This window comes from Acidovorax sp. 93 (assembly GCF_003633835.1).
In the GTDB taxonomy this organism is placed as follows: domain Bacteria; phylum Pseudomonadota; class Gammaproteobacteria; order Burkholderiales; family Burkholderiaceae_C; genus Acidovorax; species Acidovorax facilis.
The window spans coordinates 3,319,036-3,777,551 of the sequence record NZ_RBIT01000001.1 but is presented as its reverse complement, the minus strand read 5'-3'; the positions used below and the strand labels follow the sequence as shown (position 1 = coordinate 3,777,551).

406 protein-coding genes, 1 other RNA gene, 1 pseudogene and 1 riboswitch (2 of these 409 only partly in view) are annotated in these 458,516 nt (G+C 63.8%); of the genes and pseudogenes, 259 read left to right on the top strand and 149 right to left on the bottom strand.

Going from position 1 to position 458,516, the window contains the following annotated elements; translation table 11 throughout:
• From C8C93_RS17175 to cynS, 6 genes are all read left to right on the top strand, one after another.
• On the top strand, positions 1-1,033 hold the 3' portion of the coding sequence (locus C8C93_RS17175) for a PAS domain-containing sensor histidine kinase (RefSeq protein WP_121507697.1). 176 nt of this gene lie to the left of the window's left edge; only the last 1,033 of its 1,209 coding nucleotides appear in the window; the start codon falls outside the window, past its left edge; the stop codon is at positions 1,031-1,033.
• Complete coding sequence (locus C8C93_RS17170; protein ID WP_121507696.1) at positions 1,030-1,725, top strand: response regulator transcription factor; 696 nt, start codon at positions 1,030-1,032, stop codon at positions 1,723-1,725. Before C8C93_RS17175 ends, C8C93_RS17170 begins: the two co-directional genes overlap by 4 nt.
• A 146-nt stretch (positions 1,726-1,871) precedes the next feature.
• On the top strand, positions 1,872-3,278 hold the full coding sequence (locus C8C93_RS17165) for a CmpA/NrtA family ABC transporter substrate-binding protein (RefSeq protein WP_121507695.1): 1,407 nt from the start codon (positions 1,872-1,874) through the stop codon (positions 3,276-3,278).
• A 1-nt stretch (position 3,279) separates the two neighbouring features.
• Complete coding sequence (gene ntrB / locus C8C93_RS17160) at positions 3,280-4,149, top strand: nitrate ABC transporter permease (RefSeq protein WP_121507694.1); 870 nt, start codon at positions 3,280-3,282, stop codon at positions 4,147-4,149.
• Complete coding sequence (locus C8C93_RS17155; protein ID WP_121507693.1) at positions 4,139-5,014, top strand: ABC transporter ATP-binding protein; 876 nt, start codon at positions 4,139-4,141, stop codon at positions 5,012-5,014. Before ntrB ends, C8C93_RS17155 begins: the two co-directional genes overlap by 11 nt.
• A 119-nt stretch (positions 5,015-5,133) precedes the next feature.
• A complete protein-coding gene (gene cynS, locus C8C93_RS17150; protein ID WP_055396329.1) occupies positions 5,134-5,577 on the top strand; it encodes a cyanase in 444 nt (147 codons plus the stop codon).
• 196 nt (positions 5,578-5,773) lie between these two features.
• On the opposite strand, the gene C8C93_RS17145 is transcribed toward cynS, so the two are convergent.
• The 8 genes from C8C93_RS17145 to C8C93_RS17110 all read right to left on the bottom strand — a co-directional run bounded on the left by C8C93_RS17145 (position 5,774) and on the right by C8C93_RS17110 (position 13,896).
• A complete protein-coding gene (locus C8C93_RS17145) occupies positions 5,774-6,544 on the bottom strand; it encodes an anti-sigma factor domain-containing protein (RefSeq protein ID WP_121507692.1) in 771 nt (256 codons plus the stop codon).
• On the bottom strand, positions 6,541-7,107 hold the full coding sequence (locus C8C93_RS17140; RefSeq protein WP_121507691.1) for a sigma-70 family RNA polymerase sigma factor: 567 nt from the start codon (positions 7,105-7,107) through the stop codon (positions 6,541-6,543). The genes C8C93_RS17145 and C8C93_RS17140 overlap by 4 nt, the downstream gene beginning before the upstream one ends.
• Before the next feature lie 107 nt (positions 7,108-7,214).
• Entirely contained in the window at positions 7,215-7,790 is a 576-nt protein-coding gene (locus C8C93_RS17135) for a DUF3455 domain-containing protein (protein WP_121507690.1), read from the bottom strand.
• A 156-nt stretch (positions 7,791-7,946) separates the two neighbouring features.
• Entirely contained in the window at positions 7,947-9,272 is a 1,326-nt protein-coding gene (locus tag C8C93_RS17130) for an FAD-dependent oxidoreductase (RefSeq protein WP_121507689.1), read from the bottom strand.
• Positions 9,269-10,426, bottom strand: a complete 1,158-nt coding sequence (locus tag C8C93_RS17125; protein WP_121507688.1) for an acyl-CoA dehydrogenase family protein — start codon at positions 10,424-10,426, stop codon at positions 9,269-9,271. Before C8C93_RS17125 ends, C8C93_RS17130 begins: the two co-directional genes overlap by 4 nt.
• 43 nt (positions 10,427-10,469) lie before the next feature.
• The gene (locus C8C93_RS17120; protein WP_008905298.1) at positions 10,470-11,039 is read right to left on the bottom strand and encodes an OsmC family protein; all 570 of its coding nucleotides are present in this window, start codon (positions 11,037-11,039) and stop codon (positions 10,470-10,472) included.
• Positions 11,040-11,125: 86 nt separating this feature from the next.
• Positions 11,126-12,037, bottom strand: coding sequence for a sulfurtransferase (locus tag C8C93_RS17115; RefSeq protein WP_121507687.1), 912 nt, complete (start codon positions 12,035-12,037; stop codon positions 11,126-11,128).
• Positions 12,038-12,270: 233 nt separating this feature from the next.
• Entirely contained in the window at positions 12,271-13,896 is a 1,626-nt protein-coding gene (locus tag C8C93_RS17110; protein ID WP_233559474.1) for a sigma-54-dependent Fis family transcriptional regulator, read from the bottom strand.
• 108 nt (positions 13,897-14,004) lie between these two features.
• Between C8C93_RS17110 and purT the strand changes: the two genes are divergently transcribed.
• Positions 14,005-15,207 carry a formate-dependent phosphoribosylglycinamide formyltransferase gene (purT, locus tag C8C93_RS17105; RefSeq protein WP_121507685.1) on the top strand — a complete coding sequence of 401 codons (1,203 nt, stop codon included), beginning with the start codon at positions 14,005-14,007 and terminating at the stop codon, positions 15,205-15,207.
• A 94-nt stretch (positions 15,208-15,301) separates the two neighbouring features.
• On the opposite strand, the gene C8C93_RS17100 is transcribed toward purT, so the two are convergent.
• The 8 genes from C8C93_RS17100 to C8C93_RS17065 form a co-directional block, all read right to left on the bottom strand.
• Positions 15,302-16,339 carry a YhcG family protein gene (locus tag C8C93_RS17100; RefSeq protein WP_121507684.1) on the bottom strand — a complete coding sequence of 346 codons (1,038 nt, stop codon included), beginning with the start codon at positions 16,337-16,339 and terminating at the stop codon, positions 15,302-15,304.
• Positions 16,340-16,352: 13 nt separating this feature from the next.
• Positions 16,353-17,603 (bottom strand): restriction endonuclease subunit S, encoded by a 1,251-nt coding sequence (locus C8C93_RS17095; RefSeq protein ID WP_121507683.1) that lies wholly within the window; start codon positions 17,601-17,603, stop codon positions 16,353-16,355.
• On the bottom strand, positions 17,593-19,230 hold the full coding sequence (locus C8C93_RS17090; protein WP_121507682.1) for a class I SAM-dependent DNA methyltransferase: 1,638 nt from the start codon (positions 19,228-19,230) through the stop codon (positions 17,593-17,595). The genes C8C93_RS17095 and C8C93_RS17090 overlap by 11 nt, the downstream gene beginning before the upstream one ends.
• On the bottom strand, positions 19,224-22,361 hold the full coding sequence (locus C8C93_RS17085; RefSeq protein ID WP_121507681.1) for a type I restriction endonuclease subunit R: 3,138 nt from the start codon (positions 22,359-22,361) through the stop codon (positions 19,224-19,226). Before C8C93_RS17085 ends, C8C93_RS17090 begins: the two co-directional genes overlap by 7 nt.
• Before the next feature lie 165 nt (positions 22,362-22,526).
• Positions 22,527-23,462 (bottom strand): ATP-binding cassette domain-containing protein, encoded by a 936-nt coding sequence (locus C8C93_RS17080; protein WP_121507680.1) that lies wholly within the window; start codon positions 23,460-23,462, stop codon positions 22,527-22,529.
• Between the two features lie 117 nt (positions 23,463-23,579).
• The gene (locus C8C93_RS17075; RefSeq protein ID WP_121507679.1) at positions 23,580-24,716 is read right to left on the bottom strand and encodes a GGDEF domain-containing protein; all 1,137 of its coding nucleotides are present in this window, start codon (positions 24,714-24,716) and stop codon (positions 23,580-23,582) included.
• Positions 24,717-24,740: 24 nt separating this feature from the next.
• Positions 24,741-26,222, bottom strand: a complete 1,482-nt coding sequence (locus C8C93_RS17070) for an AMP nucleosidase (RefSeq protein WP_055396354.1) — start codon at positions 26,220-26,222, stop codon at positions 24,741-24,743.
• Between the two features lie 68 nt (positions 26,223-26,290).
• The gene (locus C8C93_RS17065; RefSeq protein WP_121507678.1) at positions 26,291-28,363 is read right to left on the bottom strand and encodes a bifunctional diguanylate cyclase/phosphodiesterase; all 2,073 of its coding nucleotides are present in this window, start codon (positions 28,361-28,363) and stop codon (positions 26,291-26,293) included.
• Positions 28,364-28,527: 164 nt separating this feature from the next.
• On the opposite strand from C8C93_RS17065, the gene C8C93_RS17060 reads away from it, so the two are divergent.
• The 5 genes from C8C93_RS17060 (at position 28,528) to C8C93_RS17040 (ending at position 34,333) form a co-directional block, all read left to right on the top strand.
• Positions 28,528-29,808: a DUF4010 domain-containing protein gene (locus C8C93_RS17060; RefSeq protein WP_121507677.1), complete on the top strand. Its 1,281-nt coding sequence runs from the start codon at positions 28,528-28,530 to the stop codon at positions 29,806-29,808.
• Between the two features lie 33 nt (positions 29,809-29,841).
• Positions 29,842-31,245 (top strand): ATP-dependent RNA helicase DbpA, encoded by a 1,404-nt coding sequence (dbpA, locus tag C8C93_RS17055; protein ID WP_121422158.1) that lies wholly within the window; start codon positions 29,842-29,844, stop codon positions 31,243-31,245.
• A 391-nt stretch (positions 31,246-31,636) separates the two neighbouring features.
• On the top strand, positions 31,637-32,380 hold the full coding sequence (locus C8C93_RS17050; RefSeq protein ID WP_121507676.1) for a GntR family transcriptional regulator: 744 nt from the start codon (positions 31,637-31,639) through the stop codon (positions 32,378-32,380).
• A gap of 120 nt (positions 32,381-32,500) precedes the next feature.
• A complete protein-coding gene (locus C8C93_RS17045; protein ID WP_121507675.1) occupies positions 32,501-33,511 on the top strand; it encodes a tripartite tricarboxylate transporter substrate binding protein in 1,011 nt (336 codons plus the stop codon).
• 30 nt (positions 33,512-33,541) lie between these two features.
• Complete coding sequence (locus tag C8C93_RS17040; RefSeq protein WP_233559468.1) at positions 33,542-34,333, top strand: amidohydrolase; 792 nt, start codon at positions 33,542-33,544, stop codon at positions 34,331-34,333.
• Between the two features lie 54 nt (positions 34,334-34,387).
• On the opposite strand, the gene C8C93_RS17035 is transcribed toward C8C93_RS17040, so the two are convergent.
• The 4 genes from C8C93_RS17035 to C8C93_RS17020 form a co-directional block, all read right to left on the bottom strand.
• A complete protein-coding gene (locus C8C93_RS17035; protein ID WP_121507673.1) occupies positions 34,388-35,077 on the bottom strand; it encodes an ankyrin repeat domain-containing protein in 690 nt (229 codons plus the stop codon).
• 41 nt (positions 35,078-35,118) lie between these two features.
• Positions 35,119-35,613: a heme-binding protein gene (locus tag C8C93_RS17030; protein ID WP_121507672.1), complete on the bottom strand. Its 495-nt coding sequence runs from the start codon at positions 35,611-35,613 to the stop codon at positions 35,119-35,121.
• 139 nt (positions 35,614-35,752) lie between these two features.
• Entirely contained in the window at positions 35,753-36,385 is a 633-nt protein-coding gene (locus tag C8C93_RS17025; RefSeq protein ID WP_121507671.1) for a response regulator transcription factor, read from the bottom strand.
• Positions 36,375-37,922, bottom strand: a complete 1,548-nt coding sequence (locus C8C93_RS17020) for a sensor histidine kinase (RefSeq protein WP_121507670.1) — start codon at positions 37,920-37,922, stop codon at positions 36,375-36,377. Before C8C93_RS17020 ends, C8C93_RS17025 begins: the two co-directional genes overlap by 11 nt.
• A 146-nt stretch (positions 37,923-38,068) precedes the next feature.
• Between C8C93_RS17020 and C8C93_RS17015 the strand changes: the two genes are divergently transcribed.
• From C8C93_RS17015 to C8C93_RS17005, 3 genes are all read left to right on the top strand, one after another.
• Positions 38,069-39,019, top strand: coding sequence for a cation diffusion facilitator family transporter (locus tag C8C93_RS17015; protein ID WP_121507669.1), 951 nt, complete (start codon positions 38,069-38,071; stop codon positions 39,017-39,019).
• The gene (gene dtd, locus C8C93_RS17010) at positions 39,016-39,483 is read left to right on the top strand and encodes a D-aminoacyl-tRNA deacylase (RefSeq protein ID WP_121507668.1); all 468 of its coding nucleotides are present in this window, start codon (positions 39,016-39,018) and stop codon (positions 39,481-39,483) included. The genes C8C93_RS17015 and dtd overlap by 4 nt, the downstream gene beginning before the upstream one ends.
• Before the next feature lie 174 nt (positions 39,484-39,657).
• On the top strand, positions 39,658-40,917 hold the full coding sequence (locus C8C93_RS17005; RefSeq protein WP_121507667.1) for an MFS transporter: 1,260 nt from the start codon (positions 39,658-39,660) through the stop codon (positions 40,915-40,917).
• A gap of 11 nt (positions 40,918-40,928) precedes the next feature.
• Here C8C93_RS17005 and C8C93_RS17000 read toward each other — a convergent pair whose 3' ends face one another.
• From C8C93_RS17000 to C8C93_RS16980, 5 genes are all read right to left on the bottom strand, one after another.
• A complete protein-coding gene (locus tag C8C93_RS17000; RefSeq protein ID WP_121507666.1) occupies positions 40,929-42,698 on the bottom strand; it encodes an FG-GAP repeat protein in 1,770 nt (589 codons plus the stop codon).
• A gap of 145 nt (positions 42,699-42,843) precedes the next feature.
• A complete protein-coding gene (locus C8C93_RS16995) occupies positions 42,844-43,584 on the bottom strand; it encodes a sulfite exporter TauE/SafE family protein (protein ID WP_121507665.1) in 741 nt (246 codons plus the stop codon).
• 122 nt (positions 43,585-43,706) lie between these two features.
• On the bottom strand, positions 43,707-45,509 hold the full coding sequence (locus C8C93_RS16990; RefSeq protein WP_147433778.1) for a hypothetical protein: 1,803 nt from the start codon (positions 45,507-45,509) through the stop codon (positions 43,707-43,709).
• 187 nt (positions 45,510-45,696) lie between these two features.
• Entirely contained in the window at positions 45,697-46,158 is a 462-nt protein-coding gene (gene ybeY / locus C8C93_RS16985) for an rRNA maturation RNase YbeY (protein WP_121507663.1), read from the bottom strand.
• Between the two features lie 63 nt (positions 46,159-46,221).
• Positions 46,222-47,178, bottom strand: coding sequence for a PhoH family protein (locus tag C8C93_RS16980; protein ID WP_055396485.1), 957 nt, complete (start codon positions 47,176-47,178; stop codon positions 46,222-46,224).
• A gap of 47 nt (positions 47,179-47,225) precedes the next feature.
• On the opposite strand from C8C93_RS16980, the gene ruvA reads away from it, so the two are divergent.
• From ruvA to C8C93_RS16950, 6 genes are all read left to right on the top strand, one after another.
• Positions 47,226-47,801 carry a Holliday junction branch migration protein RuvA gene (gene ruvA, locus C8C93_RS16975; protein WP_121507662.1) on the top strand — a complete coding sequence of 192 codons (576 nt, stop codon included), beginning with the start codon at positions 47,226-47,228 and terminating at the stop codon, positions 47,799-47,801.
• A 71-nt stretch (positions 47,802-47,872) separates the two neighbouring features.
• Entirely contained in the window at positions 47,873-49,795 is a 1,923-nt protein-coding gene (locus tag C8C93_RS16970) for a trypsin-like peptidase domain-containing protein (RefSeq protein ID WP_233559466.1), read from the top strand.
• 9 nt (positions 49,796-49,804) lie between these two features.
• The gene (gene ruvB, locus C8C93_RS16965; protein ID WP_055396394.1) at positions 49,805-50,863 is read left to right on the top strand and encodes a Holliday junction branch migration DNA helicase RuvB; all 1,059 of its coding nucleotides are present in this window, start codon (positions 49,805-49,807) and stop codon (positions 50,861-50,863) included.
• Positions 50,860-52,194: an efflux RND transporter periplasmic adaptor subunit gene (locus C8C93_RS16960; RefSeq protein WP_233559465.1), complete on the top strand. Its 1,335-nt coding sequence runs from the start codon at positions 50,860-50,862 to the stop codon at positions 52,192-52,194. The genes ruvB and C8C93_RS16960 overlap by 4 nt, the downstream gene beginning before the upstream one ends.
• A gap of 6 nt (positions 52,195-52,200) precedes the next feature.
• Positions 52,201-53,439: an FtsX-like permease family protein gene (locus tag C8C93_RS16955; RefSeq protein ID WP_121507661.1), complete on the top strand. Its 1,239-nt coding sequence runs from the start codon at positions 52,201-52,203 to the stop codon at positions 53,437-53,439.
• Positions 53,439-54,176, top strand: a complete 738-nt coding sequence (locus C8C93_RS16950) for an ABC transporter ATP-binding protein (RefSeq protein ID WP_121507660.1) — start codon at positions 53,439-53,441, stop codon at positions 54,174-54,176. The genes C8C93_RS16955 and C8C93_RS16950 overlap by 1 nt, the downstream gene beginning before the upstream one ends.
• Before the next feature lie 106 nt (positions 54,177-54,282).
• Here C8C93_RS16950 and C8C93_RS16945 read toward each other — a convergent pair whose 3' ends face one another.
• Genes C8C93_RS16945 through C8C93_RS16915 form a run of 7 tightly spaced genes read right to left on the bottom strand, consistent with a single transcriptional unit; the run spans position 54,283 to position 60,836 of the window.
• Positions 54,283-56,127: a lysoplasmalogenase family protein gene (locus tag C8C93_RS16945; RefSeq protein ID WP_233559464.1), complete on the bottom strand. Its 1,845-nt coding sequence runs from the start codon at positions 56,125-56,127 to the stop codon at positions 54,283-54,285.
• 36 nt (positions 56,128-56,163) lie between these two features.
• Complete coding sequence (locus tag C8C93_RS16940; RefSeq protein WP_121507659.1) at positions 56,164-57,330, bottom strand: DSD1 family PLP-dependent enzyme; 1,167 nt, start codon at positions 57,328-57,330, stop codon at positions 56,164-56,166.
• The gene (locus C8C93_RS16935; RefSeq protein WP_121507658.1) at positions 57,314-57,955 is read right to left on the bottom strand and encodes a histidine phosphatase family protein; all 642 of its coding nucleotides are present in this window, start codon (positions 57,953-57,955) and stop codon (positions 57,314-57,316) included. The genes C8C93_RS16940 and C8C93_RS16935 overlap by 17 nt, the downstream gene beginning before the upstream one ends.
• A gap of 51 nt (positions 57,956-58,006) precedes the next feature.
• Positions 58,007-58,624 (bottom strand): DUF4136 domain-containing protein, encoded by a 618-nt coding sequence (locus tag C8C93_RS16930; protein WP_121507657.1) that lies wholly within the window; start codon positions 58,622-58,624, stop codon positions 58,007-58,009.
• Between the two features lie 55 nt (positions 58,625-58,679).
• Complete coding sequence (ttcA, locus tag C8C93_RS16925; RefSeq protein WP_199727041.1) at positions 58,680-59,648, bottom strand: tRNA 2-thiocytidine(32) synthetase TtcA; 969 nt, start codon at positions 59,646-59,648, stop codon at positions 58,680-58,682.
• Positions 59,649-59,652: 4 nt separating this feature from the next.
• The gene (locus C8C93_RS16920) at positions 59,653-60,024 is read right to left on the bottom strand and encodes a dihydroneopterin aldolase (RefSeq protein WP_008907163.1); all 372 of its coding nucleotides are present in this window, start codon (positions 60,022-60,024) and stop codon (positions 59,653-59,655) included.
• 26 nt (positions 60,025-60,050) lie between these two features.
• The gene (locus C8C93_RS16915; RefSeq protein WP_121507656.1) at positions 60,051-60,836 is read right to left on the bottom strand and encodes an SDR family oxidoreductase; all 786 of its coding nucleotides are present in this window, start codon (positions 60,834-60,836) and stop codon (positions 60,051-60,053) included.
• Positions 60,837-60,851: 15 nt separating this feature from the next.
• Here C8C93_RS16915 and C8C93_RS16910 point away from each other — a divergent pair, with 15 nt between their 5' ends.
• Positions 60,852-61,970, top strand: coding sequence for a class I SAM-dependent methyltransferase (locus C8C93_RS16910; RefSeq protein WP_121507655.1), 1,119 nt, complete (start codon positions 60,852-60,854; stop codon positions 61,968-61,970).
• A 103-nt stretch (positions 61,971-62,073) separates the two neighbouring features.
• On the opposite strand, the gene eutC is transcribed toward C8C93_RS16910, so the two are convergent.
• The 6 genes from eutC to C8C93_RS16880 all read right to left on the bottom strand — a co-directional run bounded on the left by eutC (position 62,074) and on the right by C8C93_RS16880 (position 68,983).
• The gene (gene eutC, locus C8C93_RS16905) at positions 62,074-62,883 is read right to left on the bottom strand and encodes an ethanolamine ammonia-lyase subunit EutC (RefSeq protein ID WP_121507654.1); all 810 of its coding nucleotides are present in this window, start codon (positions 62,881-62,883) and stop codon (positions 62,074-62,076) included.
• Positions 62,884-63,025: 142 nt separating this feature from the next.
• Positions 63,026-64,420, bottom strand: coding sequence for an ethanolamine ammonia-lyase subunit EutB (locus tag C8C93_RS16900; protein ID WP_121507653.1), 1,395 nt, complete (start codon positions 64,418-64,420; stop codon positions 63,026-63,028).
• A gap of 26 nt (positions 64,421-64,446) precedes the next feature.
• A complete protein-coding gene (locus C8C93_RS16895; protein WP_121508836.1) occupies positions 64,447-65,223 on the bottom strand; it encodes a DeoR/GlpR family DNA-binding transcription regulator in 777 nt (258 codons plus the stop codon).
• Between the two features lie 10 nt (positions 65,224-65,233).
• A complete protein-coding gene (locus tag C8C93_RS16890; RefSeq protein WP_121507652.1) occupies positions 65,234-66,901 on the bottom strand; it encodes an ABC transporter permease subunit in 1,668 nt (555 codons plus the stop codon).
• Positions 66,898-67,905, bottom strand: a complete 1,008-nt coding sequence (locus tag C8C93_RS16885; RefSeq protein WP_108498518.1) for an ABC transporter ATP-binding protein — start codon at positions 67,903-67,905, stop codon at positions 66,898-66,900. The genes C8C93_RS16890 and C8C93_RS16885 overlap by 4 nt, the downstream gene beginning before the upstream one ends.
• Positions 67,906-67,957: 52 nt before the next feature.
• Positions 67,958-68,983 carry an ABC transporter substrate-binding protein gene (locus C8C93_RS16880; protein WP_121507651.1) on the bottom strand — a complete coding sequence of 342 codons (1,026 nt, stop codon included), beginning with the start codon at positions 68,981-68,983 and terminating at the stop codon, positions 67,958-67,960.
• A gap of 217 nt (positions 68,984-69,200) precedes the next feature.
• On the opposite strand from C8C93_RS16880, the gene hisN reads away from it, so the two are divergent.
• Entirely contained in the window at positions 69,201-70,007 is an 807-nt protein-coding gene (hisN, locus tag C8C93_RS16875; RefSeq protein ID WP_121507650.1) for a histidinol-phosphatase, read from the top strand.
• Positions 70,008-70,039: 32 nt separating this feature from the next.
• A complete protein-coding gene (locus C8C93_RS16870) occupies positions 70,040-70,234 on the top strand; it encodes a DUF2905 domain-containing protein (protein ID WP_055396419.1) in 195 nt (64 codons plus the stop codon).
• 18 nt (positions 70,235-70,252) lie between these two features.
• On the opposite strand, the gene otsA is transcribed toward C8C93_RS16870, so the two are convergent.
• From otsA to otsB, 3 genes are read right to left on the bottom strand one after another with little or no spacing between them, the layout of a single operon-like run.
• Complete coding sequence (gene otsA, locus C8C93_RS16865; RefSeq protein WP_121507649.1) at positions 70,253-71,629, bottom strand: alpha,alpha-trehalose-phosphate synthase (UDP-forming); 1,377 nt, start codon at positions 71,627-71,629, stop codon at positions 70,253-70,255.
• A gap of 48 nt (positions 71,630-71,677) precedes the next feature.
• Positions 71,678-73,483: a glycoside hydrolase family 15 protein gene (locus tag C8C93_RS16860; RefSeq protein WP_121507648.1), complete on the bottom strand. Its 1,806-nt coding sequence runs from the start codon at positions 73,481-73,483 to the stop codon at positions 71,678-71,680.
• A complete protein-coding gene (otsB, locus tag C8C93_RS16855) occupies positions 73,480-74,217 on the bottom strand; it encodes a trehalose-phosphatase (RefSeq protein WP_121507647.1) in 738 nt (245 codons plus the stop codon). Before otsB ends, C8C93_RS16860 begins: the two co-directional genes overlap by 4 nt.
• Before the next feature lie 232 nt (positions 74,218-74,449).
• Here otsB and trxC point away from each other — a divergent pair, with 232 nt between their 5' ends.
• Positions 74,450-74,887, top strand: coding sequence for a thioredoxin TrxC (trxC, locus tag C8C93_RS16850; protein ID WP_121507646.1), 438 nt, complete (start codon positions 74,450-74,452; stop codon positions 74,885-74,887).
• A gap of 14 nt (positions 74,888-74,901) precedes the next feature.
• Here the strand turns inward: trxC and C8C93_RS16845 are convergent, their stop codons facing one another.
• From C8C93_RS16845 to C8C93_RS16830, 4 genes are read right to left on the bottom strand one after another with little or no spacing between them, the layout of a single operon-like run.
• Entirely contained in the window at positions 74,902-75,375 is a 474-nt protein-coding gene (locus tag C8C93_RS16845; protein WP_055396428.1) for a DoxX family protein, read from the bottom strand.
• The gene (locus C8C93_RS16840; protein WP_121507645.1) at positions 75,375-76,157 is read right to left on the bottom strand and encodes a DNA-binding domain-containing protein; all 783 of its coding nucleotides are present in this window, start codon (positions 76,155-76,157) and stop codon (positions 75,375-75,377) included. The genes C8C93_RS16845 and C8C93_RS16840 overlap by 1 nt, the downstream gene beginning before the upstream one ends.
• A complete protein-coding gene (locus C8C93_RS16835; RefSeq protein WP_121507644.1) occupies positions 76,148-76,999 on the bottom strand; it encodes a DUF692 domain-containing protein in 852 nt (283 codons plus the stop codon). Before C8C93_RS16835 ends, C8C93_RS16840 begins: the two co-directional genes overlap by 10 nt.
• 3 nt (positions 77,000-77,002) lie before the next feature.
• A complete protein-coding gene (locus C8C93_RS16830) occupies positions 77,003-77,296 on the bottom strand; it encodes a DUF2282 domain-containing protein (RefSeq protein WP_121507643.1) in 294 nt (97 codons plus the stop codon).
• Between the two features lie 213 nt (positions 77,297-77,509).
• Here C8C93_RS16830 and C8C93_RS16825 point away from each other — a divergent pair, with 213 nt between their 5' ends.
• Complete coding sequence (locus C8C93_RS16825; protein WP_121507642.1) at positions 77,510-78,055, top strand: sigma-70 family RNA polymerase sigma factor; 546 nt, start codon at positions 77,510-77,512, stop codon at positions 78,053-78,055.
• A complete protein-coding gene (locus tag C8C93_RS16820; protein WP_121507641.1) occupies positions 78,052-78,693 on the top strand; it encodes an NrsF family protein in 642 nt (213 codons plus the stop codon). The genes C8C93_RS16825 and C8C93_RS16820 overlap by 4 nt, the downstream gene beginning before the upstream one ends.
• A gap of 35 nt (positions 78,694-78,728) precedes the next feature.
• On the opposite strand, the gene C8C93_RS16815 is transcribed toward C8C93_RS16820, so the two are convergent.
• Both C8C93_RS16815 and C8C93_RS16810 read right to left on the bottom strand, forming a co-directional pair.
• Positions 78,729-79,187, bottom strand: coding sequence for a GNAT family N-acetyltransferase (locus C8C93_RS16815; RefSeq protein ID WP_121422195.1), 459 nt, complete (start codon positions 79,185-79,187; stop codon positions 78,729-78,731).
• A 129-nt stretch (positions 79,188-79,316) separates the two neighbouring features.
• Positions 79,317-80,570 (bottom strand): multifunctional CCA addition/repair protein, encoded by a 1,254-nt coding sequence (locus C8C93_RS16810; RefSeq protein ID WP_121507640.1) that lies wholly within the window; start codon positions 80,568-80,570, stop codon positions 79,317-79,319.
• A gap of 45 nt (positions 80,571-80,615) precedes the next feature.
• Between C8C93_RS16810 and C8C93_RS16805 the strand changes: the two genes are divergently transcribed.
• Positions 80,616-81,071, top strand: a complete 456-nt coding sequence (locus C8C93_RS16805) for a hypothetical protein (RefSeq protein WP_121507639.1) — start codon at positions 80,616-80,618, stop codon at positions 81,069-81,071.
• A 24-nt stretch (positions 81,072-81,095) separates the two neighbouring features.
• Here the strand turns inward: C8C93_RS16805 and C8C93_RS16800 are convergent, their stop codons facing one another.
• From C8C93_RS16800 to C8C93_RS16790, 3 genes are all read right to left on the bottom strand, one after another.
• Positions 81,096-81,404, bottom strand: coding sequence for an NIPSNAP family protein (locus C8C93_RS16800; protein WP_099731333.1), 309 nt, complete (start codon positions 81,402-81,404; stop codon positions 81,096-81,098).
• Positions 81,405-81,412: 8 nt separating this feature from the next.
• Positions 81,413-82,105, bottom strand: a complete 693-nt coding sequence (locus tag C8C93_RS16795) for a glutathione S-transferase family protein (protein WP_121507638.1) — start codon at positions 82,103-82,105, stop codon at positions 81,413-81,415.
• 125 nt (positions 82,106-82,230) lie between these two features.
• Positions 82,231-82,803: a 5-formyltetrahydrofolate cyclo-ligase gene (locus C8C93_RS16790; RefSeq protein ID WP_121422201.1), complete on the bottom strand. Its 573-nt coding sequence runs from the start codon at positions 82,801-82,803 to the stop codon at positions 82,231-82,233.
• Positions 82,804-82,817: 14 nt separating this feature from the next.
• Between C8C93_RS16790 and C8C93_RS16785 the strand changes: the two genes are divergently transcribed.
• On the top strand, positions 82,818-84,803 hold the full coding sequence (locus C8C93_RS16785; RefSeq protein ID WP_121507637.1) for a lytic transglycosylase domain-containing protein: 1,986 nt from the start codon (positions 82,818-82,820) through the stop codon (positions 84,801-84,803).
• 91 nt (positions 84,804-84,894) lie between these two features.
• On the top strand, positions 84,895-85,494 hold the full coding sequence (locus tag C8C93_RS16780; RefSeq protein WP_121422203.1) for a DUF4124 domain-containing protein: 600 nt from the start codon (positions 84,895-84,897) through the stop codon (positions 85,492-85,494).
• A 137-nt stretch (positions 85,495-85,631) separates the two neighbouring features.
• On the opposite strand, the gene C8C93_RS16775 is transcribed toward C8C93_RS16780, so the two are convergent.
• From C8C93_RS16775 to C8C93_RS16730, 10 genes are all read right to left on the bottom strand, one after another.
• The gene (locus C8C93_RS16775; protein ID WP_121507636.1) at positions 85,632-86,564 is read right to left on the bottom strand and encodes an MBL fold metallo-hydrolase; all 933 of its coding nucleotides are present in this window, start codon (positions 86,562-86,564) and stop codon (positions 85,632-85,634) included.
• A 162-nt stretch (positions 86,565-86,726) separates the two neighbouring features.
• Entirely contained in the window at positions 86,727-88,946 is a 2,220-nt protein-coding gene (locus C8C93_RS16770; RefSeq protein WP_147433777.1) for a hypothetical protein, read from the bottom strand.
• 332 nt (positions 88,947-89,278) lie between these two features.
• Positions 89,279-89,668 carry a D-ribose pyranase gene (rbsD, locus tag C8C93_RS16765; protein ID WP_121507634.1) on the bottom strand — a complete coding sequence of 130 codons (390 nt, stop codon included), beginning with the start codon at positions 89,666-89,668 and terminating at the stop codon, positions 89,279-89,281.
• Positions 89,665-90,609: a ribokinase gene (gene rbsK / locus C8C93_RS16760; protein ID WP_121507633.1), complete on the bottom strand. Its 945-nt coding sequence runs from the start codon at positions 90,607-90,609 to the stop codon at positions 89,665-89,667. The genes rbsD and rbsK overlap by 4 nt, the downstream gene beginning before the upstream one ends.
• Positions 90,606-91,628, bottom strand: coding sequence for a LacI family DNA-binding transcriptional regulator (locus C8C93_RS16755; protein WP_121507632.1), 1,023 nt, complete (start codon positions 91,626-91,628; stop codon positions 90,606-90,608). Before C8C93_RS16755 ends, rbsK begins: the two co-directional genes overlap by 4 nt.
• A 56-nt stretch (positions 91,629-91,684) precedes the next feature.
• On the bottom strand, positions 91,685-92,677 hold the full coding sequence (locus C8C93_RS16750) for an ABC transporter permease (RefSeq protein WP_121507631.1): 993 nt from the start codon (positions 92,675-92,677) through the stop codon (positions 91,685-91,687).
• A complete protein-coding gene (locus C8C93_RS16745; protein ID WP_121507630.1) occupies positions 92,674-94,338 on the bottom strand; it encodes a sugar ABC transporter ATP-binding protein in 1,665 nt (554 codons plus the stop codon). The genes C8C93_RS16750 and C8C93_RS16745 overlap by 4 nt, the downstream gene beginning before the upstream one ends.
• 87 nt (positions 94,339-94,425) lie before the next feature.
• Positions 94,426-95,379 (bottom strand): sugar ABC transporter substrate-binding protein, encoded by a 954-nt coding sequence (locus tag C8C93_RS16740; protein ID WP_063459938.1) that lies wholly within the window; start codon positions 95,377-95,379, stop codon positions 94,426-94,428.
• 467 nt (positions 95,380-95,846) lie between these two features.
• Complete coding sequence (locus C8C93_RS16735) at positions 95,847-97,529, bottom strand: AMP-binding protein (RefSeq protein WP_099731323.1); 1,683 nt, start codon at positions 97,527-97,529, stop codon at positions 95,847-95,849.
• Between the two features lie 74 nt (positions 97,530-97,603).
• Entirely contained in the window at positions 97,604-98,350 is a 747-nt protein-coding gene (locus C8C93_RS16730) for a hypothetical protein (protein WP_121507629.1), read from the bottom strand.
• Positions 98,351-98,447: 97 nt separating this feature from the next.
• On the opposite strand from C8C93_RS16730, the gene C8C93_RS16725 reads away from it, so the two are divergent.
• A complete protein-coding gene (locus C8C93_RS16725; protein ID WP_121507628.1) occupies positions 98,448-99,341 on the top strand; it encodes a triacylglycerol lipase in 894 nt (297 codons plus the stop codon).
• Positions 99,342-100,320: 979 nt separating this feature from the next.
• Here the strand turns inward: C8C93_RS16725 and phhA are convergent.
• The 5 genes from phhA to C8C93_RS16700 all read right to left on the bottom strand — a co-directional run bounded on the left by phhA (position 100,321) and on the right by C8C93_RS16700 (position 105,501).
• Positions 100,321-101,160 carry a phenylalanine 4-monooxygenase gene (gene phhA / locus C8C93_RS16720; protein ID WP_121507627.1) on the bottom strand — a complete coding sequence of 280 codons (840 nt, stop codon included), beginning with the start codon at positions 101,158-101,160 and terminating at the stop codon, positions 100,321-100,323.
• Between the two features lie 65 nt (positions 101,161-101,225).
• Positions 101,226-102,194: a tripartite tricarboxylate transporter substrate binding protein gene (locus tag C8C93_RS16715; protein WP_121507626.1), complete on the bottom strand. Its 969-nt coding sequence runs from the start codon at positions 102,192-102,194 to the stop codon at positions 101,226-101,228.
• Positions 102,195-102,267: 73 nt separating this feature from the next.
• Positions 102,268-103,380, bottom strand: a complete 1,113-nt coding sequence (gene hppD / locus C8C93_RS16710) for a 4-hydroxyphenylpyruvate dioxygenase (RefSeq protein ID WP_121507625.1) — start codon at positions 103,378-103,380, stop codon at positions 102,268-102,270.
• Between the two features lie 186 nt (positions 103,381-103,566).
• Positions 103,567-104,556 (bottom strand): lipase secretion chaperone, encoded by a 990-nt coding sequence (locus C8C93_RS16705; protein ID WP_121507624.1) that lies wholly within the window; start codon positions 104,554-104,556, stop codon positions 103,567-103,569.
• Positions 104,557-104,559: 3 nt separating this feature from the next.
• Entirely contained in the window at positions 104,560-105,501 is a 942-nt protein-coding gene (locus tag C8C93_RS16700; protein WP_055396875.1) for a triacylglycerol lipase, read from the bottom strand.
• A 164-nt stretch (positions 105,502-105,665) separates the two neighbouring features.
• Between C8C93_RS16700 and C8C93_RS16695 the strand changes: the two genes are divergently transcribed.
• The 6 genes from C8C93_RS16695 to fabB all read left to right on the top strand — a co-directional run bounded on the left by C8C93_RS16695 (position 105,666) and on the right by fabB (position 111,624).
• A complete protein-coding gene (locus C8C93_RS16695) occupies positions 105,666-106,148 on the top strand; it encodes an Lrp/AsnC family transcriptional regulator (protein ID WP_055396873.1) in 483 nt (160 codons plus the stop codon).
• Positions 106,149-106,370: 222 nt separating this feature from the next.
• Complete coding sequence (locus tag C8C93_RS16690; RefSeq protein ID WP_055396871.1) at positions 106,371-107,108, top strand: GNAT family N-acetyltransferase; 738 nt, start codon at positions 106,371-106,373, stop codon at positions 107,106-107,108.
• 123 nt (positions 107,109-107,231) lie between these two features.
• The gene (locus C8C93_RS16685) at positions 107,232-108,116 is read left to right on the top strand and encodes an HlyC/CorC family transporter (RefSeq protein ID WP_055396869.1); all 885 of its coding nucleotides are present in this window, start codon (positions 107,232-107,234) and stop codon (positions 108,114-108,116) included.
• The gene (gene lnt / locus C8C93_RS16680) at positions 108,116-109,723 is read left to right on the top strand and encodes an apolipoprotein N-acyltransferase (RefSeq protein ID WP_121507623.1); all 1,608 of its coding nucleotides are present in this window, start codon (positions 108,116-108,118) and stop codon (positions 109,721-109,723) included. The genes C8C93_RS16685 and lnt overlap by 1 nt, the downstream gene beginning before the upstream one ends.
• 159 nt (positions 109,724-109,882) lie before the next feature.
• Positions 109,883-110,404, top strand: coding sequence for a 3-hydroxyacyl-[acyl-carrier-protein] dehydratase FabA (gene fabA / locus C8C93_RS16675; RefSeq protein WP_008907199.1), 522 nt, complete (start codon positions 109,883-109,885; stop codon positions 110,402-110,404).
• Positions 110,401-111,624, top strand: coding sequence for a beta-ketoacyl-ACP synthase I (gene fabB / locus C8C93_RS16670; RefSeq protein WP_121507622.1), 1,224 nt, complete (start codon positions 110,401-110,403; stop codon positions 111,622-111,624). Before fabA ends, fabB begins: the two co-directional genes overlap by 4 nt.
• 226 nt (positions 111,625-111,850) lie before the next feature.
• Here the strand turns inward: fabB and C8C93_RS16665 are convergent, their stop codons facing one another.
• Complete coding sequence (locus tag C8C93_RS16665) at positions 111,851-112,768, bottom strand: LysR family transcriptional regulator (protein ID WP_055396861.1); 918 nt, start codon at positions 112,766-112,768, stop codon at positions 111,851-111,853.
• 214 nt (positions 112,769-112,982) lie between these two features.
• Here C8C93_RS16665 and C8C93_RS16660 point away from each other — a divergent pair, with 214 nt between their 5' ends.
• From C8C93_RS16660 to C8C93_RS16630, 7 genes are all read left to right on the top strand, one after another.
• Positions 112,983-114,059, top strand: coding sequence for an asparaginase (locus tag C8C93_RS16660; protein WP_055396859.1), 1,077 nt, complete (start codon positions 112,983-112,985; stop codon positions 114,057-114,059).
• Positions 114,060-114,519: 460 nt separating this feature from the next.
• On the top strand, positions 114,520-115,425 hold the full coding sequence (gene glyQ, locus C8C93_RS16655) for a glycine--tRNA ligase subunit alpha (RefSeq protein WP_008907201.1): 906 nt from the start codon (positions 114,520-114,522) through the stop codon (positions 115,423-115,425).
• A gap of 20 nt (positions 115,426-115,445) precedes the next feature.
• A complete protein-coding gene (gene glyS / locus C8C93_RS16650) occupies positions 115,446-117,587 on the top strand; it encodes a glycine--tRNA ligase subunit beta (protein ID WP_121508835.1) in 2,142 nt (713 codons plus the stop codon).
• Between the two features lie 52 nt (positions 117,588-117,639).
• Positions 117,640-118,251: a D-glycero-beta-D-manno-heptose 1,7-bisphosphate 7-phosphatase gene (gene gmhB, locus C8C93_RS16645; protein ID WP_055396855.1), complete on the top strand. Its 612-nt coding sequence runs from the start codon at positions 117,640-117,642 to the stop codon at positions 118,249-118,251.
• A gap of 65 nt (positions 118,252-118,316) precedes the next feature.
• On the top strand, positions 118,317-119,093 hold the full coding sequence (locus C8C93_RS16640) for a 1-acyl-sn-glycerol-3-phosphate acyltransferase (protein ID WP_121508834.1): 777 nt from the start codon (positions 118,317-118,319) through the stop codon (positions 119,091-119,093).
• An 11-nt stretch (positions 119,094-119,104) separates the two neighbouring features.
• Positions 119,105-120,073 (top strand): M48 family metallopeptidase, encoded by a 969-nt coding sequence (locus C8C93_RS16635; RefSeq protein ID WP_121507621.1) that lies wholly within the window; start codon positions 119,105-119,107, stop codon positions 120,071-120,073.
• 137 nt (positions 120,074-120,210) lie between these two features.
• Positions 120,211-120,633 (top strand): rhodanese-like domain-containing protein, encoded by a 423-nt coding sequence (locus C8C93_RS16630; protein WP_121507620.1) that lies wholly within the window; start codon positions 120,211-120,213, stop codon positions 120,631-120,633.
• Between the two features lie 195 nt (positions 120,634-120,828).
• Here C8C93_RS16630 and lysM read toward each other — a convergent pair whose 3' ends face one another.
• Positions 120,829-121,314 carry a peptidoglycan-binding protein LysM gene (gene lysM, locus C8C93_RS16625; protein ID WP_121507619.1) on the bottom strand — a complete coding sequence of 162 codons (486 nt, stop codon included), beginning with the start codon at positions 121,312-121,314 and terminating at the stop codon, positions 120,829-120,831.
• Between the two features lie 180 nt (positions 121,315-121,494).
• Between lysM and C8C93_RS16620 the strand changes: the two genes are divergently transcribed.
• Positions 121,495-122,262: a type III pantothenate kinase gene (locus C8C93_RS16620; RefSeq protein WP_055396845.1), complete on the top strand. Its 768-nt coding sequence runs from the start codon at positions 121,495-121,497 to the stop codon at positions 122,260-122,262.
• Between the two features lie 192 nt (positions 122,263-122,454).
• On the opposite strand, the gene C8C93_RS16615 is transcribed toward C8C93_RS16620, so the two are convergent.
• The 3 genes from C8C93_RS16615 to C8C93_RS16605 all read right to left on the bottom strand — a co-directional run bounded on the left by C8C93_RS16615 (position 122,455) and on the right by C8C93_RS16605 (position 124,785).
• The gene (locus C8C93_RS16615; RefSeq protein WP_121507618.1) at positions 122,455-123,231 is read right to left on the bottom strand and encodes a hypothetical protein; all 777 of its coding nucleotides are present in this window, start codon (positions 123,229-123,231) and stop codon (positions 122,455-122,457) included.
• 56 nt (positions 123,232-123,287) lie between these two features.
• Positions 123,288-123,950, bottom strand: a complete 663-nt coding sequence (locus tag C8C93_RS16610) for a TetR/AcrR family transcriptional regulator (protein WP_121422226.1) — start codon at positions 123,948-123,950, stop codon at positions 123,288-123,290.
• Between the two features lie 229 nt (positions 123,951-124,179).
• The gene (locus C8C93_RS16605) at positions 124,180-124,785 is read right to left on the bottom strand and encodes a phasin family protein (protein WP_121507617.1); all 606 of its coding nucleotides are present in this window, start codon (positions 124,783-124,785) and stop codon (positions 124,180-124,182) included.
• Positions 124,786-125,012: 227 nt separating this feature from the next.
• Here C8C93_RS16605 and C8C93_RS16600 point away from each other — a divergent pair, with 227 nt between their 5' ends.
• The 54 genes and pseudogenes from C8C93_RS16600 (at position 125,013) to C8C93_RS16335 (ending at position 183,137) form a co-directional block, all read left to right on the top strand.
• The gene (locus tag C8C93_RS16600) at positions 125,013-126,998 is read left to right on the top strand and encodes an SDR family oxidoreductase (protein ID WP_055396836.1); all 1,986 of its coding nucleotides are present in this window, start codon (positions 125,013-125,015) and stop codon (positions 126,996-126,998) included.
• A 111-nt stretch (positions 126,999-127,109) separates the two neighbouring features.
• Positions 127,110-128,204 (top strand): dTDP-glucose 4,6-dehydratase, encoded by a 1,095-nt coding sequence (gene rfbB / locus C8C93_RS16595; protein WP_121422228.1) that lies wholly within the window; start codon positions 127,110-127,112, stop codon positions 128,202-128,204.
• On the top strand, positions 128,201-129,091 hold the full coding sequence (rfbD, locus tag C8C93_RS16590; RefSeq protein ID WP_121507616.1) for a dTDP-4-dehydrorhamnose reductase: 891 nt from the start codon (positions 128,201-128,203) through the stop codon (positions 129,089-129,091). The genes rfbB and rfbD overlap by 4 nt, the downstream gene beginning before the upstream one ends.
• Before the next feature lie 10 nt (positions 129,092-129,101).
• Positions 129,102-129,986: a glucose-1-phosphate thymidylyltransferase RfbA gene (gene rfbA / locus C8C93_RS16585; RefSeq protein ID WP_055396830.1), complete on the top strand. Its 885-nt coding sequence runs from the start codon at positions 129,102-129,104 to the stop codon at positions 129,984-129,986.
• Between the two features lie 6 nt (positions 129,987-129,992).
• Positions 129,993-130,538, top strand: coding sequence for a dTDP-4-dehydrorhamnose 3,5-epimerase (gene rfbC, locus C8C93_RS16580; RefSeq protein ID WP_121507615.1), 546 nt, complete (start codon positions 129,993-129,995; stop codon positions 130,536-130,538).
• A complete protein-coding gene (locus C8C93_RS16575) occupies positions 130,535-131,728 on the top strand; it encodes a DUF1972 domain-containing protein (RefSeq protein ID WP_233559462.1) in 1,194 nt (397 codons plus the stop codon). The genes rfbC and C8C93_RS16575 overlap by 4 nt, the downstream gene beginning before the upstream one ends.
• Positions 131,729-131,796: 68 nt before the next feature.
• Positions 131,797-132,735, top strand: a complete 939-nt coding sequence (locus C8C93_RS16570; protein ID WP_233559460.1) for a glycosyltransferase family 2 protein — start codon at positions 131,797-131,799, stop codon at positions 132,733-132,735.
• 72 nt (positions 132,736-132,807) lie between these two features.
• The gene (locus C8C93_RS16565; RefSeq protein ID WP_199727040.1) at positions 132,808-134,526 is read left to right on the top strand and encodes a GspE/PulE family protein; all 1,719 of its coding nucleotides are present in this window, start codon (positions 132,808-132,810) and stop codon (positions 134,524-134,526) included.
• Entirely contained in the window at positions 134,519-135,727 is a 1,209-nt protein-coding gene (locus C8C93_RS16560; RefSeq protein WP_121422233.1) for a type II secretion system F family protein, read from the top strand. The genes C8C93_RS16565 and C8C93_RS16560 overlap by 8 nt, the downstream gene beginning before the upstream one ends.
• Before the next feature lie 26 nt (positions 135,728-135,753).
• Positions 135,754-136,197, top strand: coding sequence for a type II secretion system major pseudopilin GspG (gspG, locus tag C8C93_RS16555; RefSeq protein WP_055396821.1), 444 nt, complete (start codon positions 135,754-135,756; stop codon positions 136,195-136,197).
• 50 nt (positions 136,198-136,247) lie between these two features.
• Entirely contained in the window at positions 136,248-136,742 is a 495-nt protein-coding gene (locus tag C8C93_RS16550) for a GspH/FimT family pseudopilin (RefSeq protein ID WP_121422234.1), read from the top strand.
• On the top strand, positions 136,739-137,191 hold the full coding sequence (locus C8C93_RS16545; RefSeq protein WP_055396819.1) for a prepilin-type N-terminal cleavage/methylation domain-containing protein: 453 nt from the start codon (positions 136,739-136,741) through the stop codon (positions 137,189-137,191). Before C8C93_RS16550 ends, C8C93_RS16545 begins: the two co-directional genes overlap by 4 nt.
• Entirely contained in the window at positions 137,188-137,799 is a 612-nt protein-coding gene (locus C8C93_RS16540) for a prepilin-type N-terminal cleavage/methylation domain-containing protein (RefSeq protein ID WP_121507613.1), read from the top strand. Before C8C93_RS16545 ends, C8C93_RS16540 begins: the two co-directional genes overlap by 4 nt.
• Positions 137,799-138,713 (top strand): general secretion pathway protein GspK, encoded by a 915-nt coding sequence (locus C8C93_RS16535; RefSeq protein WP_121507612.1) that lies wholly within the window; start codon positions 137,799-137,801, stop codon positions 138,711-138,713. Before C8C93_RS16540 ends, C8C93_RS16535 begins: the two co-directional genes overlap by 1 nt.
• On the top strand, positions 138,710-139,711 hold the full coding sequence (locus tag C8C93_RS16530; RefSeq protein WP_121507611.1) for a PilN domain-containing protein: 1,002 nt from the start codon (positions 138,710-138,712) through the stop codon (positions 139,709-139,711). Before C8C93_RS16535 ends, C8C93_RS16530 begins: the two co-directional genes overlap by 4 nt.
• Positions 139,708-140,262: a type II secretion system protein GspM gene (gspM, locus tag C8C93_RS16525; protein WP_199727039.1), complete on the top strand. Its 555-nt coding sequence runs from the start codon at positions 139,708-139,710 to the stop codon at positions 140,260-140,262. Before C8C93_RS16530 ends, gspM (C8C93_RS16525) begins: the two co-directional genes overlap by 4 nt.
• On the top strand, positions 140,259-140,762 hold the full coding sequence (locus tag C8C93_RS25440; protein ID WP_233559458.1) for a hypothetical protein: 504 nt from the start codon (positions 140,259-140,261) through the stop codon (positions 140,760-140,762). The genes gspM (C8C93_RS16525) and C8C93_RS25440 overlap by 4 nt, the downstream gene beginning before the upstream one ends.
• Positions 140,763-140,798: 36 nt before the next feature.
• Complete coding sequence (gene gspD, locus C8C93_RS16515; RefSeq protein WP_121507610.1) at positions 140,799-143,198, top strand: type II secretion system secretin GspD; 2,400 nt, start codon at positions 140,799-140,801, stop codon at positions 143,196-143,198.
• A 74-nt stretch (positions 143,199-143,272) separates the two neighbouring features.
• Positions 143,273-143,725 (top strand): hypothetical protein, encoded by a 453-nt coding sequence (locus tag C8C93_RS16510; protein ID WP_121507609.1) that lies wholly within the window; start codon positions 143,273-143,275, stop codon positions 143,723-143,725.
• Between the two features lie 172 nt (positions 143,726-143,897).
• Positions 143,898-144,845 carry a hypothetical protein gene (locus tag C8C93_RS16505; RefSeq protein WP_121507608.1) on the top strand — a complete coding sequence of 316 codons (948 nt, stop codon included), beginning with the start codon at positions 143,898-143,900 and terminating at the stop codon, positions 144,843-144,845.
• 130 nt (positions 144,846-144,975) lie between these two features.
• Positions 144,976-146,088 carry a VCBS repeat-containing protein gene (locus C8C93_RS16500; RefSeq protein ID WP_147433776.1) on the top strand — a complete coding sequence of 371 codons (1,113 nt, stop codon included), beginning with the start codon at positions 144,976-144,978 and terminating at the stop codon, positions 146,086-146,088.
• Positions 146,089-146,113: 25 nt separating this feature from the next.
• On the top strand, positions 146,114-147,007 hold the full coding sequence (locus C8C93_RS16495) for a peptidyl-prolyl cis-trans isomerase (RefSeq protein ID WP_233559456.1): 894 nt from the start codon (positions 146,114-146,116) through the stop codon (positions 147,005-147,007).
• Between the two features lie 182 nt (positions 147,008-147,189).
• The gene (locus tag C8C93_RS16490) at positions 147,190-148,146 is read left to right on the top strand and encodes a glycosyltransferase family 2 protein (RefSeq protein WP_233559454.1); all 957 of its coding nucleotides are present in this window, start codon (positions 147,190-147,192) and stop codon (positions 148,144-148,146) included.
• 2 nt (positions 148,147-148,148) lie between these two features.
• Positions 148,149-149,372 (top strand): glycosyltransferase family 4 protein, encoded by a 1,224-nt coding sequence (locus tag C8C93_RS16485; RefSeq protein ID WP_199727038.1) that lies wholly within the window; start codon positions 148,149-148,151, stop codon positions 149,370-149,372.
• On the top strand, positions 149,372-150,292 hold the full coding sequence (locus tag C8C93_RS16480) for an NAD-dependent epimerase/dehydratase family protein (RefSeq protein WP_121507605.1): 921 nt from the start codon (positions 149,372-149,374) through the stop codon (positions 150,290-150,292). Before C8C93_RS16485 ends, C8C93_RS16480 begins: the two co-directional genes overlap by 1 nt.
• Positions 150,289-151,113 (top strand): ABC transporter permease, encoded by an 825-nt coding sequence (locus C8C93_RS16475; RefSeq protein WP_055396791.1) that lies wholly within the window; start codon positions 150,289-150,291, stop codon positions 151,111-151,113. Before C8C93_RS16480 ends, C8C93_RS16475 begins: the two co-directional genes overlap by 4 nt.
• A 4-nt stretch (positions 151,114-151,117) precedes the next feature.
• Entirely contained in the window at positions 151,118-152,341 is a 1,224-nt protein-coding gene (locus C8C93_RS16470) for an ABC transporter ATP-binding protein (protein ID WP_121422246.1), read from the top strand.
• Entirely contained in the window at positions 152,323-153,237 is a 915-nt protein-coding gene (locus tag C8C93_RS16465) for a hypothetical protein (protein ID WP_121422247.1), read from the top strand. Before C8C93_RS16470 ends, C8C93_RS16465 begins: the two co-directional genes overlap by 19 nt.
• Entirely contained in the window at positions 153,234-154,250 is a 1,017-nt protein-coding gene (locus tag C8C93_RS16460; protein WP_121507603.1) for a bifunctional 2-polyprenyl-6-hydroxyphenol methylase/3-demethylubiquinol 3-O-methyltransferase UbiG, read from the top strand. The genes C8C93_RS16465 and C8C93_RS16460 overlap by 4 nt, the downstream gene beginning before the upstream one ends.
• 2 nt (positions 154,251-154,252) lie before the next feature.
• The gene (locus C8C93_RS16455; RefSeq protein ID WP_228897400.1) at positions 154,253-154,903 is read left to right on the top strand and encodes a DapH/DapD/GlmU-related protein; all 651 of its coding nucleotides are present in this window, start codon (positions 154,253-154,255) and stop codon (positions 154,901-154,903) included.
• 74 nt (positions 154,904-154,977) lie between these two features.
• On the top strand, positions 154,978-155,601 hold the full coding sequence (locus C8C93_RS16450; protein ID WP_370109638.1) for a lytic transglycosylase domain-containing protein: 624 nt from the start codon (positions 154,978-154,980) through the stop codon (positions 155,599-155,601).
• A gap of 220 nt (positions 155,602-155,821) precedes the next feature.
• A pseudogene (locus C8C93_RS16445) lies at positions 155,822-156,924 on the top strand (glycosyltransferase family 4 protein).
• Positions 156,925-157,008: 84 nt separating this feature from the next.
• A complete protein-coding gene (gene argB / locus C8C93_RS16440) occupies positions 157,009-157,899 on the top strand; it encodes an acetylglutamate kinase (RefSeq protein ID WP_055396782.1) in 891 nt (296 codons plus the stop codon).
• A 173-nt stretch (positions 157,900-158,072) separates the two neighbouring features.
• Entirely contained in the window at positions 158,073-158,765 is a 693-nt protein-coding gene (locus C8C93_RS16435) for a response regulator transcription factor (protein WP_055396780.1), read from the top strand.
• A gap of 90 nt (positions 158,766-158,855) precedes the next feature.
• The gene (locus C8C93_RS16430; RefSeq protein WP_055396913.1) at positions 158,856-160,307 is read left to right on the top strand and encodes a sensor histidine kinase; all 1,452 of its coding nucleotides are present in this window, start codon (positions 158,856-158,858) and stop codon (positions 160,305-160,307) included.
• 177 nt (positions 160,308-160,484) lie between these two features.
• Positions 160,485-161,147 carry a nucleoid occlusion factor SlmA gene (gene slmA, locus C8C93_RS16425; protein ID WP_121422251.1) on the top strand — a complete coding sequence of 221 codons (663 nt, stop codon included), beginning with the start codon at positions 160,485-160,487 and terminating at the stop codon, positions 161,145-161,147.
• A 190-nt stretch (positions 161,148-161,337) separates the two neighbouring features.
• Positions 161,338-162,084, top strand: coding sequence for a TetR/AcrR family transcriptional regulator (locus C8C93_RS16420; protein ID WP_121507601.1), 747 nt, complete (start codon positions 161,338-161,340; stop codon positions 162,082-162,084).
• A 4-nt stretch (positions 162,085-162,088) separates the two neighbouring features.
• Positions 162,089-163,885, top strand: coding sequence for an acyl-CoA dehydrogenase C-terminal domain-containing protein (locus C8C93_RS16415; RefSeq protein WP_121507600.1), 1,797 nt, complete (start codon positions 162,089-162,091; stop codon positions 163,883-163,885).
• A 44-nt stretch (positions 163,886-163,929) separates the two neighbouring features.
• Entirely contained in the window at positions 163,930-164,367 is a 438-nt protein-coding gene (locus tag C8C93_RS16410; RefSeq protein ID WP_121507599.1) for a DUF2147 domain-containing protein, read from the top strand.
• A 67-nt stretch (positions 164,368-164,434) separates the two neighbouring features.
• Positions 164,435-166,837 carry a 3-hydroxyacyl-CoA dehydrogenase/enoyl-CoA hydratase family protein gene (locus tag C8C93_RS16405; protein WP_121507598.1) on the top strand — a complete coding sequence of 801 codons (2,403 nt, stop codon included), beginning with the start codon at positions 164,435-164,437 and terminating at the stop codon, positions 166,835-166,837.
• 32 nt (positions 166,838-166,869) lie between these two features.
• Positions 166,870-167,379, top strand: a complete 510-nt coding sequence (locus C8C93_RS16400; protein ID WP_121507597.1) for a DUF4442 domain-containing protein — start codon at positions 166,870-166,872, stop codon at positions 167,377-167,379.
• A gap of 12 nt (positions 167,380-167,391) precedes the next feature.
• Positions 167,392-168,591 (top strand): acetyl-CoA C-acyltransferase, encoded by a 1,200-nt coding sequence (locus C8C93_RS16395; RefSeq protein ID WP_116748882.1) that lies wholly within the window; start codon positions 167,392-167,394, stop codon positions 168,589-168,591.
• Between the two features lie 288 nt (positions 168,592-168,879).
• Complete coding sequence (locus tag C8C93_RS16390; RefSeq protein ID WP_121507596.1) at positions 168,880-169,770, top strand: alpha/beta fold hydrolase; 891 nt, start codon at positions 168,880-168,882, stop codon at positions 169,768-169,770.
• A gap of 27 nt (positions 169,771-169,797) precedes the next feature.
• A complete protein-coding gene (locus C8C93_RS16385) occupies positions 169,798-170,670 on the top strand; it encodes an acyl-CoA thioesterase II (RefSeq protein ID WP_121507595.1) in 873 nt (290 codons plus the stop codon).
• A 74-nt stretch (positions 170,671-170,744) separates the two neighbouring features.
• The gene (locus C8C93_RS16380; RefSeq protein WP_121507594.1) at positions 170,745-171,521 is read left to right on the top strand and encodes an enoyl-CoA hydratase; all 777 of its coding nucleotides are present in this window, start codon (positions 170,745-170,747) and stop codon (positions 171,519-171,521) included.
• A 1,087-nt stretch (positions 171,522-172,608) separates the two neighbouring features.
• The gene (locus C8C93_RS16375) at positions 172,609-173,358 is read left to right on the top strand and encodes a TetR/AcrR family transcriptional regulator (RefSeq protein ID WP_121507593.1); all 750 of its coding nucleotides are present in this window, start codon (positions 172,609-172,611) and stop codon (positions 173,356-173,358) included.
• 28 nt (positions 173,359-173,386) lie between these two features.
• A complete protein-coding gene (locus C8C93_RS16370) occupies positions 173,387-174,316 on the top strand; it encodes an SDR family oxidoreductase (RefSeq protein WP_121507592.1) in 930 nt (309 codons plus the stop codon).
• Positions 174,313-175,926: an acyl-CoA carboxylase subunit beta gene (locus C8C93_RS16365; RefSeq protein WP_121507591.1), complete on the top strand. Its 1,614-nt coding sequence runs from the start codon at positions 174,313-174,315 to the stop codon at positions 175,924-175,926. The genes C8C93_RS16370 and C8C93_RS16365 overlap by 4 nt, the downstream gene beginning before the upstream one ends.
• A 23-nt stretch (positions 175,927-175,949) precedes the next feature.
• Positions 175,950-177,080 (top strand): DNA alkylation repair protein, encoded by a 1,131-nt coding sequence (locus tag C8C93_RS16360; RefSeq protein ID WP_121507590.1) that lies wholly within the window; start codon positions 175,950-175,952, stop codon positions 177,078-177,080.
• Between the two features lie 53 nt (positions 177,081-177,133).
• On the top strand, positions 177,134-178,312 hold the full coding sequence (locus tag C8C93_RS16355) for an acyl-CoA dehydrogenase family protein (RefSeq protein WP_056059388.1): 1,179 nt from the start codon (positions 177,134-177,136) through the stop codon (positions 178,310-178,312).
• 1 nt (position 178,313) lies between these two features.
• Positions 178,314-179,123, top strand: coding sequence for an enoyl-CoA hydratase/isomerase family protein (locus tag C8C93_RS16350; RefSeq protein ID WP_121507589.1), 810 nt, complete (start codon positions 178,314-178,316; stop codon positions 179,121-179,123).
• Positions 179,120-181,054: a biotin carboxylase N-terminal domain-containing protein gene (locus tag C8C93_RS16345; protein WP_121507588.1), complete on the top strand. Its 1,935-nt coding sequence runs from the start codon at positions 179,120-179,122 to the stop codon at positions 181,052-181,054. Before C8C93_RS16350 ends, C8C93_RS16345 begins: the two co-directional genes overlap by 4 nt.
• On the top strand, positions 181,051-182,223 hold the full coding sequence (locus tag C8C93_RS16340) for an acyl-CoA dehydrogenase family protein (RefSeq protein WP_121507587.1): 1,173 nt from the start codon (positions 181,051-181,053) through the stop codon (positions 182,221-182,223). The genes C8C93_RS16345 and C8C93_RS16340 overlap by 4 nt, the downstream gene beginning before the upstream one ends.
• A 14-nt stretch (positions 182,224-182,237) precedes the next feature.
• Positions 182,238-183,137, top strand: coding sequence for a 3-keto-5-aminohexanoate cleavage protein (locus tag C8C93_RS16335; RefSeq protein WP_121508829.1), 900 nt, complete (start codon positions 182,238-182,240; stop codon positions 183,135-183,137).
• Positions 183,138-183,172: 35 nt separating this feature from the next.
• Here C8C93_RS16335 and C8C93_RS25050 read toward each other — a convergent pair whose 3' ends face one another.
• The 3 genes from C8C93_RS25050 to C8C93_RS16325 all read right to left on the bottom strand — a co-directional run bounded on the left by C8C93_RS25050 (position 183,173) and on the right by C8C93_RS16325 (position 188,635).
• Positions 183,173-185,155, bottom strand: a complete 1,983-nt coding sequence (locus tag C8C93_RS25050) for an ATP-binding protein (RefSeq protein ID WP_147433775.1) — start codon at positions 185,153-185,155, stop codon at positions 183,173-183,175.
• A gap of 79 nt (positions 185,156-185,234) precedes the next feature.
• Positions 185,235-187,406, bottom strand: coding sequence for a 3-hydroxyacyl-CoA dehydrogenase NAD-binding domain-containing protein (locus tag C8C93_RS16330; protein ID WP_121507586.1), 2,172 nt, complete (start codon positions 187,404-187,406; stop codon positions 185,235-185,237).
• Positions 187,407-187,429: 23 nt separating this feature from the next.
• Complete coding sequence (locus C8C93_RS16325) at positions 187,430-188,635, bottom strand: acetyl-CoA C-acetyltransferase (RefSeq protein ID WP_121507585.1); 1,206 nt, start codon at positions 188,633-188,635, stop codon at positions 187,430-187,432.
• A gap of 145 nt (positions 188,636-188,780) precedes the next feature.
• Here C8C93_RS16325 and C8C93_RS16320 point away from each other — a divergent pair, with 145 nt between their 5' ends.
• The gene (locus C8C93_RS16320) at positions 188,781-189,083 is read left to right on the top strand and encodes a hypothetical protein (RefSeq protein ID WP_225581100.1); all 303 of its coding nucleotides are present in this window, start codon (positions 188,781-188,783) and stop codon (positions 189,081-189,083) included.
• Between the two features lie 84 nt (positions 189,084-189,167).
• On the opposite strand, the gene C8C93_RS16315 is transcribed toward C8C93_RS16320, so the two are convergent.
• The 7 genes from C8C93_RS16315 to C8C93_RS16285 form a co-directional block, all read right to left on the bottom strand.
• Complete coding sequence (locus tag C8C93_RS16315) at positions 189,168-190,331, bottom strand: acyl-CoA dehydrogenase family protein (RefSeq protein ID WP_121507584.1); 1,164 nt, start codon at positions 190,329-190,331, stop codon at positions 189,168-189,170.
• Between the two features lie 127 nt (positions 190,332-190,458).
• Positions 190,459-191,625, bottom strand: coding sequence for an ABC transporter substrate-binding protein (locus tag C8C93_RS16310; protein WP_057229165.1), 1,167 nt, complete (start codon positions 191,623-191,625; stop codon positions 190,459-190,461).
• Positions 191,626-191,744: 119 nt separating this feature from the next.
• Entirely contained in the window at positions 191,745-193,601 is a 1,857-nt protein-coding gene (locus C8C93_RS16305) for a long-chain fatty acid--CoA ligase (RefSeq protein WP_121507583.1), read from the bottom strand.
• Between the two features lie 6 nt (positions 193,602-193,607).
• A complete protein-coding gene (locus tag C8C93_RS16300) occupies positions 193,608-194,429 on the bottom strand; it encodes an ABC transporter ATP-binding protein (RefSeq protein WP_099731262.1) in 822 nt (273 codons plus the stop codon).
• A complete protein-coding gene (locus C8C93_RS16295; RefSeq protein ID WP_121507582.1) occupies positions 194,426-195,265 on the bottom strand; it encodes an ABC transporter ATP-binding protein in 840 nt (279 codons plus the stop codon). The genes C8C93_RS16300 and C8C93_RS16295 overlap by 4 nt, the downstream gene beginning before the upstream one ends.
• Before the next feature lie 186 nt (positions 195,266-195,451).
• Positions 195,452-196,528 (bottom strand): branched-chain amino acid ABC transporter permease, encoded by a 1,077-nt coding sequence (locus tag C8C93_RS16290; protein ID WP_121507581.1) that lies wholly within the window; start codon positions 196,526-196,528, stop codon positions 195,452-195,454.
• Positions 196,529-196,531: 3 nt separating this feature from the next.
• Positions 196,532-197,407, bottom strand: coding sequence for a branched-chain amino acid ABC transporter permease (locus tag C8C93_RS16285; RefSeq protein ID WP_121422272.1), 876 nt, complete (start codon positions 197,405-197,407; stop codon positions 196,532-196,534).
• Positions 197,408-198,040: 633 nt separating this feature from the next.
• On the opposite strand from C8C93_RS16285, the gene C8C93_RS16275 reads away from it, so the two are divergent.
• Both C8C93_RS16275 and C8C93_RS16270 read left to right on the top strand, forming a co-directional pair.
• The gene (locus C8C93_RS16275) at positions 198,041-198,529 is read left to right on the top strand and encodes a thioesterase family protein (protein ID WP_121507580.1); all 489 of its coding nucleotides are present in this window, start codon (positions 198,041-198,043) and stop codon (positions 198,527-198,529) included.
• A 176-nt stretch (positions 198,530-198,705) separates the two neighbouring features.
• Positions 198,706-199,269, top strand: a complete 564-nt coding sequence (locus C8C93_RS16270; RefSeq protein WP_121507579.1) for a polymer-forming cytoskeletal protein — start codon at positions 198,706-198,708, stop codon at positions 199,267-199,269.
• Positions 199,270-199,332: 63 nt separating this feature from the next.
• Here the strand turns inward: C8C93_RS16270 and C8C93_RS16265 are convergent, their stop codons facing one another.
• On the bottom strand, positions 199,333-199,755 hold the full coding sequence (locus C8C93_RS16265; protein ID WP_055393750.1) for an acyl-CoA thioesterase: 423 nt from the start codon (positions 199,753-199,755) through the stop codon (positions 199,333-199,335).
• Positions 199,756-199,886: 131 nt separating this feature from the next.
• On the opposite strand from C8C93_RS16265, the gene C8C93_RS16260 reads away from it, so the two are divergent.
• The 3 genes from C8C93_RS16260 to C8C93_RS16250 all read left to right on the top strand — a co-directional run bounded on the left by C8C93_RS16260 (position 199,887) and on the right by C8C93_RS16250 (position 203,245).
• Positions 199,887-201,746 (top strand): ABC transporter ATP-binding protein/permease, encoded by a 1,860-nt coding sequence (locus C8C93_RS16260; protein WP_121422274.1) that lies wholly within the window; start codon positions 199,887-199,889, stop codon positions 201,744-201,746.
• Positions 201,747-201,884: 138 nt separating this feature from the next.
• Positions 201,885-202,817 (top strand): 2-hydroxyacid dehydrogenase, encoded by a 933-nt coding sequence (locus C8C93_RS16255; protein ID WP_121507578.1) that lies wholly within the window; start codon positions 201,885-201,887, stop codon positions 202,815-202,817.
• A gap of 71 nt (positions 202,818-202,888) precedes the next feature.
• Positions 202,889-203,245 carry a nucleotide pyrophosphohydrolase gene (locus C8C93_RS16250; RefSeq protein ID WP_199727036.1) on the top strand — a complete coding sequence of 119 codons (357 nt, stop codon included), beginning with the start codon at positions 202,889-202,891 and terminating at the stop codon, positions 203,243-203,245.
• A gap of 147 nt (positions 203,246-203,392) precedes the next feature.
• On the opposite strand, the gene C8C93_RS16245 is transcribed toward C8C93_RS16250, so the two are convergent.
• From C8C93_RS16245 to C8C93_RS16235, 3 genes are read right to left on the bottom strand one after another with little or no spacing between them, the layout of a single operon-like run.
• Entirely contained in the window at positions 203,393-204,430 is a 1,038-nt protein-coding gene (locus tag C8C93_RS16245; protein ID WP_121507577.1) for a DctP family TRAP transporter solute-binding subunit, read from the bottom strand.
• Between the two features lie 40 nt (positions 204,431-204,470).
• Complete coding sequence (locus tag C8C93_RS16240; RefSeq protein ID WP_121422277.1) at positions 204,471-205,769, bottom strand: TRAP transporter large permease; 1,299 nt, start codon at positions 205,767-205,769, stop codon at positions 204,471-204,473.
• Positions 205,766-206,323 carry a TRAP transporter small permease gene (locus C8C93_RS16235; protein WP_121507576.1) on the bottom strand — a complete coding sequence of 186 codons (558 nt, stop codon included), beginning with the start codon at positions 206,321-206,323 and terminating at the stop codon, positions 205,766-205,768. The genes C8C93_RS16240 and C8C93_RS16235 overlap by 4 nt, the downstream gene beginning before the upstream one ends.
• Before the next feature lie 262 nt (positions 206,324-206,585).
• Between C8C93_RS16235 and C8C93_RS16230 the strand changes: the two genes are divergently transcribed.
• The 6 genes from C8C93_RS16230 to C8C93_RS16205 all read left to right on the top strand — a co-directional run bounded on the left by C8C93_RS16230 (position 206,586) and on the right by C8C93_RS16205 (position 211,932).
• Positions 206,586-207,518 (top strand): LysR family transcriptional regulator, encoded by a 933-nt coding sequence (locus C8C93_RS16230; RefSeq protein ID WP_055400828.1) that lies wholly within the window; start codon positions 206,586-206,588, stop codon positions 207,516-207,518.
• A 192-nt stretch (positions 207,519-207,710) separates the two neighbouring features.
• On the top strand, positions 207,711-208,607 hold the full coding sequence (locus C8C93_RS16225; RefSeq protein WP_055400827.1) for an amino acid ABC transporter substrate-binding protein: 897 nt from the start codon (positions 207,711-207,713) through the stop codon (positions 208,605-208,607).
• Positions 208,608-208,720: 113 nt separating this feature from the next.
• Positions 208,721-209,620: an amino acid ABC transporter substrate-binding protein gene (locus C8C93_RS16220; RefSeq protein WP_121507575.1), complete on the top strand. Its 900-nt coding sequence runs from the start codon at positions 208,721-208,723 to the stop codon at positions 209,618-209,620.
• Between the two features lie 108 nt (positions 209,621-209,728).
• Positions 209,729-210,487, top strand: coding sequence for an amino acid ABC transporter permease (locus C8C93_RS16215; RefSeq protein WP_055400823.1), 759 nt, complete (start codon positions 209,729-209,731; stop codon positions 210,485-210,487).
• Position 210,488: 1 nt separating this feature from the next.
• Entirely contained in the window at positions 210,489-211,154 is a 666-nt protein-coding gene (locus C8C93_RS16210) for an amino acid ABC transporter permease (protein ID WP_055400821.1), read from the top strand.
• A gap of 40 nt (positions 211,155-211,194) precedes the next feature.
• On the top strand, positions 211,195-211,932 hold the full coding sequence (locus C8C93_RS16205; RefSeq protein ID WP_055400819.1) for an amino acid ABC transporter ATP-binding protein: 738 nt from the start codon (positions 211,195-211,197) through the stop codon (positions 211,930-211,932).
• 105 nt (positions 211,933-212,037) lie between these two features.
• Here the strand turns inward: C8C93_RS16205 and C8C93_RS16200 are convergent, their stop codons facing one another.
• Positions 212,038-212,958, bottom strand: a complete 921-nt coding sequence (locus C8C93_RS16200) for a MurR/RpiR family transcriptional regulator (RefSeq protein WP_121507574.1) — start codon at positions 212,956-212,958, stop codon at positions 212,038-212,040.
• A gap of 99 nt (positions 212,959-213,057) precedes the next feature.
• Between C8C93_RS16200 and C8C93_RS16195 the strand changes: the two genes are divergently transcribed.
• From C8C93_RS16195 to C8C93_RS16165, 7 genes are all read left to right on the top strand, one after another.
• Positions 213,058-214,239, top strand: coding sequence for a M20 family metallopeptidase (locus C8C93_RS16195; protein ID WP_121507573.1), 1,182 nt, complete (start codon positions 213,058-213,060; stop codon positions 214,237-214,239).
• A 46-nt stretch (positions 214,240-214,285) separates the two neighbouring features.
• Positions 214,286-215,275 (top strand): tripartite tricarboxylate transporter substrate binding protein, encoded by a 990-nt coding sequence (locus C8C93_RS16190; RefSeq protein ID WP_121507572.1) that lies wholly within the window; start codon positions 214,286-214,288, stop codon positions 215,273-215,275.
• Positions 215,276-215,373: 98 nt separating this feature from the next.
• On the top strand, positions 215,374-216,444 hold the full coding sequence (gene pyrC, locus C8C93_RS16185) for a dihydroorotase (protein ID WP_370109596.1): 1,071 nt from the start codon (positions 215,374-215,376) through the stop codon (positions 216,442-216,444).
• Between the two features lie 51 nt (positions 216,445-216,495).
• Entirely contained in the window at positions 216,496-217,353 is an 858-nt protein-coding gene (locus C8C93_RS16180) for an NYN domain-containing protein (RefSeq protein ID WP_158603276.1), read from the top strand.
• Between the two features lie 6 nt (positions 217,354-217,359).
• Positions 217,360-218,103: a DUF3025 domain-containing protein gene (locus C8C93_RS16175; protein WP_121507570.1), complete on the top strand. Its 744-nt coding sequence runs from the start codon at positions 217,360-217,362 to the stop codon at positions 218,101-218,103.
• Positions 218,104-218,299: 196 nt separating this feature from the next.
• The gene (gene htpX / locus C8C93_RS16170) at positions 218,300-219,181 is read left to right on the top strand and encodes a protease HtpX (protein WP_010462430.1); all 882 of its coding nucleotides are present in this window, start codon (positions 218,300-218,302) and stop codon (positions 219,179-219,181) included.
• Between the two features lie 195 nt (positions 219,182-219,376).
• The gene (locus C8C93_RS16165) at positions 219,377-220,945 is read left to right on the top strand and encodes a methyl-accepting chemotaxis protein (RefSeq protein ID WP_121422284.1); all 1,569 of its coding nucleotides are present in this window, start codon (positions 219,377-219,379) and stop codon (positions 220,943-220,945) included.
• Positions 220,946-221,008: 63 nt separating this feature from the next.
• Here the strand turns inward: C8C93_RS16165 and C8C93_RS16160 are convergent, their stop codons facing one another.
• Positions 221,009-222,088 (bottom strand): GlxA family transcriptional regulator, encoded by a 1,080-nt coding sequence (locus C8C93_RS16160; protein WP_121507569.1) that lies wholly within the window; start codon positions 222,086-222,088, stop codon positions 221,009-221,011.
• Between the two features lie 126 nt (positions 222,089-222,214).
• On the opposite strand from C8C93_RS16160, the gene C8C93_RS16155 reads away from it, so the two are divergent.
• Positions 222,215-223,558, top strand: coding sequence for an amidohydrolase (locus C8C93_RS16155; RefSeq protein WP_121507568.1), 1,344 nt, complete (start codon positions 222,215-222,217; stop codon positions 223,556-223,558).
• Positions 223,559-223,588: 30 nt separating this feature from the next.
• Here the strand turns inward: C8C93_RS16155 and C8C93_RS16150 are convergent, their stop codons facing one another.
• The 11 genes from C8C93_RS16150 to C8C93_RS16100 all read right to left on the bottom strand — a co-directional run bounded on the left by C8C93_RS16150 (position 223,589) and on the right by C8C93_RS16100 (position 235,798).
• Positions 223,589-224,128, bottom strand: coding sequence for a VUT family protein (locus tag C8C93_RS16150; RefSeq protein ID WP_121507567.1), 540 nt, complete (start codon positions 224,126-224,128; stop codon positions 223,589-223,591).
• A complete protein-coding gene (locus C8C93_RS16145) occupies positions 224,128-225,846 on the bottom strand; it encodes an NAD(P)/FAD-dependent oxidoreductase (protein ID WP_121507566.1) in 1,719 nt (572 codons plus the stop codon). The genes C8C93_RS16150 and C8C93_RS16145 overlap by 1 nt, the downstream gene beginning before the upstream one ends.
• A 177-nt stretch (positions 225,847-226,023) precedes the next feature.
• Positions 226,024-227,100, bottom strand: coding sequence for a lysylphosphatidylglycerol synthase domain-containing protein (locus C8C93_RS16140; protein WP_121507565.1), 1,077 nt, complete (start codon positions 227,098-227,100; stop codon positions 226,024-226,026).
• A 21-nt stretch (positions 227,101-227,121) separates the two neighbouring features.
• A complete protein-coding gene (gene clsB, locus C8C93_RS16135; protein WP_121507564.1) occupies positions 227,122-228,360 on the bottom strand; it encodes a cardiolipin synthase ClsB in 1,239 nt (412 codons plus the stop codon).
• Positions 228,357-229,130 (bottom strand): endonuclease/exonuclease/phosphatase family protein, encoded by a 774-nt coding sequence (locus C8C93_RS16130; protein WP_121507563.1) that lies wholly within the window; start codon positions 229,128-229,130, stop codon positions 228,357-228,359. Before C8C93_RS16130 ends, clsB begins: the two co-directional genes overlap by 4 nt.
• Before the next feature lie 218 nt (positions 229,131-229,348).
• On the bottom strand, positions 229,349-230,266 hold the full coding sequence (gene cysK, locus C8C93_RS16125; RefSeq protein ID WP_121507562.1) for a cysteine synthase A: 918 nt from the start codon (positions 230,264-230,266) through the stop codon (positions 229,349-229,351).
• Positions 230,267-230,498: 232 nt separating this feature from the next.
• Positions 230,499-231,566, bottom strand: coding sequence for an RNA 3'-terminal phosphate cyclase (gene rtcA / locus C8C93_RS16120; RefSeq protein ID WP_199727035.1), 1,068 nt, complete (start codon positions 231,564-231,566; stop codon positions 230,499-230,501).
• Positions 231,563-232,426 carry a nucleotidyltransferase domain-containing protein gene (locus C8C93_RS16115; RefSeq protein WP_121507561.1) on the bottom strand — a complete coding sequence of 288 codons (864 nt, stop codon included), beginning with the start codon at positions 232,424-232,426 and terminating at the stop codon, positions 231,563-231,565. The genes rtcA and C8C93_RS16115 overlap by 4 nt, the downstream gene beginning before the upstream one ends.
• 169 nt (positions 232,427-232,595) lie before the next feature.
• Positions 232,596-233,816: an RtcB family protein gene (locus tag C8C93_RS16110; RefSeq protein ID WP_121507560.1), complete on the bottom strand. Its 1,221-nt coding sequence runs from the start codon at positions 233,814-233,816 to the stop codon at positions 232,596-232,598.
• A gap of 26 nt (positions 233,817-233,842) precedes the next feature.
• Positions 233,843-234,649 carry a hypothetical protein gene (locus tag C8C93_RS16105; RefSeq protein ID WP_121507559.1) on the bottom strand — a complete coding sequence of 269 codons (807 nt, stop codon included), beginning with the start codon at positions 234,647-234,649 and terminating at the stop codon, positions 233,843-233,845.
• A gap of 9 nt (positions 234,650-234,658) precedes the next feature.
• On the bottom strand, positions 234,659-235,798 hold the full coding sequence (locus C8C93_RS16100) for a slipin family protein (protein WP_121508825.1): 1,140 nt from the start codon (positions 235,796-235,798) through the stop codon (positions 234,659-234,661).
• A 725-nt stretch (positions 235,799-236,523) separates the two neighbouring features.
• On the opposite strand from C8C93_RS16100, the gene rtcR reads away from it, so the two are divergent.
• On the top strand, positions 236,524-238,158 hold the full coding sequence (gene rtcR, locus C8C93_RS16090; RefSeq protein WP_121507558.1) for an RNA repair transcriptional activator RtcR: 1,635 nt from the start codon (positions 236,524-236,526) through the stop codon (positions 238,156-238,158).
• A gap of 10 nt (positions 238,159-238,168) precedes the next feature.
• Positions 238,169-238,508, top strand: an RNA gene (rnpB, locus tag C8C93_RS16085) — RNase P RNA component class A.
• A 110-nt stretch (positions 238,509-238,618) separates the two neighbouring features.
• Here rnpB and C8C93_RS16080 read toward each other — a convergent pair.
• Both C8C93_RS16080 and C8C93_RS16075 read right to left on the bottom strand, forming a co-directional pair.
• On the bottom strand, positions 238,619-239,851 hold the full coding sequence (locus C8C93_RS16080) for a M48 family metallopeptidase (protein ID WP_121507557.1): 1,233 nt from the start codon (positions 239,849-239,851) through the stop codon (positions 238,619-238,621).
• Positions 239,852-239,853: 2 nt separating this feature from the next.
• Positions 239,854-241,122: a YjgN family protein gene (locus tag C8C93_RS16075; protein WP_370109583.1), complete on the bottom strand. Its 1,269-nt coding sequence runs from the start codon at positions 241,120-241,122 to the stop codon at positions 239,854-239,856.
• On the opposite strand from C8C93_RS16075, the gene C8C93_RS25045 reads away from it, so the two are divergent.
• The gene (locus C8C93_RS25045; RefSeq protein WP_147433774.1) at positions 241,121-241,339 is read left to right on the top strand and encodes a hypothetical protein; all 219 of its coding nucleotides are present in this window, start codon (positions 241,121-241,123) and stop codon (positions 241,337-241,339) included. The genes C8C93_RS16075 and C8C93_RS25045 overlap by 2 nt on opposite strands.
• Before the next feature lie 155 nt (positions 241,340-241,494).
• Here C8C93_RS25045 and C8C93_RS16070 read toward each other — a convergent pair whose 3' ends face one another.
• The 4 genes from C8C93_RS16070 to C8C93_RS16055 all read right to left on the bottom strand — a co-directional run bounded on the left by C8C93_RS16070 (position 241,495) and on the right by C8C93_RS16055 (position 245,236).
• Positions 241,495-242,280: an rRNA pseudouridine synthase gene (locus C8C93_RS16070; protein WP_121507555.1), complete on the bottom strand. Its 786-nt coding sequence runs from the start codon at positions 242,278-242,280 to the stop codon at positions 241,495-241,497.
• Positions 242,281-242,438: 158 nt separating this feature from the next.
• A complete protein-coding gene (locus C8C93_RS16065) occupies positions 242,439-244,112 on the bottom strand; it encodes an MBL fold metallo-hydrolase (RefSeq protein WP_121507554.1) in 1,674 nt (557 codons plus the stop codon).
• Between the two features lie 95 nt (positions 244,113-244,207).
• A complete protein-coding gene (locus C8C93_RS16060) occupies positions 244,208-244,405 on the bottom strand; it encodes a hypothetical protein (protein ID WP_055399614.1) in 198 nt (65 codons plus the stop codon).
• Positions 244,406-244,531: 126 nt separating this feature from the next.
• A complete protein-coding gene (locus tag C8C93_RS16055; protein WP_121507553.1) occupies positions 244,532-245,236 on the bottom strand; it encodes a glutathione S-transferase N-terminal domain-containing protein in 705 nt (234 codons plus the stop codon).
• A gap of 116 nt (positions 245,237-245,352) precedes the next feature.
• Between C8C93_RS16055 and dapF the strand changes: the two genes are divergently transcribed.
• The 25 genes from dapF to ftsZ all read left to right on the top strand — a co-directional run bounded on the left by dapF (position 245,353) and on the right by ftsZ (position 274,558).
• On the top strand, positions 245,353-246,234 hold the full coding sequence (dapF, locus tag C8C93_RS16050; protein WP_121507552.1) for a diaminopimelate epimerase: 882 nt from the start codon (positions 245,353-245,355) through the stop codon (positions 246,232-246,234).
• Positions 246,231-246,920: a DUF484 family protein gene (locus C8C93_RS16045; RefSeq protein ID WP_055399608.1), complete on the top strand. Its 690-nt coding sequence runs from the start codon at positions 246,231-246,233 to the stop codon at positions 246,918-246,920. Before dapF ends, C8C93_RS16045 begins: the two co-directional genes overlap by 4 nt.
• A 45-nt stretch (positions 246,921-246,965) precedes the next feature.
• Positions 246,966-247,943: a tyrosine recombinase XerC gene (locus C8C93_RS16040; protein WP_121507551.1), complete on the top strand. Its 978-nt coding sequence runs from the start codon at positions 246,966-246,968 to the stop codon at positions 247,941-247,943.
• A gap of 192 nt (positions 247,944-248,135) precedes the next feature.
• Complete coding sequence (gene lepB / locus C8C93_RS16035) at positions 248,136-248,807, top strand: signal peptidase I (protein WP_121507550.1); 672 nt, start codon at positions 248,136-248,138, stop codon at positions 248,805-248,807.
• An 85-nt stretch (positions 248,808-248,892) separates the two neighbouring features.
• Positions 248,893-250,128: a class I SAM-dependent rRNA methyltransferase gene (locus C8C93_RS16030; protein WP_121507549.1), complete on the top strand. Its 1,236-nt coding sequence runs from the start codon at positions 248,893-248,895 to the stop codon at positions 250,126-250,128.
• A gap of 125 nt (positions 250,129-250,253) precedes the next feature.
• Positions 250,254-251,315 carry a GTP-binding protein gene (locus C8C93_RS16025; RefSeq protein ID WP_121507548.1) on the top strand — a complete coding sequence of 354 codons (1,062 nt, stop codon included), beginning with the start codon at positions 250,254-250,256 and terminating at the stop codon, positions 251,313-251,315.
• A 181-nt stretch (positions 251,316-251,496) separates the two neighbouring features.
• Positions 251,497-252,294 (top strand): RNA polymerase-binding protein DksA, encoded by a 798-nt coding sequence (gene dksA, locus C8C93_RS25670; RefSeq protein ID WP_082437502.1) that lies wholly within the window; start codon positions 251,497-251,499, stop codon positions 252,292-252,294.
• 42 nt (positions 252,295-252,336) lie between these two features.
• Entirely contained in the window at positions 252,337-254,100 is a 1,764-nt protein-coding gene (locus C8C93_RS16015; RefSeq protein ID WP_121507547.1) for an STAS domain-containing protein, read from the top strand.
• Positions 254,101-254,281: 181 nt separating this feature from the next.
• A complete protein-coding gene (gene hslV / locus C8C93_RS16010; RefSeq protein WP_055399580.1) occupies positions 254,282-254,848 on the top strand; it encodes an ATP-dependent protease subunit HslV in 567 nt (188 codons plus the stop codon).
• A 107-nt stretch (positions 254,849-254,955) separates the two neighbouring features.
• Complete coding sequence (gene hslU, locus C8C93_RS16005) at positions 254,956-256,281, top strand: ATP-dependent protease ATPase subunit HslU (RefSeq protein ID WP_121507546.1); 1,326 nt, start codon at positions 254,956-254,958, stop codon at positions 256,279-256,281.
• A gap of 253 nt (positions 256,282-256,534) precedes the next feature.
• Complete coding sequence (gene mraZ, locus C8C93_RS16000) at positions 256,535-256,963, top strand: division/cell wall cluster transcriptional repressor MraZ (RefSeq protein WP_008903734.1); 429 nt, start codon at positions 256,535-256,537, stop codon at positions 256,961-256,963.
• 8 nt (positions 256,964-256,971) lie between these two features.
• On the top strand, positions 256,972-257,898 hold the full coding sequence (rsmH, locus tag C8C93_RS15995) for a 16S rRNA (cytosine(1402)-N(4))-methyltransferase RsmH (RefSeq protein ID WP_055399576.1): 927 nt from the start codon (positions 256,972-256,974) through the stop codon (positions 257,896-257,898).
• 1 nt (position 257,899) lies between these two features.
• Entirely contained in the window at positions 257,900-258,208 is a 309-nt protein-coding gene (gene ftsL / locus C8C93_RS15990; RefSeq protein ID WP_121507545.1) for a cell division protein FtsL, read from the top strand.
• Positions 258,205-259,950, top strand: coding sequence for a penicillin-binding protein 2 (locus tag C8C93_RS15985; RefSeq protein WP_121422309.1), 1,746 nt, complete (start codon positions 258,205-258,207; stop codon positions 259,948-259,950). Before ftsL ends, C8C93_RS15985 begins: the two co-directional genes overlap by 4 nt.
• The gene (locus C8C93_RS15980) at positions 259,947-261,452 is read left to right on the top strand and encodes a UDP-N-acetylmuramoyl-L-alanyl-D-glutamate--2,6-diaminopimelate ligase (RefSeq protein ID WP_121507544.1); all 1,506 of its coding nucleotides are present in this window, start codon (positions 259,947-259,949) and stop codon (positions 261,450-261,452) included. Before C8C93_RS15985 ends, C8C93_RS15980 begins: the two co-directional genes overlap by 4 nt.
• On the top strand, positions 261,449-262,912 hold the full coding sequence (murF, locus tag C8C93_RS15975) for a UDP-N-acetylmuramoyl-tripeptide--D-alanyl-D-alanine ligase (RefSeq protein ID WP_121507543.1): 1,464 nt from the start codon (positions 261,449-261,451) through the stop codon (positions 262,910-262,912). The genes C8C93_RS15980 and murF overlap by 4 nt, the downstream gene beginning before the upstream one ends.
• Before the next feature lie 51 nt (positions 262,913-262,963).
• Positions 262,964-264,142 carry a phospho-N-acetylmuramoyl-pentapeptide-transferase gene (mraY, locus tag C8C93_RS15970; RefSeq protein ID WP_121507542.1) on the top strand — a complete coding sequence of 393 codons (1,179 nt, stop codon included), beginning with the start codon at positions 262,964-262,966 and terminating at the stop codon, positions 264,140-264,142.
• Positions 264,139-266,181 carry a UDP-N-acetylmuramoyl-L-alanine--D-glutamate ligase gene (gene murD, locus C8C93_RS15965; protein WP_370109560.1) on the top strand — a complete coding sequence of 681 codons (2,043 nt, stop codon included), beginning with the start codon at positions 264,139-264,141 and terminating at the stop codon, positions 266,179-266,181. The genes mraY and murD overlap by 4 nt, the downstream gene beginning before the upstream one ends.
• Positions 266,178-267,452 carry a putative lipid II flippase FtsW gene (ftsW, locus tag C8C93_RS15960; RefSeq protein WP_055399564.1) on the top strand — a complete coding sequence of 425 codons (1,275 nt, stop codon included), beginning with the start codon at positions 266,178-266,180 and terminating at the stop codon, positions 267,450-267,452. The genes murD and ftsW overlap by 4 nt, the downstream gene beginning before the upstream one ends.
• Positions 267,449-268,513, top strand: coding sequence for an undecaprenyldiphospho-muramoylpentapeptide beta-N-acetylglucosaminyltransferase (gene murG / locus C8C93_RS15955; RefSeq protein WP_121507541.1), 1,065 nt, complete (start codon positions 267,449-267,451; stop codon positions 268,511-268,513). Before ftsW ends, murG begins: the two co-directional genes overlap by 4 nt.
• On the top strand, positions 268,510-269,943 hold the full coding sequence (murC, locus tag C8C93_RS15950) for a UDP-N-acetylmuramate--L-alanine ligase (protein WP_055399560.1): 1,434 nt from the start codon (positions 268,510-268,512) through the stop codon (positions 269,941-269,943). Before murG ends, murC begins: the two co-directional genes overlap by 4 nt.
• Positions 269,940-270,929: a D-alanine--D-alanine ligase gene (locus C8C93_RS15945; RefSeq protein ID WP_121507540.1), complete on the top strand. Its 990-nt coding sequence runs from the start codon at positions 269,940-269,942 to the stop codon at positions 270,927-270,929. The genes murC and C8C93_RS15945 overlap by 4 nt, the downstream gene beginning before the upstream one ends.
• Entirely contained in the window at positions 270,929-271,744 is an 816-nt protein-coding gene (locus tag C8C93_RS15940) for a cell division protein FtsQ/DivIB (RefSeq protein ID WP_121507539.1), read from the top strand. Before C8C93_RS15945 ends, C8C93_RS15940 begins: the two co-directional genes overlap by 1 nt.
• Before the next feature lie 107 nt (positions 271,745-271,851).
• The gene (gene ftsA / locus C8C93_RS15935) at positions 271,852-273,081 is read left to right on the top strand and encodes a cell division protein FtsA (protein ID WP_008903721.1); all 1,230 of its coding nucleotides are present in this window, start codon (positions 271,852-271,854) and stop codon (positions 273,079-273,081) included.
• Positions 273,082-273,316: 235 nt separating this feature from the next.
• Positions 273,317-274,558 (top strand): cell division protein FtsZ, encoded by a 1,242-nt coding sequence (ftsZ, locus tag C8C93_RS15925; protein ID WP_121507538.1) that lies wholly within the window; start codon positions 273,317-273,319, stop codon positions 274,556-274,558.
• 122 nt (positions 274,559-274,680) lie between these two features.
• Here ftsZ and C8C93_RS15920 read toward each other — a convergent pair whose 3' ends face one another.
• Complete coding sequence (locus C8C93_RS15920) at positions 274,681-276,468, bottom strand: methyl-accepting chemotaxis protein (protein ID WP_121507537.1); 1,788 nt, start codon at positions 276,466-276,468, stop codon at positions 274,681-274,683.
• 215 nt (positions 276,469-276,683) lie between these two features.
• Here C8C93_RS15920 and lpxC point away from each other — a divergent pair, with 215 nt between their 5' ends.
• From lpxC to C8C93_RS15905, 4 genes are all read left to right on the top strand, one after another.
• On the top strand, positions 276,684-277,607 hold the full coding sequence (gene lpxC / locus C8C93_RS15915) for a UDP-3-O-acyl-N-acetylglucosamine deacetylase (RefSeq protein WP_121422316.1): 924 nt from the start codon (positions 276,684-276,686) through the stop codon (positions 277,605-277,607).
• 7 nt (positions 277,608-277,614) lie between these two features.
• Entirely contained in the window at positions 277,615-277,791 is a 177-nt protein-coding gene (locus C8C93_RS25260; RefSeq protein ID WP_176888338.1) for a hypothetical protein, read from the top strand.
• Positions 277,792-277,833: 42 nt separating this feature from the next.
• Positions 277,834-277,957: riboswitch (TPP riboswitch) on the top strand.
• A 115-nt stretch (positions 277,958-278,072) separates the two neighbouring features.
• Positions 278,073-279,965, top strand: a complete 1,893-nt coding sequence (thiC, locus tag C8C93_RS15910; protein ID WP_121507536.1) for a phosphomethylpyrimidine synthase ThiC — start codon at positions 278,073-278,075, stop codon at positions 279,963-279,965.
• 197 nt (positions 279,966-280,162) lie between these two features.
• A complete protein-coding gene (locus tag C8C93_RS15905; RefSeq protein WP_121507535.1) occupies positions 280,163-281,818 on the top strand; it encodes a methyl-accepting chemotaxis protein in 1,656 nt (551 codons plus the stop codon).
• Positions 281,819-282,067: 249 nt separating this feature from the next.
• Here C8C93_RS15905 and C8C93_RS15900 read toward each other — a convergent pair whose 3' ends face one another.
• The 10 genes from C8C93_RS15900 to gspG (C8C93_RS15855) form a co-directional block, all read right to left on the bottom strand.
• Entirely contained in the window at positions 282,068-283,456 is a 1,389-nt protein-coding gene (locus C8C93_RS15900; protein WP_121422318.1) for a GspE/PulE family protein, read from the bottom strand.
• A 13-nt stretch (positions 283,457-283,469) separates the two neighbouring features.
• Positions 283,470-286,082 (bottom strand): type II secretion system secretin GspD, encoded by a 2,613-nt coding sequence (gene gspD, locus C8C93_RS15895; protein ID WP_158603275.1) that lies wholly within the window; start codon positions 286,080-286,082, stop codon positions 283,470-283,472.
• 4 nt (positions 286,083-286,086) lie between these two features.
• Positions 286,087-286,896: a type II secretion system protein N gene (gspN, locus tag C8C93_RS15890; RefSeq protein WP_121507533.1), complete on the bottom strand. Its 810-nt coding sequence runs from the start codon at positions 286,894-286,896 to the stop codon at positions 286,087-286,089.
• Positions 286,897-286,924: 28 nt separating this feature from the next.
• Positions 286,925-287,482 carry a type II secretion system protein GspM gene (gene gspM, locus C8C93_RS15885; protein WP_055398546.1) on the bottom strand — a complete coding sequence of 186 codons (558 nt, stop codon included), beginning with the start codon at positions 287,480-287,482 and terminating at the stop codon, positions 286,925-286,927.
• Positions 287,479-288,747, bottom strand: a complete 1,269-nt coding sequence (gspL, locus tag C8C93_RS15880) for a type II secretion system protein GspL (protein ID WP_121507532.1) — start codon at positions 288,745-288,747, stop codon at positions 287,479-287,481. Before gspL ends, gspM (C8C93_RS15885) begins: the two co-directional genes overlap by 4 nt.
• An 82-nt stretch (positions 288,748-288,829) precedes the next feature.
• Complete coding sequence (gspK, locus tag C8C93_RS15875) at positions 288,830-289,903, bottom strand: type II secretion system minor pseudopilin GspK (protein WP_305000497.1); 1,074 nt, start codon at positions 289,901-289,903, stop codon at positions 288,830-288,832.
• Positions 289,903-290,580, bottom strand: coding sequence for a type II secretion system protein J (locus C8C93_RS15870; RefSeq protein WP_228897326.1), 678 nt, complete (start codon positions 290,578-290,580; stop codon positions 289,903-289,905). The genes gspK and C8C93_RS15870 overlap by 1 nt, the downstream gene beginning before the upstream one ends.
• An 82-nt stretch (positions 290,581-290,662) precedes the next feature.
• Positions 290,663-291,049: a type II secretion system minor pseudopilin GspI gene (gspI, locus tag C8C93_RS15865; RefSeq protein WP_121507530.1), complete on the bottom strand. Its 387-nt coding sequence runs from the start codon at positions 291,047-291,049 to the stop codon at positions 290,663-290,665.
• A complete protein-coding gene (locus tag C8C93_RS15860) occupies positions 291,046-291,561 on the bottom strand; it encodes a prepilin-type N-terminal cleavage/methylation domain-containing protein (protein ID WP_228897324.1) in 516 nt (171 codons plus the stop codon). The genes gspI and C8C93_RS15860 overlap by 4 nt, the downstream gene beginning before the upstream one ends.
• A 31-nt stretch (positions 291,562-291,592) precedes the next feature.
• A complete protein-coding gene (gspG, locus tag C8C93_RS15855) occupies positions 291,593-292,057 on the bottom strand; it encodes a type II secretion system major pseudopilin GspG (RefSeq protein WP_370109541.1) in 465 nt (154 codons plus the stop codon).
• A gap of 48 nt (positions 292,058-292,105) precedes the next feature.
• Here gspG (C8C93_RS15855) and C8C93_RS15850 point away from each other — a divergent pair, with 48 nt between their 5' ends.
• The gene (locus C8C93_RS15850) at positions 292,106-292,561 is read left to right on the top strand and encodes a type II secretion system protein N (protein WP_055398539.1); all 456 of its coding nucleotides are present in this window, start codon (positions 292,106-292,108) and stop codon (positions 292,559-292,561) included.
• 31 nt (positions 292,562-292,592) lie between these two features.
• Here C8C93_RS15850 and C8C93_RS15845 read toward each other — a convergent pair whose 3' ends face one another.
• From C8C93_RS15845 to ilvA, 3 genes are all read right to left on the bottom strand, one after another.
• On the bottom strand, positions 292,593-293,174 hold the full coding sequence (locus tag C8C93_RS15845) for a histidine phosphatase family protein (RefSeq protein ID WP_370110852.1): 582 nt from the start codon (positions 293,172-293,174) through the stop codon (positions 292,593-292,595).
• A complete protein-coding gene (cobS, locus tag C8C93_RS15840; RefSeq protein WP_121507528.1) occupies positions 293,165-293,971 on the bottom strand; it encodes an adenosylcobinamide-GDP ribazoletransferase in 807 nt (268 codons plus the stop codon). The genes C8C93_RS15845 and cobS overlap by 10 nt, the downstream gene beginning before the upstream one ends.
• A gap of 83 nt (positions 293,972-294,054) precedes the next feature.
• Positions 294,055-295,617, bottom strand: a complete 1,563-nt coding sequence (gene ilvA / locus C8C93_RS15835; protein WP_121507527.1) for a threonine ammonia-lyase, biosynthetic — start codon at positions 295,615-295,617, stop codon at positions 294,055-294,057.
• A gap of 357 nt (positions 295,618-295,974) precedes the next feature.
• Between ilvA and C8C93_RS15830 the strand changes: the two genes are divergently transcribed.
• Positions 295,975-296,424, top strand: a complete 450-nt coding sequence (locus C8C93_RS15830) for an OsmC family protein (protein ID WP_055398537.1) — start codon at positions 295,975-295,977, stop codon at positions 296,422-296,424.
• Positions 296,425-296,600: 176 nt separating this feature from the next.
• Here C8C93_RS15830 and coq7 read toward each other — a convergent pair whose 3' ends face one another.
• Positions 296,601-297,218 (bottom strand): 2-polyprenyl-3-methyl-6-methoxy-1,4-benzoquinone monooxygenase, encoded by a 618-nt coding sequence (gene coq7 / locus C8C93_RS15820; protein WP_121507526.1) that lies wholly within the window; start codon positions 297,216-297,218, stop codon positions 296,601-296,603.
• Positions 297,219-297,533: 315 nt separating this feature from the next.
• On the opposite strand from coq7, the gene C8C93_RS15815 reads away from it, so the two are divergent.
• The 8 genes from C8C93_RS15815 to C8C93_RS15780 all read left to right on the top strand — a co-directional run bounded on the left by C8C93_RS15815 (position 297,534) and on the right by C8C93_RS15780 (position 307,757).
• Positions 297,534-298,586 (top strand): porin, encoded by a 1,053-nt coding sequence (locus C8C93_RS15815; protein ID WP_121422331.1) that lies wholly within the window; start codon positions 297,534-297,536, stop codon positions 298,584-298,586.
• Between the two features lie 361 nt (positions 298,587-298,947).
• Complete coding sequence (locus C8C93_RS15810) at positions 298,948-300,528, top strand: ABC transporter substrate-binding protein (RefSeq protein WP_121507525.1); 1,581 nt, start codon at positions 298,948-298,950, stop codon at positions 300,526-300,528.
• Between the two features lie 152 nt (positions 300,529-300,680).
• Positions 300,681-301,661 (top strand): ABC transporter permease, encoded by a 981-nt coding sequence (locus tag C8C93_RS15805; protein WP_121422333.1) that lies wholly within the window; start codon positions 300,681-300,683, stop codon positions 301,659-301,661.
• A gap of 148 nt (positions 301,662-301,809) precedes the next feature.
• A complete protein-coding gene (locus C8C93_RS15800) occupies positions 301,810-303,027 on the top strand; it encodes a M20 aminoacylase family protein (protein WP_121507524.1) in 1,218 nt (405 codons plus the stop codon).
• 86 nt (positions 303,028-303,113) lie between these two features.
• Entirely contained in the window at positions 303,114-304,694 is a 1,581-nt protein-coding gene (locus tag C8C93_RS15795; protein ID WP_029413932.1) for an ABC transporter substrate-binding protein, read from the top strand.
• Positions 304,695-304,825: 131 nt separating this feature from the next.
• Positions 304,826-305,737: an ABC transporter permease gene (locus C8C93_RS15790; RefSeq protein ID WP_055398531.1), complete on the top strand. Its 912-nt coding sequence runs from the start codon at positions 304,826-304,828 to the stop codon at positions 305,735-305,737.
• A gap of 26 nt (positions 305,738-305,763) precedes the next feature.
• Complete coding sequence (locus C8C93_RS15785; protein WP_121422335.1) at positions 305,764-306,750, top strand: ABC transporter ATP-binding protein; 987 nt, start codon at positions 305,764-305,766, stop codon at positions 306,748-306,750.
• On the top strand, positions 306,747-307,757 hold the full coding sequence (locus C8C93_RS15780; protein WP_121507523.1) for an ABC transporter ATP-binding protein: 1,011 nt from the start codon (positions 306,747-306,749) through the stop codon (positions 307,755-307,757). Before C8C93_RS15785 ends, C8C93_RS15780 begins: the two co-directional genes overlap by 4 nt.
• Before the next feature lie 153 nt (positions 307,758-307,910).
• Here the strand turns inward: C8C93_RS15780 and C8C93_RS15775 are convergent, their stop codons facing one another.
• Entirely contained in the window at positions 307,911-308,831 is a 921-nt protein-coding gene (locus C8C93_RS15775; RefSeq protein WP_056745237.1) for a LysR family transcriptional regulator, read from the bottom strand.
• Positions 308,832-308,992: 161 nt separating this feature from the next.
• Between C8C93_RS15775 and C8C93_RS15770 the strand changes: the two genes are divergently transcribed.
• The 11 genes from C8C93_RS15770 to C8C93_RS15720 all read left to right on the top strand — a co-directional run bounded on the left by C8C93_RS15770 (position 308,993) and on the right by C8C93_RS15720 (position 321,851).
• Positions 308,993-311,119, top strand: a complete 2,127-nt coding sequence (locus C8C93_RS15770) for a 3-hydroxyacyl-CoA dehydrogenase NAD-binding domain-containing protein (RefSeq protein ID WP_121507522.1) — start codon at positions 308,993-308,995, stop codon at positions 311,117-311,119.
• A 103-nt stretch (positions 311,120-311,222) separates the two neighbouring features.
• Positions 311,223-312,398, top strand: coding sequence for an acetyl-CoA C-acyltransferase (locus C8C93_RS15765; protein ID WP_121507521.1), 1,176 nt, complete (start codon positions 311,223-311,225; stop codon positions 312,396-312,398).
• 44 nt (positions 312,399-312,442) lie between these two features.
• A complete protein-coding gene (locus C8C93_RS15760) occupies positions 312,443-313,651 on the top strand; it encodes an acyl-CoA dehydrogenase family protein (RefSeq protein ID WP_121507520.1) in 1,209 nt (402 codons plus the stop codon).
• Positions 313,652-313,661: 10 nt separating this feature from the next.
• The gene (locus tag C8C93_RS15755; RefSeq protein WP_121507519.1) at positions 313,662-314,795 is read left to right on the top strand and encodes an acyl-CoA dehydrogenase family protein; all 1,134 of its coding nucleotides are present in this window, start codon (positions 313,662-313,664) and stop codon (positions 314,793-314,795) included.
• A 4-nt stretch (positions 314,796-314,799) separates the two neighbouring features.
• Complete coding sequence (locus C8C93_RS15750) at positions 314,800-315,636, top strand: oxepin-CoA hydrolase, alternative type (RefSeq protein WP_121508822.1); 837 nt, start codon at positions 314,800-314,802, stop codon at positions 315,634-315,636.
• Positions 315,633-316,880, top strand: a complete 1,248-nt coding sequence (locus tag C8C93_RS15745) for a CaiB/BaiF CoA-transferase family protein (protein ID WP_121507518.1) — start codon at positions 315,633-315,635, stop codon at positions 316,878-316,880. Before C8C93_RS15750 ends, C8C93_RS15745 begins: the two co-directional genes overlap by 4 nt.
• A 78-nt stretch (positions 316,881-316,958) precedes the next feature.
• On the top strand, positions 316,959-317,966 hold the full coding sequence (locus C8C93_RS15740) for a tripartite tricarboxylate transporter substrate binding protein (RefSeq protein ID WP_121507517.1): 1,008 nt from the start codon (positions 316,959-316,961) through the stop codon (positions 317,964-317,966).
• A gap of 38 nt (positions 317,967-318,004) precedes the next feature.
• Positions 318,005-319,009, top strand: coding sequence for a tripartite tricarboxylate transporter substrate binding protein (locus C8C93_RS15735; RefSeq protein WP_121507516.1), 1,005 nt, complete (start codon positions 318,005-318,007; stop codon positions 319,007-319,009).
• A gap of 47 nt (positions 319,010-319,056) precedes the next feature.
• The gene (locus C8C93_RS15730; protein WP_121507084.1) at positions 319,057-319,806 is read left to right on the top strand and encodes an electron transfer flavoprotein subunit beta/FixA family protein; all 750 of its coding nucleotides are present in this window, start codon (positions 319,057-319,059) and stop codon (positions 319,804-319,806) included.
• Complete coding sequence (locus C8C93_RS15725; protein WP_121507515.1) at positions 319,807-320,739, top strand: electron transfer flavoprotein subunit alpha/FixB family protein; 933 nt, start codon at positions 319,807-319,809, stop codon at positions 320,737-320,739.
• Positions 320,740-320,867: 128 nt separating this feature from the next.
• Complete coding sequence (locus tag C8C93_RS15720; RefSeq protein ID WP_121507514.1) at positions 320,868-321,851, top strand: tripartite tricarboxylate transporter substrate binding protein; 984 nt, start codon at positions 320,868-320,870, stop codon at positions 321,849-321,851.
• Positions 321,852-321,887: 36 nt separating this feature from the next.
• Here C8C93_RS15720 and C8C93_RS15715 read toward each other — a convergent pair whose 3' ends face one another.
• A complete protein-coding gene (locus tag C8C93_RS15715) occupies positions 321,888-322,733 on the bottom strand; it encodes a MurR/RpiR family transcriptional regulator (protein WP_055394300.1) in 846 nt (281 codons plus the stop codon).
• Positions 322,734-322,962: 229 nt separating this feature from the next.
• Between C8C93_RS15715 and C8C93_RS15710 the strand changes: the two genes are divergently transcribed.
• The 4 genes from C8C93_RS15710 to tal all read left to right on the top strand — a co-directional run bounded on the left by C8C93_RS15710 (position 322,963) and on the right by tal (position 328,408).
• Complete coding sequence (locus C8C93_RS15710; protein WP_121507513.1) at positions 322,963-323,991, top strand: ABC transporter substrate-binding protein; 1,029 nt, start codon at positions 322,963-322,965, stop codon at positions 323,989-323,991.
• Positions 323,992-324,096: 105 nt separating this feature from the next.
• Positions 324,097-326,238 carry an iron ABC transporter permease gene (locus C8C93_RS15705; protein ID WP_233559442.1) on the top strand — a complete coding sequence of 714 codons (2,142 nt, stop codon included), beginning with the start codon at positions 324,097-324,099 and terminating at the stop codon, positions 326,236-326,238.
• 132 nt (positions 326,239-326,370) lie between these two features.
• Positions 326,371-327,453 (top strand): ABC transporter ATP-binding protein, encoded by a 1,083-nt coding sequence (locus C8C93_RS15700; RefSeq protein WP_121507511.1) that lies wholly within the window; start codon positions 326,371-326,373, stop codon positions 327,451-327,453.
• Positions 327,454-327,460: 7 nt separating this feature from the next.
• Complete coding sequence (gene tal, locus C8C93_RS15695; protein WP_121507510.1) at positions 327,461-328,408, top strand: transaldolase; 948 nt, start codon at positions 327,461-327,463, stop codon at positions 328,406-328,408.
• Positions 328,409-329,413: 1,005 nt separating this feature from the next.
• On the opposite strand, the gene C8C93_RS15685 is transcribed toward tal, so the two are convergent.
• A complete protein-coding gene (locus tag C8C93_RS15685; RefSeq protein ID WP_121507508.1) occupies positions 329,414-330,808 on the bottom strand; it encodes a sensor histidine kinase in 1,395 nt (464 codons plus the stop codon).
• Positions 330,809-330,986: 178 nt separating this feature from the next.
• A complete protein-coding gene (locus C8C93_RS15675; RefSeq protein ID WP_055395176.1) occupies positions 330,987-331,706 on the bottom strand; it encodes a response regulator transcription factor in 720 nt (239 codons plus the stop codon).
• Between the two features lie 224 nt (positions 331,707-331,930).
• Here C8C93_RS15675 and C8C93_RS15670 point away from each other — a divergent pair, with 224 nt between their 5' ends.
• From C8C93_RS15670 to C8C93_RS15640, 7 genes are all read left to right on the top strand, one after another.
• Positions 331,931-333,181, top strand: a complete 1,251-nt coding sequence (locus C8C93_RS15670) for an ABC transporter substrate-binding protein (RefSeq protein WP_121507507.1) — start codon at positions 331,931-331,933, stop codon at positions 333,179-333,181.
• A 123-nt stretch (positions 333,182-333,304) separates the two neighbouring features.
• Complete coding sequence (locus C8C93_RS15665) at positions 333,305-334,423, top strand: carbohydrate porin (RefSeq protein ID WP_121507506.1); 1,119 nt, start codon at positions 333,305-333,307, stop codon at positions 334,421-334,423.
• Positions 334,424-334,544: 121 nt separating this feature from the next.
• The gene (locus tag C8C93_RS15660; RefSeq protein WP_121422357.1) at positions 334,545-335,426 is read left to right on the top strand and encodes a carbohydrate ABC transporter permease; all 882 of its coding nucleotides are present in this window, start codon (positions 334,545-334,547) and stop codon (positions 335,424-335,426) included.
• Positions 335,416-336,285, top strand: a complete 870-nt coding sequence (locus C8C93_RS15655) for a carbohydrate ABC transporter permease (protein WP_121422358.1) — start codon at positions 335,416-335,418, stop codon at positions 336,283-336,285. The genes C8C93_RS15660 and C8C93_RS15655 overlap by 11 nt, the downstream gene beginning before the upstream one ends.
• Before the next feature lie 8 nt (positions 336,286-336,293).
• Entirely contained in the window at positions 336,294-337,370 is a 1,077-nt protein-coding gene (locus C8C93_RS15650; RefSeq protein ID WP_121422359.1) for an ABC transporter ATP-binding protein, read from the top strand.
• A 201-nt stretch (positions 337,371-337,571) separates the two neighbouring features.
• A complete protein-coding gene (gene glk / locus C8C93_RS15645) occupies positions 337,572-338,549 on the top strand; it encodes a glucokinase (protein WP_121422360.1) in 978 nt (325 codons plus the stop codon).
• The gene (locus tag C8C93_RS15640) at positions 338,546-338,977 is read left to right on the top strand and encodes a VOC family protein (RefSeq protein ID WP_121507505.1); all 432 of its coding nucleotides are present in this window, start codon (positions 338,546-338,548) and stop codon (positions 338,975-338,977) included. The genes glk and C8C93_RS15640 overlap by 4 nt, the downstream gene beginning before the upstream one ends.
• 31 nt (positions 338,978-339,008) lie before the next feature.
• Here the strand turns inward: C8C93_RS15640 and C8C93_RS15635 are convergent, their stop codons facing one another.
• From C8C93_RS15635 to C8C93_RS15620, 4 genes are all read right to left on the bottom strand, one after another.
• On the bottom strand, positions 339,009-340,013 hold the full coding sequence (locus tag C8C93_RS15635) for a tripartite tricarboxylate transporter substrate binding protein (RefSeq protein WP_121507504.1): 1,005 nt from the start codon (positions 340,011-340,013) through the stop codon (positions 339,009-339,011).
• 65 nt (positions 340,014-340,078) lie between these two features.
• Positions 340,079-340,429, bottom strand: coding sequence for an NIPSNAP family protein (locus C8C93_RS15630; RefSeq protein ID WP_121507503.1), 351 nt, complete (start codon positions 340,427-340,429; stop codon positions 340,079-340,081).
• Complete coding sequence (locus tag C8C93_RS15625; protein WP_121507502.1) at positions 340,419-342,182, bottom strand: FAD-dependent oxidoreductase; 1,764 nt, start codon at positions 342,180-342,182, stop codon at positions 340,419-340,421. Before C8C93_RS15625 ends, C8C93_RS15630 begins: the two co-directional genes overlap by 11 nt.
• Before the next feature lie 127 nt (positions 342,183-342,309).
• The gene (locus tag C8C93_RS15620; protein WP_121507501.1) at positions 342,310-343,176 is read right to left on the bottom strand and encodes an SDR family NAD(P)-dependent oxidoreductase; all 867 of its coding nucleotides are present in this window, start codon (positions 343,174-343,176) and stop codon (positions 342,310-342,312) included.
• Between the two features lie 126 nt (positions 343,177-343,302).
• Here C8C93_RS15620 and C8C93_RS15615 point away from each other — a divergent pair, with 126 nt between their 5' ends.
• Complete coding sequence (locus tag C8C93_RS15615; protein WP_121507500.1) at positions 343,303-344,214, top strand: helix-turn-helix domain-containing protein; 912 nt, start codon at positions 343,303-343,305, stop codon at positions 344,212-344,214.
• 86 nt (positions 344,215-344,300) lie between these two features.
• Here the strand turns inward: C8C93_RS15615 and zwf are convergent, their stop codons facing one another.
• Positions 344,301-345,755 carry a glucose-6-phosphate dehydrogenase gene (gene zwf / locus C8C93_RS15610; RefSeq protein WP_121507499.1) on the bottom strand — a complete coding sequence of 485 codons (1,455 nt, stop codon included), beginning with the start codon at positions 345,753-345,755 and terminating at the stop codon, positions 344,301-344,303.
• A gap of 187 nt (positions 345,756-345,942) precedes the next feature.
• Here zwf and pgi point away from each other — a divergent pair, with 187 nt between their 5' ends.
• Both pgi and C8C93_RS15600 read left to right on the top strand, forming a co-directional pair.
• On the top strand, positions 345,943-347,508 hold the full coding sequence (gene pgi, locus C8C93_RS15605) for a glucose-6-phosphate isomerase (protein ID WP_121507498.1): 1,566 nt from the start codon (positions 345,943-345,945) through the stop codon (positions 347,506-347,508).
• 68 nt (positions 347,509-347,576) lie between these two features.
• Positions 347,577-348,824 (top strand): AGE family epimerase/isomerase, encoded by a 1,248-nt coding sequence (locus tag C8C93_RS15600; RefSeq protein ID WP_121507497.1) that lies wholly within the window; start codon positions 347,577-347,579, stop codon positions 348,822-348,824.
• Between the two features lie 28 nt (positions 348,825-348,852).
• Here C8C93_RS15600 and C8C93_RS25040 read toward each other — a convergent pair whose 3' ends face one another.
• Together C8C93_RS25040 and C8C93_RS15595 are read right to left on the bottom strand one after the other, a co-directional pair.
• Positions 348,853-349,239, bottom strand: a complete 387-nt coding sequence (locus tag C8C93_RS25040) for a DUF6228 family protein (RefSeq protein WP_233559438.1) — start codon at positions 349,237-349,239, stop codon at positions 348,853-348,855.
• 82 nt (positions 349,240-349,321) lie between these two features.
• Positions 349,322-350,251: an SMP-30/gluconolactonase/LRE family protein gene (locus tag C8C93_RS15595; protein ID WP_121507496.1), complete on the bottom strand. Its 930-nt coding sequence runs from the start codon at positions 350,249-350,251 to the stop codon at positions 349,322-349,324.
• A 99-nt stretch (positions 350,252-350,350) separates the two neighbouring features.
• On the opposite strand from C8C93_RS15595, the gene edd reads away from it, so the two are divergent.
• The 4 genes from edd to C8C93_RS15575 all read left to right on the top strand — a co-directional run bounded on the left by edd (position 350,351) and on the right by C8C93_RS15575 (position 355,859).
• Positions 350,351-352,120: a phosphogluconate dehydratase gene (edd, locus tag C8C93_RS15590; protein WP_121507495.1), complete on the top strand. Its 1,770-nt coding sequence runs from the start codon at positions 350,351-350,353 to the stop codon at positions 352,118-352,120.
• A 161-nt stretch (positions 352,121-352,281) separates the two neighbouring features.
• Positions 352,282-352,911, top strand: coding sequence for a bifunctional 4-hydroxy-2-oxoglutarate aldolase/2-dehydro-3-deoxy-phosphogluconate aldolase (eda, locus tag C8C93_RS15585; RefSeq protein WP_121422374.1), 630 nt, complete (start codon positions 352,282-352,284; stop codon positions 352,909-352,911).
• A 221-nt stretch (positions 352,912-353,132) separates the two neighbouring features.
• Positions 353,133-353,432, top strand: coding sequence for a DUF805 domain-containing protein (locus C8C93_RS15580; RefSeq protein ID WP_121507494.1), 300 nt, complete (start codon positions 353,133-353,135; stop codon positions 353,430-353,432).
• A 321-nt stretch (positions 353,433-353,753) separates the two neighbouring features.
• Entirely contained in the window at positions 353,754-355,859 is a 2,106-nt protein-coding gene (locus C8C93_RS15575) for a TonB-dependent siderophore receptor (RefSeq protein WP_233559436.1), read from the top strand.
• 148 nt (positions 355,860-356,007) lie between these two features.
• Here C8C93_RS15575 and groL read toward each other — a convergent pair whose 3' ends face one another.
• Entirely contained in the window at positions 356,008-357,660 is a 1,653-nt protein-coding gene (gene groL / locus C8C93_RS15570) for a chaperonin GroEL (RefSeq protein ID WP_121507493.1), read from the bottom strand.
• A gap of 170 nt (positions 357,661-357,830) precedes the next feature.
• Positions 357,831-358,121 (bottom strand): co-chaperone GroES, encoded by a 291-nt coding sequence (locus C8C93_RS15565; RefSeq protein ID WP_055395161.1) that lies wholly within the window; start codon positions 358,119-358,121, stop codon positions 357,831-357,833.
• A gap of 497 nt (positions 358,122-358,618) precedes the next feature.
• Here C8C93_RS15565 and C8C93_RS15560 point away from each other — a divergent pair, with 497 nt between their 5' ends.
• From C8C93_RS15560 to C8C93_RS15515, 12 genes are all read left to right on the top strand, one after another.
• Entirely contained in the window at positions 358,619-359,851 is a 1,233-nt protein-coding gene (locus tag C8C93_RS15560) for a sulfotransferase family 2 domain-containing protein (protein ID WP_121507492.1), read from the top strand.
• A 456-nt stretch (positions 359,852-360,307) separates the two neighbouring features.
• Positions 360,308-362,596 carry a M12 family metallo-peptidase gene (locus C8C93_RS15555; RefSeq protein ID WP_121507491.1) on the top strand — a complete coding sequence of 763 codons (2,289 nt, stop codon included), beginning with the start codon at positions 360,308-360,310 and terminating at the stop codon, positions 362,594-362,596.
• A gap of 9 nt (positions 362,597-362,605) precedes the next feature.
• On the top strand, positions 362,606-362,932 hold the full coding sequence (locus C8C93_RS25035) for a hypothetical protein (protein WP_147433773.1): 327 nt from the start codon (positions 362,606-362,608) through the stop codon (positions 362,930-362,932).
• A 627-nt stretch (positions 362,933-363,559) separates the two neighbouring features.
• Positions 363,560-365,014 carry a mannose-1-phosphate guanylyltransferase/mannose-6-phosphate isomerase gene (locus tag C8C93_RS15550; RefSeq protein WP_121507490.1) on the top strand — a complete coding sequence of 485 codons (1,455 nt, stop codon included), beginning with the start codon at positions 363,560-363,562 and terminating at the stop codon, positions 365,012-365,014.
• Between the two features lie 29 nt (positions 365,015-365,043).
• A complete protein-coding gene (gmd, locus tag C8C93_RS15545) occupies positions 365,044-366,135 on the top strand; it encodes a GDP-mannose 4,6-dehydratase (RefSeq protein WP_121507489.1) in 1,092 nt (363 codons plus the stop codon).
• Positions 366,136-366,145: 10 nt separating this feature from the next.
• Positions 366,146-367,240: a DegT/DnrJ/EryC1/StrS aminotransferase family protein gene (locus tag C8C93_RS15540; protein ID WP_121507488.1), complete on the top strand. Its 1,095-nt coding sequence runs from the start codon at positions 366,146-366,148 to the stop codon at positions 367,238-367,240.
• The gene (locus C8C93_RS25030; RefSeq protein WP_147433772.1) at positions 367,240-368,760 is read left to right on the top strand and encodes a hypothetical protein; all 1,521 of its coding nucleotides are present in this window, start codon (positions 367,240-367,242) and stop codon (positions 368,758-368,760) included. The genes C8C93_RS15540 and C8C93_RS25030 overlap by 1 nt, the downstream gene beginning before the upstream one ends.
• A 4-nt stretch (positions 368,761-368,764) precedes the next feature.
• Complete coding sequence (locus C8C93_RS15535) at positions 368,765-369,547, top strand: ABC transporter permease (protein ID WP_121507487.1); 783 nt, start codon at positions 368,765-368,767, stop codon at positions 369,545-369,547.
• Positions 369,544-370,293 (top strand): ABC transporter ATP-binding protein, encoded by a 750-nt coding sequence (locus tag C8C93_RS15530; protein WP_121507486.1) that lies wholly within the window; start codon positions 369,544-369,546, stop codon positions 370,291-370,293. The genes C8C93_RS15535 and C8C93_RS15530 overlap by 4 nt, the downstream gene beginning before the upstream one ends.
• Entirely contained in the window at positions 370,290-372,590 is a 2,301-nt protein-coding gene (locus C8C93_RS15525; protein WP_121507485.1) for a glycosytransferase, read from the top strand. The genes C8C93_RS15530 and C8C93_RS15525 overlap by 4 nt, the downstream gene beginning before the upstream one ends.
• Before the next feature lie 182 nt (positions 372,591-372,772).
• Entirely contained in the window at positions 372,773-374,230 is a 1,458-nt protein-coding gene (locus C8C93_RS15520) for a glycosyltransferase (protein ID WP_199727034.1), read from the top strand.
• Positions 374,230-374,844: a NeuD/PglB/VioB family sugar acetyltransferase gene (locus C8C93_RS15515; protein WP_233559430.1), complete on the top strand. Its 615-nt coding sequence runs from the start codon at positions 374,230-374,232 to the stop codon at positions 374,842-374,844. Before C8C93_RS15520 ends, C8C93_RS15515 begins: the two co-directional genes overlap by 1 nt.
• A 129-nt stretch (positions 374,845-374,973) precedes the next feature.
• Here C8C93_RS15515 and C8C93_RS15510 read toward each other — a convergent pair whose 3' ends face one another.
• Positions 374,974-375,894, bottom strand: coding sequence for a right-handed parallel beta-helix repeat-containing protein (locus tag C8C93_RS15510; protein WP_121507482.1), 921 nt, complete (start codon positions 375,892-375,894; stop codon positions 374,974-374,976).
• 267 nt (positions 375,895-376,161) lie between these two features.
• On the opposite strand from C8C93_RS15510, the gene C8C93_RS15505 reads away from it, so the two are divergent.
• Entirely contained in the window at positions 376,162-376,512 is a 351-nt protein-coding gene (locus C8C93_RS15505) for a DUF2304 domain-containing protein (RefSeq protein WP_121508820.1), read from the top strand.
• A gap of 143 nt (positions 376,513-376,655) precedes the next feature.
• On the opposite strand, the gene C8C93_RS15500 is transcribed toward C8C93_RS15505, so the two are convergent.
• The 3 genes from C8C93_RS15500 to argC all read right to left on the bottom strand — a co-directional run bounded on the left by C8C93_RS15500 (position 376,656) and on the right by argC (position 381,682).
• Positions 376,656-378,464 carry a glycosyltransferase gene (locus C8C93_RS15500; protein WP_121507481.1) on the bottom strand — a complete coding sequence of 603 codons (1,809 nt, stop codon included), beginning with the start codon at positions 378,462-378,464 and terminating at the stop codon, positions 376,656-376,658.
• An 81-nt stretch (positions 378,465-378,545) separates the two neighbouring features.
• Positions 378,546-380,540 (bottom strand): tetratricopeptide repeat protein, encoded by a 1,995-nt coding sequence (locus C8C93_RS15495; protein ID WP_121507480.1) that lies wholly within the window; start codon positions 380,538-380,540, stop codon positions 378,546-378,548.
• A 191-nt stretch (positions 380,541-380,731) separates the two neighbouring features.
• A complete protein-coding gene (argC, locus tag C8C93_RS15490; RefSeq protein WP_121507479.1) occupies positions 380,732-381,682 on the bottom strand; it encodes an N-acetyl-gamma-glutamyl-phosphate reductase in 951 nt (316 codons plus the stop codon).
• Between the two features lie 102 nt (positions 381,683-381,784).
• Here argC and C8C93_RS15485 point away from each other — a divergent pair, with 102 nt between their 5' ends.
• Complete coding sequence (locus C8C93_RS15485) at positions 381,785-382,672, top strand: LysR family transcriptional regulator (RefSeq protein ID WP_121507478.1); 888 nt, start codon at positions 381,785-381,787, stop codon at positions 382,670-382,672.
• Positions 382,673-382,825: 153 nt separating this feature from the next.
• Here the strand turns inward: C8C93_RS15485 and C8C93_RS15480 are convergent, their stop codons facing one another.
• Entirely contained in the window at positions 382,826-383,533 is a 708-nt protein-coding gene (locus tag C8C93_RS15480) for a TetR/AcrR family transcriptional regulator (protein ID WP_121422396.1), read from the bottom strand.
• 361 nt (positions 383,534-383,894) lie between these two features.
• Between C8C93_RS15480 and C8C93_RS15475 the strand changes: the two genes are divergently transcribed.
• The 14 genes from C8C93_RS15475 to C8C93_RS15410 all read left to right on the top strand — a co-directional run bounded on the left by C8C93_RS15475 (position 383,895) and on the right by C8C93_RS15410 (position 401,800).
• Positions 383,895-385,244 (top strand): NAD(P)-dependent oxidoreductase, encoded by a 1,350-nt coding sequence (locus tag C8C93_RS15475; RefSeq protein WP_121507477.1) that lies wholly within the window; start codon positions 383,895-383,897, stop codon positions 385,242-385,244.
• Between the two features lie 33 nt (positions 385,245-385,277).
• Positions 385,278-386,591 carry an NAD-dependent dihydropyrimidine dehydrogenase subunit PreA gene (preA, locus tag C8C93_RS15470; RefSeq protein ID WP_121507476.1) on the top strand — a complete coding sequence of 438 codons (1,314 nt, stop codon included), beginning with the start codon at positions 385,278-385,280 and terminating at the stop codon, positions 386,589-386,591.
• Between the two features lie 222 nt (positions 386,592-386,813).
• Positions 386,814-388,271, top strand: coding sequence for an NCS1 family nucleobase:cation symporter-1 (locus tag C8C93_RS15465; RefSeq protein ID WP_121507475.1), 1,458 nt, complete (start codon positions 386,814-386,816; stop codon positions 388,269-388,271).
• 78 nt (positions 388,272-388,349) lie between these two features.
• Positions 388,350-389,801 carry a dihydropyrimidinase gene (gene hydA / locus C8C93_RS15460; RefSeq protein ID WP_121507474.1) on the top strand — a complete coding sequence of 484 codons (1,452 nt, stop codon included), beginning with the start codon at positions 388,350-388,352 and terminating at the stop codon, positions 389,799-389,801.
• A gap of 26 nt (positions 389,802-389,827) precedes the next feature.
• Complete coding sequence (locus tag C8C93_RS15455) at positions 389,828-391,084, top strand: Zn-dependent hydrolase (protein WP_121508819.1); 1,257 nt, start codon at positions 389,828-389,830, stop codon at positions 391,082-391,084.
• A gap of 224 nt (positions 391,085-391,308) precedes the next feature.
• The gene (locus C8C93_RS15450; RefSeq protein ID WP_121507473.1) at positions 391,309-393,312 is read left to right on the top strand and encodes an ATP-binding protein; all 2,004 of its coding nucleotides are present in this window, start codon (positions 391,309-391,311) and stop codon (positions 393,310-393,312) included.
• 38 nt (positions 393,313-393,350) lie between these two features.
• Complete coding sequence (locus C8C93_RS15445) at positions 393,351-394,103, top strand: response regulator (RefSeq protein ID WP_121507472.1); 753 nt, start codon at positions 393,351-393,353, stop codon at positions 394,101-394,103.
• Positions 394,104-394,373: 270 nt separating this feature from the next.
• Positions 394,374-395,579: an ABC transporter substrate-binding protein gene (locus C8C93_RS15440; RefSeq protein ID WP_121507471.1), complete on the top strand. Its 1,206-nt coding sequence runs from the start codon at positions 394,374-394,376 to the stop codon at positions 395,577-395,579.
• 122 nt (positions 395,580-395,701) lie between these two features.
• A complete protein-coding gene (locus C8C93_RS15435; RefSeq protein WP_055399328.1) occupies positions 395,702-396,562 on the top strand; it encodes a branched-chain amino acid ABC transporter permease in 861 nt (286 codons plus the stop codon).
• Between the two features lie 5 nt (positions 396,563-396,567).
• Positions 396,568-397,551, top strand: a complete 984-nt coding sequence (locus C8C93_RS15430) for a branched-chain amino acid ABC transporter permease (protein WP_121507470.1) — start codon at positions 396,568-396,570, stop codon at positions 397,549-397,551.
• Complete coding sequence (locus C8C93_RS15425) at positions 397,548-398,324, top strand: ABC transporter ATP-binding protein (RefSeq protein ID WP_121507469.1); 777 nt, start codon at positions 397,548-397,550, stop codon at positions 398,322-398,324. Before C8C93_RS15430 ends, C8C93_RS15425 begins: the two co-directional genes overlap by 4 nt.
• Positions 398,321-399,022 (top strand): ABC transporter ATP-binding protein, encoded by a 702-nt coding sequence (locus tag C8C93_RS15420; protein WP_121507468.1) that lies wholly within the window; start codon positions 398,321-398,323, stop codon positions 399,020-399,022. The genes C8C93_RS15425 and C8C93_RS15420 overlap by 4 nt, the downstream gene beginning before the upstream one ends.
• A gap of 18 nt (positions 399,023-399,040) precedes the next feature.
• The gene (locus C8C93_RS15415; RefSeq protein WP_121507467.1) at positions 399,041-400,513 is read left to right on the top strand and encodes a M81 family metallopeptidase; all 1,473 of its coding nucleotides are present in this window, start codon (positions 399,041-399,043) and stop codon (positions 400,511-400,513) included.
• A 30-nt stretch (positions 400,514-400,543) separates the two neighbouring features.
• Complete coding sequence (locus tag C8C93_RS15410; protein ID WP_121507466.1) at positions 400,544-401,800, top strand: Zn-dependent hydrolase; 1,257 nt, start codon at positions 400,544-400,546, stop codon at positions 401,798-401,800.
• A gap of 79 nt (positions 401,801-401,879) precedes the next feature.
• Here the strand turns inward: C8C93_RS15410 and C8C93_RS15405 are convergent, their stop codons facing one another.
• The 4 genes from C8C93_RS15405 to C8C93_RS15390 all read right to left on the bottom strand — a co-directional run bounded on the left by C8C93_RS15405 (position 401,880) and on the right by C8C93_RS15390 (position 406,834).
• Positions 401,880-402,917: a bifunctional nicotinamide-nucleotide adenylyltransferase/Nudix hydroxylase gene (locus C8C93_RS15405; protein WP_121507465.1), complete on the bottom strand. Its 1,038-nt coding sequence runs from the start codon at positions 402,915-402,917 to the stop codon at positions 401,880-401,882.
• Positions 402,918-403,025: 108 nt separating this feature from the next.
• Positions 403,026-404,726 carry an NAD+ synthase gene (locus C8C93_RS15400; RefSeq protein WP_121507464.1) on the bottom strand — a complete coding sequence of 567 codons (1,701 nt, stop codon included), beginning with the start codon at positions 404,724-404,726 and terminating at the stop codon, positions 403,026-403,028.
• 4 nt (positions 404,727-404,730) lie between these two features.
• The gene (gene pncB / locus C8C93_RS15395) at positions 404,731-405,930 is read right to left on the bottom strand and encodes a nicotinate phosphoribosyltransferase (RefSeq protein ID WP_121507463.1); all 1,200 of its coding nucleotides are present in this window, start codon (positions 405,928-405,930) and stop codon (positions 404,731-404,733) included.
• A gap of 58 nt (positions 405,931-405,988) precedes the next feature.
• Positions 405,989-406,834, bottom strand: a complete 846-nt coding sequence (locus C8C93_RS15390; protein ID WP_121507462.1) for a cysteine hydrolase — start codon at positions 406,832-406,834, stop codon at positions 405,989-405,991.
• Between the two features lie 142 nt (positions 406,835-406,976).
• Between C8C93_RS15390 and C8C93_RS15385 the strand changes: the two genes are divergently transcribed.
• Positions 406,977-407,648, top strand: coding sequence for an NUDIX hydrolase (locus C8C93_RS15385; RefSeq protein ID WP_121508818.1), 672 nt, complete (start codon positions 406,977-406,979; stop codon positions 407,646-407,648).
• A 159-nt stretch (positions 407,649-407,807) separates the two neighbouring features.
• Positions 407,808-409,049: a diguanylate cyclase gene (locus tag C8C93_RS15380; RefSeq protein WP_055399306.1), complete on the top strand. Its 1,242-nt coding sequence runs from the start codon at positions 407,808-407,810 to the stop codon at positions 409,047-409,049.
• A gap of 34 nt (positions 409,050-409,083) precedes the next feature.
• Here C8C93_RS15380 and C8C93_RS15375 read toward each other — a convergent pair whose 3' ends face one another.
• The 3 genes from C8C93_RS15375 to metK all read right to left on the bottom strand — a co-directional run bounded on the left by C8C93_RS15375 (position 409,084) and on the right by metK (position 411,242).
• A complete protein-coding gene (locus tag C8C93_RS15375) occupies positions 409,084-409,542 on the bottom strand; it encodes a hemerythrin domain-containing protein (protein ID WP_121422404.1) in 459 nt (152 codons plus the stop codon).
• Positions 409,543-409,589: 47 nt separating this feature from the next.
• Positions 409,590-409,775: a DUF1328 domain-containing protein gene (locus tag C8C93_RS15370; protein WP_055399302.1), complete on the bottom strand. Its 186-nt coding sequence runs from the start codon at positions 409,773-409,775 to the stop codon at positions 409,590-409,592.
• Positions 409,776-410,060: 285 nt separating this feature from the next.
• On the bottom strand, positions 410,061-411,242 hold the full coding sequence (gene metK, locus C8C93_RS15365; RefSeq protein WP_056060126.1) for a methionine adenosyltransferase: 1,182 nt from the start codon (positions 411,240-411,242) through the stop codon (positions 410,061-410,063).
• 132 nt (positions 411,243-411,374) lie between these two features.
• Between metK and C8C93_RS15360 the strand changes: the two genes are divergently transcribed.
• Positions 411,375-412,229: a lysophospholipid acyltransferase family protein gene (locus C8C93_RS15360; RefSeq protein ID WP_055399298.1), complete on the top strand. Its 855-nt coding sequence runs from the start codon at positions 411,375-411,377 to the stop codon at positions 412,227-412,229.
• Positions 412,226-413,095, top strand: coding sequence for a lysophospholipid acyltransferase family protein (locus tag C8C93_RS15355; protein WP_055399296.1), 870 nt, complete (start codon positions 412,226-412,228; stop codon positions 413,093-413,095). Before C8C93_RS15360 ends, C8C93_RS15355 begins: the two co-directional genes overlap by 4 nt.
• Positions 413,096-413,147: 52 nt before the next feature.
• Here the strand turns inward: C8C93_RS15355 and C8C93_RS15350 are convergent, their stop codons facing one another.
• Together C8C93_RS15350 and yihA are read right to left on the bottom strand one after the other, a co-directional pair.
• Positions 413,148-414,053 carry an alpha/beta fold hydrolase gene (locus C8C93_RS15350; protein ID WP_121507461.1) on the bottom strand — a complete coding sequence of 302 codons (906 nt, stop codon included), beginning with the start codon at positions 414,051-414,053 and terminating at the stop codon, positions 413,148-413,150.
• A gap of 50 nt (positions 414,054-414,103) precedes the next feature.
• On the bottom strand, positions 414,104-414,859 hold the full coding sequence (gene yihA / locus C8C93_RS15345) for a ribosome biogenesis GTP-binding protein YihA/YsxC (RefSeq protein ID WP_055399291.1): 756 nt from the start codon (positions 414,857-414,859) through the stop codon (positions 414,104-414,106).
• A gap of 72 nt (positions 414,860-414,931) precedes the next feature.
• Here yihA and C8C93_RS15340 point away from each other — a divergent pair, with 72 nt between their 5' ends.
• The 5 genes from C8C93_RS15340 (at position 414,932) to C8C93_RS15320 (ending at position 421,090) form a co-directional block, all read left to right on the top strand.
• On the top strand, positions 414,932-415,561 hold the full coding sequence (locus tag C8C93_RS15340) for a cytochrome c (RefSeq protein WP_055399289.1): 630 nt from the start codon (positions 414,932-414,934) through the stop codon (positions 415,559-415,561).
• Between the two features lie 159 nt (positions 415,562-415,720).
• Complete coding sequence (locus C8C93_RS15335) at positions 415,721-417,874, top strand: cytochrome c biogenesis protein ResB (RefSeq protein WP_055399287.1); 2,154 nt, start codon at positions 415,721-415,723, stop codon at positions 417,872-417,874.
• A complete protein-coding gene (gene ccsB, locus C8C93_RS15330; protein ID WP_121507460.1) occupies positions 417,871-419,220 on the top strand; it encodes a c-type cytochrome biogenesis protein CcsB in 1,350 nt (449 codons plus the stop codon). The genes C8C93_RS15335 and ccsB overlap by 4 nt, the downstream gene beginning before the upstream one ends.
• A gap of 145 nt (positions 419,221-419,365) precedes the next feature.
• A complete protein-coding gene (gene msrP, locus C8C93_RS15325; protein ID WP_055399284.1) occupies positions 419,366-420,370 on the top strand; it encodes a protein-methionine-sulfoxide reductase catalytic subunit MsrP in 1,005 nt (334 codons plus the stop codon).
• A gap of 66 nt (positions 420,371-420,436) precedes the next feature.
• Positions 420,437-421,090, top strand: a complete 654-nt coding sequence (locus C8C93_RS15320; RefSeq protein ID WP_121507459.1) for a sulfite oxidase heme-binding subunit YedZ — start codon at positions 420,437-420,439, stop codon at positions 421,088-421,090.
• A 100-nt stretch (positions 421,091-421,190) separates the two neighbouring features.
• Here the strand turns inward: C8C93_RS15320 and C8C93_RS15315 are convergent, their stop codons facing one another.
• Positions 421,191-422,009 (bottom strand): MBL fold metallo-hydrolase, encoded by an 819-nt coding sequence (locus C8C93_RS15315; RefSeq protein ID WP_055399379.1) that lies wholly within the window; start codon positions 422,007-422,009, stop codon positions 421,191-421,193.
• A gap of 124 nt (positions 422,010-422,133) precedes the next feature.
• Entirely contained in the window at positions 422,134-422,343 is a 210-nt protein-coding gene (locus C8C93_RS15310; protein ID WP_121507458.1) for a lipoprotein, read from the bottom strand.
• Positions 422,344-422,355: 12 nt separating this feature from the next.
• Between C8C93_RS15310 and cyaY the strand changes: the two genes are divergently transcribed.
• On the top strand, positions 422,356-422,685 hold the full coding sequence (cyaY, locus tag C8C93_RS15305; protein ID WP_121422414.1) for an iron donor protein CyaY: 330 nt from the start codon (positions 422,356-422,358) through the stop codon (positions 422,683-422,685).
• A gap of 58 nt (positions 422,686-422,743) precedes the next feature.
• On the opposite strand, the gene C8C93_RS15300 is transcribed toward cyaY, so the two are convergent.
• Positions 422,744-425,137 carry a penicillin-binding protein 1A gene (locus C8C93_RS15300; protein ID WP_055399278.1) on the bottom strand — a complete coding sequence of 798 codons (2,394 nt, stop codon included), beginning with the start codon at positions 425,135-425,137 and terminating at the stop codon, positions 422,744-422,746.
• A gap of 268 nt (positions 425,138-425,405) precedes the next feature.
• On the opposite strand from C8C93_RS15300, the gene C8C93_RS15295 reads away from it, so the two are divergent.
• The 25 genes from C8C93_RS15295 to hisD all read left to right on the top strand — a co-directional run bounded on the left by C8C93_RS15295 (position 425,406) and on the right by hisD (position 453,509).
• Positions 425,406-426,485: a pilus assembly protein PilM gene (locus tag C8C93_RS15295; protein ID WP_121422415.1), complete on the top strand. Its 1,080-nt coding sequence runs from the start codon at positions 425,406-425,408 to the stop codon at positions 426,483-426,485.
• Positions 426,482-427,090 carry a PilN domain-containing protein gene (locus C8C93_RS15290; protein WP_121507457.1) on the top strand — a complete coding sequence of 203 codons (609 nt, stop codon included), beginning with the start codon at positions 426,482-426,484 and terminating at the stop codon, positions 427,088-427,090. The genes C8C93_RS15295 and C8C93_RS15290 overlap by 4 nt, the downstream gene beginning before the upstream one ends.
• 2 nt (positions 427,091-427,092) lie before the next feature.
• Positions 427,093-427,773, top strand: a complete 681-nt coding sequence (locus C8C93_RS15285; protein ID WP_121507456.1) for a type 4a pilus biogenesis protein PilO — start codon at positions 427,093-427,095, stop codon at positions 427,771-427,773.
• Positions 427,770-428,312, top strand: coding sequence for a pilus assembly protein PilP (locus C8C93_RS15280; protein WP_121507455.1), 543 nt, complete (start codon positions 427,770-427,772; stop codon positions 428,310-428,312). The genes C8C93_RS15285 and C8C93_RS15280 overlap by 4 nt, the downstream gene beginning before the upstream one ends.
• Positions 428,309-430,450 (top strand): type IV pilus secretin PilQ, encoded by a 2,142-nt coding sequence (pilQ, locus tag C8C93_RS15275; RefSeq protein WP_121507454.1) that lies wholly within the window; start codon positions 428,309-428,311, stop codon positions 430,448-430,450. The genes C8C93_RS15280 and pilQ overlap by 4 nt, the downstream gene beginning before the upstream one ends.
• Before the next feature lie 23 nt (positions 430,451-430,473).
• Entirely contained in the window at positions 430,474-432,006 is a 1,533-nt protein-coding gene (locus C8C93_RS15270; RefSeq protein ID WP_121507453.1) for a putative Ig domain-containing protein, read from the top strand.
• Positions 432,007-432,431: 425 nt separating this feature from the next.
• Positions 432,432-433,535 (top strand): 3-dehydroquinate synthase, encoded by a 1,104-nt coding sequence (aroB, locus tag C8C93_RS15265; RefSeq protein WP_121507452.1) that lies wholly within the window; start codon positions 432,432-432,434, stop codon positions 433,533-433,535.
• Positions 433,536-433,608: 73 nt separating this feature from the next.
• Positions 433,609-434,778, top strand: a complete 1,170-nt coding sequence (locus C8C93_RS15260) for a deoxyguanosinetriphosphate triphosphohydrolase (protein ID WP_121508817.1) — start codon at positions 433,609-433,611, stop codon at positions 434,776-434,778.
• Between the two features lie 71 nt (positions 434,779-434,849).
• Complete coding sequence (locus tag C8C93_RS15255) at positions 434,850-435,479, top strand: DUF1415 domain-containing protein (protein WP_121507451.1); 630 nt, start codon at positions 434,850-434,852, stop codon at positions 435,477-435,479.
• Positions 435,479-436,435, top strand: coding sequence for an SAM-dependent methyltransferase (locus tag C8C93_RS15250; protein WP_121508816.1), 957 nt, complete (start codon positions 435,479-435,481; stop codon positions 436,433-436,435). The genes C8C93_RS15255 and C8C93_RS15250 overlap by 1 nt, the downstream gene beginning before the upstream one ends.
• Positions 436,436-436,519: 84 nt before the next feature.
• The gene (locus tag C8C93_RS15245) at positions 436,520-437,218 is read left to right on the top strand and encodes a transposase (protein ID WP_121507450.1); all 699 of its coding nucleotides are present in this window, start codon (positions 436,520-436,522) and stop codon (positions 437,216-437,218) included.
• Between the two features lie 180 nt (positions 437,219-437,398).
• Positions 437,399-442,132, top strand: coding sequence for a glutamate synthase-related protein (locus tag C8C93_RS15240; RefSeq protein WP_121422425.1), 4,734 nt, complete (start codon positions 437,399-437,401; stop codon positions 442,130-442,132).
• A gap of 48 nt (positions 442,133-442,180) precedes the next feature.
• The gene (locus C8C93_RS15235) at positions 442,181-443,659 is read left to right on the top strand and encodes a glutamate synthase subunit beta (protein WP_121507449.1); all 1,479 of its coding nucleotides are present in this window, start codon (positions 442,181-442,183) and stop codon (positions 443,657-443,659) included.
• A 401-nt stretch (positions 443,660-444,060) separates the two neighbouring features.
• Positions 444,061-444,879: an ABC transporter ATP-binding protein gene (locus tag C8C93_RS15230; RefSeq protein WP_121422427.1), complete on the top strand. Its 819-nt coding sequence runs from the start codon at positions 444,061-444,063 to the stop codon at positions 444,877-444,879.
• Entirely contained in the window at positions 444,876-445,658 is a 783-nt protein-coding gene (gene mlaE / locus C8C93_RS15225) for a lipid asymmetry maintenance ABC transporter permease subunit MlaE (RefSeq protein WP_055399256.1), read from the top strand. The genes C8C93_RS15230 and mlaE overlap by 4 nt, the downstream gene beginning before the upstream one ends.
• 34 nt (positions 445,659-445,692) lie before the next feature.
• Positions 445,693-446,181 carry an outer membrane lipid asymmetry maintenance protein MlaD gene (mlaD, locus tag C8C93_RS15220; RefSeq protein ID WP_121507448.1) on the top strand — a complete coding sequence of 163 codons (489 nt, stop codon included), beginning with the start codon at positions 445,693-445,695 and terminating at the stop codon, positions 446,179-446,181.
• Entirely contained in the window at positions 446,178-446,972 is a 795-nt protein-coding gene (locus C8C93_RS15215; protein WP_055399252.1) for a VacJ family lipoprotein, read from the top strand. Before mlaD ends, C8C93_RS15215 begins: the two co-directional genes overlap by 4 nt.
• Positions 446,973-447,147: 175 nt before the next feature.
• A complete protein-coding gene (locus C8C93_RS15210; protein ID WP_121507447.1) occupies positions 447,148-447,792 on the top strand; it encodes a phospholipid-binding protein MlaC in 645 nt (214 codons plus the stop codon).
• A gap of 9 nt (positions 447,793-447,801) precedes the next feature.
• Complete coding sequence (locus tag C8C93_RS15205) at positions 447,802-448,074, top strand: STAS domain-containing protein (RefSeq protein ID WP_055399248.1); 273 nt, start codon at positions 447,802-447,804, stop codon at positions 448,072-448,074.
• Positions 448,075-448,132: 58 nt separating this feature from the next.
• On the top strand, positions 448,133-449,071 hold the full coding sequence (locus C8C93_RS15200) for an ABC transporter ATP-binding protein (RefSeq protein WP_055399246.1): 939 nt from the start codon (positions 448,133-448,135) through the stop codon (positions 449,069-449,071).
• Positions 449,068-449,823 carry an ABC transporter permease gene (locus C8C93_RS15195; RefSeq protein ID WP_121507446.1) on the top strand — a complete coding sequence of 252 codons (756 nt, stop codon included), beginning with the start codon at positions 449,068-449,070 and terminating at the stop codon, positions 449,821-449,823. The genes C8C93_RS15200 and C8C93_RS15195 overlap by 4 nt, the downstream gene beginning before the upstream one ends.
• 13 nt (positions 449,824-449,836) lie before the next feature.
• The gene (locus C8C93_RS15190; protein WP_010462096.1) at positions 449,837-450,079 is read left to right on the top strand and encodes a BolA family protein; all 243 of its coding nucleotides are present in this window, start codon (positions 449,837-449,839) and stop codon (positions 450,077-450,079) included.
• A gap of 97 nt (positions 450,080-450,176) precedes the next feature.
• Positions 450,177-451,451, top strand: coding sequence for a UDP-N-acetylglucosamine 1-carboxyvinyltransferase (murA, locus tag C8C93_RS15185; protein ID WP_121507445.1), 1,275 nt, complete (start codon positions 450,177-450,179; stop codon positions 451,449-451,451).
• A complete protein-coding gene (hisG, locus tag C8C93_RS15180) occupies positions 451,448-452,107 on the top strand; it encodes an ATP phosphoribosyltransferase (protein ID WP_233559425.1) in 660 nt (219 codons plus the stop codon). The genes murA and hisG overlap by 4 nt, the downstream gene beginning before the upstream one ends.
• Positions 452,108-452,126: 19 nt before the next feature.
• Positions 452,127-453,509, top strand: a complete 1,383-nt coding sequence (gene hisD / locus C8C93_RS15175; RefSeq protein ID WP_121507444.1) for a histidinol dehydrogenase — start codon at positions 452,127-452,129, stop codon at positions 453,507-453,509.
• Here the strand turns inward: hisD and C8C93_RS15170 are convergent.
• A complete protein-coding gene (locus tag C8C93_RS15170) occupies positions 453,496-453,906 on the bottom strand; it encodes a DUF2917 domain-containing protein (protein WP_121507443.1) in 411 nt (136 codons plus the stop codon). The two genes, hisD and C8C93_RS15170, sit on opposite strands and share 14 nt — an antisense overlap.
• A 151-nt stretch (positions 453,907-454,057) precedes the next feature.
• On the opposite strand from C8C93_RS15170, the gene C8C93_RS15165 reads away from it, so the two are divergent.
• The 6 genes in view from C8C93_RS15165 to hisH are tightly spaced (at most 60 nt apart) and all read left to right on the top strand, a layout consistent with a single transcriptional unit that may run on beyond the window.
• Positions 454,058-455,512 (top strand): PLP-dependent aminotransferase family protein, encoded by a 1,455-nt coding sequence (locus tag C8C93_RS15165; protein WP_108497076.1) that lies wholly within the window; start codon positions 454,058-454,060, stop codon positions 455,510-455,512.
• A gap of 60 nt (positions 455,513-455,572) precedes the next feature.
• On the top strand, positions 455,573-455,797 hold the full coding sequence (locus C8C93_RS15160; protein ID WP_015012682.1) for a hypothetical protein: 225 nt from the start codon (positions 455,573-455,575) through the stop codon (positions 455,795-455,797).
• 14 nt (positions 455,798-455,811) lie between these two features.
• Positions 455,812-456,264 carry a PIN domain-containing protein gene (locus C8C93_RS15155; protein ID WP_121507442.1) on the top strand — a complete coding sequence of 151 codons (453 nt, stop codon included), beginning with the start codon at positions 455,812-455,814 and terminating at the stop codon, positions 456,262-456,264.
• Positions 456,261-457,382 (top strand): histidinol-phosphate transaminase, encoded by a 1,122-nt coding sequence (gene hisC / locus C8C93_RS15150; protein ID WP_121507441.1) that lies wholly within the window; start codon positions 456,261-456,263, stop codon positions 457,380-457,382. Before C8C93_RS15155 ends, hisC begins: the two co-directional genes overlap by 4 nt.
• A complete protein-coding gene (gene hisB, locus C8C93_RS15145; protein WP_121507440.1) occupies positions 457,379-458,017 on the top strand; it encodes an imidazoleglycerol-phosphate dehydratase HisB in 639 nt (212 codons plus the stop codon). The genes hisC and hisB overlap by 4 nt, the downstream gene beginning before the upstream one ends.
• A gap of 51 nt (positions 458,018-458,068) precedes the next feature.
• Positions 458,069-458,516, top strand: partial view of an imidazole glycerol phosphate synthase subunit HisH gene (gene hisH / locus C8C93_RS15140; RefSeq protein WP_055399227.1) — the 5' portion only. 230 nt of this gene lie beyond the right edge of the window; the window shows 448 of its 678 coding nt (coding positions 1-448); its start codon is at positions 458,069-458,071; the stop codon falls past the right edge of the window.

Sequence of the window (458,516 nt, the reverse complement as noted above, 5' to 3'; positions counted from 1 at the left end):
GGGGCGCAACATGCACGCGCTCACCCACCACAGCCACCCCGACGGCAGTCCCTACGCCGACAGCGACTGCCCCATCTTCAACGCGTTCCGCCAGGGCTTGCCCTGCCGGGTGGACACCGAGGTGTTCTGGCGCCGCGATGGCTCGGCGTTTGCCGTGGAGTATTCGAGCCACCCCATTCTGGAAGGTGACCAGGTGCAGGGTGCCGTGATCGCTTTTGTGGACATTACCAGCCGCAAACGCGCCGCCGACGAGCTGCAGCGCGCGCATGACGACCTGGCCCGCGCCAATGACGAGCTGGAGCGCCGTGTGGCCGCGCGCACACAAGAGCTGTCGCAGGCGCTGGCGCAGCTGCGCGAGCTGTCCGCCTACTCGGAGCAGGTGCGCGAAGACGAACGCACCCGCATCGCCCGCGAGGTGCACGACGAGCTGGGCAGCCTGCTGGTGGCGCTGAAGATGGATGTGAACTGGCTGCACAAGCGCCTGGGCGAGCAGGGCGAGCGCACGCCCGAAGCCGCGGGCGACATGCGCACCCAGATGCGCTGCAAGTGCCAGAACATGAGCCGCCTGATCGAAAACGCCGTGGACAACGTGGGCCGCATCATCACCGACCTGCGCCCCAGCATCCTGGACCACCAGGGGCTATGGGCGGCGCTGGAGTGGCAGGCACAGGAGTTCGTGCAGTCGGCCGAACTGGAGCTGGCGTGGCAGATGGAGGTGCCTGCCACCTTGCACTTGCCCGAGCCTGCAGCCATCGCTGTGTTCCGCATCTTTCAGGAGATGTTGAGCAATGTGGGCCGCCACGCGCAGGCCAGCGCCATCGACATCGCCATCGACGTGCAGGACGAGATGCTGCAACTGCGCGTGCGCGACAACGGCGTGGGCGCCACCCGCCAGGCCCTGGAGGCGCCCACCGCCTATGGCGTGATGGGCATGCGCGAGCGGGCGCGGCAGCTTGGGGGCCGCTTGAGCATCACCAGCGAGCCGGGGCAGGGCTCGTGCCTGCAATTGCTGATCCCTCTGGAGCTGTCATGAATTCCGTGGTTCGAGTGTTGATCGGTGATGACCACCGCATCGTGCGGGAGGGGCTCAAGCAGGTGCTGGGCGACCCGGCCAATGGCGTGCCCGAGATCACTGTGGTCGCCGAGGCCACCCAGGGCAGCGAGGTGCTGGAGCTGGTCGCCGCCCTGCAAGGGCCCACGGGAACACCGGGGCTGGACCTGGTGCTGCTGGACATCGCCATGCCGGGCATGGACGGCCTCGAAGTGCTGCAGGCGCTGCGCAAGGCCTGGCCTGCATTGCCGGTGCTGATGCTCAGCACCTACCCCGAGCGGCAATACGCGGTGCGCTGCATCCAGATGGGCGCAGCGGGCTACCTGCACAAAAGCGCCGATCCCGACGACATGGTGGCCGCCGTGCGCAAGGTGGCCGCTGGCGGGCGCTACCTGACGGAAGCGACCGCGCAAGCCCTGGCAGGTGCACTAGAACGCACCGGGGTGGTGCGCACCGCCCAGCAGGGCACGCCCGCCGGGGTGGACGCGCTCTCCTATCGGGAGCACCAGGTGTTCCGCCTGCTCACTGCCGGGCAGAGCGTGAGCGAAATTGGTGCGCAGCTCAAGCTCGCGCCCAACACGGTGAGCACCTACCGCGCCCGCATCCTCGAAAAGACCGGCGCGCGCAACGATGTGGAGCTTGCGCTGTTGGCACGTGGCGCACCGGCAGAGTGAATTCGGTGCGTTGCACGACCGATTTGTAGTGCTGGCCCTACATGCTGTAGACACCACACCCACGAATTCATGACAGCGGGCCGACACCGGCAAAAACTGGCCCGCGCTTTGCGTAACGCCTGGCACCAACTTCTTCGAGGTGTGCCATGTCCGAATTCTTCTCGCCCTACGATGCCGACCGCCCGTTGATGCTGAAATGCAGCTGTGGCCGCGACCACACGGTGGCCGACCACCACACCGAGGTGTCGGCCGATGCCGCCGCAGCCACCCTGCGCCAGCGCAGCGAGACCCGTGAGTTCGAGCTCTACAGCAACGAGTTCATCGAAGCCACGCTGGTCAAGGCGCTGTTTCCGCAAGACGCAGTGCGCCGCCGCTTCATCAAGGCGGTGGGCAAGGGAACGGCCATGGCGGCCATCGCGAGCGTGTTGCCTGTGGCCAGCATGCAGGCCATGGCGCAAGAGAAGCAGGGCGCACTGGAGAAGACCAACCTCAAGATCGGCTTCATCCCGATCACCTGCGCCACCCCGCTGATCATGGCCCACCCGCTGGGCTTCTACAGCAAGCAGGGCCTGAATGTCGAAGTCACCAAGACAGCGGGCTGGGCGCTGATCCGCGACAAGATGATCAACAAGGAGTACGACGCCACGCACTTCCTGAGCCCCATGCCACTGGCGATCTCCATGGGCCTGGGCTCCAACGCCACGCCGATGAACGTGGCCACCATCCAGAACGTGAACGGCCAGGCCATCACGCTCAGCCTCAAGCACAAGGACAACCGCGATCCCAAGAACTGGAAGGGCTTCAAGTTCGCGATCCCCTTCGAGTACAGCATGCACAACTTCCTGCTGCGCTACTACCTGGCCGAGGCGGGCTTGAACCCCGACACCGACGTGCAGCTGCGCGTGGTGCCACCCGCCGAGATGGTAGCCAATCTGCGCGCGGGCAACATCGACGGCTTCCTCGGCCCCGATCCTTTCAACCAGCGCGCCGTGTTCGAGGAAGTCGGCTTCATCCACCTGCTCACCAAGGACCTGTGGAACGGCCACCCCTGCTGCGCCTTCGGCACCAGCACCGAGTTCATCCAGAAGAACCCCAACACCTTTGCCGCGCTGTACCGCGCGGTGCTCACCTCGGCCGCGATGGCGCGCGACCCGGCCAACCGGGAGCTCATCGCCAAGGTGATTGCGCCCCAGGCCTACCTGAACCAGCCCGAGGCCGTGCTCAACCAGGTGCTCACCGGAAAGTTCGCAGACGGCCTGGGCAAGATCCAGAACGTGCCGGACCGCGCGGACTTCGACCCCATGCCGTGGCAGAGCATGGCCGTGTGGATGCTCACGCAGATGCAGCGCTGGGGCTACATCAAGGGCGATGTGGACTACAAGCAGATCGCCGAAAAGGTGTTTCTCATCACCGACGCGAAAAAGCAGATGAAGGCGCTGGACCAGAAGGTGCCCGAAGGCGCGTACCCCAAGTTCAAGATCATGGGGCGCGAATTCGATGCCGCCAAGGCGAGCGAGTACGCAAAGAGCTTCCCCATCCGCAAGGCGGCATGACATGACTCCCGCCAAGAACCTCAACCTGCGCGCGGGCCTGTTGTCCGTGCTCATCTTCCTGGCCCTGCTGGGGATCTGGTACATCGCCACCGCTTCTTCGGGCCCGGGCAACAGCACGGCCGGCATGACCGCCGAGCAGATCGAGTACGCCAAGATGATGGGCAAGGACCCAGGCGCCAGCGCCAAGGGCAGCGGCTTTCCTTCACTGGCAGAGATGGGCCGTACCGTGTGGGGGCACGTGTCCAACCCGTTCTATGACAACGGCCCCAACGACAAGGGCATCGCCATACAGCTCGCGCATTCGCTGGGCCGGGTCGCGCTAGGGTTCGGCCTGGCCTGCTTGGTGGCGATACCGCTCGGTTTCGTCATCGGCATGTCGCCGCTGCTGCGCCGTGCGTTCGACCCGTTCATCCAGGTGCTCAAGCCCATTAGCCCGCTGGCGTGGATGCCGCTCGCGCTCTACACCATCAAGGACTCATCCATCTCGGGCATCTTCGTGATCTTCATCTGCTCGGTGTGGCCCATGCTGGTGAACACGGCGTTTGGCGTGGCATCGGTCAAGCGCGAGTGGCTCAACGTGTCGGCCACGCTGCAGGTCAACCCGCTGCGCAAGGCCTTCCTGGTGATCTTGCCCGCCGCAGCGCCCACCATCCTCACGGGCATGCGCATCAGCATGGGCATCGCCTGGCTGGTGATCGTGGCGGCCGAGATGCTGGTGGGCGGCACGGGGATTGGCTACTTCGTTTGGAACGAGTGGAACAACCTGTCGCTCACCAACGTGATCTTTGCCATCCTGGTGATTGGCGTGGTGGGCATGTTGCTCGACCTGGCCTTCGGCCAGCTGCAGAAGGTGGTGACCTATGTGGAGTGATGTCGCCCAGCGCCCGGCTGTTCCAGCCCCTCTTGCCACTGACGCCCCGCAACGAAAGGCCTCTGCCGTGACCCAAGGCTTCCTCCAGATCGACCGGCTGAGCAAAGCCTTTGTGCCCGCCAAGCCCGTGTTTGCCGATGTGTCGTTCACGCTCGACAAGGGCGAATTCGTCTGCATCATCGGCCACTCGGGCTGCGGCAAGACCACCATCCTGAACGTGCTGGCGGGGCTCGACACCGCCACCTCGGGCACCGTCATCATGGACGGGCGCGAAGTGGCCGGCCCCAGTCTGGACCGGGGCGTGGTGTTCCAGAGCCACGCGCTCATGCCCTGGCTCACGGTGCGCCAGAACATCGCGTTCGCCGTGAAGTCGCGCTGGCCCGACTGGAAGAAGGCCCAGGTCGATGCGCATGTGGAGAAGTTCGTGGCGCTGGTGGGCCTGAGCCCTGCCATCGACAAAAAGCCGTCGCAACTCTCAGGCGGCATGAAACAGCGCGTGGGCATTGCGCGCGCGTTCTCCATCCAGCCCAAGATGCTGCTGCTGGACGAGCCCTTCGGCGCACTCGACGCGCTTACACGCGGCACCATCCAGGACGAGTTGATGGCCATCGTGCGCCAGACGCAGCAGACGGTGTTCATGATCACGCACGATGTGGACGAGGCCATTTTGCTGGCCGACCGCATCCTGCTCATGAGCAACGGCAACGAGACGCCCGAGGGCTACCGCCCCGGCGGCATCGCCGAGGTGGTGGTGAACCCACTGCCACGCGAACGCACGCGCGCCAGCCTGCACCACCTGGATGGCTACTACGCGCTGCGCAACCACATCGTGGACTTTTTGGTGACGCGCGCCAAAGCCCACTGATTTCCTGAATAACCCAGCACTGTCGTGTTGCCCCTTGGGGTGGCAGGGAGTGCTGCACCCTGAAGTTCCTGTTCCCTGTTCCCTGTTCCAAAACCCATCCAACCGAAGGAGCCATCACCATGAACCGCTACGACGTTACCGAAAAGATCATCAGCACCAAGGTCGCCAAGGGCCTGCAATGGGAGGCCATTGCCAAGAAGGTCGGCCAGTCCAAGGAATGGACCACGGCCCTGTGCCTGGGCCAGATGACGGCCACGCCCGAGCAGGCCAAGATCGTGGGCAAGATCTTCGGCCTCACGGCCGAAGAGCAGAAGTGGCTGCAGGTGGTGCCCTACAAGGGCTCGCTGCCCACGCCCGTGCCCACCGATCCGCTGATCTACCGCTGGTACGAGGTGGTGAGTGTGTACGGCACCACCATCAAGGAGCTGATCCACGAAGAGTTTGGCGACGGCATCATGAGCGCCATCGACTTCAGCATGGACATCCAGCGCGAGGCCAATCCCAATGGCGACCGCGTGAATGTGGTCCTGTCCGGCAAGTTCCTGCCGTATAAACAGTACTAACCCCCTGAGTCGCTTCGCGCCTTCCCCCTTTCTCTCGAATTGCTGCGCAATTCGGGAAGGGGGACACCGCCAGCGCCCGCCAGCGAAGCGCCGCCTGTGCGGCTTGGCGGCCCTTGCGCGGCGGTCGCAGGTATAGGCCGTGCTCGTTATGCCGGCGTGGGTCTAGGCATTGCACCGAGTGGGGTAACCAAGACGGTCAGAGCACCTTGACGGCGCGACCGATGAACTGGATGGGCCCCGTGGGTTTGCCAATCGGCGAGCCCGTGGGCGGTTCCAGCGTCAGCTCGAACAGCTGGTTGGGCTGCAGCGGCGGCAGCTTGTCCAGCGGGATCTGCAGGGGCTGACCGGGCTGCACCAGGCCCAGCGATACGGGGCCGCTCCAGCCATCCGCCTTGGTCCAGAACTCCAGGGCCTTGTCGGCCGGTACTTCGGCCATACCCAGCGGAATCAGGCTGATCTGCCGGGGCGAGTTGGCTTGCACCACCCAGCCCGGGGCCTTGTCCTGCGGCGCGACCAGCACCACCATGAACTGTGGCGGCGCGGCCACTGGGGCGGTGCGGGTGACCAGCACTGCCGCGAGCACCGCCGCCATGGCAAAGCCCGAGCCGGCGAGGGCCCGCCACAGGCCCAGGTGGTCCCACCAGCGCACGGATGGCTTGCGCTCGGTTTTTGCGCGGGGTTGGGAGGCGACGGGTGTCGCAGCTGGCTGCGCGCTGGTGGCCTGCAGCGACTGGTCGATGCGCGCCCACAAGGCAGCGGGCGGCGCGATCGGCTCCGCAAGCTGGGTCAGAGGCAGCAGGCGGGCTTCCCATTCGGCCACCGCCTGTTGCAATGCCTTGTCACCAGGCAGGCGTTGCTGCACACCCTGGCGTTCGGCAGCGGGCAGGGTGCCCAGCACGTACTCGCCGGCCAGCACGCTCAGGTCTTCCGGCGAGGGGGTGGACGGTGTGTTGCGCACGTCGGTCATGCCATGCACTCCCGCAGCGAAACCAGGCTGCGCCGGATCCACGCCTTGACGGTGCCCAGCGGCGCGCCGAGGCGCTCGGCAATTTCGCCGTGCGAGCAGCCGTCCACATAGGCGTGCAGCACGCAGCTGCGGCGCGCGGGGTCGAGGGCCTCCAGGCAATGCTGCAGGCGGCCCAGGCTGGCGTTCAGCGCAAAGGTTTCCTCGACCTCATGGTGGGCCTGCACAGACATGTCGGCCTCCAGGGCTTGGGTGGTGGTGTCGTCCACATCAACATGGCGGCCCGCGTCGCGCACGGCGTTCAGGGCCAGATTGCGCACCACGCTGTAGATCCAGCCGCGTGCGCTGCCCCGGCTCGCGTCGTAGCTGGCGGCGCGGGTCCAGATGTTCACGCAGGCATCGTGCACGATGTCCTCGGCCAGCGCGCGCTGGCGCACGATGCGCAGCGCTACACCCAGCAGCCGCGCGCCCTCCTGTTCATATAGGCGGTGCATGGCCTGCCGGTCGCCGGCTGCGCAGGCAGCCAGAGCGGCTTCGTAGTCAAAATCGCCAGGGGTGTCGGGCACGGTGTGCAGGCAGCGGGGCCTCGTCTAAAGAGTGGGCGCATCGTAGCCGCAAACCCGCCACCGCCTGGCGGTAGCCCCCGCTGGGCAGGGGATTGCGTGTGCGTGGTTTACGCGGCCTTCCAGAAGATGTAGTCGGCCTGGTACTTCACGATCTGACGCTCGCCCTTGTTGGCGGTGGTGCAGGCAGCAGCGGGTGCCACGCCGCCCTTGAGGGCCACGCGCTGGATGAAGGTCACGCCGGTCATGGCGCCGGAGCCCATGGCGGGGTTGGCCTTGACGAGCTGGTAGGGCAGGTTGCCCGTGCCCGAGGGTGCCACGGCCAGCTGGGTGGCTGTCAGCTTGGACCCGTCGCTCGACTCCCAGGTGGCCGGTGGGCCGTAGTAGGTGCCCACTTGTTTGCCGCTGCGGTCATTCAGCACGGCCTTGGGGCCCACGAACACCCATTCGGTCTGGCCGGGCATGTTGGCCTTGTCGCGGCATTCGTAGGTGATCTCGCCCACGCCCACGGTTTCCATTGCCACCTTGTTGCCAGTCGGTACCTTGATGCTGTCGGGCAGGCTGTCCTGCGAAACCATGGATTTGGAGGACGACATCATCGAACCGCAGGCGCTCAGCAGCACGGCGGCGGCAATGGCGCCCGTCAGGGGGAGCAGGCGGGAGATGGGGGACGTGTGGATGGTCATGGCGTTTCTCTCTGGTCTGTGGGTTGATAGGACAGCAGCAACAAGATGCGCTGCTGTAGGTACTACCCACGAAAACGCCGTTTGGATGCAGTGGATGCCAAAAATTTTTTACCGGTGCCAGCCCGGGCAAGATTGCCGCCTGGGCCCGAGGCTGCCTCAATGCAGGGTCAGCGGCCGGGTGGTGGTCTTGACCCGCACCACGGCCGCCCGGTGCTCATAGGGGGCCACCGGCTGGCCCAGGATGGCGGCCGCCAGCGTTCGCGCCTGCCGGGCAATCGGTTCGATGTAGCGGCTGCACTGCCCGTCGATGCTGATGCAATCGCCCAATGCATGGATGCGGGATACGCTGGTTTGCAGCGTGCCTGCGTCCACCGCAATGCCATGGGTCCAATCAAGCCCAGCACTCTGCGCCAGGCGGTGGGGGGGCAGCAGGCCTGCAGCCACCACCACTTCGTCCGCCGCAAAACGCCGCCCGCTGGTGGTGGAGACGCGGTAGCGCGAGCCCACGCGTTCCACCTGCTCCACCTGCAGACCGCCTTCAAAGCGGATGGACAGGTCTTTCCAGGCGTCCAGCAGCTGCGGGCCCGCCTGCTGGTCGTGCCAGCGCGCCAGTGGTTCGGTGGCCGTGTCCAGCAGCGTGATGTGGTGGCCGCCCAGTGCCAGGTCGTTGGCCAGCTCACTGCCGACCAGGCCCGCGCCGATGATGAGCACGTCCTTGGGCTGGTCGCCCAGGTGCTGGCGCAGGCGCTGGTAGGCGTCCAGGTGGTTGATGCGCCAGCACAGGCTGGCGGGCAAGCCCGGAGGCAAGGCGGCCTGCGCACCGTGGGCCAGCACCAGGTGGCCGTAGCGCAGCACGCCCCGCGTTGTGCGCAATTGGCGGGTGTCGGCGCAGATGCGCACGGCATGGGTGTGGGCCAGCAGGGTGACGCCCAGGCGGTGCGCCGCATCGCGACCGGTTTCGGACACCAGGGCCAGCGGGTCCAGCTGGCGCGCCATGGCCACCGACAGCAAAGGCTTGTCGTACCGGTCGCCCGCGCAGGCCGTCACCAGGGTGATGGGCAGCGTGGCGCTGTGTTGGCGCAGGGTTTCGGCCAGTTGCCAGCCTGCACGGCCCGCGCCGACGATGACCACGCCCGGCTCGCCACGCACGCGCAGGGAGGCGGCTGGCGCTGCGCTGGCCTGCGCCCGCAGCGCCTCCAGCGTGGGGGCTTCGTACGGTGAAAAATCGGCCTTGGTCACGCCGCACAGCGGGCAGGCCCAGTCGTCGGGTATGTCCGCCAGCCGCGTGCCCGGCGGCAGGCCGCCATCGGGGTCGCCGTCGGCCTCGTGGTAGACGTAGCCGCAGGCGTTGCAGATGTAGCTTTGCCAGGGCGCCTGGGCGGCCGCGTCGGCAAACGCATCGCACAGCGCCTGCGATGCCGCGCTCAACACGAACTCGGAGGTAACCGACGGCGTGGTGGCGGTGGGGAGGGCGGGTGTCATGCAGGCATCTCCTCGGTGCTGAGCCGGGCGATCTCCTTGCGCAGGTGCTTGATGGCGGGCGTGACGATGGCCACAAAGTGCGACTCGCGCACGCGCCGCTGCACGTCCGAGCTCATCAGGTAGCCGCGCGCACCCTGGTGCATCAGGGCCGACTGGGCGGCGCGCAGGCACAGTTCCGCGCCGTGGGCACGGGCGTCCAGCACATCGATGAAGAAGTCGGTGCTTGTGTCGAACGGGGTCTGGGCCAGTTGCATGACGCGTGCAGTCAGTGCATCCAGCTCGGCCTGCAGCGCGTCGGGCCGGTCTTCCAGGAACTGGTTGACATGGCCCAGTTGGGCCTCCACCGCCCACATCGAGTCGATGGCGCCCTGGGTGATGCCCACCGCCATGCCACATTGCAGCATCACAAACGCAGCGCGGATGCGGGCGATGAAAGGCCGGGTAGGGTCGGCCATGGTGTCGGCCGTGCCGATGAAATGGTCCTTGAGCCGCAGTGCATAGGTGCCCGTGCCCTCCATGGCGGAGAAGCTGGGGCATTCGCGCATCTCCACGCCGGGGGCATCGCAGCGCAGCAGGAACATCACCTCGCGCTGGCTGGCCGCACCGTCGGCCTCCACCACCGCCGCAATCGCGCCGCAGTAGTGGTCGGGCCCCAGGTTGCTCACCCAGGGCAGGGTGCCGTTGATGAGGTAGCCCCCCTCCACTGGCGTGGCCTTGAGCAGCAGGCTTTCGATCTGCGCATAGCTCTTCATGGGGTTGGACAGCGCCGTGCCGCCCATGCCTGCGCCGCTGGCGTGGCGCTGCAGCACATCGCCCATCAGCGCGGGGTTGCCCGATTGCTGCAGGTACAGCCCACACACCGCCTGGCACCACATCATGAAGCCGGTAGCGCCGCACACGCGCGAGGCCTCGGCCATGGCGCGGATGGCCAGGCCGTAGTCGGCCGGGCCGGCCGTGCTGTCCAGGTGCGCGCTCATCGCGCCCACGGCGGCCAGCTGCTGCAGCTCCGCGCAGGGGTAGTAGCCGGTGCGGTCAATCGCCTCCACCTGCGCGGCCAGCGGGCCCTGGGCGATCTGGCGCACGGCGGCCAGCAGCGGATCGCCCCGCAGGGCGCCGTCCAGGTGGAGTTGGGGAGGGAGGTCGGCGGGGTTCATGGGGCTCCTTGGGTGCGCAGGGCGGGCTCGGTGGCGGGGCTATTTAGTCCGCGAGGCTGATCTCGAAGGGGATGGGGTTGCGCATGCTGTTAGCCACGGGCGAGTAGAAGTTGGCGTGCTGCACGATCTCGTCCAGTACCTCGCGCGGTGCATCGCCCTCCACCAGCACCTTCACGCGGATCGCCTGAAAGCCCATCTCCGGCGGCGTCTTCTGCAATGCGCCACCCGCACCCCAGGCGGCGGGGTTGCCGATGTCGCCTTCCATGAACACCTCGATCTTGCTGAGCTTGACCTGCTTCCAGGTGGCCACGGCCGTGATGCCCACGGCCAGGCAGCCGCCCAGGCCCGACAGCACGATCTCGCCGGGCGCAGGTGCCGTGTCCTGACCGAACAGGTGCAGGGGCTCGTCCACCACCACCGGCGCATGGTTGCCCACATAGCTCAGCGAGCGGTACTGCCCCTCCATCACCGTATGGACCTTGTTGGTACCCCGACTGGCAGGGTTGTTGCGGCCCTTGTCGGCAAAGGCCATCAGCCCGTCGCGGTCGATGGGGCGCAGGTGCGTGTGCACGGTGGTGACGGGGGCAGAGGGTTCCAGCAGATCGGTGGACATGGTGTTCCTTGGAGAAAGAGAAGGGAATGCAAAAAAGAAGGACAGGGTTCGCAGCGGGCCACGCCCGCTGCAACAACGCACGGGGCTCAGGCCGCCAGTGCCAGCGCAGGCTTTTTGGGGAACTTGACCAGCGGCAGCCCGCTTTCGATCGGCAACTTGTCGTCGCGCGACCATTCGTTCCACGAGCCGAAGTACATGCGCACATCGGCAAAGCCCGCCTGCTTGAGCGCCAGGAAGGTGTTGGACGCGCGTGCGCCCTTGAAGCAATACAGGTACACCGTGTCCGCCGGGCTGATGCCCGCCGTGGCGCATTCGGCGCGCACTTCGTCGGGCGACTTGAACACCGGACCCTGGGGCGAGGGCTTCATGAAGCGGTACCACTCCAGCCACTTGGCGCCCGGCAGGCGGCCTTTGCGCGGCGCGAAGTCCTTGCCATAGGGGCTCGAGCTGTCGCCAATCCACTCGTCCACATCGCGCACGTCCAGCAGCACGGTGTCGGTGCCCAGGGCCTCGATCACGTCTTCCTTGGTCAGCATCACGTCTGTGGTGGCCAGGGTGGTGGGGAAGATGGCGGGCGTGGGCACCACGGCCTCGGTGGAGACGGGCAGCTCTGCCGCCTTCCAGGCCGAGTAGCCGCCATTCAATACCTTGACCTTGGGGTAGCCCAGCCAGGTCAGCAGGTAGTAGCCCCGGCACGACTGGCCGTAGCCGCTGTTGAGTGCATCCTCATAGAACACCGCCGTCTCGGCGCCCGACAGGCCGATGGCGCCCAGGTGCGCGGCGAAGGTGTCTTTCAGCTCCTGCAGGCCTTGGGGTGTAGAGGTGGCGAGGTAGGTGAAGGTCTCGCGCAGGTTCACCGCGCCGGGGATGTGCCCCAGGGCATAGGTGTCGGCGTCGCGGGTGTCGATCAGCACCACAGGTTCTGCGGCTTGCAGGGCCAACAGCTGGGTGGGTGAGATGAGGACGGCGTCGGAGGCGGTAGCGGTCACGGTGCTCATGGAAAACCTTTCGGTGCGGTGGTGGGCGGGATGCCTGCCCTCCTTATCGCAACAGGTGTGCCAGAGCTTGGGAATGCAAAGAAATTTGAATGAAATAGGCTGCCAGCGCTTATTGGTAAAGCGCTGGCAGCTATTGATTTAATAGTATTTTGTGCCGACTATCACCAGGGCGCAGCCTGTCCAACGCGGACGCTGAACACTGTGTCTACAAATTGTTGACACAGTGTTGGGCGTCACTTCAGACCCGCCTTGCGCAGCCGGTAAGCGAACTGCCGGAGCGTCAACCCCAGGCTCTGCGCCGCGCGCGACTGGTTGCCGTGGTGTTCGACCAGCGCGGCCTGCAGCACCTGAACGCTGTGGGACTGGGCCGAGGCGTAGTCGCGCACCAGCGGTGCTGCGGCGATAGGGGTAGACGGCATCTCGGCCTGAATCTGCTGAACGGGCGCCGGAGCGGGTGGCAAAACCACAGCCGCAGCGGGCAGAAACCGGTCCAGCTCGCCACGCGTTACCAGCGTGTCATTGGTCAGCAGCACCAGGCGTTCGATCACATTGCCCAGCTCGCGGATGTTGCCGGGCCAGGGGTGTTCTTCCAGCCGCGCCAGCGCGTCGGGCGAGAGGTTCACGTTGCGCTGGTGCGCCTGGTTGGCGCGGCTCACAAAGTGCAGCGCCAGCGCGCGGATGTCTTCACGCCGCTCGGCCAGCGAGGGCAGATGGATCGGAATCACGTGCAGGCGGTAGTACAGGTCCTGCCGAAAGCGCCCGGCCTCCACATCGGCCGCCAGGTCGCGGTGGGTGGCCGCCACCAGGCGCACGTTGACCCTGACCTCGCGCTGCCCGCCCAGGCGCACCAGCGTGCCCTCCTGCAGCGTGCGCAGCAGTTTGGACTGCATGGCCAGCGGCAGCTCGCCAATCTCGTCCAGAAAAATGGTGCCGCTGTCGGCCTGCTCAAACCAGCCCGCGCGTGCCGTGCTGGCGCCCGTGAAGGCGCCTTTTTCGTAGCCAAACAGTTCGGATTCAAACAGCGCATCCGGAATGGCCGAGCAGTTGACCTTGATGAAGGGCCGGTCGCGCCGCCCGCTGGCCAGGTGCACGGCGCGTGCGAACAGCTCCTTGCCCGTGCCCGACTGGCCCAGCAGCAGCACGGTGGCCTGGGTTTGCGACACGCGCTCCAGCTCGCTCAAGGCCTGCAGCAGCGGTGGCGAGCTGCCAATGAGCCCGTAGCGCGCGCTTTTGGTGTTGAGCGCATTGGCCAGCACGGTGTTGCGCGCCTCCAGCTGCCGCGTCTGGTCGGCCACCAGGGATTCGAGCTGCAGCAGCTGCCCCACCAGGGTGGTCAGCACGCGCAGCACGGCCAGGTCGTCGTTCAGGTGGCGCTGGCGGCTGCGGATGCGGTGGCAGGCCAGCACGCCAATGGGCGCGTTGTTGACCTCGATGGGCAGGGCGATGAAGGCCACCGTCTCCGGCGGCAGCTGGCTGCGCTCCACTGCGCGTGCCAGGAACAAGGGCTCGGCATCGATGTCCTGCACGATGGCGGGCTGCCCGGTGGCCAGCACGCGGCCCGTGATGCCCTCGCCCCAGGCATACCGCCCGCGCCCTGCCTCGGCCTGGGTGAGGCCGTAGGCGTGCTGGATGGAGGCCGTGCGCGGCGCACCAGCGGCGCAAGGGGCGTCGTCCACCAGCACGATGCGCCCCCGGTTCAGGCCCAGCAGCTCGCTCATCAGGTGCAGCATCTCGCGCAGCACCAGGCCGGGCGCCAGGCTGCGGCCGATGAGGCGCATCACTTCGCGCATTAGCAGCAGCTCCTGGGCGTGCCAGTCGGTGGGGCTGTGCGAGCGGGCCGTGCTGGAAGGGGAGGGCATGGGCGGTGGGGGCATGCCAGGGCGATTGCAAGTTCTGCGCCCGGGTGCATTAAAGTCGCCTGCGTCCCGCCGTTTACCGACTTTTTCACCTTCTCGAAAGCCCCCACCATGACCACCCTCGGAACCCCTCTGTCCCCCCATGCCACCAAAGTCATGCTGCTGGGCTCGGGCGAGCTGGGCAAGGAGGTGCTGATCGCGCTGCAGCGCCTGGGGGTGGAAACCATTGCCGTGGACCGCTACGACAACGCCCCCGGCCAGCAAGTGGCCCACCACGCGCGCACCATCACAATGAGCGACCCGGCCCAGCTCAAGGCCCTGATCGAGGCCGAACGGCCCCACTTGGTCGTGCCCGAGATCGAAGCCATCGCCACCACCATGCTCGAAGAGCTGGAAGCCGCGGGCACCGTGCGCGTGATCCCTACGGCCCGCGCAGCGCGCCTGACCATGGACCGTGAAGGCATCCGCGTGCTGGCCGCCGAAACGCTGGGCCTGCCCACCAGCCCCTACAAGTTCTGCAATTCGTTGGAAGAACTGCAGGCTGCGATTGACGCAGGTATCGGCTACCCCTGCATCGTCAAGCCCGTCATGAGCAGCTCGGGCAAGGGCCAGAGCAAGATCGACGGCCCCGCCGATGTGCAAAAGGCCTGGGACTACGCCATGGCCGGTGGCCGGGTGAGCCACGGCCGTGTGATCGTCGAGGGCTTCATCGACTTTGACTACGAAATCACCCAGCTCACCGTGCGGTCGGTGGGCACCGACGGCCAAATCACCACCAGTTTCTGCGACCCCATCGGCCATGTGCAGGTGAGCGGCGACTATGTGGAAAGCTGGCAGCCCCACCCCATGCACCCGGCCGCACTCGAAAAGTCGCGCCAGATCGCCAAGGCCGTCACCGACAACCTGGGCGGCCAGGGATTGTTTGGCGTGGAGCTGTTCGTCAAGGGCCAGGAAGTCTGGTTCAGCGAGGTGAGCCCCCGCCCGCACGACACCGGCCTGGTCACGCTGTGCACCCAGCACCAGAGTGAGTTCGAGCTGCACGCCCGCGCGATCCTGGGCCTGCCGGTGGACACCAGCCTGCGCAACCCCGGCGCCAGTGCCGTCATCTACGGCGGTGTGGAAGCCCAGGGCATCGTGTTCGATGGTGTGGAAGAAGCCCTGCGCGTGCCGGGCACCGACCTGCGCCTGTTCGGCAAGCCTGAGAGTTTTGTGAAGCGCCGCATGGGCGTGGCGCTGGCGCGGGCGGCCGATGTGGACACCGCCCGCAGTAACGCCAAGCTGGCGGCTGGCAAGGTCAAGCCACGCAAGGCTTGATGTAGAGTCTTTGAGTGAAATTGGCTGCTGGCGCTTACATATCAAGCGCTGGAAGCTATGTTTTTAGGAGTGGTGAGCGCAGGTACATACCTGCTTATTCCACGCCACCCAGCTCGCTTTCAATTTGTTCGATGCTGGGCAAGCTGGTTTGCAACGCAGCGGGCAGGGATTCGATGAGCTGGTATTCCGCCACCCCCATAGGCTGGGCCGTGTCACGCAGCGCGTATTCGGCCACCACCTTGTTTTTGGTCTTGCACAGCAGCAGGCCAATGGTCGGGTTGTCCTGCTCGGCCTTGACCTGCATGTCCACCGCCGTCAGGTAAAAGCTCAGTTGCCCCAGGTGCTCGGGTTTGAATTTGCCGCCCTTGAGTTCGATCACCACATAGCAGCGCAGTTTGAGGTGGTAGAACAGCAGGTCGATGAAAAACTCATCGCCGCCCACATTAAGCATCACCTGCCTCCCCACGAACGCAAAGCCTGCGCCCAGCTCTAGCAGGAACTCGGTCACGTGCTTTACCAAAGCGTGTTCGACCTCGCGCTCTTGCGCCTCGTCGGTCAAGCCCAGAAAGTCGAAGCGATAAGGGTCTTTCAGCGATTCGCGCGCCAAATCGGACTGAGGCTTGGGCAAACTCGCTTCAAAGTTGGTAACAGCGGAGCCGCTGCGTTCCATCAAGCGAGTCTCGATCTGCATCACCAACACATTGCGCGACCAGTTGTGCTGGATGGCTTGGGCCGCATACCAGCGGCGGGCCTCGGGGGTGGAGAGCTTGTCCAGCAGTGCCAACTGGTGATACCACGGCAATTGTGCAAGCACCGCTTGCACAAATTCGTCATCCGGCCACGCCTCCGCAAAAGCGCGCATGTACTTGAGGTTGCGCGGCGAAAACCCCTTCATCTCGGGGAACGCCGTGCGCAGGTCATGCGCCAGCCGCTCAATCACCTTCGCTCCCCAGCCCTGGCTGGCCTGCCGTGCCAGAATGTCGCGCCCGATCTGCCAGTAGAGCTGCACCAACTCGCGGTTGACCGCCAGCGCCGCGCGCTGCTGCGCCGTGTGGATGCGGGTTTTCAGGTCGCGCAGCCAGTCGGCGTAGCCTTCGGGTGTGGGCACAAGAGAAATGGGCTGATCGCTCATGGTGCGTTGTCCTTCAGGCCACCGTGACTTGGCCGTTCATTAGCAGGGGAAGGAGCCAGTCGCGGAGTTGAGCAAGTTCCACGTTCTGCTGAAGGTTTTTTTGAATCTGTAAGAACAATGGTTCTGCCGTGCTGGTGTATGTATTCAAGGGGCCATCAGCGGGTATCAGCAATGGCGACTCATCCAGCACTCCCTTGTTGATGTGCGGCTGTTGCGCACCAGTTCGGAGTGCCATCAATCTAGGGATCTCACGAACCAAGTAAGGGTAAATAAAGCAGTGCTTCAGCTTGGCGGTTTCCACAATTCCAACTACAGATTGATTAGTCGCCGCCTCAATGCCCAGTATCGACACTCTGAGATGACGAACGATGGAAAGAATCACCGTGCCGCGAGGCAGCAGCTTGGCAGGTGAATTCTGCAAACCGAGCGTCGAAATTTTTTCATCAGGTGCTACGACAAAAGTACTCGGGTTCTCGCCCGAGCTAAGCCAATTAACTTCACCGGGACTCCAATACTCATCAATATCGCGTGAGGGTGTTCCTCCGAGGTGGGATCTGAATGTTTCACCGATTGTTGAGTTTTTCCACCCTGCAGGAATTTCCCGCTTCAGCGTGGCGTTGTAGACCATCTTGCCGCCGGAAGATTTGTAGGGTTTGCCGTTAGCGTCGGGGAAGTCAAACTGCACAAACCAGTAGTCGTACAGCGTCTTGGCCATCGCCTCCAGCTCGGCGTTGATGCGGTTATTGCAATCGATTTTGGCATCAATGACGGAGAGAACTGCAGCAATTTTCTCTTGATCTTTTTTTTTGAATGCTGGTAATCGCACTCGGCTTAGAATTTCCTGGCTGAGATTGTTTATATTGGTACCAGATGACGAAGCGATTTGTGACTTGAAGTTTGTCGATCTGGTGAAGTAAGCGAAAAAAAGCTTGTTGATTTCAGTTGATGTGAGCCTTGCGCGTATGCAGAATCCTGAAAAAAGTGCCTCAACATCTTTGTCTATGTAAAGACTTCTGCCAACAAGAGCCTTGTTTCCATTTGATCTGACAAAAACAATATCGTCTTTTTTAAGGTAGTCGTCTGCTTTGGCTATTCCTTTAGGGTTTATTTGGGATAGCGATTCGTAGTCTGGTGAAAACCGACTTTGAAAGTCAGGAACTCCAATTAGCAGGCAACCCTTGCCTCGACTGTCCTTGCTGAAGTTGAGTCCATTTCTAAAAGTTGCGTGTTCTCCAAGCGTAAAGTGTCCAAGTTCATTGCGCATAATGCAAGCCCGCTAGCTGTTTCTTGATTTCCTGTTCTAGCCCTGCTGACTCCTTGAATAGTCCATCTAGCCGGTCGGCGACAACTTGCATCTTGTGCGCAAACTGTGCTGGAGTAAGATCGCTATATTCAATTTTCACGTCGAGATACTGTCCAGTACTCAGTGAATAATTCTTGGCGGCAATGTCAGCGTAACTCACTACAACCGAGAAATCCTCCACCACCTGCCTATCGTTGAAGGTGGCAATGATGCGATCTTCGTCGGTTTCAGACAGCACAGTTTTCTGGTTCTTGCCATCCTTTTCTTTGGTGCCAAGGGTAGAAGCGTTAATCAGCACCACATCGGATTTGTTGGCCGCATCAATAAACAAGATGGAGACGTTGGTGCCAGTGGTGGCGAAGATGTTGCTGGGCATGGAGACCACGCCCGAGAGCATTTTGTTATCTACCAGGTGCTGGCGTATGCCTTTGTCGATGCCGCTTTGCGCGGTGATGAAGCCAGTGGGTACGACGACCGCCGCTTTGCCGCTAGGCTTGAGCGAGTAGATGATGTGCTGCAAGAAAAGCTGATATATCGCCATCTTGTCCACGGCCTGCTTCGGGATATTCGGTACCCCGGCGAAAAAGCGCTCTTGGTGCTCTTTGCTGTCCAGCTCATTCCTAAAGTCGCTGAAATCCATCTTGAACGGTGGATTGCTGACGATGTAGTCAAACTTCTTGAGTGCTTTGCCATCCCGGTGGTAGGGGTGGAGCACGGTGTTGCCCTGAATGACGTTGGGGATGGAATGAACCAAGTTGTTCAGAATCAGGTTCAGGCGCAGCAGGCTGGATGACTTTTGCGAGATGTCTTGCGAGTAGATGGTGCAGCGCTGCTCGCCAATGGCGTGGGCGATATTCATAAGCAGCGTGCCGGATCCCGCCGATGGGTCGTAGCAGCTTACGTTGTTGACTTTGCCGCGCACCTTTTCAGGCACGAGGATGGCGGCCATGATTTTGGCCACGGCGTGCGGGGTGTAGTACTCGGCATATTTGCCGCCGCTGTCTTTGTTGTAGTCCTTGATGAGGTATTCAAATATTGCGGCGTAGAAGTCGTACTTCTCGCTAAAGATGCGCTCAAAGCTGAAGTCGCCCAGCTTGTTGATGATGGCGCGGCAAAAGGCGTCGCGCTTGGACGTATCGGTGATGAATTCGCTGACCCGGTCGAACAGGGTGATTTTGGTGCCGCCATCGGTTTTGACGGCAAAGATGTCGTTGTTGGTGACGGCGATGTTGTGCAAGGTGTCGTCAAACAGTTTGGCAAAATCGGGCGCGTTTTGGTGGCCAAACAGGTAGGCTATGAAATGCTCGGGCTTCAGCCGGGCGGTGTCGGGGCCCATTTGCATCTGCAAAATGTCCAGGTCATTGGCGCTCAGGGCGGCAATGGCAGCTTCCCAGCTTTCGGCTTTGGCCAGTGCGGGCTTGATTCTCTTGGCCTCAAAGGCGAACTTGTCGTTCAGAAACTTGTAGAGAAAGACCTGGGTGATGATCTTGAATTCATTGCCGTCGTTGCCCAGACCATAGGCTGCGCAGATGGCTTTCAGGCTGTCGATGAGTTCGCGGGTGCGTTGTTCAAATTGTTGGGTTACCAAGCTTGTGCTCCAGGGTGGCCGCCGCCCGTGCGGGTGCCTGCAAAAAATTCATTCATGTATTCCGACACCACCAGGCGGTTGATGCTGCGGGTAGCGTCGGCGGTCAGTGGGATGTGCTGGCGGGTGTGGAATTCGTCAAACACGATGGGTTGCATCAACCGATCAAAATAGCTTTCGTTGTTCAGTAGCTGGGTGTTTTGCAGCACCTGCTCGTCCGCCTTCGCTTTGACGCCGACCAGTGCTTCAAACAATTTGCGCTCAGTCTGCGTGAAGCTGCCACGTTCTTGCAGGCGCTTGTGGATGCGGGTGTATTTGGCATCGCCACGGTATTTGGCGCGCAGCTGGTTGTTTTGGCGGTTCAGCTCTTTCACTTTGTCGTGAATGGCGTTGAGCGCGCCGATGTTGGCTGTCATGTCTTCTTGGCTCACTTCGCTGAGCTTTTTGTTCTTGAACAGCCGCTCCAGCTCTTCGCGCAGGGTCACGAACTTGGGGTCTTGTGGGTCAAAGTTGCTGGCCAAAGCCTCACGCGTTTGGCGTAAGGTGTTTTTGAGTTTGTCGGCCAAGACGAGTTCTTCTTCCTTGATCTTGGCGAATTTGAAGATGACATCCTCCAGCGCCATGTTGAGCAAGTTGCTGGTGTCGTTTTCTGATTCGATGGCCTCTTTGAGGTTGAGCAGATCCAGGTGGTTGCAGGTTTCGCGGTAGAGCTGGCTGAGCTTGTGGAAATCTAGCTGCTGCAATAGCCCGTATTCGCCTTGCAGGCGAATTAGGTTGTAGAGGCTGCGCGCATCAGCCAGCGCTTTTTTGAGCGCAAGCACAGTGCTGCGGTCTTGGATCTGGTTGAGCTGCTTTGAAAATTCTTCAGCGTTTTCAATGTCGAAGCTAAAGAGGATGTCTTTGATGGCTTCGATTTCTTGCCTGATCTCTTCGGCTGACTTGAATAGGTTGGAGTAGTGCTCGATCTCGTTGCCCAGCTCGGACTGCAATTCGTCAAAGTAGTCTTTGTTGGTCTTGTCGAATTCCTTGCGGATGTCGGCAAAGTCCACCACGTAGCCGTAGCGGAAATCTTTGTAAGTGCGGTTGACCCGCGTGAGCGCTTGCAGCAGGTTGTGCGCTCTGATAACACGCCCAAGGTAGAGCTTTTTCAGGCGTTTGGCATCAAAGCCGGTGAGCAGCATGTTGTAGACAAAAAGCAGGTCAATCTTGCCCGCCTTGAAGTCTTCCACCCAATCCTTGCGCTCGTCTTTGCTGCCCACGTCGTGAAGGATCAGCGCGGCGCTTTTCACACGGTTTGCAAGCTGGGTGCGTTCTGCATAACTGCCGGTGGTGGCGGGGGCAAATATGGCTTGCCCTGAGTCTTGGGCTATTGCTGCTGCGGAAGAAGAGCGTTCGGCATATACCGCTGTGAAGATGCGGAACATTTCTTTCGCTTGGTCCGCGCTGTCACAGATTACCAAGCCGCCGATGCTGGAGTCGCCCAATGCGCTACGGCTCTTTTCAAAGTCACGCACGATGTAGTCGAGCATGGGCTCGACAAACGTTGGGTGGGCGTAGATCAGTTTGCGATCCACATCGCCTTGCTTGAGCTGCACTGTGGCAAGTGCCTCTTGCAAAGACAGCTTGTAGTTGGTGGCGATTTCTTCGCGGATCAGCCGAAGGGTGTAGCCGTCGGCAATGGATGCGTTGTAGTAGTACTTGTGGAAGTAGTCACCAAACAGGGCTCGGGAGTTGTAGTCGTCGCCCAGCAGCGGCGTGCCCGTGAGCCCTATCTTTATAGCGTTGCAGTCGGATTGGCTGAGGTTGGCCAGAAAGCTGCCCTGTGGGTTGTAGCTGCGGTGCACCTCATCCAAAAAATAGACGCGCTGGATGTTGAAGTCGTAATCCTCGGCGCGCACCACATCCGGGTCGTCCTGAAATTTCTGGATATTGACCACGGTGATTTCAGGCTTGCCACTGTGGTTGTGCAGCACCTGTGCGGTTTTGATGTCGCGAGCAAAGTCAGCTCGGCTGTCAATGATGTGGACTACCAGCCCCCGGCAGGAAAACTCACGCTGCGCTTGTGTGGCCAGGTCAAGCCGGTCAACGATGAAGTAGAACTTCGGGATGACGCCTCGGCACTGGAAGTAGTCGGTAAGAAACCGGGTGTTGTAGTAGGCCAGGGCTGTTTTACCGCTGCCCTGGGTGTGCCAGATGATGCCTTTTTTGATGCCTGCGCTGAGCTTCTTCTCGATGGCCTTGGTGGCAAAAAGCTGGGGATAGCGCATGACGTGCTTTTGCACGCCGTCTGTTTCATGGACATAGACCAGCGCAAAACGCAGCAAAAAAGCGAGGCGACTGCGACTGAAGAGCGACGTGCAGATGCGATTGGTCGGCGTGTCTGGCGACTTGTTGCTCAGAAACTCGGGGCTGTGCTTGATGACGTTGAGATTGTTATCGCCCAGCACTTCGTTTTCCAGTGCATCGTCTTCAGCTGCCAATAGCCGCTCAAGGTCCAGCGTTTCGACCTCGGGGTCTTCTCGAAAATAGTTTAAGACAGGCGATTCATATGACGGGCTTGCATAGAACGCTCCTTCAATGGGCTGCGGCGAACCGTCTTCGTACTCCATGTTGTTGGAGAAGACCATCAACTGTGTGATGTTGATAAACCGCCTGAACTTGGGGTTGCGGCTGCGCGTGATGATGCGGCTGCGCTCTGCCAACACGCCTTCGCGGTTGTTCGGCTTTTTGACCTCAATGAATGCCAGCGGCATGCCGTTGATGAGCAAGGTGATGTCTGGCCGGAATTCATCGTCACCGTTCTTGCACGTCAGCTCGGTAACAACGTGGAAGCTGTTGTTATCGAAATTTTCGAAATCGATCAGTCGAGAACCTGAGCGTTCCGTAAGTCTTTCGTAGAAGGCCTTACCGAGATCTTCGTTGTCCAGAAGGAGCTTGACGTCGGCCAGCAGACGGGAGACGTCATCTGCACCGAGTTCCGGGTTGATTCGGGCGATAGCCTCGCTAAATTGCGTTGGGAAGATGTTGGTTTCTTCATCCCAAATGGCATTCTTCAATGAAAGATAGCGGTAGCCAAGTCGCACCAGATGCAGGATGCACGGAATTTTGACGCGTGAGTCTTCGCTGAAAACCATCAGTACCACCCTCTTTTATGTTCTTGGAGTCCAGAAACGACCAAGCATTTGGAAGCTCACTCGGAGCGCGCCTCTCTAGCGACGACGACGGCGTACTGGATTCTCCACGGATCGACCAATCTGAATGCGTCGTCGTCAATTTGCGCGTACTGGGGCCGTCGAACCTCACTCCCGGATCTGCCGCCCCGTGAGCTTGAGGAACAAGTCTTCCAGATTGGCCGGCCGGTGCAGCGTGCGCAGGTGGCCGTGTGCGGCCAGGGCCTGCAGCAGCGGCTGGGCGTTCTGGGTGTAGAAAAACACCGTCTCGCCGCTGATCTCCACGCGCGCGGCCAGGGCACGCAGCGCGGCGTCTTCGGCCATCTGGACGGCCCCCACGCCGAACACCTCCACCACATCCGGCTCCAGGTGCTGGGCGATCAGCTCGCGCGGGCGGCCTTCCGCAATCTTGCGGCCGTGGTCCAGCACCAGCAGGCGCGAGCACAGGCGCTCGGCCTCGTCCATGAAGTGGGTGGTCAGCAGGATCGACTTGCCTTGCTGCAGCAGCAGTTGCAGCCGCTCCCACATCAGGTGGCGGGCTTGCGGGTCCAGGCCGGTGGTGGGCTCGTCCAGCAGCAGCAGGCGCGGGTTGTTGACCAGCGCGCGCGCCAGCGACAGGCGCCGCTTCATGCCGCCCGACAGCTCGCCCGGCTTGGCGTCGGCCTTGTGGGTGAGGGCTGCGAACTCCAGCAACTGGGGTACACGCTCGTCCATCACCGGGCCCTTCAGCCCAAAGTAGCGGCCGAATACGCGCAGGTTCTCGGCGCAGGTGAAGTCCGGGTCGAGGGTGTCGAACTGCGTGACCACACCCAGCTGCGCCTTGATGGCCAGCGCATCGCGTGGCATGTGCAGCGGTGCGGTGCCGGGCTTGGAGGTGAAATGCACTTCGCCGCCATCCGGTGACGCCAGGCCCAGGCACATGCGAATGGTGGTGGTCTTTCCAGCACCGTTGGGGCCGATGACGCCCAGGCATTCGCCGGGAGCAATCGCGAAGGACACGTCGTCCACCACCGTGGTCTCGCCATAACGTTTGCGCAGGTGCAGAGCTTCAAAAAGTGCGGTCATGGAGAGATTGTGTGCGACGTGGGCATACCCGGTGTTGCGCGCAGTCGTTGTGGCAAAAATCAACACTTAGCGCAGGTGGATAGTGCACTGATTGCTATCAAAAGAGGATCAATTGGCTCAGTCCGCTGCGACCAGCCGCCCACGGCCCGCCGTCTTGGCTGCATAGAGGGCGCCATCGGCACGGGCCATCAGTTCCGCCAGGGCGGCCTCACCGGGCTGCAGGACGGCCATCCCGGCGCTGTAGCTCAGCGCAAAGCCCAGCTCGGCCACACTGGCTGCATGCAGGCGCCTGCGCAGTCGCCGGTCCAGGGCCAGTCCGGCGGGCTCGCTGTTGTGCAACAGCAGCACACCAAACTCCTCGCCACCCAGGCGGCCAACCAGGTCGCCGCTGCGGCAGGTGTCGCCCAGCAGTCGGGCAAACAGTTGCAGGGCGCGGTCCCCGGCCTCGTGGCCATGGGTGTCGTTGACCTGCTTGAAGTGGTCCAGGTCCAGCATCATTGCCGTCATGGGCAACTGGTGGCGTGCGGCGTGGGCCAGCAGGCTGCTGCCTTGGGTGGTGAAGCCGCGCCGGTTGAGCACGCCGGTGAGGCCGTCGGTCATCGCCAGCGTGCGCAGCTTGTGTTCTGCCTCCGACCGCCACGCTACCAGCAGGGCGACGGTGCCCAGCACCAGGCTCACATTGGTGGCCACAGCAGCTGCCAGGTTGACGGGATGGGGCGTGCGAAAGCTCGGATACTGGTCGGTGAAGGCGCCCAGCATGCCCCGCGACAGCGTGAAAGCGGCCGACGTCAGCAGGCAGCCCATCAGCAGGCTGCGCCAGCGCAGGTTGGCCTCCACCACGGGCGCCAGGGTGGCGCGCGCAACGATGCACAAAATGGTGGCCATCAAAAAGTTGGCCCAGCCCACGCGCCAGGCATAGTGCCCAAAACCCAGGGTGTAGCCCAGTGGGGCGGCAATCACCAGCACCAGCAGCACGCGGCGCAAGGGGCGGGGGCCCAGCCATTCCTCCAGCGCCCGGTACAGCATCCACTGCGCGGCTGCGTTGCAGGCAATCGACAGGGTGGATAGGGCCTGGTCCCACAGGGTGGCCGAGGCGATGATGGTCGACCAGGCCACCGCCTGCAGCAGCATGCTGGCCTGCATGTTGCGGGCCGCGCGGCTCACGTCCCGGCCCATGATCAGTGGCAGCGCGGCCGAGATCATGAACAGGTTGGCCGCCATGACCGTCATGAGGGTGAGGAAATCCAGTGGCATGCGCAGCGGCCTCGGGCCTGTCGTTTACTGAAATGCGACCTCGGCAAAGCTGCGCAGCTTGCGGCTGTGCAGGCGGTCCACGCCGCCGTTGCGCAGGATCTCGATGGCGCGCATGCCGATGCGCAGGTGCTGGTCCACCCGCTCGCGGTAGAAGTGGTTGGCCATGCCGGGCAGCTTGATCTCGCCATGCAGGGGTTTGTCGCTCACACACAGCAAGGTGCCATAGGGCACGCGGAAGCGGAAGCCGTTGGCGGCGATGGTGGCGCTTTCCATGTCCAGCGCCACGGCGCGGCTCTGGCTGAAGCGGCGCTGCGGCGTGTTGTCGGGCAGCAGCTCCCAGTTACGGTTGTCGGTGCTGGCCACGGTGCCGGTGCGCATCACGCGCTTCAGGTCGGCGCCGCTGATCTGTGTGACATCGGCCACGGCCTGCTGCAATGCGAGCTGGATCTCGGCCAGCGCCGGGATGGGCACCCACAGCGGCAGGTCTTCGTCCAGCACATGGTCCTCACGCACATAGGCGTGGGCCAGCACGTAGTCGCCCAGCTGCTGGCTGTTGCGCAGGCCCGCGCAGTGGCCCAGCATCATCCAGGCGTGGGGGCGCAACACAGCGATGTGGTCGGTGATGGTCTTGGCGTTGGCGGGGCCTACACCGATGTTGACCATGGTGATGCCGCTGCTGTCTGCGCGCACGAGGTGGTAGCCGGGCATTTGCGGCAAGCGCGGCGGAGCTACGCCCAGTTCGTCGCCGGGCTGGGCACCCAATCCCACGCGGCGGGTGACCACGTTGCCCGGCTCGATGAAGGCGATGTATTCACTGTCGGGCTTGGCCATCTCGGCGTGGCCCAGGCGCACAAATTCGTCGATGTAGAACTGGTAATTCGTGAACAGCACGAAGTTCTGGAACCACTCGGGCGCCGTTCCCGTGTAGTGGCGCAGGCGGTGCAGCGAGTAGTCCACGCGCGGCGCGGTGAACAGCGACAGCGGCTGCGCCTCGCCCGGGCGGGCCTGCCAGGTGCCGTTGGCGATGCCGTCGTCCATGGCAGCCAGGTCGGGCAGGTCGAACACGTCGCGCATCAGCATGCGGCGCTCGGGCGTCAGCGTGCCCTCGATGTGGTCGTGCTCGGCAAACGAGAAATGGATCGGAATGGGGTGGGCGCTGGTGCCCACTTCCAGCTCCACGTTGTGGCTGGCGCGCAGCAGGCGAAACTGCTCGGCGTAGTAGTGAGCGAACAGGTCGGGCCGGGTGAGGGTGGTTTCGTAGCGCCCTGGGCCTTCCACAAAACCATAGGCCAGCTTGGTATCGGCCCGCGCCACGGTGGTGGTGTGCACCCGTACAAAGGGGTAGAACGCGCGCACGGCGCCTTCGGGCGTTTCGCCCGCCACAAAACGCTGCATGGCGTCGCGCAGGTGGCCAATCTGTTGCTGGTAAATGCGCTGCACCTGGGCCAGTGCGTCGGCCGGGTCGGTGTGGCGGGTGGGGGCGATGAAGTCGGGGATGAGGGGCATGCCCCTATTGTCCACAAGCCGGGAACGTGTCTGTGTGACGGCCCCGGGAAGTGAGCGGAAACAGGTTCTTACACCGGCAAATCGCGCATCCAGCGCTGGAGCGCCACGGCATCCAGCGGCACCGACACCACATGCCCCTGGATCAGGTCACACCCCAGGCCCTTGAGCAATTGCACCTGCGCCGGGGTTTCCACCCCTTCGGCCACGGTTTTGAGCTGCAGGCTGCGGGCCATCTGAATGACGGCCGTGACGATGGCCACGTCGTCGGGGTTGCCGGGCGTGTCCACCACAAAAGACCGGTCGATCTTGAGGCTGTCGATGGGGTAGCGCTTGAGGTAGGCCAGCGACGAATACCCTGTGCCAAAGTCGTCGATCGAGATGCCCACGCCCAGCGCTTTGAGGGCATTGAGGGTGTCCAGCACCTGGCCGGTCTGGTGCATGAGCACGGATTCGGTCAGCTCAATCCCCAGGTACTGCGGCGCCAGGCCGGTATCGCGCAGCGCCGCAGCGATTTCGCCAGCGACATCGCGCTGGCGAAATTCGAGGGCCGACAGGTTCACCGCCACGGGCACCAGGGCCAGGCCCTCGTCCTGCCATTCCTTAAGCTGGCGGCAGGCCTCGCGCATCACCCAGCGGCCGATGGGGGTGATGAGGCCGCGCGATTCCGAAAAGGTGATGAACTCGTCCGGCCCCACCAGGCCGCGCTGCGGGTGGCGCCAGCGCACAAGAGCCTCCAGCCCCTGCAGGGAACCGTCTTCCAGGCTGATCTGGGGCTGGTAGTGCAGCACAAAGGCGTTGTCCACAATGGCCTCGCGCAGAAGGCGCTCGTGCTGCAGCACGTCGATGGCGCTGGCTTCCATGCTCGGGGTGTAGAACTGGCGGTTGCCGCGGCCACTTTCCTTGGCGTGGTGCATGGCTGCATCGGCGCAGCGCAGCAGTGCATCGCCGGTGGTGGCGTGTTCGGGGAACAGGCTGATACCGATGGAGGGGGACACCGTCAGCGGCACCTGGCCCAGGGTGAAAACGCCGTGCATGGACGCCAGCAGCTTGTCGGCCACCCGGGCGGCATCGTCAGGGCCCTGCACATCGGTCAGCACCACCACAAACTCATCGCCGCCCAGCCGCGCCACCACGTCAGCGTCGCGCACGCCCTGGCGCAGGCGTTCGGCCACGTTGCACAGCAGCTGGTCGCCTGCATGGTGGCCCAGCGAGTCGTTCACCGTCTTGAAATGGTCCAGGTTCACAAAAAGCACGGCCGCACGGCCGTGGCGCCTGCGGGCCAGCGACAGCACCTGCGACAGCTGTTCCATCAGGAAGTGGCGGTTGGGCAACTGCGTAAGCGTGTCGTGCAGCGCAATGAAGGCCTCGCGTTCCTGGGCCTGCTTGCGGGCCGTGATGTCACGCACCACCACGATGCGGTAGTCGGCATGGTGCAGTGGCATGGTCTTGCCCACCACCTCCACGGGAATGGCGTGGCCGTCCTTGTGGCGGATGGTCACTTCGTAGGGGTCTTCGCGCCCGGTGCGCGTGTAGTCCAACGCCACGGCCCTCCATTCGGGACTGATGAAGTGGAAGATGGAAAACCCCACCACCTCCTGCAGCGCATAACCCGTCAGGCGGGTGAGTGCCTCATTGCCGTCGGTGATGATGCCGTCGCGGTGGAACACGATGGCCTCGTCCGTGGCCTCGGTGAACTTGCGCATGCGCTCTTCGCTCTGGCGCACTTGGCGCTCCGCGCGCCAGCGCTCAGTGATGTCGGTGATCAGAACGAACGAGCCCAGCTGCTGCGCGCTGGCGTCAAAGTGCGGGATCAGGTTGACCTCGATCATGCGGGCCTCGCCATTGGGCAAGGTCTGCTCACGTGTGTACTTCACATGTTCGCCGCATGCGGACCGTTCCACATGCGGCTGGATGGCCAGCCAGGCCTTGTCGCCGATGGCCTCCTGCACCGTAAGGCCCAGGATGGATTCGGTCGTGTGGCCGTTGTAGGCGGCATAGCCTTGGTTGGCGAACTGGCAGCACAGGCCGGGCAGGTTGTAGTAGGCCATCAGCGCGGGCACGGAGTCTGCAATCAGCCGCAGCAAAGCATCGCTGGAGCCACGGGGGCCAGGGGTGGGGGCTGCGTTGGTAAGGTCTTGCATGGGCAGGCGCTGATGGGTTTTGTTATAGCCGATAGACCTGACAGCAAGGCTTGGGGCAACTCCCCATGCAAGTTTGCTGCGCGGGTGGGTGGGTTGCGGTGGGTCTTTCTGTCACCATGGGGCATTGCCACAAGAACAAAAGACAGGAAAGGTGCGGGAGTTCCATGCAGGAGTTCGGAGGTTTTTCCTCAGCGCTGGCCGTGCTGGCGAGCGCAGCGGGGTGCGGTTTGCTGATGGGTATTGAGCGCGAGCGTCGCAAAGGGGCGGGGCCCGACCGGGCGCTGGCCGGGGTGCGGTCGTTCACCCTGGCTTGCCTGGGGGGCGCGGCAGCTGCGCTCACGGCGGTTCCTGTGCTGGTGGTGGTGGGGGCCGTGTTGGTAGCGGCCCTCACGGTGGTGGCCTATGCGCGCGACCGCTCTGGCGACCCTGGCGTCACTACCGAGATCGCCTTGTTTCTAGCCTATCTGATCGGGGTGACCTGCGCGCGCGACCAGTTGCTGGCCGCCGCCCTGGCGGTGGTGGTGACGGGGCTGCTGGCGTTGCGGGACGTGTTGCACCAGTTTTCCAACCAGTGGCTGCAGCCCGGCGAGGTGCGCAGCGGGCTCATTCTGGCCGCCTTGGCTTTGCTGGTGTATCCGCTGGCCCCCAACACCCCCCTGTGGCAAGGCGTGCTGAACCCGCAGGTGGTGGTGCGCCTGGTCATCGTGCTGCTGGTGATCCAGTCGCTGGCGCACCTGGCCAAGCGACTGATGCAGGCGCGCCATGCCGTGGCGCTTTCGGCGCTGGCCTCCGGGTTTGTGTCGAGCACCGCCACCATCGGCAGCCTGGGTATGGAGGTGCGAGCGGGCCGCGCCACGGCGCGCACCAACGCAGGCGCAGCGGTGCTGTCGTGTGTGGCCACCATGGCCCAGATCGTGGTGGTGGCCGCCACCGTGCAGCCGCAGTGGCTGGCGCGGCTGTGGCTGCCCGCGCTGGTGGGTGCGTGTGTGGCGGCCGCCGTGGGATGGTGGGGCGGGCGCGGCGCGGCGCACCTGTCTGCGAAGGCTACGGACGCCGGTGCGGAGGTGGCGGTTGCTGTACCCCCTGACACCCCCATGTTCAAGCTGCGCGATGCCTTGCTGATTGCGGCTCTGCTCACGGGCATTCAGGCCGGTGTGCAGGGGCTCACGGCGTGGCAAGGCGACGCGGGCATGTTGGCGGGCGCGCTGCTGGCGGCCTTGGCCGACGTGCATGCCGCCACGGCGGCCGTGCTGGTGCGCGGCGGCCCGCACAGCGCGGCCGCACCCGCCATCGCGCAGGCCCTGATGGCCGCGCTGCTGGTGCATGCAGGCAGCAAGTGCGCGGTGGCCCTGGCCAGTGGTGGCTGGCGCTACGCGCTGGCTGTGGCACCGGGCGTGCTGGCGCACACCCTGGCTTTTGTGGGGGTGTTGGCCCTGCAGGCATAGCGGCTGGTGAAGGCGGGGCCGGATAATCGACCCATGACCTCCAAAGAAAACCAAGCCCGCGCTGATTTCAGCGCGCTGGCCCTGAGCCCCGCCACGCTGGCCAACCTGCAGCAGCTGGGCTACACCACCATGACCCCCATCCAGGCGGCCAGCCTGCCGCCCGCGTTGCTGGGCAAGGACCTGATCGCCCAGGCCAGCACCGGCAGCGGCAAGACCGCCGCGTTTGCCCTGGCCCTGCTGGCCAACCTCAACCCCCGCCGTTTTGCGGTGCAGGCGCTGGTGCTGTGCCCCACGCGCGAGCTGGCCGACCAGGTGACCACCGAGATCCGCCGCCTGGCGCGGGCCGAAGAAAACATCAAGGTCGTGACCCTGTGTGGCGGCGTGCCGCTGCGCGCACAGACGCTGAGCCTGGAGCATGGCGCGCACATCGTGGTGGGCACGCCCGGCCGCGTGATGGACCACCTGGAGCGCCAGCACCTGTCGCTGGAGGCGCTCAACACCCTGGTGCTCGATGAGGCCGACCGCATGCTCGACATGGGCTTCTTCGACGACATCGTCGTGGTGGCCAAGCAGTGCCCCAAGGAGCGCCAGACGCTGCTGTTTTCGGCCACGTACCCTGAGGGCATCGCCAAGCTCAGCGCCCAGTTCATGAAGTCGCCCGAGCAGATCACGGTGCAGGCGCAGCATGCCGAAGGCAAGATCGAGCAGCGCTGGTACGAGGTGAAAAACAGCGAGCGCCTGCACACGGTGTCGCAGCTGCTCAACCACTTCCGCCCAGAATCGTCCATCGCCTTTTGCAACACCAAGCAGCAGTGCCGCGACCTGGTGGGGGTGCTGCAGGCCCAGGGCTTCAGCGCGCTGGCGCTGTTTGGCGAGCTGGAACAACGTGAGCGTGATCAGGTGCTGGTGCAGTTTGCCAACCGCAGTTGCTCGGTGCTGGTGGCCACCGACGTGGCCGCGCGGGGCCTCGACATTGCCAACCTGGCCGCCGTGATCAACGTGGATGTGACGCCCGACCCCGAGGTGCACATCCACCGCATTGGCCGCACCGGCCGGGGCGATGCCGACGGCCTGGCGCTGAACCTGGCCAGCCTGGACGAGATGGGCTCCGTGGGCAAGATCGAGCAACTGCAGGGCCGCGAGTCGCGCTGGTTCCCGGTGGCGGACCTCACGCCCACGGGCAGCGGCCCGCTGGTGCCGCCCATGGTCACCATCCAGATCATCGGTGGCCGCAAGGAAAAGATCCGTGCGGGCGACGTGCTGGGTGCGCTGACCGGCGAGATGGGCTACACCCGCGAGCAGATCGGCAAGATCAACGTGAACGACTTCTCGACCTACGTGGCGGTGGATCGCGCCATCGGCGCCCAGGCCGCGCAGCGCCTGAACCAGGGCCGCGTGAAGGGCAAGACCGTGAAGGCGCGGCTCGTCACGGACTGAGAGGCTGAGAGTCTTTTATCCATGCCCGCCTTGCACGCGAAAAAAACGCCCCGGCTCGTCGTTGCAAATGCTCGCCATAGCCCGAGCTGTGGCTGTGCTTTGCGCCCAGATCCGAGGCGTTTTCGCGCGCTTTTTGGGCTCGCCTAAAAACTCTCAGCCTCTGAGGCGCTCACGTGGGGCCAGCGCCGCTGCGCGGAGGCTGGCTGCGCTGGTGGCAGGTGAAAATTTGGGTGAAAAATGCTGCCAGCGCTTGATGGGTGTCATTTGTTGCTATTTTTTTGATAGTTACCAGGTTCTGCCCGGCGGCGGATCATTTCCGCAGCTGTTTTTTCACGCCGCCTGTGGCATCTGCGCATTGCACCAAGACCTATAGAGGACTATAGTTCTTGGCATGACCACATCCCACAAAGTTGTTGCCTTTGACAGTGCCCCGGGATTGAGCCGCTACGCCGCCCTGGCCGCCGCCCTGCGTGCCCGCGTGGTGGCAGGGGAGTGGCCACCCGGCTCGGCCCTGCCGGCAGAAAGCCTGCTGGCCACTGAGCACCAGGTGGCGCTGGGCACCATGCGCCGTGCGCTGGAACTCCTGGTGGCGCAAGGCCTGGTAGAACGCATACACGGCCGGGGCACCTTTGTGCGCCAAGGGATTGCCGGTGCGTCGATGCTGCGCTTTTTTAGGTTTGACAGCGGCAGTGGCGAAATGCCACGCTCGCGCATCCTGTCACGCCAGCGCGTGGCGGCCCCGGCCGCCGTGGCCCGCAGGCTGGGCTTGGCCACCGGCGAGATGGTGCTGCGGCTGCTGCGTTTGCGCCTGCTGGCCGACCAGCCCTGCCTGCTGGAAGAGCTGTGGTTGCCGCTGGATGTGTTTGCTCCCCTGGCCGAAGGCAGCACCGCCGAATGGGACGACCTGCTGTACCCCATGTTCGCGCGGCGCTGCGGCGTGCATGTGCACCGTGCCGTGGACGACATTGGCTTTGCCGTGCTGACGGCCGCTCAGGCCATCCCCCTGGGGCTGGCCGCAGGCCATCCGGGCGTGGTGGTGCAACGGGCCGCCTACGACCTGGGCGGGCGCTGCGTCGAATGGCGCACCACGCGCGGCGATGCCCATGCCTTTCACTACACCGTGACCATTACATGAACGACAACCGCGGGGGTGTCCGTGGCCTGGCAAGCCAGTTCCACACCACCTGCTGGACTTGGGGCGCCAGCTTCCTGCGGGGCCCCCTGAACGCCTGAAAACTCAACCAAGGAGACCTGTATGCCCCATCTGTCCGATCCTCTGACCCCCCCTGGTCTGTCGCGCCGCGCGGCGCTGGCTGCTGTGGGCGCCACCTTGGCCGCCCCCTGGGTGCACACCCGCGCCGCGGGCGTGGGCGGCGGACGCACCGTGACCCTGGTTGTCTCTTACCCGGCAGGCGGCGGTGCCGACCTGATGGCCCGCATCATCGCGCCCCGCATGGCCGAGGCGCTGGGCCAAGGCGTGGTGGTGGACAACAAGCCCGGCGCCAGCGGCCAACTGGCCGCATCGGCGGTGGCCCGCGCCACGCCGGATGGCACCACACTGCTGCTCGATGCATCGTCGTTCGCTGTCAATCCATCGCTCTACCCCAAGCTGCCCTACGACAGCAACACGGCCTTTGTGCCACTGGCCGTGTTGGCGACCTTTCCGAACGTGCTGGTGTGCCACCCGGGCTTCGGTGTCAATTCCGTCAAGGAGGTTATCGCACGCGCCAAGGCCAAGCCCGAGGACGTGGCCTATGCGTCGTCCGGCAATGGTTCGGCCCAGCATCTGGCGGGGGCGTTGTTTGAAGAGCGCGCAGGCGTGCGGCTGTCCCACATTCCCTACCGTGGGGGCGGCCCTGCCATGAACGACGTGATGGGAGGCCAGGTGCCGCTGTTCTTTGCCAATGTGGCCTCGTCACTTGGCCACATCCAGGCGGGCAAGCTGCGGCCGCTGGCAGTGACCAGCGCCGTGCGCGCCCGTTCGCTGCCCGATGTGCCCACCATGGCGCAGGCCGGCGTGGCCGACTACGAAGTGCTGGAGTGGAACCCCGTGCTGGCTCCGGCGGGCATTGCGCCCGAGGTGCGCACGCAGCTGGTCAACGCCATCCGCAAGGCGCTGGCAGACCCTGAGGTGCTGGGCCGCATTCGCGCGCTGGGCGGTGATGCCTTTCCCGATGCCACCCAGGCCAGTGCGGGCAAGTTCATCCAGGCCCAGCAAGCGCAGTGGGGCAAGGTCATCCGTGAGCGCAAGATCGTGGTGGGCTGACCCGTGAGTGCGCTGGCCATATCCACACCGTTGCGGGATGCCCTCGAGGGATGGGACACGCACGTCCATGTGTTTGATGCCGCAGCCCCGGTCCAGGCTGGGCACTACCAGCCTGCGCACCAGCCTCTCGAACGCATTGAGGCAGAAGCCGCGAAGCTGGGCGTGGGCCACCTCGTGTTGGTGCAGCCCAGCGTGTACGGCACCGACAACCGGCTGGTGCTCGACGCCCTGGCGCGCGAACCGGGTCGGCACCGCGCGGTGGTGGTGGTGGATACCGACATTGCCGACAGCGAACTGCACACCATGCACGCACTGGGCGTGCGCGGCGTGCGTTTCAATCTGGTGTCCCCCGTGGGCAACGGGGCGCAGGCCATGCAGGCGCTGGCGCCCCGCCTGAAGGCGCTGGGCTGGCATGTGCAGTGGTATGCAGCACCCGCCCAACTGGCGCAGATTGCCCAGCTGCATCTGCAAACGGGGTTGCATTGTGTGCTGGACCATCTGGCGGGAATGCACGCCGCCTTGGCGCAGGACGATGCGGCCTGGCAGGCGCTGGCAAGGCTGGCCGACCTGGGGGCGTGGGTCAAGCTGTCGGGCTGGTACCGCCTGCAGGCCGTGGCCCCCTACGCCGAACTGCACGGCGCGATCCGCCGCGTGGCCGGGCTGATGGGTGAGCGGCTGGTGTGGGGTTCGGACTGGCCCCATACGGCGTTTGCTCCGCACGCCATGCCCGCCTACGCGAGTGTGTGGGAACCGGTGGTGGAGGCCCTGGGCGCGGCGCGCGCCGACAAGGTGCGCGTGGCGGGCGCTAAGCTGTACCGCTGAAGCGAAGTGCGTATGGGGGCATTGGCATGGGTGCTTGCCGCACCCGCCGTCTCTTTACCTGGCGCCTGCCTCCGCCAGCATCCGCACCATTTCGCTGAAACCGCGCTGCCGTGCAAGTTGGAGCGGCGTGTTGCCCTGCCGGTCGGTCAGCGTTTGGCTCGCACCCGCCCGCAGCAGGGCTTGCAGGGTGGCTTGGTGGCGCGGGCCGCCGTTGCCCAGCACGATGGACTCGATGAGCGCCGTCCAGTGCAGGTTGTTCACATGGTCCAGCGGTGCGCCAGCGGCGATCAGCTGGCGCACCACGCCGTCGTGCCCCAGGTGGGCAGCGGCGATGAGCGCCGTGCCGTCGTAGCGGCTGGTCACCTGTTTGGCGCTGGCGCCCAGTTGCAGCAGCACGCGCAGCGTAGCCTCGTCGTCGGCCACGGCGGCAATGGTCACGGCGTCGTAACGGTCGTTTTCCAGCAGATCCAGGCCAGCGCCCGCTTTGGCAAGGGCGCGGATCGCTTCGGCCTGCCGGGCGTATGTGGCCACATGCAGGGGCGTGCGGCCATATGCGTCGCGTGCGTTCAGATCACCCTTTGCGGCAATCAGCTTGTTCAACGTCGGCATGTCGCCCCGCGCCGCAGCGGCATGCAGGCCCTGGTAGGCCGCTGTTTCGGCCGCCGTGGGAGGCACCTGGGCCTGGGCCGTGGTGGCACAGGCCAGTGCAGCGGCCAGTGTGAATACAAGGTTCCAGTGCTTCACGGGTGTCTCCGATGGCGTGCGTTGCAGGTGTGGGCGGGGGGTTACTTCAGCAGATCATGCACCTTGGCGATGCCGGCCACGGCGCATTGCTCGTCCAGGTGGCCGCCAGGCGCGCCGCCCACGCCTACGGCGCCGATGACTTCGTTACCCACCTTCACCGGCACGCCGCCGCCCAGCAGCAGGTAGCCAGGGATGTTCACCAGGTTGGCAGCAGCGGGGTTTTTCTGCGCGCCTTCCATCATGGCCAGCGTGGTGTTCTTGGCCGATGCCGAGGTGTAGGCCTTCAGGCGGCTGGCTTCCAGCGTGTGGGGGCCTGCGTTGTCGGCGCGGTGCACGGCGCGCACGGTGCCTGCGCGGTCCACCACGGTGGCGGTCACGTTGTAGCCGTTGGCGCTGCAGGTGGCGACGGTTTGCGCGGCGATCTGCGTGGCCAGGTCCAGCGAGATGTTCTTTTCGGTGCGTACGCCTTCGGCGCTGGCCGCTGTGGCGATCAGGGACAGGGTGAGGGCGGCGATGGTGGCGAGGCGGTTTTGCATGGTGTTCTCCGGTGTTTTTGACGTCGGTGCCACCCGTTGTGGCGCCGTGGGAGAACTGTAGAAAACGCTGCGGTTTTCAGCCATTCGGGCGGCTACGCGCGGGCCTCCGTAAAACTACGGAAGGCCTTGGCAAAGCTGCTCAGGATGCAGCATCCACCAGCGCCGCATACCGCCGTATCAGCTGCGCCAGCGATTCCGCCCCCAGCTTGCCAAACAGGTTGGCGCGGTGCGTTTCCACCGTGCGGGGCGACAGTGCCAGCGCGCGCCCAATCTCCTTGTTGGTCAGGCCCTCCACGATCAAGCCCAGCACCTCGCGCTCGCGGGCCGACAGTTGCGCGAAGCGCTCGCGCGCCTGCTGGTCGGCCTGGTGGCGCTCGCGGGATCGCACATGCTGGCGCACGGCGTTCTGCAGGGCTTCGATCAGCACTTCGTCGTCCACGGGCTTTTCCAGAAACTCCGCCGCCCCGGCCTTGAATGCGCGGCGGCACATCTCCACCGTGCCGTGGCCGGTCAGCAGGATCATGGGCTGGTCCACGCCCTGCGCGAGCAGCTGCTCCAGCACCGTGAGGCCGCTGATGCCGGGCATGCGCACATCGAGCACGATGGCGCCGATGCTGGCGCGGTCAAACCCTGCCATGAAGGACTGCGGGTCGGCCCAGGCCTGTACGCGCAGGCCCACGGTGCTGATGAGCAGGGAGAGGCTGTCGCGCACGGCGGCATCGTCGTCCACCAGGTGGATCAGGGGCGAGAGGGATGGCGCGCTATCGGTCATGGGCGGGCGGTGCGGTGGGCAGGGTCAGCACAAACTCTGCGCCCCGTAGGTCTTGGGCTGGCGCAGCGGCCTCAGGCGCCAGGGCCAGCTGCGCGCCCATGGCCTGCGCCAGGCTGTCGCACAGTGTCAGGCCCAGTCCCAGCCCGCCCGTGCGTGTGGTGTAGAACGGCTCGAACAGGCGCTGGCGGGCCTCGGGTGGTATGCCCGGGCCGTGGTCGCGCACCGACAGGGCCACGTGCCCGGTATCGGTGCGCGCCATGGCAATGTGAAGCTGGCGTTCGGTGGCTGGCACCTGTTCCAGGGCCTGCAATGCATTCATCAGCAGGTTGTGGATGATCTGCTGCAGGGCCACAGGCTCGGCCAGCACGGTGGGCAGGTCGGGAGTGGTGGTCACGCTGGGCACCACCCCCCGCTGGGCCAGCTCGGGCTCCAGCAGGTGCAGCGCGTCGTGCACGGCCGTGGGCAGCGCCAGCGGCTGGGCCTGGCCTGCCAGGTCGGGGCGTTCCACCAGGCGGCGCAGGCGACCCACCACGGTGGAGGCGCGGCGTGCCTGCTCCACCGCACGGGCCATGGCCGTCTGGGCGGTGTCGAGGTCGGGCGGTTCATCGGCCAGCAGGCGCTGGGCGGCCTGGGTGCTCGACAACAGGGCCGTCAGCGGCTGGTTCAACTCGTGCGCCATGCCGGCGGCCAGCTCGCCCAGTGTGTTCAGGCGTGCCACCTGGCCCAGGCGCAGCAGCTCTTCGGCCCGCTGGCGGGCCACGCGCTGGCGCCACAGTGCGCGGCCTGCAGCCCACAGCGCAGCGGTCAGCACGCACCAGCCCAGCATGACCCACCACGGCAGCTCGTGCAGGCCCACGCTGCGGCGGGCCACCACGTCCAGCGGCTGGCTTTGTGCCGCCAGCAGCTTGTGAAACTCGTAGGTGCGGCTCCAGGCGCCCACCTCGGATCGGCCCGGCTGTACGACGAAAGCCTCGCCATCGCGCTCCAGCGTCACACGCACGGGGCTGGTGGACCTGTCCATGGGCCACTCGTCCATGGGAATGGTGCTGCGCAGGTCGATGTGCAGTGCGTAGCTGGCGGGCGTGCCTGCCAGCACGAGGTGATAGCGGCCTGCGGGCAGGTTCAGCCCTGCCATGGCCGCATGGCCGGTGCGGCGTGAGGAGGCTTCAGCGGCCGCCAGTTCTGCCTGTAGTGCGGGGGGCCAATCACTCTGCGCTGTGCGCTGCAGCACCGCCAGAATTTGCGGGTAGACCGAAGGCAGGCGGGGCAGGGGGGATGCGGCGTCGGTGCTGTTGCTCGCTGCAGCGGTGGGCTGCAGCAACGCCAGCGTGGCCATGATGGCGTCGTGCTGCACCACACGCTGGCTCAGTAGCCGGTGCACGATGCGCGCGTCGGTCTCGAACGCTGCGTGCAGCTGCTGCAAACGCGCGACGGCCAGCCAGCTGGCGCCCGCGCATGCGACCACGGCCCAGAGCAGCAGGCTGGGGAGATGCAGGGTGCGGTACGAGGGAAGGCGGCGGCGCCATGCCGGGGTCATGCGCGGATTCTGGCATGGGGGCTTGCGCGGGACGCGCTTCGCCGAAGGTAGCGCTGTCTGAGCAAACGGCGTAAAGCGGGTCTTAAGGCCGCTCTGGTGTAATTCCGGCTCGGTTCTTCAGCGCTGCTCCTCCAATACCTCCATCCATGTCCAACCCTGCTCCAAAGCCTCACCAATGGCTCACACCCCGCAACCTGCTGTGGGCGTCTATCGCGGTGGCGGGAGTCACCATTGCTCTCAAGACGCTGGCCTGGGTGGTCACCGGCTCGGTGGGCCTGCTGTCGGATGCGATGGAGTCGTTTGTCAACCTGGCCAGCGCCATGTTTGCGCTGGCCATGGTGACCGTGGCGGCGCGGCCTGCGGATGACGACCACCCCTACGGCCACCACAAGGCTGAGTATTTTTCGTCAGGGTTCGAAGGCATCCTCATCGTGGGGGTGTCGGCGGGCATCCTGTGGGCGGCCGGGCACCGGCTGATGGACCCGCAGCCCATCGAACAGCTGGGCTGGGGCCTGGGCCTGTCGGTGCTCAGTTCGGCGCTCAATGGCTTTCTCGCGTGGCTCATGTTCCGCTCGGCCCGCGAGTACCGCTCCATCGCGCTGGAGGCCGATGCGCGCCATCTCGTCACCGACGTGTGGACCTCGGCCGGTGTGCTGGTGGGCATTGCGGGCGCGGCCCTCACGGGCTGGCTGTGGCTGGATGCGCTGGCGGCGATTGCCGTGGCGCTGAATATCCTGAAAGAGGGCGTGGAGCTGGTGTGGCGATCCTCCCAGGGCCTCATGGATTCAGCGGTAGAGCCCGAGGTGCAGGCCACCATCGACGTCACGTTGCAGCAGTTTGTGCTATCGCAGGCGCCCGGTGCCGTGCGGTTTGACCATGTCTCCACCCGCCGTGCGGGCCAGCGCCAGTTTGTGGACATGCACCTGCACATGCCCGCCGACTGGACCCTGCGGCACGCCGCCGAACTGCGCGGCCAGGTCGAGCGCGCGCTGATGACCGCCGTACCCGGCCTGCGCGCCACCATCGAGCTGCTGCCCACCGATGTGGAAGCGCATTTTGATGATCCCCGTGACGATTTGAAGGATGCCGTGAAGTGATCAGCGTATTGCAACGTGTGCGCGAAGCGCGCGTGGAGGTGAACGGGCAGACCGTGGGCGCCATCGGCGCAGGCCTGCTGGTGCTGGTGTGTGCCGAACGCGGTGACACGGAGATGGAGGCCGACAAACTGCTGGCCAAGATCCTCAAGCTGCGCATTTTTTCGGACGCCGCAGGCAAGATGAACCAGAGCGTGCAGGAAACCGGTGGCGGCCTGCTGCTGGTCAGCCAGTTCACGCTGGCGGCAGACACCACCGGCGGCAACCGCCCCAGCTTCACCCAGGCGGCTGCGCCCGATGAGGGGCGGCGGCTGTACGACTATGTGGTTGCCCAGGCGCGCAAGGTGCACCCCGAGGTGGCCACGGGCCAGTTTGCCGCCGATATGCAGGTGCACCTCGTCAATGACGGCCCGGTGACCATCCCGCTGCGGATGGCGCCTTCGCTGGCGACAGCGGCGGCTGGCTGAACGCGTGGGCTGGCCTCGGCCCGCAGCTGGCCGTGGGGTTGTCCGCACGGCGACGACGCGCGGGTGGCAAATTCTGTAGGCTCGGGCACGTGCGTTCCGTTCTTCTGTTCTTGTGATGCGGTGCGCACTCCGCCGTATACCCGCCGCGCGCCCACTGCCAGCCCTGCTTCACCCGTGACCCAAGCCGCCCCCGCTGTCCTGCCTGATCCGCCCTCGCCACGCCGCGCCCTTTGGGTGATGTACCTGTGCCTGTTGTCGGCCTTTGCGCTGAGTCAGGCTTACCGCACCGTGACGAGCATCATCGCCGCAGGGCTGCAGGCGGACTTTGGCATTTCGCCGGACTCGCTGGGCGCGTTTGCCGGCCTGTTTGGCCTGTCGTTTGGCGTGACCCAGCTCCTCATGGGCATCGGCATGGACCTGTACGGCCTGCGCCGCACGGTGCTGGTGGCTTTCCCGTTGGCGGGGCTGGGGGCCGCGGTATCAGCCCTCGCGCCCGGCTATGGCTGGCTGATGGTGGGCCAGCTGCTGATCGGTGTGGGCTGCTCTCCCGCCTTCCTGGCTTGTACCGTCTTCGTTTCGCGCCACTTTCCTGCGCAGCGCTTCGCCTTTTTCTCGGGCGTGGGCATGGGGGTGGGCGGGCTGGGGCTGTTGTTCACCGGCACACCGCTGGCCTGGATGGTGCAGCACGGGGGCTGGCGCGCGGGGTTCGCGGTGCTGGCGGTGTTTTCGCTTCTGTCGTGGCTGCTGATCTTTCTGCGTGTGCACGAGCCGGCATTGGCGCAAGCACCCCAGGGTCCGCGCGAGTCGTGGGCGCAGGCGGCGGGCCGGTTTGGCAGCTTGCTCAAGGTGCCTCACACCTGGGGCATCCTGATCCTGGGCATGACCTGCTACGCCGCCTTCCTGACTCTGCGCGGCTTGTGGCTGGGGCCCCTGCTGATGGGGCGGTATGGGTTTTCGCTCATCGACAGCGGCAACGTGGCCCTGGTGCTGTCGATGCTCGCGCTGTTCGTGCCCGCCGCGTTTGGCCGCATGGACCCGGGGCCCACACGGCGGCGGCGCTGGATCACCCACTTTTCCCTGCTCATGGGCAGCCTGTTCCTGCTGCTGGCCTTCTGGCACCACGCCACCGCCAACGTGGCGCTGATCTTCCTCATGGGGCTGCTGTCCGGCTACGGCGTGCTGCAGTACGCGGACGTGCGTTCGTCCTACCCCGCTGAGATGACGGGCCGCGCGCTGTCGCTGTACACCATGTCCATGTTCCTGGGCGTGGCGCTGATGCAATCGCTCACGGGGCTGTTGGCCGCGTGGGCGCAGCGCCATGGCCACGAGCCCTACCAGGCGGTCATGGTCAGCATCGCGTGCATGCTGGCGGCGGCCTCGACCGCGTTTCGCTTCTTGCCGCGGTCGCCGTTGCTGGGGCGTGGTGCCGCCTGACTCCGTGGTACCTACTGGCTCCAGGTGCCGCCGGTGCGGCTGAAGAAGTAGAGGGTAAATGCGGAGGCTTCGCTCCCCACATCCTGCGCCGCAGTGACCACGCTGTTTCCGTCCGCCGACACACCCACCGCCTCTCCGAATCGAATGACGTTGGGCCCGGCCGGGAACATGTGGGCCTGGGCTTGCCACGTGTTCTGTGCACGTGCATAAACGAAAGCCATGCCCCGCACAGAGCCCACCGCCAGGGTGTCGCCATGGGCGGACAGGGCTGTGCGTCCGCCGAAGTAGCTCATTGGCTCGGTGCCGCCGACGACCGTGTTCACGGGGGCCTTCACATAGGCCTGCTGGCTCCAGCTGCCGCGGTCCTGGCTGAAGACATAGACGGCTCCAAAGGGCGATTGCGCGTTGTCTGATTGATTGCCACCGACGCCGGTGGCGCTGCTGCGCTCGAAGATAGCGCCGACGGCCAGGGTCGAGCCATCGGCCGACAGGGACACCGACGTACCGAACCCGTCGCCAGCATCCGTGTTGCTGGCCTTGAGGTAAGCCTGCGGCGCCCAGGTGGAGCCGGTGCGGGCATAGGTGTGAACGGCGCCCGCAAAGACCGCCAAGGTGTCGTTCGCATCGCCGTTGACGCCGGTGGACTTGCTGTCGTCACCGGTGGCACCCACAGCCAGCAGGCTGCCGTCGGCGGACAGGGCCACGCTGGCGCCGAAGTTCTGCCCGTCGCAGGGCTGTGTGGCCCAATAAGAAAGGTTGCACCAGGTGTTGTTGCGTGCCGGCGTGTTGCTGGCCTTGACATAGGCCTGCTGGCTCCAGCTGCCGCCAGTGCGGGCGAAGACATACACCGCGCCCGCGGCCAGGCTGTCGGTGTTGGCCTGATCGCCGTTGACGCCCCGGGCGTTGCTGGTCTCTCCGGTAGCGCTGACCGCCAGCGTGTTCCCATCGGCAGACAGCGCCAGCCCCGCTCCGAAGGACGAAGAGTGGCAGTAATCCTGGGCTGCGTTGTTGCAGGCTGGCGCACGCCGATTGCTCGCCTGCAGTCGGGCCTGCGGCTGCCAGGCCACGCCCACGGCGCTGCGCACGAGGATGTGAACGGCGCTGTCGTCAACGGCGGGCGTTGGCCGGGGCAAGGTGGTGGTGCTCACCGGGTCGGGCGCTCCGATCACCAGCGTCTTGAGGTCCGCCGAGACGAGCACCGGAGTGCCAGCGGTGGCGTTGAACGGCGCCAGCACGCTGCTGCCTTGGCGGTCAAAGAGGAAGTGCGCGCGCAGCGCGTCCGGTGCGAGCGTGGTGGCCCGGAAGGAGCAGCTGGTGCCATTGCACTCGCGCAGCCGGTAGGTGGCGTTTACCCGTTGGTGCAGCTGCTTGATTTCAAAGGTGTGCCGTGTGCCGGTGATCGCGGAGCCGGCCTGCGCCTCGGGCAGCGGACCCAGGCCGTCCGGGTCCTCCCAGAGCTCGTAGTGCGTAGCTGGGGCCGAGCGGCTCCAGACGAAGTCGTAGCGCTCCACCCCGTAGCGCAGGCTGAATTCCGCTGTGCCGATGGTGTCGAATGCTCCGTTGGGCGTCCCGGGAACCGGCACGGAGGTAGGTGTAGGGGCAGGCGGTGGTGGTTCGCTGGCGTTGTCTCCACTGCCGCCGCCACAGGCGGAAAGAAGCAGCGACAACATCAGGCTGGTGCTGATGCCTGCCGCGCGCCAGCGTGGCGTGGCAAGGCCACCGAGGCTGCGCAGGGCCGCGTTGGCGGTGACGGAACTGAGCAAAGGTGTGACGTTAGACATGAGATCTCCTCAGTGGGCGGATAACTGCCTGGGCGGATGGATGCATCGTTGAAGGGGCGGTGCGGCGCAAGCCCGTGTTGACGAGCCCCCGCTCGCGCCTCGGTAGAGGCAGCAGCAACCACGTTGCCGCGCGGACGTCCGACTTTTACTGCCGCGCAAAAAAAACCAGCGACATCGCCAGGCCGGTGGCTACGACTCCCAAGCGTAACACCGCCGGGGGCAGCTTGCGGGCCAAGCGTGCCCCTCCGTAGCCCCCTGCGGTGGCGGCCACCATCATCATCAGCGCCTGCGGCCACAGCACCACGCCGCCTGCCGCATAGATGAGCACGGCAATGGCGGTAAGCAGGGCCGACACCCAGTTCTTGAGGCCGTTCATAGCGTTCAGGTTCGTCTGCCCCAGCAGGCCGAACAGCGCCAGCAGAAGGATGCCCAGCCCGCCGTTGAAATAGCCGCCATAGGCAGCCACCGCCAGCACGCCCACCGTGGCCTTGGCGGTGGAGGGTTTGCCGCCCGCCAGCATCCGGCGCAGCTGCGGCCCGAATGCGAACAGCGCCGTGGCCGCCAGCAGCAGCCAGGGAACCACGCGGCGGAAGGTGGCGTCGGGCGTGACCAGCAGCAGCGCGGCCCCGGCTGCGCCCCCGATGAGCGAGAGCACCACCAACAGGCGCATCGACAGCCCCGGCGGCGGGGCCGTGTCTTCGCGGAAACCCCATGCGCCGGCCATGTACCCCGGCAGCAGGGCTACCGTGCCCGTGGCATTGGCCACCACAGGCGGCACGCCAGTGAAGACGAGGGCGGGCAGGGTCAGAAAACTGCCGCCTCCGGCGACGGCGTTGAGGGCGCCGGCAACGAAGGCGGCGGTGAGCAGCAAAGGCGTGTCGAGCATGCTCCGATGGTAGGGGGTGGCGCCGCCACCATTGGCGATGGCGCGGGTGCAACACTTTTGCCTGCCGTGAGCCTCGTCGGGTGTTCAGCCCTGTCGCCAGTGGGTCCCGGCTGCCGATGCAATCAGTACAGATAGGCGGCGTCGGCTGCGGCGGGTGTTACGCCATCCGTGGCACTGCTGGTGCCCACGGCCAGGGTGCTGGCATCACCGGACAGGGCGACGCTGGCACCGAAGCGTGCAAGTGCGCGCGGCTGGGGGGCCTTGAGGTAGGCCCTGTGCGCCCAGGTGGTGCCGTCACGGCGGTAGACATTGACGGCTCCGGCTGAATATAAGGCCAGGTTGTTGGGGTTGCCATTGATGCCAGAGGCGTTGCTTGCATCGTCGAGGTTGCCCACGGCAAGCATGCGGCCGTCCGCAGAAAGCGACAACATGACACTGTTTGTAAAGAACCCGTCGGCAGCCTTGACCGGCAATGCGGGCTGCTGCGTCCAGGCGTCCCCAGTGCGTGTGAATGTTCGCAGCTGAACGTCAGTACCTCCAGAGCGGTCCAAGACGGCCAGTGTGCTTCCGTCCCTGGACATTGCAAAGGGGTTGTGCGAACCCGTCAGCGCACCTGCGGCAGGAACGCGCCACACCTGCGTGGGTGCACTCCAGACACCTCCGAGATGGGTCAGGACCGAGATGTCCTTGTCGGTGTTTGCCGCAAGCACGGTGCCGTCGCTGGACAGGGCTACAACCGCCCCAAAGCGGGCCATTGTCGGGTCGGCGCTGCTGCCTGGCAGGTGCGCCTGCTCGGCCCAGCCGCCGTTGTTGCGGGCAAAGGTGTGAACGGCTCCGACGCCGCCTCCAAAAATGGTTTCACCGGTGAAGGAGAGTCCACTCAACACGGCGGCAGACCCCGGGGTGAAGTTAGCACCTTCTTCGGGCGCTCCTACCGCCAGCAGGTTCCCGTCGGCTGACAGAGCCACGCTGAAGCCAAAGTGTTGGGGGGTGCATGGAAATACAGCCGTGCCAGAGATGTCCAGGCGGCTGCAGGTCTCGACTTTCGCAGGCGTGTTGCGGGACTTGATGTAGGCCTGCTGGCTCCAGGTGCTGCCGTTGTCCATGAAGATATAAGCAGCCCCCGCGCCATACGCGTCGCGGTTGGCCGCATCGCCGTTGATGCCGCGTGCATTGCTTCTTTCCTCTGGTGCACCCACTGCCAGCGTGCGACCGTTGGCCGATAGTGCGAGGCTGGCGCCAAAGGCCATCTTTGCGGCCGGACTGCTGCCTTCCAGCCGCGCCCGCAGACCCCAGGCAGGGGCTGGCATGCCAACGCCTGGCATGCTGCGGCTGAAGATGTACACCGCGCCCGCCCCTGCCAGGCCGTCTGAACTGCCCTCGCGGGGCGACCCGACAGCCAGCGTTAAACCGTCGGCCGAAAGGGCAATTGCGTTCGTGTAGGCGCCAAATCGCTGCGTCGGATCGCCGGCAGGCAGGTCGAAGCGCCCTATGGCCTGGGTGAGGTCGGGTGTTACCGCGCTCGTGAACGGGCCGCAGCCGCTCGTGTCGCAGGCGCGCAGCCGGTAACTCGCGTTCACACGCTCGTGCAGCAGCCCCCCAACCTGTATGGGGAAGCTGGTGACGTTGTTGGCGGCGCCGACGCCGAATAGCGATTCAGGTTGGGGGCCTGCTGCGCCATCAGGGTCCTCGAACAGTTCGTAGCGCATCGCACCCGGGGTGACGGTCCAGCCCAAGTTGTAGGTCTTGGGGCCGTAGCTCGCCACGCTGAAGCCGGAAGGGGCCGGGAGTCCGGCGGGCTCCGATTCGCCACTGCCGCCCCCGCAGGCCGCCAGAACGAGTGGCGCCGCCAGCAGCAAGGCGCGATACAAGCATGGCAGGCCCGAATTCGCCACGGGCGCAGGGTGTCGCTGGAAATTGATCACAGAGAAGACTCCTGAAAAAAGGGGGAAGACAGGCAGGGCGCGCGGCGGGAGTGCCAACAGGTCTGCGAGACGCGCACTGGAGGAGTCAATCGTCGCTTATCAAGACAACGCCGAGCCCCGGCAGATGCGAGCACTTTGTACCAAATGGTAAAAAGTGCGCCGCTGCCCTCGGCAGCAGGGATAGCGTTCAGGAAGTCGCGTACGGGTCGGCAAAGCCCAACTCCTGCAGGATGGCGGTTTCATACTCCTCCATCTCCTCGGCATCTGCCTCGCTGGTCTCGTGGTCCCAGCCCTGGGCATGCAGCGTGCCATGCACCAGCATGTGGGCATAGTGCTCTTCCAGGCTCTTGTTCTGCTCTTTGGCCTCGCGCTCGATCACAGGGGCGCACAGCACCAAGTCGGCAGTTACCACGGGTTCCTGCGTGTAGTCGAAGGTGAGCACGTTGGTGGCGTAGTCCTTCTTGCGGTACTCGCGGTTGAGCTGCTGGCCTTCTTCGGCGCCCACGATGCGCACGGTGATCTCGGCATCGGTGGCCAGCGCGTGGCGAATCCAGCGGGTGACCTTGTGGCGTGGCAGCACGGCGCGGTGCGCGGCCGCGCCTTCAAACTTGCCGAACTGCAGCGACAGGGAGAGTTTGTGTAAAGACATTTTTGCTATTTTTGGCCGCCAGCGCTGGATGGATAAGCGCTGAAAGCTATCAAAATGATAGTTCTAGTCCCGGCTGCGAGAAGCCGGGGCGCGGCGCGGTGCGTCGTAGGCATCGACGATGCGCGCGACCAGCGGGTGGCGCACCACGTCGGCAGTGGTGAAGCGGGTGACGGAGATGCCCTTGACCCGCTTGAGCACCCGCTCGGCATCGATCAGGCCGCTCATGGCCCCCTTGGGCAGGTCGATCTGGCTCACGTCGCCCGTGACCACGGCCTTGGCGCCAAAGCCGATGCGGGTGAGGAACATCTTCATCTGTTCGGGCGTGGTGTTCTGCGCTTCGTCCAGGATCACGAAGGCGTTGTTCAGCGTGCGCCCGCGCATGAAGGCCAGCGGCGCAATTTCCAGCGCATTGCGCTCGAAGGCCTTCATCACCTTGTCGTAGCCCATCAGTTCGTACAGCGCGTCGTACAGCGGGCGCAGGTAGGGGTCCACCTTTTGCGCCAGATCGCCGGGCAGAAAACCCAGGCGCTCGCCCGCCTCGACGGCCGGGCGGGTCAGCACAATGCGCTGCACGGCGCTGCGCTCCAGCGCATCCACGGCGCAGGCCACGGCGAGATAGGTCTTGCCGGTGCCTGCAGGGCCGATGCCAAAGGTGATGTCGTGGCTGGCGATGTTTTCGAGGTACAGGTTTTGTGTAGGCGTGCGGCCGCGCAGGTCGGCCCGGCGGGTGTTGAGCACAATGGCGCCTTCGGGCGCCTCCACCAGGGCGCTGTCACCAGCCAGCATGAGCTGCAGGTGGTCCTCGGTGATCGGGCGTTCGGCCATCTCATACAGCGCCTGCAAAAGCTCCATCGCCTGCGTGGCCTTCGCTTTGGGGCCGTCCACCTTGAACTGCTCATGCCGGTGCGCAATGCTCACCGAGAGGGCCACTTCGATGGTGCGCAGGTGCGCGTCGGCCGGGCCACACAGGTGCGTGAGTCGGGTGTTGTTGTGGGGGGTGAAGGTGTGGCGCAGGATCACGCGGATAATTCCCGTTGGATCGCCGCAGTGCGCGGCAAAGGACATCAATGATAGGCAAATTGACCGGCACCCTGCTGGAGAAGAATCCCCCCGAGGTGCTGTTGGACTGCCATGGCGTGGGCTATGAGGTGAATGTGCCCATGAGCACGTTCTACAACCTGCCTGCTGTGGGCGAAAAGGTGAGCCTGCTGACCCAGTTCATTGTGCGCGAAGACGCGCAGCTGCTGTATGGCTTTGCCACGGCGCCCGAGCGCCAGGCGTTCCGCGAGCTGATCAAGATATCGGGCGTGGGGCCGCGCACTGCGCTGTCCATCCTGAGCGGCATGGGCGTGGCGGATCTGGCCCAGGCCATCACGCTGCAGGAGGCAGGCCGCCTGGTCAAGGTGCCGGGCATTGGCAAGAAGACGGCCGAGCGGCTGCTGCTGGAGCTCAAGGGCAAGCTGGGGGCCGACATGGGCGCTGCCCACGGGCCCGCTGCCAGTGACGCACAGGCCGACATTCTGCAGGCACTGTTGGCTTTGGGCTACAACGACAAAGAGGCTGCGGCGGCCCTCAAGGCCCTGCCACCAGAGGTGGGTGTGAGCGATGGCATCAAGCTGGCACTGAAGGCGTTGGCCAGGTAGTGCACTTGCGGGTTTGTTGCGGCAGTTGTTTTCGTGTTCAATGGCGGTTTTGACCGGAGCGAGGGAAAGAAATGAAAAATGGAATGATGTGGCGGATGGGCGTTGCCTGGGGTGCGGCGCTTGCCTTGTTGGCCGGATGCGGCGGAAGCGGTACCGAGGCCAGCGCGCAAAAGGCGGCCTCTGTGCTGATGGTGGATGGCTGGGTGCAGCCCGCCAGCGTGGACCAGGGTGTCTCGAACATCAAATCCCGCAGCGCGCTTGTCACAGCGCCCACGCCTTCCCGGGTGAGCCTGGGAGCCTTGGATGCATCCAAGACGGCTTCGCTGGGTGGCGGTATCGGCCCACGCCAGGTGGGTACAGCGCGCGATGTGGTGGCCACCCGCGCCGCAGCCCAGACACAGCAGCAGTTGCAGTGGAAGCCCACCGCCACTGGCGGTAAGGTGGCTGCTATCAGTTTTTCTGCCGAAGGTGCGTACGGATTGCGCCTGGGCGTAGTGGTCAAGGCGCTGCCACAAGGCACAGTGCTGCGTGTGTACAGCCAGGCCAACGCCTCCAAGGTGTTCCAGATTTCCGGCCAGGAAGTGCTGCAGCGCATTGAGCGCAATGCGCAGGCGGGCGACACCACCCTGGACGGTCAGACCTGGTGGACGCCCGATACCGGATCGGGCGAGGCAACGCTGGAGCTGGAACTGCCAGTCGGCGCAGATGCCAGCACGGTGGACATCTCGGTGCCGCGCGTGTCGCACATCTTCGAGAACCTGTCGATCCCTACGGAGGCAGAACTCTCCACCAAGATCAACGAATCGGCTTCGTGCCACCTGGATGCCACCTGCTACGACACCTATGCGACCGAGCGCAATGCCGTGGCGCGCATGTTGTTCACGTCCGGTGCCAACACCTATCTGTGCACGGGCACATTGCTCAATGACAGCCGGTCTTCTGGCACGCCGTATTTCCTGACGGCCAACCACTGCATCTCCAAGCAGTCCGAAGCCGCCTCGCTGCAGACCGACTGGTTCTTCCGTTCGCCAACGTGTAACAGCCGCACCCTGTCGAGTGCCACCATCCAGCGCGTCAACGGCGCATCGCTGCTCTACGCCTCGGGTGCCATGGACATGGCCCTGCTGCAGCTGAACGACACACCTCCTGCAGGGGCCGTCTTTGCCGGTTGGGATGCGGGCACCCAGGCTTTGAGTACATCTGTGGTGGGTCTGCACCATCCCCGGGGCGACCTGCTCAAGGTCAGCCTGGGTACGTTGAACAGCCTGATTTCCTGCACTCCCACCAGTGAAACCCAGTTCCAGTGCAGCGGTACAACGGGCAACTACTACCAGGTGAACTGGACCCAGGGCACCACCGAAGGTGGCAGCAGTGGCTCGGCCTTGTTCAAGGGTGGCACCCATGTGATCGGTACGCTCTACGGCGGCGGTTCCAGCTGCACGGCCACCACGGTCCCCGATTACTATGGTCGTTTTGACGTGGCGTTCAACGCAGCGCTCAAGAACTGGCTGTCGTCTGCCACGCCACCCACTGGCCCCACGGGGCGGGTGCCTGTCTATCGCTTCTACAACATTGCTGGCCTGGAGCATTTCTACACCAGCAACGTCGGTGAGCGGGATCTTCTGATCAAACAGTTTGGATCGAACTTCATCTACGAAGGCACGATCTTCTATGCGTATCCCATTGAGGGGTCCAACCTGTTCCCGGTGTACCGCCTGGTTGATTTGGCGCGCAATATGCACATTTACACGGCAAACCCTGCGGAGCGAGACGGTCTGCGCCAGGCATTCCCGTCCGTGCAGCTTGAAGCCACTGCATGGTGGGGACAGGCTGCTCCGGGCAATGGTGCCGTGCCTGTCTACCGCTTCCGCAACCGCACCGTGGGAACCTATTTCTATACTGCCAGCCCTGCAGAACGCAGCTACCTCAACGCCAACATGAGCCAGCAGTACGTTGAAGAAGGCATCGGGTTCTACGTCTGGCCCGAGAAATAACAGGACTGCATGACGATCCAGACCGACGACTTCGCCCCCGCCCCCGCAAAACGCGTCATTTCGGCCGTGCCCGCATCGCCCCAGGAGGAGGCGATCGAGCGCGCGCTGCGCCCCAAGCTCCTGCAGGAGTACGTGGGCCAGGCGAAGGCGCGCGAGCAGCTGGAGATCTTCATCGGCGCGGCGAGGAAGCGGGGCGAGGCGCTGGACCATGTGCTGCTGTTTGGCCCGCCTGGTCTGGGAAAGACCACGCTCAGTCACATCATTGCGGCTGAGCTGGGGGTCAACCTGCGCCAGACCAGTGGCCCTGTGCTCGAAAAGCCCAAGGACCTGGCAGCGCTGCTGACCAACCTCGAAAAGAACGACGTTCTTTTCATTGACGAGATCCACCGCCTGTCGCCTGTGGTGGAGGAAATTCTCTACCCCGCGCTGGAGGACTACCAGATCGACATCATGATCGGCGAGGGGCCTGCGGCGCGCAGCATCAAGCTCGACCTGCAGCCCTTCACGCTGGTGGGCGCCACCACACGTGCGGGCATGTTGACCAACCCGCTGCGCGACCGCTTTGGCATCGTGGCGCGGCTGGAGTTCTACACAGCCGAAGAGCTGGCCCGCATCGTCAAGCGCAGCGCGGGGCTGCTCAATGCGCCCATGGATGAAGAAGGCGGCTTTGAAATTGCCCGCCGCTCGCGCGGCACGCCCCGCATCGCCAACCGGCTGCTGCGCCGCGTGCGCGACTACGCCGAGGTCAAGGGCGACGGGCGCATCACCAAACCCATTGCCGACAAGGCGCTGGCCATGCTGGATGTGGACCCGCAGGGTTTTGACGTGATGGACCGCAAGCTGCTGGAGGCGGTCATCCACCGCTTTGACGGCGGCCCCGTGGGGCTGGACAACATTGCCGCCAGCATCGGGGAAGAGGCGGGCACCATCGAAGACGTGATCGAGCCCTACCTCATCCAGCAAGGCTTTTTGCAGCGTACGCCGCGTGGGCGCATTGCCACGCTGGCGGCGTTCCGACACCTGGGGGTGGCGCCGCCCAAGGCGGCTGGCGGGCTGTTTTCTGAATGACGGAAGGCACAGCGCATGGCAACCAGGGCAGATTTGTGAATAGGCGCTGGTTTGCTGTTGCGTTGGGCGCTGTCGTGCTGGTGGTGGCTGCCTTCACCGGGGTGATGGCGCTGCGTGGTCCGCAGGTCGATGCCCTGTTGGTGCAATCGGCGCCGCTGGTGCGCACGCTGCAGTTTTCGGCGCGCGTGGCCACGTTGTCGCGGGTGGATGTGGGCAGCACCGTCACCGGCCGCGTGGCCCAGGTGCAAGTGACAGAAGGCGCGCAGGTGCGCCGGGGCGACGTGCTGGTGCAGCTGGAGTCCGACGAGCTCGCGGCAGCGCTGGCGCAGGCCGTGGCGGCCGAGCGCCAGGCGCAGTCCCGCCTGGTAGGCCTGCGCAGTAGCGGCCGCAGCGCTGCACAGGCAGCGCGCGCACAGGCCAATGCCACCCTGCAAGCGGCCAGCGCCAGTCTGGCGCGGGTGCAGCAGCTGGTGGTCCAGGGGTTCTATAGCGTCGCGCAGCTCGATGAGGCGCAGCGCGCCGTCGATGTGGCCCAGGCGCAGCAATTGAGCGCGCAGGCACAGGTTCAGGCCAACGCCGATGCCGGCACTGACGTGGTCCAGGCGCAGGCGCAGCTGGCGCTGGCCCGGGCGGTCACGGTGGCGGCCCAGGCCCGCCTGGCGCAGACCACGCTGGTAGCCCCGGTCGATGCCCGCGTGCTGGTGCGCGACGTCGAGCCCGGGCAGATCGTGCAGCCTGGCAAGGCCTTGCTCAGCCTGGCGCTGGCCGGGCCCACCCAGCTGGTGGCACAGGTGGACGAACGTTTTCTGGACCAGTTGCTGCCGGGCCAAAAGGCCTCGGTGGTGGCCGATGCCTTTGCGGGCCAGCGCTTTGCAGCGCGTGTGCTCACCATCGCACCCTCGGTGGATGCCCAGCGCGGTGCCATCGAGGTGAAGTTTGCGCTGGAGCAGCAGGCCCCCGCCTTTCTGCGCGAGGACATGACCTTATCGGTCGAGGTAGAGACTGCGCGGCGCGAGCGGACCCTGGTACTGCCCCAGGCGGCCCTGCGCGGCCCGGTGGAGCGTGACCAGGCGACGGTGCTGGTGTTGCAGGAGGGGCGCGCCCAGGCCCGCCCCGTGCGGCTGGGGCTGCGCACACTGGACGCGGTCGAGGTGCTGGACGGCCTGGCCGAAGGCGACACCGTGCTGCGGGGCGGCGCCGTGCAGGCGGGCGACCGCGTACGTGCCCGCACGGTGGAGTGGAGTGCGGGCTCCGCCACAGCCGGTGCAGCCCAAGGTCGAGCGCAAGGTGCTGACGCCGGTGCTGCCCTCACCAACGCCATGGGCCGCTGAGCCGCCATGTGGAGCTGGCCTGGCTTCGAGTTGCGCGTGGCGCTGCGCTTTCTGCGCGAGGGCCGCATGCAGACCGTGCTCATCATCGTGGGGGTTGCGGCGGGGGTTGCGGTCATTGCCTACATCTCGGCGCTGATCAGCGGCTTGCAGTCGAACACCCTGGCCAAAACACTGGGCGCCCAGGCGCACATCACCCTGCGGGCGCCGGACGACCTGGTCATACCGGCAGCCCCTGCCTCGCCTGGCACCGCTGCGCTGACCGAAACCCAACCGCGTGCCCAGCGCCTGCGGTCCGTGGCCAACTGGCAGGCGCTGGTGCCGCTGTTGGAGCGCTTGCCCGAAGTCGCCGGGGTGTCGCCCATGGTGTCCGGCTCAGGCTTGGCGCTGCGCGGCGAGGCATCGCAGGCCATTGCCCTGATGGGCGTGGACCTGGATCGCTATGACCGCGTCGTGGGGCTGCGCTCCAAGGTGGTCAGTGGCACGGCGCGGTTGTCACCGGGCGAGGCCATCGTGGGGCGCGAGCTGGCCTCCGACCTGGGCGTGCGCGTGGGAGACCGCCTCACGGTGCAGACGGGCGGCGCGGGCGGCACGGTGAGTGATTCGGTGCGCGTCACCGCGCTGGTGGACCTGGGGGTGAAAGACCTGAACCGGCGCACCGTGATCGTGCCGCTGCGCACGGCGCAAAGCCTGCTGGCGCTGCCGGGTGGTGCCAGCCAGCTCGACCTGACCTTGAAGGACGTGTGGGTGGCACAGACCCTGGCGCGTGCGTTGCAAATGCAGTTCCCCTACAAGATCGAGAGCTGGCAAGAGAGCAATGCCCAGCTGGTGTCAGCGCTCAATGCGCAGTCCATCAGCACCTCCATCATCCGGGGCGTGGTGTTGGCGGTGGTGGTGCTGGGTATTGCCAGCGTGCTGGTGGTCTCGGTAGTGCAAAAGGGCCGGGAGATCGGCATCCTGCGCGCCATGGGCGCCACGCGGGGCCAGGTGCTGCGCGTGTTTCTGGTGCAGGGCGCCGTGGTGGGTGCGCTGGGCTCGGTGCTGGGCCTGCTGCTGGCGGTGGGGCTGATCTGGGTGTTCACGCATTTTGTGCGGGGCTCGGATGGCTTGCCGTTGTTTTCGATCGCGCTGCCGCTGGGCATGGCATTGCAGATTGCACTCATTGCTTCGGTGTGTGGTGTGCTGGCGGCGGTGGCGCCTGCGCGGCGGGCAGCGGCGCTGGACCCAGCACAAGCCATCAGGATGTGATGAACCAACCCGCCGCCCCCGAACTGATCACGCTCGATGCCGTGCGCAAGAGCTACAACCTGGGCCGCCCCAGCGAGGCCGAGGTGCTGCACGGCATCCAACTGCAGGTGCGCCGGGGCGAGTTCATCGCGCTGATGGGGCCTTCGGGCTCGGGCAAGAGCACGCTGCTCAACATCCTGGGCCTGCTCGAACGCATGACGACGGGCAGCTATCTGCTGGACGGCGAGGCGGTGCAGGGCCTGGACGATGCGGCCCTGACCCTGCGCCGGCGCAGCACCCTGGGCTTTGTCTTTCAGTTCCACCACCTGCTGCCTGCGTTCTCGGCGCTGGAGAACGTGACGCTGCCGGCCCTCATGGCCGAAGGCCGCGTCAGCCCCGCCCACCGCGATCACGCGCGCAGCCTGCTCGACGCCGTGGGCCTGGCCCAGGCCATGGACAAGCGCCCCGCAGAGCTGTCAGGCGGCATGCAGCAGCGCGTGGCCATTGCGCGCGCGCTGGTCATGAACCCGCCGCTGGTGCTGGCCGATGAGCCCACGGGCAACCTGGACACCGCGTCCTCTGCCGAAGTGTTTGCCCTGCTGCGCCGTATCCATGCCGAGCGGGGCACGAGTTTTGTCGTGGTCACGCACGACCCCCGGCTGGCCGCGCGCTGCGACCGGCTGGTGGAGCTGATCGACGGCCGGATTGCCCGCGACGAGGCCATCACTGTGGGCGTGGAGCCTGCGCCCAGTGGGTGAGCTGCAGGCAGGTGATTTGCTATCAAATAAATAGCTATTTGAGCTTGATGCTGAAGCGCTGGCGGCAATTTTGGCTAAAAAACCATCGCACAGAACACACAGGTGCTCAGGAGGAGCGTGAAGCCGTCCCTGGGGCGATGTTCGGAGCCCTGTCCCGAGCCATGTGCGTGCGGCCCTCTTCTCCGGTCACGCCCGTTCGCTGCACTGCGGTGGCAGGCACCGAGGCCTTGCTGTCCAGCCATCCACTGACGATCAGCGCCTGCGCCGCATAGTACGTGGCCAGCACCCAGACCTGCGCCATCGGCAGCGGCATAACAAACCGGTTGGTGGCCAGCAGCGAGTCGCTGAGCATGAAAAACCCGGCGCCGACCGCTACGAGCAGCGACGGCGCATCGCGCAACACCGTCGCCCGGCCGATGGCCTGGGCCGCCATCAGCGCGATCACCAGCACATAGGCCGCCACCGGCGCGCGCAGTGCAGGTGGCAGGCCACCCGCCCACAGAAAGGCGTACATGGCCACGCCAATGCCCAGTGTGGCGGCCAGCGCACCCCGGTGCGGAAACCACGCTTGCCCGCTTTTGAACAGCGCCACATAGAACAGATGCGCCACCAGAAAACTCACCAGGCCCGGGATGAAGAAGCCCTGGAACATGAGGAACACATCCCCGGCCAGCGATCCGGCCAGCGCGGCCGCGAGGAGAAGCAGGGTCTTTGGGTTAAATTGGCCTCTAGCGCTTGGCGAATAAGCACTGGCAGCTACCAAAACAAGAGCAAAAACCATCGTCAGCGGCTTGAACAGCCAATGCCATTCCATGAACCCCATCGCGCTGGTGGCGGTGGCCAGCGCGCCGCTTTGCAGCATCAGCGCCATCAGCGCGGTGATACGTCCCTGCATCACTGCGCCCAGCGACCATTGCACCGTCAGCAGCACCGCAAACCAGATGGCGTTGCGCGCCAGCGGCGCCGCATCTGCCTGCCAGAGAAAAGCCGCCACGCCCGCCAGCAGCAGCGCGAACTGCACCAGCGCAAACCACTGCGCGGCGCGCGACATCGGCGGGTGGTACAGCTGCATCTGTGCCATGCTGAAGGCGGGCTTGGGAAAGCGCTCTGCCACATCGGCAGGCCGCCAGCCCGGAGGCTTGACCCAGACCTTGAGCTTGTCGAGCCAGCTGCGCGCATGCCAGCTGTCATGTGCCAGCCCTGCGTACACCTGCGCATTGGCCCAGAGCGGGTCCCAGCTGTTCAGCAGGCCGCGCGTGCCGTACACACACTTCTCCTGGTCGTCTTCGTCCTTGAAGGTGCCAAAGACCCGGTCCCACAGGATCAGGATGCCGCCATAGTTCTTGTCCAGATAAGCGTCGTTCACCGCGTGGTGCACCCGGTGGTTGCTGGGGCTGCAAAACCAGCGGTCAAACCAGCCGAGCTTGCCCACCTGCTCGGTGTGCACCCAGAACTGGTAAAGCAGATCGATGAGCGCCACCACGCCAAACACCAGCGGCGGCACGCCCGCCAGTGCCATGGGCACATAAAAGATCCAGCCCAGCAGCGCGCCCGAGCTGGTCTGGCGCAGCGCGGTGGAGAGGTTGTAATCCTGGCTCTGGTGGTGCACCGCGTGCGCGGCCCACAACACGGCCGATTCATGCCCCATGCGGTGCAGCCAGTAGTAGCACAGGTCGTAGAACACCAGTGCCAGCAGCCAGCCGGGCAGGCTGGTCCAGAATGCATCGTTGCGCCACAGCGCCACGTGCTCGAACAGGGCCGTGTAGATGCCGATGCGCAGCAGCCGGGTGAACACTGCGCTGGTCTGGCTCAGCATGCCCAGACTGATGCTGCTGACGGCATCGGCCAGGCGGTAGGTGTTGCGCTGCCTTCTGTAGCCCACCGCCAGTTCGATGGCGATCAGCAAAAAGAAGACGGGGGTCGCAAGGACAATGATCTGGCTGGGGCTCATGGGGGACACCAAAATGTCCGCCGATTCTTGCCGCAATCAGGTCAGCGCGCCTCTGGCATCAACCCTGATGATGCGCTCCACAGTACCCGTCGCCAAACCGCCGCGCACGCCGATCAAAAAGTCGTGCAGGTTCACCGTCGGGTCGCAATGGCCCGGGATGAGCCAGAGCATATGGCCCAGGCTGGGCAGGCGGGCGTCGGGCGCGTCGGCATACAGCAGGCCGTGTTCATCACCACCGTTGGCGTAACGCAGGGTGCGGTCGGCCGGCAGCAGGGCCACGGTGGGCAGACCAGAGTCGATGGCGTGGCTCTTGTGGCCTGCGTCGCACACGGCGTGGGTGTCGCGCACCGACACCACCTGGGTCTTGACGTACAGCGCGTGTTCAAACGCGGGTTGTGCCGGTTCACGCTCGTTGCGGGCGTAGTCGGCATCCATGAACAAGAAAGAGCCCGCCTGCAGCTCGCCAAACACGCCGCTGGCAGCCTCGTGCACCAGGGTGCCGGTGCCTGATCCGGTGACCAGCGGCACGGGCAGCCCGGCGGCTTCGATGAGCTGGCGCGTGTAATCCGCCGCGCGCACCACGGCGGCGATGGTCTCGCGCCGACCCACGCTGCTGGCCAGGTGCTGCGCGCGGCCATGGTAGGCCTGCAGGCCCGCGAAACGCAGGCGGGGGCTGCGCGACACGGCCAGCGCCAGTGGCACGGCGGCTTCGCCCGGTGGCACGCCGCAGCGGCCCTGGCCCACGTCGATCTCCACCAGCACGTCGATGCCCGCATCGCTGCCAGATTGCGCCATGGCTTCGGCCAGGCGCTCAATGCCGTCGATGTGGTCCACGGCCACGCCCAGGCGCCCGCCACGCGCCGCCAGCTGGGCGGCCAGCCGCGCCACGCGGTGCAGCTTGGGCATGGCGATGACCTGGTTGGTGATGGTGATGTCATCGACCCCACCGGCGGCCAGCGCCTCCGCCTCGGCCACCTTCTGCACGCACACACCCTGGGCGCCCGCGCGTTGCTGCAGCAGCGCGATTTCTGCACTCTTGTGCAGCTTGGCGTGGGGGCGCCAGCGCACCTGGTGCTTACGCGCAAAGTCGGCCATGCGCTGGATGTTGCGGTCCATGGCGTCCAGGTCCACCACCAGGGCAGGGGTGTCGATAGCGTCCACCCGCTGGCCGATGGTGGATTGCAATTCAGGCGTGGTTTTCATCGCGCAGGACGATCTGGTCAAGGTGTTGGGTGTCTGCCCAGCCGACGAGGGTGAGGCCGTCGGGCGTCCACAGCAGGCGGTTGATGGCGGCGTTGGACAGTTGCCAGGTGCGCGGCGCCTGGATGTCCTGGCGCGTGGCCAGGCGGTACAACACATCGAGCACGCCACCGTGCGCCACCATCACCACCTGCTCGCCCACATGCTGCTGCGCCAGGACGGTCACGGTGTGTTCGATGCGCTCGCGCAGCGCGACGAGCGACTCGCCACCTTCGGGGGTGTAGTGCGGATCGCGCTTGCGCCAGCGCAGCGCGTCTTCGGGCAGCTCGGCCTCGATCTCGGCAAACGTGCGGCCCTGAAAGTGGCCAAAACTACGTTCGCGCAGGCCGGGATCGGCCACCAAAGGCGCGCCCGTGGTGCGGGCCACGGCCTGGGCCGTGGCGTGCGCGCGCTGCAGGTCGCTGGTGTAGATGGCGGCAATCGGTTCACCCACCAGTGCCTGGGCGACCTGATCGGCCTGCCACAGCCCGGTGTTGTTGAGCGGAATATCCAGGTGGCCCTGGATGCGGGTGTCCACGTTCCAGGCGGTTTCGCCGTGGCGGATGGCAATGATGCGGGTGGCGTGCATGTCAGTTTTCGATGGCGTTGGATGTAGCTCGCAGCCGCTCAGGGGAATGTCTCATTTTTGCGCCAGGGGCAGGCGCACCTGTCGAGGGCCCGGGGGTGGCTTTGGAAAGCCATCGAGTGCGGCGTCAAACAGCACACCATAGACTGCCGGGTCACTCACCCACACATCTTCGTGCACGGCCAAGGTTTCGTACACCACCGCCTGGGTGTTGGCGTCGCGCATCACGATGCTGACAGCGCGGCGGTGCAGGGGCGTTGGCTCGCCAAAGCGCCACATGCCATGCACGCCCCAGCCTCGGCCATACCAACCACCCACGCCCCAAGGGCCGGGGCCATACGCACCGTAGGGCCCGTAGGGGCTGAAAGGATCGTTGCGCGGCACCGTGTCAGCCTGCACGCCCAGTTGGACCCGCAGGCGGGGCGCGGCATCGTCGCGTTGCAGGCCGGCGCGTGCCAGGGACTGTTCTGCCAGTGCGGCGATAGCGTCAAACGATGGGGTTTGCTGCGAAGGCAGGCGTTCGATGCGGTAGGTGGCGGGTGCAGGCGCGGCCGCCAGGGTTGAGAAGCTCTGTACTTGCCCGTCGACCACGCGGGTGGTGCTGCAGCCCGCGAGCAAGGCGGTTGCCAAGCCCAGTATAAGAAGGGGAATCCATCGGCGTTGCGTTGTCATGGTCAGACGCTCCAGAAAAAGAAGTCTCCATGAGAGTGCCCCAGCTTGCCAGGGTTCACGACAGTTGCACCACCTGCACGCCGGGCAGCGTGGGCGAGGGCGCCACAAACTCTTCCTTGTCAAACGCCTTGTCGCCGTCTTCGCTGGCGATGCCCGTGGCCTTCGCGTTCTTGAAGTCGTACAGGCTGCCGTCCAGCAGGTGCGATGGCACCACGTTCTGCAGCGCATTGAACATGTTCTCCACCCGGCCCGGGAAGCGCTTTTCCCATTCGCGCAGCATCTCGCCCACCTGCTTGCGCTGCAGGTTCTCCTGGCTGCCGCACAGGTTGCACGGGATGATGGGGAAGTTGCGGTGCGCAGCCCAGCGGGTGGTGTCCTTCTCGGCCACGTAGGCCAGCGGGCGGATCACCACATGCTTGCCGTCGTCGCTGACCAGCTTGGGGGGCATGCTCTTCATCTTGCCGCCAAAGAACATGTTGAGCAGCAGCGTCTGCAGGATGTCGTCGCGGTGGTGGCCCAGCGCGATCTTGGTGCAGCCCAGCTCATCGGCCACGCGGTACAGAATGCCCCGGCGCAGGCGGCTGCACAGGCTGCAGGTGGTCTTGCCCTCGGGGATCAGCTTCTTGACGATGCTGTAGGTGTCTTCGTTCTCGATATGGAAGGGCACGCCGGTGCTGGCCAGGTATTCGGGCAGCACATGCTCGGGGAAGCCCGGCTGCTTCTGGTCCAGGTTCACCGCCACCAGGTCAAAGTGGATGGGGGCGCGGGCCTTGAGCTTGAGCAGGATGTCGAGCAGCGCATAGCTGTCCTTGCCGCCGGACATGCACACCATCACCTTGTCGCCTTCTTCGATCATGTTGAAGTCGACGATGGCCTTGCCGACCTCGCGGCACAGGCGCTTTTCCAGCTTGTGGGTTTCGCGCTCGATCTTCATGCGGGCGGCGCCGCTGGTGGCTTCGGTGCTTTCCTCCGTCCAGCCAGTGGATTGGGCGGAGGCTGGGGCTTCATTCAATACTGCGCTCATGGGGTCACCACTGTCCTGTCTCGATGCGAATGGCCACTTCGCAGTCGTCAAAAATTTCGAGTTTGGCAATCTTCACCCGCACCCCCAGCACGCCGGGCAGCTGCATGAGGCGGTTGGCCAGCTTGCCGATCAGGCTCTCCAGCAGGTTCACATGCTCTGCGGTGCACTCGTCGATGATGATCTGGCGCACACGGCGGTAGTCCAGCACATGGCCGATGTCGTCGTCGCGCGGGGCCAGCGGCTGCACGCCCAGGCTCAGTTCGGCATCGACCTGGATGGGCTGCGGGTCGGTCTTTTCATGGTCGAGGATGCCCAGGTTGGCGTCAAAGCGCAAACCGGTGAGCGTGAGGATCTGGGTGCCTGCAGCGGTGGTCATGAATAGGTCCTGGAGTGAGCGGGCGCTCACATCAAAGAGAAATCGCGGTCAAACTTCATCAGATGCTGGCCACCGTCGACCAGCAGCGTGGTGCCGGTCATCGACCGGTTCTCCAGCGCAAACTTCACCGCACTCGCCACGTCCTCGGCGGTGGATGAGCGGCCCAGCGGGGAGAGGGCATGCAACTGGGCAAACTTTTCGTCGCTGAGCATGTGGCTGGTCAGCGTGAGGCCCGGCGCCACGCCCACCACGCGCACGCGCGGCGCCAGGGCGATGGCCAGCATGGTGCCCGCAGCTTCGAGTGCAGCCTTGGAGAGCGTGTAGCTCACAAAATCGGGGTTCTGGTTCCAGAGCTTCTGGTCCAGCAGGTTGACCACGGCGCCCTGCGCGTCGGCCTCGCCCTGGGCCACGCGGTCGGCCACATGCTGGTGCAGGGCCTGGGCCAGCAGCACGGGGGCGGCGGTGTTGCTGCGCAGGTGTTTTTCGAGCGCGGCAAAACCAAAGGTGGCGGCGTTGTCATGCTCGAACAACGAGGCGCTGTTGACCACCGCATCCACACGGCCAAAGTGCGCCACCACGCGGGGCAACAAGCCGCGCACCGCAGCCTCATCCTCAAAATCAGCATCAAAATGGGCGCTGGCGCTTGTCAGTTGTGCGCAAGCAGCTACCGTATCGATAGCATCCTGCTCGGACGATCGGTAGTGCACCGCCACCTGCCAGCCACCCGCCGCCAGAGCCAGCGCAATGCTGCGGCCCAGGCGCTTGGCGGCGCCTGTGACCAGAACGGTGCGTGGGTGGGAGGGAGTAGGCATGTGGGCTGGGAGACAATGCGGGCCGTGACCCAAAGACCCGACAGTTTAACGACCCCCCTGCACCAGCACATCACCCAGGCCATTGCCGCCGAGGGCGGATGGCTGGGTTTTGACCGCTTCATGGCCTTGGCCTTGTACACGCCCGGCCTGGGCTACTACGCCAACGGTTCCACCAAGTTCGGCGCCATGCCCGAGTCCGGCAGCGACTTTGTGACCGCGCCCGAGATGACCCCACTGTTCGGCCAGACGCTGGCCGTGCAGGTGGGTGAAGCCCTGGCCCAAACCGGCACCGACGAGGTCTGGGAGTTCGGCGCTGGCTCGGGCGCGCTGGCCCTGCAGCTGCTGGATGCGTTGGGCGATCAGGTGCAGCGCTACACCATCGTCGACCTGTCGGGCAGCCTGCGCGCGCGCCAGCAGGCCAAGCTGGTGGCGCACGCCCACAAGCTGCGCTGGGTGGATGCCTTGCCTGAGAAATTCAGCGGCGTGGTGGTGGGCAACGAGGTGCTCGATGCCATGCCCGTGCAGCTGCTCGCCCGCCACGGCGGCCAGCAGGGCGGTGTGTGGCACGAACGCGGCGTGGTGGTGGCCGAAGACGGCCACTTTGCCTGGGCCGACCGCCCCACCGACCTGCGCCCGCCCATCGACATCGAAGGCCCGCAGGATTACCTGACCGAGATCCACGCCCAGGGCGAAGGCTTCATGCGCATGCTGGCCGACCGGCTCACGCGCGGTGCAGCCTTCTTGCTGGACTATGGATTTGGCGAAGACGAGTACTACCACCCCCAGCGCCACATGGGCACCGTGATGTGCCACCAGGGCCACCTGGCCGATGGCGACCCGCTGGTGGCGGTGGGGCTCAAGGACATCACCGCCCACGTCAACTTCACCGCCATGGCGCTGGCCGCGCAAGAGGCGGGCCTCAATGTGCTGGGTTACACCACGCAGGCGCATTTCCTCATCAACTGTGGCTTGCTCCCCAAAATGGAGCTGCTACCACAAGCGGGACGGGCGACAGCGGCCAAATTGATCATGGAACAAGAGATGGGCGAGCTGTTCAAGGTGCTGGCCGTGGGGGCAGGCGAGCCCTGGGAACCCGTGGGGTTTGCGCACGGGGACCGGTCGCACCGGTTGTGATCCAGGTTTCGTGTGCTTCGAGAAAGATAGCTGCAGGCGCTTGGTGGGCAAGCGCTAGAGCCGAATTTGGCTTGAAGTTTTCTTGGCTTCGACCGGTTCAGGTTCAGTCTGAACGGTCGGAGATCTGGTGGGAGCTCCCCGCCACCAGCGTCATCCCATCGCTGCGGTCCTTCAGCCCCACCCCCGTCAGCCCCAGTTGCCGCGCCTCCTGGCACAGCCACCACAGGCGCGCAGCGGCAGCGGCGGGGGGCAATCCCTCGGGCCGCACGTTGGAGATGCAGTTGCGCTGCGCATCGTTGCGGCCCACCTGCGGGTGCCAGGTCAGGTAGATGCCCAGGCTGTCGGGCGAGCTGAGGCCCGGCCGCTCGCCGATCAGCACCGCCACCAGGCGCGCGCCCAGCAGTGCGCCCACCTCGTCACCCAGCGCCACGCGGGCCTGCTGGGCAATCACCACGGGGCCCAGCTGCCAGCCGGCGGGCGCCTGTTGGCGAATCGCGTCGATGAGCGGCGGCGCCTGCCGGGCCACAGCCAGGGACGAGAGGCCGTCGGCCACCACCAGCAGCAGGTCCACGGGACGGCCGCCGCCGTGCTGATCGCCCAGGGCGCGCAGCGCTTGTGCATCGGCGTCGCACAGGCGCCGGCCCAGGTCGGGGCGCAGCAGGTACGTAGCGCGGTCGGGGGCGGCGCTGTGCACGGGGAGCATTGCGCAGCCCTGGGCCTGCAGCTGGGTGGCCAGCGCTTCGGCGTCCAGCGGGATGTGTACGGCATCGCGCGCCTGCGCATGGGCCAGGCCAAAACGCAGCAGCTCGGCCGTGGGCAGGGCTGCGCCCGCACGCCCCAGGGCCAGGCGCGCCTGGGTGTGGGCGCGCAGGTCCTCCCAGGGGTCGGGAGGAATACCAAGTGTCGCGTTCATTGGGAGCCTCTCGGTTGCGTGATCCATTGCGCTGCATTGGGTCCGCGATGCGCAAAACTGGCACGGCGAACGCCAGGGACGCCGAGCAAGGGCCGCCCCGCAGTGAGGGCGTCGTCCCCTGGGGGAGGGCGCCGAAGGCGACTCAGGGGGAGCATTTCAATTGCCGCATCTGTGCCAGCGCCGGGTGTTGATCGTGGGCAGGCAGCAGGCGTCCGCCTGCATCGGTGATGTGCATGCGCTGCAGCCAGGCGCCAAACTCGGGTGCGCACTGCAGGCCCAGCACCTCGCGCAGATACAGCGCGTCGTGGAACGAAGTACTCTGGTAGTTGAGCATGATGTCGTCCGCCCCCGGCACGCCCATGATGAAAGTCAGGCCCGCCGTGCCCAGCAGCGTCATCAGTGTGTCCATGTCGTCCGAGTCGGCCTCGGCATGGTTGGTGTAGCAGACATCACAGCCCAGCGGCACGCCCAGCAGCTTGCCGCAGAAGTGGTCTTCCAGGCCCGCGCGGATGATCTGCTTGCCGTCGTACAGGTACTCGGGACCGATGAAGCCGACCACCGTGTTGGTCAGCAGTGGCGCAAACGCGCGGGCGACGCCATACGCCCGCGCCTCGCAGGTCTGCTGGTCCACGCCGTGGTGCGCGTTGGCCGACAGGGCACTGCCCTGGCCGGTCTCGAAATACATCACGTTGTCGCCCAGGGTTCCACGCTGCAGTGAAAGCGCCGCATCGCGCGCCTCCTTCAGCAGCGCGAGCGAAATGCCAAAGCTTGCATTGGCCGCCTCCGTGCCCGCGATGGACTGGAACACCAGGTCCACCGGTGCGCCTTGCTCCACCATCTGAATCGTGTTGGTCACATGCGTGAGCACACACGACTGCGTGGGGATCTGCAGCCGCTCGATCACGTCTCCCAGCATGTGCACCAGTCCGGTCAGGGCGGCGATGCTGTCGGTGGCCGGGTTCACGCCAATCACCGCGTCGCCCGCGCCGTACAGCAGGCCGTCGATCATCGACGCCGCAATGCCGCGCAGGTCGTCCGTGGGGTGGTTGGGCTGCAGCCGAACGGCCAGGTGGCCGGGCAGGCCGATGGTGTTGCGAAACCGCGTGACCACGCGGCATTTGCGCGCCACGGCGATCAAGTCCTGGTTGCGCATGAGCTTGCTCACGGCCGCCGCCATCTCGGGCGTGATGCCGGGTGCCACGGCGGCGAGCATGGCGCTGTCGGTGCCGTGGGCCAGCAGCCAGTTGCGGAAGTCCCCCACGGTGAGGTGGGCGAGGGGCGCGAACGCGGCGGCGTTGTGGGTGTCGAGGATGAGGCGCGTGACCTCGTCGCTTTCGTAGGGGATGAGCGCCTCGCTCAGAAAGCGCGACAGGGGAATGTCGGCCAGGCACAGGCGCGCGGCCATGCGCTCCACAGCCGATGTGGCTGCCACACCTGCCAGGGCGTCGCCCGAGCGCAGCGGCGTGGCCTTGGCCATCACCTCCCGCAAGTCGCTGAACTGCCAGCGCTCGCCGCCAATGGTGTGCTGGTAGGCCATGGTGCGTTCTGCCCCCTGTGAATGCCTCAGGCCACTACGATGTGACAGCCCGCTGCCTGCAGTGCCGAGAAGGCGGGCAAGGACCGGGCACCTGCGTCGGTGACCAGCGTGCCCACGTCGGCCAGGCTGGCATAGGTCACGCGGCTGGCTTGTCCCACCTTGCTGTGGTCGGCCAGCAAGATCAGCTCCTTGGCCTGCGCAGCCATGGCGCGGGCCACGGCGGCCTCATGGTGTTCAAAGCTGGTGGCGCCGCTGTGCACGCTGATGCCCACGGGCGAGAGCAGCGCCACATCGGCGCGGTAGCGGTGGATTTCGGCCACGGTGGTGTCGCCGTGCGTGGCCTGCACGGCAGGGTCGGTGCGGCCTCCGAGCAGGATCACGTCGTTGCGCGCGCTGCGCCCGGCGTCGGCTGCCGCCAGCTTGAGCGCCACGTTCAGCCCGTTAGTAATGATGGTCAGGCCCGACAGGCTGGACAACGCTTCGGCCAGCAGGGTAGTGGTGCTGCCCGCATCAATGAACAGCGTTTGCCCCGGCTGCAGCAGCTGCAGGGCGGCGCGGGCGATGGCGCGTTTTTCGCGCTCGCGCACCGCCTGGCGCACGGCCAGCGGGGGTTCGGGCTCTGGCCCCTGTGCCACCACGCCCCCGTGCACGCGCCGCAGAATGCCCTGCGACTCCAGCGCGAGGATGTCGCGGCGCACGGTTTCGCGGGACACATCCAGGTCTTGCGCAATGCGCTCCGTGCTCACCCGCGAGAGCGTGGACAGCAGGGTGCGGATGCGGAGGAAACGTTCTTCTTGCAGCATGGTGGCGATGTTAGGCGGGCTTGGAGCCAGGTTTTCGGCGCTGCGTGCCAAAGTGCAGCAGCAACGCCAGCGACCCCACCACCGCCATGATGCAGGTAGAGAACGCTGCCGCCTGCGAGGTCAGCCCCGCTTCATCCAGACGCATCACCGTCACCGCCCCCATGGGCAGCGAGGGCGTGATGAGGAAGATAACCGCCGACAGCGTGACCATGGAGCGCATGAACAAGAACACCAGCACCGCCAGCAGCGTAGGCAGCAGCGCGGGCAGGTACACATCGCGCAGCACGCGGGCGGTGCTACCGCCCAGCACGGTGGTGGCGTCTTCCAGCGTGGTGGGCACGTTGCGCATGCCGGTCATCATGGTCATGAAGCCCTGCGTGTGGTAGTGGTAGTAGTTGCACAGCGCCAGCAAGATGGCCGTGCCATACAGCATGCCCCAGGGCCAGGTAGCGGTGTTGAAGGTGAACACATAGGCCAGCCCCAGCACCAGCCCAGGCACGCCCACCGGCAAGGCCGACAGTGCCGTGGCTGCCTGCGCCAGCCGCCCCGGCAGGCGGCGGATGCCAAAACACAGCACAAACAGCATCGCCGTGCCCACGCTGGCGGCCAGGGCCGACACCCAGACGGAGGTCCACAGCGGCGCATAGCCGCCCGCAATGGTGATGTCGTAGTGCTTGAGCGTGAGGTCCAGCCGGTAGGGCCACAGCCGGATGAAGCTGGCCACCACCACCGTGAGCACCAGGGCCACGATGCTGCACGCAATGCCCATGCAGGCGATGAAGAATGCGGTATCGCGCCCCGGGCGGCGGGTGGGCGTGGGCGGCAGGGCCGATTCGGCCCCCGCACCGGCGCGCTGTGCGGCCATGCGTTCGATGAACACCGACACCGCGGCGGGCGCCAGCAGCAGCATGCCCACCACCGCGCCCATGCCGAACTTCATCTGCCCGCTGACCTGGTTGTAGATCTCGGTGGCCAGCACGGCAAAGTTGCCGCCAATGACCACGGCGTTGCCAAAGTCGGTGATGGTGATGGTGAACACCACAAACCCCGCGCTCAGCAGGCCGTAGCGGGCCTGCGGCAGCGTGATGTCGCAAAACTGCCGCCACGGCGTGGCGCCCAGCACCTCGGCGGCGTCGTACTGCCGGGCATCGCCCTGGCGCAACGCGGTTCGCACGATGAGCACGGCCTGCGGCAGCGCATAGAGCACGTCCGCAATCAGCAGACCCCAAAAGCCATAAATCTCGGGCCGCACACCCAGCATCTTGCCCACGATGCCGTTGCGCCCCAGCAGGAAGATCAGGCCCAGCCCCAGCACCAGCGAGGGCGCCAGCATGGGCAGGGCCAGTGCCCCGGCCACAAAGCGGCGGCCCGGCATGCCGGTGCGCTCCAGCCCAAACGCCACCACAAAGGCCAGCACCAGCGTGACGGCCGTGGTTACGGCGCCCAGCAGCAGACTGTTGGCCAGGGCCCGCCACACGCCCGGGGTGTCGAGCAGCGCGGCGTAGTTGCCCCAGCCGATGCCGCCCGTGTCCTGCACCAGGCTGCGCCAGGCAATGGCCAGCATGGGCACGCCAAAGAACAGCACCAGCGCGGCCAGCGGCAGCAGCAGGCAGGCGCGCAGCAGCCAGCGTTCGCTGGCGTGCATGGGTGGCAGGTGGGGGGCGGCAGTGGTGCTCATGCGTGCACCCAGGCGCAGTCCTGTGCGCTCACCGAGATGTCCACGTTCTGGCCCGCCTCCCAGGTGCTGGCGCTGCTGGATTCGGCCAGCAGGTCCAGGTCGTTCCAGCGCAGCTGCACCCGCTGGATGCTGCCCAGGAAGGTGGTGCCGGTGACGCGGCCCGCACCCTGCGCGCTGGCTTGCAGCTGCAGGCGTTCGGGGCGGATGCACAGCAGGGCCGATTCGGGCGCCATGCCTTCGGGGGCCCCGCCCAGCGCGGGCTGCAGCAGCCGTGCCTGGGCGGGCGGCAGCAGGTTGCTGTGTCCCATGAAGTTGGCCACGAAGCGGGTGCGCGGTGCCAGGTACAGCTCGCGCGGCGAGCCCGCCTGTGCAATGCGCCCACCCTGCATGCAGACGATGCGGTCGGCCATGGCCAGGGCTTCTTCCTGGTCGTGCGTGACCATGATGGTGGGAATGCCCAGGCGGCGCTGCACCTCGCGCAGCTCATGGCGCAGGTCGGCGCGCACGCGGGCGTCCAGGGCCGACAGGGGTTCGTCGAGCAGCAGCAGCGAAGGGTTCACCGCCAGGGCCCGCGCTATGGCCACGCGCTGCTGCTGGCCGCCCGACAGTTGCGCCGGGTAGCGCCCGCCATAGTCGGCCAGCTTCACCATGTCCAGCAGCTCGGCCGTGCGCGCCTGCACCACGTCGGGCGGTGTGCGGCGGATGGCCAGGCCGTAGCCCACGTTCTGCGCCACCGTCATGTGCGGGAACAGCGAGTACGACTGGAACACGATGCCAAAGCCCCGGTCGCGCGCCGGCAGCGTGGCCAGGTCGCGCCCGCCCAGCGTGATGCGGCCGCCATCGGCAGGCAGCAGCCCCGCGATGATGCGCAGCAGCGTGGTCTTGCCGCAGCCGCTGGGGCCCAGCAGGCACACGAACTCCGAGGCGCCCACGGCGAGGTGGATGCGTTCGAGCGCGACCTGGCCGTCAAAGCTCTTGTGCAGGTCGGTGATCTGCAGGGACATGGTGTGTGGTCCTCGGGGAGTGCGGTTCAGTGCAGCGGTTCGGTACAGCGGCTCAGCGGCCGATGGTCTTTTGCCAGGTGCCCAGGATCGCGTCGCGTTCCTTGGCGGACTTGGCGAAGTCCATGGGGTAGAGCACCTTGGAGAGGTCGGCGGGCAGGCCTGCCGCCGCAGCGGCCTTGGATTGCGGCACGCCGGGCACGGTCACGATTTCCTTGTACTTGGTGTAGAGCTGTGCTGCGCCGGGCGACAGCGTCCAGTCCAGAAAGCGCTTGGCGTCGGCCTTGTTCTTGGAGCTGGCCATCAGGCCCGAGGCTTCCAGCTCATAGCCCGCGCCGTCGGTGGGGATCACCATCTTGACCGGATAGCCCTCGTCCACCGACTGCATGGCCGCAAACGCCAGCGAGGTGCCAATTGCAAACTCACCCGCCCGCGCGGCCTTGCAGGGGCGCGAGCCCGACTTGATGTACTGCGCCACGTTGCCGTCCATGGCCTTGATGAGCTTCCAGCCCTCGTCATTGCCGCGCGACTGGATCAGCGCGGCAATCTGCAGGTAGCCCGTGCCCGAGGACACCGGGTTGGGCATGACGACCTCGCCCTTGTAGGCGGGGTTGGTGAGGTCCTTCCACGACGTGGGCATGGGCAGCTTCTTGGCCTTGAGCACCTCGGTGTTCACGCAGAACGCGGCCATGTAGCCGGTGGTGGTGAACCATTTGCCATCGGCGGCCTTGTCCTTGGCGGCCAGCTTGTCGCTGCCCTTGGGGCTGTAGGGCTCCAGCAGGGCGGTGATGCGCGGGTCCAGCGTATTGGTCAGCGCCCAGCCCCAGATCACGTCGTGCTGCGGGTTGGCAGCTTCGGCCAGGATGCGCGCACCCAGGTCGCCGGTGGACAGGCGCAGCACCTTCACGTCCACATCGGGAAGGTCCTTTTTGGCGGCGGCCAGGTATTCCTTGATCTCGTCTTCTTCGAGCGCGGTGTAGGCCGTGACGGTGCCCGCCTGGGCGGCGGTCAGCCCGCAGGCCAAGGCGCCCAGCACGGGCAGCAGGCGCAGGGCGGCAAAGAGGGAGGAGCGAGTGCGCATGAATTTCTCCAGAACGGTGCGTTGCCAAAAAACAGTGCGGGGTCACCGCAGGCCAGGGGGTTTGTTCACCAAAGTTGTGCGTTTTATTGCACTTGCGCAAATTATTGTTTTTGCACGAAAATGCACAAGCACTAAATATGCCAACCCGCTCATGCCGAGCGGAAGGCCCTTTTTCATTGCCCAACCTCTGCCCGGACCTCTTCCCTTGACCCTTCCCATGAACACTTTGCCAACCCCCGTTTCCCCCTTCCTGGCCCTGGCGCACGCCCTGGCCGATGCGGCCCGTGTCCACTCGCTGCGGTACTTCCGCACCCCGCTGGATGTGCTGACCAAATCGGACGAGAGCCCGGTCACCATTGCCGACCGCGAGGCCGAGGCCGCGATGCGCGCGGTGCTGCAGGCGCAGGCGCCCACGCACGGCATCCTGGGCGAGGAGCATGGCCGCGAGCGGCTGGACGCCGAGTACGTGTGGGTGATCGACCCCATCGACGGCACCAAGAGCTTCATCACCGGATCGCCGCTGTGGGGCACGCTGGTGGCCCTGCTGCACCAGGGCCAGCCCGTGCTGGGGCTCATGGATTTGCCGGTGCTGGGTGAGCGCTGGACGGGGCTGGCAGGCCAGCTGACGCAGTGCAATGGCCAGCCTGTGCGGGCCAGCGGGTGTGAACAACTGGCGCAGGCCCGCATCTACACCACATCGCCGGATGCCTTTGGTGCGGCCGACTGGCAGTGTTTTGATGCGCTGAGCCGCCAGTGCGCGCTGCGGCGGTTTGGTGGCGACTGCTATGCCTATGCCCAACTGGCGGGCGGGCATGTGGACCTGGTGGTGGAGGCGGGGCTGCAGCCGTACGACTACCTCTCGCTGGTCTGCCTGGTGGAGGGCGCGGGCGGGCGCATTACCGACTGGCAGGGCCGCGCGCTCACGGTGGCATCGGATGGGCGCGTGGTGGCGGCTGCCACGCCGCAGTTGCATGCCCAGGCGCTGGCCCTGCTGGCTGACCGGGTCGACCGGGCCACGGCGTAGCCGAATGCGGTGGCGCCTACACTCGGCGCACCATGTTCCGCTGGCTCCTCGTCATTCTCCTGGCCCTGATGTTCATCAGCTGGCTCACACCGCTGCTGCGCCGCCTGGGCTTTGGGCGCCTGCCGGGGGACTTCCGGTTTCGCTGGCTGGGGCGCGACTGGGATGTGCCGCTGGCGTCCACGCTGCTGCTGAGCTTTGTGGTCAGCCTGATCACCAAGCTGTTGTAACGGGCCGCAGCTGGGCGGCTACCCCGCCGCCTGCAATGCGTCCAGAAACGCCTTGCGCCACCAGTGCACGTCGTGCTGGCGTATACGGGCCATCAGCTTTTGATGGCGCGCCTGCCGCTCCACCAGCGGCATCTGCAATGCCTGCTGGATGCTGTCGGCCATGCCTTGGGTGTCGTAGGGGTTCACCAGCAGCGCTTCTTTCAGCTGCTCGGCCGCACCGGCAAAGCGTGACAACACCAGCACGCCCGGGTCGTCCGGGTCTTGCGCCACCACGTACTCCTTGGCCACCAGGTTCATGCCGTCGCGCAGTGGCGTGACCAGCCCCACGGCGGCGGCGCGGCACAGGCCCGGAACCCGCTTGCGGGCCACCATACGGTGGATGTAGCGCACGGGCATCCAGTCCAGTTCGCCGTAGTCGCCGTTGACAGCGCCACACAGACCTTCCAGCTCCTGGCGCAGGTCGGCATAGGCGTTGACGTCGTCGCGCGTGGGCGAGGCGATCATGATGAGCGTGGCGCTGTCGCGGTTTTCCGGGTAGCGGTCCAGCAGTTCGCGAAAGGCCCGCACACGTTGCGGAATGCCCTTGGAGTAGTCGAGCCGGTCAATGCCCAGCAGCAGGCGCCTGCGTGAATACTCGTCGCGCATGTTCTCGTAGGTTTCCACCGCGTCGGGCGCGTGCGTGAGGCGTGTGAATTCGTCCACGTCGATGCCGATGGGAAAGGACTGCACCACCACGGTGGCTCCAAACGCGCGCACGCGCTTTTCGTCCACCTCTTCCGCGCTGCCTTCGTTGCGCACATAGCGCGTGAAATGCGACACGTCGGCCTCGCTCTGCAGACCCACCAGGTCGTAGGCAAACAGCGAGCGCATCAGCCACTCATGCTGCGGGATGGCCGCCATGATGAGCGGCGGCGGCATGGGAATGTGCAGAAAGAACCCGATGCGCTGCTTGCAGCCCATGGCCCGCAGCTCGGCCGCCAGCGGGATCAGGTGGTAGTCGTGCACCCAGATCACGTCGTCGTCGCGCAGCAGCGGCAGCAGCTTGCGCGCAAACATCTGGTTTACGCGGCGGTAGCCCGCGATGTAGCTGGCGTTGAAGTCGGCCAGGTCCAGGCGGTAATGGAACACCGGCCACAGCACGCTGTTGCTGTAGCCGTGGTAGTAGCTGTCGTGGTCTTCGCGGCACAGGTCCACGGTGGCCAGGGTGACGGCACCTGCCTGTCGGGTGTGCAGTTCGCCCTCGCCGGGTGTGCCGCCTTCGACCACGGTGCCGCTCCAGCCGAACCAGAGGCCCCCGGTCTGGTTCAGGGCTTCGCCCAGGGCGACGGCCAGGCCGCCGGCGGCGGGTTTTCGAGGGTCTGCAAGGCGGTTGGAGATGACAACAAGACGGCTCATGGGTTCATCATCGTTGTGGATCGCCCCGGGCCGCTGTCGGACAGTGCCTCAAATCACGCTGTCCCAGGGGGCCGACAGGCGCACGGCGGCGTTGATGACGCCCACCATGGAGTAGGTCTGCGGAAAGTTGCCCCACATTTCCTGGGTCTCGGGGTGTGTGTCTTCGGACAGCAGGCCCAGCGGATTGCGGGCGGCCAGCATGGTCTCGAAGATGGCGCGGGCCTCGGCCTTGCGGCCAATGCGCGCCAGCGCGTCGATGCGCCAGAAGGTGCAGATGTTGAAGGCCGTCTCGGGCTTGCCGAAGTCGTCGGCCGCCTCGTAGCGGCGCATGTAGGGGCCATCGCACAGGCTCTTTTCCATGGCCTCCACGGTGCTCACAAAGCGTGGGTCCTTGGGGTCGATCAGGCCCACCTCGGCCATCAGCAGCACGCTCGCATCGAGTTCATGGCCGCCGAAACTCTCTGCGAACGCCTGGCGCGCTTCGCACCAGGATTTGTCGAGGATCTCGGCGCGCATGCGGTCGGCATGCTGCTGCCAGTGGCTGGTACGGTCGGCCAGCTGCAGGGTGGCGGCGATCTTGGCCAGCCGGTCGCAGGCTGCCCAGCTCATCAGCGCGGACGAGGTGTGCACCCTGGCGCGCGTGCGCAGCTCCCACATGCCGGCGTCGGGCTGGCCATACACACGCACCGCGTTCTCGCCCACCTGTTCCAGCCGCGTGAACTCGGCCAGGCCCGCACGGTGCAGCAGGCGGTGGTCGTGAAAGGCCTGGGCCGCGCCCAGCACGATGTTGCCGTACACATCGTGCTGAAAATGCTCGGCCGCCTGGTTGCCCACGCGCACCGGGCCCATGCCCCGGTAGCCCGCCAGCTGCGGCACAAGGCTCTCGGGCAGTTCTTGCTCCAGGCCAATACCGTACAGCGGCTGGATGTGGCCATCGCCGCCTTCCACTACCACGTTGCTGAGCCAGCGCAGGTAGTCCTCCATGGTGCCCACTTCGGAGATGCTGTTGAGCGCGCGCACCACGAAGAACGCATCGCGCAGCCAGCAGTAGCGGTAGTCCCAGTTGCGGCCGCTGTGGGCGGATTCGGGGATGCTGGTGGTCATGGCGGCCACGATGGCGCCGGTGTCTTCGTACAGCGAAAGCTTGAGCGTGATGGCCGCGCGGATCACGGCCTCCTGCCACTCCAGCGGCACGGCCAGAGCGCGGGTCCAGCTGCGCCAGTAGGAGGTGGTCTCCTGCTCAAACAGGCGCGCGGTGTCGGCAATGCCCTCCACCAGCGTCTCGTCCGCCCCCAGCAGAAAGTTGTGTTCGCGTGTGAGCACAAATGCCTGGCCCGACAGCACATGCGACACCGGCGCATCGGTGGACAGGCGCAGCGTCATGCTCTCGCCCACGTAGCGGATGTGGTTGCTGCCGCGTGTGATTTCGGGGGTAGTCTGGCCCCAGTCGTAGCGCACCTTGAGCGCCACACGGATGCGCGGCGCACCCTGGATGGGGCGCACCCGGCGCACCAGCGTCATGGGGCGAAAGTAGCGCGAGCGGCTGTAAAAGCGCGGCGCAAAATCGGTGATCTCGATGCCGTGGCCCGCCTTGTCAAACAGCTGCGTGCGCAGGATGGCGGTGTTCGGCTCGTACCACTGGTGGGCCGATGCCAGGTCTTCCAGTTCGATCGCGAAGTGGCTGCCTTCGTCGCCGGGCTGCAGCAGGGCGTTGAACACCGGGTCGCCATCAAAACGGGGCAGGCAGCACCACACCATGCGGGCGTGGTTGTCGATCAGTGCGCTGATGGCGCAGTTGCCGATCATCCCGAGGTTGAGTGAGCCCGCTTGGGGATCGTTGGCTGCCGTGTTCATCGTTCGCGCTCCAAGGTCGTGCGTGCAGAAGACAGCCAGCCGCGCAAGGCGGCGGATGTCATGCAGCGGTGTTGTGCCATGGTCGGCCCTTCGCCCACCTTGATGCCCCAGCCGCCCAGTGCCTGAACGGCGGCAAAGCCAGCCTCATCGGTGACGTCATCTCCCACAAAGACTGGGGTGCGCCCGGCAAAGGGGGCCTGTGTCATGAAATCGAGAATGGCCTGGCCTTTGTGGACGCCCCGGGGCTTCACTTCAAAGACACATTTGCCGCGCAGCAGTTCCACACCCTCCACCTGCTGCATGGCGCGCACGAGGGTGTCGTGGCACAACCCTTCCAGGTGGGGGGCCTGGCGGTAGTGCAGGGCCACGCTCGCGTGCTTGGGCTCTACCAGCAACCCCGGATAGTGTGCCGCCAGGTCGTACGCAGCCCGTAGAACCTTCTCCAGGTCTGGCGGCAGAACGGCAGGGTGGGATGTGTCGGTCAGTCGGTATTGGGCACCATGCTCGCTGGCCAGCGGCAGGTGCAGCGGGGCCAGAAATCCGTCGATGTCGGCCTCGGGCCGCCCGGTCACGATGGCCAGCGCGCCGTCCAAGTGGGTGTACAGCGATGACAGCGTGGGGACCAGCCCGGAAGCGATGCGCACCGCCTCGGGGCGCGGCGCCAGCTCGGTGAGCGTGCCGTCAAAGTCCAGAAAAAGCGCATGGGCAGTTGTCAGTAGGGGGAGCAGCTGCATGGGCGAAACCTTATCAGACGCAGTGAAGCTGACCCGGGTGAAAGGGTGTTTCAGCGCTGGTAAACGCGCGCAAGGTGTGCGACGGGGTGCAACATCAAGACCTCAGGACCGCTAGGCCCGCTCTTGAAACGCCCGGCTTGTGCCGCCATGTGTAAGAACCTGTTGCGATCCCCGAAAAGATCTTGAACAGGTTCTAAGAGGCCCGCTTTTTGCTCACACCGATTGCCGCACCATGACCGAAGCCCTGCACATCGTCTGCCCCCATTGCCACACCACCAACCGCGTGCAGCGCGCCGACCTGGGCAACGCGCCCGATTGCGGAAAGTGCCATCAGCGCCTTTTCGCGGGGGCGCCGCTGGAGCTGGATGCCACCAGTTTTGACAAGCATGTGGTGCGCAGCCACATCCCCGTGCTGGTGGACTTCTGGGCGCCCTGGTGCGGGCCTTGCCGCCAGATGGCCCCGGCCTTTGCGCAGGCCGCCCGCGAGCTGGAGCCGCGTGTGCGCCTGGCCAAGCTCAACACCGAAGACCACCAGGCCTTCGCGGCGCGTTATGCCATCCGCAGCATTCCGACCATGATTTTGTTCCAGCAGGGGCGCGAGGTGGCGCGCGTTTCGGGCGCGCTGGGGGCTGCGGACATCGTGCGCTGGGTGCGAACAGCGGCAGTTTAAAAAAGACAGGCGCCTCAACGAATTCCGAGTGCCCGGTCCAGTGACACGTTGCCTGCGCCGCGCCCCACCAGGTACAGCATCAGCCCCGCCCATGACAGGTGCGTGGGCCAGGCATCGGGGTACACGAACACCTGGATGACCAGCGTCATGCCCAGCAAGGCCAGGGCCGACAGGCGAGTGAGCAGGCCCAGCACCAGAAGAACAGGGAACAGATGCTCTGCCACGGTGGCCATCTGCGCCGCCAGCTCGGGTGGCAGCAGGGGCAGCTTGTACTCGTCGCGGAACAGCGCATAGGCGCTGTCGGAGATGGTGAACCACCCCTCGACTTTGGTGCGCGCTGAAAGCCAGAAGATGCCTGCAATTGCCACGCGGTTGACCATCGCCAGCAGGCTGTGCGGGGTGAGCGAGGTGGCTGCATCGGCCAGGCGCGTCAATAGCTTGCGCTGGCCTTTGGCGGGTGCAGTGGGGAAATGTGTGCTGGTGGTCATCAGGGGCTCCTTGGCCTCGGGGTGAATTGGTGTGAGTCGGTGGGTATCAATGCACCTGCGTCCAGCAGGGTGCCCATCAGGGCTGCAAAGTCTGCGGTGGGCTCGGCCGCAAGGGCTGAAGTGGCGGCGGCCTCCAGCGTCTGGCCTTGGGCACAGGCGTCCAAAAAGGCCACTCCGGCGCGCGACAGTGGGCGCCACGTCACGGGTGCGTGGGGCCGGGTGAGCAAGGCCCCATCGCCGGTCCAGTCCAGCGGCTCTGTGGGGAGCAGACCTTCGCGGTGGCTCTGCCACAACGCGTAGGCGGGATGCTCGTCGCACCAGGCCCAGCGTGCGGCGGGGTGGGGGCGCAGTTGCACCAGGGGCAATGTATCGGGCGCCTGCTGTGCCAGCCAGTTGCGGTCCACAGCGGTGGCGTCTGCCGCCAGATGGCATTCGGTCCAGCAGCGGTCCAGGCGCGCCACGGCCGGCAGGTAAGGCAGCTCGGCCGCTGGTGCAAAACCGGCCAGAAAGTCAGTAAACCCCGCGCCGTAGTCCATCAGCAGTCCGTCAACCGGCGGCTGCGTGCGGGCGTACACCGCCGCAGCGGCGCGGAGCCAGTCTTCGCCCACCAGCTGGCACACCGTGGGGTAGCTGGCCTGCAGGGCGTCAATGCAGCCCTTGAGCACGGTGTTGCGGTACACGGCAAAGCCGGGCTGGGATTCCAGCGCAGACAGCCACGGTGCGTGCTCGGCATGGCCGAGCAACGCGGCAGAGAAGCCGTCCTGGAATGCGCTCAGCTGCATGCTGCCTCCTCGGGCTGCGCCGCTGTGAGCGCGTTGTGGGCCTTGTCGCGCTCGGCCAGCAGTTCGCTGAAGGCGGGCAGATTGTCGTCGCGTTCGATGAGGGTGGGCACGGGGCCTGTGCGCGCGATCACCTGCTCGTACAGCGCCCACACCACCGGGGCGATGGACGCGTCGTGGCTGTCGATCAGCAGGGCATCGCCATGCACCGGGTCGGCATGGTGGCCCGCCAGGTGGATTTCGGCCACGGCGTGCAGGGGAAAGGCGTCGAGGTAGGTCTGCGCGTCAAAGCCCAGGTTGTTGGCACTGACGTACACGTTGTTCACGTCCAGCAGCAGGGCGCAGCCAGTCCGCTGCACCAGCTCGGTCAGAAATTCGGTCTCAAGCCAGTCGTGGCCGTCGATGTGCAGGTAGTGCGTGGGGTTCTCGATGGCGATGGGGCGCTGCAGCGCATCCTGCGTTCGGGCGATGTTGTCTGCGATGCGGTGCAAGGCGGCCTGCGTGCGCGGAAACGGCAGCAGGTCGGGCAGGTACTGCCCGCGCCACGTGGACCATACCAAGTGTTCCGAGATGATGACTGGCTCCACCCGCCTCGCAAGGGCTGCCAGTCGCGCCAGGTGTGCCGCGTCCGGCGGAGCATCGGCAGCAAGCGACAGCGACACGCCGTGCAGCGCCACGGGGTGGCGCGCGCGTATAGCCTCCAGCCAGGCCAGGCGGGGGCCACCCTCGGCCAGATAGTTTTCGGGGTGCACCTCCCACCACAGACCCGTGGCGGTGCAGTGCAGCGCCTCGTCATAGTGCTGGGGCTTGAGGCCCAGACCAGCGGTGAGAGGGCACAGGGCCATCGTTCAGGCCTTGATGGGGGTGAGCGAGCCCATGCCCTTGGGCGTCTTGATGGTGGCGCAGGTGCCTGCGGGCACAAACTTCCAGGCGTTGCCCTGGTAGTCCACCTTGGCGGAGCCCGCACAGGTGGTGCCAGGGCCGGCGGCGCAGTCGTTCTTGCCAGCCATCGAGACGCCGTAGCACTTCTCCATGGCGGGTTTGGCGCCGTCCATGGGGGCGGAGGTGGTTTGGGCCATGGCGGCGCCAGAGGTCAGGGCTACAAGAGCAAGGGCGCCGAGGCTGAGGGTGCGAGTGGTCATGGTACGGTTCTCCGAGGGTTGGGTCAGGGTTGAATCCGATCGGGGTGCGGCGAGAGGCCGCGTTGAACTGCCCGATCTGCGTTGTAATTCGCGCAGCGCAACTTGCGGGTTACAGCGCTGTACAGAAAATTTCGGAGCGGCATGGCGAAACATTTTTTTGCGATGCCTGTAACCCAATGGCTCCGGCATACGAATTTCTTGCAGGGAGACACCATGGAGAGTGTGGAAGAACGCCTGCGCGGCTTGTTGATGCAGGGGCTGGATGCCGACGCAGCCGCCTACCAGCGCTTTTTGAAAGAGCTGAGCGCCCACCTGCGCGCCTTTTTGCGCCGCCGCCTCGTTCAGCGGCCCGATGAGGTGGAAGACCTGGTGCAGGAGACGCTGCTGGCGGTGCACAACCAGCGCCACACCTACCGGCCCGAGATGCCGGTGACGGTCTGGGTGCACGCGATTGCGCGCTACAAGCTCATCGACTGGTTGCGCTCGCATGCCGTCAAAGAGGGGCGCAACGACCCGCTGGACGATGCCGACGAGTTGTTTGCCAGCAGCGACAGTGAGGCCGCCGAAGCCCGGCGGGACCTGGGGCAGTTGCTGCGCACGCTGCCCGACAAGCAGCGGCTGCCGATTGAGTATGTGAAATTGGAAGGTTTGTCGGTGGTCGAGACGGCGCGCCTCACGGGGCTGTCGGAATCGGCTGTCAAAGTCGGCGTGCACCGGGGGCTCAAGGCCCTGGCCGCCAAGATCAGGGGAATGGCATGAAAACCGATGAATTGATCCACCTGCTGGCCACCGATGACCGGCCGGTGCAGCGCAACGCGATAGAGCAGCGCTTTGTGGTGGCCGCACTGGCGGGCATTGCCGGCGCCGGGGTGCTGATGCTGGCCCTGTTCGGTCTGCGCCCTGATCTACTGGCCACCATGGCGCTGCCCATGTTCTGGGGCAAGCTGGTGTTTGCCGCCGCGCTCGCTGCTGCCGGGCTGGCGCTGCTGCGCCGCATGGCCCGCCCGGGCATGGCGCTGGGCCACGCAGCCCTGTGGCTGGCCGTGCCGCCGCTGGTGTTGTGGGCCATGGCCTTGTGGGCGTTGTCGCAGGTGTCCGCCGCAGAGCGCATGCCGCTCATCCTGGGCAGCACCTGGCGCACCTGCCCGTTCAATATCGCGGCGCTGTCGGTGCCGGCATTTGTTGCAGGCTTTTGGGCCCTCAAGGGCGCTGCCCCCACGCGCCTGGTGTGGACGGGTGCGGGCGCTGGTTTGCTGGCGGGTGCGCTGGGCGCCTTGGTGTACGCCCTGCATTGCCCCGAAATGGCCACGCCCTTCCTGGCTGTCTGGTATGTGGCGGGCATGGCCATCCCGACTGCGCTGGGGGCGGTGCTGGGGCCGCGCCTGCTGCGCTGGTGAGGGGGCGCGGCAAGTGTGCCAAGCGCCCTGGTGGTTCAGGCGCTGACGCGTTTGTTGTAGGCGCGGAAAACCGTGTCCAGCGTCCAGCCCAGCGATTCGTAGAGGGACTGCGCGGTGGTGTTGGTGTGTGCTGTGGTCAGGTCCATGCGCACCTTTCCATGGGTGCGGGCCGTGGCTTCTGCTGCCATCAGCAAGCTGCGCCCGGCGCCTGTCTTGCGGGCGGCGGGGGCCACGAACAGGTCGTACAGCGTGTAGATAGGGGCGGCCTCCACCGAGCAGAACGTGGGGTAGAGCTGGCAAAAGCCTACCGCCGTTTGCGTCGCATCCAGCGCCAGCAGGATCACCGACTCTTCACGCTCTAACCGCTCCGCGATGAAGGCCTTCGCACCGGCCAGGTCTGGCGCCTGCTCGTAGAACTGCCGGTAGGCATCAAACAGCGGCGCGACGGTGTCAGCGTCGGCTGGGGTGGCAAGGCGGATGTGAACAGTGGTCATGGAGACGTTGGGATGGCTGTGCGGGCGCGAAACTGCACCAGGGTCTTGCAAGGCTGTACCCCGGATGGAATACAGGCGGACGCGGATTGTAGGAGGGGCTGTCCGCGTCTTGGGCGGTGGTGTGCAGGGTCAGGCAACGTCGCTGCGGGGCTGCAGCCACTGCGCCACCGCTTCCACCCGCGCCTGGTGGATCAACGCACCCACCTGCGGCCCAGCCACGCCCTTGGCAGCTGCCTGCGCTGCAATGTCGCGCGTGACCACCGACTGCACGGCCGCCAGCACAGCCGCCAGCCGCTGGCGCTGCGGGTAGGCGGATTCTTCAAACCCCAGCCGTCCGCGCGCATCGCATTCGCAGGCCAACAGGATGTCGGCGAACCGCTCGGGCTTGCGGATGGCGTCGCAGCGCTCCAGCAGGCGCACCAGCGCGGCGGCCGAGAGGTCGCCGCTGCGGTGGATGTGGCCGTGCTCGCGGGCCACCACATCGGCCGTCTCGCGGCAGTCCACGGGCACGCGCAGGCGCTCGGCCACGTCTTTCAGCAGCTCCGCACTGCGCTCCTCATGCCCGATGTGGCGCGGCAGCATATCGGCGGCCGTGGTGCCTTTGCCCAGGTCATGCACCAGGCAGGCAAACCTCACGGGGAGTGGCGCCTGCAGCCGGGCCGCCATGTCCAGCACCATCATCAGGTGCACGCCCGTATCCACCTCGGGGTGGTACTCGGCCCGCTGGGGCACGCCCCACAGGCGCGCCACTTCGGGCAACAGCACCTGCAGCGCGCCGCACTCGCGCAGCACCTCGAACATTCGCGAAGGCTTTTCTTCCATCAGGCCCCGCGCCAGCTCCTGCCACACGCGCTCGGCCACCAGGTGGTCCACCTCGCCATGCGCCACCATCTCGCGCATCAGTTGCATCGTCTCGGGCGCCACCGTGAAGTCGGTGAACCGCGCTGCAAACCGCGCCACGCGCAGAATGCGCACCGGGTCTTCGCGAAAAGCGTCCGTCACATGGCGCAGCACCCGCGCCTCGATGTCTCTGGCGCCAGAATATGGGTCAAAAGTGCCTCCAGCGCTTGTCCCATAAGCGCTAGTAGCTATTGCATTGATAGTGAGGTCGCGGCGGGAAAGGTCTTCTTCCAGCGTCACGTCGGGCGAGCTTTCCACCACAAAGCCCCGGTAGCCGCGCCCGCTCTTGCGCTCGGTGCGGGCCAGCGCGTATTCCTCGCGTGTCTCGGGGTGCAAAAACACCGGGAAGTCTCGGCCCACGGGCAGGTAGCCCAGCTCCAGCATCTGCTCGGGCGTGGCACCCACCACCACCCAGTCGTGGTCATTCACCGGCCGGCCCAGCAGCTTGTCGCGGACCGCGCCGCCCACCATGTAGATTTGCATCGGTGTAGTTTAGGACGAGCCCTCGGCCGTATATTCCAGCCCACCATGTCCCTATCGTCCGAACTCACCATTGCCCAGCTCAACCCCGACGGCAGCGTGCCCGTGCCCACGGCGCCCGACGCAGCGGCCAACGCCGCCGCCGAGGCCCTGCAGCGCGAGGCGCAGCTCGAAGCCTTGAAAGCCAAGGTGGACGACTTGCAGGAGATCTTGGCCAAGCCGCTCAATGAAATCCTGGCTGACCGCGACAAGTTCAAGGAAGCGATGGCCGCGTGGGACGCCTTCGGCGCCATGTGGATGCTGTCACAGCGCGCCATGAAGCGCGTGGCGCTGGATCTGGCTGCGCAGCAGGGTGTGAGCGACGAAGAGGTGGTAGCGCGTGCGCTGGCCTATGCCAACCAAGTGCTGAACGCGGAGGAGGAAGACCTGGGCGGCACCATTGCCCCCGCCCAGTTAGCGCACATTGCGCGGCACAAGCCGTTTTTGCGCAAGCAGTTCCGGTAGTTGGGCGGGTGCGCCCACGCCTGTTCAGCGGAACACCGGCCTGAAAAAGCTCCGCTCATAACTCACGATGCACCCCGTCTCCTCGGCGTAGCGGAACGCTGCCTGGCACTCCGCGTCCTGCATCGACTGCTGGCGGTACACCTCGTAGGCCGCGAGGCTCTCAAACGTGAACAGCGCCAGCGCGATGTTGTTGGCGCCCTCGCTGGGCATGAAGTAGCCGTGGTGCTGGCCGCCGAACTTCTCGACCAGCGGTATCCACAGCTTGCCGTAGTGCTCAAACTCTTTCAGCTTGCTGGTGTTGAGCACATAGCGCAGGTAGATGGTGACAGCCATGGCGATGCTCAACCCTCGGTATGGCGCAGGCGGTACGGCTCTTCGAAGTCCAGAAAGTCCTTCTCGGCCAGGGCTTCGTCGATCCAGGCTTTCACGCCGGGCAGTGCGCGCACGCGGTCTACATAGGCCTTGATGGGGGTGGGTACGGGCAGGGCATAAGAGTGCAGGCGCATGCACACGGGGGCAAAGTAGGCGTCGGCCACGGTGAACTCGCCAAACAGCATAGGGCCGCCGTGCTCCTGCAGCAGTGCACTCCACATCTCCACCAGGCGCTGGACGTCGGTGCGCACGCCGGCTTTGTCGCGCCAGATCAGCGCGCCGGCATCGGCCAGATTCGCCTCAATGTTCATTGGGCAGTTGCCGCGCAGGGCGGTGAAGCCGCTGTGCATTTCGGCGCAGACGCTGCGGGCGCGCGCACGGGCCTTGGCGTTCTGGGGCCAGAGCTGCTTGTCGGGCCAGGTTTCGGCCACGTATTCGGCAATCGCCAGGGTGTCCCACACGACCAGATCGCCATCGACCAGTGCAGGCACCTTTCCCGTGGGGCTCACGGGGCTCATCACACGCTTGAACTCCGAATCGGCGTCAAAGCTGTCGAAGCGCACGCGCACTTCTTCAAACGCAATGCCCGCCTGCTTGAGCAGCACCCAGGGGCGCATGGACCATGAGGAGTAGTTCTTGTTGCCGATGTAGAGCTTGAACATGGGGACACCTGAAAAATAAAGTCAGCCCGCCATGCTAGCGGCTGCGCGATGCGCCAGCGATGCGAAAAAAGGCCTGAATGATGCGCAGCGCGCATCACCGGGCCCCGAGGAGCCGGTCTGGCCGGTCAGACAGGCCAGACCACCCCGTTGTCGTTCAGGATGGCATCGAGCGGCAGGTCGAACTCCTCAGGCTCGAAATCATCCAGATAGCCATGGGTGAAGCCCAGACCTACGGTGAACGGCTTGGGCTGCAGCGTGGCCAGCGTGCGGTCGTAAAACCCGCCGCCATAGCCCAGCCGGTAGCCACCAGGCGCGTAGCCCACGCACGGAACAAACAGCAGCGTGGGCACGATGACCTCGGTGTCCTTGGGCTTGGGGATGCCGTAGGCGTCTTCTTCCATGGGACAGCCGGGGTACCAAGCGTGGAAGGTGAGGGTCTTGTGCTGCTTGTTGACCACGGGCAGGCCGATGCGGCGGCGCAGGGGCTCGTCCAGCAACTCGCCGTCTTCCTTCCAGCGGTGCAGGGCGGGCAGGGGGTCAAACTCGCCCTTGATGGGCCAGTAGGCACCAATCACCGTATCGGGCCGGTTCACCAGCCAGATGCGCATCACCTGCTGTAACAGGTCGGCCCGCTGTAGGCGGTCCGGCAGGTTGAGGCGTTCTTCTATCAATGCGCGCCGAAGGGCTGCTTTGTCCATCAGATAATTCCCCCATGCAATTTCTCAGAGCGATTCTGACACCCCTTGTGGCCGCCACCCTGCTGGCTGCTACCGCGCCCCTTGTCATGGCGCAAAACCGTGGTGACGATACCCTGCTGGAGATGCAGCAGGCGTTCCGCAAGGGCGACCGCAACAAGCTCGCGCAGCTGCTGCCAGCGGCACGCGGCCATGCGCTGGAGCCCTGGGCTGCCTACTGGGAGCTGCGCGTGCGCCTGGGCGAGGCCCAGCCCGCTGAAATCCAGTCCTTCATGCAGCGCTACGCCGGCACCTACCAGGAAGACCGCCTGCGCAACGACTGGCTGCTGCTGCTGGGTCAGCGCCGCGACTGGAGCCAGTTTGCCGAGCAGCACCCGAGCTACCGCATGTCGGACGACCGCGAAGTGCGCTGCTACGCCCTCCTGATCGACCAGATCAAGGGCACGGCGCCTGCCACGGTGGCTGAGGACGTGCGCAGCAACTGGTATGCGATCCGCGACGCCGACGATGGCTGCACCCACGCCGCGCGCGAGCTGTACGGCTACAAGAAGCTCTCGGCCCTGGATGTGTGGCGCAAGGCCCGCCTGGGTGTGGAGGCCAACCGCCCCCGCGTGGTGCGTACGGCGGTCGAAATCGTCTCGCCGGAATCGCTGCCGCAACTCAAGGATGTGCTCGATGCGCCCAGCAAATACCTGCTCTCGCGCGCCACTGCCGCTGGCAAGGCCCGGCAGGAACTGGTGCTGCTCGCCCTGTTGAAGCTGGCCACCAGCGACCCGGACAGCGCGGCCTACCAGCTGGAGAACAAATGGGGCGTGCACCTCTCTGCCGAAGAGCGCAACTGGGCCTGGGGCGTGATTGGCAAGACCGCCGCGCAGAAGCTGGCCAGCAACGCCCATGGCTACTTTGCCAATGTGACCAAGGACAGCGACCTCAACGACGACCTGCTGGGCTGGAAGGTGCGTGCCGCCCTGCGCGCTGGCCAGTGGAAGGCCGTGGGCAAGGCGGTGGACGCCATGGGCCCTGAAGGCCGCCAGGACAGCACCTGGGTGTACTGGAAGGCGCGCTCGCTGCTGGCGGGCCGCGTGAGCGATGCCGAACGCGCCGAAGCACGGCAACTGCTCGAAGGCATTGCCGGAACGCGCGGCTTCTATGAGCAGCTGGCGCTCGAAGAGCTGGGCCAGCGCATCACCACGCCGCCCGCGCCCGCGCCCCTCACCGCCGAAGAAAAGGCCGCCGCTCGCGCCAACCCGGGGCTCAACCGCGCCCTGTACGCCATCCTGCTGGGCCTGCGCAGCGAAGGCGTGCGCGAGTGGAACTACACCACCAACCTGCACCAAAGCGGCGGCATGCCCGACCGCGAACTGCTGGCCGCCGCCGACTTCGCCTGCCAGCGCGAGGTGTGGGACCGCTGCATCAACACCAGCGAGCGCACCAAGAGCGTGGTGGACGTTACGCAGCGCTTTCCCACCCCCTTCCGCAGCGCGGTGGTGGAGCGTGCCAATGGCATCGGCCTGGACCCGGCCTACGTGTACGGCCTGATCCGCCAGGAAAGCCGCTTCATCATGGATGCGCGCTCGCACGTGGGCGCCTCGGGCCTCATGCAGGTGATGCCTGCCACCGCGCGCTGGACGGCCAAGAAGATCGGTCTGAACGGTTTCACGGCCGATCAGATCAACGACCGCGACACCAACATCACCATCGGCACCGCCTACCTCAAGCTCGCGCTGGACGACTTTGCGGGCTCCATGCCCATGGCCGCGGCCGCCTACAACGCAGGCCCCGGCCGCCCGCGCAGCTGGCGCAACGGCCCGGTGCTGGACGCCGCCATCTGGGCCGAGAACGTGCCGTTTGCCGAGACGCGTGACTATGTGAAGAAAGTGCTGTCCAACACCACCAACTACGCAGCCATGCTCACAGGCCAGCCTCAGTCGCTCAAGAGCCGCCTGGGCACGATCGGCCCGCGCGATGCGGCGTTGCCAGAGGTGAACAAGGATTTGCCCTGATGGGCCGGTGGTTGCTATAAATAGAAGAGCTGCTAGCGCTTATCGGATAAGCGCTAGGGCCTATTTTTTCCAATATTTTGAGGGGGAAGCCATGAGAAAACTGGGTTGGGTGGCCATGGCCTCCCTGGCGATGGTTCTGGGCGCAGCAGCGCAGGCGCAGCCGGTGTACAAGTGGGTCGATGCCGACGGTAAAACCCATTACGGATCGCAGCCGCCGCCTACCTCGCAGGATGCCGAGCCGATGAAGCTGCAGAACAACAACGGCACCAGTGGCAGCGGTGGTGCAGGCAGCAAGGGCAGCGCCTCTTCTGCTGGCAAGTCGGCGGGTGCCACCCAGTTCAACCCCGACGGCACCAAGAAGATTCCGAAAGACGTTCAGGAATTTGGCGAGGGGCTGAAGAAGGCCCTGGGCACGGTGGACGGCAAGCAAGTGCCGCTCAACTGCGCCACCGCCGTGGACAACATCCACTACCAAGCCGACCTCATGCTGGAAGTGGGCCAGAAGAACGTGCGCGACGGTTACATGGCCCAGGCGGACTTTGACAAGGCGGCACCCAAGATCCGTGAAGCCAAGGGCAAATACAGCGTATCGGACTGCCAGGGCGCATCGGGCAACAAGAAGGCGTTCTACCAGTGCATGTCCAGCAGCAACAACCATGTGACGGGGTGCGACAAGCAGCACAAGCATTGAAGCCGTGCCGAGGCGCTGTGTGCCGTCCCCCAAGAGGGATGCCTGCAGCGGCTCGGTCAAGGGCGTGCCATGGCGGTACTGACTGAGGTGCATTGCTGCGGTCAGCCGGGATGCCAAGGTCCGGGCCGACGTTGTATCTATGCGTTGTGCAGCATGTCGCCTTGGCGGGTGGCCGCACCGGACCGCACCAGTTCGTCGCTCAGGCTGCCAAGCCATTCAACCTCGGCCTGATCGGCAAAGTGGCGCTCGCGGAGCATGCCGAAGTAGGGCGTGGCCTGCGCCCAGGCAGCCAGGTCCTGGAGACTGATCTGCTGCCATTCCAAAAGCTTGTACTTGAGCAGCACCTTGGCCGCATAGAGCGCATGTTTGCCCGGGTTGCGCACAAAACCGTCCAGGCGGCGGCGTGCGCCATCGATGGCACGGGGCGCATCGGCAAACACCGGCCCGTGGCCGGGGATCACGACCTGGGGTGATAGCTGCTCGATCACATCCAGCGTTGCGGCCACTTGGGCGAACGCGTCTTCGCCTTCCAGCTCGGGAAACACCACGCCAAAGCCGTTTTCCCACAGCGCATCGGCCGAGATCAGCACACGGCCCTGGGGCTCGAACAAAACCACCGAATGCGGATCGTGCCCCGGCGCGGCATGCACCTGCCAGGGCTTGTCGCCCAGCAGTACGCACGAGTCGGGCATGAGCAGCGTGTCGGCCCGAAAGGGTGGGCATTCCTGGCCCGTCGGTGTGTAGCTGAGCGCATAGGCATCCCACTGGCGCACATGGTCGGCCTGGCCGGGTGGAATGGCCGTGAGCACGCCGGGCCAGGCCTTTTGTAGCGCGGCATTGCCGCCGCAGTGGTCGCTGTGCAGATGGGTGTTGAGCACACGGTCCAGCGCGCGGCCCTGCAGCGCGTCGCGCACCAGGTCCACAGTCTGTTCGGCATGGCTGCAGTAGCCGGTGTCCACGATGGCCGTGTCGTGGTGGCCGACGAAGAGGATGTTGTTGGCCGAGAGCCAGCCGCGTTCCAGGACGGTGATTTCAGGGGGGAGCAGGTTGTGTGGCGCAGTAGTGGGCATGAAGGCGAGAGTGAAGGCTTTGCGGCGGGTATCAATACAAACGCTGCGCCGCAGTCTGCTGTCCAGCGTACTGCAGGTCCAGCGTGCCTGCAGTCCTCCAAAACCCGCATGCCCGCGCCATCGATGCCGCTCGGCGGGACAGCGGCATCTGGCTGTGCGTGGCTACTGCGGCAAGGTCACTTGCACCACCGCGTTGCGAGTGCTGAAGAACAGCTTGGAATCCCGCACGGCAATGCCGATAGGCGTGTGAATGATGCCCGGAAGATCCCCTCCCAGAAAGCCTCGCTGCCCGGCACGACCGACCAGCGTGCTGACTTGGCCTTCTGTGGAGATCTTGCGAACCACGCTGTTGACAGGATCCGTGACGTACAGATTGCCCTTGGCATCCATTGCGATGCTGGCTGTGCCGCCGTTTTCTCCATTGAGAGAGCCAAAATCTTGCCCGATGTAAACCCCGCCAGCTGAGTAGCTGCTGTAACTGGCTGCCGCAAAGCGCGCGCTGCTGGCCGGCCCATCCACCAGACCAGCAGGCAGATCGGCCCTGCCGGCGACGGTGCTGACCATGCCGGCAGGTGTGATCTTGCGGATGGTGGGGCCAATCCCGGTGAACGCGTCATTGAGCCCATCCACCACATACAGATTGCCCGCCTGATCAAGGGTCATATTCCCCAGGGTGGAGAAGCGCGCGGCGCTGCCCTGTCCGTCCACGTGGCCCAATGCGCCGGGACTGCCGGCCAGCAAAGTGACCTCACCTGCGGCGGTGATTTTGAGGATGACGCCATTGACGCCCGCCGCATAGACATTGCCTGCAGCGTCGGCGGCAACCCCATTGATGGCGGCAGCATATCTGTAGGTGTTGCCACCATGGACGAATGGGGGAACCCATGTGGACACATCTGCCAGAACCGAGGCTTGGCCGGTGGGGCTGATCCTGAAAACCAGATTGGGATCGCCAGGAAACGGTGCCGTGGAGGCCGTATAGATGTTGTCCTGCCCATCTACCGCCATGGCCCGCCAGGAGGGGTTCGCAAAGCCTGCAGGCCATTGGAGCGGGAGTGCGCTTGTGGTGCCGTCGGGGCGGACGATGCGCACCCTGCCAGCGTCGTAGTCGCCCACATACAGCGCTCCTGACTTCGCCAGAGCCATCGCCTGAGGAGCCTTGAACCGCGCATCTGTGCCCGGACCGTCTGCAGCGACGGCCTCGGGATTCGCCGCCGTGGGCTTCCCGACAAGGGTGGATCGGGTGCCATCGCGATGGTATTTTTGAATCCACGTGGATTGGACATTGGCGAGGCTGACGATGAAGTTGCCGCTGCGATCAACGACCAGGCTTCTACCCCCCGAAGCCGCAGGGACTGTGAGGGTCAGGGTGGACACGGCCCCGCTCTTGGCGATATGGCGAATGGTGACCGGGTCATGTCCATCCAGCGCATAAAGCTCGTTGGAGGCATCCAGTGCCAAATCGTGGAGGATGCTGAACTTGGCCGTCACGGCATCGCCATCGGCAGCACCCTGAAAGTCTTGGTTGCCAGCGACATGGGTCACTTCTCCGGTGGGGGTAGATTTCTTGATGGAACTCCCGTGTGTGAAGTAGACGATGCCGGAGGCATCTACGACGAACTTGGAGCGCTCCGGCTCCGGCAGCTCCATGGGCAGGGTGCTCGTGACGCCCGCAGGGGTGATCTGGCGAATCTTTGGGTAGGCGTAGCTACCCTGGCCGACATAGAGATTCCCGGCGCTGTCCAGCCTTATTTCGCGAGGAGCGCAGAGTGTTGAGCCCTGGGAGGGGCCGTCGGCATTGCCACACACGCCGGGTTTACCTGCGATGGTGGTGACGGCACCGGTGCTGTCAATCTTGCGCACCAGGTGGTTGGCTGTGTCCGCCACGTAGGTGTTGCCTGACGCGTCTGCTGCGACCGCTGTTGGATAGAAAAAACGTGCAGCTGGCCCCACACCATCGGCGTAGTGGACAGTGACTGAGGGTGCAGGGGCCGGACTTTGGCCGCCTGCGAAGGTGCTGACGAGACCGGAGGTTGCCCATTTCCGGATGGCATGGTTGCCTGTGTCTGCCATCAGCAAGTCACCTGTGGGCGAAAGCGAGAGTGCTGGTATCCCGGAAAAAAGCGCATCGGCGGCGGCGCCATCCAGGTAACCGGACCGGTGGGTGGCCCCGGCCAGCAGACTGAGTGCAGGTGTGGGCTCGGGGACTGGGGTATCTGGGTTGCCTGCGTCCGGACCACTGCCGCTACCGCCCCCGCAGGACGTGGCAAAGATGGAAAGGCTGAGCAAACCTGCCAGCCAGGGGAGGGCAGGCCGATGCTGTCGCGACATGGGTTTCACAAGTGGTTCCTCCCTGATGAACTTGAAGCGGGCCTGCGCCAAGGACGGGCCTTTTCGCTGCTGGTTGATTATGCGTAGGGAGCATGGAAGTACGTGTTTGTTTCAACCTGTTGCAAATGCAGCGCCAGACGCCAGACGCCAGACCCGTGGCCCGGCGTTCTGGGCCGCGTCGACGAACTACCCAGGCCACGGCCAGCGTTGGTGCAAAGTCGCAGGAGCCGGGTGTGGGAAAGGTGCCTCTGCAGTCACCGGGGAAACGTATGGTTGCGGGACGTGGGCCGCGCTTTTCCCGCTGCTGCAACTCCAGCTCCGCTCCAGCTCGGGTCTACCGTGCTGGCTTGCCGACCCCCTTGAAGTGGCTCAATGTCCTAAGGTCAGAACGTCACGCCCGCCACCAGAATCACATTGGCATAGGGCGTGCACTCACCCGTGCGCACCATCACACGGGCTTGCTGGGTCAAGCGCTTGAACTCATCGTGCGATACGGCCTGGGGATCCACCGGCAAGTGGCACCAGGCGGGCAACTGCCCTCTATTGCGCTCCACGGCTTCGGTGGCGATCAGCGCTTTTTCGACCTGCATTTCGTCCAGCACCACCCGCAGCACATCGGCCACGGCCGGGATGCCCGGCGTCAGCGCCAGGTCAATGCGGCGCGGGCCATTGGGGATGGGCAGTCCCACGTCGCCAATCACCAGCATGTCGCCGTGGCCCAGGGTGGCGATGGCGTGGGAGAGTTCGGCGTGCAGCAGGGCGGTGCGTTTCACAGGGGGCTCCAGGCGGGCGGTTGGGGGCTTTGCGCCACGGCGGCGCGGGTGGGGATGGAAGGCTGGGCGCCGGGCTGGGTGACGCACAGCGCCGATGCGCGGATGCCTTCGCGCACGGCGGTGTCCAGGGATTCATCGCGTGCCAGCGCCACGGCCAGCGCGCCCAAAAAGGTGTCGCCTGCAGCGGTGGTGTCCACCGCCTGCACGACGAGGCCGGGGTGGTAGCGGCAGCCTGCGGCATCGGCCGCCACGGCACCGGCAGCGCCCAGGGTCACCACCACCTGCGCAGGGCCCTTGGCACGCAGGGCTTGTGCGGCCTGCGCGGCGTCTGCGGGGGTGGCGACACGCTGGCCTGCCAGCGCGGCGGCTTCCACCTCGTTGACCACCAAGACATCGACCAGCGGCCACAGCGCGTCGGGCAGGGGCTGGATGGGCGAGGGGTTGAGCAGCACGGGGCAGCCTGCGGCATGGGCCGCGTCGGCTGCGGCCAGCACCTGAGGCATCGGGATTTCGAACTGCAACACCAAGCCGCCTGCGCCTTGCACGACTGCGCTCAGGGCGCCGGCATCCAGCACAAACCGGCCATTGGCGCCGGGCACCACCACGATGCGGTTCTGCCCTGTGGCTTCGACCGTGATGGCGGCGACGCCGGTGGTGGTTTGCACATCGCTCTGCACGCCGCTGTGGTCAATGCCGTCGGCATCGAGCCCGGCGCGCAGCGTGTGGCCGTAGCCGTCATCGCCCACGCGGCCAAACAACGCCACCTGCGCACCCTGGCGCGCGCAGGCCACGGCCTGGTTGCCACCCTTGCCGCCGGGCATCAGGTGCAGGGCGTCGGCCAGCACGGTCTCGCCAGGGCCCGGCGCGTGTTGCACCTGCAGCACCAGATCCATGTTCAGGCTGCCAACCACGGCGATGCGCGGCGTGTGGGCGCTGCTCATGCCGCACCTCCGGACGCATGGGCCGTGGAGGCGCGCACGCGCAGCTCGGGCTGCAGCATCACCTTGCGCGCGTCCTGGCGCTTGCCGTCGATGCGTTCCAGCAGCATGTCCACCGCCAGCGCGCCGATGCGCTGCTTGGGCTGGGCCACGGTGGTGAGCGGTGGGCTGGTGAAGGCGGTGAGTTCGATGTCGTCAAAGCCGACGATGGACAGTGCCTCTGGCACGCGCAGGTCGCGTTCGTGCGCGGCACACAGTGCGCCCATGGCCATGAGGTCGTTACACACGAAGACGGCAGTGGGCGGCTCGGGAGCGCGCAGCACGGCGTGCATGGCTTCGTAGCCGCCCTGGCTGGTGAAGTTGCCGTGCCACAGCAGGCCTTCGCCGGTGCCGCAGCCCGCGTCGGCCAGGGCCGTGCGCCAGCCGGCAATGCGCTGCTCGCTGGGGGCAATGCCTTCGGGGCCGCCAATGCAGGCAATGCGGCGGTGGCCCAGCGACAACAGGTGGCGCGTGGCCAGCAGGCCGCCCTGCATGTGCGCGGTTTCCACCAGGTCGCAGGGCTGCTGCCCGGCGATGTCGATTTCGCGGTCCACCAGCACGGTGGGGATGGACAGGCCCGCCAGCTGCGTGGCCAGCGTGGCGTCATGCCCGGTGGAGACCACGATGAGCCCGTCGATGCGCCGCTCGGCCAGCACCTGCAGGTAGGTGCCCTGGCGGTGCGCCTCGTCGTTGGTGTTGCACAGGATGACGTTGTAGCCCGCGCCAAAGCAGCGGTCTTCCACGCTGTGCACGATCTCGGCAAAGTAGGGGTTGGAGCTGTTGGGGATCAGCATGCCCAGCGTGCGCGTGTTGTTGCTCTTGAGGCTGCGCGCAATGGCGCTGGGCACATAGCCCAGGGCGCGGATGGCGGCCTCGACCCGCTCGCGCCCCTCGGGGCTCACGCGGCGCGTGCCGTTGACCACGTGCGATACCGTGGTGACCGACACCTCGGCGTGGCGCGCAACGTCCTTGATAGTAGCCATGCAAAAAGAAGAATGAGGTCGTGGGTAGTGGGGCGGCTGGATGCGGGGTCAGTCTCTCAGACCTTGGCGCGGCGCTGGCGCAGCGTGTCCACGATCACAGCCGCCACGATCACAAAACCCGTGATGATGCGCTTGCTGGGCTCGCTGGCGCCCACCTGGGCCAGACCCGCCTCCAGCACCGCGATGATGAGCACGCCAAACGCGGTGTTGATCACCGAGCCGCGCCCGCCCATGAGGCTGGTGCCGCCAATCACCACGGCCGCAATCACCTGCAGCTCCATGCCGGTTCCAGCGTTGGGGTCGGCGGCTTCCAGCCGGGCCGACTGCATCAGGCCCGCCAGACCCGCCAGCAGGCCCGTCATGGCAAACACGATGACACGGATGGGGCGCGGGTCCACACCGGCCAGGCGCATGGCTTCTTCATTGGTGCCAATGCCCACCACGCAGCGGCCGAACACCGTGCGCGACAGCACCAGCTGCGCCACCACCACCAGCACCACGGCCAGCAAGAAGGCGAACGAGATGCCGCCAAAGAAGGGTGCCGACAGCCACGAGATCGCATCGCCCACGTACTGCGTGCGTGAATCGGTGACCACATAGGCGCTGCCGCGCACGGCTTCGAGCATGCCCAGCGACACGATGAACGAGGGCAGCCGCCATGCGACGGAAATCATGCCGGTGATGGTGCCGCACACCAGGCCCGTGGCCAGTGCCAGCGCGGCGGCGGCGGGCACCGTCCAGCCCCATTGCAGGATGGCGGCGGCCGAGGTGGCGGCGGCCAGCGCCATCACCGAGCCCACCGACAAATCGATGCCCGCGATGATGAGTACAAAGGTCATGCCCACGGCCATCACGGCCAGGGCCGGGATTTCGTTGGCGATGGTGATGAAGGTCTCGGCGCTCCAGAAGTATTCGGACAGCGACGAGAACAGTGCCACCATGCCCGCCAAAACGGCCAGCAGGCCCAGGTAGGTGCCCAGCTGGCTGCGCCAGACCGAGGCGGAGGAGGGCGCCGCAGCGGGCGCGGCAGATGTGGTGGGGGCGTTCATGCGGTCACAGGAGAAGAGGTTGAAGGGGTGGTGCTGGTGCGCCCGCCGGGCTCGGAGAACGCGGCCGCCAGCAGCGATTGCTCGGACCACTCGCCGCGCTCGAACACGGCCACCAGGCGGCCTGCGCTCATCACGCCGATGCGGTCGGCCATGGCCATGAGTTCGCGCAGGTCGGACGACACCATGAGCAGCGCGCGGCCTTCTGCGGCCATGCGGTCCAGCTCGCCATACAGCTCGGCGCGCGCGCCCACGTCCACGCCGCGCGTGGGTTCGTCGAGCAGCAGCACGCGGCCTTCGCGGTGCAGCCAGCGGGCAAACACCACCTTTTGCTGGTTGCCGCCGGACAGTTGCCCCACGGGCTGTTCGGCGCTGCGGCAGCGGATGCCCAGCGTGCGCACAAAGCCCTGCACCAGGCGGCTTTCGAGCCCGCGCTGCAACCAGCCGCCGCGCGACACGGCCGACAGGTCGGACAGTGTGGCGTTGATCCGGATGGGTTGCGACAGCAGCAGGCCCTGGGATTTGCGGTCTTCGGTGACCAGGCCCACACCGGCGGCGATGGCCTGAAGAGGCGAGGCGAAACCACGGGGAATCGTGCGGGGTGCGACCTGGAAAACCGCAGGTTTCTGGTTTGCTATGTTTTGTATAGCTGGTTGCGCTTGCGCATCAAGCGCTAGAGGCTGTTTTTGTTCATACTCTGGGTGCAGCGTCACGCTGCCGCGGTCTGCCCGGTCCGCGCCGAACAGCAGGCGGACCAGCTCGGTGCGGCCCGATCCAACCAGCCCGGCAATGCCGAAGATCTCGCCCGCGCGCAACTCCAGGCTCACGTCCTGCACTGCGGTGCCCCGGCCCAGGTTTTCAGCGCTCATCACCACGGGGCCGATGGGGCGGCGCGGGCGGTGGTCCAGGTCGCTGACCACGCGGCCCACCATGCGCTGCACCAGGTCGTCCTCGCTCATGCCCGCCATGGGGCGCACGTCCACCAGGCGGCCATCGCGCAGCACCGCCACGCGGTCGGCAATGCGGCGCAGTTCTTCGAGCCGGTGCGACACGTAGATGATGGCCACGCCGCGTGCGGTGAGGTGCGCGATCTGCTCGAACAGGTAATTGGTCTCGCGCGGCGTGAGCATGGCCGTGGGCTCATCGAGCACCAGAATGCGTGTGTCGTCCTGCAGGTTGCGCGCAATCTCCACCATCTGCTGCTGGCCGATGCCCAGCTGCGAGACCGGGGTGGCGGGGTCGATGTTGTCGAGCCCGATCTTGGCCAGCTGCGCACGGGCGGCGGCGTGCAGCACATCGCACTGCAGCCAGCCCAGCCGGTGCGGCAGACGGCCCATCAACAAATTCTCGGCCACGGTGAGCGTGGGCACCAGGCCCAGCTCCTGCATCACCATGCGCACGCCCTGGCGCTCGGCATCGCGGCGCGACGTGGGGGCGTAGGCCTGCCCCGCCAGCTGCATGCCGCCGCGCGTGGGCTGTTCCAGCCCGCAGAGGATCTTGGACAGCGTGCTCTTGCCCGCGCCGTTTTCCCCGGTCAGCGCCAGCACCTCGCCCGCAAACAGCTCCACGTTCACGCCGTCGAGCACGGTGGCGGTGTAGTCCTTGCCCACGGCCTGGATGGCGAGCAAGGGCGGGGACTGAGGAGCGGGCGAGCGACTGGGCATGGAGGCTTGAAGTGGGCAGCTGCAGGGCGGTGGTTATCTATTGAGCGGCGAACAACGCCAGAAGGGCCTTGTTCGCCGCTCTCGGATTTACTTGCTGTCTTTCGTCACCAGCACCACATCCGTCTTCACCGTGGCGGGTAGCTGGTTCTGCGGCGTCTTGGCGGCCAGGGCCTTCTGTGCCAGTTCGATACCAAACACGGCCTGCTTGGCGGCGTACTGGTCGGCGGTGGCCAGCACACGGCCGTCGGCCAACATGGGCTTGATGGCGCCGATGTTGTCGTAGCCCACCACCTGCACCTTGCCGGTCTTGCCTGCGGCCTTCACGGCGGCCACGGCGCCCAGGGCCATGCTGTCGTTGCCAGCCAACAGGGCCACGAGGTCAGGGTGCTCGCGCATCATGCCGGCAGCCACGGTGTTGCCCTTTTCAATCTCCCAGTTGCCGGACTGCACGCCCACCACGGTGATGTTGGCGGCCTTCATGGCGTCCTGGTAGCCCAGGGTGCGCTGCTGTGCATTGAAGGTGGTGGACACGCCTTCGATGATGCCCACCTTGTCGCCGGCCTTCAGCGTCTTGGCCAGGTGGTCGCCCACCAGCTTGGCGCCTGCGCGGTTGTCGGGGCCCACGAAGGGCACGGTGATGTTCTTTTCCTTCAGCGCGTCGGCATCGAGCTGGTTGTCGATGTTGACCACGAGAATGCCTTTGTCGATGGCCGCCTTGACCACGGGCACCAGCGCCTTGGAGTCGGCCGGGGCCAGCACGATGGCGCTGACCTTCTGCGCCATGGCTTGTTCGATCATCTTGATCTGCGCTGCCGTGTCGGTCTCGTTCTTGATGCCGTTGGCCACCAGCGTGTATTCCTTGGCGTGGGCCTTCTGGTGCGCCTTGGCGCCGTCTTCCATGGTGCGGAAGAACTCGTTGGCCAGCGACTTCATGATGAGCGCGATCTTCGGCTTGTCCTGCGCGAAGGCAGGGCTGGCCAGCAGGCTGCCCACAACGGCGAGGGCGGCGGCTGTCTGAACGGAACGGCGAGTGAACTGCATGGGTTTTGTCTCCAGGTTGGAATGTGGACAAAGGCAACGCTGAACAAGCCTCTCGCGCCCGGCGCATCCCTGGCTCAGGACGGTCTGCAGCGTTGCAAATCCTCGCGATAGCTACGGCTATCACTGTGGTTTGCGCCTTGCAGCCCATCCCGATCCAGGGCCCGCCGCATCGCGGAGGCTTATTCAGCGTCGCCCTAAGGCGACCGACAGCGTGGAGGGAAATCCCCGGCAGCGCCCCAAAAAAGGAGCGGCTACGGATGCCCGGTGCCTTGTCGCGATTGGGATGATAACGAAAGCAAACGTTTGCGCAAACGTTTGCTAGTCAGTAAAAACCCGGAGATACAGACATTGGAGCACCTAGTGCAGGCGGCCGACCTGCATGGTCGGAACCCAAGAAAAAGGGCGCCGAAGCGCCCTTGGGGAGGTGGCAGGGGGCGGCGCTTGGCGCGCTGCCCTTGTGAACAGCGTCAAGCCTTGCGCAGCTCTCTGCGCAGGATCTTGCCCACATTGCTCTTGGGCAGCTCGTCGCGGAACTCGATGTACTTGGGGCGCTTGTAGCCGGTGAGATTCTGGTGGCAGTAGTTGGCCACCTCGTCCTCGGTCAGGGCCGGGTCGTTCTTGATGATGAACACCTTGATGGCCTCGCCCTGTTTCTCGTCGGGCACACCAATGGCCGCGCATTCGACCACGCCGGGGCACAGGCTGATGACCTGCTCCAGCTCGTTGGGGAACACATTGAAGCCGCTCACCAGGATCATGTCCTTCTTGCGGTCGATGATGCGGGTGTAGCCCTGCGGGTCCATGATGCCGATGTCGCCCGTGCGCATGAAACCATCGGGCGTGAAGGCCTTGGCGTTCTCTTCGGGCTGGTTGTAGTAGCCCACCATCACGTTGGGGCCGCGGATGCAGATCTCGCCGGACTCGCCCTGGGGCAGGCTGTTGCCTTCGTCGTCCTTGATGGCAATGTCGATGCCCGGCAGCGGCAGGCCGATGTTGCCGCTGAAGGTGGTGCTGATCACTGGGTTGTTGGTGCCGATGGCGCAGGTCTCGCTCATGCCCCAGCCTTCGATCATGGTGCTGCCGGTCACTTTCTGCCACTGCTTGGCCGTGCCCTCGCTGGCTGCCATGCCTCCGGCCTGCGACACGCACAGGTGCGAAAAATCCAGAGTCTTGAACTGCGGGTTTTGCAGCAGCGCGTTGAACAGCGTGTTCACCGCAGGCAGCATGTGGAAGGGGCGCTTCTTGAGTTCGGCCACGAACTTCGGAATGTCGCGCGGGTTCGGGATCAGCGTGAGGCTGGAGCCTTGGCGGATGGCCAGCAGGCACAGCGTGAGCGCGAAGATGTGGTACAGCGGCAGCGCGGCAATGGAGTTGGCCTTGGAGAGGTCGCCCACCTTGGACAGTGCGGGCGTGAACCACGCCTCGGCCTGCAGCGTGGCGGCCACGATGTTGCGGTGGGTGAGCACCGCGCCCTTCGACAGGCCTGTGGTGCCGCCCGTGTACTGCAGGAAGGCGATGGAATCGAGCGTGGCCTGGCTGGGCGCGAGCGACTTGTGCTCGCCCAGCGACAGCGCCTTCTTGAACGTGACGACCTTGCGGCCGTTGGACAGCGGCAGGTCATACGCAGGCACCATCTTGGCGAGGTGGCGCACGGCGAAGGTGATCCATTTGCCAAACCAGAAGCCCAGCAGGTCGCCCATGGAGGCCATCACCACATGCTTGACGGCCGTGTGGTCAATGACCTCAGCCAGCGTGTGGGCAAAGTTCTCCAGGATCACGATGGCCGTGGCGCCCGAGTCCTTGAGCTGGTGCTCCAGCTCGCGCGCGGTGTACAGCGGGTTCACGTTCACGCAGGTGTAGCCTGCGCGCAGCACGGCCGCCATGGTCACGCCAAACTGGGGGATGTTGGGCAGCATGATGGCCACGCGCGCACCCGGCTCCAGCCCCAGGCTCTGCAGATAGGCCCCCAGCGCGGCCGAGCGGCGCTCCAGCTCGCCATAGGTCATCCACTGGTCCATGCAGACCGAGAACGGGCTGGATGCGTGTTTGCGGAACGACTCTTCCAGCAGGTGGGCCACAGAGCGGTATTGCTCGGGCTTCACGTCGTGTGGGACGCCCGGGGGGTAGCTCTTGAGCCAGATCTTTTCCATGCGCTTGTTTCCTTGTGCTCGCCAAATGCCATTGATAGGTGGGCACAGATTGTGGAAGGCGGGCGCGTTGCGGGCTATCGGGCTTGTCCTAGTGTGTGGTTAAGCTGGGTCCCGCAGGTGACAGGGTCGGCATCGAAGAGCAAATCCATCAGCGCCCGCTCACGCTGCTCGATGGTGGCCAGGAACTGCTCCACCCCGCCGCGCTGGCGAGCGAGCTGGCCGAAGGTGTCGAACCCCGCCTCCAGAAACTGTTGCAGTGCGCCCATGCCCGCTGCGTTGGCCGGGCCGCGCATCATGCGCAGCATCATCCGCAGGCCGGGCGTGCGCGTGAGGCGCGCCAGGTCATTGCCCATGGCCAGCACGCGCTGTAACTGCTGCTGGCGCGCGTGGCGCTGGCCTACGGTGCGCCAGGCAGCGGTGTAGCGGGCGGGGTCGTAGGCCGCATCGACGCCTTTATGCGCGAGCCAGGCGCGGCCCATGTCCTGGTCCAGTTCCTCGGTCTGCGCGTGCAGCACGGCCAGGGCCACGGCGGTGGTCACGACCGGCTGGGGGAACATGGTCTGCAGCGTGCCCGCGATGCGGCCAAACTGCTGGTCGCGGTCTGTGTAGTCGGTGTCGCTGTACAGCTCTTCCAGAAAAAAGCGCGCTGCGGGCCCGAACGCGGGCGATGCCATCAGGTCGGCATAGGTGCCGCGAAAGCGCCGCGCCTGAAAGGTCTTGACGCTGCCCACCGCCGCCCCCAGCGCCGGGTCCCCCGTGCGGTGCAGGCGCAGGGCGGTCACGTCGGCAATGGCATCGCGGATGGTCTGGGCGGCATCCATGGGGTGGTGTCCTTTCAGCGTTCTGCGGGGTGCGGTGTCGGGCGGTGGTCAGACCGCACAATGCGGCTGGTCGATTACAACATTTGCCCTCACCACCATGATCGCGCGCTGGCAACGAATCCTTCTCCTGTGCATCCTGCTGGCCATGGCCGCCTGGCTGGTGTGGCAATGGCCTCATTCACCGTTGCGTGCTGTGCTGGGGGCACTGGCGCCGCTCAGCATTTACCTGGTGGTGATGGCGGTGGAGTTTGTGCTGATGCACATCACCAACCGTACCGACGCTGCGCCCCGTGCTCGCTTGTCACAGGTGGTGGGTGCCTGGTGGGCCGAGGTGTGGGTGGCGCTGCTGGTCTTCTGCTGGCGCCAGCCGTTTCGCCACCAGTCATTGCCCGATTGGCTGCCTGCGCAGCCCACCGGAAAGCGTGGCGTGGTGCTGGTGCACGGCTTCATGTGCAACCGGGGGCTGTGGCTGCCGTGGTTTGCGCAGTTGCAGGCGCGGGGGCACGCCTATGTGGCGGTCAATCTGGAGCCTGTGATGGGCTCGATTGACGAGTATGCGGACATCATTGAAGACGCTGTGCGCCAAGTGACGGCGGCCACGGGGCAGGCGCCGGTGTTGTTGTGCCACAGCATGGGGGGCTTGGCGGTGCGGGCGTGGCTGCGGGCGCACCAGGCGGACGGGCGGGTGCACCGGGTGTTGACGCTGGGCACGCCACATGGCGGCACGTGGCTGGGGCGTTTCAGCCGCGCGGTGAATGGGCGGCAGATGAGCTTGGCGGGGGACTGGGTGGTGGCGTTGCAGCGGGCGGAGCCTGCGGGGCGGGCCGCGTTGTTTACCTGCTGGTATTCGAACTGCGACAACATTGTGTTTCCTGCGACTACGGCGGCGTTGGTGGGGGCGGACAACCGGTTGGTGCAGGGAGTGGCGCATGTGGAGATGGCGTTTGACCCTGGGGTGATGGGGGCCTGTCTGGAGGAGATTGAGCGATAGTATTTTTGGATAATTTTGGCTGCTAGCGCTTTTCTATAAAGCGCTAGCAGCTATTGTTTTTGTAGCTATTGAGTCTTGCCGGGAGCGTTTGGTCTTCGCTTGCTTAAGCCTGGGCTTTCGGTGGCTACTGCATGCCAGTGTTCCGGGCGGGAGCCGGGACTCGCCCCGGCGGGCGAGGTACTTGTTCTTTGCTTCGCCAATGAAAAGTACCCAAACGAAAGGCGACCCCCAGTCTGCGACCCCTTCGCGTTGCGAAGGGGCAAACCTGCGGCGGGGCGGTTGCGGGGTGCGCCGTGGAACTCGCTTTGCTGCTGCGCAGCGCCGCTCGGACAACCACGGCGATTCAGTTCACGAAGCACGCGCGCTCCGACGCGCGTGCCACCCCACAACCGCCCCGCCGCAGGCGCAGCCAGCAGGGGGTTGGGCAGTCGAACATCCAACAGCCGAACAGCCAAGCAGCCGCACGGGCCTTTGCTGCGCTCGGCCCCATCTCGTGGGCGCAAGCGCCTCGCGCTGCGCAGGCTGGGCCGAGTGCAGCGATGGCCCGTGTGGATGTCCGATTCGCGGGTTCCCTTCTGGAAGCGCCTGGGGCGCGCAGGGCGCGGGGTGGCGCGTGTGCCGAAGGACACACGCGCTTCGTGAACTGACTCGCCGCAGTTGTTTGAACGGAGCGCGTCAGCGCGCACTGAGTTCTGCGGCGCACCCCGTGACCGAGCACCCCAGGTTGCCCCGTAGCGCAGCGAAGGGGTCGCAGACAGCAGGGTCTGCCCTTTCTTTGGTGACTTTCTTTCGGCGACGCGAAAGAAAGTTACTCGCATGCCGGGCGACTCCCGGCCTCCGCCCTGAAACACAGGCAAGCCTTCCAAATTAGCACGCCAAAGCTTCAACAGGTTCAGCCCGTACGGCCGCTGAATGCTATGAAAATGGTAGCTATTGGTGCTTTATAGAAAAGCGGTAGCAGCCAATTTCATTCGAAAAGTCAAGCCGCAACAGCTTCCCGCTCATCCGCAGCAAACTCCGGCAACCCCCGCAGCCGCTCGTAGATCGGCGCAAAGTCCGCCGCAGTCATCTCAAACAACTGCTCAAAACTGTCGATCACAAAATACGTCTGCTGGTACGTATCGATCTTGTACTTCGTGCGCATCGTCCTCTCCAGCGCCAGCGGAATCCGCTGCGGCTCCGGGCTCTGCACCGAATACGCCAGCTCGCCCGACGAACTCAAAATGCCCGCGCCGTATGCCCGCAGCTCCCCCGCCTCGCGGATCAACCCAAACTCGATCGTGTACCAGTACAAGCGGCTCAGCATCTCGCACGACCCCAGCCCCTGCGCCTTCAGACCGCCCTGGCCGTAGCGCTGCACATAATCCGCAAACACCGGGTTGAACAGCAGCGGCACATGCCCGAACAGATCATGAAAAATGTCGGGCTCGACGATGTATTCGAACTCCTCGGGCTTGCGGATCCAGTCCGTCACCGGGAACTTGCGGTTGGCCAGCAAGGTGAAAAAGGGCACCTCGGGGATCAGACCCGGCACTCCCACCAGCTCCCAGCCGGTCGCTTTGTAGAGGCGCTCGTTCACCTCTTCAAAACGCGGGATGCGGTCGCTCGCGCCCAGTGAGGGCAGGGCGTCGATGAACGCCTGGCTGGCCAGGCCCGGCAGCAGGGCGCGCTGGCGCTCGTAGAGACGGCGGTAGGTGTCGTGGTCGGCGGCGGTGTAGCTCGCGTAGTCCTGCGGGCAGGTGTAGTCCGCGTTGGCACGCGAGTAGTCGCCACGCGGGGGGCGGGTGGATTGGCCATAGACGACAGGGGCTTGTCCCATTTTTTTCTCCTTTGCCGCCATGGTCGGCGCACCGCGACGGGGGTGCGCACCAGCCCATGCGGCTGCTAATCGATCTTGATCTTTGCGGCCCGGATCAGGAACTCGTACTTGCTGTTTTCCGAGCGCACAAACTGCGCAAACCCGTCGAGCGTCAGCTCTTCGGGCGTGATGCCCATCTTCTTGAACTTCTCCTTGCCAGCGGGCGAATGCATCGCTGCCGAGAACGCATTGGCATACCGGCGCGCGTCGGCATCGGGCAGCGAGGCGGGCGCGAACAGGCCGAACCAGGTCGACACGTTGAAGCCCTGCACGCTGTCGTTGATGCTGGGCACGTTCGGCAGCGCCTCGTTGCGGCTCAACGTGGTTACACCCAGCGCCAGCAGCTTGCCCGACTGGATCTGCGGCAACGCCGAGGCCAGGTTGTCAAACACCATCAGCACCTGGCCGGATTCCAGTGCCGCCAGCGCGGGCTTGGAGCCCTGGAACGGCGTGTGGCCCATCTTGGTGTTGGTGAGCGACTTGAACATCTCGGCCGAGATGTGGCCGATGCTGCCGTTGCCGCCCGATCCGTACTTGGCCTGGTCCGGGTTCTTCTTGAGGTACTGCACGAGGTCGGGCGTGGTCTTGATGCCCAGCTTGACCGCCTGCTCCGCATTCACCACCAGCACGTTGGGCGTGCGGGCTACCAGCGCGATGGGTTTGAAATCCTTGAGCGCGTTGTAAGGGAAGTTCTTGTACAGCCAGGGATTGACGGCGTGGGTGGCCACGGCGCCCATCAGCACCTGGTTGCTGGTCTTGGGTGATTTGGCGACCTGGTCGGCACCGGTACTACCACCCGCCCCCGGTTTGTTCTCCACGGTAATGGAGCCAAGCTGGGCTGCAGCACCCTCGGCCACGATGCGGGCCGAGGTGTCCAGCGGACCACCAGCGGGGTAGGGAACCACGATGGTGAGCGGGGCAGAGGGGCTTTGGGCCGTGGCAAAGGTGGCCACACAGGTCAGGCCAACACTGAACAGGGTGCTACGGAGCGACATCGGGATCCTTATGAGTTCCGGGGAGCGCGCAGTATAGGCACCTGTTCAGGGTTAACCCTGGATGTCTGATGTCTTAGGTGTTCAGCACGCCACGGCGGATCTGGTCGCGCTCCAGCGACTCGAACAGCGCCTTGAAGTTGCCTTCGCCAAAACCATCGCGGTAGTCGCCTTCGCGCTGGATGAATTCGAAGAACACCGGGCCCAGCATGGGGGTGGAGAAAATCTGCAGCAGCAGGCGAGGCGTGCCGTCGGCCGTGGTGCCGTCCAGCAAGATGCCGCGCGACTGCAGTTCGGGCACAGGCTGGCCGTGGCCGGGCAGGCGGGTGTCCAGCATTTCGTAATAGACCTCGTTGGGCGCGGTGGCCAGCTGCACGCCGGCCATGCCCAGCTTGTCCACCACCTCCAGCAGGTTGTCGCAGATCAGAGCGATGTGCTGGATGCCTTCGCCGTTGAACTGCATCAGGAATTCTTCGATCTGGCCACCACCCTGCTTCGATTCTTCATTCAGCGGGATGCGGATCTTGCCGTCCGGCGCCGTCATGGCCTTGCTGGTCAGGCCCGTGTATTCGCCCTGGATGTCGAAGTAGCGGATCTCACGGAAGTTGAACAGCTTCTCGTAGAAATTGGCCCAGAAGCCCATGCGGCCGCGGTACACGTTGTGCGTAAGGTGGTCGATGAGGTTCAGGCCATGGCCCACGGGGCGGCGGTCCACGCCTTCGATGAACTCGAAGTCGATGTCGTAGATGGACTTGCCGTCTTCAAACCGGTCGATCAGATACAGCGGCGCACCACCAATGCCCTTGATGGCGGGCAGGCGCAGTTCCATGGGGCCGGTGGGGATCTCGATGGGCTGGGCACCCAGCTCCAGGGCGCGGTTGTAGGCCTTGTGGGCGTCCTTCACGCGGAAGGCGAGGCCGCAGGCCGACGGGCCGTGTTCGGCGCCGAAGTAGGCGGCCTGGCTGTGGGGCTCGCGGTTCAGGATGAAGTTGATGCCGTTCTGGCGGTACAGCACCACATCCTTGGAGCGGTGCTTGGCGACCAGGGTGAAACCCAGCTTTTCGAACACGGCCTCCAGCACGCCGGGTTGGGGCGAGGTGAATTCGACGAACTCGAACCCCATCAGGCCCATGGGGTTGTCCCAGGCTTCCAGTTGGGCGGCGGTTTCTTGGGGCAAGGCGGCGTTCATGGGGTGTCTCCGGCATTCGTTGAGGAATGTCATGGACTGTAGGCGCGCCCTGCCTCATGTTTCTGGCGAAATCAAGAGGCTTGGGCCTCCGATTTGCAGGAATATTGTGAATGATCAAATTTCAGCGCAAGACGAGGGCGCAACCCCGGTATGTGGCGGCTGTCTCTTGCGTGGGGCCAGGGGAGCTCAGGAGCCTGACGCAGCAGGTGGCAGGCGCCGCAGCGCCAGGGCGGCGTCGATGCGTTGTTGCTCCTCGGCGGAGAAAAGCTGCTGGCGCAGTTGCTGCAATGCGGGGCCTTCGCCTTGTTGGCCGCGCGCCTGGTTGTACTGGTCAAGCCGCTGCTGCCAGTGTTGTTCTTCCCGGTCGAGCTGGGCCATGGCGTGGGCGGCGGCCTCGCCGTATTGCGCACTGCGGGCCGCGTGGCGGGTGCGCTCGTCGGTGTTTTGCGCGTTGAACGCGGCGGTTTGGGCGGCGGCGTTCAGGTGTTCGGTGGTGGCGGCGCGCTCGGCGCGGCGCGCTGCGGGCAATTCATTCTCTGCATCGCGCAAGGCCTGGGCGCGTTGTTCAGCGGTGAGCTGGGGGTTGCGCTCGATTTCCAGGCGTGCCAGGGTGTAGCGGTCCAGTTCCGCCTCGCGGGCGAACAGGGCGTCGTGCTCGGGGCCGTCAAAAAACTGCTGGCGTACCTTGTGGCGCGCTTCCAGCGCCTCGCGCAGGGCACCGGGGTCGTTCGGGTCCTGGGGAGGGCGCAGTTGGCCCAGGGCCACTCGGTAGTCCACATAGCGCTCGGCAAGCGCCAACGCACGCGTAACCAGGGCTGCCGGGAAGTGTTTGCCCACCAGCGCCGCCAGGCGTTGTTTGAGTGCGGCGGGGTCTGTCGCGCCGTCCTCCAGGGCTTCTGTGAGCAGTGCCTCCAGCGTGTCGCGCAGGCCGTGCACCAGCAGGGGGTCTTCACCGCGGTCGGGGTCGGTGGCGCGGCGGCTGGCAAAGAAGCTGCTCTCCAAGGGCCGCGCCGACAGGCTCTGGCCTGCACCGCCGGTTGGCGCTGCCGCCGCGCCGGGCACCGAACGCGGGTCCACCGCGCCCGGCAGGCCTTGCTGCGAACCCGGCCACCAGACCACGGCGGCCGTGGCGGCGACCAGAGCCACTCCTGCGGCGAAGGCGCGGGCGCGGTTCACGGCTTACAGGCCCTGTGCCTTGAGGCGGTTGGCGTGCTGGCGGTACAGCGTCACCGGGTCGGTGGAGAACCAGTCGCGCAGGCCCAGCAGTTGGTTCACTTCGTCGAGGTGGTTCTGCCGGTAGTCGCCCAGGTGTTTGCCCAGGCGCGAGGAGCAGGCCGACACCAGGCCGTCGTTGGCTTCGCCGAAGACCAGGCCCAGCACGCCCAGCAGGGCATCGCTTGCATCCAGCACGTTGGTCAGGGTCTTGGTGCCCGTCCAGGAGTAGTAGCGCACGCCGTTGACGAGTTCCGCGCCGCTGCCGCAGCCAGAGGTGGGGACGCCTTGCGGAAAGCGGCGGTTGAAGGCGGCGGAACCGGCGGTGGTGAGCGAGTCCAGCGCGGCGGTGGGCATCTGCGGCAGGCCCGAGCCGCCCGAAGTCAGGTTGATCAGCGCGACCAGCGCCGACGCCGCCCCGTTGGCGATGGTTTCGGAGACCGAACCCGCGGGTGCCACGCCACGCATGATGTCCGCCACCCGCGATCCCCGGTTGACCCCACCGACCGAGGTCACCGAGGCAACCTTGCCCGGCGCCACCCCGGCCACGTAGCGTGCCGTAGGCCCACCGTGCGAATGCCCCACCAGGTTCACCTTGGCCGCGCCGGTGATGGCCAGGATGGTGTTCACCTGTGCGAGCAGCTGCTCACCCCGGACCTCGGTGCTGTTGGCGGCCGACACCTGGGCCACGTAGACCTTGGCGCCGCCCTGGCGCAGGGCGTCAGGGATGCCGTAGAAGTAGTCGACACCCAGGGCCGAATCAAACCCGAAAAGTCCGTGTACAAGCACGATGGGGTAGCGGGTCTGGGTGGTGCCCGTCTGGGCTTGCGCGCTGGCGCCGACGAGCAGCAATGCGGCGGTCGCGGCCAGAACAAATCGCCGCAAAAAGCGGCTGAGGAATCCGGTCATGCAGTTGTCTCCATAGGTATGTTTTTTGTATTTGCAAAAAAAGAACGATCGTTCGTTTTTGCGAGGTTTATTCTTCTTTTCTTCGTGTGGAGTCACTATCGGGACATACCCGAGCCTGCAATTCAGAAGGCGCGAAAAGTCAAAATTTCATAAAATCTTGCGCCATGCAAGCTTTAAACGCACTCGACAAGCTGGACAGGGCCATCCTGCGCCGTCTGCAAGAAAATGGCCGGGAGACGTACGACGTCATCGGTGAGCAGGTGGGCCTGTCGCCCAGTGCGGTGTTGCGCCGCGTCAAGCGCCTGGAGGAAAGCCGCGTCATCGACCGGTATGTTGCATTGGTGCCCCCCGAGGCCGTGGGCCTGGGGCTGACGGCCTACCTCAACGTCCGGCTCGAAAAACACACCGAAAGCCACAAGCGCAACCCCATGGACCTGTTCCGCGCCAGCGTGCAGACCTGGCCCGAAGTGGTGGAGTGCGCGTCGCTCACGGGCGAGATGGACTACCTGCTGCGCGTGGTGGTGGCCGACATGGCGCACTACAGCCGGTTCATCATGGACACGCTGCTCAAACACCCCAGCGTGCAGGACTGCAAGACCAGTTTTGTGCTGGACCGCGTGAAGGCGACCACAGCCGTGCCGGTGTAAATAGGCTTTTGAATGGGTGCTGAAGGTGCCGCGAGCGTGACACCCCATGTTGCCCCGCGCCCCATGCCGCTATACCCTTGCGGGAAGCCGTTGGCGGAGGCGCCCAGCTTGCCAAGTGGGGCGGGGAGTGCGGTGTGGAACAGGTTTGAGCTACCTCACTAATTTGTTGCAACGCAGCATTTTTGCTGGAAATAATGAGGGAAAACCCTTATATTTGCAGCCATGATCGCAACCAAAGACTGGCTCAAGGCATCCTGGTATGCAGGCAGGGATATGCTGCGCCCGGTGATGGGCGAATCGCCTGCCCATGAAACTCGCGTCAAGCAGGAGGTCCCCGTGATGGTTCCCATTCGTGCCCTGGGTCCCTCCTACCGGGAGCGGATCACCCAACATTTGCTCCAGCTGGAGCCCGCAGACCGCTACCTGCGTTTTGGCTACGCCGCCAACGACGAGCAGATCCGGCGCTATGCCGAGCAGCTCGACTTCAACCGCGACGAGATCTTCGGCATCTACAACCGCCGCCTCGAACTGATCGCCATGGCGCATCTGGCCTTCTCGGAGCACCCAGAGTACAAACATTGCGCCGAATTTGGCGTGTCGGTGCTCAAGCAGGCGCGTGGCCGGGGCTTCGGCGCACGCCTGTTCGAGCGGGCCGTGATGCATGCGCGCAATGAAGGTGTGAACATGGTTTTTATCCATGCGCTCTCCGAAAACACCGCCATGCTGAAAATTGCCCGCAAGGCCGGTGCCACCGTGCGCCGCGATGGTTCGGAGTCCGAGGCTTACCTCCAGATCGAACCGGCCAGCCTGGACACGCGCATGACCGAGATGGTCGAGCAGCAGTTCGCCGAGGTGGATTACCAGATCAAGAAGCAGGCCAAGCAGTTCTGGGACTTTTTGGCCAGCGTGCAGGAAGTGCGCAGTGGCGTGCAGCACGCGCGCCACCAATCTGCTGAATAGTCCGTCCATCCATCCCAAGGTCGCGCTGCGCGGCCTGCGCGGCCTGCGGGGTTTGCGTAGCGGGCCGTCACAACTATCCGCTATCCTAGGGGCCTGATTCACTACCGCACGTCGTGCACTCCAGTGTCTGACCCGCATCCCGCGCACCCCGGGCGACCACCCGAGAGGGAAGACAAGCGCACCTTCCTGCAGAAAGTGGCCGAGTTCATCCATCCGGGGCCAGACTCCACGGAAGAACTCATTGAGACCCTGGCCGAAGCCGAAGACAACCAGGTCATTGGGGCCGATTCGCGCGTGATGCTGGAGCGCGTCATCCGCATGGCCGACATGACGGCGGGCGACGTGATGGTGGCAGCCCCTCGCATGGACCTCGTCAACATCGACGCACCGTTTGACGAGATGCTGCACCTTGTCATCAACACCGCGCACTCGCGATTTCCGGTGTACCAGGGCGAGCGCGAGAACATCATCGGCATCCTCATGGCCAAGGACCTGCTCAAGTTGCAGCGGGCGCCGGAGCTTAATATCCGAGCGCTGCTGCGCCCGGCCGCCTTTGTGCCTGAAAGCAAGGGCCTGAATGACCTGCTGCGCGAGTTTCGCGGCAACCGCAACCACCTGGCCATCGTGATCGACGAGTTTGGCCGCATGGCCGGGCTCATCACCATTGAAGACGTGCTCGAACAGATCGTGGGCGAGATCGAGGACGAGTTCGACATCCCCGAAGACGACGGCGACATCTTTGGCCTGGCCGACCGCACCTACCGGGTGAGTGGCGACACCTCGGTGGAGCGGGTGTGCGAGGCGTTTGATGTGCTGGTTCAGGGCAGCGACCCCCATGAAACCTTCGAAACCATCGGCGGCCTGATTGCCCATGAAATGGGCCATGTGCCCAAGCGCGGCGAGCACCTGCAGCTGAGCGGCCTGCACTTCGTCGTGCTGCACACCAAGGGCGGCGCCGTGCGCTGGTTCAAGGTGTCGCGGGTCGAAGAAGCCAGCGCCAGCGACTGATGGCCCGCGCTACCTCCACGCCGGGGCTGCCGCTGGCCCTGCAGGCGCTGCTGGCCGTGGCTGCCGGCGTAGCGCAGGCGGCCTCGCTGGCCTGGCCCTGGAGCGGTGAGCCACAGTGGTGGTTGCAGATCGCCTCCATGGCGGTGCTGGCCTGGCTGGTGCGACCACATGCCACCGTGTCTGTCTCCTGGCAGCGGGGCGCGGTCATCGGTGGCCTGTTTGCCACGGCCTGGCTGACCGGGACCTTCTGGTGGCTTTTCATCTCCATGCACACCTACGGCGGGCTGGCAGCGCCGCTGGCTGTGGCGGCGGTGCTGGGGCTGGCGGCGTTCCTCGCCAGCTACTACGCGGCGATGTTGGGGCTTTTTTGCCGCCTGGCGCTTACCAGTAAATCGCTAACAGCTATCATTTTTGGAGCATTCTGGCTGGTGGCTGAGCTGGCGCGCGGAACCCTGTGGACGGGGTTCCCCTGGGGCGCTGGCGGTTATGCCCATGTGGATGGGCCGCTGGCGGCGCTGGCGCGCTACGTCGGCGTTTATGGCATCGGGGCCATGGCTGCGGTGCTCGCAATGTATGGGGTGCAGTTGCGTGGCGCGGATCTTAGTCGCTGGCGCACCTGGGTATTGGTATTGCTGTTGGTCTCCGCTGGGTTAAGTCCGCAGCTACTTTGTGCATGCAGCTCAACTGTCCGCAGCAAGGTGCCCCCGATGACCCTGGAACTCCTCCAAGGCAATATCCCGCAGGACGAGAAATTTCAGTCGGGCAGCGGCGTGCCGCTGGCACTGAAGTGGTATGCCGAAGCGCTGCGCGACGCCAAGGCCGATCTCGTGGTGGCGCCGGAAACGGCCATCCCGCTGCTGCCCCAGCAGCTCATACCGGGCTATCTGGAAGGCATCCAGCAGCGCTACGCGCAGGGTCCGCAGGCCGCGCTGCTGGGCATTCCGCTGGGCGACGAGGCGCAGGGCTACACCAATTCGGTGCTTGGCATGAGCCCCGCCACCGGGGCCACGCCCTACCGCTACGACAAACACCACCTGGTGCCGTTTGGCGAATTCATCCCGCCCTTTTTCAGATGGTTCACGGCCATGATGAACATTCCGTTGGGGGACTTCAACCGGGGTGCGGTGGGGCAGCCCTCCTTTGCCTGGGCGGGCCAGCGCATTGCGCCCAACATCTGTTACGAAGACCTTTTTGGCGAAGAGTTGGGGGCTCGTTTCATCGACCCGGCTCAGGCGCCCACGGTGTTCGTCAACTTCAGCAATATCGGCTGGTTTGGCGACACCGTGGCCATTGACCAGCACCTGCAGATCAGCCGCATGCGTGCCCTGGAGTTCGAGCGCCCCATGGTGCGCGCCACCAACACCGGCGCCACCGCCATCATCGACCACCGGGGTGTGGTGACGCACCAGCTGGCGCGCACTACACGCGGCGTGCTCAAGGGCGAGGTGCAAGGCCGGGGGCTGGATGCGCAAAGTGGCTGGGCCATCACGCCCTACGCCTGGTGGGTGTCGCGCTGGGGCCTGTGGCCGCTCTGGATGGTCGGGGCGCTGATGCTGGCGCTTGGCGTGTGGGCCAGAAACAAGGACATGGGGGTGCGCCGCCATTGATCCAAGTCAGGCGCCGACAGGGCGGGGCGGGTGGCTTGGCAGGCCATTGTTTAGAGGCAGCTCCCTATGCCTTGATAATAGAGCCCCGCAAGACGGGGCTGTATTGCATACAACGATGATTTGAGGCGGGCCAACCGCTGTTCTGGAGCACGACTGAAAATGGCAGATTCCTTTTCCTACGAACAACTGATCGCCTCGGGCGAGGGCCGGCTGTTCGGCGCCGACAGCGGGCGCCTGCCGCTGCCGCCCATGCTGATGTTTGACCGCATCACGCACATCGACAGCGATGGTGGCGCGCACGGGCTGGGAAAGATCCGCGCCGAGCTCGATGTCAAACCCGACCTGTGGTTCTTTGCCTGCCACTTTCAGGGCGACCCGGTCATGCCCGGCTGCCTGGGGCTCGATGCCATGTGGCAACTCATCGGTTTTTACCTGACCTGGCTGCAGCTGCCCGGCCGGGGCCGTGCGCTGGGTGCGGGCGAGGTCAAGTTCACGGGCGAAGTGGGCCCGGACGTGAAGCTCGTCACCTACGAAATCGACATCAAGCGCGTCATCAAGCGCAAGCTGGTCATGGCCATTGGCGATGCCCGCCTGCTGGCTGATGGCAAGGAAATCTATGTAGCCAATGACCTGCGCGTGGGCTTGTTCAAGCGCGAGGAAGACGGCAAGGACGCAGCATGACCACCAAGAAGCGCGTAGTCATCACCGGCGCGGGCATCGTCTCGTGCATTGGCAACGACCTGGCCACCGTGGAAGCCTCCCTGCGTGAAGGCAAAAGCGGCATCAAGGCCGTCGAAAAATTCACCGAACTGGGCCTGCGCAGCCAGGTGGGTGGTGCGCCCGAGATCGACATCGAGGCGCGTATCGACCGCAAGCAGCTGCGCTTCATGGGTGATGCGGCCGCGTATGCGCAGATCGCGCTCGAAGACGCCATTGCCCAGGCGGGTCTCACGCCTGAGCAGGTGAGCCACCCGCGCACCGGCCTCATCATGGGCTCGGGCGGCGGATCGCCTGCCAACCAGATCGAGGCGGCCGACACGCTGCGCGAAAAGGGCATCCGCCGCGTCGGGCCCTACCAGGTCACGCGCTGCATGAGCTCCACCGTCTCTGCCTGCCTGGCCACCAACTTCAAGGTCAAGGGCATCAACTACTCCATCACCTCGGCCTGCTCCACCTCGGCCCACTGCATCGGTGTGGCCGCGCAGCAGATTGCCTGGGGCATGCAGGACGTGATGTTTGCGGGTGGTGGCGAGGAATTGAGCTGGGGCATGTCGCTGCTGTTTGATGGCATGGGTGCCATGTCCAGCAAGTACAACGCCACGCCCGAGAAGGCCTCGCGCGCCTACGACGCGAACCGCGACGGTTTTGTGATTGCGGGCGGTGGCGGTGCCGTGGTGCTGGAAAGCCTCGAACACGCCCAGGCGCGCGGCGCCACCATCCTGGCCGAAGTGGTGGGCTTTGGCGCCACCAGCGATGGCGAAGACATGGTGGCCCCCTCGGGCGATGGCGCCATTGCCTGCATGCAGCAGGCCATGGAAGGGCTCAACGCCCCCATCGACTACATCAACACCCACGGCACCTCCACGCCGGTGGGCGACATGCAGGAAGTGCGCGCCATGCGCGCCCTGTTTGGCGACAAGGTGCCGCCGTTTTCGTCCACCAAGTCGCTCACGGGCCACTCGCTGGGTGCCACGGGTGTGCAAGAGGCCATCTACTGCGTGATCATGCTCAACAAGGGCTTCATCGCTGGTTCTGCCAATGTGGAGACGCCCGACCCGGCACTGGGTGACATGCCCCTGGTTACGCAAACGCGCGATGCGCAGCTGACCACGGTGTTGTCCAACAGCTTCGGCTTTGGTGGCACCAACGCCAGCCTGGTGCTGCGCCGCTGGAACCACTGACCGCTGCCTGCCCACCGCAACGGCCTGCCTGTCTTTGGACATGCAGGCCGTTTTTCATGGGCTAGGAGGCTGCGCGGCAGAAGGCATCGAAGCGAAACGCGCGAAAACCGAGGATCGCGTGGAGCTACCGACAAGCCCAGGGTGGGCCCCTGGGCGCAGGAGGTGGTACCGCGCGAGACCGGTTTATCGCGCGTTGCAGCCGATGCTCCTTCTGCCGCGCAGCCTCCTAGCGCTTGGCAGGCTTGGGGTTGGGCTGCAGGGCCTCGTGCAGTAGGGTGGGCAGCATGGCCAGCATGCGCGTGGCCTGCAGACCGGGTGGCAACGCCCTTGCGTGGTAGCTGTACAGCGACATGGGGGGCAGTTCGTGCAGTTCCTGCGCCACTATCTGCGCGGGGTCAAGCCCCTTGGCGGTGAGAAAGTCCACCACCGTCCAGCCCATGCCCCGGCGCACCAGCTCCAGCGCCAGGCGCGATGTCTGCACCTGGATGCCAGGCCCGGCGGGAGAGCCCAGCCGTTGCGCGAGTTCGTCAATCGCCTGGCGCATGGGGTCGTCACCCACCAGGCGGATCACCGGCACCTGCGCCAGCCGCGCGCCCGGGCTGGCGGCACGGGGTGCACGTGCCCACACGCTGGTGGCCACCGCAAGGTACAGCCTGCCGCTGACCAGCAGGTCGCTCGCAATTTGCGGGTGCGGGTGTTTGTAGAAGCCCAGGCAAAAGTCCACGCTGCGCGTGAGCAGCGCCTGCGTCATCTGGTCCTGGTGGATGGTGCGCACCTCCACGCCCACCTGCGGATGCTGCTCGGCATGGTGTTGCAACAGGCGCGGCAGAAACTCGTGGGTGATCGACGGGATCGCTCCCAGGCGTACATCGCCCGAATCGCTGGTGGCCAGGTTGCGCGCGGTGCGCTTGAGTGCGTCGAGCTGCCGGTAGATGCCAGTGGATTCGGCCGCCAGCACCTGGGCCTCGGGGGTGGGGGTCAGGCCCGAAGGTGTGCGGTTGAACAGCCGGTAGCCCAACTGCAGCTCGGTGTGCGCAATGGCCTTGCTGACCGCCGAGGGCGTGATGCACAGAAGGCGCGCTGCTGCGCTCATGTTGCCGGTCTGCAGCACGGCCTGAAAAACTTCCAGTTGCCGCAAGTTCATTCCAGCGCTGCTCCGGTGTATGTGCCCGTGCGACCCGAATACTGGGATCGCGTGGAGGCGTTGGGGGTGTGAGTGAAATTCATAAGGATGGGTCAATTATTCCGCATGACTGTGTTCTGCTTTCTCATAGGATGCGGCACCGCTTCACGGGCGGGTTTTGCAAAGAGCGGCGCAACGCGCGTCGCCAACCCCAAAAAAACCAGGAGACACCCTCATGCGCATTTCTTCCTCCCCCACTGCCAGCCGCTGGCTCGCAGGCTTGCTGTTGTCGGCCGCGTCCGCTGTGGCCATGGCCCAGGCTGCCAAGCCCAATGTGGTGGTGCTGGCCACCGGCGGCACCATTGCAGGTGCTGGCGCCTCGGCCGCCAACAGCGCCACCTACGCTGCTGCCAAGGTGCCGGTCGATAAACTGCTGGCAGGCCTGCCCGAGCTGGCCAATGTGGCCAAGGTGTCCGGTGAGCAGGTGTTCCAGATCGCGTCTGAAAGCTTCACCAACGAGCACCTGCTGCGCCTCGGCCAGCGCGTGTCGGCGCTGGCCAAGCAGGCGGATGTGGACGGTATCGTCATCACCCACGGCACCGACACGCTGGAAGAAACCGCGTACTTCCTGAACCTCACCGTGCGCACCAACAAGCCCATCGTGGTGGTGGGCTCCATGCGCCCCGGCACGGCCCTGTCGGCCGACGGCGCGCTGAACCTGTACGACGCCGTGACCGTGGCCGCCAGCAAGGACGCTGCCGGCAAGGGCGTGCTGGTCACGATGAACGACGAGATCCAGAGCGGTCGCGATGTGAGCAAGACCATCAACATCAAGACCGAGGCCTTCAAGAGCCAGTGGGGCCCGCTGGGCATGGTGGTGGAAGGCAAGAACTACTGGTTCCGCGCGCCGGTCAAGCGCCACACCATGCAGTCGGAGTTCAACATCGACGACATCAAGGCCCTGCCCGCCGTGGACATCGTCTATGGCTACAGCAACATGAACACCACGGGCATTGAAGCCTACGGCAAGGCGGGCGTGAAGGCGCTGATCCACGCCGGTACGGGCAACGGCTCGGTGGCGGCACAGGCGGTGGATTCGCTCAAGGCACTGCGTGCTGCGGGCGTGCAGATCGTTCGCTCGGCCCGCGTGCCCGACGGTTTTGTGCTGCGCAATGCCGAGCAGCCTGACGACAAGTACGACTGGGTGGTGGCCCACGACCTGCGCCCCCAAAAGGCCCGCATCCTGGCCATGGTGGCCCTCACCAAGACCAACGACAGCAAGGAACTGCAGCGCATTTTCTGGGAGTATTGAGAAGACCCCCTGAGGCGCTGCGCGCCTTCCCCCTGAAGGGGGACGCCCCCAGCGCGGCGGGGCGGCCCTTGCGCGGGGGCACTCGCCCAGGCAGCGCCCTGTGGTGGCGCTGCGGCCAGTGCGATGGACAGTTGATTTGACTTGGCGCACAACATGTGCGCCGACGGGCTACCCGCAAAGGTGGTCACTGGTACGCAACGGGCTATAGCCTGCGTGACTGGTTGGGAAGGCTGGTGCTCCAAAAGGGCTCCGGCCTTTTTTCATGGGCGCGGGCCGATGTTGCTGGCGCTGCCGCAGCACGTGCGGCCGCGCGCCGTAAAATCACTGGTTTGCGCGCGCGAGGCCCGTCCTTGCTACCTTTTGGGGTGGCAGGCGCCGGGGCTGGCATCCGCACCGCCTTTTCTTCTTTTTCCCCTTACTTGCTCGGCCCTGGCTTGCCAGTGCCTCAGCCAAAGACGCCATGTTGACATTCCAGCAAATCATTTTGAAGCTGCAGTCCTACTGGGACGCGCAGGGTTGCGCCCTTTTGCAACCCTATGACATGGAAGTGGGCGCCGGCACATCGCACACCGCCACCTTCCTGCGCGCCATCGGCCCTGAGCCCTGGAAGGCCGCCTACGTGCAGCCCAGCCGCCGCCCCAAGGACGGCCGCTACGGCGAGAACCCCAACCGCCTGCAGCACTACTACCAGTACCAGGTGGTGCTCAAGCCCGCACCGGCCAACATCCTGGAGCTGTACCTGGGCAGCCTCGAAGCCCTGGGCTTCGACCTGAAAAAGAACGACATCCGCTTTGTGGAAGACGACTGGGAAAACCCCACGCTCGGCGCCTGGGGCCTGGGCTGGGAGGTGTGGCTCAATGGCATGGAGGTGACGCAGTTCACGTACTTCCAGCAGGTGGGCGGTATCGACTGCAAGCCTGCCACGGGTGAGATCACCTATGGCCTGGAGCGCCTGGCCATGTACCTGCAGGGCGTGGACAACGTCTACAACCTCAAGTGGACCGACACCCTGAGCTACGGTGACGTGTACAAGCAAAACGAGGTGGAGCAGTCCACCTACAACTTCGAGCACAGCGACGCGGACTTTTTGTTCACCGCCTTCAACGCGCACGAAAAGCAGGCCAAGTACCTGATGGAGCAGCAGTTGGCGCTGCCCGCGTACGAGCAGGTGCTCAAGGCCGCGCACAGCTTCAACCTGCTGGATGCACGCGGTGCCATCAGCGTGACGGAACGCGCCGCCTACATTGGCCGCATCCGCAACCTGGCCCGTGCCGTGGCGCAGAGCTACTACGAAAGCCGCGAGCGCCTGGGCTTCCCCATGGCGCCGCGCGAGTGGGTGGAACAGATGGTCAAAAAGGCAGCGTGAACGAGCGAAAGAACAAGAACATGACGACCCAAAACCTCCTCGTTGAACTGTTTGTTGAAGAACTGCCCCCAAAGGCACTGCAGAAGCTGGGCGACGCCTTTGCCACCGTGCTGGGCGACCAGCTCAAGGCCCAGGGCCTGGCGACGGCTGCCTCGGTGGTCACGCCCTTTGCCTCGCCCCGCCGCCTCGCTGCCCATGTGACGGCGGTGGCCGACAAGGCCGCCGACAAGGCCGTGCAGCAAAAGCTGATGCCCGTGACCGTGGGCTTGGACAAAGACGGCAACGCCACGCCTGCGCTACTGAAAAAGCTGCAGGCGCTGGGCGCCGATGTGTCCAACCCCGCAGCCGCTGTGGCTGCCTTGAAGCGCGCGCAGGACGGCAAGGCTGAAGCCCTGTTCTACGACAGCGTGGTGCCCGGTGCCACGTTGGCGGCTGGCCTGCAAAAGGCGCTGGATGAAGCCATCGCCAAGCTCCCCATCCCCAAGGTGATGAGCTACCAGCTTGAAACCGACTGCGAGCTGCCCGGCTGGACCAGCGTGAACTTTGTGCGCCCCGCACACGGCCTGGTGGCGCTGCATGGCAGCACTGTGGTGCCCGTGAAGGCACTGGGCCTGACGGCTGGCAACAGCACCACCGGCCACCGTTTTGAAGCCGCCGTGTCGCCCGTGGTGCTGGCCGATGCCGACAGCTACGCCGCCACGCTGCGCAAGGATGGCGCCGTGATCGCCAGCTTTGCCGAGCGCAAGGCCGAGATCGCGCGCCAGCTGGCCGCTGCTGCTGCGAAGGTGGGCAATGGCGCCCGCCCCATTGAAGACGAGGCGCTGCTCGACGAAGTGACCGCGCTGGTGGAGCGCCCCAACGTGGTCATCTGCCAGTTTGAAGAGCAGTTCCTGGGCGTGCCGCAGGAATGCCTCATCCTCACGATGAAGGCCAACCAGAAGTACTTCCCGCTGCTGGACGCTGCAGGCAAGCTGACCAACAAGTTCCTGGTGGTCAGCAACATCAGCCCCGAAGACACGAGCTTTGTGACCGGCGGCAACGAGCGCGTGGTGCGCCCCCGTTTGGCCGATGCCAAGTTTTTCTTTGATCAGGACCGCAAGAAGACCCTGGCCTCGCGCGTCGAGGGTCTGGGTAAGGTCGTGTACCACAACAAGCTGGGCACGCAGGGTGAACGCGTGGAGCGCGTGCGCGCCATTGCCAAGGCGATTGCATCCCAGCTGGGCGACGCACAACTGGTGCAGGATGCCGACCTGTCCGCGCAACTGGCCAAGACCGACCTCGTGACCGACATGGTGGGCGAGTTTCCTGAGCTGCAGGGCATCATGGGCGGCTACTACGCCCTGAACGACGGCCTGGGCGAGACCGTGGCGCACGCCATTGAAGACCACTACAAGCCGCGTTTTGCAGGCGACGCGCTGCCGCGCAACACCGCAGGCGTCGTGGTGGCCCTGGCCGACAAGCTGGAAACCCTGGTGGGCATGTTCGGCATCGGCAACCTGCCCACGGGCGACCGCGATCCGTTTGCGCTGCGCCGCCATGCGCTGGGCGTGATCCGCATGCTGGTCGAGAAGGATCTGCCGCTGGACTTGAACGCGCTGCTGGCTGGCGCCGTGCCTGCCTTTGGCGACAAGATCACCGATGCTTCAGCGGCCCTGGCCGACTTCATCTACGACCGCCTCGCCGGCAGCCTGCGTGAGCAGGGCTACAGCGCCCAGGAAGTCGACGCGGTGCTGGCCCTGCGTCCGCAGCGCCTGGCACTGGTCGAAAAGCAACTGGCCGCAGTGCGTGCCTTCGCCGCCTTGCCCGAAAGCCCCGCCCTCGCTGCCGCCAACAAGCGCGTTGGCAATATCCTTAAAAAGGCCGAGGTCGAAGGCCCGGTGGACGCGCACGTGAACCCCGAGTTGCTGCAGGAAAAAGCCGAGCAGGACCTCTACGCTGCCCTGCAGCGCTTCGTGCCCGAGGCCAACGCCCAGTTCGATGCTGGCGACTACACCGCATCGCTGCAGACCCTGGCCGTGCTGCGCGCGCCGGTGGACGCGTTCTTTGACGATGTGATGGTCAACGCCGAGCAGCTGGATGTGCGCATGAATCGCCTGGGCCTGCTCAAGATGCTGCACAACGCGATGAACCGCGTGGCCGACCTGTCCCGCCTGGCGGTTTGACCGGTTTGCACAAGCTGCTAGGCTGGCGGTTCTCACAAGGTAAACCCCTCCTATGAAACTCGCCATCCTCGACCGCGACGGCACCCTCAATCCGCTGGCGGACGACTACGTTACCGCTGCCGACGAGTGGACCGCCGTGCCGGGCGCGCTCGAAGCCATTGCGCGCCTCAACCATGCGGGCTGGCATGTGGTGGTGGCCACCAACCAGCCGGGCCTGGGCCGGGGCTTGTTTGATGTGGTGGCGCTCAACGCCATTCACGCCAAGATGCACCGTCAGGTGGCGGCGGTGGGCGGGCGCATTGATGCCGTTTTCTACTGCCCCCACGCGGCCGATGAGGAGTGTGCGTGCCGCAAGCCCGCCCCCGGCCTGCTGGAGCAGATCAGTGACCGCTATGGGGTGGAGCGTGAGGATGTGCAGGTGGTGGGCAGCTGCACTGCGCACCTGCAGGCGGGCGCCGCACTGGGCGCACAGCTGCACCTGGTGTGCACGGGGCAGTCGGCGCAGGTGCACCCGGGTGGCCCCTTGCCAGCGGGGGTTCCGCCGGGCACGCGCGTGCATGCCAGCCTGGGTGATTTTGTGGACCAGCTTTTGCCTGCTGTGCAGCCCGCTGCGGCACCCCTGGCGGCGACACCCCTGCCAGCGCCTGGCGGCGCTGCTTTCTGATGCTATTACTTTAATAGCTGTTAGCGCTTGATAGATAAGCGCTGGCGGCCAAAATGACCATCAAAATGGCCTTTATCCGTTCCGTCATTCACCTTCTCTGGATGGGCATCACTGTGGTGCCCTATGCGCTGACCATCATGCTGGGCACGCTGCTGGGCGTGCGCGGCAAGCCGCTGTACCGCATCGCCCGCGCGTGGCTGTCACTGTGCATCAGCGGTGCCCGCGTGATCCTGGGCATCCGCGCCAACGTGATCGGCATGGAGAACCTGCCGCAGGGCGAGAACGCGGGGGCGGTGCTGCTGGTCAAGCACCAGTCCACATACGAGACCTTTCTGATGCCCGCGATCATGCCGCGCCCCCTGGCCTATGTGTTCAAGAAGGAGCTGCTGCGTGTGCCGTTCTTCGGCTGGGCCATCGGCCGCCTCGACATGATCCACATCGACCGCGACCAGCGCACCCAAGCCTTCCACAAGGTGGTGCAGCAGGGCAAGGACCTGTTGGCCCAGGGCATCTGGATCATCATGTTCCCCGAAGGCACGCGCATCGAGCGTGGGCAAAAGGGCAACTACAAGACCGGCGGCACCCGCCTGGCCATCGACACCGGCGCGCCAGTGGTGCCAATTGCCGTGACGTCCGCCAAGGTCTGGCCGCGCAAGGCGTTCATCAAGCGCCCGGGCGTGGTGGATGTGTCCATCGGCAAGCCCATTTCCAGCGTAGGCCGCAAGCCCGACGAGCTGATGCGCGAAGTGGAGGCCTGGATCGAGGCCGAGATGCGCCGCCTGGACCCTGATGCGTACCCAGCCGTGGTCATCCCCCCGCACGGCAAGGCGGGCGAGAAGTAGGCCACAGCGTGATGCAGCGGCTTGTGCAGTTGGCGCTCGACTTTTTCGACCCGCCGGTCGCACCGGCAGGACCGGCTGCGGCGCCGGGGGTGAAGGCTGCAGATTCCAAGCCAAAACTGCCCCCAGCGCTGGATGGGAAAGCGCCAGTAGCTCCTAAAACAGTAGTGAATCGGCCTGCTGCACCTGCTGCACCTGCTGCACCGCTGCCATCTCTGCTGTCCCCGGCTGAATTTCGCCACCCGCAGGCCAGCCGCGAAGTGCTGCTGGGCGACGCCGTCGTGGCCTATGCGCTGCAGCGCGCGCGGCGCCGCACCATCGGCTTCACCGTGGGGGCCGATGGACTGTCGGTACGTGCGCCCAGCTGGGTCACCCTGTCGGGCGTGGATTCTGCGCTGCGCGAGAAGTCCGAATGGATCCTGCGCAAGCTGTCTGAGGCGCGCGAGCGCCACCAGCGCATGGAAGGCGGTCGTATTGTCTGGGCCGATGGCGCCGTGTTGCCCTATCTGGGCGAGCCTTTGACCGTGGTGCTGGACCCGAGCCACGGTTTTGCGGGCAAAGGCGGTGCGCTGGTGGCGGGCACGGATGTGGTGCCACCCAGCCTGCACATCGGCCTGCCTCACAGCGCCAGCCCCGCGCAGATCCGCGACGCCGTGCAGGCCTGGCTCATGCGTGACGCGCGCCGCCACTTTACGGCCCGACTCGACCATTTCGCCCCGCTGCTGGGTGTGCGCTGGGCCAGCCTGCGCCTGTCGAGCGCCAACACCCGCTGGGGCAGTGCCAAGGCCGACGGCTCCATCCGCCTGAACTGGCGCCTGCTGCACTACCGCCCGGCCATCATCGACTACGTGGTGGCGCACGAGCTGGCCCACCTGCGCGTGATGGACCACAGTCCGCGCTTCTGGGACACCGTGGCCACCGTGGTGCCCGACTATGCGCAGCTGCGCAGCCGCTTGCGGGATGAGCCCGCGCCTTTGTGGTGAATCCCCCTGAGTCGCCTGCGGCGCCTTCCCCCTAGGGGGACGACGCCCTCGCTGCGGGGCGGCCCTTGGCTTGCGTCCCTCGCACCGGTCACGCCCAGTTCAAACGTTTTGCCTAGTGCCCAGAAAGGATCCAAACCATGACAAATACGCTCTCCTCCGTTTCTCCCGCCGACGGCTATGCCGGTGACGTGACGCCCCAGCAGGCCTGGCAGTGGGTACAGGCCGGCCAGGCCGTGCTGGTGGATGTGCGCAGCGACGCCGAACGTGAATGGGTGGGGCAGGTGCCCGGCGCCGTTGCCGTAGCGTGGAAGCAGTGGCCGGGCATGGCCATGAACGCGGATTTTGATGCGCAGATGCGCACGGCTGTGCCTGAGGGCGCCCGGGCTGTGCTGCTGTGCCGTAGCGGCGTGCGCTCCATCGCCGCCGCGCGCCGCGCTACTGAGCTGGGCATCACGGCCTACAACATCCTGGAAGGTTTTGAGGGCGACGCCGATGCGCAGGGTCAGCGCGGCAAAAAGGGCGGCTGGCGTTTTCACGGTCTGCCGTGGAAGCAGGGTTGATGCTCCCAAAAAATAGCTGCCAGCGCTTTATAGATAAGCGCTGGCAGCTGGCTCTAAAGCTTGACTTGCCCCGGCGTTCCGTTTGTCTCGGGCGTCGGTACACCCCCGACTCAGGCCAGTGCACCCGTGGAACCGGCTTTGCCGGGCCACCGGTGCGTCCCCCTTGGGGGAAGGCGCCGCAGGCGACTCAGGGGGTTACTTCAGTGCCGGAATGCGCAGCTTCTGGCCGGGGTAGATCTTGTCGGGGTGCGTCAGCATGGGCTTGTTGGCCTCGAAGATCGCCGGGTACTTGTTGGCGTCGCCATAGAACTTCTTGGCAATGGCGCTGAGCGTGTCTCCACGCACCACGTCGTGGTACTGCGCTTCGGGCTCGGGGTTGGTCACGTCCATCAGGTTCTCGACGCTGGTCACGCTGGCCACGTTGCCGCAGCACAGGGTGACTTTTTCCTTGGCCGCCTGCGTGGGGGCTGTGCCCTTCACGGTGACTTTGCCTTCGGGTCCTTCAAAGGCGACCTGCACATTGCTGGCGCCCAGGTTCTGGGACGCGATGTAGGTCTCGATGGCCTTGGATGCCTTGGCGTTGAGTTCATCTTGCGTGGGGGCTGCTGCCGTGGCGGCCTGTGCTTCTTTGCCGCCGAACAGCTTTTCGCCAGCTTCCTTGATGAAACTGAAAAGACCCATGTCGTACCTCCTAATGTTGCAGAAACAGGAAGGACCACTTTAGCGGCAATGGGCGGCTGCGTCGTGTCGGACACGGGCGCGACACGATTTTTCACAATTTGTGGGCGGGCAGGGGTGGTGCAGCCCGGGGCTGTCGCCCTCAGGCAGGGGGGCATCGCAAAACTCGGGATAATCCGCCGCATGACTTTTCTGGCCATCGACGTCGGTAACACCCGTCTCAAATGGGCGTTGTACGACGCTCCCCGCCCCGGGGCTGCGCTCATTGCGCATGGCGCCGAGTTTCTCGACCACATCGACCGCCTGGCTGAAGGTAGCTGGGAGTCGCTGCCCCACCCGGAGCGCATGCTGGGCTGCGTGGTGGCGGGCGATGCCGTCAAACGCCGCGTGCAAGAGCAGATGGAAATCTGGGACGTCACCCCCTCGTGGGTGGTGTCGTCGGCGCAGGAGGCGGGGCTCACCAACGGCTACGACCATCCCTCGCGCCTGGGCTCGGACCGCTGGGTGGCCATGATCGGCGCGCGCCACCATGTGTTGGCACGTGGCCCGGCGCGGCCGCTGGTGGTGGTGATGGTGGGCACGGCGGTGACGGTGGAGTGCATCGACACTGAGGGCCGCTTCATGGGCGGCCTGATCCTGCCCGGCCACGGCATCATGCTGCGCGCGCTCGAATCGGGCACCGCCGGCCTGCATGTGCCCACGGGTGAGGTGCGCCCGTTCCCCACCAACACCAGCGATGCACTGACCAGCGGCGGCACCTACGCCATCGCCGGTGCCGTGGAGCGCATGTACCAGCACCTGCTGCAGCACTGTGGCCAGGAGCCCGCCTGCATCATGACCGGCGGCGCAGGCTGGAAGATGGCGCCCAGCATGACACGGCCGTTCGAGCTGGTGGACAACCTGATTTTTGACGGCCTGCTGGAGATTGCCGCGCAGCGGTTTGGGGGCTGAGGGCTTTTGAGCTCCGCATCCATAGCAGCGCGACACGGCAATCTACTGCAAACCTCTGTGCAAAACTGGCGCTGCGCAAGCCAGAGACACCGAGCAAGGGCCGTCCCGCAGCGAGGGTGTCGTCCCCCTTCCCGAATGGCGTAGCCAGTCGAGAGAAGGGGGAAGCGGCAAAGCCGCTCAGGGGGATGCCTCTTACTCTTCTTCCAGTTCAGCCCGCGCCATCTCCACATCCAGCCGCTCCATGGCATCCATGGGTTCAGCGGCGGCGGCTTTTTCGTAGAGCGCGGTGGCTTCCTGCATTTTCTTGTCGCCCTCCAGCATGACGAGCGCATTGGCGTACTCGATCATCGCGATGGCCGATCCCGGGTTGAGCTTGAGGGCTTCCTGAAACAGCTTGAGGCCCGTGTCCTTCTTGGCGCCATAGGTCATGCCGCCAATCAGCGAGCCCACCTTGTCGATCACCTCGGCATGGAAGGCGCCCAGCGCAATGCGCGCATCGGCGTGTTTGGGCGACAGGGCAATGGCCTTCTCCAGCGAGTCCTTCACCTTGCCACCCAAGCCCTGCGCCAGCGCCTTGGCCACGCTGATGCCCTGGCTGTAGCGGCCCAGTGCGTAGGCATGCCAGTACCAGGCGTTGGCGTTGTCGGGCTCCTGGGCGGCCTGGGCCTCCGCCCGTTCGGCCACCTGCATGAACAGGTCCAGGCGCGCCTTCTCCTTCGGCTCCAGGTAGTTGGCATAGATGGAGGTGGCCTTGTTGGCGGCAGTGAGACCCGCGCCACCGGCTGCCAGGCCCGCTGCCGCAGCTTTCTCAAAATCACCGTTGTGGAACAGCGCCCAGGCTTCCAGCGCGGCAGCGTCCTTGGGGCAGGGTTCGGCATCACCGCCATGCAGTCGTGCCCAATGCTTCTTGACGCTCGCAGCGTCAAATTGGTAGTCGCCGGCGTGGGGGAAGGGGGTCCATTTGGCCATGGTGTGTGTCTCCGGAAGTTCTTGTTGGTGGGTGTCTGTGGCGGGTGGGCCGTGTATCAGCCTGGCGCTGGTGCGTAGGCGCCGACCAGCTGCAGCAGGTGGGCGCGCTGGCCGCTTTCGAGGTAGGGCATGAGCAGGTTCAGCACATGGTGGGCTCCGCGCAGCAGCGCGGCCTGGGCGCTTTCGGGCTCCAGTGCACGGCGCGGGTCGCGCACGTATTCAAAGCTCAGCCAGTAAGTGAGCACCACGACCATGCTGGTGGCGGTGGCCTCCAGCTCGCGCGAGTCGATGTGCAGTGCATCTGCGCGGCCCATGCCGTCGAGCATGGCGCGCACTGCGCGGGTCTTGTTCTTGAGGATGGCCTGGAAGTGGGTTTCCAGGCGCCGGTTCTTGGACAGCAGGTCGTTGAGATCGCGGTACAGGAAACGGTACTGCCAGATCAGCTCGAACAGCGAGTGCATGAAGAACCAGGCGTCCTCCACATTGCGCACACCATCGGCGGCGGCCAGCAGTTCGGTCAGCGAGGTTTCGTAGCGATCAAACAGCGCGTTGATCAGTTCGTCCTTGGCCGGGTAGTGGTAGTACAGGTTGCCGGGGCTGATGCGCAGCTCGGCCGAGATCAGGGTGGTGGAGACGTTGGGCTCACCGAACCGGTTGAACAGGTCCAGCGTCACTTCCAGAATGCGTTCTGCGGTGCGGCGTGGCGCTTTCTTCACCATGTGTGCGGGCCCCTTCGCGTCGTTTGGCGTCGTTGTTGCGTTGTCTCTGATGGCTACTCTAACCCACGCGGTCATGCTGCAGTGCGACATGAACGTGGGGTGCGTATGCAGTACCTAGGCTGCTTGTAGCGCACTTCATGGGTTTCACCAAAAAAAGAAAAGCGGTCCAAACGCCTTGGCGCGTGGACCGCTTGGAGCGGGCTGGGTGCTTACCGGTGGCAAGCCGTGATCAGCTGGCCGATGGCGTGCTGGTGGCTGCGTCGGCAGCGGCACGTGTCGCGGTCTTTTTGGCCGCAGCCTTCTTGGCGGGGGCCTTGGTAGCGGGCTTGGCGGCTGCCTTTGCAGGAGCCGCCTTCTTTGCCGCTGCCTTCTTGGCGGGAGCCTTGGCTGCGGGTTTGGCGGCTGCCTTGGCAGCAGCTTTGGCGGGTGCAGCCTTGCTGCCCTTGGCCAGGGCGTCCACACGGGCGCTCAGGGCTTCCAGGTCGCGGGCCGAGGGCACGCCCAGCTTGGCGAGGGCCTTGGCCACGCGGTCTTCAAAGATGTTTTCGAGCTTGTCCCACTGGCCCTGGGCCTTGGAGCCGATGTCGCTGGCCATGGTGGTCACGCGGCTGGTGGCTTCGGTGATCTTTTCTTCGGCCACGGCCTGGGTCTTGCGCTGGATGGTCAAGCCTTCCTTGACCAGGGCCTCAAACACCTTACCGCCTTCTTCCTGTGCCTTGGAGAAGGCACCCAGGCCTGCCAGCCAGATCTGCTGGGCGGAGTCCTTGACGGTGCTGGACAGTTGGGCGTTGCTCTTTTTCTTGTCAGCGCTGAGTTTCTGCAGTTTCTTGACCATAAGGCCTCCGTGGTGCGGTTGGTTGGGTTTGCCGGGGCGGGTTGCCTTCGACGCATGGCCGCACTGTACGCCGCACGGCGCGACAGGTGTAGGCGCGCGCTCCTAAAAATGTAGAGCGTGCCATCTAGCGGGGGCGTTCGCTGGCCGCCTAGCATCGGCGCGGGTTTCTGCTGAATCGGTGCGCGCAGGCCTTGGGCAAGAATGAAGCTATCTCAGAGGAGTTATCCATGCAGTATTTCGTGACGGGGGCAACGGGGTTCATTGGCAAGCGGCTGGTCAAGAAGCTGCTGGAGCGCAAGGGGGCGGTGGTGCATTTCCTGATCCGCAAGGAAAGTGCGGACAAGGTGGCCGACCTGCGCAGCTTCTGGGGTGTCGGGCCTACGCGTGCGGTCCCTGTGTTTGGCGATCTCACCGCGAAGAAGCTGGGTGTGGCGGCAGACGACGTGAAGAAGCTCAAAGGCCAGATCGACCATTTCTACCACCTTGCCGCGGTGTACGACCTCTCTGCTGACGAAGAAACCCAGGTGGCCGTGAACATCGAGGGAACGCGCAACACGGTGGACCTGGCCAAGGCGATTGATGCCGGGCACTTCCACCATGTCTCCTCCATCGCGGCCGCAGGTCTGTATGAAGGCGTGTTCCGCGAAGACATGTTCGAGGAAGCCGAGGGCCTGGACCACCCGTACTTCCAGACCAAACACGAGAGCGAAAAGATCGTGCGCCAAGACTGCAAGGTGCCCTGGACGGTGTACCGCCCGGCCATGGTGGTGGGCGACAGCCAGACCGGCGAGATGGACAAGATCGACGGCCCCTACTACTTCTTCAAGCTCATCCAGCGCCTGCGTCAGTTGCTGCCGCCCTGGATGCCCACAGTGGGCCTGGAAGGGGGGCGCGTGAACATCGTGCCGGTGGACTTTGTGGTGAACGCCCTCAACGTCATCAGCCACCAGAAGGACATCACCAAGAAGTGCTACCACCTGGTGGACCCAGTGGGCTACCGCGTGGGCGATGTGCTCGATATCTTCAGCCGCGCAGCCCATGCGCCGCGCATGAACCTGTTCGTCAACGCCGCTTTGCTGGGCTTCATCCCCAAGAGCGTGAAGAAGAGCCTGATGGCGCTGGCGCCCGTGCGCCGCGTGCGCAACGCGGTGATGAAGGACCTCGGCCTGCCCGAGGACATGCTCACCTTCGTGAATTACCCCACGCGCTTTGATTGCCGCGAAACGTTGGCCGCGCTCAAGGGCTCCGGCGTCACCTGCCCCAATCTGAAGGACTACGCCTGGCGGCTGTGGGACTACTGGGAGCGCAATCTGGACCCCGAGCTGTTCATCGACCGCACGCTCAAGGGCACGGTGGCGGGCAAGGTGGTGCTGATCACCGGTGGATCGTCCGGCATTGGGCTGGCGGCAGCGCACAAGTTTGCCGAGGCAGGCGCCACCACCATCATCTGCGGGCGTGACCAGGACAAGCTCGACGAGGCCTGTGCCGAAGCCAAGGCCAAGGGTTACCAGTTCATCGCCTATTCGGCAGACATTGCCGACATGACCGACTGCGACCGTTTTGTGCAGTTGCTCATCGACAACCACGGCGGTGTGGACTTCCTCATCAACAACGCGGGCCGCTCCATCCGCCGCGCCATCGAGTCGAGCTACGACCGCTTCCACGACTACGAGCGCACCATGCAGCTGAACTACTTCGGCTGCCTGCGCGTGACCATGGGCTTTCTGCCCGGCATGGTGGCTAAGCGCAAGGGCCATGTGGTCAACATCAGCTCCATCGGCGTGCTGACCAACGCGCCCCGCTTTTCGGCCTATGTGGCCAGCAAGGCGGCGCTGGACGCGTGGACGCGCTGCGCGTCGAGCGAGTTTGCCGACCAGGGCATCACCTTCACCACCATCAACATGCCCCTGGTGCGCACGCCCATGATTGCGCCCACCAAGATCTACAACAACGTGCCCACGCTGAGCCCCGAGGAGGCGGCGGACATGATCGCCCAGGCCTGTATCTTCAAGCCGGTGCGCATCGCCACGCGGCTGGGCATCACCGGCCAGCTGCTGCACGCGCTGGTGCCACGCGTGGCGCAGATCACCATGAACACGAGCTTTCGCATGTTCCCAGACTCCACCGCCGCCAAGGGCAGCAAGGACGCCAAGCCGCAGCTGTCGGCCGAGGCCGTGGCGCTGCAGCAGATGATGCGAGGTATCCACTTCTGATGACCCGCCGGCCCGGGCAGAAATACCCGCGTTGAACTCTGTTACCCGGGGGCCGGGCGGGGTGGGATAATCGTGGGTTCTGCCGAGCAGGCATTTCACACGGCCCTCCCTATGATTCTGGTTACTGGCGGCGCGGGTTTCATCGGCGCCAACTTCGTTCTTGACTGGCTTGCTGCCTCCAGCGAGCCCGTGGTCAACCTCGACAAGCTCACCTACGCGGGCAACCTGCACAACCTGGACAGCGTGCAGGGTGACGCGCGCCACATCTTTGTGCAGGGCGACATCGGCGATACCGCCCTGGTGGCCCGCCTGCTGGCCGAGCACAAGCCCCGCGCCGTGGTCAACTTCGCGGCTGAATCGCATGTGGATCGCTCCATCCATGGCCCCGAGGATTTCATCCAGACCAACATCGTGGGCTCGTTCCGCCTGCTGGAGGCCGTGCGTGCCTACTGGAGCGCGCTGCCCGAGGGCGAACGTGCCGCCTTCCGCTTCCTGCATGTGTCCACCGACGAGGTCTACGGATCGCTGGCCCCCACCGACCCGGCCTTCGCCGAGACGCGTGGCTTTGAGCCCAACAGCCCTTACAGCGCCAGCAAGGCCGCCAGCGACCACCTGGTGCGCGCTTGGCACCACACCTACGGCTTGCCGGTGCTCACCACCAACTGCAGCAACAACTACGGGCCCTACCACTTCCCCGAAAAGCTGATCCCGCTGATGATCGTCAACGCACTGGCCGGCAAGAACCTGCCAGTGTATGGCGATGGCATGCAGGTGCGTGACTGGCTGTACGTTAAGGACCACTGCAGCGCCATCCGCCGCGTGCTGGAGGCTGGCGCGCCCGGTGAGACCTACAACGTGGGTGGCTGGAACGAGAAGCCCAACATCGAGATCGTGAACATGGTCTGCAGCCTGCTCGACGAGCTGCGCCCCCGTGCTGACGGCCAAAGCTACCGCACCCAGATCACCTATGTGAAAGACCGTCCAGGCCACGACCGTCGCTACGCCATCGACGCCCGCAAGATCGAGCGCGAACTGGGCTGGAAGCCCGCCGAGACCTTCGACACCGGCATCCGCAAGACCGTGCAGTGGTACCTGGACCATGCGGACTGGGTGGCCAGCGTGCAGACCGGCGCCTACCGCGACTGGGTGCAGACCCAGTATGCGCAGGAGGCCTCCGCTGCGGCTGTGACGGGCGCCACTGCATGAACATCCTGCTGTTTGGCAAGGGTGGCCAGGTCGGCTGGGAGCTGCAGCGCAGCCTGTCGGTGCTGGGCACTGTCACGGCGTTGGACTTCGATAGCACCGAGCATTGCGGTGACTTTTCTAACCCCGCCGGCGTGGTCGAAACGGTACGCGCCCTGCGCCCCGATGTCATCGTCAATGCCGCCGCCCACACGGCCGTGGACAAAGCTGAGAGCGAAGCCGAGTTTGCCCGCACCCTCAACGCCACCACGCCCGGAGCCCTTGCGCAGGAGGCCGCGAAGCTGGGTGCTTGGCTCGTGCACTACAGCACGGACTATGTTTTCGATGGCACCGGCAGCCGCCCCTGGGTGGAGACCGATACACCCGCCCCGCTGAGCGTTTACGGCCGCACCAAGCTCGAAGGCGAGCAGCTCATTGCAGAGGCGGGCGCCAAACACCTGATCCTGCGCACCAGCTGGGTCTACGCAGCACGCGGCGGCAACTTCGCCAAGACCATGCTGCGGCTGGCGCAAGAGCGTGAGCGGCTGACGGTGATTGATGACCAATGGGGTGCGCCCACCGGTGCCGACCTGCTGGCCGATGTGACCGCCCACGCGCTGCGCCACCTGCAGCAGCGCCCGCAGGATGCAGGCCTGTACCACTGCGTGGCTGCGGGCGAGACCAACTGGAATCAGTATGCAAAATACGTGCTGGCGCAAGCCCAGAAAGCGCAGATAGCTACAAAAATAATAGCAAAAGAGGTCGCGCCTGTGCCCACAAGCGCATTTCCCACACCGGCCGTGCGCCCCCACAACTCGCGCCTGGGTACCCACAAGCTGCAGTCCACCTTCGGTTTGCAGATGCCCCATTGGCAACAGGGCGTGGCGCGCATGCTCACGGAAATTCTCTGAACGGACCCCAATGACGCAACGCAAAGGCATCATCCTCGCAGGAGGCTCCGGCACCCGGCTGCACCCGGCCACGCTGGCCATCAGCAAACAACTGCTGCCCGTTTACGACAAGCCCATGATCTATTACCCGCTCAGCACGCTGATGCTGGCGGGCATCCGGGACATCCTGGTTATCAGCACCCCGCAGGACACGCCGCGTTTTGCCCAGCTGCTGGGGGATGGAAGCCAATGGGGCTTGAACCTGCAATACGCGGTGCAGCCCAGCCCGGACGGCCTGGCGCAGGCGTTTGTGATCGGGGAGTCTTTTCTGGATGGGGCTCCGAGCGCTCTGGTGCTGGGAGACAACATCTTCTACGGGCACGATTTCCATGAACTGCTGGGCAACGCTCAACAGCGCTCTGCGGGTGCCAGCGTGTTTGCCTACCATGTGCACGACCCGGAGCGCTACGGTGTGGCCGAGTTCGATGCCCAGGGCAAGGTGTTGTCGTTGGAGGAAAAACCTGCTCAGCCCAAGAGCAGCTATGCCGTCACAGGCCTCTACTTCTACGACAACCAGGTTGCGCAGATGGCCCGGAGCTTGAAGCCATCGCCACGCGGCGAACTGGAAATCACCGACCTGAACCGGCTGTACCTGGAGCAGGGGCAGCTCAATGTCGAGATCATGGGCCGCGGCTATGCCTGGCTGGATACTGGCACCCATGAAAGCCTGCTGGAGGCCAGCCAGTTCATTGCGACGCTGGAGCATCGCCAGGGCCTCAAGATTGCCTGCCCCGAGGAAATTGCCTGGCGCGCCGGCTGGATCGACAGTGCCCAGTTGCAGCGCCTGGCACAACCTCTTGCCAAGAACGGCTACGGCCAGTACCTCCAGCGTTTGCTGAACGACAAAGTCTATTGATCCCCCATGCACTCCATCCGGCAATCCATCCCAGACGTTGTCCTCCTTGAGCCCAAGGTGTTCGGCGATAGCCGTGGTTTTTTCTACGAAAGCTTCAACCAGCAGGCCTTCCGGGAGGCCACGGGTGTCCAGTGCGATTTCGTGCAGGACAACCACAGCCGCAGCAGCCAGGGTGTGTTGCGGGGCCTGCACTACCAGTTGCCCCCCAGGGCGCAGGGCAAGCTCGTGCGCGTGGTGCGTGGCGCTGTGTTTGATGTGGCGGTGGATATTCGCAAGGGGTCACCCACCTTTGGCCAGTGGGTGGGGGCCCTGTTGACCGAAGACAACCACCGGCAGCTTTGGGTGCCGCCGGGGCTTGCTCACGGTTTTCTGGTGTTGTCCGAATCGGCGGACTTCCTTTACAAGACCACCGACTACTACAGCCCGGAGCATGAGCGCTGCATTCGCTGGGACGATCCACAGCTTGCCATCGCCTGGCCAGCCGTGGAGGCCGCCATTCAGCTTTCGGCGAAGGATCAGGCGGGGCACTGGTTCGCTGAGGCAGACCTTTGACGACGGCACAGGGGCGTGCAACGGGCGGATCTCTGGACCGCCCTGCCAAGCTGCGGATCGCTCTGTTGGGAGCCAGGGGCATCCCCGCGAGCTATGGGGGGTTCGAAACCTTTGCCGAACAACTCTCGATACGCCTGGTGGAGCGTGGCCACGAGGTCACTGTGTATGCAGAGACCAGCGAGTCGTCCGTCGAAGACACCTTCTACCAAGGTGTTCGCGTGCGCCACAAACGTCGGCCCCGGTGGGGAGCTGCATCGGTCCTGGCCTACGACTGTGCCTGCCTGTGGGACGCCCGGCGGGGGTACGACCTGGTCTACATGCTGGGGTATGGCGCTGCCTGGGCCTGCTGGTGGCCCCGGGTTTTTGGGGTTCCGGTCTGGATCAATGTGGACGGACTGGAGTGGGCCCGCAGCAAATGGGGGAGGGTTGCACGCATCTACCTGCGCTGTATGGAGTGGGTGGCCAGCCGGGTGGCCACGCGCCTCATCGCCGATGCCGAGGCCATTGCACAGCGGTTCCGCGAGACTTATCCCAAGGGGGCTCCGTCGAGCTTCATAGCCTACGGCGCCGAACTGGTGCAGGACCGGGACGTGGACCCTTCCGTGCTTTCTGCCTGGGGGCTGAAGCCCCGCCGCTACATGCTGGTCGTGGCGCGCCCGGAGCCGGAAAACCATATCCTTGAAATCGTTCAAGGCTATGAGATGCACAGCGGTGACTGGCCGTTGGTCATCGTAGGGGATGTGTCCGGTGCCACGGCCTACCAGCAACTGCTGAGGGAACATGCCAGCGACCGCGTGCGTTTCGTGGGGGGCATCTACGACACCGGGCAGCTCGCAAGCTTGCGTGTACATGCGGCCTGTTACCTGCACGGGCACTCGGTGGGGGGGACGAACCCTTCGCTGCTCGAGGCACTGGCCTGCGGAAACTGGGTCATTGCGCATGACAACCCGTTCAACCGCGAAGTGGCACGCGATGCGGCCGACTACTTTGCCACCCCCGAGCAACTCGCTCGCAGCCTGGACCTGGTGGTTGGCCAGTCGGACGCCATGCTGCCGCAGCGAAGCCAGCGCGCCCGCGACATCGTGTCGGAGCACTACACCTGGGAGGGCATCGCAGATGCCTACGAGGCGCTGATGCATTCAGAATGCCGGCCCCACCGCGCTGCAACAACCAGCACGGGGACCGTGTGACTGAGCCGACTCATCGATTGGCCTCACGCGGAGGGGCGGGCGGGGCTGCCCCCTCGCAGTCACCGCTGGTGGATGTGCTGCTGGCCACGTACAACGGGGCGAAGTATCTCCGTGCCCAGCTCGATTCGCTGTTGGCCCAGACCCACCAGAATTTCCGCCTCCTCGTCAGCGATGACGGGTCTTCGGATGACACGCTTGCCATCCTGGAGAGCTACCGGGTGCGCTTTGGAGAGCGTTTGGTACTTGTACCCAATCCCCACCATGGGCAAGGGCTGGTCCGAAACTTTGAGAATCTCATGGTGGCCAGCCTGCATGATGGTGTGGCGGCTTGGGTTGCCTTCTCGGACCAGGACGATGTCTGGCGCCCTCCGAAAATCGAGCTGTGTCTCCAAGAAATGGTGCGAATGGAGCAAGAGGGTGGTGCGGAATTGCCTTGTCTGGTGCACTCCGACCTGACGGTGGTGGATGAGCACTTGGGCGTGATTTCGGAGTCCTTCGCCACATACCAGCGTATGGACCCTCTGCAGTGCTCGCCACTTTCGCTGCTCAGCGTGAACCAGGTGACGGGGTGCACGATGATGGTGAACCGCACCCTGTTGCGAATGGCCTTGCCCCTCCCGCAGGAAACCATCATGCACGACTGGTGGTGTGGCCTGGTGAGTGGAAGCGGCCATAGGCGTTTTGTGCCAACCCCGCTGATCCTGTATCGCCAGCATGGCGCCAACCAGGTAGGCGCCAAGGATCGTAGCCTGAGGACGCGTTTGCTCCGGCTGTTGACGAATGGCCAGGGGATCGTCCGGCGTGTCCGGGTGCTGGGTGGGGCTACCTATCTGCAGGCGCAGGCGCTGCAGCTGCGATTGCGCGCCTTGGGGCTGGATGAAGGCTACGTGTCAGAATACCTTGCGTGGAGGGATGGGCCTCTGAGGGCGAGAATTTTTGGGTATCGCGAATATTATGTGGGCCCCGAATTGGATCGATTAAGCCGCTGTTTGCTGTGGTTCAAGTGATTCACTCCGTCCGAGTGAGACAAGTCGGGCCCGGGTATTGGGTGGTTGGAAGAATGTTCAAAGGCGTTGGTAATGAAGCTCTCGGCTGAAATTGGTGAAGTGGAAAGCGTCGATATCGCTGCGCCCAGGCTCGGTGAGATGCTCCTTGCGGACCAGAAGTTGTCGCGCAATGACCTGGAGAGGGCGCTAGAGGTCCAGCGTTCCATGGGCGGTCGCCTGGGGCGCCTGCTGATCAGTCTGGGGCTGGTGTCTGAGCTGGATGTCTACTCCGCACTGTCCCGGCAGGCCGGATTGCCTTTGGTGCGTCAGGACGCTTTCCCGAAGGAAAAGCCGGAAACTTCGCGACTGAACACCAGCTTTTTGCTGGCCAACAACCTGCTTCCTTTGGGAAATGCAGAGGACGCTGAGTCCACGCCGGATTTCGCATCGGTAGATCCGAAGAGCGCGGCATTGCGCGATGCATTGCGCCTGGTCTTTGGGGATGTGCCCAGGGTCTTTTTTGGCCTGGAGTCTGAAATATCCAGTCAGCTCAATGCTTGGTACGTCCAAGAGTCGGAGCCGGAAGGAGAAGCCGTTGCGGACCAGTTCGAGGCTTCGGAATTCATCGAGCATCTGAGGGACATGGCCTCGGAGGCCCCCATCATCCAGCGCGTGAGCCATATCCTCTCCCAGGCCGTGGCGGCCCAGGCCTCCGACATTCACATCGAAACCTACGAAGAAAAATCGGTGGTCCGGATACGGGTGGACGGCGAGCTGTACCCCATTGACGAGATTGATAACAAGGATGCCCCCGCTGTGGTGTCCCGCATCAAGATCCTTTCGCAGCTGGACATTGCGGAACGCCGGATGCCGCAGGACGGGCGCACCAAGCTGCGCGTGCATGGCAAGGAAATGGACTCTCGCGTGTCCACCATTCCCACCATGTTTGGCGAATCGGTCGTCATGCGCTTGCTGGAAAAGAACTTCGACCTGCTCTCGTTGGAGAGCCTGCACTTCACGCCACCCACTTTGAAAACCATGCGTCAGCTGCTCAGCGTGCCGCATGGGATCTTTCTGGTGACAGGTCCCACAGGCTCCGGGAAGTCCACCACGCTGTATGCCTCGATGCAGGAACTGGAGGGAGAGAACCTCAAGATTCTGACGGTGGAAGATCCGGTGGAGTACCGGCTGCAATGGCTCAACCAGGTGCAGGTCCAGCCCCAGATCGGGCTGACCTTTGCGAAGGTGCTGCGATCCTTTCTCCGCCAGGATCCTGATGTGATCATGATCGGGGAAATGCGCGATGGCGAAACCGCTGAAATTGCGGTCCAGGCGGCATTGACGGGCCACTTGGTCATGTCCACCCTGCACACCAACAGCGCGCTCGGGGCCATCGTGCGGCTCATCAACATGGGGGTGGAGCCCTATCTGATCACGGCGTCCGTCATTGGCGTGCTGGCGCAGCGCCTGGTGCGCAAGCTGTGTGAGGAATGCAAAGCGCCGTTGCTGCCGGACCAGGCGCAGGCTGCCGCAGCCTCCCTGGGCATGGCCATGGAGGAGGGCCAGGTCATCTATCGGTCCGTCGGTTGTTCTGCATGCCGGGGGACCGGCTACCGAGGGCGGTTGGCTGTTCATGAATTGCTGGTAATGTCAGAAGACGTAAAAAAAGTGGTGCTCGAAAGAGGTTCTTCGTTGGGGGGCGGAGATGGCGCCTATGCCGGGGGGAACTTGTTGCAGGATGGCGCCACCAAGGTCTTCAAAGGTCTGACGACTGCGGAAGAAGTCCTGCGCGTTGCGCGTCAAAATGATTGAATTTCAATACGATGGAATCACGTCCGATGGCAAGGCCTGCCAGGGGACGATCCGCGCGCTGAACGTGGAGACCGCGCGACTGCGACTCATTGGGCAGGGCGTGACGCCGGTTCGTATTGCAGACGAGTCGGCAGCAGTTGCCCAAGATGAGCCGCAAAGCCGGGGAGGCAAGCTCAAACGTGGCGAAATCCTTTTGTTCAGCCGCGAGATGGCCCACCTCAAGCAGGCCAACATGCCGCTGGACAAGGCGCTGGTCATGCTCAAGGAGACGGCCAACACGGAGCGGCTGAAAGCCTTCATTGCCAAGGTCGAGGAAGGGGTGCGTGGCGGTAAGTCTCTGTACCAGTCGCTGCTGCCGTTTGAGCGGGATCTTGGGCGCCAATATCTGGTTCTGATTCGGGCGGGGGAAACTTCTGGTTCGCTGCATGTGGTTCTGAAAGAACTCACGGTGCAACTGGAGGCAGAGGACAAGCTTCGCAACTACGTCATTTCCTCCATGACGTACCCCGTCATCTTGCTGATTGTTGCGGTGCTGTCCGTCGTGATGCTCCTGGCATTTGTGGTTCCCCAATTTCGGGAAATTTTTGATTCCATGGGCGACAAACTGCCTTACTCCACGCGCTTGGTGGTCGATCTCAGTGATCTGATCCGCTCGCACTGGATGGCAATCCTGTTAGGCTTGACGGTGGTCTTGTTCCTGGGCTCCCGCTGGGGCGCGACGCCTGCGGGGCGGTTGCGCGTTGACAGTGTGCTGTTGGACCTTCCCCTGTTCGGCAAGGTGTTGCGGAATCTGCAGTTTGCTATTTATTTCCGCACCTTCGGCATCTTGCTGCAGCGGGGTGTACCCATGGTGGATGCGTTGCGCATTGCTGTGGACACACTGACCAATACCGCATTGCGCAAGGATATTGAACCTCTGGTGGGCATTGTAAAAACAGGCAAACGACTTTCCACAGGGTTTGTCTCTCCTTACTTCGGAAAATCCAGCACCCCGCAGCTTATTCGGGTTGCTGAGGAAACAGGGCAGCTTGATATTACTCTGCTGGGTTTGGCAGATCGTTACGAGGATGAAGGTCGGCGTACCATGGGGCGTGTTTTGGCAGCCATGGAGCCCTTGATTATTATTGTTTTGGGGGCCTTGGTTGCCTTCATTATTATTGCGATTCTGGGTGGCGTTTTGTCGATCAACGACACAATTTGATTCTGGATTATTTGAGAGATTTTGAAATGAATGTAGTGAATTTTGAACACAAAGCAATGGCGCGAGCGCAGCGTTCCTCGGGCTTCACGCTGATTGAGTTGCTGGTGGTTCTGGTGATTCTGACGTTGCTTGCCGGGCTGGTGGGCCCGAAGGTGCTTGATCAACTCGGCGGTGCCAAGTCCAAGACGGCCCGCATTCAGATCTCGGAAATTGAGCAGAGTCTGGACCTTTTCAAGCTGGATGTCGGCCGTTATCCCAATGATGCGGAAGGGCTGCGTGCCCTGGCAGAGCGGCCTGCAACGGCCCAGGGATGGAATGGTCCCTACCTGAAGAAGGGCCTGCCTTCTGATCCTTGGGGTGCCGCCTATTTGTACAAAAACCCGGGACGCAATGGCGGGCCCGACGTGTTCTCTCTGGGGTCCGACGCCAAGCCGGGCGGTGACGGTGAGAACGCGGACGTTTTTAACTGACGCTCTGTTGCGCTTTCCACTCCCCAGTGCCGTCTGGTGACTTGTTTCGCATGAGCCGCCCTTTGTTGGCGTCAGACCTCCGCATCCGTGGCTTCACGTTGTTGGAGATGCTGGTCGTGCTGGTGCTGGCTGCCATTACTGTCTCCGTGGTAGGGGCGGGCGGGCAGGCGTACATGGAGCGGTCACGCTACAACCAGACGGTAAGGGATGTTTCCAGCCAATTGAACAAAGCGCGTGCGCTCAGCGTCCAGGAAGGCCGTTCGGTGACCGTGACCTACCAGTCAGACATTCGCAGGCTGGTGGTTGACGGGCGCCTGGCCCTGGAGGTGCCTGCATCACTGGTGGTCCAGTGGGAAGCGATTGAACGCAATTCGCGGACTGGCAAAACTGCAACTGCCGTGGGAGAACCTATTTTTGTGTTCAATTCCGACGGCGGCGCACGTGGCGGGCGGCTTGCAGTGCTAAGAGGTGGGCAGGGCGTCAGCTTTCGCGTGAACTGGCTCCTTGGGACGGTGGAGCAATCCATGGTCGCGGCCCAGTCATGACCGTGACGTGCTGTCTGTTGCCCCTGATTGATCCTATTTTTAAGTCATTCAGGCGAGCGCCACGGAATCAACGGGGGTTCAGTTTGCTGGAGGCCTTGGTCGCCATGGCAATTGCTTCCATCGCGCTGGCAAGTCTTTACCGCAGCGTGGGGCAAGGCTCCAAAAATGTGGTGGATGTGGAGGCCCGGGTGGAGGCCTCTCTCGTGGCCAGGTCGGCAGTGGCTGCTGGAACCTTTGCAGAGGATTTGATGCGACAGGATTCCGGGCGGGCAGGCGATTGGAATTGGCGGATTCAGGTGGCGCCCGAACCGGTCCAAATGATGGACGAGAGTGGTCGCCCGGTGGCCGGGCCACCTGTGCGTGCGGCAAGGGTGACCGTAGAGGTCAGTAAAGATGGAGTGACGGCTGTCACATGGACCACATGGAAGCCCTACAGGTCTGCACCATGACCCACTCTTTTCGAAAAACTTCCCGTGGTTTTACCTTGTTGGAGTTGCTGGTCGCATTGGCCGTGACGTCCGCAGTGGTCGCTCTGATGTTTGCGGGCGTGGGAGTCATCGGGCGTTCGGAAGAGCGCAACCAGCGTGTCATTGAGCGCTCTGAACGCATGTTGGTGGTCAGCCAATGGCTTGGGCGCAAGTTTGACACCCTGCGCTTGTTGAGTCGGCGCGACGAAAACATCTTTGTGAATTTTTTTAGCGGAAATGCTGCGGGTGCGATCTGGGTGGCGCCATTGCCGGAGCGGGGGGATGCTGGGGGGCTCTATGTATTTCGCATGAGCCCCCTGCGCCATGCCGATGGGCGCGTCGATCTGTCGGTAGAAGCCGTTCCTTATGACGGAGCACTGATGGCGCTGGACTGGGGCAAGGCTTTGCGCGAAACACTTCTGTCGGATGTGCGAACGCTTCAGTGGCATTACCAGGACGGGCTGACGGGTCAGTGGACTCAGCAATGGGACTCTGCCAAAGCGCAGTACCCCGCACGTATCCGGGTGGAAATTGCCGATGCGCGCGGAGACTGGCCTCCTCTGGTGTTCCCTCTCGCGAGGGCAAGGTGATGAAGCGGTCGAAACACGGCAGCCGGGGCGCAGCGCTGATTCTGGTGCTGTGGCTGGTTGCGTCCTTGTCATTGGTGGTGATGGCGAGTTCACGGGGGATTCGCCAGCAAACGCAGCGCGCAGGGCTGGATTTGGAACGCTTGCGCGCTGAGTCCGTGCTGGACGCCGCGATCCAACTGACTGCGCAGCGAATGATGACCGAAAAGACCGCAGACAGTTGGTACCGCATTCAACGTTTGCCAATGGGGTCGAATGACATCTGGGTGGAGATCACGCCCTCTGGAGGGCTGGTAGACGTTAATGTCGCCAGCGAAGCTTTGCTGCAGGCGCTCTTTCAAAGAGCTGGAGGGCTCTCCTCGGGGGAGGCTGCCATCTTGACCTCACGTGTGCGGGACTTCATCGACCCTGACGACACGCCAGGTGGGGTGGGCGGGGCTGAGGCTGCCCAATACCGCGCTGCTGGCTGGCCCTCCCTGCCTCGAAATGGCGCGCTGGATGACCTGTCGGAACTGAGATCAGTCCTGGGAATGACGTCTGAGCTCTATGAGATAATCGCGCCCCACTTGGGTATCAATGGGCAGCAACGCATCGAAATCGATTCAGCCCCTCCCGCCCTGATCGACGTCCTCACGGGACAGCCAGGTTTGGGGGCGCGCATTCACAACTCCCCACCGGAAACGCGGGCTGGCGTGCTTTTGACAGGAGCTGCAGCCGAATTTTTCTCGCCTGCCCGCGCTGGAGGCGGTCTGACAGTGCGCCTCAATGCTTTTGTGCGGGCTGAAGGTGATCGCTGGTGGCAGCGTGAGGCATGGATCGATCTCAGCGAGCGTCCCGGTGGTCTGACGCCCTGGACAACGCTCTCTTTGGAGCCGACACGCCGCTTAAACAAGCCGGAACAGGAATTCAAGCCATGACAGGTTGGGGGCAGCTATCTCTTCGTGCGCAAAAAACACTGGACCGAATGGCATGGGGTTTCGGTGATCTCAAGCGCGTTCTCATGGAGCATGGCGCCTGGCCTGCAGTCGCGAGTGCAGCCATTGCGTCCGACGGAGGGCGTTGGACCATCACTGGAACCCGTGCCCGCAAGCGCGCCAACAACCGAAAGGCTTCCAGCCTGCTGGTACCGGAGTCCGGCTGTCTTTGGGGCACCGTGCAGTTGCCGGATATGCCGCGGCGCTCGTTGGCAGGCGGCGTCGAAGAAGCCCTGTGGCGGGTCTCTCCCATGCCGCCGGAACAGATTGTGGCGGCATGGTGGGCAGAACCTCAAGCCCAAGGTGGTTGGATGGTGGAGTGGGGCATGTGCCGACGCAACACCCTGGCCGAGCAATTGACGCAGCACGGGTTTGCCGAAAATGCCCCTGTGTATCTGATGCGCCAGGGACGCGCGCTTCCCGTCCGTACAGCGGCGTGGCAAAAGCAGTACAACCGCCAGCGTTGGATGGATTGGTTGGGGGTGGGGCTGGTGCTTGTCCTGCTCGCAGCATTGTCATTGCCGGCACTCATGCCGCTGGTCTTGAAGCGCCAGGCCGTGGTCCGCGCTGTGGAGCACGTCAACATGCTGGAGCCCAAGGCGGCTCCCTTGCGCCAGAAGATGGATGAACTGCGCCGCCAGGCAGACTTGGCGGAAGAGCTTCGCAAGAACATCAGTACGGACCTGCCTCTCGCCAGTGTCGTGGATGCGCTTTCCGCCGCTATTCCTACCGACACCTGGCTTGATCGCATCGAAGTCAACGGTAGCGAAATCCGGATCACGGGCTTGACGGCTAACGCTACCGAACTTATTGGGCATCTAGGGCGCCAGCCTGGCCTGGTGGATGTGCGCGCCACCGGGGCAAATGTGCGCGACGGCACGCTGAATAAAGAGCGCTTCACGTTTGAAATGCGCTGGCGGGGCGAGGGAGCAAAACCATGAAAATGAATGTATGGCGCCGTCATTCGGTGGTTTTGCTGCTGGTGCTGTTTGTTGGCGCCTTGGCTTGTGCCGCTCTGATTTACAGCACTCTCTGGGCGCGTTACAACAACGCCCTGCAACAACTGGAGCCCCGCAGCGAACGCCTGGAAGGGGTGGTGAACGCCGGCGCTGAAATCGAAACCCTGCTCAGCGCAGCAAGCAGTACAGTGGCCCCGCTGGTGCACCCTGCTGGCGAAACTTCTCAAAACGATATCCAGCAGAAGCTTCGCCAGATGATCATGGCTTCTGGCGGCACGCTGGTTTCGTCCCAGGTCGCACTGGAACCTGGGGTGGATGGCAAGCTGGCGCGCATACGCTTGACGGCAACCGTGAATGGTGAATGGGTCAAGTTGGTGAGTTTTATGGAAAGTCTTCAGACGCACCGCCCTCCTTTCTGGGTGCGCACTGCCAACATCACGCGTGAGGGGGCAAGTTCTGGCGCGGGTCCGCAAAATGCACGCCTGTCTTTGCAGCTGGAGGCCCCCTTGGCACCAGAAAAGGCCAAGCCATGATCAAACCCTGGTACGTCGGCCCCGTCCTGGGTGCCGTAGCTTTGGCTGCGAGCGCTTACTGGTGGCATACCGAAAAAGAGCGCTGGAACCCGCCGCAAGCGCGCCGGCCCGATCTTCCAAAGGTTGAGCCCATGCCCCCGGTGATCAAGGTCCGGGCAAAGCAGGCAGTGGAGCGCCCTTTGTTGTGGGCATCGCGGCGCCCGGTGGCGGTGGAAGAAAAAAAGACCAGTCTGGTCACGGAGTTGCTGCAGGCGCGCCTCACTGCAGTATTTGAGTCTGGCAAGGAGCGTGTGGCCATCTTGCAGCGCCCCGATGGCAGCACCCTCAAGATCACCGGGGAAACAAAACCCTGGCGAGTTGAATCCTTTGATGGCCGCAAGGCTCTCTTTGTGTCAGCTGATGACCAACGTGTAGAGCGCCCGCTGGAAGCGGGAAGTGCGGCGGCCGTGAAAGCCGGACCGATCGGTGACCGCCTGCGCAGGCCTGCAACAAATCAATAAGCCCTAGCGGCGTACCCCAATATTGGAGCTATCTCTATGAATATTCGGCCATCCATCCTCTTGCTCGCATTGCTGGCGGCAGGCTGTGCCAGCACGCAGGGAGGTCCTGCGGCGTCCGGAGTTGCGGACTCCAAGGTTGCAGTTGGCGGAGCACCGGGGCCATCGCAGCCTGTTGCAGCTGCAGCTGCGGCTGCGCCAGTGGCGCCAAGCCCTGCACCGGCGGCGTCAGCGCCCAAGGAGCAGGCGCAAAAGAATGCTTCTTCCAGCACCAAGCTATATCCTGGCAACGACCAGTTTTTCAAGCGCGACAAGGCGCCTGCAATCGATCCCGTGCTTGCCAAGGGCGACAAGGTGGCGCTCAATTTCGAGAATGTCACTGTCAGCAACTTGGCTACAGCGTTGCTAGGTGACCTGCTCAAGCTCAACTACACCATCGACGCAGGTGGCGAAACGGTGGTGAGCCTGCATACGCGCCAGCCGCTGCTGCGCAGTCAGGTGCTGGATGTGCTGGATGCGGTGCTGTTGCCCCACGACTTGGCCATCGTCCGCGACAACGCGGGGGTCTATCACGTGACCAAGCGTACCGTTACCGTAGGCGCGCGCCCGGTGGTAGGGGCGTCCAAATTCAAGGATCTGTCGGGTGCCGGGACGGTTATCGTTCCCTTGAACCACATAGCAGCGGCCGAGATGGCCAAGATTCTGGCGCCTATCGCACCCCGTGAGGCCATCGTCTACGTGGACTCCCTGCGCAACCTGCTGGTGCTGCAGGGCAGCAAGGCCCAGTTGGGTGGTTGGCTGGAAATGGTAGAAGCGTTTGACGTGGACTTTCTCTCTGGCATGTCGCTGGGTGTGTTCGTGTTGGAAAACGCCAACGTCAACGTGGTACGGGATGCCCTGCAGGCGATGCTAGGCTCCGACAAATCCTCCGATCCCTATGGGGGGGCTGGTGCCGCACCTGCGGGGGGAGCGCCTAGCACGTCGGGTAGTGCTGCAGGTGGTGCGGCCGCAAGTGGTGGTGCCAGCGGTGCCGGCGCCCAGATGGCGACCCCTTTGGGTGGCTTGATTCGCGTCTTTCCCGTTGAGCGCCTGAATGCCCTGGTGGTGGTCACGCCGCGCAGTCATTTGTTGGCCCAAGTGGAAACCTGGATCCGTCGCCTGGACCGTCCCACCGATACGCTGGAGGCCAGCCTGTTTGTGTATCCGGTGCAAAACGGCTCAGCATTGCAACTGGCGGAAATGCTCAATGGCCTCTTTGGTGGGCAGTCCGGGCAAGCCAGCTCGGGTGGCGTCGCGGCGGGCTCGGCGCCCACGCAGTTCTCTAGGGGGGCGGGGGGCGCCGGTCTGGGTACGGGCAGCACTGGCAATACGGGCAGTTCCAGCGGGCTCTATGGCAATAGCAGCAGCTCCGGCACGGGCAGTAGTCCTTTAAACGCCGCGCTGGGTGCTGGCGGAAACAGAACTTCTTCGAACAACACATCCCTTACGTCAACGAGTCAATTGGATGGCAACGTGCGTGTGGTTGCGGACGAGAAGCGCAATGCACTCCTGATTCGCGCTCCGCGCACCGAATACCGCCGCATCGAGCAGGCATTGCGCGAGCTGGATAGGGCTCCAATGCAGGTGTTGATTGAGGCCAGCATCGTGGAGGTGAGCCTCACGGGCAACCTGGAATACGGCGTTGAGTGGTACTTGCAAAACGGTCTTAGCAGGGGGCGTCAAGGAGAGGCGCTGCTGGACTCCAACAACAGCAGTGGCATAGGCGCCAAAATACCCGGTTTCTCGTACACCATCAGCAAGGCGGATGTAGTTCGCGCCACGCTGAACGCCGTTGCCACAAAATCGCAAGTGCGGTTGTTGTCCAGTCCGTCTATCTTGGTTCTGAACAACCACACCGCCAATATTCAGGTCGGTCAGCAACAACCCATTCTGAGTTCAACGGCGGCCGCTACGGGCAGTAATTTCATTACTCAGTCCATAACATACAAAGACACTGGCGTACTGCTCACCGTCACGCCATCCGTCAATGCGGGAGGGTTGATCTCCATGGACATCTCTCAGCAAGTCACCGATGTGGGTGAAGAGGATGTTGTGACAAAACAGCGGTCCTTTCAGACCCGGCAAATACAAACGCGTGTCGCAGTGCGTTCCGGCGAGTCCATCGTTCTGGGCGGGTTGATCCGTGAAAATGACAGCAATACTCGTAGCGGGTTGCCGGGGCTTGCGGATGTCCCATTGTTGGGGGCCTTGTTCTCCAACACGTCAAACCAGCGCAACCGCACGGAGCTGCTGGTGTTAATGACGCCCCGCGCCCTGGAGGACGATGATCAACTGCGTTCGGCCAGTGCGGAGATGCGCGAACGCATGCGCTCCTTGTCTTTGCAGGCCCAACCCATGAGTTTCCGCCCCCCAGATGCCCAGTTGCAACCTTCGCGCTGACTGCGCCTGGCTGCTATGGCCCTAGCCAGCGTGGCGTATCCCATATATAGATAGTCAATCAGGAGATTCTTTACATGACAAAACCTGTTACCCGTCGTCATCTCGTCGCGACCTTGGCAGCGCCTGCGGTTTTGGCGGTGCTGGTGGGCTGTGCCGCCACAGGTGGCGCAGTGGTGTCGGCTGAAGATGACCAAGCAGCACTTCTAACGCGCGCAAAAGCGTATTGGGGGCTCATTCAGAAAAATGACCGTGTAGGCGCTTGGGCCTATGAGGAGCTGTCCAAAGACCCCAATGCAACGCTCGAGGCCTACCTCAAGCGTGGTGGCATTGCCTTTGACGCCGTAGAGGTCCGTGGCGTACGCAGCATTGAAGGCGACCGCGCACTGGTCAATGTGTGGATGCGCTACTCGTTGCCATTGCTGCGCGTGAAAAAGCAAGAGGCTGTCGCCGAAGACGAATGGCGCCGCATCGATGGCGTGTGGCACCATGTGCAGCGCCGTAGTGTCATGTTTCCAACAGCCCAGTGATACTTCGTTGTTTGAGTGCAACAAACGAGCATGCAGTGGGTTTCTCGTGGAAATAGGTTGAAAAAATCAAAGGTATCAGTATAAGATTGCATCAACCCAAACGGAGTACGGATGGGTTGCAGATCCCGCACAGGGTGGGAAAGCTTCCTTCAATTATCTAAGGACTGAGAAGATGAAAAAATTTGCAATGGCAGCCGTTGCAGCCGCTGCGCTGAGTGCTGGTGTGGCGCAGGCGTACACCGTGGGTACGTTCAGCAATGGTTTCGTGGTTCCTAACGTGATCCACAACGGCGACACCGATACCACCGCTGTGGGTATCATCAACCAAACCGGTAACGTTGTGCCTGTGTTCTGGACGTTCTTTGATGCGAACTCCAACCACGTGACCGACGGTTGCTTCCCTCTGACCAACAAGGACTACGAGCCCTTCATCTGGTCGCAACAATCCGGCACCGGCTTGGCTGGTACCCGCGGTTACCTGGTGTTCGCTGTGGGTGCTAACACTGCTTCCACCACCGCTGCTGGCGCTTGCAATGTGGCTAACGCCGCTGCTGGCATGGGCACGGGCGCTATTGGTGCCAATGCTTTCCAAGTGAACACCACTGCACAAGACGTGGCATTCGTTCCAGTCATCGACGGTCCTCTGACCCTGGCTACTGGCTCTGACCTGACGACCCTGGGTCCATTGAACCTGCTGTCTGTTGCTGGTGCACGTGCTGTGACGGCTGGTCCTTCGGCTACGCCTGCTTTCAGCATGCGCTATGCAGTTGACGCCGCTCTGAATGCTGGTCTGGAAACCCGCATCGTGGTGTGGTCGACTGGTGACCAACGCGGCACCCACACGGTCAACATGTACGACGCGGCTCAAAACCGTAAGTCGGTGAACTTCGCTCTGGCTGAAGCCGAACTGTCGTTCTTCAACCCAGAAACCATCCCTGGTCGTCCTGCCAACTTCACCGATGGTTTCATCGAGTGGGCTCCCGTGGCTGCTGAGCCAGCTGACTATCCAGGTACTTCTGGTCAGTCGCTGTTCTCCCTGGGCGGTTCCGTGTTCACGTACAGCCTGATCAGCGCACCTGCTTTCGGTGCTGTGCAATCGGTTCTCGGTTCGCACAACTAATATTTCTTAGTGCATGTGGCACTTCGGTGCTGCATGCAACAAAAGAAATAAAACTTGGCAATACCCTTTGGGGTGTTGCCAAAAAAAATGGCGCCAAACTGGCGCCATTTTTTTTGCTTGTGGAGTTTTCATGAAATTGTCTCGTTCTGTTCACTTTCGCTGGTTCGGTGTGGTGGCGTGCCTGGTGATGATTGCGGGTTGTCAGATGCAGCCAGTCGCAGGTGCTGGGGCTGCAGCATCCCCGGCCGTACAGGTGCCCCAAGGTGGGGGTGACCGTATCAAGATCGAAGCCCCCATGGTGTGGGGGGGGGAGGCGCGTTGTTCCACTGCCATGGGTTGCCGCCTCGTGCTGATTGAGCATGAGGAGGGGAAGGTGGCGTTGCACAAAATTGACGGCAGAGTCTCGCGTCTGTTGGATCGCCAAACGGTGGCGTATCACCCAGATTCTGCGATCTGGTTGTCAGACAGCTTGGTTGCAGCGGCGGTGGAGACCACAGGTAGTCTGGATATCTTCCGCATTGAGGGTGAGCGCATGGTGCGTGTCCACCAGGCGGTGGTGGGTTTTGCGCCGCGAGATGTGATTCTGGTCAACGCCTCGCAAGGGCAGTACAAATTCCTGGCGACGCCTTACAGCGGTAAGGAAGTGTCGTGGATCGACTGGTATGAAGACAATCGCCAGGCCGCTACGTCAAAAAAATCCCGCTGGTGCGAGGCTCCGTGGCATCCAGTGCGCGTGAGCAAACTTCCTGGCACACAAGGGGGGGGTATTGCGGTGGCGTGTCTGGATGATCGCAAGGTAGTGGCGGTGTCTGATGCGGATTTGCTGGCAACACCGCGTGTTCTCGCAAGCTTTGCTGCAATCGCACGCCAGGCCCGGCCGTCACCGTCGGGCCTTTGGCTGTATGTGTCGTTGGAGACGGGTTCGCGGAACGCCCGCATCAACATGCAAAGCGGGGAACTCCAATGGATCCAGTCCCCTCTGACCGGCAGTGTTTCGGTAGCGCCGTTGTCCGACGATCTCGTGGTTTGGGGTGAAGATGCAAAGCTTTATCTGCAGCGTCTTGATGCCGACGCCAAGGTGCTTGAAACACGGTGGTTGAAGACCAGTGGGTTCTCCACCGGCTTGCAGCTGATTGATCTGGATGGTGATGGTGAACGTGATCTGGTAGTGCTCAACTCGGTGGATACCGTGGTGGATGTAATTTACGGCCCGCTTTGGGACCGTGCCGCTGAGCGCCTTTGAGTATGTGTACTTCTTAAATATTGCTATGAGTCATTTTTCGAAGAACTTGAATTGGCCCCGCGCTTTTGTTGCTGTTGCTCTGACAGTCGTAGTCTCTACGGCTGGGGCAGCGGAGGCGTTGGTGCGCTTTGCCAATGGTGAAACCATTACCAAGGCTGATTTGTCCGTGTATTTGGACCGTCGAGTGGATTTGCGCTCCACCAGCCGGAACGTCTGGGGTGTGCAAACCACCTTGCGGGAAATGGCCTTGGTCCGGGCATTAGCGCTGGAAGGTGCTGCAATGGGCCAGCCCCGAGAAGAGGGCAAGGAGGCGCAGCGTTTTGATGATGTTTATGCCCAGGCTGTGTATACCAAGCTCGCGCCAGCCTGCAAGCCTCCGGCGGACGAAACTGCCGCTCGCCAGTTCTTCCAGGATCATCCTCAGGCTTTCAGGGTGCCTCCCATGGCGCGGTTGAGTCGTGTGATTCTCCCGGCTTCTGAGTCCCTTGAGGGTGAGCCCGCAGCGGCATGGTTGATGAAGCAAGCCCAGGCAGTGGCCTCCGGTGCGAAATCGTTTGACGATTTGGCCAAGCAGGCGGAATCCGTGTACAAGCTTGATGCCCAGGGAGATCTGGGTTGGGTTACCCTTTTTGAAGAAGACGCTAGCGTCCTGCGTGTGCTGGCCACTACCAATCAGGGTGAAATGGTAGGTCCGATTCGGGAGGGTGATTTTGCCTATCTCTTTAAAGTAGACGAAAAACGTGAAGGCCGCCAGCTGGCCTGGGGAGATGTGGCGGTTTCCGTGCCCACCCGCGCAGTCACTTACTGCCGCCAAGAGGGAAGCAAGAAAGTCCGGGAGGATCTTTTCAAGAAGTACGGGGTGGATTTGGATGGTGCTGCGATCAGGGCCTTGTTCTCGAAACAGTCTGCAGCAAATTAGCGGGCGTCCGGAGCCTTGGGGGTTGGCGGGCAGGGCTGATTACAAAGGGTGCACAGTACAATGGCAGGTTTTGCGGATCGCTAGGCCTGTCGCCCTGAGTCGCTGTCAGGCGCAGGGCATATGACGCCGTATCCTGAGCGAGCCCTTGCTGCACCTAGACAATGACTGAAATACGCGCCTCCGTGTTGATCCCCGTCAAGAACGGAGGGCCCTTGCTGGGTGAAGTGCTGGATGCTGTGCTCTCGCAGCAAGCACCTTGGCCATTCGAGGTTATCGTGGTGGATTCCGGTTCATCCGATAATTCTGTGGAATGTGCCCGGCAGCGTGGTGTTCGTGTAGAGACCATTCCCGCTGCAGAGTTCGGCCACGGCCGTACCCGCAATCTACTGGCTTCCATGGCAAGGGGGCAGTTTCTGGTGTTTATCACGCAAGACGCGCGACCTGCGGGCTCCAAATGGCTGTACAACATGGTGCAGGGCTGCGATGCTGAGCCAGGCGTCGCGGGGGCTTTTGGTCCTCATCGAGCCCATCCCCAAGCGCGGCATGTTACGCACTGTGAGCTGAATCAGCATTTTGCCGGCTTTGGTGACAAGCTGTCTGTGGTTCGCCTTGAAGACCCCGCCCGGTTTGCCAGAGATCCTGGTTATCGCCAGTGGCTGCACTTTTTCTCCAGCAACAATTCATGCATTCGCCGCTCGGTGTGGGAGCAATTGCCTTTGCCAGAAGTGGCATTTGCAGAGGACCAGACATGGGCGCTGCGCGCCATTGAGGCGGGGCACGCGAAGGCCTTTGTTCCAGATGCGGTGGTCTACCATTCGCACGATTTCGGTGTGTGGGAGACGTTGCAGCGCAATTTTGACGAAGCACGCTCATTCCATCTCTACTTTGGCTATCGCATTCAGGACAGCTTGGCGCAGGCTTTGAAGTCTGGTCTGTACTTGGCTAAGCGGGATCTTGGCTGGTTGCGCAGCGGGGGGCTGCAGGGCTGGCGCCTTTGTAAAAATGCGATTTACATGGGCTTCATTGAAATGGCGAGGGTTTCGGGACAATACCTGGGCACGCACCATGACCGTTTGCCCGCTTGGCTGCTGCGCTCGGTGTCGCGCGATGAGCAATTGCAGCGTGCGGGAGCTGTCTGACCATGGCGTTGAATCTGTCCAAGAAGATTTGGCGTGTGAAAGAAATGGCGCGCAAGGAAGGCGTTTTTGCCGCCCTGCGTGCTGTGGTGCGTCGCCTGCGCCAAGGCCCAGGAAGGTATGTGGATGTCTTTCGCCACTACGACTTTGCCCTGCCTTATGTCTTGCCTGCCCAGTCGGGTGAGGCCAAGCCGGGCACCTTGCTGTGGTTCATTCCTGACTTCAATGTCGGGTCCGGTGGCCATCTGAACATCTTCCGCACCATCTGGCATCTGGAGCAGATGGGCTACACCTCCAGTATCGTGATCGGCAAGCCCGTCATGCACCACGATGCGCAGGAGGCCCGCGAGGCCATTCGGAAGCACTTCTTTCCGCTTCAGGCGCAGGTGTTGTTGGGTCTTGAAGATCTGCCGCCGTGCGAATTCTCCATTGCTACGGGATGGGACACTGCCTACACCGTACGCGCCTTTACGGGCGCGAAGCACAAGCTCTACTTTGTACAGGACTACGAGCCGCATTTTTACCCCGTCGGGTCGGAGTCGGTCCTGGCACAGAATACTTACAGCTTTGGATTTTTCGGGATCACGGCGGGCGGCTGGCTGGCCAGCAAGTTGGCGAATGAATATGGCATGACCACCCACGCTATAGGTTTTGGTGTGGAACTAGAGCGTTACCGGCGCTTGCCGCGCAGGGAGCCGGAGATTCGCCGGGTGTTCTTCTACGCGCGTCCCCCCACTCCCCGCAGGGCGTTTGAGATAGGACTTCTGGTGCTGAATGCAGTGTGGGAGCGGATGCCCGACGTCCAGTTCGTACTGGCAGGCTGGGACACGGCTGGCTATCACATTCCGTTTCCACACTTGGGGTGTGGAACCGTGGCGCTCGATGATCTGCCGGATCTCTACAGCCAGTGCGATGTGGCGCTGGTTCTGTCGCTCACGAATGCATCGCTGTTGCCCCTGGAGTTGATGGCTTCGGGTTGTGCTGTGGTTTCGAATCGGGGGCCCAACGTGGAATGGCTGCTCAATGAAGACGTGGCCGCTCTGGCGGAGTCTTCGCCCGAGGGGTTGGCGGATGCCGTCTGTGACTTGTTGCAGAACGATGAACGGCGCCATGCTTTGAGCGCACGGGCCGAAAAGTTTGCGCGGGCGCAGACTTGGGACATGGTTGCGAAGGACTTTGAAGCAGCCCTGCTGCACGCGCGCACCCAGCAGCAAGTGGAGGCTTCCTGATGCGTTGCGCGATTCTGGGAGGTGCTGGGTTTCTGGGGCGCCATATTGGGCGTGCCATGGCGTCGGAAGGCGCAGAGGTGTGGTCGGTAGACCGGTCATTGTCGGCTGCGGGTAGTGCTCCCTGGCTGGGGGGAGAGGTGCAGGCAGATTGTTTTGACCTGCCCTCCTGGTGGGATGTGGTGGGGGGGGCAGACGTGATTGTTCACCTCGCTTCCTCCACGGTGCCGGCCACGGCCAGTGAGGACCCCATCCAGGATGTCCAGACCAATCTGGTGGGAACCTTGCGCCTTCTTCAGGAGTTGCGCAAAAAGGCCGCGCGCCCCAAGTTGCTGTTTGCGTCATCCGGTGGGGCGGTGTACGGGCGGCCGCAGTATGTGCCTTTGTGTGAGGCCCACCCCACCATGCCCATGGGGGCCTACGGCGCCACCAAACTGGCGATTGAGCACCACTTGCGCATCGAGGAGGCACAGCATGGCCTGCCATGCCGGATTCTGCGTTTGAGCAATCCCTACGGTGAGTGGCAGCAACCCCATGGGGTCCAAGGTGTGATTGCCGTTTTTGCACACCGTGCGCTCAATGCGCAACCGCTGGATGTGTGGGGGGACGGGTCCGTGGTGCGCGATTTTGTTTACGCTGCGGATGTGGGATATGCGTTCGCAGCAGCGGCGCGCCATGAGGGGGAGACCCGGATATTCAACATTGGCGGTGGTGCAGGGCACAGCGTCAACGATATTGTGCACACACTGGAGCAGTTGTTGGGGCATGCCGTAGAACGGCGTGTATTCCCTGCGCGTCCTTTTGACCCACCGGTCAATGTGTTGGACATTCAGCGTGCCCGGAACGAGCTGTTCTGGAAGCCGACGATGGCTTTCGAGGATGGGGTGGCCAAATCGGTCGAATGGCTGCGGACGGTAGCATGACGCGCCCTGTTTCCCATTCCACAGGGGTCTCATCGGCAGCGCCGCGCAATGCGCGCCAGTTGTGGGTGCTTTGGCGGTACTGGATGGTGCGCGAGTTCAAGACGCGCTATGCCGGTTCGGTATTGGGTTTTGCCTGGGCTTTTGTTCAGCCCGTAGCCACGCTGGCTATCTTCTATGTCCTTTTTGGCTTGGTGCTGGCGGTGCGGGTGCCCGGGCTGGACGTGAACAATGGCTATCTGCTGCACCTTCTGGCGGGGCTTGCAGTCTGGCTACCCTTTACCGATGCCATTGGCCGGGGGGTTGGGTCTCTGGCGGCGTACGAGGACTTTCTGCGCAAGCAGCCTATGCCTGCGGAGATACTGCCCGCAGTGTCCGTTGGAGGTAGCCTGCTCGTTCTGGGTATTGGCTATGCGCTGTTGATTGTCTTGTCGGTGGTGCAGGGTGTGGGGCCTTACGCGTCACTGGCTTGGCTACCGGTTCTGGTGCTGGCCCAGATTGCGCTGACCTTTGGTCTTACGTTGCTGCTGAGCATGGCCCACTTTCTGTGGCGTGATGTGGGCTCCATGGTGGCCTTCGCACTACAGCTCTGGTTCTACCTGACACCTGTCGTATACCCCCTGTCCCAGGTGCCGGAGAAATTCCACAACTGGTTCCTTTTCAACCCCGTAGCTTGCCTGGTCCTGATGGTGCAGAGCACTGTATTGCATATGCCGGTACCGCCGGGAACCCCCGTGGCCTTGGCCGTATGGGTGTTGTTGCTGGGTGGAGGGGGGTGGTGGTTCTTCCGCTCAATGAAGTCTGCACTGGGCGAGGCCTTGTAAAGCCATGACGATCCGCTTTGAAGGCATTGAAAAGACCTATATGGTCTACAGCCGTCCGCAGGACCGGCTTTGGGAGTGGGTGACGCGTAAGCAGCGCCACCGTATACATGTCGCTTTGACCGGGGTGGATTTTGAGGTGCAGGCCGGCGAAACGTTTGGCCTCATCGGTGAAAACGGTGCGGGCAAAAGCACCTTGCTGAAAATCGCGGCAGGCACCATCCGTCCCACCCGTGGGCAGGTGTTTCAAGAAGGCCGCGTTGCCGCGTTGCTGGAGCTTGGTGCGGGGTTTCACCCGGAGGAGTCCGGCTACGACAACATCCGCTTCATGGCCGCGTTGCATGGGCTGGAGGGCACCGCCATGGAGGACTTCATTGTCCGTGCCACTGCGTTCTCGGAGTTGACCAAGGAGACGCTGGAGCGGCCGGTGAAGACCTACTCATCGGGCATGTTCATGCGGCTGGCTTTTGCCGCTGCGACGGCCATCGATCCGGATGTATTGATCGTGGATGAGGCGCTCTCCGTGGGTGACCTGCATTTCCAGAAGAAGAGCCTAAATCGCATTCTGGAGCTTCGTGAGCGAGGCGCCACGGTGCTTTTCTGTTCCCACAACCTGTATCAGGTACGAAGCCTCTGTCAGCGGGCGGCATGGATACACGGTGGTCGCGTGCAAGCGATCGGAGCGACCGAGGACGTGGTGACCGCCTACGAATCCCATGAGCGACGCAGGTATGCCCACCTGCGCGTCGAAGCCCATGAGGCTGCAAAAAAGGATGAAGCGGCGCAGCCCGCAGCGGCGTCTTCGTCGGGAGCACCGCTGGTAAAAATCGCAGGCCTGACGATCGAAACGGGGGACGGCATCAACCCTGCGCAGGTGGATTCGTTTCAGGATCTGTCGGTAGAGATCGAGATCGAGTCCTATGCTGACGCGCCGTTTCATGTGTTGTTTGCAATTGTTCGCCCGGACAAGGACAACGTTTTTGGCACGAGCACGCAGTTTCGTGCCGAGGGTAAGCCGCTGCAGGGCACTGGCAGCCACCGCATTCGCGCCAGGTTCCCACGCTTACCGCTCCTGTCGGGTGAATACCTCTGGAGCGTCTATGTCCTGGATGATTCAGGTATCCAGGTGCTGGACATGGCGGAACTTATCCAGCCCTTTACCGTGCTGAACCAGAAGCACCGGGAGTTTGGTGTTGCCTGGCTGGAACACGAATGGGTGCTGGTGGAATGACGCGAGCTTGGTCTCTGGACCTGCTATTCCCTTTCATTGCCCGGCTGCCTACGACCCTGCCCTGGCGGCTGGCCGGGCGGATAGGGCGGGAATCAGCTGCGGAGCGCGAGCACCTGCTGCGCTGGCTCGAAAGCTTGTTTGTCCGGGTCTTCCCGCAAGCCACGGGGGGGCAGCATGCGCAATGGGCTCGCGCCCACTTGGACATGTTAGCGCAGGAGATGGTGGATGCCATGGCCTTCAGCCGCCTGGGCCGTTCTGGAGGGCCGACCATTGATCTGCAAGGTGCCGAGTTTGCCAAAGGCTTGGCTCGCCAAGGCAAGGGCTTCATACTGGTTCTCAATCACTATGACCGGCTTCTGACGGCCCCGGTTGCTTTGGCGAGGGAGGGTGTCGCCACCAATGTTCTGACCATGCCGGTCTTGGACAACCCGGAGCTTGAGGCTGCGCAGCGCCGTTTTTTGCTGCGAAAAATTCAAGGCTATACCGAGGTGACCGGTGGAAAATGGCACACCACGAGTGAAGGGCTGCGCCCGGTGCATGAAAGCCTGCGGGCGGGGCAAGCGTGGGTGATTCTGGCTGATGCATGGCGACCCGAGTTTGGCCGTTTGCGTGGCAACCCTTTTCTGGGCGGAAACCTGAGTCTGCCCACAGGTATTGAGCGTCTGGCGCAATCCACGGGCGTTCCGCTGCTGCATGCTGTGACTTATTCCCGACGCCCTGACCATCTGGAGGTTGTCGTCGAGCCATTGCCGGAAAATCCCAGGCAGGCGATCGATAGAGTCATCCAGCGGCTGGAGCAGGATGTTCTGGCCCGGCCTTGGGCATGGTGGCAGTGGGGATTGTGGGATCAGATGTGGCAGCCCGAACCGGCGCCAAAGGCGGAGGGAAATGCATGACCAATATTGAGCGATACGACTACGCATTCGACCCGAATGGTGAGGAGTGGGCTGCTCGGTTGCTGCGCCGCGTGCCACCAGGTGGCGGCTCGGTTCTGGAGCTTGGGCCGGGCCCTGGCGCCATGACCCGTGTTCTCCTGGCTCGGGGCTATCGCGTCACGGTGGTGGAAAACGACCCCGAGGCGCTGGAAGTGCTCAAGACACTGGACGTGGAGGTCATCCCTGGAAATCTGGACAACACCGACTGGCTGGATGCGCTCAAGGGTCGGCAGTTTGATACGGTGATGGCGTGTGATGTGCTGGAACACCTCAGAAAGCCCGAGGATGTGCTGCAGCGGTTGAGTGAGTTGGTCGCTCCCATGGGCTGTCTACTGATTTCCGTTCCGAACATCGCCTATGCCGGGGTTCTGGCTTCTATGCGAAGCGGCATCTTTGACTATTCCGACAAGGGCCAACTGGACAGGACCCATGTCCGTTTCTTTACCAAACGCAGCATGGAGAAGATGTTGCTGGACTGCGGATGGGCTCCCCGGGTCTGGGAAGCCAATAGGGTACCCGTTGAATGCAGCGAATTCGCCGGCTACTGGAGCGCCCTGTCGGGCGACCAGCGCCAGGCGTTGTTGGCTGGGTGGCAGGACTTTGACGTCTACCAGTGGATGGTGGTGGTCACGCCTTCTGTGGATGCCCCAACGTGGGAGCTGAAAGAGGCTCGGGGCATGGCGGAAAGCTTGCGCGACGAGTTGCAAGCACTGACGGTGCTGCACCAGCGCGAACGAGCTTCGTTGCTGGAGCACCAGAAGGCCTTTGCGGAAGCCAAGGACCTCATTGGGAAACTCCAGCAAGAGATCAATGAGTTGCGCACAGAGGTGGGTTCGCTGCGATCCGAAAAGACACTGGTGGAGTCTGAGCTTGCGACCACGCAAATAGCGTTGCAGGCCAGGACGGCGGAACTGAACGATCGCGCATGGCGCAGCCGTTGGCGCAGGCTCATGGGCTCGCATCACAGCCGGTGAACATGACGGACATGCTGCTGGGAATTCCTGCTTTCACGGCGTCACACGCAGGTGTGGATCGCATGGGCGCCGAATGTCGGATCGACCCGTCCGTCTCGGTCATGCGTTTCGGCCAGCGCTCCGATGTCTTGTGCCTAGCCGACGGGGTCAGTATCTATGCCCAGACACGGCTGGTGCTGGGCGATGTGGTAGCAGATCCCTGCGTGGGTATCCGCATCGGAGCCCGTACTATCGTCAATGTGGGAGGCTACCTGTCGGGTGAAGGTGGCCTGGAGATTGGTGAGGATGTCCTGATTGGCCCCCATGCCAAGCTGCTGTCTGCCGGCCATGCCATCGATGGGGGGGATGTGGTGATTGCGCGCAACCGAATCACCCGGGCAAGAATCGTTGTGGAAGACGGCGCCTGGATCGGTGCGGGCGCGATTGTTCTAGAGGGCGTGACGATTGGCCGTGGCGCGGTCGTGGCAGCCGGGGCGCTGGTACGACAGGATGTGCCGGCGGGCATGGTGGCTGCAGGTATGCCCGCCCGGCTGATCCGTTCAAGGCGGGGGGAGGCATGGCCGGAGCCTGAGCCCGAGGCAGCGGCCTCCTGGTTTCAACGGGTCGGTGCTGGGCTGAAAAGTTTCTTTCGCGAAGGGCGCGAGGTCAAATGAGAACCATGAGTCTGTTTTGGAAGGAGTCTGACGAGCGCGATCTCCCATCGCTTGGGACGGTCATGCGTGGTGTCATGCTCTTGGTTTTTCTGGTTGGGGGATGGTTGCCGTCCTCCTGGGCGAACCAGGTGTGGGAGTTTGTGGATGGGGAGGGCGTAACCCACATCGGCAATGTGCCTCCTTCGGCGGCTACGCGGGGTGTGATCTGGCTCAGCCGTGTGCCTCCCGCCTCGGTGGTGAAGGGCAAGGATCGCAGCCCCTCTGCACTGCAGTTTCCGGGCTATGACGACGTCAAGCAGCACCTGGAAGCGGCGGCGGTGGCGCAGTCGCTGGACCCCGCATTTGTGATTGCCGTCGCGGCAGCAGAGTCGGCCTTCAATGTGAAAGCCGTTTCGCGCAAAGGTGCGTTGGGGCTGATGCAGGTCATGCCGGCAACGGCTGAGCGTTATGGGGTTGCAGCGCGCCCTTCGTCAGACGGAGAGCATGCCGCGATGGAACCCAAAGTGAATGCGCAGATTGGCACCCGCTACCTGGCCGATCTGCTGCGTATGTTCGATGGCGACAAGGAACTGGCGCTGGCGGCGTACAACGCCGGGGAAGGTGCCGTGATCAAGTATGGTCGGCGCATCCCTCCGTATCCCGAAACACAGCAGTACGTGGAAAAGGTGATGCGTTTTTACCGTGGCTTGCTTCGGTAGTGGCCCCGGGTTCTGACCGCATGAACCTCTCCATGGCCCCCTCGGGGTTGTCGGGGGGACGGCCTGATTCAGGCTCGGACCTTCGTGGTGGCGTCTTGCCAGGGGCTGCCCACATGGCGTCCTTGCAGCATGCCAACAGCCCCAGCCCGCTGGGATGGGGCTGCGTGGATAGCGCTTTCTTACAGGCACTGGGACCGAGTGCGGGTACCATCGGCCGCTCATGATCTGGTTATCTGTGGTGGCATTCATCGTTGCAGCGTTGGCGGCAGGGTTCATCGTGCGGTGGATGCACAGCCACGCTTCCGTGTACGGCAACGGCATGCCTCAACGCTTTCATCTGGGGGACGTTCCCCGCTTGGGGGGGCCGCATTGCTGCTGGGCATTGGGTGCAGTTGGGGCCTTGGTGTTCTTCAATCTACCCATTGGGGTGATCCCGGCTCGCTGAAGCTCGGAGCTTGGGTGGGGGGCTGGCTGGTGGCCTTGCTGCCCGCCGCGCTGGGCGGCATTGCGGAGGACATGACCCAGCGCCTGTCCGTGCGTTACCGGTTGAGCCTGACCGGTGCATCCGGCGCTCTGGCGGTGATCCTGCTGGATCTGACCTTGCCGCGCATGGGGTGGCCCTGGCTGGATTCTTTGCTGGCCGCTGCTCCCTGGCTGGGCGTTGCGGTGGTTGTTCTGGCGGTTGCGGGACTTCCCCATGCGTTCAACATCATTGATGGCTACAACGGCCTGGCGGGCATGGTGGCTCTGATCGTCTGTCTGGCGCTGGCCCATGTGGCCCTGCAGGTGGGGGACCGTGCGCTGGCGGCGCTGTTGGTGTCCACGGCGGCGGCGACGGGAGGGTTTCTGGTCTGGAACTACCCGCGCGGCATGCTGTTCGCGGGAGATGGCGGTGCCTACGTGTGGGGCGGCGTGATTGCCCTGGCCAGCATTTCCCTGGTGCAGCGCAACGCCGATGTTTCGCCCTGGTTCCCCATGCTTTTGTTGATCTACCCCGTCTGGGAAACGATCTTCTCGATTTACCGCAAGACCGTGCGGGGCGTTTCCCCCGGCGTGGCCGATGCGCTGCACTTTCACCAATTGATTTACCGTCGCATTGTTCGGGGTGTCTTCCATGACGATGAATCGCGCAGGGTGTTGATGCGCAATAACCGCACATCCCCCTACCTGTGGGGCTTCACCTTGCTGACGGTGGTGCCTGCGGTACTGTTCTGGAGCAATACCCCACTGCTGATGGCGTTTTGCGGCCTGTTCGTCATCAGCTATGTGATGGCCTACCTGGCCATTGTGCGTTTCAAGGTACCCAACTGGTTGCGCCACTGACGGCGGGTGTGCTGGCAAACCCAGCGCGCCGCGCGAATGCGGCACAATTTGCGCCTTACCGTTTTCTCTGGATGGCCCGCCTCCATGACCGACCTTCTTTCGATTGCCCCGCGCGACAAGGCTGAAATCCTGGCCCAGGCGCTGCCTTACATCCGCAAGTTCCATGGCAAGACCATGGTCATCAAATATGGCGGCAACGCCATGACCGACCCCGCGCTGCAGGCCGACTTTGCCGAGGACGTGGTGCTGCTCAAGCTCGTGGGCATGAATCCCGTGGTCGTGCACGGCGGCGGACCTCAGATTGAGACGGCGCTGAACCGCCTGGGCAAGAAGGGCGAGTTCATCCAGGGCATGCGCGTGACCGATGCTGAGACCATGGAAGTGGTCGAGTGGGTGCTGGCCGGCGAGGTGCAGCAGGACATCGTGGGCCTGATCAACCAGGCCGGCGGCAAGGCCGTGGGCCTGACGGGGCGCGACGGCGGCATGATCCGTGCGCAGAAGCTCAAGATGGTGGACAACAAGAACCCGTCCATCGAGCACGATGTGGGGCAGGTGGGAGACATCGTCTCCATCGATCCGAGTGTGGTCAAGGCGCTGCAGGACGACGCCTTCATCCCCGTCATCAGCCCCATCGGCTTTGGTGAGAACAACGAGAGCTACAACATCAACGCCGACGTGGTCGCCAGCAAGCTGGCCACGGTGCTGCAAGCTGAAAAACTGATGCTGTTGACCAACACGCCCGGCGTGCTGGACAAGGCGGGCAATCTGCTCACAGACCTGACGGCCCGCGAGATCGATGCGCTGTTTGCCGACGGCACCATCTCTGGCGGCATGCTGCCCAAGATTGCGGGAGCGCTGGATGCTGCCAAGGCCGGCGTGAACGCAGTGCACATCATTGATGGGCGTGTGCCGCACGCCATGCTGCTCGAAATCCTGACCGACCAGGCCTACGGGACCATGATTCGTAGCCATTGAAATGGTCCATCCCTCTGAGTCGCTTCTCGCCTTCTCCCTTCTTTCGCTTCGCGGGGTGGGTGACGTCGCCAGCGCCAGCACAGGGTATTGGCTGTCCTTGCGCGGCGGCCGCCGGATGAGGCTGCGCCAGCCTATCGGGCATGCGGCTATGCACAGCGAACAAGTGGGTTGATATGCGACTCTTGCTGGTCGAAGACGATGTGATGGTTGCCAGCGGCATCAAGCTGGGGTTGACCGACGCGGGGTACGCCGTGGATTGGGTCGGAAGCGGTGAGCGCGCCGAAGAGGTGCTGCGCACCGAGTCGTTCGACGCGGCCATCATCGATATCGGCCTGCCGGCCATGGATGGGCTGGAACTCACCCGCCGCCTGCGCCGCCCTGATATGGCAAGCCCCGCCCTGCCGGTGCTGATCCTCACCGCGCGCGATGCACTGCACGACCGCGTGCAGGGGCTGGACCTCGGGGCTGACGACTACATGGTCAAGCCCTTCGAGTTGCCTGAACTGCTGGCACGCCTGCGCGCCCTGCTGCGCCGCTCGCAGGCCGCGACCACAGCGGTGTTGAGCTTTGGTCCGCTGGAGCTGGACACGGCTGGCCGTCGCGCCAGCATCCGTACCGGGGACGGGGAGCAGGTCATTGAGCTCGGTCCGCGTGAATGGACTGTGCTGGAGTACCTGCTCATCAATGCCCCCAAGCCTGCCAGCAAGGACAAGCTTCTGCAGGCTCTGACGGGTTGGGACAAGGAGATCACGCCCAACGCGGTGGAGGTCTACGTCTCCCGGCTGCGTGGCAAACTGGAGCCGCATGGCGTGGCGCTGCGTTCGATCCGTGGGTTCGGCTATCGGCTTGAACTCCAGGCCGCCTGAGCGGAACCGGCCGGGCTGAAGCCGTCGGTAAGGATCATGATGACGCCGCCGGACCGAGCCATCCCTTCCCCACGGCCCGGCCTGCGTGCCATGACCTCCGACCTGCGCAATCGGCTGCTGATCTTGCTGGTGCTGCCTTTGTGCGCGCTGGCCTTGGTGGGCGTATGGCTCGACTACCGCTCGGCCGACGAGGCCGCCGGGCGGCACGACCAGCGCCTGCTGCGGCTGTTGCCCGCACTGGCAGATTCGGTGCTGGCCCCGTCGATCCGTGACCACGAGCCGCCCTTGCTGCTGCTGGCGCCTCCGGTCGAAGACTTTCTGCGCCAGAACACCGGGTTTGCGGGTTACAGCGTGCGCGACATCTCTGGACGCCTGCTGCTGGGCGACGACTGGGTGCACAGTGCCGTGCCCACCACCCATGCGCCCGAATTCCACAGCGTTGAGTTTGGCGGGGTGACCTATAGGGTGGCGGTGCAGCGTGGTCGCACCGGTGCTGGCGAACTGGTGGTGGCGCTGGCCGACGGGTCTGACCCGCGCCAGCAATGGGCGCAGCAGCTCCTGCTGCGGGTGCTGCTGCCCAACCTGGTGCTGGTGGCCGCCGCCGCGCTGGCCATCCACTGGGCTGTGGGCCGGGCCTTCAAACCGCTGGTGGACTTGGCCGAAGCGGTGGAACACCGTTCGCCGCGTGACCTGAGCCCTATCGACGAAGCCTCGTCGCCCGCCGAGGTGCGCCCGCTCGTGCACTCGCTCAACCGCCTGTTTGCACTGGTCAATGCGCAGGCGGAAGGGCAGCGCCGCTTTGTGGCCGATGCGGCGCACCAGCTGCGCACCCCGCTGGCGGGCCTGCAGGCACAGGTCGAAGCCTGGGCCATGATGGCCAAGGCGGCGGCACCACCCCGGGTGTCCTTGTCAAATTTTGAGGGAAAATTGCCGCTAGCGCATGATGGGCAAGCGAAAGGTGCTATTGTTTTAGGAGTTGACCAGATCGAGAAGCTGCGCAATGCCACGCGCCGCACTTCGCAGCTTGCCCACCAGCTGCTGGCACTGTCGCGCGCCGATGCGCGCAGCCTGGACGCGCAGCCGCCCCAGCGTGTAGACCTCAAGGACCTGTGCGAAACCCTGCTGGAGACCTTTCTCGACCCAGCCACCGGCAAGGGGCTGGACCTGGGGCTGGAAGTCCAGCCCGTGCATGTCACCGGCCATGGCTGGTTGCTGCGCGAGTTGTTGTCCAACCTGGTGGACAACGCCATCAAGTACACCCCGGCGGGCGGCATTGTGACCATACGCTGTGGCATGCGCCAAGGGCGCGCAGGGCCGCCACGTGTGTTCATCGAGGTGGAAGACGATGGGCCTGGCGTGCCCGATGCCGAGCGAGGGCGCGTCATGCAGCGTTTTTACCGGGTGCCCGGTACGGTGGGCGAGGGCACGGGGCTTGGGCTTGCCATTGCCGACGAAATTGCGCGCGTGCACCGCGCTGCCCTCACGCTGGGCACCGGCCCGCTGGGGCACGGCCTGCTGGTGACTGTGGTGTTTCCGCTGTAAATCGGCGTAGCGGTAGCTGCTCTCGCCCGTGCCCATGGGGCCGCCCCAGGGCCTGTGCGAGAATCATTTCCACACATGATTTACGCCCTGCCGCAGGCCGGTGCATGCCCACCTGGCATGTGAACCCGGCGCAGTGTGCCCTTGGCCGCATGGCCTTACCCCAGCCCTTGTTCCTGCATGTCTGAACTTTCGCCCCTACCCGAGCCAGCCAGTACCGACGACGGGGGCGAAACTCCGGCTGCGCGCAAACGGCCCAAGCCGGGTGAGCGGCGCGTACAGATCCTGCAAGCGCTGGCGGCCATGCTCGAGCAACCCGGGGCAGAGCGCATCACCACCGCCGCGTTGGCGGCGCGTCTTTCTGTCAGCGAGGCCGCGTTGTACCGCCACTTCGCCAGCAAGGCGCAGATGTTCGAAGGGTTGATCGACTTCATCGAGCAGACCGTGTTCACCCTGGTCCAGCAGATTACCGGCCGCGATGTACCCGATCCGGACCAGTCTGCCGAAGTGGGCACGCGCCAGGCTGCGCGCATCGTGGCGTTGCTACTGCAGTTTGGCGAGCGCAACCCCGGCATGGTGCGCGTGATGGTGGGCGATGCCCTGGTGTTTGAGCACGAGCGCCTGCAGCAGCGCATGAACCAGTTTTTTGACCGCATCGAATCCACCCTGCGCCAGTGCCTGCGCCCTGCGGTGGCGGGCTCTGCCACGCCCACTGTGGATGCCCAGGTCGCGGCTAGCGTGCTCACGGCGTTTGCCGTGGGGCGCCTGCAACGCTACGCGCGCTCGGGTTTCAAGCGCCTGCCGTCGGAACATCTGGAAGCCAGCCTGGCGCTGATTCTCTGATACCACCGCCTGGGTGCCGCCTGCCGTGGGCGGCCCTGTGGCGGGGGCGGAAGCGATGGGGTGGGGTGGGGCAGAGGGTGGCACCGCCGCAACGAATGGTTTGGGTGGGCCTCCCTATTTTTTCCGGGGGTTTTGGTCGGGCGGAGAATTTGCTGCAGAATAGAACGAACGTTCGTTTTTATTTGCCCGCATGTCCGCCACCTCTTCATCCAGCCAGGTCACCCGCATCCCGCGCGCTCGCAGCGGTACCGGCCGCGCCCTGCAAAAAGGCCAGCAAACCAAGGCGGCCATCGTCGAGGCAGCGCTGGGCCTGGCCACGCACATCGGGCTGGAAGGCCTGTCCATTGGGGCGTTGGCCGACGTCACGGGCATGAGTAAGTCGGGCGTGTTTGCCCATTTTGGCTCTCGCGAAGAGCTGCAGATCTCCGTGGTTCGTGAATACCACACGCGTTTCGAGCAGGAAGTGTTCTACCCCGCCATGTCCGCGCCGCGTGGCCTGGCCCGGCTCAGCGCCATGTTCGACAACTGGATGAAGCGCACCTCCATCGAAATCGATTCGGGCTGCATCTACATCAGCGGTGCGGTCGAATTTGATGACCGCACCGGCCCCGTGCGTGACGCGCTGGCCAGCTCGGTGCTGACCTGGCACGCCGCCATGCGCCGCGCCATCGAGCAGTGCAAGGGCCTGGGCGAGCTGCGCGCGGACACCAATGCCGAGCAGATGCTGTTCGAGATCCACGGCCTCATCCTCGCGCTGCACTACGAAGCACGCTTCCTGCAGACCCCGGGCTCCATGGCCCGGGCGGTGCAGGGCTTTCACAACATCCTGGCGCGCTACAGCGCCACACAACCAGGCGCCAGCGCAGAAGCAGCACCCGTTGCTGCTGTTGCCAAGCGGCGCAAAGTTTCCAACCAAACCACCACCTCCAAGGAGTAAACCGATGCCTACCTACACGCCGCCCCTGCGCGACATGCAATTCGTCATGCACGAAGTGCTCAAGGTCAGCGAAGAATTCAAGGCAATGCCGCCCCACGCCGAGGTGGATGTGGACACCATCAACGCCGTGATCGAAGAAGCCGGCAAGTTCGCCGCCGAGGTGACCTTCCCGCTGAACATCAGCGGCGACACCGAAGGCTGTGTGCTCGACAAGGCAACGCACGAAGTGAAGCCCCCATCGGGCTTCAAGGACGCCTACGCCAAGTACGTCGAAGGCGGCTGGGCGGCCCTCTCCTGCGACCCCGCCTACGGCGGCCAGGGCCTGCCCTTTGTGCTCAACCAGTGCCTGTACGAGATGATGAACTCGGCCAACCAGGCCTGGACGATGTACCCCGGCCTGTCGCACGGCGCCTACGAAGCCCTGCACGCCCACGGCACCGAAGAACAAAAGAAGATCTACCTGCCCAAGCTGACCAGCGGCGAGTGGACCGGCACCATGTGCCTGACCGAACCCCATTGCGGCACCGACCTGGGCCTGCTGCGCACCAAGGCCGAGCCCCAGGCCGACGGCACCTACAAGATCACCGGCAACAAGATCTTCATCAGCGCCGGCGAGCATGATTTCACCGAGAACATCGTGCACCTGGTGCTGGCCCGCCTGCCCGATGCGCCCAAGGGCAGCAAGGGCATCAGCCTGTTTGTCGTGCCCAAGTTCAAGGTGAACGCCGATGGTTCGCTGGGCGAGCGCAACCCCATCTACTGCACGGGCCTGGAGCACAAGATGGGCATCCACGGCAACGCCACGGCGCAGATCGCCATCGACGGCGCCATCGGCACCATGGTGGGCGAGCCCAACAAGGGCCTGGCCGCCATGTTCGTGATGATGAACGCCGCGCGCCTGGGCGTGGGCAACCAGTCGCTGGGCCTGACCGAAGTGGCCTACCAGAATGCACTGGCCTACGCCAAGGACCGCATCCAGATGCGCAGCCTCTCGGGCGTGAAGGCCAAGGACAAGGAAGCCGACCCCATCATCGTGCACCCCGACGTGCGCAAGATGCTGCTCACCGCCAAGGCGTACGCCGAAGGCGGCCGCGCGCTGCAGATCTTCTGCACGCTGCTGCTGGACAAGGTGCACAGCCACCCCGATGAAAAGGTGCGTGCCGAATCCGAAGAGATGGTGGCGCTGCTCACCCCCATCGTGAAGGCCTTCATCACCGACAACGGCCACATCTCCACCAACGCCTGCATGCAGGTCTTCGGCGGCCACGGCTTCATCAAGGAGTGGGGCATGGAGCAGTACGTGCGGGACAACCGCATCAACATGATCTACGAAGGCACCAACACCATCCAGTCGCTCGACCTGCTGGGCCGCAAGGTGCTGGGCAACAACGGCGCCACGCTCAAGAAGCTGGGCAAGCTGATCGGCAAGCTGGTGGAAGAAGAAGGCGTGAACGAGAAGATGGCCGAGTTCATCAACCCCGTGGCCATGCTGGGCGACCAGATGACCAAGTTCACTACCGAGATCGGCTTCAAGGGCATGCAGAACCCCGACGAAGTGGGCGCCGCCGCCGTGGACTACCTGCGCGTGGCCGGTCACCTGGTGTTCGGCTACCTGTTCGCCCGCATGGCCCAGGTCGCCCTGCGCGAGATCGCCGCTGGCAACACCGACCCGTTCTACGGCGCCAAGCTGCAGACCGCGCGCTTCTACTTTGCCAAGCTGTTCCCTGAAACCGCCACGCTGATGCGCACCGCCCGTGCTGGCAGCAAGGTGCTGATGGACACGGATCTGGCCCTGGCCTGATCGGTAGACCTGCGGATTTCAAGCTTTTTTGGCACGGAGCGCCTATGTATAAAGCGGTAGCAGCTATTGTTTTTGTAGCGTCTGCGGCACCCGTCTGGGCGCAGGCGACGCCCGAAGGCCTGTGGCGCAACATCGACGACAAGACCGGCGAGGCCAAGGCCGAAATCCGCATCCGCGACATCGGCGGCGGCGTTTTGAACGGGGCGCTGGAAAAGCGCCTGTCCAAAGACGCCAAGCCCGACGATGTCTGCGACGAATGCTCGGATGACCGCAAGGGCAAGCCCATCTTGGGCCTGGAGATCATCCGGGGTGCCAAGAAGGCTGACGGCAAAGAGGTGTGGGAAGGCGGCAAGATTCTCGACCCCGAGAACGGCCGCAACTACACCCTGCGCATGACCCCCGTCGAGGGCGGAAAGAAGCTCGAAGTGCGGGGCTCCATCGGCCCGTTTGGCCGCACGCAAACCTGGATCCGCATCCAGTAAACCCCCTTCCCGTGGCCTTGCGCGCCCCCTGCGGTGTTGCGCAACGCCCCAACCAGGAACCCAACCCATGTCCCGATTCCAAGTGAAAAAAGTCGCCGTACTCGGCGCAGGCGTGATGGGCGCGCAGATTGCCGCCCACCTCGTCAACGTGAAGGTGCCCGTGGTGCTGTTCGACCTGCCCGCCAAGGAAGGCCCCAAGAACGGCATCGTCACCAAGGCCGTCGAAGGCCTGAAAAAGCTCAAGCCCTCGCCCCTGGGCGTGGCCGACGACGCGGCGCTGATCCAGCAGGCCAACTACGAAGAGCACATGCACCTGCTCAAGGAATGCGACCTCGTGATCGAGGCCATTGCCGAGCGCATGGACTGGAAGCTCGACCTGTACACCAAGATCGCGCCCCACGTGGCCAAGCACGCCATCCTGGCGTCCAACACCTCGGGCCTGTCGATCACCAAATTGAGTGAAGTGCTGCCCGAGAGCATCAAGCCCCGTTTCTGCGGCATCCACTTCTTCAACCCCCCGCGCTACATGACGCTGGTGGAGCTGATCAACACCCCCACCACCCAGCCCGAAGTGCTGGACCAGCTCGAAGCCTTTGTGACCAGCGGCCTGGGCAAGGGCGTGGTGCGCGCGCACGACACGCCCAACTTCGTGGCCAACCGCGTGGGCATCGCCGGCATGCTGGCCACGATGAAGGAAGTCGAGAACTTCGGCCTGACCTACGACGTGGTGGACGACCTCACGGGCAAGAAGCTGGGCCGTGCATCGAGCGGCACCTTCCGCACCGCCGACGTGGTGGGCCTGGATACCATGGCCCACGTCATCAAGACGCTGCAGGACAACCTGAGCATCGAGACTGACCCGTTCTACGAAAGCTTTGGCACGCCCGCCGTGCTGAAGAAGCTGCTGGAACTGGGCAACCTGGGCCAGAAGACCAAGGCTGGTTTCTTCAAGAAGGTCGGCCGTGATGTGATGCGCTTTGAGCTGGAAAGCGAAGAGTACGTACCCGCCGGTCAGAAGGCCGACGAGGTGTACGCGCGCATGCTCAAGAAGCCCGCCGCCGAACGTCTGCGCCTGCTGCGCAACGCTGAAGGCGCGCCCGGCCAGTTCCTCTGGGCCATTCTGCGCAATAGCTTCCACTACGCCGCCGTGCACCTGGGCACCATTGCCGACAATGCCCGCGACGTGGACCAGGCCATGCGCTGGGGCTTTGGCATGAAGCAGGGCCCCTTCGAGCTGTGGCAAGAAGCCGGCTGGCTCGAAGTCGCGAAGATGATCCAGGAGGACATCGACGCTGGCAAGGCCCTGTGCAAGGCGCCGCTGCCCGAGTGGGTCTTCAAGGGCCCCGTGGCCGAGGCCGGTGGCGTGCACACCGCGCAGGGTTCGTGGAGCGCATCGCGCGGCCAATTTGTGCCCCGCCGCAAGCTGCCCGTGTACGAGCGCCAGATCTTCCCCGAGGCTCTGCTGGGCGAAACCAGCCTGCCCGACTGGCGCACCGCTGGCACCACCATTGCCGAATCGAAAGCCCTGCGTACCTGGACGCTGGACGGCCAAGTGCTCATCGCCAGCATCAAGAACAAGATGCACGCCATCAGCCCCGAGGTGATGGAAGCGCTGATGGAAGCGCTGGAACTGGCCGAGTCTGAATACCAGGGCATGGTCATCTGGTCCGGCGATGCACCGTTCAGTGTGGGCGCCGACCTGGAAGCCACCATGCCTGCCTTCATGGTCGGCGGCGCCGATGCGGTGGAAAGCATCGAGCAAGAACTGCAGAACCTGATGCTGCGCATCCGCTACGCGCAGGTGCCCGTCGTCGCTGCCATCCACGGCATGGCGCTGGGCGGTGGTTGCGAGCTGGCCGTGTATTCGGCCAAGCGCGTGGCGCACATGGAAAGCTACATCGGCCTGGTCGAAGTGGGCGTGGGCCTGGTGCCCGGCGCCGGCGGCCTGACCTACATTGCCCGCCGCGCGGCCGAGAACATGGCTGCTTCGACGAGCAAGGACCTGCTGCCCTTCCTGACCGAAGGCTTCACCGCCGCCGCCATGGCCAAGGTGGGCACCAGCGCGCTCGAATCGCGCAAGCTGGGCTACCTGCTGGACAGCGACGTGATCGTGCCCCACAAGGATGAGCTGCTGTTCGTGGCCATCAACGAAGCCAAGTCCATGGCCGCGAGCGGCTGGCGTGCGCCGCACAAGCGCCTGTTCCCCGTGGCGGGCCGCAGCGGTCTGGCCACCATCAAGGCCCAGCTGGTGAACATGCGCGACGGCGGCTTCATCAGCGCCTATGACTTCAAGGTCGGCGCCATGATCGCCGAGGTGGTCTGTGGTGGCGATGTAGATGCCGGCTCGATGGTGAGCGAGGAATACCTGCTCACGCTGGAGCGCAAGGTGTTCTGCCACCTGATCGCCCAGCCCAAGACGCATGAGCGCATCCTGGGCATGTTGTCCACCGGCAAGCCGGTTCGCAACTGATCCGGACGTCGATGGATAACCGGTAGACCGACATGAGCGAACACGCCCCCAACAAATTGCAGCGCTCGCTGATGCGCTTGGACGAGGCCCCCGCGTTCATGCGCGGGTTCGTGCAGAACATCATCCTGCGCCGGGCTGTGCCCTTTACCGGCACGGCCGGGGTGAAGTTCGTGTCGCTCACGCCTGAGCGGGTCGAAGTGCATCTTGCCAACGAGCACCGTGTGCAAAACCACATTGGTGGTGTGCACGCCTCGGCCATGAACCTGCTGGCCGAAACGGCCACCGGCATGGTCGTGGGCATGAACGTGCGCGACGACTGCCTGCCGCTGGCCAAGGAGCTGAGCATGGCGTTCAAGAAGCGAGCCACGGGCGGCCTCAAAGCCGTGGCCACGCTGACCGCCGAGCAGCGCGCCGCCATGTTGGCCAGCGACAAAGGCGAGGTGCAGGTGAAAGTCACCGTGACCGACGAAACCGGTGTGGAGCCGGTCGAATGTGTATTTACGTGGGCCTGGGTTCCTTCCAGCCGCCCCCCCAAGAATTGAAGGAGTTTCACCATGGCTCAAAAACAAGTCCAGGACGCCTACATCGTCGCCGCCACGCGCACGCCCATCGGGCGCTCGGGCCGCGGCTATTTCAAGAACACCCGGCCTGACGACCTGCTGGTCGCCGCCATCAAGAGCGCCATGCTGCAGGTGCCCACGCTGGACCCCAAGGCGATTGAAGACGCCATCATTGGCTGCTCCTTCCCCGAAGGCGAGCAGGGCATGAACATGGCCCGCATTGCCGTGGGCCTGGCATTCGACCACCCTGTGGGCGGCGTGACCGTGAACCGCTTTTGCGCATCGGGCATCACCGCGCTGCAGATGGCGGCTGACCGCATCCGCGTGGGCGAGGCCGACGTGCTGATCGCCGGCGGCGCCGAGTCCATGAGTCTGGTGCCCATGGGCGGCAACAAGCCCTCGTTCAACGCCGAGATTTTTGCCAAGGACGAAAACGTGGGCATCGCCTACGGCATGGGCCTGACCGCCGAAAAGGTAGCCCAGCAGTGGAAGGTGAGCCGCGAAGCTCAAGACGCGTTCGCCCTCGAATCCCACCTGCGTGCCATCAAGGCGCAAAAGGCCGGTGAGTTCAGCGACGAAATCACGCCCTTCGAAATCGTGGAGCGTTCGCCCAACCTCGCTACCGGCGAAGTGGTGGAAAAGCGCCGCACCGTGAGCCTGGACGAAGGCCCTCGCCCCGACACGTCCCTGGAAGGCCTGGCCAAGCTCAAGCCTGTGTTTGCGGCGCGCGGCAGTGTCACGGCGGGCAACAGCTCGCAGACCAGCGATGGCGCGGGTGCACTGATCGTGGCCAGCGAAAAGGCCGTGAAGCAGTTTGGCCTTACACCTCTGGCGCGTTTTGTGAGCTACGCGGCGCGTGGCGTGCCGCCAGAGATCATGGGCATTGGGCCTATCGAAGCGATTCCTGCGGCGCTGCGGTATGCGGGGCTCAAGAGCGATGACATTGGCTGGTACGAGCTGAACGAAGCGTTTGCGGCCCAGTCGCTGGCGGTGATCAATACGCTGGGCCTGAACCCTGCGAACGTGAACCCAATGGGTGGCGCGATTGCATTGGGGCACCCGCTGGGCGCTACCGGTGCTATCCGTGCGGCGACGGTGGTGCATGCGCTGCGTCGGCACAAGCTGAAGTACGGCATGGTCACGATGTGTGTAGGTACCGGCCAAGGCGCCGCCGGCATCATCGAAGCTCTTTGAGTTAGCTGGCTACTGCGCGGGCCATCTGCGTCGTTGGGCGGTGCTCGGAATCCTCACGTACAGGAAGTACGTTCCGGTTCCTGTGCTCCGTCCGCCTAGCAGCTGATCCCGCTCGCTACGCCCTTGAGGGTGGGGTATGAAGGCAGGGGGAAGTGCGGTGATAGACGTTGGTTGCTCTCACTGACCCCCAACCCGTTCGGGCTGAGCCTGTCGAAGCCGGGGCCCATCCTCAGCGATAGTTTTCTTTTTCAAGCCGACGCAGATCGGTTTCGACACAAGGAGACAGACATGAACAAGCAAACCTTGCAGGTCAACGGTGCAGTGTCGCTGGCACTGCGTGTCTACGAACCCGAGGGCGCACCACGCGCCAGCGTCGTGATCGGCGGCGCGATGGGGGTGCGGCAGTCGTATTACGAGGCCTTTGCGCTGTGGATGGCGCAGCAGGGGTTTCGGGTCACCACGTTTGACTACCGAGGCCACGGCGATTCGCTGCAGGGCGCGATGCGTGATGTGAAGGCGGATCTGTTTGACTGGGCACAGGACTACGAGGCGGTGATCTCTGCTGCCAAGGCCGCGCTGCCTGCGCAGCCGCTGTATTTGCTGGGCCATAGCCTGGGCGCGCAATTGCCAGGGCTGCTCAAGAAGCCCGAGCAGGTGGCGGGCCTGCTGAGTGTGGCCGCAGGCAGCGGCTACTGGCGTGACAACGCGCCGCAGCTCAAGCGCATCGTTCCGTATTTCTGGTGGGTGCTGGTGCCGCTGGCCACGCGGCTGTGCGGGTACTTCCCGGGGCGCACGCTCAAGAAGGTGGGCGACCTGCCTGCTGGGGTAATCCTGCAGTGGCGGCGCTGGTGTCTGGACCCCGCTTACAGCGTGGGGGCTGAGGGGCCTGCGGTGGCGCAGAGTTATGGCGCGGTGCGGTTCCCGGTGTTGGCGCTGTCGATGGCGGACGACGAGCTGATGACCTTGCGCGGCACGCACAACCTGGTGAACCTGTACGCCAACACCGAACGCCGGGTGGAGAGCATCACGCCGGCCGACCTGCAGGTGCGGCGCATTGGGCACTTTGGTTTCTTTCGCGACCAGTTTCGCCAAAGCCTGTGGCCGCGCGCAGCGGCTGCGCTGGCCACGCTGGGCGGCGGCGTAATGCCCCACGGCGAAGTCTCCGGTACGACGGCCTGAGCGGTCGTTTCGCGGCACACTTGCAGCATGACTTCCTCTTCATCCACTTCTTCGTCTGCGTCTTCGTCCTCCGCTACCCACCCGCTGGACGAGGCGCTGCAACTGACGGCCTCGTCCGATGCGACGGGCCAGTACGAAGGGCAGACCCACCCCGGCTACTGGAACATGGTGGGCCCGTTTGGCGGCATCACCGCCGCCACGCTGCTGCAGGCCGTTCTGCAACATCCCGACCGGCTGGGCGACCCGCTGTCGCTCACTGTCAACTACGCGGGCGCTTTGACCGCTGGTGCGTTCACGGTGCAGGCAACTCCTGTTCGCACCAATCGCTCCACCCAGCACTGGACGCTGTCGATCCTGCAGGCCGGTGCCGACGGCGCGCAGGTGGTTACCACCACGGCCACCGCCGTCACGGCCGTGCGCCGCGAGACCTGGAGCGTGGGCGATGTGCCCATGCCGCAGGTGCCACCCCCCGCAGAGCAAAAGGCCATCGTTGCCCCTTTGGGCGCTGTGGAATGGCTCAATCGCTATGAGATGCGCCCCATCGCTGGCTTCATCCCGCGCACCTGGGACGGCAGCGGCGACCACAGCCTGACGCAGCTGTGGATGCGCGACACACCACCGCGGCCGCTCGACTTCGTGGCGCTGTCCGCATTGGCCGATGTGTTCTTCCCCCGCGTGTGGCTGCGCCGCGCGCGCCAGGTGCCTGCGGGCACGGTGTCGATCACCGTGTACTTCCACACCACGGCAGAGCAGCTGCAGGCCACGGGCACGGGCTTCCTGCTCGGCCAGGCGCGCGGGCAGGAGTTCCGCAACGGATTCTTTGACCAGACCGTGCAGCTGTGGAACGAGGCTGGCACCATGCTGGCCACCAGCCACCAGATCGTTTACTACAAGGAATAGGAAGTCGGCCTATTGCCCTGTGCCGTACCGCATTCCTCTCGTCCCAATCCATCCGACCCGGAACCTTCACCACCATGACCGAAGCCACCCAAGACATCCTCGTCCACTCCGAAGCGGGCGTGACCACCATCACCTTCAATCGCGTGGACAAGAAGAACTCCATCACGCGCGACATGTACGCCGCCATGGCTGATGCGCTCGACGCCGCCAAGGCCGATGCCAGCGTGCGTGTGGTGGTGTTCCAGGGCGACGTGGCGATCTTCAGCGCGGGCAATGACATTGGCGACTTCCTGCAGCAGCCGCCTGCCACGCAGGACTCGCCGGTTTTCCGTTTTCTGCGCGGCATCGCCACCTTCCCTAAGCCCGTGATCGCCTCGGTGTGTGGCCCGGCCGTGGGCATCGGCACGACGATGCTGTTCCATTGCGACCTGGTCTATGCGGGCGACAACGCGGCGTTCTCCATGCCGTTCGTGAATTTGGGCCTGTGCCCCGAGGCCGCATCGAGCCTGCTGGTGCCGCAGATGCTGGGGTATCACCGCGCTGCGGAAGCGCTGCTGCTGGGCGAGCCTTTCATGGCCGAGGCCGCGTTGGAAGTGGGGCTGGTGAACCGCGTGGTGCCGCCCACCGAGTGCAATGGCGTCGCACAGGCGCAGGCCAAGAAGCTGGCGGCCAAGCCGTTGTCGTCGCTCATCGAAACCAAGCGGTTGATGAAGGGCGGGCAGACGGCGAAGGTGCTGGAGGTGATGGCGGAAGAGGGCGAGAGCTTTGGGCGCATGCTGCGTGAGCCTGCGGCGCGGGAGGCGTTCTCGGCTTTTATGGAGAAGAGAAAGGCTGATTTCAGCAAGAGCTGAAATCTGGCCGCCGCGATAGCGGTGCAGACCGCGTAGCGGGCTGAGCGATCTTTCGCTAAAAGCGCCGTCCGGACTTCAGCGCGGTTTGAGTCGTTGGTTCTTAGGGTTTTTTGGCTGCTGGCGCTTCTACATAAAGCGCTGGCAGCTATTGTTTTTATAGCTCGTTCTCGCCCCATCCGTTCGGGTTGAGCCTACCGAAGCTTGTTTTGGCAGTGGCTACTGCATGCCCGTGTGGAGTGCGGGAGCCGGGAGTCGCCCGGCGTGCGAGTAACTTTCTTTTGCTTCGCCAAAAGAAAGTCACCAAAGAAAAGGCGACCCCCAGTCTGCGACCCCTTCGCTTCGCTATGGGGCAAACCTGCGTCGGGGCGGTTGCGGGGTGCGCCGTGGAACTCGCTTTGCGCTGGCGCGCGCCGCTCGGACAACCACGGCGAGTCAGTTAACGAGGCATGGGCGCTCCGACGCCCATGCTCACCCCGCAACCGCCCCGCCGTAGGCGCAGCCAGCAGGGGGTTGGGCAGCCTAACATCCAACAGCCGGACACCCCCACGGGCCTTTGCTTCGCTCGGCCTCATCTTGCGGGCGCAAGCGCCACGCGCTGCGCAGGCGGGGCCGAGCGCAGCGATGGCCCGAATGGATGTCCGATCCCGGTGGGTTCCCTTCTGTATGCGCCTGGGGCGCGCAGGGCGCGGGGTGGCATGCGCGTCGGAGCGCGCATGCTTCGTGAACTGACTCACCGCAGTTGTCCGAGCGGAGCGCCGCAGGCGCGCAGCGAGTTCTGCGGTGCACCCCGTGACCGAGCACCCCAGGTTGCCCCGCAGCGCAGCGAAGGGGTCGCAGACAGCAGGGTCGCCCTTTCTTTGGTGACTTTCTTTCGGCGACGCGAAAGAAAGTTACTCGCCTGCCGGGCGACTCCCGGCCTCCGTCCTTCGCATAGGCATGCGATCTGCTTCCAAATGAATAGCTAATGAGCCAGTGAATGCTGGCGCTCAACCTCAAAAAGCACCCGCAGCAATCATGATCAGACAAGCTATCTATTTTTACAAAGCACTTGCTTGCTAAAAATAAACAGTTTTGCTATCGTGCCTGCATGGACTCACCCGTGCCGCGCACCCGCGCCATCGCCCCCACTCTCAAGAAGCCCCCGGCCCGCCCCCGCAGCAAGGCCGTAGCGCCCCTCAACGCCAACTCGGCAACCACAACACAATCCCCCTCCGAAGAACCCCCCCGTCGCCCGCGCGGACGCCCCCGCAAAACCGCCGAAGAACTCGACGACGGTAACCGCCGCCGCAAGCTCATGGACGGCGCCGCCAAGCTGTTCCGCACCCAGGGCTTCGCCGCCACCAGCACGCGCGACATTGCTGCGGCGGCAGGCATGCACAGTGGCTCGCCCTTCTACCACTTCGAAAGCAAAAGCGCGCTGCTCTATGCCGTGATGAGCGAGGGCATGACCATGGCCACGCAAAGCCAGCAGCAGGCACTCGATGCGTTGCCCACCACGGCCACACCGCGCGAGCAGTTGCACACGCTCATTCGCCACCACTTTGAGATCCTGCTCGGGCCGCGCAGTAGCTTCATCCCCGTGATGCTTTACGAGTGGCGTTCGCTCACGCCTGCGCAGCGCAAGGGCATTGCCCGCATCAAGGACAGCTACGAGGCCACCTGGATGCCCGTGCTGGAAGCGCTGGCACAGCAGGGCGCTCTGCAGGCCGAGCCCGGTGTGGCGCGGCTGTTCATCTTTGGGGCGCTCAACTGGGCGGTGCAGTGGTTCTCGCCCAAGAAGGGCAAGTCGCTCGACGCGCTCACCGACGAGGCGCTGGCCTTGTTCATCCGTTCATAACAAATAACCCCATCAAGGCAGAGTCACCATGGCGCCCACCGCGCGCAACGCCTACCAGTCAGTGTTTGCTCCGGGCCTGTTCCAGGGCCAGGTGGTGGTCGTCACCGGCGGGGGCTCTGGCATTGGCCGGTGCACGGCGCACGAGCTGGCGCACCTGGGCGCGCATGTGGTGCTGGTGGGGCGCAAGCCTGAAAAGCTGCTGGCCGTGGCCGAAGAGATCACTGCCGATGGCGGTGGTGTGTCCTGCGAGGTGTGCGACATCCGATCCGAAGAAGGCGTGGTGGCGCTGGTGCAGCAGATCCTTGCTGCGCGGGGCCGCATCGATGCGCTGGTCAACAACGCGGGCGGGCAGTTCATGTCGCCGCTCGAATCCATCAGCGCCAAGGGCTGGGAGGCCGTGCTGCACACCAACCTCACCGGCGGCTTCCTGATGGCGCGAGAGTGCTACCGGCAGTGGATGGCGCAGCACGGCGGCTCCATCGTCAACATCGTGGCCGACATGTGGGGCTCGATGCCGGGCATGGGGCACAGCGGTGCAGCGCGCGCGGGCATGGTCAGCTTCACCGAAACCGCCGCGCTCGAATGGGCGCACAGCGGTGTGCGCGTGAACGCCGTGGCGCCGGGCTACATCGCCTCCAGCGGCATGGACAACTACCCGCCCGAGGCGGCAGACATGCTGCGTGCCATGCCGCGCACGGTGCCGCTCGGGCGCTTTGGCAACGAGGCCGAGGTGTCGGCGGCCATCACCTTTTTGCTCAGCCCGGCAGCCAGCTTCATCAGCGGCACCACGTTGCGGGTGGACGGCGCACGGCCCCAGGTGCGCATGGGCTGGCCGCAGCGCCCGCCTGGTGCCACCGCCGCTGCACACCCGGCTGTGCGGCCATTTGACGGCTTTCACCGCGCGCAGGTGCCGCAGGTGTTTGCACCTTCCCACACCCCCAAGACCGAGGCCGCATGACCGCCGTCTTCACTTCCCGATTCAACCCAGGCAGCGCCGAGGCCACCCAACGCCGCGCGGCGCTGGAGGCCCGCCTGGACGCCCTGCGCGCGCTGGAAGACCGCGCCGCCGCCGCCTCGTCCCGGTCGCTGCCCCAGTTTGAAAAACGCGGCCAGCTGCTGCCGCGCCAGCGTGTGGCGCTGCTGCTGGATGCGGGTGCGCCCTGGTTGCCGCTGTGCACGCTGGCGGGCTACCTGCAGGATGTGAAAGACCCCGAGAAGTCCGTGCCCGGCGGCGGCATGGTCGCGGGCATCGGCTTTGTCAGTGGCGTGCGCTGCATGGTGGTGGCCAGCGATTCGGGCATCGAGGCAGGGGCCATCCAGCCCATGGGCCTGGAAAAGATCTTGCGCGTGCAGGAGATCGCGCTGCAAAACCGCTTGCCGTTCATCCACCTAGTGGAGAGCGCAGGCGCCAACCTCATGCGCTACCGCGTCGAGGGCTTCGTGCACGGCGGCACGCTGTTCCGCAACCTCGCGCGGCTGTCGGCGGCGGGCATTCCGGTGATCACCGTGCAGCACGGTTCGGGCACCGCAGGCGGCGCTTACATGCCGGGGTTGTCGGATGTGGTCATCATGGTGCAGGGCCGCTCGCGCGCCTTTCTGGCCGGGCCGCCGCTGCTCATGGCTGCGACGGGCGAGATTGCGACGGAAGAGGAACTGGGCGGTGCCGAGATGCACACCGCCGTCTCGGGCCTGGGCGAATACCTGGCGCAGGACGACCGCGAGGCCATTGGCCTGGCGCGCGATGTGGTGGCGCAGCTGGGGTGGGGCGTAGCGCTGCGACCCAGCGCACCCGGGCCCACCTTGCCCGCCGAGGACCTGCTGTCCCTGATGTCCGCCGACCTGCGCCAACCCGTGGACATGCGCGAGGTGATGGCGCGGCTGGTGGATGGCTCGGAGCTGCTCGAGTTCAAGGCCCGCTACGGCATGGCCACCGTGTGCGCGCAGGGCCACATCCAGGGCCATGCGGTGGGCTTCATCAGCAACAACGGACCCATCGATGTGGCGGGCGCCAACAAGGCTACGCACTTCATCCAGTGGATGTGCCAGCTGGGCCACCCCATCATCTACCTGCAGAACACCACGGGCTACATGGTGGGCAAGGACAGCGAGCAGGGCGGCATGATCAAGCACGGCAGCAAGATGATCCAGGCCGTGACCAACGCCACCGTGCCGCAGATCACCATCCAGTGCGGCGCCAGCTTTGGTGCGGGCAACTACGGCATGTGCGGGCGCGGCTATGCGCCGCGCTTCCTGTTCAGCTGGCCGGGTGCCAGGACAGCGGTGATGGGCGGCGAACAGGCTGCGCGCACCATGCAGATCGTGACCGAGGCGGCGCTGGCGCGCAAAGGCATCACGCCCGACCCGGCCGAATCGCAGGCCCAGTTCGACAAGATCGTTGCCATGTTCGAGGCCCAGGCCGACGCGTTCTACACCAGCGGTTTGCTGCTGGACGACGGTGTGATCGACCCGCGCGACACGCGGGCCGTGCTGGCGTTTTGCCTGGATACCTGCGCCGAGGCGCAGGCGCGCACGCTGCGGCCCCTGAGCTTTGGCGTGGCGCGGATGTAAGCGCTTCGCACGCAATCTCCCCGATGGCCGAGCCTCTCAAACACCTGCTGAACGACTCCGTGCCGCCGCGCATCGCGGCCATGGTGCGGCGCGCGTGGCGCAAGTTCGACACCACCGCGTTTCTGGAGCAAGTAGAGCCCGGCTACGAATCGCTGGAGCTGATGGCGCGCGGCCAGCGTATTGCGCAGGCCCTGCAGACCCACCTGCCGAAAGACGTGCCGCGTGCGCTGGGTGTGCTGGTCGACTCGATGGACCCACCCATGGGCCTCGATGCGGCGGGTGAGCCCGATGCGGGTGACCGCCCCTACAGCGCCTTCCTATACCTGCCCCACAGCATCTACATCGGCACACACGGCCTGCCGCATTTCGAGGCGGCCATGGCCGCGCAGCACGCGCTCACCCAGCGCTTTACGGCCGAGTTCTGCATTCGCCCCTACCTGCTGCACCACCAGGGTGCCACGCTCGCGCGGCTGCGTGACTGGGCGCAGGACGACAACGCCCACGTGCGCCGTCTGGTGAGCGAAGGCACGCGGCCCCGCCTGCCCTGGGCGCCGCGTTTGCCCGCGTTCCAAAAGGCCCCTCAGCTGGCCCTGCCGTTGCTCGATGCGCTCAAGGACGACCCATCGTCCTACGTGCGCCGCTCCGTGGCCAACCACCTGGGCGACATCGCCAAGGACCACCCCGACCTGGCCGTGGGCACCGCGCGCACCTGGCTGTTGGGCGCACCCGCCCCGCGTGAAGCCCTGGTGCGCCACGGCCTGCGTTTTCTCATCAAACTCGGCGACGCCGCTGCGCTCGATGCCCTGGGCGTGGGTCATGCCGTGGCGCTGGATGTGCGGGCCGCGCGCGTGCTACCCGCCCGCGCATGCATTGGAGACAAGGTGCGCATCGAGGTCGAACTGCACAACCCCACACCCCAGCCCCAGCGCGTGCTGGCGGACCTGAAGGTGCACTACGTCAAGGCCCACGGCGGCGCGGCGCCCAAGGTGTTCAAGCTGCAGACGCTGGACATACCGCCCGGCGCCACCGTAGCGGTGGGCAAGACGCTGTCGCTGCAGCAGATGACCACACGCACCCACTACCCCGGCGCGCACCAGGTGGAGTTGGTGCTCAACGGGCGGCCCCAGCCGCTGGGGCAATTTCAGCTTTCGTGATCGAGGTTTGCAGGCATACAAACGTACAAACGCAACAGCAGGAGACAAGCACCATGCAGTTCACACACGAGCACCGCGAGATCCAGAAGACCCTCAAGCGCTTCATCGACGAAGAGATCAACCCCCATGTGGACGAGTGGGAGGCCGCAGAGATCTTCCCCGCGCACGAGGTCTTCAAGAAGATGGGCAACCTGGGCCTCCTGGGCCTGTGCAAGCCCGAGGAATACGGCGGCCAGGGGCTGGACTATTCGTACAGCCTCGCCATGGCCGAGGCACTGGGCCACATCCACTGCGGCGGCGTGCCCATGGCCATCGGCGTGCAAACCGACATGTGCACCCCGGCGCTCGCGCGCTACGGCAGCGAAGAACTCAAGCGCAACTTTCTGGCCCCTGCGATTGCGGGCGACATGGTGGGCTGCATTGGCGTGAGCGAGCCTGCGGCGGGCAGCGATGTGTCGGGCATCAAGAGCGTGGCCCGCAAGGACGGCGACGACTACGTGATCACCGGCCAGAAGATGTGGATCACCAACAGCCTGCAGGCCGACTGGATGTGCATGCTGGTGAACACGGGCGAAGGGCCTGTGCACAAGAACAAGAGCCTGGTGATGGTGCCCATGCGGGATGGCCCGGGCGGCAAGCTCACCAAGGGCATCGAGGTGGCGCAAAAGATCCGCAAGATCGGCATGCACAGCAGCGACACCGGCCTGATCTACTTCGACGAGGTGCGGGTGCCGCAGCGCTACCGCATCGGCGCCGAGGGGCAGGGCTTCATCTACCAGATGCAGCAGTTCCAGGAGGAGCGCCTGTGGTGCGCCGCCAGCACGCTCGAATCGCTGAACCACTGCATCCAGTGGACCATCGACTACGCACAGGAGCGCAAGCTGTTTGGCGCCACACTGGCCGACCAGCAGTGGGTGCAGTTCAAGCTGGCCGAGCTCAAGACCGAGGTCGAAGCCCTACGCGCACTCACCTACCGAGCCTGCGACCTGTACGTGAACGGGCAGGACGTGCTGGAGCTGGCCAGCATGGCCAAGCTCAAGGCCGGCCGCCTGAACCGCGAGGTGCCCGACACCTGTCTGCAGTTCTGGGGCGGCATGGGCTACACGCTGGAGAACAAGGTCTCGCGCATGTACCGCGACGGGCGGCTGGCGTCCATCGGCGGCGGGGCCGACGAGGTAATGCTGGGCATCCTGTCCAAGCTGATGGGCATCGCCAAGCGGCCCGTGCACTGACATGGCTGATTCGCTGTTGATCGACCGCGCGCCGCTGGCCAGCGGCTGTGTGGAAACCTGGACGCTCAACGACCCGGCCAGCCGCAACGCGCTGTCGGAGGCCATGGTGGATGCCCTGCTGACTGCGTGTGAGCGCGCTGTGGCTGATGCCGACCTGCGCGGCGTGGTGCTGCGTGGCGCGGGTGGCCACTTCTGCGCGGGTGGCAGCCTGGGCGGCTTTGCCAAGACCATTGGCCAGCCCCTGGCTGTGGGCGAGGCTGACCCGCTGGTGCCACTGAACCGCCGCTTTGGCGCGCTGCTGCAGGCCCTGTGTGCGCTGCCGCAGTGGCTCATCGTGGCGGTGGAGGGCGCGGCGATGGGGGGCGGCTTTGGGCTCGTTTGCTGTGCCGACCATGTGCTGGCCCACACAAGCGCGCAGTTCGCCACGCCCGAGGTAACGCTGGGCATCGTGCCTGCGCAGATCGCGCCGTTTGTGGTGCGCCGCCTCGGCTATGCGGCGGCGCGGCGGTGTTTGCTGACGGGCGAGCGCGGGGATGCTGCGACGGCCCAGCGCGCGGGGCTGGTCGATGAGGTGGTGGCTGGCGACATGGAGGCTGCTGTGCAGGCCGCCATTGCGCGCCACGCCGCCGCAGCGCCGCAGGCCGTGGCCGCCACCAAACGTTTGTTGCTGGCCCAATTTGAGACGCCGTTGCCCGCGCTGCTGGATGACGCGGCCGTGGCTTTTGCGAAAGCGCTGCGCGGGCCCGAGGCGCCGCAAGGGCTGGCGGCGTTTGCTGCGCGCAAGGCGCCGCCCTGGAGTGCGAACTCATGAAGAAAATCCTCATTGCCAATCGATCAGAGATCGCCAGCCGCATCATCCACACCGCCCACCGCATGGGCATCGAAACCGTCGCGGTCTATTCCGACCCCGATGCCAACGCCCTGCACGTGCGCGAAGCCACTCAGGCCGTGGCGTTGGGTGGCGCGGCCAGCGCCGACACCTACCTGCGCATCGACAAGCTGCTGGGCGCCGCCCGTGCCACCGGCGCAGATGCCGTGCACCCCGGCTATGGCTTCCTCAGCGAGAACGCTGACTTCGCCCAGGCCGTGGTCGATGCGGGCTTGACCTGGATCGGCCCGCCGCCCGGCGCCATCCGCGCGCTGGGCAGCAAGGCCGGGGCCAAGGCGTTGGCCCAGTCGCAGGACGTGCCCTGCCTGCCCGGCTATGCGGGCGACGACCAGAGCGACGAACGCTTTGCCGCCGAGGCAGCCCGCATCGGCACGCCCCTCATGGTCAAGGCCGTGGCGGGTGGGGGGGGGCGTGGCATGCGCTTGGTCACCGACCTGGCGCAGTTGCCTGCTGCCCTGGCCGGTGCGCGGTCGGAGGCGCTTGGGGGTTTTGGCTGTGGCGACCTGCTCATCGAACGCGCACTGATGCAGCCGCGCCACGTGGAGGTGCAGATCTTTTCCGACGCTCACGGCGGATGCATCCACCTGGGCGAGCGCGATTGCTCGGTACAGCGCCGCCACCAGAAGATCATCGAAGAGTCCCCCAGCCCCGCCGTGGACGCCGCGCTGCGCGAGCGCATGGGCGCCTGCGCCGTGGCGCTGGCACAGGCCGCTGGCTATGTGGGTGCGGGTACGGTGGAATTCCTTCTGGATGGGGCTGAATTCTTCTTGATGGAGATGAACACCCGCCTGCAAGTGGAGCACCCTGTGACCGAAGCGCTCACGGGGCTGGACCTGGTGGAGTGGCAGATCCGAGTGGCTCGGGGCGAGCCGCTGCCGCTCACGCAAGATCAGGTGCATCTGCAAGGCCACGCCATCGAAGTGCGCCTGTGTGCCGAAGACGCACATTTCCGCCCCCACACGGGCCGCGTGCTGCACTTCAGCGCGCCGCCTGCCACCGCGTTTGAGCGGGCCGTGCCGGGCGTGCTGCGTTTTGACCACGCGCTGGAAGAGGGCGCCGAAGTCACCCCCCACTACGACGCCATGCTGGGCAAGCTCATCGTGCACGCGCCCACGCGGGCCGAGGCCATTGCTGCCCTGTTGCGCGCGCTGCAGGGCACCCGCGTGCTGGGCCTGCCCACCAACCGCGCGTTTCTGGCGGCGTGCCTGCAGCACCCGGTGTTTTCCAGTGGGCAGGCGCTGGTGCCGTTCCTGGCGGAGCACGCCCAGGAGCTGCAGCGGTTGCTATTAAATAGTGAGCTATCAGTGCATATTCCTTCGGCGCTATCGGCCATTTTTGCTTCAAATACGCCGTCGGACCTGCCTTGTGCGATGGCCAGGCCCCTGCGGCTGCGCCACCAGGGCGAGGTGCACTCCATTGCCGTGCGCGAGCTGGGCGGTGGGCGGCTGCTGGTGGAACAGGCCGGGGCAGAGCCTGTGACTTTGCAGCTGCCCCAGCGCGGTGTGCATTGCGTGGCGGTGGGCCCCCGGCGCTGGCACTGGCAAACCGGCGGCGTGGACGGCTGGGTGGAAGACGCATCGTGGGAGCCCGCTGCGCGCGCGGGTGCGGCGGGCGGTGCGACGGAGTTGCGCGCCCCCTTCAACGGCAAGGTGGTTGCGCTGCCTGTGGCAGCAGGCCAGGCGCTGGCGGCGGGCGATACGGTGGTGGTCATCGAATCCATGAAGCTCGAACACAGCCTGGCCAGCCCCGCAGCCGCCACGGTGGCCGAGCTGCTGGTAGCCCCCGGCCAGCAGGTGTCGCCCGGCCAGGTTCTGGCCCGCTTTGCACCCGCCACGCAAGGAGCGTCCGCATGACCGCCATGTCCGATGCAAGTTCTGTGAGCGACGAAGACCGCACCGCCCTCGCCGACACCGTCACCCGCTTTGCCCGCACCGAGATCGCGCCGCATGTGGATGCGTGGGACGCGGCTGGTGAATTCCCCCGCAGCCTGTACCGCCGCGCGGCCGACCTGGGCCTGCTGGGCCTGGGCTACCCCGAGCAGTACGGCGGCACACCCGCCAGCTACGCCTTGCGCCTGCCGCTGTGGCGCGCGCTCAGCCGCCACGGCGCCAGCGGAGGCGTGCTGGCCAGCCTGCTGTCGCACAACATCGGCCTGCCGCCCGTGCTGGCGCATGGCAGCGATGCTGTGCGTGCTGAGGTCATCCCGCCCGTGTTGGCGGGCGAGCAAATCGCTGCGCTGGCGATTACCGAACCCGGTGGCGGGTCCGACGTGGCCCAACTCAAGACCACAGCGCGGCGCGAGGGTGATGAGTACATCGTCAATGGCGAAAAGGTGTTCATTACCTCCGGCATGCGCGCGGACTGGATCACGGTGGCTGTGCGTACTGGCGACGCTGGCAGCAAGGGCAGTGGCGGCATCTCCATGCTGCTCATCCCCGGCCACAGCGCAGGCCTGTCGCGCAGCAAGCTCGACAAGATGGGCTGGCTCTGCTCCGACACCGCACACCTGCGTTTTGACAACGTGCGCGTGCCCGTCCGCTACCTGCTGGGCGAAGAGGGCGCGGGCTTTCGCATCATCATGGCCAACTTCAACGGCGAGCGCTTTGGCCTGGCCGCATCGGCCCTGGGCTTTGCCGAGGCCTGCTACGACGAGGCCCTGGCCTGGGCGCGCCAGCGCAAGACCTTTGGCGCCGCGCTGGTCGAGCACCAGGTCATCCGCCACAAGCTGGTGGACATGCAGATGCGCATCCAGTCCACCGCCGCGTGGTGCGAGTCCGTGGCCGCGCAGGCCGATGCGGGCCGCACCGGCCCCGAGTGGGTAGCGCAGGTGTGCCTGCTCAAGAACCACGCCACCCAAACCATGCAGTTCTGTGCCGACCAGGCCGTGCAGATCCTGGGTGGCATGGGCTTCATGCGCGGCACCGTCAGCGAGCGCATCTACCGCGAGGTCAAGGTCATGATGATCGGCGGCGGTGCGGAAGAAATCATGAAAGACCTGGCTGCACGCCAGCTAGGCATTTGAAGGAGACAGGCACCATGCACAGCACCGACCACGGCAACAAAGCCATCATCACCTGCGCCATCACCGGCGTGCTGACGGACCCCGGCCAGCACCATGTGCCCGTCACGCCCGAGCAACTGGCAAAAGAGGCCCGCCGCGCCTACGACGCAGGCGCCGCCGTGGTCCACGTGCACTTTCGCAACCAGGAGCCCGGCAAAGGCCACCTGCCCAGCTGGGACCCGCAGGTCGCGCGCGACTGCGTGCAAGCCATGCGCGAGGCCTGCCCGGGTTTGATCATCAACCAGACCACCGGCGTGGTCGGCCCCAATTACCAGGGCCCGCTGGATTGCCTGCGCGCCACCCGCCCCGAGATGGCCGCGTGCAACGCCGGCTCGCTCAACTACCTGAAGGTGCGCAGCAACGGCACCTGGGCCTGGCCGCCCATGTTGTTCGACAACCAACCCGCCAAGGTCAAGGACTTCATCGACGTGATGCTGGAAACCGGCACGCTGCCTGAGTTCGAATGCTTTGACGTGGGCATCGTGCGCTGCGTGGAGATGTATGTGCAGACCGGCATGTACACCGAGCGCCTGCCCGAGTACAACTTTGTGATGGGCGTCGAATCCGGCATGCCTGCGGACCCGGACCTGCTCCCCATCCTGCTCAAGCTGAAAATCAAGGACGCCCCCTGGCAGGCCACCGTCATCGGCCGCGCCGAGATCTGGCCCGTGCACCAACGCGTGGCAGAGCTGGGCGGGCATTTGCGCACGGGGCTGGAAGATACGTTCTATCTGCCGGATGGGACGAAGGCAGATTCGAACGGGCCGCTGATTGAGAAGCTGACGGAGTACGCGCGCAACGCGGGGCGGGAGGTGGCTTCGCCGCAGGAGGCGCGGGGGATGTTGGGTTTGCCTGAAAAAGGAGTGCTGTGGTGAGTTGGGGGCATTTCTCCAAGCCCCCCTTCAATCTTTCAGGCGAGCCGCTCTTCAAGCCAAGTCAACTCCCTCCGATATAGCGCTACATCTGCTGCATCAATTTGTTTCGCGTGTGCGTCAGGGCGATCATTAAGTAAATCCATCGCTGTTGCGAATCTGGATTTATCTCCAAGTATTTTCTCAAAATTTGACCAATGTTTAACTATGATTGCGCCAAGATCTTTCCAATAGAGTCGATTTAAAAGAGCATCTCCAGCTAAAGAGGACAATTCTGTTCGCTGCCTCTCATTAAGCGATTTAAGTACTTTGTCTACCCAATTTTCACCTGATTGGGCAGTTAGTTTAAGAGTGAAGTGGATGAACTCCCTTAACTTTCTTTCAACTAGATTCCGGCGACGATTTATTACTGATAGCTCTTCCGCCCACTCTTCGGATGGAAGCGAGAGTTGTTCTGCTAAAGGTGATGCAGCTTTTGGAAGTTGAATAGCTGGCACGGACGAGGATAGGCCAGCTAGGCCTGCTCGGATCATCGCACTTGTTACGGTCACGCCTGAGGGGACTTGAGTAGCTAGACCATAACGGAGTAGCAATTTCCCCTCAGATAGAGAAATGTAGGGAACGGAGGCTGCTCGCTGTAGTAGCTCTATGGGCTCTGCTGTTTTTCTTCGTAAATCCTCAAGAGCAACTCTTGCAGCATCTCCGCCTTCAGCGTCAACAAACTCTGACAAAAGGCGTGAAATAAGTGTTGAATCTACACTGCGCGGACGACCCTGAATGTCAATTGATCTGTGAATATATGAACCTGCAAGGCGTATCCAGTATGGGAAGTCGCCGCATGTCTCTGCGACTCTATCTTGATCATCATTGCTTAGTACAAGGCCACACCGCTTGCACAAATCTTTGATCATTTGCTTGGATGCGTGCCTTGCAAATGGAGTTAGATATCCTTCTGGGACAAAGTGGAGTACGGCATTTTCTATTTCGTCAAAACTCTCCACTCGAAAGGCATGTGAGGATACGCCTGAAACTAGTATTGAAATTGGGAAGCCCATGCGTTGGGCTTCCTGGTAAACAACTCTAAATTCACGCCAGAATATATTGAAGTCTTGTCTCCAGTGAGGCCGATTTGGTGAGGCTGGTGTTATGTAGTCAACTTCATCAAAGATTAAAGTTAGCGGTTTCGGTGATTTTGTTGACCATAAATCATCGAAAACTGGTACAAGATCTTTGTCGCTGCGCTTGAGGGCCTCGGTAATGTGTGCATAGCTTCGTGTCGAAGCCATTTTTGCGACTTTTGCGATAGCTTTCAGAGCGTCGGATGCACTAAGAATATTGAATCCGTCGACTGAGCAATCAATCATTGCTATATTTGGGGTTCCAGCCTCGCGTGCTAATGTGACAACCCTGTTTATTAGAGATGTTTTCCCTATTTTTCGTATGCCAAAAAGGGAGATTATTCTTCCGGTTTGTGTCTGTCGAAGAATGTCCAGCGCACTATTCCTTCTGCCGAAAAATTCCGAGTCTGCTAGAACGGGTCCAGTTAGTGAGAACGGGTCGTGAGTAAAAAGATCTTGTGCAAGAGTTAGGCGAAGGGATTCGGCTGGTGGTAGTGCTCCTGCTTTTGGGCGATGGATTGGAATTACTTTGTAGCCCAATTCACGGCCCCAGTTTCGTAGTTTCTCGTCGCCGGATTTATCTGCATGCAGAACCATTACAAAAGCAGGATCAAGTCGACCGTTGCTGTTTGAAATAAGATCTTGTGCGACATGTAAAGTGCGCACTTGAAGATCTGAGGCATTAACGATTAAAGCAAGAACTTCCCTATCGAGAAGTAGCGCATCTGCCGTATTTCTTGTCGGCTTGCAATGCAAAACGGTGTATTTCCAATCATTTACTTCATGCCGCCGACATCCCTCAATAGTAAAAAGACCATCCAATGCATTCGACAGTTCACTGGCGATAGCGTTGCGAGACACTTGGTCCCTAATGCTCTCATTGACGTTAAGCAGATGTGCCAAAGGATCTCCTGTGCCTAAGTAGTTGCGTGATGTGGAGTCTAGTGTCTAAAGCAGCTGATCCATTTCGAAAAATTACATCTCAGCACGACGGGCGGAAAACTCTGAGTGAATCTCTGACATGTCCATCCACTAAAAATCCAGTTCCATACTTCGCCGCCAGCTCATCCGCGCGCTTTAGGAACGTCTCAACATCCGTTCCATAAATAAACTGCATCGCCCCCCCCGTCCACGCCGGAAACCCAATCCCAAATATCGACCCGATGTTCGCGTCATGCACGCTGGTCAGCACGCCCTCGGCCAGGCAGCGTGCGGTCTCGATGGCCTGCCGGTAGAGCAAACGGTCCTGGATCTCCTGCACGCTCCACTCCACGTCGGACTTCTCGAACAGCGGTTTCAGCTCCGGCCACAGGTGCTTCTTGGCGCCTGCGGGGTAGTCATAGAAGCCACCGCCGCCTGCACGGCCGGGGCGCTTCAGCTCTTTGACCATGCGTTCCACCAGCAGCTCGCCGGGCGTGGCGGTGTAGGTTTTGCCTTCGGCGGCGTAGTCGGCGCGGGTCTGGTCCAGCACGTGCACGCTTAACGTCAACGCGGTTTCGTCCAGCACGGCCAGCGGGCCCACGGGCAGGCCGACTTGCATGGCGGCGTTTTCAATGGCGGCGGCGGGAATGCCTTCGCCCAGCATGGCGGCGCCTTCCATCACAAAGGTGCCGAAGGTGCGGCTGGTGTAGAAGCCGCGTGAGTCGTTCACCACGATGGGCACTTTGCCCAGCGCCTGCACGTAGTCGAAGGCGCGGGCCACGGTCTCGTCGTCCGTCTGCTTCCCACGGATGATCTCGACCAGCTTCATCTTGTCCACAGGGCTGAAGAAGTGGATGCCGACAAACTTCTCGGGCTTGCTGCTGGCCGTGGCCAAACCACTGATGGGCAGGGTGGAGGTGTTGCTGGCGAAGAAGCCGCCGGGTGCGAGTTGGGGCTCGGCTTCTTGCGTGACCTTGGCCTTGAGGTCGCGACTTTCAAACACGGCTTCGATGATGAGGTCGCAGCCCGCCAGGTCGGCCGCGCTGGCGGTGGGGGTGATGCGGGAGAGTAGCGCCTGCTGCGCCTCGGCGGTCATGCGCCCCTTGTCCACGCGGGCCTGGGTGAGCTTGGCGCTGTAGGCCTTGCCCGCCTCGGCCTTCTCGGTGCTCACATCCTTGAGCACCGTGGCGATGCCCCGGCTGGCCTGGGCCCAGGCAATGCCCGCGCCCATCATGCCGGCGCCCAGGATGCCGACCTTTTGTGGCTTGTAGCGTGGGGCAGAGCCCGGGCGCGACTTGCCGCTCTTGATCGCGTTCATGTCGAAGAAGAACGTGTTGATCATGTTGCGCGCCACGGGGCCGGTCATCAGGCGGGCGAGGTAGCGGCTTTCGATGCGCAGGGCGGTGTCGTAGTCCACCATCGCGCCTTCGACCATGGCGGCCAGCGCTGCCTCGGGCGCGGGGTAGCGGCCGCGCGTGGTCTTCTTGAGCATGGCGGGCGCGACGGTGAGGGCGCCCGCAATCTTGGGGTTGGCGGGCGTGCCGCCGGGCATCTTGTAGTTCTTGTCGTCCCACGGTTGCACGGCGTGCGGGTGGGTGGCGATGTGGGCCAGGGCGGCGGGCAGCAGCTGTTCGCGCGTGGCCACCAGCTCGTGCACCAGTTGAAGCTCCAGCGCCTCTGCGGGGTTGAAGAGCTTGCCTTCCAGGATGTAGGGCTGCGCGCCAATCAGGCCCAGCAGGCGCGTCATCTTGGTCACGCCAGTGGCGCCAGGCATCAGCCCCAGCGTGACCTCGGGCAGGCCGAACTGGATCTTGGGGTCGGCCACGGCGATGCGGTAGTGGGCCACCAGGGCGACTTCCCAGCCGCCACCCAGCGCCGCGCCGTTGAGGCAGGCCACCACGGGGATACCCAGCGTTTCGAGCGTGCGAAAGTGCTTCTTCATGCGCTCGATCTCGCCAAACGCGTTGGGCGCATCCGCAGGTGTCAGGCGCATGGTGGCCTTGAGGTCGGCGCCCGCAAAGAAGCTGGTCTTGGCGGATGCGAGCACGATGCCCTTGAGCGCCGTACCCAGGCGTTCACGGTCGCCCAGCACCTGGGCCGTGACCTCGCCCAGCTCTTGCTGCCACTGGCGGCACATGGTGTTGACGGGGGAGTTGGTTTCGTCAAACGTGATGACGGCGACCTGGCCTTCGGTGCCCTGGGCAGGGATGAGTTCGTAGCGGATGGTTTGCATGTTGTTGTCTCCTTCCCAGTCAATCAGATTCGCTCGACGATGGTGGCAATGCCCATGCCGCCGCCCACGCACAGCGTGGCCAGGCCATAGCGCTGGCCCCTGCGGTGCAGCTCGTCAATCAGGGTGCCGAGGATCATGGCGCCCGTGGCGCCCAGCGGGTGGCCCATGGCGATGGCGCCGCCGTTCACGTTGACCTTGTCGTGCGGCACGCCCAGCTCGCGCATGAAGCGCATGGGCACGGCGGCAAAGGCCTCGTTCACTTCAAACAGGTCGATCTGGTCGATGGTCATGCCCGCACGGGCCAGCGCCTTCTTGGCAGCGGGCACGGGGCCGGTGAGCATGATCGTGGGGTCGGCCCCGCTAAGCGCCGTGGCCACGATGCGTGCGCGCGGCGTGAGGCCGTGGGTCTTGGCGGCGGCCTCGTTGCCGATCAGCACGGCGGCGGCGCCATCCACAATGCCCGACGAGTTGCCCGCGTGGTGCACGTGGTGGATGCGCTCCACCTGCGGGTAGCGCTGCAGCGCCACGGCGTCAAAGCCCATGCCGCCCAGTTGCTCGAACGAGGCCTTGAGCGCGCCCAGGCCTTCGAGTGTCGTCTTGGGTTTGATGAATTCGTCTTCCGCCAGGATGGTCTGGCCGATGAAGTCGCGCACGGGCACGACCGAATTCTTGAAGTAGCCCGCTGTGCGCGCAGCGGTGGCGCGGCGTTGGGATTCGAGCGCGAAGGCGTCCACATCGGCGCGGGTGTAGCCGTCCAGCGTGGCGATCAGGTCAGCGCCGATGCCCTGGGGCACGAACAGCGTGGCGGAGTTGGTGGCGGGGTCTTGCGCCCAGGCGCCGCCGTCGGAGCCGATAGGCACGCGGCTCATGCTCTCCACGCCACCGGCCACCACCAGGTCCTCCCAGCCGCTGCGCACCTTCTGCGCGGCCAGATTCACGGCTTCCAGGCCCGAGGCGCAGAAACGGTTGACCTGCACGCCCGCACAGCGAAAGTCCCACCCGGCCTTGAGCGCCGCGACCTTGGGCAGCACCGAGCCCTGTTCGCCCACAGGCGAGACGATGCCCATGACCACGTCGTCCACTGCCGCTGTGTCAAAGCGGTGGCGCGCTTGCAACTCGGTCAGCAGGCCTGCCAGCAGGTCGATGGGCTTGACCTCGTGCAGGGTGCCGTCCTTCTTGCCCTTGCCGCGCGGGGTGCGCAGCGCATCGAATACATAGGCTTCGGTCATGAATGGTCTCCGGTGGTTTCTCTAAACTTCAAGCAGTGCGGCGGTAAAGCCGCTGGGCTGGCTCACGCCACTACAAGGTGCTTTCTGACGCGGGTGCAGTGGTTTTTGCACTATCTTTCGGCGGTTGCTATCTACATTTCTGGCTATGGAACGAAATACATCCCCTGCATTGCAGCGCATCGCTCGCAGCGCCATCGAATACGACGACACGCGCGAAGGATTTGCGCTGGAGCACCATGTCGTGCTGGCGGCATCCAGTGCGCTGGCGGTGGCGGCCTTCATGGCGCCCAGCCGCAGCTCAGCAGCCATACGCGGCATTGGTGCCGGCTTGCTGCTGATGCGTGCGCTGAGTGGCAGCCAGGGTGTACGCTCCTGGCTGAATGTCACCGACCGCCGCCCTGGTGCGCCGCTGAGCCCCGAAGAAGCCCGCGCCGCCTGGTATCTGTAGCGGCATTCGGCGCCCACTTGTGCGTTGTGAAGGGCGTTGTGCAGGGCATCGTGCACTGCGTTATTCACGGTGCGGTGCATTCCGTTATTTGCCCAGGCCCATGGCCCGCGCAATCACTTCTTTCATGATCTCGTTGGTGCCGCCATAAATGCGCTGCACGCGTGCATCGGCGTAGGCGCGCGTGATGGGGTATTCCCACATGTAGCCGTAGCCGCCAAACAGCTGCACGCATTCGTCCATCACCTTGCACTGCAGGTCGGTCGTCCAGTACTTGGCCATGCTGGCGGTTTCGGTGTCCAGCTGATCGCGCGTGATGAGTTCGCAGCATTTGTCGACAAACACGCGGGCCACCTGCACCTGCGTTTGCAGCTCGGCCAGGGTGTGGCGGGTGTTTTGAAATGACGCCACGCTCTGGCCAAAGACCTTGCGCTGCTTGACGTAGTCCAGCGTCCAGTCGATGGCGGCCTGGGCGGCGGCCACGGCGGTGATGGCGATCTGCAGGCGCTCCCAGGGCAGCTGCTCCATCAGGCAGATGAAGCCACGCCCTTCCATGGCGGTGCCGCCCAGCAAGTTGTCCACCGGCACCTGCACGTCGTTGAAGAACAGCTCAGACGTGTCCTGCGCCTTCATGCCCATCTTCTTGAGGCGCTGGCCTTTTTCAAAGCCGGGCATGCCGCGCTCCACCAGCAAAAGGCTGGTGCCCTTGGCGCCCGCAGCCGGGTCGGTCTTGGCGACCACAATCACCAGGTCGGCATGCCAGCCGTTGGTGATGAAGGTTTTGCTGCCGTTCAGCACGTAGTGCGACCCGTCCGCACTTTTGATGGCTGTGGTCTTGATGCCTTGCAGGTCGCTGCCCGCAGCCGGCTCGCTCATGGCGATGGCGCCCACCACGTCGCCGCGGGCCATCTGCGGCAGGTACTTCTGTTTCTGGGCCTCGGTGCCGTAGTGCAGGATGTACGGCGCCACGATCTCGCTGTGCAGACCAAAGCCGATGCCGGTGGTGCCTGCACGCGCCAGCTCTTCCATCTGCGCCACCGAATAGAGCTTGTCGGCCCCGGCGCCTCCGTATTCCTCGGGCAGGCTCATGCACAGAAAGCCGTTGGCGCCCGCCTGGCTCCACACCTCGCGCGCCACATAGCCCTGGTCTTCCCAGGCGGCGTGGTGGGGCGTCACTTCCTTGTCGATGAAGCGGCGAAAGCTGTCGGCAAAGGCCTGGTGGTCGGGCTGGAAGAGGGTGCGTTCGATCATGGTGGGGCAACCAGGTTATTTATGCAAAGTTACTGCTTGGTTAAATTCTGCCACCGACTGAGCCCGGATGCACCCCCTGAAACGCAAAAGCCGCCCGAAGGCGGCTTGAAGGAGGCGGGTCAGGCGCTCATGGCTTGACGTAGTCGGAGACCACCTTCCACTTGCCATCGGTGATCTGCGACAGGCGAGAAAGATCGCTGCCCAGGCGCTTTTGTGGGCCAAAGGTGCCCTCGGCGCTGCCGAACATGTCGGGCGGAATCACCATGGTGTCCATGGCCTTGATGAAGCTGTCGGTGCTCAGATTGGGGCCCGCCTTCTGGGCCGCCTTGATGAAGGCGTCGATGGCGTTGTAGCCGTAGACCGAGAACACGGTGGGGTCTTCGTTGAACTTGGTCTTGTACTTGTTGGCCCAGAAACGGATGGGCTGGCTGGCTTCATCCAGGTAGGGGTGTTGCACCGTCATGGTGGCGTACAGCCCGTCCATGGGCTTGCCGCCCAGCTTGTGGATGAGGTCGGTGTAGGCGGCGCTGGAGCCCAGGAAGGTAGGGTTGAAGCCCGTCTTGCGCGCCTCGCCAATCGTGCCGATGGTCTCGCGGATGATGGTGCCCAGGATCACGAAGTCGCATTCGGATGACTTCATCTTGGCGACCTGTGAAGAGAAGTCGGTGGCGCCGCGCTTGTACGAGGTCTTCTCGGTGAAGTCCATGCCCATGGACTTGAGTGCCGCCTCGCCCCCGCGCATCACCTCCAGGCCAAACTCATCGTCCTGGTAGATGGTGCAGATCTTCTTGGCGCCTTTTTCCTTGATGAGCTTGGGGGCTGCCAGGCGGATCTGGTCGTAGTAAGTAGCGGCAAACGAATACTTGAGCTTGTGGAAGGGCTCGTACATTTCCCGAGCGGCCGTCACCGGGAAGAAGTTGATGACGTTCTTGCTGAACTGCACGGGCATGGCGGCCAGGTTTTGCGCCGTGCCGATGTGCGCCACCATCATGAAGATCTTGTCCTGGTTCACGAGCTTTTGCGCGGCCAGCACGGCTTTCTTGGGGTCGTAGCCCGAGTCTTCCACCTTCAGGTCGAGCTTGCGGCCGTTCACGCCGCCTTGCTCGTTGGCCTCGTCCACGCGCAGCATCATGCCCAGCCGCACCTGCTTGCCAAAGCCCGCCAGCGGGCCGGACAGATCCTGGATGGAACCCAGCGTGATGGTGTCCTTGCTCACGCCCTGGCTGGGCTGCGCCTGTGCAGCACCTCCGGCCATGGCCACGATGGCCAGCGCGGCAATGTGATGAAGTTTCATGGCACGTCTCCTTTGGTTGGATCGAACTCGGTTGCTCGTTATAGAACGATGCCCGGGGTGGGGCACCAGCACTTTCCCTATCCTGATGGGCGTGGCCTGTGGTTGCGTGACGTGCGCACCTACCGGTACATCGCCTCAATCTGCGGTGCGTACTTCTGCTGCACCAGCTTGCGCTTGAGCTTCATGGTGGGTGTCAGCTCTTCATCCTCGGCCGTGAGCTGGGTGTCGAGCAGGAAGAACTTCTTGATCTGCTCCACGCGGGCGAACTTGGCATTGACGCGGTCAATCTCGGCCTGGATCAGCTCCTGCACCTCGCGCGTGCGGGTCAGGCTGGCGTAGTTGGAGAACGGCACGTCGTTGTCCTGTGCGTACTTCTCCACGTTCTCCTGGTCGATCATGATGATCACCGTGAGGTAGGGCAGCTTGTCGCCGATGACCACCGCATCGGTGATGTAGGGGCTGAACTTGAGTTCGTTCTCCAGCTCGCTCGGCGTGATGTTCTTGCCGCCCGCCGTGATGATGATGTCCTTCATGCGGTCGGTGATGCGCAGGTAGCCATCAGCGTCGATCAGGCCCACATCGCCCGTGTGCAGCCAACCTTCGGGGTCGATGGTTTCGGCGGTTTTCTCGGGCTGGTTGAGGTAGCCCTTGAACACATTGGGACCACGCACCAGGATTTCTCCCGTGGCGGGGTCGATGCGCACCTCGTTGTAGCTGGCCGCGGGGCCGATGGAGCCGGGTTTGATGCGGCTGGCCGGCACACCGGTGGAGGCGCCGCAGGTCTCGGTCATGCCCCACACCTCCAGCATGGGCACGCCCAGCGCCAGGTACCACTTCACCAGATCGGGCGAAATGGGCGCTGCGCCTGTGACCAGAAAGCGCGCACGGTGGATGCCGATGAGCTTGCGCACATTGTTGAGCGCCAGAAAGCGCGCCAGCATGAACTGCGCCTTCAGCAAACCGCCCACCGGCTGTCCGGCCAGCACCCGATCTGCGATGCGGGTGCCCACGCCAATCGACCAGGCATAGGCCGCCTGCTGCATGCGCGTGGATTCCTTGAGCGCGATCATCACGCCCGAATAGAACTTCTCCCACACCCGGGGTACGGCGGTGAACACCGTGGGCGCGATCTCTCGCACGTTCTCGGGCACGGTGTCGGGGTTCTCCACAAAGTTCAGGCGCGCGCCGGTGTAGAGCGAGAAGTACTCGCCGCCCATGCGTTCGGCAATGTGGCACAGCGGCAGAAAACACATGGTCTCGTCCGCCTCGCTGCGCGATATCAGCGTGTTGTAGCCGCGCACGGTGTAGGTGAGTGCGGCGTGTGTGTGCATGGCGCCCTTGGGCTTGCCCGTGGTACCCGAGGTGTAGACCAGAATGGCCACGTCTTCGGCACGGCAGGCCTTGACGCGTTGCGTCAGTGCGTCGGGGTGCTGGGCGTTCCACGCACGGCCCAGTTCGCGCAGGGCTGTGAGGCTCAGCACATCGGCGTCGTGCAGGCCGCGCAGGCCCTCCATGTCGAACACAACGATCTTGCGCAGCAGGGGCAACTGGCCACGCACCTCCAGTGCCTTGTCGAGCTGCTCGTCGTCCTCCACAAACAGCACGGTGGTGCGAGAGTCTTCGCTCAGGTAGTGCACCTGCGCCGCCGCGTCAGTGGGGTAGATGCCGTTGGCCACGCCGCCGCAGCTCAGCACGGCCAGATCGGCCAGCACCCATTCGATGTTGGTGTTGGACAGGATGGATGCACATTCGCCGGGCGCAAACCCCAGCGACATCAGGCCGCCCGCAATCTCCCGCACGGCTTCGGCCGTCTGGTCCCAGGTCCAGCTCTTCCAGATGCCCAGCTCCTTCTGGCGCATCCACACGCGCGGGCCACGCTCGGCCACGGCGTTCCAGAACATGGCGGCGATGGTGTCGCCCGCGAGCACGTCGGTGCCTGCGGGCTGGATGTGATCGAGGTCCCAGAGGTTAGACATTTGCGCTTATCTCCAGGTCTTCTTTTTCTTCCAGCGCCGCTCTCCGCGCACGCCGACATCTTTCATGCCAAGGTAGAACTCCTTGATGTCGTCCTTCTCGCGCAGGCGCTCGCAGCTGTCTTCCATCACGATGCGGCCGTTCTCCAGCACATAGCCGTAGTCCGACGCGTTGAGCGCCATGTTGGCGTTCTGCTCCACCAGCAGGATGGTGGTACCGCGCTCGCGGTTGATGCGCACAACGATCTCGAAGATCTCCTTGGTGAGCTTGGGGGACAGGCCCAGACTGGGCTCGTCCAGCAGGATGAGTTCGGGGTTGGCCATGAGCGCACGCGAGATGGCCAGCATCTGCTGTTGCCCACCCGAGAGCAGGCCGGCGTCCTGCGCGGCGCGCTCCTTCAGGATGGGGAAGTAGCCATACACTGTTTCGATGTCGCGGGCCACAGCGTCCGCATCGCTGCGCGTGTAGGCGCCCATGAGCAGGTTGTCGCGCACAGAGAGCAGTGCAAACACCTCGCGCCCCTCGGGCACATGCATGAGGCCCCGGCGCACGATGGCCGCCGGATCGTTGGCGGTGATGTCGGCACCCTGGAATTCGATGGAGCCCTTGCGGGGGTCGATGATGCCGCTGATGGTTTTGAGGATCGTCGTCTTGCCCGCGCCGTTGCTGCCCAGCACGGCGGCGATCTCGCCGCGCCGCACCTGCAGGCTCACGCCGCGGATGGCCTTGATGGGGCCGTAGGCACTCTCCACGTTCTGCAGGCGCAGCAAGGGTTGGTCAGCAGCAGCTGCTGCTGCGGATGTGTTGACGGCGGCAAGTACGGCGTTCATGCCCGAACCCCCATTTTTGAACCCGCCGGACGCCGCAGGTTGCTCACATCGTCGATGGTGCCCAGATACGCCTCGATCACCCCGGGGTGCGACTGCACCTCGCGCGGCGTGCCCATGGCCACGACCTCGCCCTGGTTCATGGCCAGCACGCGGTCGGACACCTTGGAGACCAGCGACATGTCGTGCTCCACCATCAGCACGGTGATGCCCAGCTCGTGCTGGATGTCCTGGATCCAGAAGGCCATGTCGTCAGTCTCCTCCACGTTCAGGCCCGACGAGGGCTCGTCGAGCAGCAGCAGCTGCGGCTCGGTGCACAGCGCACGGGCCAGCTCCACCACCTTGCGCACGCCGTAGGGCAGGCCGGCGACCATGGTGTCGCGGTAGTGCTGCAAGTCGAGAAAGTCGATGACCTGCTCGGCCTTCTCCCGGGCCTGAATTTCCCCTTCGCGCACCTTGCGCGTGAAGAACATCTCGGCCCACAGGCTGCTGTGTTGTCGGGTGTGGCGGCCGATCAGCAGGTTGTGCAGCACACTCGCGTGCTCGAAGAGTTCGATGTTCTGGAAGGTGCGTGCAATGCCCAGGCCTGCCACTTTGTGCGGCGGCTGGTCGGTCAGTGGCAGCAGGGCCCCGCCCGGGCCCGCATAGGCGATGGTGCCGGTGGTGGGCGTGTAGATGCGGCTGATGAGATTGAACACCGTCGTCTTGCCCGCGCCGTTGGGGCCGATGAGGGTGAACACCTCGCCACGGCGCACGTCAAAGCTTACGTTGTTGACCGCGAGCACGCCGCCAAAGCGCACACTGAGGTTCTGGGCGCTGAGCAGGATTTCGTCAGTCATGGGTACAGCAATTGGGGTCATTTCACTGGTCCAGTGTGCTGAATGCCGTCCGCAGCCTTTGCGACTGGCGTGACCGAGGCCAGTGCCCCCGCGCAAGGGCCGCCCCGCCGCGCTGGGGGCGTTCCCCTCCCGAATCGCGCAGCGAATCGAGAGAGGGGGACGGCGCGAAGCGACTCAGGGGGTGCTTCATTTCAAGCGATCTGATTTTTGGAACGACTTCTGCCGCTTGAACAAGCCCTTGCGGTAGAACGGGAACATCTGCAGCCAGGTGCGCACCTTGAGCCAGCGGCCATACAGGCCCATGGGTTCGAACAGCACAAAGGCGATCAGCACCGCGCCGTAGACCACCGCCTGCAGGCCCGGTGCCAGGCCGATGGCGGCGGGCAGCCAGTCCTTGCTGAGCGAAATCATCTGCGGCATGGTGATGAGGAAGATGGCCCCCAGGAACGCTCCATGCACCGATCCCAGCCCGCCGATCACGATCATCAGCAGCAGGTCGATGGACTGCAGGATGTTGAACTGGTCGGGCGAGATGAACTGCAGCTTGTGCGCGTACAACGCACCGCCGATGCCTGCAAGTGCAGCCGATATGGAGAACGACAGCGTCTTGTAGCGCGCGAGGTGGATGCCCATGCTCTGCGCGGAGATCTCTGAATCACGGATGGCGACAAACGCGCGGCCTGTGGGTGAGCGCAGCAGGTTCAGGATGGCCAGCGTGCTGACCACCGCAATCACAAGGCACAGAAAGTAGAACGACTCTGTGGTCTCGAACGAGTAGCCCGCGATTTGTGGCGGCACCAGGTGCTTGCCGGAGTTGCCGCCTGTGACCGACTCCCACCGCGCGAACACCTCTTCCACGATGAAGCCGAAGGACAGCGTGGCCATGCCCAGGTAGATGCCTTTGACGCGGAGTGCTGGCAGCCCCACCACCACGCCCACAGCCGCCGACAGCCCCGCCGCGCAGGCCAGCGACAGCGCAAACGGCCAGCCCATGCCAGTGAGCACCGCCTGCGTATATGCCCCCACGCCCAGAAACGCTGCATGCCCCAGCGAGAACAAGCCGGTGAAGCCCGCCAGCAGCATCAGCCCCAAGCCCACGATGGCGTAGATGAGCACGAAGGTCAGCTGTGCCAACCAGTATTCAGGCGCCACCCAGGGTGCGGCGACCAGGGCCAGGCACAGCAGGCTGTACCAGAACACATGCCCGCCATGTTTGGCCAGACGTATGTCTTGCTCGTACGAGGTCTTGAAGAGAAAGCGCATGGGTCAGACTTTCTTTCTCAGCTTCTCGCCGAACAGTCCGTTGGGTTTGACCATCAGCATGATCAGCACCACGATGTACGCGGCTGTGTCCTTGAATCCATCGGGCAGATAGAAACCCGAGAGCGATTCGACAATGCCGATCACCAGCCCGCCCACGATGGCCCCGGGCAGGCTGCCGAAGCCGCCCACCACGGCGGCGGGGAAGGCCTTGAGCCCGATCAGCCCCATGTTGGCGTGCACAAAGGTGATGGGCGCCAACAGCAGCCCGGCTACCGCCGCCACCGCCGCGGCAAGCCCCCAGGCCAGGCCGTTGAGGCGCTGCACGGGAATGCCCATGTAGTAGGCCGCGAGCTGGTTCTGCGACGCGGCCTGCATGGCAATGCCCAGCTTGCTGTAGCGGAACATGGCAAACAGCAGCACACACAGCACGCCCGTGGCGCCGATCACCACCAGTTGCTCGGCGCTGACCACCAGCTCGCCCAAGCGCAGGGACTGGTCCTTGTAGGGCACGGGCAGCGTGTGGGTGTCGGTGCCGATGTTGGGGATCATCGTGACAAGGCCGCGGAGCACGTAGCCGATGCCGATGGTGAGCATGACGATGGAGAACGCGGGCTGGCCCAGGATGGGGCGGATCACTGCACGCTCCAGCACCGTGCCAAACAGCCCCATGGCCAGGATGCTGGCGAGCACCGCCACCCAGAAGGGAAAGCCCAGCACGGTCATGAGCGCCAAGCCACAGAAAGCGCCGAGCATCATGAGTTCGCCCTGGGCAAAGCTCACGGTCTCCGTGGCTTTGTAGATAAGCACGAACCCGAGCGCGATCAGCCCGTAGATGCACCCCTGCGAGACACCGCTGATCAACAGTTGCACAAATTGCACACTGGCTCTCCAGAATAAGTGATACGCAAAGCGGGTAAATGCGGGGTGGATGCCTCGTGGGCATGGGATGGCCGCATCGTCGCTTGCGCAGGTCCTGCAGAATATTTATACAAAGCGATTGCTTTGTATAAATAATGGTGCACGCGCGCTGTGCATACCGCACTCGGGGCTAACCCTGATGGGGCGGGCGAGCGGGTAGCGGCGGATATTGACGCAGTGCTGCACCCTGCGCAATAGGAGTAACGTCGGGTGGGTGAACAGGTTCTGACACCGGGCCACAGGAGAGCCACATATCCGCAGAGGTTGAAGTGCAAGGTGGTGTCACGCTGGTGACATGGCGCAGACCCGATGTGCACAACGCGGTGGATGCCAGCACAGCCCGCACCAGCGCGCTCGCCGCCGAAGGGCTGCTGTTACGGCGAGCCTGCTGCGGGAATAGGCGGGCGGCCGCGAATGCCTGGCCGAAGCACTGCGCGGCGCCTCGCGGTTTGCCGCAGGGCAAGTGCGCCACGGCCAGTTTTAAGTAAAAATAGCCTCTAGCGCTTATCTATTAAGCGTGAGAAGCTACAAAATCAGGAGCATCTGGATGGTTTCGATTGCACGCACCATCCCGCAGTGACCCCCAGGAGACCCATGAGCAAATCCACCGCCAACCCAGCCGCGCAAGCCTTTGAGCCCGAGTTCATTGCCGGGCTCAAATCTATCTTTGAAGAAAAAATCGTGTTCAACCAGGTGCTGGGCCTGAAGATCACGTCACTGGCACCCGATGGTGTGGTGGGCCGCATCGACATGAAACCGGACCTGGTGGGCCACTATGCCTACAACCGCATCCACGGCGGCGTGATCAGCGCAGGGCTCGACGCCATGGGCGGGCTGGCGGTGATGGCCGCGATTGGCGCCAAACACCTGGACGAGCCGCCCGAGCAGCGCCTGCACCGCTTTGCCAAGCTGGGCACCATCGATCTGCGCATTGACTACCTGCGCCCCGGCATTGGCAGCCACTTCGAGCTGCGCGCCCAGGTGCTGCGCCTGGGTTCGCGTGTCGCGACCACGCGCATGGAGTTTCTGGGGCCGGATGGGCAGATCATGTCGGCCGGAGCTGCGGCTTACATCGTCTCTTGATTGGGGCGCGCTCCTGAGCCGCCTCGCCACGGAGCGTTGCCATTCGCAGGATGTGTGATCCCGCAAGCCTTGCAAGCGCATGCTACGAGAGAACCGTTTGGTTACCGTTCTTGCGTAACCAGGGCATCTTTCACGGGGCGCGATACCTACGATGACTCTCTTTTCAAGGAGATCTGATGGCCGTGCAAAACCCCTTCTTTGGCAAGCGTGAACCCGAGTCGTTCCAACCCCGCAACAGCACCACTTCAGGCTCCGTATTGGGGAGCTCAGCGGCGAGCAGTGCTGCGGCTGCACAGCCGGTGCCCGGCCCTGCTGTCCCCAAGGCCGCCAGCAGCAGCGACAGCTCGGGCAGCAAGCTCACGGTGGGCCCGAACATCAAGCTCAAGGGCGTGGAAATTACCGATTGCGACACCCTCGTGGTCGAAGGCACGGTGGAAGCCACCATGGATTCGCGCGTGATCCAGATTGCTGAGCATGGCGCCTTCAAGGGCTCTGCCGAGATCGACATTGCCGAGATCCATGGCGAGTTCAACGGCACACTCACCGTGCGCCAGAAGCTGGTGATCTACAGCACCGGCAAGGTCAACGGCAAGATCCGCTACGGCAAACTGGTGGTGGAAGAGGGCGGTCAGCTGGCGGGTGAGATCGAGGCCGGGTTCTCGCCCTCGTCATCCAGCAGCAATCTGCAGCGCACGGCAGCTCCTCTGCGCACCGAACCGGCCACTGCACTGGCCGCCTGACCGGGCCATGAAGGCGTCCGCGCACCGCCAGGCGCGGTCTGCGCGAGCCGACCTTCCGTGCTTTCACCCCGGCGCGTTGTGCTTGGGCACCGGGCGCGGCCTGCCCTGGTCGTCGATGGCCACATAGGTCAGGCGCGCCTCCGTCACCTTCACATACCGGCCCTGGTCGGTAAACCGTTCGGCATACACCTCCACCTCCACGGTGACCGAGGTGTTGCCCACCCGCGTGATGGACGAGAAGAACGACAGGATGTCGCCCACGCGCACCGGCTGCTTGAAGATGAATTCGTTGACGGCCACCGTGGCCATGCGCCCCTGGATGTAGCGCGCGGGCAGCACAGAGCCCGCCAAGTCCACCTGCGCCATCACCCAGCCGCCAAAAATGTCGCCATTGCCATTGGTGTCGGCGGGCATGGGGATGACCTTGAGCACCAGTTCCTTGTCGGTGGGCAATGCGGCGGGTGGTGGGCTGAAAACGGCAGACATGGGCACAATCTCGGTTGGGGCTGAGCCAATCCTTGTCGGAACCTGGGGTTTTGCAAGGCGGCTGGCCCGCAAAAAAACCACCTTGGCATCAGCCGGGTCGGTAAAAACAACAACAACCGGAATTGTCCCCCATGCGCCACCTTGGCGAAACCGCACCCCCCACCCCTGGCACGCCCGCGCCCCCCAAGTCCGACTGGGTCACGCTGAGGCGGCTCCTCCCTTACCTGTGGCAATACAAGTGGCGCGTGGTGGCGGCCATTGTGTTCATGGTGGGCGCCAAGCTGGCCAACGTCAGCGTGCCGCTGCTGCTCAAGACATTGGTGGACGCGATGGCCTTCAAGCCTGGTGACCCGGCCGCGCTGCTGGTGGTGCCGGTGGGCTTGCTGGTGGCGTACGGGGCGCTGCGCCTGTCCACTTCGCTGTTCACCGAGCTGCGCGAGCTGGTGTTTGCCAAGGCTACGCAGGGCGCAGCGCGCTCGATTGCGCTGCAGACCTTTGAGCACCTGCACGCGCTGAGCCTGCGCTTTCACCTGGAGCGCCAGACCGGCGGCATGACGCGCGACATCGAACGCGGTGTGCGCGGAATCGAGTCACTGATCTCGTTTTCGCTGTTCAACGTGTTTGCCACCTTGATCGAGGTGATCCTGGTGTTGAGTGTGCTGGCCGTCAAGTTCGATGCCTGGTTTGCCTGGATCACGCTGGCCGCGCTGGTGCTGTACATCGCCTACACGGTGCTGGTGACCGAGTGGCGCACCAAGTTCCGCCGCGAGGCCAACGAGTTCGACTCGGCAGCACACTCCAAGGCCGTGGATTCGCTGCTGAACTACGAGACGGTCAAGTACTTCAACAACGAAGGCTTTGAGGCCCGCCGCTACGACGAAAGCCTGGAGCGGTTGCGCCTGGCCCGCCTCAAAAGCCAGACCACGTTATCGATGCTCAACACCGGCCAGCAGCTCATCATTGCCGTGGGCCTGGTGGCCATGCTGTGGCGCGCCACTCAGGGCGTGGTCGATGGCCGCATGACGCTGGGCGACCTCGTCATGGTCAACGCCTTCATGATCCAGCTGTACATCCCGCTCAACTTTCTGGGCGTGATCTACCGCGAGATCAAGCAGAGCCTCACCGACCTGGACAAGATGTTCACGCTCATGGACAAAGAGCGCGAAGTGGCCGACGCACCCGGCGCCCAGCCGCTGGCGGGGCTGAGCCAGCCCACCGTGCGTTTTGAGAACGTGCACTTTTCCTACGACGTGCGCCAAGGCAGCGACCTCAGCAGCGGCCGGCCCATCCTGCAGGGCATCAGCTTCGAGATACCGGCGGGCAAGACGGTGGCGGTGGTGGGGCCTTCGGGTTCGGGCAAGTCCACACTGGCCCGGCTGCTGTTTCGCTTCTACGACATCCAGCAGGGGCGCATCACCATTGCGGGGCAGGAGATCCGCAGCGTGACGCAGGCGAGCGTGCGCCAGGCGATTGGCATCGTCCCGCAGGACACGGTGCTGTTCAACGACACGGTGGCCTACAACATCGCCTATGGCCGCACCGGTGCCAGCCAGGATGAGATCGAAGCCGCCGCCCGTGCCGCACGCATCCACGACTTCATTGCCAGCACGCCCAAGGGCTACGCCACCATGGTGGGCGAGCGCGGGCTCAAGCTCTCGGGCGGTGAAAAGCAGCGCGTGGCGATTGCCCGCACCCTGCTCAAGAACCCGCCGATCCTGATCTTTGATGAGGCCACCAGCGCGCTGGACTCCGCCAACGAACGCGCCATCCAGGCCGAGCTGCAGGGCGTGGCGCAGAACAAGACCACGCTGGTGATTGCGCACCGCCTCTCCACCGTGGTGGATGCGCACGAGATCCTGGTCATGGACGCGGGCCGCATCATCGAGCGCGGCACGCACGCGCAGCTGCTGGCCCAGGGTGGCCGCTACGCGAGCATGTGGTCTCTCCAGCAGGAGGCCCCCCCTGAGTCGCCTGCGGCGCCTTCCCCCTGAGGGGGACGACGCCATCGCTGCGGGGCGGCCCTTGCTAGGCGTCCCGCGCCTGGGCCGCGCCGGTTTTGTACGCTCTGCGCGAAGCGCACGATGCAAAGCGTAGCGTCCCGTTTTCTTTTTTCGAGATTGCACTATCCCATGAAGCCTGTACTGCTTGCCCTCATGTTCCTGTCCGAAGAACATCGCGCCCAGATGGCGCAGTCGTTCGAGCTGGTCTACGCGCCCGACGCTGCGCAGGCCGCAGCCGCCATTGCCGAGCATGGCGCGCGCATCACCGTGGTCCTGACCATCGGCGCCACGGGCCTCTCAGCCGCGCAGATCGATGCGTTGCCCGCGCTCACGCTGATTTGCGCGCTGGGCGCAGGCTACGAGAACATCGCCGTGGCCCACGCCAAGGCGCGGGGCGTTGTGGTGGCCACGGGCGCGGGCACCAATGACGACTGCGTGGCCGACCATTCATGGGGCCTGCTGATTGCCGCGCAGCGCCGCATCCTGCCGCTGGACAAGGCCACGCGCGCAGGCATCTGGCGCACGGCCCTGCCGCTGCCGCCCAACGTGTCGCACAAGCGCCTGGGCATCATCGGCCTGGGCACCATCGGCAAGAAGATCGCACAGCGCGCGCTGGGCTTCGAGATCGAGGTGGGCTACCACAACCGCAGCGCGCGCACCGATGTGCCGTACCGCTACTTTGGCGATGTAAAGGCGCTGGCCGAATGGTCGGACTTCCTCGTGGTCGCCACGCCCGGTGGCGCGGGCACCAAGCACCTGGTCAACGCAGACGTGCTGAATGCCCTGGGCGCGCGCGGGGTGGTGGTCAACATCGCGCGCGGCAGCGTGATCGACACCGCCGCCCTGGCCGCCGCGCTGCGCGAAGGCCGCATTGCGGCAGCAGGCCTGGATGTGTACGAGAGCGAGCCCGCGCCCCCGGCTGAACTGCTGGACCTGGACAACGTGGTGCTGACACCCCATGTGGCGGGCTGGTCGCCCGAAGCGGTGCAGGCTTCGGTGGACCGTTTCCTGGAAAACGCTCGCCGCCATCTGGCAAGCGAGGCGCCGGTGTCTCCGCTCTGAAATTTTAATGAAAAATGGCTCTGGCGCTTTATGGATAAGCGCAAGCAGCTATCAAATGAGGAGTTGTGGCAATGTCCCTGGATGTCGATGCCTTGCAGGCGCGCCTGCGCGCCTTTGCCGCCGAGCGGCAGTGGCAGCCGTTTCACACCCCCAAGAACCTGGCGATGGCGCTGATGGTGGAAGCGGCGGAACTGACCGAGATTTTTCAGTGGATGACCCCCGAGCAGTCGCTGGCGGTACGTGATGACCCGGCGCTCACGGAGCCCATTGCCGATGAGGTTGCCGATGTGCTCCTGTACCTGCTGCAGCTGGCAGACCACGCGGGTGTGGACCTGGCGCAGGCGGTGGAGAACAAGCTGCGCAAGAACGCCGTCAAACACCCGGCGCCGTGCGTTGGTGGTGCAGCCGTGGGTGGTCGTGAAATTTAGATGAAAAGTGCCTCTGGCGCTTTACTGGTAAGCGTCGACAGCTATCAATAGTGAAGCGACCGGCTCCCGCCCTGCAAGGATCCAGCGACAGCAAAAAGCCCCGCGAGCGGGGCTTTTGTTGGGGGCTTTGGCGAACCAGCGTCTGGCTTATTGCTTGCGGGCCGCAATCGCCTTCTCGGCCGAGGTGACCAGGTCGGCACCAATCTGGCCCTTCCACTTGTCATATACCGGGCGTGTGGCCTTCACAAAAGCGGCGCGTTCGGCGGGGCTCAGCTGGGTCACCGTCACGCCCAGTGCGGCGATGTCTTTGAGCAGAGGTTTGTCGGCTTCGACCACGCCCTTGCGGGCGAGAGCGATTTCTTCCTTGCCCGCGTCGATGGCGGCTTGCTTGACGATCTCGCGGTCGGCTGGGGTCCAGCTGTTCCAGATCTCCTTGTTCACCACAAAGATCAGCGGATCGTTCACGTAGCCCCACAGCGTGATGTGCTTCTGCGCCACGCTGTGCAGCTTGGCGGCGGTGAAGATGGACAAGGGGTTTTCCTGTCCGTCCACCGCGCCGCTGGCAAAAGCGGGCTGTGCGTCGGCCCAGCTCATCTGCGTGGGGTTGGCGCCCAGGGCGGTGAAGGTGTCGAGGAACAGCGGGGAGCCCACCACGCGGATTTTCAGGCCTTTGAGGTCTTCGGGGCTCTTGATGGCCTTCTTGGAGTTGGAAATTTCGCGGTAGCCGTTCTCGCCCCAGGCCAGTGGCATCACACCGGCCTTGTCCAGCGTGGCGAAGATGCTCTTGCCCACGTCGCCCTGCGTTACAGCGTCCACGGCGGCGTAGTCGGGGAAAAGGAAGGGCAGCGAGAACAGGTTGAGTTGCTTGACCTGGGGCGACCAGTTGATGGTGGAGCCCACGGCCATGTCGATCACGCCCTGGCGCAGCGCGCTGAATTCACGCGTCTGGTCGCCCTGGATCAGCGACACGCCGGGGTAGAGCTTGATGTTGATGCGGCCATTGGTGCGCTCGCGGACCTTGTTGGCCCACAGCTCGCCGCCCTTGCCCCAGGGGAACGCGGGGCCCAGCACCAGCGACATGCGGTATTCGCTCTTGTACGCAGTTTGTGCGATGGCGGCAGGTGCGGTGAAGGCCAGGGCGGCTGCGGCGGCCACGGCAGAGGTGAGGAAGGTGCGCAGTTTCATCGGTTGTCTCCTTGTTGGATGGTGAATGGGTGAGGAAAAATCAGTAGCCCAGCCGCTGGGGCAGCCAGAGCGCAATCTGCGGAAACACGACGACCAGCAGCATCGCCAGCGTCATGGCCAGCACCAGCCAGACGACCCAGCGGGTGGTCTGCTCCATGCGTACACCGGCAATCTTGCTGGACACCATCAGGTTCACGGCCATGGGTGGGGTGAACTGGCCGATGGCCACCGTGAGGGTCAGCACCACGCCGAACCACACCACGTCCCACTGGTAGTGCTGCATGATGGGCATGAGCAGGGGCACAAAGATCAGGAAGATGGAGATGCCGTCGAGGAACATGCCTGCGATCAGCAGCATGACGATCAGCACGCCGAGCACACCCTGCTCGCTCAGCCCCGACTGCACGATGGTGCGGGTGATGGGGTCGATCACTCCCAGGGTGGACAGCGAGAACGCAAAGATGCCAGCCAGCGATACCACCACGAGGATCACGGCCGACAGTTCACCGGCTTCGCGCAGGATGGTGAACAGGTCGCGCACACGGATCGTGCGGTGAATGCACATGCCCACAAACAGGCCGTAGAACACGGCCACCACGGCAGCCTCGGTGGGAGTGAACCAGCCGGCGCGCATGCCGCCCAGAATCACCACCGGCGCGGCCAGCCCCCACGCCGCCTCGCGCAGGCTGCGCCAGAACGGCGGGCGGGGCATGTCGGCCTCAGCGCCACCCATCTTGTGGCGCCGTGCCAGCCACACGGCGGGCACGATCAGCGCAATGCCCGCCAGGATGCCTGGGAACATGCCTGCGGCAAACAAGGCGGGCACCGAGGCGCCCGGCACCAGCACCGAATACACGATGAACGCCACCGATGGCGGGATGAGGATGTCGGTGGCTGCTGCGCCTGCCACCACACTCGCCGAGTAGGCAGCGGGATACCCGGCGCGCGCCATGGCGGCGATCATGACGCCACCCACCGCCGCTGCGGTAGCGGGGCCCGAGCCGGAGATGCCGCCCAGGAACATGGCCACGGCAATCGCCACCAGCGGCAGCATTCCAGGCCCTCGGCCCACGATGGACACCGCAAAGTTCACCAGCCGCAGCGCCACGCCTGAGCGGTCGAAGATCGAGCCCACCAGCACAAACATCGGGATGGCCAGCAGCGGGTATTTGCCCAGGCCTGCGTAGAAGTTCTGCGGCACGGCCAGCAGGCCGAACCAGGGGGTCTCGGCATTGGCCACGGCAATCGCCGTGGCGCCCGCAAGACCCAGGGCCGCACCAATCGGAACGCCCAGAAACATCATGCCCAGGAAGGCGACAAACAGCAGGGTAGCGATCACGGGCGGGCCTTCGGTGCGGTCGATGCGGCCGATGCACGCCGCAGGCGGGCAAACAGTTGCAGTGCCCGGGCTGTGGTCAGCGCGCACAGCACAGGCAGCCAGACGGTGTACCACCACTGCGGCACACCGATGCCGGGCGATGTCTCTTCAAACCGGTAGTCGTCCCACACCACGCGGATGCTCAGCACCGTGATCAGCCCAAACAACAGCGCCACCATGAGAGCGCCGAACTGCGCCAGCACCTGACGCCGGTGCTCGGAGCCGCCATCGGCAAAGAACTCGATGCGTATATGCAATTGGCGCGCCACTGCGGCGGAGCCGCCGACCATGGCCAGCACGATCATCAGGAACACCGATATTTCTTCGGTCCAGGCGAAGGACGCATCGGTGAAATAGCGCAACACCACGTTCACAAAGGTGATGAGCGCCAGGGCGGCCATGGTCAGGACGATGAGCCAGTCTTCCAGGCGCAGGGAGCGGGGTTCGTCAGCGGCAGCGGGCGCTGCAGGCACTATGGGCGCAGAGGGCTGCCGATCGGGAGTGGAGGTGAACATGAACGCGGGGAGTCAGAAGAACACGGGGCAAATGCCGATCTTGCTGCCCGGCGGCGTTGTGCACCTGGGGCGTTGACCGAGGGAGAAGCGGGGTAGACGCGCTGGGTATTATGCGTCGCTCGCTATGCATGCACAGCATTGGTGCGGGGGGCCAGCGCAGCCGGGAGACGCGCATGGAGCCGAGGGCAGCAGGCGCACGGGCCTGTGGAAACCCTGATGCCCGGTGCCAGCACGTTGCAGCGCCCGCGCGGATAATGCGCCGATGGAAACCAAGTGGCTTGAAGATTTCGTCAGTCTTGCGGAAACCCGCAGCTTCAGCCGGTCAGCGCAGCTGCGGCATGTGACGCAGCCCGCGTTCTCGCGGCGCATCCAGGCGCTGGAAGCCTGGGCTGGCACCGATCTGGTGGACCGCAGCTCTTACCCCACCCGACTCACTCCGGCTGGCAAGACCCTGTACGACCAGTCTCTGGAAGTGCTGCAGGCGCTACAGAACACGCGTGCCATGCTGCGGGCGCACACCAGCGCGGGCAAGGACATGATCGAGTTCGCCGTGCCGCACACGCTGGCGTTCACGTTTTTCCCGGCCTGGGTGTCGAGCTTGCACGACAAGTTTGGGCCATTTAAAAGCCGGCTGATTGCGTTGAACGTGCACGACGCCGTGATGCGCCTGGTGGAGGGCGGGTGCGATCTGCTGATTGCCTACCACCACCCTTCGCAGCCCTTCCAGCTGGATGCCGACCGTTACGAGATGGTGAGCTTGGGGCAGGAAGTGATCTCCCCCTACAGCAAGGCCGACGCCGACGGACAACCCGTGCACCGCCTGCCGGGCCGGGCCGGGCAGCCACTGCCCTACCTGGGCTACGCCCCGGGCGCCTATCTGGGGCGCGTGACCGAACTGATCCTGAAGGAATCCGGCACGCCCATCCATCTGGAGCGCGTGTACGAAACCGACATGGCCGAGGGCCTCAAGGCCATGGCGCTCGAAGGCCATGGCGTGGCCTTTCTGCCGCACAGCGCCGTGAAGAAAGAATTGCGTTCGCGCCGCCTGGTCAGTGCAGCACCGGTCGATAGCGAAGGCCTGCAGATGACCATGGATGTGCGCGCCTACCGCGAAAAACCAGCGGGCAAAGAGGCTCCCAAAGGCACGGCACAGGCGCTGTGGATGTACCTTCAAGCGCAGGCCGGGTCATGCTAAGGGTAAATACGGATATAAACAGTTTGCATAGTTGCGCGCGCAAACGGCATTGGAATTTCACGGTAACGACACGTACAGTCGGCGCCATCGCTGGGTCGGCTGCCGCAGCGTGTGCCGTCTAAGAGCAGATTCTTAGTCCCCACGGTGGCACGAACATTGCGAATCCGATCCATCCACTCACCGAGACGCCGTATGAAAGTTCAGCATTGGGGAATTGCCTGGGGCCTTGCCGCTGCAAGCTGCGCTTTCGCGGCCTCTGCGCAGGCCTCGGTGCTGGAGCGCATCAGTGCCGGCGGCAAGCTGGTGATTGCGTACCGTGAATCGTCGGTGCCCTTTTCGTACATCGACACCCAGTCCGGCAAGCCGGTGGGTTATGCCATGGACCTGTGCCTGCGCCTGGCCGAGGTGGTGCGCAAGAAAACCGGCAAGAAGGACATGGAGGTCGAGCTTGTAGCGGTCACGCCGGCCAACCGTATCGCCATGATCGAGCAGGGCAAAGCCGACATGGAGTGTGGCTCTACCACCAACAACGCCGAGCGGCGCCAGAAGGTTGCGTTCACCATCCCCCATTTCATCACGGGTGCGCGGCTGCTGGTGAAGACCTCCAGCCCCATCGACCGTGTGGAAGACCTCAATGGCAAGAAGCTGGTGTCCACCAAGGGCACGACACCGCTCAAGGCCGCCGATCAGGCCAACCGCGAGCGCCTGATGGGGATCACCATTGTTGAGGCGCCGGACCACGCCAAGGCGGTCGAGATGGTCGAGAAGGGCGAGGCCGATGCTTTTGTGATGGACGACGTGCTGTTGTATGGCCTGGCCGCCGGGCGGCCTGACCCCAAGGCGCTCAAGGTGGTGGGCCGCTTCATGACCACCGAGCCACTGGCCATCATGCTGCCCAAGAACGACCCCGAGTTCAAAAAGCTGATTGATGAAGAGATGCGCCGTCTGATCACCAGCCGGGACATCTACCCCATTTATGACAAGTGGTTTAACAAACCCATCCCTCCCAACAACACGGTGCTGAACCTCCCGGTCAGCTACTTGTTGCGCGACTTCTGGAAATACCCCACCGACCAGGTTCCGTTCTGACTAATATCCCGGTCGAGGTTTCTGTTTTTGGAGAATGCGACCTGCCGGCACTGCTGGCGTGGGCGAATCTCTAGAATCCCCCCGTTTTTAGCTTCACACACAAGGAGATACCAATGAAGAAGCATTTGCTCGCGGTTGCCGTGACCGCCCTGGCTGCAGGTAGCGCTTTCGCTCAAGCCACCGATACCCTGGCCAAGATCAAGGCCTCGGGTAGCGTGACGCTGGGCGTTCGCGAATCTTCCGGTCTTTCCTACACCCTGGGTAACGGCAAGTTTGTGGGCTTCCACACTGAAATGGGCGAAATCGTCCTGGCCGACATCCAGAAGCAACTGGGCCTGCCCAAGCTGGATATCAAGTACCAGCCCGTAACCTCGCAAAACCGTATTCCCCTGGTGACCAATGGCACCGTGGATCTGGAGTGCGGCTCCACCACCAACAATGCCGCCCGCCAAAAGGACGTTGCGTTTGCCGTGACCACCTACGTGGAAGAAGTGCGCACCGTTGTCAAGGCCAACTCGGGCATCACGTCCATCAAGGACCTGAACGGCAAGACCATCGCCACCACCACGGGCACCACTTCGGTGCAAACCCTGCGCAAGCATGAGCGTGCTGGCGGCATCGACTTCAAGGAAGTCTTTGGCAAAGACCACGCTGACAGCTTCCTGATGCTGGAAACCGGCCGAGCCGATGCGTTTGTGATGGACGGCTCCATCCTGGCTGCCAACATCTCCAAGTCCAAGAACCCTGCAGACTACAAGATCGTCGGTGAAGTTCTGAGCGTGGAGCCTATCGCCTGCATGCTGCGCAAGGACGATCCAGCCTTCAAGAAGGCCGTGGACGACTCCATCAAGCGCCAGATTGCAGACGGTTCGCTGGCCAAGCTGTACGACAAGTGGTTCATGCAACCCGTGCCACCGACCAACACCAAGATTGGTCTGCCGATGTCCGACGCTACCAAGGCAGCATGGGCATCGCCCAATGACAAGCCCATGGAAGACTACGCAAAGAAGTAATTTTCTGAACGCTTGTGCCCCTTCGGCCAACCGGTTTGAAGGGGCTTTTTTGTTGGGCTCGCAAAGGGTTGCGCCCAACGCAATACCAAGAATTTAAGGGGTGCTCCTATGAGTTGGGATTGGCAGGTGTTCTGCCAGGACACCATGGACAGGGAAGTCGTGCAAAGCTGCTTTGGCAAGGGCGGCGATATCACCTACCTGGACTGGATGCTGTCGGCCTGGGGTTGGACGGTGTCTGTTTCGGTGCTGGCCTTGGTGCTGGCGCTTGTGTTGGGTTCCTTGATCGGGACGCTGCGTACCTTGCAGGACCGGCCCATGATCGTGCGCTTGGGCAATGCCTGGGTCGAGCTGTTTCGCAACATTCCGTTGCTGGTGCAGATTTTCCTGTGGTACCACGTGCTACCCAGCCTGTTTCCGGTGCTCAGGGGCGTTCCTGGCTTTGCGCTGGTGGTGCTGGCACTGGGCTTCTTCACGTCGGCACGTATTGCCGAGCAGGTGCGCTCCGGCATCCAGGCGTTGCCACGCGGCCAGCGGTACGCAGGTCTGGCCGTAGGCTTCACCACGTTCCAGACCTACCGCTATGTGCTTCTGCCCATGGCGTTTCGCATCATCATCCCGCCGCTGACCAGCGAGACGATGAACATCTTCAAGAACTCGTCCGTGGCGTTTGCCGTGTCGGTGGCTGAACTCACGATGTTTGCCATGCAGGCGCAGGAAGAGACCTCGCGCGGCATCGAGGTCTACCTGGCGGTGACGACGCTGTACATCATCTCGGCATTTGCCATCAACCGCATCATGGCCTTCATCGAAAAACGCGCACGCATCCCTGGCATGGTCGTGAGCGGCGCGGCCGGAGGGGGGCATTGATATGAATATCGATTTCTCCTTCTACAACTGGGAGCTGATCTCCAACTTCGTGCTCAAAGGGCTGTATTTCAGCCTGCTGCTCACGCTCATCGCCACCATCGGTGGCGTGATCTTCGGCACGGTGCTGGCGCTCATGCGCCTGTCGGGCAAGAAGTGGCTGGATGTTCCTGCGACCATCTACGTCAACGGCATGCGATCCATTCCGCTGGTGATGGTGATCCTGTGGTTCTTCCTGCTGGTGCCAGCCATCATCGGCCGCCCCATTGGCGCGGAAGTGTCGGCGATCATTACCTTCATCGCCTTTGAAGCGGCCTACTTCAGCGAAATCATGCGCGCTGGCATCCAGTCCATCCCACGCGGCCAGGTGTATGCCGGCCAGGCGCTGGGCATGACGTATGGCCAGAACATGAAGCTGGTGGTGCTGCCCCAGGCGTTCCGCAACATGCTGCCGGTGCTGCTCACGCAGACCATCATCCTGTTCCAGGACACGTCGCTGGTCTACGCCATCGGTGCCTACGACATGCTCAAGGGCTTTGAAGTGGCGGGCAAGAACTTTGGTCGTCCGATCGAGGCATACCTGGCCGCTGCGGTTCTGTACTTCATCATGTGCTACGCGCTGTCCTGGGCGGTCAAGCGCCTGCACCAGAAGATCGCGATCATCCGCTGATCGATGCTGGTGCAAAAGAGATTGGATTGAGGAAAAAGAAATGATCGAACTCAAAAACGTATCCAAGTGGTATGGCCCGGTGCAGGTGCTCAACGAATGCACGGCCACCATCCAAAAGGGTGAAGTGGTGGTGGTGTGCGGCCCCTCGGGCTCAGGCAAGTCCACGCTGATCAAGACCATCAACGCGCTCGAACCCTTCCAGAAGGGCGAGATCACGGTGGACGGAATTGCACTGCACGACCCCAAGACCGACCTGCCCAAGCTGCGCAGCCGCGTAGGCATGGTGTTCCAGCATTTCGAGTTGTTCCCGCACCTGTCGGTGACGGACAACCTGACCATTGCGCAGATCAAGGTGCTGGGCCGCAGTGCGGACGACGCCAAGAAGCGCGGTCTGAAGATGCTCGAACGTGTGGGCCTGATGGCGCACAAGGACAAGTTCCCCGGCCAGCTCTCGGGCGGCCAGCAGCAGCGTGTGGCCATTGCGCGCGCGCTGTCGATGGACCCCATCGTGATGCTGTTCGACGAGCCCACCTCCGCGCTCGACCCCGAAATGGTCGGCGAAGTGCTGGACGTGATGGTGGGCCTGGCCAACGAAGGCATGACCATGATGTGCGTGACCCACGAAATGGGCTTTGCCCGCAAGGTGAGCAACCGCGTGATCTTCATGGACGTGGGCGGCAAGATCCTGGAAGACTGCTCCAAGGACGACTTCTTCAACAACCCCGACGCACGCCAGCCGCGTACCAAGGACTTCCTCAACAAGATCCTGCAGCACTGAACGGTGCTTGCACGCCCGTGCCGCAGGCGTTTGGGGCTTCATAAAGCGCTCTCTGGAGCGCTTTTTTCATGGGGCCCCCAAGGCTGAACGACTGCTGCGCGCAGGCTAGCGCTTGCTCCGCCGACCGGCTGGCGAGGGACTTTCCACGATGAGCTGCGACTCGAAATCCGTCCACAGATCATCGCGCCGCTTCAGTGCCTCGGACACCGCCTTGTGCCGCAGCTGGGCCACGGCCGACACCAGCGCATTGCACAGGAAGAACGCGGCGGTGTACGAGTCGAACGGCGATGCGTTGGACGTGCGCACCTGCAGCCGGTGGTGGGACAGCGCGGCCAAGGGCGCTGCGGCGCTGTCGGTGATCGCCAGCACGTGGGCCCCCGCGTCGCGAAAGCGCTGCGCCACTTTCACCGGCCCGCTGGCGTAGCGGCGGATGCTGAAGACCAGCAAGGCATCTTCGGGCTGGATCCACAGCAGCTGGTCGGTGGCGTCCACCGCGCCAGCCCCCAGTTCGTGCACGCCGGGTCGGCACATGTTCAGGTGCAGTGCCAGCCAGGCGGCCACCGGGGCGCTGTTGATCTGCGCCAGCACAAAGATCCGTCCCTTGCTCTGCGCGATGCGCGCCACCATGGCCTCGAACGCCGCCATGTCCAGCCCGTCGCGCGTGGTGGTGAGGTTGTGCTGGTCGTGCAGCAGTGCGTCGTCCACGCACTGCTGCAGGCTGCGCCGGGTGCCGATGGTGACCGGCGCACGCTGCCCAGCCGTTTGCAGCAAGGCGGTGACCTCGGCCCGCGCCTCGCGCTGGGCCTCGGCATAGCTGCCGTAGCCCAGCTTGGCAAACAGCCGCACCACGGTCGATGCACTGGTGCCGGTGCGCGCAGCAAGGGCGGTGGCGGACTCCAGCAGGGCGTGGGGGTAGTCGCGCCCCAGGGCCTCGGCCAGCGCCCGTTCGCTGGCGGTCAGGTCGGCGTCCTGGCGGGCCAGCCGCTCGGTCAGCAAGGTGCTGGATTCGTGCAATGATGATTTCATAAAATTCTCATTCGTGCAAAATACGTTGCAGAACCTCAGGTCGCGTGCAACACTGCGGCCCAAATTTTGCCCCTACCTGGGGCTTGCCCAAGGACAAAGATGCTCTATACCCTGAACGAAGGCCTGCTGCCGGTGCGTGCGCAGGTCCTGGACTGGCTGGCCAGACAGCAGCAGTCCATGCAAGACCTGTTGCAAAAAGTGGTCAATATCGAGAGCGGCAGCCGCAATGAGGCGGGTGTGACGGCCGTGGCCCATGCCCTGGCCGAGCGCCTGCAGGCGGCCGGTGTGCCGGTGCAGTTTGAGCGCGTGCCTGGCTATGGCGTGCTGCTGCATGCGCAGGTCAACCCGGCAGAGGGCGCTGCAGCCGGTGGAGCGCCCATCATCCTCATGGGGCACATGGACACGGTGTTTCCCGATGGCACCGTGGCCAAGCGCCCTTACCGCGAAGAAGCGGGGCGCGCCTACGGCCCAGGCGTGGCCGACATGAAGTCCGGCCTGGTGCTCAACGTGTTTGTGGCCGAGGCCTTTGCGCGCTGTGGCGGCCTGCAGGCGCCGCTGCAGCTGTTCTTCTCGTGCGATGAAGAGATCGGTTCGCCCGCCACGCGTGACCTCATCATGGCCCGCGTGCGGGGGGCGCGTGCCGTGTTCAACGCAGAGCCCGGCCGCGTGAGCGGCAACGTGGTCACCAGCCGCAAGGGCTCGATGGTGGTGGAATTCGAGGTGCAGGGCGTGGCCGCGCATGCAGGCATCAACCACGCCGCTGGCGCCAGCGCCATCGAAGCCTTGGCCCGCAAGACCTTGGCGCTGCATGCGCTGACTGACCCGGCCACGGGCATCACCTGCAACGTGGGCGTGGTGCAGGGCGGCATCGTGCCCAACATGGTCGCCCCACACGCACGCGCCGAGGTGGACCTGCGCTTTACTGCCGACACCAACCCCGACGAGCTGCTGGAGCGCGTGCGCGCCATCGTCGAAGAAGAGTCCGTGCCCCGCACCCAGGGCCGTGTCATCACCGCGCGCCGCACGATGCCCATGAAGCCCACCCCGGACGACTTGCTGGCTCTTTACCAGCAAGGCGCAAGCGCGCTGGGCTTTGAGGTGCAAGGCGAATTCACCGGCGGCGCGGCCGACAGCGGCCTGACCGCATCGGTGGGCGTGCCCACGCTGTGTGCCACGGGCCCGGTGGGCGGACATGCACACACCGAACGCGAGTACTGCGAGCTGTCCACCTTTGTCCCGCGCGCGCAGGCCGTGGCGCTGGCCGTGCTGTCACACCCTTGATTCTTTCCGTATCTTTTCAACCTGTTTCTTGAGTTCTTTGACCGCCATGAACACCACACCTTCCCGCCGCCACCTTCTGACTACCGGACTGGGCCTTGCCGGTCTTGCCGCGCTGCCTTCCATGGCACAAGATAAGTTCCCTTCGCGCCCGATCACGCTGGTGGTGCCGTTCCCGCCCGGTGGGTCGGTGGACATCATGGCGCGCCAGTATTCCGAGCCGCTGTCGCGCGTGCTGGGCGTGCCCATCGTGGTGGAAAACCGCGCCGGCGCGGGTGGCTCGGTGGGCGCGCAGTATGTGGCGCGCTCCAAGGCCGACGGCTACACCCTGGTGGTGTCGTCGCAAAGCAGCCACCTGGCCAACCCGCTCACCCAGCCCAAGATCGGCTACGACCCCGTCAAGGATTTTGAAAACATCGCCATCCTGGGCCGCCAGCCTAACGCCCTGGTGGTGCACAGCAGCCTGCCTTTCAAGACCTTCAAGGAGTTCATCGACTACGCCAAGAAGAACCCCGGCAAGCTCAACTACGGCAGCGGTGGCGTGGGCAGCATGGGCCAGCTCAACGTGGAAATGCTTAAGGTCTCCACGGGCGTGTTCACCACGCACATTCCTTACCGGGGTGGCACGCCGCTGATCACGGGCGTGCTGGGCAACGAGTTGCAGTTCATCCTCGACAACCTGGTCATCATGCTGCCGCACATCCAGGCGGGCAAGGTGCGCGCCCTGGCCGTAGCGGCCGACCAGCGCCTGCCCCAGCTGCCCGATGTGCCCACCATGGCCGAGGTCGGTCACCCCGAGCTGAACCTCACCTCATGGACGGGCTTGGCCGCGCCCGCGGGCACGCCTGAAGCGGTGGTGCAGACGCTGTACAAAGCCGTGCGCCAGGTTGCCACATCGCCCGCCATGGTGACGAACCTCAAGGAGCGCGGCGTGATCGTGCCCGAAGAGATGCCACCCGCCGCGTTCGAAAAGATGATGGCAGAGCGCCTGGTGAAGTTTGGCGACGTGGTGCGCAAGGCAGGCATCACCGCCGAATGACGCGGTGTTGCTCTGAATTTTGAGTGTTTTTGGCTGCTAGCGCTGGTTGGATATGCGCTGGCAGCTATTAAAACAATAGTTGATAAGCCGATGGGACAATGCTGCCCATGACAGCCGCACTCCACACCCCCACCGCGCCCACCACCCTCACCATCACCCGCCCCGACGACTGGCACCTGCACGTGCGCGACGGCGAGCCCCTGCACACCGTCGTGCCCCACACCGCCGCCCAGTTCGGTCGCGCGATCATCATGCCCAACCTGCGCCCTCCGGTCACCACGGCCGAGCAGGCCCTGGCCTACAAGCAGCGCATCCTGGCCGCCGTGCCCGCCGGCATGAGCTTTGAGCCGCTGATGACGCTCTACCTCACCGACAACCTGCCGCCCGAAGAAATCGTGCGTGCCAAGGCCGCAGGCGTGGTCGCCTGCAAGCTCTACCCCGCCGGTGCCACCACCAACAGCGACGCGGGCGTGACCGATCTGCGCAAGACCTACAAGACGCTCGAAGCAATGCAGAAGGCGGACCTGCTGCTGCTGGTGCACGGCGAAGTCACCAGCAGCGACATCGACCTGTTCGACCGCGAGGCCGTGTTCATCGAGCAGCAGCTCATCCCGCTGCGCCGCGACTTCCCCGAGCTCAAAATCGTCTTCGAGCACATCACCACCAAGGACGCGGCGGACTACGTGGCGGGTGCCGACCGCTTCACCGCCGCCACCATCACCGCGCACCACCTGCTGTACAACCGCAACGCCATCTTCATCGGCGGCGTGCGCCCGCACTACTACTGCCTGCCCGTGCTCAAGCGCGAAACCCACCGCGTGGCCCTGGTGCAGGCTGCCACCAGCGGCAGCAGCAAGTTCTTCCTGGGCACTGACAGCGCGCCGCACCCCGCGCACCTCAAGGAACACGCCAGCGGCTGCGCCGGCTGCTACACCGCCCACGCCGCCATCGAGATGTATGCCGAGGCGTTCGACAATGCCGGGGCGCTCGACCAGCTCGAAGGCTTCGCCAGCTTCCACGGCCCCGACTTCTACAGCCTGCCGCGCAACACCACCACGATCACCCTGCGCCGCGAATCGTGGACGCCGCCCGACAGTTTTGCGTTTGGCGAAGCAGAGCTCAAGCCTTTGCGCGCGGGTGAAGCGCTGCCGTGGAAACTGGTCGGTTAATTTTCTTGCGTAGTGATTGCTGGCCACAGTCCGCCAGCGGAGGGGGCGCCTGTGATCGCATTCTTCATTGATGCCGACAACCTGTGTTCGTCATTGTGGGTAGAGGAAGCAATTCGTACCCTGGAGCTGGGTGAAGGGCCTGTCTCGATTCGCCGCGCCTACGGAAGCGCTGACAAACTCAAGGGCCTTGGAGACGTTCTTCGTACCGCTTTGATTCGCCCCTACATGAACCTGTTGTTGTCGAAGAACACGACAGACATCGCGTTGGCGGTTGACGTGATGGAGATGTCTTTCGCTCCATCACATCCCTCCACCATTGCGATCGGCTCGGGTGATGCCGATTTCGTTCCCTTGGTGCTGCGCCTTCGCGAGCGCGGATTCCGCATGGTCTGTGTGTCGGAGCGGGGAAAGATGGCTCCCGAAGCCGTTTATGCCTATGACAAGGTGTTTTTCGTAGGCGATGGCGCTGGAGAGTCTGCGATCCGCACTTCCACGCTTGAGACTGAGGAAATCAGCAAACCGCCTGCGCCAAAGAAAAGCGCGCCAGCCAAGAAGGCTCCGACAGTAAAGACGGCGGCCAAGAAAGCCGCTGCGCCCAAGGCTCAGCCCAAGGTGACAGCACCTGCGAAGAAGACTGCGACAAAAAAGGCGCCTGCAAAAAAGCCCAGCGCCACTGCCACGGCAACAGCCCCGCAGGTAACGGTGCACAAAATTCTTGAGTCAGCTCCTGCATTGAGTGGAGGGCAATTCCAGCGCTTGGGCGAAATTGCAAAGCTGCTGCACGACGCAAAGTTGTTGGGCAAAAATGCGGCTTCAACGAAGCTGTTCAAGAAGTATCCCCACCACTTTGAATTGCATCCGCAGAAGCAACCCAACCAAGTGCGGTACGTGCTCCCACCCTCGCACTGACTTCTGATGATTGGTTCCGTTGACTGGTCAGTTCCTTGGGTACAACCGCTCAGGGACGTGGGCATTCAGGCGCATGCTAATTGCAGAGCTGGGCTTTCGGTAGCGGACGCACTGAATCGGCTGCGCGATGCGCCTGCGCATTTCGTTCCCCAGTCCGATTTGCCCGACGGCATCGCCTACGAGCAATTCATCTTCGACACCCGCCGTGTCCCCACCCGCGACAACCTGCACGACTTCTTCAACGGGCTGGTCTGGCTGCAGTTTCCGCAGACCAAGCGGCGCCTGAACCAGCTGCAGGCCCAGGCCATTGCGGCCGATGGCGTGCAGGCTGTGCGCGGGCCGCTGCGCGATGCGCTCACGGTGTTTGACGAAAACGGCGCTGTGCTGCAGGCGCCGCCCGTGCTGTGGGACGCGCTCAGGGCGCGAGACTGGCCGCGCCTGTTTGTCGACCTGCGCCCGTTGTGGGTAGAGGCCCGGCTGGTAGTGTTCGGGCACGCGCTGCTTGAAAAGCTGGTTGTCCCTCGAAAACCCATGGTGGCGCATGTGTATCAGGCACCAGGAGCTATTGAATCAATAGCAATTCTGGATGTGTGGCTGGCGCAGGAGATTCAGCCGCAGCCGTGGGCCGCCAAGCCCTTCACCCCGCTGCCCGTGCTGGGCGTGCCCGGCTGGTGGCCGGCCAATGAGGCGACAGGCTTCTATGCCGATGCACAGGTGTTCCGGCCCTTGCGAGTGGCGTCAGCGTCTTAATTCCCAACAAGGCTTGTGTGATAAGGCCCCCGCGCGGGTTTGCACCTACCATAGCGCGATGAAATCGCGGCCAGGGTGGGCAGCCAAGGGATCGCAGTGGCCCGCAGCCCGGGGTTGGGTGCTTGAAGCGCAGCCCCCGGCCCCCATCTGAGCCAGCAAATACACGTTGTTGTTTACCCCACGGAGAAACCATTCCATGAAGCGGATCCTTTTGTTTGTGATGACCAACCTGGCCGTCGTTGTCGTGCTGGGGGTGGTGGCCAGCCTGCTGGGCGTCAACCGCTACCTCACGGCCAACGGGCTCAACCTGGGCGCGCTGCTGGGCTTTGCGCTCGTCATGGGCTTTGGCGGCGCCATCATCTCGCTGCTCATCAGCAAGCCCATGGCCAAGTGGACCTCGGGCGTGCGCGTGATCGACGGCTCCGGCTCGCCCGACGAGCGCTGGATCGTCGAGACCGTGCGCAAGTTCGCCACCGAAGCCAAGATCGGCATGCCTGAAGTCGGCATCTTCGAAGGCGACCCCAATGCGTTTGCCACGGGCGCGTTCAAGAACTCGGCTCTGGTGGCGGTGTCCACGGGCCTGCTGCAAGGCATGACGCGCGAAGAGGTCGAGGCCGTGATCGGCCACGAGGTGGCCCACATCGCCAACGGTGACATGGTCACCATGACGCTGATCCAGGGCGTGATGAACACCTTTGTGGTGTTCCTGTCGCGGGTGATCGGCTATGCGGTCGACAGCTTTCTGCGCAAGAACGACGAGAGCAGCTCGGGCCCCGGCATCGGCTACTACGTGACCACCATCGTGCTTGACATCCTGCTGGGCTTTGTGGCCGCGATGATCGTGGCTTGGTTCAGCCGCCAGCGCGAGTTCCGTGCCGATGCAGGCGCGGCGCAACTGATGGGCCGCCGCCAGCCCATGATCAATGCCCTGGCCCGCTTGGGTGGCATGCACCCGGCCGAGCTGCCCAAGAGCATGGCCGCCATGGGCATTGCCGGTGGCATTGGCAAGCTGTTCAGCACCCACCCGCCCATCGAAGAGCGCATTGCTGCGCTGCAGAACGCGCAGCAGCAAGGCTGATCCGGTTCAACCTGGCCCTTGAAGGCCGCTGCAGGGGTTGCCCCTGCGGCGGCCTTTTTGTTTCTGGGTGGGTTGTTGGCCTTGTGGGGCGGCTCAAGGGTTTGTAACCTTTTGTCGATAACCAGTGGAAACCCAAGCCCGCATGCCGTGCGGGCAGCAGCGGGGTGCCGATCCTTATTCCCACGAGAACACCTTATGTCCATCTCCCATGCACGTGTTGCGGTCCGCCTGGCCCTGGCCTTTGGCGTTGTCTGTCTGGTCATGTCGCTCTCGGCCGCCGTCGGTATCTGGCGGCTGGCGGGGCTGCAGGACATTGCCGACGACCTGGGCGGCGCATCGTCCGAGCGCGCGCTGCTGGCGCGTGAGCTGCACGCCATCGTGGTGCTGAGCTCCGCACGCGCCGAAACACTGCTGGAGATCGACAACCCCGCCTACGCGGCGCGCATCGACGCGGACCGCAAAACCACGTCGGCCCGTTCGTCCGAAGTGCGCAAGCGCCTGGACGAGCTGGCGGCGGACCCGGAATCCCAGGCCTTGTTCGATGCCATCGACAAGGCAGGCAACGGTTTTCGCACGGTGCGGGACGACCTTGTCAAGCGCCGCAAGGCGGGCGAGGCCCTGCCGCCCGACGCCATTGCCAACCAGCTGCGCCCTGCGGCCGATGCCTATGCCGCCTCGGTGAACAAGCTGGCCGAGTACCAGCGCCAGCGTGTGGCCGAGGCCCGCGAGGCTGCCGCCCGCAGCGAGAGCCAGGGCATCACGCTGCTGGCCGCAGGCTCGCTGGTGGGGCTTCTGCTGAGCCTGGCCTGCGCCTGGCTGCTGTCGCGGTCCATCCTGCAGCCGCTGGCCCATGCGTCCGAGGTGACCGACCGCATTGCCGAGGGCGACCTCACCTCCCCCGTGCCCGCGCCGCAGGCGGGCAGCCGCGATGAACTGCAGGCCCTGCTGGCGCGCCTGGGGGGTATGCAGGCGCGGCTGGCGGAACTGGTGGTGGGCATGCGCCAGGCCAGCACCTCGGTGGCCGGTGCCAGCAGCGAGATCGCGGCGGGCAACAGCGACCTGTCGGCCCGCACCGAGCACACAGCTTCCAATCTGGAAGAAATCGCCGCCAGCATGGAAGAACTCCTGGCCACCGTGCGCCACAGCGCCGACGCCGCAGCGCAGGCCAGCACCCTGGCCACCGGTGCCAGCAGCGTTGCCCAGCGCGGGCGCGAGGCCGTGGACCGCGTGGTGGGCACCATGGATGGCATCGCGCTGTCGTCGCGCCGCATTGCCGACATCACCAGCGTGATCGATGGCATTGCGTTCCAGACCAATATCCTGGCGCTGAACGCGGCCGTGGAAGCGGCCCGTGCCGGTGAGCAGGGGCGGGGCTTTGCGGTGGTGGCCAGCGAGGTGCGCAGCCTGGCCCAGCGCTCGGCCACGGCGGCCAAGGAGATCGGGGGCCTCATCAGCGACAGCGTGCGGCAGGTGGACGAAGGAACCAAGCTGGTCCATGCAGCGGGCGGCACCATGGGCGAGATCGTGAACTCGGTGCAGCAGGTGGCCACCATCATTGGCGAGATCAGCACGGCGGCGCGTGAGCAGACCACGGGCCTGAGCCAGGTGGGCGAGGCCGTCTCGCAGCTCGACCAGATGACGCAGCAGAACGCCGCGCTGGTGGAAGAATCGTCCGCCGCCGCGCAGGGCCTGCGGGTTCAGGCGCAGCAACTGGCCGAGCTGGTGGAGGCGTTCCGCCTGCCCGCTGGCAACGCGCTGCGCTGAGCTGGGCAGGGCTGGGCTGGGCTGGGCTGGGCTGGGCTGGGCGGAGAGCAGGAGCGTACCGCTCTACTTCACCTCCACCCGCCAGCGCCGCCGTGGCGCACGCAGCGCATGGCGCTTGCGGTACTCGGCCGGGGCCATGCCGGTGTAGCGCACAAAGATGCGCCGGAACGCCGCCGGGTCGGCGTAGCCGCAGGCCACGGCAATGCTGGGCACGCTTTCCAGCGTCACCTCCAGCATCACCCGGGCACGCGCGCAGCGCAGGCCGTGCAGGTGGTCCAGCGGCGACTGCGATAGCTCCTGCTGGAAATGCCGCAGCAGGGTGCGCGTGCTCACCGATGCGGCCTCGGCCAGCCGGTCCAGCGAGTAAGGCTGGTCCAGGTGCGCCTCCATCCAGGCAATGGCGCGGGCGAGTGTGCTGTCGCGGGTGGCGGGGATGTGCTGCTGTGCGTTGGCCTGCAGCGCCGCGCGGGCGCGCTGGTGGTCGGGGGTCATCACGGTCTCGCAGGCGGCGGCCAGCTCCGGCCCCAGCGCCTGGTGCACCAGGGCGATGGCCAGCAGGTTCACGTTGCTGGGCAGCGCGCAGCTCATCCAGGGGCCGTCGTCCGACAGGTCCTGGCCCAGGCTGTGGCCGATGCTCGGGAAGTCCCGTTCAAACCCCGCGATGTAGAACCAGGGCAGGCAGGCCTGGCGCCCATTCAGCCGCCCGCTTTGCGCCGCCAGCCAGGCGCCATTGCCCATGGTGAGCAGCTTTTGCCCTGCGTCCAGCGCAATGCCCAACTGGCGTGACAGCGCCTGGTGGCGGGCTGCCACGGCACGGATGGCCGGGATGTCTTGCGCGTGGAACGAAGGGATGAACAGCGCCCGGGTGGGGGCCAGCGCCGCATCCTTGTCATCTGGCGCCGTGTAGGCTGCCAGGGGGCTCGGCAAGGGTGCCAGGGGCAGGCCCTCGGCGTCCAGTAGGCGCCATGCCAGGCGGGGTGCTTGTGCACCCATCCGCTGGCTGGCCAGCAGGTTGGCGCCGCGCAGCAGGTCGATGAGCTGCAGGGCACTGCCTGCGGCCGATTCGGGAAGCAGCGGGATGTCCACGCGGAACACCGGGGGCTTGGGCGGCGCCGAAGGCAAGGACGAAGGTGACTGTGGCATGGCGATATTGGCTCTGTGTATGGCGATTTTCGCTTGTCATGAAGGCAGCGTGCGCTTTTAGCATGAACGTGCTTTTCGCTTCCCCACCCAGGCCCTCGTGGCTGTTCACTCCCTACGGATCTGCCCATGCACAAACCCCTCTCTGCCATCGCACTTGCCGCCGGCCTCGTCGCCAGCGGGCTGACTTTTGTCTCTTCGGCCCAGGCCCAGGCGCTGGATGCCGCGGGCCTGCAGACCATCGACGCCGCGGTGAGCGCCGTGGCGCCCAAGATGGTCAGCTGGCGCCGCGACATCCATGCCCACCCCGAACTCTCAGGCCAGGAAGTGCGCACCGCCAAGCTCGTGGCCGAGCACCTCAAGAAGCTGGGCATGGAAGTGCAGACCGGCGTGGGCGGCACGGGCGTTGTGGGCACGCTCAAGGGCGGCCTGCCCGGCAAGGTGGTGGCCCTGCGCGCTGACATGGACGCGCTGCCTGTGCTGGAGAACACCGGCCTGCCCTTTGCGAGCAAAGCCAAGGCCACCTACCTGGGCAAGGAAGTGCCCGTGATGCACGCCTGCGGCCACGACGCCCACACCGCCATGCTGATGGGCGCGGCCGAAGTGCTGGCCGGCATGAAGGCCCAGCTGCCCGGCACGGTGAAGTTCATCTTCCAGCCCGCAGAAGAGGGCGCGCCGGTGGAGCCCGACGCCAATGGCAAGGTGCCCAGCTTCGGCGCCAAGGCCATGATCGAAGCCGGTGCGCTCAAGGATGTGCAGGCCATCTACGGCCTGCACATCACCTCCAACCTGCCCGGCGGCGTGGTGGGCTACCGCAGCGGCCCGCTGATGGCCGGGTCGGACAACATCACCATTCATGTGGAAGGGCGCGGCGGTCATGGCTCCTCACCCTGGGCCACCATCGACCCCATCGTGGCCGCCAGCCAGGTGGTGATGGGCCTGCAGACCGTGGTGAGCCGCCAGCTCAACATCAGCCAGGAACCGGCCGTGGTCACCATCGGCCAGATCCAGGGCGGCACCCGCTACAACATCATCCCCGACAAGGTGGAGATGATGGGCACGCTGCGCACGTTTGACGAAGACATGCGCCAGGAAGCACTCAAGCGCATCACCACGACTGCCGAGTCAATCGCTGCCGCCAGCGGCGCCAAGGCCAGCGTGCGTTTTGGCCCCGTGGCTTACCCCGTGACCACCAACCCTGCGCAACTCACGCAGGCGTCGCTACCCGCGCTGAACCTGGCCATGGGCGGCAAGACCATGGTGATCCCCAAGGTGGCGGGCTCGGAGGACTTCTCGGAGTTCCAGAAGGTCGTGCCCGGCTTCTTCTACTTCCTGGGCGCGCCACCCAAGGGCAAGGAATTTGCCAAGGCTCCGCCCAACCACTCCGCGCTGTTCGACATCGACGAAGACCAGCTGCCGACCGGCGCACGCAGCCTGGCCGCACTGGCCGTGGACTTCCTGCAGCGCAAGTAAGAAGCGAGAAGAAGAGGGGCGCCGCGCGGCTCAGGCCGTGCGGCGGGGCGAAGCCAGTCGGCTGCCGATGAGCAGGCGAAATGGCAGCAGCAGCGCCACGCCCAGCCCCAGCTTCACCGCGAGGTCACCCAGTGCCCAGGTGATCCACGGGTCGCGGGTGCCCCCAAACGCAATGCTCCAGAACACGGCCGTGTCCAGCATGGCCGCCAGCAGCGTGGCCACCAGCGGCGCGCGCCACCAGATGCCGTGGCGCAGGCGGTCGAACACGGCAATGTCCAGCCATTGCGAGAGCAGAAAGGCTGCGCCCGACGCGATGGCAATGCGCGCAGGCGCCAACACCAGCGAGGCGGCCACCGCCACCCCAAACCCCACCCAGGCCACCCGCCGCGCCTGCTGCGGGCCGTGGGCGCGGTTTACCAACTCGCTCACCAAAAAGGCCACCGGGTAGGTGATGGCGCCCCAGGTGAGCCAGTTGTTGATGGGGAACTGCACGAGGATGTTGGACGCCAGCACCACGGCGGCCATGGCCAGCGTGGCCGCTGCGAATGGCGGCCGGTTGGAGGACCGCATCACGCGGCAATGCCCAGCAGGCTGCGCGCCACCGCCTCACCCACCTTGATGCCATCCACGCCCGCCGACAGAATGCCGCCCGCGTAGCTGGCGCCTTCGCCCGCCGGGTACAGGCCCGGCGTGTTCAGGCTTTGCAGGTTCTCGCCACGCCCGATCTTCAGGGGCGATGAGGTGCGCGTCTCCACGCCGGTCAGCACCGCGTCGTGCATGTCAAAGCCCTTGATCTTGCGGCCGAACACGGGCAGCGCCTCGCGCAGCGCCTCAATAGCGTAGCCGGGCAGGGCGGCGTGCAGGTCGCCCAGGGCCACGCCGGGTTTGTACGACGGCTCCACGCTGCCCAGCTGGGTCGATGGCTTGCCGGCAATGAACTCGCCCACCAGTTGGCCCGGTGCGCTGTAGTCACGGCCGCCCAGCACAAACGCATTCGATTCCAGCTGGCGCTGCAGCACGCTGCCCGACAGCGGGTGGAACTGCCCGGCGGGCAGGGCCTCCACGCCATAGGTCTGGCCCAGGTGGGTCTCAAATGCCTGCGCGTCCTGCGGGTAGTCGCGTGGGTCGATGCCCACCACCATGCCCGCGTTGGCATTGCGCTCGTTGCGCGAATACTGGCTCATTCCGTTGGTCACCACGCGGTTGGGCTCGCTGGTAGCGGCCACCACGGTGCCACCGGGGCACATGCAGAAGCTGTACACCGCGCGCCCGTTGGCGGCGTGGTGCACCAGCTTGTAGTCGGCCGCACCCAGCAGCGGGTGGCCCGCGTGGCGGCCCCAGCGGGCGCGGTCGATCACGCCCTGCGGGTGCTCAATGCGGAAACCGATGGAAAACGGCTTGGCCTCCATGGCCACGCCGCGTTGGTACAGCATGGCAAAGGTGTCGCGCGAACTGTGGCCCAGCGCCATCACCACGTGGTCGGCACGCAGCTCGGTGGTCTCGCCCGTGGCCTGGTTCAGCACCTTCAGGCCGCGCAGGTGGCGGGCTTCACCGGTGCCTTCGATGATCACGTCCGTCACGCGCTGCTCAAAGCGGATCTCGCCGCCCAGGGCAATGATCTGCTCGCGCAGGTTCTCCACCACCTTCACCAGCTTGAAGGTGCCGATGTGCGGGTGGGCGACGTACAAAATCTCTTTGGGCGCACCGGCTTTGACGAACTCGCTCATCACCTTGCGGCCCAGGTGGCGCGGGTCCTTGATCTGGCTGTAGAGCTTGCCGTCGCTGAAAGTGCCGGCGCCGCCTTCGCCAAATTGCACGTTGCTTTCGGCATGCAGCTCGCGTTTGCGCCACAGGCCCCAGGTGTCTTTGGTGCGCTCGCGCACGGTCTTGCCGCGCTCCAGCACGATGGGCTTGAAGCCCATCTGCGCCAGCACCAGTGCCGCAAAGATGCCGCAGGGGCCAAAGCCCACCACCACGGGGCGCAGGGGCAGGTCTGCCGGGGCCTGGCCCACAGGGTGCCAGGCCATGTCGGGCGTGGGCTGGATGTGCGGGTTGCCCGCAAACTGGGCCAGGAGGGCGGCTTCGCGCGCGGGCTGCGCGAGGGTGATGTCCACGATGTAGACCGCCAGCAGGTCGGCCTTGCGCGCATCAAAGCTGCGCTTGAAGACGTGCAGGTGGGCGATGTCGGTGTCCGCCAGGCCCAGGATTTGGGTGGCTGCGGCGCGCAGGGGCGCCTCGGGGGCTTCGGCCACGGTGAAGGGCAGCCGGATTTCGGAGAGTCGGATCATGTTCTTGCGGGCCCGTGTCGATCGGGCGGGTTGCAATGGCGTGGGGCCGCGATGATACGGGGTGCTCGCCACCCACGGAAGCCCTGGCGTGCAGGGGGTGTGGAGCCGTGTGCCTAAAAAGCTATCAAATCAATAGCTGCTAGCGCTTGATGGATAAGCGATAGAGGAACTTTTGAATCATATTTTTCGAGCTGTTGGAACTTCATCATCGCTGCCCGACTGCTGGCGCCAGCGCAGCTCTGCCACACCAAAGGCTATGGCCGCCAGCACCAGTGGCCCAAAGTAATACAGCGCCCGATAGGCCAGCAGGGCCGCCAGCACTTCTTCCTGCCCCAGCGCCTGGGAGGCCAGCAGCGCCACGCCGACGGCCTCCAGCACACCCAGGCCCGCAGGCACGCGCAGCACCAGCCCGGCCACCGCCCCCAGCAACACGGTGGCCAGCGCGGCGGGGTAGCTCACCTGGTGTTGCAGCACCGTCCACAGCGCGGCGCCCATCAACATCCAGTTGGCGGCCGACACGGCCACCTGCCACAGCGCCACGGGCCAGCCGGGCAGCGGGAACGCGTGGCCTCTCAGCGTGAGGGCGCGGCCACTGCGCAGGCCACACAGCGCCACATAGGCCAGTGGCAGCAATCCCAACACCGTGCCGCCCAGGCGCCACTGCCAGGACTCTACAGCCCACCCGGCCATCGCAGGCGGCTGCCACGTCCACGCCAGCACGCCCGCCAGCAACAGGTAACCCACCCAGTTCGTCACGATGCTGGTGCCCACCACCTGACCGATCGTGCCGGGGTCCACGCCACGCCGGTCATACAGCCGGTAGCGCACGCCCACGCCGCCAATCAGCGAGCCCAGGTTGAGCGTGAACGGGTAGCTCGTCATGGCGATGGCCAGCGTGGTGGCGCGCGGTAACCGGTGGCCGCTGCAATGGCGGCCCACCCAGTCAAAGCTGCCGTAGGTGAAGTGGCTCAGCAGCGCCAGCGCACCGCCCACGGCCAATGCGGTGGTGGGCAGGTCGCGAAGCGCCTGCAGCACCGCGGGCCAGTCCACGGTGCGCGCCTGCCGAAAGATCAGCCCGGCCACCACCGCAAAAAAAGCGGCAGCGAACCCTCGGGTGACCCATGGCCACCAGGCCTGCTCCGGCCAGTGGCGCCAGCCGCGTGGGCTGCTGCTACTGGTGCTGCTGGGGGCAGGTGATGCCATGGCGTCGGCGGTGCCCGTCTGGGTGTCCGCGGGCAGTGTGGAGGTGGCCATGGCGGGGGCTCCGGGGCGCCGTCAGGTGGCCGCGCTGCTGGCGGGCTCGGCCGACGACGTACCTGGGCTGGCCAGCGTGATCGTGGGCTCATGGTGGGGCAGCCAGCCCGCCCATGCCGGGAACCAGCGCATCAGGTGGTACACCGCATAGCTGCGCAGCAGACGCAGTCCATTCCAATGGCTGGGCGCTGCAGCTTCGATCTGCTTGCAACTGGTGTCCATCAGGTGCGACAGGCGGCGGTGCAGGTGGGCGTTGAAGTCGCGGTCCTGGATGATCACGTTGGCCTCCAGGTTCAGCGACAGGCTCAACGGGTCGAGGTTGCTGGAGCCCACGGTGGACCAGTCCTCATCCACCAGCGCCACCTTGCCGTGCAGCGGGCGGTCGCAGTATTCGTACACCCGCACGCCCGCGCGTTGCAGGTGGTCGTACAGCAGGCTGGCTGCCGTCTTCACGATGGGCATGTCGGGCTGGCCTTGCAGGATCAGCCGCACGTCCACGCCCCGCTTGGCGGCCCGCCGCATCTCTCGGATGAAGCGGTAGCCCGGGAAGAAGTAGGCATTGGCAATCACCACCCGGCTGCGCGCCGCGCGCAGGGCCACGCGGTACTGGCGCTCGATATCGTTGGTGTGCTGCTGGTTGTCGCGCGTCACAAACATGGCGTTGGCTGTGCCTGCGTGGGGGCGGCCGGTAATGTCTGTAGCGTGGGGACGTTGGTGCGCGCTGCGGTCCAGCACCGCCTCGCGCGTGAAGCGGTGCATCTGCGCCACAACCGGGCCGCGCACCTGCACGGCGTAGTCCTGCTTGGCCTCGGGGCCGAAGTCGGCCATGTGGTCGGCTGAATAGTTGATGCCGCCGATAAAACCCAGCTGGCCGTCCACCACCACGATCTTGCGGTGCATGCGGCGCAGCACGTTCAGCCGCTGCCCGAGGAAGCGACGGCCCGGGTCAAAAATCCGAAAGCGCACACCTGCATCCACCAGGCTGCCCACAAACTGGTCCGACAGATCGGGCGAGCCAAACCCGTCCACCAGCACATGCACCTCTACCCCGCGCTGCGCTGCGGCCAGCAGGGCGGCATGCAGTTCCTGCCCGATCTTGTCCTCGAACAGGATGAAGGTCTCCAGCATCACCTCGCGCCGGGCCTGGGCAATGGCGTTGAACACACGCGGGAAGAACTCCTCTCCGTTTTCCAGCAACTCGAAGTGGTTGCCCGGAACCCAGCGGGATGAGCGTGGCAGGCTGAAAGCAGGGCGCTTCATAGCAGGATCTCCGCCGCCAAAGGCGCATGGTCCGAGAGCTTGTCCCAGGGTTTTTTGGGCAGTGACAGCGGCGCATGCACAGCGGCGTTGCGCACGTAGATGCGGTCCAGTGCCAGCAGCGGCATGGAGGCTGGAAACGTGCGCACCGCACGGCCAAAGGCCTGCACAAACACCTCTTGCAGGCCCGCTTCGCGGTGCAGGATGTCGTGCGCGCGGTTGCGCCAATCGTTGAAATCCCCCGCCAGCACCACGGGCTCGTTGGCTGGGAAGCTGCGCAGCAGATCGCACACACGCAGCAGCTGCCGCTGTCGATGGGATTCCTGCAGGCCCAGGTGCACACAGACCGCATGCACCGGCAGGTGGTGGCCCGGCGGCTGCAACACGCAATGCAGCATGCCGCGCCGCTCGGGCCCGCTGATGGAGATATCGTGGTTCTCGTAGTGTGTGATCGGAAACTTGGACAACAGCGCATTGCCGTGGTCGCCGTTGTCATACACCGCGTTGCGCCCGTAGGCGTATTGCGACCAGATGGTGTCCGCCAGAAACTCGTAGTGCGGCACCTGCGGAAAGTTGGCGAACCGGCTGGCATGGCGGTGGTGCGTGCCCAGCACCTCCTGCAGAAACACCAGATCGGCTGCCACATCCCGCACGGCATCCCGCAGCTCATGCAGCATGAAACGCCGGTTGAAGGTGGTAAAGCCCTTGTGCACGTTCACGGTGAGCACCTTGAACGCGATGGGCTGGGGATCGGTAGCGGCGGTGGTGGCCATGGGCAGTCAAACAATCTTTGGAGTGGGGCCCCCGCGAAGCCGCCGCGGTGTGCGCAATGGCCACCAGGGGCAGGCCGAGGATGACTTGATTGTTTGGGCTGCACTGCCTTGCCGCTGTAGGACGGCTGGCCGTGGTTTTGTGCTGCTGGGGACGAAAAAAATGGGGCCTGATAGCCCCATTTCGTTCTGCAAAGTGCTGCCGCAGGCGGCAGCGGCGCTTACGCCGGCAGGAACCCTTCGACCGACAGGTAACGCTCGCCCGTGTCGTAGTTGAAGCCCAGCACCTTGGCGCCCGCAGGCAGCTCGGGCAGCTTTTGCGCAATGGCGGCGAGCGTGGCGCCCGACGAAATACCCACCAGGATGCCCTCTTCGCGCGCAGAGCGGCGTGCGTATTCACGGGCCGGTTCGGCATCGACCTGGATTACACCATCGAGCATGCTGGTGTCCAGGTTCTTGGGAATGAACCCCGCGCCAATGCCCTGGATGGGGTGGGGCGACGGTGCGCCCCCCGAGATCACCGGCGACGCCGTGGGCTCTACCGCAAACACCTTCAGGTTGGGGAACTTGGCTTTGAGCACCCGCGCCACGCCGGTGATGTGGCCGCCTGTGCCCACGCCGGTGATCAGCACATCGATGCCATCGGGGAAGTCCGCCAGGATCTCCTGCGCCGTGGTGCGCACATGCACATCGATGTTGGCGGGGTTCTCGAACTGCTGGGGAACCCACGCGCCGGGTGTCTGCGCCTGCAGTTCTTGTGCGCGGGCAATCGCGCCCTTCATGCCCTTTTCGCGCGGGGTCAGGTCAAACTGCGCGCCATAGGCCAGCATCAGGCGGCGGCGCTCGATGCTCATGCTGTCGGGCATCACCAGAATCAGCTTGTAGCCCTTGACGGCCGCGACCAGTGCCAGGCCGATGCCGGTGTTGCCGCTGGTGGGCTCGATGATGGTGCCGCCGGGCTGCAGGGCGCCGGACTTTTCAGCGTCTTCCACCATCGACAGTGCGATGCGGTCCTTGATGGAGCCGCCAGGGTTGCTGCGCTCGGACTTCACCCACACGTTGGCCGCCGGGCCAAACAGGCGGTTGATGCGCACATGGGGCGTGTTGCCGATGGTTTGCAGAATGTTGTCAACTTTCATGGCGTCTCCTGTGAGTGGCGAAGAAGGGGGTTGATGCAATCCAGCCCTTCAGAACAAATCCGTTCGGGCTGAGTCTGTCGAAGCGGGGCGCGATGGCGAACTCTTCCACAAACTCAAGCGAACGAGTTCCCGGGCTGGCATTGCGGCACCACGCGCATTCTGAACCAGTTGTTCTACAGCCTTGGTGATATGGATATAGCCAAGGCATCCACCCCAGTCTCTGCGACCCGGCTTACAGCTGCGGGCTGATCTCCACCAGCATGGCCTGCTTGACCGGCGTGATCTGCACCCGCACGGGCAACCCCAGCGCGATGGTCTGCGCGTTGGTGGCCGTGTGCTGCGTCACCTCCGTGCAGGTGTAGCGGGCGGCCTGCCCGCTGCGCCACACCGCCAGGGCCAGCGGCAGCATCCACTGATCGGCCAGGTGCGGGCCTAAGGCACCCGCGCTGCGCTGGTAGTCGCGCACCTCATCCACAAGCCGCTTGGCAACCTGCTCGGCCGACAGGCTGCGCTCGCCCAGCTGGCAGAACACCTCGGTGATGTGCTCGTACTCCAGCGTGGCGATCAACGCGTTGCCCGGGCCTTCGTTCTGGCGCGTAGGGGGCTGGCGCAGTCGGCCGGATTCAAAGGTCCAGCCCATGCGCTGGCCCAGCGCGTCCAGCTCCCGCGTGGCAATGTTGCGCGCCAGGCCCGGCACCAGTGCCTCGCCCCAGGCGTCTTGCAGCGGGCCGCGCTCCAGCACATCCACGGGCGTCAACGGCAGCGCTGCGGGCGTGATGTGCGCCAGCAGCTCGCCACCCCCGGCGGGGTAGAAGCCGCGCCGCTGCAGTTGCAGATCCAGGCCCACGCCCAGCCGCCGCACCAGCGGTGCAAACGCCCGCTCCAGAAAGTCAAACGGCGGCGCCATCGGGTTGTGCGTGCCGCCCGAGAGTTGCACGCGGCTTTCTCCATCGGCCAGCATCAACGCGGGCAACACCGTCTGCAGCACCAGCAGGCAACTGCCCGCCGTCGCGATCTGAAAGCGGTAGTCGCCTGCGCGCACAGCGCTGGGCGTGAACAACAGCGTTTGCGACCCCAGCTCGGCCCCGTCGGCCTGCCCACCGCACACGGCCATGGCCGCCTGCACGCAGGCCAGGTGCTGGCGCATCAGCCCCGGCTTGGGCCGCCCGGCGCGGATGCGTGTGATGTGCAGCGGCCGGCCGGTGACCATGGCAAGGGCCAGGCCGGTGCGGAGGATCTGGCCGCCGCCTTCGCCGGTGGAGCCGTCGAGGGTGAGGGGGGACAAGGTCAATTCCGTCATGGCGATGTCTCCGCTGCACCCGCGTTCCGGGCGTCGTAGTGCAACACCGTGTCGTACAGCAACGCGTCCAGCGCGGCATGGCCCGGTACCGGCAAGGCTTGCACAGGCTCGGCCGCGTTGCGCGCCAGTTCGGCTTCGATGAACGCATGGATGCGGGGCCAGCGTGGGCTGGTGGCGGCTTCGCCCGCGCGCATCTTCACCTCTAGCAGTGCATTGATCTCATCGACCAGCGCCGCATCGTGCACGGGGTGCAGCGTGTGCTGGGCCAGCTCGGCAAAGCGCATGGGCGGCACGCCGGGCTGCGTGCGTATCCAGCGTGCAGCCAGCAGCGGGCGCAGCACGTAGAGGTACTTCTTGTAGCGCACCTCATCGGCCTGCAAATGCTCACGAAAGTTCTTCTTGGCCATGGAGGCGTAGTGGTGCCAGCCCTTGGCGTTGGAGAACACTTGCGCCGCCAGCGCGCGGAACTGCGCCATGGTGTCCGCCTCTTCGCGGTACACGATGGGTGAGCCCAGCCATTCGAGCAGCGTGGGGTTCGATTCACGCATCAAGCCCAGTGCCTTGCGCAGGTCCCAGCCGTTCACATCCAGGTCGCCGCTGATCGGCAGCTCGATCACGTCGCGCCCGGGCGCCACCGTGAGGTACCACGGCAGCCGGTTCACGTAGATGAAGCGCACGTCGTAGTCGCTGTCGGGCGAGGCAAAGCCCCAGCCGCGGCTGCCGGACTCGCACGCGAAGAGCACCGTTACGTTGTGCGTGGCTTCGATGCGCTGCAAGGCCTCAAGCACTTGCGCGCGCATGTGGGGCTCCACCGGGTGGGCGGAACGCAGGAGTTCTTGTTTTTGTTCTGATTTATGCATGAGAATTGGCTGTAGCGCTTATTGGATAAGCGCTAGCAGCTATTAAAAATGTAGTAATGTCGAAATCATTCGCAACTGTCGCGGCCCAGGCGAGAGACGCTAAGCAAGGGCCGCCCCGCAGCGAGGGCGTCGTCCCCCTGAAGGGAAGCCGCGCAGCGGCTCAGGAGGGTTACCCTTTTACGCAGACGACCTGCTTGAGTGTGTAAACCACCTCCACCAGATCCTGCTGCGCCGCCATCACCGCGTCAATGTTCTTGTAGGCCATCGGAATCTCATCGATCACGTCGGCATCCTTGCGGCATTCCACGCCTTCGGTCGCCTTGATCTGATCCGCGACCGTGAACATCTTCTTGGCCTTGGTACGGCTCATGGTGCGGCCTGCGCCGTGGCTGCAGCTGTTGAAGCTCTCGGGGTTGCCTTTTCCGCGCACGATGAAACTTTTGGCCCCCATGCTCCCCGGGATGATCCCCAGCTTGCCCTGCTCGGCACTCACCGCGCCCTTGCGGGTCACGAAAACGTCTTGCCCGAAGTGCGTCTCGCGCTGCACGTAGTTGTGGTGGCAGTTCACGGCTTCCACGTGCGTTTCGAACGGCTTGGTGATCACCGTGCGCAGCGCGGCAATCACGCGGCCCATCATCACTTCGCGGTTGGCGGCGGCAAACTTTTGTGCCCACCCCACGGCCTTTACGTAGTCACCGAAATACTGTGCGCCTTCCTCGAAGTAGGCCAGGTCTTTGTCCGGCAGGTTGCGTTGGTTCATCTCGGCGTCCTTCTTGGCCAGCTCGATGAAGTGGGTGCCGATGGCGTTCCCCACCCCGCGTGAGCCGGAGTGCAGCATCACCCACACGGACTGGTGTTCGTCCAGGCAGATCTCGATGAAGTGGTTACCCGTTCCCAGCGTCCCCAGGTGCTTGTAGTTGTTGGTGTTCTTGATGCGCGGGTGCGCCTCGCAAATTTCCTCGAACTCATCCACCAGCCCGGCCCAGGCGAGGTCGGTCTCGGCGGGCGGGGTGTCCCAGCTGCCTTTATCGCGGCCCATGCGTTTGGGCGTCATCCCCGCTGGCACCGCGCGTTCGATGGCGGCGCGCACGCCGGACAGGTTGTCGGGCAGGTCGCTGGCCGTCAGCGTGGTCTTGCACGCCATCATTCCGCACCCCAGATCCACCCCCACCGCAGCGGGGATGATGGCCTTGAGGGTGGGTACCACCGAGCCGATGGTGGCGCCAATCCCGAGGTGCACATCGGGCATCACCGCCACATGCTTGAAAACGATGGGCAGGCGCGCGATGTTGCGCAGCTGGTTGCGGGCTTCTTCTTCCACGGGCACGCCGTTGGTCCACATCTTCACGGGCACGCCGTTGGGGACTTCATATTGTTCGTAGTTGTTCATGTTTTTTCCTGTTCTGTTGTTCATCTTCAGCTGGCCATTGCATCAAAGACAGCTGCAATGCGTTCGGTCAGCGGGTAGTGGATCTGGCCGCATTTGGCGCATGCCGGGCGCCAGTCGGCGGGTGTCCCGTCCTCTGTCAGCTTCAATAGCTTGTGTGCCCACGCGGCTTTGACTTGCGGATCATTCAGCCATGCCTGCATGGCGGCATGAAAGGGCGCCTCGGCAAACGCGTTGGAGATCGCTCCGCCATTCGTCCAGTATTCCCAGTAATAGGAATCTACAAAGTTCAGCGTCGCCGCTTCGCGGTCGTCTGCCAACCAGTCGCCCAGCAAGGGCTGTATGGATACTCCGGCGTAGTCCCACATCAGCAGGATGCTGAATGCGTGCGCTCCCTGGAAAAGGCCTTCGCTGTCCGGCTCCCACTGCGCCAGACCCTCGGCGAAGAATGCCCGTGCATAACCCAGCACGGCAGCCCTCTCGTCAGATGAGTAGGCATCGGCAAGGCAACGCCCCAGCCGGTCGAGATAGATCTCGGTGGAGTGGTGCAATCGGGCTCCTTGCGCCAGCAATTCCAGCATGCGAGGCAGGTAGTACTTGATCTCGTCCGCGGGCTGTACCTGGCTCTTGGCAGAGTCGTTGTATTGATAAAAGTGTTCCCGCGTCAGTTGGCGCAGCGGCAGGCATCGCATCTCGCGCTCCAGTTCGGCATCCATGCAGCAGCCGGTGCAGACATCCAGCAGCCCATGCGGTGCCTGGTATTTCGCAAAGGTCTGGTAGACCGCCTGTGTGGCGGCTTCCAGAGGCATTGCAGCAGTCGTTGGTTTCTTTTTCATGGTTCTCTTTCAGCGCATCTTCACCAGGCCATTCAGCACCTGGTCCAGTCCACCAAACACCGAGATCTTGTCGATGCGCTCGGCCACCCGTTCCAGCGTCTCCAGCTCCTTCATGCGCAGGGCGACGGGGTTGTCCTCCATCACCTTTGCCGTGTTGAGCAGCGAGCGCGTAGCGGCCGTTTCTTCGCGGCGGCGGATCACGTTGGCCTGGGCCTGTTTCTCCGCCTGCACCACCTGGGTCAGGATGGTTTTCATCTCGCCGGGCAGCACGATGTCCTTCACGCCCACGCTTTCCATCACCATGCCAAAAGGCATGAGCTTGGTAGCCATGTGCGCAGTCACCACGTCGTCGATCACCGACTTGTTCTCCAGCAGCTCATCGAGCGTGCGGGTGCCCACGGCGGCGCGCAGCGCAAACTGCAGCTCGCGGTACAGGTGGTCGGCGGGCTTTTGCAACTGGGCAAAGGCGCGCAGCACATCGGTGTAGCGAAAGGTGGCCGACAGGTTCAGCCGCAGGCTCACCTTGTCGCGGGTCATGATGTCCTGGCCTGAGACCTCTACGGCCTGCAGGCGCAGGTCCACGAGTTCCACAGCGATGGTGCGGCCGTACTTCCAGTACGCATAGGCGCCCGCAGGCAGCAGCCGGTCCACTTTGCCGTCGATGCTGAGCAGTGCGCACAGGCCTTCGGGCACCTGCACTTGCAGCACGCCGGTCAATCCGGTCACGCTGCGCTGGCGCAGTTGTGTGTGCGTCAGGCGCGCCACCAGGGCGGCGGGCAGCTCGGGGCCTGCGTCGAGGTCGATCACCTGCACGCTTACCTCCACCAGGCCTTTCCAATACAGGCGGCGTGTGCCGGGCGGCAGCACCTCGACCAGCACGCCGTTTTCGCTGCGCAGGCCCACTTGCTGCTCCGACAGGTTCACTTGCACAAACTCTGCCGCCACCACGGCAGGCTCCTGCGCCATCAGGTAGTCGGCCAGGCCGTGGGTGAAGGCGGGTTGTTCGAGCGCGAAGGTCTCCACGCGCAACTGGTCCATGCCTGCAAACAGCCAGTAGTTGCCGCTTTGGAGCACGCGGTCAAAGCTGCCGTTGCGCAGCAGCAGGGCGCGTTCGTTTTTCTTCACGGTCACTCGTTCGATCAGCTTCATCATTTTTCTTCTCCTTGTTCTGTCGTTGTCGTTACTTCTTCGTTGTCGTTGCAATCAGGGTGCCGTTACAGCGATGGCGGGGTGCCAGGGGGCACAGCCAGGGCCCTGCAGTGCGCCGTGGTTGCTGCCCTGCAAGCAGGGCGGCAGCGTGGCTGGCTGCGGGCGCGGGCTGTGCCGGGTGCTGGCACAAACCGCCACCGGCTGACGGGGTCTTGCCTTGCGGCTGCGTCCAAAAGAGGCGCAACCCTGGGACAACTCCCCGCGTTCGGCGGGTGGTCTTTCGACCGGTACTTCCAAGTGCTGGCCTTGCGGCCATGGGCAGGAATCGAACCTGCGACAACCCCTTTCGGGGGGGCTCTACCAGACTGAGCTACCAGTGGTGGCAAGCCGGGAGTCGAACCCGGCACGTCCTCTTGCGAGGCGTCACCACGACCTTGCCGTTACCCAGCGTTTGCGGTGTGCGGCATGCAAGGAATCGACAAGGCCTTGAGAGCCCGGAATCCCTGCACCGGCGGGGCGAACGTTGGTCCTAACCCCGGCCTGTGAGCGGTCACCGCTTGCGCTGGATGTCTTATCTATTGCCAGATGCGTGCCAGTTTGCGTTTTTTCGACTGAACTGCTTCAACCCATTGATTTATATGCAGAAATTCCATTCGCTGATTTTTTTGATTTGTTTAAGAAATGTGAAATAACTAGAATGAAAGCTAAATAAATAGATAAGTAGCATGCGCAAAAACAAAGTCGTGATCGGTTTCCTTGGCACCCAGCTCGACTCCGGCCGGGGCGCGGGGCGGTGGGAGAAGTGGCGCCCCACCGTATCGCTGGTGCAGCATGAGGACGTGGTGATCGAGCGGCTGGAGCTGCTCTACACGCCGCCCCACCAGGACTTGGCGCAACAGGTGCGCGCGGACATGGTGATCGCGTCCCCCGAGACCACGGTGAACCTGGTACCCCTGCCCATTGCCGACCCGTGGGACTTTGGCGAGGTGTATGCCAAGCTGTTTGACTGGGCGCAGCGCTACCGCTTTGACACCGAGCGCGAGGAATACTGGACCCACATCACCACCGGCACCCACGTGGCGCAGATCTGCCTGTTCCTGCTGGTGGAGTCGCGCCGCATTCCGGGCGTGCTGGCGCAGACCTCGCCGCCCAAGCGCCAGCAGATGGGCGACCCGGGCAGCTACACGCTGATCGACCTGGACCTCTCGCGCTACGACGTGATCGCGCAGCGCTTTGGCGCCGAGCAGCAGGACGCGGTGCAGTTCCTCAAAAGCGGTATTGCCACGCGCAACGCGCGCTTCAACGCGCTGATCGACGAGGTGGAGCGAGTCGCGGTGCGCTCGCGCGCGCCCATCCTGTTCACCGGGCCCACAGGCGCGGGCAAGTCGCACCTGGCGCGGCGCATGTACGAGCTGAAGAAGGCGCGCCACCAGGTCGAGGGCGAATTTGTGGAGGTGAACTGCGCCACGCTGCATGGCGACGGCGCGGCATCCACGCTGTTCGGCCACAAAAAGGGCGCTTTCACGGGCGCGGCAGCCGACCGTGCGGGGTTGCTGCGCACGGCGCACAAGGGCGTGCTGTTCCTCGACGAGATTGGCGAACTGGGCCTGGACGAGCAGGCCATGCTGCTCAAGGCTGTGGAAGAAAAACGCTTCTACCCCATGGGCAGCGACCGCGAGGTGGCCAGCGACTTCGAGCTGATCGCCGGCACCAACCGCGACCTGCGCGCCGAGGTGGCGGCCGGGCGCTTTCGCGAAGACCTGTATGCGCGCATCAACCTCTGGAGCTATGTGCTGCCCGGCCTGGCGCAGCGGCCTGAAGACATCGAACCTAATGTGGACCACCAGCTGGCCCGTGCAGGCACCGAGCTGGGCCGCAGCGTGCGCTTTTCCAACGAGGCGCGCGCGGCCTACCTGCGCTACGCCCAGTCGCCGGAGGCCCTGTGGACCGGCAACTTCCGCGACCTTTCGGCCAGCGTGACGCGCCTGGCCACGCTGGCCGACAGCGGCCGCATTGGCCTGCCCCTGGTCGAGGCAGAAATGGCCCGGCTGCGCTGGCTGTGGCAACCCGCCAGCGATGCGCGCAACGGTTTGGCGTCCGCGCCCGGCGTGTGGGGCCGTGACGATCTTGCGGACCTGTTGGGAGAGGAAGCGGTGGGAACCATGGACCTTTTTGATCAGCTGCAGCTGGCGGCGGTACTGCATGTGTGCCGCAACGCCCGCACCCTGTCGGACGCTGGGCGGCAACTGTTCCAGGCCTCGCGCATGCAGCGCACGGTGGTCAACGACGCGGACCGGCTGCGCAAGTACCTGGCGCGTTTTGGTCTGGACTGGGATCGCGTCGCGGCCGCTGGGCGATAATCCACCCCGTGAAGCGCGCCAGACCGCCGCTGGTGCAATCTGGGAAACCAGGCACTGGAGGAACGTCCGGACTGCACAGGACAGCGTAGCAGCTAACGGCTGCCCACCGTGAGGTGAGGATCAGAGCAACAGAGACGAGTCCCGGGGGAGTGCCGCAAGGCAAACCACCGGGGGTGAAACGGGCAATCTCTACGCGCAGCAATACCAAGTAGGCCAACGTTGATGTGGTTCCGCAGAGTTGGCGGGTAGGTAGCACCGAGCCGTGGTGGCGACACCCGGCCCAGATTAATGGCGGTCACACTGCGGGCAACCGTGGTGCACAGAATCCGGCTTATCGGCGCGCTTCACACTTTATTTCCCATCCCCGGTTTCCCCACCGCGGTTCCCAGGCCCTTCGCGCCTCAAGCTCTGCCGATGGCGGGAATAAGCCGGCCTTGCCCAGCAAGGGGCGGGGGCTGGCTCAGTTTTTCGTGCAATGGGGCGCATGCCCCTTTTCCAGCTCGCTGGCTCGCGCCACGGTGTCGGGGTGGCTGCTGAGCAGCGACCACACGGGATGCGAGGCCATCTCTTCGGCCGTCTTGCGCTGGCGCGAGCGTTCGGGGCTGCTGGCGCCGGGGTCTGCCTTGGGTGCAGCCGTCTTGTCCTGGCCTGCTTTCTCTTGTTCTTTCTTCTTGTTTTCTTCTTCTTCCTCTTCGTCGTGGGCAATGGCCAGCAGCAGCTTGCCCATGGGCGCCGTGGGCAGGGCCGTGTGGTTCATGAGGGCGATGGCGTAGCAGTCAGCTTCGCGTTCGTGGCTGCGGCTGTAGGCCAGGCCGGTGAGCACCGATGCGCCTGTGGACACCACCGTCGACACGTCCCCGAGCGCCAGGCCCAGGCCCATGTTGAGCACGCCTTGTTCCACCACCATGCGCGTAGTGTGGCGGTACATCACATGGCCGATCTCGTGGGCCAGCACGCCCACCAGGGCGTCGTCGGGCAGGCCCTGGTCGGTGGCGGTTTTCACGATGCCGTCGGTCATCACGATCTTGCCGCCGGGCAGGGCAAACGCATTGGCGCCCATGCCTGATCGGAACTCCAGCGACAGCGGCGGACGGTAGTCGGGGTAGCGGTGCATGGTTGTGGGCGTCTGCTGCACCAGGGCGTCAAAGCGGGCCTTGAGCTGCTCCTGCCGCTCCTTGGGGAGCTTGCTGGGCTTCAAGGTGCCGTCGTCCATCTGCTTGAGCACGTTCTCGGCCACGCTGGTTTCCCAGCCCAGGGGCACAAAGCGGGTGAGCTGTGTGGCTGCCCAGGGCGTGCCATAGCGGTAGAACAGCGTGAGGCCGATGACGGCGGCGGCTGTCACACCCAGCAGCACGGGCCAGCGGGTCTGCATGCGCTGGGCCAGGCCGGGGCGTTCGCCAGCGGCTGCGAGGGCGGCACGCCAGTCGCTCACGGCATCGATCTCCAGGCTGCCGTGGTCCCGCAGGTCCACGACCACCCGGGGCTGGGGCTTGTGTTCGTTCCAGGCCTCTGGCCAGCCCACGTCCTTCCAAGCGAACACGACCGGCTCGGCGCCCGGCTGTGAGAGCGGGTGGAGCACCAGCGACGGGCCCTGCGGCGTGGGCCGCAGGCTCACCATCACGGGGCGGGCTCTGCTGCTCTGGCCGTCGAACCAGCGTCCTTGGAGCAGGTCTGTGTTCACGGGGGCGGGCATGCTCAACCGATGAGGTCCAGGCCTGCCGCATCGGCCAGCGCATCGCCCAGGCCGTTTTGCTGCTGGCGCACCATGGCGCCCGCCACCTGTTCGACGCCGCCCTTGACGTGCAGGGTGACGGATTCGCATTTCATGCGGTATTCACTCACCCGCGCAAACGGGCGGTAGAGGCCGAGCGTGAGCAGGGTGAGCAGCATGTTCTTGATGCGCAGCCCCACGTAGCTGCCGCTCTTGAGGTGGCACTTGAACCGTGCCACATGGCTCACGCCGATGTTGTTCCACATGAGCTGGAACATGCGCGCCTCGCGGTAGGCGCGGGCGGGGGCCGAAGCCAGGATCAGCATGAAGATGCCCGCGATGATGGACACGATGATCACCAGAATCATCCACAAGCCCATGCGGCTGCTCTGACCGGCGAACAGGGCGATGGAGCTGCCCGCCAGCACGCCAATCAACACCGAGAGCCCCACCACGGTCAGCACGAAAACGGCCACCGTGGCCAGCCACACCTTGACGAAATCCATGTACACCGGCTTCCAGCGGCCTTTTTCGGCGCCTACCTGGGCCTTGAGGACCAGCAGGCTCTTGTAGTTGTATTCCAGGCGGATGAAGGACAGCACGGTCAGCACCAGGCCCAGCAGCAGCAGGGCGCCCATGGCCGGGGTGAACGAAGGCATCTTGGGGTTGGCGGCTTCGTCCTCCACCTCCTGCAAGACGTCGGCCAGTTCGGGCGAGAGGATCTGCATGCCAAAAAACACGCCAAACCACACCAATGCCAGCGCAAACAGGGGCCAGCTCGCGAGGTAGACCTCTTTCCAGTGGGCGGTGAACTGCAGGCGCAGGCCGCGCCAGCGCGTGGCGCCCAGCCGAAAGCGCATGGCACTGCCCCAGATCAGCGGCGAGAGCACGGCGCCCGTCAGCAGCAAGACGCCCACGGCAGCATCCTGCCCCGTGTTGGCCGCGATGTTGTAGGCCAGGGTGATGAGCATCAGCAGCACGAAGCCCATCACCATCTTGCGCTGCTGCGCAGTGAATTCGAGCGGGCTGCCCGCCACCAGCGTGTGGCTGTAGAAGTATTGCGCCGTGCGGCGCCGGGCCCAGGGGGTGTAGATGCCCAGCGTGACGATGGACAGCAGCACGTTGACGATCCACACCCGAAAGTATTCGCCCCCGCTGCCCGTGAACTCCATCGGGTGTGCATCGATGTTCTGCGGCATGAACGTAGACATCGGCCCCGCAGCGCTGTCTCTGTCTGATGAAACTTGGCTCATGAACTCCCTCCTGTTTGCGCGCAGTGTAGCAGCGGTCAGTGGAAGAAAAATTTATGCCAAATTGGCCTCTGGCGCTTTTCCAACAAGCGCTGGAAGCTATGAATTTGATAGCTGCGAACTTGTCGCTTGGAAGCTGGGCTTACCGTTCGGGCCGAGCATGTCCAAGCTTGGCGCCGTGCTTCGACAAGCTCAGCGTGAACGGTTTGGGTTGGTCTGATACCGAACCCGTCGGCAGGGTCGCCAAGCGGACCGTCGCACCGACGTAGCCACGGGGCGCGCGGCCAGACCAGTGCCACCGTGGAACTGGCTTTGCCAGGCCACCGGTGGCGTCCCCCCCGGGGGGGACGGCGCCGAAGGCGACTCAGGGGGGATTCAAAATCTTTCCCAAGGCTGCAAATACCGCCACTGCCCTTCAGGTACCTTCGCCAGCGGCACGCGGCCAATGCGAATGCGCTTCAAGGCCACCACGGCCAGGCCCACGGCCTCGCACATGGCCGGGATCTGGCCGGGGCGGATGCCCTTGAGGGCAAAGCGCAGCTTCGTCTCGTTTTGCCAGCTCACCTTGACGGGCGGCAGCGGGCGGCCGTTGAACGAGAGGCCGTGGCACAGGCGCTGCAGCCCGTTCGGCGCAATGTCGCCTTTCACCTCCACGATGCATTCCTGCTCCAGCGACTCGATGTCTTCCGCCAGCTTGCGCGCGATGCGCTTGTCCTGCGTATAGACCACCAAGCCACTGGCCTCGGTGGGCAGCGGGGTGAAACATTCCAGCTGCTTGAAGTGGCGCTGCAGCACACGGATGCCTGAGGCGTCCTCAGGCAGGTGGGATGCCGGGCCCAGCAGGGTGGTGGCCGCAGTGGCGCCCTGGCTGCGGCTGGCATGGGCCGCCTGCCCGGCGGGCAGACCCAGGCCCGCTTCAAACCCCACTGGCTTATGTAGCAGCAAGGTCACCGGGGTCAACTCCAGCAGGCTGGCGTCTGGCGCCACCGTCACGGCCTGGTCGGGGCGCACGCGTGCGCCGGGGGCTTCCACCACCTGGCCGTCCACGCTCACAAAGCCGCCTTCGACGAACTGCTCGGCCGTGCTGCGCGAGCAGTTCAGTTGGTCGGCCACACGCTTGGCCAGGCGGATGTGGGAGGGTTCGGGGTTTTTGTCATTCATGGGTTGGGGCGGCTTTCTTTGTTGGATGGATTGTGTGGGCACGCCTCTTGTTGTTCGTGGCGCGTGCAGCGGGCGCGCTCTCCGCCAGGGACGCCAAGCAAGGGCCGCCCCGCAGCGAGGGCGTCGTCCCCCGGATGGGGGAAGGCGCCGCAGGCGACTCAGGGGGCGAACATTCTTATTCGCTCCACATGCGCCAGGAGCGAGCGCTGCGCAACGGGCCACATGCGTGGCGGCACGTCGGCGTAGGCGTGCCGCACCCAGTCTTCCATGCTGCCCTGGGGCAGCGCCTGCATGGCGGCCAGCACCTTGGCCTCGCGTGCCAGGCGGTGGGACTTGAGCTTGGCGATGGCGCTACGGGCATCGCCCAGAACATAACCGTGCGCAGGCAGGATGAACTCCACGCCATGCTCGGCGCACACGGCGTCGAGCTTGTCCAGCGAATCGAGGTAGTCGGCCATGTTGCCGTCGGGTGGGTCCACCACCGTGGTGCTGCCGTTCAGGATGTGGTCACCGCTGAACAGCAGGGCGTCTTCCACCAGCAGCAGGCACAGGTGGTTGGCGGCGTGGCCCGGGGTGTAGATGACCCGCAAAGTATGGGTAATATTGCCCTCTGGCGCTTGTCCATCAAGCGCGAGTAGCTCATTATTTTGTAGCGATCTGTCGGGTGTGAATGTGCTGGCCGTGCGCGCGGTGGGCGCCGAGGGCAGGCCCAGGATGGGGGGCCGGGCTTTGCCCGCCTGCACACACAGTGCCTGCAGCGGCGCGGCGCCCGGCGAGTGGTCGGGGTGCGAGTGGGTGCACACGATCATGCGGATGTCGCCCCCGGCGGCGCGCCAGAGCTTGTCCAGGTGTTCGGGGTCTGCCGGGCCGGGGTCGATGGCGATATAGCCCGTGGCGGGGTCGCCCACCAGGTAGCTGTTGGTGCCGGGGCCGGTCATCACACCGGGGTTGGGGGCGGTCAACCGCTGTACGTTGCGCAGCAGCGGCACGGGGCGCTCGGTTTGCCAGTCCAGCGGGTGCACGATCTGGCCGTCGGGGCACACCAGGGCCAGCTCGCCGTAGGGCATGTCGCTTTCCATGTACCGCGCTTCCTTGCCCGCCAGCGTGCCCGCGCGCGGGCAGCTGGTCCACAGGGGCAACTCGTGGGCCAGCGCGTCGAACACCGCCTGGGTGGTGGCAAACGTGGCCAGCCGCTGCAGCGTGCGGATGGTCGGAAAGATCATGAAGAACTGCCCCGCTTCATGCCGCGCCAGCGCATCGGCCGGGCGCACCCAGACGGGCTCGAACTGTTCGGACTCGTCGGCCACGGGCTCCTGGCCCTCGGGCATGCGGGCGACGAGAAATGGCACGTCGAAGCGGCGCGGCAGGTCGCGGTCGGTGATCCAGTGGGCCAGCATGAAAACGCTGTCGGCCGCCAGCCGCAGGCCGCGCGCGGTGCATTGCGCCACAAAGGGCTGGTGGCGGTCGATGGCGGCGATGTCCTGCGCATCGGCCATCAACCCCTTGCGGGGGCCGTCGGCATGGCGGGCCAGCAGCACACCCAGTTCTTCAAAACTCTCACGGATGGCGGCGATGGCCTGGGTGAGGTGCAGGTCGCTTTGGGTGGGGCGGCGGTCGGCGGCGGTGTGCGATTGCGCATCCAGCGCATCGATGCCCCCGCCCGGGAACACATAGGCACCCGGTGCAAAGCTGGCCTTGTCGGAGCGCCGGGTCATGAGGACTTCGATGCCTCCCGCATTGCCGGGTGCATCGCGCAGCAGCAGCACAGTGGCGGCCAGGCGGGTGGCTACAGGTTCGCGGTAGGGGTGCAGATGTTGGCTGGTGCGGGGCATCGGGCCATTATCGAGGGGAGGCGCGCCGTGTGCACACGTCCCACTTCGGTACGGCCCATGGGCCGTACTACGGCGGGTGTGCTGGGTTTGACCACTCAGCGCAACGCCCGCAGCTGCTGCAGGCGCAGCAGCACCGCATCAATGACGGCGTTGGCGCCTTCCACGTCGCAGCTCCACAGCATCTCCAGCAGTTCGATCAGCGCGATGGCGTTGGTCTCCTGCAGTGCCGCCTGGGCAGCTGCCTGAAGGTTGTGCGCGCCCAGATCGTCCAGAACGTTGACGGTTAATCCCATGAGGTACTCCCTGTTTTTTTAAGGAGGTCCATCGTAGGTGCGCGGCGGCCGTGCGGCGGGCTGGTCGGCATGATCAATATCAAGGGCGGGCGAGAAAGAAAGCGACAGTGCGCACCCCCTCCTCGCTCAACCGCGTGCCGGAATTGCCAGACCCCTGATCACCGGAGGGCGTGCCACAAACACGTCCAGCACGCGCTGCACGTCGGTGAACTGGCCAAACTCCACGAGGTCGCCCGCGCCGTAGAAACCAATCAGGTTGCGCACCCAGGGCAGGATGGCGATGTCGGCAATGGTGTACTGGTCGCCCATCACCCACTGGCGGCCTGTCAGGCGCTGGTTCAGCACGCCCAGCAGGCGCTTGGATTCGGCCACGTAGCGGTCACGCGGGCGCTTGTCTTCATAGTCCTTGCCCGCAAACTTGTGGAAGAAGCCGAGCTGGCCGAACATCGGGCCCAGGCCGCCCATCTGCCACATCACCCACTGGATGGTTTCGTAGCGCGCAGCGGCCTCCTGCGGGATCAGCTGGCCGGTTTTCTCGGCCAGGTACAACAGGATGGCGCCGGATTCGAACAGCGCCAGCGGCTGGCCACCCGGGCCATTCGGGTCGAGGATGGCGGGGATCTTGTTGTTGGGGTTGAGCGACAGGAACTCGGGCGAGGTCTGGTCGTTGGTGTCAAAGCTCACCAGGTGGGGTTCATACGGCAGGCCCAACTCTTCGAGCGCAATCGACACCTTCACGCCGTTGGGCGTGGGCAGCGAATACAGCTGGAGGCGGTCGGGGTGCTGGGCGGGCCATTTGTGGGTGATGGCGAAGGCGGAAAGATCGGGCATCAAAGAGTCCTTGGCGGGTGGCAGCCAGAGCGGCGCCCAAAGAGCGCAAGCCTAATGGGGCCGTGAAACCGGCGCTGCCAGAGGTTATTGGTTGCCCACCGACGATAATCTGACGGATGCAGATTCGCTTTACCAAAATGCAGGGCGCGGGCAACGATTTCGTGGTGCTCGACGAAACGCAGGGCCGCCTGGGGCTCAGCACCGCCCAATACCGTTTTCTGGCCGACCGCCACTTCGGCGTGGGGGCCGACCAGATCCTCACCGTGCGTCCTTCGCCCGCTGACGGTATCGACTTCGAGTACGTGATCCACAACGCCGATGGCGGAGAGGTGGAGCAGTGTGGCAACGGCGCCCGCTGCTTTGCGCGCTTTGTGCACGACAAAGGCCTGTCGGGCAAAGACACCCTGCGGGTGCAGACCAAAAGCGGCGTGATTGCCCCCCGCCTCACGCCCGATGGCCGTGTCACCGTGGACATGGGCCGCCCGCAGTTCGATCCCGCGCAGGTACCGTTCGATGCCAGCGGCCTGAGCCCTGTAGAGCAAGGATCAGGGCAAAAATGGCCTCTAGCGCTGGATGGTAAAGCGCTAGTAGCTACTGTTTTGATAGCAGTGGTCTCCATGGGCAACCCCCACGCCGTACAACTGGTGGACAACGTGGACACCGCCCCCGTCGCCGAAACGGGCCCCTTGATCGAGCGCCACGCGCGTTTTCCACAGCGCGTGAACGCAGGCTTTTTGCAGATCGTGGACCGCACCCACGTGCGGCTGCGCGTTTTCGAGCGCGGTGCTGGTGAGACCCTGGCCTGCGGCACGGGCGCCTGCGCCGCCGTGTCGGCCGGCATCCGCCTCGGCCTGCTCGATAACGAGGTGCATGTGGACACGCGCGGCGGACGCCTCACCATTGCCTGGAGCGGTGCCGACACCGATTCCGTTTTCATGACAGGCCCCGCCACCACGGTGTTCGAAGGCCAGATCGACATTCCTGACACCCTCCTATGACGTCCCACATCCCACCGATCACCGAAGACGACATCGCCCAGTTCCTCACCAACACGCCGGGCTTTTTCGAACGCCATGCCGAGGTGCTGGCCAGCGTGCAGATCACCAGCCCCCACGGCGCGCGCGCCGTGAGCTTGCAGGAGCGACAGGCTGAAATGCTGCGAGAGAAGATCAAGGGCCTGGAGCAGCGCATCATGGAAATGGTGCGTAACAGCACCGAAAACGCTGCCATTGCCAACAAGGTCCACCAATGGACCGGCAGCCTGCTGCAGGTGCGCGACCCGTTCGACCTGCCCCAGGCTGTGGTGGATGGTGTGCGCACCCTTTTCGACGTGCCCCAGGCGGCGGTCCGCGTGTGGGAGGTGGCCGCGCCGTACATCGACGCCGATTTCACCCAGGGCGCCAGCGAAGACGCTCGCGCGTTCGCCTCGTCGCTCACCATGCCGTTCTGCGGCCCCAACCTGGGTTTCGAGCCCGCCGCCTGGCTGGCCAACGAGGCGGGCGAGCCCGCCCAGTCGCTGGCCCTGCTGCCGCTGCGCGCAGGCGCTATCGACAGCGCCACGCCCGCCTTTGGCCTGCTGGTGCTGGGCTCGCAAGACCCGCAGCGTTTTGATGCCACGATGGGCACCGAATTTCTGTCGCGCATGGCAGAACTCGCCAGCGCCGCATTGCTTCGTCTGAAGTAGCCAGACGGCCAGCGGCCACTCTGCGGCGGCTCAGCCTCGGTAACCATGTCTGACACGCCCACTGCGCCCACCACGCTCGACCCCCACGTCCTGCGCTACCTGGAGCACGTGCGCGTCGAAAAGCGGCTGGCAGCGCGCACGCTCACGCTCTACGCGCTGGACCTTGAAAAGCTCGCGCAGTTTGCGGCGGCGGTCAGCGTGCCGCTGCTGCAGCTGCAGACCGCACACATCCGCCGTTTTGTCGCGCAGATGCACAGCGGCGGGCGCAGCGGGCGCGGCATTGCGCTCATCCTCTCGGGCTGGCGCGGTTTTTTCATCTGGGCGGGGCGGCAGGGGCTGATTCCGCACAACCCGGTGCAGGACGTGCGCGCCCCCAAGGCGCCCAAGCCACTGCCCAAGGCGCTGGGCGTCGATGACGCCGTCCGGCTGGCCGAATTCGACAACACCGGCGCCGACCCCTGGCTGGAGGCGCGCGATGCTGCGATGGTCGAATTGCTTTACGGCTGCGGCCTGCGCGTGGGTGAACTCGCGGGGCTCGACGCCATCCCCAATGCCGACACCCAGCGCCAGGGCCGGGGCTGGGTCGATCTGCAGGCGGGCGAGGCCCACGTGTTCGGCAAAGGCAGCAAGCGCCGCAGCGTTCCCGTGGGCAGCGCGGCCACGGCAGCGCTGCAGGCCTGGCTGCAGCTGCGGGCCACGCCGTTCGGCGGCGAAGGCTCGGCCCGGCTCGACTCAGCACTGTTTGTCGGTCAGCGCGGCAAGCGGCTCACGGCGCAGTCGATCTGGCTGCGCCTGCGCCAGCGCAGCCAGCAGGCGGGGCTGACCACGCCCGTGCACCCGCACATGCTGCGCCACTCATTTGCCAGCCACCTGCTGCAAAGCAGCGGCGACCTGCGTGCGGTGCAGGAGCTGCTGGGGCACGCCAACATCACCACCACGCAGGTCTACACGCGGTTGGATTTTCAGCACCTGGCCAAGGTGTATGACGCGGCGCATCCCCGAGCTAGAAAGAAGCCCCCCTGAGCGGCTGCGCCGCTTCCCCCAAGGGGGACGCACCCCCTGGCCCGGCAAAGCCGTTTCCACGGGTGCACTGGAATTGGCTGCGTTCACAGCAAGTGCTGTGGGAGATTCGCAATGGCCTGTCTCACGGAACCAAGTTGCAACAGGGCTCATCCGAGCAGAGCGCTTGCTTTGAAGCTATTTGGAGTTGTCGTCATGCTGCTGAAATGGATCAAATCGAACCGTGGGTTCATCGTGCTGCTGCTGTGTTTCGGCATCTTCCGCACGGCGGTGGCGGATTGGAACCCCATCCCTTCGGGTTCGATGCGCCCCACGCTGCTCGAAGGTGACGTCGTTTTTGTCAACCGCCTGGCCTACGATCTGAAGCTGCCGCTGACCGATGTGGTGCTCGCCCGCCTGGGCGAGCCCGAGCGTGGCGATGTGGTCACCTTCTCGTCGCCGCGCGATGGCACGCGGCTCATCAAGCGCATTGCGGCGTTGCCCGGCGACACTGTGGAAATGCGCGACGAGGTGCTGTACCTCAACGGCGAGGCGGCGCGCTATGACGCCCCCGAAGCGGTGACCGAAACCCTGGTGGAATGGGGCGCCCAGGTGCCCGCCACCCGCTGGACGGAGCACCTGCAGGGCCACGAGCGCCGTGTGCAGTGGCTGCAGGGCGTGACCGCGCACCGCAGCTTCGGCCCGGTGACGGTGCCCGAGGGCGAATACCTGGTGCTGGGCGACAACCGCGACAACAGCGCCGACTCACGCTACATCGGGTTTGTGCCGCGCCACCTGCTCATCGGCCAGGCGCGCCGGGTGCTGGTGTCGGCCGACATCCTTGCCAATTGGGCCCCGCGCCTGGGGCGTTTCGGCCATCCCCTCTGACGGCGGCATTCAGTGCGCGCGGCGTAGGGCAGCGTCGCACTTGCAGGGTCAGCGTGGGGCGCATTCACGCGACAATCACTCCATCATGAAAACCCTTCGCCTTCGCCCTGGCAAGGAGCGCTCGCTCCTGCGCCGCCACCCCTGGATCTTCGAATCGGCCATCGCCAAGGGCGGCGGCGACAGCGGCGAGACCGTGCGTGTGGAGTCGCACGAAGGCCAGTTCCTTGCCTGGGCCGCCTTCAGTCCTACCTCGCGCATCCGCGCGCGGGTGTGGAGCTTTGACGAAGCGCAGCGCATTGATGCTCCGTTTTTTATAGCTGCTTGCGCCCGATCCATAATCGCCAGAGCCCGATTTGACGTGCAAAGCGATGGCGTGCGTCTGGTGCACGGTGAATCCGACGGTCTGCCAGGGCTCATCGTGGACCGCTATGGAGATACGCTGGTGGCCCAGTTCACCAGCGCGGGCACCGAGCGCTGGAAGGATGTGATCGCCGACGCGCTGCTGCGCGAGACGGGCCTGACCAAGCTGTACGAGCGCTCAGACGCCAGCGTGCGTGCGCTGGAAGGTCTGGAGCCCGCCACGGGCTGGCTGCGAGGCGGGCCCGCGGGCGTGGCGGGCGATAGCGAAGGGCCACCGCTTGAACTCGCCATCCACGAACACCAGTGGCGCCTGACGCTCAACATCGCCGAGGGCCACAAGACCGGCTTCTACCTGGACCAGCGCGACAGCCGCAAGCGTTTTGCCGACTACGCCCAGCGCCTGGGCTTCAAGCATGTGCTCAACTGCTTCTGCTATACCGGCGGCTTCAGCGTGGCGGCGCTGGCGGGCATGCGTGCGGCAGGCACCGTGGTCGATGGGCATGTGACGTCCATCGACTCGTCCGGTCCTGCCTTGGAGCGTGCCCGTGCGCACGTGGCGCTCAACGGCTTCGACCCGAACCGCGCGAGCTTTATGGACGCCGACGTGAACGCTTCACTGCGCCAGTTCCTTAAGGAAGGCCAGCGTTTTGACGCCATCATCCTCGACCCGCCTAAGTTTGCGCCGACCGCAGCACACGCCGAACGCGCGGCCCGCGCTTACAAGGACATCAACCGGCTGGCGCTGCAACTGCTGACCCCGGGCGGGGTGCTGTTCACCTTCTCGTGTTCGGGCGGCATCAGCGCCGACCTGTTCCACAAGATCGTGGCGTCGGCGGGCGCGGATGCGGGCGTGGACGGCTACATCCTGGAGCGCCTGGGCGGCGCGCCCGACCACCCCATGACGCTGGAGTTTCCGGAGGGCGAGTACCTCAAGGGGCTGGTGGTGATGCGCAAGGCGTGAGCTATCCGTGCCCTGCAAGGGCTTGACAGCCTCGGTACACTGAAAAATGAGTCCCTCCGCAGGGAGGTCGCGCTGAGTGGCATCGGGCCGCAGCGCAGGTATTGATCCCCTTGAAAGACAGATTTATGGCACTGATCCCCGTCACTATCCTCACCGGCTTCCTGGGCTCGGGCAAAACCACGCTGCTCAAGCGCCTGCTCTCCGAAGCCCATGGCCAGAAGATCGCCGTGATCGAGAACGAATTCGGCGAAGAGAACATTGACAACGACATCCTCGTGACCGAGTCCAAGGAGCAGATCGTGCAGATGAGCAACGGCTGCATCTGCTGCACCATCCGCGAAGACCTGCGCGAGACGCTGCAGCTACTGGCCGCCAAGAAGCGCAAGAACCTGCTGGAGTTCGACCGCATCGTGATCGAGACCACCGGCGTGGCCGACCCGGGGCCAGTGGCGCAAACCTTCTTCATGGACGAAGAAATTGCCGAGACCTACCTCATCGACTCCATCATCACCCTGGTGGACGCCAAGCACGCACCCCAGCAGCTCAATGACCGCCAGGAGGCGCGCCGCCAGGTGGGTTTTGCGGACCAGATATTCCTGTCCAAGACCGACCTGGTGTCCAAGGACGAGACCGAGGCGCTGATCCATCGCCTGAAGCACATGAACCCGCGCGCGCCCATCAAGGCCGTGCATTTTGGCGAAGTGCCGCTCAAGGAGGTGTTGGACCTGCGCGGCTTCAACCTCAATGCCAAGCTGGATATCGACCCAGACTTCCTGAAGGAAGAAGGGTATGGGCATGACCACCACGACCATGACCACGAACATGGCGAGCACTGCAGCCACCCCTCGCACCAGCATGAACATGGCCATGGTCACCACCATCACCACGACGATGATGTGAAGAGCTTCGTTTACCGCTCCGACCGGCCATTCGACCCGGCCAAGCTGGAGGACTTCCTGGGGGCCATCGTGAATATTTACGGCCCGCGCATGCTGCGCTACAAAGGTGTGCTTAATATGAAGGGCACTGAACGCAAGGTGATCTTCCAGGGGGTGCACCAGCTCATGGGAAGCGATCTGGGACCCCAATGGGCCGAGGGTGAGACGCGCACGAGCAAGATGGTCTTTATTGGCATTGACCTGCCCAAGGACATCTTCCTGCAGGGGCTGGAACAAAGCCTGGTCTGACCCTCACCGGGGCCTGTGCCGCCCAGGGGAGAACGGCGTGTTTGTGTTGTATCTGCAACGTTTTCGTTTGCGTCAGCCCAGGTCGATACAATCGCGCCCCGGTAAAACCCCGGAAGGCTTGCCACCCGCCCTTGGCTGCGAATGCAGCTAGGGCCCGCCCGTACTGCGAGGAGACCAGGAAGTGAAAGCCGACACCAGCAAATCCAAGGGGGCCACCAAGGCAACCCCTGCCGCGGCGAAAAGCGCCGCCGCCCCAGCGGCACCCAAAGTTGCTGCGAAGGCCACTGCCAAGGCTGCTGCGGCGCCCAAGGTGGCCGCACCCCCCGCCGTGGCGGCTCCTGCTCCGGCACCCGTGCTGCAAGCAGGCTCGCAGGTACCCGTGCGCACAACCCGGCCTTCTTCACGATTGGCCCAATTGACCGTACCATCCATGGCACAGACAGTGGCTTCGACCGCTGCCAAAGCCAGTTATCTACATACCATGCCCACGACCGCGCAAGCACAGCCTACGTATACGGCTGCCAAAAAAGACCCCAAGCTGGCGAACAACTGGAAAACCAAGTCCGCCGCTGAGTTGACCGATGCCGAAGTCATGGCCATGCCTGACGACGAGTACATGAACGACAAGCAGATGGCCTTCTTCCGCCTGAAGCTGGTGCAGCTCAAGCAGGAGATCCACAACAGCGCTGGTGAAACCACCGAACACCTTCGTGAAGACACCGTGGTGGTGCCCGATCCGGCCGACCGCGCCACGATCGAAGAGGAACACGCCCTGGAGCTGCGCACCCGCGACCGCGAGCGCAAGCTGCTCAAGAAGATCGAGCAGTCCATTGCCCGCATCGACGCAGGTGACTATGGCTACTGCGACGAAACCGGCGAACCCATTGGTGTGGGCCGCCTGATCGCGCGTCCTACTGCCACGTTGTCCCTCGAGGCACAACAGCGCCGCGAACTCAAGCAGAAGATGTTTGGTGATTGACCGGGCCGTCTGGCCTGATCAACCCCAAGCGCACCCTGAGCCATGAGCAAGGAAGAAACCACCCCCGGAGGCCTGCTGTCGAAGGTGGTTCGGTTCGTGAAGAACCCGACGGTGAACTGGACCGAGCTGGACTCCATCCAGGACGACCGGGAGAGCCAGTACAGCAAGCAGATGCTCAAGGAGATGATCGAGCGCAAGCGCCGCAACGATTTCGTGCGGCGCCGCGAGTTCGATCAGTTGCGCAAGCTGCGTCAGCGCGAGGTGCTGCAAGGCCAGCGTGTGGAAGACGCCGCAGGGCGCCCCTCGTTCTTTCAGAGCAGCATGGCATCGCCCGACGAGCGGGCCGTCACGCTCAAGAAGATCGACGAGATCGAAGCGCAGATGTCGCAGCAGTGGTGGAAGAGCAAGCAAGGTGCAGAGGCTCCCACGCAACCCGGCGCCATGCCTGTTGCTGCCGATGCAGCTGCGTCCTCTGATTCCGCCCACGCAAGGGCGTATGCGCCCACGGCACCCGGCAGCCTGCCAGCGCCCCTCGAAAACAAGGCCGGTGTCCAGCCGCTGTTTGCCGATGACAGCATGGCAATTGGCCGGTTTGGCGGCACCGATGCGCAAATGCTCGCGGGCGCAGGTCCTGGCGAAGCGTCCTTCAGCCTTGCGGCAGCTACTGCGGTAACGCCAGCGCCCGCATCCGAACCGGAGGAATTCGTGCACGAACCCGATTTAGAAGAAGCTGCCATCCGGTTTGCCAATGGCGACCATGCCGGTGCCGAGTCCGGCCTGCTCGATGTGTTGGCCCAGCACCAGCAGGATGCACCCGACGACCAGCTCGAAATCTGGATGACACTGTTCGACCTGTACCGTGCAACGGGCCAGCATGACCGGTTTGACACCCTGGCCATCGACTTCGCCGCCCAGTACAGCCGCTCCGCACCGCTGTGGTTTTCCATGCCCGAGCAATTGGGCATGGCTCCACCCGCCGCAGCAGCTGCGCCTGGAACGGCTGCAGCCGCACCGGCAGGCGCGGTGCGCCGCGATTTCAGCTGGAACGCGCCGCCCACGCTGGCTGTGTCTTCGGTGGCCGCACTCCAGGCCTCGTTGGCACGCGCCGCGTCGCCCTGGACCCTGTCCTGGGCCCGCTTGGGCGCTATCGATGACGCTGCCGTGCCTTTGCTGGCGGACCAGTTCACCCAGTGGGCCGAGCGTGATGTTCAGCTGGTGTTCTCCGGGGTAGAAAAGCTCAACGCCCTGCTGGATGCCAAAACCCAGTCTGGCGACCGCGCCACCAGCCCCGAGTGGTGGCGCCTGCGCATGGCGGCACTGCGGCTCATGGGCAAGCCGGATGAGTTCGAGCTGGTTGCGTTGGATTACTGCGTGACCTACGAAGTCTCTCCGCCGTCGTGGGCGTCGCCGCGCTGCGGGTATTCGGACAACGAAGGTGTGTCTTCGGGCTCGGCGCCTCTGGCGGCCGACAGTGACTTCATGGCCTCCGACCTGGGTGAGTTGTCCGCCCCCGCTCCGCTGGAGGCGGGCCCCGTGGCGCAGCTCAGCGGCTATATCGATGGTGATGCCACGCCATTGCTGGAGCCTTTCCAGGCCTTCCTGCGCCCGGGGGTGCCGCTAACCATTGTCTGCGACAAGCTCATTCGTGTGGACTTCGCGGCTGCGGGCTCGGTGCTCAACTGGGCGGCCGAGCAGCAGGGCCACGGCCATGTGATCCAGTTCCAGAACCTGCAGCGGCTGGTGGCAATTTTCTTCAACGTGATCGGTATCAACGAGCACGCTTGGGTGGTACCCCGAAAGAACTGATACCTCCATGGGACGCACCACCAGTGCGGCGGAGCAACCCTTGCGCGCCGGCTGGGTGCGGGCCGTGATCGTTGCATAGTTTTTGGGTGGGCTGCAGGGCCACAGATTCGGTGGCTGCTCGTGGCAGTTAGCGTTCGGCGTCGCCTTGAAAGCGCTGCCCGTGCCCTCAACTGCCGCAGCTATGGACTCATCAAACGACAACCATCCGGTGTTCCACGGCACCACCATCCTGAGCGTACGCCGCCAGACGCCCCAGGGCGTTCAAGTGGCCATTGGCGGGGATGGCCAGGTCACCCTGGGCAACATCGTGGTCAAGGGCACGGCGCGCAAGGTGCGCAAGCTGCACCACGGCAAGGTGCTGGCCGGTTTTGCGGGCGCCACGGCCGATGCCTTCACCCTGTTTGAGCGCTTTGAAGCCAAGCTCGAAAAACACCAGGGCCACCTGGTGCGGGCAGCCATTGAACTCACCAAGGACTGGCGCACCGACCGCGTGCTGCGCCGCCTCGAAGCCATGCTCGCCGTGGCCGATCTGGAGGCCTCGCTCATCATCACCGGCAATGGCGACGTGCTGGAGCCCGAGCAGGGCATCGTGGCCATTGGATCGGGCGGGGCCTACGCGCACTCGGCCGCCAAGGCGTTGCTCAACCACACCGACCTCTCTGCGCAGGACATCGTCAAGAAGTCGCTGGAGATTGCTGGCGAGTTGTGCATCTACACCAACATGAACCACACCATCGAGACCTTGTAGGTCGGGTGTTTTTTGCAGGGCGGTTTTGACCGCATTTGATACGTTTTTGATAGCTGCTAGCGCTTGATAGATAAGCGCTAGAGCCCAATTTGACTGGAATTTTCGCCATGTCGTCCATGACCCCCCAGGAAATCGTCTCCGAGCTGGACCACCATATCGTGGGCCAGGCCAGCGCCAAGCGTGCCGTGGCCATTGCGCTGCGCAACCGCTGGCGCCGCCAGCAGGTCGAAGGCAGCCTGCGCCAGGAGATCACACCCAAGAACATCCTCATGATCGGCCCGACCGGCGTGGGCAAGACCGAGATTGCGCGCCGCCTGGCCAAGCTGGCCGATGCGCCCTTCATCAAGGTCGAAGCCACCAAGTTCACCGAGGTGGGCTATGTGGGCAAGGACGTGGATTCCATCATCCGCGACCTGGCGGAGATGGCCGTCAAGCAGACGCGCGAATCCGAGATGAAAAAGGTGCGCGCCCGCGCCGAAGATGCTGCCGAGGAGCGCATCCTGGACGTGCTGATTCCCCCTGCCCGCGCAGCCGCAGGCACCGAGCCCGCGGCTGACAACACGGCCCGCCAAGTCTTTCGCAAGAAACTGCGCGAAGGCGCGCTGGCCGACAAGGAGATCGAGATCGATGTCGCCGAAGGCCGCCCGCAACTCGAAATCATGGGCCCCCAGGGCATGGAAGAAATGGCCGAGCAGTTGCGTGGCATGTTCAGCCAGATGGGGCAGGACAAGCGCAAGACCCGCAAGCTCAAGATTGCCGAGGCCCTCAAGCTCATCACCGACGAAGAGGCGGGCAAGCTCGTCAACGAGGAAGAGATCAAGACCCGCGCCGTTGCCAATGCCGAGCAGAACGGCATCGTCTTCATCGACGAGATCGACAAGGTGGCTGCGCGCCAGGAAACCAGTGGTGCCGACGTGTCGCGCCAGGGCGTACAGCGCGACCTGCTGCCGCTGGTGGAGGGCACCACGGTGTCCACCAAGTACGGCATGATCAAGACGGACCACATCCTGTTCATCGCATCCGGGGCGTTCCACCTGTCCAAACCCAGCGACCTGATTCCGGAGCTGCAGGGGCGCTTCCCCATCCGGGTCGAGCTGGAGTCGCTGTCGGTCAAGGACTTTGAGGCCATCCTCACGCAGACCCATGCGTCCCTGGTCAAGCAGTACCAGGCCCTGCTGGCCACCGAAGGCGTCACGCTCGAATTTGCGTCCGAGGGCATCACGCGCCTGGCGCACATCGCCTTTGAGGTGAACGAGCGCACGGAGAACATCGGTGCACGCCGCCTGTCCACGGTGATGGAGCGCTTGCTGGACGAGGTGAGTTTTGATGCGACTCGCCTATCGGGTCAGACCATCACCATTGACGCTGCCTATGTGGACGCCCGTCTGCAGACACTGAGCCGGGACGAGGACCTTTCACGCTACATCCTGTGACCACTCGGTCAAGCCTTGAGAGGTCACTTTCATAGGCCTCTCTAAGTGCTTATTTTTCAACGACTTTTGGCTTTTTAATCTCTGCAAAGTCGCGTCTAAGTCGTTGATTTCATTACAAAAGTTTGTTGGACACCCTCTTGTTCGGTGTGCTTTTCCTGCTACAGTGCAAAAAAGTGCAATTAAGTGGTGAAAAGTGCCCTCAAGGTCCATTGCACGGACCCCCGAGGCGCAAAACCGAATTGGAAATCTGTCCGTGTTTCAAGGTGCCTCGTCGCTGAGTCTCGATGCGAAGGGTCGGCTGTCTGTGCCGACCCGGCATCGTGACGTCCTGGCGGCCACGGCGTCCGGTCAGCTCACCATCACCAAACACCCGCACGGCTGCCTGATGGTGTTCCCCCGCCCCGAGTGGGAGAAGTTCCGCGAGCGCATTGCCCAGCTGCCCATGTCCGCCCAGTGGTGGAAGCGCATTTTTCTGGGCAACGCCATGGATGTGGACATGGACGCCACGGGCCGCGTGCTGGTTTCGCCCGAGCTGCGTGAAGCAGCCGGTATCTCCAAAGACACCATGCTGCTGGGCATGGGCAACCATTTCGAACTTTGGGACAAGGCCACCTACGACGAGCAGGAGGCCAAGGCCATGCAGGGCGAGATGCCGGATGTCTTCAAGGACTTTTCCTTCTAAGGCGCGCTGTGACATCCCCCCTGCAACACACCACCGTCCTGCTCAATGAGGCCGTGGATTCTCTCTTGGGCGGCGCAAGCCCTGAGCCTGCGGGCACCTGGGTCGATGCGACCTTTGGGCGCGGTGGGCACTCTCGCCTCATCCTCCTTCGGCTGGGGCCGCAGGGGCGCCTTGTGGCCTTCGACAAGGACCCCGAAGCCATCGCCGAAGCAACGCGCATCACCGATGCGCGTTTTTCCATTCGGCACGAGGGTTTCCGCCATCTGGCCGATCTGCCGCCCGCCAGTGCTGCGGGCGTGCTGATGGACCTGGGGGTGAGCTCGCCCCAGATCGACAGCCCCGAGCGGGGCTTCAGTTTCCGTTTTGACGGCCCGCTGGACATGCGCATGGATACCACGCGCGGCGAAAGCGTGGCCGATTGGTTGGCCACGGCCGAAGTTGGTCAGATTGCGGAGGTGATACGTGACTACGGTGAAGAACGGTTTGCTGGCCCCATTGCAAAGGCGATTGTTGCTCGGCGCGAAGAACGGGGTCCTCTTTCAACCACCGCAGAACTTGCCGATCTCGTGGCTGGCGCGGTCAAAACCCGCGAAGCGGGCCAGAACCCTGCAACGCGCACATTTCAAGCTCTTCGGATTTTCATCAACGCCGAGCTTGAAGAGCTGCAACAGGCGCTAGAGGCCAGCCTCTCGGTGCTGCAGCCGGGCGGGCGGCTGGTAGTCATCAGCTTTCACTCGCTCGAAGACCGCATCGTCAAACAGTTCATCGCCAAACACTCCAAGGAGGTCTATGACCGCCGTGCGCCGTTTGCCGCGCCGCAGGCCATGAAGCTCATCGCGCTGGACCGCATCAAGCCCAGTGCTGCCGAAGTGGCCGCCAACCCCCGCTCACGCAGCGCCATCATGCGTGTGGCCGAGCGCACGGCGGTCGTCTGACATGACCAGGCTCAACGTGGTCCTGTTGCTGGCGGTGCTGGCCAGCGCGATCTATCTGGTGCACACCCAGTATGAATCGCGCCGCCTGTTCACCGAGCTGGACCGCGCTGTGGCCGAGGCCCGTCGTCTGGAAACCGAGCACCAGCGCCTGCAGGTGGAAAAGCGCGCCCAGGCCACGCCGCTGCGGGTGGAAAAGATCGCGCGTGCCCAGCTGAACATGCGCACGGCCACGCCGGCCATCACGCAGTATGTATCTGACCCACAGGGTGTTGCGGCGGCCGCATCGCAACCGGCAGGGGTGCAGCCATGAGCCGCAGCGTGCTCTACACCTCCAGTCCGCTGCTGGCCAGCAAGACACCGGTCTGGCGCAGCAAGTTCATCGTGGCGATGATTGCGCTGGGTTTTCTGGGGCTGGCGGGGCGCGCTGCCTATGTGCAGGTGTTTGGCAACGCGTTCTTTCAACGCCAGGGCGAAGTGCGTTTTGCGCGCACGCTGGAGCTGCCCGCCAACCGCGGCAAGATTGTGGACCGCAACGGATTGATCCTCGCCTCCAGCGTGCCGGCGGCCAGCATCTGGGCCATCCCTGAAGACGTGGACCAGGACAAGCCCGAGGTGCGCGCCAAGCTCAAGCAGCTGGCCAAACTGCTCGACATGCCGCAGGCCGAGCTGCAGAAAAAGCTGGCGGATGAAGACAAGACCTTTGTCTGGATCAAGCGACAGCTCGACTGGGATGTGGGCCAGCAGATTGCTGCGCTCGACATCAAGGGCATCTACCAGCGCAAGGAATACAAACGCCAGTACCCCGAGGGTGAAGCCGCTGCGCACGTGGTGGGCTTCACCAACGTGGAAGACCATGGCCAGGAAGGCATGGAGCTGGCGTTCGACAAGGAGCTCGCGGGCAAGCCGGGCTCGCGCCGCGTGATCAAGGACCGCCTGGGCCGCGTGGTCGAAAGCGTGGGCGAAACCGTGCCGCCGGTCGATGGCAAGGACATGCAGCTGTCCATCGACAGCAAGGTGCAGTTCTTTGCCTACCAGAAGCTGCGCGACCAGGTGGCCGCGCACAAAGCCAAGGCGGGCAGTGTGGTGGTGCTCGATGCGCACACAGGCGAGCTGCTGGCGCTGGCCAACTACCCGAGCTACGTGCCCGACAGGCGCCAGAACCTCACGGGCGAACAGCTGCGCAACCGCGCACTGACCGACGTGTTCGAGCCCGGTTCGACCATGAAGCCCTTCACCATCGGCCTGGCACTGGAGACGGGCCGCGTGCGTCCCGAAACCATCGTGGACACCACACCAGGGCGCATCAACATTACCGGCTCCACCATCTCCGACACGCACAACTACGGCGTGCTGACGGTGGAAGGCGTGATCCAGAAGTCCAGCAATGTGGGCACCACCAAGCTGGCCATGCAGATGCCTGCACGCGAAATGTGGGAGACCTTCTCAGCCGCTGGTTTTGGCCAGAAGCCGCAACTGCATTTCCCCGGTGTGGTGACGGGTCGTCTGCGCCCGTACAAGACCTGGCGCCCGGTGGAGCAGGCCACCATGTCGTATGGCTACGGCCTGTCGGCCAGCCTGTTCCAGATGGCGCGCTCGTACACGGTGTTTGCCAACGGCGGCCGGGTGATTCCCGCCACCATGCTCAAGACGGCCGAGCCCGCCGTGGGCGTGCCGGTATTTTCCGAGCGCACGGCCGACCAGGTGCGCAAGATGCTGCAGATGGCTGCAGGCCCTGGTGGCACCGGCCAGAAGGCCCAGACCGTGGGCTACTCGGTGGGCGGCAAGTCGGGCACGGCGCGCAAGCAGGTGGGCAAGAACTACGCCTCGGGCAAGTACCGCGCGTGGTTCACCGGCATGGCGCCCATCGACAAGCCCCGCATCATCGTGGCCGTGATGATTGACGAGCCCAGCAATGGCGTGTTCTACGGCGGTGCCGTGGCTGCACCGGTGTTCAGCGAAGTCGTGCAGCAGACGCTGCGCATGATGGGCGTGCAGCCCGACATGGCGGTCAAGCCACAGATCGTGGCCAACGCGGTGGAGGAATCGCTATGACGACGGTGCCTTTGCTCCAATCGGTGCACGATGCCGTGGCCTGGCTGCGCGAGCGGGTGACCGGCACCCTGCAGACCGACAGCCGCCAGATTCGCCCCGGCGATGGTTTCATCGCCTGGCCAGGCGCTGCCACCGACGGCCGCGCCCACGTCGGCGATGCGTTTGCGCGGGGTGCTGTGGCTTGCCTGGTGGAGCACGAGGGTGTCGAGGCCTTTGCGCTGCAAGGTTTGCCCGTGGCGGCACTCCATGGCCTGAAGGCCGCCACCGGCCTGATTGCGGCCGACTGGTTCGACCAGCCCACGCAGCGCTTGGACGTGCTGGCCGTGACGGGCACCAACGGCAAGACCAGCACCAGCTGGTGGCTGGCCGAAGCCCTCAATGTGCTATCAAAAAATGAGCTTACTGCGCAAGGCGGATGCGCGCTGGTAGGCACTTTGGGCATGGGAACGCCACCGGCACTCACCAGCACGGGCATGACCACCCCCGACCCGGTGCGCTTGCAGCGCGCGTTCCAGCAGTTCGCCGATGCGGGCCGCACGGCCTGCGCCATTGAGGCCTCTTCCATCGGCCTGGCCGAGCACCGCATGGCAGGCACGCGCATCCGTGTTGCCTTGTTCACCAACTTCACGCAGGACCATCTGGACTACCACCCCGGCATGGCGGCCTACTGGCAGGCCAAGAGCGTGCTCTTTGACTGGCCGGGCCTGCAGGCTGCGGTGGTCAACATTGACGATGCACGCGGCGCCGAGCTGCATGCCACGTTGGCAGACCGGCTGCTGGACCTGTGGAGTGTGTCCATCACCGGCCCCGCCCGTCTGGCGGCGCGCGATATCGGCATGGGCGAAGGCGGGCTGCGCTTCACCGTGGCCGAAGGTGTGCACACGCATGTGCTGCAGACCCGCGTGATCGGGCATTACAACGTCTCCAACCTGCTGGGCGTGCTGGCCGGGCTGCGCGCGCTGGGCGTGCCGCTGCAGCACGCGCTGTATGCCTGCGCCCAGCTTTCCCCGGTGCCGGGCCGCATGGAGCAGATCCACCACCCTGGCCAACCCCTTGTGGCCGTGGACTATGCCCATACGCCCGATGCGCTGGACAAGGCGTTGCAAGCCCTTCGCCCGATCACGCAGGAGCGCGGCGGCCAGCTCTGGTGCGTTTTTGGCTGTGGCGGCGACCGCGACGCAGGCAAGCGCCCGCTGATGGGCGCGGTGGCGCAGCACCATGCCGACCGGGTGGTGGTGACCAGCGACAACCCGCGCAGCGAAGACCCTGCGGCCATCCTGCACCAGATTCTGCAAGGCACCATTGCTGGCAACACCGTGCGCGCCGAGCCCGACCGCGCCGCCGCTATTGCGCTGGCCATTGCCGAGGCAGCGCCCGCCGATGTGGTGCTGATCGCCGGCAAGGGCCACGAAGACACCCAGGAGACGGCCGGTGTGCGCCTGCCGTTCTCCGACATGGCCCATGCGCAGACCGCGCTGCAGGCCCGAGGAGCCCGTCCATGACCGCCACCCCTGGGGTGATGATGACCCTGGCGCAGGCTTTTGCGCTGCTTCAGCCGCGCATTCCCGCCGCCCGCCTGGTGGGCGATGGCGCCACGCCGCTCGCACGCGTGCACACCGACACGCGCACGCTGCAGGCGGGCGACCTGTTTGTGGCGCTCAAGGGCGAGCGGTTTGACGCCAATGCGTTCTTGCCCGACGCCCGCGCTGGTGGCGCCGCCGCTGCCATCGCCCATGGCGGCCTTGCCGCCGCAGGCTTGCCCGGCATCGAGGTGCCGGACAGCCTGGCAGCGCTGGGCGCGCTGGCTGCAGCGTGGCGGGCGCAGTTCAGCCTTCCGTTGGTTGGCGTGACGGGCAGCAACGGCAAAACCACGGTGACGCAGATGATTGCGTCCATCCTGCGCGCCTGGAAGGGTGAAGCTGCCTTTGCCACGCAGGGCAATTTCAACAACGACATCGGCGTGCCGCTGATGCTTCTGCGCCTGCAGGCCAGCCACGCCGCCGCCGTGATCGAAATGGGCATGAACCACCCGGGCGAGATCGCCACGCTGGCCGCCATGGCGCAGCCCACGGTGGCGCTGGTCAACAACGCGCAGCGTGAGCACCTGGAGTTCATGCACACGGTGGAAGCCGTGGCCCGCGAGAACGGCTCGGTGTTCGCCAGCCTGTCTTCCGACGGTGTGGCCGTGTTCCCTGCGGGGGATGCCTACACGGGCCTCTGGCGCTCGTCGGCGGCAGGGCGCCGCGTTGTCACTTTTGGCGACGGTGGCGATGTGGCCTGCGCGCAAGCTACGTGGGGCCAGGGCGCTTGGGCCGTCACACTGGCCACGCCACAAGGCGAAGTGGCCACCCACCTGCACATTGCGGGGCGCCACAACGTGACCAACGCACTGGCAGCCGCTGCCTGCACGCTGGCGGCGGGGGCGCCCCTGGCCGCCATCGCCCAAGGGCTGAATGACTTTGTGCCAGTTAAGGGCCGCTCGCGCGCTTTCAGCGTGCACTGCGCGGGCCGCGACATCACCGTGGTGGACGACACCTACAACGCCAACCCCGACTCCATGCGTGCCGCCATCGACGTACTGGCCGAGCTGCCCGGCCCGCAACTGCTGGTGCTGGGCGACATGGGCGAGGTGGGCGACCAGGGCCCGCAGTTCCACGCCGAGGCCGGTGCCCATGCGCGTGCGGCAGGCATCCCCCTGCTGTTCGCGCTGGGCGCGCAGTCGGTGCACGCCGCCACGGCCTATGGAGGTGCCCGGCATTTCAACGATATGAGTGCGCTGCTGGTGGCAGTGCGCGATGCCCTGTCCACCGTGGGCAGTGTGCTGGTCAAGGGATCGAGATTCATGAAGATGGAACAGGTGGTGGAGGCGATTGCCGCCACTGCAGCCGCCGCAGCGCAGCCGCAAGAACAACAACAAAAGCAGAACCGGGCACTGGAGGGACACCATGGCGCAACACTCTGAAGTCACCCGTGTGGTGGCGGCACCCAAGGCCGTGCAAGCGGGGGAGGCCACATGCTGCTGATGTTGTCGCAATGGCTGCAGGGTCTGTCGCCCGAGTTCGGCTTTTTCCGCGTGTTCCAGTACCTCACGTTCCGCGCGGTGATGGCCGCCATGACGGCGCTGCTCATCGGCCTGATTGCGGGCCCCAAGGTGATCCGCGTGCTCACCTCGCTCAAGATCGGCCAGCCCATCCGGGGCTATGCCATGCAGACGCACCTGTCCAAGAGCGGAACGCCCACGATGGGTGGCGTGCTGATCCTGCTGTCGATTGCGATTTCCACGCTGTTGTGGTTCGACCTGTCCAACCGCTTTGTGTGGATCGTGCTCATCGTCACGCTGGGTTTTGGCGCCATCGGCTGGGTGGACGACTGGCGCAAGGTGGTCAATAAGGACCCCGAAGGCATGCGCTCACGCGAGAAGTATTTCTGGCAGTCGGTGATCGGCTTGATTGCTGCGCTGTATCTGGTGTTCAGCATTTCCGAAAGCTCCAACGCCAAGGTGTGGGAGCTGTTCGTGGGCTGGGTGCAGTCGGGCTTCTCGCTGGACCTGCCGCCCAAGGCAGGCTTGCAACTGCCGTTCTTCAAGGAGATCAGCTACCCGCTGGGCGTGCTGGGCTTCGTGATCCTGACCTACCTCGTCATCGTCGGCTCCAGCAATGCCGTGAACCTGACAGACGGCCTGGACGGCCTGGCCATCATGCCGGTGGTGATGGTGGGTTCGGCCCTGGGCGTGTTTGCCTATGTCACGGGCAGCTCGGTGTACTCCAAGTACCTGTTTTTCCCGCACATTCCGGGCGCGGGCGAACTGTTGATCTTCTGCGCCGCCATGGCGGGGGCGGGCCTTGCCTTCCTGTGGTTCAACGCGCATCCAGCCCAGGTGTTCATGGGCGACGTGGGCGCACTGGCGCTGGGTGCTGCGCTGGGCACCATCGCCATCATCGTGCGGCAGGAAATCGTGCTGGCCATCATGGGCGGCATCTTCGTGGTTGAAGCACTGTCGGTGATGCTGCAGGTGACCTGGTTCAAGTTCACCAAGAAGCGCTACGGAGAAGGCCGCCGCCTGCTCAAGATGGCGCCCCTGCACCACCACTTTGAAAAGAGCGGCTGGAAGGAAACGCAGGTGGTCGTGCGCTTCTGGATCATCACCATGCTGCTGTGCCTCATCGGCCTGTCCACCTTGAAACTGCGATGAACGCTGACGAGCCTCTCATCCGTCCCACGCCCGCCGAACCCGGGGCGCCCGATGCCGCGCGGCCGTTGGCAGGGCCGGGCGCGGACGCCGACGTGAACGCGCGCGCTGGTGACGACTTTTTTGCACCGGACCCCACGGAAACTGTCGATACCGATACCGATACCGATACCGATACCGAGGCGCTGAACACCGATGCGCAGCAGCCCAGCGTGGGCATTGCGGCTGAGCCGTCGTCCCAAGCTGGCGAACCCGTCGCCGCAGTGCCGCCTGAAATGGCCGCGCCGGACGTAACTCCTGCGGCCGGGAACGCACCCGCCAAGGGCCATACCTGGGACCCTGAAGCCGTGCCCGCCATCTCGGCTGCCAAGGCTGCCGCCGATTTCGTGGCGCAGATCTTTGCCGATGTATCGGCGCCCGAGGCCGCGCCCGTCGAGCACAGTGTCGACGTTGAAGACGTTGACGCCCCGGGTGCATCCGGCGCAGAGGCCGAGCCGCAGGTCGCGCCGCGCGAAGCCATGGCCCAACTGCTGCAAGGGCAGAACATCCTCATCCTGGGACTGGGCGCCTCGGGCCTGGCCATGGCCCGCTGGTGCGTGCGCTGCGGGGCCGAGGTCACCGTGGCCGACACCCGCGCTGCGCCGCCACAGCTGCCCCTGCTGCAGCAGGAGCTGCCCCAGGTGCGTTTTGTCGCCGGTGCCTTTGATGCCAGCCTGGTGGAAGGCCAAGGCCTGAACGCGGTCTACCGTTCTCCCGGTTTGAGTCCTGAGGCAATAGCTCCTGTTTTGATAGCTGCTAGTGCCTGTGGAATAAGCGCTGGGGGCGAACTAAGTTTGTATTCCATGGCGCTGAACGCGCTGCGGGCATCCCATGGCTACGCACCGGCGGTGCTGGCGATCACCGGTACCAACGGCAAAACCACGGTCACATCGCTCACGGGCCAGCTCGTGGAGCGTTCGGGCACGAGCGTGGCCGTGGCTGGCAACATCGGCCCCACGTTGCTCGATACCCTGGCGGGCCACATCGACGCCGGCACGTTGCCCGAGGTGTGGGTGCTGGAGCTATCAAGCTTCCAGCTCGAAGGTGTGACCAACTTTGAGCCCACTGCGGCGACCGTGCTCAACATCACGCAGGACCACCTGGACTGGCACGGTGACATGGCGGCCTACGCGGCGGCCAAGGCGCGCATCTTTGGCCAGACGGGGCTCATGATTTTGAACCGCGAAGACGTGGCCGTGATGCAGATGCTGCCGCCTCCGGTGAAGGTCAAGCTGCAAAAACCCCAGGTGCGAGAGCACCTGACGTTCGGCGCCGACATGCCCCGGCGCCCCGGCGACTTTGGCATCGAGGTCGTGAGCGGCATGCCCTGGCTGGTGCGCGCGATGGACGCGGATGAAACCCGCAAGCGCGGCCGCAACGAAGTGGCGGAAGACCTGCACATCCAGCGCCTGATGCCCGCCGATGCGCTGCGCATCCGGGGTCGCCACAACGCGGTGAACGCGCTGGCTGCGCTGGCCCTGGCCTCGGCCGCAGGCTGCACCTTGGCCCCGCTGCTGTACGGGCTGCGCGAATACCGGGGTGAGCCGCACCGTGTGGAGCCCGTGGCCATCATCAACGGCATTGAGTACTTTGACGACAGCAAGGGCACCAACGTGGGTGCCACGGTGGCGGCCCTTACTGGCCTGGGCGCAGAGCGCCGCATCGTGGTCATCCTGGGGGGCGAAGGCAAGGGGCAGGACTTCTCGCCGCTCGCAGCGCCGGTGTCGCGCTATGCGCGCGCTGTGGTGCTCATCGGGCGCGATGCGCCGCAGATCCGCGCTGCGCTGCAGGACTGCGGCGTGGTACTGCTGGATGCCGAGACATTGCCTCAGGCTGTGGCTCTGGCCACGCAGCGGGCCCATGCGGGCGATGCCGTACTGATGTCGCCCGCCTGCGCCAGCTTTGACATGTTCAAGGACTACGAACACCGCGCACAGGTCTTCTGCGACGCGGTGCGCACGCTGGCAGACGATGCCGGGCAATCCCTGGAGGGCATGGCATGACGGCCGATGTGCGCAATTCCACATTGCTGCAGCGGGTGACCGGCTGGTTTGGCGGCCTGCCCGGCAAGGCGGCCGACGTATTGCCGGTGCGCGTGGGTGGCACCGAGTACCGCCAGTCGTCGAGCACACCGGCCAGCGTGCTGGGTTTCGACCAGGCCCTGCTGTGGGTGGTGGTCGCGCTGCTGGCCTGGGGGCTGGTGATGGTGTATTCGGCCTCGATTGCCATGCCGGACAACCCGCGTTTTGCCAACTATGCCTCCACCCATTTTCTGACCCGCCACGCGATGTATCTGGTGATCGGGTTTGTGGTGGCCTTGCTGGCCTTCCAGGTGCCGATGGCGCTGTGGGAGCGTGCGGCGCCGTGGTTGTTCGTGGTCGCATTGCTGCTGCTGATCGCGGTGCTGATCCCCGGCGTGGGCAAGGTCGTCAACGGCGCGCGGCGCTGGTTGTCCATCGGACCCATTGGCTTTCAGCCCTCTGAAGTGGCCAAGTTTGCCGTGCTCATCTATGCGGCCGACTACATGGTGCGCAAGATGGAAGTGAAGGAGCGGTTTTTCCGCGCCGTGCTGCCCATGGGCGCTGCCGTGGGCATTGTGGGCGTGCTGCTGCTGGCCGAACCCGACATGGGCGCGTTCATGGTCGTGGCCGTCATTGCCATGGGCATTCTGTTCCTGGGGGGTGTCAACGCCCGCATGTTCTTTCTCATCGCCGGGGTGCTGGTGGCGGCTTTTGGCGTGATGATCGCCAGCTCGCCTTGGCGCCGCGAACGCGTGTTTGCCTACCTCGACCCCTTCAGCGAGGAACACGCCCTGGGCAAGGGCTACCAGCTCTCGCACTCGCTCATCGCCATCGGGCGCGGCGAGATTTTTGGTGTGGGGCTGGGCGGCAGCGTGGAAAAGCTGCACTGGCTGCCCGAAGCGCACACCGACTTTTTGCTCGCCGTGATCGGCGAGGAGTTTGGCCTGGTGGGCGTGGTCACGCTCATCGTGCTGTTCTTGTGGATGACGCGCCGCATCATGCACATCGGCCGCCAGGCGATTGCCCTGGACCGCGTGTTCGCTGGATTGGTGGCGCAGGGCGTGGCGATCTGGATCGGCTTTCAGGCCTTCATCAACATGGGTGTGAACCTGGGCGCGTTGCCGACCAAGGGGCTCACGCTGCCGTTGATGAGCTTTGGGGGCTCGGCGATCTTGATGAATCTGGTGGCGCTTGCGGTGGTATTGCGGGTGGATTATGAAAACAAGCTTCTCATGCGCGGAGGCCGCGTATGAGCGCGCAGAAAACTGCTCTGATCATGGCCGGTGGTACCGGTGGCCACATCTTTCCGGGCCTTGCGGTGGCCGAAGAGCTGCGCACGCGTGGCTGGCGTGTGCACTGGCTGGGCGCGCCCGGCAGCATGGAGTCGCGCATCGTGCCCACGCACGGCTTCGCCCTCGAACTGATTGACTTCTCGGGCGTGCGCGGCAAAGGCATCGTGACGCTGGCCCTGCTGCCGCTGCGCCTGCTGCGTGCCTTCTGGCAAGCCCTGCAGGTGGTGCGCCGCGTCAAGCCCGATGTGGTGGTGGGCCTGGGGGGCTACATCACCTTTCCGGGCGGCATGATGGGGGTGCTGGCAGGCAAGCCGCTGGTGCTGCACGAGCAGAACTCGGTGGCGGGCATGGCCAACAAGGTGCTGGCCGGTGTGGCCGACCGGGTGTTTACCGCCTTTCCCAACGTGTTCAAACAAGGCCAGTGGGTGGGTAACCCCCTGCGCACGCCGTTCACGCAGCAGCCCGGCCCGGCCGAGCGGTTTGCGGGGCGCACCGGTCCGCTGCGCCTGCTGGTGGTGGGTGGCAGCCTGGGGGCGCGCGCACTCAACGAGATCGTGCCAAAGGCTATTGCCTTGATGCCTGCCGACCAGCGCCCGGAGGTGATTCACCAGAGCGGCGCCACGCAGATCGACGCCCTGCGGGCCAACTATGCGGCTGCAGGGGTCGAGGCGGAATGCACGCCCTTCATTGATGACACCGCCAGCGCGTTTGCGGCGGCCGACATCATCGTCTGCCGCTCTGGCGCGAGCACGGTCACCGAGATCGCTGCCGTGGGCGCTGCTGCCTTGTTTGTGCCGTTCCCGTCGGCGGTGGACGACCACCAGACCACCAATGCCAGGTTCCTCGTGGATGCCGGTGGCGGCTGGCTGGTGCAGCAGCGCGACCTGACGCCCGAAGGGCTGTCGCAAATGCTATTGAAATTGGAGCGTCCTGCGCTTGTAGATATTGCGCTGAAGGCCAAAAACATGCAAAAAATCAACGCCACCCGCGAAGTGGTGACTGCCTGCGAGGAGTTGGCATGAAACACGCGATTCGCCATATCCATTTTGTGGGCCTGGGCGGCGCGGGCATGAGCGGCATCGCCGAGGTGCTGTTCAACCTGGGCTACCGCATCTCGGGCTCGGACCTGGCCGACAGCGCCACGCTGCGCCGCCTGGAGGGGCTGGGCATCAAGACCTGCCTGGGCCATGCGGCTGCGCACATTGACGGTGCCGATGCGGTGGTCACCTCCACCGCCGTCACGCCCGACAACCCCGAGGTGCTGGCAGCGCGCGAGAAAAAAATTCCCGTGGTGCCCCGCGCGCTGATGCTCGCCGAGCTGATGCGCCTGAAGCAGGGCATCGCCATTGCAGGCACCCACGGCAAGACCACCACCACCAGCCTGGTGACCAGCGTGCTGGCCGAGGCGGGCCTGGACCCGACCTTTGTGATCGGCGGCAAGCTCAACAGCGCAGGCGCCAATGCCAAGCTGGGCAGCGGCGACTACATCGTGGTCGAGGCCGACGAGTCCGACGCGTCGTTCTTGAACCTGCTGCCCGTGATGGCCGTGGTGACCAACATCGACGCCGACCACATGGAGACCTATGGCCACGACTTCGGCCGCCTCAAGGGCGCGTTTGTCGATTTTCTGCACCGCATGCCGTTCTACGGCACGGCGATCCTGTGTGTGGACAGCCCCGCCGTGCGCGACATCCTGCAAAGCGTGACCTGCCCCATCACCAGCTACGGCTTCTCGGAAGACGCGCAGGTGCGCGCCATCAACGTGCGCGCCGAGGCGGGCCAGATGCGCTTTACCGTGCAGCGGCGCAACGGCGTCACGCTGCCCGACATGGAGATCGTGCTCAACCTCGCGGGCGAGCACAACGTGCTCAACGCGCTGTCGGCCATTGCCGTGGCCGTGGAGCTGAACATTCCGGACGAAGCCGTACAGCGTGCGCTGGCAGGCTTCAAGGGCGTGGGCCGGCGCTTCCAGCGTTATGGCGACCTGCCCGCCAAGGACGGCGGCCAGTTCACCGTGATCGACGACTACGGCCACCACCCGGTGGAGATGGCGGCCACCTTGGCTGCCGCACGGGGTGCCTTCCCGGGGCGCCGCCTGGTGCTGGCTTTCCAGCCGCACCGCTACAGCCGCACGCGCGATTGCTTCGAGGATTTTGTGAAGGTCATCGGCAATGCCGATGCCGTGCTGCTCACCGAGGTGTATGCCGCTGGGGAGGCGCCTGTGGTGGCCGCCGATGGTCGATCGCTGGCCCGCGCGCTGCGCGTGGCGGGCCGCGTGGAGCCGGTGTTCATCGACAACGTGGCCGACCTGCCGCAAGCCATTGCCGACAACGCGAAGGACGGCGACGTGGTGATGTGCATGGGCGCAGGGTCGATTGGCGCCGTACCTGGCAAGGTGGTGGAAATGCTACAAAATAGTGAGCTATCAGCGCTTGAAGGGAGCGCGCTATGACTGTTTTTGATTCCAATTTTGATGTGAAATCGCTGGGCAAGGTTGCTGTGCTGATGGGCGGTGACTCGGCCGAGCGCGAGGTCTCGCTGATGTCTGGCAGCGGCGTGCTGCAGGCGCTGCGTTCGCGCGGGGTGGATGCCCATGCCTTCGACCCCGCGCAGAACGCGCTGGGCGACCTGAAGCGCGACGGCTATGCACGCTGCTTCATCGCGCTGCACGGCCGCCATGGCGAGGACGGCACGGTGCAGGGCGCACTGGAGCTGCTGCGCATCCCGTACACCGGTCCGGGCGTGATGGCCTCGGCCATCGCCATGGACAAGGTCATGACCAAGCGCGTGTGGCTGGCCGAGGGCCTGCCCACGCCGCGTTATGTGTGGCTGGCGCCCGACCGCCAGCAGCGCGAGGTGGTGCGCACCGTGCCCGATGAACTGGGCCTGCCCCTCATCGTGAAGCCGCCGCGCGAAGGCTCCTCCATCGGCGTGACCAAGGTGCGTGGCTATTCGGACATGCAGGAGGCCGTGCAACTGTCGGCCCAGTACGACCCCGACGTGCTGTGCGAAGAGTTCATCGAAGGCGAAGAAGTGACCTGCCCCGTGCTGGGCCAGGGCGCCAGTGCCCGTGCGCTGCCAGTGATCCGCATCGTGGCGCCCGATGGCGCCTACGACTACCAGAACAAGTATTTCACCGATGACGTGAAGTACCAGTGCCCGAGCGGTCTGCCCGAATCTGAGGAGCGCGAGATCCAGCGCATCGTGCTGGAGGCTTACCGCACCCTGGGCTGCCGGGGCTGGGGCCGTGCCGACCTGATGATCCGCGCCAGTGACCGCAAGCCCTTCCTGCTGGAGATGAACACGTCCCCCGGCATGACCGGGCATTCGCTGGTGCCGATGTCCGCACGGGCTTCGGGTATCAGCTACGAAGAGCTGTGCCTGCGCATCCTGGCCGATGCTGCCTTGGACACTCCCACAAGGTCGAAGGCCGACTGATGACACAAACGTTGCCCGCACCGCTGGACGTCAAGCTCATGAACCTGACCGCATCGGTCTTGTTCGTGGGCTGCGTCCTGCTTGTGCTGGCGGCGGGGGCCTGGTGGGTGCTGCGCTACCCGGGCTTTGCGATTGCGCGCATCGTGGTGCAGGGCGAGCTGGTGCACAACAACGCGGTGACCTTGCGGGCCAATGTCGCGCCGCACCTGGTGGGCAATTTCTTCACGGTGGATTTGCGTGCCGCGCGCGAGGCCTTCGAGCAAGTGCCCTGGGTGCGCCGCGCCCAGGTGCGGCGGGTGTACCCCGGCAGCCTGCGCGTAGAGCTGCAGGAGCATGACGCGGTGGCGTACTGGGGGCCGGACACGGGCTCTGCACTGGTCAACACCCAGGGCGAAGTGTTCGAGGCCAACGTGGGTGATGTGGAACAGGACGGCCTGCCGCGCCTGCTGGGACCTGCGGGCAGCTCCCCCGAGGTGCTGCAGATGTTTGGACTGCTGCAGCCGGTGTTCAAACCGCTCGGGCTGGAGGTCGAGACGCTGGAGCTGACGGGGCGGGGCGGTTGGCGGGCCACGCTGGACAGCGACGCCGTGGTGGAGCTGGGCGGCGGCACACCGCAGGAGGTGGTGCAGCGCACGCAACGCTTCATGCGCACCCTGACACAGGTGGCTGCGCAGTACGGGCGGCGCGTGGATGCCCTGGAGTCCGCCGACCTGCGGCATGCCGGGGGCTACGCCCTGCGAATGCGCGGTGTGACCACGGTGGTGACCGATACCGCAGCGGCGGCTGCTTCGGCAAGTGCCGTGCGCAGGAGGTAATGGCATGCTGCAACAGCAACAGCGCTGGTATGGGGAGCGGGACGCAGTTGGGTTCGTGAATGGGGCCGTGGGGCGGCGGGACAGAACAGAGAAGGGCAGAGACTGATATGGCAAGAGAATACAAAGACGTTGTGGTGGGGCTGGATATCGGCACCGCCAAGGTCATGGCCGTGGTGGCCGAGGTCCTGCCCAATGGCGAGCTCAAGCTTGCAGGCTTGGGCGTGGCCCCGAGCAATGGCCTCAAGCGCGGCGTGGTGGTGAACATCGACGCTACCGTGCAAAGCATCCAGCAGGCCCTGAAAGAGGCCGAGTTGATGGCCGACTGCAAGATCCAGCGTGTGTACACCGGCATCACCGGCAGCCATATCCGGGGGCTCAACTCCAGCGGCATGGTGGCCGTGAAGGACAAGGAAGTCACCTCGGCCGACGTGGCGCGGGTGGTCGAGACGGCCAAGGCTATCAATATCAGCAGCGACCAGCGCCTGTTGCTGGTGGAGCCGCAGGAGTTCGTGATCGATGGGCAGGATGTGAAAGAGCCCATCGGCATGAGCGGCATCCGCCTGGAGGCCAAGATCCACATCGTGACCGGTGCGCAGAGCGCGGCCGAGAACATCATCAAGTGCGTACGCCGTTGCGGCCTGGAGGTCGAGCAGCTCATGCTGAACCCGCTGGCCAGCAGCCAGGCCGTGCTGACCGACGATGAGCGCGAGCTGGGTGTGGTGGTGGTGGACATTGGCGCGGGCACGACCGATGTGGCCATCTTCACCGGCGGCGCGATCCGCCACACGGCAGTGATTCCGATTGCGGGCGACCTCATCACCAGCGACATCGCGATGGCGCTGCGCACGCCCACCAAGGACGCTGAAGACATCAAGGTGGAAAGCGGCTACGCCAAACAACTGCTGGCCGACCCCGAGGCGCAGGTGGAAGTGCCGGGCCTGGGCGACCGCAGCCCGCGCATGCTGAGCAAGCAGGCGCTGGCCGGTGTGATCGAGCCGCGGGTGGAAGAAATTTTCTCGCTCGTGCAGCAGGTGGTGCGCGAGTCGGGCTATGAAGAAGTGCTGTCGTCGGGCATCGTGCTCACAGGCGGCAGCTCGGTGATGCCCGGCATGATCGAGCTGGGGGAAGACATCTTCCTCAAGCCCGTGCGCCGAGGCATTCCCAAGTATTCCAGCGCGTTGTCTGACATGGTGGCCCAGCCCCGTGCTGCTACCGTCATGGGCCTTCTCGAAGAGGCCCGGCTGGCCCGTTTGCGCGGCTTCAAGGTGGCGCAAAAGAGCGGGTCCATGAAGACGGCGTTCGGCCGTTTCAAAGATTTCATCGTGGGGAATTTCTGACCATGAAATACCCAGGAATGAGCGCCGCCGGGCCGCCCCAAGGTGCGAAGGCCCCCTTGGGGGGCAGCGCAGCACACGCAGTGGCAAGCGTGGGGGCCTTGTGGTTAGCCCGTGGTAGCCCGCACGGCACTGCGCGAGAGCGATGGCGATGTACAGGACCGCCTCGTTCTCCAGCCACCAGTACCCCCTTCCCCATATGGCAATTGCCTACGAATTTAGAAACAGGAGCTCCAAGATGACCATCGAAATGATCGAAGCCGAAGAATTCAACCAGGGCACCCAGATCAAGGTGATCGGTGTGGGCGGTGGCGGCAGCAATGCCGTCGAGCACATGATTTCCCGCAGCGTGCAGGGCGTGGAGTTTGTCAGCGCCAATACCGACGCGCAGGCGCTCACGCGCAGTTCGGCCCACCGTGTCATCCAGCTGGGTGGCAGTGGTCTGGGGGCAGGCGGCAAGCCTGAAAAGGCGCGCGATGCAGCCGAAGCGGCAGTGGAAGACATCCGCGACGCCATCCAGGGCGCGCACATGCTGTTCATCACGGCCGGCATGGGCGGCGGCACGGGCACGGGGGCTGCCCCGGTGATCGCGCGCATCGCCAAGGAGATGGGTATTCTGACCGTGGGTGTGGTGACCAAGCCTTTCGACTGGGAAGGTGGCCGCCGCATGAAAAATGCCGACGAAGGCCTAGCCGAGCTGGAAGCCAATGTGGATTCGCTGATCGTGGTGCTCAACGAAAAGCTGCTCGATGTGCTGGGCGATGACATCACCCAGGACGAAGCCTTTGCACACGCCAATGATGTGCTCAAGAACGCCGTGGGCGGTATCGCTGAAATCATCAACGAATACGGCCAGGTGAACGTGGACTTCGAAGACGTGCGCACCGTGATGGGCGAGCCCGGCAAGGCCATGATGGGCACGGCCACTGCCAGCGGCCCCGACCGCGCGCGCATCGCTGCCGAGCAGGCCATTGCCTGCCCGCTGCTCGAAGGCATCGACCTGTCGGGTGCCAAGGGCGTGCTGGTGCTGGTCACCGCGAGCAAGGGCAGCCTCAAGCTGTCCGAGTCGCGCCAGGCCATGAACACCATCAATGCCTACGCATCGACCGACGCTCATGTGATCTTCGGCGCTGCCTACGACGAAACCCTGGGCGACGAGATCCGCGTGACCGTGGTGGCCACAGGCCTGTCGCGTGCCAACGCACGCCGCCAGCCCATCTCGGTGGTGCAAGGTGGCCTGCGCACGGGCACGGACAATATGGCCTACCAGATGCCCATTGCCGGTGTGGGAGCGCTGGGGGGAGCTGTGGGTGTGCAAGGCGGCCACACGGGCAGCGCGCAAGCCGACTACGGCAGCATGTCGGTGCCCAGCGTGTGGCGCACCAACCGCACCCAGGCTGCGGCCCGCGTGGACGCGCTGTCCTCGGGTGGCATGGATGACCTGGAGATCCCGGCCTTCCTGCGCAAGCAAGCAGACTGATCGACAACAGGCTCTTCCATGGGCCGCAAGACAAGAAGCCCTGCCAGCACAAGCTGGCAGGGCTTCTTTTTTGGCAGCGAGGTTTGCTTGCGCTGTTCTTGTGCTGCTTCAGGTCCTGGGGGTCAGAAGGACTCCCAATCGTCGTTGTTGTTGTCCGCTGCAGATTTGGGGCTGCTGGCCTTGGGCGGCAGCGCCGCAGCCGGGGCCTTGGCGGGCGACGCAGGGCGGGGTGCAGCGGCCTTGGCCAGTGCGGGTCGTGGTGCGGCAGTGCGTACGGGAGCGGGTGTGGGGCGGGGTGTGGCCGCGGGGGCGGGCCGGCTTGCCGGGGACGGCGCTGGGGCATTGCTGCCATTGACCCGGAACAGCGCGACCACCTGGGTGAGCTTCATGGCCTGCTCGCGCAGACTGTCTGCGGCGGCAGTGGATTGCTCCACCAAGGCAGAGTTCTGCTGCGTCATCTGGTCGAGCTGGTTCATGGCCGTGTTGACCTGGGCAATGCCCTGGCTCTGCTCGGATGTGGCCGAGCGGATTTCGCCAATGATGTCGGTCACGCGCTGAACGCTTTCCACGATCTCGGTCATGGTGGCGCCCGCATTGCCCACCAGCTGCGTGCCCGATTCCACCTTTTCGACCGACGCGCCAATCAGGGCCTTGATCTCCTTGGCGGCTTCGGCACTGCGTCCGGCCAGGCTGCGCACCTCGCTGGCCACCACGGCAAAGCCCCGGCCTTGCTCGCCCGCGCGGGCCGCCTCGACGGCGGCATTCAAGGCCAGGATATTGGTCTGGAAGGCGATGCCATCGATCACGCCGATGATGTCGCTGATCTTGTTGCTGCTGGCGTTGATGTCCTGCATGGTGGCCACCACCCGGGACACCACTTCACCCCCACGTGCCGCGACCGCAGCGGCTGATGTGGCCATCTGGTTGGCCGTCTGGGCGGAGTCCGAGGTCTGCTTGACGGTGCTGGTCAGCTCCTCCATGCTGCTGGCCGTGCTTTGCAGGTTGCTGGCGGTGTCTTCGGTGCGGTGGGCCAGGTCGTTGTTGCCCTGCGCGATTTCGCTCGACGCGGTGGCGATGCTGTCGGTGGCGGCGCGCACGTCGGTGACCAGCTTGCGCAGCGAGGTGACCATGTGGGCGAGCCCGTCGAGCATCGAGCCGGGGTGGGCCGTGGGGATGTGTGTGTCGAGATTGCCTTCGGCCACTTCCGACATGATCGCGATGGCGTCAGTGGGCTCTCCCCCGATCTGGCGCAGCACGGAGCGCGATACGAACAGGCCGATGGCCCCCACCACAAGAATCACCACCACCACCATGGCCAGGCTCGACAGCAGGGCCTTGCGCAGCAGCATGTCTACGTCATCGGTATACAGCCCCGAGCCCACCATCCAGTTCCAGCCGTCTACACGGACGATGTACTGGAGCTTGGGCACCGGGGTAGTCTGGTTGGGGCGGGCAAACATGGTGGGGACAAACGCTTTGCCATCCTTGCTGCTGCGCATGCCGTTCACCAGCAGGGCGATGATGTCCACCCCCGAGCCGTCCTTGACCTTGCCCAGCATGTTCTGCCCATCCCACTCGGGTTTGAAGGGGTGCATCACCCCCACGCCCTCGGTGGTCCAGATGTAGAAATACTCGGTCTTGCCCTCGGGGCCGCCATAGCGCGCAATGCGCAGGGCGTCCTTGGCGGCCTTTTGGGCCTCCTCCTGGGGCATGGCGCCGCTGGCGGCCTTGGCCTGGTAGGCGGCCACAATGCTGTGGGCAGACTGGACGGCGGTGGTCAGCAGCTCTTTTCGGGACTCGGTGATAAGTCGCCGCTCCTGCAGGAGGGAGGTGACGGCCATGATCAGCAGCGCGACAAGCGCAGTGCCGATCATGAGCATGATTTTCATTTTGAAGCTGAGCTTGCTCATGGGAGTCTCCTGGGGGGCATTTGTGGTGTGTTCATGTTGTATCTTTTCAAGGCCCTCTGGCCCCAAATTGTGCGGCGAACCCGGGGGCCTGCGCAGTAGGTGAAAACGCGGCGGTAGCTCTACGTACGGGCCCCAAGCGCTCCGGGCGTGGCGTCTGCAAGGCAGGCAAGACCTCAGCCCGTGCGGGACAGGGCGCCAGAAACTAAAATGGCGGGATGCTCCAGCAACGCACCCTCAAGACACTGACCCGCGCCGTAGGCGTCGGGCTGCACAGCGGCCAGCGGGTCGAGTTGACGCTGCGGCCCGCGCAGCCGGACACGGGGATTGTCTTTCGGCGGGTGGATCTGCCACAGCCCGTGGACATCCCGATCCGCGCCGAGGCCGTGACGGACACCCGGCTGGCATCCACCATCGCGGTCGGCAATGCCAAGGTGCACACGGTGGAACACCTGATGTCGGCCTGTGCGGGGCTGGGGCTGGATAACCTTTATGTGGACATCACGGCCGAAGAGGTGCCTATCCTCGACGGATCTTCCGCATCTTTCGTTTTCCTGCTCCAGAGCGCAGGGGTCGAGCTGCAAAACGCGCCCAAGCGCTTCATCCGCGTCCTGCGGCCGGTGGAGGTCCGCGAGGGCGAGGGCGCCAACGCCAAATGGGCACGTTTGACGCCTTACCACGGCTACAAGCTCAGTTTCGAGATCGACTTTGACCACCCGGCTGTGGACTCCACCGGCCAGCGTGTGGAGTTTGACCTGGGGCAAGGCAACTACAGCCGCGACATTGCCCGCGCCCGCACCTTCGGCTTCACCCGCGATGTGGAGATGATGCGCTCCAACGGCCTGGCGCTGGGCGGCGGGCTCGATAACGCCATTGTGATGGACGACTACAAGGTGCTCAACAGCGACGGCCTGCGCTACGACGACGAGTTCGTGAAGCACAAGATCCTGGATGCCATGGGCGACCTTTACCTCATTGGCAAGCCCCTGCTGGCTGCGTACAGCGCTTTCCGCTCGGGCCACGCCATGAACAACCTCTTGCTGCGCGAGCTGCTGGCCCAGCGTGATGCCTGGGAGGTGGTCACCTTCGAGGATGAGCGCCAGGCCCCCACCGGCTTCGCTCAGCCCGCGCGCGCCTGGTAGCACGCACATGTTGATCTTTCGTTGGCTGGCCATGCTGCTGCTTCTGGCGGCTGCCGTGTCGTTTGCGTTTTATGCCGGTACGGGGCAGGCGCGCTACAAGCGCCTGGGGCTCATCATCCTCAAGTGGACGGTGATTGCCGCCGTCTTTTTCTTTGCGGTGATCCTCATTGGCCGACTCGCGTGATGCGCGGGCTCTGCAACGCAGTTTTTTCTCTGGCCTATACTCGCGCCTGCTCCGGGGTGTGCTGATGCGCTGAGATGCAAGAGGCCTGAAGAAATTCAGACCAGCTTGCGAACCCGACGAACTTGATCCGGTTCATACCGGCGGAAGAAGAGCCGACCTCCTTGTCCCCGTGCCCCCAGTCCCTGTGGGCACGTCATGCCCCAGGCGCTGCCGCCCCTGGGGGGCGCAAAGGTCCATTCCGGAGCAGAACCCACCGCCCACCGGAACCAGGAGACCTGCCCATGAACGCCCCCGATCCCATCGCTCGCGAGAAGTTTGCTGAATTGCTGGCGCTGACGCGCGAGCCTTTCCCCGCATCGCGCAAAGCCTATATCCCCGGCCAACTGCACACCGACCTGCGTGTGCCCGTGCGCGACATCGCGTTGACCAACGGCGAGCTGGTCAGCGTGTACGACACCTCCGGCCCTTACACCGACCCTGAAGCCGTGATCGACGTGCGCAAGGGCCTGGCCAGCGTGCGCGGGGGCTGGATCACCGGCCGTGGCGATGTGGAGCACTACGAAGGCCGCGCTCCCGTGGCGCTGGACGATGGGCAAAAGAGCGAAGACGCCACGCGCCTGGCCCAGCTGCGCGCCGAGGCCGCCGCCCTGCAGCGCAAGCCCCTGCGCGCCAAGGCCGGTGCCAACGTCACGCAGATGCACTACGCCAAGAAAGGCATCATCACGCCCGAGATGGAGTACGTGGCCATCCGCGAGAACGGCAAGCGCGAGTGGATGGAGCAGTACATGGCTGACGCAGGCCGCGAGCAGCGCCTGATGGGCAACCCGATGGGTGCCAGCATCCCGCGCATCATCACCCCCGAATTCGTGCGCGACGAAGTGGCCCGGGGCCGCGCCATCATCCCCGCCAACATCAACCACCCCGAAGTGGAGCCGATGGCAATCGGTCGCAATTTCCTGGTCAAGATCAACGCCAACATCGGCAACTCGGCCGTCACATCGAGCATTGAAGAAGAGGTAGAAAAGCTCGTGTGGGCGATCCGCTGGGGTGCCGACAACGTGATGGATCTTTCTACCGGCAAGAACATTCACACCACACGCGACTGGATCGTGCGCAACTCGCCCGTGCCGATTGGCACGGTGCCGATCTACCAGGCGCTGGAAAAGGTGGGCGGCGTGGCCGAAGACCTGACCTGGGAGATCTTCCGCGACACGCTGATCGAGCAGGCCGAGCAGGGCGTGGACTACTTCACCATCCACGCGGGCGTGCGCCTGGCCTACATCCACCTCACGGCGCAACGGCGCACGGGCATCGTCTCGCGCGGCGGCTCCATCATGGCCAAGTGGTGCATGGCACACCACCGCGAGAGCTTCCTGTACGAGCACTTCGAGGACATCTGCGACATCATGAAGGCGTACGACGTCTCGTTCAGCCTGGGCGATGGCCTGCGTCCCGGCTGCGCGTCTGACGCCAATGACGAAGCGCAATTCGCCGAGCTGCACACGCTGGGCGAACTCACGCAAGTGGCTTGGAAGCATGACGTGCAGACCATGATCGAAGGCCCCGGCCATGTGCCCATGCACATGATCCAGGCCAACATGACCGAGCAGCTCAAGACCTGCCACGAAGCGCCGTTCTACACCCTGGGTCCGTTGACCATCGACATCGCACCGGGCTATGACCACATTGCCAGCGCGATTGGCGCGGCCATGATCGGCTGGATGGGCACGGCCATGCTGTGCTACGTGACGCCCAAGGAACACCTGGGGCTGCCCGACCGTGATGACGTGAAGCAGGGCATCATTGCCTACAAGATCGCCGCCCACGCGGCCGACGTGGCCAAGGGTCACCCGGGTGCCCGCTCGCGTGACGATGCGCTGAGCCAGGCGCGCTTCGACTTCCGCTGGCAGGACCAGTTCAACCTGGGCCTGGATCCGGAAACAGCGAAGGAGTACCACGACGAAACCCTGCCCAAGGACTCGGCCAAGGTGGCGCATTTCTGCTCGATGTGCGGCCCCAAGTTCTGCTCGATGAAGATCACGCAGGAAGTGCGTGACTTTGCAAAACAAAAGGGTGTGGCCGAGGCTGAAGCCCTGGCCCAGGGCATGCAGACCAAGGCTGCAGAGTTTCAGAAGAGCGGGGGCGAGTTGTACATCCCCCTGAAGCCCGTTTGAGAACAGTGCAATAAGCGCAGCTACTGGCCCCGAGGATTCCCTGAAACAGGGCCTCGGGGCCGTGCTTACCCTGTGCGGTGGATAGCCCCGCCCGGCATATAGTCCCGCCCACCCCCGGTTCAGAAGACCGGGAGGAAGGGCGTGTGGCACTAAATTTGCTATGCTGAGTTACCTGTTAAAAAATGTAAGGAAGAGCCATGAATGCTCTCGGCCGCTTCTCTATCCGCACACGTCTTTACTTCGGAACCGTTTTTTCGCTGATTCTTCTGATCGTCATTGGCGCCATGGGCTACGTGGCCCTGGACCGCACCCGGGGCACATTGCAAGAGCTGTTTTCGCAGCGGGTGCAAACCCTGACCGATATGTCCGACCTGCGCACGACCCTGGGGGACCTGCGCCGGACCGAAAAAGACATCATCATCAATTTCAACAACTCGGTCGAGGTCTCTGCCCTGCGCGAGTCCTGGGCCAAGACCCTGGCTGCCCTGCGCAAGAGCCTGGCCGAGGTGCGCCAGGTGCAGTCGGGCGATGCAGAGTTTGTGGCCTCCATCGACAAATCCCTGGACGAGATCAAGCAGTACGAAACCGGCATTGCCCCCATCTTCGAGAAGATCGAGGGCGCGCAGCTCGATGGTGCGGGGGGCGGTGCCTACGCCGACCGCCTGAAGGTCCACATGGAGGCCACCGACAAGCTGTTCTCCAGCCTGGCCAGCGCGGCCCGCTCGCAGATGGACGAGGCCCGTGCGGGGGTTGAATCGCGCACTTCCACCATGTCGGCGTTGATTGGCATCGGGCTGGTGCTGGGGTTGGCGGTGCTGATTCCGCTCACCTTCTTCAGCGTGCGCTCCATCACCAAGTCGCTGGGGCAGGCGCAGGAACTGGCCGACCGCATTGCCAGTGGTGACCTCTCTCGCGATGTGGCGGCCATGAACCAGGACGAGGTGGGCCAGCTGGTGTCAGCCATGGGCCGCATGCAGGACGCCTTGCGGGGCCTGGTGCGCCAGGTGCAGGACGCGGCAGGCAACATCACCACCGCCAGTTCCGAGATCGCCAGCGGCAACCACGATCTGAGCCACCGCACCGAGCAGACCGCGGCCAATCTGGAGGAAACCGCTTCGTCCATGGAGTTGCTGACCAGCACCGTGCAGCAAAGCGCCCAGTCCTCCCGCCAGGCCAGCGACTTCGCTTCGTCGGCCGCCGAAGTGGCCGCACGCGGTGGTGCCGTGGTGTCGCAGGTGGTGACCACCATGGACCAGATCACGACCAGCTCGCGCAAGATTGCCGACATCACCGGTGTCATCGACTCCATTGCCTTCCAGACCAACATCCTCGCGCTCAACGCGGCCGTGGAAGCCGCGCGCGCCGGTGAACAAGGCCGGGGCTTTGCCGTGGTGGCCAGCGAGGTGCGCAACCTCGCGCAGCGCAGCGCCGAGGCGGCCAAGGAGATCAAGGGTCTGATCGGTTCGTCGGTGGAACGCGTCGAAGATGGCTCGCGCCTGGTCAGCCAGGCCGGGCAGACCATGACCGAGATTGTCAGCAGCGTGCGCCGGGTGTCCGACATCATTGCCGAGATCACGGCCTCGTCGGCCGAGCAAAGCGACAACATCGGCCAGATCAGCCAGTCCGTGAGCCAGCTCGACCAGATGACGCAGCAGAACGCCGCGCTGGTGGAAGAGTCCACCGCTGCCTCTGAATCGCTGCGCGAACAGGCGCTGCACCTGAGCAGTGCAGTCAGCCAGTTCAAGCTGCAGGACGGCGGGGCTCCTGCACCCTCGGTCTTCAGCGCGGCAGCGGCGCCCGCTGCGCCAGCCGTGGCCCAGGCGTCGCGCCGGCCTGCGCTGCGCATACGGTAATTTTGAACATTTTTTGACCGCTAGGGACCCTCTGCACGAATCACCGCGCCGTGTGCATCTGCGGTCTCGGGCGGTCTGCGGCGTTGCAAAACCTCGCAATAGCTACGGCTATTGCTGCGTTTTGCGCCTTGCAGCCCATCACGATCCGCAGCGCACACTTGCCGCTCGATTCGTGCAGAGGATCCCTAGCGCTTATCTATTAAGCGCTAGTTGCTATCAAAATAATATCAAACTGGCCTCTGCGGCTGGCTAGTCCCGCGTCACCCGCAGCACTTCCTCGCGGCTGGTGATGCCTGCTGCAATCAGCCGTTCCCCATCCTCGCGCATCAGCGCCATGCCGTCGGCCAGCGCGGCGGTGCGGATGTCGGCTTCGGACGCCTGGTTGTGGATTTGCGCGCGGATCGCGTCGGTGGTCACCAGCAACTCGAACACACCGGTGCGGCCCGTGTAGCCCGTCTGGCCGCAGTGCTCGCACCCGCTGCCGTGGCAATGGCTGCAGTATTTGCGCACCAGCCGCTGGGCCAGCACGCCGAGCAGGGACGACGACAACAGGAACGGCTCCACCCCCATGTCGGTCAGCCGCGTAACGGCGCTGGCTGCGTCGTTGGTGTGCAGCGTGGCCAGCACCAGGTGGCCCGTGAGTGAGGCCTGGATGGCGATCTGTGCGGTTTCGAAGTCGCGGATTTCGCCAATCATGATGATGTCCGGGTCCTGGCGCAGGATGGCGCGCAGAGCCTTGGCAAAGGTCAGCTCGATCTTGCTGTTGACCTGCGTTTGCCCCACCCCGGGCAGCTCGTACTCGATGGGATCTTCCACCGTCATGATGTTGTTGCGTGTGGCATCGAGCCGGCCCAGCGCCGCATACAGCGTGGTCGTCTTGCCCGAGCCGGTGGGCCCTGTCACCAGAATGATGCCGTGCGGCTGGCTGATCAGCCCCTCGAAGCGACGCAGCGTCTCACCCTGCATGCCCACGGCTTCCAGGCTCAGTTTGCTTTCGCTCTTGTCCAAGAGGCGCAGCACCGCGCGTTCGCCATGGGCGCTGGGCAGGGTGGAAACGCGTACGTCAATGGCGCGGGTGCCCAGGCGCAGGCTGATGCGGCCGTCCTGCGGCAGGCGTTTCTCAGAGATGTCCAGGTCGGCCATGATCTTCAGGCGAGAGATCAGCGCGGCGTGCAGCGCGCGGTTGGGTTGCACCACCTCGCGCAGGGTGCCGTCCACGCGAAAACGCACGCTGGAATGGCGCTCGTAGGGCTCGATGTGGATGTCGCTCGCGCCATCGCGCGCGGCCTGCGTGAGCAGGGCGTTGAGCATGCGGATGATGGGTGCGTCGCCCGCGGATTCGAGCAAGTCCTCGACGGCGGGAAGCTCCTGCATCATGCGCGAGAGGTCCGCGTCGCTTTCGACCTCGCTCACCACGGTGGCGGCGCTTGATTCGCTGTGCGAATACACGGCGCTGATGCGCTGGGCCAGGGCCGGGGCGTCCAGCGGCAGCAACTGCTGCACCGGGTGTTTGCGCAGCACTTCGGACAGCGCACCGGCGTCGGGGTGGGGGCCATGCCACAGCACCAGCTGGTGGCCGTCGTCCTCCAGCAGCAGCTGGGCGGTGCGGGCAAAGGCGTAGGGCAGGGGGTGGCGCATGGGCGTGGGTCCGTCAGAGCGCCTTGGGCGAGACCGTGGCGTTGAGTGCCAGACTGCGCACGGTGGCGGCAGCGGCATTGGCAGCGTCTTCGGTGTTGTAGGGGCCCACACGCACGCGGGTTAGCGTGCCCCGGTTGGTGTCTACCGCCTGGATGGACAGGGGCAGTGCCGTGCTGCGCAGCTTGGTCATGGCGCTGCGCGATTCCGCATCCTTGCCGAACACACCCACGTTCACGTAGTACAGCGGCGCGGGGACCTGCGCCTGGGCTGTGGGGCTGGACTGCTCCACAGGCGCGCTGCTTTGGGGAACGGTACCCGGTGTGGGTGGGGGGGGCGCCACAGGGGTGAGCTGCTGCATGGGAACGGGCACCGGCGCGGCGGGCTGCACAGGCATGGGGCTGGCGACCGAAGGCGCCCGCTCGGGCAGCGAGGGAAGGATGGGGGCGCCAGAGACCGACTTCATGACGGTGCTGGCGGCGGGCTGCGTGGCCTGCTGCAGCGCGCGTATCGCTTCGTAGCGGTCCATCATCAGTGCGTCGCTGGTGGCGTTGTCACGCACCACAATGGGGCGCAGGAAGACCATGAGATTGGTCTTGTTGCGCGAGCGGGTTTCGCTGCGGAACAGGTTGCCCACCACCGGCAGGTCGCCCATCACCGGCACCTTGTCCTGGCCTTGTTGGTAGCTGTCTTCCAGCAGGCCGCCGATCACGATGATGCTGCCGTCGTCCACTACCACGTTCGACTCGATGGAGCGCTTGCTGGTGCTAGGGCCGTTGGCATTGCTGAGGGTGGCGGTGTCGATCTTGGACACCTCCTGGTAGATCGCCATCTTCACCGTGCCGTTTTCGCTGATTTGCGGACGCACCTTGAGCATCAGGCCCACGTCCTTGCGTTCCACGGTCTGGAACGGGCTCACGGTGCTGCTGCCCGTGGTGTTGGCGTACGAGCCGGTGACGAAGGGCACGTTGTTGCCGATGATGATTCGCGCTTCCTCGTTGTCCAGCGTCATCAGGTTGGGAGTGGAGAGCACGTTGGCATCGCCGCTGTTCTGCAAAAAGTTGGCCAGTGCGCCCAGGTAGTACTGGCCGTTGATGCGTGGCGCCAGCGCCAGGTTCATGCCCTGACCCAGCGTGCCCGCCGCCGTTGCGATGCTGGATGCATTTCCTGTCGCCAGTGCCGCAGTGATGCCCAGGATGTTGGCGCCCGCCTGTCCGGAATTGGTGCCGATCACGCCCACGGTGCCATCGCCTTGTTTGCCCAGGATGCCTTGCCACTGGATGCCGAACTCGGCGAGCTTGTTGGCCGAGACTTCCACGATCAGGCTTTCCACCAGCACCTGTGCGCGGCGTCCGTCGAGCTTGTCGATCACTGCACGCAACTGGCGGTACAGGGGCTCGGGCGCCGTGATGATGAGCGAGTTGGTGGTGGGGTCGGCCTGGATCTGGCCGCCCGTGGACGGCTGGTTGTTGTTGGTGCTGCTGGTGCCCATGCCGCTGCTTCCCGAGCCCAGTCCCCCGCTGCTGCCACCTGATAGACCGCTGCCTGTGGACAGCATGTTGCCGCTGGTGCCGCCACCGCCCAGGCCTCCACTGGGCGCGGCCGGTGCGGCACTTGCGCCCGCGCTGCCACCGCCCGTGTTGCCGGTGCCGCCCATGGCTGCCATGGCGGCACGCAGCGTGGTGGCCAGCTTGGTGGCGTCGGCGTTCTTCAGGTACACCACATGGATGTTGCCGGTGGACGCACTGCTGCCGGGCGCAGGCGCCTGATCCAGCTGTGCCACCAGTGCGCGCACCTGGGCCACACGGGCCGGGTTGGCGGCGCGCAGGATCAGCGCGTTGCTGCGCGGCTCGGCAATCAGCGTGGTCTTGAACGAGGTGTCCGCCTGCCCCTGTGCGGCGACCGGTGCGGCACCGCTGCCCCCGTCGATCAGGCGCGCCACCAGCGGCGCGAGGTCAGTGGCGACGGCGTTGCGCAGCGGGATCACTTCCACATCGCTGGCGTTGGAGACATCCATGGCCGCCACGATGCGCGCCAGGCGCTGCAGGTTGTCCGCGTAATCGGTGATCACCAGCGAGTTGTTGCCGGGGTTCACGTTGATGGTGTTGTTGGGGCTGATCAGCGGGCGCAGCACGGGCACCAGATTGGCGGCGTTTTCAAAGTTGAGTTTGAAGATCTGGGTGACGATCTGACCGCCACCGGGCGCGCTGCCAGAGCTGCCCTGCACCACGCTCACGCTGCCGCCTTGCAGCTTGGCGTCGGCCTCGGGCACCACCTTGTACAGGCCTGCAGCCTCCACCACCGTAAAGCCCTGCAGCCGCAGCGCGGCCAGGAACTGCTGGAAGGCGGCGGCGGGCGACACGGCGCGTTCGGTGACCAGGTTGAGCTGGCCCTTCACGCGCGGGTCGACCACCACGTTGCGGCCCGTGATGGTGGCCATGGTGCGGGCCACGGCTTCGATCTCGGCGTTGGCGAAGTTCAGGGTGACGGGCTCGCCGGCGCGCACGCTGCCGGTGCCGGTATCAATGGCGGTTTGGGCAATAATTTGGCCGCTAGCGCACGCCAGTATTGCGCTAGCTGCTATTGCTTTAAGAGCAAAACCCAGACGTGGTGACAACAAGGAGTTCATAGGTTCAACCCACGGTGATGATGGAGCGCGCGCCGTTGCGCCGTCCAATGATGTTCAGAAGATTCGACAGGGCGGCTTCGCGCTCGGGGGTGGCGCTGGCCTCGCCCGCAAAGCGCAGGCGGTTGCCCACCCACTGGCCGGTGCCGTTGAGCTGCAGGTGCCCGTCCAGCGTGCTCAGCGTGAGCGTGGGCGCCTCGCCGCCCTGCACCGCGAGGCGGTAGCTGCCCATGGGGCGCAGGGTGGACAGGCGGGACGACATGGCCCGTGCATCCAGCTGCACCTGGCCTGCCAGGGACATGCGTCCGGCACTCCAGCGCATGGTGAAGCCACGGGTCTGCAGCGCCAGCTGGCCCTGGGGCTGCAGCGTGTTCCAGGGCGTGCCCAGCCCGGTCAGCACGGAGGCCGGCCACAGGCTCTCGCCGTCGATGATGGTCAGGCGCGTACCGGACCAGCCGGCACTCGCCTGCAGTCGCAGGGGTGTAGGGGTGCAGCAGCTGGCATTCAGTTGCGCGTGCAAGCCACCCCAGCCGGGGCGGATGCGCCAGTCCAGGCGGCTGGGCAGGGCGGCGCTGTCCTGGCTGGCCGAGCCCCCCGTCAGCACCAGTTGGGCCGAACCTGTCCAGACCGTACCGCGTGCCTGCAGCAACTGTACCTGTCCGCCCGTTGCGCTGGCGACGCTTTGTGCCAGCCAGTGGGCGGGTGCAAACGCCACCACGGCAGGCACTACGCCCGCCACAGCGCCGACCAGCGCCCAGCCCCATGCGCTGCGGGGAGTGCGGGGTACGGGTTTTCGGTGTCGTGAGGAGGTGGCCACGGGAGCGTGTGTCTGTGCGGGGGCTGATTCAGGGCTGGGCAGGCGGCAGGGCCAGCACCAGGGTGCCGTCCCAACGTGGCATCGCCGTGGCCGCGTTGCCCAGTTTGACCGGTGCAGGGGCGTTGGGCGCGGAGCCTGCAGGGGCAGCGCTGCGCGTCAGGCGCGCCTCCACCGGGGCGGCGCGGGCGTTGCTGCGTGCCTGGGCCAGCCATTGGGCCAGCGCATCGGCGGGAGCGCCTTTGAGCGTGACCGTGGCGCGGTCTCCCACCACATTGAGCTGGGCCGTATTGCCCAGGCGCTGTGTGAGCGCGGTGCGCAGCGCACCGACGGAATCGCCGCGCGTGTTGCGCGGGGCCGACTGCAGCTGCTGCGCTTCGGCGCGCAGGCCTTGCATGCGCTGCAGCTGTGAGTCCAGCTCGGCATGGCGCGCGGGTGCGGCGCGCAACGTGGACAGGGCCGGGGCCACGGCCAGCCACCACAGCAGGGCAAACGCGACGAGACCACCTGCGGCCAGGACCAGGGTCTGCTCACGGGGGGCCAGGGCCTGCCAGCGGGCGCGCAGGGCGGGAGAGGTGATGACAGTCATGGTGTGCCTTCAGCGCGCAGCAGCAGGCTGCCATCGTCCAGCCGCGCACGGTAGCCCGCAGCCTGCAGGCGGGCCGAGAGCACGGTTTCTTCATCGGGGGCCAGCGTGACGCCGCGCAGGCGCAGCTCGCCGGGGGCGTATTCGATGCCCGTGGGCTGGCGGCCGCTGGGGAGGGAGGCTCCGGCGGCGGCAAGCAGGGGCTCCAGGTCGCGGGCCGAAACGGCGCCGGCCGCCTGCCGCAGCTGGGCCAGTTCGCGCTCCATCTGCACCGGGGCATCCACCACCACCTGCACCTTGGGGAAAGTCTGGGTCAGCGTGGACCGCACGGCCGCCTGTTTGGCGGCCAGCGCCTTGCGCTCCTGCCAGGCCCAGGCATTGAGCCCCACCAGATGCCCCACCACCAGCAGTGCTGCGCCCCAGCGCGCTGCGCGCCACTGTGGGGCGTTCAGCAGTGCGCTGGCCAGGCTGCCCGCCTTGCGCAGCGCCCGGGTGCGGCCGGTGCTGGCCAGATCGAACTGGGCCAGATCCCAGTCGCCACGCGCGGCGTCCAGCGCCCGCTGGCTGGCCGTGTGCAGAGCCACGCGCTGGCCCAGCGTGCGCTCTGCCAGGGCCGCGACCGCAGGCTCGGCGCGCACCACGGGCGCACCGTCTCCGTCCGTGGCCGTATCCTGGGGGAGCCCGGCACGGGCCAGCATCACGGAGGCAATGGACAGGGGCAACACGGCCACGCCGTGGTCGGCGCCCTGCCCAGTCAGCACCACGCAGGCGTCTTCGGGGGTGCCCAGGGCGCACAGCTCGGGGCGGCCACTTTGGGTGGGGCCGGGGGCGAATTCAGGCACGACACGCGACACGCGGCGACCAGCGGCTTCCAGGGCCTGCAGGTTGTCGCGCAGCCAGGTGCGGTCGCACACCGCCACCCACACGGGTTCCCCGGGATTGGCATCCGGCTGGATGGCAAAGTGCAGCTGCGATGCGTCGTCGAGCAGGCGGTCTTCAAGCAGGCCCTCCAGCACCGACCGCAGGCGCGGTGTCTGCTGGCCCGCGCCCAGAGCCAAGCCGGGCGGCAGTTGCACCCGTTGCCAGGACAGCGCCCGGGCGGGCACCACGGCCACCACTTCGCCGCCGGGGCGCGTGGGTTCGGGCAGCAGCGCGGCCGGGGCAGTGGCGTGGCGAAGGGCAGTGTGGCCGTCCGCCGTCAGCGTGTAGCTGTACTCGGTGGCCGGCCCCGGACGGGCCGGCGGCAGGAAAAGGATGAGGGTGCTCATGGACAGGTTTTGCGGGCCATTTTAGGGGGCGGGCTTGACAGTGCGGGCCGAACCTGCGGATGTGTTGCAGATGTGTCAGATTTCAGCGCTGCGCCTCCCGAGCGCCCGGGGCGGTTTCGCGGTCAAAAGCACCCCGTTCGCGCCACAGCGTGGTGACCTCGATGCCCTGTTTGCGCACCAGGGATCGCTCGTCCACCATGGCATCGCCCAGGCGCAGGCGGCCGCGCACCTCAAAGTACGAAGAGGCCACGGCATGGGCGCCTTCATTGATATCGATGCTGGCACCCAGCAGGTCGCGCACCTCGCTGAGCGTGCGGAAATGCCGGGCCTCGCGGGCCTGCAGCATCTTTTGGGCGCTGGCCATGTCCAGGCCATCGATCGCGGCCAGCAGCACGTCGATGTCGGCGGTGTTGAGGTTGACCGGCGCGCGCACGGGCAGCAGCGTCACGTGGGGCGCCAGGCGGGCCACGGTGGTGGGCGCCAGGCCCAGCCAGCCCAGTTGCGACATGGTGGGGGGCAGCAGCGGGGCGTTGGTGCTGTCGGTGCCGGTGGTGGCCTGCGCGCGCCGCAGGGCGTCGGTGAGCAGGCTCAGCTCCTGCAGCGGCAGGCCCAAGCGCTCGAACAGCCGCGTGAACTGCCGCAGTGCCAAGGTCTGCACATTGCCGTTGTCGACCAGGTTGGTCAGATTCAGGCGGCCCTGCATGTCCGAGATCTGCCCCGACAAAAAGGCCTCGGTGGTGTCGGTGGTGGCGTCGTCCACCTGGCTGACGTTCTTGTCGGCCGCGAGAAAGGTGGACAGCCGTGCCTCCTGCAGCGGCACGGCCCAGGGCTCGGCCAGGTGGTCCGCACCGCCCGAGCGCCCGTCTTCGCGCAGGATCAGGCGCGACCAGTCGAGCGCGCCGACCAGAATCCAGGTGGACTGCACGCGGCCGCGCTCGGCCGTCTCGACCTCGACCGCGCGCCATTGCTGCCACATGGACGCCGCTGCAAAGGTTGCCACGAGGGTGACCGTGAGCATGGCCAGCAGCAGCGCCGCACCGCGTTCCCTGCGGACCGGGCGCGGCCCAGGCCAGTGCCACCGTGGAGCTGGCCTTGCCAGGCCACCGGTGGCATCCCCTTGGGGGGAGGCGGCGCAGCCGCTCAGGGGGGGGCTGATCATGTCCGTCCCCCACCCAGCACGGGGTTCACCCAATCGCGTGTGAGCCGCCCCACCAGGGCCTGGCCGGGCGGCAGGGTGATCTGCAGGCGCACCCCGTCGGGGATGGCCGAGGTGCCCACCGGGGTGGTGCCACTGCTGGACAGCGGGTTGGACCACGCACCGCCCCGGTAGTAGAAGATCTGCCAGTCCTCCAGCGGCAGCAGCGTCATCTCATGGCGCCGCTCGGCGTCGCCCGGGCTGCGCGCCCACTGCGCGGCCAGCTGCCACGCCTCCTGCCATTCGGCGCGCGTGCGCACCGGGGGCGACTGCCAGCGCATCCACTGGCCCACACCCTGGCCGCCCCGGCGCGTCCAGGCCACCACCAGGGCGCCCTCGTCGGGCACTGCACTGGTGCGCCGCGTCAAACGCAGCACCTGGCCGTCCCAGTCGAGCGGCGTGGTATTGGCAATGGGCAGCAGTGCATCCAGGTCCGTGCCCCACTGGCCCAGGGCAGACTGCAGCACCAGCATCTCGTCGGCCCGCTGGCGCGTGATCTCCTGCGCCCGCACCATGCCATCCAGCCCCCGCCAGCTCAGGATGGCCAGCAGGCTCATCACCGCAATGGCCAGCAGCAGCTCCACCAGCGTGAAGCCGCGCGCGCCTTTCAAAACCGGCGCGGCGCGAGGCCAGTGCACCCGTGGAACTGGCTCTGCCAGGCCACCGGGTGCGTCCCCCCCAAGGGGGGAAGGCGCGAAGCGACTCAGGGGGGACATCTGGTCAATACCTTCCGATGATGGTCGAGATGCGCAGGATCGAGTTGTCGCCATCCAGCACCTGCGCGTCCATCCGGCGAAAGCTCGGGTTGGGCGTGGGCCGCACGATCAGGGCCACGGTGAGCTGGCGCCCGGCCTGTTCGCAGGTGACCTGGCTGTCGCCCACGCTGGGCATCTGGCGCGACAGGCGCGCATAGACCAGTTCGTTCTCGGCACACAACTGGGCCAGCACGATGTCTGACTGGCGCAGCGCGTTGCGTGTGAGCGCCGTGGTGGCCTGCAGCCCTGCCATCAGTGCAATAGCCACGATGCTGAGCGCCACCAGCACCTCCACCAGCGTGAAGCCGCGCTGCTGCCGGCAACGGCGGTGGGGGGGGAGGGTGGACTTCATTGGACGGTCTCGACGGTGAAGGGGCGCACCCCGTCGGTGGCAATGCGCAGCGTGCGCTCGGGATAGGCCTGGTGGGTGATCAGCACCTGCTGGGGGCCAATGAGGGGCTCTGGCCCCAGCACCAGCAGCGTGGGCGCGCGCACCGTGGTGCCCGCATCCAGCCACTGGCCGGGCATCGCCGCCAGTGCGCTGGGCGGCAGGCCCTCGAACCGGAACCCTCCGGCATCGGCACGCCAGCGCACGGGCATTCCCCCGGCGCGCGACTGCGCACGCGCAGATTCCAGCAACGCCGCCAGCCGGGCTGCCTCGCGCTCGACCAGCGTCTGCCCGCTGTCGCGCATGGCGATGCTCACACCGGCGGTGGCCAGGGCAATGATGCTGATGACCACCAGCAACTCAAGGAGGGTGAAGCCCCCCTGAGCCGCCGCGCGGCTTCCCTTCGGGGGGGAGATGCCGAGGGCCTGGCGAAGCCAGTTCCACGACATCCCTGGCCGAGGGAGCGCCAGTTTCATGGAGCAGGGGTCTGTCGCGAAGAGCCGGTCGTCATTGCCAACTGCCAATATCAGCATCCTTGCCTTCACCGCCCGACTGCCCATCGGCGCCGAACGACATCACGTCGATCTCGCCCTTGATGCCAGGGTTCAGGTACTGGTACGGACGGCCCCAGGGGTCGTTGGGCAGTTTTTCGAGGTACAGCTTCCAGTTGTTGGGCACGGGGCCCGAGCTGGGCTTGACGATCAGCGATTGCAGGCCTTGCTCGGCCGTGGGGTAGCGCTGGTTGTCCAGGCGGTACAGCTTGAGCGCCTGCATGATGTTGGTGATGTCGGTGCGGGCAGCGGTCACGCGGGCGTCGTCGGCGCGTTCCAGCACATTGGGCACGATGAGAGCGGCCAGCACGCCGATGATGACGAGCACCACCATCAACTCGATGAGGGTGAAGCCACGGGCCACGTTCGTGGCCAGGCGGTGGCGGGCGGAGCGCAAGAGGAGGGGGAAAGAAGTGTTCACTGCTGGCGGTCTCTCGGATGGTCGAATCGCGTGAATCATAATCCCCGCATGGTGACCAATACGTACAGCAAATGGGGCGTCCGCCTGGGGACTCTGGCGCTATGGGCCGCCGCAGGCGCCAGCGTGGTTTTTTGGGGGCTGCGCCTGTCGGCCCCTGCGGCCGGAGCGGCTGCGCCCGTGGTGCTGCCACCCCCCGTGGCGCCCGATGCGCAGGCTCTGGCCCGGCTGCTGGGGGCTGCGCCCGCTGCCCCGGGGGTGGTCGCAGCCGCCCCGGTGGCAACACTGGCCAGCCGCTTCGCACTGATCGGGGTGCTCTCGGGGCGCAACAGCGGGGGCGGCGCCGCGCTGATCGCGGTGGATGGCAAACCCGCCAAGCCGTTCCGCGTGGGCGCCGCGGTGGATGAAGGGCTGGTGCTGCAGGCGCTGGGCCCACGCCAGGCGCAACTGGGGCGCGATGCTGATGGCCCTGCCACGCTGACGCTGGACATGCCGCTCAAGCGTTGATGCTTGATGCCGGGGCGGGGGGCTCCGGCTCCTATCCCAGTTCGATCCTCTCCCACTGGCCCCAGCCCGGCGCGGCAACGGGCCATTCTTCCGAGCACGGTAGCACGCCGTTGCCGTGCGCCCTCAGCCACGCCACGCTGCGGATGACCCCGGCGTGGGTGATCCACACCACATCCTGTGTGGCCCCGGGGCCGTGGTCCTGCAGCGCAGCCGCCACGCGGGCCAGCACCGCTGCCAGGTTTTCCCCCAGGCCAGGGCGGTAGTTCGCGAAGGCGGCCGTCCAGGCGTCGATGTCGCTGCGGGCAATGGACTCCCAGGCCTGCCCCTCCCAGCTGCCAAAGTCCATTTCGCGCAGGCGGGCGTCGGGTTTTGATACCAAATCGGGCCGCAGCGCTTGAAGCTCTAGCGCAAGCTGCTCGCATCTTTGTAGGGTGGAGTGAATCACCCGCGACTGGGGTGGCAGCGCGGCGGCCAGGTGCTCTGCGGCAGCGCGCGTGGCGGCGGGGACGGCGGGGATGTCCAGCGCCCCATAGCAGGTGCCGGGAGCCACCAGCGGCTGGGCGTGGCGCACCAGCCAAAGGCGAGTTTTGGGGGGGGCGCCGGTCACATCCAGCGCAAGGCCAGCGCCGCGCCCAGGTAAAAGCCGATTTCGCTGACCTGCTGCGTGGCACCCAGGCAGTCGCCGGTAAAACCCTGCAGCCTGCGCGCGAACCAGCGGGCCATCCAGGCGGCGGCAAGGGCGCTGCAGAGTACAGACGCTATAAAATAAATAGCTGATTGCGCTTGATAGACAAGCGCTAGCGGCATAAAACACCACAAAAATGCCGCCAGCAGCGCGCCGCCCGAAATCTGGTCGGCCAGCGGCTTGCTTTTGGACCGGGCGGTGTCGCCCACATGCGGCAGGCTGCGCACGATGAGCAGCGGCCAGAAACGCGACAGCACGTGCGCCCCCACCAGCGCGGCCAAGGCAGCCAGCAGGCTTTGGGCCCCCAGCAGCGCCAGCAGGCTGAGCTTGGCCAGCAGCGCCAGCACCAGCGCCATGGCCCCGAAGGCGCCGATGCGCGAGTCCTTCATGATGTCGAGTGCCCGCTCGCGATCGGCGCTGCCACCCAGGCCATCGGCCACGTCGGCAAGCCCATCCTCGTGAAAGCCGCCGGTCATCAGCACCGTGGCGATGGTGCAGAACACGGCGGCCACGGTGGGGCCCAGTGGGTTGGGCGCCAGGGCCCAGTGCAATGCGGCATAGACGCCCGTGGACAGCAGCGCCGCCAGCCAGCCAATGCCCGGAAAGTGCGCCGCGCTGGCCCGCAGCATGGCGGGGCTGTAGCCGACCCAGTCGGCCAGCCGACCAGTGACCGGGATGCGGGTGAAAAACTGCACGGCCAGCAGATAGTGGCGCAGGGCTTGCATGGGTTGGCTGGGGCTATGTCAGATTTGATAGCTGCCAGCGCTTGATGGATAATCGCTGGAGGCCAATTTGGCCCATATTCTGGTTACTTGGATCGCAGGAACAGCCGGTAGGCCGGGTTCAACGTCTCTTCCACATACGGATAGCCCAGCGTGGCCAGGAAGGCGTCGAACGTGGCGGCGTCCTCGGGTGGCACCTGCATGCCCACGAGGATGCGGCCATAGTCGGCGCCCTGGTTGCGGTAGTGGAACAGGCTGATGTTCCAGGTCGGCTGCATCAGGCTCAGGAACTTGAGCAGCGCGCCGGGCCGCTCGGGGAAGGTAAAGCGCATCAGCCGCTCGTCCTGCGCGAGCGCCGAATGCCCGCCCACGAGGTGGCGCAGATGCTCCTTGGCCAGTTCGTCGTGCGTCAGGTCCAGTGCCTCGAAGCCGTGGCGGCCGAAGTTCTTGGCGATTTTCTCCGACTCGCCCTTGCCATTGGTGGTGATGCCCACGAACACATGGGCCTGGGCGGCATCGCTGATGCGGTAGTTGAACTCGGTCACGTTGCGCGGGCCGCCGGGCAGGCCGCCCACCACTTCGCAAAAGCGGCGAAAGCTGCCGCGTTCTTCAGGGATGGTGACGGCCAGCAGCGCCTCACGCTCCTCGCCCACTTCGGCACGCTCGGCCACAAAGCGCAGGCGGTCGAAGTTCATGTTGGCGCCGCACAGGATGGCGGCATAGGTTTCGCCCTTGGTTTTCTTTTCAGCAACGTACTGCTTGATGGCCGCCACGGCGAGAGCCCCTGCGGGTTCGACGATGCTGCGCGTATCCACAAAGATGTCCTTGATGGCGGCGCAGACGGCGTCGGTGTCCACCGTGATGAATTCGTCCACCAGGCCGCTGTGGGCGATGCGGAAGGTCTCCTCGCCCACCAGCTTGACGGCGGTGCCGTCCGAGAACAGACCCACGTCGGCCAGCGTCACGCGCTCGTGCGCCTTGACGGACTGGATCATGGCGTCCGAGTCGTTCATCTGCACGCCGATCACCTTGATCTCGGGCCGCACGGCCTTGATGTAGTTGGCCACGCCCGAGATGAGCCCGCCGCCGCCAATGGCCACAAACACGGCGTCGAGCTGGTTGCTGCCCAGGCTTTGCAGCTGGCGCAGGATCTCCATGGCGATGGTGCCCTGGCCGGCAATGACGTCCGGGTCGTCGAACGGGTGCACGAAGGTCAGGCCCTGTTCCTTCTCCAGCTTCACCGAATGGCCGTAGGCATCGGAATAGCTCTCGCCAAACAGCACGACCTCGCCGCCCAGCGTCTTCACTGCGTCGATCTTGAGCTGCGGCGTGGTGGTGGGCATCACGATGACGGCGCGCGTGCCCAGCTTGTGGGCGCTCATGGCCACGCCTTGCGCGTGGTTGCCGGCCGAGGCGCAGATCACCCCGCGTGCCAACTGCTCGGGCGTGAGGTGCGCCATCTTGTTGTAGGCACCCCGCAGCTTGAAGCTGAACACGGGCTGCTGGTCTTCGCGCTTGAGCAGCACTTTGTTGTGCAGGCGGCGGCTGAGGTTCTTGGCGGGCTCCAGCGCCGACTCCACCGCCACGTCGTACACGCGGGCGGTCAGGATTTTTTTCAGGTAGTCGGCAGGGGTGAGGTGCTGGGTCATGGCAGGGCAGGTGGGACCGCCACGGGGCAGCGGCGGGGGTCCACATCATAGGGGGTCGGTTTTTGGGGGGGCGATGCGCCGCTGAGGGAAGCTATCGAGGCCAGTTCAGCCAAAAAAAAGCCCCAAGCCGTGAGGCCTGGGGCTAATCCATCCTTTGAGGAGATGGAGGAGACAATCGGTGCGGGACAAGTGCCGAAAACCGGGCTTCTTGCCATCTGCCTTTTCCATCCAGAAAAAGCAGCGCTTGGTGGAAGTTTAGCGCGAGTCTTGTTGCATTGCAGCAAAATCAACACCAAATTTTTATTTCGCCGGGCCATTCCGTGCGAAAAAAACCACGCACCAAAAAGGAGATAGACCATGGAATGCACAGTCAGCTGGACCGGAGGCACAGGAACCCGTTCTGGCATGGGCTTTGTGGCCGAGACCGGCAGCGGCCATGTTTTAACGATGGATGGCGCGCCCGATGCCGCCAATCCGGCCAACGGCGGGCTGAACCTGGCGCCCCGGCCCATGGAGACCGTGCTGGCTGGCACAGGCGGCTGCACGGCCTACGACGTGGTGCTCATCCTCAAGCGGGGCCGCCACGATGTGCGCGGCTGCAGTGTCAAGCTGACCACCGAACGCGCCCAGACGGACCCCAAGGTGTTCACCAAGATCCATATGCATTTCACCGTGACCGGCAAGGGTATCCCGCCCGCTGCGGTAGAGCGCGCGATCGCCATGAGTCATGACAAATACTGCTCGGCCAGCATCATGCTGGGCAAGACGGCGGAGATCACCACCGGGTTTGAAGTGGTCGAAGCATGAGGTAGACCTCCCCCTGAGTCGCCTGCGGCGCCTTCCCCCCAGGGGGACGACGCCAGTGGCCTGGCAAAGCCAGTTCCACGGCGTCTGCTGGCTTGGGCTGCGCCAGTTTTTGAGGTCGTCACGCGCGCGATGCCCCCTGGCGCACGCGGTCAGTGCGTGCGCAGTGCGGCCAGTGCTCAGAGGTAGTGCGCGGTGGTGGTCATCACCTTGGCTGCTACCTTCATCGCCGCCCGGGCGGGGGGCGGCAGTTCCAGCGCTCCGGATGCCCGTGCCTGGGCGGCATGGCGCTCCTCGTCGTCCTTCATACGGGCCACCACGGCCCGCGAGGGCAGGTCTTGTGTGGGAAGCCGTGCGAGGTGGCTTTGAAGGTGCGCCGCCACCTGGTTTTCCGTTTCCGCCACAAAACCCAGACTTGCCCGGTCGCTGACCTTGGCGGCGACCAGCCCCAGCGCGAAGGCGCCCGCAAACCACAGGGGAGTCAGCAGGCTGGGCCGGGCGCCCAGCGCGTCCAGGCGCTGCTGGGTCCAGGCGAGATGGTCTGTTTCTTCGCGGGCGGCCTCCAGCAGGTGGGCTTGGAGCGCGGGGTCGCGCGTGATGGCTGCCTGCGCGGTGTACAGCGCTTGTGCGCAGACTTCGCCCACGTGGTTGACACGCATCAGCGCCCCCGCCAGCTTCTTCTGGGTGGGGTCGAGCGCTCCTTCGTCCATGCCGCGCGCCGGCGTGGGCTCGGATGCACGGGGTGTCGCAAAAAGTGTGCGCAGTGCGGTGTCAGCCGCAATTAGCAAAGAGTCCATGGAGGCTTTCAGGTTGGCAAGAGCGCAGAAACACAATTTTCACTTAGATACAAATCTCAGGCGCTGGCAGGAGCTGCTACAAGGCGCAGCAGATCGATTTTGCCGGGGTTCAGGGAAATGTTGCAACACTGCAACGATTTTTCCCTTTCGGGTCGATTGTGGGTGAATTCCTTTGCGAAACCTGGCCGGGTCTGGTGCAATAAGAGCAACTTCCCCACCAGGAGGTTGGCCCGGGGAACCGGCGGGACTGTGCAGGTGCTTTCACCATAGACCCCCCGTACCGGAGCCCGATGTTTAACCTTGGAGTAACTCGCAATGAAAAAATCCCTGATTGCCCTGGCTGTGCTGGCTGCTTCCGGCGCTGCAATGGCTCAATCGTCCGTAACCCTGTTCGGTATCGTTGACGCTACCTACGCATACGGTTCCGGCAGCGTCGCCAACAAGTCCCAACTGACGAACTCCGGCTACAACAGCAGCCGTCTGGGCTTCCGCGGTGTTGAAGATCTGGGTGGCGGCATGTCCGCTTCGTTCTGGCTCGAAGCTGGCGTGAACAACGACAACGGTTCCGGTGGCACCACCAGCACCAACAACCAAGGCGCAAGCGGCGTCACCGGCGGTGGCGGCTTGACCTTCAACCGTCGTTCGACCGTCAGCCTGAACGGCGGCTTCGGTGAAGTGCGTCTGGGCCGTGACTACACGCCCCAATTCTGGAACCTGACCGTGTTCGATCCGTTCGGCACGAACGGTGTTGGCACGACCCAAACCCTGAACTCCAGCCTGGGTGGCCCAACCACCGTGCGCGCTTCGAACTCCATCGGCTACTTCCTGCCTGGCAACCTGGGCGGTTTCTACGGCCAAGCCCAGTACTACATGGGTGAAAACCTGAGCAACGCAGCCAACAAGAAGGACGGCAACGGCCTGGCTCTGCGCGCTGGTTACGCCAATGGCCCCATCAACGTGGCTCTGGCTTTCTCTGACACCAAGTTCCTGTCGGGCAACATCAAGGCTGTGAACCTGGGCGGTCAATACGACCTGGGCGTGGCCAAGATCATGGCTCATTACAACCAAGACGACGTCAAGGGCGGCGCTGAAGGCAAGGGCTTCCTGATCGGTGGTCTGGTACCCGTGGGCGCTGGCGAAATCCGTCTGGCTTACTCCACCTACAAGATCGACCAAGTTGGTGCTGACCCACGTTCGAACAAGATCGCTCTGGGCTACGTGCACAACCTGTCCAAGCGCACGGCTCTGTACGCAACGTACGCTCACGTGAGCAACAAGAACGGCGCTGCTCAGTCCCTGAACGGTTCCGTGACTGCTGCTGGCGACAACTCCAACGGCTACGACTTCGGTATCCGTCACAGCTTCTAATATCGAGACTGGCTTCTGGCCAGTTACCGGTATCAAAGCTAAAAAAGCCGCCTTCGGGCGGCTTTTTTTTGTCTGCTGATTTGTGCTTGAGGGTTGGTTGTGCGGACTTCCTGTATGTAACTCCGGGTACATCCGCCCTACGGATCGGTCGGTTGATGTCGGGCAATGGCGTCCTTCGGCCTGTCTCCGAGGTTTCTTCCTCTTGTTTGCTTTGGTGCAGATTCTTGGCACCATCCTTGCGTGCTGCTTCCCTACCAAATCAGCCCTTAGAGGCCCTTCGTAGTGCCCGGGATTCAGGGATTTCCCGTTGGCTATAGAGCAACCTTTACTGCATAGTAAAACTTTTATTCAAGAGGGTTCCATGAAACTCAAATACAGTCTTTTGTCGGTGGCTGCGGCTGCTGCACTGCTTGTGGCGCCAGCCCTGCATGCCAAGCCCTTCAAATGGGCTAGCCAGGGGGAAATCGCGACCTGGGATATCCATTCCCAGAACAACGCGCTCCAGAATGGCATCCATGCGAATGTGTATGAAAGCCTGGTTTACTACAACAGCAAGACCTTTGACGTAGAGCCCGTGCTGGCAACGGCCTGGAAAGAAATCAGCCCCACGCAGGTGCGTTTCACGCTGCGCCAAGGCGTGAAGTTCCATGATGGTTCGGCCTTCACCGCCGACGATGCGGTGTATTCGCTGCAGCGCGCGATGGCCAAGACATCGAATTTCACCCCCTACATCCAGGGCATCAGCAAGATCAACAAGGTGGATGCGCAAACCATCGACGTCATCCTGACCGCTCCCAACCCTGTGCTGCTGCGCCAGATGACCGAACTGCGCATGATGAGTAAGGCCTGGGCGGAAAAGAACAAGTCGGTCGAGCCCAAAGACATCAAGGGCACCGACGAAAACTTTGCCCACCGCAATGCCATGGGCACCGGTCCTTACACGCTGGAATCGTGGCAGCCTGATGTGAAGATGGTGTTCAAGCGCAACCCCAACTGGTGGGGCAAGATGGACGGGAACGTGACCGAAATCGTCTACACCCCGATCAAGTCTGCTGCCACACGCATTGCAGCCCTGCTGTCGGGCGAAGTGGACATGGTGCTCGACCCCACTCCCCAGGATCTGGGCCGCTTGCGCGCCAGCCCCGACCTCAAGGTGATTGACGGCATTGAGAACCGCACCATCTTCCTGGGCATGGATCAATTCCGCGACGAACTGCCAGGCTCCAACATCAAGGGCAAAAATCCGCTCAAGGACGTGCGCGTGCGCAAGGCCCTGTACCAGGCGATTGACGCAGAAACCATTTCCCGCAACATCATGCGCGGCCTGGGCAAGCCCACGGGCACCATCGTGGCCCCACAGGTGGCGGGCTATACCGAGGCCGTTGGCAAGCGGTTCCCCTATAGCGTTGAAGCCTCCAAGAAGTTGCTGGCCGAGGCTGGTTACCCCGATGGTTTTGAGGTGGACTTTGCCTGCCCCAACAACCGCTACATCAATGACGAAGCCATCTGCCAGGCCGTGACCGCCATGTGGTCGCGCGTGGGCGTGAAGGCCAAGCTGCGCACGCTGCCCCTGGTCAATTACTTCCCGATGATCCAGCGCTACGAAGCCAGCATCTACATGCTGGGCTGGGGAGTGCCGACCTTCGATGCGCTGTACAGCCTGCAATCGCTGGTCCGCACTGTGGGCCAAGGTGGTGACGGCAACTACAACGTGGGCCGCTACAGCAACCAGCGCATGGACTATCTGGTGGACCGCATCAAGGCAGAAACCGATGCACCAGTGCGCGCCCGCATGCTGACGGAAGCGCTGCAATTGTCCAACGACACCGTGTCCCACATTCCTCTGCATGACCAAGTGATCCCATGGGCCGTGAAGAAGAACATTGAACTGGTTCACCGCGCGGATAACCGCGTGGACATGCGCACCGTCAAGGTGAATTGACCGGTGCGTGACACACTGAGAGCAAGGGCCCCGAGGCCCTTGCTTTCTTTGTTTTGCTTTCTGGTCCGGTTTGACGACCGCATATTGCCTGCCAGCGCCCTGCCATCAAAAGTGGCTGTGGCGTTCCCATCGAACACTCAATCGACTCTCCGATGCTCGCCTTTATATTGCGCCGCCTGATACAGGCTGTGATTGTCATGGTCACGGTGGCCTTCATCTCCTTCATGCTGTTCCAGTACGTGGGAGACCCTGTGGTGTTCCTGCTGGGCCAGGACGCCACTCCCGAGCAGATCCGCGAACTGCGCGCCTCGCTCGGTCTGGACAAGCCCTTTTTCGTGCAGTTCTGGCATTTTTTGGTCAACGCAGCCCAGGGCGAATTCGGCCTGAGCCTGCGCCAGGGCGCCAAGGTTTCGCGACTGATTGCAGAGCGCTTTCCCGCCACACTGGAGCTGGCCTTGGTGGCTGCTTTCCTGGCCCTGGTCATTGGCGTGCCCATGGGCGTGTATGCAGCCCTCAAGCGCGGCACCTTCACAAGCCAGCTGTTCATGACAATCTCACTGCTGGGCGTGTCGCTGCCAACGTTCCTGATCGGCATCCTGCTGATCCTGGTGTTCGCTGTCACCCTGGGCTGGTTCCCCAGCTTCGGGCGCGGTGAAGTGGTACAGATGGGATGGTGGAGCACGGGCCTGCTAAAGGCCAAGGGCTGGCACCACATCACGCTGCCTGCCATCACGCTGGCGATCTTCCAGCTCACGCTGATCATGCGGCTGGTGCGCGCAGAAATGCTGGAGGTGCTGCGCACCGACTACATCAAGTTCGCACGCGCCCGGGGCCTGTCCAATCGCGCCATTCACTTCGGCCATGCGCTCAAGAACACGCTGGTGCCCGTGATGACCATCACCGGCCTGCAGCTGGGTGGTCTGATTGCCTTCGCCATCATCACCGAGACCGTGTTCCAGTGGCCCGGCATGGGCCTGCTGTTCATCCAGGCCGTGACCTTTGCCGACATTCCGGTGATGGCCGCCTACCTGTGCCTGATCGCCTTGATCTTTGTGGTGATCAATCTGGTGGTGGACCTGTTGTATTTTGCGGTCGACCCTCGCCTGCGCGTAGGCAAGGCAGGAGGGCATTGAATGAACTCCCCCCTGAGTCGCTTCGCGCCATCCCCCCAAAGAGGGGACGCTCCCAGCGCGGCGGGGCGGCCCTTGCGCGGGAGCGCTGGCCTGGGCCGCGCCGGTTTTGCCGGCTGCTGGCGCTGCACGAGCTTTCGGGGCGCCTGACATGCAGTCGCTTCGATACAAAGCCGGAGGCCGGGCGTTTGCGCACATTGCGCAGTACCACCCCGAGCTGACCGCACTGCGCCGGGACCTGCATGCCCACCCTGAGCTGGGTTTCGAGGAGATATACACCAGCACGCGCGTCAAAGAGGCTCTGAAGCTTTGCGGCGTGGACGAGATCCACGACGGCATTGGCCGCACGGGAGTCGTGGGCGTGATCCGCGGCCGCAGCACCTCCAGTGGCAGCATGGTCGGCCTGCGTGCCGACATGGATGCGCTGCCGCTGGCCGAGCACAACGATTTCTCCTGGAAGTCGTGCAAGCCCGGCCTCATGCATGGCTGTGGCCACGACGGCCACACCGCCATGCTGGTGGGGGCTGCGCGCTACCTGGCCGAGACCCGCAACTTCGACGGCACAGCCGTGCTCGTGTTTCAGCCGGGCGAAGAAGGTTTTGCTGGCGCCCGCGTCATGATGGAAGACGGGCTGTTTGACCGCTTCCCGGTGCAGTCCATCTACGCCATGCACAACTGGCCCGCGATGAAGCCCGGCACCGTGGGTATCAACTCCGGCCCCATGATGGCTGCGGCGGATCGTTTCACCATCGAGATCACGGGACGCGGCGGCCACGGTGCCCATGCCTACCAGACGGTGGACGTGCTGGTTGTGGCCGCGCACATCATTACGGCCGCGCAAAGCATCGTCTCGCGCAATGTGCGCCCCATTGAAAGCGCCGTGGTCAGCATCTGCGCCGCACAGGCTGGAGACCTGGGGGCCTTCAGTGTGCTGCCGGGCTCTGCCACGCTGGTGGGCACCGTGCGGACATTCGATCCGGTCGTGCAGGAGATGGTGGAAAAGCGCCTCAAGGAGCTTTGCAACGCCATTGCCCTGGGCTTTGGCGCCACGGCCACGGTGCACTACGAGCGCATCTACCCGGCCACGATCAACAGCGAAAGCGAAGCCATCTTTGCCGGCGACGTGGCCGAATCCCTGCTGGGTGCTGACCATGTGGTGCGTGACCTGGAGCCCAGTATGGGCGCCGAGGACTTCGCCTTCATGCTCCAGACCCGCCCCGGTGCCTATCTGCGCATCGGCCAGGGCACAGGGGCCAGTGGCAGCGCCTTGCACAACAGCCGCTACGACTTCAACGACGACATCCTGCCCCTGGGCTCAGCGCTGCACGCAAGCCTTATCGAGCAGGCCATGCCTTTGGCGGCAGCTTGAAGCACCGTCCAGCCAGCCTGCCCATTTGCACTACCGCGCCAACGGCCCAACCCTTTCACCCCGCTTTCCCCAACCTGGAGGTTTCCATGAAATTCCATAAAAAAATCGCTCTGACCGCTCTCTTTACCGCGTTGGCGGCGGCGAGCCTGGTGGCCCAAGCTCAGACCATCCGCATCGCCAACCAGGGTGACTCGCTGTCGATGGACCCCCACTCTCTCAATGAGTCGCTGCAGCTGAGCGTCACCGGCAACGTCTATGAGCCGCTGGTCGGCCGCAACAAGGATCTGAGCCTGGCGCCTGCCCTGGCGACGAGCTGGAAGCAGACATCGCCCACCGTGTGGCGTTTCGAGTTGCGCAAGGGCGTGCAATTCCACGACGGCACCCCTTTCACGGCCGATGACGTGGTGTTCAGCTTCGGGCGCACCCAGGTGGAAGGCTCGGATATGAAGAGCTACACCAACGACTTCAAGGAAGTGCGCAAGATCGACGACCACACGGTCGAAATCGAAACCAAGACCCCCTTCCCGATCCTGCCGGATGTGATCTCGCTCGTGTACATGATGAGCAAGAAGTGGTGCGAGACCAACCAGGCCCTGGGCCCGGTGGACCGCCGCAAGGGCATCGAGAACGCCGCCTCGTTCCGTGCCAACGGCACGGGCCCCTTCCGTCTGCGTGAGCGCCAGCCCAACGTGCGCTCGGTGTTTACACGCAACGGCAGCTACTGGGGCAAGATCGAAGGCAACGTCAGCGAAGTCGTTTTCACCCCCATCGGCAACGATGCGACCCGTGTGGCCGCCCTGCTTTCGGGCGAGGTGGACGTGATGGAACCCGTACCCGTGCAGGACATCGAACGCGTGAACGGCAGCGCCAACACCCGTGCCATCACCGGCCCCGAACTGCGCACCATCTTCCTGGGCATGGACCAAAAGCGTGACGAGCTGCTGTACTCCAACGTCAAGGGCAAGAACCCCTTCAAGGACAAGCGTGTGCGCCAGGCCTTCTACCAGGCCATCGACATCGAAGGGATCAAGAAGACCGTGATGCGTGGTGCATCCAACCCCTCGGCCCTGCTCGTGGGTCCCGGCATCAATGGCTTCCAGCCTGACGCGAAGCGCCTTCCCTACGACGTCGAAGCTGCCAAGAAACTGATGGCCGAAGCCGGCTATCCCAACGGCTTCGAAGTGGCCATGAACTGCCCGAACGACCGCTACGTGAATGATGGCCGCATCTGCCAGACAGTGGCCGCCAACCTCTCGCGCATCAACGTCAAGATCAACCTGCAGGCCGAAACCAAGGGCACCTACTTCCCCAAGGTGCTGCGCCGCGACACCAGCTTCTACATGCTGGGCTGGACACCCGCCACCTACGACTCGCACAACGCGCTCAACGCCCTCATGCGCTGCGTGGATGACAAGGGGTCCGGCCAGTTCAACCTGGGCGCCTACTGCAACCCCAAGGTCGATGAGCTGACACTCAAGATCCAGGCCGAGACCGACAAGGTCAAGCGCAACGCGATGATCAAGGAAGTCTTCGATCTGCACGCTGCCGATGTAGGCCACATTCCCCTGCACCAGCAAGCGCTGGCTTGGGGCGTGGGCAAGAACGTCAAGCTTGTGCAGCTGGCCGACAACTTCATGCACTTCAAGTGGATGAGCATCACCAAGTAAGAAGGGGCGCAGAAGTCCCTACGTTAGTTGATCGCAGAGAAAAGAGAGAACGACCGGTTCTTTGAAAGTCCACACCAACGCATGGCCGCTACCCGGGCTCTGCGTTGGTGCTTGTTTACTGGTTTCCCACAATGAAAACAACCCTTGCCCGCTGGTTTGACAGCGATGTTGGCTACAGCTTCCGCACATCGCCCATGGCGATGGTGGCCGCTGCCATCGCGCTGATCTGTGTGTTCTGTTCGGTATTTGCCGGATGGGTCGCGCCCCATAACCCCTTTGACCTGGCCACGCTCGAACTCAGCGACGCGCGGCTGCCCCCGGCCTGGAGCGCCGAGGGCTCCATGAAGTACCCCCTGGGCACCGACGACCAGGGCCGGGACATTCTTTCCGCCCTCATCTATGGCGCGCGCATTTCCCTTGTGGTGGGCCTCGCATCGGTGGTGCTCTCCGTGGTGGTGGGCGTGGCGTTTGGACTGCTGGCTGGCTTTCGCGGTGGCTGGATCGATGCCGTGCTCATGCGCCTGTGCGACGTGATGCTGTCGTTCCCCGCCATCCTGGTGGCGCTGCTGATTGCGGGTGTGGGCCGTGCGCTGTTCCCCAACGCGCACGAGTCGCTGGCATTTGGTGTGCTGATCATCTCCATCTCGCTCACGGGCTGGGTGCAGTACGCGCGCACGGTGCGCGGCTCCACCCTGGTCGAGCGCAACAAGGAATACGTGCAGGCTGCCCGTGTGACGGGCGTTTCGCCGCTGCGCATCATGCGCAAGCACGTGCTGCCCAACGTCATGGGCCCTGTGATGGTGCTGGCCACCATCCAGGTGGCCACGGCCATCATCACCGAGGCCACATTGTCCTTCCTGGGCGTGGGCGCACCGCCCACCTCGCCTTCGCTGGGCACGCTGATCCGCATCGGCAACGACTACCTGTTCTCCGGCGAATGGTGGATCACCGTGTTCCCCGGTGCCATGCTGGTGCTGATCGCCCTGAGTGTGAACTTGCTCGGCGACTGGTTGCGTGATGCCCTCAATCCGCGCCTGCGCTGAACAAGAACAAGAATAGCGATATCCCCATGAGTCTCCTAGAAGTCAAAAACCTCGTTGTCGAATTCCCGGGCCGTCGCGGTACCCTGCGCGCCCTGGACGACATTTCCTTCTCCATTGCACCCGGCGAGATCCTGGGGGTGGTGGGGGAGTCCGGCGCGGGCAAATCGCTCACTGGCGCTGCCATCATCGGCCTGCTGGAGCCCCCGGGCCGCGTGGCATCTGGCCAGATCCTGCTCGAAGGCCAGCGCATCGACAACCTGAGCAATGAGGAAATGCGCCACATCCGTGGCCGCCGCATCGGCGCGATCTTTCAAGACCCGCTGACCTCGCTGAACCCGCTGTACACCGTGGGCCGACAGCTCACCGAAACCATCCTGGCCCACCTGCCGGTCACGCCCGCCGAGGCGCGCCAGCGTGCCATTGCGCTGCTGCAAGACACCGGCATTCCGGCCGCTGCAGAGCGCATCGACCACTACCCGCACCAGTTCTCCGGTGGCATGCGCCAGCGCGTGGTGATTGCCCTGGCCCTGGCGGCCGAGCCCAAGCTCATCGTGGCCGATGAGCCCACCACGGCGCTCGACGTGTCCATCCAGGCGCAGATCATCACGCTGCTGAAAAACATCTGCAAATCGCGCGGTGCCGCGGTGATGCTGATCACCCACGACATGGGCGTGATCGCCGAGACCTGCGACCGCGTGGCCGTGCTGTATGCCGGGCGCGTGGCCGAGATCGGCCCCGTGCACGACGTCATCAACAAGCCCTCGCACCCGTACACCAGCGGCCTCATGGCCTCCATCCCCGACATGACGGTGGACCGTGAACGCCTGAACCAGATCGACGGCGCCATGCCCCGTCTGAACGCCATTCCCCAGGGCTGTGCCTACAACCCGCGCTGCCCCCAGACTTTTGACCGCTGCATGACTGATCGCCCCGACCTGATGGACGCAGGCTCCACCCGCGCCGCCTGCTGGCTGCACGCTGGTGCCACGACAAAAACCGAGGTGACCGCATGAGCGCAGCAATGAAAAGCAAGGCTTTGGTGCAGGCGCACGACCTGGCCAAGACTTTTGACGTGTCCGCCCCCTGGCTCAACCGCGTGATCGAGCGCAAGCCCCGCACGCTGCTGCATGCGGTGGACGGCGTGAGTTTCGAGATCGAAAAAGGCAAGACCCTGGCCCTGGTGGGCGAGTCCGGCTGCGGCAAAAGCACCGTGGCGCGCCTGCTGGTGGGTTTGTACGAGCCCACACGCGGCGGCCTCACGTTTGACAACCAGGACGCACACGCCGCTTTCAAAGGTAATGATGCCAAGGCCATGCGCCGCCGCATCCAGATGATCTTCCAGGACCCGTATGCCAGCCTGAACCCCCGCTGGCTGGTCGAAGGCATCATTGGCGAGCCGCTCAAGGAGCATGGCCTCATCACCGACAAGGCCGAGCTCAAGCAGCGCGTGGGCGAACTGCTCAAGTCCGTGGGCCTGTCGCCGCTGGACATGGTGAAATACCCGCACCAGTTCTCCGGCGGCCAACGCCAGCGCATCTCCATCGCGCGCGCCCTGGCCACCGAGCCCGAGTTCCTGGTGTGCGACGAGCCGACAAGTGCGCTTGACGTGTCGGTGCAGGCTCAGGTGCTCAACATCATGAAGGACCTGCAGCGCGAGCGGCACCTCACCTACCTGTTCATCAGCCACAACCTGGCCGTGGTGCGCCACGTGAGCGATCAGGTCGGCGTGATGTACTTGGGCCGCCTGGTGGAGCTGGCCGACAAACACACGCTGTTCGACACACCGCGTCACCCCTACACGCGCATGTTGCTCGATGCCATCCCCAAGATGCACGACACCGGCAAGGCCCGCACCCCCGTGCAGGGCGAGGTGCCGAACCCGCTGAACCCGCCGCCCGGTTGTGCGTTCAACCCGCGCTGCCCCCACGTGAATGACCGCTGCCGCACCGAGCGCCCCCAGCTCAAGAGCATTGGTGGCATTCGCATTGCGTGCCATGCGGTGGAGGAAGGGCGGATCTGACGCCAGCCGCCACGCGGGTTTGCTGACGCGCGGCGGAGGGACTCATCCGGCATTGCTACTGTCGCAGTAGCGATTGCTATCAATAAAATAGCTGCTAGCGCAATGAATACCTGCGCTTGCGGCTATTTTTTCTTGTAAACGCGCAGAAGATGCTCATCCTGGCTCCGCAGTCACTCCTTGGCCGGCTGCCGGCAGGGCCCGCCCCAGCAGGTAGTCAATGCACGTGCGCACCGCACGCGTCTGGTGGCGGTTGGGCATGTAGAGCATGAACATCTGGGTGCCAAAAATGCTCAACCGCCAGTCGTCCAGCGTGGTCAGCACTTCCCCACTGGACACGGCGTCCTGCACCACGTAATCCGGTACCAGCCCTACGCCCAGCCCTGCCAGGATGCCCTGGCGCAGAAACGGAAAGTGCTCCGAAATGAGGGTGGGCTCCAGGAGGGCTTCCTGGCGCTGGTCACCACGGTACCCGCGCAGGCGCAGCTGCTTGCCCACCACCCCTGCGGTGATCACCGGCGCGGCCTGCAGCGCTTCAAAGCTTTGGGGCAGTCCATGCGCCTCGGCGTACCCGCGCGATGCGCAGGCGATGTAGCGCACGCTGCCCAGGTCGCGCGCCACCAGCGTGGGTGGGGGCTCGGGCATCACGCGGATGGCGATGTCCACCTCATCGCGGATGAGGTCGTCCACCCGGTTTTCGAAGCGCACATCCAGCACGATGCCAGGGTACAGCCGCTTGAAGTCGATCAGCCAGTCTGACATCACCATCTGCCCGTAGCCACTGGGCACGCTCAGGCCCACGCGGCCCTGCAGGCCCTGGCCCAGCGTGGCAATGGTCTCGCGCGCGGCCAACATCTCGTTCTGAATGGCGCGGCCATGGGCATACAGGCGCAGGCCCACCTCGGTGGGCTCCACCCGGCGCGTGGTGCGGCGCACCAGCTGCACACCCACTGACTTTTCGAGCTGGTGCAGGTGGTAGCTGACGTTGGCACGGGACATCTTCAGGTTGCGGGCGGCCTGGCTGAGGTTGCCGGCATCGAGGATGTCGACCAGCACGGTGAGGGAGGTGAGTTCCATTGAACAGGGAGGCGGCGCGGGATGCCGTTGCGGGGGTGTTTGTCAAAAGGCGTTTGACAGTCTGTCAACGGGCTATGTAATTGTCAAGATAACTTCACGCATCAACAATCACCGAGTCATTCACAGGCAGTCAATAGCCATCGACCAGGAGACTTTCCAGCATGGGCGCCGCCATTCCCGCATCTTCCGTTGTCACCACCGCGCTGCAGGGCGATGTGCTTGTCGTCACCATCGACAACCCACCCGTCAACGCCCTGGGCGCCGCCGTGCGCCAGGGCCTGTTGGCCGCCATGCAGCAGGCGCAGGCCGACGCCGCAGTGGCGGCCGTGCTGCTGGTGGGCGCTGGCAAGGCCTTCATTGCCGGGGCGGATATCCGCGAATTCGGCAAGCCACCGGTTGCCCCCATCCTGCCCGAGGTCTGCCGCGCCATCGAAAACCTGAACAAGCCCGTGGTGGCCGTGCTGCACGGTGCGGCGCTGGGCGGCGGTCTCGAAGTGGCTCTGTCAGCCCATTACCGCCTGGCATTGCCTGCCGCTACGCTGGGCCTGCCCGAGGTGAACCTGGGCCTGCTGCCCGGCTCGGGAGGCACCCAGCGCGCCCCGCGCTTGATGGGCGTGCAGGCCGCCACCACCCTCATGCTCAGCGGCCAGCCCCTCAAGGCACAGGCCGCACTGCAGGCCGGGCTGGTGGACAAGCTGGTGGAAGGCACCGACCCGCTGGCCGCAGGCCTGGCCTACGTGCGCGAACTGCTGGCTGCCAACGCCCCCGTGCGCCGCACGCGTGACCTGGCCATTGCCGAGCCGCAGGCTGCGCTGGCCTGGCTGGACGAACAGAAGGCCGAGACCGCCAAAAAGTCGCGCGGCCTGTTCTCGCCCCTCAAGATCATCGAATGCGTGCATGCTGCGCTGCAACTGCCGTTTGACGAAGGCATGGCCCGCGAGCGTGCGCTGTTCATGGAGTGCCTGGACAGCCCGCAGCGCGCCGGTCTCATCCACGCCTTTTTTGCCGAACGCGAGGTCGTCAAGGTGCCCGAAGCACAGGCCGCACAGCCGCGCCCCGTGGCCAGCATTGCCGTCATCGGCGGCGGCACCATGGGCGCGGGCATTGCAGTGGCAGCCCTCGATGCCGGCTTGCCGGTGACCATGATCGAGCGCGACGCCGAGTCCATCGCCCGTGGCCGCGCCAATGTCGAGAAGGTTTACAACGCCCTGGTGGCCAAGGGCCGCATGACTGAAGCTGCCCAGGCCGCCGTGATGGCGCGCTACACCGGCAGCACCGACTACGCCAACATCGCCCAGGTGGACCTGGTGATCGAGGCCGTGTTTGAAGACATCGAAGTCAAGAAGGCCGTGTTCCGCGAGCTGGACCGCGTGTGCAAGCCCGGTGCCGTGCTGGCCACCAACACCTCCTACCTCGACATCGACGCCATTGCCGCTGCCACCGGCCGCCCGCAGGATGTGATCGGCCTGCACTTCTTCAGCCCCGCCAACATCATGAAGCTGCTGGAGATCGTGGTGCCCGCCAAGGTGGCGCCCGACGTGGTGGCCACGGCATTCGAGCTGGCCCGCAAGCTGAAAAAGGTGCCTGTGCGCGCCGGTGTGTGCGACGGCTTCATCGGCAACCGCATCCTGGCCGTGTACAAGCAGGCCGCTGACTGCCTGCTGGAAGACGGCGCAAGCCCCTACGAGATCGACGCTGCCGTGCGCGGCTTTGGTTTTGCCATGGGCCCATTCCAGGTGACAGACCTGGCCGGTGGAGACATTGGCTGGGCCACCCGCAAGCGCCGCGCTGCCACGCGTGACCCCAAGGCCCGGTACGTGGAGATTGCCGACCGCATCTGCGAACGCGGCTGGTTTGGTCAGAAGACCGGGCGCGGGTTCTACCTGTACCCCGACGGTGCCCGCACGGGCCAGCCCGACCCTGAGGTGCTGGCTATCGTGGACGCAGAGCGCGCCAAGAAAGGCGTCACGCCCCGCAGCTTCAGCGCCGACGAGATCATGCGCCGCTACATGGCCGCCATGGTCAACGAAGGCGCCAAAGTGGTGGCCGAAGGCATTGCCCTGCGCCCGCTGGATGTGGACGTGACCTTTGTCGCAGGCTACGGCTTTCCGCGCCACCGTGGCGGCCCAATGAAGTGGGCCGACATGACGGGGCCGGACAAGGTGCTGGCCGACATCGAGGCCTTTGCCAAGGAAGACCCGCTGTTTTGGAAGCCCTCGCCTTTGCTGGTGCAACTGGTGCGGGAAGGGCGCAACTTTGACAGCCTGAACCAGGCTGAAAAGAGCTGAGCCCGCCTCGCGATTCGATTTTTCAGATTCATCAAATTCAAATCATTTTAGTCTCTAGCGCTTGATTAATAAGCGCAAGCAGCTATTAAATCAGGAGCAAATCATGCGTGAAGCCGTCATCGTTTCCACCGCCCGCACCCCGCTGACCAAGTCGCACCGGGGCGAGTTCAACGCCACGCCCGGCCCGCAGCTGGCGGCCTTTTCCGTCAAGGCGGCGGTCGAGCGCTCGGGCATCGACCCCGAGCTGATCGAAGACCTGGTGATGGGCTGCGGCTACCCCGAGGGCATCACGGGTAAGAACATTGGTCGTCAGACGGCACTGCGCGCCGGCTTGCCGCTGTCGGTGGCGGGCATGGTGGCCAGCCGGTTTTGCGCATCGGGTCTGCAGTCGGTGGCGATTGCGGCGGGCCGCATTGTGGCCGAAGGTGTGCCCGCCATGGTGGCCGGTGGGGTGGAGAGCATCTCGGCCATCCGTGCTGGGCTGCCAGGCGACATCGACCCCTGGCTGCAAGAACACAAGCCCGACCTCTACATGGCCATGATCGATACCGCCGACATCGTGGCCCACCGCTACGGCATCAGCCGTGAAGACCAGGACGCTTTCTCGCTGCAAAGCCAGCAGCGCACCGCCGCCGCACAGCAGGCAGGGGTATTCGCTGACGAGATCGTGCCCTGCAGCACGCGCATGATGGAAAAAAACAAGGAAACCGGCGAAGTCACCTACCGCGAAGTGACGGCCACGCACGACAACTGCAATCGCGCCAGCACCACGCTGGAAGGCCTTGCCAAGCTGGAGCCGGTGAAAGGTCCGGGCCAGTTCATCACCGCAGGCAACGCCTCGCAGCTGTCCGACGGCTCCAGCGCCTGCGTGCTCATGGAAGCGAAAGAAGCCGAGCGCCGTGGCCTGCAGCCCCTGGGCGCGTTCCGTGGCTTTGCGGTGGCCGGTTGCGAGCCCGACGAAATGGGCATTGGCCCCGTGTTTGCCGTGCCCAAGCTGCTGGCGCGCCACGGCCTCACGGTGCAGGACATTGACCTGTGGGAGATGAACGAAGCCTTTGCCTCGCAGGCCCTGTACTGCCAGCGCCGCCTGGGCATTCCGTCCGAGCGGCTGAACGTGAACGGCGGAGCGATTGCCATTGGCCACCCCTTCGGCATGACCGGCGCGCGCCTGGTGGGCCACCTGCTGCTCGAAGGCCGCCGCCGCAAGGCCAAGTACGGCGTGGTGACGATGTGCATTGCCGGTGGCATGGGCGCTGCAGGCCTCTTCGAAATCTTCTGACCGTGCGCCACACCACCGAACTCTGAAACTGCAAGCGACCCGATATGGACCTGAATTTCACCCCCCAAGAGGAAGCCTTCCGCGCCGAGGTGCAGGCTTTCTTGAAAGCCAAGCTGCCCGAACGCATCGCCACCAAGGTCAAGGCCGGGCAGCGCCTGTCCAAGGCCGACCAGGATGAGTGGCACGCCATCCTGAACGAGCGCGGCTGGCTTGCCAACCACTGGCCCGAAGCCTATGGCGGCCCCGGCTGGGGCGCGGTCGAGAAGTTCATTTTCGACACCGAATGCGCGCTGGCCGGTGGCCCGCGCATCGTGCCCTTTGGCGTGAACATGCTGGGCCCGGTGCTCATCAAGTTTGGCAACGAAGCGCAGAAGCAATACTGGCTGCCGCGCATCCTGAGTGGTGAGGACTGGTGGTGCCAGGGCTACTCCGAGCCCGGCGCGGGCTCGGACCTGGCTTCCGTGAAGACCACGGCAGTGCGAGTCACGGACGAAACAGGTGACCACTACATCGTCAACGGCCAGAAGACCTGGACCACCCAGGGCCAGCACGCCAACATGATCTTCTGCCTGGTGCGCACCGACCGCGAGGCCAAGGCGCAATCGGGTATCAGCTTCTTGCTGGTGGACATGCAATCGCCCGGCGTGGAGCTGCGCCCCATCCGCACGCTCGATGGCGACAAGGAAGTCAACGAGGTGTTCTTCACCGACGTGAAGGTGCCGGTAGAAAACCTGGTGGGCGAGGAGAACAAGGGCTGGACCTACGCCAAGTACCTGCTGACCTATGAGCGCACAGGCATTGCAGGCGTGGGCTTTTGCATTGCCGCACTGGCCAAGCTCAAGGTGGTGGCCGCCAAGGTGATGAAGAACGGCCAGCCGCTGGACCAGGACCCGCTGTTTGCCGCCCGCATGGCCCAGGTCGAGATTGACCTGGAGAACATGAAGACCACCAACCTGCGCGTGATTGCCGCCGTGGCGGGTGGCGGAGTGCCGGGGGCTGAAAGCTCCATGCTCAAGATCCGTGGCACCGAGATCCGCCAGGAAATCCTGTCGCTCATCCGTCGCGCGATGGGTCCGTATGCGCTGCCTTTCATCGAAGAAGCGCAGTACGAAGGCTATGCCGATGAACCCGTGGGGCCGAAGGAGGCAGCGACGGCAGCCGCGAATTACTTCAACTACCGCAAGCTGTCGATCTTTGGCGGCTCCAATGAAATTCAGAAGAACATCATTTCCAAAATGATCCTTGGTTTGTGAGGTTGCCGCGATGAACTTTGAACATACCGAAGACCGCCGCATGCTGGCGGACACCCTGAACCGTTTTGTGGCCGAGCAGTACGGGATCGAAATCCGCAACCACATCGCCTACGGCGACAGCGGCATGGACGCAGCGCTGTGGGGACGCTTTGCGGAGCTGGGTGCGATTGGCGCGCTTTTCCCCGAGGCCGATGGCGGTTTTGGCGGTGCGGGCTTTGATGTGGCCGTGGTGTTTGAAGCCCTGGGCAGTGGCCTGGTGGTCGAGCCGTTTGTGGGTGCACTCATGGTGGGCCGGGCATTGGGCCTGGCGGGCAGCGCTGCGCAAAAGGAACACATCGCCAGCATCATCGACGGCAGCACCGTGGTGACCCTGGCGCACGAGGAAGCCGGCGCGCACTACGCCCTGAACCGCGTGACCACCCGCGCCGTGCGCAATGGCGACGGCTGGTTGCTCACCGGCCACAAGGCCGTGGTGCTGCATGGCGACCAGGCTCAACTGCTGTTGGTCAGTGCCCGCACAGCGGGCGCCGTGGACGATGAAGAGGGTATCTCGCTGTTCCTGGTGCCCGCCGATGCCGCGGGCCTGAGCCGTCGTGGCATGGGCCGCATCGACGGTGGCCGTGTGGCCGAAGTCACGTTGCAAAACGTGCAAGTCGGCGCCGGCGCGCTGGTGGGCTCGGAAGGCCAAGGTTTTGCCACACTGGAACATGCCGCGGGCTGGGGCATTCTGGCCGTGTGCGCCGAGGCGCTGGGCGCCATGGATGTGGCCAAGAAGCACACGCTGGAATACCTGCAAACGCGCAAGCAGTTTGGTGTGCCCATTGGCAGCTTTCAGGCCCTGCAGCACCGCATGGCCGACCTGCTGCTGGAGGTGGAGCAGGCACGCTCTGCCGTCATCAATGCGGCTGCAGCCATGGACAGCACCGACCGCACCGAGCGCGAGCGTGCGCTGTCCGCCGCCAAGGTCACGATGGGCCGCATTGGAGCGCTGGTGGCTGAGGAAAGCATCCAGCTGCACGGCGGCATTGGCATGACGTGGGAGCTGCCCCTGTCGCACTATGCCAAGCGCCTGGTCATGGTTGATCACCAGTTTGGCGATGAAGACCACCACCTGGCGCGCTTCATTGCGCTGGGCCGGAGCTGAAGCCATGGAGCAGCCACAGCCTCTGCTGCAACGCCGTGAGGGCGCGGTGCTCGTGCTCTCCAACAATAACCCCGCCGCGCGCAACGCGCTGTCGCCCGCGTTTTACGCGGCGCTGACCGAGGCCTTGGCGGAGGCCGAGTCCGACCCTACCGTGGGTGCCATCGTGCTCACGGGCGAAGGCGGGCACTTTTGTGCGGGCGGTGACTTGCGCCAATTGGCCAAGCGCCGTGAGCTGTCCATTGAAGAGCGCCGCGCCAAGCTCGAAGGCCTGCACGACCTGATCCGCACCGTGCGCGATTGCCGCAAGCCGGTCATTGCCGCGGTGGAGGGCGCTGCGGCGGGCGCCGGTCTGTCGTTGGCGCTGGCCTGCGACATGCTGGTGGCTGCACGCAATGCCGTGTTCTCTGTGGCGTATGTGAAGGTGGGTCTCACGCCCGACGGCGGTGCTACCGCCTTCCTGGCCGAGTTCGTCTCGCGTCAGGTGTTGACCGAGCTGTGCCTCACGGGCGAACGCATCTCGGGTGAGCGGCTGCATGCGCTCGGCCCCGTCAACCGCCTGGCCGAGCCGGGCGAGGCACTCGCCCAGGCCGTGGCCCTGGCTGCGCAAGTTGCCACCGGGCCTGACACCGCGATGGCGAACATCAAGGCCCTGTGCCGCAGCGCCTATGTGCAGCCGCTGGCTGACCAGCTGGAGCTTGAGGCACAGCTGATGGTGCTGTCACAGGCCACCGAAGAATCCCGCGAAGGCATCGCTGCGTTTCTGGAAAAGCGCCCGGCCGATTTCGCACGCTTGCGCCAGGCTCCTGCCACTGCCGCTACCCAACCCGACACTACGAAATGACCACTACAACACCGACACCCCCGCTGCCCGAGGGCATGGACTTCCCGCTCGACGGCGTGCGCGTGCTCGACCTCTCGCGCGTGTTTGCCGGGCCGCTGTGTGGCCAGGTGCTGGCCGACTTTGGCGCTGACGTCATCAAGGTGGAGCACCCCGGCCGGGGCGACGACACCCGCGACTGGGGCATGCGCATCGGCAAGACCGAGACCACCTACTACAACAGCATGAACCGCAACAAGCGGTCCATCACGGTGGATTTGCAGACGCCCGAAGGCGTGAAGATCATCCGCGATTTGCTGCCGCAGTGCGATGTGGTGATCCAGAACTTCAAGACCGGTGGTGCCGAGAAGCTGGGCCTGGGCTACGAGCAGCTCAAGGCCATCAAGCCCGACCTCATCTACTGCTCGGTGGCGGGCTACGACAGTTCCGGCCCCGAGGCCAAGCGACCCGGCTACGACCTGGTGATTCAAGGCGAAGCCGGGCTGATGGCGCTGAACGGCGAGGCCAGCCAGCCACCGCTGAAGTTCGGCGTGGCTGCCGTGGACATGATGACCGGCATGTACGCGGCGCAGGCCGTGCTGGCCGCGCTGTTTCGCCGCAGCACTACGGGCAAGGGCCGTCACATCGAAATGGCGCTGTACGACTGCGGCCTGATGATCACCGGCTACTACGGGCTCGACGCCATGCTGCTGGGTCACGACCCGCAGCGCTACGGCAATGCCCACCCGTCCATCGTGCCCTACGGCATGTTCGAGGCGCAGGATGGTCCGCTCATCATCGCCGTGGGCAACAACAGCCAGTTCGACAAGTTCTGCCGCCAGGTGGTGATGCGCCCGGATATCGTCGAAGACCCACGTTACGCCACCAACGTCGAGCGTGCCCGCAATCGACTGATCCTGCTGCCCGAGATGAAGGCGTTGATTGCCAGCTTCCCGCGTGATGTGCTGCTCGAACGCCTGACCGCTGCTGGCATCCCTTGCGGCAGGGTGGCCGGCCTGCACGAGGCGCTGACCAGCGAGCGTACGCGCCGCGGCGGCCTGCTGCAGGAAATGCCCCACCCCGTGGCGGGCACTACGCATGTGTTTGCGCCGCCTTATCGACTCGACGGCCAACGCCTGCCCATCCGCAACGCCCCGCCCACGCTGGGCGCCGCCACGCGGGAGGTGCTGCAGCAACTGCTGCAGCTGCCCGAGGCAGAGCTTGAAGCCCTGCGCGACAAGGGCGTGCTCACGCTTCCGTCGCTCTAAATACTATAAAAATAATAGCTTTAATCGCTTGCTGGGTAAGCGCTGGAGCAAATTTTCAACCTCAACCAGGAGACAAACATGAACATCACCCACATTCACCGCCGCCGCGTCCTGCAGGGCTTGGCCGCCTTGGCCAGCACCGGCCTGCTGGGTTCCGCCATGGCCCAGTCGGGCAAGGAGGCCTGGCCCAGCAAGCCCATCAAGCTGATCGTGCCCTACCAGGCCGGTGGCGCCACCGACATCACCGCCCGCACGCTGGGCGAGAAGCTCTCGGCCCGCCTGGGCCAGCCCGTGCTGGTAGACAACCGTGGCGGCGCCGGCGGTGTGACCGGCACTGACCAGGCGCTCAAGTCACCGGCCGACGGCTACACGCTGCTGGTGTCGCTGGGTACCACCATGCTGATCAACCAGTACCTGTACGAGCGCCTGCCGTACCAGCCGCAAAAGGACCAGGCCCTCATCACGCAGATCGCCCTGGCTCCGGTGGTGCTGCTGGTGCATCCGCAGCTGCCGGTGTCCACCGCGGCCGAGCTGATGAGCTATATCGACCGCAACAAGGGCAAGGTCGCCTACGGCTCGTGGGGCATGGGCTCGTATGCCCACCTGGCTGGCGCCTGGCTGTCTGACAAGCACAAGGCCGACATGAATCATGTGGCCTACAGGGGCGAGGCGCCCATGCTGCAGGACCTGGTGGGCGGGCAGTTGCAAATGGCATTTGCCAGCCTGCAGTCGGCCCGGCCGTACATTGATTCGGGCCGTCTCAAGCCGCTGGCCGTGACGGGCACCCAGCGCATGGATGCGCTTCCCAAGCTGGCCACCATGGCCGAGCAGGGCATCAAGGACGAGGTGTTCCAGGTGACAGGCTGGTTGGGCATGAGCGCCCCGGCCAACACCCCGCCGGAGGTCGTGGCCCGCCTGGGCCGCGAGCTGCAGGCCGTGATTGCGCTGCCTGAGGTGCGTGAGCGCATCCAGCAGATGGGTTTCATCCCCGTCGGCAGCAGCCCCGAACAGTTCGGCGCCCAGTTCAAAAAAGATGCACCCGTCTGGGAGCGCGTGGTCAAGGTGTCCGGCGCCAAGCTGGACTGATGCAACCCCTCCAGCAACCTGAGCCCGTTTTGACCCCAATGTTTGTCTCTCGCACCTTCGCAGCCCGCCGCGCCGTGCTGGCCGTGTCCGCCGCTCTGGCGGCCAGCGCCCTTTGGGGCGCGGCCTCGGCACACGCGCAAGCCTGGCCCACCAGGATGATCAAGCTGGTGGTGCCCTTCCCGGCAGGCGGCCCTACCGATACTGCCTCGCGCATCGTGGGCCAACGCCTGGCCGAACGGCTGGGCCAGCCCGTGGTGGTGGAAAACCGTGCGGGTGCTTCGGGCTCCATCGCTGCCGCCCAGGTGGCCAAGAGCCCGGCCGACGGCTACACGCTGATGATGCTGGCCACGCCCACGCTGCTGGCGCCGCATCTGTACAAGAAGGCGGGCTACGACACGGTGAAAGACTTCACGCCCGTGGCCACGGTGTACGACCTGCCCATCGTCGTGGTGGTCAATCCTGCCCAGATGCCTTCTGTGACCGATCTGCAAAAGCTCATTACCCATGCCAAGGCCCGGCCAGGTCAGCTCAACTACACCAGCTCAGGTGCGGGCAGCTTTGGCCATTTGAGCATGGAGCTGCTCAAGCAGATGGGGGGCTTTGAAATGCAGCACATTCCCTACAAAGGGGGCGTGCCCGCCATTACCGACACCATCGGCGGCCAGGTGCCGCTGATGTACGCCGATCTGGTGGCTGCGCTGCCGCACATCCAGACGGGGAAGCTGCGTGCCATCGCAGTGGGATCGCCCCAGCGCGTGGCCATGCTGCCCGATGTCAAGACCATCGCCGAGCAGGGCTTCAAGGGCTACGAGGCCGTCTCCTGGGGTGGTCTGCTGGCGCCGCCCGGTACGCCCAAAGCCGTGGTGGACCGCATCGCAACCGAGGTGCAGCAAATCCTGGCCGAGAAAGACACGCAGGACAAGTTGTTGACTGCAGGCGCCATCGCTGCATACCAAGCGCCCGACAAGATGGCCCGCCGCATTCAGCAGGACTACGTCAAGTGGGGTACTGTGATCCGCGACAAGGGCATCTCGAACGAGTAAGCCTGCGCACCCGCACTCCCACAACAAAAATCAAGGAAAACAATCCCATGAAAGTTCTCGTCCCTGTCAAGCGCGTGGTGGACTACAACGTGAAGGTCCGCGTGAAGTCGGACAACACGGGTGTGGACATCGCCAACGTGAAGATGAGCATGAACCCCTTTGACGAAATCGCCGTCGAAGAGGCCGTGCGCCTGAAAGAAAAAGGCCTGGTGACCGAAGTCATCGCAGTCTCCTGCGGCGTGGCCCAGTGTCAGGAAACCCTGCGCACTGCCATGGCCATCGGTGCAGACCGCGCCATCCTGGTGGAAACCGACGTCGAGCTACAGCCCCTGGCCGTGGCCAAGATCCTCAAGGCCCTGGTGGACAAAGAGCAGCCCGGTCTCATCATCCTGGGCAAGCAAGCCATCGACGACGACGCCAACCAGACCGGCCAGATGCTCGCGGCCCTGGCAGACCTGCCCCAGGCCACGTTCGCCAACAAGGTTGAACTGTCGGCCGACAAGGTCAGCGTGACGCGTGAAGTGGACGGCGGCCTGGAAACCCTGCAGCTGTCGCTGCCAGCGGTCATCACCACCGACCTGCGCCTGAACGAGCCCCGCTACGTCACCTTGCCCAACATCATGAAGGCCAAGAAAAAGCAGCTCGATACCGTCAAGCCCGAAGACCTCGGCGTGGACGTGGCTCCGCGCCTCAAAACCCTCAAGGTGACCGAGCCCGCCAAGCGCGGTGCTGGCATCAAGGTGGCCGACGTAGCGGCACTCGTTGAAAAACTCAAGAACGAAGCGAAGGTGATCTAAATGTCGGTACTCGTTATTGCTGAACACAACAACGCGTCCATCAAGGGCGCCACGCTGAACACCGTGACCGCTGCTGTGGCCTGCGGTGGCGACGTGCACGTGCTGGTGGCCGGCCACAACGCCGGTGCAGCAGCCGCCGCAGCCGCCCAGATCGCCGGTGTCGCCAGGGTCATCCACGCCGACGCCCCTGGCCTGGAACACGGCCTGGCCGAGAACGTGGCCGCGCAAGTGCTCGCCATCGCAGGCAACTACAGCCACATCCTGTTCCCCGCCACCGCCAGCGGCCGCAACGTGGCCCCCCGCGTGGCCGCCAAGCTGGACGTGGCGCAGGTCAGCGACATCACTAAAGTGGTGAGCCCAGACACCTTCGAGCGCCCCATCTACGCCGGCAACGCCATTGCCACCGTGCAAAGCGCCGACAGCGTCAAGGTCATCACCGTGCGCGCCACGGGCTTTGACGCCGCAGCCGCCACGGGCGGTTCCGCAGCCGTTGAAACCGCCGCAGCCACCGCAGACGCTGGCAAGAGCAGCTTCATGGGCAGCGAAATCGCCAAGAGCGACCGCCCCGAACTCACGGCCGCCAAGATCATCGTCTCCGGTGGCCGAGCCCTCGGCAGCAAGGAAAAGTTCGACGAAGTGATGACCCCGCTGGCCGACAAGCTGGGCGCCGCTTTGGGTGCCAGCCGGGCCGCAGTGGACGCAGGCTACGCCCCCAACGACTGGCAAGTGGGCCAGACCGGCAAGATCGTGGCGCCGCAGCTGTACATCGCAGCGGGTATCTCGGGCGCCATCCAGCATTTGGCGGGCATGAAGGACTCCAAGGTGATCGTGGCGATCAACAAGGACCCTGAGGCACCGATCTTCAGCGTGGCCGACTATGGGCTGGAGGCCGATCTGTTCACGGCCGTGCCGGAGTTGACCAAGGCGCTCTGAGCCCCCGTAGATCAAAAGCACAGCCCAATCGATGCGGGTTGCATGCTATTGAAAATATAGCTGCCAGTGCTTATTGAATAAGCGATGGGCCTATTTTTTGCACCTATAAACCAGCAGGAGACAAAACCATGAGCGCATCCCTTTCCCGTCGCAGCCTCGTCCAGGCCACTGGCGCAGCGCTGGTCAGTGCGGCACTGCCAGCGCTGGCCCAAGCCAGTTGGCCCAGCCGTCCGATCCGCATCGTCGTGCCTTACACGGCGGGCGGGTTTACCGACCAGATGGCGCGTCTGCTGACTTTGGGCCTGCAAAAGCAGTTCGGTCAGTCGGTTGTCATCGACAACAAACCCGGCGCCAACAGCATCATCGGCGTGGATGCCGTCGCCAAGTCCGCTCCGGACGGTCACACCTTTGGCGTGGTCATTCCGGCCTTTACCGCCAACACCACGCTCTACCCCAAGCTGCCCTACAACCCGCGCAAGGACCTGGTGGGGGTGTCGCTGCTGGGTGTTTCTCCACTGGTGGCAGCGGTGGCCCCCAATGCACCGTTCAAGACGGTGAAGGAACTCGTGGCCTATGCCAAGGCCAACCCGGGCAAGGTGAGTTTTGCCTCGTCAGGCACGGGCTCTGCCGCGCACCTGACCAGCGAGTTGCACAAGTCACTCACCAAGACCTTCATGGTCCATATTCCCTACCGCGGCGCCGCGCCGGCGCTGACGGATTTGCTCGGCGGCCAGGTGCCTTTGTTCCTCGACCCTCCGCCCAACCTGATTCAGCCCGCCAAGGCAGGCCGCATCACCCTCATCGGCGTGGCCAGCGAAAAGCGCTTGCCCATGTTGCCCGACGTGCCCACCTTCATCGAGCAGGGCGTGCCCGGCATGCTGGGCAGCACCTGGGCCAGCATGATTGCTCCCGCCGGCACGTCGCGCGACGTTGTCAAGCGCATGTCGGACGCGGTGAACGCCATCATCCAGAGTGAAGAGACCAAAGCCAAGCTCGAAACCATGGGTACCTTCGGAGAGGGCACCACACCGGAGGCGTGCGATGCCTTCTTGGCTGCTGAAACGACCAAGTGGGGCAAGGTGATCCGCGATGCGGGTGTCACGCTGGACTGAGAAGGTGTGCACCCGGCCTGGCCTGACGGCCAGGATTTACGCGTAGCGCTTGGCCCGCAAATTCTCTTTCATCTGCTGCAGGATCGGCTGCAGCGAGCTGCCAATACGCAGCGCCACGCAGGTGGCCAGCACGTCGATGATGAGCAGGTGCATCAGCCGCGACACCATGGGGCTGTAGCGGTCGTAGCCCTCGGGGTGGTCGGCGGCCAGGTGGATCTGGCAGGTGCTGGCCAGGGGCGAGCCGCTGGCGGTGATGGCGATGGTGGTGGCGCCGTTCTTGCGGGCGATGTCGGCGGCGTCCATCAAATCGCGGGTGCGGCCCGAGTTGGAGATGATCACCGCGCAATCGCCCGGGCCGAGCAGGGTCGCGCTCATCACCTGCATGTGGCCGTCGCTGGTGGCAATGGACGTGACGCCCAGACGGAAGAACTTGTGCTGCGCGTCCTGTGCCACGATGCCCGAGTTGCCCACGCCGTAGAACTCGATGCGTTTGCCGGTTTTCCAGGTGGCTGCAATCGCCTCGGCCGCACGCTCCAGCGCCACGGTGCTGGCGGCATTGCGGTATTGCAAAAAGGCCGCCACGGCGTTGTCCACCACCTTCACCAGCACGTCGCCGGTCTTGTCGTCGGCGTCCACGCTGCGGTGGATGAAGGGCACGCCTTCGCTCACGCTGCCTGCCAGCTTGAGCTTGAAATCTGCCAGTCCGTCATACCCCATGCTGCGGCAAAAGCGCACCACCGTGGGTTTGCTCACGTGCGCGCGTTCGGCCAGTTCACGCACGGGCAGGCGTGCAAAAGTGCGTGGGTCGGTTAGCACCAGCCGGGCAACGCGCTGTTCGGCGGGGGCCAGGGAGGGCAGGGAGGCGGTGATGCGGTCGAGCATGTCTCAGTCAGGGTGTGCAGCGCGGGCTGCTCAGGTGAGGCCTTCGAACAGGTTTGGGGGAACCATTCTTAATGTAACTTGGTTCCCAAGGCGGCGGGGAGAGCGCCATCCCCGCCTTTCAACCTGCTTGCACCCGGTCTGGGAGTTTCCCCCCTGACCCTGGCCTGCCTGCAGGACTAGCATCCTTGCATCGCGTTAATCACGTTATCCAGATACTGAGGAGACTCCCATGCGCAAACCTTTGCTGACGAAACTTCTGGCCGGCACGGCCCTGGTGGCGGCCGCTTCCGGCAGCTGGGCCCAGGGCCAGGTCAACATCATCTGTTCGGTGCAAGCCGAGTGGTGCAACCTGATGTCCACGGTGTACGCCAAGACCACAGGCACCAAGGTCAACATGACAGCCAAGGGCTCAGGCGAGGCGCTGGCGCAGCTCAACGCCGAGCGCGCCAACCCAAAGACCGACATCTGGTTTGGCGGCACAGGCGACCCGCACCTGCAGGCGGCCGAGCAGGGCCTCACGCTCGAATACAAATCGCCCCAGTTGCCGCAGCTGTACCCCTGGGCGCAAAAGCAGGCGGCGGATTCCAAGTACCGCACGGTGGGCGTGTACCTGGGCCCGCTGGGCTTTGGCTACAACAAGGAGCTGCTGGCCAAGCGCAAGCTCAACCCCCCGCAGTCGTGGGCCGACCTGCTCAAGCCCGAGTTCAAGGGCGAGGTGCAGATGGCCAACCCGGCATCGAGTGGCACGGCCTACACCATGATCGCTACGCTGGTGCAGATCATGGGCGAGGAAAAGGCGTTTGAATACCTCAAGGCCCTGCACCCCAACATCAGCACCTACACCCGCTCGGGCACGGCGCCCGTCAAGGCGGCCGCCCGGGGCGAGACCACGGTGTCGGTGAGCTTCGTGCACGACGTGACCACTGAGGCGGTCAATGGCTTCCCCGTGGGCTCGGTCACGCCTTCGGAAGGCACGGGCGCCGAGGTGGGCTCCATGAGCATCGTCAAGAACGGCCCCAACACCGAGGCCGCCAAGAAGTTCTACGAATGGGCACTCACGCCAGGCGGCCAGCAGTTTGGCCTGGCGGCCAAGCAGTTCCAGCTGCCCAGCAACACGCAGGTGCCCAAGGACCCGCGCATGACCGACCCTTCCAAGATGAAGCTCATCAACTACGACTACGCCAAATACGGCGCGAGTGCCGAGCGCCGCCGTTTGATTGCGCGCTGGGAAAAAGACGTGCAAAACGCCGCACGCTAAGGGGCGGTGGTGTCGGCAGCAGCAGCGGCGGCGCACGCAACCTTCCGAACCTCAGCACTAAGCGCCTCGGTCAACCGGCCCCTGTGGGTCTGGTGGGTCGTGGGCGTGCTGGGTTATCTCGTGTTTCCCTGGTATGCGCAGCAGGATGCCAATGGCCTGCTGGCGGTGGGCCAGGTTTTCAGCGGTGAACAGGCGGCCAACGGGCTGATGCAGGCGGCGCTGTTTGGCCGACCTTGGCTCTGGTTGGGCCTGGTCGGGCTTGCCGTTGCCGGCCTGGGGGCCTGCCTGCCTGCGGGCCGCAAGCAGGGTGCTGTGCTGGTTGCCGGTGGCGCGCTGGGGCTGCTGGCGCTGGTGCTCAGCGGCTTTGCGATTGGCGCACGCGGCTGGGCCTTTGAATGGATGAACACCAGCCTGGGCGAGCTGGGTGCGCGCCAGCCCGGCATGGGCTGGGGCGGGTTTGTGGTGCTGTCGGCACTGCTGGTGCTGCTGTCGTTTGGCGTGGCACGGCGCGGTTTCTTTAAAGGCGATTTGTTCGTGGCGGCGGCCGTGCTCACCTGCGGCAGCCTGCTGGCACTGTTCATCGTGTTCCCGGTGCTCAAGGCGCTGTCGGCCGCGTTCTTCCTCGAAGACGGCCCGTTCTCGCTGGGCGTGGTGTGGGAACGCATTGCACACGAGCGCAACTTTGGCCTCTCGTGCCTGGCCAACCTGGGTGGAGGCCAGCGCTGCGGCGTGGCCTGGAACACGCTGTTCCTCGGGCTGATGACCGCCACCAGCACCACGCTGCTGGGCACTTTCATGGCGCTGATGGCCGAGCGCGCGTCGCGCCGCTATGCGCGGCCGCTGAACATCGTGGCGCTGCTGCCCATCATCACGCCGCCGTTTGTGGTGGGCCTGGGGCTCATCCTGCTGTTCGGCCGTGCCGGGGTGTTCAACCAGTTTCTTGAGTACGCGTTCGGCATCACGCCCACGCGCTGGTTCTACGGCTGGCTGGGCATCTGGGTGGCGCAGACCTTTGCGTTCACGCCCATCGCCTTCATGATCATGCGCGGCGTGGTGCAGGGCGTGGCGCCCAGCCTGGAAGAGGCCGCCCAAACGCTGCGTGCCAGCCCGCACCGCACCTTCATGACCGTAACCCTGCCGCTGCTCAAGCCGGGCCTGGCCAACGCGTTTTTGGTGGGCTTCATCGAAAGCATGGCGGACTTCGGCAATCCCATCGTGGTGGGCGGGCAGTTCTCGGTGCTGTCTACCGAAATCTTCTTTGCCATCGTGGGTGCGCAGTACGACCAGGGGCGTGCCGCGTCGCTGGCCTGGATCCTCACGTTCTTTGCGCTCACCGTGTTCGCCATCCAGCGAGGGCTGCTGGGCAAGCAGAACTTCACCACCGTGTCGGGCAAGGGCGACGCGGGCATTGCCATGCCGCTGCCCACCGGTGTGCGCCGCGTGGTGCATTCCATCGCGCTGCCCTGGATGGCCTTCACGCTCATCGTGTACCTGTTTGCACTGGCGGGCGGTTTTGTGCAGACCTGGGGGCGCGACTACACCATCACGCTGGCGCACTTTCGCACGGCGTTCAGTGTGGAGTGGGGCGAATTTGGTGTGGTGTGGGCGGGCACGGCGTGGAACTCGTTTTTCACCACGCTCAAGCTCGCGGCCATCTCGGCGCCGCTCACGGCCACGCTGGGCATCGGCATTGCGTGGCTGCTGGCGCGCACCGAGTTCCGGGGGCAGGGCGCGTTCGAGTTTGCAGCGCTGCTGGCCTTCGCCATCCCCGGCACGGTGCTGGGCGTGAGCTACATCCTGGCTTTCAACGTGCCGCCGTTCGAGCTGACAGGCACGGCACTCATCATCGTGCTGTGCTTCATGTTCCGCAATCTGCCGGTGGGCGTGCGGGCGGGCACTGCCGCGTTCAAGCAGCTGGACCGGTCGCTCGATGAAGCGTCCGTCATGCTGCGTGCAGGCAGTGTGCAGACGCTGCGCCATGTGGTGCTGCCGCTGCTCAAGCCTGCGCTGGTGGCGGCGCTGGTCTACAGCTTTGTGCGCGCCATCACCACCGTGAGTGCGGTGATCTTCCTGGTCACGGCCGAAAACGAGCTGGCCACCACCTACATCATTGGCCGCGTGGGCAATGGCGACTATGGCGTGGCGCTGGCGTACTGCACGGTGCTCATCATCCTCATGTCGGCCTCCATCGGGCTCATTCAGCTGCTGGTGGGTGACCGCAAACTCGGTCGGCGCGGTGGCTTATGACCCCCCCCCTGAGTCGCCTTCGGCGCCTTCCCCCCAGGGGGACAACGCCTCGCTGCGGGGCGGCGCTTGCTCGGCGTCCCACGCCTGGATCGCGCCAGTTGCCATGCGCAATCGTCAATTGAAAAGACAACTATGAACAACAACGACGCGGGCATCGTGTTCCGCAACATCACCAAGCGCTACGGCAGCGACAGCAGCGCGGCCCTGGCCGTCAAGGGCATCAGCTTTGAGGTGCCGCGCGGCACGCTCACCACCATCCTCGGCCCCTCCGGCTGCGGCAAGACCACCACCTTGCGCATGATTGCGGGGCTGGAATCGCCCACTTCGGGCGAGATCTTCATCGCAGGCCAGGACGTGACCACGCTGGGCACCGCGCAACGCAATGTGAGCATGATGTTCCAGAGCTACGCGCTGTTCCCGCACATGAACGTGGTGGAGAACGTGATGTACGGCCTGCGCATGTCAGGCCAGCCCAAGGAGCAGGCACGCACCAAGGCGGTGGAGGCGCTGCGCGGCGTGGGCCTGGTGGGCTATGACGACCGCCTGCCCAGTGAACTTTCGGGCGGACAGCAGCAGCGCGTGGCCCTGGCCCGCGCGCTGGTGCTGGAGCCCGAGGTGCTGCTGTTCGACGAGCCCCTGTCCAACCTCGACGCCCGCCTGCGCCGTGAGATGCGTGAGGAAATCCGTGCCTTGCAGCAGCGCCTGTCGCTCACGGTGGCTTACGTCACACACGACCAGGCTGAGGCCATGGCCGTGAGCGACCAGATCATTGTGATGAACCAGGGCCTGATTGCGCAAAAGGGCTCGCCGCGCGCGCTGTACGAAACCCCGCACAGTGAGTTTGTGGCCGGTTTCATGGGTGAGGCGATGCTGTTCCCCGCCGTGGCCGACGCGGACGGCACGGTGGCACTCGGCCCGCTGGTGCTGCGCCCCCGCATGGCGGTGAAGAGCGGCCCGGTAAAGGTGGCGGTGCGGCCGGAGGCCTGGCGCATTCATCGCCAGGGCGCGGGCCTGCTGCCCGCCCGGCTGGACAAGCGGGCCTATCTGGGCGCGGTGCACGAATACACCTTTGACACCACGCTCGGCCACATCTTTGTGGTGTCGTCCGACCTGGATGATGTGCTGGCCGTGGGTGATGACGTGCAGCTGAGCCTGGGTGTCCACGGCGTATCGGTGGTTGGTAGTACCGAAGGTGCCCAACGTGATGCGGAATAATGGCGCCATGAACCAACTCGACGCCCTCAAACAGTTCACCACCGTGGTTGCCGACACTGGCGACTTTCTGCAACTGGCCCAGTTCCGTCCGCAGGACGCCACGACCAATCCCTCGCTGATCCTCAAGGCGGTGCAAAAGCCAGAATACGCGCCCCTGCTCAAGGACACCGTCGCCAAGTGGCAAGGGCGCGCCATGGACGAGGTGATCGACCGCCTGCTGGTGCGTTTTGGTTGCGAAATCCTGACCCACGTGCCCGGCCGGGTCTCCACCGAAGTGGATGCGCGTCTGAGCTTTGACACCAGCGCCACCGTCACGCGCGCCGAGCGCATCATCGAGCTGTACCAGGCCGAAGGCATCCACATCGACCGCGTGCTCATCAAGATCGCGGCCACGTGGGAGGGCATCCAGGCCGCTGCCCAGCTGGAGCGCAAGGGCATCCACACCAACCTCACGCTGCTGTTCTCGTTCGCCCAGGCCGTGGCTTGCGGCCAGGCCAAGGTGCGGCTGATTTCCCCGTTTGTGGGCCGCATTTACGACTGGTACAAGAAGCAGGCGGGCGCGAGCTGGGATGAGGCCGCGCGCGCGGGCGCCAACGACCCGGGCGTTCAGTCGGTCACGCAGATCTACAACCACTACAAGCGCTTTGGGATTGCCACCGAGGTGATGGGGGCGAGTTTCCGCAACGTGGGGCAGATCACTGCGCTGGCCGGGTGCGACCTGCTGACCATTGCGCCCGAACTGCTGGCGCAGCTGGCGGCGAGCGAGGCGCCGTTGCAGCGGGCGCTGGATGCAGAGGCTGCCAAGGCGATGGATTTGCCTGCGGTGAACTATGACGAGGCGGGGTTCCGTTATGCGTTGAATGAGGACGCGATGGCGACGGAGAAGCTGGCCGAGGGGATTCGGGCGTTTGCGGTGGATGCGGTGAAGCTGGAGAAGCTGATTCTGGCGGCTTGAGGTCAGCATTTTTAGTGGTTTTGGCGGCTAGCGCTTTTGTAGAAAGCGCCAGCCGCTATTGTTTTTATAGTTCCCTAGTTTGCCCCATACCGTTCGGGCTGAGCTTTTCGAAGCCTTGGCGCGCTGGTTTAGGCGGTGTGCTTGTGCTGAGGGCGGAGGCCGGGTTGTCGCCCCGGCGGGCGAGTAACTTTCTTTTGCTTCGCCAAAAGAAAGTCACCAAAGAAAAGGCGACCCCCAGTCTGCGACCCCTGCGCTTCGCTACGGGGCAAACCTGCGTCGGGGCGGTTGCGGGGTGCGCCGCAGAACTCACTGCGCGCCTGCGGCGCTCCGCTCGAACAACTGCGGCGAGTCAGTTCACGAGGCATGGGCGCTGCGACGCCCATGCTCACCCCGCAACCGCCCCGCCGCAGGCGCAGCCAGCAGGGGGTTGGGCAGCCGAACCTCCAACAGCCGAACAGCCACACGGGCCATTGCTGCGCTCGGCCCCGCCTGCGCAGCGCGTGGCGCTTGCGCCCGCGAGACCGTGCCGAGCGCAGCGTAGCGAAGCTATGGCCCGTGTGGATGTCCGCTCCCCCGGGTTCCCTTCTGGATGCGCCAGGGGCGCGCAGGGCGCGGGGTGGCGCGTGTGCCGAAGGACACACGCGCTTCGTGAACTGACTCACCGCAGTTGTCCGAGCGGAGCGCCAAAGGCGCGCAGCGAGTTCTGCGGTGCACCCCGTGACCGAGCACCCCAGGTTGCCCCGTAGCGCAGCGAAGGGGTCGCAGACAGCAGGGTCGCCCTTTCTTTGGTTCCTTTCTTTCGGCGACGCGAAAGAAAGGGACTCGCCCGCCGGGGCGAACTCCCGGCCTCCGCCCTCAATCCAGGCACGCCGCACAGATCAGCGAACGAGCGTGCCCAGGCTTCGACAAGCTCAGCCCGAACGGGCAGAAGAAACCCTGCAACTATTAAAACAATAGCTGTCAGTGCTTATCCACCAAGCGCCAGACCCCAAAAAAACCAAAAATTCACCCCGCAGGCAGCCGCATCCCCACCCGCAACCCCCTCGGCACCACCCCCTCCGCCACCGTCCGGCCGCCATGCCGCAGCGCGATCTCCTCCACGATCGACAGCCCGAGCCCACACCCCCCCGCCTTGTCCGACCCGCGCCAGAAGCGCGCAAACAGATCGCCCAGGTGTTCGGCTGGCACGCCCGGTCCGTCGTCCTCCACCAGCAGCAAGGCCCAGCGCCCGGGCTCCTCGTGGCCCACACGCACTGTCACCGTGGCGCCGGGGCCTGCGTAGTGCAGTGCGTTGTCGATGAGGTTGTTGAGCGCCTCGCGCAGCAGCACCGGGTGGCCTTGCACGGGCAGGCTGTCGTCACCCTCGTAGCCCAGGTCCATGCCTTGCGCCAGGGCGCGGGCTGCCCATTCGCGAGCGACTTCGCGGGCCAGGCAGGCCAGGTCGATGGCCTGCATCTCCACGTTCGATTCGGAGCGCGCCAGCTGCAGCAGCTGGTGCACCAGGTGGGCGCTGCGCTGGGCGGCCGAAAGCACTTTCTGCAGCCGTTCCTGCACGGCGGGCTCATGGCTTTCGTGCAGGGCCAGCTCGGTCTGGCCGATGAGCCCGGCCAGCGGGGTGCGCAGTTGGTGCGCAGCGTCGTTGAGAAAGCGCTTTTCCTTTTGCTGGCCGCGCGCCACGGTCTCCAGCAGCCGGTTGATGGTGCTGGCCAGCGAATGCACCTCCTGCGGAGCCGAGGTCAGCTCGATGGGGGGCAGCGGTGTGGTGCCAGCCTGCGGCAGGGCGCCGGCGCGCTCGATCTGGGCCTCCAGGCGCTTCAAGGGCTGCAGGCCGCGCAGCACGCCCGCATACACCACGGCGCTCAGCGCCAGGCCCATCAGCCCCATGGGGAACACCATCTGCTCCAGCAGCTCCTGCGCGATGCGCTCGCGCACGGTGAGGCTCTGCGCCACCTGCACACGCAGGGTCTGGCGCGTCTGGGGTGTGCCGTAGTCCACGTCCAGCAACGCCACGCGCACGGGGCGGTCGTCCACGCGGGCGTGGTACAGGTAGGGGTCGCCCACGCGCACCTCCACGGGCGGCGGCGGAGGCAGCTGGGCATTGCCCAACAGAAAGCGCCCGGGCGGGGACGAGACCATGTAGGTGATGCGGTCGGCCGGGTCCTGCTCCAGGATGTCCTGCGCGGCCTTGGGAAAGTCCACCAGCAACCCGTCCCCGATCGGCTTGATCTGCCGCGCGAGCGCTCGCACCGACTGCGTCAGCGTCTGGTCAATGCCCTTCTCGCCGTTCTGCAGCGCAATGCGCCACGCCAGAAACCCGCCAGACAGCCACAACACCAGCTGCGGCAGCAACAGCCACAGCAGCAGCTTGCGTTGAAGAGAAACCCCCGGTACGTGGCGCATGTCAGTGGCCTGGGCCTGCGGAGATCAGTGGGACCCCCGATGCCAGCCACTGGCGCGGCCCCCGCGAGGGATGCCGAGCAAGGGCCGCCCCGCAGCGAGGGCATCGTTCTCCTGCCCGCGTAGCGCAGCGAAGCGAGAGCGGGGGGAAGGCGCGCAGCGACTCAGGGGGGTGTTCCATCTACGGCCTGTTCAGCATGTACCCCAGCCCCCGGATGTTGCGGATGGCCAGCGGCGAGGTGTCGAGCTTCTTGCGCAGGCGGTGCACATACACCTCCAGCGCGTTGGAGTTGAGCGGGGGTGCGGCGGTTTGTCCGGGCTCCGGGGGGCTGGCGCGCCAGGCGGCCAGCACATCGTCGCGCGTGACGACTTCGCCGCAGCGGTTGACCAGCAACTCCAGCAGCTCCCATTCGCGCTGGGTCAGGTCGAGCAGGTCGCCATTGAGCGCCGCCGAATGGCTGGCGTGGTCCAGTACCAGCGGGCCGATGGTGGTGCTGGCGCCGCCTGCGGCGCTGCTGGCCTGGGTAAAGGCGGGCTGGCGCGCACGGCGCAGCATGGCCTGCAGGCGGGCCTGCAGCTCCTGCATGTTGAAGGGCTTGGTGATGTAGTCGTCAGCCCCGGCATTGAGACCCAGCACGCGGTCTTCCACGCCATCGCGCGCGGTCAGAATCAGCACGGGCAGGCCGGCAATGTGGGTGCGCGCCCAGGTCAGAAGCTCCATGCCGTCGGCGCCGGGCAGGCCCAGGTCCAGGATGATGCCGTCCACCGCCTGCGACTGCAGCAGCGTGGTGGCCTCGGCCACACTGGAGGCCGTGTGCACGCCGAATTCCAGCTGCTGGAGCTGGCCAGTCAGCGCGTCCAGCAGCAGGGCATCATCTTCAACAATCAGTATCGTGGCCATGGGATTGAGCATAACAAAGCACCCCGCCAGCGGCTCCTGCAGCACGGCAGTGCTTGCACCCGCAGCGGTTGGTAATTCAATAACGGGCCAAGGGCGTTGGTATGTAACCCACACCCGGGAAAGCCCTGATATGTTCATTAATTATTGTAATTAAAGTACCAACTGCGCTAAACAGCACCGGATTGCGGCGCACCAACGGATTCAAACATCGAGGAGACACGGGTATGTGGAAGATGACAAAAATCGCCGCAGTGGCGGTGGGCCTGGCGGCAGCGATGTCGGCCAGCGCGGGGGAGGTGGAGGTCCTGCACTACTGGACTTCGGGCGGCGAAGCCAAGTCGGTGGCCGAGCTCAAGAAGATCATGCAGGGCAAGGGCCACACCTGGCGCGACTTTGCCGTGGCCGGTGGCGGTGGCGACAGCGCCATGACCGTGCTCAAGAGCCGCGTGATCTCGGGCAATCCACCGTCGGCTGCGCAGACCAAGGGCCCGGCCATTCAGGAGTGGGCGTCCGAAGGCGTGCTGGCCAACATGGACACCCTGGCCAAGGCTGAAAAATGGGATGACCTGCTGCCCAAGGTGGTCGCCGATGTCATGAAGTACAAGGGCGCTTACGTGGCCGCCCCGGTCAACGTGCACCGTGTGAACTGGATGTGGGGCAGTTCCGAGGCCCTGAAGAAGGCTGGCGTGGCCTCCATGCCCAAGACCTGGGACGAGTTCTTTGCGGCAGCCGACAAGCTCAAGGCCGCAGGCCTGGTGCCCGTGGCCCACGGTGGCCAGAACTGGCAGGACTTCACCACGTTTGAATCGGTGGTGCTTGGCGTGGGTGGCCCCAAGTTCTACCAGGACGCCTTGGTCAAGCTTGACGACAAGGCCATCAACAGCGACACCATGAAGAAGTCGCTGGAGACTTTCCGCCGCATCAAGGGCTACACCGACCCCGGCGCCCCTGGCCGCGACTGGAACCTGGCCACGGCCATGCTGATCCAGGGCAAGGCAGGCTTTCAGCTGATGGGCGACTGGGCCAAAGGCGAGTTCCTGGCCGCAGGCAAGGCGCCTGGCAAGGACTTCCTGTGTGCTGCTGCACCGGGGTCGGCCAACGCGTTCACCTTCAACGTCGATTCGTTCATTCTGTTCAAGCTGAAGGATGCTGCCGCACAGAAGGCGCAGAGCGACCTGGCCAGCGCCATCATGAGCCCGGCTTTCCAGGAAGTGTTCAACCTCAACAAGGGCTCCATCCCCGTGCGTGCGGGCCAGCCCATGGACAAGTTTGACGACTGCGCCAAGGCCTCGGCCAAGGACTTCGTGGACACCGCCAAGAGCGGCGGCCTGGTGCCCAGCGCGGCCCACGGCATGGCAATTGCCCCGGCCACCGAAGGCGCCATCAAGGACGTGGTCAGCCAGTTCTGGAACGACGACAAGGTCAGCGTCGCCGATGCCATGAAGAAGATCGCGGCCGCCGCGAAAACCAAGTAAGCCGTGCAAGACACACGCGCACACACGCACTAAAACCAACCCCAGAGGGATCCCATCATGAAGACAAGAAACCGCCTTACGGCGGTGGCTTTGGCCGCCGCATGCGCGAATGGCGCCTTTGCTATGGATGTAGCAGGCTTTGAGTTCAACGGTTACTCGCGGGGCGGCCCGGTGTTCAACCACTCCGACGGCGTCAAGGGCAACCTTTCGCTGGGTGGCGAACTGCAGAAGTACCGCCTGGGCAACGAGGGTGACAACGGCATCGAAGTCAACTTTGCACGCGGTTTTGAAGCCGGCGGTGTCAAGTGGAAGGTCAACTACATGCCCGCCAAGTGGGGCAGTGGCGACATCAGCACCGAACAGGCATTTGTGGAAATGAGCGGCTTCTCGTTCTCACCCGAAGCCAAGTTCTGGGTCGGCCAGCGCCGCCTGCGGATCCAGGACGTGCACATCGTCGACTACTTCCTGCTGAACTACGGCGACAACATCGGCGCCGGTGTGACCGACGTGCCCGTCGGCGGCATGAAGCTGGGCCTGGGTGTGTTCACCGGCGACAAGTTCGACGGTGGCCTGCCCAACAACGTGAAGGCTCACCGCATCAACGCCGACCTGTCGGAGATCAACACCAACCCGGGTGGCAAGCTGCGGGTGCTGCTGACGGCGGTGGGGGGCAAGGGCCAGGTCAATGGCGGTTCGGGCTCGGGCATCTCCTTCATGCACACGCAAAAGGAATTCCTGCTGCCCAGCATCACCAACACGCTGTACCTGCAAACATCGCGGGGCCATGCGCGCATCGACGGAGAGTTCGAGGCCATCGAGGGCACCAGCGCTGGCAAGCGCGCCACCCGCATCGCCGACTCCATCAATTGGCAAAGTGGCCCGTTTGGTGGTCAGGCCCTCATTGGCTACCAGACCAACAAGGCTGATCTGACGGGCGTGGAGACCAAGGACTTCTCGCTGGGCGGCCGTGGCTCCTATGCGTTCACCAAGAACTTCAAGGGTCTGGTGGAACTGTCCACCACCACCCGCAAGGGCACTGGTGCTGACCAGCGCCTGTCCAAGGTCACGCTGGCGGGCGCCTTGGCCCTGTCGGAAGACTTCTGGTCACGTCCCGAGTTGCGTCTGTACGTGACCAAGGCCAACTGGAACCAGGCAGCGGCACTGGCCAATGCCGCAACTTTTGGCGCCAATGGCAAGACCTCGCGCACGCTGGTGGGCGTGCAGTACGAGGTGTGGTGGTGATCCGTTGAGTAGGTAGTGAGTTAGCGAGTTAGTCAGAGGTTACTTTGTTCATTTGGGGGGCACTCCTGCGTGTCCCCCGCTTTTTTTACATGCAGGACGATGACAAACACATACCGTGGCCATGAGCAAAAACACCTTTGAAACATGGCTGCCCAAGCTGGTCGTGACACCGGCTTTTGTACTGGGCTTTGCCTTCATCTATGGCCTGATGGTCTGGAATGGCGTGCTGAGCCTCTCCGCATCGCGCATGCTCCCCAACTACGAGTGGGTGGGCCTCGCGCAGTACGAAAAACTCTGGGAGATGGACCGCTGGTGGGTCGCGCTCAAGAACCTCGGCATCTTCGGCGTGGGCTACGTGGGCGGGTCCCTGGCCATCGGCGTCGTGCTGGCCGTGCTGCTGGACCAGAAGATCCGCGCTGAGGGCGCGCTGCGCACCATTTACCTGTACCCCATGGCCCTGTCGTTTGTGGTCACGGGCACGGCCTGGAAGTGGCTGCTGAACCCGGGCCTGGGCATCGAAAAAATGGTGCGCGACTGGGGCTTTCCGAATTTTGAGTTTGGCTGGCTGGTGGACACCGAGATGGCCATCTACTGCGTGGTGATTGCAGGCATCTGGCAAAGCGCTGGTTTTGCGATGGCGCTGTTCCTGGCGGGCCTGCGGGGCATCGACGACAGCATCATCAAGGCCGCGCAGGTCGATGGTGCATCCTTGCCACGCATCTACTGGCGCATCGTGCTGCCAGCACTGCGGCCCGTGTTCTTCTCCACGGTCATGGTGCTGTCGCACCTGGCGATCAAGAGCTTTGACCTGGTGATGGCGCTCACCGCCGGTGGCCCTGGTTTTTCCACCGACGTGCCCGCAACGTTCATGTACACCATGTCGTTCTCGCGCGGCCAGATCGGCCTGGGCGCCGCCAGTGCGACCATGATGCTGGCCACTGTGGCGGCACTGGTCATCCCTTACCTTTACAGCGAACTGCGGACCAAGCCCCATGACCGCTAAGCCCTCCCTCTTTCCGTCGCTCGGCCGCTTGCTGGTCTATGCCGTGCTGGCCCTGGCCACCGCGTTCTTCCTGCTACCGCTGTACGCCATGCTGGTCACCTCGTTCAAGGATGCCGAGGAGATCCGCAGCACCTCGCTGCTGGCGCTGCCCGCTGCGCTGAACGGGGCAGCCTGGGGCACGGCCTGGTCCAGCGCCTGCACGGGCGTGGACTGCAATGGCCTGCGCCCGTTCTTCTGGAATTCGGTGGCCATGGCCGTGCCGGCCGTGATGATCTCCACCGTGTGGGGTGCGCTCAATGGTTATGTGCTGAGCCTGTGGAAGTTTCGCGGCAGCGATGCGCTGTTCGGCATGCTGCTGTTTGGTGTGTTCATGCCGTTCCAGGTGGTGCTGCTGCCCATGAGCCAGGTGCTGGGATGGCTAGGGCTTTCGAGTTCCATCACCGGGCTGGTGCTGGTGCACTGCCTAGCGGGGTTGGCGGGCACCACGCTGTTCTTTCGCAACTACTACGCGGCGATCCCGAAGGAGCTGGTGAACGCGGCGCGCATGGATGGCGCCAGCTTCTTCCAGATCTTCTGGCGCATCGTGCTGCCGCTGTCCACGCCCATCATCATGGTCACGCTGATCTGGCAGTTCACCAACATCTGGAACGACTTCCTGTTTGGCGTGGTGTTCTCGGGCACGGATTCGAAGCCCGTGACGGTGGGCCTGAACAACCTGGCCAACACCAGCAGCAGTGTGAAGGCCTACAACGTGGACATGGCGGCCGCGATCATCGCGGGCTTGCCCACCATGGTGATCTACGTTCTCGCAGGCAAGTTTTTTGTGCGCGGCCTGACGGCTGGCGCGGTGAAAGGTTAAGGAAAATCATGGCGTCTTCATTGGACATCGCGGGCATCAACAAGCGCTTTGGCAAGGGTGACAAGAGCGTGGAGGTGCTGCGCAAGATCGACATCCACGTGGCACCGGGCGAGTTCCTAATCCTGGTCGGCCCCTCGGGCTGCGGCAAATCCACGTTGCTCAACATCATTGCGGGCCTGGACGAGCCCACCGAAGGCGAGATCCGCATCGGTGGCAAGAACGTGGTGGGCATGCCCCCGCGCGACCGTGACATCGCCATGGTGTTCCAGAGCTACGCGCTGTACCCCACGCTCTCTGTGGCCGACAACATTGGCTTTGCGCTGGAGATGCGCAAGATGCCCAAGCCAGAGCGCCAAAAGCGCATCGACGAAGTCGCAGCCATGCTGCAGATCAGTCACCTGCTCGACCGCCGCCCCAGCCAGCTCTCGGGCGGCCAGCGCCAGCGCGTGGCCATGGGCCGGGCCCTGGCGCGCCAGCCGCAGCTCTTCTTGTTTGACGAACCGCTGTCCAACCTCGACGCCAAGCTGCGCGTGGAGATGCGCGCCGAGATCAAGCGCCTGCACCAGGCCAGCGGCATCACCAGCGTGTACGTGACGCATGACCAGGTCGAAGCCATGACCCTGGGTTCGCGCATCGCGGTGATGAAGGGCGGCGTGGTGCAGCAGCTGGGCACGCCCGACGAGATCTACAACCGCCCGGCCAATACCTACGTGGCCACCTTCATCGGCTCGCCCACCATGAACCTGCTGCGTGGCGCGGTCACGGGCGGGCAGTTTGGCATCCAGGGCGCGGCGTTGAACCTGGCACCTCCATCCCCCCCACAAAGCGGTTCCAACGAAGTGCTGCTGGGCGTGCGCCCTGAGCACCTGGTGATGCAGGAGACTGCCCCCTGGCGCGGGCGGGTCAGCGTGGTGGAGCCCACGGGCCCCGACACCTATGTGATGGTGGACACCGCCGCAGGCAGCGTCACGCTGCGCACCGATGCGCAGACCCGTGTGCAGCCCGGCGACGCCGTGGGCCTGGCGGTAGAGCCCGCCAACGCCCACTGGTTCGACGCCAAGTCCGAAGATCGATTGACAGGCTGAGCGGTTGGGAGCCCCAGCCCCTGGGTCGCTGCAAGAAGGGGCTTTGGTCTTTGCCTGAAGCGGTAATTCAGGTAAAAAGAGGCTCTAGCGCTTATCTATCAAGCGTCAACAGCTATATAAATAATAGCGTTGGCGATCCGCAGGCCGCCGTCTGCCGCAGGGCAACGGGGGCGTGTGACCTTTGGTTTTCATCTTTTTCCCATGCACCCTCAGCGCCTCCTTGCCGACATCGGCGGCACCAATATCCGACTGGCCTGGCAGAACGAACCGGGCGGCCCCTTGCACGACACGCGCGTGTTGCCCTGCGCGCAGTTCCCCACCGTGGATGCTGCGCTGGCGGCCTATCTGACAGAAGTGGGCGTACCCACCCCGCGCGAGGCGGCGTTTGGCATTGCCAACCCCGTCACGGGCGACGCCATCCGCATGACCAACCACAGCTGGAGCTTCTCGCAGCGCGCGGTGCGCGAGGCGTTTGGTTTTGAGCGCCTGGTGGTCATCAACGACTTCACCGCGCTGGCGCTGGCGCTGCCCCTGCTGACGCCCGACCTGCTGCGCCCCGTGGGCGGTGGCGAGGCCGTGCCGGGCGCCGCCATCGCGCTGCTGGGCCCGGGCACGGGCCTGGGCGTGTCGGGTCTGGTCTTCCCGCCGGGGTCCAGCAACGGTGTGCCGTTGTCGGGCGAGGGTGGGCACGTTTCGCTGGCCGCGCAGACGCAGCGCGAATTCGACGTGCTGGCCATCCTGCAAGAACGCTATGGCCATGTGTCCGCAGAGCGCGCGGTGTCGGGTGCGGGGCTGGTGGACCTGTACCACGCGCTGCGCAGGCTGGCCCAGCGCGGCGGCAAGGAGATCAGTTCGGCCGCCGAAGTGACCGAGCTGGCACTGCAGTCCAACGACGCCTTGGCGCTGGAGGCGCTGGACCTGTTCTGCGGCTTTCTGGGTAGCGTGGCGGGTAACCTGGCCCTTACCCTGGGCGCGCGCGGCGGCGTGTTCATTGGCGGCGGCATGGTGCCGCGCCTGGGCACGTGGTTCGACAAATCCTCGTTCCGCGCACGGTTCGAGTCCAAGGGACGCTTTCAGCCCTACCTCGCGTCCATCCCCTGCTGGATCATCGACCCGAGCGCCACGCCTGCGCTGTATGGCGCTTCGCGTGCGCTCGATATTGCCGGCTCTGAAGGATGAGCAGCGAAGTTGCCGCACCGCCCGCGCCGGGGCCTGCGCTACAGGTCAGCGGTGTGCACCATGTGGCCATCATCGCCAGCGACTATGTCCGCTCGCGCCGCTTCTACACCGAGGTGCTCGGCCTGCGGGTGGTGCACGAAGTCTTTCGGGCGGAGCGGCAGTCGTACAAGCTGGACCTGCAGTTACCCGATGGAACGCAGGTGGAGCTTTTTTCCTTCCCCCACCCACCCGCACGCCCGTCCTACCCCGAGGCCTGTGGCCTGCGCCATCTGGCGTTGCGCGTAGCCGATATGGAAGCCAGCGTGGGCACGCTGGTAGCGCATGGCGTGGCGGTGGAGCCGGTGCGGGTCGATCCGTTTACCGGCGCGTTGTTCACCTTTTTTGCCGACCCTGATGGGTTGCCGATCGAGCTGGTCGGGCCGGCCTGACCGGCGCAGGTTCTCCTTCGTTGTCCTGCGCTCAGTCCACGGCGATGCGGCGTTCCTTGATGAGCGCTGACAGGAGCTGCGTTTCTGCACCGATGGTCTGCTGGAAGGCGGTGGCGTCCTGCACGATGGGTTCGGCCCCCAGGTCGGCAAAGCGGCTTTTCACCTCTGGTAGGGCGACCGCCTTGGCGATCTCGCTGGCCAGTCGGTTCACGATGTCGCTGGGCGTGCCTGCGGGCGCAAACACGCCAAACCAGTTGCCCAGTTCTACGCCCTTGATGCCCAGCTCGGTCAGGGTGGGTGCCTCCGGGAAGAAGGCCGAGCGCTTGGTGCCGGTCACGGCCAGCAGCCGTGCGCGGCCTTCGCGGATGTGCTGGAAGCCGGTGGCCGGGTCGAAGTAGTAGTCCACCTGCCCGGCCAGGATGTCCTGCAGCGCCGGTGCCGCGCCTCGGTAAGGCACATGCACGGCGTCAAACCCCGCCTGCTGCTTGAAGAGTTCGCCCACCAGGTGCATCTGGGTGCCAGCCCCCCCGGAGGCATAGCTGAGCTTGCCAGGCGCCGCCTTGGCCATGGCCACCAGGTCGTTGGCGCTTTGCACAGGCAGCCCCTTCTTGGCCACGAGGTAGAGCTGGGCGTAGCCCAGGCTGGCCACGGGGCGCAGATCGCGCTCGGGGTTCAGTGCAGGCTTGAACAGGAAGGGGTTGGCTGTCTGCACCGAAATGGGGGCCACCATCAGCGTGTGGCCATCGGGTGCGGCCTTGCTGGTTTCCATCACGCCCAGGTTGCCGCTGGCCCCCGGCTTGTTGTCCACCACGACGGGCTGGCCGAGCGACTTGCTCAGTGCCGCGCCTGCGACGCGGGCCATCACGTCGGTGGTACCGCCAGCCGGAAAGCCCACGACCAACCGGATGGGCTTGCTCGGCCACGCTGGGGGCTGGGCCAGGCTGGCGCCCGTGGTGGCGGCCAGGCAGGCTGCGGCGCTGGCGCGCAGCAGCAGGTTGCGACGGGTGATGAAGGTGCGAAGGGATGGGATGTGCATGGTTTGTCTCCGTTGATGTTGTCTGTTGTGGCTGGTGGGTGCAATGGGGCAGGGCGGGTGTTGCTTCAGGGCTGGTGCGTCCTCCAGCCCGGCATGGGCGTTGCGCGGACAAGGCGCGTTTCCTGCGCCACGATCAGGTGCTCGGACGCTGCCAGGTAGGCGGGAAACGCTGGGTGGCTGTCGCGGGCCTGGCAGCGGCGCTCGTAGTCGGCCAGGTCTTCGTAGGCCCACAGGTGCACGAACTGGTTCAAGGGACCGACCTGGCTGACGTAAAACCCCACCGGGTGTGCCAGTGTGTCCATCAGCACGGGCATGGCCATGCGGTTGAACACCTCCAGGAACTCGCCCATCTTGCGCAGGCGGATGGTGTAGATGCGGTGGTCCACCAGGGGCTTGGTCAAGGGCTCATGCGGCATGGCAGGCCTCCTTGCGTATGGGCGCTGTGCGCTGGCCTGGCGGCCATGCGCCCGCCACGTGGCGGCCGGTGATCCAGCCAAAGGTCATGGCCGGCCCCAGCGTGATGCCGGCGCCAGGGTAGTTGCCGCCCATGATGCTGGTGCGGTCGTTGCCCACGGCGTACAGCCCGGGTACAGCCTGCCCGTCGGCACGCAGTACCTGGCCTTCGGTGGTGGTGCGCAAGCCCTCGAAGGTGCCCAGGTCACCCATGACGACCTTGACGGCGTAGTAAGGGCCTGCACCGATGGGGGCCACACAGGGGTTGGGCTGCTGGTCGGGGTCGGCCAGGTAGCGGTTGAAGGCCGTGGTGCCGCGCCCGAACTGGCGGTCCTCGCCGGTGCGCGCGCCAGCGTTGTACTCGCGCACGGTGGCTTCCAGCCCCTCGGGGTCGATGCCAGCGGCCTGGGCCAGGTCTGCCAGCGTGCGGCCCTTGAAGAGGTAGCCCTTGCGGATCAGGCCGCCCACGGGCATGGGCGCAGGCTTGGCATAGCCCAGGCCGTATTTGGACAGCGTGGCCTGGTCGCACAGCAGCCACATGGCGGTCTCGCGCTGGTCGCGGCAGGCCTCGATCATGGCAGCGCCCACGTCGTGGTACGAGTGGGACTCGTTGGTGAAACGCCGCCCGTTGCGCAGCACCCCGATGATGCCGGGCTTGTAGCGGTCCAGCAGGTGCGGAAACACCCCCGTGCGGCCTTGGCTCAGGGGCACGCGCGACACCGGCATCCAGGCGGCTGCGCCCACGCCGTCAAAGCGCTCATCCACTTGCCCACCGACCTGCGCGCCCAGGCGCAGGCCATCGCCGGTGTTCTCTGCGGGCACAGGCGAGAGGTGCTCGCCACCGCTCGCCAGGTGCGGGTAGCGCTGGGTGATGCGGGCCACATCGTGGGGGTAGCCGCCGCAGGCCAGCACCACGCCCTGGCGGGTGCGGATGCGCCGTTCGCCCCGGGGCGTGTGCACGCGTGCGCCGGTCACGCGGTCGCCCGCTTGGAGCAGTTCGCGCGCTTCGGCCTCGGTGTGGATCGGAATGCCCAGGTCGAAACAGGTCTTGGCCAGGCGCGCAGCCAGGGCGTTGCCACTGGTCACTTGCACGCCCCGGCGGTAGCGCAGCAGGTCCAGCAGGTGGCCCCCCAGGCGCCGTGCCACATAGGCAGCCGATACCACCGATTTGGTGGCGCGGAAGAAATGCTTGAGGTCGGCGTTCGACGAGTTGAACATCATGCCCACGAAGGTGATCGTGGACAGCGGCGGGCGCAGCCGTGCCAGCTCGGGCCCCAGCTGGCTCGCGTCATAGGGCGCGGCCAGGATGGAGCGGCCAATGGCAGCGCCCCCTGGTGCGTCGGGGTGGTAGTCGGGGTAGAGCGTGGGCACGAAGCGCACGTCAGTCTCGCGCTCGAACCAGGCCACCATCTCGGGCGCATGGTCCAGGAAGGCGTCGACCGCATCAGCTTGGTAGAACGGTCCCGTCTGGTCCTTCATGTAGGTGCGCATGGCCTCGCGGGTGTCTGGTGCAGCACATTGGGTGTTGCCGGGGATCCAGAGCACCCCGCCCGAGAAGGCAGTGGTGCCTCCGAAGCAGGTTGCCTTTTCGATCACGATGACATCCAGTCCGTGTTTCCTGGCCGCGATGGCGGTGGACAGTCCGCCGGCGCCGGAGCCCACGACCAGCAGGTCGCATGTCAGTTCCTGGCTGGAGGAAGGGTTGGCAGGGTTCATGTTGCAGTCTCCTTGTTGAGGGGCGTATGTGGAGGGGGCGCTGGGTATTGCCCATGCGGCGGCCTGCACCGGTGGCGCTTGGTGCGTGGGTTCTGGTCAGGGGTGGCGCCGTGCGGGGCGGTGCGCGTCAGGTGGCTGGGGCCGGCGTGCGGTTGAAGCCCGGGCGCGGCACCATGTCCATCAACATGCAGCCCAGGCCGCCATCGACCAGCAGCTCTGCGCCGTTCATGTAGGCCGATCGGTCGCTGGCGAGGAACAGCGCGGGCTCGGCAATATCCCGGGGCTCGCCAACGCGGCGGCTGGCCGTGGCTGCTGCGCGCCGCGCCTCGAAGCCTGGCTCCTCATAGAAGCGGGCAGACAGCGCGGTGCGGATCATCCCGGGGCAGATGGCGTTGCTGCGCACGCCCCGGGGGCCCCACTCGGCCGCCAGCTGGCGCGACAGCAGCAGCACCCCCGCCTTGCTGGCGCTGTAGGCGCCGCTGGCGGTCTGCGGGTGCAGGGCCGATACCGATGCAACATGCACCAGTGAACCTCGGCCCGCCTGCAGCATGTCCTGCCCAAAGGCACGACTGCATAGCAGGTAGCCGGTCAGGTTGACGGCCAACACGGCGTTCCAGTCGGCCAGCGTGACGCTGTCAAGACTACCCGGACGAAGCAGGCCCGCGTTGTTGACCAGAACGGCGGCGGGCCCAAGGCTTTCACGCACCTGCACGGCTGCGGCGGACACAGCGCTTTCGTCGGTGATGTCGCAGGCCACAGCCAGCGCATGGCCTCCCTGGGTGGTCAATCGTGTGGCCACCTGTCGGGCGGCCTCTCCGTCACGGTCCAGCAACGCCACCTGGGCACCGACCGCTGAAAATGCGCCTGCAATGGCGGCTCCGATGCCGCTGCCGGCCCCCGTTACGACGCAGACGCGTCCCTTCAGTCGTAGCCAGTCCGCGCCCTGCGCGGAGGAAAATTCATCGTGAGCGATGCGGTTGTCGCTGTGGTTCATGGGCCGCTGTCTCCTTGTGGTGATGGGGTGAAGCATCCCGCACCCTGCGGCTTTTCTCAATCGACAAAGCGAGCGATGAATAGGACAATTCGTGCATATGCCACCCACTCAGAATGAGGGAAAACCATGAGAATCGAGCCCGGGACGGTGCGACAGTTCGCGCTCTACGGCACGCAGGACGCTTCGCCGGCCTGGGCCGATCTGGTGCATCTGGAGCGGGTGCCTGAACGTTCCAGCTTGTTTGGCTGGGAGATCGACTTGCATTTCCACGAGGGGCTGATCCAAGTGCTGTACCTGACGGCAGGCGGCGCGGGCGGCAGCGCGCTGATGGACGGCCAGCGCTGGCCGCTGCGCCCGCCATGCCTGGTGGTGATTCCCGCGCGCACGGTGCATGGGTTCAGCTTTCATCCGGCCACGGACGGCCCTGTCATCACTGCGGCGCAGAAGCCGCTGGAGTCGCTTGCCGCCCTGGCGGCGCCGGAGTTGTTGGAGCACATCCGCCGCCCCCTGGTCCTGCCGGTGGATCCGGGTGGGCGTCATGCGCAGGCGCTACAACCCTTGTTTGAGGTGATCGAGCAGGAGTCCCATGGCGATGGGGGCGTTAGGGCCGCAGGTATGCCCCTGCTGGTGGCTCTGTTCGTGCAGATTGCCCGTTTGGCGCAGACGTCCGCCGCGCTGCCGGGGCCTGGGCGCTCGCGCAAGGCCGGGCAGATCGAGCGGTTCCGTGCCTTGCTGGATGTGCATGTCCGCCAGCACACGCCCGTGCGTTCCTACGCGGACGCGCTGGGGATTTCCGTAGGGCAGCTCTCGCGCCTGTGCCGCGAAGTGCTCGGCATGTCGGCCCAAGATGTGGTCAACGCGCGTGTGGTACACGAAGCGCAACGAGAGCTGGTGTATTCGTCCCTGTCGGTCAAGCAGATCGCCGCCGAGCTGGGGTTTGAGGACGAGGCGTACTTCGGTCGGTTCTTTAAGAAACACACAGGCCAACGCCCCACCGATTTCAGGCGGGAGGCCCGGGCGCAGCTGGCGGGCGCCTGATTGATCTGCCGCAGCGCGGCGCGCCCGGGTGAAGAGCGTGATGGCGAGGAGAGACGTGGTGGAGAACGGTGGCGTGAACGCCCCGCTCACATCTCCTCGCTCCAGCAATACCCATCGCGCGCAATCATCGCGCTGGCCGAGCTAGGCCCCCAACTGCCCGCCGTGTACGGGCGCGGCCCCACGGGGTCGTTCTTCCAGTGCTGCAGGATGGGCTCGACCCAGCGCCAGGCTTCTTCCTGCTCGTCGCTGCGCACAAACAGGTTCAGGCGGCCTGCAATCACGTCGAGCAACAGGCGCTCGTAGGCGCCCACGCGCTCGGTGCCAAAGCGCTGGTCGAAGTCCAGGTTCAGGTGCACCTGCGACAGCGCGGGCTCCGTCTGGTGCTGGGCGGCGCCTTGGGCCAGCAGGTGCAGCTCCAGCCCGTCCTTGGGCTGCAGGTTGATCACCAGGCGGTTGGCGGCGCCCACCGGGGTCTTGAAGATGGGGTGCGGAACGGGGCGGAAGTTGACGACGATGTGCGCGTCGCGCCCGGCGAGGCGCTTGCCGGTGCGGATGTAAAACGGCACTCCGGCCCAGCGCCAGTTGCTGATCTCGGTGCGCAGCGCGACAAAGGTTTCGGTGGTGCTGCCGGGGGCCACGCCTTTTTCCTGCAGGTAGCCGGGCACTTGCGCGCCGTGCACGTTGCCCGCAGCGTACTGACCGCGAATCACGTGCTGGCCGATGGTCTCCATGCTCCAGGGCTTGAGGGACTGCAGCACCTTGAGCTTTTCATCGCGGATGGCGTTGGCGCTGGAGTTGATGGGCGGCTCCATGCCGATGGCACACAGCAGTTGCAGCGCATGGTTCTGCACCATGTCACGCAGGGCGCCGGTCTGGTCATAGAACGCACCGCGCGACTCCACGCCCAGTTCTTCGGCAATGGTGATCTGGATGTTGGCAATGGTTTCGCGCCGCCACAGGGGCTCGAACAGTGCGTTGCCAAAGCGCATGGCAAACAGGTTCTGCACCGACGGCTTGCCCAGGTAGTGGTCGATGCGAAAGACCTGCTCTTCCTTGAGCACGCGGCGCAGCGTGTCGTTGATGGCCTGGTTCGATTGGAGGTCGTGGCCCAGCGGTTTTTCCAGCACCACGCGGGTGGTGGGGCCGTTCAGGCCCACGGCGGCGATCTGCTCGCACACGTTGGTGAACAGGCTGGGCGCGGTGGCCACATACATCACCACCGAGTCGGCGCCGCGTTCATGCAGCATGGCGGCCAGGCGCGCATAGTCGTCGGTTTTGGACAGGTCCATGCGCAGGTAGTGCAGCAGCGCGCCAAAGCGTTCGAACTCGTCCGGGGTGGGGCGCTTGGCCAGTTCCACGCTGTCAAACCGCGCCTTTATCAGGCTGCGGTATTGTTCGTGGCTCAGCTCGTCACGCGCCACGGCAATGATGCGCCCCCCCTCGGGCAGCGTTCCGTGCCGGAACGCCTGAAACAATGCGGGCATGAGCTTGCGCCAGGCCAGGTCACCTGTTCCACCAAACAGGACAAGGTCAAAACTCATGGGGTCTCCGTATCAGGGTGTTGTTGTGCGTCTGCGGCTGGAAATTGTAATCTCGTTACATTGAATTGTGTAGCTGTAGAGGCTGTAAAACGTTTTTTGACAGTTCGTGCGCAGAAAATTATTAGATAAATTGTGTAATCAAGTTACTATCTCGCCGGTTTTCACCTCCCCACATCCTGAATCCACCATGTCCTCCCTCCGTTGCGACCAAACTCCGCAGTGGCCTCAGTTGCAGGCCGCGTTCTCCGCAGATGGCAGCCGTCTGGACCTGCGGAAGGCCTTTGCCAGCGATGCGCAGCGCTTTGAGCACTTCAGCCAGCATGCGCCCGAGGTGTTTGCGGACCTTTCCAAGAACCTGTGGGACGCCACCACCGAAGCGCTGCTGCTAGACATGGCCCGTGCCAGTGGACTCACCCGGCACCGCGACGCCATGTTCGGCGGCCAGCCCATCAACAGCACCGAAGGCCGCGCCGTGCTGCACACGCTGCTGCGCCGCCCCCGGGGCCTGGCGTTGCCCGGCGACGGGCCAGACATTGCACACAAGCTGGCCCAGGTGCACACCACGCTGGATGCGATGCTGGCCTATGCCGACACGGTGCGTGCTCATGAGTCCATCACCGATGTGGTGAACATCGGCATCGGCGGCTCGGACCTGGGCCCGCACATGACCGTGCTGGCGCTAGAGCAGTTCCGCGCACCGGGCAAGCGGCTGCACTTTGTCTCCAACGTGGACGGGCATGAGCTGCACACCACACTGCGCACGCTCAAGCCCGAGAGCACGCTGTTCCTCATCGCCTCCAAGACCTTCACCACGGCAGAGACCATGACCAACGCGCGCTCGGCGCTGGCCTGGTTTGCGGCGCAAGGCGGTCAGGATGTGGGGCGCCACTTTGCGGCACTGACCACCAATGTCGATGCCGCGCAGGCGCTGGGCATCACCACCACCTTCGGCTTCTGGGACTGGGTGGGTGGGCGCTATTCGCTCTGGTCCGCCATTGGCCTGCCGATCGCGATTGCGATTGGCTCGGCGGGCTTTCGCGATCTGCTGGCCGGTGCCCATGCCATGGACGAGCATTTCCGCACAGCGCCGCTGGCGCAGAACCTGCCGGTGCGGCTGGGCCTGCTGGACATCTGGTACCGCAACTTCCATGGCTTCACCAGCCGCTGCATTGCGCCCTACCATGCCGCATTGCGCCGCCTGCCGGCCTATCTGCAGCAACTGGAGATGGAGAGCAATGGCAAGCGCGTGGGGCTGGACGGCCAGCCGCTGCCCTATGCCACGTCGCCCGTGCTGTGGGGCGAGCCGGGCACTAACGGCCAACACGCGTTCTTCCAGATGCTGCATCAGGGCACCGACGTGCTGCCGCTGGAACTCATCGCCGTGCGCCAGCCCACCCACCCACTCCCGGGCCATCACAACAAGCTGCTGGCCAACGCCCTGGCGCAGGCCCAGGCGCTGATGGTGGGCAAGGAAGGGGAAGATGGGCACCGCCACTTCCCGGGCAACCGGCCCAGCACCTTCTTGCTGCTGGATGCGCTCACCCCCGCATCGCTGGGCGCGCTGATTGCGCTGCAGGAGCACCGCGTGTTTGTGAGCGGCAGCCTGTGGGGCATCAACAGCTTTGACCAGTGGGGCGTGGAACTGGGCAAGGTGCTGGCCAAGGACATTGAGGCGCGGCTGGCCAGTGGCGACGCTGCGGGGCTGGATGGCTCCACCGCCGGGCTGCTTGCCCAGCTGCGCACCGGCGTCTGAAGAAGATCCGTGGCCACCGCCGTGAGGCGGCGCGACCACGGGCAGTGGCGATTTTTCGAGGAGACACCATGACTGCACCCCGGCCGAATTACCGCTCTGCCGACTTTCTGCGCGCGCACATCCGCCAGACCATGGCGTTCTACGACCCCGTGGCCGCCGACGCGAGCGGCGGGCAGTACCACTTCTTCCTGGATGACGGCACGGTGTACGACACGCGCACCCGCCACTTGGTCAGCGCTACCCGTTTTGTGGTCACGCACGCCATGCTGTACCGCACCACGGGCGAGCAGCGCTACCAGGCTGGCATGTTGCACGCGCTGCAGTTTCTGCGCACCGCGTTCCTCGACCCCGCCACGGGCGGCTACGCCTGGCTGATCGACTGGAATGAAGGGCGAGCCACCGTACAAGACGCCGCGCGCCACTGCTACGGCATGGCCTTTGTGATGCTGGCCTACGCCCGCGCCTTTGAAGCCGGAGTACCCGAAGCCCGCCAGTGGCTGGCCCAGGCCTTTGATACCGCCGAACAGCATTTCTGGCAACCCGCCGCAGGCTTGTACGCCGACGAGGCCAGTCCCGATTGGCAGCTCACAGGCTATCGGGGCCAGAACGCCAACATGCACGCCTGCGAGGCCCTGATCTCGGCCTTCCGCGCCACGGGCGAGCGCCGCTACATCGAGCGTGCCGAGCAACTGGCGCAAGGCATTTGCGAGCGGCAGGCGGCGTTATCCAACCCTGCCAGCGCCCCGGCTGCGGAAGGCTGGGTGTGGGAGCACTTCCATGCCGACTGGTCGGTGGACTGGGACTACAACCGCCACGACCGCAGCAACATCTTTCGCCCCTGGGGCTACCAGATCGGCCACCAGACCGAATGGGCCAAGCTGCTGCTGCAACTTGATGCCCTGTTACCCGCCGACTGGCACCTGCCCTGCGCACAGCGCCTGTTCGATGCCGCTGTAGAACTCGGCTGGGATGCCGAACACGGCGGCCTGTACTACGGCATGGCGCCTGACGGCAGCATCTGCGACGACGGCAAATACCACTGGGTGCAGGCCGAGAGCATGGCCGCCGCTGTCGTTCTGGCTGTGCGCACGGGCGACGATCGGTATTGGCAGTGGTACGACCGCATCTGGGCCTACTGCTGGGAGCACTTCGTGGACCACGAACATGGTGCGTGGTTTCGCATCCTGCACCGCGACAACCGCAACACCACCCACGAGAAGAGCAATGCGGGGAAGGTGGACTATCACAACATGGGGGCGTGTTATGACGTGTTGAAGGCGCTTGAGGACTTCCCCATTGGCTGCTCGACCTGCTGAGTGGGCGAAGAGGTTCCCCAGTAGCTATTTAGATCGATGGCTTGTTCCATGCGTCCGACACCACAATGGCGAGTCGTTCAAGGCTTCCTGCTTCAAGCTCCAACGCTCCCGAGACTTGCCACTCAAATCCCGTATACGGCTGTGAAAGTGTGAATTTCATAGTTATGTGTCCCGTGCCGTCTGATGTCGCTGTGAGCGTAACTTCTCCTTCCAACGTACCCCAAGATTTTTCGCCTTGCCAGCCGCGCCAGTTAGCGGCCAGGTCACGGAAAAAATCGCCGAGATTTTGGGTCATGTAGGTTGACGCACTGACCTCTGCAAACCAGTGGCCCAACGTTGCCGTAGCGAAAAACGTTTCTGTGTCTGGTCCTCCATACTCAGGGCGGAACCCGGAGAGTGTCAGGGACGCACTCATCATGCACTGAGTGGATCGTGATTTTTCGTGGTGTATCCATTTGATCTTTGTTCCATTGACTAGGTTGGTACTTCGCGTCCGGTCATTTCCTAAAAAAGTTCGTAGGTAGTCCCGCCACCTCCATCCGAAAGCTGAACAGCGACCCTGCCGGAACCTCTGCCTCCTGCTCCTCTATCGGCCTCCCCGCCCGCGCCGACGTAATGAACAACGTCCGCAAATCCTCCCCCCCAAAACACACCATGGTCGGGCACTGCACTGGCACTGCAATGCGCTGCAGCACCTCACCCGATGGCGAGAGTTGCAACACACAAGCGCCTTCGTACATCGCCACCCAGTAGTTGCCTTCCACATCCACCGCCGCGCCATCGGGCCTGCCGCCGTAAGGCGGGCCTTCCACCTTGCGGTCGAACTGCACCCAGGGGCGGCGGTTCGTGATCTCACCCGTTGCCACATCAAAGTCAAACCGGTCAATGCGGTGCTCGGGCGTGTTGGACCAGTACAGCGTGCGGTTGTCGGGGCTGAAGGCCAGGCCGTTGGCGGTGAAGTTGTCGCCTGCCATATGGCGCACGCGGTAGCCCGTGGCGCTGGCCGGGTCGGCCTGCAGGCACCACAGCGCGGCATGGGGAGCAATGCGGGGCGTGATGACGGAGCCCGCCCAGAATCGCCCTGCGGTGTCGCAGCGGCCATCATTCAGGCGCAGCACAGCGGTGTCGTGCTGATCAGGTGGCAGCAGGGCCAGGCAGGCGAGGGCGGTGGGATCGGCACTGTCCTTCGCCGTATCCAGAAGGTAGAAACCGTTTCGTAACCCGATTACCAACCGCCCGCCCGCTGCAGGCGCGCAGCAGCCGGGCTCAGTGGGCATGCGCCATTGCCGGTGGCGACCGCTTTCAGGATGCCATGCATGTACTGCTTGTCCCTGAATGTCACACCAGTAAAGGGATTTTTCCGTGGGGTGCCAGAAGGGTGATTCGCCCAGTTCGGAGGGCGGCAGGGGCAGGGTTTGCAGGGGCATGGGTTGAAGTGGGGTGGTTATCGAGTTACATTCTAGGGCCTCAGACAACGGGCTCCGGCGCCATGCACGGGGTCCTGCCACCCACCGATGGAGACTTCCATGCACCCAGTTGTAGCGCGCGTGACCGAGCGCATTGTCCAGCGCAGCGCAGACACCCGCGGCGCTTACCTCGCAGGCATCGACGCCATGATCGCCCGCAAGCCTGCACAAGACCGCATGGGCTGTGCCAATCTGGCCCATGCCTATGCGGCACTGCCGGGCTCTGACAAGTTCAAGGTCACGGTCGAAAAGGCGCCCAACATCGGCGTGGTCACGGCCTACAACGACATGTTGTCGGCCCACCAGCCCTACCAAAGTTACCCCACCGTGCTGCGGGATGAGGCCGCCCAGCACGGCGCCACGGTGCAGGTGGCAGGCGGCGTGCCTGCCATGTGCGACGGCGTGACGCAGGGCACGCCCGGCATGGAGCTGTCGCTGTTCTCCCGCGATGCCATTGCCATGGCCACTGCGGTAGCGCTGTCCCATGATGTGTTCGATGGCGCACTGCTGCTGGGCGTGTGCGACAAGATCGTGCCCGGCCTTTTGATCGGCGCGCTGCACTACGGGCACCTGCCCTGCGTGTTTGTGCCCGCAGGCCCCATGGGCACCGGCCTGTCGAACAAGGACAAGTCCAAGGTGCGTGAGCAGTACGCGCAAGGCCTCGTGGGGCGGGATGAATTGCTCAAGGCCGAATCCGCCGCGTACCACAGCCCCGGCACCTGCACCTTCTACGGCACGGCCAACAGCAACCAGATGCTGCTGGAAGCCATGGGCCTGCACGTGCCCGGCGCGGCTTTTGCGCCGCCGGGCACCGAAGAGCGCGAAGCCTTCACGCGGCAGGCCGTGCGCACGGTGCTCGACATCGGCAAGCGCGGTGCGCGCTTCACGCCCATCGGACGCGTGGTGGACGAGCGCTGCATCGTCAATGCCATGGTGGCCTTGCTGGCCACGGGCGGCTCCACCAACCATCTGATCCACTGGGTGGCCATTGCGCGCAGCGCGGGCATCCTAATCGACTGGTCGGACTTTGACGAACTGTCGTCCGCCGTGCCGCTGCTGGCCCGCGTGTACCCCAATGGCGATGCCGATGTGAACCAGTTCCAGGCCGCAGGCGGCCCCGCGTGGATCCTACGTGAACTGCTGTCCGGCGGCTTCATGCACCCCGATGTGATGAGCGTGAACACCGGCGGCATTGCCGCAGGCGGGCAGGGCGCCCCGGCGGTGTCGGGCGACGAAACCGTGTTGCGCCCCGTGACCCGGCCGTTCTCGCCCACCGGCGGTCTGCGCCTGCTGCAAGGGCGCCTGGGTCGCGCGGTGATCAAGGTGTCGGCCGTGCCCGAAGACCGCCACATCATCGAAGCGCCTGCGCGCGTGTTCGATTCGCAAGAGGCTTTGCTCGCCGCCTTTGCTGCGGGCGAGGTGCAGCAGGACATGGTGGCCGTGGTGCGCTTTCAGGGCCCGCAGGCCAATGGCATGCCTGAGCTGCACAAGCTCACCCCTCCGCTGGCCGTGCTGCAGAACCAGGGCTTCAAAGTGGCGCTGGTCACCGACGGCCGCATGAGCGGCGCATCGGGCAAGGTGCCCGCCGCCATCCACGTCACGCCCGAGGCACTGGCCGGTGGCCCGCTGGCCAAGGTGCTGGACGGCGACATCGTGCGGGTGGACGCCGTTGCCGGCACGCTGGATGTGCTGGTCGATGAAGCCACCTGGGCCGCTCGCCCCGTGGCGCCGTACGCCGCGCCTCCCGCCACCGGCTTTGGCCGGGAACTGTTTACCAACTTTCGCCGCCACGCAGGCGGTGCCGAACAAGGAGCCTGCACATGGTTGTAGCAGGATGCACCCCCTGAGTCGCTGCGCGCCTTCCCCCTCTCTCGCTGCGCGGGAGGGGGACGCACCCGGTGGCCTGGCGAAGCCAGTTCCACGGGTGCACTGGTATGGGCCGCGCCCCTGTCAAACGCCGCGTGCGGCATCCAACATCAAGGAGTATTTCCATGAATCCCATTGACATCGCCAGCCATGGCCCCGTCATCCCCGTCATCGTGATCGACCGCGTGGAAGACGCGCTGCCCCTGGCCGAGGCGCTGCTGGCCGGCGGCGTGAAGGTGCTGGAAGTCACACTGCGCACCGCTGCTGGCCTGCCCGCCATCGAAGCCATTGCGCGCAATTTGCCCGAGGCCGTGGTGGGCGTGGGCACGGTGCTCAACGCCGACGATGCGCGCCGCGCGAGCGAGGCCGGTGCACGTTTTGCGGTGAGCCCGGGTTACACCTCCGAAGTGGGCGGCGCCTGCAAGGGCCTGAATTTGCCGCTTCTGCCCGGTGTGGCCACGTCCAGCGAAATCATGGCCGCGCTGGCCGATGGGTTCTCGTTCCTGAAGCTCTTCCCGGCCGAGGCCGCGGGCGGCATCCCTTTGCTCAAGGCCTGGGCCAGTCCGTTTGGCCAGGTCAGCTTTTGCCCCACGGGTGGCATCAGCCTGGCCACTGCGCCCAACTACCTGGCGCTGCCCAATGTGCGCTGTGTGGGCGGTTCGTGGCTGACGCCCGCCGACGCCGTGCGCGCGGGCGACTGGGCGCGCATCACCCAGCTGGCGCGCGAGACGCATGCGCTGCGCAAGGCCGTGTGAGTTTTCCAGGATTTGATGCGAAATAGGGCTCTAGTGCTTGTCCTGTAAGCGCTGATAGCTATAACAATAGAAGCATCCATTGTTCCCTGGTCCACCTGCAGAGTGAGGCGTAGTCGGTGGGGTGACTGGGCGTGTGGACTTGCTGCCCTGCGCGCCCCTATCATGGCGCGGGGCTTGGCCCTGCCACAGCGGCTTCACGTTTCAAAGAGAGGGAGTTCAGTATGGATTTTGTTTCGGCTATCAAAAGCTGCCTGGGGCAGTACGCGGGTTTCTCGGGCCGCGCCGTGCGCTCCGAGTTCTGGTGGTTTTTCCTGTTCCAGGTCATCGTCATGGTGATCGCCAGCTTCCTGGGTGACGTGGTCTCCGGCATCGTCTCCATTGCACTGCTGCTGCCCGCATTCGCCGTGGGCGCGCGCCGACTGCACGACATTGGCCGCTCGGGTTGGTGGCAACTGCTGACGCTGACCGGCATCGGCGTGCTGCTGCTGATCTACTGGTGGGTGCAGCCCAGCGAGGGCTGATCTTTGCGACGCCGCTGCGGGCTCTCTCTGAGTCCGCCCGCGCCAAGCCCGCTGGTCTTACGGTCAGCGGGCTTTTTTGTGGGGGTGTGGCGGGGGCTCCGGGGTACCAGAGAGGTACCGCAACCTTGTGCAGCCCGAATACTGGTCAAAAGTGGCTCTGACGCTTTCTTGATAAGCGCAAACAGCTATAAAAATAGAAGCAATCTCACTGCGATCCGAGCACAACTTGTTGCTGTTGTACGACATCTTCTGTCTGAAACGCGCACCTGTGTGGTTTGATTTTTAGAATAATAATCATTCTTATTTCTATTCTTGGTAATCATGAAACTTCAGCATCAGCGGACCGCAGTCTGCATGGGTATTGCGTTGGCTTTTGGAGGCGTCCCCGCCTGGGTCGCGGCCCAGGCCCAGGACGTGGGAGCCACCTTGTCCGAGGTGCGCGTGGACGCGAGCGCCGAGAAAGAATCGGCCACCGCGCCGGTGGTCGGCTACCGTGCCCGCAACGCGGCCACGGCCACCAAGACCGACACGCCCCTGGCCGAAACCCCCCAGTCCGTCACCGTGGTCACGCGCGACCAGATCGTGGACCAGGGCGCGACGACCTTCCAAGAGTCGCTGCTGTATGCCGCCGGGGTGCGCAGCGACGCCTATGGCCTGGACAGCCGCGCCGACAGTGTGCGGGTGCGCGGCAGCTCCCCCGACACGTACCTGGATGGTTTGCGCCAGAACTACAACTGGTACACCAGCACCACCCCCGCCGAACCCTACACGCTCGAGCGCATTGAAGTGCTGCGCGGCCCGTCGGGCATGCTGTTTGGCGCGGGCACGGTGGCGGGCGTGGTCAACATGGTCAGCAAGCGCCCGTTGCAGGAAGCGCAGCGCGAAGTGGGCGTGCAGCTGGGCAGCTGGAGCCGCAAGCAGCTGCAGGCCGACCTGACCGGCCCGCTCACGAAGGACGGCGAATGGTCGTACCGTCTTGTGGCCGTGGCGCGCGATGCGGACACGCAGACGGACTATGTGCAGAACGACCGCCGACTGATCGCGCCATCGCTGGCCTGGCGCCCCAATGCCGCCACCTCGCTGGTCCTGCAGGCCCACTGGCAGCAGGACCGCACGGGCACCACGGCGCAGTTCCTGCCCTGGTCGGGCACGCTGTTGCCCAACCCCAATGGCCAGCTTCCCATCAACCGCTTCATCGGCGAGCCGGGCGACTATTACGACAGCGACCGGCAATCCCTCGGCTACCTGTTCGAGCACCGCTTCAACGACGCATGGGCGGTGCGCCAGAACCTGCGCGTGGCACGCAATGAGAACCGCGGTGGCTACCACTATGCCGATTTCTTCACCATCCCGGGTGGCTGGGGCGCAGACCCTGTCAACCAGCGGCTGATTGACCGCGTCTACGGCAAGAACGTCACGCGCACCCGCATGGCGGCGGTGGACACCCACCTGCAGGGCAACCTCACCACCGGCGCCCTCAGCCACCAACTGCTGCTGGGTGTGGACTGGAATCGGCAGACCGAGAACAAGAACGAGGCCGACGATGCGTACAACACGCCCATCGATGCCTACGCCCCGGTGTACGGCCATGTTCTGAACCCGACGCTCATCGCACGGCCTGAGAACGTGCAGCGCCAAAGCGGCCTGTATGTGCAGGACCAGATGAAGTGGGGCAACTGGATCTTCATCGCCGGCCTGCGCCACGACCGTGCTGTGAACAGCCTGGCAGGCCAGTCCGACGACCGCACCAGCGACACCACCAAACGCCTCGGTGTGATGTACCAGTTGGGGGGCGGCTGGACCCCCTACATCAGTTATGCCGAATCCTTCAGCCCCGTGAGCGGCACCAATGCCTCGGGCCAGCGCTTCAAGCCGCTGGAGGGCGAACAGATCGAGGTGGGCGTGAAATATGCCCCCTCAGGCGGCACCACCCAGTTCACGGCGGCGGTGTACGACCTCAAGGAAAAGAACCAGAAGGTGGCCGACCCGACCAACCCCGACAACTCGCTGCAGGTGGGCCAGACCCGCAACAAGGGCCTGGAGCTGGAATACAAGGCGCGCGTGGCTACGGCGTTTGACCTGACCGCCCACTACAACTACACGGACGTCGATCCGCTGCTGGAAAACCTGCCGCGCCACCAGGCGGCCGTGTGGGGCGTGTACCGGTTTTCCATTGGCGGCGTGCGCGGCTTCTCGGCCGGTGCGGGGTACCGCTGGCTGTCGTCGTTCCGCGACGGCACGGGGCCCGAGGTTCCGGCGGCCGGTGTGGTGGATGCGCTGCTGGCCTACGACAGCCAGGACTGGCGCTACGCGCTCAATATCAGCAACCTGGCCGACAAGAAGTACATGAGCACCTGTCTGGCGCGTGGTGACTGCTGGTGGGCGACACGGCGCAATGTGGTGCTGAGCGCGACCTACAGGTTCTGACCGACCCATCGGGGCGATCTGCTGCTCCGGCGGCATTCACCCGTGGATGTCGGCCCGGCAAGGAAAAAACCCCGCAGGTTTTGCAACCTGCGGGGTTTCTTTTGGGGCTACCGGGCAGAACCTGGGTTCCACCCGGAGCGGCCGGCCATTACATGCCCATGCCGCCCATGCCGCCCATGCCACCCATGTCGGGCATGCCGCCGCCAGAACCGGCCTCGTCCTTGGGTGCTTCAGCAACCATGGCTTCGGTCGTCAGCAGCAGCGATGCCACGGAGGCAGCGTTTTGCAGGGCCGTACGGGTGACCTTCGTGGGGTCCAGAATGCCCAGTTCGAGCATGTCGCCGTAGGTGTCGTTCGAGGCATTGAAGCCGTAGTTGCCCTTGCCGGCCAACACAGCGTTCACCACCACCGAGGCTTCGCCACCAGCGTTGTTCACGATTTCGCGCAGAGGCGCTTCGATGGCCTTGAGCACCAGCTTGATACCGGCTTCCTGGTCGGCGTTGTCGCCCTTGACCGAGTCGCCCACAGCTTGCTTGGCACGCAGCAGAGCCACGCCGCCGCCAGCCACAACGCCTTCTTCCACAGCTGCACGGGTAGCGTGCAGTGCGTCTTCCACGCGGGCCTTCTTTTCCTTCATTTCGACTTCGGTGGCAGCGCCGACCTTGATCACGGCCACACCGCCAGCCAGCTTGGCCACGCGCTCTTGCAGCTTTTCGCGGTCGTAGTCGGACGTGGCTTCTTCGATCTGCACGCGCACTTGCTTGACGCGGGCTTCGATGTCAGCAGCAGCACCGGCGCCGTCGATGATGATGGTGTTTTCCTTGCCCACTTCGATGCGCTTGGCTTGGCCCAGGTCGGCCAGGGTCACCTTTTCGAGCGTCAGGCCCACTTCTTCAGCGATGACCTTGCCGCCCGTCAGGATGGCGATGTCTTCCAGCATGGCCTTGCGACGGTCGCCAAAGCCTGGAGCCTTCACAGCCACAACCTTCAGGATGCCGCGAATCGTGTTGACCACCAGCGTAGCCAGGGCTTCGCCTTCGACTTCTTCGGCAATGATCAGCAGGGGACGGCCAGCCTTGGCAACTTGCTCCAGCGTAGGCAGCAGGTCGCGGATGTTGCTGATCTTCTTGTCGAACAGCAGCACGAAGGGGTTGTCCAGAATCGCGGATTGCTTTTCTGGGTTGTTGATGAAGTAGGGCGACAGGTAGCCGCGGTCAAACTGCATGCCTTCCACGACGTCCAGTTCGCTGTCCAGCGACTTGCCGTCTTCCACGGTGATCACGCCTTCCTTGCCAACCTTGTCCATGGCGTCAGCGATCAGCTTGCCGATGGTTTCGTCGGAGTTGGCGGAGATCGAACCCACTTGGGCGATTTCCTTGGACGTGGTGGTGGGCTTGGAAGCCTTCTTCAGCTCGGCAACCAGGGCCGTCACAGCCTTGTCGATACCGCGCTTCAGGTCCATCGGGTTGATGCCGGCGGCCACGTACTTGAAGCCTTCGCGAACGATGGCTTGTGCCAGCACCGTAGCGGTGGTGGTGCCGTCACCAGCGTTGTCGCTGGTCTTGGAGGCCACTTCCTTCACGAGCTGGGCGCCCATGTTCTGCAGCTTGTCCTTGAGTTCGATTTCCTTGGCCACGGACACACCGTCCTTGGTCACGGTAGGGGCGCCGAACGAGCGCTCCAGCACCACATTGCGACCCTTGGGGCCCAGAGTCACCTTAACCGCGTTGGCCAGGATGTTCACGCCTTCAACCATGCGTGCGCGGGCTTCGCCGCCGAAAACTACGTCTTTTGCTGCCATGTTTGGCTCCTAAATTCTGAAAATCGTTAAACGGATAACGGGTTGTGGGGAAAGAAAGCGTAGCGAGCAGGTGTCAGGCTAGGCGCACGGAGTGCAGCAACCGGAACGTACTTCCTGTACGTGAGGATTGCGAGCACCGCGCAACGACGCCTGGCGCCTGCGCAGTAGCTTTATTTCTCCACAACTGCGAACAGATCGTCTTCCTTCATGACCAGCAGCTCATCGCCGTTGACCTTGACAGTCTGGCCCGAGTACTTGCCGAACAGAACGCGGTCACCGACCTTCACGTTCAGGGCAATCACGTCGCCCTTGTCGTTCTTCTTGCCGGGGCCGACGGCCAGCACTTCACCTTGATCGGGCTTTTCAGCGGCGTTGTCAGGGATCACGATGCCGGAGGCCGTCGTGGTTTCGCTTTCGATACGCTTGACGATCACGCGATCGTGCAGAGGGCGAAGGTTCATTGCAATGCTCCTGTTTTCAGTAAAAAGCTGACGTACTCAGCGCCTGGAGGCCCAGGCGCTACCAAACTTCCGGCAGCCAAGGCGGTGTTAGCACTCGTCTGCGGTGAGTGCTAATGATACGGGCATTTGTGGCGGTTTCAAGATGCCCTACAGATTTCGGAACCTGGTGGGCGGTGCGGTGGCTGCTTGCACAGGTGCGCTGCAGAGGGGGTTTGCGATCTGGCGGACGATGGGTTCAAAGATATAGTGAGTGGCCCTTGCCTGCATTGATTCATGAGCCCTTGCTGTCAGTCGAGAGGTTCCACATGCTGGTCTGTGGGCCTTCATTCGGCGGGGTTGGGGCGCGTGCTGCGCCCTCCGCCGTTGCATAGATAGGCCAGCTTTTGAGAAGTGCGTAAGAGGTGCGTTGAATGGCGCCCCTCCCGCCATCATCTTGATGTCCATTTCCGTTCTGATCGTGTCTCGAATTCTCTAATCTTCGAATAGATATATTTGTTATGAAATTTTCAGATATCCGCTGTACCGCGGATGGCGATCAGCATGGCGAACTATCCGGCCTTAAGACTCCATTTGCGTTCGTGCATATACCGAAATGCTCCGGGACCGCATTCGAAAACTATATTTTGTCTCAAGGCGTAGGTTTTGAGAAATCTCGGGCTTTTACTGGACTTGACAGAAATGACAAGCCGGAGTCGCTTGAAATGTATTTTCGAAATGAAGGGGCATCGCCATTTGTTTTTGGTCACTTTTACTATAGAGATCTCCTGCGATTCTGCCCGGGCGCGTTTTTGGCAACTTTTGTTCGTGATCCGTTGAAGCGCACTATTTCTCAATATAAATCTTGGCACGACGAGAAAAACTTCCAACCTGATGATCCTCATTATAAGGTTGCAAATACCGTGGAGCGTGATGCGCTTGTCTTTGCGCAGCGGGCCTCCCTGGAGGAGTTTGTGTGTTCAGATAATGCCGTGATTGTGGATGGTGCATTGGGTAATCAGCAAACCATGTATCTTTCTACCTATTCCGGTGATGATCTGGCGCAGCATCTTGAGAGTGCCAAGAAGAATCTGGCAGCTTTGGATTTTTTTGGAATCACTGAGAGTTTTCCAGAGTCGCTGGAACTTTTGCGTTGCATGATTCCAGATCTGAGTGATTATAAAATCGGCCCTGAAATGGAAAACAGATCTCGAATTTCAGTCGATCAAGTGAGTAATCGTGCAAGGGAAATAATTGCCGGGCAGGTTGAATACGACCAAAAATTGTATGAATACGCGTGCCAACTCTTCAAGGAGCGTCTTCAGGAGTGGCGTGCTAGCCCGCGGTCAACCTATTCAGTGAAGGGGTTTGGCCGAAGGGCCGAGGACGCCCAGGAATATGCGCCCGACGGCCAGCCATCCGGGGGTAAAAATGAAGCCACGCAACTAGAGATTTCAGCGTTGAAATCCGAAAACGAGAGAATTGAGACTGAAAACAGGATGTTGCGTTCTCAATTGGAGCAACTGGAAGTAGCGCACTTGCGGGCGTCAGAACTGAATCAAAATGCCGTGAGGGTAGCGCAGGAGAGCGCCGCAGAGGTTGACGCGGAGAATGGTCTGCTTCGCACTCAGTTGGCCCATCTCAGTGCAAGTCACATGCAGCTTCAGCAGGTTTACCGGGATATTGTGGGATCGCGATCGTGGCGCGTGATGCAAACACTACAGTCTGTGTTAAAGCCATTCCTGAAAAAGTAGGCTACTAAGTAAGCTGAATTTGAATGCGCGAATTTTCTGAATGCATTAAAACTATATTTATAATATATTGGTATTAAAAATGCTGTTTACATGGTGTGCATTTTTGCGCTTCTGAGAGTCTGGCGTCTTGGCGCGAGCGTAGCTGGGTTGGGCTTTGGATGGTCCTGGGGCCGGGAAGGGGTGGGAGGCGCAGGCGCACTCAGACTGGGTGTGGTGGACGCCACTGATAAGTGGCTTGCAGATGTTGCGGGATGGGCGTTGTTCCGTGAACATGGGAATTGCCTTTTTGCCTGATTTGGACCGCATCTCAGGAGCGCCTGGCTAGTGAAGATGCTCTTGCTGTTCTTACGCATTTGCGCTAGATTTTTGAGCTGCAGTCTTTGGGGTGCAAATCCTCACGTGTTGGGGGGGAGCGACCATGGGTGTGCTAAATTAATTTGGTGATCGTTTATCACTATGAAAAATAAAACAATGTTCGATAAATTGAGTTGGCGATTCACCAAATCTCTGGCAGTTGCTGCGTTTGCCTTCTATTTGGTGGGGGCTCATGCCCAGCAGATTATGGAGCTTACGCCGGGAGAGGCGCCGTCTGAAAAACTAGCGCTTACGGCCATGAGTATCAAGCCTGGCGAAGCCCTTCATATTCAAAATCTCAAGATTAATGATGAACTTCCTTCGGTTGTTAATCTCATATTGCGTCGCTCGGAAGTAATAAACGGGGATACACAGTTCATTGTTGTTGATGAAAAGGGTTCTAGGGCATTTCCGCTTGCTGCGAGTGCTCATTTCGTGGGAGCACTCGAGGGAAATTCTGATAGCTACGCCTTCGTCACGGTGAACCCTAGTGGTGAGATCAGGACGATCATTCACCGAGGAAAAGAAACCGTTGTTAATGAATTATTGCCTGCAAGGGGCGGTGGCTCAGGGGGAGCTGTTTCGCGCCTTGTCGATCATCAAAAGGACTTTGTCAACAGAGAATTCTCTTGCGGAGTAAGTCCGGAATTTCTTCAATCCGATCCTGGGCAGCGGAAGCTCGGCATTGAAAATCTACTGAAAACCGGTAGAGAGAATTCACAAAAAATTCTGGGTGAAGAGAAAGCAGGAAGCCTGCGGCGTGCTGACATAATTATTGATAGCGACTATGAGTTCTACCAAAATTTTGGCTCTGAGTCGGCTGCATTCACATACGTCACGGACCTGCTTACTTATGTCGGTAGTAGGTACCAGGCCGAAGTGGCTACCCGATTCAATATGAAGCAAATAGTGATCAGAACGACATCGGCCGACCCGTGGACCCAGACTGCCACAAGTGCAATGCTCGATGAGTTGCGGACTTTTTGGAACGCAGGGGCCAATGCATCTATTTCCCGGCACCATGTTCACTTGCTAAGTGGTAAAAATTCTGGAGGTGGCATTGCCTATGTAGGTAGCCTGTCCAACCAGGCGATCGCTTACGGGGTAAGTGCAAATATCGAAGGAAATTTCAATCCGTCAAATCCGCAAGTCATTTGGGATTCGGTTGTAGTTGCCCATGAAATCGGGCATGCGTTTGGTAGCTCCCATACGCATGATTACGATAATCCCTATATTGCACCAACTCCCAATACCGGTGGCGCGATTGATTGCTGCTATTCGGGCAACTCCACTGGGCAGTGTGGAATCGCCCTCGGGGGGGCAGGTCGTTTTGGCTTTTTACCGGGCCTGTCGTCAACTACGGGCGGTGGAGCCGGCCAGGGCAATGGGACCATCATGAGCTACTGCCATTTGCTCAGTGGCGGGATGAGCAATATCGCATGGACGTTTGGAACCAATCACGCCTATGGTGTGAACGCTGGTCGGGTTCCCACTGTGATGTCCGATCAAGCGCAGACAAAGCTGCCCCTGGATACTTCGGGCACCTTTGACCTGAGTGTGAGCAAAACGGGGACGGGCACGGTAACCAGCTCCCCAGCGGGTATTAATTGTGGCGTGGACTGCAACGAAAGCTACGCCGCGGGCACTGTAGTCACGCTGTCTGCAGTCGTGGGAACTGGGTACACCTTCTCTGGGTGGGGGGGCGATTGTTCAGGAACTGGGTCTTGCACCGTAACCATGAGTGCGGCAAGGAATGTGACCGCCACGTTCATTCCAACTCCCCAAGGCGTGCTTTCTGTAGCCAAGATCGGCACGGGGACGGGCACAGTAAGCCGTACAGGGGGATTGCTCAATTGCGGTAGCACCTGTAGCGAATCACTGACCCCAGGCACCATCGCGACGCTGACTGCAAGCCCCTCGGCCGGAAGTGCCTTTGTTGGATGGAGCGGAGGTGCTTGTAGCGGGACGGGCGCTTGCTCATTCACGGTCAATGCCAACACCACCGTGACCGCGAACTTCAAGTCAAACAACGCTGGGGGCCCTGCCACAACGCCTCTTCTGGAGACAAATCTGACAGGGGCTGCGGGCTCTGTTCTCTACCGCACTGTAACCATTCCAGCAGGTGCCAAAAACCTGATTGTCCAGATAAGTGGCGGAATTGGGGATGTGGATCTCTTCGTCAAGTTCGGGCAGGTACCAACGACCACTTCATACGATTGCAGGCCCTATTTGCCAGGAAACGAGGAGAGCTGTACGTTCCCAACACCGGCTGCGGGTACGTACCATGTGATGCTGCGCGGGTATAGTCAATATAGTGGAGTTACATTGGCGGCGTCATATCACAAAAAACCAATTAATCTTGCTCCGATACTGCAACTTCTTTTGGACTGAGGGATTTATATGAAAATAGTTAAAAAAGCTTCGTTCGCCGCTTGTGCCATACTTCTTGCATTTAATGTTCAGGCAGGAACGTCTTCTGGCAAAGTCACTACGATGATTATTAATGCCAGTAATTTTCTTTTCTTTACTGCTGGTACCAAGACGGGATCTCCTACTTGTGGAAACAACAATCAGTGGGCTATCAATCTAGCTACTGCGCAAGGGAAGACGATATACGCGTTGTTGCTTTCTGCGCAAGCACAAGACAAGACCGTATCTGTTTTTGGTAATAACACCTGCAACAATTGGGGTGATCGTGAAGATGTTCTTTATGCCATTTCAGAGTGAATATCTGTTTGGTTGAAGGAGCGCCGTGACGGGAGTTGGGGGCAGGCCACGCTACAGCGAGACCCGTGCGCAATCCCCCTTGCTGGCGCTTTGCGCGAAGATTCAATAGTGGCACGCTCAGTTGCAAGGGACGCCTCTGCGAACCTCGGCGTGTGCCTCCCCCTTGAGGGTGGGCTTCAATGGTTGTTCAGCCCTGACTTAGCAGTTGGCACAGATCAGCAGGGCCACAGCGCGGTTTTCGTACGGGCAGGTCGTGTGCTTTACAGCCGAGTCGAGCGCTGTGCGATTGCCGGGGCCCCACGGGTCTGAAAAACAATGCAGAGCGGCACACTTTTTGGTGGCCGATATCCCGTCGCAACGAGGTCTTGTGGATTGATCCGCTCGGTCATAGCGGACAGCCGAACCTTCAGACTGGGGGAAGGAAACCCGATGTAACCTTGGCTGGCGCGTATAGGGGCAAAGATACAATGCGTTAAAGAAGTGCCGGACCGCTAGACCGGTGTCAAGTCTTCTTCTACGCGTGCGGCGCAGAGTCTGCCGCCATGGCTCCCCCAATTTTGAACGGGTCAGTTTCCAAGCGGTTAGGGCCGCAGCGAACACTGAAGCGCTCCTTTTTTGTCCCTTTTCATGAAGCACACACTGGTTCCTGTCGTCTTGTGTGGAGGTTCCGGCACCCGGCTGTGGCCTTTGTCGCGTGAAACCTATCCGAAACAGTTTCTGGCTTTTAACGGTGAGTTCACCTTGCTCCAGGACACCGTGTTGCGTCTGCACGGACTGCCAGAATGCGTTTCGCTGACACCGCCAGTGCTCGTATGCAACGTCGAGCACCGTTTTCTCGCCGCTAGTCAGCTGACTGCCGCCAAAATAGACAGCGCAAGCATCGTCCTGGAGCCCTCTGGGCGGAACACGGCCCCTGCCCTTACCCTCGCAGCCCTGCAAGCTTGTCGTGATGGAGGCGACCCGATACTGTTGGCCATGCCTGCGGATCATGTGTTCACTGATCGGCCCGCCTTGCACGCTGCAATCCTTCGAGCTTTGGGGATAGCTGCGCAAGGTGCAATGGTCACGTTTGGCATCGTGGCGGACAGGCCCGAGACGGGTTATGGATACATTCAGCGGGGCGCGGAGTATGAGCCCGGGACTTACCGTGTCGCCAATTTTGCGGAGAAGCCTGATGGTGATACCGCCCAAAGGTACATCGACTCAGGAGAGTATCTGTGGAACAGCGGGCTCTTCATGGTGCGTGCAAGTGTCTGGCTGAAAGCGTTGGGCGCTTGCAATCCGGAGATCCTCCAGGCGTGCACCCGTGCGATGGCGGAGGCGAAGTGCGATCTGGATTTTGTACGGCCTGACGTGAGCGCCTTCTCGGCCTGCCCGTCGGATTCCATTGACTACGCCGTCATGGAGCGTCTGCCGAAACGCCCAGACCTGGATATTCCTGCGTGTGTCGTACCGCTGCAGGCCGGGTGGTCTGACCTTGGCGCCTGGGATGCCTTGTGGGAAGTCCTGGGCCACGACGCCAATGGCAATGCCGTAGTCGGCGACGCAGTGTTAACCGATTCGACTGGGTCACTTGTAATGACGAGCAGCCGTCTGGTTGCAGGCGTTGGCTTGAAGAATATCGTGGTGATTGAAACTCCCGACGCCGTACTTGTTGCCGACAAGTCACAGACGCAGAGCGTCAAACATGTCGTGGCTCACCTCAAAGCGCACAAACGCGCTTTGGCGAACACCCACCGCAAAGTACATCGGCCTTGGGGCTGGTACGACAGTATCGATAGCGGTGAGCGGTTCCAAGTCAAACGCATCGTGGTCAATCCAGGTGCAAGCCTCAGCCTGCAAATGCACCACCACCGCGCCGAACACTGGGTGGTTGTTAAGGGGACGGCTCAGGTCACCAATGGGGATAAGGTCTTTCTCTTGGGTGAGAACGAATCGACTTATATCCCAGTGGGTCACGTCCACCGACTTTCTAATCCCGGAAAAGTACCGCTTGAGATTATTGAGGTCCAATCAGGAAGTTATTTGGGGGAGGATGATATTGTGAGATTTGACGATACTTACGGGCGGATGTGCTCCTAATCTAAGAAATCTACATTCAGGAGAGTGAATTGAAAAAGAAAATAGCACTTATTACTGGCATTACAGGGCAGGATGGAGCGTATTTGGCCGAGTTGTTGCTCAGCAAAGGCTACTCTGTTCATGGTATTCGCCGGCGTGCATCGTTGTTCAATACGGATCGTATTGATCATCTTTATCACGACCCCCATAGCGAAGGGCTGGATTTAACGCTCCATTATGGTGATCTCACAGACTCCTCCAGTCTTATCCGTATTGTCCAACAGGTTCAACCAGACGAGATTTATAATCTCGCGGCCCAAAGCCATGTCGCCGTGTCGTTTGAAGAGCCCGAATACACCGCCAATTCGGATGCCTTGGGTACGTTGCGCATACTAGAAGCCATACGTATTGCCGGTTTGGAAAAGAAGTCCCGCTTTTATCAAGCATCTACCTCTGAGCTTTATGGCTTGGTGCAGGAGGTTCCCCAAAAGGAAACCACCCCGTTTTACCCTCGATCTCCTTATGCGGTTGCAAAGATGTACGCCTATTGGATCACGGTGAACTACCGTGAAGCATACGGAATGTACGCTTGCAACGGCATCTTGTTCAATCACGAATCTCCCTTGAGGGGTGAAACTTTCGTAACACGCAAGATCACGCGCGCACTTGCGAGAATCAAACTTGGATTACAGGAATGCCTGTACCTCGGGAATATGAACGCTCTGCGCGACTGGGGTCACGCGCGCGACTATGTAGAGATGCAATGGCTAATGCTGCAGCAGGAAACAGCGGAAGATTTTGTAATTGCGACCGGAGAGCAGCACTCAGTTCGCGAATTTGTGGATCTTGCAGCGAAAGAGATCGATATCCATATCCAGTGGCAGGGGCAGGGTGTGGAGGAAAAAGGCTACGACACGGCAACGGGTAAATGTATTGTGGCGGTCGATCCCAGGTATTTCCGTCCCTCAGAGGTTGAAACACTGCTTGGCGATCCAACCAAGGCCAAGCAGAAATTGGGCTGGGTACCGACTACCACTTTCGCCGAGCTGGTTTCAGAAATGATGCGGGAAGACCTTAAGGAGGCACAACGCGACGAGCTGGTCAAACAGAATGGTTTTAAATACTTCAACCATCACGAATGATCGGCCAGGCATGATTCCGGTATACCAACCTTATTTCAACGGACGCGAAAAAGAGTACGTCAATCAGTGCCTGGACTCCACTTGGATTTCCTCCAAGGGGGAATTCATTGGCAAGTTCGAGTCGGCCTTCGCAAATTATGTGGGTGCGCAAGGAGGTGCAACCAGTGTCTGCAATGGCACCGTGGCCATTCATCTGGCCCTGGCCGCATTGGGCATTGGTCCTGGCGATGAGGTGATTGTGCCAACCTTCACCTACATTGCTTCGGTCAACACCATCATCCAAACGGGCGCAACTCCCGTATTTGTGGACTCGTTGCAAGCTACATGGCAGGTAGACCCCGAAGATATACGGAAAAAAATAACACCAAGAACCAAGGCGGTGATGGCCGTTCATCTGTATGGGCAATCCTGTGACATGGATCCGATTGTTCAAATTTGCAAAGAGAACAATCTTCTCTTGGTTGAGGATTGCGCTGAGGCCTTTGGTAGCTATTACAAAGGGCGACATGTTGGCACCTTTGGTGATGTCGCCACTTTCAGCTTCTTTGGCAACAAAACCATTACCACGGGCGAAGGAGGTATGGTAATTGCCAAAGATGCAGCAGTGCTCGCGAAAGCATTTCACCTGAAAAATCAAGGCGTATCGTCAAGCCGGGAATATTGGCACGATATCGTTGCCTATAACTACCGAATGACTAATATCTGTGCCGCGATTGGATTGGCACAGCTGGAACAAGCAGACGTCATTCTTGAAAAGAAACGCCAAATTGCACTTTGGTATGAAGAGGCCCTGCAGGGATTGCCGCTGGAGGTGCATCGTGAAGAGTCCGGAACGACACATTCCTTCTGGATGTGCTCCGTTCTGGTGAACGATGCCACCCAACGGGACGGGCTTCGCCAGCACCTGCGCAAGCAAGGCGTTGAAACACGGCCCGTTTTCTATCCTGCGCACACCATGCCTCATTGTCAGGCTGAAGGCGTATTTCCTGTTGCTGAATATCTAGGGGCTAGAGGAATCAATCTGCCGAGCTTCCCCGCGCTTGCGTTTGAAAATGTACAAGATATCGCTAAGCACTTGCGACTATTTTTTGAGAATCTTGTGTAATGAAGTATGCGCTAGTCGCCACCACTGGCTATATTTTGCTGGTCGATCTAGATTCGAAGCGCGTTACCCCTTTGAAAAAAGATCAGCCAGAATATTATGGAATATCTTGGTTCCCGGGAGATTCGGAGCTGGTTCTTTCACATTCAGGTGTGAATAATTCAGATCTCATCGACATAGCATCTTATGCCCAATCTGAACAGGGCTGGCTCTCCAAAGGTACTCAGAATGGGAGGCGTTTCTTATCTGCTCCTCACCAGATATTGTGTGCGCCTGATGGTCGAATTATTTGTACGAACACGGGCAGAAATGTTATTTCGATAGTTGATTTGAATCGTCTCAATCTATTTCAAGAGGCGGGTATCAGTAACGCGCGATGGGACCGATTGTCGCTGGAAAAAATTACAGGCGATCACCTGAATTCCGTATTTCTCCAGAATGATCAACTGTTTGTAGTAGCGCATGGCCACAATAAAGGCTCTAAGTTGGCTGTTTTTTCATACCCGGATCTTGACTTGTTATCAGTCACTCCTCTCGGTGAGAGAACGGGGCTTCACAATATTTGGATTACCTCTGAAGGCCAGCGTATAAGTTGTCATTCTGAAATTGGGGCCCTGATCGATATAGATTGCGCAGAGCCTCTTTGGGAATCAGGATCACCTGTATATACGCGCGGGCTGGCTGCTACCGATGATTACGTGCTTGTAGGAGAGAGCCAAAAGACCGGGAGAGATTTGCGTCGCAATTCGCTGAGTGCGATTTGGGTATTGGATCGAAAGCAATGGCAAGCGATTGACTACATCTGCTTGGGGCCTTATGGAGCAGTGAATGAGGTGAGATTGTTGGATGTACCCGATCTAGCCCACCATGGCACTCCATTGCATAATATCCAGAATTTCCTCGCGGAAAGTGGGTTCCGGGATCTTCCCCCGGCTGAAATGGAAAAAAGCGAAAAAAATGGCCAGAATTTTGCAATGTCTAATGCCGATTTGGTTCAGGGCAAGCTGGATTTGGCTCGCGCTGTTTGGGGCGGGAAAGCCACCTGGTCGTCATACCCTTTGGTCCTCGGGTCACCAGAAACGTTAAATGATGGAAGTAAGCGAGCCGCTGTAGATAACCTGTGCCTAGCTTTGAAAAAGGACTCTGATAATCAATCTATGGCGTGCTTTTCCTATGCCCTTGAAGCTGGGCAGGTGTCGCATGTCTCTGCCGTGCTTGGTTACACGGGTAAGGGTGGGGATACCCATATGGCTGCATTACTGATTCAGAGTTCGGTCGGAGGAGGGGTATTGTCTGCATGGCGCCACAAAGGAGACGGGTGGAGGCAGTTGACGGAAATTGCAAATGTATTTGGACTTCCTCTGGAGGGAGATGTTCAGCTAAAAACTAGCCATTTGACGGCGATTCTATCTGTAGGAGGTACCGAGATATTGCGTCTGGATGCATCCACGTTGGGGCTGGACCACTGCAACAAAGGGCTGGGTATTCGATGGATAGGTGCAACGGTCAAACCACTGGATTAGTTTAATGAATCGATACTGGAAAGGGATATGGCAATCCCGCTATTTTTGGACCCATCTCGCTCTGGCTGATCTGCGCTCGCGTTGGCGGCGTTCCTTCTTTGGGGCCTTGTGGTCAATTATTCAACCCCTCGGCATGACGGCGTTACTGGCGGTGGTGTTCAGCCAGATGTTCAAGTCAGACATCACAACTTATGCCCCTTACATTCTCTCTGGCTTGATTGTGTGGGAATTTGTGGTTGCCAACGTTACGGGGGGAGCCCTATCGTTCGTTCAGGCAGATGCATATATCAAGCAGTGTAAACACCCATTGGCCATATATACCCTCCGCACCGTTTTAGGGAGCCTGGCTGTTCTGATGTTGGCAAGCGTTGCTCTGTTTGGATGGTCGCTGGTTGTGCTTCCGCAGAACTTCGGCTGGAGTTGGTTGGCGACGCTCACCATCTTCCCTGTTTTGGGTCTGATCGCGTGGCCCTTGGCTACGACCCTGGCGTATATTGGTGTGCGCTTTCGGGACGTGCCCCACGCTATGGGGCTATTGATGCAGGCCTTATGGTTTATATCGCCGGTCTATTTTGAAGCCAAAATGTTTAGGCAAGGGGGGATGGGTTTTCTGGTGGACTTCAATCCCATTTACCACGTGCTCCAGTTGGTTAGAGCGCCGTTGCTGGAGGGGGCATGGCCTACCGTCGAAAACTACAGCTATTCCTTTGCAATAGCTCTGGTGTTTGGTCTTTTCGCCTGGTTGGTGGGGCGGAAGGCTGAGAGCAAGGTTATCTTTTATTTATGAACCAGCCTGAAATCAATCTTCAAGCAGTCAATCTGCATTATGCATCGGTTGCGTTCAAAGAGCGTTCGCTTAAATCTTTATTATCACGGCCGTTTGGGAAAAGTGGTGCACGTGAGATCAAAGATGTTCATGCGCTCAAGAATATAACTCTTGAAATCAAAGGTGGAGAGCGTGTGGGGCTCCTGGGGCACAACGGCGCTGGAAAAAGCACTTTCCTCAAAACCGTTGCCGGTTTGTATCCAGTCTCCAGTGGCCAGGTCAATGTTCGAGGGCAGGTGCGTTCGCTATTTGATTTGAGCTTAGGGTTCGAGCCGGATGCTACCGGTCGTGAAAATATTCTATATCGGGGACTGTTATTGGGATTAACGCCGCGGTTCATGCGTGAAAAACAGGCCGAGATCGTTGAATTCGCAGATCTCCGGGAATTTATAGATTATCCTATTAAGACATATTCTGCAGGCATGCAAGTGCGATTAGCATTTGCTATATCTACTGCGGTTGGTGGGGATATATTATTGCTGGATGAAGTTATTGGGGCGGGGGATGCGAATTTTATGGGTAAAGCGAGGCAGAGAATTGCGGAGTTGATTGAGCGCGCAGAAATTCTTCTGCTGGCTTCTCATGATTTTGGCGCCCTTAATAGCCTTTGCCAGAGAGGATTGGTTTTTCACCGTGGTGAGATAGTTTTTGACGGCTCCATTTCCAAGGCGGTAGTCGAGTACAAGAAGGTGAATAATATTCCATGAGGAATGATCAGCCCTTGCGTGTAATGTGGTTGCTTAACCACACGTCAGCACGAAAATTCGAGATTCCAATGCTGAAACGCATTGGCGTGGAGCAGATATTCCAGCCAAAAATATTTCCAGCTGACCCAAGCTTTCGGAGTGCAAATATTGACTTCTCAGAGGACGATAGACTGGCTATATCAGTGCATGATCTGCAGGTTTTAAATGCGGCGGATTGGTATGCTGGAGCAAGTCAAGATGCCTGGGAGATTGCAAATCGACACTTTGATGTTGTTTTCTTGATATTGCATTCAGCGGAGGTTTTGGTATCTGCTGCGAAGTATTTTCGTGGGGCCATCGTTTTAAGGGCGTTCGGGACGGAAAAACCAGTCACTTATGAGAAAATAATAGCGCACTACGGAATCGCTTCAACTGTGAGGGGTTTGGGTGGGCGATTCTATTTTGGTGAGGCCTATCCACATCTGGGGGATCAAGAGGCTAAGTATCTTCGTGACAGAAGATGCTATCTGCCTTTGGGTATGGAAAGTGTTGATTATAAGGATAGCTGGGAAGGTGCGCTAAAACAGGTTGTTTTTGTCTGCCCAGATATTGGATTCAATTTTTACTATCGGCAGATATATGAATCGTTTTGCCGAAGTTTTGGGGATCTACCCTATATCGTCGCTGGCGCACAACCGATTCAAGTGGATGACCCGAGGGTTCTCGGCTTCGTGAGCAATGAGCAGCATGCTCATAACATGACTCAAAGCCGCGTCATGTTTTATCACAGCCAAGAATCACATCATATTCATTACCACCCCTTTGAGGCTGTTCGCATCGGCATGCCGCTTGTATTCATGGGGGGCGGTATGTTGGATCGGATGGGCGGCTCGAAGCTTCCGGGGCGTTGCGAAACCATCCGTGAAGCGCGGCTAAAAATTGAACGTATCCTGAATGACGACCAAGATCTGATCCGGAGCATCCGAGGAAGTCAAACGATGCTTCTGGATGCGATGAATCCAGCGAACTGTGAAGGTGCATGGCAGGCTGGTTTTGCCCGCATCGCCTCAGAACTCGCCCTGGCGCGCGCAGAACAAGCGCGTCGACCCCTCGTGACGAAGCGCAAACGCATTGCGGTGATCTTGCCTGTGGGGTATCGCGGTGGCAGCCTACGAGGCGCGTTGTTGCTAGCCAAGGCGCTGTATATCGGCAGTCGCCAAGCAGGAGAGCCGACAGATGTTGTGTTTCTGCATCTGGACGACCCTGCGGTGTATTCGACAACTGATTTTGATGACTTGGCCGAAGGGGTCCAGCGAAGGCCATATAAGTGGAAGTCCCTGCGAGCTGGCGAGGCACGCCGTGCCATGCGGTACGCGGGCTTTCCGGAGTGGGAGCCCCTAGTGCAGCAATACCTCGTGCCCGACGACGGAATTCAGCAGCTGCAAGATTGTGACCTTTGGCTTGTCGTCAGCGACCGTTTGTCGAGTCCTTTGCTTCCACTGAAGCCCAATGTGCTCATGGTGTATGACTATTTGCAGCGCTATGAAGCCGTCATGCCGCAGGGCGCGGACTACTTTTTTCTACTGGCTGCTCAGTCTGCTGCGCGCGTGCTTGTGACCACAGACTTCACTTGGCGAGACGCAACCCAATATGCGGGTCTTCAGCCTCGCTTGGTTCGTCGGGTTCCTATGTTGGCGCCTGAGTTTCCCATACGTAGGGCAGCCCACAATAAGGAACGAGGTTCGGGTCGGGGCTACTTTATCTGGACCACCAATGCTTCCCTGCACAAGAATCATGCTCGCGCGGCGCAGGCCTTAGAGATCTACTACGGCGAATTGGGCGGAAAGCTGGATTGCCGCGTTACGGGGGTCAACACCCGGGACATGCTGACCAGTCAGACTCCTCATTTGCGAGAAATGGCCAAGGTCTTTGAACGCAGTGAACTGTTGAAGGCGCGGGTTCAGTGGTGCGGCGAGTTGTTAGACGCCACTTATCGCGAACTCGTGGAAGGGGCCGTGTTCCTATGGCATGCAGGTAATATTGATAACGGAACGTTCAGCGTGATTGAGGCTGCTTGCTTGGGGGTTCCATCGCTGTCCAGCGACTATCCCGCTATGCGTGAGATGGATACGCAGTTTGCACTGAACCTCGCGTGGATGGACGCCAAGTCTCCCCGCGATATGGCGGTTCAGCTTAAGCAAATGGAGTCTGACGCCCCTGGCAGGCGTGCCCACCTGCCTTCACCACAACAACTTGCCGGCCAGAGTGTGGAGGCGCTTGCACGCCAGTACTGGGAAGAGGTGCGCTCGTGCCTGTAAAAGAATACGGAATTTACGTCGCATATCCCCCCACGGTTGATTTGAGGGTGGAAGGTCTAGGTAGATACTTGGCGGCATTTCTCAAAGGGGCGGAGGGGCGCACTGACGTGCGCTTCACGATTGTTTGCCCCAGTTGGTCTCATGATTCATTGGAACAGCTATTCCTGAGCGAGGACGTTCCCATGGATCGCGTGCGCGTCATTGGACCTAAAGGAAAGCCGTACGCGCTCTACGTTTATGAGGCCTGGAAAAGTTACCTGAAACGCGAGCGAGGTTCGAGCTGGCTTCGGCGTCTGTCTCGTGGCATGGATAAAGTAGCCACTAGGGCGCAGATGCGCTTAGAGCGGCGGGGCATCACGGTAAACAGCTTATCCACGCTTTTGATGTTCTGCGTGGAGGCGCTGCCAGTGGGGGCCCTGCTTCTGATGCTGGCTCCCCTGTGGATTCCCATGCTGCTGGTCAATCGCTGGAAACCTCTCCTTCAACGCGGATTTCAGCGGCTGGCTCCCAGAATTGCTGTCAAAAGAGCTCGGCTGAAAGCTTTGCTGGATGAGCCGCAAGGGATAGGACTTGTTCAGCGTCTGTTTGCTGACATGGAGCACTCTGAGTCCCAGCGCATGCAGAAAGTCATTGAGCGGCTGCACGAGGTAACAGCTTGGTACTGCCCTACGGCCTTCTGGCCAGCGTTCAATGAGATCAAGGCCCCAAGGTTGATGTGTGTGCCGGATGTTGTATTGACTGATTTTCCCGTGGGTTTCTCATCGGTCAATGGAAACTACACTCTGCAGGTTTTTGAGAAGGTTCAAGAATCGATTCATTCTGCACACAACTTGGTGACCTACAGTGATGCAGTGAAATGGGGTACGCTGGTAGATCGCTATGGCGTTGATGCGGAAAAAATTTCTGTGATTCATCATGCTGCCAATAAATTGAACCGCTCTGTGGAAATTACAGGGTTTCCCGACACCGAAAAAACGGCAAAGCACCATTGTCAGAAGCTGCTATTCCAAGCACTACTACGTGCCACCAATATTGACTATACCTCTGGACTGGTCAATGGAGAGCTGCAGTTTATATTCTATGCGAGTCAGTTCAGGCCGAATAAAAATATTATTACCCTGCTTCGGGCATATGAGTATCTTTTGCGTAATCGCTATATTTCGCATAAACTGATATTGACTGGGCATCCGCGTTCGGCACCTGAGATACAAGATTTTATTTCTATCAATCGATTAGAGAATGATGTTCTATGCTTGCCCAAGCTCAGTATTGCTGAGTTGGCTGCTTGTTACAAGCTGGCGACATTGGCTGTTAATCCAAGTCTGAGCGAAGGAGGATGTCCCTTTACCTTTACTGAGGCGCTGTCCGTTGACACTCCAGTGGTTATGGCGCGTATACCGGTCACAGAGGAAGTTTTGACAGATCCTCAATTGCAAGAGATTAGTTTTTTTGACCCTTATGATTGGCAGGACTGCGCACGGCGCATTGAATGGGGACTTGCTCATCCGCAGGAGTTGCTAGCACGGCAGCGCATAACCTATGATCAACTTAGCCAGCGTTCCTGGTCTGATGTTGTGAATGAGCACATCGAAGTTCTGGACCGAATTTCCAGGGTAGATCGAATCAAGAATCTGCAATGATGTCTCAAAAACTGATAATTTTCGGATATGGTGGCCATGCGCGTAGTGCAGCCGATTTGGCGCTGGCATGCGGGTACATCAGTTTATTGTTTGTCGACGAAAATGCACGGCCTGGGGAGAGTTTTTTAGGGCATTCCGTAGTTTCGTCTCTGGCGATAGATGATTTTCAAGAATATAGCGCTTTTCCCGCTGCCGGTGACAATAAACGCCGAAGTCAGCAGTGTCTGGCTATTGAGCAGCTGGGTTTGCCTTTGGTTTCCCTTGTTTCTCCGCTCGCCAGTGTGGGGGTTGGAAGTTCCATCGGAGCAGGCTGCTTCGTAGGCCATCATGCGCACATCGGTCCTTTGGCGTCCATAGCCACTGGTTGTATTGTCAATACGGGAGCTGTCGTTGAGCATGAAGCTCAGGTTGGCGAGTATGCCCATATCTCAGTGAATAGCACGATTGCCGGAAGAAGCAGCTTGGGAGCATATTCAATGCTGGGGGCTGGCGCTGTCATCATCGATGGCGTGTCAGTTGCCAGCGGAGTTATGGTGGGTGCGGGAGGCGTGGTGCATCGATCAATAGTCGAGCCAGGCATCTACACAGGTGTTCCGGCTCGAAAGAGCAAGTAGATAGATGAATTGACTTAGGTGGCCTGTGCTGGATGTTTGCGAGAAGTCGGAAAAGCCATCAGCATGATGTGCGGGCACGGCAGCATCACATAAAAAAGGCTCCTTGATGGAGCCTTTTTTATTCGCTGCTTACTGCAGACTCAACGTGCTTGTAGGTGCTCCGTTGCCGCCATAATTTCCAGAATTCCTATTGTTCCCAAAACTCCGGATTTGTCCTCCCGATAATGTTTCTAGGCCCAGTCCGGTGTTGTTGGTAATGGTGCTGGACGAAATGCGAATTGACGATTGCGCACCAAACGAGCGCACACCACTTTGAATATTGCCGTCGGAGACCGAATTTTCGATGCTCATGCTGACAGGGCGCGATACGCTATTCGAAATAAAACCTGCATTGGTATTGGAGCTCACGATCGTATTCACGATGGATACGTCGCTTCCGTCATCAGCCCGGATACCGCGTTGACTTTGGTCGATACGAGTGTCGGAAATAGATACGGTAGCCAATGTGGCCGGACCAGGAACGATCCAGATGCCCCCGCCACCACAGTGGTCACCGAGAAATTTGCGAATGGCGAGATTGCTATCTGCCGGGGTTGTAGGTGCAAAATTGACGCATTGGCCGGTAACTCGGGACACTCTGACATTGTCGAGGATGACTCCCGCCGCGCTCAAGACATTGATGCCGTTGATGCCCGTGCCCGCACCGTCGATGACAACATTGCGAATGACAACATGTGCCGCCGCGTTATTGATGATGATGCCATTTGTCCCGGCAGAGAGTATGCCTCCAGCCTGCCCACCTGCCCCATCAATAGTGATGCTCTTGGTGATTGTGACTGCCCCAAAACCACCTGGGTCAAGTACGTTGATGGCCCCGTTGGTTGCAGTTTTGGAGATTGCACCCGCAAAGGTTTTGCAAGGAGCCGTTCGGCTGCAGGGATTTGCGTCGTCTCCTACCCCAGACACCCACGTACGCGTGGCTTGAGCATGGGCTGCGGACGCGGCCAGAAGAAGGCCGCAGATGAAGATGTAAATGTTGGGTTTGCGCATCGGAACCTCCAGTTGGATATTTGCTATCACTACTCTCTGTAACGCGTGCTGAGCTTACGCTGAATTAACCGCTTTGCAAGTGATGTTGGTACCAGTTGGTGTCCTAACGATCTAGCGGCCTGAAGGAGGGAAACGGTTTGTGGGCGAACGTTAAAATCCATCGCTCCGTTCAGAGGTTTGGATGCCTAGGTGACGGGGCGCATTGCGAATGTGGCCGGCGGACGCACAGGCGTCTGCATGCAACTGGTCTTCTTACAACTCTCAATCATGGCGCCACTTCAAATCACGACCACCTTGCTGGGCATCGGCCTTGCCGCCGTCATTCTGCTGCTCGTCCGGCGTGATCACCTCTACCTTCTGCACGGCCTGTTCTGGATCTTGGTCGCGGGGGCTGCGGCCGTCTTGGGAGTCTGGCCGGGTCTGATTGATCGTCTCGCGGTGGTGGTGGGCATCAGTTACCCGCCCGCTCTGCTTTTGCTGGTGGCTGTGGTGATCGTCCTCGTCAAGACGCTGCACACCGACATTGTCAATACCCGGGTGGAAAGAGATGTGAGGCGCCTCAATCAGCGGCTGGCCATATTGGAGGCAGATAACGCTGCTTTGCGAGAACTCCGGTAGCGTTAGTTGTCGCCGAAAGCAGGCATCGGAGGGGCGTTGCTTGCGGTCCCCCGCTTAGTTAGGGAGCTAGCTTAGATAAACCGATGCCAAGGGGTGATGGTGGGCGAGTTTCCACGCCTTGGCCAATGAAACGCTGCTGAGAATCAAGGAGCAGCGCGACGGCTTGCTCGGCGCACTTGCCACCGCGCAAGGCATAGCAGCGTGGTGGCCGCCATGTACTTGGCCACACTGAACCATGAGTTGAAAATTCGCGACTTGCCAACCGCGCGCAGATTCATGGAAACGGGCACTTCGACAATACGCAAGCCGGCGCGGCGCACCAGTAGCAGGGCGCCCAGGTCCTGATAGTCCAGCAAGGTGGCTTCACGCGATGCGAGTACCTGCATGGCTTCGGCGTTGTAGAGCCTGAATCCCGAGGTGAGGTCGCGCAAGTCAAAACCTGCCAGGTGGCGAAACCAGTTCCAGGCCAGTTGCCGCGTGCGACTGGCGCGCTCTGGGTAGGCTCCTATCACCAGGTCGGCCTGATCCCGCGCTCGCAGCAAAACAGGAATCTCGTTGACCTCATGCTGGCCATCGGCATCCATGGTGATGACTGCTTGGTAGCCATGCAGCAACGCATAGCGAATCCCCGCTTGCATACCACCCCATGCGCCCATGGGGAGCACAGGATTCAGCACGCGGGCACCTGCCGCGCTGGCAATGGCTGCCGTATCGTCCGTGCTCTGGTCATTGATGACCAGCACATCGTGCCAGCCCTGCGCATGCAGATGCTGCAGCACGCTGCCGATGGTGCCGGCTTCGTTGCGCGCGGGGATTACCACCAGGAGGTCCTTGCCCCGAGCCGGTTTTTCCGCCTCTGGGGTCACCAGCTTATAGCTGGTGGCGAGCGCTTTTGCGCAGGCGGCAATCGAGAAATATTCAAGCAAGGCACGCTGTCCCGCCGCACCAAATGCCGCGCGTTGTTCGGGCAGGTCTTGCAAGTGCTGGAACGCCGCCCGCCAGCCCGAAATACCGTCTTCCGGGGGAACGCGCAAGCCAGCATCGGCCTTTGAGACGACCCAGGGCATGCCGGATCCGGGCAGGTCGCTCACGATGCAAGGCCGGGCATGGTGCATGGCTTCTAGCAGCACCATTCCGAAGGCCTCGGTCCGTTCGCACGAAGCAAGGCAGAAAACGTCACAACTCTGAAGCAGGGCATGTTTCTCGTTGTCACCCACGTTCCCCAAAAGGCGCACATTGGGCGGCTCGCCGGACCGGGTTTGGGTTGCAATGAGGGTCTCCAGCTCTTGGCGGGACTCGCCTTCTCCAATGATCAGCAGTTCCAGCCCTGGCTGGCCCGTCACAGCGCGGACCAGTGTCTCAAAACCTTTGTAGTAGGTGAGGCGCCCGATCGACAACAGGCGCAGTGCGCCGCCATCTTCGGCTGACCAGCTTTTCAGCGGTTCGGTGTCGTCGGGTGGTGCCGGGTTCGTGCAATCCAGGCCCAGGGGAACTACATCGCATTTGTCCCGCCATGTTCGAAGCGGCTCGCTGGCTTCCAGGTACGGCGTGGATGTGGCAATGACCCGCGCCGCCTGGCTGAGTACGGCTTGTTCAAAAGGCCTGTAAAGGCGGTAGGCGATGGCAACTGCCGTGCGGATGCGTGATACCACCACGTCGGAATGCCAGTGCACCACCCACGGAATGTCGCGCGCCTGCGCCAGGGTGAGCGCCCAGAAAACAGAGTTGTTGGGCATGTGCAGGTGCAGCACATCGGGCTGGATGCGCTGAATGGCCTGTGCCAGGGCTCTTCGAAATCCCAGTGCGATGGGTGCGTAGATCACGCTGAACTGCACAGGCACCCGCTGCAACCAGACGGGATCATCGGGCAGGGGATCGCCGTGCACCAATGCATGGACATCCAGGCCCTGGCGCCGCTGCTCTTGAATCAGGTCGGCAAGAAACACTTCCATCCCCCCTCGGTGCGGGGGATAAAACTTGCCAATGTGTAATACGCGCAAAGTCACAGCCTGCCTGTCTGGTCGCTACTTGTGCTACTTCTTTGGGGCAGCGATGACGGCACGCATCTGGTTGTACTGCGGGTTCCGAGGGTCCAGCTTGATGGCCTGATCGATGTCACTCAAGCTTGCTGCCTGCTGGCCCGCTTGGTGGTGGGCGATGGCGCGGCCGTAGTAGACCGGGGCACCGGGGTTGGTGGCAATGAGTTGATCAAACACCTCAATGGCTGCCTTGGTCTCGCCTTTGCCCACCCGTGCCATGCCAAGGCCGAGCAGCAGGCGCGGATCTTTGGGGTTTGTCTGCAGCAGCACCTTAAAACCGCTGATGGCCTCGTCATACCTTTGCAGGGCCATCGCGGTCTCCACCAGCCGTATGCGCACTGTGGGTACCGTACTCCGCAGTTGAGGATCTTTTTCAGCCTTGGCCACGGCAGTGTTGAAGCTCTCCAGCGCGGGTGCAAGTTGCCCCAGCGCTGCTTGGGATTCGCCTCGGTGGTAATACAGGGCGGGCTCTGTGTACCCCTGCGCCTCTGCCGCGGCAAAAGCCTGAAGTGCTTCCGCGTGCTTTTTCTTGAGCTGCAGAACCACGCCCGCGTTAAAGCGTGCACTGCGTCCCAGTTCGCCCAGGTCTCCAAGGGCTGCCGCAGTAGACAGGTTCCACTGCGCTTGGTCTGTCATGCCCTTGCGCAGGTAGTAGGCCCCCAGATTCAGAAAAGGGCGGCTGCGCCCAACGGCATTGGCGGGGGCTTTGACATCAATCTTCTCGGCGGCATCGGTCCATGCGGCGACTTCGTCGCTCAAAGAAAGGTTGCGCTCCAGGGCCAGCGCCCCAAACAACAACCCCAGCACAGCGCCCAAGGCATAGATTGCTTTGGGCTTGAAGCCGGTGAGCACAATCGCCAGCAAGCCAGGAAGCGCCACTGCCCACAGGTAGCTGCGATAAAGCACAAAAGGGTCTTGCACCCAGACGGTGATGAACTCCGTGGCAAACCACAAAAGTGGAAAAAGAAGGAGTACCGCAGCAAGACTCAATGCGCCTGTGCGACGAAGCAGCAGCCACGCGGCCCCTGCAAAGAGCGCCAGATATGCCACCGCACCAGCCAGGTGCCAGGACGATGCAAAGCCCAGCGGAAAGGCGGGACGCAGGTCGATAGACATCCAGCCAACATAGGGCACGATCCAGAGCAGCCCGTATGCAAAGAAGAGCCCTGCTTGATTCAGGATGCTCAGGGGAAAAATCTGCTGCGTAATGCCCGGGCGAAGCGCTTCGAGCTGCTGCGCAAAGGCCACAGATTGCGCATCAAAGAGCTGACCAATCAAGTCGCCGCGAAAGTGCAGCAGTGCGGCAGTGGCCACGCCCATCAGCAAAAGTGCAGCACCCAACACGACGGCAATGCTCTTCCAGCTGGGGCGCCGTATGTGGATGTAGATAGGAATGGTCAGGGCGGCGGTCATCACAGCATGCTCTTTGGACAACATGGCCAGCAGATAGGCCAGCAGTGCGCCTGCGTACCAGACCATTCGCTTGGTTTGCAGCCCACGCACAAAGGCCCAGCATGCGAGCACGGCAAACAGGGTTGCCATGAGGATGGATCGTTGGATCAGGTAGCCCACCGCGTAAACCGCCATGGGGTGGAGTGCAAACAATGCCACCCCAACCTGCAATGCAGCCCTTTGCGATGCGGCAAAGTGCGCCTGGTCCTCCATGTCCTGCGGGAAACGGGTGCTGGCCATCAGCGCTTTGAAGAACGCATACATGGCAGCCACCACACCCAGGTGCAAGGCAATGTTGACGATGCGTTGCTTCCACCAGCCAGCGCCTGCGATCTGGTCCACCCAGACGAAGCTGCCGTACGAGACCATGCGCGCCTTGAGGTCTAGCAGGCTGCCATAGCCACTAAAGATGGAGCCTTCCGTGAGCCGAATGTCGTCAAACAGCAGCTCGTTGTTCAGTCCTGGCACATACACGCCCAGCACAGCCAATACCAAAACCAGGGCGAAAAAGTAGGGGGCTTTGCCGGATTGGGCCATGGAAGGGCGTTTGGAGGAGGGCCAGAGCCCAGGTGGGACGGTAGACCGAACCAGTTTAGCAGACCAAAAAACGTCTCAAATCGTGAAAAATGTCGCAGAAGAGAGCCGTTAGATGGAGCGCGCTGCGGTGGTTTGTAGTGCCGGCCGCTTTGGGCGTGACCGCATATGTCTGTCTTGTCTCCGGAGGGCGGTTACGGTTGGGATTTCTGTGGGCCCCGTCCGATCATCAAATCCAGGTTCTGAACCGCCGCCCCCGATGCCCCCTTGCCCAGGTTGTCGAACACGGCAGTCAGCAGCACCTGGCCATGGCGGGCGTTGCTGAAAACGCCCAACTGCAGCTGGTTGGTGCCGTTGAGGGCCTGCGGGTCCAGGTGCTGGGTGTCTTGCGCTTGCGCCAGGCCCAGGACTTCAACATGGTCCGCACCGAGAAAGTGCTGGGCCAGGCAAGCGTGCAAACGCTCACCGGTGGTGCCTGCGGGCAGCTGGCGCAGATGCAGCGCAATGGTGAGCGCAATCCCCTGGCGGAACGAACCATAGGCCGGAAGAAAAAACGGGCGTTGCGACAGCCCGGCATGCAGGGCGATTTCCGGGGTGTGTTTGTGTTCCAGACCCAGGCCGTAGAGCTGGAAGGCCGGGGCATTGGCTGCGTTGGGGCCCTCATGTTCGTCCACGCGAGCCCGTCCGCCGCCCGAATACCCCGACACCGCGTGGATGGTGGTGGGAAGGTCAGCGGGCACGAGCCCCGCCTGCACCAGGGGCCGCAGCAGGGCGATGGCGCCCGTGGGGTAGCAGCCTGGGTTGCTGACCCGCTTGGCGCCAGCAATGCGCGCGGCCTGGGCAGCGCCCATCTCTGGAAAGCCATACACCCACTGCGGGTCCGTGCGGTGCGCCGAGCTGGCGTCGATCACGCGCACGGCGGGGTTGACGATGGAGGCGGCTGCTTCGCGGGCAGGGGCATCGGGCAGGCACAGGATGGCGATATCGCAGCTGTTGATGGCCTCGGCGCGGCGGGTGGCGTTCTTGCGTTCGGCCTCGGGCAGGGTCAGCAGCTGCAGATCCGTGCGGCCACGCAGGCGTTCGTGGATCTGCAAACCGGTGGTGCCTTGGTCGCCATCGATGAAGACAAGGGGTGGGGTGGTCATGGGGCGGGTTCCTGCAATGGGGGGGATGTGGAATCTTCGGTCCCGGTCTAAACTTTGAAAAGTTGAATTTCACAAACATTAGAATCAGGTTTACTGAACGTCATGCGCGAACTCAATCTTGACCGGCTGCGCACCTTGGTCACCATTGCCAACCTGGGCTCCTTCGCAGAAGCCGCGCGCACGCTGCACCTGGCGCCGCCCACGGTGAGCCTGCACATCGCGGACCTGGAGGCCCACATCGGTGCGCCATTGCTGGTGCGCAAGCGGGGCGAGGTGCGTCCGTCCGCCGTGGGTGAGGTGCTGGTCGAACGTGCCCGGCGCTTGCTGGCGGACGCGGATGAAGCGATGGACCTGGTGCAACGCCAGGTGCAGGGGCTGGCGGGGCGTGTGCGCCTGGGCGCCTCCACGGGGGCCATTGCGCACCTGCTGCCCCAGGCCCTGGAGGCGCTGGGCCAGCACCACCCCGGCATCGACGTGCAGGTGGCCGTACTCACTTCGCACGAAACCATGTCGCGGCTGGCCAATGGTGTGCTGGATGTGGGCCTGGTGGCCCTGCCACAGGCAGCCCTGCGCGGTGTGGCGGTGCTGCCGTGGCGGCGCGACCCCGTCATGGCGTTTGTGCCGTCCACCTGGCCTTCGCCCGCGCGGGTCACTCCCGGCTGGCTGGCGAGCCAGCCGCTGATCCTCAACGATGACGGCACCAGCCTGTCACGGCTGACGGGCGAGTGGTTTGCGCAAGCCGGCGAACACCCCAAGGCGCGCATCCAGCTGAACTACAACGACGCCATCAAGAGCCTGGTGGCGGCAGGCTATGGTGCAACGCTGCTGCCGCAAGAGGCTTCCACCTCCGTGCCCCTGGACCCTCGCATACGCATGCTGCCGCTGCAGCCCCGCCTGTGGCGGCCCCTGGGTATCGCGCACCGTGCGGGGCCAGTCGAGCGGGCCACCCAGCATGTGCTGGATGTGCTGTGGCAGCAAAAGCAGGGGTAGGGCAGTGGCAAGACGGGGGGCGCCGCCCATGCCCGTCGTGTTGCTCACCATGCGGCGCAAGATCGGATGTGCAAAATTACAGATAAAAATCGGCTCTAGCGCTTATCTATAAGGCGCAAGTAGCTATCAATATAGTAGCGTTGGTGGGCTGCTTCAGAGGGGGGTCTCGGGCGCCAGCGCGCTGAGCACCATGCGCACGATCAGCTCCTCGGCCTTTTCGTAGTCGCGTTCGGTCAGTGCCGGTTTGCCCAGCAGCAGGGCGAACTGGGCCTCCTGCTCCGCATAGGCCTGCGTGACCGACCAGATGATGAACATCAGGTGCGTGAAGTTGACCTTGGCGATGCGGCCTTCTCGGGCCCAGCGTTCGAAGGTGCGCACCTCGGTCTTGAGCAGCGGCGCCACGCGCTCGATGATGGCGTTGCCATAACGTGGTGCACCGGCAATCACCTCTTTGGTGAAGACCTTGGCGCCCTGGGGGCGCGTGCGCGAATACTGCAGCTTGGCGCGGATATAGCGCCGCAGCGCCTGCTGGGGGTCGTCGCTGTGCGACAAGTCTTCCATCCCGGCCAGCCACTGGGTGAGCACGTCGTCGAGCACGCGTTGGTACAGCGCCTCTTTGCTCGGAAAGTAATACAGCAGGTTGTGGCGGCTGATGCCGATGGCGGCAGCGATGTTTTCCAGCGAGGCGCCCTCAAAGCCGAACTGCGCAAAGTGGTTCTCGGCCTCAGTGAGGATGCCCTGTTCCTTGAGCAAGCGCGAGGCGGTGGGCGCGCGGGGCGTTGTCTCGTCGCTGGAGGTGGCGCGCGTTGTCCTGGGAGCGCGGGGGGCGGTGTCTGCGGGGGACGGGCGGGCGTCGGTCATCGCACCATTGTGGAACAACCCAGGGGCCAAAAACTGGCATTTCGCTGGCGTGGGACGGAGATTTGTGGCGATTTGGCTGGCACGGGGTTTGCTCTAGGGATTTTACCAATTGGTAAATTTTTACGGGTTGGTAAATTGACCCACCACACAGGGCACCGCTGCGCCAAAGCAGCGGGCATCTGAATCCTACAGCGAGGCCCACGATGAAACCTCCGAAGTTTGCAAGCACAGGCGCCTGCGCCTGCGCTGCATTGGCTGGCCCCAGCCGCATGCGCAGCCAGCGCTGCGTGGCACGGGCGCATTGGAGCGTCTGCATGGCCTGCGCCCAGACCCTCACCCTGACCCTCCCGGAGGAAACCTGATGGACACACCCGCAAGCCGTGCCTGCGGCATTCATGCCGCACGCCTGAACCTGGCCGACTACGCTGCCAACTTCGGTGATGCGCACCCGCCGCTCACCAAACCCCAGGCCCTGATCGAGGCCGAACGCTGCTACTACTGCCACGACGCCCCCTGCGCCACGGCCTGCCCCACGGGCATCGACATCCCCTCGTTCATCCACCGCATTGCGCAGGACAACAACCGGGGCGCAGCCCGCGCCATCCTGGAGGCCAACCCGCTGGGCGGCATGTGCGCCCGCGTCTGCCCCACCGAGGTGCTCTGCGAGCAGGCCTGCGTGCGCAATACCAACGAGGACAAGCCGGTGGAGATCGGCTCGTTGCAGCGCTATGCAACTGACGCGTTTTTTGAAAAGCCCGGTGCACCCCTGTTCCAGCGCGCAGCCGCCACCGGCAAGCGCGTGGCTGTTGTGGGCGCTGGGCCTGCGGGCCTGGCCTGTGCGCATGGCCTGGCCGTGCGCGGCCATGACGTGGTGCTGTTCGAGGCGCGCCCCAAGCTGGGCGGCCTCAATGAATATGGCCTGGCCAGCTACAAGACCACCAACAACTTTGCGCAGAAGGAAGTGGAGTGGCTGCTGTCCATCGGCGGCATCGAGGTGCACACGGGCCAGCAGCTGGGCCGTGACATCACGCTGGACAGCCTGCTGGGCGCCTACGACGCCGTGTTCCTGGGCCTGGGCCTGCAGGGCGTGAACGCGCTGGGCGTGGCCGAGCCCACCGCCACCGGACTGCGCAATGCCGTGGATTTCATTGCCGAGTTGCGCCAGAGCGTCGACCTCTCGACCCTGCCAGTGGGCCGCCGGGTGGTGGTGATCGGCGGCGGCATGACGGCGGTGGATGCCGCCGTGCAGTCGCGCAAGCTGGGCGCCGAAGAAGTGACCATCGTCTACCGCCGCGGCGCCGAGGCCATGTCGGCGTCCGCTGTGGAGCAGCAGTGGGCGCAGACGAACGGCGTGACGATCCGCCACTGGGCGGCACCGAAGGAGGTGCTGAGCGAAAACGGTGCGGTGACGGGTGTGCGGTTCGCCGCCACTGCGCTGAGCGGCGGCAAGCTGGTGGAAACGGGCGAAACCTTCACGCTGGACGCCGACATGGTGCTCAAGGCCATTGGGCAGACCTTTGTGGCTGAACCCGTGGGCAACCGCATTGCACTGGAGGGCGGGCGCATCGCCACCGATGCCGAAGGCCAGACCAGCCTGCCGCGTGTATGGGCCGGTGGCGACTGCCGCGTGGGCGGCCGCGACCTCACGGTGGAAGCGGTGGAGCACGGCAAGGTGGCCGCTGTCTCCATCCACGCCGCATTGATGGCTTGAACCCCTTCACCCCAGTTTTCACGGGAGCACCCCATGGCAGACATTCGCAGCAATTTCCTGGGCATCCAGAGCCCCAACCCCTTCTGGCTGGCCTCCGCACCGCCCACCGACAAAGAGATCAACGTCACCCGCGCCTTTGAAGCGGGCTGGGGCGGCGTGGTGTGGAAGACGCTGGGCGAAGACCCGGCCGTGGTCAACGTCAACGGCCCGCGCTACTCCACGCTGATGTCGCAAGACCGCCGTGTGATCGGCCTGAACAACATCGAGCTGATCACCGACCGGCCGCTGCAGACCAACCTCGAAGAGATCAAGCGCGTCAAACGCAACTGGCCGGACCGCGCCATGATCGTCTCGCTCATGGTGCCGTGCGAGGAGCAGAGCTGGAAGAACATCCTGCCGCTCGTGGAAGACACCGGCGCCGATGGCATCGAACTCAACTTCGGCTGCCCCCACGGCATGAGCGAGCGTGGCATGGGCGCGGCCGTGGGCCAGGTGCCTGAATACATCCAGATGGTCACGGCCTGGTGCAAGCACTACAGCAAGCTGCCCGTGATCGTGAAGCTCACGCCCAACATCACCGACGTGCGCCAGCCCGCACGCGCCGCCAAGGCGGGTGGAGCCGATGCGGTGTCGCTCATCAACACCATCAACTCCATCATGGGTGTGGACCTGGACCGCATGGTGATGAGCCCGAGCACCGACGGCTGGGGTTCGCACGGCGGCTACTGCGGCCCGGCCGTCAAGCCTATCGCGCTGAACATGGTGGCGGAGATTGCACGCGATGCGCAGACTGCGGGCCTGCCCATCAGCGGCATTGGCGGCATCACCACTTGGCGCGATGCGGCCGAGTACATTGCGCTGGGCTGCGGCACGGTGCAGGTGTGCACGGCGGCCATGGTGTATGGCTTCAAGATCGTGCAGGACATGTGCGATGGGCTGTCCAACTTCATGGACGAGCACGGCTACGCCACGCTCGACGACTTCAAGGGCCAGGCCGTGCCCACGGTCAAGGACTGGAAGAACCTCAACCTCAACCACATCGAAAAAGCCGTCATCAACCAGGACGCCTGCATCCAGTGCGGCCGCTGCCATGTGGTGTGCGAAGACACCTCGCACCAGGCCATTACCTTCACCAAAGAGGGTGGCGTGCGCAAGTTCGAGATCAACGAGGCCGAGTGCGTGGGTTGCAACCTGTGCGTGTCGATCTGCCCCGTGCCAGAGTGCATCACCATGCGCGCGCTCGCGCCCGGCGAAGTTGATGTGCGCACGGGCAAGAAAGTGACCGGCGAATACGCCAACTGGACCACGCACCCCAACAACCCGCAGCGCGTGTCTGCAGCGGCTTGATATGCGCCTCCTGCGTGCGTGTGCCACAGACCCTGCAAGGCTTTGTGACAGCACCCGTTGTGGTGCTGATTTGCAACGCATGCTGCACTGCATCTGGTGCAGTTCTTGCGTGATCTCTAGCATCGCTCGCTTCCCTTTGCCCGCCATCTGCCAGCGTGAGGGCGCTGAAACAGACGGCGGGTTGTGTGCAACCCCAACGACGTCTTTGACAGGAGTACAGGCATGACCAACAGTACCGGCAGCGCTGCCCACGTGGCGGGGCTAATGCCCGGCGGAGCCTCCAACACGCTCGCCAATGAAGATCTGCTCCCCACCACCGCCGCGCAGCGACACTGGACCTGGAAAGACTTCGCCGCACTTTGGGTGGGCATGGTCGTGTGTGTGCCCACCTACACCATGGCCAGCTCCATGTTGGACCAGGGCTTCACCTGGCAGATGGCGGTGTGGCTGGTGTTCCTGGCCAACTGCATCGTGCTCGTGCCCATGGTGCTGATCGGCCGCGTGGGGCCCAAATATGGTGTGCCGTTCCCGGTGTTGGCGCGCGCTTCATTCGGTGTGAAAGGCGCCAACCTGCCTGCCGTGTTGCGGGGCCTGGTGGCCTGTGGCTGGTTCTCCATCAATTGCTATTTCGGCGCGCTGGCGCTGCATGGTTTCCTGAACATCCTGGGTATGGGGCTCGCGGGCCCGGCCGAGGGGCAGACCATCAGCACCTCGCAGTTCATGTGTTTCCTCGCGTTCTGGGCAGTGCACATCTACTTCATCTGGAAGGGCCCAGAGTCCATCCGCAAGCTCGAAGTGATCGCCGCGCCGCTGATGATCATTGCGTCCATCGTGCTCGTGGTGGTGCTGATGATGAAGGTGCCTTCGGGCCAGCTCTTCAACCTGCCTGCCAAGGTGGTCGAGGGTGGCCCCAAGACCTGGGCGGCGCTGACGGGCCTGGTCGGCTTCTGGGCCACGCTGGCACTCAACATTCCCGACTTCACGCGCTTTGCCAAGTCGCAAAAGGACCAGGTCATGGGCCAGGCTATCGGCCTGCCGATTCCCATGGCGCTGTTCTCCATGGTAGGTGTGATCGGCTTCTCGGCCTCGGCCATCCTGTACGGCAAGGCACAGTTGTTCCCCGACGGCTTGCTCACGCAAATGGGCAGCGTGGCTGCGGGCGTGGGCCTGCTGGTGATCCTGCTGGCCAACCTGACCACCAACGTCGCCGCCAACCTGGTGTCGCCGTCGTATGACTTCAGCCAGGTCGCACCGTCCAAGATCAGCTTCCGCATGGGTGGCCTGATCGCCGCGCTGATTGGTCTGGTGTTCATGCCCTGGAAGCTGCTGGCCACCTCGGGCGGCTACCTGTTCACTTGGCTGGGCGGCTACGGCACGCTGCTGGGCGCCATCGCGGGCATCCTGCTGGTGGACTACTACCTCGTGCGCAAGAGCGAGCTGAAGGTGGACGACCTGTACCGCCGCGGCGGCGAATACGAGTACAGCAATGGCTGGAACGTGCAGGCGCTGATTGCCTTTGCGCTGGGCGTGCTGCCCTGCCTGCCGGGCTACCTGGCTGTGTCGGGCGTGATCGACAAGGCGGCTGTGCCCGGCCTGCTGCTGGCGCTGTTTGACTTTGGCTGGTTCTTCAGCCTGGCCGTGGCCGGCACCTACTACTACCTGACTGCCAAGAAAAAGTGACCCCTTGGCCCTGCCTGGGCCTGGTGCCAGTGCAGGGCCTTTTTTTGATCTGATCCGCATCCCTGAAGGAGACCCCCCATGACCCAAGCCCTTGTGATCCGCGGTGGCACCGTGGTCAACGCCGACCGTGAACAGCGCGCCGATGTGTTGTGCGTCGATGGCCGCATCGTGGCCGTGGGGGATGGGGCTGCGGCGCAGGCCCCCGCAGGTGCGCAGACGCTGGACGCCAGCGGCCAGTACGTGCTGCCCGGTGGCATCGACCCGCACACCCACATGCAGCTGCCGTTCATGGGCACCGTCACCATGGACGACTTCTACACTGGCACGGCCGCCGCGCTGGCCGGCGGCACCACGAGCATCATCGACTTCGTGATCCCCGACCCGCAGGAGCCCATCCTGGACGCCTATCGCAAGTGGCGCGGCTGGGCGGAGAAGTCGGCCGCCGACTACTCGTTTCACGTCGCCATCACCTGGTGGAGCGAGCAGGTGCGCGCCGACATGGGTACGCTGGTGCAGGAAGAGGGCGTGAACAGCTTCAAGCACTTCATGGCCTACAAGAACGCCATCATGTGCGACGACGAAACCCTGGTGAACAGCTTCAAGCGCGCACTCGAACTCGGGGCCATGCCCACAGTGCATGCTGAGAACGGTGAGCTGGTCTACCTGCTGCAGCAAGAGGTCGCCAAGATGGGCATCACCGGCCCCGAGGGCCACCCGCTGTCGCGCCCGCCCATGGTCGAGGCCGAGGCCGCCAACCGCGCCATTGCCATTGCCGACGTGCTGGGCGTGCCGATCTACGTGGTGCATGTGAGCTGCATGGAGTCGGCCGACGCCATTGCCCGCGCCCGTGCGCGCGGCCAGCGCGTGTACGGCGAGGTGCTGGCGGGCCACCTGCTGGTGGACGACAGCGTTTACCGCGACCCCGATTTCGCCAAGGCCGCCGCCTATGTGATGAGCCCGCCCTTCCGCCCCAAGGGCCACCAGGAGGCGCTGTGGCGCGGCCTGCAGTCGGGCCAGCTGCACACCACGGCCACGGACCACTGCACCTTCTGCGCCGCGCAAAAGGCCATGGGCAAGGAGAACTTCGCCAAGATCCCCAACGGCACCGGCGGCGTGGAAGAGCGCATGGCCGCGCTGTGGGATGGTGGCGTGAACACCGGCCGCCTCACGCCCGGCGAGTTCGTGGCCATCACCTCGGCCAACGCGGCCAAGCTGTTCAACATCTACCCGCGCAAGGGTTTCATCGGCGAAGGTGCCGATGCCGACTTGGTGCTGTGGGACCCGCAAGGCACCAAGACCTTCTCGGCCAAGACGCAGTTCAGCAAGGGCGACTTCAACATCTTTGAAGGCCGCACCGTGCGCGGCATTCCCAGCCACACCGTGAGCCAGGGCCGCGTGGTGTTTGCCAACGGCGACCTGCGGGCGGAGCAGGGCAAGGGCCGCTACATCAAGCGCCCCGCGTTTGGCGCCAACTTCCAGGCCGTGCAAAAGCGTGCGCAGGACCTGGCCCCTACCGCCGTTGCGCGCTGACCGCCGCAATGTATCCGGAGAACACCATGGACACCAAAGTGAAGACCGACATCGAGAACCTGCGCATCAACGGCGGCCGCCTGTGGGCGTCACTCATGGAGCTGGCGCAGATCGGCGCCACACCCAAGGGCGGCGTGTGCCGCTTGACCCTCACCGACCTGGACAAGCAGGGCCGCGACCTCGTGACCCGCTGGGCGCGCGAAGCGGGCATGACCGTCACCATCGACAGGATCGGCAACGGCTTCATGCGCCGCCCTGGGCGCAACAACAACCTGCCCCCCATCATGACTGGCAGCCACATCGACACCCAGCCCACGGGCGGCAAGTTCGACGGCAACTACGGCGTGCTGGCAGGCATCGAAGTCGTCCGCACGCTCAACGACCACGGCATCGAGACCGAGGCCCCCATCGAAGTCGCGTTCTGGACCAATGAAGAAGGCAGCCGCTTTGTGCCCGTCATGATGGGCTCCGGCGTGTTCGCCAAAGCCTTCACGCTGGAACACGCCTACGCCGCCACCGACACCGAAGGCAAGACGGTGAAGGGCGAGTTGGAGCGCATCGGCTACATCGGAGACCAGGAACCTGGCGACCACCCCATCGGCGCCTACTTCGAGACCCACATCGAACAAGGCCCCGTACTCGAAGACAACGACAAGACCATCGGCGTGGTCAGCGGCGTGCTCGGCATTCGCTGGTTCGACTGCACCGTGACCGGCATGGAAGCCCACGCAGGCCCCACGCCCATGGCCCTGCGCAAGGACGCGATGCTGGCCGCCACACGCATCATGCAAGACGTAGTCGCTGCAGCCCACCGCCACCCGCCGCACGGGCGTGGCACCGTGGGCATGGTGCAAGTGTTCCCCAACAGCCGCAACGTGATTCCGGGCCGGGTCAAGTTCAGCATCGACCTGCGCAACAGCACCGACGCGCTGGTGGACGCCATGGCTGCCGAGGTCAAGGCCTTTGCCGACCAGGTAGCCAAGGAGCATGGCGTGCAGGTGCACATCGAGATGGTGTCCAGCTACCCCGCGCAACTCTTCCAGCCCGAGTGTGTGGAGGCCGTAGGCCGCGCAGCCGCCAAGCTGGGCTACAGCCACATGCCCGCCGTCTCCGGCGCGGGGCACGACGCCGTCTACATGGCCAAGCTCGCACCCAGCGGCATGATCTTCATCCCCTGCAAGGACGGTATCAGCCATAACGAGATCGAGGACGCCAAGCCCGAGCACATCGAGGCGGGCTGCAACGTGCTGCTGCATGCCATGCTGGAGCGTGCGGGGACTTGAGGTGGTGCTAGGCGAGTGATAGCTGCAGGCGATTGATGGGCGGGCTCTAGCGGTCAATCTGGCTTGCAGTCTGGTACTGGGCTCAGGCGGCATGGATTTGCTCAGGAAGCTCTCGTCGGGGCGGTGCGCAGCCTGGTACGGCTCCATAAGTCGAGGGCGGGCACTTCTGCCGATCTGTGCTTGAATCCGATTTCCCTTCCAGGCTCACTTCACCCAGGCTGCCCATGTTTGCTCGCCGCATCGCGCTGCGCAGTTTTTTGACCTTTGCGCTGCTGGCGATTCTCCTGCCGATCTCGCTGGCCAGCGGCACCCTCTTTTACCGCTCTGCTGTGGGCGCGATGGAGGGCTTTGCACTCCAATTGGCCGACGAAGTCTCGCAGCGGGTGCGCGAAAAGCTGTTGTCGTTTTTCGATGTGCCCCAGCGGGCGGTGGCTTTCAATGTGGAACAGGCGCGTGCCGGTCTGTTGATGGTCGATCACCCGGACCAGCTCATGAAGCAGTTCATGCTGCAGATTGACCAGCAGCCGCAGTTGACGTTCATCTCCCTCGGGACGCGGGAGGGCGAGTACTACGCCGGCAGCCGACCACCCCTCGGAAGTGACCGGGCGTTGCGCATGATGCGAGCCACGATCAGCGGAGATCGTGCGATGGAGGTCTTTCGGGTGGATGAACTGACACGCCAGCCCACGCTGATTTCGCGCAGCGAGATCGATTTTGATGCGCGCAACAGACCCTGGTACACCAACGCCCTGGATTACGACGGGACGTCATGGTACGCACCCTATCGTTACAAGATCGAGGACGTGCAAGGCGCCTATCGTGCGATCGGAATGGGGGCATCCGCACCATTGCGTGCCAGGAACGGCGATCTGATTGGCATTGTCACGGCAGACGTTTCGCTGTCGCAGCTGAACGATTTCTTGAATACCGTCGCTTCGGAGTCTGGCGGAAAGGCGTTTCTGGCGGAGGCATCTGGAGAGCTGCTAGCCATGTCTTCAGCCGATGCCTCCATGGGGCTCACGGGGGCTGCCGGTGAGCGGCGGCCGCGCATGGATGAAAGTGGGGACCCCGTGGTGCGTGCTCTGGGGCAGCACATCCTGCGCACAGGTCAGGCTGAGGGGCATGAGTTCATGGAAGTAGGTGGCGAGCGGCATCTGATGCGTTGGTGGACGCATGTGTTGCACAAGGGGCCGACGCTCACTATGGCCATCATGCTGCCGGAGAGTCGCTTCGATGCTCCGCTGCGCGGGGTGTTGCGCAACACCATCTACACCACACTGGCTGTGATGCTGGCATCCGTACTTTTCTCGCTGTTTGTCGCCAGTCGCCTGGTTCGTCCGCTGCAATCGCTCAGCGATTGGGCGACACGACTGACTCAGGATGACTGGACGGCCAAGGCACCCAAGTCCAGCCCGATCCGTGAACTGCGCTCGTTGGCCGATGCGATGGGCTATATGGCGCGCCATATGCAGGAGCATGCACAAGACCTGGAAGCCATGGTTGCGCAGCGCACCCAGGAGCTGGAGAGTGCTGTCGCTTCCATCGAGCAGACGGTCCTCGATCAACGCCATTTCATTGCCATGCTTTCGCATGAGGTGCGTTCGCCGCTGGCGGTGATCAACACCGCAGGTCAACTGCTGGCGCTGCGCTCCAAGGACATACCGGCGCAGGAGGCGCTGGCCCAGCGCATCCTGCGTGGTTCTGCGCGCTTGAGCTATTTCTTCGACAACTGCCTGACCCAGGACCGCATCGACAGCCAGAACTTCGCGCTCGAGCCCGTGGATGTGGATGTGGCTGAAATGGTCATGTGGGTCACGGAAAACGGCGGCCAGCTGTCCACAGCGCATACCGTGCAGCAGCAAGTGCAGGCCGATCTGCCGGCGCTTCATGGCGACCCGGTACTGCTGCGGGTGATGCTGATGAACCTGCTGTCGAACGCTTTCAAATATGCACCGGCTGGGACGACGGTGTTGCTGCGTGTGACGCGAGAATCGGGGCGCTGTCGTCTGTCGGTCGAAGACGAGGGCCCGGGTATTCAACCCGACGAGCAGCAGAAGGTGTTTGAAAAGTACCGGCGCGGACGAACCGCTGAGGGCAAACCCGGTGCCGGATTGGGGCTGGCCTTGGTAAAAGGCATAGTCGAACTGCATGGCGGCACGATTACGCTGCAGTCCCGGTCGCCGACCGGCATGTGTTTTGTGATTGAACTTCCCTTTTCGGTGGCCTGAATATTGCGTCTTGCGCAGGGACCGAAGGCACTTCCCGCATGACCCAACAAAAACCCCACATCGCCATTGTTGAGGACGACTCGGACCAGTTGCACAGCATCGAAGAGTTCCTGCTCGATTCTGGCTACAGCGTCTGGGGCGCCGAGAGTGCGGAAGCCTTCTACAAGGGATTCACGGTGCGGCCCGTGGATGTGGTGATTCTTGACCTGGGGCTGCCGGGCGAAGATGGCCTGAGCGTGGCCTCGCTGCTCAAGTCCAGGCCTGAGGTGGGTGTGATCATTCTGAGCGCTCGCGATGCCCTCAATGACCGACTTGCCGGCATGCGTGCCGGCGCAGATCGTTACCTGGTCAAGCCCGTCAACCTGCGGGAGCTGGCTGCGAACATTGATGCGACTGCCAACCGCCTGGCGCCGCGCACGGCGGCATCCGGCCTGGACATTTCAGTTCGCGCTCAAAGTGCGCAGGCGCCCGCATGGGTCCTTGCGGTCAAGGACTGGACGCTGAGCTCGCCGCACGGCAAACAGCTCAAGCTGACGACCCATGAGTTCATGTTTTTCCAGCAGCTCTTGCGTGCGCAGGGCCAGCAAGTCTCCAAGCGCGAACTGAGCGATCATCTGTTCGGCGCGCGCGCCCAGAACGGCGCAGAACGCCTGAACCTGCTTCTCACGCGCTTGCGCAAGAAGGCGGCAGAAGCCTTTGCAGAACCACTGCCCGTGAAGACCCTTCACCAGATCGGATACGCGTTCACAGCTGACGCGCAAATCACCCAGGACGTCTCCCGCCTGCACTGAGTGCATGCCGGGGAGTGCACGGCTTGGTGCCGCGTTGTCTCGCAATCCCGACGCTTCGCACTCCGCCTTCCATGCACTTCATGGTGCATGGCGGGCAGTTGCGTGCGCAGTCGCGGTGCGTGGAGAAACCCTCTTGGTGCAATATAGGGTTAACCCTTGATGTGCATGAATCCAAATGAAAGATCGTGAAAGTTCACGAAGTCCCTTTGCTGCGCACTATGGAGGCCGCAAATCACGCGATCCATCCATTCACCTTCAAGGGAGTCCTTCATGCAACGTCGTCAAATATTGCAAGTCTCGGCACTGTCAGCGCTGGCTGCGTCCATGGGTCTGACCCGCAGTGCGTTTGCACAGGCCGCTGGCGCCATTCAGTTCGGTTGTCCCGTGCCCATGTCGGGCCCGTTTGCGGCGAACGGCAAGTTTGCCGATTTGGGCATGAAGCTGGCCATTGAGCAATATGGCAAGGCACTGAATCGTCCGCTGGCCTACACCCTGCTAGACACCGAGGGCAAGCCCGCCACCGCTGTGCGCAAAGTGCAGGAAGCGGCGCAGCAGCAAGGTGCGCGCTTCTTTGCTGGCGGCATTCTGTCGGGTGAGGCCCTGGCCATGGGCAAGGAGGCCGAGAAGGCCGGAGGCCTGTTTGTCACCACTGCCGGGGCTGACGAACTCACAGGCACGGACTGCAATGTGGCGACTTTCCGGTGGTCGGTGCCGACCTTTGGCGCGGTCGAGCAGACCGTGCGACCGCTGATCGAGTCCATGCCCAAGGCCAAGCGCTGGTACACCATCACACCGCAGTACGTCTTTGGCGATGGTCTGTTGTCCGCAGCCAAGAACATCTTCAAGGAAAAGGGCATCGAGCATGTGGGCAACAGCTACCACTCGCTCGCGGAAAAGGAGTTCAGCGGCTACATCACCAACGCGATCGCGGCCAAACCCGATGTGCTGCTGTTGCTGAACTTTGGTGCGCAATGCGCTGACACGCTGCGCCAGGCGGTGAGCTTTGGCATGCACAAGAACATGACGATTCTGGTGGCCTGGGCCTCGGGCCTGGAACAGTTCGAATCGCTGGGCGCCGACCTCTGCGACGGCATCTACTTCGGCGCGCAGTACTGGCACACCGTGGATTCCGAACTCAATCGTGATCTGGTCAAACGCACCAATGACAAGCTCAAGATCAATCCCAACTACAGCCTCGCGGGCTCGTACATCTGCACCAAGCTGCTGATCGACGGCATCATCAAGGCCAACTCGGTCGAGCAGAAGGCCGTGATCGCCGCACTCGAGGGACACAAGTACCAGGGCCTGACGGGCGAAGAAGAGGTACGCAAAGAAGACCACCAGGTCATCAAGAACTACTACCTGCTCAAGGGCAAAGCCAAGTCGAAGATGAAGAACAAGGACGACTACGTGGATGTGCTCAGTTCGGGCAAGTCGTTCCTGCCGGTGGACAAGACAGGCTGCAAGCGCGCCTAACAGTCAGCAAGGCCTGCGTGGCGGGCGGCTACCTGCAAGCCGCAACCGCCACGCCATTCCAGAACTGGTGAACCCAGGGTCCGCCCCATGGCGGCCTGCTGGGTCTGTTGCCCGAGCACTGTATGAATATCTATCTGCTACAGGTTATCAACGGGATCGGCATCGGCATGCTGTATTTCCTGTTGGCAGTCGGCCTGTCCATTGTTTTTGGTCTGCTGCGATTTGTGAACTTTGCCCATGGAGCGTTCTATCTGATCGGCGCCTATTTCTGCTATCAGATGACGCGTTGGGGCATGAGCTTCTGGTTGGCGTTGCTGGTCGTCCCTTTGGTTGTCGGCTTCATTGGCTGGGCGACGGAGAAGCTGGTCTTGCGCCATGTGTACGCGTCAGCGCACGAGTTTCACATCCTGGTCACGGTAGGCTTGGCCCTTGCAGCGCAGGAGCTGGTGATCCTGCAATGGGGCCCCTTGGGCGACAGCGTGGCCGTGCCCGATGCGCTTCAAGGGGTGGTGATGTGGGGCAGCTTCATCTACCCCAAGTACCGCCTGTTTGTGATTGGCTTCACGGCAGTGCTCTCTGTGCTGTTGTGGTGGGTGCTGGAGGGCACTCGCCTGGGCAGTGCCGTGCGTGCGGGCAGCGAGTCCACCGAGATGGTCTCGTTGCTGGGAATCAACGTGTTGCGGATCTTCAGTCTGGTGTTTGGGCTGGGAGCCGCCACAGCGGCCCTGGCCGGGGTGCTGGCCTCTCCGATACGCGGAGCCGAGCCCTTCATGGGCGTGGAGGCGCTTGCCGTGGCCTTCGTGGTGGTGGTGGTCGGAGGGCTTGGCAGCTTTGGCGGGGCGCTACTGGGTGGGCTCATGATCGGCATCGTGCAAAGCGTGATGAGCACGCTGTGGCCCGAAGGAGCTCGCCTGATGATTTACATCGCCATGGGCGCCGTGTTGTTGCTGAGGCCTCACGGCCTGCTGGGTCGCAAGGAGTGAAGCACATGAAAAAATACACCCATTTCATCCTGGCGGCTGTGGTGGTTCTGACCATGCCGTTGCTCATGCATTCCGGTTCTCTGGCGAGTGAAGTGCTGATCTTTACGCTGGCTGCCATGGGCTGCAATCTGCTGCTGGGCTTCACGGGCCTGCTGTCTTTCGGGCAGGGCATCTTCTTCGGTCTGGGCAGCTACACGGTGGCGCTGATGCTGAGCCGCTGGGCGGTGCCCATGCCGCTGGCTTTGCTGCTGGCAACATTGATGGGCGCACTGGGCGCTGCCCTGGTCGGCTGGGTGGCCATCCGTCAGCGGGGCACCTACTTCGTGATGCTGACGCTGGCCTTCTCGCAGATGTTTTACTTCATTGCCTACACAGCGACCGATCTCACGGGCGGCGACAACGGCTTGATGGACGTGCCTCGCCCCAACCTCTCGCTGTTTGGTGCAGACCTGTGGACGCTGGCTACGCCCTGGCAGTTCTATGGCTTTGTGTCGCTGCTGTTCCTGATCGTTTTCTGGCTGTTGCTCAGGGTGTCCAACTCCACCTTCGGCCGCACGTTGCTGGCGGTGCGTGACAACGAGGAGCGCGCTGCGGCCATTGGCTACAACCTGCGTTTGCTCAAGCTGCAGGCGTTTGTGATTTCGGGTGCGGTCACTGGGCTGGCGGGGGCGTTGCACGCCATGATGACGGGGTTGGCTCCGCTGTCCAACGCCGAACTGCACACCAGCGAGATGATTCTGATCATGACCGTGATCGGCGGCACCGGCAATCTGTTTGCCTCGTTGCTAGGCTCAGCGTTTTACCTGTTGCTGGCGGACTGGCTGTCGCAGTTGTGGCCGCGATGGCTGCTGCTGCTGGGGGTGGCGCTGATTGCCGTCAGCCTGTGGATGCAGCGTGGCCTGTGGGGCCTGGGTGAAATGCTGTGGCGCAAGCTGCAGGGGCAGCGCAATACGGCAACGGCTGCAACTGCGAAGGGAGAACAGGCATGAACACCAAGTCTCCGATCCTGCTGGAAGCCATCGATGTCGAGAAGCATTACGGCAAGTTTGCCGCGCTGGGCGGCGTGAGCCTGCAGGTGCGCGCCAACACCGTGCACTCCGTGATTGGCCCGAATGGCGCTGGCAAGACCACGCTGTTTCACATGCTCACTGGTACCAAGACCGTAAGTGGCGGGCGCATCCTGTTTGACGGCCAGGATGTGACGGACGAGCCCGACTACCGCCGTGTGCAACGGGGCATTGCGCGTTCGTTTCAGGTCACCAGCCTGTTCCTCACGCTGTCGGTGCGGGAGAACCTGCGCCTGGGCGCACAGGGTGTGGCCCCCATGCACGCGCTGAACCCCTGGCACGAGCCGGTGGGCGCACGTGCGCAGAAGGATGTGGTCGAAGCCGTTCTTGCAAAGGTGGGGCTGGAGTCACTGGCCGACACGCCAGCCGGCAACCTGTCACACGGGCAGCAGCGCCGGCTGGAGGTCGGCATGGCCTTGTCGGCACGGCCCAAGGCCATCTTTCTGGACGAGCCCACATCGGGCATGGGCATTGATGACCTGGACGAGATGAAGCGTCTCATCAAGAGCCTTCGTGACCAGCACACCGTGGTCCTGATCGAGCACAACATGAACATCGTGATGGATATCTCGGACACGGTGACGGTGATGCAGATGGGGCGTGTGCTGGCCGAAGGCCTGCCGCACGACATCCGCAGCGATGACCGGGTGCGCACGGCCTATCTGGGCAACATGATCACGGGGGGGAAAGCATGATTCTCGCGCTGGACAACGTTCACGCCTACTACGGCAAAAGCCACGTGCTGCAAGGGGTGAGTTTTGAGGTGGGCGATGGTGAGCTGGTCACCTTGCTGGGGCGCAATGGCGCCGGCAAGACGACCACGCTCAAGAGCATCGTCGGGGTGGTGCCTCCCACCAGCGGCAGCATCCGGTTTGCCGGCAAACCGGTGCAGGGCCTGGCGCCCCACGTCATTGCCAGCCAGGGCGTGTGCCTGGTACCGGAACACCGTGGCATCTTCAAGCTGCTGACGGTGGAAGAAAACCTGCTGCTTGGGCAGCGCAAACGCTCACCATGGCAGCTTGACGATGTCTACCGCATCTTCCCGCGCCTCAAGGAGCGACGCACCAACGGCGGCGGCCAGTTGTCCGGGGGCGAGCAGCAGATGCTGGCCATCGGGAGGGCGCTGATGAACAACCCCAAGCTGCTGATGCTGGATGAACCCGTGGAAGGGCTCGCTCCGGTAATCGTTGAAGAGATCGTGTCCCAGCTCAAGACCATCAAGGCGGCCGGAGTGGCCATCCTGCTGGTGGAGCAGAACCTGGAGGTCTGCACGCAACTGGCTGACCGGCATTGTGTGCTGGAGCAGGGCCGCATTGTCTACACGGCGGACAACGCCACCTTCCTGGCCGACGAAGAGGTCAAGGACCGTTATCTGGGCGTTGGCCTGGTCTGATTTGCATTGCGAGCTGTCATGAAATTTCTGATCGCGCGTCTCAACCACGAGACCAATACCTTTTCACCCGTCGCCACGCCGCTGGCATCGTTTGCGCCTGACTATGACGACGCGGCGTTCCAGGCCAACAAGGGTATGCGCACCGCGATGGCGGCGTTCATCGATGCGGCGCAGGGCCTCGGGGCGCAGTGCATCACGCCAGTTTCTGCCACGGCCAATCCCAGCGGCACGGTCGATGCCGAGGCCTATCGCGTCCTGACAGACCGCATCGTGGCGGCGGCTCCCGGTTGCGACGCGATCCTGCTGGACCTGCACGGGGCCATGGTGGTGCAGAGCACACCCGATGGCGAAGGCGACCTGCTAGCGCGCGTGCGTGCCGCTGCACCGGGTGTGCCGCTGGGCGTGGCGCTCGACCTGCACGGCAACATCACGCAGGCCATGGTGGACAACGCCGATGTGATGGTGGGCTTCAAGACCTATCCGCACATCGACATGTACGAGACGGGTGCGCATGTGGCGCGTCTGGTGCTGCAGATGTTCCAGGAGGGGCGCCAATGGGCCATCCGCTGGAAGCAATTGCCATTGATGAGCCATACGCTGCGCAGCACCACGCTCAACGGCGCCATGGCGCGCGCCGTGGCGGCCGCAACCGAAGCGGAGCGTGAGGGAGTGCCGGGCATGACGGTGTTTGCCGGGTTCTGCCTCGCTGACATTCCTGCGCCTTGCATGAGCGTGGTCGCCACTGTCGAAGCTACTGCTGACGGTGAAGCGCAGGCCGCTGTGGCCCTGGAGCAGGTGGCAAGCCAGATATGGAATGAGCGCACCGATTACGTGTACCTGAGTGAACCTCTGAATGCGGCGTTCGACCGTGCTGCCGCCATGGCGCAAGGTGCCGACAAGCCCGTGCTGCTGCTCGATCACAGCGACAACTGCATGTCGGGTGGGACCTGCGACACCATGGATGTCTTGCAGGCGGCGTGGGCGCAAGGCCTGGAGGGCATTGCCACCGGGCCGCTGTGCGATCCGCAGGCCGTGGCCGAGCTCGTGGCGGCCGGGGTGGGCGCGCAAGTGTCGCTGCGCCTGGGCAACAAGGTGCCGTTAACCCAGCTTGGTCTGCACAAAGATCCTGTGCCGGTACAGGGCACTGTGCGGGCTATCAGCGATGGCAGCTACACCGTCACCGGCCCCATCTACACAGGCCAGCGCTGTTCGATGGGGCGGGCTGTGTGGCTGGACCTGGGCCACACGCAGATCGTGGTGGTGGAGCAGCCCCACGAGCCCTGGGATCTGGGTGTGTTCTCCTGCGTGGGCCTCGACCCCACCACGTACCGCTACCTGCTGCTCAAGTCGCGCATGTACTGCAGGCCTGTCTTCGTGCCGTTGTCGGCGGGCTTGGTGGAGTGCGACAGCCCGGGCCCCACGAGCTCCGACCACAGCCTGTTTCCCTACCAGAACCTGCGCCGCCCGGTCTACCCGCTCGACGCCCTGTAAGCCCACCTGAAGCCATTGCCCAAAGTCACCATGAACCCCTCCGCAAAGACCGACATCGAAAACCTGCGCATCAACGGCCAGCGCCTGTGGGATTCGCTCATGGAGCTGGCGCAGATCGGCGCCACCCCCAAAGGCGGCGTGTGCCGCTTGACCCTCACCGATCTGGACAAGCAGGGTCGTGACCTCGTGACCCGCTGGGCGCGCGAAGCGGGTATGACCGTCACCATTGACAAGATCGGCAACGGATTCATGCGCCGTCCTGGGCGCAACAACAGCCTGCCCCCCATCATGACCGGCAGCCACATCGACACCCAGCCCACGGGCGGGAAGTTCGATGGCAACTACGGCGTGCTGGCAGGTATCGAGGTGGTGCGCACGCTCAATGACCACGGCATCGAGACCGAGGCCCCCATCGAAGTCGCCTTCTGGACCAATGAAGAAGGCAGCCGCTTTGTGCCCGTGATGATGGGCTCGGGCGTGTTCGCCAAAGCCTTCACGCTGGAACACGCCTACGCCGCCACCGACACCGAAGGCAAGACGGTGAAGGGCGAGTTGGAGCGCATCGGCTACATCGGAGACCAGGAACCTGGCGACCACCCCATCGGCGCCTACTTCGAAACCCACATCGAACAAGGCCCGGTGCTGGAAGACAACGACAAGACCATCGGCGTGGTCAGCGGCGTGCTCGGCATTCGCTGGTTCGACTGCACCGTGACCGGCATGGAAGCCCACGCAGGCCCCACCCCCATGGCCCTGCGCAAGGACGCGATGCTGGCCGCCACGCGCATCATGCAAGACGTAGTCGCTGCAGCCCACCGCCGCCCGCCGCACGGGCGTGGCACCGTGGGCATGGTGCAAGTGTTCCCCAACAGCCGCAACGTGATTCCGGGCCGGGTCAAGTTCAGCATCGACCTGCGCAACAGCACCGACGCGCTGGTGGACGCCATGGCTGCCGAGGTCAAGGCCTTTGCCGACCAGGTAGCCAAGGAGCATGGCGTGCAGGTGCACATCGAGATGGTGTCCAGCTACCCCGCGCAACTCTTCCAGCCCGAGTGTGTGGAGGCCGTAGGCCGCGCAGCCGCCAAGCTGGGCTACAGCCACATGCCCGCCGTCTCCGGCGCGGGGCACGACGCCGTCTACATGGCCAAGCTCGCACCCAGCGGCATGATCTTCATCCCCTGCAAGGACGGTATCAGCCATAACGAGATCGAGGACGCCAAGCCCGAGCACATCGAGGCGGGCTGCAACGTGCTGCTGCATGCCATGCTGGAGCGTGCGGGGACTTGATGCTATTCAAATTACAGCTGTCGACGCTTGATGGAAAAGCGCTGGCGGCTGTTTTTACTTGAAGTCTGGCTGCACGTTGTCAGTGCAGCTCCGTCAGCCCTAAAAAGTGGTCCAGCATGTGGAAGTGGTCTTCAAAGAATTCCTCTTCCATCCCCGCCAGCTGGTCGATGCGTGTCCACTGCACCTGCAGCGCGTCGTCGTCTGCTTGCACGTTTGGAAACTGCGCATCTCCCAAATCAAAGTAGTGCGCATGCGTGATGGTGCGGCCACGCTGGCTGCGGTCGGGGTGGTCGAACACGGCCACGGACTGCAGCGCGGCGCGCATGGTGGCCTCGGGCAGGTGGCAGTGGGTTTCTTCCACCAGTTCGCGCAGGCAGGACTGCCACACCGTTTCGCGCTGTTCGATGAAGCCACCGGGCACGGCCAGCTGGCCCTTGCCGGGTGCGTGTGCGCGGCGGATCAGCAGCACATGGTCCTGGCAGCGCAGCACCGCGTCCACCGTCACGAAGACGGGTGGGTAGGGCGCGGCGGCCCAGGCCTGGCGGTAGCCGCGCAGCATCTGCCACTCCTGCTGCAGCGCCAGGTAGTGCGGGGTCTGCGCAAACTCGGTCAGCGTGGCCAGGGTGCTGGCAGGCATCTGGTCGGCCAGGGGGGCGAGGGCGGACTGCACCGTGTCGGGTGTGGCGCCAAACCAGGCGTCGCGGATGGCGGTGGCGTCGATGGGGCCCTGGCGCTCCACATGGATCAGCTCCCAGCCCGGGAACGCGCTCAGGTAGCCGCTGGTGGCGTCCTTGAAGTGGCCCACCAGACCGATCCGCGCACCGGGTGTCGTCAGCCGCGCCACGCCCTGGCGCACGGCCTGCACCCAGACCGCCTCGTTGTAGTAGTCGCGCATGGGCAGCACCACCATGCGGCTGCGGTCGGCCTCGGGCAGCGCATTGCGCAGCATGGCCTCGCGTTCTTGCCAAGTGAAGGGGTTCTTGGGCGAGCGCGCCTGCCAGGCCGAGCCCACCACCACGATGACCTGCTGCGCGCTGTCGAGCGCGCGCTGCAGCAGCGCCATGTGGCCGTTGTGCACGGGTTCAAAACGCCCGATGTAGATGGCGGTATCGACCATGTGTCTCCAGTCGTTATCGGGTGATTTTTAAGTGTTTTTGGTCGCTAGCGCTTATCTATAAAGCGCTAGCAGCTATCTTTTTGGTAGTAATTTTACCCTGGAGCCGTATTACACATACCGCGCAGCAATAGGCATCTGCCGCCCACTGCCAAAGGCCCGTGCCCGCACGCGCACGATGGGCGGGGCCTGACGGCGCTTGTATTCGTTGCGCGCCACCATCATGCGCACGCGTTGCACCAGGGCGCGGCCCGCGTCGTCGGTTTGCAGCTGGGCGACAAAATTCTGGGCCGCCGCGTGCTCCGCGGCAGAAAGGCGGTCGCCTTCGATGAGCAGCTTGAGCACTTCGTCGAGCACGGGGTAGGGTGGCAGGCTGTCCACATCGCGCTGGCCGGGTGCCAGTTCGGCCGAGGGTTCCTTGTCGATGATGGCCTGCGGGATCAGCTCGCGCCCGGCGTGTTCGTTGACGTGGCGTGAAAGGGCAAACACCTCTGTCTTGTAGAGGTCGCCAATCAAGCCCAGGCCGCCGTTGGTGTCCCCATACAGCGTGCAGTAGCCCACCGAGATTTCACTCTTGTTGCCCGTGGTCAGCAGCAGGTGTCCAAAGGCGTTGGAGTATTCCATCAGCACCGTTCCGCGAATGCGCGCCTGCAAATTTTCGAGCGGAAGACCCACCAACGGCTTGCAAAAGCTGGCCTCGAACTGCTGCGCGTAGCTCGCCACCAGCTCGGCAATCGGGTGTGTGAAGAGCTGCACGCCCAAGTTGTGGCACAGCGCCACCGAGTCATCGACCGAGCCGCTGCTGGAGTAGCGCGAGGGCATGGTGATGCCGACCACGTTGTCCGCACCCAGCGCTTCCACGGCCAAGGCGAGCGTCAGCGCGCTGTCGATGCCGCCCGAGCTGCCCACCACCACCTGCGTAAAGCCGCAGCGCCATGCGTAGTCACGCAGGCCCAGCACGATCTGCTGGCGGTAGAAGTCCATGGCGGGAAGGCCCTGTGTGGGCACGGGGGCGGGACGCGCGCCTTCCGCGCTCAGAAAATGCCCGTTGTCGAACTGCAGCGTGCGTACATCTTCCACGAACCGCTGCGCTTCAAAGACGACACCCGCATCGGGCTCGGCCGCGAACGATGCTCCGTCGTACACCACCTGGTCATGCCCACCGATTTGGTTCACGTACAGGATCGGCAGGCCGTGGCGGCGCGCGGCGTCGGCAAAGATCTGGTGACGCTGCTCGCGTTTGCCGGTGTGGCTGGGACTGGCGTTGATGCTCACCACCAGGTCGGGCGCGGCGTCGCGCATGCGCTCGAAAGGGTTGGTGGCGTAGTCGGCGCCGTGGTCGTTCCAGCCGTCCTCGCAGATCAGCAGGCCCACCTGCGTGCTGCCGATGCGCAGCACCTTGGCCACGTCTGGTCCGGGCTCGAAGTGGCGGCGCTCGTCAAAGATGTTGTAGGTGGGCAGCAGCTGCTTGGCGTATTGCAGGCGCACAGCCCCGCCTTGCAGCACCAGCAGGCTGTTGTGCAAGCGCTTGCCGGGGCCGCGCGCGGGTGTGGGCGCGCCCAACACCCAGTGCAGCTGGGGTAATTCAGCAGAGGCCTGTTGTAACGCGGAGATGCCGGCCTCGATGCGTTGCTGAAAGCCGGTTTCCTCCAGCATGTCGCCGGGGTAGTAGCCGCACAGCGACAGCTCGCTGAACACGATGATGTCGGCTTGCTCGCGCGCCGCCTGCTGCGCGGCGGCCACCATGCGGGCCACGTTGCCTTCGATGTCACCGACGGTGAAGTTGAGCTGGGCAAGGGTGATGCGGAGCATGGTGTCAGTCCTTCACGTTGAAAACCTGACGCAGGTAGGCCAGGTAGGTTTCATCGTCGCACAGCGTCTTGCCGGGTGTGTCTGAGAGTTTCGCCACAGGTTGTCCGTTGGCACGCACCAGCTTCATCACGATGTTGAGCGGTCGCATCTCCGGTGCGTCGCCCATGTCGTTGGTGAGATTCGTTCCAATGCCAAACCCCAGCTGCGTGCGGTCGCCAAAGTGGCGGTACAGCATGAGGGCGCGTTCCAGGTCGAGTCCGTCCGAGAACACCAGCCGCTTGGTGTGTGCGTCGATACGCAGCCGGGTGTAGTGCGCGAGGGCTTTTTCGCCCCAGGCCACCGGGTCGCCTGAGTCGTGGCGCAGGCCGTCGAACAGCTTGGCGAAGTACAGGTCAAAGTCAGCGAGAAAGGCGTCCACGCCCACGGTGTCGGTCAGCGCAATGCCCAGGTCGCCCCGGTATTCCTGCACCCAGTCTTCGAGTGCGGCTTTTTGGAAGTCGCGCAGCCGCACGCCCAGGGCCTGGTAGGTCTGCAAATACTCGTGCGCCATGGTGCCGATGGGCACCAGGTTCAAATCGCGCGCCAGCAGCACGTTGCTGGTGCCCTTGAACCACTGCGGAGCTTGCTGCGCAAAGGTCTGCACCACCTCGCGCTGCCAGGCGCCGCTGTAGCGGCGGCGCAGGCCAAAGTCGAACAGCTCGAAAGCGTGGCGCAGCGTGGCCTGCCGGGCCAGGGCCTGCAGCTGATGCACTTTGGCGGCCAGCCGTGCACGGCCGCTGGCGAGGGCCTGGGCCGCGTCAAAGCGGCGAAAGTACAGCTCGTTCACGATGGCCAGCACGAAGATCTCAAACCCCATCACATGCACCTGTGGGCCTTGCGCCACGATGTGCAGTTGCTCGCCCTCGGCCCAGGCGCTGATGAAACTGCGCTGGAACTGGAAGATGCGCAGGAAGTCCACAAAGTCGCTCTTGATGTAGCGCAGGCTGCCCACATAGGCCAGCTCTTCGGGCGTGAAGCGCAGGCTGCACAGGTGGTCCAGCGCAGCGTTCACCTCGGGCAGCAGCTCGGCCAGCGGGTAGGCCGGAGTGTTGCGGCACACAAAGCGATATTCGCTTTGGGTTTGCGGGTGGCGGTGCAGCAGCGCCTGCCACATCGTGAACTTGTAGAGGTCGGTGTCGAGCAGGCTGGTGATGACGGGGTTCATGATGTTGCTCCAAAATTTGTAGCTGGTAGCGCTTGATGGATAAGCGCTAGAGCCTGATTTAATTCATATTGGCGAGCTGTGCACCGGCTGCGCGCATGGCATTCAGAAACGCCTGGTGCTGCGCCTCAAAACCGCCCACGGGGCTCATGCCATCGGTCAGCAGCACGATGCGGCTGGCTTGCCAGCCCGGCACCAGGCGGGGCAGGTGCTGCACGATGTGTTCGGTGGTCGAGCGCACGCAGTGGCTGCTGGCCTCGCCCGCGATCAGCAGCACATCGGCCTGGCCCAGCGACTGCAGCAGGGCGGTGTTGAGTGCGGTGCTTTCGTCGTCCGCATCGGGCACCTCGGCCTCGATGGCGCTGTAGTGCTCCGTCCAGGGGTTGGTGCCCTTGAAGACATTGCGCACCGCGCGCTGGCGCTGGAGCTGCCAGGCCCCGCAGGCGGCCAGTACATCGGCGTGCACGCCATGGCCCCAGCTGCCCACCTCGCAGTGCACGGGCCAGACCATCAGCGTGTAGCGGCCCTGGGTTTCGAGTGCGTCCAGGTACTGCAGGGTGCGGGGCAGGGCGGCGGGGTTTCGCGGTACGTAGTCGCCAGCGCGCACCTGGGCGGCGGTGATGGGGGTGAAGGGAGCCACATCCGCCCCCGTGCCGGTTTGCCAGAAGCCGGGGTGGGCAATGTCAAAACGCTGGTGCGAGTCGAGCGTGACGGTGATGGCGTCCAGTTGGTCGCCCTGGCTGCGGATGAACTGGGCCAGGCGCTGCATGTCGGCATGGGCGCCCGCCACAGGCAGGGCGGGCGTGGTGCGTGGGCCTGTGAGCGCATCGGTGGGCTGCCAGGCCACGGGCAGGTCGCAGAAGTCGTTTTGGGGGTCGATCACCAGAAGCTGAGTGTTGCGGGCCATGGTCTTCTCCTTCGTTGGTGACGCCAGTGTAATCTTGTTAGTAAAAAAAATAAACTAACTAAGTTGCAAAAGCATGTTTCTGTTCTTGCAGAGTTGGGGGGCATCTATCTTGTTCGTTCATCCCTGTGACAAACTCGGCCCCATGACCGATACCACCGCCCCCGCCGTGATCTGTACCGTGGATGTGGTCCTGCTCACCCTGCAGCAGGACGTGTTGCACGTCGCGCTGCAGCGGCGGGAGCGGCCTCCGTTTGCCGGTGCGCTGGCGTTGCCCGGCGGCTATATCCACGCCCAGGAAGATGCCGATGCCCAGGCCAGCGCGGCCCGGGTGCTGCGCGACAAGGCGGGCTTGCAGAGCCCGTACCTGGAGCAGTTGGCCACCTTCTCCGGCCCGGTGCGCGACCCCCGGGGCTGGTCGCTGGCCGTCGCTTACTGTGCCCTGGTGCCGCCTGAGGTGCTGGCGCAGGCACCGCTAACGCTGGTACCCGTGGCCGAATTGCCTGCGCTGCCTTTTGACCACCGTGCCATGGTCGATGCCGCCGTGGCCCGCGTGCGCAGCAAAAGCCAGTATTCGTCCATGCCCGTGCACCTGTGCGCCGAGCCGTTCACGCTGCCGCAGCTGCAGGCTGTGTACGAGGCGGTGCTGGGCGAGCCGGTCAACAAGGTGAGTTTTCGCCGCAAGATGGACGAGTTGGCCATGCTGGAGCCGGTGCCGGGAGCGCTGCAAGGCGGCGGCGCCCACCGGCCCGCGCAGCTGTACCGGGTGCGCCCGGCCTACCGGCGCAATCTGTCGCTGAGCGCGCGCGGGCTGTAGCGCGGGCTTAGCGCACAAACTATTGGACCGCCGCACGGAAATCTGGCACAAACGCAAACTTTGTGTCCCACGAACGGTGGGTGCGTCGCGCGGGCCAGGGTGGCTGCCGTTGCACCACCAACAACAAGCCGGCACAACGCTGGCACCTGAGGGAAATCCATGTCTTTGCGGCTCAAATTCAACCTGGTGCTGGCGGCCGTGCTGCTGGTGGCAGCGGCGGGGGCGGGAGTTTATGTGCACCGCTTTCTGCAGCAGTCTGCCATCGAGGAGGTGCAGCACAACTCGCAGATCATGATGCACGCGGCCATGGCGATCCGCGACTACACGACAGAGCTGGTCAAGCCCCACCTGGACGTGACGCTGGCCGAGAAATTCCTGCCGCAGACGGTGCCTGCCTATGCGGCCACCGAAACCCTGCGCCGCCTGCAGAACCGGTTTCCGGGCTATGAGTACAAGGAGGCGGTGCTCAACCCCACCAACCTGCGCGACCGTGCCAACGAGTGGGAAGAGCGCATCATCAGCGACTTTCGCGAAGGCCGGGCCGACCTCAAGAAAGAGGTCACCGGCGAGGTGGGCGAGGGCATGCACCGCGCCATGTACGTGGCCCGCCCCATCACCATCAAGCAGGCGCAATGCATGGCCTGTCACAGCACACCGGCCGTGGCGCCGCCCACCATGCTCAAGGTCTATGGCGACAAGAACGGCTTTGGCTGGGGCATGAACGAGACGGTGGGCATCCAGGTGGTGAAGGTGCCGATGTACTTCCCGCTGGAGAAGGCGCGTCAGACCTTCAACACGGTGATGGCGGCGCTAGTGGGTAGTTTTGTGCTGCTTTTCGTCGGGCTCAACCTGTCGCTGTCGTCGCTGGTGATTGAGCCCATGGCGCGGCTCAACCGCAAGCTGGAAGACCTGGCCACCAAGGACTTCCTGACGGACTTGGTCAACCGCCGCCGCTTCTTTGAGAGGCTGGAGACCGAGATGGCCGACACCCGCATCAAGAAGGGCAGTCTGTCGGTGGTGATGTTTGACATCGACTTTTTCAAACGCATCAACGATACCTTTGGGCATGACTCGGGCGATGTGGTGCTCAAGAGCACGGCGCTGCGCGTGCGAGAACTTCTGCGGTCGTCCGACTGCGCTGCGCGTTTCGGGGGCGAGGAGTTCATCATCCTGCTCAAGGAAACCCCGGTGGATGCCGCCATGGCCATGGCCGAGGCGGTGCGCGCGCGCATTGCAGGCGTGCCGTTCGACGCGGTGGGCCATGTCAGCGCCAGTTTTGGCGTGGCCACGTGGGACCACAAGGAAGACAGCCACGCGCTGATCAAGCGCGCGGACACGGCGCTGTACAAGGCCAAGTCCAGCGGTCGCAATTGCGTGGTGCAGGCCGAAGAGTCCGTATGACCTCTTGCGTGTCTCCGGGCCGAGCCCGGCACGCTCAGGCCATGGCGGCCTTGGCCTCCTCATAGTCAGCCCGGTAGTCCGCCGCCAGCGCGGTTTTTTGCTTCTCCGTCAGCAGCTTGCCTGCCATCTGGAAGAAGCGGTGTTCTTCTTCCTTGAGGTGGTGCTCCACCTTCTCCGCCAGTTTCTTGGCCAGCGGCAGCCAGCTGGGGCTCGCCGGGTCGGCCTCTTCCAGCGACTCCAGCAGTTCATCGAGCTGGTGGTGCTCTGAAATGGCGTGGCGGGACAGGTCGATGCCCGCGTCGTGCGCCATCAGCGGAATATAAAAATGCCGTTCCTCAGCCCGTTCATGGGCCGTCAGTTCCTGCTTGAGCTGGTCAAACAGCTCGCGCCGCTCGGGGGTGTCTCCGCTGGTGTCGGTGAGTGCGGCGTACAGCGCTCGTTGGCGTTCGTGGCTCTCGCGCAGGGCTTCAAAGATATTGGTGGTGTCGGTCATGGTGCGGGTGTGTGGGGAAGGTGGGGCTGTGACAAAGGTGCGGTGGGCTACTTGAGTACCTTGCGCGCGGCACCCACGCCGATGACGGCCAGCACCACAAACACCACGGCAATCACCAGGAACAGCACAAACAGCACCTTGGCGATGCCCGCCGCGCCTGCGGCGACTCCGCTGAATCCCAGGGCACCGGCGACCAGGGAGATCAGGGCAAAAATGATGGCGTACTTCAGCATGGTGGTCGCTCCTTGCAGTGGATGTTCAGGCAGCGCGGGGCTGCGAAAGGGTGTGCAGGAACGATACCGAGGGGCCGTCGGCAGCGCCGTCAGTGCGGGCGGGCGGTGGGTGTAGGAGAGGGCCGCTGGCGGGCAGTGGTGAAGCGTCAAAAGAAAAGCCGCAACGCGGAGCGTTGCGGCTTTGGAGGTGGGACGGCTCTGACGGTCTTTTGGTCTGCGCTCACATCGCTGACGCGATATGAGCTTCGTCCGCAGACCGAAAACCGCGCTATCGCGCGGCGGGCTTTACAGCCCGGCTGCAGCGCGCAGCGCAGCAGCTTTATCGGTCTTCTCCCAGCTGAATTCGGGCTCTTCGCGGCCGAAGTGGCCGTAGGCTGCGGTCTTCTCATAGATGGGACGCAGCAGGTCCAGCATCTGGATGATGCCCTTGGGGCGCAGGTCGAAATGCTCACGCACCAGCGCTGCCAGACGCTCGTCCGACACCACGCCCGTGCCTTCTGTGTAGACCGTGATGTTCATGGGCTCGGCCACGCCGATGGCATACGCCACCTGGATCTGGCACTGGCGCGCCAGGCCTGCGGCCACGATGTTCTTGGCCACGTAGCGGGCTGCGTAAGCGGCGGAGCGGTCCACCTTCGTTGGGTCCTTGCCGCTGAACGCGCCGCCACCGTGGGGGCAGGCACCGCCGTAGGTGTCCACGATGATCTTGCGGCCGGTCAGGCCACAGTCACCTTGTGGACCGCCGATGACAAAGCGGCCCGTGGGGTTGATCAGGTAGCGCGTGTTCTGCAGCCATTCCTTGGGCAGCACGGGCTTGATGATCTCTTCAATGATGGCTTCGGTGAACGAGGCCTTCATCTTGGTTTGCGTTTCGCTCTGGTCGGGGTGGTGCTGGGTGGAGAGCACCACGGTGTCGATGCTGTGGGGCTTGCCGTCCACGTAGCGCATCGTCACTTGCGACTTGGCATCGGGGCGCAGGAACGGCAGGCGGCCGTCCTTGCGCAGCTGGGCCTGGCGCTCGACGAGGCGGTGCGCGTAATAGATGGGCGCGGGCATCAGCTCGGGCGTTTCGTCGCAGGCGTAGCCGAACATCAGGCCCTGGTCGCCGGCGCCGGTGTTCAGGTGATCGTCGCTCGCGTGGTCCACGCCCTGGGCGATGTCGTTGGACTGCTTGTCGTAGGCCACCAGCACGGCGCAGCCCTTGTAGTCGATGCCGTAGTCGGTGTTGTCGTATCCGATGCGCTTGATGGTGTCGCGCGCCACCTGGATGTAGTCCACGTGGGCGTTGGTGGTGATCTCGCCCGCCAGCACCACGAGGCCAGTGTTGGTCAGCGTTTCGGCGGCGACGCGGCTGCGGGGGTCTTGCTTGAAGATTGCATCGAGAATCGCGTCCGAGATCTGATCGGCCACCTTGTCGGGGTGGCCTTCGGAGACGGATTCCGAGGTAAAGAGAAAGTCGTTCGCCATTTGAATAAACTCCTGTGTTCCGGCATTTGGGGCGTTGCCCTCACCCCGAAGGAGATCTGGCGAACGCTTTAGCAGATTTTTTTAACGTCGCCCTGCAAGTTGCTCATTTAACTCAGCGACCCCGTCATTTTAATGCCAGTCGTCTTTCGATTCTTTTCCGTATTTCCACTGTGGTTGCTGCACATCATGGGCGCGGCCATGGGCTGGATTGCGTTTTGTGCGTCGCCCACGTACCGGCGTCGCTTTCTGGCCAATTCGGCCCTGGCAGGGTATTCGCTCGGCGACGTGCGTGCCGCTGTGGCCCATGCCGGCCGCATGGTGGCCGAGCTGCCGCGCCTGTGGCTGGGGGCGCCACTGCCCTGCCGCATCGAAGGCGAGGCCTGTGTGGAGCAGGCGTATGCGGCCGGGCGCGGCATTTTGTACCTCACGCCGCACCAGGGGTGCTTCGAACTGTCGGCCCAGGCAGCGGCCCGGCGCTGGAGCGCGGAGCGCGGCCCCATCACGGTGCTGTACCGCCCCGCGCGCCAGGCCTGGCTGGCCAAGGTGATGGAGACCGCACGCAACCGGCCCGGCATGCTGGCCGTGCCCACCACACTGGCGGGTGTGCGCCAGATGATCAAGGCCCTGCGGCGGGGTGAGGCCGTGGGCCTGCTGCCCGACCAGGTCCCGCCGGACGGGCAGGGCCTCTGGGCGCCGTTTTTTGGCCGCGATGCCTACACCATGACCCTGGCCGTGCGCCTGGCGCAGCAGACGGGTGCTGCCGTGGTGCTGGTGCGCTGCGAGCGGCTGCCCTGGGGCCGTGGTTTTGTCACCCATTTCGAGCCGCTGGCGCAACCGCTGTCGGACCAGTTGGACGTTGCCGTTGTGCAGATCAACCAGGCCATGGAACACCTTATCCGCCAGTGCCCCGAGCAATACCTGTGGGGCTATGCCCGTTACAAGCAGCCGCGCGCCGAGGCAGCGCCTGCTGCGGGAGCTGCCGTATGACCGGCCGCCTGGGTGTGTGGTTCATGCGGGTGCTGGCGCACCTGCCGCTGCCCGTGCTGCGCGGCATGGGGTGGCTGCTGGGGCAGGTGGCCTTTGTGCTGGTGGCACCCCGGCGCAAGGTGGCGCTGCGCAACCTGGAGTTGTGTTTTCCGGACTGGACCGAGGCGCGCCGCCGCGCCGTGGCGCGCGCCAGTTTTGTGGTGTTTTGCCAGACCTGGCTGGACCGCAGCTGGCTCTGGGCCGCGCCCCGGGAGGTGGTCGAGCGGCGCGTGCAACTCAGAGGTGCCGTACACGAGCTCGACGGCGACACCCCCACGATACTGTTTGCCCCGCACTTCTATGGCATGGACGCGGGTGGCCTGGCGCTGCCGCTGCATTCGGGCCGAGCGTTCACGTCCATTTTTGCCACCCACCCCGATCCGGCGGTGGACGGCTGGTTCATGGCCGGGCGCCAGCGTTTTGGTGACGTGCGCATGCTCAACCGCTCGGACGGCGTCAAACCCATCATCGCCAACCTGCGCAAGGGCGGCCTGCTGTACCTGCTGCCCGACATGGACTACGGGCGCAATGATTCGGTGTTTGTGCCGTTCTATGGCGTGACGGCGGCCACCATCCCGTCGCTGTCGCGGTTTGCGCGGCTGGGGCGCGCCAAGGTGGTGGGTGTGTATTCGCGCATGACGCCCACAGGCTACGTGGCCGAGGTCTCGCCCGCCTGGGCGAATTACCCCACCGACGATGCCGAGGCCGACACCCTGCGCATGAACCACGAACTGCAGGCCGTCATCAACACCATGCCCGAGCAGTACTACTGGGTGCACAAGCGTTTCAAGACACGGCCCGAAGGCGAACCGTCTTTTTACGCCTGAAAATTTGAGTCAAATCAGTATCTGGCGCCTATCTGTCAAGCGCTGGTAGCTATCATTTTGATTGCAAAAATCGCTGCAGTTCCAGGGCCACGCGCTCGGGGTGCTCGTGCACGATCCAGTGCGAGGCTTTCTCCACCTGCCGCAGCTGCAGCTGCGGCACCCAGTCCGGCAGGCCGTCGAGCAGGCCGGGCAGCAGGGCCGGGTCGTCCATGCCCCACAGGACCAGCGTGGGTACCGTCACCGTCAACATGGATTCGGGCAGGGTGATGGCCTGCGCGCCCGGGTCACCCTCGCGGGGTGGGCGCAGGGGGCTGGCGCGGTAGTAGTTGCAGGCACCCGTCAGGCCCTGCTGCCACAGCGCGCGGTACTGGGCACGCACGCTCTCGGTCAGCCACGTGGGGGCGCTGCCGTCTGGGGCGTTGAAAAAAGCGAACAGGCGGCGAAAGTCGTCCTCGGCCAGCAGGGCCTCTGCATCAGGCCTGCACAGGAAGTGCATGTACTGGCTGCCCGCCTGCTGCGCAGCGTTGTGTGCCAACTCTCGCACAAAGGCGCCAGGGTGGGGGGAGTTGATGATGGCCAGCCGCTTCATGAGCTGCGGCTGCTGGTTGGCCAGGTTCCAGGCCACGGCGCCGCCCCAGTCGTGCGCCACCAGGCATTCCAGCGCGCCGCCGGGGCATTCGTGGGCAATCAGCGCCACCAGGTCCTGCACCAGATGCTTGGCTCGGTAGGCATCCACTTCGGCGGGGCTGCTGGAGGGGCCAAACCCGCGCAGGTAGGGCGCCACGCAGTGGTAGCCACCGTTTTCGGGGCGGGAAAAGTGCAGCAGCAGCTCATCCCAGATGAAGGCACCCTCGGGGAAGCCGTGCAAAAACAGCAGCACAGGGCGGCCCGCCACGCCGCTTACGCGGCAGTGCAGGGTGGTTCCGTGGGGCAGGGGAGCGGAGACGGTCTGGATCATGGCGCTATGCATTTAATAGCTGGTAGCGCTTGATGGATAAGCGCTAGGGCCTAATTTGACTGAATATCCTCAGAATCACCGAGCTCTGGGGGCTCAACGGCGGGGGCAGGGGCTGCGGCTGCGTCGCCCGAGGCTTGCACCGGGTGCGCCCACTGCCACAGCAGCTGTGCCACCTCGTCCACGCCTTGTTTCTTGAGGGCCGAGAACATCATCACCTCTCCGCCGGCTGCGTTCAGTCGCGTAATCGACAGGATCTTGGCTTGCTCCGAGCGTGTGAGCTTGTCCGCCTTGGTCAGCACGATCAGGAATTTCAGGCCTTCTTCGACCCGTGGTCGCAGCACTTCAAGCAGGGCCTCGTCCAGCTCGGTCAACCCGAGCCGGGGGTCACATAGCAAGACGATGCCGGTGAGCCCAGGGCGGCTCACCAGGTAATTGACCATCACCTGCTGCCAACGCACCTTGTCGGACCTCGACACCTTCGCGTAGCCGTAGCCGGGCAGATCCGCCAGCACCGCATCGGTCGCACCGTGCTTGCCCAGTGAGAAAAGGTTGATGTGCTGCGTGCGCCCGGGCCGTTTGGAGGCGAACGCCAGCTGCTTTTGCTGTGTGAGCGTATTGATGCAGGTGGATTTGCCCGCGTTGGAGCGGCCCACAAAAGCGATCTCGGGCACGTGGATGGGCGGCAGGTGGTGCAGCTGGGCGGCCGTGGTCAGGAACCTGGCGGTGTGCATCCACCCCATGGCGATCTTGGCGTCGGGAGCGGGCGGAAGGGAGCCAGCAACTGGCGCGGTGGAAGAGGTCGTCATGGAATATTGGGAGGCTTGGGAGCCTCATTGTAGAATCGCGAGGTTTTGCGCACATAAACACAGACCCTCGATATGAAGTTGCTCGCCTCTTTGCTGACGGCTGCCGCACTGGCAGCACCTGTTTTTTCGGCCTATGCGGCGGGCGATGCCCCCAAAGCGGCCAAGCCGGATCTCGTCAAAGGCGAGGCCAGCTACACCGCAGTGTGTGCTGCCTGCCATGGCGCCGATGGCAATTCGGCCATTGCGGCCAACCCCAAGCTGTCGCAGCAACACCCCGAATACCTGGTCAAGCAGTTGCAGGAATTCAAGTCCGGCAAGCGCAACAACGCCATCATGAAGGGTTTCGCCACCGCGCTGTCGGACGAGGACATGAAGAACATTTCGTACTGGGTGGCTTCCAAGGCGGCCAAACCCGGTTTCGCCAAGGACAAGAACCTGGTCTCCCTGGGGGAGCGCATCTACCGTGGCGGCATCGCCGACCGCCAGATCGCTGCCTGCGCTGGCTGCCACAGCCCCAATGGCGCAGGCATCCCTGCCCAGTACCCCCGCCTGTCGGGTCAGCACGCTGACTACACCGTGGCCCAGCTCAACACCTTCCGCGATGGCTCGCGTGCCAACAGCACCCAGATGACGCAGGTGGCGGCCAAGCTGAACGACAAGGAAATCAAGGCCGTGGCGGACTACATCGCTGGCCTGCGCTGATTGACTTGATTTTCGTCAATCTTGTGGCCCGCTAGACCGGGTTGCACGGAACCTACCGCCAATAACAATCCCAAAACGGGCGGGCCCATCGCACAGATGGTCCCGCCCTTTTTCTTTCCTTCTCTCGCGCCTCCTCGCCGTCTCCTTTCTTTTTCATCCATGTCCGATAACACCCAAGGCCTTCGCATCCAGTCTGGTTCCCAGGCCTGGCGCGCCGGGATCGAGCTGCTGTCCTCCATGCGGTTCGCGATCTCGCTGCTGACGGTGATCTGCATTGCCTCGGTGATTGGCACGGTGCTCAAGCAGCACGAGCCGGCGGTCAACTACGTCAACCAGTTCGGTCCTTTCTGGGCGGAGTTGTTTGGCGCCATCCAGCTCAATGCCGTCTACAGCGCCTGGTGGTTCTTGCTGATCCTGGCGTTTCTGGTGATCAGCACATCGCTGTGCATCGCCCGCAATACACCCAAGATCCTCATCGACCTCAAGGTCTACAAGGAAAACATCCGCGAACAAAGCCTGAAGGCTTTTCACCACAAGGCCGAGGCAACGCTTAGCGGCTCTGCCGAGGTCGAGGCGCGCCGCATTGGCACCCTGCTGGCCGGTGGCGGATGGAAGGTGCGCCTGCAGCAGCGCGACACCACCTCTGGCCCCGGCACTGGCTGGATGGTGGCGGCCAAGGCGGGTGCTGCCAACAAGCTGGGCTACATCGCCGCGCACAGCGCCATCGTGCTGGTGTGTGTGGGCGGTCTGCTGGACGGAGATCTCATCGTGCGCGCCCAGATGTTGCTGGGGGGCAAGACACCGTACCAGGGCGGCGGCCTGATTGCCGATGTGAAGCCCGAGCACCGGCTTTCCGAGCGCAACCCCACCTTTCGGGGCAACCTGCTGGTGGCTGAGGGCACACAGTCGAGCACAGCCATCCTGAATCAGTCCGACGGCGTGCTGCTTCAGGACTTGCCGTTTGCCATCGAACTCAAGAAGTTCATCGTGGAGCACTACTCCACCGGCATGCCCAAGCTGTTTGCCAGCGAGATCATCATCCACGACAAGGCCACGGGCGAGAAGACGCCCGCGCGTGTGGAGGTGAACCACCCGGCCAGCTACAAAGGCATCGAGATCTACCAGTCGAGTTTTGACGACGGCGGCTCGCACCTCAAGCTGCGCGGCGTGCCCATGGTGGCAGGCGCCAAGCCCATTGAGGTCGAAGGAGTGGTCGGCAATTCCACCCAGCTGACCAACAACGGCGGCGGCCCGGGCAGCGAGACGCTGACGCTGGAGTTCACAGCACTGCGCACCATCAATGTCGAGAACTTCGGGGGTGCAGGCCCCGGAGGCAGCGGTGTGGATGTGCGCAAGGTGGACCTGCGCGAGTCGGTGGAATCCCGCCTGGGCGCCGCCAACAAGACCGTCACCAAAAAAGAACTGCGCAACGTGGGCCCGAGCGTGAGCTACAAGCTTCGGGACGCAGCGGGCCAGGCGCGTGAGTTCCACAACTACATGCTGCCCGTGGACACGGGCGACGGCGTGCCGGTGTTTCTGCTGGGCGTGCGCGAAACCCCTGCAGAGCCATTCCGGTACCTGCGGGTGCCAGCCGATGACAAGGGCAGCATGGACGGCTTCGTTCGCATGAAGGCCACCCTGGCCGACCCCGCAGCGCGCGAGCAGGCCGTGCGCCGCTATGTGGCGCAGGCCATCGACACCTCGCGCCCGGATCTGGCCGAGCAGTTGCAGCAGTCTGCACTGCGGGCCTTGGCCCTGTTTGCGGGCCAGGGCATGGTCGATGGCAAGCCCACTGGTGGCCTGCAGGCGGTGTCGGACTTCATGGAGGCCAACGTGCCCGAGGCCGAGCGCGCGCGGGCGGGTGAGGTGCTGGTGCGCATTTTGAACGGCACGCTGTTCGAGGTGGCGCAGTTGTCGCGCCAGCGTGCGGGCCTGCCGCCGCTTCCCCAGGACGATCAGACGCAGGGCTTCATGACGCAGGCCGTGCTCTCGCTCAGCGACGCGCAGATCTACCCCGCACCGCTGGCGTTTGAACTCAAGGACTTCACCCAGGTACAGGCCAGTGTTTTCCAGGTGGCGCGAGCCCCTGGCAAGAATGTTGTCTATCTGGGATGTGCCTTGCTGATCCTGGGCGTTTTTGCCATGCTCTACGTGCGCGAACGGCGCGTCTGGGTCTGGGTGGCGCCGCAGGACGGGCGTACCCACGCCACCATGGCCCTGTCCACCAACCGCAAGACCATGGACGGCGACCAGGAGTTTGTCCAGCTCGCACAAAAACTGATCGGGGCATCGCCCCGCGAAGGCACCGCATGAATACCGCGACTTCTTCCTCCACGGCCACCACGATCACCCTGAACGAGGGTTTTTTTGCCCGCCGCAACTGGTTCGACTGGCTGTTTGCAGCCATCGTGGCCGTGGGCGGGCTGTATGCGTTGCAGCGCTACGGCGCCTTCATGGACGTCTACGAGAAAGGTATTTTGCTGGGTGCCATTCCGTGCACGATCTGGCTGGGCTGGTTCTGGCGCCCCTTGCGGGCGCTGATGCTGATCGTGGCTGCGGTGGCGCTGTTGGCCATCGGCCTGTACCAGCAAGACGGTGCGGGTAGCCTGGCGCGGGCCGATACGGTGTTCGGCCTCAAGTATTTCTTGTCGAGCCAATCTGCCATCCTGTGGATGAGCATGCTGTTCTTCATGAGCACCATCTTTTACTGGGTGGGCATGTTCTCCCGCGGCGAGGGCCGCACCATGAGCATGCTGGGCTCGCGCATTGCTTGGGTGGCCGTGGCCATGGCGCTCATCGGCACGCTGGTGCGCTGGTATGAGAGCTACCTCATCGGCCCGGACATCGGCCACATCCCGGTGAGCAACCTGTATGAAGTGTTTGTGCTGTTCTGCTGGATGACGGCGGCGTTTTACCTGTATTACGAACAGCAGTACGACACGCGTGCACTGGGCGGGTTCGTGATGTTGGTAGTCAGTGCCGCCGTGGGCTTTCTGCTCTGGTACACGGTGGTGCGCGAAGCGCACGAGATCCAGCCCCTGGTGCCTGCACTCAAGAGCTGGTGGATGAAGCTGCATGTGCCCGCCAACTTCATCGGCTACGGCACGTTTGCGCTGGCCGCCATGGTGGCCTTTGCCTACCTCATCAAGCAGCAGGCCACCGAAACCCGCTGGTACAAGCTGGCGCCGCTGTGGCTGCTGGGCGTGGTACTGTGTTTCGAGCCTATCGTGTTTCGCCAAGGTGCGACCGAGAACGGTGGCAGCTACTGGATGGTGTACTTCGGCATTTCGGCTTTCATCGTGGCTGGCATCCTGCTGGGCCGCAAGCGCATCGCGGCGCGCCTGCCCTCGTTTGAGATCCTGGACGACGTGATGTACAAGTCCATCGCCGTGGGCTTTGCGTTCTTCACCATTGCTACCGTGCTCGGCGCGCTGTGGGCGGCCGAGGCCTGGGGCGGCTACTGGAGCTGGGACCCGAAGGAAACCTGGGCGCTGATCGTCTGGCTCAACTACGCCGCCTGGCTGCACATGCGACTGATGAAGGGGCTGCGCGGCACCGTGTCGGCCTGGTGGGCGCTGGTGGGCCTGGCGGTGACCACGTTCGCATTTCTGGGGGTGAACATGTTCCTGAGCGGTTTGCACAGCTACGGCACGCTGTGATGGGGTGAGGGCTCAGTCGGGCATCGGGGTGGGGCCGACAACTATTGCGTCTTCGGTGTAACCTGCGTGGTCTAGGGAACGAACTAACAGTTGTGCTGCTCTACTGCTGCAGCTGTTTCCACCAGACCATGACCGGAGCCTCCCCATGCTGATCCCCTCGCGCGATTCGGGTTTCAACCACCCCCACTCCTCCGAAATCACCCCCCGCGCGGTCTACGAAGACCGGCGCCAGATGCTCAAGCTCATGGCGGGCGGCGCTGCAGGTGCCGCGATGGCGGCCTGGGCCGGCCGCGAGGCGCTGGCGCAGCAGGCGCAGGTGGTGCGGCCCAACAAGCTGGCTGCGCTCGCGGGTGCCAAGTCCACCGTGGCGGGTGCGGTCACGATGGAAAAGCTCACTGACTACAAAGACGCGAGCACCTACAACAACTTCTACGAATTCGGCACCGACAAGGCCGACCCCGCGCGCAACGCCCACACACTCAAAACCACGCCCTGGACGGTGGAAGTGGAAGGCCTGGTCAAGAAGCCGGGTAAATACGGCATCGAAGACCTGATCAAGCTCAGCGCGCAGGAAGAGCGCATCTACCGTCTGCGCTGCGTGGAAGGCTGGTCCATGGTCATCCCCTGGGTGGGTTATTCGCTGGCCGAACTGATCAAGCGCGTGGAGCCCCAGGGTAGCGCCAAGTATGTGGAATTTGTGACGCTGGCCGACAAGGCCACCATGCCTTTTGTCGGATCGCGCGTGCTCGACTGGCCCTATGTGGAAGGCCTGCGCATGGACGAGGCAATGAACCCTCTCACTCTGCTGGCTTTTGGCATGTATGGCGAAGTGCTGCCCAACCAGAACGGGGCGCCTGTTCGCCTGGTGGTGCCGTGGAAGTACGGCTTCAAGAGCGCCAAGAGCATTGTCAAGATCCGCTTTGTCGAGAAAGAACCCGGCACGGCATGGAACAAGGCGGCCAAGCAGGAATACGGCTTTTACTCAAACGTGAACCCTGAGGTGGACCACCCTCGCTGGAGCCAGGCCACCGAGCGACGCATTGGCGAAGATGGCCTGTTTGCCAAAAAGCGCAAGACGCTCATGTTCAACGGCTATGAAGCCCAGGTGGGGCAGCTGTACGCGGGCATGGACCTCAAGAAGTTCTACTGATCTTCATTCGCCTTTTTTCTCCGCTTGACGTGTAGGTAAAGCGGCAGAAGAGGGGCGCGGATCACCATGCGCAAACTCTTCCTCCATTCTGCCGCCAAGCCCGTGGTCTTTGCACTGTGCCTGCTTCCGTTGGCTTGGCTGGTCTACGCTGCGGCGGCCAATCAGCTGGGCGCCAATCCGGCCGAGGCCCTGATCCGCGCCACGGGTGACTGGACGCTGCGCGCGCTCTGTCTGGTGCTGGCCGTTACGCCGCTGCGCGTGGTGACTTCCACGCCCCAGCTTGCGCGCTTTCGGCGCATGCTGGGCCTGTTCGTGTTTTTCTACGGCCTGCTGCACCTGCTGAGCTACGCCTGGTTCGACATGGGTTTTGATGGGACCGACATCGTGCGCGACATCATCAAGCGGCCTTTCATCCTGGTCGGGTCTCTGGCGCTGCTGGTGCTCACGCTGCTTGCCGCCACATCGTTCAACCGCGCGATCAAGGCTTTGGGCGCAAAGCGCTGGCAGGCGCTGCACCGCAGCGTATACGCAGTGGCGGGCCTGGCCATCCTGCACTTCTTCTGGATGCGCGCTGGCAAGAATGATTTTGGCGAGGTGGCGGTGTATGCGGCGGTTTTGTCAGCTTTGCTGGGCTGGCGGCTGTGGCACCGGCTGCGCAAGCGCCGGCCGACCCAGGGTACTGCGGGGGCCAAGGCATCCCAAGCCGCCCGCACGTCGTAGCGCTGTGCTTGTAGAGTTATTTGCTATATAAATAATAGCTTCTGGCGCTTGATGGTAAAGCGCCAGCAGCAAATTTAGCCTGAAATTCCAAGACCTGTCGCTACCGCGCCGGTGCCGCGCGCATCTGCCGGGTCACAGGATCGATGTAACCGGTGGGAATCTGGTACGCCCGATCGTCAAACAGGTCGATGCCACACATGAGGTTCTCGATCCAGCTGAAGAAATCGCTGATCGCCTGCTTGCCCATGATGGGCGCGCCGTGCTGTGGCACCAGCATGGCGATATCAAGTTGCCGTGCCATGCGGACCCACAGCCGCAGGATCTTGTTGGACACCATATAGCGGCGGTGAAATCCCTCCATGCGCGGGATGTGGGCCTTGAGGTCGGTCACCGGCACGCGAGCCTCGGCGCCCGACATCATCGACACCCCCAGGTCGCCGGTGAACAGGATGCGGCTGACCGGGTCGTAGAAGTGAAAGTTGCCCTCGGAGTGCATGAAGTGCGCAGGCAGCAGCACCAGTTCATGGCGGCCCAGGGGCAGATGCCCCCCACTGTCGGGCACACCGATGACGCGATTTTCCGTCTTGCCTACCTTGGTGAAGTGGGGCGCGAAACGTTCCCAGACGCGTGAGATCACCAGGTCGGCCTTGGTGCTGGTCATCCAGCGATCCAGCGAGGCAATGATGTCTGGGTCTGCATGCGAAGCGATCAGGTACGACAGCTTGTGCGGTGGGAAGTGCTTGGTCATCCCCATGAACAGCTCGTTGAAGGCCAGGTTGCCACCGGGGTCGATGATGGCGCCGGTGTCGTCGTCCACTATCAGAAACTGGTTGGCCTGAACGGCCTGACCGTCTTCTTCGATGAGGTCGGTGAACATCAGACAAGCATGGTTCTTGTCGCGGTAGAGTTCGAGGGCCATGGCCATCCTGCGGTGCAATAAAGCACGAACTGTACGATTGACCCTCTGAGACGTCCTTGATAGAAATCAAGTGCCCTGGTGGTATTGGTGATCAGAACCGTTGTCCCGGTCCTTCTGCCGCTTTTCAGCGCGGCGCTGACGCTGAAGCTGCGGGGGGCTGCGCAGGGCTGGCGGTACCGACGCCGGGGGTCAAGGTCTGGGGCAGGGTCGCACGCTGCGCAGCTGCCGGACTGCTGGGCAAATACAGGGGGCCCCGTTGACCGCAACCTGCAAGGGCTGCCGCACTGGCAGCAAGGACAAGCGTCCTGACTAGAATTTGGGAAGCTTTCAACATGCGCAAATTGTAATGACCGACCTCGAATTCATGGACCACGCCGAAAAACTGCTGCTTGCCGTCGAGCGCAGCTGCGATCGCATCAACGATGCGACCGATGCCGATGTGGACGCCCAGCGCTCCGGGGGCATGGTGACATTGACGTTCCCCAACCGCAGCCAGATCGTCATCAATCTGCAAAAACCTCTGCACGAGGTGTGGATGGCCGCGCGGTCCGGTGGTTACCACTACCGGTTTGACGGCCAAGCCTGGCAGGACACCAAAGGAGCTGGCGAGTTCTTTGAGTGCCTGAGCCGCGACGCAGCCGCCCAAGCGGGGTTGCCACTGCAGTTTTCAGCGTGAGCCACCCTCCTGGGTGGCTCACGTCTCTCAGGTAGATGGAAGAGCGTCCGCAACGCCATCAGTTGCGGAACAGGTCCAGGATGCGGTTTCGCTCTTCGGTGGGCGGTGGCGCTTGTGGAGCCACAGCGGGTGATGCGGATCGGTCATCGAGACCCACACTTGGAATACCGCTGTTGCGCGCGTACTCGTCGTAGAACCATTCCCCGCCGACATTGACCACGCCAGCGGGCACTGTGGGCTCCATGACGGGGACACCCTTGAGTGCACGTTCCATGAAATTGATCCATACCGGCAGGCTGAGGCCGCCCCCTGTTTCGCGGCTTCCCAGGTTACGCGGCGTGTCGTAGCCAATCCAGGTCACTGCAGCGATCGTAGGTTGGTATCCGGCAAACCATGCGTCCACTGAATCGTTGGTGGTCCCGGTTTTTCCGTAGAGGTCTGGCCGCTTCAGAGTTGCTTGCGCCCGCGCTGCGGTACCGGAGCGCGTGACCTCTTGCAGCAAGCTGTTCATCACGAAGGCGTTGCGGGCATCAATGGCGCGCGGTTGTTCGCTGGTGACCGGCGGAGTCGTCTCAGAGATGACGCGACCCTTGTGGTCGGTGACCTTGGTGATCAGCCAGGGGTTCACGCGGTATCCGCCGTTGGCAAAGACGGAATAGGCCGTAGCCATTTGCAGGGGTGTGACGGAGCCCGCGCCCAACGCCATGGTGAGGTAGGCTGGGTGCTTTTCAGCATCGAAGCCAAAGCGGGATACCCACTCCTGCGCGGTCTTCGGCCCGACGGCCTGCAAGATGCGGATCGAGATCATGTTCTTGGACTTGGCCAGTCCCGTGCGCATGCTCATGGGGCCGTCGTACTTGCCATCGTAGTTCTTGGGCTCCCATGGTTGGCCACCGGTCACCCCTGCATCAAAGAACAGAGGGGCGTCGTTGATGACCGTTGCGGGCGTGAACCCTTTCTCCAGTGCCGCTGAGTAGATGAAGGGTTTGAAGCTCGACCCGGGTTGGCGCCATGCCTGTGCGGCGTGGTTGAACTTGTTCTTGTCGAAATCAAAGCCGCCCACCAGCGCCCGGATGGCTCCAGTGCGCGGGTCCAGTGCCACCAGGGCGCCTTCGACTTCGGGCAGCTGTGTAATTTCCCAGGCGTTCTTGGGTGTTTTCACCACCCGGATCACTGCTCCACGGCGGATCTTGATGTTGGGCGCGGCCTTGTCACTCAGGCCGGACTGTGCGGGCTTCAGTCCATCGCCGGTGATTTCCAGTGTGTCGCCGTTCGCGCGGGCTGCAACGATTTTGCGCGGCGAGGCCTCCAGAACCACTGCAGAAAGGACGTCGCCGTTGTCCGGGTGGTTGGCCAGCGCGTCGTCAATGGCGTCTTCCACCTCCTGGGCCGCCGTCGGCAAAACCACAAACTTTTCCGGTCCTCGGTACTGCTGGCGCCGCTCGTAGTCCATGATGCCTCGGCGCAGCGCCGCGTACGCAGCCTCTTGTTCCGCAGCGTTAAGTGTCGTGTAGACGTTGAGCCCGCGTGTGTAGGCCTCGTTGCCATACTGCGTGAAGATCAGCTGGCGCGCCATCTCGGCCACGTACTCTGCATGAATCCGGGTACTGTCCGGGCCGGTACGGATCTTGAGTTCTTCTTTCTTGGCATCTGTCGCCTGCTCGGCGGTGATGAAGCCGTTTTCCTCCATGCGCTCAATGATGTAAAGCTGCCTGGAGCGAGCCCGCTTGGGGTTGCTGATGGGGTTGTACGCAGAGGGCGCTTTGGGCAGACCTGCAAGCATGGCCGCCTCAGCCACGGACACCGATTTCAGGGGCTTGCCAAAATAGGCTTCTGACGCCGCAGCGAATCCATAGGCACGATTGCCCAAATAAATCTGATTCATGTAAATCTCAAGAATCTGATCTTTGGTCAGTAAATGCTCGAGTTTGAATGTCAGTAAGATTTCGTAAATTTTGCGTGTAAATGTTTTCTCTGACGAGAGGTAAACATTCCGCGCCACCTGCATTGTGATAGTAGAGGCGCCCTGGCTTTTTACCCGGCCAAGATTAGCCAAGGCTGCGCGAATTACGCCTTTGTAGTCAACGCCGCCATGCTGGAAGAAGCGGGCATCTTCAATGGCCAATACCGCGTCCTTCATGACTTTGGGGATTTCACCAATGGGGGTGAGGTTGCGGCGCTCCTCGCCGAATTCGCCCAGCAAAGCGCCTTCGGCTGAGTAAACGCGCAAAGGCAACTTGGGGCGATAGTCAGCGAGATCAGAGATGTCCGGCAGGTTCGGATAGGCCACCGCCAGCGCCACTGCAATGGTCAGAGCCAATCCCACGGCGGCGGCAGTCGCCAGGCCCACCATCCAAAGAGTGGCGCGCACCAGCCAACGGAGCCAAGTGGGGCGGGTGGGAGCGGAAGGAGAGTCCTGCTTGTCAGAGGACTTCGATGAAGAGGGCGGCATATCGCTCCGGAGGGGTAAGACGGCCCATTATAAAAATGTCCGCTGCACCCCACTGAAAATCACAATGCCCGGCCCGTGCCCGTCTGCCCAAAGGTGCGTCATCGTTGCCAAACGGTGTTGCAAGGGCGGCTAAATTCGTCTGCTTTTGGCAACGCTCCGCAAGTGTTACGCGGGGAAAAATCTTTGCTGGAGAACTATCTTACTGATAGCATTCATGTGAAGTGTTAAGTTTTGTTGCCTCATTTTGGCAAGTTACAGGGGACCAATCTTGAGCTCAATGGGGTCTTTGTTCAGTCGCCAGTCTCCGCCGCTGCTGGGAATCGACATCAGTTCCTCCAGTGTCAAACTGGTGGAGCTTGGGCGCGATAAGGCAGGCGGCTTGGTTCTGGAGCGTTGCGCGATCGAACCGCTGGAGCGTGGCTGGATCACGGATGGCAACATCGAAAAATTCGACGAAGTTGCGGACGCACTGCGCCGCCTGGTCAAAAAAAGTGGAACGCGCACGAAGAACGTCGCCTTGGCACTGCCGCCATCGGCCGTCATCACCAAGAAGATTACGCTGCCAGGGGGCATGACAGAACAAGAGCTTGAGGTTCAAGTCGAGTCGGAGGCCAATCAGTACATTCCTTTCTCGCTCGACGAAGTGAGTTTGGACTTCTGCGTCATCGGCCCCAGCAAAAATGCGCCGGGGGACGTCGATGTTCTCATTGCCGCATCTCGGCGAGAGAAGGTCCAAGACCGCCAAGGTTTGGCAGAGGCTGCAGGCCTCAAGCCGGTGGTGGTGGACATTGAATCCCATGCCTCCCGATTGGCTGCGGGGCGTCTCATTGAGGCCTTGCCCAAAAAAGGCGTCGACGCAATGGTTGCGCTTTTTGAGGTGGGAGCACTTACCACCAGCATGCAGGTTATCCGCAACGAAGAAGTTCTTTATGACCGGGACCAAGCTTTTGGAGGAGCGCAGCTGACACAATTGATCGTCCGTCAATACGGTTTCTCAGTGGAAGAGGCGGAAAGTAAAAAGCGAAATGGCGACCTCCCAGAAGACTACCAAGCGGCTGTGCTGCGGCCGTTTGTAGACAGCATGGCCCAGGAGATCGGCCGAGCTTTGCAGTTTTTCTTCACCAGTACACCCCATAACCGTGTTGATCACATCATGCTTGCAGGTGGCTCAGCGCCACTGCCAGGCCTGACAGAGGCTGTTACCCAGCAGACCGGCTTTGCGTGCAGCGCAGTCAATCCTTTTGACGGTATGGAAATCGGAAGTTCCGTTCGTTTGAAAAAAATGGTGCGTGAGGCGCCGTCCTATCTGACCTCGTGCGGTCTGGCCATGCGGAGGTTCCTGCAGTGATTCTGATCAATTTACTTCCGCACCGGGAAGCTGCGCGCAAACGTCGGAAGGAAGCCTTTCAGGCGACGATGTTTGCATCATTTCTGATTGGTCTGGCAATCGCTGGCGCCGTGTATTGGTGGTTTCAAATGATGATCACCGCCCAGCAAGAGCGAAATGCTTTTCTTCAGAGTGAAATTAAGGTCCTTGAAGAACAAATCAAGGAAATTGCCACCATAGAAGACGAAATTGCGGCTTTGCGGGCTAGGCAGAAGGCAGTGGAAGATCTTCAGTCAGATCGAAATCTCCCTGTTCACTTGCTCAATGAGCTTGTGCGTCAGATACCAGAAGGCGCCTATGTGACAAGCATTAAGCAAACCGAGCAAGTAATAGCTATGCAAGGGGTTGCCCAATCCAATGAGCGTGTTTCTGAAATGCTTCGCAATTTGACCGATAACACTCCTTGGCTGTCGAAGCCGGAGTTGGTGGAAATTGTTGCGAGCAATATTGCTTTGTCGTCCAAAGACCAGCGACGAGTGTCCACGTTCAATTTGCGCTTCCGTTTGATGCGTACGGGTGAAGCACAAAAAACCAAAGACTCGGCTAGCGCCGCGATTGGGAAATAAACATGGCAAAAAAATCAAAAAAAGATATTGATTTCTCTGCCTTGCAGGAGAATTTTTCTCGGCAGTTTCGGAATTTGGATCCCAAAGACCCCTCTTTGTGGCCCGTAGCTCCAAAGATTCTGCTATGTCTTTTTATTTCCATTGCGGTGGCTGCCGTCCTCTGGTTTGCCAAGATCAATGAGTATGAAGTCGAACTTGAAACAGAGATCGCTAAAGAACAAACCCTGCGTCAAGACTATCAAGCAAAATTGACTAAAGCTGTGAGTTTAGAAGCTTTAAAGCGTCAACGAGAACAGGTCCAGCAGTACGTTATTCAACTGGAAAAGCAACTGCCAAGCAAGGCCGAGATGGCAGCGTTGCTCTCTGATATCAATCAGGCGGGGCTTGGAAGAAGTTTACAGTTTGATTTGTTTCGACCAGGCCAAGTGGTGGTTAAAGAGTACTATGCAGAGTTGCCTATTCAAATTCGTGTGACTGGAAAATATCACGATATGGGATCGTTTGCATCTGATATCGCGCACCTGTCCCGAATTGTTACTTTAAACAATATTTCGATTGCCCCATTGGGGAAAGAGAAGGGTGGGGCTGCGTTAACTATGGAGGCCACAGCCCGTACGTTTAGGTACCTCGATTCTGAGGAAATTCAGGCTCAAAAGCAGGTGGCGAAGGGCGGCAAAAAATGACGTCACATAAACTGATTTCATTAATAGCGGTTGCTCTTGGCTTGTCCGGTTGCGTTTCTTCGGGTGATGACGAATTGCGTCAGTGGATGTCGGAGTTGCGGGCAACAACCAAACCCAAAGTAACCCCTTTGACTGAGCCCAAGCAATTTTTACCCCAAACCTATGCAATGGATTCAGGAGTCGAGCCGTTCAACTCTATAAAGTTAACACAGGCGTTGAGACGAGAGTCTACCCAGTCTGCCTCTAACGCTGCTTTAATTGCCCCAGAGATGGCCAGGCGAAAGGAGCCTCTGGAGTCTTATCCGCTGGATGTAATGGCGATGGTAGGCAGTCTTGATAAAAAGGGTGCGCCGACGGCTCTATTAAAAGTTGATAAGTTACTTTATCAAGTGCGAGTTGGGAGCTATATTGGCCAAAACTACGGGCGAATAACGAAAATTACTGAAAATTCGATTCAGTTGCGCGAAATTGTTCAAGATGCGACTGGTGATTGGATTGAACGTGCAGCCTCCCTCGATCTGCAAGAGGACAAGAAATGAAATATCTGAAAATTTATCCATCAAAGATTTGTCAAATTGCAGTGGGATTGACATTTGCTGTGTTGACACCCATCAGTGTGTTTGCGCAGGTTGTAGTTCAATCTGTAATGGGGAGCGTGCAAAACGGTGTAGATGTGGTCCGTATTGATTTTTCTGAACCACTGAAGTCTGTGCCAACAGGATTTTCCATCCAATCGCCTCCTCGCATTGCTTTGGACTTTCCTGATGCGTCCAATGCGACCGGAAAAAATGTTTTTGAAGTGAATCAGGGCAACGTTAAATCTGTCAATGTGGTGCAGGCCGGTGACCGCTCCCGCATTGTCCTGAATCTTAAGCAATCCACCTCCTATCAGGCTGAAATTCAAGGGAAATCACTGCTGATTTCTTTGGGAACGGTGCAGTCTGCCAATTCAGCAACTCAAGCGGTGTCAGCTCCAGCGTTTGCTGATCCTGCTAGTTCTGATATTCAGACACTGAAAGATGTTGACTTCAGACGAGGCGCGGATGGCTCTGGGCGTGTGGTGGTGATGCTTCCTTCAAGCCAAGTGGGTGTTGATATTCGTCAGCAGGGAAAAGGCTTGGTGGTGGATTTCCTAAAATCCTCATTGCCGGAAGGGCTGCGTCGGCGTTTGGATGTGGGTGATTTTGGCACGCCTGTGCAAGCTATTACCACCATTCAGCAAGGCGAGCGGGTTCGCATGACCATCGATCCTGTTGGTGATTGGGAGCATAGCGCGTATCAGAGTGATAGCCAGTTCGTAGTTGAAATCCGGCAAAAGAAGGTCGACCTGAATAAGCTAACACAAGGCCCTGGATATAGTGGGGAGAAGCTATCGCTGAATTTTCAGAATATTGAGGTTCGATCACTTCTACAAGTCATTGCTGATTTTACCAATTTCAATATTGTGACCTCGGATACGGTCACTGGTTCGCTGACATTGCGTCTCAAAGATGTGCCTTGGGATCAAGCGCTTCAAATCATAATGGAGGCCAAAGGCCTGGGAATGCGTAAATCTGGCACAGTTTTGTGGATTGCGCCTAAAGATGAAATTGATGACAGGACTAAGAAGGACTACGAGGCTGCGTTAGCTATTCAAAAACTGGAGCCGCTTCGGACGCAAGCGTTCCAAATGAATTATGCAAAAGCGGTTGATATGGTCGCTCAACTGACCGCCACAAGCGGTGGCACATCGGGGGGCACATCAAATAGATTCCTGTCGGAGCGAGGAAGCGCTATTGCGGAACCCCGAACCAATCAGCTTTTTGTGACTGACACGGCAAGTAAACTGGAAGAAGTGCGTCAGTTGCTCTCGACCTTGGATGTTGCTGTTCGGCAAGTGATGATTGAAGCGAGAATTGTTGAGGCATCCGATACGTTCGGGCGCTCTTTGGGCGTTCGGTTGGGTGGGACAGACTTGCGTGCTAATCGTGGTGGTACTGGTGGATACAACATCGGTGGTGGCAACAGCATGGCGTTTGGTACTAGTTATAGCAATGCAGTAGCTTCGTCTGGTGCTGGTGGCGCTACTAATACGCTGGGTAATTTTGTTAATCTTCCTGCGCAAGCCCAAGGTGGGTTCGATCCGGCTAGCTTTGCTATATCGATTTTCAACTCGGCAGCCAACAGATTTTTGAATCTAGAGATATCTGCGATGGAAGCAGACGGCAAAGGTAAGATTGTGTCCAGCCCCCGTGTTGTGACAGCTGATCAAACCAAAGCATCTATTGAGCAAGGAACTGAGTTTCCATATCCCGTAACGGCTCCAAATGGTGGAACGGTTATCGCGTTTAAGAAAGCAGTTTTGAAACTAGAGGTGCTGCCCCAAATAACACCAGAGGGTAATATCATTTTGGATCTTGATGTGAATAAAGATAGTCCAGGTGAAATTCTTCAGAATGTGCGAGCTATTAATACCAAGCATATTAAAACCCAGGTGTTGGTTGAAAATGGCGGTACGGTCGTAATTGGTGGGATTTTTGAATTGTTCGAGGATGATGCTGAGGCAAAGGTGCCATTTTTGGGCGACATTCCCGGTGTTGGTAATTTGTTTAAAACAAAAACAAAGCAGGCCAATAAGCAAGAAATGTTGATTTTCATTACACCGAAGGTTCTCACTGAGCGTGCTGCGGTTCGCTAATTTTTATATTGAATGGATGAGCAATGTTGAAAAATGCTAAATTTTTAACCCTTGCGTTAGCGGCAGTCTTGTCGGCATGTGGTGGTGGTGGTAGCGGTGGTTCGGGCGAGACCCAGGAAAATTACAGCATCACGCTCCGGGCTGAGAAGACACAATTGCCATTGAATATTGCAGGCGCTATGCCTGGCATCGGTGCATACCGGCCCTATACCACATCCCTATACGTGGAAGCTCGCAAGGGTAGTGTGCTGATACCTGGTGGAGAGGATATCTTTGGCTGTAATGTGGCTGGTGGGTTGGATTCTGGGTCGCTTTATTATTTGGATGGCGATCCAGAGCATGAAACGGAAGTGGATGATGGGAATGGTGGAAAAATAAAAATTCCGAATGCCTATCGAAATATCACGTTGGGTGCGAATTCTGGTGGAAACTCCTTTCACTTTCATGCTGGTGATCAGGCTGGAACCGCGCGTATTACATGCTCTGTGACTGATCCGCGTGACAATCAGCAAAAATCTGCCAGTGTGACGATTGCTGTGGGCGGTACTACCGGAAAGCCAGCTAGCGTGCGTATGGAAGCTCAGATTCCAGGTTATCTGGGTACCAAGAACAACGCTAACGGCCTTCTGAATCAGATGGGAATACAGGCGTTTGTGATGGATGATGCCAATCAGCCTACAGCAAGTGCCTCGGGGGCCAACATGCAGGTTCGCATTCTGTCAGGCACAGATGCAGCCCAGGGCGCGCGTTTGGTCTCTGGTGCTCAGAGTGGCAGCATTTTGCAACTGCCGTCCATCGGCGGTGTGGCAACGTTCTCTCTGCTTAGCAGCACTGAAACTGGTGCAATTTTCCTGGAGTTGACGGCGGATCGTTTTGACAACAATGTGAGCAACGGCATCATTGACCCGATCACATCGATTCAGCCAATTTCAGTGCTGGAGGCGCTGACGAGTGCGCCGACACTTGCCGATGTAGATTTGGGCACCGTAACCAAAGGAGTTCCATTTACGGCGTTGCTGACCGTCAGTGGGGGATTGCCGCCTTATGTTTGGTCGGCGACTGGATTGCCTGCCGGTTTGGCTATTGACGCCAGCACCGGTATGCTGAGTGGCACGGCTAGCACCAGTGCAGAAGAGCGTGATTACCGTGCCACAGTAACTGTGGTAGACAAGAACAAGCGGTCTGCAACGGCTGTTGTTAAACTGAAGTTGGTAAATGGGTTGCCGGAAGACTTTGCAATCGGCGATTGCAACTCGACCGCTGTTTGCTCGTTGGGAACAATTCCTGTTGGTAATAGTTTTACCTACTCGTTTGTTGCCTCGGTAAGCGATGTGACTTGGAGTTTCACCAGTCTGCCTTCTTGGCTGACCAGTGGCACGACCGGTGCTGCCGGGGTTCTCAATGGAACACCCAAGGTGGCTAACTGTGGCGAACAAAGATTCTTGGTGACTGCCACAAAGGGTGCGTCGAAGGTGACGCGGACGTTTAGCATCACAGTCGTGAGTGCTGGATCTGTTCCTCCCGGCGGGGACCCTGTCGACTACATCTGCCCATAGCCGAACAGTTGCATCTTGCTTAGAAGTGCGCCTGACAGTGCTTTGCTGCTAGGTGCCTTCGAATCTTAACCCCGGCTTGCCGGGGTTTTCTTATTGGGAAATGGTGTGTATGTCTATGCCCGTAGAGTCAATCAGGAACGGTGCAAAGGGTGTTGCTGCGCTAAATGCGTCGGGCCAATGCCTGCGTTCAAAGATTCGCTGGGCATTTAGCAGCTCTCGGCACTTCAAAAGAGTACTTAGGTATGGGGATAGGGGCATCCCCTCTAACAACCAAGCTGGCGACTAAGAATTTGCAGTCTGGCGTGGCTTGTGTCTCAACGGCTTAAGTCTCCAGCTTATTGGGCTGGCCGTTGAACCAAGGCAAAATTGGGTAAGCGCGGCGCACGCGCCGGTGCCTCTAGCGATTTAACCTGTAAGAATATTTCATGTCCCAGATTGATCAAGAAGTCTCCATTGAACTGGGTGAGCGTAGCTATCACATCCTCATTGGCGGTGGCCTTTTGGCTAATGCCGCTTCCTATGCCGACTTGCCCGGCGCAAGCAGGGCGCTGATTGTGAGTAATACCACGGTCGCACCCCTTTATGCAGCGGCTTTGCGTGCAGCGCTGGCGGGCCGGTATGCGCAGATTCATGAACTGCAGCTGCCAGATGGTGAGGAGTTCAAGAACTGGGAGACCCTGCAGCTGATTTTTGATGCGCTGCTGAGCAATGGTTGCGATCGCAAGACAACCATCTTTGCGCTGGGCGGCGGGGTCGTTGGTGACATGACGGGTTTTGGCGCAGCCAGCTACATGCGGGGTGTGCCTTTTGTGCAGGTGCCCACCACGCTGCTGGCCCAAGTGGACTCTTCGGTGGGCGGCAAAACGGCCATCAACCACCCTTTGGGCAAGAACATGATTGGCGCGTTCTACCAGCCGCAGTTGGTGGTGTGCGACCTTGCGGTGCTCGATACGTTGCCAGCGCGTGAGTTCAGTGCCGGTCTTGCAGAGGTCATCAAATACGGACCAATCTCGGACATGGCCTTCTTTGATTGGCTGGAACGGAATATGGATGCCCTGATCGCGCACGACCGCGACGCCCTGGCGCACGCTGTACGGCGCAGTTGCGAGATCAAGGCCTGGGTTGTCGGCCAGGATGAAAAAGAGACGGGCCTTCGTGCCATCCTCAACTTTGGCCATACCTTTGGGCACGCCATTGAGGCCGGCATGGGTTATGGCGTGTGGCTGCACGGTGAGGGCGTTGGCGCCGGCATGGTGATGGCGGCAGAGCTTTCTCGCAGGCTTGGCTTGGTGGACGGCGAGTTTGTGGCCCGCCTGAATCTGCTGATCCAGCGCGCGGGGTTGCCGACCAAGGGGCCCCTTCTGGACGCCGCAGACAATGCCGGCCGTTATTTGGAACTGATGCGCATCGATAAGAAATCCGAAGCCGGTGAGATCCGATTTGTCGTGATCGATGGCCCGGGCAAGGCGGCAGTGCGCGCTGCACCGGACAGCCTGGTGCGCGAAGTGATTGATGCCTGTTGTGCCTAGAAGGTGCTTGTCACCAATCGCTATAAATAGTATAGCTATTGCGCTTTATAGATAAGCGCTGGCGGCAATTTTGATTCCGATCTCTGACCTGGCCCCGTACGCCTGCCACCCTGCTGCGACCAGGGGGCGGCGCTACCCCGAAACACCGGCACCCACGCGGACCGAATACCAGCGTGATCGAGACCGGATCGTGCACTCCACTGCATTTCGGCGATTGGTCTACAAGACGCAGGTCTTTCTCAACCATGAAGGGGACCTGTTTCGCACACGCCTGACACACTCGCTGGAGGTCGCCCAATTGGGGCGGTCAATCGCTCGCTCACTGCGCATCAACGAAGACCTGGTGGAAGCGATCTCGTTGGCCCACGATCTTGGCCACACGCCGTTTGGACATGCCGGCCAGGATGCGCTGCATGGGTGCATGGCGGAGCACGGGGGCTTTGAGCACAACCTGCAGAGTTTGCGGGTGGTGGACAAGCTGGAGGAGCGTTATCCACAGTACGACGGACTGAACTTGACCTTCGAGACGCGTGAAGGCGTGCTCAAGCACTGTTCCAGGCAACACGCACAGCAGTTGGAGCGGGAAGAGCCCGGTGGCGTCGGTGCAAGGTTTTTGCGCCGGGAGCAGCCCAGCCTGGAGGCGCAGCTGTGCAACCTAGCCGATGAAATCGCCTACAACGCGCACGACATCGATGACGGCGTGCGCTCTGGGCTGATCACGCTGGCGCAATTGCAGGGCGTGCCCCTGTTCGACCAGTACCGCGCTGCGGCCCAGGCCGAGTACCCGGATCTTGTGCAGCCGCTCCTGCAGCGGCGCCTGTTGTTTGAAGCCATACGGCGCATGCTCAGCGCGCAGGTTTATGACGTGATTGATGCCACGCAGGCAGCGCTGGCCAGGCACGCGCCCACTGATGTGCAGGCTGTGCGCCAATCGCCGTCGCTCGTGATGTTTGGCGATGCCATGCGTGCGCGCTCGCTGGAACTCAAGCAGTTCCTCTTTAAAAACCTGTACCGCCATCCACGCGTCATGGAGACCACGGGACGTGCGCAGGAGGTCGTGCGCGACCTGTTTGGAGCGTACACGGCCTCCCCCCAAGAAATGAAGGCGGCGTTTGCCGAGCAGGCCTCTGTGGATTGCGGCCCGCTGCGGGCAAGGGCTGTGGCGGATTTCATTGCGGGCATGACAGACCGGTTTGCAGCGCGGGAGCATGAGCGCCTGACGGGACGGCGGCTTTTCGACTAGCGGCTGTGGGGGTGGGCAGGGCGCCCGGTAAAATCAACCCCGCACTTCTTCGCGCCCAGTGCGCCCGTTTCATGACTTCCTCCCGCCCCTTTACGGCCTCGGCGGCCTCTTCGGAGCCTGCCGATTTGTTCGTTCGCAACACCGTCCGTTGGCTGGAGCGAGCAGTGATCGGGCTCAACCTGTGCCCTTTTGCCAAGGGTGTTCATGTCAAAGGACAGATTCACTACGTGGTCGCGCTGACCGAAGACTTGACGGACGTGCTGGCTCTTCTGCGCAGTGAGCTGTCCGCCCTGGTGGCGACCCCTGCCGAAGCGCGGGACACCACCTTGCTGATACTCCCTCACTGCCTCCAGGATTTTCTTGATTTCAACGATTTTCTGGGAGATGCGGAGGCACTGCTGGAGGCCATGGAGCTCGACGGCACGCTGCAGATCGCGAGTTTTCACCCCCAGTTTCAGTTTGCGGGCACCGATGTGGATGACGTGACCAACTGCACCAACCGTTCGCCTTACCCCACACTGCATCTGCTGCGGGAGGAAAGCATCGACCGCGCCGTGGAGGTGTTTCCGGAGGCGGAAACAATTTTTGAGCGAAATATTGAGGTGCTGCAGGCATTGGGCATGCAGGGCTGGTCTGCGTTGGATGTGGGCCCCAGCGCCGGCACGCCATCGCTGCCGGAAGCGAATCAGGACGTTCGATGATGAGAAAGACCAAAGACCTCTCCGCAGCCCGCGCGCAGCAGCCGCAGGTTTCCCGCCCGAAGGCGGCCGCCTCCAAGGCGGAGTCTGCGGAGCTTTCCGAACTGCGGCCGGGCCAGTCGATAGAACTGCTCAAGGAACTGCACATCCTCACGCGCGATGGACGCCTGAATCAGGACTCGCGGCGCAAGCTCAAGCAGGTCTACCACCTGTTCAACTTCATCGAGCCGCTGTTCACAGAGCTTGCCACCACCGACCAGGGGCCGACGCTCGCAGACCATGGGGCGGGCAAGTCGTATCTGGGTTTTATCCTTTACGACCTGTACTTCAAGGCCCTGGGGCAAGGGCACATCTACGGGGTGGAAACGCGCGCCGAGTTGGTGGACAAATCCCGCCTGCTGGCGCAGAAGCTGGGCTTTGAACGCATGTCGTTCCTGAATGTGTCGGTGGCGGAATCCACCGGTGCAGATGAATTGCCAGCCAGGATCGATGTGGTCACCGCCCTGCATGCCTGTGACACCGCCACGGACGATGCCATTGCTTTCGGCCTGCAGAAACAGGCCCGGGCGATGGTGCTGGTGCCGTGCTGCCAGGCTGAGATGGCCGCCTGCCTGCGGCAGGGCAAGGCCTTGCAGCTGTCGCGCACGCCCTTGGCCGAGCTGTGGCGCCACCCGCTGCACACGCGCGAACTGGGCAGCCAGGTCACCAATGTGTTGCGCTGTCTGTACCTGGAGGCGAGTGGCTACCAGGTCACCGTGACGGAGCTGGTAGGCTGGGAGCACAGCATGAAGAATGAGCTGATCATTGCCCGCTATACGGGGCAGAAAAAGCGCAGCGCCTCGGAGCGCCTGCGCGCCATTCTGGAAGAGTTTGGCCTTGACAAGGCGCTGGGGGCTCGCTTTGGTCTGAAGCCGGAGGCTCGCGATACCCAGGTTGCCCTGGAATTGGTGCCGGACTGACGTCGCGCCGTACGTTGTTGCCGGGGTGAGAAGAAATCGGGGACGGATTTATGATCATCCTCCCCCTAGCTCCCATCCACATCCATGGCCCGCCTGCCGCGCCTGACCCTGCCGGGTCATCTGCACCACGTCATCCAGCGCGGAAACAACCGCCAAAGCATCTTCGCGGACCGCGAAGACTTCGAGACTATGCTTTCGCTGCTGGCAGACAATGCGCAGAAATTTGGTGTTGCTGTGCATGCCTATGTGCTGATGGACAACCACTTTCATCTGCTGGCCACGCCCACTACTGCTGACGGCCTTCCGCAGATGATGCAGGCGGTAGGGCGGCGCTACGTGCAGTATTTCAACCGGCGCCACGCCCGTACGGGCACCCTGTGGGAGGGGCGCTATCGTTCCACGGTGCTGCAGCCCGAGCGGTATCTCCTGCCTTGCATGATCTACCTTGATCTGAACCCGGTGCGGGCCGGGCAGGTGGCGCAGCCTGGCGACTACCCGTGGTCCAGCCATGCCCATTGGCTGGGACTGCGCCATGACCGTTTGCTCACACCGCATGCTTTGTACTGGGCGCTGGGCAACACGCCGTTTGCGCGCGAGGCGGCGTACGCCGCGCTGGCGCAGGCGGGCATCGGCTCGCAGGAGCAGACTGTGCTGACGTCATCCGCACTCAGTGGTTGGGCGCTGGGCGACGCAGAATTTGTTCAAGAGTTGCAAAAGCACACACCGCGCCGGGTAACCCAGGGTCAAGCCGGTAGGCCGGCGCTTCGCAAAAAGTCTGAATAAATATGGCATTAGCGCTTGCTGTTGTTGGTTTAATTGCTATTAAATTTGATATGTCCCTAATAAAAAATGAAATTCAATATTCATTCGTAAATTAAGAATCTGACCCTAATTAATTTTCTTGCCAAAAGATGTTGCAATGCACTAATCTTCCACTCCCTGCGAAAAATATAGGAGTGCGCCATGACCACGGCTGCCGAGATCCAGCATCTGCAACAACACGGTTTGTATTCATCGGGTAACGAACACGACGCCTGCGGCCTCGGGTTTGTGGCCCACATCAAGGGCATCAAGCGCCACGACATCGTGACGCAGGCTCTGAAGATTCTGGAAAACATCGACCACCGTGGCGCGGTGGGTGCCGACCCGCTGATGGGCGACGGCGCCGGCATCCTGATCCAGATCCCTGACGCGCTGTACCGCGAAGAGATGGCCAAGCAAGGCGTGACCTTGCCAGCAGCGGGCGAATACGGTGTGGGCATGATCTTCCTGCCTAAGGAGCATGCCTCGCGTCTGGCCTGCGAGCAGGAGATGGAGCGCGCCATCAAGGCTGAAGGCCAGGTGCTGCTGGGCTGGCGCGATGTGCCGGTCAATGTGGACATGCCCATGTCCCCCACCGTGCGCAAGAAGGAGCCCATCCTGCGCCAGGTGTTCATCGGCCGTGGCAACGACGTGATCGTGCAGGATGCGCTGGAGCGCAAGCTGTACGTGATCCGCAAGACGGCCAGCGCCAACATCCAGGCCCTCAAGCTCAAGCACAGCAAGGAATACTACGTTCCCTCCATGTCCAGCCGCACGGTGGTCTACAAGGGCCTGCTGCTGGCCGACCAGGTGGGCGTGTACTACAAGGACCTGTCCGACGAGCGCTGCGTCTCGGCCATCGGTCTGGTGCACCAGCGTTTCTCCACCAACACCTTCCCCGAGTGGCCGCTGGCCCACCCCTACCGCTATGTGGCGCACAACGGTGAAATCAACACCGTCAAGGGCAACTACAACTGGATGAAGGCGCGCGAAGGCGTAATGGCCTCGCCGGTGTTGGCCGCCGACCTGCAAAAGCTCTACCCCATCAGCTTCGCCGACCAGTCCGACACCGCCACGTTCGACAACTGCCTCGAACTGCTGACCATGGCCGGCTACCCCATCAGCCAAGCCGTGATGATGATGATCCCCGAGCCCTGGGAGCAGCACACCACCATGGACGAGCGCCGCCGCGCCTTCTATGAATACCACGCTGCCATGCTGGAGCCTTGGGACGGCCCGGCCTCCATCGTGTTCACCGATGGTCGCCAGATCGGCGCCACGCTGGACCGCAACGGCCTGCGCCCCTCGCGCTACTGCATCACCGACGACGATCTGGTCATCATGGGCTCCGAGTCGGGTGTGTTGCCGGTGCCCGAGAACAAGATCGTGCGCAAGTGGCGCCTGCAGCCCGGCAAGATGTTCCTGATCGACCTGGAACAAGGCCGCATGATCGACGACGACGAGCTAAAAGCCAACATCGTCAACACCAAGCCCTACAAGCAGTGGATCGAAAACCTGCGGATCAAGCTCGACAGCATTGACGCGGGCGCGCAAGTGGCCGCACCGCAGCCTGCCGATCTGCCGCTGCTCGACCGCCAGCAGGCCTTCGGTTACACGCAGGAAGACATCAAGTTCCTGATGGCGCCCATGGCCAAGAATGGTGAAGAGGGCATTGGCTCGATGGGCAATGACAGTCCGCTGGCTGTGCTGTCGGGCAAGAACAAGCCGCTGTACAACTACTTCAAGCAGCTGTTCGCCCAGGTGACGAACCCGCCGATCGATCCGATCCGCGAAGCCATCGTGATGTCGCTCAACAGCTTCATCGGACCCAAGCCGAACCTGCTGGACATCAACCAGGTCAACCCGCCGATGCGGCTCGAAGTGAGCCAGCCCGTGCTCGACTTTGCCGGCATGGCCAAGCTGCGCGACATTGAAAAGTACACGCAAGGCAAGTTCAAGAGCGTGACCATCGACATCACCTACCCACTGAACTGGGGCCGTGAGGGGGTGGAAGCCAAGCTCGCCTCGTTGTGCGCGCAGGCTGTGGATGCCATCAAGGGCGGCGCCAACATCCTGATCGTGAGCGACCGCGCCGTGAGCGCTACCCAGGTGGCAATCCCTGCGCTGCTGGCGTTGTCCGCCATCCACCAGCACTTGGTGGGAGCGGGCCTGCGCACCACGGCCGGCCTGGTGGTCGAGACGGGCACCGCGCGCGAAGTGCACCACTTCGCCGTGCTGGCGGGTTACGGCGCCGAGGCCGTGCACCCCTACCTCGCCATGGAAACCCTGGCCGAGATGCACAAGGACCTGGGCGGTGACCTGTCGGCCGACAAGGCCATCTACAACTACGTCAAGGCGATCGGCAAGGGCCTGTCCAAGATCATGTCCAAGATGGGTGTGAGCACCTACATGAGCTACTGCGGCGCCCAGTTGTTCGAGGCCATCGGCCTCAACACGGAAACCGTGGGCAAGTACTTCACCGGCACCGCCAGCCGCGTGGAAGGCATCGGCGTGTTCGAGATCGCCGAAGAAGCCATCCGCATGCACAAGGCGGCGTTTGGTGACGACCCCGTGCTCGAGACCATGCTGGACGCCGGTGGCGAATACGCCTGGCGCGCCCGGGGCGAAGACCACATGTGGACGCCCGATGCGATTGCCAAGCTGCAGCACAGCACGCGCGCCAACAACTGGAACACGTACAAGGAATACGCCCAGCTGATCAACGACCAGAGCAAGCGCCACATGACGCTGCGCGGCCTGTTCGAGTTCAAGATCGACCCCGCCAAGGCGATCCCGGTCGACGAAGTCGAGCCCGCCAAGGAAATCGTCAAGCGCTTCGCCACGGGCGCCATGTCGTTGGGTTCCATCTCCACCGAGGCCCACGCCACGCTCGCCGTGGCCATGAACCGCATCGGCGGCAAGAGCAACACCGGCGAAGGTGGTGAGGACGCCGCACGCTACCGCAACGAACTCAAGGGCATTCCGATCAAGAAGGGCGATACGCTCAAGAGCGTGATTGGTGCCGAGAACGTTGAGGTCGACCTGCCCCTGCAGGACGGCGACTCGCTGCGCAGCCGCATCAAGCAGGTGGCGTCGGGCCGCTTTGGTGTCACGGCCGAATACCTGTCGTCGGCCGACCAGATCCAGATCAAGATGGCCCAGGGTGCCAAGCCCGGCGAGGGTGGTCAGCTGCCGGGTGGCAAGGTCTCCAATTACATCGGCAAGCTGCGCCACAGCGTGCCCGGCGTGGGCCTGATCTCGCCCCCGCCGCACCACGACATCTACTCGATTGAGGATCTGGCCCAGCTGATCCACGATCTGAAGAACGTGGCACCGCACGCAGGCATCAGCGTCAAGCTGGTCTCTGAAGTGGGCGTGGGCACCATCGCCGCAGGCGTGGCCAAGTGCAAGAGCGACCACGTGGTGATCGCAGGGCATGACGGCGGCACGGGCGCTTCGCCCTGGTCGTCCATCAAGCACGCGGGCGGTCCGTGGGAAATCGGCCTGGCCGAAACCCAGCAGACGCTGGTGCTGAACCGCCTGCGCGGCCGCATCCGTGTGCAGGCCGACGGCCAGATGAAGACCGGCCGCGACGTCGCCATCGGCGCACTGCTGGGTGCTGACGAGTTCGGCTTTGCCACGGCACCGCTGGTGGTGGAAGGCTGCATCATGATGCGCAAGTGCCACCTGAACACCTGCCCCGTGGGCGTGGCCACCCAAGACCCCGAACTGCGCAAGAAGTTCTCGGGCAAGCCCGAGCACGTGGTGAACTATTTCTTCTTCATCGCCGAAGAAGTGCGCCAGATCATGGCCCAACTGGGCATTCGCAAGTTCGACGACCTGATCGGCCGCACCGATCTGCTCGACATGCGCCAGGGACTGGAACACTGGAAGGCACGTGGCCTGGACTTCAGCCGCCTGTTCGCCCAGCCCAACGTGCCCGCCGATGTGCCGCGCTTCCACGTGGACGTGCAGGACCACAACATCGAGCACACGCTGGACCGCAAGCTCATCGAGCGCAGCAAGCCCGCCATTGAAAAGGGCGAGCGCGTGCAGTTCATCGAGGTGGCGCGCAACGTGAACCGCTCGGTCGGCGCCATGCTGTCCGGCGCTGTCACCCGCGTGCACCCCGAAGGCCTGCCCGACGATAGCATCCGTATCCAGCTCGAAGGCACGGGCGGCCAGTCGTTCGGTGCGTTCCTCACGCGCGGCATCACGCTGTACCTGATCGGCGACGCCAACGACTACACGGGCAAGGGTCTGTCGGGAGGCCGCGTGGTCGTGCGCCCCAGCATCGATTTCCGCGGTGACGCCGTGCGCAACACCATCGTTGGCAACACCGTGATGTACGGCGCCACCACGGGCGAAGCCTTCTTCAGCGGCGTTGCCGGTGAGCGTTTCGCCGTGCGTCTGTCGGGCGCCACCGCCGTGGTGGAGGGCACGGGCGACCACGGTTGCGAATACATGACCGGGGGCACCGTGGTGGTGCTTGGGAAGACCGGCCGCAACTTCGCGGCGGGCATGAGCGGCGGCGTGGCGTACGTGTACGACGAAGACGGTCAGTTCGACACCCGCTGCAACATGTCCATGGTGACGCTGGAGCGCATCCTGCCCGCCACCGAGCAGGAAGCCACGGTGCCGCGCTCGATCTGGCACAACGGACAGACCGACGAAGCCCAGCTCAAGAAGCTGCTGGAAGACCACAACCGATGGACGGGCAGCAAGCGCGCACGCGAGCTGCTCGACAACTGGGCCGCATCGCGCAGCAAGTTCGTCAAGGTCTTCCCGACCGAGTACAAGCGTGCGTTGGCTGAAATTTATGAACGAAAAGTGCTGGAGGAGTCCGCTACACCAGCGGTAGCTGCTACCAAAAAAGAAGTGGCACCCGCCAAGTAAGGCGACGTCACCCACCTTCGCACAGCATTCATAGACAAGGACATCGTCATGGGAAAAACTACCGGCTTCATGGAATACGAGCGCATCGAAGAGGGCTACAAGCCTGTGCCCGAGCGCTTGAAGCACTACAAGGAATTTGTCATCGGGCTGGATGAAAGCCAGGCCAAGGTGCAAGGCGCGCGCTGCATGGACTGCGGCACGCCGTTCTGCAACAACGGCTGCCCGGTAAACAACATCATTCCGGACTTCAACGATTTGGTGTACCACGCGGACTGGAAGAGCGCGATTGAGGTGCTGCACAGCACCAACAACTTCCCCGAGTTCACCGGCCGCATCTGCCCCGCACCCTGCGAGGCCGCCTGCGTGCTCAATGTGAACGACGACGCCGTGGGCATCAAGTCCATCGAGCACGCGATCATTGACCGTGCGTGGGAGGAGGGCTGGGTACAGCCACGCGTTGCCAAGCACAAAACGGGCAAGAAGGTGGCCGTGGTGGGCTCTGGCCCCGCAGGTATGGCGGCAGCACAGCAACTCGCGCGCGCTGGCCACAGCGTCACGCTGTTTGAAAAGAACGACCGCGTGGGCGGGCTGCTGCGCTACGGCATTCCGGACTTCAAGATGGAGAAGTCGCACATTGACCGCCGCGTCAAGCAGATGGAAGCCGAAGGCGTGGTCTTCCGCACCGGCGTGTTCGTGGGCGCCGCCAAGGACGGACTGGGCAAAGATTCCAAGGTCACCAACTGGGCCAAGGAAACTGTCACGCCCGAGCAGTTGAACAAGGAGTTCGATGCCGTGCTGCTGACCGGTGGCGCTGAGCAATCGCGCGATCTGCCCGTGCCGGGCCGTGACCTCGATGGCATCCACTTCGCGATGGAGTTCTTGCCGCAGCAGAACAAGGTCAACGCCGGCGACAAGCTCAAGGGCCAGTTGCGCGCCGATGGCAAACACGTCGTCGTGATTGGTGGCGGCGACACCGGTAGCGACTGCGTGGGTACCAGCAACCGCCATGGCGCCGTGAGCGTCACCCAGTTTGAGTTGATGCCCCAGCCGCCCGAAGAGGAAAACCGCCCGCTGACCTGGCCTTACTGGCCGATCAAGCTGCGCACCAGCTCCAGCCACGAAGAGGGTTGCGAGCGCGAGTTCGCCATCTCCACCAAGGAGTTCATCGGCGAAAAGGGCAAGGTCACCGGCCTCAAGACCGTGCGTGTGGAGTTCAAGGACGGCAAGATGGTCGAGGTGGCCGGGTCTGAGAAGATCCTGAAGGCCGATCTGGTGCTGCTGGCCATGGGCTTTGTGAGCCCGGTGGCTGCCGTGCTGGAAGCTTTTGGCGTGGACAAGGATGCCCGGGGCAATGCCCGCGCCACGACCGACTTCGATGGCGGTTATGCCACCAACGTGCCCAAGGTTTTCGCTGCTGGCGACATTCGGCGTGGTCAGTCGCTGGTCGTCTGGGCCATCCGCGAAGGCCGTCAGGCCGCGCGTGCAGTCGATGAGTTCCTCATGGGCTACTCAGATCTGCCGCGCTGATCGGCTGCGGAACATGCGATCGAAACGGCGCTGCGGCGCCGTTTTTCATGGCGGGTTAGTCAGGGCGTAAAGCGATCGGTGGATATGACCCTGGCAGTTGGGAGGGGAGGGGCGGCGGACGCATTCTTGGGCGAGGCCACCGACTGGACCCGGCGCGCGCCCGCCAGTCCAGGTGGATGGCCCCGCCTTCCACGTCTGCGCATCTTTATTGGCACAATCGAGGGTTCTGTCAATCCGGGGTTGTATGGCGTCTGAGCGATCATTCATCTCATGATGCAGATGCTTCAAGATGCAAACATACATGTATGTATGTTTGCATCTTGAGCTACCATCGCGGCTTCCTGCGGCCCGAGGAATCACTGCGTGGTGACTGATGACCCGGAATCCTGAATCTTTTTTGCATGCCTGACCCCTCCCTCCTTGCCGAACTGCGCAATGTCACGTTCTCCTACGGAGACCGCGACATCCTGCGCGACGTTTCGCTGACCGTGCCGCGTGGCAAGGTCACGGCGCTGATGGGTGCCTCCGGTGGGGGCAAGACCACGGTGCTGCGCCTGATAGGGGGGCAGCAGCGGGCTTCGGGCGGTGAAGTCCTGTTTGATGGGCAGGACGTGGGTCGCCTTGATGCGTCTGGCTTGTACGCCGTCCGTCGCCGGATGGGGATGCTGTTCCAGTTCGGGGCGTTGTTCACTGACCTGAGTGTTTTCGAGAATGTGGCCTTTCCGCTCAGGGAGCACACCGACCTTTCCGAAGCGCTGATCCGCGACGTGGTCCTCATGAAACTGCATGCCGTGGGCCTGCGCGGCGCACGTGATCTCATGCCCAGCGAGATTTCGGGGGGAATGGCCCGGCGGGTGGCCCTGGCCCGTGCCATTGCGCTGGACCCGGAGCTGGTCATGTATGACGAGCCTTTTGCGGGGCTGGACCCCATTTCCCTGGGTACGGCGGCGCAGCTGATCCGCCAGCTCAATGATGCAATGGGCCTCACGAGCATCGTGGTCTCGCACGACCTGGAGGAAACCTTCCGGCTGGCAGACCACGTGATCATCCTCGGGGCTGGCGTGGTGGCTGCTCAGGGCACGCCAGATGAGGTGCGTGCCAGCACGGACCCCCTGGTCCACCAGTTTGTCAATGCCTTGCCCACAGGGCCGGTACCCTTTCATTACCCTGGCCCTGACGAGGTGCAGGACTTCGGACCTGTGGGAGGGCGTGCACGGTGAGCTGGTACAACCCCTCCGATGTCGGTTTTGCCGTGCGCCAAAAGCTGGCCGACATTGGCATGGGCGCGCGTCTTTTTGTACGGCTGGTGCGGATGGTGGGTGCCACCTTCATGCGGCCTTCGCTGGTGCGCGACCAGGTGCATTTTCTGGGCAACTACTCGCTGGCCATCATCGCAGTGTCCGGCCTGTTTGTAGGGCTGGTGCTGGGGCTGCAGGGGTATTACACGCTGCAGCGCTACGGTTCAGCAGAAGCGCTGGGTCTTCTGGTCACGCTGTCGCTGGTGCGGGAGCTGGGGCCCGTGGTCACCGCCTTGCTGTTTGCGGGGCGGGCGGGCACGTCGCTGACGGCCGAGATTGGTTTGATGCGTGCTGGCGAGCAGCTCAGCGCGATGGAAATGATGGCGGTGGACCCCGTCCAGCGCATTCTGGCGCCCCGCTTCTGGGCCGGCGTGATCACCATGCCCCTGCTGGCGGCGGTGTTCAGTGCGGTGGGGGTGATTGGTGGCTGGAGCGTGGGCGTGCTCATGATCGGCATCGACCCCGGCGCTTTCTGGAGCCAGACGCAGGGCGGCGTTGACGTGTGGAAAGACGTGGGCAACGGGGTGCTCAAAAGCGTGGTGTTCGGCGTTGCCGTCACCTTTGTGGCGTTGCTGCAGGGCTTTACTGCCAAGCCCACGCCCGAGGGCGTGTCGCGTGCCACTACGCGCACCGTGGTGATGGCGTGCCTGGCCGTGCTGGGGCTCGACTTCGTCCTCACGGCCCTGATGTTCAGTATCTGAGCTGGCGATGCTGGCAGTGAAGAGGAAATAAACAATGCAACGCTCCAAAAACGATCTCTGGGTTGGGCTGTTCGTGATGCTGGGTGCCGTGGCGCTGGTGTTTCTGGCGCTCCAGTCCGCCAATTTGCTGAGCCTGAATTTCCAGTCCGGCTACCGCATCACGGCGCGTTTTGACAACATCGGCGGGCTCAAGCCCCAGGCTGCGGTGCGCGGTGCGGGCGTGGTGGTCGGGCGTGTGGAGTCCATCACGTTCGACGACAAGACCTACCAGGCGCGGGTGACGCTGGCGATGGAAAACCGCTACGCTTTCCCGAAGGACAGCTCCCTCAAGATTCTCACCAGCGGCCTGTTGGGTGAGCAGTACATCGGTATTGAGGCCGGGGCGGACGAGAAGAACCTTGTTGCGGGCGACATGGTCACCGCGACCCAGTCTGCCGTGGTGCTCGAAAACCTCATTGGACAGTTTCTCTACAGCAAAGCCGAAGACGGCGGTAAGCCCGCAGGGGCAGGTGACAAGAAATGAAGAACTTTGAAACAACCACCCTGCCCACCGGCTCCAAGCAGCAGGGCTTGCCACGTGCGCTGGGCGGTTCGGCGCTGCTGTTGGCCGGTGCGCTGCTTTCGGGCTGTGCCACCGTGGCCAATCCCGACCCGCGTGATCCGCTGGAATCCTACAACCGGAGCATGACCAACTTCAACGAGCAAGTTGATGCCATGGTGCTCAAGCCGGTAGCGATTGCCTACCAGGACATCGCGCCCGCCCCCGTGCGCACGGGGGTGAGCAACTTTTTCGCCAACATCGGCGATGTCTGGTCGTTTGTGAACAACGTGCTGCAACTGCGCGCGGAGGCTGCCGCCTCGACGTTCATGCGCGTCAATGTCAACACCTTCATGGGTCTCGGCGGGGTGCTCGATATCGCCAGTGAGCTGGGCATAGACCGCTACAAGCAGGACTTTGGCCTGACGCTGGGCCGATGGGGCGTGGGAACTGGCCCATACCTGGTGCTGCCGGTTCTCGGCCCGTCCACGGTGCGCGACACCTTTGCGCTCCCGGTGGACATGAAGGGCAACGTGGTGAGCTATGTGGACCCGGTCTCGGCCCGGAACACGCTGTATGCACTGCGAGTGGTGGACACGCGCGCCAATCTTTTGCGGGCAAGCTCCGTCCTCGACAGTGCCGCGCTGGACAAGTACAGCTTCACGCGGGACGTTTTCCTGCAGGTGCGCAGCCAGGCTGGCGAGCCCCAGAACAGCAAGGGCTCGGATGGCAAAGACGGCAACGACGGCGTGCTGCCGCAAGAGCCTCCCCGTTGAGGTGATTTCCAGGGGGCTGCCCGCCGATGGCGGCCATAGCGCGGGCGATCGTGTTGCACTTGCTTGCACACCGCAACGCCCGCGACGCATGCGTTGTTTCTGCGGCCACCACAATGCAACACGGGCATGCCGGATGGCGGCTCATGACTGAATGAGAAAGTAGAGGATAGAGGACATGATGAACCGACGTTCCCTGGGCCACCTGGCACTGTGTGCTGCCGCCGTGGCATCTCTGGGCTTGCCGCTGGCCGCTCAAGCGGCAGACGAAGCGCCGGACGCGATGATCAAGCGCCTGTCCACCGACGTGCTCAACACTGTGAAGTCCGACAAGGCGATTCAGGGCGGCGACTTGACCAAGGTGATCGCGCTGGTGGACAAGACCGTGATGCCCAACGTCAACTTTCGCCGCATGACTGCCGCTGCCGTGGGGCCAGGCTGGCGCCAGGCCACGCCCGAGCAGCAAAAACGCCTGCAGGACGAGTTCAAGATCTTGCTGGTGCGCACCTATGCGGGTGCGCTGGCGCAGGTCAACGACCAAAGCATCCAGGTCAAGCCGTTGCGCGCTGCGCCCGAAGACAAGGACGTGCTGGTGCGCACCGAAATCGTGGGCCGTGGCGACCCCATTCAGCTTGACTACCGCCTCGAAAAAACCCCTGGCGACGGCGCAGGCTGGAAGATCTACAACCTGAATGTGCTGGGTGTCTGGCTGGTGGAAACCTACCGGGGCCAGTTTGCCCAGGAGATCAACGCCAAGGGTATTGATGGCCTGATCGAGACCCTGGCTGCGCGCAACAAAGCCAACTCCACCGCCAAGGGCTGAGCCTCCTCCATGCTGGTTCTCCCCCCCGAGCTGACCCACCGCCAGGCCACAGCCTGCCTGCAGATGCTTCTGCAGGGGCTGCGCGTGCACCGTGAAAGTGGTGTGGTGGTGGATGCGAGCGCGATGACGGTGTTTGACAGCTCGGCCCTGGCCGTCCTGCTGGAATGCCGGCGTGAGGCGCTGTCAGTGGGCAAGACCTTTGCCGTGCAGGGGTTGCCCACGGCGCTGCGCGGCATGGCGGGCTTGTACGGCGTTGGCACCTTGCTCACGCCCGTGTCCTGAGGCTGCATACCCTCCGCCATAACGCAGTTCGGGGCAAGGCCGTAAAATCAGGGGCTTCATGCCCGCAGTCTCCTTCCAAGCCATCTCCAAGACCTTTGCCACGCCCAAAGGCCCTTTTCAGGCACTGAACCAGGTCAACCTGGACATTGAGGAGGGCGAGTTCTTCGGACTCCTCGGCCCCAACGGTGCCGGTAAAACCACCCTGATCAGCATCCTCGCGGGCCTGGCGCGCGCCAGCAGCGGCCGTGTGCTGGTGCAGGGCAGCGACGTGCAGGCCGACTTTGCCGAGGCGCGCCGCAAGCTCGGTGTGGTGCCGCAGGAACTGGTGTTCGACCCCTTCTTCAACGTGCGCGAATCGCTGCGCATCCAGTCCGGCTATTTCGGCGTGAAGAACAACGACGCCTGGATCGACGAGCTGCTGGAGAACCTGGGCCTTACCGACAAGGCCAACGCCAACATGCGGCAACTCTCGGGCGGTATGAAGCGCCGCGTGCTCGTGGCGCAGGCGCTGGTGCACAAGCCGCCCATCATCGTGCTCGATGAACCAACGGCTGGCGTGGACGTGGAGCTGCGCCAGACCCTTTGGCACTTTGTCGCGCGCCTGAACAAGGAAGGCCACACGGTGTTGCTGACCACGCATTACCTGGAAGAAGCCGAAGCCCTGTGTGGCCGCATTGCCATGCTCAAGTCCGGCCAGATCGTAGCGCTGAACCGCACCAGCGAACTGCTGCAGGCGGCTTCAGGCAGCATCCTGCAGTTCAAGACCGATGCGGCTTTGCCACCCGCCCTGGCGATGGCGGCGCGTGTCACCGGTCGTATCGTGCAACTGCCCGCGCACGACGCCGCAGAGATCGAAAGCCACCTGGCAGCGCTGCGCGTAGCGGGCGTAGAGGTGCATGACATGGAGATCCGCAGGCCGGACCTGGAGGATGTGTTCTTGCAGGTGATGTCCGGTACGTCTGCGTCCAACATCCCACTCGAAGGTGTCGCGCTATGACCGGCTGGCAGACCCTGTTCTACAAGGAAGTCCTGCGGTTCTGGAAGGTCAGCTTCCAGACCGTTGCCGCGCCGGTGCTCACGGCCGTGTTGTACCTGCTGATCTTCGGTCACGTGCTCGAAGACCACGTCAAGGTCTACGACCGCATCAGCTACACCGCCTTTCTGGTGCCCGGCCTCGTGATGATGAGCGTGCTGCAAAACGCCTTTGCCAACAGCTCGTCGAGCCTGATCCAGAGCAAGATCATGGGCAGTCTGGTGTTTGTGCTGCTCACGCCGCTGTCGCACTGGGCCTGGTTTGTGGCCTATGTGGGCTCGTCCATGGTGCGCGGGCTGGTGGTGGGGCTGGGTGTGTTCATCGTCACGCTGGCTTTTGCGCGGCCAGAGTTTGCGGCGCCGCTGTGGATACTGGTGTTTGCGGTGCTGGGCGCGGGCCTGCTGGCCACGTTGGGGCTCATTGCCGGGCTGTGGGCCGACAAGTTTGATCAGCTCGCCGCGTTCCAAAACTTCGTGGTCGTGCCCATGACGTTCCTCTCGGGCGTGTTCTATTCCATCCAGTCGCTGCCGCCGTTCTGGCAGACCGTGAGCCACCTCAACCCGTTTTTCTACATGATTGACGGGTTCCGCTATGGCTTCTTTGGCCAGAGCGATACCTCGCCCTGGCTCAGCCTCAGCATCGTGGGCATCGCCTGGCTGGCCGTGAGCTTTCTCGCCGTGCACCTGCTGCGCACCGGCTACAAAATTCGCAACTGATTCCGAGCCCAACATGACCGCTGACCAACTCAAAGACATCATCGCCGCCGGCCTGGCCTGCGAACACATCACGCTGGAGGGCGATGGGCGCCACTGGTACGCCACCATCGTCTCGGCCGAGTTCGAGGGCAAGCGCGCCATCCAACGCCACCAGCGCGTGTACGCCACGCTGGGCGCGAAAATGCATACGGATGAAGTTCACGCGCTGTCGATGAAGACCTTCACCCCCGCCGAGTGGGCGGCGCAAGCGCAGTGACACTGCCTGTCTGGTTACTCATTTATTGATAGCATTTGGTGCTTGATAGATAAGCGCTAAGGGCCATTTTCATTCATATTTTGGTTGTTAGATAGAGATGGACAAACTCCTGATTCGCGGCGGACGCACCTTGCAAGGCGAGGTGCTGGTCTCTGGCGCCAAGAACGCCGCCTTGCCGGAGTTGTGTGCCGCGCTGCTCACCGCCGACCCGGTGACCCTGCTCAACGTGCCCCAGCTGCAGGATGTGAGCACCATGCTCAAGCTCATCCGCAATATGGGCGTGACCGCAGAGCGCGCCGACGACGGCACGGTGCGCATCGACGCCAGTGCGCTCAACACGCCCGAGGCGCCGTACGAGTTGGTCAAGACCATGCGTGCCTCGGTGCTGGCGCTGGGCCCGCTGCTGGCCCGCTTTGGCGAGGCCACGGTGTCGCTGCCCGGCGGCTGCGCCATCGGTTCGCGCCCGGTGGACCAGCACATCAAGGGCCTGGCCGCCATGGGCGCCGAGATCGTGGTCGAACACGGCTACATGATCGCCAAGTTGCCTGCGGGTTGGACGCGTTTGAAGGGCGCGCGCATCACCACCGACATGGTCACGGTGACGGGCACCGAAAACTTCCTCATGGCCGCTGCGCTGGCCGAAGGCGAGACGGTGCTGGAAAACGCCGCGCAAGAACCTGAGATTTCGGACCTGGCCGAGATGCTGATCGCCATGGGCGCGAAGATCGAAGGCCATGGCACCAGCCGCATCCGCATCCAGGGCGTGGACCAACTGCACGGCTGCACCCACCGCGTGGTGGCCGACCGCATCGAGGCTGGCACCTTCCTCTGCGCTGTGGCAGCCACGGGTGGTGATGTGGTGCTGCGCCATGGCCGCGCCGACCACCTGGATGCGGTGATCGAAAAGCTGCGTGAGGCCGGTGCCACCGTGCAAGCGGTCGAGGGCGGTATCCGCGTGCAAAGCGCGGGCGGCGCCACGCTCAAGGCCCAGGGCTTTCGCACCACCGAGTACCCCGGTTTCCCCACCGACATGCAGGCCCAGTTCATGGCGCTCAACTGCATTGCGCAGGGCACGGCCACGGTGACCGAAACGATTTTTGAAAACCGCTTCATGCATGTCAATGAGCTGGTGCGGCTGGGTGCCAAGATCCAGACCGATGGCAAGGTGGCTGTCATCGAAGGCGTGCCCCGCCTGTCCGGCGCCACCGTGATGGCCACCGACCTGCGCGCCTCCGCCAGCCTGGTCATCGCGGGCCTGGTGGCCGACGGCGAAACCGTGGTGGACCGCATCTACCACCTGGACCGCGGCTACGACTGCATGGAAGCCAAACTGCGCGGCATTGGCGCCGACATCGAACGAGTAAAAGCATGAGCAGCAACATGATCACCCTGGCGCTTTCGAAGGGCCGCATCTTCGACGAAACCCTGCCGCTGCTGGCCGCTGCAGGCATCGAGGTGCTCGAAGACCCCGAAAAATCGCGCAAGCTCATCCTGCCCACGAACCAGCCCAACGTGCGTGTGGTGCTGGTGCGCGCCACCGACGTTCCCACCTATGTGGAATACGGCGGCGCCGACATCGGCGTGACCGGCAAGGACACCCTGATCGAACACGGTGGCCAGGGGCTGTACCAGCCGCTGGACCTGCAGATTGCCAAGTGCCGCGTGAGCGTTGCCGTGCGCAACGACTTCGACTACGAGCGTGCTGTCAAGCAGGGCTCGCGCCTGAAGGTCGCCACCAAGTACACGTCGATTGCGCGTGACTTCTTTGCCACCAAGGGCGTGCATGTCGACATGGTCAAGCTTTACGGCAGCATGGAACTGGCGCCGCTCATCGGCCTGGCCGATGCCATCGTCGACCTGGTGTCCACCGGCAACACGCTCAAGGCCAACCACCTGGTGGAGGTCGAGCGCATCATGGACATCAGCTCCTACCTCGTGGTCAACCAGGCCGCGCTCAAGCTCAAGCAGGCACCGCTGCGCCGCATCATTGATGCGTTTGCTTCGGCCATCCCTGCCCCCAAGAACTGAACCCACCGTAGAACGCACTATGACTTTGGTAGCTGCTCCCGCCCGTCTGTCCACCGCTGCGGCCACTTTTGAGGCTGATTTTGCAGCCCGCCTGCATTGGTCTGCCGACACCGACGCGGCCATCGAGCAGCGCGTGGCCGACATCCTGGCCGACGTGCAAAAGCGCGGCGATGCGGCGGTGCTGGAATACACCGCCCGCTTCGACGGCCTCTCGGCACCGAACATGGCCGCGCTGGAGCTGACCCAGGCCGACTTCAAGGCCGCGTTTGACGCCATCCCCCAGGCCCAGCGCGACGCGCTGCAGGCAGCCGCCAAGCGCGTGCGCAGCTACCACGAGGCGCAGAAGAAGGCGTCGGGAGAGAGCTGGAGCTACCGCGACGAGGACGGCACTCTGCTGGGCCAGAAGGTCACGCCGCTGGACCGCGTGGGCATCTACGTGCCCGGCGGCAAGGCCGCCTACCCGTCGAGCCTGCTGATGAACGCCATCCCGGCCCACGTAGCGGGAGTGCAGGAAATAATCATGGTCGTGCCCACCCCCGTGCGTGGCAGCGTGGCGACCGGCGGAACGGGCGAGGGCACCTCGACGAAGGGCGAGCGCAACGAGCTGGTGCTGGCCGCCGCCTACGTGGCCGGTGTGACCCGCGCCTTCACCATCGGCGGCGCCCAGGCCGTGGCCGCGCTGGCCTACGGCACGGCCACCGTGCCCAAGGTGGACAAGATCACCGGCCCCGGCAACGCCTATGTGGCCAGCGCCAAGAAGCGCGTGTTCGGCACCGTGGGCATCGACATGATCGCGGGCCCGAGCGAAATCCTGGTGCTGGCCGATGGCACCACACCGCCCGACTGGGTGGCCATGGACCTCTTCAGCCAAGCCGAGCATGACGAGCTGGCGCAGAGCATCCTGCTGTGCCCTGACGCCGCCTACCTCGACGCCGTGCAGCGCGAGATCGACCGCCTGCTGCCCACCATGCCGCGCGCCGAGATCATCGCCAAGAGCCTCACCGGCCGGGGCGCCCTGATCCTCACCAAGGACATGGAAGAAGCCTGCGCCATCAGCAACCGCATCGCACCGGAACACCTGGAAGTGAGCAGCACTGACCCGCACCGCTGGGAGCCTTTGCTGCGCCACGCCGGAGCGATCTTTCTAGGGGCCTACACCTCCGAAAGCCTGGGCGACTACTGCGCAGGCCCCAACCACGTGCTGCCCACCAGCGGCACGGCACGCTTCTCCTCCCCGCTGGGCGTGTACGACTTCCAGAAGCGCAGCAGCATCATCGAAGTGAGCGAAGCTGGTGCCCAGGTGCTGGGCACCATCGCCGCCGAGCTGGCCTACGGCGAGGGCTTGCAGGCCCACGCGCAGGCGGCCGAGATGCGGCTCAAAGCTGGAGCTAAGCCGCGCTGATCGCCCCCCGGGGCAGGGCACCCTGTGTGGGTGCCGACGCCTTGGGCTGAGATGCGGCGGGTGCAGGCGGACAGGCGGCTCCTGCCACCGCCCGGTGTTGTGCCCAGTTCAGCCGCGCGGGCCGGTGGCCTTCGGCACTGACCCGCAGTCGCACGGGTCCGGTGAAGGACAGGCGCTGGCCGGCCTCCAGAAAATAGTCCTCCAGAAGACCATCACAGGTCACCCAGACGCGGCCCTGTTCGACTTCGAGCAGGGCTATCTCGCCCGCGCGGAAGTCCAGCACCTGGACAGCCTGCAAGGGCGGCAGCGGCTGGCGCTTCCATTGCAGCGTGAGAGGAACCGCAGGCTGGCTGGGCAGTGCGGGCGACGGTGGGGTGGGGGTGTGCAGCGTGTTCATGCCTTCACTGTGCGGCCACCTGCGATGCGCCACCAGCCACAGGCCTGCACAATCTGGGCCAGTACAGAACAGCAAACCAACCCATCTGTACTGGTCGTACTGGGATGCCTCTGTACTGTCTATCGACCAGAGGGCCAGTACAGAATGCAGCATGGCCACCGATGACGCACCCCCGCTGTACCTCCAGATTGCCGAGCAACTCGCGCAGCTGATCCGCAACGGCACCCTGGCGCGCGGCGAAAAGCTGCCGTCGGTGCGTGAGCTGGCGCGCCAGCACGGCGTGGCGCAGACCACGGTGGTGCAGGCCTACCACTGGCTCGAAGATGCGCGCCTGATCACGGCCCGCCCGCGCTCGGGCTTTTTTGTGGCGGCGCGGCCGGTGAGCCTGCCCGAGCCCAGCACGCCGCGCCCGATGCGCCGCCCCCGCGAGGTGTCGGTGGACTGGCTAGGCCAGCGCATCCTGGGGCGCAACCAGCCGGTGGACATGATCTCGTACAGCAGCGGCACGCCCGGCCCCGAGCTGTTCAACCCCGACCGCGTGCGCCGCGCCGTGGTGCGCGCCGCGCAGCGCCACCGCAACCTGCTGTGCACTTACCCCGGTTCGTCGGGCCATGAGGACGCGCGCCGCGCCCTGGCGCGCTATGCCGTCAGCCTGGGCTGCAGCCTGGACCCCGAGAACATCGTGATCACCGGCGGCTGCATGGACTCCATTGCGCTGTGCCTGCGCGCGGTGACGCAGCCGGGCGACGTGGTGGCGCTGGAGTCACCCACGCATTTTTCGTTTCTGGAGGTGCTGCAGGGCCTGCACCTCAAGGCGCTGGAGATTCCCACCCACCCGCGCAACGGACTGTCTCTTGATGCGCTGCAGCTCGCGCTGGACACCCAGCCCGTCAAGGCCGTGATGGTGGTGCCCACGCTCAGCAACCCGCTGGGCAGCTGCATGCCCCAGGCCGAGCGCAGGCGCCTGGTGCAGATGGCGGCGCGGCACGACATGGCGGTCATCGAGGACGCGATCTACAACGATCTGGTCGAGGTGGACGAGATGCGCCGCACCGTCAAGTCGTACGACACCACAGGCCATGTGATGTTGTGCGACTCGTTCTCCAAGACGCTGGCGCCGGGCCTGCGCCTGGGCTGGCTGGAGGCCGGCCGCTGGGCCGACAAGCTGCGCGCCATCAAGGACCTGCAGGCGGGTGGCCAGTCCGCCGTGCTGGAGCTGGCCCTGGCCGACCTCATCACCCAGACGGGCCACGCCGCCGCCATGCGCCAGCTGCGTGCGGCCGTGGCGGCGCGCATGGATGAGGTGCGCCATGTGATTGCCGCGCACTTCCCGCAGGGTACGCGCGTGAGTGACCCGCCCGGCGGCCTGCTGCTGTGGCTGGAGCTGCCGCGCGCGCTCGATTCCGTGCAACTGCACGAGGCCTGCCTGGCCCGGCAGATCCTGATCGCACCCGGCACGGTGTTCAGCGCCAGCGGGCGGTTCCGCAACTGCCTGCGCATTGGCGTGGGCGGCGACTGGTCGCCTGCCCATCTGGAGGCGCTGCGCACCGTGGGTGACATGGCGTGCCAGATGCTGCAGGGCGGGGCACAGCGCAAGGCGGCTTGATTGTGGTGTTTTAATCAACACGAAGTTCGTGGTACACGAAGTTCGTGTAATATTTAGTCCATGAAAAACATCACCGTGACCATGGACGACACCGTTGCCGAATGGGTCCGCGTGGAAGCCGCCAAGCGCGGCAGCAGCGTCTCGCGCCTGCTCGGTGAATGGCTGGCCGAAAAGATGCGCCAGGAAGACGCTTACGCCCAGGCCATGCGCGAGGCGCTGGGGTTTGAGAGCTGGGGCGCCTCCAGCGGGCCCTATGTGCCGCGCGAAACCTTGTTTCTGCGCTGAACGGGGCAAAACGCATGGCCACCGTCCCCATCTTTGTCGATACCGAAATCCTGCTCGCCAGCGTGGACGACCGCGATACCGGGCGCCAGGCGCGGGCGCGTGAATGGATCAGCTTTTGCTGGCAGACGCGCAGCGGCCGCATCAGCTCGCAGGTGCTCAACGAGCTGTACAACCAGGCCATCCAGCGTTTTGATGGCCCCCACGTGCTGCAGCAGGTGCGCGCCCAGGTGCGCCGCCTGCGCGTGTGGCTGCCGCCGCACCTCGACTCCTACACGGTGGACGGCGCCTGGGACCTGCAGGACCGCTACCGCCTGGGCTACTGGGATGCGCTCATCCTCTCGTCCGCCCATCAGCAGGGCTGCCGCTACCTGCTCACCGAAGCGTTGCCACACGACCAGCCGATGGACGCCGTGCGGCCGATCAACCCTTTTCTTGTCACCCCCAACGAACTGGACACCACCGAATGACTACTCCTGCGTCGTCTCCTCTCCAAGCCCTGGCCCGTATCCGCCCCGACGTGCGCGCCATGCACGCTTACGGCGTGCAGCCCTCCACCGGCATGCTCAAGATGGACGCGATGGAGAACCCGTTCCGCCTGCCCGCGCACCTCCAGGCCGCGCTGGGCCAGCGCCTGGGCGCGGTGGCGCTCAACCGCTACCCCGGCGACCGCCTGCTGGACCTGAAGGCGGCGCTCGCGAAATACGCCGGGATGCCCGAGGGCTACGGCATCGTGCTGGGCAACGGCTCCGATGAACTCATCACCCTGCTGGCCCTGGCCTGCGCACAGCCCGGCACGGGCCAGCGCGCCACCATGCTGGCGCCCATGCCGGGTTTTGTGATGTACCCGCTGTCTGCGCAGCTGCAGGGCCTGGACTTTGTCGGCGTGCCGCTCACGCCCGACTTCGAGCTGGATGAGCCCGCCATGCTGGCCGCCATCGCGCAGCACAACCCCGCCATCACCTACATCGCCTACCCCAACAACCCCACGGCCACGCTGTGGGACGAGGGCGCAGTGCAGCGCATCATCGACGCCGCGGGCGCTCAGGGCGGCATCGTGGTCATGGACGAGGCCTACCAGCCCTTTGCCAGCCGCACCTGGATCGACCGCATGCGGGCCGAGCCCGCGCGCAACGCGCACGTGCTGCTCATGCGCACGCTCAGCAAGTTTGGTCTGGCAGGCGTGCGGCTGGGCTACCTCATCGGGCCCTCGGCGTTCGTGAGCGAGATCGACAAGGTGCGCCCGCCCTACAACGTGAGCGTACTCAACTGCGAAGCCGCCCTGTTTGCTCTGGAACACGCCGAAGTTTTCGCCGCCCAGGCGGCGGAAATCCGTGCCGAACGCACCACGCTCATCGCAGCCCTGCGCCAGATGCCGGGTGTCGAAAAGTGCTGGGACAGCGAGGCCAACATGGTGCTGATCCGTGTGGCGGATTCCGCCAAGGCCTACGAGGGCATGAAAAACCGCAAGGTGCTCGTCAAGAACGTTTCTACAATGCACCCATTGCTGGCCAACTGCCTGCGCCTGACGGTAGGCAATGCCGAAGACAACGCGCAGATGCTGGCCGCACTCCAAGCCTCCTTATGACCTCCTCCGCACTTGTACCCTCCGCCCCATCGGCCGACCCGATGGCCGACCGCATCGCCGAGGTCAGCCGCAACACCGCCGAAACGCGCATCAGTGTGCGCATCAACCTCGACGGCACCGGCCAGGCGAAGCTGCACACCGGCATCGGCTTCTTCGACCACATGCTCGACCAGATCGCCCGCCATGGGCTGATCGACCTCGACATCGACTGCGAGGGTGACCTGCACATCGACGGCCACCACACCGTGGAAGACGTGGGCATCACGCTGGGCCAGGCTTTTGCGCGCGCCGTGGGCGACAAGAAAGGCATCCGCCGCTACGGGCATGCCTACGTGCCGCTGGACGAAGCGCTGTCGCGTGTGGTGGTGGATTTCTCGGGCCGCCCCGGGCTGCACATGGATGTGAAGTTCACCTCCGGCAGCATCGGCCAGCTCGACACGCAACTGGTGTTCGAGTTCTTCCAGGGCTTTGTGAACCACGCGGGCGTCACGCTGCACATCGACAACCTCAAGGGCGTCAACGCACACCACCAGTGCGAGACCATCTTCAAGGCGTTCGGGCGCACGCTGCGTGCGGCGCTGGAGCATGATCCGCGCTCGGCCGGTGTCATCCCCTCCACCAAGGGTTCGTTGTGAAATTTTGGGTTAAATCAGGCGCTATCGCGTGATGGATAAGCGCTAGTAGCTATGAATATGGAAGCAAAAACAGTGGCGGTCGTGGACTACGGCATGGGCAACCTGCGCTCGGTGTCGCAGGCCGTGCAGGCCGCCGCCGAGGGCACGGGCTGGACCGTGGTCGTCACCCAGCGCCCCGAAGACGTGCGCGCCGCCCAGCGCATCGTGCTGCCAGGGCAGGGCGCCATGCCCGACTGCATGCGCGAGCTGCGCGAGTCCGGCCTGCAGGAATCGGTGCTCGAAGCCGCTGCCTCCAAGCCAATGTTCGGCGTGTGCGTGGGCATGCAGATGCTGCTGGACCATAGCGCCGAGGGGGATACGCCGGGCCTGGGCCTCATCCCTGGCGACGTGCTCAAGTTCGACCTGGCAGGCCGCACCCAGCCTGACGGCAGCCGCTTCAAAGTGCCCCAGATGGGCTGGAACCAGGTGCGGCAGATGCCCCACGCCCACCACGGCGGTG

Excerpts from the sequence above, each read along its gene's own strand:
- C8C93_RS17170 (WP_121507696.1), top strand. The coding sequence starts at position 1,030 with ATGAATTCCGTGGTTCGAGTGTTGATCGGTGATGACCACCGCATCGTG.
- C8C93_RS17165 (WP_121507695.1), top strand. The coding sequence starts at position 1,872 with ATGTCCGAATTCTTCTCGCCCTACGATGCCGACCGCCCGTTGATGCTG.
- ntrB (WP_121507694.1), top strand. The coding sequence starts at position 3,280 with ATGACTCCCGCCAAGAACCTCAACCTGCGCGCGGGCCTGTTGTCCGTG.
- C8C93_RS17155 (WP_121507693.1), top strand. The coding sequence starts at position 4,139 with ATGTGGAGTGATGTCGCCCAGCGCCCGGCTGTTCCAGCCCCTCTTGCC.
- cynS (WP_055396329.1), top strand. The coding sequence starts at position 5,134 with ATGAACCGCTACGACGTTACCGAAAAGATCATCAGCACCAAGGTCGCC.
- C8C93_RS17145 (WP_121507692.1), bottom strand. The coding sequence starts at position 6,544 with ATGACCGACGTGCGCAACACACCGTCCACCCCCTCGCCGGAAGACCTG.
- C8C93_RS17135 (WP_121507690.1), bottom strand. The coding sequence starts at position 7,790 with ATGACCATCCACACGTCCCCCATCTCCCGCCTGCTCCCCCTGACGGGC.
- C8C93_RS17130 (WP_121507689.1), bottom strand. The coding sequence starts at position 9,272 with ATGACACCCGCCCTCCCCACCGCCACCACGCCGTCGGTTACCTCCGAG.
- C8C93_RS17125 (WP_121507688.1), bottom strand. The coding sequence starts at position 10,426 with ATGAACCCCGCCGACCTCCCTCCCCAACTCCACCTGGACGGCGCCCTG.
- C8C93_RS17120 (WP_008905298.1), bottom strand. The coding sequence starts at position 11,039 with ATGTCCACCGATCTGCTGGAACCCTCTGCCCCCGTCACCACCGTGCAC.
- C8C93_RS17115 (WP_121507687.1), bottom strand. The coding sequence starts at position 12,037 with ATGAGCACCGTGACCGCTACCGCCTCCGACGCCGTCCTCATCTCACCC.
- C8C93_RS17110 (WP_233559474.1), bottom strand. The coding sequence starts at position 13,896 with ATGCCCTCCCCTTCCAGCACGGCCCGCTCGCACAGCCCCACCGACTGG.
- purT (WP_121507685.1), top strand. The coding sequence starts at position 14,005 with ATGACCACCCTCGGAACCCCTCTGTCCCCCCATGCCACCAAAGTCATG.
- C8C93_RS17100 (WP_121507684.1), bottom strand. The coding sequence starts at position 16,339 with ATGAGCGATCAGCCCATTTCTCTTGTGCCCACACCCGAAGGCTACGCC.
- C8C93_RS17095 (WP_121507683.1), bottom strand. The coding sequence starts at position 17,603 with ATGCGCAATGAACTTGGACACTTTACGCTTGGAGAACACGCAACTTTT.
- C8C93_RS17085 (WP_121507681.1), bottom strand. The coding sequence starts at position 22,361 with ATGGTTTTCAGCGAAGACTCACGCGTCAAAATTCCGTGCATCCTGCAT.
- C8C93_RS17080 (WP_121507680.1), bottom strand. The coding sequence starts at position 23,462 with ATGACCGCACTTTTTGAAGCTCTGCACCTGCGCAAACGTTATGGCGAG.
- C8C93_RS17075 (WP_121507679.1), bottom strand. The coding sequence starts at position 24,716 with ATGCCACTGGATTTCCTCACCCTCATGACGGTCATGGCGGCCAACCTG.
- C8C93_RS17070 (WP_055396354.1), bottom strand. The coding sequence starts at position 26,222 with ATGCCCCTCATCCCCGACTTCATCGCCCCCACCCGCCACACCGACCCG.
- C8C93_RS17065 (WP_121507678.1), bottom strand. The coding sequence starts at position 28,363 with ATGCAAGACCTTACCAACGCAGCCCCCACCCCTGGCCCCCGTGGCTCC.
- C8C93_RS17060 (WP_121507677.1), top strand. The coding sequence starts at position 28,528 with ATGCAGGAGTTCGGAGGTTTTTCCTCAGCGCTGGCCGTGCTGGCGAGC.
- dbpA (WP_121422158.1), top strand. The coding sequence starts at position 29,842 with ATGACCTCCAAAGAAAACCAAGCCCGCGCTGATTTCAGCGCGCTGGCC.
- C8C93_RS17050 (WP_121507676.1), top strand. The coding sequence starts at position 31,637 with ATGACCACATCCCACAAAGTTGTTGCCTTTGACAGTGCCCCGGGATTG.
- C8C93_RS17045 (WP_121507675.1), top strand. The coding sequence starts at position 32,501 with ATGCCCCATCTGTCCGATCCTCTGACCCCCCCTGGTCTGTCGCGCCGC.
- C8C93_RS17030 (WP_121507672.1), bottom strand. The coding sequence starts at position 35,613 with ATGCAAAACCGCCTCGCCACCATCGCCGCCCTCACCCTGTCCCTGATC.
- C8C93_RS17025 (WP_121507671.1), bottom strand. The coding sequence starts at position 36,385 with ATGACCGATAGCGCGCCATCCCTCTCGCCCCTGATCCACCTGGTGGAC.
- C8C93_RS17020 (WP_121507670.1), bottom strand. The coding sequence starts at position 37,922 with ATGACCCCGGCATGGCGCCGCCGCCTTCCCTCGTACCGCACCCTGCAT.
- C8C93_RS17015 (WP_121507669.1), top strand. The coding sequence starts at position 38,069 with ATGTCCAACCCTGCTCCAAAGCCTCACCAATGGCTCACACCCCGCAAC.
- C8C93_RS17000 (WP_121507666.1), bottom strand. The coding sequence starts at position 42,698 with ATGTCTAACGTCACACCTTTGCTCAGTTCCGTCACCGCCAACGCGGCC.
- C8C93_RS16995 (WP_121507665.1), bottom strand. The coding sequence starts at position 43,584 with ATGCTCGACACGCCTTTGCTGCTCACCGCCGCCTTCGTTGCCGGCGCC.
- ybeY (WP_121507663.1), bottom strand. The coding sequence starts at position 46,158 with ATGTCTTTACACAAACTCTCCCTGTCGCTGCAGTTCGGCAAGTTTGAA.
- ruvA (WP_121507662.1), top strand. The coding sequence starts at position 47,226 with ATGATAGGCAAATTGACCGGCACCCTGCTGGAGAAGAATCCCCCCGAG.
- C8C93_RS16970 (WP_233559466.1), top strand. The coding sequence starts at position 47,873 with ATGAAAAATGGAATGATGTGGCGGATGGGCGTTGCCTGGGGTGCGGCG.
- ruvB (WP_055396394.1), top strand. The coding sequence starts at position 49,805 with ATGACGATCCAGACCGACGACTTCGCCCCCGCCCCCGCAAAACGCGTC.
- C8C93_RS16960 (WP_233559465.1), top strand. The coding sequence starts at position 50,860 with ATGACGGAAGGCACAGCGCATGGCAACCAGGGCAGATTTGTGAATAGG.
- C8C93_RS16955 (WP_121507661.1), top strand. The coding sequence starts at position 52,201 with ATGTGGAGCTGGCCTGGCTTCGAGTTGCGCGTGGCGCTGCGCTTTCTG.
- C8C93_RS16950 (WP_121507660.1), top strand. The coding sequence starts at position 53,439 with ATGAACCAACCCGCCGCCCCCGAACTGATCACGCTCGATGCCGTGCGC.
- C8C93_RS16945 (WP_233559464.1), bottom strand. The coding sequence starts at position 56,127 with ATGAGCCCCAGCCAGATCATTGTCCTTGCGACCCCCGTCTTCTTTTTG.
- C8C93_RS16940 (WP_121507659.1), bottom strand. The coding sequence starts at position 57,330 with ATGAAAACCACGCCTGAATTGCAATCCACCATCGGCCAGCGGGTGGAC.
- C8C93_RS16935 (WP_121507658.1), bottom strand. The coding sequence starts at position 57,955 with ATGCACGCCACCCGCATCATTGCCATCCGCCACGGCGAAACCGCCTGG.
- C8C93_RS16930 (WP_121507657.1), bottom strand. The coding sequence starts at position 58,624 with ATGACAACGCAACGCCGATGGATTCCCCTTCTTATACTGGGCTTGGCA.
- ttcA (WP_199727041.1), bottom strand. The coding sequence starts at position 59,648 with ATGAGCGCAGTATTGAATGAAGCCCCAGCCTCCGCCCAATCCACTGGC.
- C8C93_RS16920 (WP_008907163.1), bottom strand. The coding sequence starts at position 60,024 with ATGACCACCGCTGCAGGCACCCAGATCCTCACGCTCACCGGTTTGCGC.
- C8C93_RS16915 (WP_121507656.1), bottom strand. The coding sequence starts at position 60,836 with ATGCCTACTCCCTCCCACCCACGCACCGTTCTGGTCACAGGCGCCGCC.
- C8C93_RS16910 (WP_121507655.1), top strand. The coding sequence starts at position 60,852 with ATGCGGGCCGTGACCCAAAGACCCGACAGTTTAACGACCCCCCTGCAC.
- eutC (WP_121507654.1), bottom strand. The coding sequence starts at position 62,883 with ATGAACGCGACACTTGGTATTCCTCCCGACCCCTGGGAGGACCTGCGC.
- C8C93_RS16900 (WP_121507653.1), bottom strand. The coding sequence starts at position 64,420 with ATGGCCTACCAGCACACCATTGGCGGCGAGCGCTGGCAGTTCAGCGAC.
- C8C93_RS16895 (WP_121508836.1), bottom strand. The coding sequence starts at position 65,223 with ATGCTGCAAGAAGAACGTTTCCTCCGCATCCGCACCCTGCTGTCCACG.
- C8C93_RS16890 (WP_121507652.1), bottom strand. The coding sequence starts at position 66,901 with ATGAGCACCACTGCCGCCCCCCACCTGCCACCCATGCACGCCAGCGAA.
- C8C93_RS16885 (WP_108498518.1), bottom strand. The coding sequence starts at position 67,905 with ATGTCCCTGCAGATCACCGACCTGCACAAGAGCTTTGACGGCCAGGTC.
- C8C93_RS16880 (WP_121507651.1), bottom strand. The coding sequence starts at position 68,983 with ATGCGCACTCGCTCCTCCCTCTTTGCCGCCCTGCGCCTGCTGCCCGTG.
- hisN (WP_121507650.1), top strand. The coding sequence starts at position 69,201 with ATGAACACTTTGCCAACCCCCGTTTCCCCCTTCCTGGCCCTGGCGCAC.
- C8C93_RS16870 (WP_055396419.1), top strand. The coding sequence starts at position 70,040 with ATGTTCCGCTGGCTCCTCGTCATTCTCCTGGCCCTGATGTTCATCAGC.
- otsA (WP_121507649.1), bottom strand. The coding sequence starts at position 71,629 with ATGAGCCGTCTTGTTGTCATCTCCAACCGCCTTGCAGACCCTCGAAAA.
- C8C93_RS16860 (WP_121507648.1), bottom strand. The coding sequence starts at position 73,483 with ATGAACACGGCAGCCAACGATCCCCAAGCGGGCTCACTCAACCTCGGG.
- otsB (WP_121507647.1), bottom strand. The coding sequence starts at position 74,217 with ATGCAGCTGCTCCCCCTACTGACAACTGCCCATGCGCTTTTTCTGGAC.
- trxC (WP_121507646.1), top strand. The coding sequence starts at position 74,450 with ATGACCGAAGCCCTGCACATCGTCTGCCCCCATTGCCACACCACCAAC.
- C8C93_RS16845 (WP_055396428.1), bottom strand. The coding sequence starts at position 75,375 with ATGACCACCAGCACACATTTCCCCACTGCACCCGCCAAAGGCCAGCGC.
- C8C93_RS16840 (WP_121507645.1), bottom strand. The coding sequence starts at position 76,157 with ATGCAGCTGAGCGCATTCCAGGACGGCTTCTCTGCCGCGTTGCTCGGC.
- C8C93_RS16835 (WP_121507644.1), bottom strand. The coding sequence starts at position 76,999 with ATGGCCCTGTGCCCTCTCACCGCTGGTCTGGGCCTCAAGCCCCAGCAC.
- C8C93_RS16830 (WP_121507643.1), bottom strand. The coding sequence starts at position 77,296 with ATGACCACTCGCACCCTCAGCCTCGGCGCCCTTGCTCTTGTAGCCCTG.
- C8C93_RS16825 (WP_121507642.1), top strand. The coding sequence starts at position 77,510 with ATGGAGAGTGTGGAAGAACGCCTGCGCGGCTTGTTGATGCAGGGGCTG.
- C8C93_RS16820 (WP_121507641.1), top strand. The coding sequence starts at position 78,052 with ATGAAAACCGATGAATTGATCCACCTGCTGGCCACCGATGACCGGCCG.
- C8C93_RS16815 (WP_121422195.1), bottom strand. The coding sequence starts at position 79,187 with ATGACCACTGTTCACATCCGCCTTGCCACCCCAGCCGACGCTGACACC.
- C8C93_RS16810 (WP_121507640.1), bottom strand. The coding sequence starts at position 80,570 with ATGCAAATCTACATGGTGGGCGGCGCGGTCCGCGACAAGCTGCTGGGC.
- C8C93_RS16805 (WP_121507639.1), top strand. The coding sequence starts at position 80,616 with ATGTCCCTATCGTCCGAACTCACCATTGCCCAGCTCAACCCCGACGGC.
- C8C93_RS16800 (WP_099731333.1), bottom strand. The coding sequence starts at position 81,404 with ATGGCTGTCACCATCTACCTGCGCTATGTGCTCAACACCAGCAAGCTG.
- C8C93_RS16795 (WP_121507638.1), bottom strand. The coding sequence starts at position 82,105 with ATGTTCAAGCTCTACATCGGCAACAAGAACTACTCCTCATGGTCCATG.
- C8C93_RS16790 (WP_121422201.1), bottom strand. The coding sequence starts at position 82,803 with ATGGACAAAGCAGCCCTTCGGCGCGCATTGATAGAAGAACGCCTCAAC.
- C8C93_RS16785 (WP_121507637.1), top strand. The coding sequence starts at position 82,818 with ATGCAATTTCTCAGAGCGATTCTGACACCCCTTGTGGCCGCCACCCTG.
- C8C93_RS16780 (WP_121422203.1), top strand. The coding sequence starts at position 84,895 with ATGAGAAAACTGGGTTGGGTGGCCATGGCCTCCCTGGCGATGGTTCTG.
- C8C93_RS16775 (WP_121507636.1), bottom strand. The coding sequence starts at position 86,564 with ATGCCCACTACTGCGCCACACAACCTGCTCCCCCCTGAAATCACCGTC.
- rbsK (WP_121507633.1), bottom strand. The coding sequence starts at position 90,609 with ATGAGCAGCGCCCACACGCCGCGCATCGCCGTGGTTGGCAGCCTGAAC.
- C8C93_RS16755 (WP_121507632.1), bottom strand. The coding sequence starts at position 91,628 with ATGGCTACTATCAAGGACGTTGCGCGCCACGCCGAGGTGTCGGTCACC.
- C8C93_RS16750 (WP_121507631.1), bottom strand. The coding sequence starts at position 92,677 with ATGAACGCCCCCACCACATCTGCCGCGCCCGCTGCGGCGCCCTCCTCC.
- C8C93_RS16745 (WP_121507630.1), bottom strand. The coding sequence starts at position 94,338 with ATGCCCAGTCGCTCGCCCGCTCCTCAGTCCCCGCCCTTGCTCGCCATC.
- C8C93_RS16740 (WP_063459938.1), bottom strand. The coding sequence starts at position 95,379 with ATGCAGTTCACTCGCCGTTCCGTTCAGACAGCCGCCGCCCTCGCCGTT.
- C8C93_RS16735 (WP_099731323.1), bottom strand. The coding sequence starts at position 97,529 with ATGGAAAAGATCTGGCTCAAGAGCTACCCCCCGGGCGTCCCACACGAC.
- C8C93_RS16730 (WP_121507629.1), bottom strand. The coding sequence starts at position 98,350 with ATGGATGCCGCCCAGACCATCCGCGATGCCATTGCCGACGTGACCGCC.
- C8C93_RS16725 (WP_121507628.1), top strand. The coding sequence starts at position 98,448 with ATGATCGCGCGCTGGCAACGAATCCTTCTCCTGTGCATCCTGCTGGCC.
- phhA (WP_121507627.1), bottom strand. The coding sequence starts at position 101,160 with ATGGGACAAGCCCCTGTCGTCTATGGCCAATCCACCCGCCCCCCGCGT.
- C8C93_RS16715 (WP_121507626.1), bottom strand. The coding sequence starts at position 102,194 with ATGTCGCTCCGTAGCACCCTGTTCAGTGTTGGCCTGACCTGTGTGGCC.
- hppD (WP_121507625.1), bottom strand. The coding sequence starts at position 103,380 with ATGAACGCCGCCTTGCCCCAAGAAACCGCCGCCCAACTGGAAGCCTGG.
- C8C93_RS16700 (WP_055396875.1), bottom strand. The coding sequence starts at position 105,501 with ATGACCGGATTCCTCAGCCGCTTTTTGCGGCGATTTGTTCTGGCCGCG.
- C8C93_RS16695 (WP_055396873.1), top strand. The coding sequence starts at position 105,666 with ATGCAAGCTTTAAACGCACTCGACAAGCTGGACAGGGCCATCCTGCGC.
- C8C93_RS16690 (WP_055396871.1), top strand. The coding sequence starts at position 106,371 with ATGATCGCAACCAAAGACTGGCTCAAGGCATCCTGGTATGCAGGCAGG.
- lnt (WP_121507623.1), top strand. The coding sequence starts at position 108,116 with ATGGCCCGCGCTACCTCCACGCCGGGGCTGCCGCTGGCCCTGCAGGCG.
- fabA (WP_008907199.1), top strand. The coding sequence starts at position 109,883 with ATGGCAGATTCCTTTTCCTACGAACAACTGATCGCCTCGGGCGAGGGC.
- fabB (WP_121507622.1), top strand. The coding sequence starts at position 110,401 with ATGACCACCAAGAAGCGCGTAGTCATCACCGGCGCGGGCATCGTCTCG.
- C8C93_RS16665 (WP_055396861.1), bottom strand. The coding sequence starts at position 112,768 with ATGAACTTGCGGCAACTGGAAGTTTTTCAGGCCGTGCTGCAGACCGGC.
- C8C93_RS16660 (WP_055396859.1), top strand. The coding sequence starts at position 112,983 with ATGCGCATTTCTTCCTCCCCCACTGCCAGCCGCTGGCTCGCAGGCTTG.
- glyQ (WP_008907201.1), top strand. The coding sequence starts at position 114,520 with ATGTTGACATTCCAGCAAATCATTTTGAAGCTGCAGTCCTACTGGGAC.
- glyS (WP_121508835.1), top strand. The coding sequence starts at position 115,446 with ATGACGACCCAAAACCTCCTCGTTGAACTGTTTGTTGAAGAACTGCCC.
- gmhB (WP_055396855.1), top strand. The coding sequence starts at position 117,640 with ATGAAACTCGCCATCCTCGACCGCGACGGCACCCTCAATCCGCTGGCG.
- C8C93_RS16640 (WP_121508834.1), top strand. The coding sequence starts at position 118,317 with ATGGCCTTTATCCGTTCCGTCATTCACCTTCTCTGGATGGGCATCACT.
- C8C93_RS16635 (WP_121507621.1), top strand. The coding sequence starts at position 119,105 with ATGCAGCGGCTTGTGCAGTTGGCGCTCGACTTTTTCGACCCGCCGGTC.
- C8C93_RS16630 (WP_121507620.1), top strand. The coding sequence starts at position 120,211 with ATGACAAATACGCTCTCCTCCGTTTCTCCCGCCGACGGCTATGCCGGT.
- lysM (WP_121507619.1), bottom strand. The coding sequence starts at position 121,314 with ATGGGTCTTTTCAGTTTCATCAAGGAAGCTGGCGAAAAGCTGTTCGGC.
- C8C93_RS16620 (WP_055396845.1), top strand. The coding sequence starts at position 121,495 with ATGACTTTTCTGGCCATCGACGTCGGTAACACCCGTCTCAAATGGGCG.
- C8C93_RS16615 (WP_121507618.1), bottom strand. The coding sequence starts at position 123,231 with ATGGCCAAATGGACCCCCTTCCCCCACGCCGGCGACTACCAATTTGAC.
- C8C93_RS16610 (WP_121422226.1), bottom strand. The coding sequence starts at position 123,950 with ATGGTGAAGAAAGCGCCACGCCGCACCGCAGAACGCATTCTGGAAGTG.
- C8C93_RS16605 (WP_121507617.1), bottom strand. The coding sequence starts at position 124,785 with ATGGTCAAGAAACTGCAGAAACTCAGCGCTGACAAGAAAAAGAGCAAC.
- C8C93_RS16600 (WP_055396836.1), top strand. The coding sequence starts at position 125,013 with ATGCAGTATTTCGTGACGGGGGCAACGGGGTTCATTGGCAAGCGGCTG.
- rfbB (WP_121422228.1), top strand. The coding sequence starts at position 127,110 with ATGATTCTGGTTACTGGCGGCGCGGGTTTCATCGGCGCCAACTTCGTT.
- rfbD (WP_121507616.1), top strand. The coding sequence starts at position 128,201 with ATGAACATCCTGCTGTTTGGCAAGGGTGGCCAGGTCGGCTGGGAGCTG.
- rfbA (WP_055396830.1), top strand. The coding sequence starts at position 129,102 with ATGACGCAACGCAAAGGCATCATCCTCGCAGGAGGCTCCGGCACCCGG.
- rfbC (WP_121507615.1), top strand. The coding sequence starts at position 129,993 with ATGCACTCCATCCGGCAATCCATCCCAGACGTTGTCCTCCTTGAGCCC.
- C8C93_RS16565 (WP_199727040.1), top strand. The coding sequence starts at position 132,808 with ATGAAGCTCTCGGCTGAAATTGGTGAAGTGGAAAGCGTCGATATCGCT.
- C8C93_RS16560 (WP_121422233.1), top strand. The coding sequence starts at position 134,519 with ATGATTGAATTTCAATACGATGGAATCACGTCCGATGGCAAGGCCTGC.
- gspG (WP_055396821.1), top strand. The coding sequence starts at position 135,754 with ATGAATGTAGTGAATTTTGAACACAAAGCAATGGCGCGAGCGCAGCGT.
- C8C93_RS16550 (WP_121422234.1), top strand. The coding sequence starts at position 136,248 with ATGAGCCGCCCTTTGTTGGCGTCAGACCTCCGCATCCGTGGCTTCACG.
- C8C93_RS16545 (WP_055396819.1), top strand. The coding sequence starts at position 136,739 with ATGACCGTGACGTGCTGTCTGTTGCCCCTGATTGATCCTATTTTTAAG.
- C8C93_RS16540 (WP_121507613.1), top strand. The coding sequence starts at position 137,188 with ATGACCCACTCTTTTCGAAAAACTTCCCGTGGTTTTACCTTGTTGGAG.
- C8C93_RS16535 (WP_121507612.1), top strand. The coding sequence starts at position 137,799 with ATGAAGCGGTCGAAACACGGCAGCCGGGGCGCAGCGCTGATTCTGGTG.
- C8C93_RS16530 (WP_121507611.1), top strand. The coding sequence starts at position 138,710 with ATGACAGGTTGGGGGCAGCTATCTCTTCGTGCGCAAAAAACACTGGAC.
- gspM (WP_199727039.1), top strand. The coding sequence starts at position 139,708 with ATGAAAATGAATGTATGGCGCCGTCATTCGGTGGTTTTGCTGCTGGTG.
- C8C93_RS25440 (WP_233559458.1), top strand. The coding sequence starts at position 140,259 with ATGATCAAACCCTGGTACGTCGGCCCCGTCCTGGGTGCCGTAGCTTTG.
- gspD (WP_121507610.1), top strand. The coding sequence starts at position 140,799 with ATGAATATTCGGCCATCCATCCTCTTGCTCGCATTGCTGGCGGCAGGC.
- C8C93_RS16510 (WP_121507609.1), top strand. The coding sequence starts at position 143,273 with ATGACAAAACCTGTTACCCGTCGTCATCTCGTCGCGACCTTGGCAGCG.
- C8C93_RS16505 (WP_121507608.1), top strand. The coding sequence starts at position 143,898 with ATGAAAAAATTTGCAATGGCAGCCGTTGCAGCCGCTGCGCTGAGTGCT.
- C8C93_RS16500 (WP_147433776.1), top strand. The coding sequence starts at position 144,976 with ATGAAATTGTCTCGTTCTGTTCACTTTCGCTGGTTCGGTGTGGTGGCG.
- C8C93_RS16495 (WP_233559456.1), top strand. The coding sequence starts at position 146,114 with ATGAGTCATTTTTCGAAGAACTTGAATTGGCCCCGCGCTTTTGTTGCT.
- C8C93_RS16485 (WP_199727038.1), top strand. The coding sequence starts at position 148,149 with ATGGCGTTGAATCTGTCCAAGAAGATTTGGCGTGTGAAAGAAATGGCG.
- C8C93_RS16480 (WP_121507605.1), top strand. The coding sequence starts at position 149,372 with ATGCGTTGCGCGATTCTGGGAGGTGCTGGGTTTCTGGGGCGCCATATT.
- C8C93_RS16475 (WP_055396791.1), top strand. The coding sequence starts at position 150,289 with ATGACGCGCCCTGTTTCCCATTCCACAGGGGTCTCATCGGCAGCGCCG.
- C8C93_RS16470 (WP_121422246.1), top strand. The coding sequence starts at position 151,118 with ATGACGATCCGCTTTGAAGGCATTGAAAAGACCTATATGGTCTACAGC.
- C8C93_RS16465 (WP_121422247.1), top strand. The coding sequence starts at position 152,323 with ATGGGTGCTGGTGGAATGACGCGAGCTTGGTCTCTGGACCTGCTATTC.
- C8C93_RS16460 (WP_121507603.1), top strand. The coding sequence starts at position 153,234 with ATGACCAATATTGAGCGATACGACTACGCATTCGACCCGAATGGTGAG.
- C8C93_RS16455 (WP_228897400.1), top strand. The coding sequence starts at position 154,253 with ATGACGGACATGCTGCTGGGAATTCCTGCTTTCACGGCGTCACACGCA.
- C8C93_RS16450 (WP_370109638.1), top strand. The coding sequence starts at position 154,978 with ATGCTCTTGGTTTTTCTGGTTGGGGGATGGTTGCCGTCCTCCTGGGCG.
- argB (WP_055396782.1), top strand. The coding sequence starts at position 157,009 with ATGACCGACCTTCTTTCGATTGCCCCGCGCGACAAGGCTGAAATCCTG.
- C8C93_RS16435 (WP_055396780.1), top strand. The coding sequence starts at position 158,073 with ATGCGACTCTTGCTGGTCGAAGACGATGTGATGGTTGCCAGCGGCATC.
- C8C93_RS16430 (WP_055396913.1), top strand. The coding sequence starts at position 158,856 with ATGACCTCCGACCTGCGCAATCGGCTGCTGATCTTGCTGGTGCTGCCT.
- slmA (WP_121422251.1), top strand. The coding sequence starts at position 160,485 with ATGTCTGAACTTTCGCCCCTACCCGAGCCAGCCAGTACCGACGACGGG.
- C8C93_RS16420 (WP_121507601.1), top strand. The coding sequence starts at position 161,338 with ATGTCCGCCACCTCTTCATCCAGCCAGGTCACCCGCATCCCGCGCGCT.
- C8C93_RS16415 (WP_121507600.1), top strand. The coding sequence starts at position 162,089 with ATGCCTACCTACACGCCGCCCCTGCGCGACATGCAATTCGTCATGCAC.
- C8C93_RS16410 (WP_121507599.1), top strand. The coding sequence starts at position 163,930 with ATGTATAAAGCGGTAGCAGCTATTGTTTTTGTAGCGTCTGCGGCACCC.
- C8C93_RS16405 (WP_121507598.1), top strand. The coding sequence starts at position 164,435 with ATGTCCCGATTCCAAGTGAAAAAAGTCGCCGTACTCGGCGCAGGCGTG.
- C8C93_RS16400 (WP_121507597.1), top strand. The coding sequence starts at position 166,870 with ATGAGCGAACACGCCCCCAACAAATTGCAGCGCTCGCTGATGCGCTTG.
- C8C93_RS16395 (WP_116748882.1), top strand. The coding sequence starts at position 167,392 with ATGGCTCAAAAACAAGTCCAGGACGCCTACATCGTCGCCGCCACGCGC.
- C8C93_RS16390 (WP_121507596.1), top strand. The coding sequence starts at position 168,880 with ATGAACAAGCAAACCTTGCAGGTCAACGGTGCAGTGTCGCTGGCACTG.
- C8C93_RS16385 (WP_121507595.1), top strand. The coding sequence starts at position 169,798 with ATGACTTCCTCTTCATCCACTTCTTCGTCTGCGTCTTCGTCCTCCGCT.
- C8C93_RS16380 (WP_121507594.1), top strand. The coding sequence starts at position 170,745 with ATGACCGAAGCCACCCAAGACATCCTCGTCCACTCCGAAGCGGGCGTG.
- C8C93_RS16375 (WP_121507593.1), top strand. The coding sequence starts at position 172,609 with ATGGACTCACCCGTGCCGCGCACCCGCGCCATCGCCCCCACTCTCAAG.
- C8C93_RS16370 (WP_121507592.1), top strand. The coding sequence starts at position 173,387 with ATGGCGCCCACCGCGCGCAACGCCTACCAGTCAGTGTTTGCTCCGGGC.
- C8C93_RS16365 (WP_121507591.1), top strand. The coding sequence starts at position 174,313 with ATGACCGCCGTCTTCACTTCCCGATTCAACCCAGGCAGCGCCGAGGCC.
- C8C93_RS16360 (WP_121507590.1), top strand. The coding sequence starts at position 175,950 with ATGGCCGAGCCTCTCAAACACCTGCTGAACGACTCCGTGCCGCCGCGC.
- C8C93_RS16355 (WP_056059388.1), top strand. The coding sequence starts at position 177,134 with ATGCAGTTCACACACGAGCACCGCGAGATCCAGAAGACCCTCAAGCGC.
- C8C93_RS16350 (WP_121507589.1), top strand. The coding sequence starts at position 178,314 with ATGGCTGATTCGCTGTTGATCGACCGCGCGCCGCTGGCCAGCGGCTGT.
- C8C93_RS16345 (WP_121507588.1), top strand. The coding sequence starts at position 179,120 with ATGAAGAAAATCCTCATTGCCAATCGATCAGAGATCGCCAGCCGCATC.
- C8C93_RS16340 (WP_121507587.1), top strand. The coding sequence starts at position 181,051 with ATGACCGCCATGTCCGATGCAAGTTCTGTGAGCGACGAAGACCGCACC.
- C8C93_RS16335 (WP_121508829.1), top strand. The coding sequence starts at position 182,238 with ATGCACAGCACCGACCACGGCAACAAAGCCATCATCACCTGCGCCATC.
- C8C93_RS16330 (WP_121507586.1), bottom strand. The coding sequence starts at position 187,406 with ATGCAAACCATCCGCTACGAACTCATCCCTGCCCAGGGCACCGAAGGC.
- C8C93_RS16325 (WP_121507585.1), bottom strand. The coding sequence starts at position 188,635 with ATGACCGAAGCCTATGTATTCGATGCGCTGCGCACCCCGCGCGGCAAG.
- C8C93_RS16320 (WP_225581100.1), top strand. The coding sequence starts at position 188,781 with ATGGAACGAAATACATCCCCTGCATTGCAGCGCATCGCTCGCAGCGCC.
- C8C93_RS16315 (WP_121507584.1), bottom strand. The coding sequence starts at position 190,331 with ATGATCGAACGCACCCTCTTCCAGCCCGACCACCAGGCCTTTGCCGAC.
- C8C93_RS16310 (WP_057229165.1), bottom strand. The coding sequence starts at position 191,625 with ATGAAACTTCATCACATTGCCGCGCTGGCCATCGTGGCCATGGCCGGA.
- C8C93_RS16305 (WP_121507583.1), bottom strand. The coding sequence starts at position 193,601 with ATGTCTAACCTCTGGGACCTCGATCACATCCAGCCCGCAGGCACCGAC.
- C8C93_RS16300 (WP_099731262.1), bottom strand. The coding sequence starts at position 194,429 with ATGAACGCCGTACTTGCCGCCGTCAACACATCCGCAGCAGCAGCTGCT.
- C8C93_RS16295 (WP_121507582.1), bottom strand. The coding sequence starts at position 195,265 with ATGACTGACGAAATCCTGCTCAGCGCCCAGAACCTCAGTGTGCGCTTT.
- C8C93_RS16290 (WP_121507581.1), bottom strand. The coding sequence starts at position 196,528 with ATGCGCTTTCTCTTCAAGACCTCGTACGAGCAAGACATACGTCTGGCC.
- C8C93_RS16275 (WP_121507580.1), top strand. The coding sequence starts at position 198,041 with ATGAGCAAATCCACCGCCAACCCAGCCGCGCAAGCCTTTGAGCCCGAG.
- C8C93_RS16270 (WP_121507579.1), top strand. The coding sequence starts at position 198,706 with ATGGCCGTGCAAAACCCCTTCTTTGGCAAGCGTGAACCCGAGTCGTTC.
- C8C93_RS16265 (WP_055393750.1), bottom strand. The coding sequence starts at position 199,755 with ATGTCTGCCGTTTTCAGCCCACCACCCGCCGCATTGCCCACCGACAAG.
- C8C93_RS16260 (WP_121422274.1), top strand. The coding sequence starts at position 199,887 with ATGCGCCACCTTGGCGAAACCGCACCCCCCACCCCTGGCACGCCCGCG.
- C8C93_RS16255 (WP_121507578.1), top strand. The coding sequence starts at position 201,885 with ATGAAGCCTGTACTGCTTGCCCTCATGTTCCTGTCCGAAGAACATCGC.
- C8C93_RS16250 (WP_199727036.1), top strand. The coding sequence starts at position 202,889 with ATGTCCCTGGATGTCGATGCCTTGCAGGCGCGCCTGCGCGCCTTTGCC.
- C8C93_RS16245 (WP_121507577.1), bottom strand. The coding sequence starts at position 204,430 with ATGAAACTGCGCACCTTCCTCACCTCTGCCGTGGCCGCCGCAGCCGCC.
- C8C93_RS16235 (WP_121507576.1), bottom strand. The coding sequence starts at position 206,323 with ATGTTCACCTCCACTCCCGATCGGCAGCCCTCTGCGCCCATAGTGCCT.
- C8C93_RS16230 (WP_055400828.1), top strand. The coding sequence starts at position 206,586 with ATGGAAACCAAGTGGCTTGAAGATTTCGTCAGTCTTGCGGAAACCCGC.
- C8C93_RS16225 (WP_055400827.1), top strand. The coding sequence starts at position 207,711 with ATGAAAGTTCAGCATTGGGGAATTGCCTGGGGCCTTGCCGCTGCAAGC.
- C8C93_RS16220 (WP_121507575.1), top strand. The coding sequence starts at position 208,721 with ATGAAGAAGCATTTGCTCGCGGTTGCCGTGACCGCCCTGGCTGCAGGT.
- C8C93_RS16215 (WP_055400823.1), top strand. The coding sequence starts at position 209,729 with ATGAGTTGGGATTGGCAGGTGTTCTGCCAGGACACCATGGACAGGGAA.
- C8C93_RS16210 (WP_055400821.1), top strand. The coding sequence starts at position 210,489 with ATGAATATCGATTTCTCCTTCTACAACTGGGAGCTGATCTCCAACTTC.
- C8C93_RS16205 (WP_055400819.1), top strand. The coding sequence starts at position 211,195 with ATGATCGAACTCAAAAACGTATCCAAGTGGTATGGCCCGGTGCAGGTG.
- C8C93_RS16200 (WP_121507574.1), bottom strand. The coding sequence starts at position 212,958 with ATGAAATCATCATTGCACGAATCCAGCACCTTGCTGACCGAGCGGCTG.
- C8C93_RS16195 (WP_121507573.1), top strand. The coding sequence starts at position 213,058 with ATGCTCTATACCCTGAACGAAGGCCTGCTGCCGGTGCGTGCGCAGGTC.
- C8C93_RS16190 (WP_121507572.1), top strand. The coding sequence starts at position 214,286 with ATGAACACCACACCTTCCCGCCGCCACCTTCTGACTACCGGACTGGGC.
- pyrC (WP_370109596.1), top strand. The coding sequence starts at position 215,374 with ATGCTGCCCATGACAGCCGCACTCCACACCCCCACCGCGCCCACCACC.
- C8C93_RS16175 (WP_121507570.1), top strand. The coding sequence starts at position 217,360 with ATGATTGGTTCCGTTGACTGGTCAGTTCCTTGGGTACAACCGCTCAGG.
- htpX (WP_010462430.1), top strand. The coding sequence starts at position 218,300 with ATGAAGCGGATCCTTTTGTTTGTGATGACCAACCTGGCCGTCGTTGTC.
- C8C93_RS16165 (WP_121422284.1), top strand. The coding sequence starts at position 219,377 with ATGTCCATCTCCCATGCACGTGTTGCGGTCCGCCTGGCCCTGGCCTTT.
- C8C93_RS16160 (WP_121507569.1), bottom strand. The coding sequence starts at position 222,088 with ATGCCACAGTCACCTTCGTCCTTGCCTTCGGCGCCGCCCAAGCCCCCG.
- C8C93_RS16155 (WP_121507568.1), top strand. The coding sequence starts at position 222,215 with ATGCACAAACCCCTCTCTGCCATCGCACTTGCCGCCGGCCTCGTCGCC.
- C8C93_RS16150 (WP_121507567.1), bottom strand. The coding sequence starts at position 224,128 with ATGCGGTCCTCCAACCGGCCGCCATTCGCAGCGGCCACGCTGGCCATG.
- C8C93_RS16145 (WP_121507566.1), bottom strand. The coding sequence starts at position 225,846 with ATGATCCGACTCTCCGAAATCCGGCTGCCCTTCACCGTGGCCGAAGCC.
- C8C93_RS16140 (WP_121507565.1), bottom strand. The coding sequence starts at position 227,100 with ATGGCCACCTCCACACTGCCCGCGGACACCCAGACGGGCACCGCCGAC.
- clsB (WP_121507564.1), bottom strand. The coding sequence starts at position 228,360 with ATGAAGCGCCCTGCTTTCAGCCTGCCACGCTCATCCCGCTGGGTTCCG.
- C8C93_RS16130 (WP_121507563.1), bottom strand. The coding sequence starts at position 229,130 with ATGGCCACCACCGCCGCTACCGATCCCCAGCCCATCGCGTTCAAGGTG.
- cysK (WP_121507562.1), bottom strand. The coding sequence starts at position 230,266 with ATGAAAGTTGACAACATTCTGCAAACCATCGGCAACACGCCCCATGTG.
- rtcA (WP_199727035.1), bottom strand. The coding sequence starts at position 231,566 with ATGACGGAATTGACCTTGTCCCCCCTCACCCTCGACGGCTCCACCGGC.
- C8C93_RS16115 (WP_121507561.1), bottom strand. The coding sequence starts at position 232,426 with ATGCATAAATCAGAACAAAAACAAGAACTCCTGCGTTCCGCCCACCCG.
- C8C93_RS16110 (WP_121507560.1), bottom strand. The coding sequence starts at position 233,816 with ATGAACAACTACGAACAATATGAAGTCCCCAACGGCGTGCCCGTGAAG.
- C8C93_RS16105 (WP_121507559.1), bottom strand. The coding sequence starts at position 234,649 with ATGAAAAAGAAACCAACGACTGCTGCAATGCCTCTGGAAGCCGCCACA.
- C8C93_RS16100 (WP_121508825.1), bottom strand. The coding sequence starts at position 235,798 with ATGAAGCTGATCGAACGAGTGACCGTGAAGAAAAACGAACGCGCCCTG.
- rtcR (WP_121507558.1), top strand. The coding sequence starts at position 236,524 with ATGCGCAAAAACAAAGTCGTGATCGGTTTCCTTGGCACCCAGCTCGAC.
- C8C93_RS16080 (WP_121507557.1), bottom strand. The coding sequence starts at position 239,851 with ATGCCCGCCCCCGTGAACACAGACCTGCTCCAAGGACGCTGGTTCGAC.
- C8C93_RS25045 (WP_147433774.1), top strand. The coding sequence starts at position 241,121 with ATGAACTCCCTCCTGTTTGCGCGCAGTGTAGCAGCGGTCAGTGGAAGA.
- C8C93_RS16075 (WP_370109583.1), bottom strand. The coding sequence starts at position 241,122 with ATGAGCCAAGTTTCATCAGACAGAGACAGCGCTGCGGGGCCGATGTCT.
- C8C93_RS16070 (WP_121507555.1), bottom strand. The coding sequence starts at position 242,280 with ATGAATGACAAAAACCCCGAACCCTCCCACATCCGCCTGGCCAAGCGT.
- C8C93_RS16065 (WP_121507554.1), bottom strand. The coding sequence starts at position 244,112 with ATGCCCCGCACCAGCCAACATCTGCACCCCTACCGCGAACCTGTAGCC.
- C8C93_RS16060 (WP_055399614.1), bottom strand. The coding sequence starts at position 244,405 with ATGGGATTAACCGTCAACGTTCTGGACGATCTGGGCGCGCACAACCTT.
- C8C93_RS16055 (WP_121507553.1), bottom strand. The coding sequence starts at position 245,236 with ATGCCCGATCTTTCCGCCTTCGCCATCACCCACAAATGGCCCGCCCAG.
- dapF (WP_121507552.1), top strand. The coding sequence starts at position 245,353 with ATGCAGATTCGCTTTACCAAAATGCAGGGCGCGGGCAACGATTTCGTG.
- C8C93_RS16045 (WP_055399608.1), top strand. The coding sequence starts at position 246,231 with ATGACGTCCCACATCCCACCGATCACCGAAGACGACATCGCCCAGTTC.
- C8C93_RS16040 (WP_121507551.1), top strand. The coding sequence starts at position 246,966 with ATGTCTGACACGCCCACTGCGCCCACCACGCTCGACCCCCACGTCCTG.
- lepB (WP_121507550.1), top strand. The coding sequence starts at position 248,136 with ATGCTGCTGAAATGGATCAAATCGAACCGTGGGTTCATCGTGCTGCTG.
- C8C93_RS16030 (WP_121507549.1), top strand. The coding sequence starts at position 248,893 with ATGAAAACCCTTCGCCTTCGCCCTGGCAAGGAGCGCTCGCTCCTGCGC.
- C8C93_RS16025 (WP_121507548.1), top strand. The coding sequence starts at position 250,254 with ATGGCACTGATCCCCGTCACTATCCTCACCGGCTTCCTGGGCTCGGGC.
- C8C93_RS16015 (WP_121507547.1), top strand. The coding sequence starts at position 252,337 with ATGAGCAAGGAAGAAACCACCCCCGGAGGCCTGCTGTCGAAGGTGGTT.
- hslV (WP_055399580.1), top strand. The coding sequence starts at position 254,282 with ATGGACTCATCAAACGACAACCATCCGGTGTTCCACGGCACCACCATC.
- hslU (WP_121507546.1), top strand. The coding sequence starts at position 254,956 with ATGTCGTCCATGACCCCCCAGGAAATCGTCTCCGAGCTGGACCACCAT.
- ftsL (WP_121507545.1), top strand. The coding sequence starts at position 257,900 with ATGACCAGGCTCAACGTGGTCCTGTTGCTGGCGGTGCTGGCCAGCGCG.
- C8C93_RS15985 (WP_121422309.1), top strand. The coding sequence starts at position 258,205 with ATGAGCCGCAGCGTGCTCTACACCTCCAGTCCGCTGCTGGCCAGCAAG.
- C8C93_RS15980 (WP_121507544.1), top strand. The coding sequence starts at position 259,947 with ATGACGACGGTGCCTTTGCTCCAATCGGTGCACGATGCCGTGGCCTGG.
- murF (WP_121507543.1), top strand. The coding sequence starts at position 261,449 with ATGACCGCCACCCCTGGGGTGATGATGACCCTGGCGCAGGCTTTTGCG.
- mraY (WP_121507542.1), top strand. The coding sequence starts at position 262,964 with ATGCTGCTGATGTTGTCGCAATGGCTGCAGGGTCTGTCGCCCGAGTTC.
- murD (WP_370109560.1), top strand. The coding sequence starts at position 264,139 with ATGAACGCTGACGAGCCTCTCATCCGTCCCACGCCCGCCGAACCCGGG.
- ftsW (WP_055399564.1), top strand. The coding sequence starts at position 266,178 with ATGACGGCCGATGTGCGCAATTCCACATTGCTGCAGCGGGTGACCGGC.
- murG (WP_121507541.1), top strand. The coding sequence starts at position 267,449 with ATGAGCGCGCAGAAAACTGCTCTGATCATGGCCGGTGGTACCGGTGGC.
- murC (WP_055399560.1), top strand. The coding sequence starts at position 268,510 with ATGAAACACGCGATTCGCCATATCCATTTTGTGGGCCTGGGCGGCGCG.
- C8C93_RS15945 (WP_121507540.1), top strand. The coding sequence starts at position 269,940 with ATGACTGTTTTTGATTCCAATTTTGATGTGAAATCGCTGGGCAAGGTT.
- C8C93_RS15940 (WP_121507539.1), top strand. The coding sequence starts at position 270,929 with ATGACACAAACGTTGCCCGCACCGCTGGACGTCAAGCTCATGAACCTG.
- ftsA (WP_008903721.1), top strand. The coding sequence starts at position 271,852 with ATGGCAAGAGAATACAAAGACGTTGTGGTGGGGCTGGATATCGGCACC.
- ftsZ (WP_121507538.1), top strand. The coding sequence starts at position 273,317 with ATGACCATCGAAATGATCGAAGCCGAAGAATTCAACCAGGGCACCCAG.
- C8C93_RS15920 (WP_121507537.1), bottom strand. The coding sequence starts at position 276,468 with ATGAGCAAGCTCAGCTTCAAAATGAAAATCATGCTCATGATCGGCACT.
- lpxC (WP_121422316.1), top strand. The coding sequence starts at position 276,684 with ATGCTCCAGCAACGCACCCTCAAGACACTGACCCGCGCCGTAGGCGTC.
- C8C93_RS25260 (WP_176888338.1), top strand. The coding sequence starts at position 277,615 with ATGTTGATCTTTCGTTGGCTGGCCATGCTGCTGCTTCTGGCGGCTGCC.
- thiC (WP_121507536.1), top strand. The coding sequence starts at position 278,073 with ATGAACGCCCCCGATCCCATCGCTCGCGAGAAGTTTGCTGAATTGCTG.
- C8C93_RS15905 (WP_121507535.1), top strand. The coding sequence starts at position 280,163 with ATGAATGCTCTCGGCCGCTTCTCTATCCGCACACGTCTTTACTTCGGA.
- C8C93_RS15900 (WP_121422318.1), bottom strand. The coding sequence starts at position 283,456 with ATGCGCCACCCCCTGCCCTACGCCTTTGCCCGCACCGCCCAGCTGCTG.
- gspD (WP_158603275.1), bottom strand. The coding sequence starts at position 286,082 with ATGAACTCCTTGTTGTCACCACGTCTGGGTTTTGCTCTTAAAGCAATA.
- gspM (WP_055398546.1), bottom strand. The coding sequence starts at position 287,482 with ATGACTGTCATCACCTCTCCCGCCCTGCGCGCCCGCTGGCAGGCCCTG.
- gspL (WP_121507532.1), bottom strand. The coding sequence starts at position 288,747 with ATGAGCACCCTCATCCTTTTCCTGCCGCCGGCCCGTCCGGGGCCGGCC.
- gspI (WP_121507530.1), bottom strand. The coding sequence starts at position 291,049 with ATGAAGTCCACCCTCCCCCCCCACCGCCGTTGCCGGCAGCAGCGCGGC.
- C8C93_RS15860 (WP_228897324.1), bottom strand. The coding sequence starts at position 291,561 with ATGAAACTGGCGCTCCCTCGGCCAGGGATGTCGTGGAACTGGCTTCGC.
- C8C93_RS15850 (WP_055398539.1), top strand. The coding sequence starts at position 292,106 with ATGGTGACCAATACGTACAGCAAATGGGGCGTCCGCCTGGGGACTCTG.
- cobS (WP_121507528.1), bottom strand. The coding sequence starts at position 293,971 with ATGCAAGCCCTGCGCCACTATCTGCTGGCCGTGCAGTTTTTCACCCGC.
- ilvA (WP_121507527.1), bottom strand. The coding sequence starts at position 295,617 with ATGACCCAGCACCTCACCCCTGCCGACTACCTGAAAAAAATCCTGACC.
- C8C93_RS15830 (WP_055398537.1), top strand. The coding sequence starts at position 295,975 with ATGGAATGCACAGTCAGCTGGACCGGAGGCACAGGAACCCGTTCTGGC.
- coq7 (WP_121507526.1), bottom strand. The coding sequence starts at position 297,218 with ATGGACTCTTTGCTAATTGCGGCTGACACCGCACTGCGCACACTTTTT.
- C8C93_RS15815 (WP_121422331.1), top strand. The coding sequence starts at position 297,534 with ATGAAAAAATCCCTGATTGCCCTGGCTGTGCTGGCTGCTTCCGGCGCT.
- C8C93_RS15810 (WP_121507525.1), top strand. The coding sequence starts at position 298,948 with ATGAAACTCAAATACAGTCTTTTGTCGGTGGCTGCGGCTGCTGCACTG.
- C8C93_RS15805 (WP_121422333.1), top strand. The coding sequence starts at position 300,681 with ATGCTCGCCTTTATATTGCGCCGCCTGATACAGGCTGTGATTGTCATG.
- C8C93_RS15800 (WP_121507524.1), top strand. The coding sequence starts at position 301,810 with ATGCAGTCGCTTCGATACAAAGCCGGAGGCCGGGCGTTTGCGCACATT.
- C8C93_RS15795 (WP_029413932.1), top strand. The coding sequence starts at position 303,114 with ATGAAATTCCATAAAAAAATCGCTCTGACCGCTCTCTTTACCGCGTTG.
- C8C93_RS15790 (WP_055398531.1), top strand. The coding sequence starts at position 304,826 with ATGAAAACAACCCTTGCCCGCTGGTTTGACAGCGATGTTGGCTACAGC.
- C8C93_RS15785 (WP_121422335.1), top strand. The coding sequence starts at position 305,764 with ATGAGTCTCCTAGAAGTCAAAAACCTCGTTGTCGAATTCCCGGGCCGT.
- C8C93_RS15780 (WP_121507523.1), top strand. The coding sequence starts at position 306,747 with ATGAGCGCAGCAATGAAAAGCAAGGCTTTGGTGCAGGCGCACGACCTG.
- C8C93_RS15775 (WP_056745237.1), bottom strand. The coding sequence starts at position 308,831 with ATGGAACTCACCTCCCTCACCGTGCTGGTCGACATCCTCGATGCCGGC.
- C8C93_RS15770 (WP_121507522.1), top strand. The coding sequence starts at position 308,993 with ATGGGCGCCGCCATTCCCGCATCTTCCGTTGTCACCACCGCGCTGCAG.
- C8C93_RS15765 (WP_121507521.1), top strand. The coding sequence starts at position 311,223 with ATGCGTGAAGCCGTCATCGTTTCCACCGCCCGCACCCCGCTGACCAAG.
- C8C93_RS15760 (WP_121507520.1), top strand. The coding sequence starts at position 312,443 with ATGGACCTGAATTTCACCCCCCAAGAGGAAGCCTTCCGCGCCGAGGTG.
- C8C93_RS15755 (WP_121507519.1), top strand. The coding sequence starts at position 313,662 with ATGAACTTTGAACATACCGAAGACCGCCGCATGCTGGCGGACACCCTG.
- C8C93_RS15750 (WP_121508822.1), top strand. The coding sequence starts at position 314,800 with ATGGAGCAGCCACAGCCTCTGCTGCAACGCCGTGAGGGCGCGGTGCTC.
- C8C93_RS15745 (WP_121507518.1), top strand. The coding sequence starts at position 315,633 with ATGACCACTACAACACCGACACCCCCGCTGCCCGAGGGCATGGACTTC.
- C8C93_RS15740 (WP_121507517.1), top strand. The coding sequence starts at position 316,959 with ATGAACATCACCCACATTCACCGCCGCCGCGTCCTGCAGGGCTTGGCC.
- C8C93_RS15735 (WP_121507516.1), top strand. The coding sequence starts at position 318,005 with ATGTTTGTCTCTCGCACCTTCGCAGCCCGCCGCGCCGTGCTGGCCGTG.
- C8C93_RS15730 (WP_121507084.1), top strand. The coding sequence starts at position 319,057 with ATGAAAGTTCTCGTCCCTGTCAAGCGCGTGGTGGACTACAACGTGAAG.
- C8C93_RS15725 (WP_121507515.1), top strand. The coding sequence starts at position 319,807 with ATGTCGGTACTCGTTATTGCTGAACACAACAACGCGTCCATCAAGGGC.
- C8C93_RS15720 (WP_121507514.1), top strand. The coding sequence starts at position 320,868 with ATGAGCGCATCCCTTTCCCGTCGCAGCCTCGTCCAGGCCACTGGCGCA.
- C8C93_RS15715 (WP_055394300.1), bottom strand. The coding sequence starts at position 322,733 with ATGCTCGACCGCATCACCGCCTCCCTGCCCTCCCTGGCCCCCGCCGAA.
- C8C93_RS15710 (WP_121507513.1), top strand. The coding sequence starts at position 322,963 with ATGCGCAAACCTTTGCTGACGAAACTTCTGGCCGGCACGGCCCTGGTG.
- C8C93_RS15700 (WP_121507511.1), top strand. The coding sequence starts at position 326,371 with ATGAACAACAACGACGCGGGCATCGTGTTCCGCAACATCACCAAGCGC.
- tal (WP_121507510.1), top strand. The coding sequence starts at position 327,461 with ATGAACCAACTCGACGCCCTCAAACAGTTCACCACCGTGGTTGCCGAC.
- C8C93_RS15685 (WP_121507508.1), bottom strand. The coding sequence starts at position 330,808 with ATGCGCCACGTACCGGGGGTTTCTCTTCAACGCAAGCTGCTGCTGTGG.
- C8C93_RS15675 (WP_055395176.1), bottom strand. The coding sequence starts at position 331,706 with ATGGCCACGATACTGATTGTTGAAGATGATGCCCTGCTGCTGGACGCG.
- C8C93_RS15670 (WP_121507507.1), top strand. The coding sequence starts at position 331,931 with ATGTGGAAGATGACAAAAATCGCCGCAGTGGCGGTGGGCCTGGCGGCA.
- C8C93_RS15665 (WP_121507506.1), top strand. The coding sequence starts at position 333,305 with ATGGATGTAGCAGGCTTTGAGTTCAACGGTTACTCGCGGGGCGGCCCG.
- C8C93_RS15660 (WP_121422357.1), top strand. The coding sequence starts at position 334,545 with ATGAGCAAAAACACCTTTGAAACATGGCTGCCCAAGCTGGTCGTGACA.
- C8C93_RS15655 (WP_121422358.1), top strand. The coding sequence starts at position 335,416 with ATGACCGCTAAGCCCTCCCTCTTTCCGTCGCTCGGCCGCTTGCTGGTC.
- C8C93_RS15650 (WP_121422359.1), top strand. The coding sequence starts at position 336,294 with ATGGCGTCTTCATTGGACATCGCGGGCATCAACAAGCGCTTTGGCAAG.
- glk (WP_121422360.1), top strand. The coding sequence starts at position 337,572 with ATGCACCCTCAGCGCCTCCTTGCCGACATCGGCGGCACCAATATCCGA.
- C8C93_RS15640 (WP_121507505.1), top strand. The coding sequence starts at position 338,546 with ATGAGCAGCGAAGTTGCCGCACCGCCCGCGCCGGGGCCTGCGCTACAG.
- C8C93_RS15635 (WP_121507504.1), bottom strand. The coding sequence starts at position 340,013 with ATGCACATCCCATCCCTTCGCACCTTCATCACCCGTCGCAACCTGCTG.
- C8C93_RS15630 (WP_121507503.1), bottom strand. The coding sequence starts at position 340,429 with ATGCCGCATGAGCCCTTGACCAAGCCCCTGGTGGACCACCGCATCTAC.
- C8C93_RS15625 (WP_121507502.1), bottom strand. The coding sequence starts at position 342,182 with ATGAACCCTGCCAACCCTTCCTCCAGCCAGGAACTGACATGCGACCTG.
- C8C93_RS15620 (WP_121507501.1), bottom strand. The coding sequence starts at position 343,176 with ATGAACCACAGCGACAACCGCATCGCTCACGATGAATTTTCCTCCGCG.
- C8C93_RS15615 (WP_121507500.1), top strand. The coding sequence starts at position 343,303 with ATGAGAATCGAGCCCGGGACGGTGCGACAGTTCGCGCTCTACGGCACG.
- zwf (WP_121507499.1), bottom strand. The coding sequence starts at position 345,755 with ATGAGTTTTGACCTTGTCCTGTTTGGTGGAACAGGTGACCTGGCCTGG.
- pgi (WP_121507498.1), top strand. The coding sequence starts at position 345,943 with ATGTCCTCCCTCCGTTGCGACCAAACTCCGCAGTGGCCTCAGTTGCAG.
- C8C93_RS15600 (WP_121507497.1), top strand. The coding sequence starts at position 347,577 with ATGACTGCACCCCGGCCGAATTACCGCTCTGCCGACTTTCTGCGCGCG.
- C8C93_RS25040 (WP_233559438.1), bottom strand. The coding sequence starts at position 349,239 with ATGAGTGCGTCCCTGACACTCTCCGGGTTCCGCCCTGAGTATGGAGGA.
- C8C93_RS15595 (WP_121507496.1), bottom strand. The coding sequence starts at position 350,251 with ATGCCCCTGCAAACCCTGCCCCTGCCGCCCTCCGAACTGGGCGAATCA.
- edd (WP_121507495.1), top strand. The coding sequence starts at position 350,351 with ATGCACCCAGTTGTAGCGCGCGTGACCGAGCGCATTGTCCAGCGCAGC.
- eda (WP_121422374.1), top strand. The coding sequence starts at position 352,282 with ATGAATCCCATTGACATCGCCAGCCATGGCCCCGTCATCCCCGTCATC.
- C8C93_RS15580 (WP_121507494.1), top strand. The coding sequence starts at position 353,133 with ATGGATTTTGTTTCGGCTATCAAAAGCTGCCTGGGGCAGTACGCGGGT.
- C8C93_RS15575 (WP_233559436.1), top strand. The coding sequence starts at position 353,754 with ATGAAACTTCAGCATCAGCGGACCGCAGTCTGCATGGGTATTGCGTTG.
- groL (WP_121507493.1), bottom strand. The coding sequence starts at position 357,660 with ATGGCAGCAAAAGACGTAGTTTTCGGCGGCGAAGCCCGCGCACGCATG.
- C8C93_RS15565 (WP_055395161.1), bottom strand. The coding sequence starts at position 358,121 with ATGAACCTTCGCCCTCTGCACGATCGCGTGATCGTCAAGCGTATCGAA.
- C8C93_RS15560 (WP_121507492.1), top strand. The coding sequence starts at position 358,619 with ATGAAATTTTCAGATATCCGCTGTACCGCGGATGGCGATCAGCATGGC.
- C8C93_RS15555 (WP_121507491.1), top strand. The coding sequence starts at position 360,308 with ATGAAAAATAAAACAATGTTCGATAAATTGAGTTGGCGATTCACCAAA.
- C8C93_RS25035 (WP_147433773.1), top strand. The coding sequence starts at position 362,606 with ATGAAAATAGTTAAAAAAGCTTCGTTCGCCGCTTGTGCCATACTTCTT.
- C8C93_RS15550 (WP_121507490.1), top strand. The coding sequence starts at position 363,560 with ATGAAGCACACACTGGTTCCTGTCGTCTTGTGTGGAGGTTCCGGCACC.
- C8C93_RS15540 (WP_121507488.1), top strand. The coding sequence starts at position 366,146 with ATGATTCCGGTATACCAACCTTATTTCAACGGACGCGAAAAAGAGTAC.
- C8C93_RS25030 (WP_147433772.1), top strand. The coding sequence starts at position 367,240 with ATGAAGTATGCGCTAGTCGCCACCACTGGCTATATTTTGCTGGTCGAT.
- C8C93_RS15535 (WP_121507487.1), top strand. The coding sequence starts at position 368,765 with ATGAATCGATACTGGAAAGGGATATGGCAATCCCGCTATTTTTGGACC.
- C8C93_RS15530 (WP_121507486.1), top strand. The coding sequence starts at position 369,544 with ATGAACCAGCCTGAAATCAATCTTCAAGCAGTCAATCTGCATTATGCA.
- C8C93_RS15525 (WP_121507485.1), top strand. The coding sequence starts at position 370,290 with ATGAGGAATGATCAGCCCTTGCGTGTAATGTGGTTGCTTAACCACACG.
- C8C93_RS15520 (WP_199727034.1), top strand. The coding sequence starts at position 372,773 with ATGGATCGCGTGCGCGTCATTGGACCTAAAGGAAAGCCGTACGCGCTC.
- C8C93_RS15515 (WP_233559430.1), top strand. The coding sequence starts at position 374,230 with ATGTCTCAAAAACTGATAATTTTCGGATATGGTGGCCATGCGCGTAGT.
- C8C93_RS15510 (WP_121507482.1), bottom strand. The coding sequence starts at position 375,894 with ATGCGCAAACCCAACATTTACATCTTCATCTGCGGCCTTCTTCTGGCC.
- C8C93_RS15505 (WP_121508820.1), top strand. The coding sequence starts at position 376,162 with ATGGCGCCACTTCAAATCACGACCACCTTGCTGGGCATCGGCCTTGCC.
- C8C93_RS15500 (WP_121507481.1), bottom strand. The coding sequence starts at position 378,464 with ATGGAAGTGTTTCTTGCCGACCTGATTCAAGAGCAGCGGCGCCAGGGC.
- C8C93_RS15495 (WP_121507480.1), bottom strand. The coding sequence starts at position 380,540 with ATGGCCCAATCCGGCAAAGCCCCCTACTTTTTCGCCCTGGTTTTGGTA.
- argC (WP_121507479.1), bottom strand. The coding sequence starts at position 381,682 with ATGACCACCCCACCCCTTGTCTTCATCGATGGCGACCAAGGCACCACC.
- C8C93_RS15485 (WP_121507478.1), top strand. The coding sequence starts at position 381,785 with ATGCGCGAACTCAATCTTGACCGGCTGCGCACCTTGGTCACCATTGCC.
- C8C93_RS15480 (WP_121422396.1), bottom strand. The coding sequence starts at position 383,533 with ATGACCGACGCCCGCCCGTCCCCCGCAGACACCGCCCCCCGCGCTCCC.
- C8C93_RS15475 (WP_121507477.1), top strand. The coding sequence starts at position 383,895 with ATGGACACACCCGCAAGCCGTGCCTGCGGCATTCATGCCGCACGCCTG.
- preA (WP_121507476.1), top strand. The coding sequence starts at position 385,278 with ATGGCAGACATTCGCAGCAATTTCCTGGGCATCCAGAGCCCCAACCCC.
- C8C93_RS15465 (WP_121507475.1), top strand. The coding sequence starts at position 386,814 with ATGACCAACAGTACCGGCAGCGCTGCCCACGTGGCGGGGCTAATGCCC.
- hydA (WP_121507474.1), top strand. The coding sequence starts at position 388,350 with ATGACCCAAGCCCTTGTGATCCGCGGTGGCACCGTGGTCAACGCCGAC.
- C8C93_RS15455 (WP_121508819.1), top strand. The coding sequence starts at position 389,828 with ATGGACACCAAAGTGAAGACCGACATCGAGAACCTGCGCATCAACGGC.
- C8C93_RS15450 (WP_121507473.1), top strand. The coding sequence starts at position 391,309 with ATGTTTGCTCGCCGCATCGCGCTGCGCAGTTTTTTGACCTTTGCGCTG.
- C8C93_RS15445 (WP_121507472.1), top strand. The coding sequence starts at position 393,351 with ATGACCCAACAAAAACCCCACATCGCCATTGTTGAGGACGACTCGGAC.
- C8C93_RS15440 (WP_121507471.1), top strand. The coding sequence starts at position 394,374 with ATGCAACGTCGTCAAATATTGCAAGTCTCGGCACTGTCAGCGCTGGCT.
- C8C93_RS15435 (WP_055399328.1), top strand. The coding sequence starts at position 395,702 with ATGAATATCTATCTGCTACAGGTTATCAACGGGATCGGCATCGGCATG.
- C8C93_RS15430 (WP_121507470.1), top strand. The coding sequence starts at position 396,568 with ATGAAAAAATACACCCATTTCATCCTGGCGGCTGTGGTGGTTCTGACC.
- C8C93_RS15425 (WP_121507469.1), top strand. The coding sequence starts at position 397,548 with ATGAACACCAAGTCTCCGATCCTGCTGGAAGCCATCGATGTCGAGAAG.
- C8C93_RS15420 (WP_121507468.1), top strand. The coding sequence starts at position 398,321 with ATGATTCTCGCGCTGGACAACGTTCACGCCTACTACGGCAAAAGCCAC.
- C8C93_RS15415 (WP_121507467.1), top strand. The coding sequence starts at position 399,041 with ATGAAATTTCTGATCGCGCGTCTCAACCACGAGACCAATACCTTTTCA.
- C8C93_RS15410 (WP_121507466.1), top strand. The coding sequence starts at position 400,544 with ATGAACCCCTCCGCAAAGACCGACATCGAAAACCTGCGCATCAACGGC.
- C8C93_RS15405 (WP_121507465.1), bottom strand. The coding sequence starts at position 402,917 with ATGGTCGATACCGCCATCTACATCGGGCGTTTTGAACCCGTGCACAAC.
- C8C93_RS15400 (WP_121507464.1), bottom strand. The coding sequence starts at position 404,726 with ATGCTCCGCATCACCCTTGCCCAGCTCAACTTCACCGTCGGTGACATC.
- pncB (WP_121507463.1), bottom strand. The coding sequence starts at position 405,930 with ATGAACCCCGTCATCACCAGCCTGCTCGACACCGACCTCTACAAGTTC.
- C8C93_RS15390 (WP_121507462.1), bottom strand. The coding sequence starts at position 406,834 with ATGGCCCGCAACACTCAGCTTCTGGTGATCGACCCCCAAAACGACTTC.
- C8C93_RS15385 (WP_121508818.1), top strand. The coding sequence starts at position 406,977 with ATGACCGATACCACCGCCCCCGCCGTGATCTGTACCGTGGATGTGGTC.
- C8C93_RS15380 (WP_055399306.1), top strand. The coding sequence starts at position 407,808 with ATGTCTTTGCGGCTCAAATTCAACCTGGTGCTGGCGGCCGTGCTGCTG.
- C8C93_RS15375 (WP_121422404.1), bottom strand. The coding sequence starts at position 409,542 with ATGACCGACACCACCAATATCTTTGAAGCCCTGCGCGAGAGCCACGAA.
- C8C93_RS15370 (WP_055399302.1), bottom strand. The coding sequence starts at position 409,775 with ATGCTGAAGTACGCCATCATTTTTGCCCTGATCTCCCTGGTCGCCGGT.
- metK (WP_056060126.1), bottom strand. The coding sequence starts at position 411,242 with ATGGCGAACGACTTTCTCTTTACCTCGGAATCCGTCTCCGAAGGCCAC.
- C8C93_RS15360 (WP_055399298.1), top strand. The coding sequence starts at position 411,375 with ATGCCAGTCGTCTTTCGATTCTTTTCCGTATTTCCACTGTGGTTGCTG.
- C8C93_RS15355 (WP_055399296.1), top strand. The coding sequence starts at position 412,226 with ATGACCGGCCGCCTGGGTGTGTGGTTCATGCGGGTGCTGGCGCACCTG.
- C8C93_RS15350 (WP_121507461.1), bottom strand. The coding sequence starts at position 414,053 with ATGATCCAGACCGTCTCCGCTCCCCTGCCCCACGGAACCACCCTGCAC.
- yihA (WP_055399291.1), bottom strand. The coding sequence starts at position 414,859 with ATGACGACCTCTTCCACCGCGCCAGTTGCTGGCTCCCTTCCGCCCGCT.
- C8C93_RS15340 (WP_055399289.1), top strand. The coding sequence starts at position 414,932 with ATGAAGTTGCTCGCCTCTTTGCTGACGGCTGCCGCACTGGCAGCACCT.
- C8C93_RS15335 (WP_055399287.1), top strand. The coding sequence starts at position 415,721 with ATGTCCGATAACACCCAAGGCCTTCGCATCCAGTCTGGTTCCCAGGCC.
- ccsB (WP_121507460.1), top strand. The coding sequence starts at position 417,871 with ATGAATACCGCGACTTCTTCCTCCACGGCCACCACGATCACCCTGAAC.
- msrP (WP_055399284.1), top strand. The coding sequence starts at position 419,366 with ATGCTGATCCCCTCGCGCGATTCGGGTTTCAACCACCCCCACTCCTCC.
- C8C93_RS15320 (WP_121507459.1), top strand. The coding sequence starts at position 420,437 with ATGCGCAAACTCTTCCTCCATTCTGCCGCCAAGCCCGTGGTCTTTGCA.
- C8C93_RS15315 (WP_055399379.1), bottom strand. The coding sequence starts at position 422,009 with ATGGCCCTCGAACTCTACCGCGACAAGAACCATGCTTGTCTGATGTTC.
- C8C93_RS15310 (WP_121507458.1), bottom strand. The coding sequence starts at position 422,343 with ATGTTGAAAGCTTCCCAAATTCTAGTCAGGACGCTTGTCCTTGCTGCC.
- cyaY (WP_121422414.1), top strand. The coding sequence starts at position 422,356 with ATGACCGACCTCGAATTCATGGACCACGCCGAAAAACTGCTGCTTGCC.
- C8C93_RS15300 (WP_055399278.1), bottom strand. The coding sequence starts at position 425,137 with ATGCCGCCCTCTTCATCGAAGTCCTCTGACAAGCAGGACTCTCCTTCC.
- C8C93_RS15285 (WP_121507456.1), top strand. The coding sequence starts at position 427,093 with ATGGCAAAAAAATCAAAAAAAGATATTGATTTCTCTGCCTTGCAGGAG.
- C8C93_RS15280 (WP_121507455.1), top strand. The coding sequence starts at position 427,770 with ATGACGTCACATAAACTGATTTCATTAATAGCGGTTGCTCTTGGCTTG.
- pilQ (WP_121507454.1), top strand. The coding sequence starts at position 428,309 with ATGAAATATCTGAAAATTTATCCATCAAAGATTTGTCAAATTGCAGTG.
- C8C93_RS15270 (WP_121507453.1), top strand. The coding sequence starts at position 430,474 with ATGTTGAAAAATGCTAAATTTTTAACCCTTGCGTTAGCGGCAGTCTTG.
- aroB (WP_121507452.1), top strand. The coding sequence starts at position 432,432 with ATGTCCCAGATTGATCAAGAAGTCTCCATTGAACTGGGTGAGCGTAGC.
- C8C93_RS15255 (WP_121507451.1), top strand. The coding sequence starts at position 434,850 with ATGACTTCCTCCCGCCCCTTTACGGCCTCGGCGGCCTCTTCGGAGCCT.
- C8C93_RS15250 (WP_121508816.1), top strand. The coding sequence starts at position 435,479 with ATGAGAAAGACCAAAGACCTCTCCGCAGCCCGCGCGCAGCAGCCGCAG.
- C8C93_RS15245 (WP_121507450.1), top strand. The coding sequence starts at position 436,520 with ATGGCCCGCCTGCCGCGCCTGACCCTGCCGGGTCATCTGCACCACGTC.
- C8C93_RS15240 (WP_121422425.1), top strand. The coding sequence starts at position 437,399 with ATGACCACGGCTGCCGAGATCCAGCATCTGCAACAACACGGTTTGTAT.
- C8C93_RS15235 (WP_121507449.1), top strand. The coding sequence starts at position 442,181 with ATGGGAAAAACTACCGGCTTCATGGAATACGAGCGCATCGAAGAGGGC.
- C8C93_RS15230 (WP_121422427.1), top strand. The coding sequence starts at position 444,061 with ATGCCTGACCCCTCCCTCCTTGCCGAACTGCGCAATGTCACGTTCTCC.
- mlaD (WP_121507448.1), top strand. The coding sequence starts at position 445,693 with ATGCAACGCTCCAAAAACGATCTCTGGGTTGGGCTGTTCGTGATGCTG.
- C8C93_RS15215 (WP_055399252.1), top strand. The coding sequence starts at position 446,178 with ATGAAGAACTTTGAAACAACCACCCTGCCCACCGGCTCCAAGCAGCAG.
- C8C93_RS15210 (WP_121507447.1), top strand. The coding sequence starts at position 447,148 with ATGATGAACCGACGTTCCCTGGGCCACCTGGCACTGTGTGCTGCCGCC.
- C8C93_RS15205 (WP_055399248.1), top strand. The coding sequence starts at position 447,802 with ATGCTGGTTCTCCCCCCCGAGCTGACCCACCGCCAGGCCACAGCCTGC.
- C8C93_RS15200 (WP_055399246.1), top strand. The coding sequence starts at position 448,133 with ATGCCCGCAGTCTCCTTCCAAGCCATCTCCAAGACCTTTGCCACGCCC.
- C8C93_RS15195 (WP_121507446.1), top strand. The coding sequence starts at position 449,068 with ATGACCGGCTGGCAGACCCTGTTCTACAAGGAAGTCCTGCGGTTCTGG.
- C8C93_RS15190 (WP_010462096.1), top strand. The coding sequence starts at position 449,837 with ATGACCGCTGACCAACTCAAAGACATCATCGCCGCCGGCCTGGCCTGC.
- murA (WP_121507445.1), top strand. The coding sequence starts at position 450,177 with ATGGACAAACTCCTGATTCGCGGCGGACGCACCTTGCAAGGCGAGGTG.
- hisG (WP_233559425.1), top strand. The coding sequence starts at position 451,448 with ATGAGCAGCAACATGATCACCCTGGCGCTTTCGAAGGGCCGCATCTTC.
- hisD (WP_121507444.1), top strand. The coding sequence starts at position 452,127 with ATGACTTTGGTAGCTGCTCCCGCCCGTCTGTCCACCGCTGCGGCCACT.
- C8C93_RS15170 (WP_121507443.1), bottom strand. The coding sequence starts at position 453,906 with ATGAACACGCTGCACACCCCCACCCCACCGTCGCCCGCACTGCCCAGC.
- C8C93_RS15165 (WP_108497076.1), top strand. The coding sequence starts at position 454,058 with ATGGCCACCGATGACGCACCCCCGCTGTACCTCCAGATTGCCGAGCAA.
- C8C93_RS15160 (WP_015012682.1), top strand. The coding sequence starts at position 455,573 with ATGAAAAACATCACCGTGACCATGGACGACACCGTTGCCGAATGGGTC.
- C8C93_RS15155 (WP_121507442.1), top strand. The coding sequence starts at position 455,812 with ATGGCCACCGTCCCCATCTTTGTCGATACCGAAATCCTGCTCGCCAGC.
- hisC (WP_121507441.1), top strand. The coding sequence starts at position 456,261 with ATGACTACTCCTGCGTCGTCTCCTCTCCAAGCCCTGGCCCGTATCCGC.
- hisB (WP_121507440.1), top strand. The coding sequence starts at position 457,379 with ATGACCTCCTCCGCACTTGTACCCTCCGCCCCATCGGCCGACCCGATG.